Origin of the sequence: Ilumatobacter sp. (assembly GCF_039969435.1) — a bacterium.
GTDB lineage: Bacteria > Actinomycetota > Acidimicrobiia > Acidimicrobiales > Ilumatobacteraceae > Ilumatobacter_A.
The window spans coordinates 399,156-754,058 of the sequence record NZ_JBDVNU010000036.1; the positions used below are offsets into that span (position 1 = coordinate 399,156).

A 354,903-nucleotide genomic window follows, 5' to 3' on the forward strand; every position below is an offset into this window, starting at 1 on the left:
GAGTTGCTGGTGGGCGCACACATCGCCGGTGCCACGTTGCTGTGGGTGTCGACCGTGTGGTTGGGAACCTCGGAACTGGTCGCCACGCACGCCGACGCCGAGCCGATGCGTAACACGATGGACACACCGCGTTTGGTGGTGTGACACACGTCGTGGTCTAGAGTCTGCGCCCGTGACTGCTTCGGACATGAAATCGGTCGCCGGTCGTTCGCTGCCGCGAGTGCTCCTGGCGGCCTTGATCGCCGTGCTGAGCATCGGTTGGTCGGGTGGCGCGGCGTCAGCCCAGGAGGACGGCGACGGCGGTGAGGGCGGCGACGCGACGGAGTCGATCAGCGGCACGCTGCAGACCCGTGACGAGGAGGGGGAGCGAGTCTTCGTCGAAGGAGTCACGTTCATCGTGTTCGACGCCGACGGCAACGAGGTCGGCAGCGCCGTCTCCGATGCCGAGGGGGTCTGGTCGGTCCCACTTCCGTCGGCGGGTGTCTATTCGGTGCAACTCGACGAGGCGACGCTCGGCGAAGGCCTCTCACTGCGCAACCCGGACAACAACCCCCTGACCGCGGTCGAGGTGCAACCGAACACCAACAAGGCGACCCTCTTCCCGCTGGGTGAGAGAGCAGCGAGTTCGAGCAGTACGTGGAAGATCGCTCAGCTGTTGGTCGACGGCATCAAGCTCGGGCTGATCATCGCGATGTGTGCGATCGGGTTGTCGCTCATCTTCGGCACCACGGGGTTGACCAACTTCGCCCACGGCGAGTCGGTCACCTTCGGAGCGATGATCGCCTTCATGTTCCACATGGTCTACGGCGCCGCCGCCGACTTCGAGTTCTTCGGGCTCTTCAAGCTGTGGAGCGACGGACAACTGCTGGGCATCCCGGGCACCAACTCCTTGATCTTCGCGGGCATCGTCGCCGTGATCCTGTCCGGTCTGTCGGGTTGGCTGTTCAACGAGTACGTCTGGAAGCGCCTCCGCAACCGCGGCGCCAGCCTGATCTCGGCGCTCGTGGTCTCGATCGGTCTCTCGATCTTCTTCCGGTACGTCTTCCTGTTCCAGTTCCAGGGCCGCAGCCGCTTCTACCGTGACTACCAGATCCAGAGTCAGGTCAGCTTCAAGTACTTCGCGATCGCACCCAAGGACATCTTCATCATCTTCTTCTCCATCGCCGTCCTGATCGGGGTGGGACTCGCGCTCCAGAAGACCCGAGCGGGCAAGGCGATGCGAGCGGTCGCCGACAACCGCGACCTCGCCGAGTCGTCCGGGATCGACGTCGAGTCGGTCATCAAATGGGTGTGGATCTCCGGCTCTGCGCTCGCCGGACTCGGCGGCGTCCTGTTCGGCATGACCGACAGCATCAACTGGGAGATGGGTTTCCGGCTCCTGCTGCTGATGTTCGCCGGCGTGACACTGGGTGGCCTCGGAACGGCGTACGGAGCCCTCCTCGGCAGCCTGATCGTCGGCATCTTCATCCAGGTGATCACATGGCCGGCGTGGTTCCCTCCGGACATGAAGAACGTCGGAGCACTGGCAGCACTCGTGCTCATCCTCTTGATCAGACCTCAGGGCCTCCTCGGCCGCCGCGAGCGGATCGGATAAGGAACACACCATGGACTTCGGAGCACTTCTCGACATCAGCTGGGGCAGCGTCCTCGACAACACGCTGCGCGGCCTGATCGGCGAACAGTTCATCTACTTCGCTCTGGCGGCGATCGGGCTCAACCTGCACTTCGGGTACACCGGTCTGTTGAACTTCGGCCAAGCGGCGTTCATGGCCGCCGGTGCGTACGGCCTCGCCATCATCACCCAGACGGTGTCCCCGTTGATCAACGACGACGAGGGGTTCTTCCAGCTGGGCATCACCGACGGGTGGATGTTCGTCATCGGCCTGTTCTTCGGTGTGATCGTCTTCCCCGTCGTGCTCGCCCTGCTCATGGGCATCCCGACTCTCCGTCTGCGTGCCGACTACCTCGCGATCGTCACGATCGCGGTCGCCGAGATGATCCGGATCTTCCTTCGATCGCCCCGCTGGGACTGGCTCACCGGTTCCTCCGATGGTCTCGGTGGCTTCTCGGGCACCTTCTACGATCTGAGCCCCTTCGACCCCAGCGGTCGCTACCTCTTCGGGCTGTTCATCGGCAACCAGATGTTCCTGGTGATCGTCGGGTGGATCATCCTGTCGATCGCCGTGCTGCTGTGCTGGCTGATCATCCGGAGCCCATGGGGTCGGGTGCTCAAGGCCATCCGTGAGGACGAGGACGCCGTGCGGGCACTCGGGAAGAACGCATACTCCTACAAGATGCAGGCGCTCGTCCTCGGCGGCATCTTCGGGGCACTCGGCGGCATGATCCGAGCGATCGGCTTCTCACTCGCCCAACCCGACAACTTCATCACCGACGTCACCTTCTTCGTCTGGGTCGCCTTGATCCTGGGCGGCGCCGGGAAGGTGTTCGCCCCCGTGATCGGCGCATCGATCCTCTACGGCGTGCTCAACTTCACCGATGTCTTCCTCCGTCAGTCGGTGAGCAATGGCGTGGTGAGCGAGGACATCCTGTCCGGCACGCAGGTCGGCCAGGTCCGGTTCATGATGATCGGACTCGGACTCGCACTGCTCGCAGCGTTCCGTCCGCAGGGGATCTTCGGCAACAAGGAAGAGATGGCTCTCGATGACCGATGACCGACAGGACTCCCGCACCGACGAAGACGGGCGCGACGTCCAGACTCCACTGATCCCGGACGCGGGTCCCCCGTCTGCCGAGATGTCGGACACGCCGCCCGATGCCGAGTCCGAGGCGATGTTCGCCGAGATCGTCGCCGTCGAGGGAGTCGATCCGCAGGCGGCTCGCGCCGCGCTCGCCGACGTTCCCTGGGAGCCCGGTGCGCCCAAGCCCGACCCGATCCTCGTTGCGGACAACGTGGTCCGGCGGTTCGGCGGCCTCACCGCCGTCGACGTCGCCCACGTCGAGATCCAACGCGGGGTGATCACCGCTCTGATCGGCCCGAACGGTGCCGGCAAGACCACCCTGTTCAACCTGCTGACCAACTTCGACACGCCCGACTCGGGTACCCGGGTGTTCAACGGCCAGTCGATCGACAAGGTTCCGGCGCACAGGATCGCCAACTACGGCATGGTCCGCACCTTCCAGTTGACCAAGGCACTGTCGAAGATGACGGTCATCGAGAACATGAAGCTCGGTGCCTCGGGTCAGAGGGGCGAATCGCTGTGGCGATCGATCTTCCCGTTCATGTGGGCCGGCCAGGAGAAGGACATCGAGCGTCGCGCCGACGAACTCCTCGTGCACTTCAAGATGGATCACATGCGTGACGAATTCGCGGGAACACTGTCGGGCGGCCAACGCAAACTCCTGGAGATGGCTCGATCGTTGATGGTGGAGCCCGAGATGGTCATGCTCGACGAGCCGATGGCCGGAGTCAACCCGGCACTCACCCAGTCGCTGCTCGGCCATGTCACGGGCCTGCGTGACCAGGGGATGACGGTGCTCTTCGTCGAACACGACATGGACATGGTGCAGGAGATCAGCGACTGGGTCATCGTGATGGCCGAGGGCAAGATCATCGCCGAGGGTCCGCCCGCTTCGATCGGCCAGAACACGGCCGTGGTGGACGCCTACCTCGGCTCCAGCCACGACTCCGCCCTCGACCTCGACCGGGAGATGTGATGTCCGTCGACACCGACACCGCCACCGAACCACTGCTGATCGCCGACGGCCTCACGGCGGGCTACATCCCCGGTGTGAACATCCTCAACAACTGCAGCCTCACGCTGGCCGATGGCGAACTGGTGGCCATCATCGGCCCCAACGGTGCCGGCAAGTCGACTCTCGTCAAGTCCATGTTCGGGCTGGTCAACATCAACGACGGGCACGTGCGTCTCCGTGGCGAGGACATCACGAACATGAAGGCGCACTCGCTGGTGAGTCGCGGTATCGGGTACGTGCCTCAGAACAACAACGTCTTCCCGGCGCTCACGATCATCGAGAACCTGCAGATGGGATGCTTCCTCGACCCGAAGAAGTTCAAGGAGCGGTACGCGGTGGTGGGCGACATGTTCCCGCGCCTCGTCGAGCGCGCCGAACAGCGTGCGGGAGCTCTGTCGGGGGGCGAGCGCCAGATGCTCGCCATGGGTCGTGCACTCATGATGGATCCGTCGGTGCTGCTGCTCGACGAACCGTCGGCGGGTCTGTCGCCGGCGCTGCAGGACGAGGTGTTCATCCGCTGCTACAAGATCAACAAGGCCGGCGTCTCGATCGTGATGGTCGAGCAGAACGCCAGTCGCTGTCTGCAGATCTGCGACCGCGGCTACGTGCTCGACCAGGGCGCGAACGCCTACACCGGCACCGGCGCGGAGTTGCTCAGGGACCCCAAGGTCATCGAGCTGTACCTCGGAACCCTGGTCAAGGACCACCAGGAGTAGTCGACGGCACCGACGCCGCCTCAGGCAGCAACGCGACGATCGGTGGCGTGACGGTCGCGCCGGTGAGCTGTCGACAGCGCCGGCAGGTCGTGGTGTGACCCGGTCGATCGTCGACGAGGAATCGAACGTGCCCGAATCTCTCGGGCGTGTCGATGGAGATCCGTGCGAATGCGCCACAGGCCGTGACCCCGCGGGCGGTCGAGTCCCGCCGTCCGCTCAGCACGTCGCGGTACTCTCGCACGGCGTGCACCCGGTCTCGCGTGGTGGCCCGTGTCGGCCTCGGATCCGTGACCGACTCCATCGAACGCGTCCGGCGGCTGAGGCAACGCCGGCGATATGCCTTCTGGCGGCACGAGTTGGTGCAGTAGACGCGAGGGCGACCCGAGCGATGTCGGCGGGGCACCGACACCTCGCACACCGGGCAGGACCAGTTCGCCACGATGTCGTCTCGCGATCTGTGGGGTGACACGGCGGTGTCGACGTGCCGCTCGGCCTGCAGCGAGACCCTGTTGACCTCGACGCTCTCGGGATGCGGCGGGGGAGGCGGGACGTAGGTGAGGTATCGACGGGCGATCATCGCCTCATTGTGCGCACCGGGGTACCTCACAGTTTCCAGATCGCGCGCCCCGGGTTGCATGCGGCTGCTGCTCCGCCCACTTGGTGCCAGTCTCCGGGACGGTTGGAGACGCGTCCCGAATCGTCTCGACGGGGACCGACAGAGGATGTTGCGAATCGTCTCACCGGAGACCGGCAGGGGAACGTTGCGAATCGTCTCAACGGAGACCGGCAGGGCACGTTGCGAATCGTCTCACCCGGCGAAGGCCGGGAGACCGTGCGAATCCTTGTCGGGTCGACCGGTGCCGGCGCGATCGGTTGTGGTGCGGTGGCATCGCGCGGCGGGCACGGACGCAGGGGTCTCACAGAGATCGACCCTGGCCTCCACGAACCCCGCTCCGGCGAGACGATTCGCAACGCCTGACGGGCCCTGGAGGAGTGAGACGATTCGGAACGTCCGACGGCCCTGCAGGAACGAGACCCTACGGCATGCTCGGACTCCCTCGCGGCTGTGAGACGATTTCGGAACGCCCAGGGAGCCCACCCGCCGGATGCGAGACGATTCGGAACGCCCGAAGCCCCCTGCAGGGGGCGAGACGATTCGGAACGCTCGCGTGTCCCACCGGCAGCGAGACGATTCGGAACGCTTCTCGATCGGGGCGGGAAGGTTCGAGCGGTGAAGGAGACCGGCCTGCGGACGCGAACGAGCCCGGGACATTCGCCCCGGGCTCGTTCGGTTCTTCAGTACTTCAGTTGTCCGAAGTTGATCCGAAGATCAGACCTCGACGGAACCCTGGACCGAACCGACGGTCTGGAGCACGCCTTCGGCGTCGAACTCGAGGGTGAGGATGGAGGCCTGGGTGGGCTCGCCTTCGTCACGGAACTCGAGCGGACCGGACACGCCGTCGTAGTCGATGTCGGTGGCCGGGTCGGCCTCCAGCAGCGCTGCACAGTCGGCGAACGTGGTGCACTTCTCGCCACCACGGGTCACGTCGTTGATCTCTGCGCCCATGGTGACACCGTCGTCGGAACCGGCCGCGATGGCTGCCAGCGACATGACGACGATGGCGTCGTAGGACTCGGCGGCGTAGGAGAAGTCGACGAGTTCCGGGTCGACGGACAGCAGACCGTCACGGAAGTCGGCCAGCTCACCTGCGACGTCGACACCCGGGAGGGTGCCGCGCATGCCGGCGAGGACGCTCGGGTCGTCGAAACCTTCGGCGAGGGCGTTGCCCATGTTGCCGTCGGTGCCGTAGATCGCCTTCGCATCCGGCCCGATGCCGGCTTCGATGAGACCCTGCAGGATCAAGCCCGTCTCGTCGAAACCGATGATCACGATGGCATCGGAGTCGGCCTCGACCGCAACGGCGACGACGTCGTCGAAGTTCTCGGCCTGCGGGTCGTAGATGTTCTCTGCGTCCACGACGCCACCCTGGGCCTCGAACGGGCCGGAGGTGAACTCGAGGAGACCGGTGCCGTAGGCATCGTTCAGCACGAGGAACGTCGCCGAAGCGTTGCCGTCGGCGATCATGATGTCAGCGAGAGCTGCACCCTGCACGACGTCGGACGGTGCTGTACGGAAGTACAGGTCGTTGTCGGCGTAGTCGGTGAACGCCGGCGACGTGTTCGCGGGCGAGAAGTGGACCTTGCCGGCCTGCGTGATCTTGTCGATCACGGTCAGCGACACGCCGGAGCTGGCGGCGCCGATGAAGGCGTCGACGTCCTGTGCGAGCAAGCGGTCGACCGTCGCGTTGGCGACGTCGCCGTTGTCGCCGGAGTCGCCGGGCAGGTACGTGACGTCCTGACCGAGCACGCCGCCGGCCTCGTTGATGTCCTGGACAGCCAGGTTCACGCCGGCGATCTCGGGCGGTCCGAGGAAGGCGAGGTTGCCGGTCTCGGGCAGCAGGCCGCCGATCACGAGCTGACCCGTGGTGTCGCCAGCCGGGACTTCTTCACCGTCGGTGGTCGGAGCTTCTTCGCCTTCGGTGGTCGGAGCTTCTTCGCCTTCGGTGGTCGGAGCCTCGACCTCGGTGCCCTCGGTGGCCTCGGTGGTCGGAGCTTCTTCGCCTTCGGTGGTCGGAGCCTCGGCCTCGGTGCCTTCGGTGGCCTCGGTGGTGACCGTGTCGTCCTCGACGGGCGTTTCGTCGTCACTGCCGCAAGCTGCGGCGACGAGCGAAAGTCCGACGAGGAGAGCGCTGACGCGCTTCACGTGTGCTTTCTGCATGTTGGTTTTCTCCCCCTGGTGTGAAGTGGACGGGATTGTCCACACGTTTCAGGTGCCGAAAGTGTATGCACAGTCAGGACGAAAGGCCAAGCATCCTCACGAAAGCGCGCCAGCGGTAACATTGCCGAAATGGCCTTCGTCGCAGGTGTCGATTCGAGCACCCAGGCCACGAAGGTGGAGATCCGCGACCTCGAATCCGGCGAGATCGTCGCCTCGGGTCGCAGTGACCACCCGAGCGTGACGCCCCCGCTCAGCGAGCAGGACCCAGCGACGTGGTGGGCGGCATTCGAAGCCGCATGGCGCCAGGCAGGCGACCCGGACGTGGTCGCGATCAGCGTCGCCGGCCAACAGCACGGCATGGTCGCCCTCGACGCAGCCGACCGCTCGGTCCATCCGGCGAAGCTGTGGAACGACATGGAATCGGCGGCCGACGCCGACTGGCTCGTTGAACGACTCGGTGGAGCATCGGCGTGGGCCGATGCCGTGGGCAGCGTGCCGGTCGCCGCGCTGACCATCACGAAGCTCTCCTGGCTCCATCGGACCCGACCCGACGCATGGGCCGGGGTTGCCCGCATCCTGCTCCCGCACGACGAACTCACCAGACGGCTGACCGGTCGACACACCACCGACCGAGGCGACGCATCCGGAACGGGATACTGGTCGCCGTCGAGTGGCGAGTACCGGTGGGACCTGCTCGAGCTCGTCGACGCCGAACGTGACTGGCACGACGTGGTGCCGACCGTCCTCGGCCCGATGGACGTCGCCGGTGAGTGGAAGGGAGCGATCGTCGCACCGGGGACGGGCGACAACATGGCGGCCGCACTCGGTGTCGGGCTGCAGACGGGTGATGCGGTGATGTCGATCGGCACGTCCGGAACCGTCTACGCCGTGTCGACATCGCCGACCGCGGACCCGAGTGGGGCGGTGGCCGGGTTCGCGGATGCGACCGGTCGATTCCTGCCGCTCGTGTGCACCTCGAACGCGGCGAAGGTGACCGACGCCGTGCGCCGCCTGCTCGGGGTCGACCACGCCGAGTTCGACGACCTCGCGCTGACCGCCGCGCACGGTGGACCGACGCTCCTGCCCTACTTCGACGGGGAGCGCACCCCGAACCGACCCGATGCCCGCGGCGTGATCGGCGGGCTGCGCACCGACGTCAGCCGTGAACAGTTCGCTCGAGCGGCCGTCGACGGCGTGGCGTGCGGTCTGCTCGACGGACTCGACGCACTGGGGCGCCACGCGACGATCGACGGACGACTCGTGCTGGTCGGCGGCGGAGCGAGGTCGAGAGCGATGCAGCAGGTGGTGGCGGGCCTCACACCGATGACGGTGATCCTGAACGGAACCGACGAAGCCGTCGCCACCGGTGCGGCGGTCCAGGCGGCGGCGGTGTTCGAACAGGTCGACCACACCGTGATCCAGCAGCGGTGGGCCCTCGGCGCCGGTGAACCGGTCGACGGCGTCGACGGCGGCGACGTCCGGGAGCGCTACGCCGCGCTGCGCGACTCGTGACCGACCCGTTCCGCACGCTCGGCCTCCTGGCCGGAGCGACGGCTGCAGACGTCCGCGACGCTCGACGCGCTCTCGCGAAGTCGCTGCACCCGGACGCAGGTGGGGACGCGGTCGCGATGCAGGAGGTGAACGCAGCAGCCGCCGAGGCGCTGAAGGTCATCGCGAACCCGCCGGAGAGCGGATCTCCGCAACCGTCACCTCCCGACGGGCCCGTCGCCGACACGCCCACGACCGACTGGGTGGGCGCCACCCGCGACATCCCGTCGTTCACGATCGAGGCGCTCCCCGTGGTGGCGTTCGAGGCGCTCCTCGTCGCCGCTGCCGAGCTCGGCCAGTTGGAGGACGAGGACCCGCCCTACGAGCTGCGCACGATGATGGACGATCCGACTCCGTGCTGGTGCCAGCTCGACGTCGTTCCCGACGCGGGTGCGTCGACGGTGAGTGTGACGATCGCCGCGATCGAAGGTCGGACCCTCCCGCCGTTGATCGAGGTGCGCAACGCCTGGATCGTCGCCCTCAACGGACTCGACTGGTCGACGCTGTAGGGGCCCTCACGGGCGCGGCGCCGCTGCCTTGGTGAGGCGGTCGCGAATCGCGTGCCCCAGACCGTGTGCGTCGGGGAGCACGGCGATCAACGTGGCGACGCCGTCGTCGTCGGCGCGCCGCAGTTCGGAGTAGAGGTCACGGGCATACCTCGCTGCGTCGTGGGTGAGATCGAGGATCCGTGAGCGCGCAGTGCCTGCGGCGATAGCGACTGCATCGTCGGAGGTGTCCACGAGGCGCACCTGACAGCGGGGGGCGTAGTGCGATGCCAACATCCCGCTCGCTCGTGCCGGACCGGAAGGTGCGTCGACCGTCGCTTCCAGCAACTCGGCCACCTGGTCCGCCGTGACCGCTCCGGCGCGCAGGACCTGCACCGGGCTGACGGTGGTGTCGATGATCGTGCTCTCCACGCCGACGGGGCAGGGCCCACCGTCGAGAATCACGTCGACGACGTCGCCGAGATCGCGTCGTACGTGCTCGGCGGTGGTCGGGCTGACCGCCCCGAACCGGTTCGCCGACGGTGCCGCCAGCGGGACTCCGGCCAGGCGGATCAGCTCTCGTGCCATCGGGTGTGCCGGCACCCGCAGCGCGACCGAGTCCCGCCCACCCGCCACCTCGGCGGGGAGCAGGTCGCACCGCGGCACGATCAGGGTCAACGGACCCGGCCAGCAGGTGGTGGCGAGTCGGTGCGCCACGGCGGATGCATCGGGTGCCCAGTGATCGAGATCCTCGGGGTCGGCGAGGTGCACGATCAGAGGGTGGTCGACCGGACGTCCCTTGGCGGCGAAGATCCGTGCGACGGCGACCGGGTCGGTGGCGTCGGCGGCGAGTCCGTACACCGTCTCGGTCGGCATGGCGACCAGCCCTCCACGACGGATGGCGTCGACCGCGCCGGCGAGGTCGTCGCGGACGAGGCGACGCGTCATCAGATCGCGCCGAGGAACTCGAGTGCTGCGTCGAAGAACCCGAACGACTCGGTGGTGGCGAAGTGATCGGTCTTGGGCAGGGTGACACATCGCCCGTCGGGAAACGCATCGGCGAGTTCGTCGGCCGGGTACACGAAGTCCTGTTCGCCGACGACGACCAGGACGGGGCACCGCACCGCTGAGATCGCCGCTGCGTCGACCTCGAAGCCCGCCGGACGACTCATCACGGCCGCCAACGCGATCAGGTCGTTGCCCGGCTGCTGTGCGTACTGGGCGAACACCCGCACCGACTGGGGGAGTGTGCTCGGGTCGGCGCCGTCGATCAGCGACCGCAACCCGTCGGCGATCAGTGCCGCGCCGGAGTGGTCCCGCTCGAACACGTTGCGACCGATGCCGGCGAGCACGATCCGCTCGAACCGGTCGGGGTGGGCGATCGCCGTTCGCAGCAGCGTCGACGCTCCGAGCGAGAAACCGACGGCCGACACCGGTTCGTCGGGAAGTGCGTCGACGATGCGTTCCGTGAGGTCGCCGTACGCCTCCGCGTCATGAGGCTTCGGTGCGGTTCCGTGGCCGAGCAGGTCGACGCCGATCACCGCCTTGCCGCCGTCCTGGAGCAGAGCGGCGAATCCGCTGCGTTGCCAGGTCGACTCGAAGGAGCCGCCCCATCCGTGTACGAGCATCACCGATTCCATCTGGCCGAGCGTAGGACGCAATAGCATCTCTGCCCGATGCGCATGCTCCACGGTGATCCCGGCCACGACCTCACGTACAACGACGTCTTCATGGTCCCGAGCCTCTCCGACGTGGCATCGCGGATGGACGTCGACCTCACCACACCCGACGGGATCGGCACGACGATCCCGCTCGTGGTGTCGAACATGACGGCGGTGGCGGGCCGGAGGATGGCCGAGACGGTCGCCCGGCGCGGCGGTGTGGCGATCCTGCCGCAGGACATCCCACTCGACGTCGTGGCCACGGTCATCGCGAGCGTCAAGTCGTGCCACCCGGTCTTCGAGACACCGATCACCCTGGCGCCCGATGCCACGATCGGCGACGCGCTCACGCTGATCAACAAGCGGGCGCACGGTGCGGTGGTCGTGGTCGAGGACGGACGCCCGGTCGGCGTGTTCGTCGGCAAGGACGGCGACGGGTTCGACCGGTTCACCCAGCTGCGCAACGTCATGTCGGTCGACCTGCACCTCGTCGGACCCGATGTCGACCCTGCCGAAGCGCACGCCCGACTCGGGGAGCGACGCCTCCACGTCGCGCCGGTCGTCGGGGACGACGAGAAGCTGCTCGGCGTGGTCACCCGCAAGGGAGTCCTGCGGTCGGCCATCTACCGTCCGGCACTCGACGCCGACGGCCGTCTCCTGATCGGCGTGGCGGTCGGCATCAACGGCGATCCGGCGGCGCGCGCGACCGAACTGGTCGACATGGGCGCCGACGTGCTGGTGATCGACACCGCACACGGCCACCAGACCCGCACGTTGCGGGCGATCGAGGCGGTCCGTGCGGCCCAGCCCGATGCCAAGATCGTCGCCGGCAACGTCGTCACCGCCGACGGCACCCGTGATTTGATCGAGGCCGGAGCCGACGTGGTGAAGGTCGGTGTGGGCCCCGGAGCGATGTGCACCACTCGGATGATGACCGGCGTCGGGCGGCCGCAGTTCTCCGCCGTGGTCGAGTGCGCCGGCGAGGCCGCTCGGCTCGGCGCCCACATCTGGGCGGACGGCGGCGTCAAGTTCCCCCGCGACGTCGCGCTGGCACTTGCAGGCGGCGCGGCGAACGTGATGATCGGCTCGTGGCTGGCCGGAACCCACGAATCGGCGGCCGACGTGCGGATCGACACGGACGGACGGATCTACAAGGAGAGCTTCGGGATGGCATCGAACCGGGCGGTGAAGAACCGCACGCGGTCGGACTCGGAGTTCGAGCGTGCACGCAAGGAACTGTTCGAGGAGGGCATCAGCACGTCGCGGATGTACCTCGACCCGGAACGGCCGGGCGTGGAGGACATCATCGATCAGATCGTGGCCGGTCTCCGCTCGTCGTGCACCTACGCCGGTGCCGCGTCGATCCCGGAGTTCCACGACCGCGCCGTGGTCGGCGTCCAGGGTGCCGCCGGCTACGACGAAGGGCGCCCACAGGGGGTGTCCTGGTGAGCGCCGGCGTGCGCGTGATCGCGATCGACGGGCCCTCGGGCGCGGGCAAGTCCACGGTGGGCCGCGCCGTCGCCGAGCGCCTCGGCGTCGGCTACCTCGACACCGGGGCGATGTACCGGGCGGTCACGTTCGCCGTCCTGCGCCGGGCCGTCGACCCCCACGACGAGGCCGAGGTGACCGAGGTGGCGTCGACCGTCGACCTGGACATCGCCGACGTCGACGGGGTGACGAGGGTGATCGTCGACGGTGTCGACGCGACGCAGGACATCCGCGGCCGTGAGGTGACCGAGTCGGTCAGTGCGGTGTCGGCGATCAGCGCGGTGCGCGCCGAACTCGTCCGACGCCAACGCGACTGGGTCGTCGAACACGGCGGAGGCGTGGTGGAAGGACGCGACATCGGGTCGGTCGTGTTCCCCGACGCCGACCTCAAGCTGTACGTCACGGCATCGCCGCGCGTGCGTGCCGAGCGACGCGTCGACGAGATCGGTGGTGACGTCGACGAGGTCGAGGCGTCGATCATCGAGCGCGACCGGAAGGACTCCACGCGCGCCGACAGCCCGCTGGTCGAGGCGTCGGGCTCCACGGTGCTCGACACCACGGGCCTCGACATCGAGGCCGTGGTGTCCAGGGTCCTGGAGATGCTGTGAGCGACAAGGTCGTCACCAAACCCGGACGGGACACCCGGTGGAACCGGATCCTCTACGGCTTCTGGCGCGTGGTGATCGGACTGACGCTGCGGGTCTACACCCGGGGCACCGTCGAGGGTCGTGAGAACCTGCCCGACGGCGCCTTCGTGCTCGCCCCGGTCCACCGCAGCTACATCGACACACCGATCTCGACCTGGGTCCAGGTGCGTCGGATGCGCTATCTCGGCAAGGACTCGATGTGGAAGTGGGAGCGTCTCGGCAAGATGTTCACCGCGATGGGAGCCATCCCGGTGTCCCGCGGGTCGATCGACCGCGAAGCGCTGAAGCGATGCATCGACGTACTCACGTCGGGGCAGCCACTGGTGCTGTTCCCCGAAGGCGAACGCAAGGACGGCCCGACGGTGCACCCGCTCATGGACGGCGCCGCATTCCTCGCGGCGAAGGCCGGCGTGCCGCTCGTGCCGGTGGGCATCGCCGGCTCCGACCGTGCGATGCCGCGCAAGGCGAAGTTCGTGTTCCCCCGCAAGGTCCACGTGATCGTCGGCGAACCGTTCATGGTCGACACGGACGGTCGAGGTCGCGCCTCACGAGCCCAACTCGGGGCGGCCACCGAGCGCCTGCGCACCGAGATCCAGGCCCTCTACGACCGAGCGCTCGACAGGATCAGCTGAAGAACGCGCCGAGCGCGGCGGCGAGATGCAGAGGGTCGTCCACACCGCACAGCTCGCGTGCGGAGTGCATCGACAACTGCGGGACGCCCACGTCGACCGTGTCGATCCCCAGGCGGGTGGCCGTGATCGGACCGATCGTCGAGCCGCACGGCATGTTGTTGCGGGAGACGAACACCTGCCACGGCACGCCGGCCGTCTCGCACGCCCGCTGGAACAACGCGGCGGTCGGGGCGGAGGTGGCGTAGCGCTGGTTGGCGTTGATCTTGATGGCCGGCCCGGCGTTGGCGATCGGGTGGTGCCCGGGCTCGTGGCGCTCGGGATAGTTCGGGTGGACGGCGTGCGCATTGTCGGCCGAGACGCAGGCCGAGTCGGACAGCGCTCGGTGCCAGTCGTCGTGGGATCCACCGCGCCCGTCGACGAGGCGACGCAGCACCGTCTCGAGGAAGGGTCCCTGGGCTCCGCTGCGGCTCGCGGAACCGACCTCCTCGTGATCGTTCAACACGATCACCGCGATGTGATCGGTCGGCTCAGCGGCTGCCAGAGCGCGAGCAGCCGCCCAGCACGACAGTTGGTTGTCGAGACGAGCCGAGGTGAGCATCGAGGAGTCGGCACCGACGACGGCGGCACCCTGCACGTCGTACAGGCACAGGTCCCACCAGTCGGGGGCTTGGTCGAGGCCGGCCCGTTCGCCGATCCACGCCGCGAACTCGCCGGGCGTCGCCCGCCCGACGCCCCACACCGGTGTGAGGTGTTGCTGGCGGTCGAGCGTGAGTCCCTCGTCGTTCACGCCGCGGTCGAGGTGGACCGCGAGCTGCGGGACGCGGGCGATGGGCTCGGCGACGTCGACCAGGACGTCGCGGCCATCGGAGGTGACCAGCCGCCCGGCGACGCCGAGGTCGCGGTCGAGCCACGTGTTGTTCAAGATGCCGCCGTAGACCTCGACACCGAGTTGCTTCCACCCCACTGCGTGGACGTCCGGTCGCGGCTTGATCCGCAGGCCCGGCGAGTCGGTGTGTCCACCTCCGATGCGGAACCCGGCCTCGGGTGGCACCCCGTCGGGGATCGACCAGGCGATGATCGCGCCGTCGCGCACGACGAGCCCATGCGGTGGGATCTCGCTCCACTCGTCACGCTCGTCGAGGGCGACGAATCCGTCGAGACGGGCGATCGTGGACTGCACGGCATGCCACGGCGACGGCGAGCGGTCGAGGAAGTCGATCAGATCGTCGAGCATCGTCATCCCCTCTGGAACAGACCCATCGGGAGGCCGCTTCCCCGGAGATGGGTCGTCTCGTTCACCGTGACGATCGAGCGCTCACCGCTCGACGCCGCCGCCACACGATTGATCGACGTGTAGTTGGGATAGAAGAACCCGCGCTGACCGGGGTCGAGGCCGAGGATGTGGCTGAGGTATGCGTTGATGACACCGCCGTGGCACACGACGGCGACCCGGTGACCCCGATGTGCATCGATGATCCGGTCCACGCCCGAGATCACACGGGCGGCGAAGGTGGCGTGGTCCTCCATGCCCTCCATGTTGCCGTCGAGCATCGCCTGCCAGCGCGGGTCGTTCGCGGCCTTGAGTTCCTCGACGGGCACGTATTCGGAACTGTCCTTGTCGTATTCGGCGACGTCCGGCTCGATCCGCAGATCAAGACCGCGATCCGCCACGACCGGTTGTGCGGTCTGGCGGGCACGCATCAGCGAACTCGCGTACACGGCATCGAGGTGCTCCGATGCGAGGTAGTCGCCGAGCAGAGCGGCCTGGGCGAGTCCGTCGGGAGCGAGTTCGGGGTCGGCGACGCCCTCGGTCAACTCACGCCGAACGGGGAGTCCATGTCTGATCAACAGCAGTTCCATCTGGTGATAGACAAGCAGACATGACGCGCCGAACAAAGATCGTGGCGACGGTGGGTCCCGCGAGCGAGTCGGTGCCGATGCTGCGCAAGCTGATCGACGCCGGCCTCGACGTGGTCCGACTGAACCTCAGCCACGGTGAACTCGACGAGCATCTGGCGAAGTTGGCCAACGTCCGCCAGGCCGCGGCGGAGTGTGGCCGCTCGATCGCGGTGCTCGCCGACCTGCCCGGGCCGAAGATCCGCTCGGGGCGGTTCCCCGAGGGCGGTGCGCTCCTCGAACCCGGCGCGACCATCCACCTGCGCCCCGGCGACGAGGCCAGCGACGCAGACCTGATGTACGTGCAGTACCCGACGCTGCTCGACGACCTGCGCATGGGTGCGCGCGTCGTGCTCGGCGACGGAGCGATCTCGATGACGGTGCTCGACGTCGACGCCGAGCAGGCGACGGCGCGGATCGACACCGGCGGTCGTGCGAACGGGCAGCCCGGAGTGAACCTGCAGTCCGACATGCTCCGCCTCACCACGCCGACGGACGAGGACCTCGTGCTCGCCGAGGCGATGGCCGCAGCGGGCGTGGAGTACATGGCCGTGTCGTTCGTACGCCAGGCGATCGACGTCGAGAAGGTCCGCGACGTGGTCGGGGACCGTGCGCAACTCGTCGCGAAGATCGAGACCCAGGCGTCGCTCGACAACCTCGACGAGATCATCGCCGTGTCCGATGCGGTGATGGTCGCCCGTGGCGACCTCGGCATCGACTGTCCGATCGAGGACGTGCCGCACCTGCAGAAGAGGATCATCCGCCAGTGCGTGGCGGTGGGCACGCCGGTCATCACGGCCACACAGATGCTCGAGTCGATGATCGCCGCCTCGTCGCCGACGCGCGCCGAGGTGAGCGACGTCGCCAACGCCGTCTTCGACGGCACCGACGCCGTGATGCTCTCGGGTGAGACCGCCATCGGCCGCGACCCCGTCGGCGTCGTGCAGACGATGAGCGAGATCGCCGAGCGTGCCGAGTCAGAGGCCAGCTACCGCCAGTGGGCGAACCGGCTGGGTCGGATGCAGCGCGCCAGCGACCGGGAGGTCTCGTCCGAGACGAAGATCACGATGGCGCTGTCCCACGCCGCGTCGCAGGCGGCGATCGACGCCGAGGTGTCGGCGATCCTGTGCTGCACCCGCACCGGTCGTACCGCCCGAGCGATCGCCCGCTTCCGTCCCGAGGCGCGGATGATCGGTCTGTCGCCCGACCCGAAGATGGTGCGCATGATGGCGCTCACCTGGGGTGTGGAGCCCGTCGAGGTCGAGACCTACGCATCCACCGACGAGATGGTGTGGTTCGCCGTGAAGACCGCCGTGGAGATGGGCGTCGCGAAGCGCGGCGACACGGTCCTGGTGCTCGCCGGAGCGCCCGACGTCGATCGCACCATCACCGCGACCGACGTGCTCAGGCTCGTGCGGGTCGACTGACCACGAAGCACACGGTGGCCGCCGCCGCCGCGGTCGCCGACAGCGAGATCGTTCCCTCGATGCCCCATCGTGTGAAGAGGAACCCGCTCGCGATCGTGCCCGACCCGCGTGCCACGGTGCCCACCCCGTTGGCCAGTGCGATCGTGGCTCCCCGCGACTCGGGCATCGCCTCGGTCACCAGCGACAGCGACGTCACGAAGGCGAACTCGAAGCCGCACAGGAACGCGAGGATCGCGACCACGCCGATCCACAGCGTGTCGTCGGCGATCACCATCACGACCTGTCCTGCGAACAACAGGGCGATTCCCAGGACGGTCGAGCGGACCTTGCCGATCCGATCGGCGAACCCGGCCGAGCCGGTCGACGCGAGCAACTCGAACGCGCCGAAACCCATCGCCACGAGCCCGAGCCCGCCGGTCGACACCCCGAACGCCGTGTCGAGCCACTTGCCCGAGATCGCGAACACGGAGAGGCCCGACATCGCGAGCAGTGCCGACCCGACGATCACGGCCCACGCCCGCCACGGCAACGACCGGATCCGCATCGGCCCGCTCGGAGCCGTCGGCGCGACCGGCGCACGGCGTGAACCCGCGACCCAGATCCAGGCGGCCATCATCGCACACGCCACGGCGAGCACGACGTAGGGGCCGCGCCATCCGAAGGCCTGGATCAGGACGGCGATCAGAGGTGCACCGACGAGCAGCGCGATCGCCCACGAGGTCTCGTACAGCCCGATCGCGCGCGCACGACCGCCGTAGGGCACGAACCGGCTGATGGTCGAATGACCCGCAACGGTCAGGTTGGCGACACCGAGCACCACCAACAGGAAGGCGACGGCGAACGTGAACGTGGTGCCGACGAGCGCGACGAGCGACGACACCGAGATCACCACCAGTGCGAGGGTCATCACCAGCCGCTCTCGGCCTCGATCGAGGAACCGGCCCACGCCGATGGTCGACAGGCCTGCCATCTCGCCGACGCCGAGGATCGTCGTCATCTGGCCGGTCGTCGCGCCGAAGGCACGCTCGAGCGTGGGCAGGAACGGCGGCACCCAGCGCAGTGCGGTGTTCGCCACCGCCTTGGCCGCCGTGAGGCGTGCGAGCCTCACTCGGTCGGGTCGGGGGTGCGCGGATCGGGAATGCCGATCGTGGTGCCGAAGAACGAACACTCGGTGTCGAGGGGTTGCTCGGGCACAGCGGCCTCGTCACGCAGTTCGTAGACGGTGCGCACCTTGTCGGCACAGTCCTGCAGCGACGTGCGCTGCGTGAACACGGCGAACGCCAGCACGACCAGGACCGCCGCCGTTGCGATCTTCTGGATGATCGTCTTCATCAGCCATGCGGCGACCACCGACCCGAGCAGGAAGAGAGCGACGAGCCCGATCCCGATGTTCTTGGCCTCGGACAGGCTGATGGCGAGCGTGATGGCGGGCACGGGCGGCAGCGTACGCTGACCCGGTGAGCGACCAACCGATCCAGTTCTCGTCCGGCATCCCCACGACGGTGATCCCGCCGCCCGAGGCCCGCGACACCGCTCGCCTCGACGCCGCCCTCGGCCTGGTCGGTGACGAGCGGCGTGCGGCCGTGGCCGCAGTCGTGGCGGCATCGCCCCGGTTCCTCGCCGGGTGGGCCGAACTCGGTGACCTCGGACGCGACACGATCGAGCGCTACGCGGCGTACCGGGTCGGCTACCACCGCGGCCTCGACACGCTGCGCGCCAACGGTTGGCGCGGGTCCGGATACGTGCGCTGGGCGGAGCCGAGCAACCACGGGTTCCTGCGCTCGGTGCGCGGGCTGGGCCAGATGGCTGCGGAGATCGGCGAGACCGACGAAGCCGAACGCTGCCAGCAGTTCCTGCTCCAACTCGACCCCTCGGGCATCCCCGACTCGTGACCCTCGCCGCTGCGGTCCTCGCCGGCGGTCGGAGCAGCCGGATGGGACGCACCAAGGCGCTGATCCACGTCGACGGACGCGCCATGGCCGACCGGGTGATCGATGCAGCCCGTTCGGTCGGCGCCGATCCGGTCGTGGTGATCGGTGGCGATCCGACGGAGTTGGCCGGGCTGAGCGCGCCGGTGACGCCCGACCTGCATCCCGGTGGCGGGCCGGTCGCCGGCGTGCTCGGCGCACTCACCCACTTCGACGGCGTGGCCGACAGGGTCCTCGTCCTCCCGTGCGACCTCGCCCGTGTCGATGCGTCGACCCTCCTGCCGTTGCTCGAGGCCGAGGCGGGAGACGGCTTCTCCAAGGTCTGGGTGGCCGCAGGCGACCGACTCGAGCCGTTGTGCGCCATCTGGTCCGTCGATGCCGCCGCTCGGGTCCGGCAACTGTTCGATTCGGGGGAGCGGGCGCTGCACCGCGTGATCGGCGAGTTGCCGCACGTTGCCGTCACGGTCGATCCCGGCGGTCTCGTCAACGTCAACACGCCGAACGACATCCCCCGATAGTTCCGGGTCTGGATAGTGTCGTCGGCTGTGGCAATCCGAGAGATCTCCGTGGCGGAACTGCACGCGCTCGGGACCGACGTGGTCCTGATCGACGTGCGCGAGGACGACGAGTGGCAGGAGTCGCACGTCCCTCACGCGGTCCACGTCGTGCTCGGGACCGTGCCCGACCACCTCGACCGGTTCACCGGCGAGCCCACGTACGTCATGTGCAAGGCCGGCGGGCGCAGCCTGCGGGCCTGTGAGTTCGCCGACGCCCACGGTCACGACGTCGTCAACGTCGCGGGCGGGATGCTGGCCTGGATCCACGCCGGATACGACGTGCACGCAGGCACGGATGCCTGACCAGGCCCCACCCCACATCGGGTTCGGATGGATCGACGACCAGGAGGGCCTGGTCGAACTGGTCGACGAGTTGATCGAGATGCCCCGGTACGCACTCGACACCGAGTTCCACCGGGAACGGACCTACTTCCCGAAGCTGGCGCTGATCCAGATCGCCTGGTGGCCCGAGGGCACCTCCGAGAAGCAGGAACTCGTCCTCATCGACCCGCTCCAGATCGACGTGTCCGACCTCGCTCGACTCTTCGACACGGACGCACTGTGTGTGATCCACGCCGCCCAGCAGGATCTCGACGTGCTCACGCACGCATGCGGAGCCGTGCCGCGCAGGATGTTCGACACCCAGATCGCCGCCGGGTTCCTCGGGTACGGCACCCCGTCACTCGTCTCACTGCTCCAGGGCGAGATCGGCATCTCCCCGGCCAAGGGCGACCGCCTGACCGACTGGTTGCGCCGCCCCCTCTCCGACAGCCAGTGCCAGTACGCAGCGGCCGACGTCGAGTACCTGCTCGGGGTCCACGATTCGCTGGTCGCCAAGCTCGAGGCCGCGGGTCGCCTGGAGTGGGCCGAGGAGGCCTGCGAGGAACTCCGCACCCGCCCCGTCAGCGGATCGAGGCCTGCCGACGCCTGGTTGCGTCTGAAGGATGCCCGGTCGCTGAGGCCCGGCGGGCGCGCCGTCGCCCAGGCGATCGCGGCGTGGCGCGAGGAGCGGGCGATGCGTGTCGACATCCCGGTACGTCAGGTCCTCCCGGATCTCGCGATCCTGGGCATCGCCCAGCGTGCACCGTCCAACACGAAGGACCTGAAGCAGGCCCGAGGCGTCGATGATCGCCACACCAAGGGTGGCATCGCCGACGAGATCCTCGCTGCGGTCGCCGCCGGCAAGCAGGCGACGCCGCCCGAGTCACCGAAGTCGACCGACGACCTCGACCGGTCCCTGCGGCCGGCGATCACACTGATCTCGGCGTGGGTGTCCCAGATCGCTCGCGACGAGAAGATCGACACGGCGATGCTGGCCACCAAGTCCGACATCGTCGCGCTGCTCCGCGACGACGACGACGCGCGTCTCGCCAGCGGTTGGCGTGGCGACCTGCTCGGTCAGGGAATCCGCGACCTCGTGGCGGGCAGGGCCGGGTTGACCTTCGACCCGCAGGGTCGCCTCACGCTCATGCCTGTCTGACGGTTCGGCGCAGCTTGCCCCACAGCTTGTCGAACGTGTCGATCGGGCCGCTCGCGCGACTCGCATAGCTGTGGATCGAACGCCGCTCACCGACCGCCTGGTTGAGGACCACGCGTGCCGGGACCGACGGCTTCCAGATCGCCTGACGTCCCACGATGCGACGCAGTTCGTCGATGCGACGCTCGGCCTCGGCCGACACACCGGGAACACGATTCAGGACCACACCCGACAGTTCCAGATCGGGGTTGTGCGAATCCCAGACCACGTCGATGGCGTCGGCCACGCCCCCGATGCCGCGCAGCCCCAGAGCCGACGGTTCCACCACCACCACGGCATGGCGCACCGCGGCCAGGGCGTTCGTGGTGAGATTGCCCAGCGACGGCGGACAGTCGATCACCACGGCGTCGTAGCCGGCCAACACGTCGCCGGCCTGGAAGAACGCGGCGGCGAGCCGGGTCGCGTCGCCCGCCTCGAAGTCCTGGAGGCGGTCACCGGCGGGCACGACGTCGACGTGTTGCGACCACGCCGATCCCACGATCGCGTCGGACAGCGGTCGCCCGTCGAGCACGTCGCCGACCGACACCGCCGACGGGTCGGGATCGACGCCGAGCACCCACCCCGCCGACCCCTGTGGATCGAGGTCGATGACCAGGATCCGATGCCCCGCAGCGGCCGCAGCGGAGGCGAGGCCGAGGGTGACGGTGGTCTTGCCGACGCCTCCCTTCTGGTTCAGGATCGCCACGGCGTTCGCGAGAGTGCGCATCGGATCATCGTGGCACACGACACCAGCGCACGACACCGGCCGGTGACACACGGCGGAGATTCGCGAAACACCAGGTGCGGGCGGTACGATCGGCCGCCAATGTCCACCGTTCACTGAGGGAGCCCTGTCGTGAAGAAGGGTCGTCATCGCCGTTTCGAAGAGGCGAGAAAACTGAAGCAGTCGGGGCCCGGAGCCTTCGACCTCGGACTCGGGGAGCGCTCGTCCGACGAGCACGGCTCCGGTGGAGACGCCGACTCCGGTGAAGACGACGACGAGTACGCCGCGCTGGCCGCGAAGTACGGCGTGACCTTCGACGACGACGACGACGATTCCTCCGACGACGACTGATCCACCCGGACGTCGGACCTTCGGTGGTTCGAGTTCGAATCGGCCATTCTCCACGGCTGACCCGTCGGTAGGATCTGCGATCTCATGACGATGTCTGCCGACCAGCTACGTGACTCCTTCACGGGGTTCTTCGCGGAGAAGGGCCATCAGGTCGTGCCCTCGGCGAGCCTCATCCCGCACGACCCGACCGTGATGTTCAACGTCGCGGGGATGGTGCCGTTCAAGTCGTACTTCACCGGCGACGAGCCGGCCCCGTACGAGCGGGCCGTCACGTCGCAGAAGTGCGCGCGCGCCGGTGGCAAGCACAACGACCTCGACGACGTGGGCCGCACCAAGCGGCACCTGGTGTTCTTCGAGATGCTCGGGAACTTCAGTTTCGGTGACTACTTCAAGACCGACGCCATCCCCTGGTCGTGGGAGTTGGTCACCGAGAAGTGGGGGATCGACGGCGACCGGATCTGGGTGACCGTCCACGAGACCGACGACGAGGCCGAGTCGATCTGGCACGAACAGGTCGGTGTGCCGATGGAGCGCATCCAGCGGCTCGGCGACAAGGACAACTACTGGCAGATGGGTGACACGGGGCCGTGTGGACCGTGCAGCGAGCTGCACATCGACCGCGGGCCCGACTTCGGACCCGACGGCGGCCCCCTCGGCGATCCGTTCGGCGACCGGTTCATGGAGTTCTGGAACCTGGTCTTCATGCAGTTCAACCAGTCCTCGGACGGCACCCGGACGCCGCTGCCGAAGCCGTCGATCGACACCGGTGCGGGCCTCGAACGCATCCTGGCGTTGATGCAGGGCGTCGACTCGGTGTGGGAAACCGACCTGATGATGCCGCTGATCGACCGCGCCCAGTCGCTCACGGGCAAGACCTACCGGGTCGGTGACTACGAGGATCGCGACAGCTTCGGACTGCGGGTGCTCGCCGAGCACGCCCGCTCGGGGGCCATGTTGGTCAACGACGGCGTCTTCCCCTCGAACGAGGCCCGCGGGTACGTGCTGCGCCGCATCATCCGGCGTGCCGTGCGATTCGCCTACATGCTCGGCACCGACAAGCTCGTCATGCCGTCACTCACCGAGACGGCCATCTCGGTGATGGGCAACGCCTACCCCGACCTGGTCAAGAACCAGGACTTCATCACCAACGTGATCACGCGCGAGGAGGAGAGCTTCCGCCACACGCTCAGGAACGGCCTGTCGATCCTCGACACCGAACTCGCCGACGGACCCGAGGTGCTCAGCGGCTCGACCACGTTCCTGCTGCACGACACCTACGGCTTCCCGCTGGAGTTGACCCAGGAGATCGCGTCGGAACGTGACGTGGCCGTCGACCTCGACGGGTTCAACGTCGAGATGAACGAGCAGCGGGCGCGGGCCAAGGCCGCTGCCAAGGGAGCCGTCGACGACGCCACCCTCGACCAGTACCGACAGGTCGCCTCCCAGTTCGGCACCACCGAGTTCCTCGGCTACACCGTCGACGACGCCGAGGCCCGAGTGCTCGCCGTACTGGAGTCGAGCGACACCAGGTCGGGGGACGGGATCGTCGAGATCTTCCTCGACCGGACGCCGTTCTACGCCGAATCGGGTGGCCAGGTCGGTGACACCGGCACGATCACCACCGACACGGGCACCGCCGAGGTGCTCGACTGCACCTTCGCGATCCCGAACCTCCGTCGTCACACTGCGCGGATCGTCGAGGGAACCATCACCGCCGGCCAGAGTGCGCAGGCCGCGATCGACGTCGACCGGCGTGAGAAGATCCGTCGCAACCACACCGGAACCCACCTGCTCCACGACGCCCTGCGCAAGGTGCTCGGTGAGCACGTGAAGCAAGCGGGTTCATGGGTCGGGCCCGACCGACTCCGCTTCGACTTCTCCCACTACGAAGCGGTCACCCCCGACCAGATCGCCGAGATCGAGGAGATCGCGAACGCGCAGACGCTCGCGAGCCGGCCGACGCGTACGTTCGAGACCACCAAGGACGAAGCCGAGGCGCTCGGCGCCATCGCGTTCTTCGGCGACAAGTACGGCGACATCGTGCGCGTCCTGGAAGCGGGCGACACGATCGAGTTGTGCGGCGGAACGCACGCCCGCTCCACGGGCGACATCGGCATGGTCAAGGTCGTCAGCGAAGCTTCGATCGGCTCGAACCTCCGCCGCATCGAGGCGTTCACGGGAACGGGCTCGGTCGCACTGCTCCAGCGCGACGAAGCGCTGATCGCCGACCTCGCCGGGCTCGTGGGAACGAGCACCGAGGACGTCGCCGAGGGGGTCCAGCGCAAACTCGAGGAGATCAAGGCACTCCAGGCCGAGATCAGGGGCCTGCGCAGCCAGATCGCCATGGGTCGCGCCGTCGAGCTGGCGCAGATCGCCAACGACGGCGTGGTGGTCACCCAGGTCGACCAACTCGAACCGGGGGAGCTGCGCGAACTCGCCATGGCGGTGCGCAACCATCCCGACGTGCACACGGTCGTCATCGCCGGCGAGACCCCCTCGGGCGGCGTCGCACTCGTGGCGGCGGTGCCCAAGGACAGCGCGAACCCCGCATCGCTCCTGCTCAAGGATGCTGCCAAGGCGATCGGCGGCGGCGGCGGCGGGAAGGGCGACGTGGCCCAGGCCGGCGGCAAGAATCCCGCCGGCATCCCCGAGGCGCTCGCCATCGCAGCGGCCGCCATCCCCGACTTCTCGTGACGCCCAGCCGAGGGGACGTCCCGGGCGTCCGTGCGCTCGGCATCGATCTCGGCTCGAAGCGGGTGGGCGTCGCAGTCTCCGACATCTCCGGGACGATCGCATCGGCACTCACCACCGTGCACCGCTCGAGGAGTCGTCGTCACGATCACGCCGAGATCGCGAAGATCGTGAGGCTCGAGGAGTGCGAGGTCGTCGTCGTCGGCCTTCCGCTGTCGCTCGACGGCAGCCACGGTCCGGCCGCCACATCGGCCGTCAAGGAGGCGAAGCAGTTGGAACAGACCGTCGGCGTGCCCGTCGAGATGTACGACGAACGATTCACGACCGTCACCGCCGAACGCCACATGATGGAGGTCGGCCTCGACGCCCGGCAGCGACGCAAGGTGGTCGACAAGGCCGCCGCTGCCGTGATCCTCCAGGCGTGGCTTGACCACCGTCGCAACACCTGGCCAACTAGCGTGGCGCCGTGACCCAACTCGATCCACTACTGCCGGAGGCCGAGGTCGACGCCGACGACCGACCGGCCATCGACTGGCCGACCGACCCGTGGGACAACGCCGACCGGACCGGCACCGTCGAGCGCCTCCGCCGCCAGACACGACCCTTCAAGTGGACCGTGTACGGCGTGCTGTGCCTGTCGATCGTGGCCATCATCATCGCCGGGGCCGTGGGCTGGTGGTACCTCCAGCGTCTCAACCCGCCCGGCGACGCCGGACCCGTCGAGGCGTTCACCGTGGTCGAGGGCGAAACACTCGAGACGCTGTCGCAACGTCTGGAAGACGAGGGCTTCGTCGAGGACGCGGGCGTGTTCGTGCAGTACGTCGAGAACAAGGGTGGCCTGGAGATCGTCCCCGGTTTCTACGAACTGCGCCCGAGCGACCACGTGGGCAACGTCATGGGGCGACTCAGCGTGCCGCCTGCGCAGACCTCTCGCAGCATCACGTTCCCCGAGGGTTTCACGATCGACCAGATGGCGCGACGCGTCGACACCGAATTCGAGACCCTCACGTCCGAGGGCTTCCTCGCCGCTGCGGCGCCAGGTGACTACACGTCGCAGTGGATGCCGCCGGAAGGTGTCACGTCGCTCGAAGGCCTGCTGTTCCCCGACACCTACGAGGTGTCCAACGCCGACACCGAGGCCCAGGTCATCGACCGGATGATCGGCATCATGGACCGTGTCGGCAGCCAGGAGGACATCGTCACGAAGGGCGCCGCCCTGGGCCGCACGCCCTACGAGATCCTGATCATCGCGTCGATGATCGAGAAGGAGGCCAAGGTCCCCGAGGACCGCGCCAAGATCTCCCGGGTGATCCACAACCGGTTGTTCGTCACGGCGAACAATCCCGACGACCCGTTCCCGCTGCAGATCGATGCCGCCGTGCTGTACGGACGCAACCAACTCGGCATCGACCCCGACACCCCGTTCTCCGAGGTCCGCCAGACTCCGAGCGACTGGAACACCTATCTCCTCCCCGGGCTGCCCAGGACGCCGATCGCGAGTCCTGGACGGGCTTCGATCGAGGCTGCGCTCAACCCGGCGCCGAACCCGCCGCCGGGCGACCCGATCTGCCGGGACCTCCCGCAACCCGACCAGTGCTTCTACTTCTTCTACGTCCTCGCCGACGAGGACGGCCGCCACGTGTTCGCCGCCACCGGCGAACAGCACCAGGTGAACGTCGACGCAGCCGACGCAGCCGGCCTCCTCGGGTGACCCGGTTGGCGGCGGTCATCGGATCGCCGGTCGCCCACAGCCTCTCGCCGGTCATCCACCGCGCTGCATTCGATGCTGCAGGTGTCGACTGGACCTACGCAGCCCTGGAGGTGGCCCCTGGAAACGCGTCGGCAGCGTTGGACGCCATGCGGACGCTGGGCATCGGCGGCCTGTCGGTCACGATGCCCCACAAGGACGCCGTGGCAGCCGCCGTCGACCGACTCGACCCGGCGGCGCGTGCGCTCCACTCGGTCAACACGGTGAGCTGGGAAGGGGACCAGCTCGTCGGTTGGTCGACCGACGGTGCGGGGTTCGTCGCCTCGCTCGCCGAGGCTGGCGTGGATGTCGACGGGGCGAAGGTCGCGGTCATCGGTGCCGGGGGAGCAGCGCGCTCGGTGATCGATGCGCTCGCACGCGCCGGGGCCGTCGACGTCACCGTGCTCAACCGCACCCCGGAGAAGGCCGAGTCGGCGGCAGCGCTGACGCCCGTGGCGACGCCCGGGATCATCAGCGACATCGGTCGCGCCGACATCGTCGTGAACGCCACGAGCGTGGGCATGGGCACGGACGGGTCACTGCCGTGTGATCCGGATCTGTTGCACGACGGCCAGGTGGTGGCCGACCTCGTGTACCACCCGCTCGAGACGCGGTGGCTCTCGGCGGCGGCCGAACGCGGCGCCCGCACGGTCGACGGGCTCGGGATGCTCGTCCACCAGGCGGCACTGCAGCAGCGGATCTGGCTCGGCGACGACGCTGTGGTCGACACGGCGGTGATGCGAGCGGCGGCTCTCGCCGCGCTCACCTCACGCGGCTGACTCCCACCACGGCGGATCGGGCCACGAACTCGATCCCTCGTAGAGCAGGGTGAACGCGAGGCCCTGACCCCGGTCGGTCGGGTAGATCGATGCGAGGTCGATCACGGGGCCGTGCTCGTCGGGGTCCGGACACGGATCGAGTGGTGCCACGCCCGCATAGGCGGGTTGCGGGCACGCACGGGCGTCGAGGAACGCCATCTTGCGGGAGATGTAGTCGCCCGCTGCATACCCGCCCAGAAGCCGCAGGTGGATGCCGTCGCCGGCGAACCACGACGGTTGGTCGCGTGCGTACGTGGCCCAGTCGGCGACGACGATCTCGGGGTGGGTGCCGTCGGCGACGATCTGCTTCAGGGTGGCATTGCTGCGCTCGAACACCTCCGCGAAGCCGGTGTCGCCCGGCGACGTGTAGCTGACGTTGGAACGCAGTGTGAGCCAGACGATGCGCCGGTAGCCCTTCGATCGGGCGAGTTCGGCGACCGCCTCGACGTCCTCGGCGAATCGGGCGTCGCCGTCGTTGTACCCGGTCGCCACGATCAGTGTCCTGAACCCGGGTGCGGCGGCCTCGACCTCCTCGTAGAGCGTGATCGGGACGTAGCCGTTGTAGTTCGTGCAGGAGGTGGCGACACGGCGCCGACACGATGCGAGCGACAGCGTGTGCTCGAAACCCTGCACCTGGTCGACCCCGGCGTACGTCTGCATCCCCAGCCACGCCGAGTCGCTGACCAGCAGCGCCGGATCGGGGCCCGTCGGCGTCGGGGGACGTGAGTTGGCCGGGATCCGTACGGCGGGTGCGGCAACGGTGACACCGTCGTCGATCGGGGCCGTCGCTGCAGCGCCGATCGCGCCGCCGGCGATGAGCGCACCGCACGCTGCGACGAGCAGCGAGAGGGCGGCACGGCGCATGTGTCAAGTATGGCCCCCGGGGCGGTCGCTAGCCTTGTCACGATGCTCAGGTATCTCACCGCCGGCGAATCCCACGGCCAGGCCCTCGTGGTCACGATCGAGGGGCTTCCCGCCGGCCTGGAGATCACGGTCGAGCAGATCCAGGAGGAGATGGGTCGGCGGCGCCTCGGCTACGGACGCGGCCCGCGCCAGCGCTTCGAGGCCGATGAGCTCACGTTGATCGGAGGCGTGCGCCACGGCCGCACGCTCGGTTCCCCGGTCGCCGTCGAGATCAAGAACTCGGAGTGGTTCCGCAGCGACAAGTGGCACGAGGAGATGGACCCGGCACCGGGAGCCACGAAGGCGCCACTCACCCAGGTCCGCCCGGGTCACGCCGATCTCACCGGCATGCAGAAGTACGGCTTCACCGACGCACGCGACGTCTTGGAGCGTGCGAGCGCACGCGAGACCGCGGCCCGGGTCGCCGCCGGCGCGATCGCCAAGCAACTGCTCAAGCCGCTGGGAGTCGAGATCCTGTCGCACGTGATCCAGATGGGCCACGTGCGGGTGCCCGCCGGTGCCGCCCGGCCCACACCCGACGAACTGGATCGCGTCGACGACAACCAGGTCCGCTGCTTCGACCTCGCCACCAGCGAGGACATGATCGCCGAGATCAAGGCCTGCGCGAAGGAGGGTGACTCGCTCGGCGGCGTGGTCGAGGTGCTCGGGTTCGGCGTCCCGGTCGGCCTCGGCTCACACGTGCACTGGGACCGCAAGATCGACGGGATGCTCGCGCAGGCGTTGATGAGCATCCAGGCGATCAAGGCCGTCGAGATCGGCGACGGTTTCGAGGTGGCCGGGCGCCGTGGGAGTACCGCACACGACCCGATCTCGTGGGACTCCGAGCACGAGCGGTACCGGCGCGGCAGCACGCTGGCCGGCGGTACCGAGGGCGGCATGACCACCGGCGAGTTGCTCGTGGTGCGTGCCGCCATGAAGCCGCTCGCCACGCTCAACAAGCCGACGCTGGAGACCGTCGACACCGCCACGAAGGAGTCGGGCGTGTCGTTCAAGGAACGCACCGACGTCACCGCGGTGCCCGCGATGGGTGTCGTCGCGGAGACGATGGTGGCGCTCACGTTGGCGGGTGAGGCCCAACGCAAGTTCGGGGGCGACTCGGTCGACGAGTTCGTCCGCAACGCCGAGAACTTCGCGGCGACACTGTGAGGGGACGACCGTGAGCACGTGTACCGACAGCCACATCGTGCTGGTGGGGATGATGGGCGCCGGCAAGTCCTCCGTCGGACGTGCCCTGGCGCGCAAGCTCGGCCGAGAACTCCTCGACAGCGACGAGATGATCGAAGCGCGCACCGGCCGCACCGTGCGCGAGATCTGGGCCGCCGACGGCGAACCAGCGTTCCGCGAACTGGAGTCCGACGTGCTGCGCGAGGCCGTCGCCTCACCGACGCCGTCGGTGATCGCCGCCGCCGGAGGCGTGGTGCTCAGCCCCGACAATCGGGCGGTCCTGAAGGGTGCGGGGGCCCACGTGGTGTGGTTGCTCGCCGACGTGGAACTCCTCCTGGGTCGCGTCAAGGCAGGGATGCACCGCCCGCTCCTCGACGACGACCCCGAAGGCACGCTGCGGCGCATGTACGACGAGCGCGGCGACCTGTACCAGGAGGTCGCCGACGCGATCGTGTCGGTGGACAACCGCTCGATCAACGACGTCGCCGGGGCGGTGTTGCGATGCGCCGGGTGACGGTGCCCCTCGTCGACCGCTCCTACGACGTCATCGTGGGCAACGGGAGCATCGCGGAGTTGCCCGATCTCGTGCCGACCTCGGCGCGGCGCGTCGCGGTCGTCACGCAGGCGGGGATTCCCGTCCAGTTCCGTGAGATCGGTGCGTACCTCCCCGACCACGACGTGCACGTCGTCGAGATCGGGGACGGCGAGGCGGCGAAGTCGCTGGCGACCATCGAGAACCTGATGCGCTCGTTCGCACAGATCGGTCTGACCCGCAACGACGTCGTCGTCGGCGTGGGGGGCGGGATGGTCACGGACGTGGCCGGATTCGCTGCGGCGTCGTGGCACCGGGGCATTCCGGTGGTCCACGTGTCCACGACGCTGCTCGGCATGGTCGACGCGGCGATCGGCGGCAAGACAGGGGTCAATCTGCCCGAGGGCAAGAACCTCGTCGGTGCGTTCTGGCAGCCCTCGGGTGTCGTGTGCGATCTCGACGCCTTGGCCACCCTGCCGCCGCGCGAGATGCGCTGCGGTCTGGGCGAGATGGCGAAGTACCACTTCCTCACCGGAGACGACCTGCTGGCGATGGCACTCGACGAGCGCATCGCGCGGTGCATCGAGATCAAGGCCGAGGTGGTCGCCTCCGACGAACGCGAGGGCGGTCGACGGGCACTGCTGAACTACGGCCACACCCTCGCGCATGCCCTGGAGATCACCACCGGCCACGACCTCGCACACGGCGAGGCGGTGGCGATCGGACTGGTCTACGCCGCCGAACTCGGTTGCGAACTCGGTCGGATCGATCGGGCGAGGGTCGACGAGCACACCGCCGTGGTCGCGGGGGAGTACGACCTGACGACTCGCCCGCCGTCGGGACTCGACGCTGCGGAGTTGATCGGGCTCATGCACCGGGACAAGAAGGCACTCGACCGACTGACCTTCGTCCTCGACGGCCCGAACGGCGTCGAGGTGGTCCCCGGCGTGGACGAAGCGCCGGTCCGGCGATCTCTGGAGCGGTTCCTCCGATGAGCCTCCTGTCCCGGCGTCCCCGCAGCGGTTCCACCGATCGCGACGCTCCTGGCATCCAGGTCGGTGTTCCCGACGTCGTCGCACTCTCGGTCGGGGTCGGAGCCGAGGGGGTTCGACTGCTCGGCCTCACGCCCTGCGACGGCGTGGATCTCCGCTTCGTGCGGACCGACCCACGGCAACGCTCCACGTCCATTCCCACGACGTCGGTGAGGTCCATCGAGATCCATCTGGAGGACCGCCGTGTCGACACCCGCCGGGCGGTCAGGCTCTCGTCGACGAGCGTGACATCGGTCGAGGTCACCGCCACCGAGCGGTGGTCGATCGCGCCGCCCTGCGCGCTCTCGTGCCCCGGTGGAAGCGTGAGCTTCGGAGGCGACGACCTCGAGGTGTCGGTGGAGCGGATCGACTGCGAGGACGGGTGGGAAGCGACGGAGATCACGCAGCACTTCAACCGCGGCGCACATCGTCGTGGGGCGACGTTCAGCACCGGCACCGACGTCTGGCACGTGGCGATGTGCGGGTACGACGGCGAGAGTGCGCCGAAGGCCGAGCTGGGTCGACGGTGGACGGTGAGTCGATGACCCCCATCGACCACCCCGAACGGATCAGCCGCGTCCTGCACGAGGTCGGTGGCGGCACGTTGGCGGTCGACGATCTGACCGACCTCCGCTGGCTGACCGGCTTCGACACGTCGAACGGCTGGGCGGTGCTGCGCGGCGGCGAACTGTTCGTCGGGACCGACGGGCGCTACGGCGACAAGGCAGCCGCCGAGACCGCCGGCACCGGAGCGACGCTGATCGTCGAGCAGCAGTCCGAGGTCCTGCGGGAGCGACGGGCCCAGTTGGTGGGCGACGCCGCCGCCGACGACCTGATCCGGGTGTTGCGCCGGGTCAAGGACCCCGCGGAGGTCGAGCGCATCGAGGAGGCCGCGCGGATCGCCGATGCAGCACTTGCGGAGGTCGAGCCGATGCTCCACGGCATGACCGAACTCGACGTACGTGCGGAACTCGAGTACCGGATGATCCGACTCGGTGCCGACGACCGGAGCTACCCGACGATCGTCGCCACCGGCCCCGACCACGGCGCCCGGCCACACCACGGCGCCACCCGTCGTGAGATCGTCGAGGGTGACACGGTGATCATCGACGTCGGGGCACTGGTCGACGGGTACCACTCGGACATGACCCGGTCGTGGGTGATCGGCGAGGCCACGTCCGAACAGCGTGGCACCTACGACCTGGTGGCCGCTGCGCAGCGTGCGGGGCTCGACGCCACGTTCGCCGGTGGCAGCTCGCGCGCGGTCGACGCAGCCTGTCGCGACGTGTTCGAGGCCGCCGGACGGCTACACGAATACGTGCACGGCACCGGCCACGGCGTCGGCCTCGACATCCACGAGTTGCCGTTCCACAACCGCACCTCCGACGTGACCCTCGAGGCGGGGATGGTGGTGACCATCGAGCCCGGCCTCTATCGTGGAGGATTCGGCGGCTTCCGGATCGAGGATCTGGTCCTGGTCACCGATGCCGGCCACCGGGTGCTGACGCACTCACCGAAACGAGAGTTGTAACCGACATGCCCCAGATCTCCGTGAACGACCTGAAGAACGGCATCACCCTCGAACTCGACAACAACCTGTTCCAGGTCATCGAGTTCCAGCACGTGAAGCCCGGCAAGGGGGGCGCGTTCGTCCGCTCGAAGATCCGCAACGTGCGCACCGGCGCCGTGATCGACAAGACGTTCAACGCCGGCATCAAGGTCGAGCAGGCGATCGTCCAGCGCGAGGACATGCAGTACCTGTACCACGACGGCAACGACTACGTCTTCATGAACACCAAGACCTTCGACCAGACCAACGTCGCCGAGGTGGCCCTCGGCGATGCGAAGGACTACCTGATCGAGCAGATGATCGCCCAGATCGCGTTCTACAACGGCGAGATCATCGGCGTCGAGATCCCCGCATCGGTGGAGCTGACGATCGCCCAGACCGAGCCGGGTCTGCAGGGTGACCGGTCGAGCGGCGGCACCAAGCCGGCGACGCTCGAGACGGGCAAGGAGATCAAGGTCCCGCTGTTCATCGAAATCGGTGAGAAGGTGCGCGTCGACACGCGGACCGGCGACTACATGACCCGCGTCTGATGGCGGTTCCTCGCCCCGACGTTCGTTCCGAGGGTCGAGAGCGCGCCCTGTACCTGTTGTACGAGGCGGAGTCGAAGGGCATCACGCCCGTCGAGGCGCTCGAGTTGCAGGTGCTCGAGCCCGACGAACTGACCCAGACCCTCGTGCGGGGCGTGGCCGCCCATCGCGACCGCCTCGATGCTGCCATCGAGGCTCGGGCGACCGGGTGGACGCTGAAGCGGATGCCGGTGATCGACCTGAACGTCTTGCGGATCGGGGCGTTCGAACTGGCCGAGCGGCCCGACGTACCGACGGCCGTGGTGCTCGACGAAGCGGTCGGCCTCGTCAAACAGTTCTCCACGGACGACAGCAGCCGCTTCGTCAACGGCGTGCTCGCCGCGCTGGTTGCCGACCTGCGGGGCTGACTTTCGGCCAGACTGGCCACCGTGACCGTGCTCGACCGCGCACCCGAGGGGGATGAGCAGTCGGTCGAGCATGCGCCGCCTCGATGGTGGCACCGGGTCACGACGCCACAGGTGGTGATCGTCGGCCTCGTCGTGCTCTACACGACGTACTTCACGCAACGATCGCTGAACATCCACCACGCGCTGGGCACCGCGTCGTACGACTCGGCGCTCTATGACCAGGGGGTGTGGCTCATCTCGCGCGGCGAGACGCCGTTCGTGACGTTGATGGGTCGCAACCTGTTCGGCGACCACACCTCGTTCGTGCTCCTGCTGCTCGTTCCGTTCTACTGGATCTGGCCGTCGGTCGGTGTGCTGTTCTTCGCCCAGTCGGCCGCCATCGGCGCCGGCGCGATCCCCGTGTTCCTGGTCGGGCGAACACGCCTGCGCAGCGAATGGCTCGCCCTGGTGCCCGCTGCGGCCTACCTGGTGCATCCGGCGGTCGGCCACACCAACCTGGAGAACTTCCATCCCGACGCATTCCTCGGAGTGTTCGTCGGGTTCGCCATCTGGGCCGCTCTCGACCGGAAGTGGAAGACCTATCTGCTCTTCCTCCTCTTGGCCCTGTCGGTCAAGGAGGACGCGTCGCTCGTGCTCGTGCCCCTCGGTGTGTGGGTCGCCGTGCGACGTGATCGGCGGATCGGACTCGCCACGGTGGCCGGGTGCATCTCGTTCATGGCGTTCGCGATGTTCGTCGTGATGCGCGGCCTGATCGGCGTCCCCACCCGCAACACCTGGCGATTCCCGTTCAGCCGACCGGACGACTCCACGGTCGGCGCCGCCTTCCGGGTGGTGGGAAAGACGTTCACCGACCCGAAAGCGGTGTGGGATCACTTCACGAGTGACGATCGGCCGTGGTACCTGGTGCAGATGACGGCACCCTTCGCCTGGCTGTTCGTGCGCAAGCCGTGGGTCGCAGCGATCAGCGCCCTGGTGCTGTTCACGAACATCCTCAGCACCTTCTGGTACCAGTACCAGATCGAGTACCACTACAGCCTGATCGCCGTGCCGGCGCTGAGCATCGGCACCGTCTGCGCCATCGCCGCGATGCGCGACGAGTTCTCGTTCAACGCCCCGGGAGTCCGCATCTCGATCCTCGTGCGCCCCGTCGCCGTCATCACCGTGGGCGTGGCGGCACTGGTGTCGTCGTTCCTCTGGGCACCGGTGCCGTGGGGGCGCACCCCGCTGTTCTACGGACAACCCGACAACGACTGGGCCAACGCGGCACGGGAGATCATCGACCTGGTGCCCGACGACGCGGTGGTGGCCGCGCACTACCGCATCACCCCACACATCGCCCATCGCCGCGAGATCTACCAGTTCCCCGTCCCGTTCCGATCGGTCCTCTACGGCGCCGACGGCATCGTCGACGGGCCCCGCATCCCCGCTCGGGCGGAACGGGTCGAGTACGTGGTGCTTCCCGTGCCCGGCGCCGGCCCGACGTCGTTCCCCGCCGAGGACTGGACGGTCGTGCGTCCGGCGTTCGACCTGGTCGCAGCCAACGTCTACTGGGCCCTCTACGCCCGCAACCCCGACGTCGAGTTGCCGACCTGACGTTCGCGTTCGCGGCCGGGCATCGGGTCGCGCATGTCACCGCGGCGGTGTGGGCACACTGGGCGGGTGGCACACGAGTACGACCGAGAGGGTGGGGGAACGTCGCCGACCCAGCGGCTCGACGCCTTCCAGCGTCGTCATCCGGTCGTCGGCTTCCCGATCGGGGTGATCTACAAGTTCGTCGAGGACCAGGGGCCGTATCTCGCCGCGCTCATCACCTACTACGGGTTCCTGTCGCTGTTCCCGCTCCTGCTGCTGCTCACGTCCGTGTTGGGCTTCGTACTCGACGGTCGACCGGGACTCCAGGAGCAGATCCTCGACTCGACGCTCAGTCAGTTCCCGGTCATCGGTGACCAACTCGCCGACCCACAGGGACTCCAGGGCAGTGTCGGAGCGATCATCGTCGGCGGCCTCGTCGCGGTGTACGGCGCCCTCGGGTTCGCACAGGCGATCCAGAACGCGATCAACGTCAGTTGGTCGGTGCCCCGCAACCGTCGACCGAATCCGATCCGTGCACGACTGAGGAGTCTCCGTCTCATCGCCGTGGCCGGCATCGCCGTCGTGGTCACGACGGTGCTTTCGGGTGCGGGGTCGAATGCCGGCGCGTTCGGTGCCGAACTCGGACGATCGAGCACGCTGGTGGCGCTCGGGATCTCGATCGTCGTCAACGGAATGGTCTTCGTGGTGATGTTCAGGATCTTCCGCCCCGACGGCACCCGCACACGCGACACCGTTCCCGGAGCGATCGTGGCCGCGGTGATCTGGCAGTTGCTGCAGGTCTTCGGAGCGGTGTTCGTCGGGAGCGGGGTGCAGGGTTCAGGTGCCACCTACGGCACCTTCGCGCTCGTGCTCGGTCTGTTCGCCTGGACCTTCCTCGCGGCCGTGGGCATCGTGGTCGGATCGGAGATCAACGTGGTCCGCGTCCGACGGTTGTACCCGCGTGCGCTCCTGACACCGTTCACGGACAACGTGGATCTCACCGAGGCCGACCAGCGCGCGTATCTCGAGGCGGTCAACTCCCAGCAGTTCAAGGGGTTCCAATCGGTGACCGTGCGCTACGAGGACGACGGGCAGCAGGCATCCGCGCGCCGCGCGCGCAACGAAGCCGGCGAACAGCTCGACGGTTCGCCCGACCACCCGTGACGGGCCGATGTGCAACGATCGGAACATGACCTTCCAGACCGACATCACGAGGAGCGACGACGGCACGCTCACCGGGCCGTTCCGGGCGCCGGCCCAGATGCTCCACGACCAGGAGTACGGGGGACATGCGAGCGTCCACGACGATGCCGAGGCGGCCAAACTCGGTCTGGCGGGAGCACCGATCGAGGGCCCGACCCACTTCAGTCAGTTCGACGCCCTCGCAGTCGAGCACTGGGGACAGGCCTGGTTCGAGTCGGGGTGCATCAGTTCGCACTTCGTGACGATGGTGGTCGAGGGTGAGGAGGTGCAGGCGTCGCTCACTCCGCACGGCGATCATTCGGCCTCGATCCACGCGGTGAAGTCCGACGGCACGCCCGTGCTGAACGGCACGGCGTCGATCGGCGCCGACACGTCGAGCGAACTCGACGTGCGTCGCGAGCGCGGACTCGGTGACCCCGGCCGACTGCACATCGTCGATCGACTCGAGATCGGGATGACCACGCAGCCGGTCACGGTCACCATGGATCTCGACTCGCACAACGGCGCTCTCTACCCCTTCACGCTCGCGCAGAAGCTGGACCGCATCACCGAACGGTCGAACTGGTACGACGGCGATTCGCCGTGGGGTGGGCCGATCGTGCCGACCGAGATGCTCAGCGTGCTGGCCCATCAGGCCGGTGCTCACTTCCCGGTGCGCGGCCCGGCGATCGGGTTGTTCATCGACCTCGAGGTGCGCTTCGTCGCCGGTCCGGTGTTCGTGGGACGACCCTACGACATCGTCCACACCGTGGTCGGCATCGGTCAGAGTCGGGCGGTCGAGTCGTACTGGACGGAGTCGACGGTGACCGAAACTGCGTCAGGCGTCCACGCCGCGACGGTGCTCCTGCACCAGGGTGTCTTCAAGGCGTCCTACGCCGACTACCCGATCTCGGACGGGTAGAACACGCCGACCTGACGTCGGATCTCGTCCATCAACTCCATGTTCGCCAACGTGGCGTTCCACGTCTGCACGTCGGACTCGAGGTGCCCACCACGGATGCGCTCCATCACGTGTTCCGCCTCGTGAGCGAGACCGCGGTGCGGTGTCTCGACACGCTCGCGCTCGCCGTCGACGACGATCGTGTACGCGGTGGGGCACCAGAACGGCGCATGGATCTCGACGAGGCCTGAGGTGCCCACCACACGTGCCGTGAGATCGGACGCAGCGTCGAGAGAGGTCGAGAACGTGGTGACCGCACCCGACTCGTGGAGCATCGACCCGGCCACTGCGGCGTCGGCGCCACCTGCGGTGAGTCGGCCGAGCGCTCGGACGTCCGTCGGTTCCCCGAGCAGGAATCGGGCGATCGACAGCGGGTAGATCCCGAGGTCGAGAAGGGCACCGCCGCCGATGTCGAGACGGCGGTGTCGGCCGTCGGGGTCGGTGATCCTCAGCCCGAAGTTGGCGTCGATCGACACGATCTCACCGATCTCGCCGTCCTCGATGCGGCGACGGAGGTCGTGCCATCCCGGCATGAACCAGCTCCACATCGCTTCCATCAGGAACCGTTCGTTGCGCTGTGCCGCGGCGATCATCGCCTCGGCGTCGGGTCGGTTCAGTGCGAACGCCTTCTCGCACAGGACGTGCTTCCCGGCGTCGAGCGCCTCGATGGTCATGTCGTGGTGCTCGCTGTGAGGCGAACCGATGTAGATCACGTCGACGGCGGGGTCGGCACACAGGTCCGCATGCGATCCGTGGGCGGCGGGGATCGAGTGCTCGGCAGCGAACGCGTCGGCGCTCTCCTGCGAGCGGGAACCGACCGCCACGACGGCCGCTGCGTCGATGCCGGCGAGTGCCGTTGCCATCGATGCCGAGATGTTGCCGGTCGAGGCGATACCCCAGCGGATCGTGTCGCTCATGCACTGGAATCTAGAGCAACGGCGCGGCCTCAGCCGCGACGCCCGGCGATCCGCAACGCGCTCAGCAGCTTGGTCAGACCGTGGAAGGCCCTGATCGATCCTCTGCCGCCGCTCATCGACACGAGGAAACGCAGCGGGGCCTCACGGATCATCCGTCGACCGAGCGCCAGAAGCACGGGGTCCGGGTCGTCGCCGAGCAGTGTGGCCGTCTGTCGGTCCGCCACCTCGAGGAACGCCCGTCGGGCGAGTCGACCGAGTCGGGTCGCATCGAGCTCGTCGACGACGGTGTTGACGGTGAAGGGCAGCACCGGGACCGGGTGGGGGACCGGACGACCGAGCATCTGCTCGAACTCGGTCACGGTGGCCACGAAGCGACGGCGCCCGGGACCCGCAGCGCCTGCCGGCGGTGTCGTGATGGTCTCGCCGTCGACGTCGATCCGGATCGTGGCATGGACGTCGACCGACGAGTGCGCCACGACGACGTCGAACGCACCGGCCTCGGTGCGCCACCGGGCCTCGTCGACGTCGTAGTACGCGAACGAACGGTCGTCGAGCGTGATCTCCACGTCCGCCGACGCGCCGGGCCCGAGGTGGACCTTGGCGAACCCGGCGAGTTCCCTGTCGGGTCGGTACACGGTCGACTCCACATCGTGCACGTAGACCTGGACCACGTCGCTCCCGCAGCGGTCACCGGTGTTGGTGACGGTGACGCGCACGGTGAGCTCGTCGACACGCGGCTCGGACCATTCGAACGACGTGTACGACAACCCGTGACCGAAGGCGAAGCGGGCAGCCACGGCGGCGGTGTCGTGGAAGCGATACCCGACGTACAGGCCTTCGCGGTACTGGACCTGGCGGGTCGACCCGGCGAAGTTCTCCTCCGACGGGAAGACCATCGAGGCAGGGAAGCTCTCGGCGAGACGTCCGCCGGGCTCCGTGTCGCCGACCAGCACCGACGCGATGGCGCTCCCGGCAGCCTGTCCACCGAGATACGACTCGACGATCGCAGCCGGGCGGTCGGCCCACGGCATCAGCACCGGTGCACCGTTCGCGAGCACCACGACGGTGCGCGGGTTGGCGGCACACACCGCCGTGACGAGTTCGTCGTGGGCGGCCGGCAGGGCGAGCGTCGAGCGGTCGTAGCCCTCGGCCTCGTCGATCGCCGGCAGACCGACGAACACGACCGCCGCGTCGGCGTCGCCCGCCAGTTCTGCAGCGGCGCGCACGTCGTCGTATCCGGACAGGTAGCGGACCCGTCCGGTCAGGCGCTCCTCGAGGTGGCGTCTGGCGTCGTCGAGCCGGGTCGGGACGACCTGTGAACTCCCGGCGCCCTGGTACCGGGGCTCGGCGGCGAAGCCGCCGATGATCGCCACGTCGAGCGAGGCGTCGAGAGGCAGGATGCCGTCGTTGGCGAGCAGGACGGTTCCGGCTGCGGCCGCGCGGCGGGCGAGGCGGTGGTGGCCCACCTCGTCGACGGGTAGAGCCGGGCCCGCCGGTGACTCGCCGAGCAGACGTGCGACCGCTTCGACACGTTCGAGGACCGTCTCGGCGTCGAGGTCACCCGATTCGACCGCGTCGACGACCGCATCGTCGTGTGCCCCTCCCGACGACGGCATCTCGAGATCGACGCCGGCACGGACGCCGGCGACCCGGTCGTTGATGCCGCCCCAGTCCGTCACGACCAGGCCGTCGAATCCCCACTCGTCGCGCAACACCCCCTGGAGCAGGCGGTGGCTGTCCGCGACGTACTCGCCGTTGACCAGGTTGTACGCCGTCATGATGGTCCGAGGCCGAGCTTCGCGGACTGCGATCTCGAAGCCGCGCAGATACAGCTCGCGCAGGGTCCGCTCGTCGACCACGGAGTCCGACACCATCCGATAGGACTCCAGATTGTTGGCCACGAAGTGCTTCGGGCACGCAGCGACGCCGGTCGACTGGATGCCTCGGATCATCCCGGTGGCGAGACGACCCGACAGCAGCGGGTCCTCGGAGAAGTACTCGAAGTTCCGGCCACCACCGGGATGCCGCTTGATGTTCATGCCCGGTCCGAGCAGTACACCCACGCCTCCTGCGAGCGCCTCGTGGCCCAACGCTGCACCCACCTCGTGGAGCAACTCCGGATCCCAGCTCGAGGCGAGGCAGGACGCGGTGGGGAAGCAGGTGGCCGGGACCGAGCCGCCGATGCCCAGGTGGTCGGCACCGTCGGGCTGGCGCCGCACACCGTGCGGGCCGTCGGTCAGCGTGACGGCTGCCAGATCGAGTTCGGGGATCGCCTCGGAGCCCCAGAACGACCCACCCGACAGCAGGGCGACCTGACGACCGAGCGGCAGTTCGGCGAGTCGCTCGCGCAGTGTTCGCTGATCGGTCACGTCCACCGGTCTAGTGCAGCCCGCGGATCCCGTACCAGCCCATGGTGACCATCGTGATGCCGACCACGAGCAGCACCAGCGAGCGTTCCCGTCGCACCGCGACGCCGATCGCGATCGCGACGAGCAGCGTCACGACCACCTGGACGACGACGCCGGCGTCGGGTTCGGGAAACCACCAACTCGCCGTCAACGGCGCAACCGCCGGGCGATGCGACCTCGCATCATCGCCAGCCACTCCCGGGGCAGCGACCGGTAGGTGTCACCGGCGAACTCGTCGGCGATCAGGCCGATCGCCTGCGAGTAGGACGGGTACGGGTGGACCTGGCCGAAGAGCTTGCGCAGGCCGATCCCGTGGTCGATCATCATCGTGAACATGCCGATCATCTCCGACGCGCCGGGCCCGACGATGGCTGCTCGGAGGATCTTGCCGGTGAACCGCTCGGCGTCGACCACGACGACCCCGTGTTCGCGGTCGTCGGTGAACCCCCGATCGATGTCACCGAGTTGCTTCTCGTAGCGCACTCGACCCGTCGTCGGGAGTGCGTCGAGTTCGTCGATCGTGATGCCGACCGAGGCGATCTCGGGCCTCGAGTAGACGGCGTTGGCCTGCACCCGGGGTTCTCCGACGTTCGGCAACGGGAGGGCGATGGCACGGATGCAGCGCCGTCCGATCGAGTTGGCACCGTGGGTGGTGAGCGTGTTGCCGGTGACGTCACCGACGGCCCAGATCTTGTCGACGTTCGTCTTCCCCCAACTGTCGGCGACGATGCCGCGCTCGTAGGTCGCGACGCCGGCAGCGTCCAGTCCGAGGTCGGCGTGACGCGACGTGCGACCGACGGCGAGCAGGACCTTGTCGACGTCGTCGATCCTGGCACCGTTGCCGAGGTGGGCGGTCGTCCCGTCGAACCGCTCGATCGATGTGCCCAGGTGGACCCTCACGCCGCGCGTCTCGAGCGCTGCCCGAATGGTGCTCGACACGACCGGATCGTCGTTGCCGATCAGACGCTCCTGCAACTCGACGATCTCCACCTCGCTGCCGAGGTCGCGGAAGGCCGTGGCCATCTCGAGCGAGATCGCGCCGCCTCCGATCAGCACGATCTTCGACGGCACGTCCGTCAAGTCGAAGATCGACTCGTTGGTGAGCAGTCGCGCGGGGTCGAGCCCGTCGATCGGGAACTCGACCGGCCGGGAACCCGCACAGAGGATCACGTGCTCCGCCGAGACCTCGACGACGGTGCCGTCCGGTGCGGTGACCTCCACGACGTGCGGGCCGCTGCGCCCGGTGAGGCGACCGTGGCCCCGGATCAGGTCGATCTGATCGTGCTCGACCATCTCGTGGTCCTCGCGCCGGTTCAGTTCGTCACGCTTCGCACGCACGTACCCGAACGGGTCGTCGAGGCCCGCCGCAGCCGCGTGGAGGAGCGCCTTGGAGGGCACACATCCGACGTTGGTGCAGTCCCCGCCGACCTTGCCCGCCTCGATCAGTGCGATGTCGTGGCCGAAGCCGGCGAGGCCGATGGCGAGCGTCAAGCCGCCCGATCCGGCACCGATCACCGCTGCCTTGTAGGTCTTGCTCATGTGACGGCCTGCCTCTTTCTGACGATTCGGGAGATGACGATACTGACGACGAAGATCACGACACTCGCCACGATGGCGAGCGGATCGATCCCGTCGAGTCCCCTGTCGATGCGTTCGAGGGACGCACCGAGCAGGACGAAGGAGATGGTGCCCGGGATCGAGCCGAGTGCGGTGGCGAGCAGGAACGAGGACCACCGGATGCGCAGAGCGCCACAGACGTAGTTGACGAGGTCGTAGGGGAGGAAGATCAGTCGCATCACGAAGACCGTGTCGAAGCTGTTCTCACGCAGCCGGGCGCTCCATCTGGAGACGAACGACTCGTCGCCGGCGCCGCCCTCGCCAGGCGTCCCGGGGGCACGCCCGAGGAGACCGCCGATGCCGAAGGCGATCATCGCCGAGGTGTTCGACGCCACGATCACCACGACGACGCCGACCAGTGGGCCGAACAGGACCCCACCCATGATCGTCAGGATCGACGCGGGGAACAGCACGACGGGGCGGATCAGATAGACGCCGATGTACGCGAGGATGCCCCACCACGCCTGCTCGACTGCGTCGACGAAGCGTTGACCCGCCTCGGTGGTCGAGAGATCGTTCGAGGTCTGGTAGCGGCGCCAGAGCAGGAGCGCAGTGAGCCAGATCGCGGCGACCACGCCTCGCTGCACCCAGCGGCGGGTGGATGTGTTCACGTGAGTTCTCGGGCAGCCCAGCGAACCCGCTCGAGTGCGGTGACGGTGACCAGGGCGGCCATCACCGACCAGATCCAGGGTGATGCGTCGATGAAGGCGAGTGCGAGCGTGAAGAACACGATCGTCTCGGTGCCCTCGACGAGGCCACGCGGGAGAACGGCGCTCGTCGCTCGTCGCTGGGTGGCTGCGTCGAGGCCGCGCTTCTCGAGCAGCGCAGCGACGTATCCGAGCGACACGGCGTTGAGGTAGAACGTCGCGAGCAGGACGGCGGTGACGATCCACCCCGCTCGCGAGTCGAGGCCGATCGCCACGCCGATGGGGATCGTGGCGTAGCCGATGGTGTCGAACGTGAAGTCGAGGAGACCACCGAGATCGCTCTCCCTCCCCGACGAGCGTGCGGCGAGTCCGTCGAGGCCGTCCGCGATGCGGCCGGCGAGCCACGCCGCCACGGCAACGACGGCCAGGCGCTGCGATGCGGCGACGGCGGCGCCGAGGCTCAACAGGAGCCCGACGAACGAAATGACCGTCGGGTGCACGCGCGCGATCGCGGTCGTCGCGAGCGGGGTGAGCAACCGGTCCTTCACAGGCCTCAGGGCGGAGTCGAGCATCGAGAACTGCCAACCTGCCACACCACCCGGCTCTTCCGAGGGATTGCGATGTTTCCCGTTCCGTCACCGAAACCGTGGAGTACCCCCTCGCTACCGTGCGAACGACCGACTCCTCCCGTGTATTCGCTTCCCACACACGGAGAACTCACATGGGTACCCAGAACACCATCGACACGGATCGCATCAACACGGTCGTCGTGGCCGGGGAGGTCACCTCCGAACCGGTCGTCCGTGAACTCGCGTCCGGCGCAACGGTCGTCCAGTTCGACCTCAACACACCGATCGACGGCAGCAACGTGTCGGTGCCCGTCGCCTGGCACGATCCGACCGTCGCTCAGCAGACCGCGATCGCCCGTGGCGTCCACCTCGTCGTGGTCGGCTCGGTCCGCCGACGCTTCTTCCGCGTCGGTGGTCGCACGCAGTCGCGAACGGAGGTGATCGCAGCGACGGTCATCCCCGCTCGACGCACGAAGTCGGTCCGCTCGGCCCTCACCGCCGTCTCCGACGCACTGTTGGCACAGCGATGAGCGCGAGCGTCAGGCGAGAGGACGTACGACGAGCCCGGTGAGGAGCTTGGGCGTGAAGAACGTCGACTTCGGCGGCATCACGACGCCCTCGCGAGCCGTGCGCTCGATCTCGGCGACGCTGACCGGGCGGATCAGCACGGCGGCGTGTGCGTCCCCGTGAACGACGGCGTCGACCACCCGATCGACACCGTGCTGGTAGGTCACCGAATGCTCGACACCCGACAGCAGTTCCTCGAGCCACAGTCCGTCGAGTGCTCGGACGTCGTCGAATGCGCCCGGCCGTGGCGTCAGCCACTCGGCCGAACCGTCGGGACGCACGAGGCACAGAGCGCCCCGCTCCTCCATCTCGGCGAGTGTGGTCGCGTCCGGAGCAGGCGCGGGAGAGCGGTCGAAGCCGGCGTCCAGCGCGGCGACGAGGTCGTCGACGTGCACGTCGACGTACAGGCGGTGGATCGCCTCGACGCTCAGTTGGTCGGCGACGAGTTCGCTGACGAACGCGAGGGTGTCCTCGGCATCGGTGTCCTCGCGTCCGGTGGCTGCGCGTGTCTCGTCGCGGAACTTCTGGGCCACGCCGTACCGGTGGTGACCGTCGGCGATCAACACGTCGTCGGTCGCCAACTTGGCACCGATCGCAGCGATCCGGTCGGGATCACCGACGCGCTCGACGGTGTGGGTGACTCCGTCGATCGTCACGGTGGCGACGGCCTCGCCCGGTTCGGTCAGCAGGTCGGTCAGTCCGTCGGCGAGCGACAACCCCCAGATGGGCGACATGTTGGCGCGAGTGGCACGCGTGAGGTCGAGGCGGTCGGTCGACGCCTTGGGCGTGATGCGTTCGTGGGGGAGCACGCCACACTCGCCGTACGGGCCGACTTCCAACCCTCCCAGCACGCCCACGATGTTGCGGTCGGCACCGCTGGCGTCGGTGAACGCCAGTCGGTACAGCGTGTAGCTGGGCCGGTCGTCGTAGGCCATCACCCCGGCGTCGATCCAGTCGCGCAGCGTGGCACCGGCGCGCTCGTAGCGCTCGGGGCCGTCGGACTCCCGTGGGACGTCGACATGGGTGATGTTGAACTCGTGTCGCGCGTTGAGCGCGTCGAGGTCTGCGTCGGACAGCACGTCGTACGGCGGCGCGACGAGGTCGTCGATCGTCGCGTCGCAGTAGCGCAGGGCGGGGAAGGGGGTGAACCGTGGCACGCTCACAGGATGCCAGACGAAGTCCGCACCGTGCTCTGTGACCTGGACGGCGTCGTCTGGCTCGCTCACGACCCGATCCCGGGAGCGGTTGACGCGATCGCCCGCCTGCGCGCCTCGGGTCGTCGGGTGCTCTTCGTCACGAACAACTCCGCTGCGCTGGTGGCCGACCACGAAGCGTCGCTCGCGGCGATCGGCATCGAGGCGCGGGGCGACGTGGTGTCGTCGTCGATGGCTGCGGCATCACTGCTCGCGCCCGGCGAGCGCGTGCTGGTCGCCGGTGGACCCGGCATCGTCGAGGCGGTCGAATCGGCGGGTGCGGTCGCCGTCGTCAACGACGGCACCGACCTCGACGATCCGGTCGACGCGGTCGTCGTCGGCCTCCACCGAGACTTCGACTACGACCGGTTGCGTGTCGCCGGCCGGGCCGTCCTCGACGGTGCACGCCTGATCGGGACCAACAGCGACACGACGTACCCGACGCCACGGGGCCTGGAGCCGGGGGGCGGGTCGATCGTCGCGGCGATCGGTGCGGTCGGTGGCGTCGACGCCACCTTCGCCGGCAAGCCCGAGCAACCGATGGCCGACCTCGTCGTGCGACTCGTCGACCCGTCGCCGCAGTCGCCTCGCACGTCCTCGATGCTGATGATCGGCGATCGACCCGAAACCGACGGGCTGTTCGCGGAACGGATCGGCTGCGGGTTCGCACTCGTCGAGACCGGCGTCACCGCAGCGGGGCACGGCACGCATCGCGACCTCGCCGCCGTGGTCGACTCGCTCCACTAGCCTGGGGCAATGGCTCAATCCACGCTCCAACGACTTCTCGACGCCGGTGTTCAGTTCGGTGAGATGACCCGCAAACAGGCCGAGTCGGTCGTGTCACAGTTGGTCAAGGCCGGCGAGGCACCTCGACGCGACACCGAGAAGCTCGTCTCGGGCCTGGTCGAGCGAGGCAAGGACACCTCCGAAAGAGTGAGCGAGATCATCCAGCGTGAGGTGTCCAAGCAGGTGAGCTGGATGTCGGAGCGATTCGACGAACTCGAAGACCGGTTCGAGGACCTCGCCGAGAGGCTCGCCGATCGTGTCGGCGACACCAAGACCCCGGTGGCCGACGACGTGGAGGCCGTGGCGAAGAAGGTCGCGCCGACGAAGAAGGCCGCAGCGAAGAAGGCCGCCGCGAAGAAGACGTCGACGCGCAAGAAGGCCGCCACGAAGAAGGCGGCGACGAAGAAGGCGGCAGCACCCGCGAAGAAGAAGGCCGCCTCGAAGAAGACGTCGGCGCGCAAGAAGGCCGCCACGAAGAAGGCGGTCGGGTCGTCCGGCGTGCGCAAGGTCGCCACCAAGCGCACGGCGCGCTGACCGCGCCGCATCCATGGCCGCACGACGGCGGCTCGACGCCGAACTCCTCCGTCGCGATCTCGCACCGAGTCGAACGGCCGCGCAGGAGTTGATCGACTCCGACCGCGTCCTCGTCAACGGCGCAGTCGCCGCCAAGGCCTCGCGGCTGGTGTCGCCGGGCGACGCGATCGTCGTCGACGGACCGCCCGCCCGCTTCGTCGGACGCGGGGCCGAGAAGCTCGAGCATGCGCTCGACGTGTTCGGCGTCGACGTCGCCGGCCTCAGGATGCTCGACGCCGGGGCATCCACCGGCGGCTTCACCGACTCCCTGCTCCAACGTGGCGCCCGCCAGGTGGTGGCCGTCGACGTCGGCCACGGGCAACTCCACGAGCGGTTGCGTGGCGATGAACGCGTCGTCAACCTCGAACGCCAGAACATCAGGGCGATCGACGCCGACGTGATCGGTGGGCTCGTCGACGGCGTGGTCGGTGACCTGTCGTTCATCTCGTTGCGTCTGGTCATCGCGCCGGTCGTGGGCGTGTGCCAGCCTGGGGGCTCCATGGTGCTGCTCGTCAAACCACAGTTCGAGGCGGGTCGCACCGAGGTGAGCCGCGGCAAGGGCGTCGTCACCGATCCGGAGATCCACGAACGGGTCCGCGTCGAGATCGATCGGGCACTGGTCGACGCGGGCTGCCGGGTGGTCGACTGGACGACCTCCCCGATCACGGGCGCCGACGGCAACGTCGAGTTCCTCGTCCACGCCACGACGCCGGTGTCCCCACCATGACGCTCGATCGACTGGTCCTCGTCGCCCATCACGAACGTCCCGAGACTCCGGAGTACTCCGCCGAGGTGGAGCGCTGGTGCGCCGTCCACGACGTCGAGTTCTGGATGCCGCCCCAGGATGCCGAACGACTCGACCTCGCACACTGTGCCGACGCCCGACCGCTCCACGACGCCGACGTGGTCGTGAGTCTCGGTGGAGACGGCACGATGCTGCGCAGCGTCGAACTGCTCGACGGCCACGCGGTGCCGCTGATCGGTGTCAACCTCGGCTCGCTCGGATACCTGACGGAGGTCGAACCCGACGGGTTGACCGATGCTCTCGACCGTTTCGCCCTCGGCTCCGAGGCGGGGGAATGGCACATCGACGAACGGATGATGCTCGACGTCGCCGTGAACGGTGTCCTGGTCGGGCGAGCGCTCAACGAGGCGGTCGTGGAGAAGAACCAGTCCGGGCACACCGTGCGCCTCCTGGCCCGCATCGACGGCGACGCGTTCACCCACTACGAGGCCGACGGACTGATCGTGTCGACGCCGACCGGATCCACGGCGTATTCGCTGTCGGCGCGCGGTCCGATCGTGTCACCCCGGCATCGGGCGATCCTGCTCACGCCGGTGTCGCCGCACATGCTGTTCGACCGCTCCCTCGTCCTCAGTCCCGACGAAGTCGTCGAGATCGAGGTGGCCGGGCACCGACTCGCCGACGTGGCCGTCGACGGTCAACCCACCGCAGTCCTCGAGCCGGGCGACGTCGTGGCGTGCAGCCCGTCGGCCGCCACCGCCCGTTTCGTACGGTTCGGGGCGTACCGGTACCACCAGATCCTCAAGTCGAAGTTCGGGCTGGCCGACCGCTGACGTCACCGCCGGCCCGATCGAGCGACGGCACCTTGATCGAACAGGTGTCCGATCCTGGAGTACCCCCGTGATTGAATGTGGAGGATGCTCAGCGAACTCCACATCGAGAACCTCGGGGTCATCGAGGAACTCGACCTCGTCCTCGGCAACGGTCTCACTGCGCTCACCGGTGAAACCGGTGCCGGCAAGACGATGCTGGTCGAGGCGATCGAACTGCTCGTCGGCGGCCGCGCCGATTCCACGATGGTGCGCCACGGCGCCGGCGAGGCGCGTGTCGAAGGCCGGTTCGTCGGGCGTGACGGAACCGAGCGGATCCTGGCGCGCGTCGTGCCGACCGACGGGCGATCTCGCGCCTACGTCGACGGGCGCCTGGCGACCGTGGGCGCCCTGGCCGAGATCGCGGGCGACATGGTCGATCTGCACGGCCAGCACGCACATCAGTCCCTCCTGTCCGTCGCCACGCAGCGCGAGGCACTCGACCGATTCGGACACGTCGACCTCTCGCGGCTGCGCTCCGCACGGGCGCGCCTCACCGAGATCGATGCGTCACTCGCCGCCCTGGGTGGCGACGAGCGCCTCCGGGCGCGTGAGATCGACCTGTTGCGGTTCCAGGTCGACGAGCTCGACGCAGCCGGGATCGACGATCCCACCGAGGACGACACGCTCGATGCCGAGGAGTCGGTGCTCGCCGATGCGGCTGCCCACCGTGATGCCGGTCGGGCGGCGAACGAGGCGCTCGGCGGCGAGAGCGGAGCCCGCGAGGCGTTGGGGGTGGCTCTCGCCGCGATCGACGGGCGGCGCCCCTTCGACGAGGTGGCCTCGCGACTGCACGACGTGCTCGCAGAACTCGACGACCTGGTCACGGCCGCGCGAGACCTCACCGACGGCATCGACGAGTCCCCGGAGCGCCTCGGCGAGGTGCGCGAGCGCCGCCAGTTGCTCGCCGACATGCGACGCAAGTACGGCGACGACCTCGCTGCGGTGATGGCGTACCACGCCGACACCGAGGACCGCCTGCACGAGTTGGAGTCACACGACCAGCGCGCCGCCGAGCTCGACGCCGAACGAGTCGACGCTCTGGCCGAGGAACGCGCAGCTGCCGTCGAGGTGGGGCGGGCGCGGCGTGCGGCCGCCGAGCCGCTCGGCGCGGCGGTCGAGCAGCGACTGCACACGCTCGCCATGGCGCACGCGGCCGTGGCCGTCGAGGTCGGCGAGCACGTCGACGATCATCCGGGCGACCGGGTGCAGTTCCTGCTCGCCGCCAACCCCGGAGCCCCGTTGTTGGCGCTGAACCGGGTCGCGTCAGGCGGAGAGTTGGCCCGGTCGATGCTGGCTCTGCGGCTCGTGCTCGCTGATGCGGGCGGTTCGGACTCGTCGGTCGAGACCCTCGTGTTCGACGAGGTCGACGCCGGGATCGGCGGCGAGGCGGCGCAGGCGGTGGGTGACGCTCTGGCCGGCCTCGCTCGCCACCACCAGGTGTTGGTGGTCACGCACCTCGCACAGGTCGCAGCCGCAGCCGATGCGCAGGTCTCGGTGTCCAAGACCGTGCGTGGCGGCGCGACGTTCGCGTCGGCGCGACGCCTCGACGGCGACGAACGCGTCGAGGAGTTGGCCCGGATGCTGTCGGGCTCCACGAGCGACTCGGCCCGCAGACACGCCCGGGAACTACTCGCGTGAAGTTCCGTGCTCGCCGAGTGATATGGTCACATCCCGTCGTGTCGTCGAGACGCATTTCAGACGGAGGGTTCCCATGACCAAGCACATCTTCGTGACCGGTGGGGTCGCGAGCGCACTCGGCAAGGGCCTCACCGCGTCGTCGCTCGGTCGTCTCCTCAAGCTGCGAGGCCTGCGGGTCACACTCCAGAAGCTCGATCCGTACATCAACCTCGATCCGGGCACGATGAACCCGTTCGAACACGGTGAGGTCTTCGTCACCGACGACGGCGGCGAGACCGACCTCGACCTCGGTCACTACGAGCGCTTCATCGACGAGAACCTGTCCCGCAACTCCAACGCGACCACGGGATCGATCTACAAGACGGTCATGGAGGCCGAGCGGCGCGGCGACTACCTCGGCAAGACCGTGCAGGTCATCCCGCACATCACCGACGAGATCAAGCGACGCGTCGAGCGCGTTGCCCAGCAGGACGTCGACATCGTCATCACCGAGGTCGGCGGCACCGTGGGCGACATCGAGATCCTCCCGTTCCTCGAGGCGATCCGCCAGTTCCGCAACCAGGTCGGGCGCGACAACGTCTGCTACATCCACGTCACGCTGGTTCCGTTCATCGGGCCGTCGGGCGAGCAGAAGACCAAACCCACACAGCACTCGGTCACCGAGTTGCGGTCCCGGGGCATCCAACCCGACGTGATCGTCTGTCGTTCCGAACAACCTCTCTCCGACGACCTGAAGACGAAGATCTCCAACATGTGCGACGTCGATCGTCGCGCCGTCATCAACGCCGCCGACGCCCGCAACATCTACCAACTGCCGCTGATCTTCCACGACGAAGGCCTCGACACGTTCGTGTGCGACGTGTTGCGCATCGACGACGAGGTCGACCTGTCGTCGTGGCAGCGGGTGGTCGACAAGGTCGAGGCCGCCACCGATCCGGTGCGGATCGGCCTGATCGGCAAGTACATCGAACTCCCCGACGCCTACCTGTCGGTGGTCGAGAGCCTGAAGCACGCCGGGTTCCACCACGGCGCGGCCGTCGAGATCGACTGGATCCAGTCCGAGAGCGTCGAAGGGATGCTCGCCGACGGTCAACTCGGGCATCTGGACGGCATCGTCATCCCGGGTGGTTTCGGCCATCGAGGCGTCGAGGGCAAGATCGCCGCCGCGCGGTACTCCCGTGAGAACGCCATGCCCTGCCTCGGAATCTGCCTGGGGCTGCAAGCGATGACGATCGATTTCGCCCGCAACGTCGCCGGGCTGACCGGCGCGAACTCGACCGAGTTCGAGCCTGCGGCGGCCCACCCGGTGATCGACCTGATGCTCGAGCAGCGCGGCATCGAGGACAAGGGCGGCACGATGCGGCTCGGCGCCCACTACGCCGTGCTCGCCAACGAGAGCCAGGTCGCCACGGCGTACGGCGAGACGGTGGTGTCCGAACGGCACCGCCACCGCTACGAGTTCAACGATCGCTACCGGGCACCGCTCGAGAGCGAGGGTCTGTGGTGCTCGGGCACGTCACCCGACAACAAGTTGGTCGAGTTCATCGAACTGCCTGGGCACCCGTTCTGGGTCGCCACGCAGGCGCACCCCGAGTTCAAGAGCCGACCCGATCGCCCACACCCGCTGTTCCGGGAGTTGATCTCCGCCGCGCTGACGCACCGGCGCGAACGCACCGAGTCGGCGCCGTCTGCCGACGTGTCTGCCTGATGGCAGGGTTTCGGCGGGTCGAGGAGTCGTCGGTCCACCAGGGCCACGTGTGGCACGTTGCCACCGCCGAGTTCGAGGCACCCGACGGACGGCGCTTCCACCGCGACATCGTCCGCTCTCCTGGTGCGGTCGGCGTCGTTCCGCTGATCTTCGACGCCGAGGGGAACCCGTCGGTGGTTCTGGTGTCGCAGTACCGGCCTCCGTACGAGGAGAACGTCATCGAGATTCCCGCCGGAATGCGCGACGTCGAGGGCGAGGACACCGCAGCGGTGGCACGCCGTGAACTCATCGAGGAGGCCGGTCTGTCGTCGGACCGCCTCGAGTTGCTGATCGAGCAGTATCCGTCGCCGGGCATGACCGATTCGGTGGTCACGATCTACCTCGCCACCGAGTGCACACCGGTGCCCACGGATCGACAGGGGCCGGAGGAGGACTTCATGGAACTCCTCCACGTCCCGCTCTCGGAGGCGCTGGCGATGATCGACTCGGGACAGATCTGCGATTCCAAGACCGTGTCGGGTCTGTTGCTCACCGAACGTCGGTTGCGTCTCGCCGACGGGACCTGACGGGTCGCCCGGGTGGCCCGCGAGCCGCTGCCGATCGAGGCCGAGGAGTTCCTCGCGTGGATGCTGGCCGAGAAGGGCCGGTCGGCGAACACCCTGGCGGCGTACCGTCGCGACCTGAGGGCGTACTGCTCGTGGCTCGCCGCGCACGACCGCACCCTGCTCGACGTCGCCCACGAGGATCTCGTCGCGTTCGTGGGTGAGCGCACGGCGTCGGAGTCGGCGACTGCGTCGATCGCGCGCCAACTCGCAGCGATCAGGATGCTGCACCGGTACCTCGCCATCGAAGGTCTGCGCCCCGACGATCCCGCGGTCGAACTGGAAGGCGTGAGGGTGCCGTCAGGGATCCCGAAGCCGCTGACCGAGACCCAGGTCAACAGCCTGCTCGATGCGGTCGCCGGCCACGCGCCCATCGATCACCGCGACCGGGCGTTGCTCGAGCTGCTGTACGCAACGGGGGCACGGGTCTCCGAGGCGGTCGGGCTGTCGATCGGCGACCTCGACCTCGACCAACGCCTCGTGCGCCTCTACGGGAAGGGTTCGAAGGAACGGATCGTTCCGTTCGGATCAGCGGCGGCCGGAGCGCTCGACGACTGGTTCTCCGCGCGTGGGCGCGCCCGCCTCGTGCCGGTCCGGTGGCAGCGACGCGGCGACGCCGAAGCGGTCTTCCTGAACACACGCGGTTCGCGTCTCACTCGCCAGGCGGCGTGGCTGGTGGTGAAGAAGTACGGGCGGCGTGCGGGCATCTCCGACGACCTGTCGCCGCACGTGTTGCGACACTCGTGCGCCACGCACCTCCTCGATCACGGCGCCGACCTGCGCGTGGTGCAGGAGATGCTCGGACACGTCTCGATCTCGACCACGCAGATCTACACGCGCGTCAGTCAGGAACGCCTGTGGGACGTGTACCGCTCCGCCCATCCGCGCGCCACACTGGGCTCGTGAGCACGCTCGGCGAAGTGATCCGACATCCGTTCCACCTCGCTCGCCGGTTCGTCACGTCGCTCCCACCGAGGCCTCCGCTGCCCGCAGACGAGGCCTGGGCCGACCAGAACCTGTTGGACGGCGAACGCTCGCTGTGGGTCCGTCTGAGCAATCAGGACCGACGACATTCGATCGGTGTGGCCCGCCGTTTCGCCGCCGCCCGCCCCGGCGCCACGCGAGCCGAGGTGGCCGGTGCGCTGCTGCACGACGTCGGCAAGGTGGAGTGCGGGCTGGGCACCTTCGGACGCGTCGCGGCGACCGTCGTCGGGCCGCGCAGCGAACGTTTCCGGCTGTACCACGACCACGAGCGGATCGGCGCCCGCCTCGCCGAGCGAGCGGGTTCGGAGCCGGCCACCGTCGAACTCGTCGGCGAGAGCGGACCTGCGTACGCCACCCTCGAGGTGTGCGATTACTGAGTGGGTGGCGACCGGGTCGCGGCTGGGCGTCGAACTCAGGGGAGGACGGCTCGGCTGCGACGGAAGTTGACGAGGGATCGCAGGGTCATCCACACGAGCAGGCCCGTCCAGATTCCGGCGATGCCGAATCCGGGGACGAGCACGACGGCGGTTGCGATCGGGATCACCGCCACGAGGTAGCCCAGGGCGGCCCGGCCGAGGAACGCGTAGTCGCCCACCCCGATGAGTGAGCCGTCGGTGGCGAAGGCGAGTGAGCCGGGGATCATGATCGCCGCGAGGAAGAACAACGCTGCGGTCGCACGACTGATCACGTCGGTGTCGTCGCTGAACACCCGCGCGATCAGCGGTGCGGTGGTCGCGACCAGGACGGCGAGCCCGACGCCGACGATCAGCGACAACCGAACGGCCCTGCGGTTCACCTCGGCGGCCCCGCCGCCCCCGCGGCCGAGTTCCTCGGCGACGAGCGTCTGCGCCGGAACGGCGAGCGCGTCGAGTGTGAGCGCGAGGAACAGGAACATCGTGATCGCGATCGAGTGAGCCGCGAGCGTGGCGTCGTCGATCCGTGCCGCGAGTGAGGTCGCCCCGGTGAACACCATGAGCATCGCGCCGACACGGAGCAGCAGGTGCCGGCCCGCCGAGAGGAGGGGTCCCATCTCGATCCACATCGGTCGGATCGACGATGCAGCGACGAGATGCGGCCGGGCCAGGACGACCAGCGCCACTCCGGCGAGCATCTGGGCGACCACCGTGGACCACGCGGCGCCGGCGACACCCATGTCGAACCCGAACACGAGCACGACCTCGACGGTTGCGTTCACGATGTTGGCGGCCACGAGGACGACGAGCGGGGAGCGGTAGTCGCTCGCACCCCGCTGGGTACCCTGCGCCGCGAGCCCGACCAGCACGAACGGCACACCGATCGCGGAGATGCGCAGATAGGTGACGGCGAAGGGGAGCACGTCATCACTCGCCCCGAGCAGCTCGGCGAGTGGTCGAGCGAGGAGAGCGAGCAGCGGAGCGGCGAGGAACCCGATCATCGCCGCCAGCCACGTGGCCTGCACGCCGACATCCGCGGCTCCGACCCGATTCGAGGAGCCCAGACGGTTGGCGACTCGCTGTGTGGTCCCGTAGGCGAGGAAGTTCGATCCGCCGACCACCAACGACAGGATCGACACCGCAACAGCGACACCGCCCAGTTCCTGGGTGCCGATGCGACCGACGATCGCCGTGTCGACGAGTCGATACAGCGGTTCTGCGGCGAGCGCACCGAAGGCGGGGATCGCCAGTGCGATGATCCGACGATCGACGGGGGTCAGTTCCGGGCGGTTCAAGTCGGCAGCATGCCGATGGCCGCATGCGCACGGTCGAGGGTCGCCGTGGCCACCTCACGCGCACGATCCGCACCGACGCGCAGCAGTCGGGTGAGTTCGCCGCGGTCGTCGAGCAGGTCGCCGTACCGCTCACGGATCGGCGTGAGGGCCTCCACCACGGCCTCTCCCGTCTCCACCTTGAGCTTGCCGTACTGCTCGTATCCGTCGGCGACCTGCTGGGGGCTCCGTCCGGTGATCGCCGCGTTGATGTCGAGCAGGGTCGACACGCCGGGCTTGTTCTCGCGGTCGTAGCGAACGGCGTCGGCACCGGTGTCGGAGTCGGTGACGGCCCGCTTGAACTTCTTCATGATCGTCGCGGGGGCGTCGATCAGGTACACGCACCCGGCGTCGGACTCGTCGGACTTCGACATCTTCGAGGTCGGATCCTGCAGGCTCATCACGCGAGCCCCGGCAGCGGGAAGCACGGCCTCGGGCACCACGAACGTGTCACCGAAGCGGTGGTTGAAGCGAACGGCGACATCCCGGGTGATCTCGACGTGTTGGCGCTGGTCGTCGCCCACGGGCACCTCTTCGGTGTCGTAGAGCAGGATGTCGGCCGCCATCAGCGCCGGGTAGGTGAACAACCCGGCCGAGACGAATCCACCCGACCGTTTGGCCGACTTGTCCTTGAACTGGGTCATCCGACTCAGTTCGCCGTACGACAGATTGCACTGCATGATCCAGGCGAGCTGGCTGTGCTCGGGTACGTGGCTCTGGACGAAGACGGTGGCCACATCGGGATCGAGGCCCACGGCGAAGAGCATCGCGGCGGTCCGCAGGGTGGCGTCGCCCGCGATGCCCGGTTCCTCGATGACGGTGAGTGTGTGCAGGTCGACCACGCCATGGAACACGTCCTTGTCGTGCTGGCCCGACACCCAGTTCCGCAGCGCCCCGAGGTAGTTGCCCAGGTGGACCTCCCCGGTCGGTTGGATGCAGGACAGGACCCGAACGTCGCTCACGGCCCGAAACGCTATCCGTTGCCTGTCGGGTGGGACGGGTAGGATCGGACCCGATGGTCGATGTCGCAACGCCTGTGTACCAGGGCCCCTTCGATCTGCTGTTGCAGCTGATCCTCAAGGAGCAGGTCGACATCTACGAGATCAACCTGTCGCTGATCGTCGACGCCTACCTGGTCGAGATCGAGCGGATGCAGGCCGACAAGACCCTCGACCTCGACGTGATCACCGGTTTCCTCCTGATCGCGGCCACGCTCGTCGACCTGAAGGCGCGCCGGCTGCTCCCGAACCCGACCGACATGGACCTCGACGAGGAACTGGCACTGTGGGAGGAGCGCGACATGCTCCTCGCCCGACTGCTCGAGGCCAAGACCTTCAAGGACGTCGCAGGGGTGTTCGCACAGTTGGCCGAGGATGCCGATATGTCGTTCCCGCGTGCGGTCGGGCCCGACGAGCGCTTCGCGGCCGCGCTGCCGGACATGCTCGAAGGCACGAGCGTGAGGAGTCTGCAGCGTGCGGCGATCCGGGCACTCACGCCGCGCCCGGTGCCGGTCATCGACCTGTTCCACGTCAACCCCATCAAGATCACCGTCGCCGACGCCGTCGGCGAACTCCTCGACGAACTCCCACGGGTCGGGCGCATCTCGTTCCGGCGGCTCACGGCCGATCTCACCGATCGGATCGAGGTCATCGTGCGATTCCTCGCACTGCTCGAACTGTTCAAACAGGGCGTCGTCGATCTCGATCAGCCCGAGCGATTCGGCGACATCGAGGTCGTCTGGGCCCCGGCCGACGGTGTGGACACCGACGCGATCCTGATCGACGCCTACGACGGCTGACCGAACCGCTCCAGAGGACCCATGACCGACGAGTTCATCGACGACACCGAACGTTCCGCGCGCATCGCCGAGTACAAGCGCGCCATCGAGTCGATCGCTCTCGTCGCCCACGACCCGGTGCCACACGAGTTGCTGGCGCAGTTGTTGGAGCAGCCCACGGCCCTGGTGGAGCAGTGGTGCGACGAACTCGCCGGCGTGTACCGCCAGGAGAACCACGGGTTCCGTCTCGTCCGGGTCGCCGGCGGCATCCGCTACCAGACGGCCGACGACCTCGCACCCTACGTGGAGCGGTTCCTGCTCCACGACCAGCGGGCGCGCCTGTCGGGCGCAGCGCTGGAGACCCTCGCGATCGTGGCCTACAAGCAACCGATCTCGCGGGCGCAGGTCGCAGCGATCCGCGGCGTCGACCCCGACGGCGTGCTGCGCACCCTGCAGGCGCGTGGCTACATCGACGAGGTCGGGCGCGACGACGGTCCGGGTCAGGCGATGCTGTTCGGAACCACCGACTCCTTCCTCGAGAAACTCGGCCTGGAATCGGTCGACGACCTGCCGGCGATCGCCGAGTTCATCCCCGGACCCGATGTGGTCGAGGCACTCGAACACGGCTTGCGCGTCACCCCCGAGATCGACATCACGACCGCCGGGCCACAACAGGATGACTGACCGCGTCCCCGAGCCTCCCCTGTGGGAGCAGATGGCGCAGCGCAGCGCCGAGTTGCCCCAGGGCGAGCGGCTGCAGAAGGTGCTCGCCGCGGTCGGATTCGGCAGCCGACGCACGTGTGAGGACCTGATCTCGCAAGGACGGGTCACGGTCAACGGCGAGGTGGCGATCCTCGGTCGTCGAGTCGATGCCGAGAACGACCTGATCGAGGTCGACGGAGCGCCGATCGGCGTCAAGCCCGGCCTCGTGTACTACGTCCTGAACAAGCCGGCAGGTGTGATCACCACGAGTTCGGACACCCACGATCGCACCACGGTGCTCGATCTCGTCCCGAGTGAGCCACGCGTCTTCTCGATCGGGCGTCTCGACCTCGAGACCGAGGGCCTGCTGCTGATCACCAACGACGGCGAACTGGCCAACCGGATCGCCCATCCGAGCCACGGTGTGGACAAGGAGTACCTGGCCGAGGTCGACGGTGGCGAGGTGTCCGCGGGCAAGCTGCGACAGTTGCGCGACGGCGTCGAACTCGACGACGGGGTCACCGCTCCGGCGAAGGTGTCGCAACCCTCGCCGGGCATCCTCAAGATCACCATCCACGAGGGCAAGAACCGTCAGGTCCGTCGCATGTGCGAGGCGATCGGTCACCCGGTGACGCGTCTCGTGCGGACCAGGATCGGGCCGATGCAGGACCGTTCGCTCGAGCCGGGCGCATGGCGTACGTGGACCATCGACGAACGCAATGCCATGGTCGAGGCGGTCGCCACCACGAAGGGTCCTCGATGACCCGGCGGGCCAACGTGGTCGGACTCGGACTGATCGGTGGATCGCTCGCCGTCGCGCTCGGCGAGCGTGGATGGCACGTGTCGGGATCCGACGATCGCGACGAGGTGGTGGTCCTCGCACGCGAGCGCAACGTGATCGATGCCGTCGGCGTCGACGCCGACGCCGAGATCACGTTCGTCGCCGTGCCCGTTCGGCGCGCGAGCGACGTGGTCGCCGCGGTCCTCACGACCACGACGGGCATCGTCACCGACGTGGGCAGCGTGAAGGCGCCGATCTGTGCGGCGATCACCGATCCCCGCTTCGTCGGCGGACACCCGATGGCGGGAAGCGAGCGTGACGGCCTCGACGGCGCCGATGCCAACCTGTTCGACGGGGCGATCTGGGTCCTCACGCCCGACGACGACGCCGACGACGCCGTGTTCGCCCAGCTCACCGCGATCATCGCCTCGCTCGGTGCCGATGTGGTCGCCGTGGCGCCCGAACGCCACGACGAGATCGTCGCCGTGGTCAGCCATGTTCCGCACCTCACCGCTGCCTCGCTGATGGGACTGGCGGCCGACCGCTCCATCGAGCACGCCACACTGCTGCGCCTGGCGGCGGGTGGCTTCCGTGACATGACGCGCATCGCGAGTGGACGTCCCGACATCTGGCTCGACATCTGCGACGAGAACAACGCTGCGATCGTGGCGACCCTGACCCACCTCATCGACGAACTGATCGAGATGCGCGACGCGGTCGGGGCCAGGGACCGCGAGCGGATCCTCGACCGGCTGACCCGGGCCCGCGAGGCCCGCGCCAACCTGCCGGGTCGGGTGCTGCACCCCGAGAACCTCGCCGAGGTGCGCGTCCCGATCAACGACCGGACGGGGGCCGCCGCCGAGCTGTTCGCACTCGCCGGAGAACTGTCGGTCAACATCGCCAACTTCGAGGTGGTCCACTCGGCGGCCACGAACGGCGGCGTCCTCGTGGTCCTGGTTGACCAGGACCATTCCGAGCTGTTCCGTGGTGGGCTCCTCGCCCGCGGCTTCCGCCCGTCCGTGCAGGCACTGTCGTGAGCGGGGTCCAGGTCGTCCGGCGAGCGAACGGACCCGTGGTCGCCGACGTGGTGGTGCCGCCGTCCAAGAGCATCGCGAACCGTGCGTTGATCTGCGCCGCGCTGTCGGCAGGCGAGTCCGAGATCGTCGGTCTGGCGCCCGGCGACGACACGAACGCCATGATCGACTGCCTGGCGGCGCTGACGATCCCGGTCGGCGTCGCGGAGACCGACGGGGTGCTCGTCGCCACGGTGATCGGAACGGGTGGATCGTTTCCCGTCGGGCCGATCAGACTCGACACCCGCCTCGCCGGGACCACGTCCCGGTTCATCACCGCCGTCGCCGCCCTCGGGCCCGGCCCGTACACGATCGACGGGGAACCCCCGCTGCGCTCGCGCCCGATGGGTCCACTCCACGATTCGCTCCATTCGCTCGGAGCGCGAGTCGAGCCCGCTGATCAGTGGGGGCACCTGCCCGTCACCGTGTCGGGACCGCTCGGTGGAGCCGATGCGATCGTGATGCCCGGCGACGTGTCGAGCCAGTACGTCACCGCCCTCATGCTGATCGCCCCGATGATCCGCGGCGGGCTCTCCCTCGGGTTGTCGACCGCCCTCGTCAGTCGACCGTACGTGGAGATCACGAAGTCGGTGATGGCCGCATTCGGTGCCGACGACGTCACGGTCGGCGAACGCCACATCACGGTGGCCGACGGTGCGTACCGGGCCACCACGTACCGCGTCGAGCCCGATGCGTCGTCGGCGAGCTACCCGCTCGCCGCGGCCGCGATCGTCGGCGGCGCCGTGAGCGTGAGGGGTCTCGGCCGATCATCGATGCAGGGCGACGCCACTTTCTGCGACGTGCTCGAACGGATGGGGTGCATCCTCACGGTCGGAGCGACCGACACGGTCGTGATGCGACGTCGCGACACACCGCTGCGGGGCATCGACATCGACATGTCGGACATCTCCGACCTCGTCCCCACGGTGGCCGTGGTCGCCACCCAGGCCACCACGCCCACCCGGATCACCGGCGTCGGTTTCATCCGGGGCAAGGAGAGCGACCGACTCGGCGACCTCGCGACCGAATTGCGCAAGCTCGGCGCCGACATCGACGTCCAGACCGACGGCCTCACGATCCGACCGACCGACATGCTCCACGGCGCCCGACTCGACACCCACCACGACCACCGGTTGGCGATGTCGTTCGGTGTGCTCGGCCTCGCCGTCGATGGGCTGGAGATCACCGACCCACACGTGGTCTCGAAGAGTTGGCCCGGGTTCTGGGACGCCCTCGACGAGATTCCGGCGCGCACGTCATGACTCAGCTCCCCACGGTGGCGGCGTTCGACGTCGACGGCACGATCACGACGCGGGACTGCGTGGTGCCCTTCATGCGTCGCATCGCCGGAACGCATCGGATCGTGCCACGCCTCGGCGTACGCCCCGACCGACTCGTTCCCGTGATCGCCCGCCGTGACCGCGACCGTCTCAAGGCACTCGCAGCGGCGGCAGCGTTCCGCGGGCGGCGCTACGACGACCTGTGTGCGGCCGGCGCGGCGTTCGCCGAGATGGTCCACGAACGTTGGCTGCGCACCGACACGCTCGAAGTGCTCCAGCGTCACCTGGCCGACGGGGACCGGACGGTGCTCGTGTCCGCGTCGTTCGAGGTGTACCTCCGCCCCCTCGCCGCACTGCTCGGCGTCGACGACGTCCTGGCGACACGCCTCGACGTACGTGACGGCGTCGTCACCGGCGCTCTCGACGGGCCCAACTGTCGAGGTCCGGAGAAGGTCGTCCGCCTCCACGAGTGGCTGGGTGACCGATCGGGCGTGCGCCTCGTCGCCTACGGCGACTCCGCAGGGGACCGCGAGATGCTCGCCGATGCCGACGTGGCCCACTGGGTCACACGTGACGGGAAGGTGGCCTGATGCCTCCGGTGTTGAAGGCCATGCGACCCAAACAGTGGCTGAAGAACGTGCTCGTGTTCGCCGCGCCCGGCGCCGCAGGCGTCCTCGACGACGCCGGTGACCTCGGCCTCACGCTCGTCGCGTTCGTGTCGTTCTGTCTCGCGGCGAGCGGCATCTACCTGTGGAACGACCTCAAGGACGTCGAGGCCGACCGGATCCATCCGACGAAGCGTCACCGTCCCTTTGCGAGCGGCAGTGTGTCGATCCGCACCGGTCGCGCGCTCGGGGTCCTCCTGCCGATCGCCTCCCTCGCCGTCGCTGCCGCGACCGGGCGATGGGAGACCGTCGTCGTGATCGCCGTGTACATCGCACTGACCCTGACCTACACGTTCTGGCTCAAGGAGGTCGCGGTGATCGACCTGCTCGCCATCGCGTCGGGATTCGTCCTGCGCGCCGCCGCCGGTGCCGTCGCCGTCGACGTTCCGATGTCGCGCTGGTTCGTGCTCTGCGTCACGTTCGGTTCGCTGTTCATCGTGGTCGGGAAGCGATATGCGGAGTTGCAGGAGGTCGGGGTCGAAGCGGGGACCCGGGCGACTCTCGACACGTACACGCCGGGGTTCCTGCGGATGCTGCTGTCGGCGAGTCTCGCCGGTGCGCTGCTGAGTTACTGTGTGTGGGCGTTCGAGACGGCCGAAGGAACGGACATCCCGCTCTACGAACTGTCGATCGTGCCGATGATCGCAGCGCTCTTCCGGTACCTCCTGGTACTCGAACGCGGCGAGGGATCGGCGCCCGAAGAAGTGTTCGCCAGCGACCGGGTGTTGCAATTGGCAGGACTGATCTGGATCATCATCTACGGAGTGGCGGTGTACACGGCATGAGCGCAACGAAGACTTTGCAGGAGACGATGGAACTCGTCGCCGACGTGGAAGGTTGGATGAGCCCGGGACAGGGCGCCACCCTGTTCGAGTCGGCGAAGAACTGCCCGGACGACGGACGCATCGTCGAGATCGGCAGCTTCCGCGGCCGCTCGACGATCGTGTTGGCCACGGCGGCCGACCCGTCGGTCGAGATCGTCGCGATCGACCCCCACGCAGGCAACGACCGTGGCCCCCAGGAGATCGAGGGTTTCGCCGACGAGGCGGCCGACGACCACGCGGTGTTCACGGCGAACCTCGCCGCGGCAGGCGTCGCCGAACGGGTGCACCACGTTCGAGAGTTCTCCGAGGCCGCACTCGACGTGGTCACCGGCCCGGTCGACGTGCTCTACGTCGACGGCGCCCACCGGTACGGGCCGGCGCTCGCGGACATCCGGGCCTGGGGTGACCGGGTCGGTGACGGTGGCACGATGTTGATCCACGACTCGTTCTCCTCGATCGGAGTGACGCTGGCGATCATGCGGCACCTGCTCCTCGGTACCCGTTTCCGCTACGTCGGACGGTCGCGCTCGATGACGATCTACCGGGCCGACCTCGGATCCTCACCTGCCGACCGGGCCCGCAACGTCGGTCGTCAGCTCGCACAGCTCCCGTGGTTCGCGAAGAACGTCGGCCTGAAGGTGCTGATCAGCCTCAAGCTGGTCAAGGGCGACTGGCCGTACTGACGCCCTACGCTCCGACGATGAGTTCGGGTTTCGCCGTCGATTCGGGAGTGCTGCTGGTCGGCATCCTGCTCCTGGTCGGTGTCGTCGGGAGCGGTCTGGCCGCCCGGTTCCGGATTCCCAGTCTGCTGCTGTTCCTCGGCCTCGGCATGCTCGTCGCCGACGACGGCCTCGCCCTGGTGCGCTTCAACGACGCCGCCCTCACACAGAACATCGCCACCGTCGCACTCGTCGTCATCCTGTTCGAAGGCGGTCTGGGCACCGACCCCCGAGCATTCAGGTCCGCCGGGATTCCCGCCGGGTTCCTCGCCACGGTCGGCGTGGTGATCACGGCAGGCCTCGTCGCCGGATCCGCGTGGCTGCTGCTCGGTCTCGAGCCGGTCACCGCCCTGCTCCTCGGTTCGGTCGTGGCGTCGACCGACGCCGCTGCCGTGTTCGCCGCCCTGCGCTCCGAGCCCCTCCCGCAACGGACGCAACGACTGCTCCAACTCGAATCGGGGATGAACGACCCGGTGGCCGTACTGCTGACGATCGGGATGGTCGAAGTGTGGCGGGGTGACCCCTCGGCCGCGGACTGGACGGTCTTCCTGGCTGCACAACTCGGCCTCGGTGTCGTCGCCGGGCTCGGCGTCGGGTGGGCGGCACGCCGTCTGATCGCCCTGCTGACGGGGCCTGCGGCGTCGTCGCTCGGCGTCATCACCTTGGCGATCGCCGCGATCTCGTACGGCACCGCAGCCATCTGCGGGGGCTCCGGGTTCCTCGCCGTCTACCTCACCGGTGTCGTCCTCGCCGGCGCCCCTCGTTCGGCGCGTGGTGTCCTGTACTTCCACGAAGGGCTCGCAGCCACGGCGCAGAGTGTGCTGTTCCTCGTCCTCGGTCTGCTCGTCTTCCCCAGCAGGCTGGTCGACAACCTCGCCACCGCGATCCTCGTCGCCGCCGTGCTGATCCTGCTCGCACGTCCGCTCGCCGTCGTGTCGATCCTCGCATGGTCGAAGACGCCGATCCGCGAGATGGCCGTCATCTCGTGGGGTGGGCTGCGCGGCGCGGTTCCCGTCGTGCTCGCGACCATCCCGTTCACCGCCGGCCATCCCGACGGCTCGTTGATCTTCGACATCACGTTCGTCGTCGTCGTCCTGTCCGTCGCGGTCCAGGCGCCGACGGTCGGCGCACTCGCGCGTCGGCTCGGCGTCTCCACCGAGGCGCGTACGAGCGTTCGCCCCGAGATCGTCCCGGTCGATGCGCTGGGCGCCGACCTGGTCGAGATCACCATCCCTGACGGGTCCCCGCTCGATGCGATCGCCTTGCGTGACTCGCCCCCTCCCGGCGGATCCCGCGTGGCGGTGATCCGCCGGGCCGACGACACGATCGTCCCCGACGGCGACACCCGACTGTCCGCCGGCGACGTCCTGCTCGTGATCGCACCGCGCTCCGACGACCTCGACGCGATGGAGCGCTGGACGCACGACGACGTCTGACCGGCTCAGAACATCGACGTCTGGCCGGCGGGTTCGGGAAGTGGTTCGAGGTCGTCGACCTCGTCGGCGACCGCAGCGTGGAACGCCCGGGCCAGGCCGGGGGAGTGGAGGTTCTCGGGCTGGTGGACGAAGACGTACGGCGTGCGCCCGTCGGCGAGCCACTCGACCACCTGCGGCACCCAGGCGAGGAGCCCGGCCATCGTGCCGTCGGGCCGATCCTCGCCGATCACGCGGACGATCGGGTGCGGCCCCGCCACGTCGGTCAGGACGGGCACCGCCGGTTTCGTGCGCTTCTCCTCGATCGCGGCATCGGAGTCCACGGGTCCGGCGTGCAACGGTCGGGTGTCGAGAACGACGCGGGCGATCCCCCGGTCGGTGCACACACGGTCGACCCGCTCGCGGGCCGCGGTGTTCTCGAAGAACCCGAGATGGCGCAGCTCGAGCGCCCACGACCGGTCCGCCGGCAGCCGCCGGAGGAATCCGAGGAGGATCTCGACGTCGTCGGGCCCGAACGACGGCGGGAGTTGGACCTGGACGGGTCCGACGCGGTCCCCGAGCGGCTCGATCACGTCGAGGAACGACCGGACTTCGGTCGCGACGTCGTGGAGTCGCTTGTCGTGGGTGATGAGACGGGGGAGCTTGAACGCGAACCGGAACGTGTCGGGTGACTGCTCCGCCCACTTCTCGACGGTCGCCACCGACGGCTCGGCGTAGAAGGTCGTGTTGCCCTCGACCGCGTTGCACCAGGTGGTGTACAGCGCGAGCTCGGTGCCGGGCTTGGTGCCCGACGGGTAGAAGGGACCCACCCACGGACGGTGCGCCCACATCGGGCACCCCACACGCAACACGCTCATCGCAGCCAGTCCAGCACATGGGCCAGTAGCCTCGGAGCCTCGTGGAGTCCGAACAGCGCGCACTGACCGGTTGGGGCCGGACCGCCCCGTCGGTGGCCACACTCGTGCGGGCGTCGGCCGACGACGTTCGATCGGGTCTCGGCGAACTCGTGGGGGAGCGCGGCCTGATCGCACGCGGACTCGGTCGCTCCTATGGCGATCCCGCCCAGAACGGCGGTGGAACGGTCGTCGAACTCCAGCCCGGCGAGGATCCCATCCGCATCGATTCGTCCACGGGCATCGCTCGCGTCGATGCGGGGGTCAGCCTCGATCGGCTGCTGCGTGAGATCGTACCGCTCGGCTGGTTCGTCCCGGTCACCCCCGGGACGCGATTCGTGACCGTGGGAGGAGCCGTCGCCAGCGACATCCACGGCAAGAACCATCACGCCGACGGTTCGTTCGGCGCTCACTGCACCGAGCTCACGATGCTGCTCGCCGACGGCTCGATCCATTCGGTCACCCCCACGAGCGACCCGGACCTGTGGTGGGCGACCATCGGTGGGATGGGGCTGACGGGCCTGATCCTCGACGTGTCGTTCCAGCTGATCCCGATCGAGACACGACACTGCACGGTCGACACGCAGCGGGTCCCGAACCTGGACGCGCTGATCGAGAAGATGGAGGCCAGCGACCATCTCTACCGCTACACGGTCGCGTGGATCGACCTCGTGGCGACCGGCAGGCACCTCGGACGTTCCGTGCTCTCGATGGGGAACCACGCCACGCTCGACGAACTCCGCGAGGCGAACCCGAAGGCCGCCGTCGACCCGCTCGACTTCGACCCGCCCGTGTTCCCCGACATCCCGCGACAACCGATCAACGTCTGGAGCCGCAACGCCGTCCGCGTCTTCAACGAGCTCTGGTACCGCAAGACCCCCAAGCACCACCACGGGACCGAGTCGCTCACCGGGTTCTTCCATCCGCTGGACATGGCCGGGCAGTGGACCCGCCTCTACGGGCGCCACGGCTTCCTCCAGTACCAGTTCGTGGTTCCGTTCGAGGCGATCGACACCATGCGCACCATCATCACGAAGATCTCCGAGGAGGGCCATGCCAGCTTCCTCGCCGTACTCAAGCGGATGGGCGCCGAGAGCGGCGGCCTGCTGAGCTTCCCGAAGCCGGGCTGGACCCTCACGTACGACCTTCCCGCCGGCGTCGACGGACTCGGGCCGTGGCTCGCCGAACTCGACGAGCTCGTGCTCGGCGTGGGTGGGCGGCACTACCTGGCCAAGGACGCCCTCGCCACGCCCGGCGTCGTCGCCGCGGGGTATCCGCGCCTCGACGAATGGAAGACCATCCGCCGCCGCGTCGATCCGGACGGGGTCTGGGCCAGCGACCAGGCCCGACGACTCGATCTGATCTGAACGGGACCCGACACCAGCATGATGAACGCATTCGATCAACCCCAGACCGTCCTCGTGCTCGGTGGACGCAGCGACATCGCGCACGCGATCGTGCGTGAGCTCGGCTCTGCGTCGCTGACGACCGTCGTGCTCGCTCACCGCGGTGGCGGCGACGTCACGATCGACGGGCTGCCGACCGGCGCGAACGTGGTGTCCGTCGACTTCGACGCCACCGACCACGGTTCGCACGCCGCGTTCGTCGAGGGGATCGCATCGGAACACGGCGACCTCGACGTCGTGATCCAGGCGTTCGGCCAGTTGGGTGGCAGCACCGTCAACACCGAACCGACCGAGGCAGGCGACCTGGTCGACGTCAACGTCGCCGGCGCCGTCAGCTCGGGGTTGGCCGTCGCAACACAGCTGCGCAAGCAGGGTCACGGCGTGCTCGTCGTGCTGTCGAGCGTGGCCGGCGTGCGGACGCGGCCCTCGAACTTCGTCTACGGCGCCACCAAGGCCGGCCAGGACGCCTTCGCGACCGGTCTCGGCCACTCACTCGTCGGCTCCGGTGCCCGCGTGATGACCGTGCGACCAGGATTCGTGCGCTCGGCGATGACCGACGGCCTGGACCCGGCGCCGTTCGCGTGCGACCCCCAGGACGTCGCTGTGGCCGTGGCGGCCGGGCTCCGGTCGAAGAAGTCGGTCGTGTGGGCACCGGGGATCCTGCGGTACGTGTTCGCGATCCTGCGGATCGTCCCCGGCGTCGTCTGGCGCAAACTCGACCGCTGACCCCTCCGCGGTGAGTCTGCGTCGCCCTGGCACCGACCGAGACTCACCGCCCAACCCGCAATCACGGAAGCGGTGAATCTGCGTCGCCCTGGCGCCGACCGAGACTCACCGCTCACCTCGATGTCGACGCGAGTTCCTCGGGGACCGGGATCTGGGGGTAGATGCCCTCGACGTCGGCGCCACTGATGCCACCGCCGCCTTCGCAGCGTTCGAACAGCAGCAACAGATTCGACTCGTACTGGCCGACGAGGCAGAAGTTGTCGGCGACGGCCTGGTTGTGCTCCTGGGACTGGCGCTTCACGGAGGTGTTGGGCTCCAACCAGCCCGACCAGAAGTTGGTGAGCACGACGAAATCGGCCTGCTCGATGTCCTCGGCCAGGCCCGACCCTGCCGCGTCGGCGAGGCCTGGATCCATCTCGATGAAGTACGTGGCCGGATCGAGTTCGTCGAACAGGAAGTAGATCGACACGTCGCTGTAGACGGTGCGGCTGAGGTCGGCGGTGCCGACCACCAGCTTGTCGCCGGGGTCGCTGCGGGCCTCGAGATCCGGGATCATCGCGATCAGCGCATTGGCCACCTCGGGGTTGCCGAACCAGAACTTGCGGCCGTCGCGCTCCACCAGGTACGGAAGCGGGAGGTCTCCCACGGCGACGCGTGTGTTCAGCAGGTAGTAGCGGTACGTGTAGAAGGGGCTGACGACCAGCATCAACGCCAGCACGACGGCCCCGCCGGACAGGACCGACGCTCGGCCGATCGCCGGGATGCGGCGGCTCACGACGTGGGTGATCATCGCCGCGAGCAGCGGCCAGGAGACCATCGCGACCCAGGCGAGATGGGTCGAGTCGGGTCGCTGGAGAGCCTGAGGAAGGATGCCGAGGCCGAACACCCCGGCGATCGCCAACGCATCGATCTGGTCGTTCGAACCGTGGCGGCGACGCAGCAGCCACGCGCCGGCAGGCACGGCGACGGCGATCGCCACCACGGCGAAGAACCAGAAGAACAGCTGATGGTTCGCCGCAGGCGCCGGAAGCGGCCAGGCCGGAGGGAATCCCTCCGCCACGGCCTGGAGAGCGCCGTCGATCTCACCGAACGACGGCGGGCTGGGCAGCTCACGGCCGGGTCGCAGCTCGATCACCGGATCGGTGATGATCCCCTGGATCACCGCGGCCGGTCCGGCGACGACCAGGTGGATCCACATGGGAAGGAGCCCCACCACACCGCCGACGACCACCGGCTTCCACGCGGATCGACGGGTCGCCCACCCGGCGACGAGCAGCATCGCCGAGGCCGCCACCACGATGTCGGGGCGGAACGACATGCCGAACCCGGCCAGCACACCCGCCGCCGCCCACGAGCGCCACGATTCGGTGTGACGGGCACGAATGGCGAACACGGTCGCCCACAGCACCAGTGCCACGGCGCCGTGCCATGCAAGGGCGGCGAGACCGATCGGGGTCATCGTGAGCAGCGAGGCCACCACACCGCAGAGCACGGCCGCCGTGCGACCCCAGGGGCGCGCCAGCACGTAGAGGGCGACGATGATCCCCAGGTTCTGGAGCAACCCGAACGCCCGCTCGGCTTCGAGCGTGTAGCCGAAGATCCAGTACCAGCCCGCCAGGACCTCGAGAGACCCCGGACCGTAGAGATGCAGGAAGTCGACGTTGGGGACCTCGCCCTGTTGCACGAGGCGGGGGAAGACGAGCATGAAGCCCTCTTCCATGGACGAGCCGGGCGCGCGGAGCAGGCCGCGCACCGGAATCAGTGCGAAGGCGAGGACTGCCGCGAGTGCCACGACGCCGCGTCCGGTGATGCGGACGCGGCCACCGAGCACGAACGGCACGACCTCGTCGGAATCGCCCTCGACCTCGTCGGTCCGGGTCTCGGGAGAGGTGTCGTCGACGTCGATCAAGCGTCCCGATGGTAACCAGCCGATGTCGTTCCCACGGCGTATCGTCGGGCCGGTGTCGGGCGACCCGCAGGAACAACTGGAGAGCGACGCTGCGGCACTGATCGCCCACGGCATCCGCCGCGTCCACGTGCTCGCCTGGCGCGACCTCGACGACGACGAGGCGGGGGGTTCGGAGGTGCACGCCGACGAGTGCGAACGGAGATGGGCCGAGGCCGGCCTCGACGTCCTTCACCGCACCTCGGCGGCGATCGGTCGACCCGCCGAGGCGGAGAGGAACGGGTATCGGGTGATCCGGCGGGGGAGCAGGTACTCCGTGTTCCCGCGCACGGTCGGTGCGGAGTTGACGCGCAGGATGGGTCGCTACGACGCACTGGTCGAGGTGATGAACGGCGTTCCGTTCTTCTCGCCCGTGTGGTGTCGTCGGCCGCGGATGCTGTTCCTCCATCACGTCCACGGCCCGATGTGGGACCAGATGCTGCCTGGACCGCTGGCCGCGGCCGGACGGGCCCTCGAGACCCGAATCGTCCCGCCGATCTACCGGCGCGGACTCGCCGCCACGCCGTCCGACGCGACGCGCGACGAACTGATCGAGATCGGCTTCCGGCCCGAACTCGTCACCGCCATCCCCAACGGTACCGACCCCCGCTTCTCGCCTGGCGGCCCCAAGACCGCTCACCCCTCGGTCGTCGCCGTCGCGCGCCTGGCCCCGGTGAAGCGGTTCGGACTCCTGATCGATTCCGTCGCCGCTGCACGGGATCGGGTGCCGGAGTTGCGCCTCACGATCGTGGGGGACGGGCCCGAGCGTGACGCACTGCGGGCCCAGGTCGCCCGACTCGGCGCAACGGAGTGGGTGGAGTTCGCCGGCTCGATCGACCACGACGAACTCGTCGACATCTACCGACGGTCGTGGATCGTGGCGAGTGCCTCCCTCGCCGAAGGGTGGGGACTCAGCCTCACCGAGGCGGCCGGCTGCGGCACACCTGCGGTCGCCACCGACATCCGTGGTCACCGCAGTTCCGTCGTCGACGGCGAAACGGGAGTCCTTGCGTCGGAGCGCGACCTCGGCGTGGCGATCGCCCGGGTCCTGCTCGACCACGACCTGCGTCTGCGGCTCGCGACCGCCGCCGAGGCCCGGGTGCGGACGATGACGTGGGACGCCACCGCCGCAGGTGTGCTCGGCGTCCTGCGTCGCGCCAGCAGGGCCTGAGTAGGCTCGGGCGCTCATGCGTAGCGTGGTCGTGCTTCCGACGTACAACGAAGCGGGCAACATCGATCGATTCCTCCGGACGGTCCGCACGGCGGCACCCGACACCGACGTACTCGTCGTGGACGACGACAGCCCCGACGGGACGGGCCCTCTGGCCGAGTCGCTCGCCGAAGAACTGGGCCGGATCGAGGTACTGAACCGTCCCGGCAAGAGCGGCCTCGGCAGTGCGTACCGGGACGGATTCGCGCGTGTCCTCGAGTCGGGTGAGTACGACGTGGTGGTGTCGATGGACGCCGACATGTCGCACGACCCGCACCGCATCCCGGAGTTCATCGGCCTCGTGGCCGACGGTGCCGACCTGGTGATCGGCTCGCGCTACGTCACCGGTGGCGGCACGACCGACTGGCCGGTGCGGCGCCAGTTGCTGTCCAAGTGGGGCAACATGTACACCCGCACGATCCTGGGGGTTCCGTCACGGGACTGCACCAGCGGCTACCGGGCCTATCGGGCGACATCGCTCGCAGCGATCGACCCGACGTCCACGTCCGCAGAGGGATACGCCTTCCTGACCGAGCTCGTCCGGCGTCTCGCCGCACGCGACTCGGTCATCGTCGAGTCGCCGATCATCTTCCGTGACCGCACGGCGGGGAAGTCGAAGATGTCCGGCAGGATCATCGTCGAGTCGATGCTGCTGGTGACCCGCTGGGGAGTCGGCGACCGATTCCGACGACTTCGTCGGCGCTGACTCAGCGGGCCGAACAGACCTCACCCTCGCCGAAGAGGATGTAGGCCGAGTCGATCCAGATGTCGACACGTCGCTGCTGATCGGGTTCGAACACGTCGAACTCCCGTCGCAGCAGTGCGTCGTACGCGCGGACCGGACTCGTGCCGATCGCCGGCGCCAACTCGTCGGCAGCTGTGCGCACCATCGCCTCGACCGAGGCCGCGTCGTCGTTCGTCAGCAGGCTCGCTTCGGCGACGACGCACGCCGGTCCGTCGTAGGTCCGAGCGGTGAGCCCTTCGAGCTGGAACACCGTCGTCGGCTCGGTGCCATCGGCTCGGCGGGCCTCGCCCAGATGGCGGACCAGCCCTTCGTCGGCGACACGGAACTCGATGTCACGCTCCTGCATCCACATCATCATGGTCGAGCTGTACGGCTCGAACACCCGCAGTGTCGAGGCGTCGTAGAACACCGGATCGTGACCGACGAGCGTGTCGAGTTGGGGTTCGATCCGCCTCATGGTCGCCATGGTCGCGATGTCGGCGGTCGGCCCGGTCGGCTGCGCCAGATACCGGACGTTCCACATGCTGACGGCGACCAGCACGACGCCGATCGCGACACCGAGCGACCGGTCCACGGGCACCGACCGTCGCCAGGCTCCGGCGGCGAGCACCACCAGCGTGAGATGCACGAACGCCATCATCGGCCACGCCCAACGGACGTGGTGAGGCGAGATCCCGACGATGCCGATGGTGAGTCGGCTCATCGCCAGGATCGATCCGAACAGGATGATCGCGGCGAACGCCCCGGCCGATGCGTCGAGACGACGTTCGCTGCGGTGCGCCGCCACGGTGAGACCGATCAACGCCGCAGCGAGACCCAGGACGCCGAGGAGCGCGACGGGGGTCGGCATGAGTCCGGGTAGGTCGAGTGTTCGGCCATCGGGGCCTTCGGAGATCTTCGTGATCTGGACCACCTCGGTGTATCCGGAGCGACCCCAGAACGGTGGGCGAACGGCGAGGTCGCCGACGATCTGGGTGGCGTTGCCCAGACCGAGCGAGAAGTCGCCGCCCGACGCACTGCTCAGCAGCCGCGACATGTTGCCGCGGCCGGGTCCGAAGAACTGCTCCCAGACCGACAGCGACCACAGCACGCCGAGCACACCGACCCCGATGAGTGCCGGTCGGCGCCACCCGGAACTGTCGATCCGGGATCGCTGCCACACCCGCACCACGACCACGCCGAGGACCACGAACACGAACACGTAGGCGTAGGAGATGTGGGTCTGCAGGAGGAGCGATCCGACCGCAGCGGCCAACGGGAGCAACCAGTCGTCGCCCGCAGCGATGCCGACACACAGCACGAGCAGCGCGAGGAACGGGAAGATCAGCGCGCTCGCCTGCCAGATCGAGAAGAGCATCTCGCTCCCCATCGCCCATGCCAGGAGCGCGGCGAAGAGCAGGACCCAGCGTTGCAACGCCCACCCACCGGTGCGGTGCGCGACGGCCGAGATCAGGATCACCATCGCCACGTTGACGGAAGCCACACCGATCGCCGCGGCCGGGCCCGGCGGCAGCAGATGAGCGAACGGCGACACGAGCCAGTCGTACATCGCCCCCGGATTGTTCATGTTCTCGCCGACGCTGAGGCTCGCCGAGGTCCACGCTGCGAGATAGGGGTGGTCGTCGGTCAGGACGTCGCGGGTACGGATGAACAACTGGGCGTTGTCGCCGATGGGGAACCAGTCGTTGCGGATCGCACGGATCACGGCGGTGACGAACGGGACGATCACCACGGCGGTCGCCAGCACCCGGACACTCCGTCGGGGTTCCGCGACGGCGAGATCGTCCTCGGCGGCGCCGGTCCCGTCGGTGCCGGACTCGGTGCGGGACTCCCCGTCCGCGACGGTGGCGGTCGTGGTGGTCGCGGCGGTGGTGGGCGTCGTCATCGGATCAGGAGGTGGAGCCGGCGGGGGCGATGAACACGGCCACCGGAGCGGTGATGACGAGCATGTCGCTCAGGTCGTCGACCACGTCACGCGGGAGGTCGGGATCGAGCGACACGCCGAAGAGGTTGACGTCGACGATGTCCGCGAGATCCGATCTGTCGAGTTCGAGGAGACGGTCGATGACGCGTGCGCGCAGTCGGTCGAACTCGGCGACCTCGGCAGGCGAACGCGGGTCTCCCATGGCCACCTCGACGTACCCCGTGCGGGCCCGCCACTCCTCGATGTACGCACCCGACACGAGGTGGACCTCGGCGTCGTAGGTGCCCTCGGCGAAGACCCGCTGCGGCGTGACCGGCACCCGCCAGGTCGGGTGGACTCCGACCTCGAACCCGCGCCGTTCCAGTTCGTTGACGAGGCCGTAGCCCTGCGCTCCGATGAAGTTCGAGTCCTGCCAGAACACCACGTACCTGCCGTCGACACCGACCGAGTCGCCGACGCTGTCGCGTAGCGCCTGCTCGGTGTCGTCGAGCACCAGCCCCAGCCCCGACGAGAGGTTCTCCTCCGGCACCTGCAACGTCGTTGCGGCGACCAGCGACATCATCGTCGGCACGAGGATCGCCGCACCCACGGCGTACCTCGCCCGCCCGGCGAAACGCTCCACGTCGAACCTCTCGCGCACGACGAGAAGGGCGGCCCACACGATCGAGACCAGCACGAGCAGCGCCGTTCCCCACGCCCAGAGGGTGAGGTAGAACCAGATCTTCCCGAAGATCCTGGTCATCGAGAACCAACCGACCGCGAGCGCCACGGCCACGACCGCATCGAGGTGCATCAGCAGGGCGTGCCGTCGCCGCACGGCCACGACGACCGCGGCGATCCACGCGACGAACACGATCAGGCCACCGATCGGCAGTCCTCCGGTCTGGCCGGACACCTCGAGGAACGCATCGTTGCCGCGGAACATCTCGAACGCCGCGTGCGGCAGGTCGAGGTGGCGCAGGAACACGCCGCTTCCCTGCACATAGCCGATGGTCGACTCGTCGGTGTCGCCGGTGAAGTGGTCGATCAGCATCGAGATGTTGCCCGGTTCCCGACGCAACTGGTCGACCCCGGCGGGGAGCCAGAAGAACGCTGCGGCACCGACCGACGCGAGCAGTGTCGGGACGTCGCGACGGACGGCGAGCGTTGCGATCACGAGCGCACTCATCGAGATCGCGAGCAGCAGGTACGGCACGTGGGTCTGCGCGGCGAGGGTTCCCACGACGACCACGACGAGCGCCATGCGATGATCGCCCGACAGCACCGCCCAGGCGGCGAGCAGGACCACGATCCACAACAGCAGCGGGAAGTACGGGTTCCACGGGTGTGTGAGCACCGACAGGCCGTAGCCCCGGACCGCGACGGCGAGCACACCGGCGACGGCCAGCAGGACCCGGCGACCTCCGATGCGACGGGCGATCCACAGCGACCCGGTGGCGGCGGCCACGTTGAGCAGCGCGCTGCCGAGCTCCATGCCCCACGATCGACCGCCCGAGACGAGGTGGAACGGACGGATCAGCCAGAAGCTCCACGGACCCGGGTGGCTTCCCTGGTCGGGGAAGTCGCCGATGCGTCCCGGGAGCCCGATCAGCGGCGTGTGCCGCCCTCCGACGTCGCGAACGCGCAGTTCGGTCATGGCCAGGTCGAGCGTCGGATACCAGGGCCGGAACGCGAGGAAGATCGCGGCGAGCACGAGCGGCACTGCGACCAGGGCAGACACCGCGAGCAGGGTGAATGGCACGAAAGTGACCGAATCGTCATTCTCGGTGTCATCACCGAGAAGCGGCTCGGAGGCAGTAGCGTCCGTCACAGTGGGGCGAGTCTACGAGGACGGGCTGACGGAGACGAGCGCGCTCACGCGCGTCACGCCGACCACGACGGTTCCCACCTCCCTCGGCTACCAGCCGGCGCTCGACGGTCTGCGCGGACTCGCTGTCGCGCTCGTCGTCGTCTTCCATCTCGACGTCGGCGTCCTGACCGGGGGATACCTCGGTGTGTCGGTCTTCTTCACCCTGTCCGGGTTCCTGATCACCGCACTGCTCCTCGAGCGGTTCCACGGCACGGGCGACCTCGGCCTCGGGGCGTTCTACGTACGGCGGATCAAGCGGCTGGTTCCGGCGAGTGCGGCCACTCTGGTCGTCGTCGCGGCGATCACGGCCGCCGGCGGCTTCGTCGCCACCGAACGGTCGAGCGGAGATCTGGTGGCGGCTGCGCTCAACGTCTTCAACTGGCGTGAGGTCGCGTCGGGACGTGCGTACGCCGACCTCTTCGCCGGGCACAGCCCGATCGCGCACTTCTGGTCGCTCGCCATCGAGGAGCAGTTCTACGTGGTGTGGCCGGTGGTGCTGCTCGCTCTGCTGCGGTGGCGTCGCATCGGGCCGGCGCGGTTGCTCGGCGTCGTCACCGCACTGTTCCTGGCCTCGGCCACGAGCGCACGTCTGGGGTCCGGCAACGTCACCTACTTCGCATCGTGGACGCGGGCGGCCGAGATCCTGGCGGGAGCCTGGCTCGCCGTCTGGCTGAGCCGACCGGCCCGTCTGCCTGCGTGGTGGCGTCACGTGGCCGGTCCTGCGATCGGCCTCGTGGGCGTCCTGAGCCTCGTCACGCCGGCGGCGACGGGGTGGGCGTACAGCGGCGGGTTGCCGATCTTCTCGCTGGTCAGCGTCGCGTTGATCGCAAGTCTGCAGGTGCCCGGGCACGGTCGCCGTGCGCTCTCGAACAGGCCGCTCGTGGCCCTGGGCCGCATCAGCTACGGCGTGTACCTCGTGCACTGGCCGGTGTTCGTGTACCTCGACGAGGCACGCACGGGCTCGTCCGGCTGGAACCTGGCGCTCACCCGGATCGGCGTCACCGCGGTGATCGCGCTGGCGATGTACGTCGTTCTCGAGCGACCGATCCGGAGGTCGGCACGCCCGGCATCGGTGGGAATCGCCGTCGCTGCAGCCATGTGCGCATCGCTCCTGGTCGTCACCACGACCCGGCTCTGGATCGATGCCCCCCGGACGGTCGAGGCGGCGCCCGTCGTCCTGGCTGCACCGGCAGACAACGAGCCCGCCGAGTCCACGTCTCCGGTCGCAACGGTGCCCGACGCCGTCACGCAGCCCACTCCCGCTCCGTCGGCGGACGTCGGTCGTGCCGGGGCCGGAGCGCTGGCGCCGTCGGAGGCAGGTCCGGAGGCGGGTGCGGAGGCCTCCGATGCGGTCGTCTCGACATCGCCGACCGTGCCCGAACAACCGACCACGATCGCCGTGTTCGGCGACAGCGTCCCGGCCTGGATGCTCCGAGACGCCGCGTTCGCCTTCGCCCGTCGTGACGTCGTGCTGGTCAACGGGGCGAACGAGGCGTGCGACGGCGCCGTGGGTCTGCCGGCCGGACGGGACCGCTGGAGGAACGAACTGCCGCTGCCGAGCGACTGTCTGGAGTGGACGGACAGCTATCCGGTCACCCTCGGTTCCTACGAACGCCCGATCGAGATCGGCCTTCTCGTGATCGGTCAGGCTCCCGCCGTCGACCGATACGTCGACGAGCGGTGGACGCATCCCTGCGAGTCGGAATCGTGGTACCTCGACGATGTCCGCAACCGCATCGAGTATCTCCGCTCCCAGGACGTCGAGCCGGTCCTCGCACTTCCGGCCCGGTACGGGAAGGGAGCCGACTTCATCCTGCCCGACGACTACGACGCGCGGATCAGGTGCGTGCGAACGTCACTCGCGGCGCTGGCGTTCGAGCAACAGGTCGACACCGTCGACCTGGACGGCCTGCTGTGCTTCGGCGACGACTGCAACGGTCGCCGGCGACGCGACGGCATCCACGTCGACCCCGAGGTCGCCATCGACGTGCTCAACGAACTCGTCGACCTCACACTCGCCGCTCGCTGACCGACACCCGGCCGCCGATGCAGCATCAGTCGGACGATGTTGCGTCGTCCGGTTGCGGGCGGACTCCGCCGGCCAGCGCCCCCGTGACGAGGAGCACGACACCGAACAGCGTCCACGGGTGGAGCCATTCGAAGCGGACGGGCCAGCCGGCATCGGGGAACGGGGTCTCGCTGCGCACGACACTGGTGACGATCAGCGCCGACGCGGTGATCACGGCCACCCCCGCCCACGCGACGAGCGCCGAGCGCCGGAGCACCACTGCGGCCAGCCAGACCGCAGCGATCGGGACCGCCCATCTCCAGTCGATCAGCACGGCCCCGGACACCGTGGCGGCGACCCCCAGTGCCCAGGTCCGGTCGCGAGGCGCGGCCACCGCCGGCGCGGCGGGATCCGGTTCGCCGGTCGCACGACGTGGCCACGCGATCGAGGCGACACACGCCATCACGGCGAGCACCGTGAGCAGGAACGCGATGTTCAACTGGCGCTGCACCGGCCAACGGATCTCGACCCGGGTCGTGGACTCGGTGGGCGAGAGCCACCAGCCGTTCGCATTCCCGTCGATCAGGCGGGGAGGGCCGAGGCGCTGCCCGTCGGCCGTCGCCGTCCACGCGTCGTTGTAGCCCTCGCCGTGGATCACCCAGCATCCGGTCGGGCACGCCGGCACGTCGAGCGACGCTGATCGGGCCGATGACTCCACGACGATCGGTCTCGTCGGGTCGACGGCGCCGGCCGAGTCGACACTCGCTGTCGAGAGCGTGACGCGGTCGACGTGGAAGCCCGTCGTCGATCCGGACGTGGACAGGACGCGATGGGACCCTGCAGGGAGGTCGATCGCGTCACCGCACACGGTCGCTCCGATCGGATCGCCTGCCAGCGCGTCGGCCGTCGCCACGTCGAAGGACACGGCGATCGGATCGCCGTCGAGGGTGAGGAGATCGTCCCGGCACTCCGCCGTGAGGCGTTCGCTCGATCCGACGGTCGGCGAGACCCCGTCGAATCGGATCTCGGAGATCGCGGCAGGCAGGACGGTGGGCTCGTTGAACCGGCGGTTCGGTGTGATGCGCTCGTCGATCGCGACGATCTCGAGGGTGACCCGTGTCAGGTCGACCTCGCGAGGCAGTTCGACCTGCGCGTCCGGGCCGGGCGGGACGGCGATGTCGAACGAACCCTCGTCGTCGGTCACGCGCACGGTCGTGATGGGGGAGAAGCCGTCGTCGTCGGGCACGCCGATCGTCATGTTCGTGGCCGTTCCTGCTCCGGAGTAGGTGACCGACTGACCGATCACGTCGTCGAACGGTGTGATCCAGGTGGAGGCGTCGTCGCCGTCGAAGGCCGCGGCACCGCGATGGTTCGGAGCTCCGGTGAGGTGCGCCGAGGCGGCAGCGGATTCGCCGAGCAACTCCGCGAGGAGTGCATCGTCGAGACGGCGGTCGAGACGGAGGGTGACGGTCGGGTCGACGGTGACGGTGTTCGGAAGTTCGAACTCGCGAGCCAGACGCGGTTCGGGGTCGCTCCGCCACCGGTCGGTGGGCTCGTGGCGCAATCGGGTGAGCACGACGTCGACGCCCGCTGCGTTGGCGAGTCGGCCCATCGCGTCGATCGGCGTGCGGATGATCTCGGTCGTCGGGGCGAGACCCGTGCCGATCTCGACGAATCCGACGCCGCCGATCGCCTCCCCGATCGGCGGTTGCGGCGCGGTGGTCCCGGTGATCGTGATGGTGACCTCGGCGGTCGCCTCGATGTCGATCCGTTGGCCCGTCCCCGTGCGCGATCGTTCGTCGAGGTCGAAGAAGACGGGAGGGGAGCCGTCGACCTCGACGCCGACTCGCGTGATCGTGCGCTCGTCCGGGCCCGCCGGAGGTTGGAGGAGATCGAGGTGGGTGATCGGTTCGGCGATGTCGAGTCGGATGAACTCGCCGACGGCGGGAGCCCGGTCGGCGACGATCCACGCGGTGTCGGGGTCGCCGTCGACCGCCATGACGGGGCGATTCTCGGGCAGATAGGCGAAGCGTTCGCCGTAGCTGCTCGCCTCGACGGTGACCGGGCCGTCCTGGATCGACACGGTCTGCTGGTCGGCGGTGACGACGTCGAACAGCGGGAGGCGTTGGTCGCCGCTCTCGAAGCGCAGCACGTCGGACTCGTCGTCGGCCGACTCGGTGAACCCCGTGACGTCCTGGGAGCTGCGCCACTGGTGCGCACGGTCTCGGTTCGAGTCGGTCACGACGAACCGGTACGCATCGGGGAGTGGAGTCGCTCGATCGATGGAGGCGCTGTAGATCAGGGCTTCGGTGCCGTCGATCACCCCGGCTGCCGCTGCGTCGATGATGCCGTCGCCGCTTCCGGCGAGCACCACGACGTCGTCCTTGACGCGTTCGGTCGGGATCGGGTCCGACACGTCGACGAGGACCACCGGGGGGATCGGCTGGCCGATGCGCGGGTCGCCGAGCGTCCGGTTGTCGATCATCGGGATCTGCGAGCCCATCACGACGGGCTCGCCGAACGACGTCGACTCCAGGCCGCTCAGTTCGTCGACGACCACTTCGGGTCGGGCGAGGCGGAAGCGGTCGTAGGCGACGTCGCCGGAGATCCAGACGGTGTCGATGCCCATCAACCGGGCCACTGCCTCGACGGCGGCGGGTTCGATGGTGTCGGTCTGGAAGCGGTCGTCGAGGGCGAAGGCCAGATCCATCGCCGCGGGGCTCCCGAGGGGGAGGAGGTCGCGCGTGATCAGCGGCCGATCGGTCAACGCCGGGAGGGGTTGGTCGACCGTGTATCCCCACTGGAAGGCTCCGAACTCGGTTCCGGGTACCTGCAGCAGTCGGTAGCCGTCGGGGCGTGCATCGAGGTCGGCCGCGGCGTCGATCCAGGCCTGAGGCGGCTGCTCGTCGCGTTCCAGCGCCTCGTCGACGAAGCCACCGTTGCGCAGCGCCGGCAGTGCAGCGATCGCGACGAACCCGATCGCTCCGGCGGCGAGCACGCGCGGGACGGCGGGGTCGATGCGCACCCGGGGCACGCGAATGCTGGTCACCACCTGGGCTGCGCCGAGGGCGACGCCGATCAGCAGGACGGGAACGGCACGCGTACTGCTGCGCAGTGCGAGGGCCAGGCCGCCCTCGCCGTTCCCGACCAGTAGCGACATGAGAGGAGACGGGTCGTCGATCGGGTGGACGCCGACACCGAGGATGATTCCGGCCCCCACGAGCAGCGCGGCGAACCTGCGGTGCTCCCACCGGCACGCGGCGATGCCGACGAAACCGGTGAGCATCACGAGCCAGCCGAGGAGCACCGTACGGCCCGAGACGAGGTGGTCGAGCGATGCGGTCGTGGTGGCGGCGTAGGCATCACGGACGTAGAACAGCCAGTAGCCGAGCCCACGGGTGACCTCGGTCGAGGTCGAGGTGAACGACACCGCTTCGAGCGACTCGGAGTAGGCCAGCACGTCGGCCCCGTTGCGGCCCTGGATCACCAGCATCACGATCCACCAGAGCGAGACGCCGATGCACAGCGCGCCGGTCCGAGCGGCGGTGGTGAGCGCCCGTCGCCAGGTGATCGAGCGGCCCCATGCCGCGTGGACCAGCCACAGTGCGGGGGCGGGGATCACCATCGCGAGCGCGGTCGCATTGACCGCTCCGACGGTGAGGACGACGAGAGCGATCGCCGCGGGGTATCGCCACCCCGGTCGGCGTGTGGCGAGCACTGTGAACGCGACGATCCATCCGAGCCCCGCCCAGGGCAGCAGCAACACCGAGGTCCGGGAGATGTAGGGAAGCACGTACGGCGAGAGTTGGTAGACGAGGGCCGCGACGAGGGCTGCGAGCGGGTTCGCGCCCAGCACACGCGCGAGTCGGCGGACGCCGAGTCCCGCGACGACGAGGAGCGTGCCGATCCACAGACGATGCGCCACCCAGTCGGGGACGCCGAGCGTGTCGAACAGCCAGTACCAGGGTCCGGTCGGCCAGAGGTAGGCGATGTGTTGGTGAGGCACCCAGCCGGCGAACTGGCGTGGGTCGAACGAGGTGGTGGTGTCGACCAGGAAGCGAGCGGGGTTCAGGTAGACGTAGAGCTTCGAGTCGGTCGGCATCCGACCGGGCGACGCGGTGAGCGACGGTACGTAGGCGAGCAACGCCAGAACGGTGATCGAGATCGCCGTCTGGAACCGGCGCAGCAGGTCCATCACGGCGTCTCCGTCAGGCTCGCGGCAACAGCCTGGAGACCTGCTTGGCGAGTTTCAACACGCCCTGCTTGGAACTGCGTCGGTGATGCGATGCCCCGTCGTCGTCGGTGATCGCACGGTTCTCGACGAACCAGTCGTAGCTCTGCGCGAACATCTCGTCGGTCGACCACAAGGGGGTCCAGTCGAGTTGCTCCTGCAGGTGTTCGAGGTCGAACCACATCGACTTCGAGTACATCATCCAGTGGTACGGGGCGAATGGCGTGATGCCGAGCCCGGCGGTGGCCCTCATCCCCAGTGATGCCGGACCCGCCGGCAGCGAGCGGACCTCGGCTCCGGTCCCGGCGTGGGCGCACAGTGCTTCGAGGGTGTCCCGCATCGTGCCGAAGCGATCGGTTCCGACGTTGAACACGCCGGGCCCGTCCTTGTCCGCGGCGAGGACGCACACGTCGGCGAGGTCGTCGGAGTGGACGAACTGATACCGGTTGGAGCCGTCACCGAGGACGATCGGGTCCTTCCCGTCGGCGATCCACTCGAACAGGATCCCGAAGATCCCGAGCCGACCGTGGCCGAGGATCGTGCGCGGCCGCACGATCGACACGTCGAGCCCGTCACGAGCGGCGGCGAGGCAGGCCCATTCGGCGGCGAGCTTGGCGTGGCCGTAGGCCTCCATCGGCGCCGGGACCGTGTCGGGCAGAACCGGGTTCACCTTCGGCACGCCGAACACTGCGCTCGACGACGTGTGGATCACCTTGCGCACGCCGGCGTCGGCGCTCGCGTCGAGGAGGTTGACCGTGCCGTCGACGTTGACCGTGCGCAACAGCTCCTCGTCCTTGGCCAACGGCACCTGGGCGACGTTGTTGAGCACCACGTCGATGCCCTCGACGGCGTCCCTCACGACCGATCGGTCGCGCACGTCGCCTCGGACGAACTCCACGCCGGTGGGCCGGTCGTCGGCGTCGTTCAGATCGAGCACCCGCACGGTGTGGCCGGAAGCGTGCAACCGAGCGACCACCAGCGCACCGAAGTACCCACTGCCACCCGTCACCAGATACGAAGTCATCGTCGTGCCCCCACACCGAACGGTGTCTGACACCGTTTGGTTTCCCGTTTGGTTTCCGGTCGGCGGGTCACAGTTCGATGCCCTGGTCGATGCACCAGCGGATGCTGGTGCGCATGCCTTCGGCGAGTGACACCTGCGGGTCGTAGCCGAGGTCGGCGCGGGCAGCGGAGATGTCGACGGCGATGTTCTTGTTCATCTCACCCAGCACGTGGAACTGGGTGATGTATCTGCCCGCCTTCTGGGCCGCGGTGTCGATCTTCTCGGCCACGGTGCCCGCCAGGTTCGGCAACCTGAAGGAGTTCGCCTTGACCTCGAAGCCCTCGGCGCGCAGTGCATCGCCCACGGTCTCGACGATCTCGCGCACCGTGTACGGCTCGGCGTCGGCGATCCACCAGCCCGTGCCGGGCTCGGTGTCGGTCAACTCGGCGCGCACGATGCCCTGCACGAGGTTGTCGATGTAGGTCATCGAGCGGACCTGTCCACCGTCGCCGAGGATCGGGAACCTCCCCTTCCTGACCATGGTGAAGAAGGTGGTCTGGCGTGCCGGTTGGTGTGGCCCGTAGAACCAGGGCGGACGCACCATCACCGCGTTCAGACCGCCCTCGACCGCGGCGAGCACGGCCAGTTCGCCGTCCATCTTCGACCGTCCGTAGCCGAGGTAGGGGTGGTAGGGCTCGTCGTTGCCGAAGCGGTCGTTGCGGGCGCCGTTGGTGCCGAACGGACTGTTCGACGAGACGTGGACCACCCGGCGAACGCCGTGGCGCTTCGCCGCCTCCATCACGTTGCGGGTCCCGATGTGGTTCACCGCGTCGAACTCGTCCATCGACGCAGCCGGGTGGATCACGCCGGCGGTGTGGATCAGGTCGACGTCACCGGTCATGCCGTCGAACAACGCGTCGAGGCTGGCCGGGTCGGTCACGTCACCACGCACGACGTCGACGCCGTCGGGGAGGTGCTGCGTGGACTCCTCGGGGCGCACGAGGCCTCGGACGAACCCGGATCTGGCGTACTCGCCGTCGCCGCGGAACGCGGTGACGAGGCCGGTGCCCAGCCAGCCCGATGCCCCGGTCACGATGGTCGTTGCGGGCGCGTCGATGGTGTTCGGATCACTCATGTCCCGTCATCCTGCCCGCTGATCGACGTAACGGCGCGCATTGCGGATCGCAACGGCCATCACCGACGCCTGTGGATTCACGCCGGGAGCCTCCGGAAGCAGCGCCGCGTCGTTGACGAACACGTTGTCGGTCCCGTGAACGAGGCCGTGGCTGTCGGTTGCGCACCGCTTCTCGTCGTCTCCCATCGGAGCGGTCGAGCAGAGGTGCACCGTCATCACACTCGCCTTCGCAGCGGAGAACATCGACGTCATCACGCCGATGTCGGCCCGGCTGCGCACGATCGGTGCACCCTTGAACGCCGGGTAGACCTCCTCGGCGTCGGCTTCGAGCATCACCATCGCGAGGCGGGCCAGACCCTGGCCGAGGAGGTCGCGATCGCGCTTGGTCAGCCGATACGTGACGATCGGGTCGCGCATGCCCGGCACGGCCTGCACGATGCCGCGCCCTTCGCTGGTGATGGCGGCGTAGTAGATCGCCAGGTCGGGCCACGACGTGACCGCCTTGCCGAACTCGCGCCAGTTGTCGCTGAGCGCGAGCGCCACGAGGCCGGGGTGACTCGCCGACCCACCGAGTGAGATGTTCGGCGCGAACTGTTTGACCTGGTAGACCGACACGTCCTCGGGCGTGTTGACGGCGTCGGCGAACTTCGCGGAGAGCTTGACGGTCGGATGCACGGCCAGCGTTCGACCGACACGATGGCGCAGCCCGGCGCGCTGCAGGATCGCCGGGGTCTGGATCGCACCACCGCACACGATGACGTCGCGGAACGCGACGGTGACCGGGCGCCCCTCGTGGGTGAGCCGAGCCGAGACCGCCCGTCGACCGTTGCGGACGATCGTGTCGAGCCGGTGGTCGCACAGGATGCGTGCCCCGGCCTCGAACGCCCGCGGGAGATACGTGCGCGTCATGCTCTGGCGCTTGCCCTCGGTGGCGCCGGCGCCCTCCGGATAGGTCATCCAGCGCGGGATCTCACCGTTCTGCCAGCCGAGTCGATCGGCTCCTCGCTGCAGGATCCGGCTCGCCTCGGTGTGCTCGCCGGGCACCGTCTGCACACTCAGTGATTCCTCCACCTCCTCGCAGATCGACAGGATGTCGTCCGTGGCGAAGTCGCGGATCGAGTACCGCCGCCTCCAACGCTCGAGGGTGTCCTCGGGTGGCCGCCAGTACAGGCCGCTGTTGACCTCGGTGCCCCCGCCCGCACACCGACCCTCGGTGTAGGCGATCGAGGGAATGCCCAAGGCCACCGTCACCCCGCCCGATCGGTACTGCTTGTCCATCTGGTCGAGGGAGAAGGGTGACACCGACCCCTGTTCGATCCACGGACCCTCCTCGACGATCAGGACATCGTGGCCGGCTTCGGCCAGAACGGCAGCGGTGGTTGCGCCACCGGCGCCTGATCCGACGATCAACACGTCGCAGTCGTGGTGGGTGCTCATCCGGCGGGCCTCCCGCCGTCGACGGTGGTGTCGGGCCAGGTCTCCCACACGTACGCGAAGCCCAGCGACCGCACGAGGCGTGGGTACTCGGCGAGCAGTGGAATCGGCATCGTGGTCACGAGTCGACGGACGTTGGCGTGACCGACCACGATCCCGAGGACGTCGAGGAATCGCCCGATCAGCAGCACCCCGAACCGTGTGAGCGACGGCAGGACCCGGACCCGCCGGCCGATGAACTCGATCGCCTCGCGACGACGATCGTCGCTGAGCAGCGGCAACTCGTGGCTCAGCAGGCCGTCCGCGAAACGGGCGACGGTCGCAGGGGTGTCCGTCCTGTTGGACGCAACGGATGGTGCAACGGCCGACATGACCGTGCGAGCCTACCGACCGGCGGGGTGCTGGCGGAAGTGTCCGAAGATCAGCGGATCGCACGGTGTCCCGTCGAGGATCTGCGAGTGTCGCAGGCGTGCCGCACGGTCGCAGGTCCCGACCGACGGGGCGTCGAGCACCACTGGCGCGTCCCGGCACCGACGCCGGTCCGGTGCCACCTGGTCAGCTGATCCAGGGTGTGACGAGTTCGGTGATCGACTCGGTCAGTGTCATCTGGAGGAACGGGCCGAATGACACCCGGTGCACGCCCATCGCGCGCAGGTCGTCGAGGGAGCCGGCTGCGGAGCCGTTGACGGGGTGGGCGATGACGTTGACCGGTCCCATGAGCTCGTCGAGCAGTGTTCGCACCGCGGTGGCATCGGGCGCCTTGACCGGGTAGACGCATCGGGCGCCGGCCTCCTCGCAGGCGCGCAGACGACGGATCGCCTCGGCGAGCGGGTCGTCGAACACCTCGGTTCTCCCCAGGAAGGCGTCGGTGCGGGCGTTGACGACGAGTGGAACTCCGGTGGCGTCGGCTGCGGACCGGAGTGCGCCGATGTAGTCGGCGTGCTCGGCGGCCGAGCGCAGACGCTTCTCGGAGTGGACGGTGTCTTCGATGTTGATGCCGACCGCTCCCGCATCGAGGATCCGCTCGACGAGTTCTGCAGGGGCGGTGTCGTAGCCCGACTCCATGTCGGCGCTCACCGGCACGTCGACCGCGGCGGTGATCCGACGGATGCCGTCCAGGGCGTCGTCGAGCGACATCGCCTCGTTGTCGCCCTGCCCGCGCGAGTCGGCGAGGGGGTGACTGCCGATCGTCAACGCAGGGGATCCAGCGGCGACGATCGCTCCGGCCGACCACGCGTCCCACACCGTCGGCAGCACCAGCGTGGTGCCTGAGTGGTGGAGATCGAGCAGTTGCTGAGCACGAGTCGCGAGGTCTGCCATGAGCACCATCCTGGCAGGCACGAGACCGGAGTTCGGCGCAGAGTGCGCTCGCAACCCGAGGCGGCACGGCGAGCGGACCTGTCGCCGGTTTGGTTGACTGGGCCACGTGGGAACGGCGGGAGCGACTGTGGGTTCCCGAGCCGGGTTCGCAAGGCGGGCGCCGTGGCTCTTCCCGTGTCTGGTCGTCCTCGCCGTGACCACCGGGGTGCTCGTCACCGGGGTACGTGGCGCGGACTACCCGGCACATCTGCTGCGGGCGTGGGTGTGGGATCGGTCCGGCTTCGGGGTGTGGAACAACCACTGGTACGGCGGGCACTCGACCCCGGGGTACAGCGTGATCACCCCGGTGCTCACCGCGTGGTTCGGACCGGTGACGGTGGTCGCCATCGCGTCCCTCGTCGGCACGTGGGCGTTCTCCTCGCTCACCGACCGACTCGCTCCGGGACCGACGACGCACGCAGCGAATGCGGTGTTCGCGTTGGGCGCCGGCGTCAACATCGTGGTCGGGAGGGTGTCGTTCGGGCTCGGTTTCGCCCTCGCGCTGAGCGCACTGCTCGCGTGGCACCGCAGGTACGTCCCGCTCGCAGTGATGCTGGCGCTCGTGACACCACTCGCGAGCCCGGTTGCGGCCGTGTTCCTCGGGATCGCGGCGGGCGCCGTCGCGCTCGACGGTGTCCGCCGTGAGAGGGCTGGCCACCTGGATCTGGACCGTGCGATGGTGCGTGCGGCGTTCGCGATCGGCGCGGCCACGGCGGCGCCCCTGCTCGTGGTCGCTGTGCTCTTCGGTTCCGCCGGACGGTTTCCGTTCCGCACCGGTCACTTCCTGGTCTCGATCGTGGTCCTCGGGTTCGTCGCCTGGCGGTTGAAGATCCGGGCCGTACGTCTGGCGTGCGCACTGTCGATCATCGCATCGATCGCCGTGTGGATCGTTCCCAATCCACTCGGCGGCAACTTCCTCCGGCTCGCCCAGCTCGTCGGCATCCCGCTCGGCGTCACCGCCCTGGCGGCATTCGATGATCGCCGGCGGCGCTGGTTCGGGGTCCTGGCCGTCGTCGGGGTCGCGTGGGCGATGATGCCCGGCTTCAAAGCTGCCGTGGCATGGTCGGGTGATGACTCCACGGCGGTCGAGTACCACCTCCCGCTCATCGACCAGGTCGAATCCCGGAACCGTGACGGCCGACCGGTCGGCCGCTTGGAGATCCCGTTCACCGACAACCACTGGGAAGCGTGGTTCGTCGCGACCGAATTGCCGTACGCCCGCGGCTGGGAGCGCCAGGTCGATCTCGCCAGGAACGAAGAGCTCTACGAGCTCGACGGCGACCAGCTCGGCACCGAGGAGTACCACACGTGGCTCCACGACAACGCCGTTCGGTGGATCGCCCGGCCCGACGCCGCGCTCGACGAAGGCGGCGTCGCCGAGGCCGGACTCCTGGACCAGGAGGGAGTCGTCCGCGACATCCCGTGGCTCCAGGTCGTCTGGCGCAACGACGACTGGACGCTCTACGAGGTGCTCGACTACGTGCCGATCGTCGATTCGCCCGCCGTGCTCGTGAGCCAGGATGCCGACAGCGTCGTCCTGCGCACCGACCAGGCAGCTCTGACGACGGTGCGCTTCGCGTACAGCGACGAACTCGAGATCGACGGCGGCGCCTGCCTCGATCAGGATGCGAACGGGTGGATCGTCGCTCGGCTGCCGAACCCCGGCACGTACCGCATCGCGGTCGACGTGCACGAGGCGCTGCCCGGCGTGGAGTCCGACGACTGCTCCTGAGCAGCCCTCGAGCTGTCGGACGAGTTGCTCGCCCGATCAGCCCAGTGGTTGTGGTCGATGTCCTTCGAGCGCTGAGCCGAGTCGTTCGACACCTTCACGGATCTGGGTGGCGGGCATGGACGCGTTGCTCAGTCGGATGTGCGTGGATCGTGGGTCGCTCGGATACCACTGGTTCCCGGCGATGATCGACACGCCTCGTCGAAGCGCTGCGTCTCGAACGGCGACGGCGTCGAGGTGGGGCGGGAGGCCAAGCCAGAGGTGAAGCGGTCCTCCGACGATGGGCGGTTCCCAGCAGTCGATGGCGCCGATGGCGTCGCGGAGTGCTGCTTGTCTGGTTCGAAGCTCGAGGCGCATGGCGCGCAGGTGTCGTACCCAGCCGGTACTGGTCACGACGTTCAGTGCGGTCTCCTGCAGGATCGGCGAGACGAAGAAGTCCTCGACGGTTCGCATTGCCTTGAGCCGCTCGGCGATGACACCCTGCGATGCGAGGCCGGCGATGCGCATCGACGGCGCAACCGATTTCGAGAGCGAACGGATGTGGATGACATGGCCGTTCGGATCGTCGGATGCGAGAGGACGTGACCGGGTCGTCGGGTCGTCGAGGTCGTACAGCCAGTCGTCCTCGATCAGGATCAGACCGCGCTCGGCAGCCAGTTCCATGAGGGGCCTGCGCCGCTCCACGTGGAGGTGGACACCCGTCGGATTGTGGAACCGCGGTTGGAGATAGACGAGTCGGGCACCGGTCGCTTCGATGACCGCTTCGAGTTGGTCGACACGGACGCCTGAGTCGTCGGCCGCCACCGCTGCAGGAGTCAGGCCGGCGGCCCGGCACGCAGCGATCGCTCCGATGTAGCTGGGGGTTTCCATGACGACCGTGTCGCCCGGGAGGGCGATCGAACGGAAGATGAGCGACAACGCGGCTTGGCCCCCCGACGTGATCAGCACGTCATGTCGGCGCTTCGGGTGCAGTTCGGCGGCGAACCACGATCGGAGCGGTTCGATCCCTTCGCCGGGAGCACGTCCGTAGGTCCCGGGCCGCCGGGCGGCGTCGCGCATCGCCTTGGTCAGCAGCGCGATCGGCTGGAGCGTGGCGTCCGGATAGCCGCTCGCCAGGTCGATGGTGTCGGGTGGCGCAGCCACTTGGAGGGGCCCCGGGAAGTCGATGTCGAGGTGATGAGGCGACAGCGCAGCGGTCTGCCATCCGCGATCCACGTCATCGGACTGCCGGGTCGGCGTCGCGAGAATGAAGGTGCCGCTGCCGGAGATCGTCTCGATCCGCTCGGCCCGCACCAGTTCGCTCACGGCCGCCCGAACCGTCGCCGGACTCACGCCGAGTTCTGCCATCAAGGTGCGCACCGAGGGCAGTCGGTCTCCGGCGCTGCCGGCAGTGATGATCGCGTCGAGGTGACCGACCACCCGACGCGCAGCGCTATCGTGAATCATGAGAGACAAGAGTAGCGCTATCCACGGCCGCAGTGAATCGGTCGGCCTCGTCTTCGGATTCGTCGGCATAGTGATCTTCTCGCTGAGCCTCCCAGCGACACGCGAAGCCGTCGAGGCGTTCGGAGCCTGGACGGTCGGTTTCGGACGGGCTGTTCTCGCAGCGGCATGTGCTGCAGGCGTCTTGGCCATCACCCGAACACCAGGACCCGACCGTCAGCACCTGAAGTCTCTGCTCATCATCGGCGCCGGAGTGATCGTCGGCTTCCCGCTCTTCACCGGTCTCGCACTCGAGACATCGACGGCGTCGCGAGGCGCAATCGTGATCGGTGTGCTGCCGGCGGCGACCGCGTTGGTGGCCACGCTTCGCCACGGCGAACGACCGAGCTGGCAGTTCTGGCTCGCAGCGTGTGGCGGTCTCGCCACCGTCGTGATCTTCTCGATCGCGACCGGCGCGAACGGCCGCCCCGAGCTCGCCGACGTGTTCTTCGTCCTCGCTGTCGCGTCCGCTGCGGTCGGATACGCCGAAGGCGCCGTGCTGACCAAGGAGATCGGTGGATGGCACACGATCTCGTGGGCGTTGATCGTCGCGCTGCCGCTGACTCTCCCTGTTGCGACGGTGTCCCTCGCGATGCACGGCGTCGACCAGCCCGAGTTCTCCAACTGGGCCGGCCTGGCCTACGTGTCGCTGTTCAGCATGTACCTCGGATTCTTCGCCTGGTACGCCGGGCTCGACATCGGTGGAGTCGCACGAGTCAGCCAGATCCAACTCCTGCAACCCATGCTCACCCTCATCTGGGCGGCCCTCCTCCTGGACGAGGCGATCACCGTCGCCGGAGTCACCACCGCCGGACTCGTGCTCGCCTTCGTCGCCGCATCCAGACGATCATCGATCGTCCGGCCGGCTGCATCGAGCGATGCGATCACCGATCGGCACGCACCCTCGGTGCGCTGAGTACCCAGTCGGCCACTCCGGGACGGTCACGCTGCCGGCTCACGACAACAGGCTCGAAGGCGTTGGCGAGCCATGTGTTGTCGGCGTCGGATCTCGTCGGGGTCGTCGGGTGGGTCGACGTCGGGATCGAACCGGGGTGTGCGGGTGCCGACGGGCAGAATGACCGTGCCATCGGGCCGCACGGTGTCGTCGATTCCGTTGTCGGCGCGTCGGCGTCTGAGTTGCAGTCGATGCTTCGCGATGTTGTGGCTGCGACACAACACGCCGGCGTTCGACTGGTCCGTCCGACCGTCGTCGCCCCACTCGATGTCGTGATCGACATCGGACCATCCGGCCGGCAGATCACATCCAGGGTGATGGAAGTGCCGGACCAGGAGCTTGGCGGCCTGGCGGGCTGCGCCTTCGAACAGTCGCTTCGTGCGACCGAAGTCGACGACGTGCCCATCGGCATCGAGGACCACCCGACGCACGTGACCTACCGGCACGGCGCGAAGCACTTCGTGGGGATGCACGGGTCGACCGGGGAACCATCGACCGAGGTCGGGGCCAGGCCTCCGGCGGCCAGGATCCGGGCGAACGTGCGCGCATCGATCACGACGTTCACCACGGATCCCGATGACCTCGTCGGTGGTGACGCCATCGCCACCGAACACGCGCACGTCGAGCGTGTGACCCACCTCGTTCACCGCGGCGCTGCGATGCTCGATCGCATCGTCACGCTGGTCGTGCGCGCCGTCGGCGTCGGCGTCGGCCAGGGCCACGAAGTGTTCCACCGTGCCTGCGAAGCCCTCGAAGCACATCTCCTCGGCATTCGCCAACAACGACTCGACGACGTACGGCAGAGCGTCTCGGATGCGGCGGATGGCGTGCGTCGCTGCGAGAACGGCGACCTGAGGGCCGCCGACACGCCGGCATCTCCACGCCTCGCCAATCGAGGGATGGGCGTTCACCGCAGTTGCGACGGATCGCAAGCGTCGTGTCTCGTGATTCGACCAGTTGCACGTGGCCTTCAGATGCCCGTCATCGAGCGGTGACCGTCGTGAGCGTCGACACCTCGAGCGTCGGCCATCGCGATTGCCGCGGCCAGTTCAGCTTCGACCCGGCGACGCTCCGGTTCGAGCGTCCCGATCCGGTCGGTCAGGGCATCGTCGTCGAGGTCGACCAGACCGGATACGACGTCTTCGAACATGTGCCGATTGTGCCGAACACGCGCGCGACCGACAGCCCTCCACACTGGGGCGGACGACGAGCAACCACCGGACACAGTGCGTTCCCGGCAGATCACGCTCGAAGGGCTCGAGCCGGCCCCGCCCGACACCGCCGGGACCCCGTCGCCTCTGCGTGGCCGAGCGGCGTGTCAGGACCACCGAGGTGCGTCACCGAGCCGTGTACGGCCGAACAAATCTCCGAGATTTCCCGCTCGATCGGTTGACGCGACATCATCGGCATCATCTCACGCTGGTCGACCGACGATCGTCGCAACCGCCGACACCCCAGAGCAGGGAAGCGCAACGGACCCCGCCCGACATCGCCGGGACCGGTCGGGTGGAGGCAGTGACGGGTCGCGGATCGTCGCTGCGCTGCTGACACACTGACGACGTGGCGAGAGCGGACATCAAAGCGGCCGTCGACATCGGGACGAACTCGATGCACCTGGTCGTCGCCCGCATCGCCGAGCACGGCGGATTCGAGATGTTGACCACCGAGAAGGACATGGTCCGCCTCGGTGAGGGTGCCGGGGAGATGAAGGAACTGTCCGCCGAGGCGATTGACCGCGGCGTCGCGTCGCTGGCCCGCCTCAAGGAGGTGGCCGGTAGCTACGGCGACGTCGAACTGGTCGCAGTGGCGACGAGTGCAGTGCGCGAGGCGACCAACAGGGCGGACTTCATCCGGCGGGTACGCAGCGAGGTCGGCATCGACGTCGAGGTGATCACCGGGTTCGAGGAGGCCCGTCTCATCCATCTCGGAGTGCTCCAGGCGCTGCCCGTGTTCGATCGCCGTCTGCTCGTCGTCGACATCGGCGGCGGCAGCACCGAGTTGTGCGTCGGCACGGGTGATCAGGTGATCGAGGCGCGCAGCATGAAGCTCGGCGCCATCCGGCTGACTCAGCGGTTCTTCGCCGACGTCGACCGCGGCGACGGGTCCGTCTCGTCATCAGCGGTCGAGGCGTGTCGCCGCTACGTCCGATCGGCACTCGCTCCCGTCGCCCACGACCTCGGTGGCCACCAACCGGAGATGACGGTGGGCTGTTCGGGGACGATCTCGACCATCGCGGCGATGGCGCTGGCGGCACGGGGAGACAAGCCCCGCCATCTGAACGGCGCGATCTTCACGGCGGAGGACGCCGAGGACGTCGTGGCGGCCCTGACCTCACGCACCGCTGCGGAGCGACTGGAACTCTCGGGGCTAGATGCCAAACGGGTCGACATCATCGTCGCCGGAGCGATTCTCCTCAGCGAGATCCTGACCGCGTTCGGTGTGTCGGAAGTGACCGTGTCGGAGTACGCCCTACGTGAAGGCGTGCTCTTCGATCGCTTCGGACGCGCTGCCGGGCAGGAACTGAGCAATCTGCGGCGGACCAACCTCCTGCGGCTCGCACACCAACTCGATCCCGATCCGCCACACGCCGAACACACCGCACTCCTCGCGACGTCGCTGTTCGACCGCACGACACAGTTGCACGGCCTCGGCGACGACGCCCGCGAACTCCTCGACGCCGCAGCGCTCGTGCACAACGTGGGCCTGTCGATCAGCCACTCGAGCCACCACAAGCACACGTACTACGTGGTTCGCCACAGCGAGCAGTTGACCGGGTTCACCGAGCACGAGGTCGAGATGATCGCCGTGATCGCGCGGTACCACCGCAAGAGCCGGCCGAGGACGAAGCACCCCGAGTTCGCCTCCTTGTCGCCCGAGGACCGCAAACTCGTGGAGATCCTCGCCGGCATGCTCCGGATCGCGATCGGCCTCGATCGTCGCCACGCCGGATCGGTCCGCTCCGTCCGGGCGATCACCAGCGACCGTTCGCTCCTCGTCGAGCCGGTCGGCTCCGACCCGGACCTCGACCTGGAGCTGGAGATCTACGCCGCACGGGAACGGTCGGATCTGCTCGGCGAGGCGCTCGACATCGACGTGACCATCGGACAACCGGCGCTGCGCGATGCGACCACGCCGTCGTCGTGATGCCGCCGTTCAGTCGTGGTCGTTGTACGCCCGCCGACGACGACGGAGCGTGATCGCGTCGCCGACCGCCCACCAGGTGACGAGCAGGAACGCCTCGCGCACGATGTTGCCGCTCATCTTCGATGCACCCGCGACACGGTCACGGAACACGATCGGAACCTCCACGATGCTGCATCCGGCGGCGACCGCCCGATAGGTCATCTCGATCTGGAAGCCGTACCCCTCGGCACGGACGGCGCCGAGATCGATGCGTCGCAGAGTGTCGGCCCGATAGACCCGGTAGCCGGCGGTCGCATCGTTGATCGCCAGGCCGAGAGCGATCGCCGCGTAGCGGTTTCCCCAGCGGGACAGCCACGTGCGACGGCGCGGCCAGCCGACGACGGAGCCGCCGGGGATGTAGCGCGAACCGATCACGACGTCGATGTCGCGTCGGGCCAGGTCGAGCATCATCGGAAGCGCTGCGGGGTCGTGGGAGAGGTCGGCGTCGATCTCCACGACGGCGTCGTATCCGTCGGCGAGTGCGAGGCCGAAGGCATGCACGTATGCGTCGCCCAGACCCTTCTTCTCGTCACGCTCGACGATGCGGAGCCGACCTCCGAAGTCGGGCCTGGAGCGCACGATCGACCGGGTGCCGTCGGTCGAGGCGTCGTCGACGACGAGGACGTCGGCATCGGGAACGTGCCGGTCGAGCCCATCGAGGAGATCGGCGATGTTGTCGGCCTCGTCGTGGGTCGGCACGACGACCAGCGTGCGCATCACGGGATGGCGCCGAACACGCCGTACAGGTTCGTGAGGATGCCCAGGCCCGCGCCACAGACGATCAGCACGAAGTTCCAACTCTGGTGTTCCCAACTCAATGCGTCGTCTCCGGGTTCGACCTCGGGGTCCGCACCGATCCCCGCACGCCCGCCGGGTTGGGGCCACCACGCCGCCACGGCGATGAACAACGGGAACGCGGTGAACACGAATCGCGGACGGGCCGTGACGGTCTCGGGGATCAGCATCAGCGCGACGACGACGGCGCTGAACGCGACCCAGGGGAGCGGGAGACGCTTCTTCCATGCCGCGAACGCCATGAGTGCGAGCGCACCGAGCGACAGGACGGTGAGTGCGTCGGCGGTGGAGTCGAACGGGCTGGTGATGAAGCTGAACGTGTTCTCCACGGCCGTCGCCCCGAAGCTCGTCCCCTCGGACCACGCCTCGGTCTGCACGCGGAACCAGGCCCCGCGTTCGCCTGCGACGTCGTCGACGTACAACTGGAAGCCGATGAAGCCGAGCGGTGCGAGCAGCACCGACAGCAACGACGACCACTGACGCTTGGTCTTGACCGCGATGGCCGCCGCGACCAGGCAGGCGAACACGATCGCCACGCCGTTCGGTCGGGTCGCGGTCGCGAGCGCCGCAGCGAGGCCGGCGAGCAGCCACTGCTCGTCGTACAGGAGCAGGAGGCAGGAGGCCGCGAAGACGATGAACAGCGCTTCGGAGTAGGCGAACGAGAGGACGAACGATCCGGGGAACACGGCGAACAGCACCATTGCCCGCGCCGCCACCGACGCCGAGAAGACGCGTCGTGCGAGCAGGCCGACCAGCACGACGGCGACGGCACCCAACACGAAGTTCAGGAACAGGGCGGCGGCCGTGTCACCGCCGGGGAGCACCGAATCGAGCACGCGGACGGCCCCGGGGTACATCGGGAAGAACGCGGCGCGTGCCTCGGTCTGCTCGTAGGTGATGTCGGCGGGGATGCTGTCCGGATAGCCGTTGCGGACCAATTCGAGGTACCAGCGCCCGTCCCACGACGTGAACACGCCGGTGATCAGGCTGATTGCACTCTCCTCGGCCTCACCGTCCTGGCGGGCGTCGATCGTGACCTGTGACGCCCGGACGATCGCACCGCCGAGCACGCACAGGCGCGACACCACGTAGGCGATCAGGCCGACCATCACCGCCCGACGCCAGCGGAGTTCTTCGATGTCCGGAACGGTCTCCTCGACGTCGGACGATGCGTGCGGGGTCGACGGCGTCGCCTCGTCGTCGGGCGCCGGGGGAGGCAGGCTCTCGACGGACGTGTCGTCGTCCATGGTGCTCTCGTCAACGGTGTCGGTCATCGGCGGCTTCTCGTGAGGATCTGGGGGTTCACCAGCGCGACATCGACACGATGCGTTGCTTGGGTCCGAACTTCGGTGCGCCTCGGCCGTGGGCCGTGACGGCTCGCACGACACGGCCGCGTCGGCCGGTGTAGGGCGCGAGCAGTTCGAGCATACGCTCGTCGGTCGCACGGGCCTCGTCGGCGAGGTTCCAGCCGATGATGTTCTTGACGTGGAAGTCGCCCACCGGCACCGCGTCGACGTCGCCCATGGCGGGACCCGTGACGCAACCGGTCGTCCACACGCCGACACCGGGGATCAGTCGAAGGAGTCGTGCGGCCTCGGTTGCCTCGAGCTGCGCCCAGTCCCAGAACTTCGACGCGTGCCGGGCCACTTCGATCAACGGTTGCGCCCGCTTGCGCTCGACGCCGAGCGGGTGGAACCACCAACTCGGCTGGCGCCGCAACACGTCGGGCGCCGGTGGGACGACCAGACCCGCGAACGGGCCCGGCGCCTCCTCGCCCAATTCCCGACACAGGACCGTCCACTGGTGCTTCGCCTCGAGCGCGGTGATGCGCTGTTGGAGGATCACCGGCAACAGCTCGTGGTACAGCGTGCCGCTCGCCCCGAACCGGACGAACCGGTTCGCCCGAGCCGCTGCGGCCACGACCGGGTGGGCGTCGAACTCGAGCGTGGCGTCACCCTGATCCGATTCGCCGATCATGAGAGGGACCCGTGCCAGGAGCCACGCAGCTCCGGGCCCCCACGCGTCGGCGTCGACGGCTGCGCCACTCGACCAACGGAGGTGCACCGTGGCGGGCCCGTCGGGTGTCCAGGTCGCTCGCACGAACCGACCGGCCGCCTGCGGACCCTTCCCGACGCGGTCGATCCACGTGGTGGGGTCGTTGCGGCCGTGTCGGTACCAGGACAGCGTGGCACCGAGATCCACACCGTTCACGGACGCCCGGCGGTCCGGCGTCGCGTCGTCGCCGACGGGAGTGCGGTCCGCGATCCGTGTCCGTCGATCCAGTACCGCCATCGGTGCGAACGTACCAGTCCCGACGGGGCCACTCGTAGGCTCTCGCCGTGGATCATCCGCCGGAGTCGAGCGTCCGCCTCCGCGACGGATGGATCTCGACGCCGCACCCGACGCGTCTCGCCGCCGACGACGTGCGGGCGACCGAGATCCTGGAACGCCACCGCGCGGCGGTCGACGCCAACCTGCCGACCTACGCGGATCCGCTGAGCGGTTTCAGCGTCTTCACGGCCGCGTTCCTGGCCCGGCGCGGATACTGCTGTGAATCGGGCTGTCGCCACTGCCCGTTCGTCGTCTGAGGTGGCGCGCCGGCTCACGAGTGCTCGATCCCGGCGTTTCGGCAGCGTGAACGCTGGGGCGGGTCCGACCATCCGGGTCGAACGTTTTGTACAGTTCGCGTCATGACGGTTGCCGTCCCCACCTCCCTCGACGACGCGGTCCGACTGCTCGGAGAGCACCCCGACGCCATGCTGCTGTCCGGCGGAACCGATGCGATGGTCGAGATCAACGACGGCCATCGCCGCCCGGACGACCTGGTGATCGCCCTCAACCGGGTCACCGACCTGCGGTCGTGGCGCCACGACCCGGTCTCCGGTGTGGTGACCATCGGTGCGGGCGTCACCTACACCGAGCTGATGCAGCCGCCGATCGCCGAGCTCCTGCCGGCCCTGGCCGAAGCATCACGCACCGTCGGCTCACCGCAGATCCGCAATGCCGGCACGCTCGGCGGCAACCTCGGCACCTGCTCGCCGGCCGGTGACGGTCTTCCCGTCCTCTCGGCGCTCGACGCCCAGGTGCGACTGGTGTCGGCCACCGGCGAGCGCACCATCTCCGTCCACGAGCTGATGGTCGGGGTGAAGCGCACCTCGCTGGAACCCGGGGAGATCATCGCCGAGATCGTCCTGCGGGTCCGCGACGGTTGGCAGGGGTACGCGAAGGTCGGTGTGCGCAATGCCATGGTGATCGCCGTGGCCAGTGCCTGCCTCGCCGTCGATTCCGCCGAACGGAAGGCGGCGATCGCGCTCGGCTCCGTCGGCCCGACGATCATCCGCTGCACCGATGCCGAGCAGCAGATCGCGTCCGCCGTCGACTGGTCCGCCGGCACGGTCGGCTCGGAGGCGCTCGACGAGTTCGGTCGACTCGTCAGTGCGGCCAGCACCCCGATCACCGACCACCGCTCGAGCGCCGACTACCGACGACACGCCGTCGGGGTCCTCGGCGCCCGGCTCGCCCGGCGGGCCTTCACAGTGCAGGGAGATTCTCAGTGAGCAACCAGATCTTCACGTTGCGGGTCAACGGAGCGGACCACGACGTGGCCGACTCCTGGCTCGGCGAGAGCCTCCTCGACGTGCTGCGCGACCGGATCGGGCTGATGGGCTCGAAGGGCGCTTGCACGCAGGGGGAGTGCGGCTCGTGCAGCGTCACCGTCGACGGCAGCCTCGTCTGCTCGTGCCTCGTCATGGCGGCCACCGCCGTCGACCAGGAGATCGTCACGATCGAAGGTGTGGCGCCCGTCGGCGCTCCGAGCGATGTGCAGCGGGCTTTCGTCGACGCAGGCGCCGTGCAGTGCGGGTTCTGCACGCCGGGCCTGATCATGGCGGTCCACGATCTGCTCGAACGCACGCCGGAACCCAGCGACACCGAGATCCGTGAGGAGCTGGCCGGCAACGTGTGTCGGTGCACGGGCTACGGGCGGATCATCGATGCCGTCCAACAGGTGTCGGTCGCTCGCGGAGGTGCACGATGACCGACACGCTCACCGGCACCGCATCTCATGCGACGGTCCGACCCGGCACGATCGGCGACTCGCCCGTCCGCCCCGACGGCATCGAGAAGGTGCAGGGCACGTACGCGTTCTCGTCGGACCTCTCCGCCGACGGGTGCCTGTTCGGCGCCACTCTGCGCTCGCCGCATCCGTCCGCACGCATCGTCTCCATCGACGTGTCAGCGGCGTGGAAGATCACCGGCGTGGAGGCCGTCATCACCGCCGACGACGTCCCGGGCCAAGCCACGTACGGCTTGATCAGCCAGGACCAACCGGTCTTCGCCTCCGACGTGGTGCGCTACGTCGGCGAACCGATCGCGGCCGTCGCCGCGATCGACCCCGAAACCGCACGACGAGCGCTCGCGGCGATCGACGTCCGCTACGAGGTGCTCCCGCCGTTGCTCGACCCCGAGGTCGCGATCGCCGGCGGCCACGAACCGATCCATCCCGACGGCAACCTGATCCGCCACCAGCGCATCGTCCACGGCGACACGTCGGCCACGGGCCCGATCGTCATCGAGGGCACCTACGAGATCGGCATGCAGGACCAGGCGTTCCTCGGTCTCGAAGCGGCGATCGCCCACCCCGACCCGGGCGCCGACGGCGTCGAACTCCACGTCGCCACCCAGTGGCTCCACGAGGATCGCAAGCAGATCGCCGCATGCCTCGGCTTCTCCGAGTACAAGGTGCGCCTCGTGCTCGGTGGCGTCGGGGGAGCGTTCGGCGCCCGTGAGGACATCAGCCTCCAGGTCCACTCGTGTCTCCTGGCTCTGCGGCTCGGGCGACCCGTGCGCATGGCGTACTCCCGCGCCGAGAGCTTCCTCGGCCACGTCCACCGGCATCCGGCCACGATCTGGATGCGTCACCACGCCGACGCCGACGGTCGCCTGGTCAACGTCGAGGCACGCTTCGTGTTCGACGGCGGTGCGTACGCGTCCACGTCGTCGGCCGTGCTGATCAACGGCATCACCATGACCCAGGGTCCGTACCGGTGCGAGAACGGGACCGTCGACGGCTACGCCGTGCGGACCAACCACCTCCCGTGCGGAGCGATGCGCGGCTTCGGCGCGGTGCAGGCCTGCTTCGCCTACGAGTCGCAGATGGACCGCATCGCCGCCGCAGCGGGAATCACCGCCGAGGAGGTGCGGCTGCGCAATGCGATGCGCACCGGCGACACGCTGCTCACCGGCCAACCGGTGCTGAACGTCGCTCCCGTCGAGGAGTGCATCCGCGAAACCGCAGCCCTGCCGCTGCCCGACGAACCGGTCGGCGGGCACGCACGGGCGGACGGGTCGCCCGACGCGATGAAACTGCCGGGCGGAGCGGGTCGCACCGCCGACGCCGGCGACATCGTGCGCGGCATCGGCTGGGGCGTGTCGATCAAGAACCTCATGTACTCCGAGAACTTCGACGACTACTCGACGGCGCGCTGCCGTCTCGCCGACGGAGTCGCCACCCTCAAGTTCGCCACGGCCGAGGTCGGCCAGGGTTTCATCACCATCGCCGGCCAGATCGCCCGGACCGTCCTCGGAGTCGACGACGTGGTGCTCGACGTGATCGACACGACGATCGGATCGGCCGGGTCCACCTCGGCGTCCCGGCAGACGTGGATGAGCGGGGGAGCGGTCGATGCCGCCTGCCGTGCCGCCCGCGAGCGCCTGTTCGAAGCCGTCGGCGCGGCACACGGCATCGAGCCGGTTCGACTGATGATCGACGGCACCGACGTGATCGACACCGCCGGCGACCTGCGGATCCCCGTTGCCGAGGCGTCGTCCGGGCTCGACATCGACGAGACCGTCGAATACCACCACCCGAAGACCGACGACCTCGACGAGAACGGCCAGGGCAACTGCCACACCGCATTCGCCTTCGTCGCTCACCGCGCCGTGGTCGACGTCGACCCCGAGCTCGGGCTGGTCAAGGTCGTGCAGATCGCCACGGCACAGGACGTCGGCAACGCACTCAATCCGCTGTCGGTCACCGGGCAGATCGAGGGCGGCATCGCACAGGGTCTGGGTCTGGCGCTGATGGAGGAGATCATCCAGATCGACGGTGTGATCCGGAACCCGAACTTCACGGACTACCTCCTCCCGACGTTCCTCGACATGCCGCCCGTCGTGGCCACGTTGATCGAGCAGCCCGACCCGCACGCGCCACTCGGCGCGAAGGGTGTCGGTGAGCCACCCTGCATCTCGTCCACCCCGGCGATCGTCGCGGCGATCCGCGACGCACTCCGTCAGGCGGGAGTCGACAAGCCGTTGAACCGGGTCCCGGTCCGCCCGTCCGACATCTGCCTGTGAGCAGCTGCGACGCCCGGAGTCACTGACGGATCTCGCATGGCGTTCACCAACGACCCGATCCCGCTCGATCGTGTCCCACGTCTGAGTGACGATGCATTCGTGCCCGTCGACCGTCGCTACCTGCGTGTCCGACTCACCGGCACCGCGATCACGGCGGTCGTGGTGGTGATCGTCGCCTTCGTCGCATCGATCTGGATCGACGGGTCGGTGGCGGCAGGACTCGGAGTTCTCCTCGTGGCTGTCCTCGCCGGATCGGCGATCGTCGCAGCAGTCGAGGTGCGCCGGCTCGCCTACCAACTCCGGGACCACGACGTGTCGCTGCGCAACGGTGTCATCACGCATCGCACCCAGACGCTGCCGTTCTCACGGGTGCAACACGTGAACCTCACACGAGGGCCGGTGGAGCGTGCCGTCGGACTCGCGTCACTCGAGATCACCTCTGCGGGGCCGAACATCTCGATCCCCGGTCTCGCCCTCGCCGAGGCCGAGCGGATCAAGCAGCTCGTGTCCGAGTATTCGCACGTCGACGTTCATCGCGACGCGTGATCGACCTCGCCGAGCCGCAACGCCAGTCACCACTCGCGATCCTGTTCTTCGGCCTGAAACTGGTCCGTCGGATCGGGATCGTGCAGGTCGGCGTCGGTCTGCTCTTCCTGTGGAACACGCTGTTGGCCGGCTCGCTCACACTGCTGGTCCTCCTCACAGGAGCCGCTCTGTCGGCGTTCGGTGGTGTGTCGTGGTGGCGTTCCACCTTCCAGGTGGTCGACGGCGAACTCGTCGTGCGGTCCGGCGTGGTGCGTGCGGACCGCCTGACCGTGCCGCTCGACAGGATCCAGAGCATCTCGATCGAGCAGGAACCCCTGCACCGGGTGGTCGGTCTGGTGAAGGTCTCGGTCGACTCGGCCGGGTCCGACGGCGCCGAGTTCGAGATCGCGGCCGTCACACGCGAGGTCGCCGAGGCACTCGAACGAGCGGCGGTCACCGATGCGCCTCGGCCCTCACCGGTGCCGTCGGTCATCGCACCGGCACGCGTCGACGGACCCGAATCAGAGCCCGATGAGGTCGTGTTCACCCATGGATGGCGACGGCTCGTGAGAACAGCCCTCACGACCTGGCCACTCAGCGGGCTCGTCCTGCTCGCCCCGCTCTTCGCGTTCGGCGACGAGATCGGCGACTTCCTGTTCGGTGAGCCGATCGACGGGCTGGTCCGTTCGGTGCCGTTGCGGGGGGTCCCGCTCCTCCTGGCGGCGTGCATCCTGGTGGCCGTTGCGCTCAACGTCGTGCGGATTCTGCTGACCGACTGGGCGCTCACTCTGAGGGCGACATCGGCTCGGGTGCAGCGGACCTCGGGTCTGCTCTCGCGGACGAGTCGGGCGAGCAGTGTCGAACGGATCCAGATGGTCTCCAGTCGTCAGAACCTGCTGCAACGTCGGGCGGGCCTGTACTCGGTCACGCTGTCCACCATCGGCCACGGTGATCTGGACCTGAACGGTTGCAGCGGGACCGAACTCGACGACATCCGCCGCCGGGTACGGGTCGCCGCACACTCGCCGCACCGTGACGATCGACGTGTCGATCCTGCGACTGCGTGGCCGGCCGTGTGCACTGCGATCGTCGTGGTCGCAGCGTTCGTCGTCGGACTCTGGTTCGCGGTGGGGCCGTGGGCACTGCTGGCGACGGGCCTGATCGCGCCGAGTTGGGCCGCTGCGCGTCGCGCCGTGTCCAATCAACGCTGGTCGATCGGCGACGAACTCGCGTCCGAACGCCGTCTGCTCTCGACCGACCTCGACCAGGCGCTGGTGTTCAAGGCCAACGCCGTCGTCGTCACACAGACGATCTTCGAGCGTCGCAGGGCGCTCGCACGGATCCGCCTCGTCACCGCCGCTGGATCCATCGAGATCGGCATGATCCCGCTCGACGAGGCGCAGGCTGTTCGCGACGTCATCCTCGTCGCAGCCTCCACCGACCGACGACCCTGGATGTGATCTGTCGGCCACGATCGAGATGGAGCGAGACGGTCTCGACCGGTGTAGGTTCGCTCGGCATGGCAGACGAGCGAGAGATCATGACGTGGGACATGTTCGGGGAGGCGACTCGTGACCTGTCACAGACGGTCGCGGACGACGGCTACGAGCCCGACATGATCCTCTCGATCGCCCGTGGCGGCCTCCTGCCCGGGGGAGCCATGGGCTACGCCCTGTCGATCAAGAACGTGTACACGATGAACGTCGAGTTCTACACCGGGGTCGACGAGCGGCTCGACGTGCCACGGATCCTGCCACCGGCCCCCGACTTCGTCGACCTGTCCGACGGGAAGATCCTGATCGTCGACGACGTGGCCGACACCGGCAACACGCTCAAGTCCGTGGAGGAGTTCTGCGAGGGCAAGGTCGGCGAGGTCCGCACCGCGGTGATCTACGAGAAGTCCCACTCGGTCGTGAAGTGCGACTACGTGTGGAAGCGCACCGACCTGTGGATCAACTTCCCGTGGTCGGACAAGCCACCGATCGCCGCCCGAGACGGCTACGTCCCCGAGGCCTGACGGCTCGTCGAATCAGCGAATGGTTCCTTCACCCTGAGCGAGTTCTTCGGGAATCATCACGTCTTCCGGGTCGCCGATCACGTAGCGGTGGAGCAACGCGCCCAGCACGGCGCCGATGGTCGGAGCGACCCAGAACATCCACAGCTGCGCGATCTGGTCGCCGCCGGCGAAGATCGCCTGCGATGTCGATCGTGCGGGGTTGACACTGGTGTTGGTGACGGGGATCGAGATGAGGTGGATCAGCGTCAATGCGAGACCGATCGCCAGACCTCCCATCGCGGGCGCCGCCTTCTTGGACGTGGCACCCATGATCACGACGAGGAACACGGCGGTCAGGACGACCTCCACCAGGAACGCAGCCCCCAGGTCGTACCCACCCGGGGAGAATTCGCCGTAGCCGTTCGAGGCGAAGGCTCCTGCACCGTCGCCGATCGTGACCGCCGGGTTGAAATGCCCACCCGACACGTGGCCCAGTGCGTAGGCACCGATCAACACGGTGAGGCCGAACGCCAGGCTGACACCGAGGAACCCGAGCCCGAGGCTCGTTCCGTTGCCGCCGGTGCCGAAGTCGGCGGCGAGCACGGCAGCACCGCACCCACCCAGCACCAACCGGAACGTGCCGATCAATTCGGCACCGAGTGCTTGATGTTCATGTCACCTCTCCCTCGTGAATCGTGAAGTGGTGAAGTTACGACATCGGATGATGACCCGTGAACGCCGACGGGGCGAGCGCCGGGTGAGGGGGTCAACCCGCCTGTGCGGCGTTCAGACGTTGCTGGAGGATCTTGGGTGGGATCACACCGGCGAGTTTGCCGTCGTTCCACACCGTCACGACCGGTCGCAGCGGGTTGAGCCGCGGGAGGACCGACGAGAGATCGTCGTCGGGACCGGCCTGTGCGGTCTGGCTGAACGGAACCATCAGGCTGTTCAACATGATCAGTGCACGCTGCTCGGCGGGAACCGCCCACAGTTGCTCTTCCAGGACGAGTCCGTCGAGTTGGCCGTCGTCATTGGCGTCGACGGCCACCATTCCGGCACCGCCGAGGCGTGAACGCTGCCAGATCATCGAGTCGGCGTCCATGTCGGATCCGGCGTGCGCGACGCCGAACCACGTCAGATCGCGGACCTTGACCCCGTCGAGGCGTTCGAACAGATACGAGCCGGCGATCTCCGCCTTGGCGTTCGCCGCGATGAACACACCCGTCAGGGCGATGAAGATCCCGCCCTGACCGTTGAACATCAGCGCGACGCCGGCGATCCCCATGCTCCATCCGAGCACTCGGCCTACGTTGCCCGCTTCTCGCATCGCCCGGTACTTGTTCCCGGTCCGGGCCCACCGCGCCGCACGCAGCACGCGACCGCCGTCCAGCGGTGCCCCGGGCAGCATGTTGAACACGGCGAGCAACAGGTTGACGGCACCGACCCACGCCATGACCCTCGACTCGACGAGGATGCCGCCACCGAGGGCGGCGACTCCGATCACGAGACTCACGAGCGGTCCGGCGACCGCGATGAAGCCGTCGGCACGAGGTGTCGGCGGCTCGCGGTCGAGTCGCGCGACGCCGCCGAGCGCCCACAGGTCGATCGACTCGGTCTGCACGCCGTACCGGCGGGCCACGAGTGCGTGACCGAACTCGTGGGCGAGGATCGACAGGAGGAACGCGGCGACCGCCAGGATTCCTGCGGTCGTTCCCAGTTGACCGGCGAGATTCACGCCGAAGAACGCGGCGACCAGAGCCATGCTCCAGTGCGCCCGCACCGGGATTCCGAAGTAGCGGCCGAGGCCGAGTGATCCATTGGTCATGGGGAGGTTGGTCCTTTCAGGAGGGACGCCGTGTACAACCGTACGACACGATCATCTGTTCCCCCGGTCGACCTCGCTTCGCCCAACCTCTGTTGATCGATCCGGGAGCGATCAACAGAGGTTGGGTCAGCGGGAGGCGAGGACGACGGTGGCGCAGTTGCGGCCGCTTGCGCCCCACACGCCTGCACCGGGGAACGTCGCAGCGCCCGTGAGGTACAGGCCGGCAACGGCGGTCTCGTAGCCGGTGAGTTCGGGGTGGGGGCTCCGGAAGGCTGCGAGCGGGCCGCCGGCGAAGCTCGTGGCATGGCCCGCCGGAAGATGGAAGTCGGACTCGTACCGGTCGGGGGTGACCGCACGCCAGTCGACGATCGAGTCGAGGAGCCCGGGTTCGCACAAGTCGGCGAATGCTTCGAGCCAGCGGCGCGGCTCGGTCGAACCCGGCCACCCACCCGCCAGGCCGTACGGCGTGTACAACGCTTCCAGACTCAGGACGTGGTGGCCGTCGGGAGCCATCGACGGATCGAGCAGCGTGGGCACGTTGACGAGCAGCCCCGGCTCGTCGAGCACCGCACCCTGCGAGATGAGCCCGTGACCACGGTGGATCGAAGCCAGTTCGGGAGCGATCACCGTGGTGGGGCCGAGCGAACGTTCGCTCTCACGCAGGCGCGGGACCGCGTCGAGGACCACGTCGAGCTTGGATTCGTACCCGTCGGCATGGGGGACCGTCTTCCAGCGCCGGATCAGGTCGTCGGCGGCTGCGGGCGGATGCTTCAGCCACCGCAGGAACGTGTCGTGAGGGTTGCAGGCCGACACGACGATGGACGCTGACACCAGTTCGCGGTCGTCATCCGATTCACCATCGACATCGAGCGCCGAGCGCAGCCGCACTGCGCTGACCCGGTCACCCGTACAGCAGATCTCGGTCACCAGGGCCGACGTGCGCAGGGTGCCGCCTGCGGCCAGGAATGCGGTGAGCAACGCCTGGGGCACCTGTCCACTCCCGCCGATCGGTCGGCCGACCTTGGCCACGTGGCGCATCGCGTGCGTGAGTGCACCGAGGCCGGACCCTGCGAACTCGGGGGAGATGCCCCAGACCATCGGCCCCGTCACCGCTCCCGGTCCCCGGACGATCTCGGTCTCGAAGTACGACCGCAGGACGTCCGATGCGCTGCGACGACTCCACCGCAACAACGCCGGAGTGCCGGCGAGTCGTCGCGCGAGCGCAAGCTTGGTGAGGCCGGCGAGCGTCGGCGGCGTCGTCGCGGCCTCGAAGATCATCCGCACCGCGGGCATTGCGGCCTTCGCGTACCGCCGATACCCGTCGACGTCCCCGGGAGCGACGCGGGCGATCTCCTCGATCGTGGCGTCGAGGTCGTGGTGGCTCGACCAGGCCGATCCGGTCCGGGCCGCGTCCCAGGTGGTGTTGTGCTGCGCCGGTTCGACCTCCTGGTAGACGAGGCCGTGATCGGCGAGCGCGAGTTCCTCCATCACGGGCGTGGTGCGGAACGTGAGGTGATCACAGTTGCAGATGTTGACCGTGGCTCCCGCGAACTGCTCGCTCGACGCGGTGCCGCCGACGGAGTCGCGAGCTTCGACCAGCAGGGTCGACATGCCGGCGCGAGCCAGATAGGCAGCCGTGACGAGGCCGTTGTGACCCGCTCCGATCACCACTGCGTCGAAATCGGGTGTCGTCATCGTCGGAAGTCTCTCGCGCCCGGAGGTCGTGGGCCTAACGTTCCTGGTGTGTCACCTGCCCCGTCCCACGACAACGACCAACGCCCGTCGCGCCGACTCGACGAACTCCGCGCTCCACAACTGGATTCGCTGCTGTCCGACCGCTCGATCCTGATCCAGCCGCTCGGCGCGGTGGAGCAGCACGGTCCGCACCTCCCGTTCAACACCGATCTACTGATCGCCGAGCGGGTCGCGATTGCGGCCGTGGCCCGTGCGGCACCCGACCGAGACGTCTGGCTGCTTCCGCCGCTCGCGTACACGAAGTCGAACGAACACGCCTGGTCGTCGGGCACGATCTGGCTCTCGGCCGACACCCTGCTGCGCGTGCTCGACGACATCGGACGCTGCGTGGCGGTCACGCCGGCGCGCAAGCTGGTCTTCATGAACGGGCACGGTGGCAACTCTGCGTTGGTCGGTGTCGCGAACCGTGAGATCCGGCTCCGGCACGGGCTGATGACGTTCCTCGCTCACCCCGGCGTGCCACCCGACCAGGGTGGGGTGTCAGCCGCCGACGAGCACGGGATGGGCATCCACGGCGGCACCGACGAGACGTCGCTGATGCTGCACCTCGCACCTGAACTGGTGGACATGGAAGCGGCCACCCGCAACATCCCCGAGACGCTCGTCGCGAACCGCCACGTCCGTTTTGGTGGGACCGTCGGCTTCGGTTGGCTGTCGAACGACTTCGGACCCGACGGGCACATCGGCGACCCCACCACTGCGACCGCCGAACGCGGGGCGGAGATCTTCGAAGCGGCCGTGGTCGCCTTCGTCGAGGCGCTCGCCGAGATCGACCGTTTCGAGTTGCCCCTCGCGCCCTGACCTCCCGACCGGTCGACGGATCGACGGACCGCTCGACCGTCGTGTTCAGCGGCTGACGGTCGGGTCGACGAACCGGTCGTCGACCAGGTCGTCGACCGACACGACCCCGACCTCGAGTGCGGCGGCCAGATCGACGAGGAACGAGTCGAGTCCGACCGTGTCGACGGTGCCCGGTGCATCGGTGCGGGCGAGATCGAACACGGCGCCCTCGATCGCGAGTTCGGTCGCGAAGTCGAACAGCGTGGGAGTCAGCGGTTCCAGCGGATCGAACTGACCGCGGACGTCGCTCATCACCACGTTGGTCGCCTCCGGGTCGGTGGCATAGGCGGTGATGGACTGCTGGATCACCCGGACCAGTCGCCCGAGGCACTCGTCGGACACCCGTTCTGTCACGGCGTCGGCGAGGAGCACGTCGTCGAGCGACCGCCACCCGGCGTCGGAGGCCGGCAGTGCGACGACCGGCCTGGCCCAACGGGGGATCGATGCGAGCAGGACGGGATCGATCGTGAGGTCTCCCTGTTGAGCGACGACGCCGTCGGCCTCCACGAAGGAGGCCGGCAACCCGTCGGACCCTCCGACGAGTTGTTCGCTGGAGAGCACGCCCGTCGCGGCGAGGAAGCGGATCACCGGAGCGTCGGTGATGTGGCGGACCTCGATGCCCTCGGTGCGCAATGCCGCGTAGTCGGTCACGTCCGGGTGGGTGCCGGGATCGACGATGACGGCATCGCTCGACCGGTCCGTGAGCGTGACGACCGCGTGCGTCTCGAGGATCGATCGATCTCGGACCGCCACCGCCAGGGAGTCCAGCGCGAGGTCGATCGTGTCGTCGTCGGCCATCACCGCCACCGCGCTCTGGAACCCGACCGTCGGTCCGCCGGACCGGATCTCGAGCGTGGTCGCCTCGACGACCCCGTCGGCTCGCACCAACGGCGCGGACACGGCGTTGCGCACCGGATCGACGACGGGCGACGGACCGAGTAGTGCGTACAGCGGTCCGAGGCCGACCTCGGGGAAGTCCGACGCCTGGATCACGACCGAGTCGCCGCACACGTCGGCGAGGGGTCCGTCGGCGAAGGACGCGGCCGCCGGAGGATCGGTCACGGGGGGTTCGCTCGTGACGGAGAAGGCGTCGGTGGCAACCGGGACAGGGACCGGAGTGGTCGCGGGCCCCGAGTCCGATGGCGGCGGCACCGCATCGGACCCACCCGCACACGCCGCCGTCCCCACGGCCAGCGCGATCGCTGCGACGACGACTCGAGCCCGGCGACGTCCCATCCGCCGATTGTAGGAACGCCGCGATGCCCGGGCGGGGCACCCCCTTGCCGTACCGTCTCGACGAATGGGAGCTCAGTTCGATCTCGTCACCCTCGACTCGCCGTCGCCCGACGACCTCGGCCGGTTCTGGGCCGCAGCGCTCGACCTCGTCGAAGTCCAGCGTGAGGACGGTGATCGTTGGATCGTCTTGGCCACGGAGTCCGGAGTCCGCCGGATCGGCATCCAACGCGGTGCGACGCGTGTCGGCTCGGTGCACCTCGATCTCTCCTGTGACCTGGCTGACTTCGACGACGAGACGCGCCGACTGATCGAACTCGGGGCCACGATGATCCGAGAACCTCGACGGGAGGACTACGGGTCGATCGTGAATCTGGCCGATCCGGACGGGAATCCGTTCGACCTCTGCGCATACCGCTGACGGCATTCGGTACCTTTCCGTCGTGCGACAACGACTTCTCCGCTCGGCCGGCACGATGGACGGGACCCATGTCGATGTCCTCGTCGACGTGGACGGCACGATCTCCGAGGTCGGCAACGACCTCGACCCCGGACCCGACGTCGACCGAATCGATCTCGACGGCTGGCTGCTGCTGCCCGCCGCGACCGAACCGCATGCGCACCTGGACAAGGCGTTCCTCGCCGAAGTGGTCCACAACCCGACCGGCGACCTGATCGGAGCGATCGAGGCGATGCGCCGTTCGCGCCATCTGCTGACGGTCGACGAGACCGTGGAGCGTGCCGAGCGGGCGGCCCGGCGGATGGCGGCGAACGGCTACTGCGCCGTCCGCACCCACGCCGACCTGACCACGGAACACGGCCTCACGTCGATCGAGGCACTCACCGAGGTCCGACGGCGGGTGGCCGATCTGATCGATGTCGAGATCGTGGCGCTGTGCGGTTGGCCGGTCACCGGGCCGGGTGGAGCCGATCAGCGCCAGCTGCTGCGTACTGCGATGCAAGTCGGAGCAGATCTCGTCGGCGGCGTGCCACACCTCGAGGCGCACGGCGGCAGCGGCACGATCGCCGAGGCGACCGACTTCCTGCTCTCCGTGGCCGACGAGTACCGGCGTCCCGTCGACCTGCACACCGACGAGACCCTCGATCCGACCGCCGACGGCCTCGACGTCCTCGCCAGCAACGTGCTGGGCGGATTCGACCTCCCGGTCACCGCGAGCCACTGCGTCAGCCTCGGCCAGCGTTCCGCCGACGATCAGGCACGAACGGCGGTCCGCGTCGCCGAAGCGGGGATCAGCGTCGTGGCACTCCCGCACACCAACCTCTTCCTGCAGGGCCGGGGCCACGCGCCGATGCCGCGGGCCCTGACCGCAGTGGAGGCGTTGCGTACCGCCGGCGTGAACGTCGCGGCGGGCGCCGACAACCTGCAGGATCCGTTCAACCCGCTGGGTCGAGCCTGCCCCTTCGAGACAGCGGGTCTGATGATGCTGACCACACACGTGTCCGCGAGCGACGCCTGGGCCATGGTGTCGAACCACTCGGCCCGGGCGCTCGGACGTGCGGAGTCCCCGATGCCGGCCAACGGCCTGGTGGTGGGCGAGCGGGCCGATCTGCTCGCGGTCCGGGCCGGCTCACTACGCGAGGCGATCGCCGAAGCGCCGGGGGAGCGGCGCGTGTGGCGAGCCGGGCTGGAGCGTGCGGAAACCTGATGTTCACAGGGCGGCCTCCGACCCGGATGAGCCGGAGAGGTATAGTCGTCCGCGCATGACCTCCGTGGATCTCGCCAGCGATCAGACGTCCACACCGTCAACCGCCCGGCTGCGTTTCGACGGCCTGTCGATGGTGTTCCGCGACGGCACTCATGCGCTGGAGGACATCTCCTTCAACGTCGCTCCGGGCGAGTTCACCACCGTGGTCGGTCCGTCGGGATGCGGTAAGTCCACTCTCCTGCGCATCGCATCCGGGCTCGAGACCGGGTACACCGGGCTGTGCGACGTCGATCGCGATTCCATCGGGTACGTGTTCCAGGACGCCACTTTGTTGCCGTGGCGGACGGTGCAGCGCAACGTCGAGTTGAACGCCGAACTCCACGGTGTCTCCAAGGCCGAACGCCAGCGTCGAGCTGCCGAGGCGATCGAACTCGTCAATCTCGTCGGTCACGAGAACAAGTACCCGAAACAACTCTCGGGCGGCATGAAGATGCGTTGCTCGCTCGCACGGTCACTGGTGCTCAATCCCGGGGTGTTCCTGTTCGACGAGCCGTTCGGCGCACTCGACGAGATCACGCGCGAGTTCCTCAACGACGAGTTGCTCCGTCTGTTCACACTCGAGCAGTTCGCTGCGCTGTTCATCACCCACTCGATCGCCGAAGCGGTGTTCCTCAGCACACGTGTGCTGGTGATGTCGGCTCGTCCCGGTCGGATCGTGGGAGACTACGCCGTGCCCTTCGGGGCCGAACGCCCGCACGACCTGCGCTTCGAACCCGAATTCGCCGAACTGTGCGGCCGGATCAGCGACGACATGAAAGGCGCTCACTGATGACGACCTTCGACGATCCGAGCCTCGACGAACGGGTCGACGCTGCTGCTGCGCTCCCAGAAGCAGCCGTGCTGGGCGAGACGCCTGCTCCCGTCACCCGGGTCGCCGCCGTGCGTCAGCCCGGAGACGGCTTCGTCGGTCGGTTCCTCCCACCGGTCGTCATGTTCGCGGTCTTCGTGGGCATCTGGTACGTGTACTCGACCCTCGCGTTCGACCAGGCGTTCCAGCGTCGCAACGCTCTGCCCTATCCGCACGAGGTCGTCCAGGACGGCTTCCTCCCGTTCTGGGACACCACCCAGGGCACGCGTGAGATCCTCGGATACATGTGGCCGACCGTCAAGGTCACACTGCTCGGACTCGCGATCTCCATCGTCGTCGGGGTGTTCATCGCCGTGGTGATGAACGTCTCGAAGTACTTCGAGCGGGCGATCTTCCCCTACGCCGTGGTCGCCCAGACCGTCCCCGTGCTGGCGATCACGCCGCTGCTGACGCAGGTGTTCGGCGACCGTCTCGGCGTGCGTCTGGCCGTGGTGTTCCTGATCGCCGTGTTCCCGATCATCACCAACACCCTGTTCGGCCTGCAGTCCACGGAACGACTGCACCACGACCTGTTCACGCTCAACAAGGCCAGCCGCTGGACGCGCCTGTGGAAGCTCGAACTCCCCGCAGCCGTGCCGGCGCTGATGACCGGGATCCGCATCGCATCGGGCCTCTCGGTGATCGGTGCGATCGTCGCCGACTTCTTCTTCAACCAGGGCGACAAGGGCATCGGCTACTTCATCCGGGTGACCCAGCAGAAAGCCGCCGACCGGCCGGACATGCTGGCAGGAACGATTGCCGCCTCTCTGTTCGGCGTCGTCATGTTCTTGATCGTGGGAGCGATCACCACTCGTGCCATCCGTGACTGGCACGATTCGGCCCGCACGGGCTGATTGAGCAACACCCAACCACCACACACACCTGTCATCAGGGGGAGAAAACACCATGAAAGCAACCAGGGCGATCGCCTTGGCGAGCGTGACTGTCATCGCGCTCGCTGCATGCGGATCCGACAGCGATTCCGAAGCACCGACCGACACCACCGCCGTCGCCGACACCGACGCCACCGACACAGGCTCGGCCACCACCGACGGCGAATCCGCCACCACCGACGGGGAAGCGGCCACCACCGACGGCGAGGCCGTGTGCCCGTCCGAACTCGTGATCCAGACCGACTGGTTCCCCGAGTTGGAGCACGGAGGCACCTACCAGTTGATCGGACCCGACGGCGTCGCCGACAAGGACACGGTGTCCTACTCCGGCCCCGTCCAGGAGCAGTACGCGGTCGGCGGCCTCGAGACCATCACCATCCGCACCGTGAACTTCGACAAGTCGAACGCGTCGGTCCTCGCCGACGGTGATGCCGACATGGCGTACCTCACCACCAGCGACATCATCAAGGACTCGGCAGCGATCCCGCTCGTGGCGATCGCCAAGACACTCGACCAGGACCCGCAGATGGTGCAGTGGGACCCGGCGCAGTACGACATCACCGAGCCTGCCGACATCGCCGCCACCGGAGCGCAGGTGCTGCACTTCCCCGGCACGTCCTACATCGACTACATGATCGCCGAGGGCTTCATCACCGCCGACCAGAGCAACCCGAGCTACGACGGCTCCGACGGCGCCTGGGTCGCCGATGGCGGCAACTTCTTCCAGCAGGGATTCGCCACCAACGAGATCTACAAGTACGAGAACGACGTCGCCTGGAAGGACGGCGGCCCGGCCGACGTCAGCTTCTTCACCGTCGGCGACCTCGGGTTCGAGAACTACCCGGCCGCCATCACGATGCTGCAGAGCCGGGCCGACGAGCTCGACTCGTGCCTCACCGAACTCGTTCCGATGATGCAGCAGGCGTGGATCGACTTCCTGGACGACCCCAAGCCGATCACCGACGCGATGATCTCGATCAACGAGACCCACGACGGCTTCTGGAGCCTCAGCGAAGGGCTGAACGAAGCGGGTCTGGCCCTCGTCGAATCCGACGGATACGCCGTCAACAGTGACGACGGCACGTACTGCAGCTTCGATCCGGACCGGATGCAGACGCTGTACGACATCCTGCAGCCGATCTATGCCGAGCAGGGCACCGAAGTGGCCGACTCGGTCGAGGGCGTGTACACGAACAAGTACTGCGAGGGTGCGCCGGGTCGCTGACCCGGGACACCATCCGTTGCAACCGATCGAGGCCCGCTCCGATTCGTCGGGGCGGGCCTCGCCGCGTTTCGGGGTGATGAATCATCGGGTTTCGGTACGCCAGATCGCACGCGACGCGCGATCATGGTGGCCATGGTCGCAGCGAAAGATCTCAAGCTCGGAGCGTTCTTCTTCGGAGGCGTCGAGATGGACGACGCCGGAGCGGGGCTCCCGAACCCGATGGACCGGCGGTACTCGAACGAGGAGTGCTGGCAGGCCACGCTCGACTACGTGAACTCCGCCAAGGAGGCCGAGCGGCTCGGTTTCGACTCGTTCTGGACCACCGAGCACCACTTCCAGTACGAGGGCTACGAAGTCATCCCGAACGGGCTGCAGATCTCCACGTGGATCGCAGCACAGACCACGAAGCTGCGGTTCGGGGCGATGTTCAACGTCGTTCCGCAGTGGAACCCGATGCGCCTCGCCGAGGACTTCTCCACGCTGCACAACCTGTCGGGTGGGCGGGCGATGCTCGGCGTCGGACGCGGCACGGTGCCGCGCGAGGTGCTGCACCTGAACGACAAGGGCGTGTCGATCGGTTCCCAGGACAACCCGGACCAACAGGCCGACGACGCCCACAACCGCGAGATCTTCGAGGAGTCGATGGAGATCGTGCGTCGAGCACTCGACAACGAGCGCTTCTCGTTCCAGGGCAAGCACTTCCAGATCCCGCTTCCGGGCATCCCCGACCGCGGGGCCACGGTGCAGGACCTCACGCTGATCCCGCGTCCGATCTACCCGTACGAGATCTGGCAGGCGGTCACGTCGCCGCCCACGCTCGACTACGTCGCCCAGGTCGGCCACGGCGCCGTGTTCTGGAACCAGCACCACTCGTTCATCAAGCGCCACTGGGACGCATACGGCGAGAAGTACGCCGCTGCGCACGATGGTGTGCAACTGGAGCCCCACGAGAAGCGGATGCTGGTCGTGTCGTACCGGATCGAGGACTCGATGGAGGCGGCCCGAGCCTCGGCGCTGCCGGGTCACGACGAGTTCTGGAAGTTCCTCGGCCCGTACGGCTGGAGTCGCGGCTACATGGGGCCCGACGGCAAGCCGTCGCCTCCCGGCCTGATCCCGACGCTCGACGAGTCCATCGAGAACAAGACGATGCTGCTCGGCACCGCCGAGGACGTCGCGGCCGAGGTGCAGTTCCTGAAGGATCTGCTGGGCTTCGAGTACCTCACGCTGTTCCCGCATCACCTGGGCGACAGCTACAAGAAGGCCGACGAGCAGATGGCCCGCTTCACCGAGGAAGTCCTCCCGCTCCTCACGTGACGGCCGGTCCGGCCTGACTCACTCCGGCCGGTCAGCCTCCGGCGCAGGAACCGACGACGGCCCGGGGATCGGACGAGCCGGACCACATGCCGTCGCGACCGGCGACGATCGCACAGGCGTGGCCGAACCCCGAACTCCACTCGGTCGCACCGCTCGTCCGGTGTCCACGGGCCGCGAGGGCCTCGACCCACTCCTGCGGCGCGTTCCCTTCGACGCTCACGCCCGGTCCGGCCGACGAGGTCCACGTGTCGAAGCCGGTGTCGGGGCCCTTCAACGCCCAGCGACCCGCAGCGATGGCCCGAGCCGGGCTCTGGCGATGGTGGAAGAGGCGTGCGGCGATCTGCAGCATGATCTGGGGCTGCGCGTCACCTCCCATGGTGCCGAGCACGGCGGCCAACGACCCGTCGTCCCGGGTCGCCGCCATGGGCAGCAAGGTGTGCGGCGGCCGCCGTCCCGGGCCGAACTCGGCAGGATGACCGGCCTCCAGGGAGAATCCCATCCCACGGTTGTGCAGGTTGATGCCGGTGTTCGCCTCGACGAGGTGGCTGCCGAAGCCCGATGCGTTCGACTGGATCAGGGACACCGCCATCTCCCGGCCGTCCGCGGAGCGACCCGCCGTGCACAGGTACGTCGTGTCGCCGTCGTCGGAGGGTGCCCATCGACGACTGGCCCGTTCGGGGTCGATCTCGTCGACGCGACCGTCGATGACGTCCAACAACTCGAGGCCATCGGCACCCTCGTGCAACTGTCGAGGGCGGTCCCGGCCCGCCGCGATCGACGCTTCGACGAGCAGGTGCGCCCATCGATCGTCGTCGGGATCGGCCGGCAGGTCGAGGGTCGAGGCGAGCCTCGCCGCTCCGAGTGCGAGGTACCCCTGGGAGTTCGGCCCGACCGTGTGCAGGGTCACGCCGAATGCGTCCGCGCTCAGCGGTGTCTGCCAGTCAGCCTGCACGGTCGCGAGATCGGCCTCGGTGAAGAGTCCTCCACCGAGTTCCACGAGTCCCTCTCCGAAGGCCCCTTCGTAGAACGTCGAACGTCCGCCACCAGCGACACCGGCCAACGCCGCCGCGACACCGGGTCGCCGGACTCGTCGACCGTTCGAGGTCGCCTGTGCCGCCAACTCGGAGAGGTTCGCCTGCGCCTGGTCGCCGGCGAGGTGCAGCGAACCGACGAGCAACGGGCTGGCCGGGAAGCCGTCGTTCGCCAGGCGGATCGCCGGAGCGAGGACCATGGTCAGCGGCAGCGATCCGAATCGCTCGTGCAGCGCCATCCAGCCGTCGACGCATCCGGGGACCGTCACCGAGCGGATGTCCAGCCGGAACGGCATCTCGGTGAGGCCCTCGGACCGGAGTGCGTCGGGATCTGCGCCCGACCCGGCGCGACCGGACGCATTCAGAGCGTGCACCTCACCGTCGACGTGGACGAGCGCGAGGAGGTCGCCACCCATGCCACACAGGTGCGGAGCGGTGACGGCGATCGCGGCGTTGGTGGCGATCGCCGCATCGACGGCGTTGCCTCCACGACCGAACATCTCGACCCCTGCCGACGTGGCGAGGTGGTCGGCTGACGCGACCAGGTGATTCGGAGCCCGGACGGAGCGCAGTGGGGGGTTCACGATCGACATCCCCCGACCGTAGGCGAACCGGGTCGTCAGCCGACCAGCGCCCGAACCCCTGCGGCGAACGACTCGATGTCCTCGTCGGTCGTGTCCCACGCGGTCATCCACCGGACCTGATGGACGGTCGGATCCCAGTCCCAGAAGAAACACCACTCGCGCAAAGGTTCGATCAGATCGGGCGGCAGGGTCGGAAACAGGCTGTTGACCTGGGGGAGCGGCCCCACGTCGACGCCGTCGATCCCGCTGACCAGACCGTGCAACCGCCTCGCCATCGCGTTCGAGTGTTCACCGAGGCGGATCCACAGATCGTCGGCGAGCAGAGCGTTGAACTGGGCGGCGATGAAGCGCATCTTCGACGGCAACTGTGTGACCTGCTTGCGCACGTACTCCGATCCGGTCTCCACGTCGCTGTTCAGGAAGACCACGGCCTCCGCGCCGAATGCTCCGTTCTTCGTTCCTCCGAAGCTGACCACGTCGACTCCGGCATCGACGGTGAAGCTGCGCAGTGCTGCGACGTCACCCCCGAGTGCGGCGGTGGCGTTGGCGATCCGCGCACCGTCGAGGTGGACCAGCATCCCGTTCGCGTGCGCTGCGTCGCACACCGCCGACACTTCGGCTGGGGTGTACAGCGTGCCCAGTTCCGTGGGTTGGGTGATCGACACGATCCCGGGCTGCACGTGGTGCATCACGCCTCGGAGGTGGACGACGCTCTCGATCATCTCCGGCGTCAACTTGGCGTCGGGCGAGGGCAGATCGATCAGCTTGGTGCCGAGAACGCGCTCGGGCGCTCCCGTCTCGTCGGCCTCGATGTGGGACCAGTTGGTGCACACCACGGCGTGATGCGGCCCTTTCAGGGATCCGAGCATCGTGGCCAGAGCGGCGACGTTGGCCCCCGTACCGTTGAAGCAGAGGCGGGTGATCACGTCGGTGCCGAAGAGTTCGCTGAACCGTCGCTCGGTCTCCGCTGTGTGCGGATCCGACCCGTATGCGAGCACGTGGCCCTGATTGGCGTCGACCACCGCCTGGACGATGGTGGGGTGGGCGCCGGCGGCGTTGTCGCTGGCGACGGAGCGGCCGGGGGCCGGTGGGAGCGTCATCACCCCGCCGATTCTCGCAGTCGACGGAGCCGATGCGGTCCACTACGCGGGATCGAGGCGACTATGGTTTCGTCATGACGCAATCGGAGGCGGTCGGTGGGAGCAGGGGAGCGGATCGCAGGTGCCGTTGGTGCCGTCGAGCGCTCCTCGCACGTTCGGGTCCCGGGCGACCGCGGGAGTTCTGCAGCCAGAAATGCCGCCAGTGGGACTGGGTGTCACGCCAGCGCGCCGCCGATCTGGCCCTCGGCGCCGACGAGATCGTCGTACGTCGCGACGAACTGGACCGACTCCACGACGACCTCTACATGCTCGCCTGCGCCGTCGAAGACGTCGAGCTCGACCTCGGCGACCTCCCGACCAACAGGGAACTCGCCGACGCCCTCGCCTGTCTCCTCGCCGCCGCGAAACCCCTGCACAACCGACAGATCAGCGCCCCCGAACACCAGAGCAAGAATTCGTCATGACGATTCACCCCAACCACGCAAGAGTGCGTGATGTGACAGCTGCACCCCGAAGCTGAGCCCAGCACATCCGATTCCGCCAGCGCCAACGTGGCGCCGCAGAAACCGAGCAACACCCGAAGCGCCTGCGCGAGGCGGTCCGGCAGCAACACCAACGTCGCGCACGCGAACGTCGCCCCGGAGAAGTCGATACCCCGGTTGGGCACGCAGGCAGCGGTTCGGCACGCGGTCCGGCATCCACGACACCAGCCAGAGGGACCGTCCGGCCGCAGACGTCGGAGGGTTGGCATTATCGGCGCTCCGCAGGCAGCCGTAGGTCCAGCGTCGCAGACGCCCCTACCCCGGCGCCCCTGCGGAGCGCCGATAATGTCCGTTATGTCAATTCGCCGTCATCGAATGGACACGGACGTCGAGATCCGTCATAGTGATCCTGCGACGGGAAATCCCTGCTGGGGGTGGTGATTCATGGTGACGAACGGTGTCTCTCCGGAGATCTGTCTGTCGCCACGAGTCTCGACCTGTAGTGGAGCGTTCAAGTCGTAGTGCGGGCGGACGAAGAGATCTTCATGCAGGAGGCACTCCGCCGATGACCATTTTCCCACGCACCGTCCCCCGGACCCCGAGGCTCCGACCGTCGATCCGTCGTCGTCTGATCCAGGGCGTCTGCGTCACGGCGCTGACGGCCGTCGTCGTCGGGGCGTCCGGCGCGACCACGTCGGCTGCTCCGGGTGCGGCGATCGAGGCACCCGTGGCGGTGTCGGCTGCCTTCACCGGGCTGCGCGTCGGGAGCCAGGGCAGCGACGTCCAGGCTCTCCAGAGGGCGTTGATCGCCGCGGGCATCACGGTCCCCGGCGGTGCGGACGGCGTGTTCGGGCCGGCGACCCGCCAGGCCGTCGTGGCGTTCCAGAACGCGAGAGGGCTGTCGGCGACCGGCGACGTCGACCAGGCGACCGCGGCAGCGCTCACCTCACCCGGAACTGCGGGCACCTCGTCGGGCGCGGTCCTGTCGGTCGGCGCGCGCGGCCCGCAGGTGACGGCGGTCCAGAAGCGGCTCGTCGCGCTCGGGGTGTACCTCGCCGGCGGGGCCGACGGTGTCTTCGGCCCGTCCACGAAGCGTGCGGTCACCCAGTTCCAGGGGTGGAACGGCCTCGAACAGACCGGCACCGTGAACGCAGCGACGGCGACGAAGCTCGGGGTCGGGGCGCCGGGTGCAGGCTCGGCCACACCCCCGGCCACCGCACCGACGACCCCTCCGGCGGCGGGCATCAATGCCTACGTCGGTCTCGCACAGGGTGCGCGTGGCGCCCTCGTGAAGGATCTGCAGACCGCCCTGCAACGCAAGGGCCTGGTCGTTCGCGGCGGCGCCGACGGCGTGTTCGGCAGCGCGACCGCGACAGCGCTCAAGGCTCTCCAGCGCGTCAATGCTCTCTCCGAGACCGGCGTGGTCGGGCAACGCGAAGCCGCGATCCTCGGACTCGGCACCGCCACCGCGCCGCCTGCGGCCACCCCGTCGACCAGCCAATACCTCGGTCTCGAGGTCGGCGCTCGCGGTCCTGCCGTCAAGGACGCCCAACAGGCCCTGATCGCCGCCGGAGTCCCCGTGCGCGGCGGCGCCGACGGCGTGTTCGGCAACGTCACAAAGTCGGCGCTCACGACATACCAGACCGCCCTCGGCATCACCGCCGACGGCACGGTGAACCAGGCGACGATCGACAAGCTCGGTCTCGGGTCCTCGTCAGCGCCCACGCCCATGCCCGCGGCCGGGTCCACGCCGGCCACTCCCCCGGCGGCGGGGGCGAACCCGTACGTCGGTCTGTCGGTCGGCTCGAGCGGCCCGCTCGTCCGCGAACTCCAGACCGCGCTCCAGCGCACCGGTCTGGTCGTCCGTGGTGGAGCAGACGGTTCGTTCGGTCCCGCCACCAGGACCGCACTGATCGCGTTCCAGTCGGTGAACGGCATCCCCCAGACCGGTGTCGTCACGGCGCAGGGCGCAGCCATCCTGGGTCTCGGGTCGGGCAGCGTCGGCATCGTCAACCCCGGTTCGGGCGGGAACGTCACGCTCGCACGGTTTCCCGTGCAGGGACGATGCTTCTTCGGCGACACCTGGCACGACGCACGCAGTGGAGGGCGCCGCCACGAGGGCGTCGACATCATCGCCAACGAGGGCAAGCTCCTCTACGCCGTCGTCGACGGGGAGATCTCCAAGCAGTACTGGGACAGCCCCGGAGCGCTCGCCGGCAACGGCCTGCGGATCGCTCAACCCAACGGCACCTACTTCACGTATCTGCACATGTCCGGGTTCGCTCCGGGCATCACCGTGGGCACACAGGTGAAGGCCGGCGACGTGATCGGATTCGTCGGCAACACCGGATCGAGCGCCACCGCACACCTCCACTTCGAGATCCATCCGGGTGGCGGCGCCGCGGTCAACCCGTATCCGTACGTGAAGGCGATCGACGACTGCTCCAACACGACACCGCGGTACCAGTCCAGCTTCGCCTGATCGGACGACGCCCGATCTGTCGGGTCGAGACGGTGGCGACGTTCATGGGATGATCGCGGCATGCCGAGCTTCACCATCGACCATCCACTGCGTTTCGGGATCTTCCTCCCGCCGATGCACAAGACGGGGGTCAATCCCACCCTCGCCATGCATCGGGATCTCGAGCTGATCGATCACCTCGATCGCCTCGGCTACGACGAGGCGTGGATCGGAGAGCACCATTCGGCGGGGTCCGAACTGATCGCCAGCCCCGAGGTGTTCATCGCGGCAGCGTCGCAGCGCACCACGCACATCAAACTCGGAACGGGTGTCAACTCGCTCCCCTACCACCATCCGCTGATCCTCGCGGACCGCATCGTGATGCTCGACCACCTCACACGCGGCCGCATGATGTTCGGGGCGGGGCCGGGGCAGCTCACGTCGGATGCCGCGATGCTCGGCATCGACCCGAACGCCCAACGCCCACGGATGCACGAGGCGTTCGACGTGATCATGCGGCTGTTCCAGGGCGAGGTGGTGACTGCGCACACCGACTGGTTCACCTGCCAGGACGCCGTGTTGCAGATGCGGCCGTACTCGGACTTCGACGTGGCACTCGTGTCGTCGGTGTCACCCTCGGGCTCCAAGCTCGCCGGTCGCCACGGCACCGGACTGATGTCGATCGCCGCAACCGAGCCCGCCGGTTTCGGGGTGCTCGACTACAACTTCAACGTCTGGCAGGAGGAAGCGGCGCTCAACGGACACACGGCCGATCGCGCGGACTGGCGACTGATGGGCCCGATGCACATCGCCGAGACCGAGGCGCAGGCACGCGAGAACTGTAGGTACGGGCTCCAGTGGGTGTTCGACTACCTCGGCCACATCCTGCCGATGGGCGACCCGAACGATCCCCCGCCGCCGAGCGACTACGACGCATTCGTCGACTTCCTCAACGAGTCGGGCCGCATGGTCATCGGGACCCCCGACATGGCGATCGCCCAGATCGAGCGACTCCAGCACAAGACGGGCGGGTTCGGCTGCTACATGATGATGGGCGCCGACTTCGCCCCGTGGCAGGCCACGAAGGACAGCTACGAACTGTTCGCGTACGAGGTCATGCCCCACTTCACGGGCCAGGCGGCACCGGTGCAGGCCAGCTACGACAAGATCATCGACGCCGGCACGCGTTGGGTCGATGCGACCCTCGGCGCACAGTTGACCGAGATCGGCAAGTACGAAGAGGAGCGCGCCGCACGCTGAACGCCACGGCCGCGCAGCGCGAGGCGGAAGGAGCGGTTCGGAACCCGACGTGCGCCCACCGCACGGCCACACCCGAACACGCCGACGTCGTGTAGCTTTCGGGACACAATCGAAACGCCGTCGTCTTCGATCGGGAGAGTCACCTGCGAGGTGACGCCGAAGGAGCAACCACCCCGGAATCTCTCAGGCACCCGGACCGGTCGGAGCAGGCACGCTGGAAAGAGGTCGATCCGTCATCCGCCGTCGGATGTCGGAATCGGCCCGCCCACGGGGATCAAACTCTCAGGCAGCCACGACAGCGGGGGATCCACCGACCACCATCCCCTCCCGGAGGCGCCGTGCCCACTCCCCTCTCCCACCTGATCGAGTCCGACGAGTTCGTCCGTCGCCACATCGGACCCTCCGAGATCGACCTCGCTCACATGCTGAGCACGCTCGGCGTCGATTCGTGCGACGACCTGATCGACCAGACGGTGCCCGATTCGATCCGTTCGACCGAACCGCTCGCCCTCGACGACGCCGTGTCCGAGCACGAAGCGATCGCACGGCTGCGGGCGATCGCCGGCCGCAACACCGTCGTCACCAGCCTGATCGGCATGGGGTACCACGGCACGATCACTCCTCCCGTCATCGCTCGCAACGTGCTCGAGAACCCTGCGTGGTACACCGCCTACACGCCGTACCAACCCGAGATCAGCCAGGGACGCCTCGAAGCGATCCTCAACTTCCAGACCCTGATCTGCGAGCTCACCGGGCTCGACGTGGCGAACGCCTCACTGCTCGACGAGGGGACTGCTGTCGCCGAGGCGATGACGATGGCGAGACGCCGTTCCAAGGCCAAGACACAGCGATTCTTCGTGCACCACGATCTGCATCCCCAGACGCTGGCCGTCCTGCGCACGCGTGCCGAGCCCGTGGGCGTGGACCTCGTGGTGGGCGATGTCGACATTCTCGACGGCGACGGCGACGACGCCGACGTCTTCGGCGCCGTGTTCGGTCACCCGGGCTCGAGTGGTCGGATCACCGACTGGACGCACGCAATCGAGCGGGTCCACGAACTGGGTGCCGTTGCGATCGTCACCACCGATCCGCTCGCGTGCGTGCTCGCCACTCCCCCGGGCGCCATGGGTGCCGACATCGCAGTCGGCTCCGCTCAGCGGTTCGGTGTGCCGATGGGCTTCGGTGGCCCGCACGCCGCATTCGTGGCGGCACGCGAGGACGCGGCTCGGGCCATGCCGGGACGAATCGTCGGCGTGAGCGTCGACACGCACGGACGGCCTGCGCTGCGCCTGGCGTTGCAGACACGCGAGCAGCACATCCGTCGGGAGAAGGCGACCTCGAACATCTGCACCGCCCAGGTGCTCCTGGCGAACATCGCCGGCCTGTACGCCGCCTGGCACGGTCCCGAGGGACTGACCCGGATCGCCGAGCGGGTGCAGCGACTGACATCGATCGCAGCGGCCGGCCTACGGGCGGGCGGCGTCGAGGTACGCAACGACACCTGGTTCGACACGCTGACCGTGACGGGCGATGCCGACCGACTCGTCGCTGCGGCGCTGACGGCGGGTTTCAACATCCGCAGGACGAGCGACGACTCGGTCGGCGTGTCCTTCGACGAGACCACCACCGCGTCGATGGTCGCCGACATCGTGGATGTTCTCGGTGGGCAGCCCATCGACGCCGACTCGTACGACTCGGTGCCCGACGGACTCCCGAGCGATCTGCGCCGCACCGACGAGTTCCTCACCCAGTCGGTGTTCGATCGGTACCACTCCGAGCACGAGATGCTGCGCTACCTGCGTCGCCTGAGCGACAAGGACCTCGCCCTCGACCGCACGATGATCCCTCTCGGGTCGTGCACGATGAAGCTGAACGCCACGAGCGAGATGGTGCCGATCACGTGGCCCGAGTTCGCGGACATCCACCCGTTCGCACCGGACGACCAGACGGTCGGATACCGCACGATGATCGCCGACCTCGAGGAGCGGCTGGCGATCGTCACGGGCTACGCCGCGGTGAGCATCCAGCCCAATGCCGGCAGCCAGGGCGAGTTCGCCGGGCTCCTCGCGATCCGTGCGTACCACCGGTCGAACGGTGACGACCAGCGCACGATCTGTCTGATTCCGTCGAGCGCGCACGGCACCAACGCCGCGAGTGCGGTGATGGCCGGCCTCGACGTGGTCGTCGTTCAGTGCGACGAGGGCGGCAACGTCGACCTCGACGACGTGCGCGCCAAGCTCGACGCGTACGGCGACCGGATCGCGGCGCTGATGATCACCTACCCGTCGACGCACGGGGTGTTCGAGGCCGGTGTCGCCCGGTTGTGTGCAGACGTCCACGACGCAGGCGGTCAGGTCTACGTCGACGGTGCGAACCTCAACGCGCTCGTCGGCCTGGCCCGGCCCGGGCGCTTCGGCGCCGACGTGAGTCACCTGAACCTGCACAAGACCTTCTGCATCCCCCACGGCGGCGGCGGGCCCGGCGTCGGGCCGATCGGGGTCGGCGAGCACCTCGTCGCGTTCCTCCCCGGCCACCCGCTCGACAGGGACGCCGCGGTCGGGGCCGTGTCGGCTGCGCCGTACGGTTCGGCGGGCATCCTCCCGATCCCGTGGATGTACACGGAGATGATGGGTGCCGAAGGGCTCACGAGGGCCTCCACGGTGGCGATCGTCTCGGCCAACTACATCGCCGATCGCCTCGATGCGCACTTCTCCGTCCTGTACCGGGGCGAACAGGGGCGGATCGCACACGAGTGCATCATCGACCTCCGGCCGATCACCAAGGCGACCGGCGTGTCGAACGACGATGTGGCCAAGCGATTGATGGACTACGGATTCCACGCCCCCACGATGAGTTTCCCGGTCGCCGGAACGCTGATGATCGAGCCGACCGAGTCCGAGACACTGCGTGAACTCGACCGGTTCATCGATGCGATGATCGCGATCCGTGGCGAGATCGCCCAGGTCGCCGAGGGTGTCTGGCCGATCGAGGAGAGTCCCCTTCGCCACGCGCCGCACACGGCCGAGGATCTGCTGGGCGACTGGGATCGGCCGTACTCGCGCGAAACGGGCGCGTTCCCGGTGCCCGGCGTTCGAGCGGCGAAGTACTTCCCGCCGGTGTCACGCATCGACGGTGTCCACGGCGACCGTCACCTCGTGTGCAGTTGCGAGCCTCTCGAAGCCCTCGCGATGCGCTGACGAAGGGTCCTCAGAGATGGAGGCCGCACTCCGTCTTCTCGGTGCCGGCCCAGCGGCCGGAACGGGGACCGTCGGTGGGGCGCACGGTGCAGGTGCGACAGCCGATCGAGTCGTAGCCGTCGTCGAGCAACGGGTTGGTGATGATCCCGTGACGCTCGATGTACTGACGGCGATCGTTGTCGCTCCACTGGGCGATCGGGCAGATCTTGATCGCACCGCGGCGGTCCTCGCCGATCAGCTCTGCATCGGCTCGCTGCTCGGTCTCGATGCGCTGCAGACCCGTGATCCATGCGTCGCGCCCCGACAGCGCACGATCGAGCATCGACGCCTTGTCGGCGCAGCACTCCCCCGACACCACGTCGCTGCGCATCGGGACGAGCGATGCGATCCGCTCGACCGCGATGCCGTAGTGCTGCTCGACGCGCTCGACGGTCTCCAACGTCTCGTCGAAGTGGTAGCCGGTGTCCAGGAACACGATCGGGATCCTCCGATCGATTCGCATCGCCAGATCGATCACGACGGCATCCTGCATCGACGACAGCACGCAGACGCGGCCAGGATGTGTGGACCACGCCCAGTCGATCGCGGCCAGAGCCGTTGCTGCGACGACGTCGGCGAGAATACCTGACTGGTCTTGTCGGGTTTGCATGTCCAGAACATAGCGATGGATACCCGACAAACCAAGTCGGGATTCGAGAACTTCGGTGCCGGCGTCCGAGGTCCACTGCTCCGGACGCTCCGAAGTAGGTTGGCCGCATGGCCGATTCGGATCCGTTGTCCCAGATGTTCAGCTTGTTCGCAGCGCCGCTGTCGGCAACCGTGCAGTCGTTCGAACAGTTCCGCAGAGGCGTCGACCAGTTCCAGCGTGGTGTCGAGAACTTCAATCGGACCATGGAGAACCTGAACGAGACCGCCGAACGGATCAACTCGCTGCTCGCCGAGGTGGAGGAACCGATCCGTGCCGCCGTCCCCCAGGTCACGCGCACCGTCAGGGCGGCCGACGAGATGATGAAGATCGTCGCCGGCCCTGCGATCGCGGTCGCGCCGGGCCTGCAGGTGCTGGCCGAGACGTTGAACAACCCGGCGATGCGCCAGATGCCCCACCAGATCGCGCAGATGAACGAGGTGCTCAGCGACGTGACCGCCCGCCTGGCGCCGCTCGGTCACATGGCGGAGTCGGCGAGCGGCCTCTTCGGAGGTTTCAAGCTGCCGGGCTTCGGGGGCTCGTCCCAGCCCAAGCCTGCCGCACCGTCGGCGGCCGCGACCCCCGAGCCCGCCCCGGAACCGGTGAAGAAGGCGGCGGCGCGCAAGACGGCCGCCAAGAAGACCACGGCACGCAAGAAGGCGGCGGCGCGGAAGAAGTAGCGCTCAGTCGTACGCCGAGTTCACGTCGACCCAGTCGTCGGCCTCGCCGTCGGGACGTTCGGTCCACGACCCGGTCGGCATCCACACCTCGGCGTCGGGTCTCGTCGCGTAGGGACCGATCAGCAGGTCGTGGCGCCCGGCGTTGTCCACCCGCACGGCGACCTGTCGATCGATGTCCCAGTACCAGTCGTCGGTCACCATGACGACCGACCCTGTCAGCTCACGTACGTGCGCGCACGACTCAGCGCAGGAACGGGAGGTCGACGATCGTTCCGGCGAGCGCTTTGCCGCGCACGTCGATCTCGACGCCTCGGCCGGACTCCAGGTCCGGCGTGACGAAGCCCATCGCGATGCCGTGGCCCAGGACGGGTGAGAAGTTGCCACTCGTCACGACGCCGACCGACTCGCCGTCGATGCGGATCTCGCAGCCGGTGCGCGCCGGCCGGCGCCCCTCGCTGGTGATGCCGACCAGGCGACGGGCCACACCGGCGGTGCGCTCGGCGATCGCGGCATCGCGCCCGACGAATTCGGGCTTGTCCCAGGCGACGACCCATCCGAGCCCGGCTTGGAGGGAGGTGATTCCCGGCCCCAGTTCCTGGCCGTGCAGCGGGAGACCGGCCTCGAGCCGCAGCGTGTCCCGCGCCCCCAGGCCCGCAGGGGTGACGCCCGCGTCGACGAGCGACTCCCACAGGGCGGGAGCACCACCGATCGGGACGGAGATCTCGAGGCCCGGCTCACCCGTGTACCCGGTGCCGGCCACGACGCAGTCGATGCCGCCCCAGTCGCAGTGCGCGACGCGGAAGCGACCGACCGCAGCGGCGTCGGGGAAGATCGGATCGAGGAGGGCCCGGGCGTTGGGGCCCTGCAGGGCGATCACCGCTCGGGTCGACGTCGTGTCGACCCCGCCGAGCGCAGTGACCACCCGGTCGGTGTTCGACGCATTGGGCATCACGTCGAAGACGTCGGGTGCACCGTCGGGGCGCGGGTGCCACCAGACGATGATGTCGTCGAGAACGCTCGCGTCGTGGGCGTCGAGCAGGTGCGTGTACTGGGCGCGCCCCGGAGTGATCTTGGCCAGGTCGTTGGTCAGCGTCGTCTGCAGGCGCTCGTACGCACCGGGACCGTCGACGCGCATCGTGCCGAGATGCGAGACGTCGAACATCGCTGCGCCACCACGGCAGGCGAGGTGTTCGGCGATCGTTCCCGTGGGATATGCGATCGGCATCTGCCACCCGCCGAAGTCGACGAGGTTCGCGCCGAGCGCCAGATGCTGTGCCGCCAGCGGGGACTGGCGCAACGTCATCCGAGTCTGCGGATCGGCGCGCCGTCCGCCGGCATGTCGGCAACCGGCGGAGCCAGGTCGGCCTCGAGCTCGGTCCGCACGCCGCCCATCGAGAGCACGTTCAGCACGCTCTGGCCGGTGTTGATGAGGTCGATCAGTTCACCCTGGTTGTTGCACAGCGTGACGCTGCCGCCGTCGATGACGATGTGCGCGGCCGCGATGTCGACGCCCACGTGCTCCCGGAGGTTCTCGAAGACCTTGCGGACCTGTTCGAGCTTGATGCCGGCGTCGAGCAACTTCTTGATCGCCTTCAACTCCAGGAGATCGTTGTAGGAATACCGGCGACGGCTGCCACTGCCGGCCGCGTCGTTGAGCGACGGTCGGATCAGGTCGGTACGTGCCCAATAGTCGAGTTGGCGGTAGGTGATGCCCACCACCTTGGCGGTCCGCGTCCCACTGAAGCCGACGACCTCAGGAGCGTCGATCGCGTCGGTCAGCGGAGTGTGCGATGTGTTCGTCATGGGTGTCCCAACGTCCGGACAGGCACGTAGTTACGCGCATGTGAGGTCGTGACCTTACGCATGCGTCGACGCGACGTCAACCTCTGGTCGAGGGTTCGAGGAACGTCAGGCGAAGTCTTCGGGGTTGACCTCGTCGAGGAAGTCCTTGAACTCGTCGATGATCTCGGCGGCGTCCTCCTCGGGCTCCTCGGGCGGCTCCTGGCCGTGTTCGGCGAGCAGTTCGTCACCGGCGAAGAGCGGGGCGCCACAGCGCACGGCGAGGGCGATGGCGTCGGACGGACGACACGAGATGACCTTGTCGCCGTCGGCAGCCGTGATGTGCAACTCGGCGTAGAAGGTGCGCTCACGCATCTCGGTGACCACGACCTTGTCGAGCGATGCGCCCAACTCGTCGATCGTGGTGAGGAACAGATCGTGGGTGAACGGCCGCGGGGGCTCGATGCCCTCGAGCGCATAGTGGATCGCCGAGGCCTCGGGCGTGCCGATGTAGATCGGCAACAGGCGATGACGGCCCTGCTGCTCGCGCAGGAGGACCATCGGGGTGTTCGCCGGGATCTCGACCCGGACGCCGACGAGTTCGACAGGGATCACGCTTGCGAGCGTAGCCGCGCCGACGCGCCGGCGGTCAGCGATCGAGGTGCTGGCGCAGCAGCGTGCGCATCATCGCCGCTCGCAGTTGCCCACCGAACTGAGCCAACTCGTTGAGTTGTGCGACGGCGTGACCGTTGGACTGCGGGTTGCGCTGGCGGATGAGCGGTTGGATCACCTGTTCGAACAGACCGGCCTCGCGGTCCGCTGCGACACGCCAGCCACGCAGGTGGCGGGCGTCGACGCCGAGATCGAGGAACCGCTTGGCGATGCGGGCGATCTCGAGCGCGTCCTCGTCGTAGCTGCCGTTGGCAGCCGGCACGACCACACCGTACGACTCGGCCAGCGCGAGCTGCTCGGCGCTGAGTCCCGACATCGAACAGACCTCGGATGCGTCGAGCACGACGCCCGAGCGCTGGACGCCCGATCCGGTCTCGTCTCGCACCGGGGGCGCGGCCACGTGGGTCCTCGGCTCCGTCGAGGGTGGCACGCCCCGAGCGGCCGAGCCGCTCGACGCCGGGTGACGCGACGCGCCGAGCGAGCCGTCGACGGGGACCTCGGCGGTCTCGTCGACCAGGTGCGAGAATCCCCGCGGTCGCTGGAGTTCGCTGGTCGGGTCGATCTCGCCGGTGTCGAGGCGATCCTTGATCACCTTGAGCGGCAGGAAGTTGTCCTTCTGCTCACGCAGGACGCAGCGCAGCAGTTCCACGTCGTCGTCGTAGAACTTGCGGTATCCCGACGCCGTGCGCTCCGGTTGGATCAACCCCTGGCTCTCCAGGAAGCGGATCTTGGAGATCGTGACGTCGGGAAAGTCCTCGAGCAGCAACGCGAGGACCTCGCCGATGGAGAGGTGCGACCCCGGTGCAGCATGCGATGTCGCGGTCATCGAGACGTCGTCACCCATCCGAACGCTCGAAGAACACGAGACGGAACTTGCCGACCTGCAACTCGTCGCCGTGGCGCAGCAGCATCCGGTCGATCCGTTCCTGGTTGACGTAGGTGCCGTTGAGCGATCCGGCGTCGGAGGCGATGTAGCCGTCCGAGGTGCGTTCGATGTCGACGTGGCGACGCGACACGGTGATGTCGTCGAGGCTGATCTCGCTCTCGGGGTGGCGTCCCAGGCGGGTCATGTCGGCGTCGAGGGTGAACCGGTCGCCCGCCTGCTCCCCGGCGCGCACGATCAACACGCCGACCTCGATCGGCAGGTCGCCGACGGGGACGACCAGGTCGTCGTCGACGCCGGGCGCGTCCTGCAGTGGGTCGATCCGCGTGAGGGTGATCGTGCGATCGTCGAGTCGGTCGAGAGGCGACCCGCAGCTCGAGCAGAACGTGCTCGACGGCGGGTTGCGGTGCCCACACTGGTTGCAGAAGACGTACTCGCTCATCGTTGCTCGATCATCCCTCGGTGAGTTGGCGGTAGGCGGCGGCGTCCATGAGGCCATCGAGTTGCGCCGGGTCGGCCATGTCGATCCTCACGATCCACCCCTCGCCGTACGGATCCGAGTTCAGCAGTTCGGGTTGGTCGTCGAGAGCACTGTTGGCCTCGGCGATCGTGCCCGACACGGGGGCGTAGATGTCGCTCACCGACTTGGTGCTCTCCACCTCGGTGAACGTGTCGGCGGCCGCGACCTCGGACCCGACCTCGGGCGCTTCCACGAACACGACGTCACCGAGAGCGTCCTGGGCGTAGTCGGTGATCCCGACCGTGATCGTGGAGGAGTCACCGTCGACGCGGATCCACTCGTGGTCAGAGGAGTAGCGGAGGTCGTCGGGGATGTTCATCGGTCGTCAGTTCCTGTCGAGGTCGAGGCTCGGCCCGCGGCGAGTCCGGATCGGATGAGTGGAATATAGGCGATTCCGGTCCAATAGCTCAGAACGAGCCCGGGGACGCCGAACGCCCAGGCCAGCACGGCGAAGAACGGCGCCTCCCACACGTCGGTCGAGCCGATGAGGAAGCTGGGGACGGCGCCCATCAGCAGGAATGTCGCGCACTTGCCCAGCCACGTCACCCCGAAGCGTTGCATGTGCAGGAACAGCACACCGACCGCGATCGCGCCGCCAACGAGGAGCTCGCGGACGAGGACGGCCACGGCGAACCAGATCGGGATCGATCCGTCGACGATGATCGCGATGACGGCGACGAAGAAGAACAGTCGGTCGACCGTGGGATCGAAGATCTTGCCGAACTCGCTCCCCTGGTCGAAGCGACGGGCGATGTATCCGTCGACCCAGTCGGTGCTGCCCAGCCCGGCGAGCAGCCATGCGGCACCTGCGCGGTTGTCGGCACCGAACAGCAGGTAGAGGAACAGCGGGAGGCACAGCAGTCGCACCAGCGTGAACGCGTTGGGCACCGTCCACACGCGATCGAACACGCCCTCGGGCTCGCCGGGCACCCGGGAGTCGAGGGTCGGGTCGGCGGTGCTCACGCGGCCAGGTTACGCGTGGCCCTCCGTCGATGCGTCATGATCGGAGCGATGACCACCATCTTCACCAAGATCATCGACGGCGACATCCCCGGCACCTTCGTCCACCGCGACGACCGGTGCGTGGTGTTCATGTCGATCAACCCGATGGCCCCGGGCCACGCACTCGTCGTGCCCATCGAGGAGATCGACCACTGGATCGATGCATCGCCGGCCCTCGCCGCTCACCTGTTCGCCGTCGCCCACCGGGTCGGTCTCGCACAACAGCAGGTGTTCGGCTGCGAGAAGGTCGGGATGATCATCGCCGGCTACGAGGTCCCTCACGCCCACATCCACCTCGTGCCGACGAACCAGATGAGCGAGTTGAGCTTCGCGAATGCCGCGTCGTCCGTCGATCGCGACGACCTGGAGGCCGCGGCCACGCGCATCAGAGCAGCGTTGGAGTCTCCGGGCTGACGGGCGCGACCTCGTCGATCAGGTCGGGTCGGTTGTTGCGCACGGAGTTCACGTCGGTCGACACCGGGTGCATCGCGAGCGAGGTGTCGGCACTCATGTCGAACAGCGTGCTCAGCGAGACGGTGTCGTCGTTCGTCGGATCGAGCCATTCGGCCCACCGCGAGCGCGGAACCATGACCGGCATCCGATCGTGGACCGGTGACATGACCTCGTTCGCCGACGTGGTGACGACCGTGGCCGACTGCAGCCACATCGCCGAGCCGGCCGCCTCGCTGGCCACCGGGTCCTTCCACGCCGTCCAGAGTCCCGCGACGGCCATCGGCTCGTCGTCGCTGCGATGGATGAACATCGGCTGCTTGGCCGGCTTGCCCTTCGTCGTGAGCGGGCCTCCGGCCGCGCCGGCCATCCACTCGTAGAAGCCGTCCATCGGGATCAGGACTCGCTTCTTCGCGAAGAGGGCCTTGAAGGCCGGCTTCTCCGCGAGGGTCTCGGAGCGGGCGTTGATCATCCGCGACGCGATCTTGCGATCCTTCGCCCAACCGGGGATCAGGCCCCAGTGGAACGCTTCGAGGCGCGGTGCGGCGTCGGGCTCGTTCCTCGGAGCGACGACCGCGTACACGTCGTTGGTCGGCGCGACGTTGTAGTTCTCGCCGAGGGACTCGACCGCGACCTCGGCACCGAAGAAGGCCGCCACCTGGTCCGGTGGGCTGGTGGAGACGAAACGCCCGCACATGAGCCGCCCATCGTACGGCATCCGTCGGTAGCAGCGCAGGCGGGCCAGGTCGAGGCCGGCGATCGTGGCCCCGACAAGTTCCGGAGGTTGCCGAACTGCTACACCATCGGTCATGGGGAACTGGAACTTTGCCGACATCTGGGAAGTCGTGGCCGAGGAGCAGCCCGACGCTGACGCACTCGTCCACGGCACGATGCATCGGTCGTGGGGCGACTTCGACCGCCGTGCGGACGGACTCGCGCGTCACCTGATCGACGCGGGACTGGAGCGCCAGCAGGCGGTCGCCCAGTACCTCTACAACGGGCCCGAGTACGTCGAATCGATGTACGCCGCCTTCAAGGCGGCGCTCGTGCCCGTCAACACGAACTACCGCTACACCGCCGACGAGTTGCTGTATCTCTGGGACAACGCGGACGCCGGCGCCGTCGTGTTCCACGGATCCTTCGCTCCGACGATCGAGACCATCCGCGACCGCCTGGCGAACGTGCGAGCCTGGCTGTGGGTCGACGACGGCGAGGGAGCGTGTCCCGACTGGGCCACGCCGTACGAGCGGGCTGCGACCACCGAGACCGGTCGTGTCGTGCCGGAGTGGGGACGCACGGGCGACGACCTGAACATGCTCTACACCGGAGGCACCACCGGCATGCCGAAGGGCGTGATGTGGCGTCAGGACGACCTGGCGGTCAAGCTCACCGCCACCCTCGGCAATCCCCTCGCCGACGACGGATCACCCGAGGACCTCCGCGGCACCTTCACCGGGCCCGCGTCACGATTCCTCCCGGCGTGCCCACAGATGCACGGAACCGGCAACTTCCCCGGTCTGTCCACGCTCACCTCCGGGGGATGCATCGTCACGCTGGAAGGACGCACCTTCGACCCGGTCGAACTGCTCGACACGATCGAGCGCGACGGCGTCACCAACATCGCGATCGTCGGTGACGCATTCGCGAAGCCGATCCTGCGCACGCTCGACGCCGAACCCGATCGTTGGGACCTGTCGAGTCTCGTCGCCATCGTGTCGTCGGGGGTGATGTGGAGCAAGGAGTCCAAGCAGGGACTGCTCGGTCACCATCCACAGATGTTGCTGCTGGACGCGTTCTCGTCGTCGGAGGCGCTCGGCATGGGATCCTCCGTCTCGGGCGCTGGCCAGGCGGCCGAGACCGCCAAGTTCGAACTCAGCCCCGAGACGATCGTGATCGACGACCTGAACCGGCCGGTGGTGGCGGGCTCCGGCGAGATCGGTCGTCTGGCGGTCGGCGGGCGACAGCCCCTGGGCTACTTCAAGGACCCGGCCAAGACCGCAGCGACGTTCCTGGAGATCGACGGCGGGCGGTACTCGTGCCCCGGCGACTTCGCGACGGTGGAGGCCGACGGGACGATCACCCTGCTCGGACGCGGTTCGGTGTGCATCAACACGGGCGGCGAGAAGGTCTTCCCCGAGGAGGTGGAGGAAGCCCTCAAGACGCACGGTTCGGTCCTCGACGCCGTGGTCGTCGGGATTCCCGACGAGAAGTTCGGCGAAGCGGTCACCGGCGTCGTGCAGTTGCGGTCCGGCGAGTCATTCGACGAAGCGGCGGTCATCGCACACGTCCGCGAGAAGTTGGCCGCGTACAAGTCACCGAAGCGGATCCTCACGGTCGACACCATCGGTCGCGCCGCGAACGGAAAGGTCGACTACAAGCGACTGAGAGCCGAGGCGACGGCACTGCTCACGACCTGAGGCCGCCGAGAGCACCGAGGTGCTCCGTTCGCGACATCCGGCGAACGTCACCTGAAGGAGAGTTGTCGCTCTGTGTTCGGTGTGCCTACTATCGCCCGGTGTCCGTATCGACGCTCGAAGGCCGAACGTTCGTGGCCGACCTGTTGCAGGGTGCCGACGGTCCCGCGCTCGTGTGCGGCGACACGACCGTCGGGTACGACGAGCTGCGAGATCGCATCGAGCACTTCGTCCGCTTGCTCGACGTCGCCGAGCGATCGCTCGTGGTGGTCGAGATGGAACGCACCATCGAACACGTCATTGCCTACCTGGCGCTGCTCGATGCGGGTCACGTGCCATTGCTCGTGGGTGAACGCGGTGTCGACATGGTCGACGGGTGGCGACCGAGCGCATTCGTCCGGGTCGGCTCGACCGGCGAGTTCGAGGTCGAGAGGTACCCGGACTCCGAACGGATCGAGCTCCACGATGACCTCGCACTGCTGCTGAGCACGTCGGGGACGACCGGGAGTCCCAAGCTCGTCCGACTGTCGCACGAGAACCTTTCGTCGAATGCCCGGGCGATCGCCGAGTACCTGGGCCTCGACGAGTCCGATCGGGGCGTCACGACGCTCCCCCTCCACTACTGCTACGGCCTGTCGGTGCTACACGCTCATCTCGTCGTCGGCGCATCCGTGGTGGTCACCGTGGCCTCGGTGGTCGATCCGTGCTTCAGATCGGCGATCGAGACGCATCGGGTCACGAACATCGCCGGTGTGCCCCACACGTTCGAACTTCTCGACCGTGTCGGGTCCGATCGGATCCGGGTCCCGTCGCTTCGTTTCGTCACGCAGGCCGGCGGACGCCTCCCCCGACGGTCCGTCACGCGCTGGGCCGAGCGCACGAAGGCCTGGGGAGTCGACTTCTTCGTGATGTACGGCCAGACCGAGGCGACTGCCCGGATGGCGTACCTCCCGCCGGAACTCGCGAGCCGGCGTCCGGAGTCGATCGGCCGTGCCATCCCCGGCGGGGAGCTCTCGATCCGCTCGTCGGACGACGACTGCGACCAGGACCCCGATGTCGGCGAACTCGTCTACCGCGGTCCCAACGTCATGCTCGGCTACGCCGAGAGCCCCGCCGACCTGTCCCTCGGACGCACCGTCCACGAACTGTCGACCGGTGACCTCGCACGGTTCCACGCCGACGACGCAGTCTTCGAGATCGTCGGGCGCCGATCCCGTTTCGTCAAGCCGCTCGGTCTTCGCATCGATCTCGACCACATCGAGGACCGCCTGGGTCGCGACCTCTCGGGCGACGTCGCGATCACCGGCGACGACGATCGTCTGGTCGTCCTCGCTCCGGGCGCCGACGCCGACGCCGTGACCGAGCGAGTCCGTGCCATGACGTCGCTCCCACTCCCGATGGTCGTCGTCGTGACCGACGTCGAGATCCCGCGGACCGCAACCGACAAGGTCGACTACCCCGCGATCAGCCTCGAGGCGCGCGTCGACGGGCCGTCGTGCCCGGGCGAATCCGTCGCCTCGGCGATCGCGTCCGTGCTCGGTCGCACGTCGATCGGGCCCGACGACACGTTCGTGTCCCTCGGTGGCGATTCGCTCAGCTACGTCGAGTGCTCGATACGACTCGAGCGGGTACTCGGTACGGTCCCGACCGACTGGCACGTCCTTCCCCTCCGCGACCTCGAATCGCTCCCCCGTCCGACGACACCACGACGGTGGTGGTCCGCGACCCGTACCGACACCACGGTGCTCCTGCGCGCCATCGCCATCTGCCTCGTGGTCCTCACGCACATGCGGATCATGTTCTTTCCCGGTGGAGCCCACCTCCTGCTCGGCGTCGTGGGCTTCAACCTCAGCCGCTTCCTCCTCCCGATCCCATCGACGGGCGATCGCATCCGAGCCGGGCTGCGAACCGCGGCACGAGCGGCTGTTCCCGCCGTCGCGTGGGTGGCCGTGGGGATGGTCGCGTTCGGCGCCTACAACGTCGGGACGCTGCTGCTCGTCAACAACTACGTCGGCCCGCCCGGCCACCGGGACGACCTGTGGCACTTCTGGTTCATCGAGGTCTTCGTGCACGTCGTCGCCCTGGCCACGGCCCTCACCGCGATCCCCGCCGTTCGTCGCCTCGACGGTCGCTTCGCATACGGCCTGCCGCTGGCCGTCCTCGCTGTCCTGCTGTTGCCCCGTCTGGAGTGGGCGTACATGGACGGCTGGTACAACCTGCGGTTCCGCACGCACGGTGTCGCCTGGTTGGTCGCTCTCGGTTGGCTGATCCATCGCTCCGACACGACCGCGAAGCGTGTGGGGACGTCGGCGATCACGTTCGTCGTCGTGATCGACTTCTTCGACTACCTCCCCCGCGAGCTGTTCATCGCATGTGCTCTCGTGGTGCTGGTCTGGATGCGTGATCTCCCGATCCCTCGGCCGATGGTCTCCCCGATCGGCGTGATCGCGTCGGCGAGCATGTGGATCTACATCACCCACTTCACGATCTGGCCACGTCTGGCCGAGGTGATGGACGAACGGCTCGCCTACATTGCCACGGTCGCGGCGGGCGTCGCGACGTGGGTCGGCGTCGAACAGGTCGTCAGGATCGCAACGCGAACCTGGTCCAGCCGACGAAGCACCACCGCCCACCTCACGAGGAGCACACCGTGACATCCCATCATCACCACCGCAGTCGTTGGATCGCGAGCGCCGTCGGCGCCATGAGCGTCGCGCTCGCCCTCGGGGCCTGCTCGGGTGACGACGGCGACACCTTGAAGGTCTACAGCGGACGCCACTACGGCATCGAGACCGCTTTCGAGAAGTTCACGGAGGACACCGGCATCGAGGTGGAGTTCCTCACCGGCAACGACGGCGAACTCCGCGAGCGCATCGCGTCCGAGGGCGAGAACACCGACGCAGACGCCTACATCACCGTCGACGCCGGAAACCTGGTGCAGGCGACACAGGACGGCCTGTTCCAGCCGATCGACTCCCCCGTTCTCGACGCTGCGATCCCGGCCGAACTCCGCGATCCGGACGAGAACTGGTTCGGTCTCACCATCCGAGCACGAACGATCATCTACAACTCCGATCTCCTGAGTGAGGACGAGGTCCCGACGACGTACGAGGAACTGGCCGAGCCCGAATGGAAGGGCCGTCTCTGCCTGCGCAACTCTCTCAACGGATACCAACAGTCGCTCGTCGCCAGCCTGATCGCAGAGGACGGCGAGGACGGAGCGCGCGACGTGCTGCAGGGTTGGAAGGACAACGCCGAGATTCTCGCCAACGACGTCGTCATCATCGAATCCGTCGCCGACGGTCTCTGCGAGGTCGGCATCACCAACCACTACTACCTCGGGCGTGCGCTCGAGGAGAATCCGGACCTGCCCGTCGACCTCGTCTGGGCGAATCAGGCGGATCGCGGTGTCCACGTGAACATCTCCGGTGGCGGCGTTACGAAGTACTCCCGACATCCCGAGATGGCGCAGGAGTTCCTCGAGTGGCTGGCGACCGACGGTCAGGGAATCCTCGTCGACTCGAATCACGAGTACCCGGCGAACCCGTCGGTGCCGGCCGAGCCGTTGATCACCGAGGAGTTCGGCACCGACTTCAAGCGTGACGATCTCGGCGCCGACGAACTCGGACGCCTGAACCCCGATGCGATCCGCTTGATGGACGACGTCGGCTATGGCTGATCCGCCCGGACCGGAAACGACGACGGTCGGACACGAGGTCGGAGTGGACGACGGTGTTGCCACCATCCCGCGAGCGCCGTCATCGTGACGCTGCGCAACCGACCCCACGAAGGGTCGAAAGGACCTACCCGAATCCGCTCGGGCGTGCGGAAATGGAGACATGACCAACCAGCAACGCCACATGTGCCCGTACTGCGACCTGCTGTTCAAGTACCACAACGAAGTCGTCGACCACATCCGTCATGACCATCCCGAGCACGCCTCGGTGGTCGCGGGGATCGAACCGCACGAACTGCCCCACGACTGACGCCGGACACCGGTCCTCCAGGCTCCGTCGCCAACTCCAGCGTGGCGGCCCCTTCGAGGTCGAGGTCACCACCGCTCATCGCCCGCCGGTCCCTGGCGACCGTCAGTCTGCCGAGACGGGGAACCGGCGACCGCTGATCACAGTGGGCGTCATGCGGACATAGGTCGGCTTGGGGCCCGCCTGCCATGTCGGCACCTCCATGTCGAACGACGACGTGATCTGCTCGTGGCCCCGAAGCTGCTCCGCAGTACCTTTGGCGACCACGCTCCACACGAGTTGCTCGGCGACGTCGACTTCGTCGGCTTCGAACGTGCACGTGGGGTCCTGACCGATGAGCGTCAGCTTGGTTCCCGTCGCCGTGCGGAAGACGATCGTCCCACCGTCCACGAGGTGGTTCACGGGAAAGACTTCGATCTCGTCGTCGTTGTGGAGGGCGATGCGTCCGATCGGAACGGTGCGCAGGAGTCCCCAACACTCTGACGTGGAGAGTTCCTCGATGTCGGACGCAGATTTTGGCTCCATTGCTTCACGACTCAGCCGACGTGGTCGCTTGGCCGGCTCGCGGTGCTTCGACGAGGATCTCGGTTCCGTTCTCCGCGGGTTCCATCCCACCATCAGACTTCCTGACGACGTTCGGCAGCAGGGCCGAAGGTCCTGATCGGTGTTCCACCCGGTCGAAAACGAAGAAAGTCCCGGCCGGAGGAAACAACCTCTGACCAGGACTTTCGTACGTCGGGCTGACAGGATTTGAACCTGCGACCCCTTGTCCCCCAGACAAGTGCGCTACCAAGCTGCGCCACAGCCCGTGACGTGCCTCACTCTATCAACCGGAGATACGTATCCGTCCGCAAGTCGTCCCGCCGATCGACGATGCGGACGGCGCTCTTCGCCTCGCATCACCGGGAACCGCCGACCCGACGGGCGGGAACTGACGCAGCGGCGTGGGTCGTGATCTCGCCGAGATCCACCGGCCATGGGAACGCGAAGACGCCGGGCCGGTAGAGCGGCGGATCTGCGACCGCATTCATCCAGTCGGTTGCATTTTCGGAGATTGCGATGGTGATTCCCGCCTCCGGTGAACTCCACGGCAGGATGATCGGTTGATACGAGTTCTTCTCGACCGCGGCGAGTCGACCGGTGTACGTGCGTTGATCGACCGTTGTCCACGGTCCCCAGGGATGCTCGGCGACATCGAGCAGGACTTCGCGGCTGTAGAAGCCATCCTGCTGGACAACCGACACCCAACGTCCGTCGAGGTAGCGCGGTTGCATCGTGTTCTCGGCGAAGAAGCGATTCGAGATCGGCACCGATGACGAGGCATCGTCGGCCCATCCCGTCCCGTTCCAGTACTCGGGCGCTTGATCGAGTTGACCGCGAGGAACTCGCGCGAGGTACATCTTCGTCGCCGAATGGGGTCCGTTGAAGAACCCGCCCTCGCGTGCGAGATTCAACATGTTCGTGTTGCCGAACAGATAGCTGTGGTGATCGTCTGAGGCCACTGCGAATCCATAGATCGGATCCACCCCGGAATTCGGAGCAGGCGCGAAGGAGAGCCGCTCCAACGTCGTCACGTCGTACTCGGCAAGCCACGTCTTCGTCGGATGACGGATGATTCCGTCACCGGGGCCCGGTCGCGGAACGGACGGGATGGTTTCGGCCCAGAAGACCCTGACGACGTCGCCGTCGACTTCACCGCCGAGCGGCCAGAGGAACCGGTTGCGATCGACATGACCGTCACCAATCTCGAAGTTGAGGCGCTCCGTCGGCGTTCCCCTGTGAAGCATCGCAAAGCAGTTTCCCGTTTGCTCGAAGGCGACGTTCTGATTCTGTTCGCCACCGTCATGGAGTGTTCGGGCATCGCCCGATAGGTCGATGTACGTGTCGTGATTGAGCCAGAGCCACCGCTCGGGTCCGAGTTGGATCACGTGCGGGTTGTCCCAACCGATCAACGAGCCACGGCGTTCGCCGAAGAACATGTGGAGGTCGGAGCTGGACAGGCTCCGTGCGCATCCCAATGCCGTCTCGACCAGCCCGATGTCGTTGACGAACGGGTGCGCCGCCATCGCCTTCGAGTCGGATGCCGGCTTCGGCGAAGCAAGTGCTGGTACGGTCACGCCTGCCCAGTAGATGGTCAGGCTCAAGGCAGCAACGCCTGCCACCACTCGGCAGGTGTTGATCAGTCGGGTATTCCCGAGTTGCATCCCCACCCGGTCATTATGTCGCACCGGCTGCCAGCGCGCGAATTCGTCGGCCGTCCGCCGACGTAGGTCACCGGACGTGGATCGCCGCTGCGATCTCGTCGGCCTCGGCGATGAAATCGGGGTGGAATGCCGTCAGCTTCGCAGGGTTCAGTCCGGCGGTGAACAGGCCGGGGGCCTGCTCGAACGGCGACTCCTTCACCACCGGCCACCCGTCGACGACGACGTCGGGCGGCAGGAAGTCGTGAAGCGCCGGCGTGTACCCGACACCGGCGATCACCACGTCGACCTCCACACGCGTTCCGTCGGTGAGCACACACTGCCGACCGTCGATCCAGTCGACTGCGGCCACGACCGCGATGCGCCCGGCCTTCACGTCGTCCACGAAACCGCTGTCGAGTGTGGCGCCCGACGCCTCGGCGACCCGGCTGAGCCTGCGCTGTGGAGGGCCGAGCCCGAAGGGCTTCATCCTCCCGAACAGGAGGGGCTGCATCAGTCGGCCACTCAGGTCGACCATCCAGCCGGGAAGGCGACGGCCGAGGCGAGCGAACTCGGTGAGGTTGCTGCCGAAGAGTTCGCGCTTCGCCCACACCGGTCGAGTGCGCATCGACAAGGTGACGTCGACGTCGGCCGCACGCAGCAGGTGGGCGATCTCCGTGCCGCTGTTGCCGGCACCCACCACCAGCACCCGTCGCCCGATGAACGGGCCGGGATCGCGGTACTCGGCCGCATGCATCACGTGGATCGACGTCGTGTCCACACCCGTCCAGACGGGCGACTCCGGCACTCGGTTCCGGCCGGTCGCGACGACGACGGTACGGGCGATGATCGGGGCAGCACCCTCGAGCGTCACCACCCAGTGATCCCCCTGCTCGGCACGCTCGACCGTCCGGACGGTCGCACGGATCGGCTCGACGCCCAGTTGATCCGCCGCCGACTCGATGTGATCCGCCCATTCGTCACCCGTGGGCCAACGTCCGACGTCGTCGGGAATCGTGGTGCCGGGAACCAGCGAGGCGTCGCGTTCCGTGTTCAGGTGGAGCCCGTCGTACCGGGCACGCCACACGTCACCGAGGCGATCGGCATGATCGACGACGGTGCACTCGAGACCCCGCCGCTGCAACGCCTCCACGACGCAGAGCCCGGCGTGGCCCGCACCGATCACCACGATCGACCGGTTCAACGAGCGGGCCTCATGTGACCAGTTGCACCAGGCGCCAACCGAGGTACACCACCGTCATCCCCACCAGCAACTTGAAGTGCCACGGAGTCTTCTCGTCGTCAGTGCTGTCGACCTCGGCGTCCTCGTGACCCTCCGGGAGTTGGATCGGGCGTCCGCACGACGGGCACGAACCGTCGGTCTTCACGGAGTTCGGCGTGAAGTACTTGGCGCACTCCTCGCACCAGGGCACGTCAGCTCTTCTTCCGGACGCGCATCTTGATCGCGGTGGAGCCGAGGCTGAACTCCTCGCGGATGACACGCTCGAGGTACCGCATGTACGTCGCCGGGATCTCGCGGTTCACGAAGAGCGTGAACGTGGGCGGGTCGGTCGCTCCCTGCACGGCGTAGAGAACCTTGGCTCCCTTCGGGCCGGGTTGACGTTGCTGGGCCGCCGAGATCACCTTGTTGATGTCTCGGGTCGGCACCCGCGTGTGGTACTGCGAGATGGATTCGCGTAGGTGCGGGAGGAGTCGGCCGACGTTCTTGCCCGACAGAGCCGAGATCTTCAGGATCGGTGCGTCGCCCACGAAGGCGAGCTTGCGGTGCAGTTCGCTCATCACCTCGATTCGGTCGTCTGCCGACACCAGCTCCCACTTGTTCAGCACGATGAGGATCGGACAGCCCGACGCGTCCACGCGCTCGGCGAGACGCTGGTCCTGCGCCGTGACGCCCTCCGTCCCGTCGATCACCAGCAGTGCGACGTCGGAGTCGTCGATGGCTCGCAGCGCGCGCACCATCGAGTAGTACTCGGCGGAGTCGTCGATCTTGCCCTTGCGACGCATACCGGCTGTGTCGACGAAGACCATCGGGCCCTCCTCGGTCTCGACGAGCGTGTCGATGGCGTCACGGGTGGTGCCGGCCATGTCGTGGACCACCGCTCGGTCCTCGCCCACCAACCTGTTGAACAGCGTGGACTTGCCGACGTTGGGGCGACCGACGATCGCGATGCGCGGTGCGGCGACCACGTCGTCGGGATCCTCGGGCCGGTCGGGGTCGATGTCGCGACGGGCGCGTGCCTCCTCGGGGAACCGGGAGATGACCTCGTCGAGCAGGTCTCCCGCGCGGCGTCCGTGGAGAGCGCTGACCGGGAACGGGTCGTCCAGTCCGAGTGCGAGGAACTCCCACCGGTCGGCTTCGCGCCGATCGTTGTCGGCCTTGTTCGCGACGACCATCACGTCGGTCCGGCTCCGTCGAAGCCAGTTCGCGATCAACGAGTCGTCGTCGGTCAACCCGACCGATGCGTCCACGACGAACATCACCACGTCGGCGGTGGCCACGGCTTCCTCGACCTGCTTGGAGACCTTGTCGTCCAGTTCGGTGCCGTCACCTTGGGGCATCCAGCCGCCGGTGTCGATGACCAGGAACGGCACGTCGAGCCACGACGCTTCGAGCACCTTGCGGTCGCGGGTGATACCCGGGCGGTCCTCGACGATCGCTTTCTGGCTCCCGAGGATCCGGTTGAACAGCGTGCTCTTGCCGACGTTGGGTCGCCCGATGATGACGACGGACGGAAGGCCCCCGCCCGACGTGTTCTCGGTGGAGAGATCCGTGGCCTTCTCGATGGTGTTCTCGATGGTGTTCTCGCTGGGCAGATCGGTCATGGTCTTCCTTCTTCCAATGCCGCCCGGAGTGCGACGCCGTCGGTGGCGACGACCTCGACCGGGCGGGGCAGTTCGTCGACGGTGACCCCGTCGAGAAAGCGTCCTTCGTCGGACAGGCACACGTCGGGCAACAGGTACCGGTGCCCCTCGGGTTGCTCGCTCAGCACCCGGCCGACGTCCTCACCGGTGATCAGACCGGTCACCCCGGTGTTGCCGCCGAAGAAGTCGTTCCGAACGGCGAGAATGCGGATGTCGTCTCGCTCCAGCGACGCGATCAGTGGCTCGATCACGGGGGCTCCGAGCGTGCCGGTGAGCACTCCGATCGGAGCGGTGCGGCGCGGGCGCAGCGAGATCGACTGCGCGACCGCTCCGCCGTGGCCGCCGGACACCGGTGCGGCTGCGGCGTCGGGACTGCACGACGAGCGCAGTCCGGTGTAGGCGGCCGGGTTCGGTGGGGCATCGACCGATGCGAAGAACCCACGCTGCACGCCGGTCACGTCCGCCGCCGTGCCGTTGAACTCGGCTTCGAACGTGCGCGCCATTCCGATGCCGTCCTCGTGCATGGCGAATCCGTCGTAGCGTTCGGCGTCGGGGAACGGTCGCTGTGCCATCAGGTAGTACTCGTCCGCGGCGTAGACCATCCGCTTGCCCAGCGTGGCCTGGAACACGTCCTGCCAGTCGGTCACCGTGTCGACCACGGCCTGCGCCTCGGCGAGCGTGTGGAAGCGCATGGCGTCCTCGCCGTTGAACTTCGAGATGCCGAGCGGCACCACCGCCACCGAGTCGAGTTCGGGATACTGATCGAGCACGCCGGCCAGCGTGTCGTCGAGAATCGACCCGTCGTTCACGCCCGGACACACCACGATCTGACCCTTCACCACGATGTCGTGATCGAGCAGCGCACGGAGCCAGCGCAGGCTCATCGCTCCTCGCGGGTTCTTCAGCATCTGGCTGCGCACGTCGGGATCGGTCGAGTGGATGCTCACGTGCAACGGCGAGAGTCGCTCGGTCACCACACGTTCCAGGTCGGCTTCGGTGAACCGGGTGAGGGTGGTGAAGTTCCCGTAGAGGAACGACAGCCGGTAGTCGTCGTCCTTCAGGTACAACGAACGGCGCATCCCCTTGGGGAGTTGGTAGATGAAACAGAACTCGCAGTGGTTGTCACACGTGCGGACCCGGTCGAACACCGCACTCGACACCTCGATCCCGAGCGACGCACCCTCGGCCTTCTCGACCGTCATGGACAGGTCCAGGCCACCGCGCAGCACGTCGAGTTCCACGTCGGCCTCGTCGGTGGCCATCTGCCACTCGATCACGTCGCGGGGCACCTCACCGTTGACGCGCACGATCTCGTCGCCGGGCAGCACGCCGATCGCCTCGGCAGGCGAACCGGGCGCCACCGACACCACGAGCGGTGCGAGCGAACGATGGAGGGTCGTGGACATGGGGACGCCACGCTACCGCCGCCCCCTTCTGGGTAGATTTGGTGAGACATGAGCGACGAACCTCCGTCACCGACCACGCCCCTCGGGCAACCGTCGACCGTCAGCGCCGTGAACAAGGTGCTGCTCGCCGAACCCCGCGGATTCTGCGCCGGCGTGGAGATGGCGATCAAGGCGCTGGCCTGGATGGTCCGGTCCTTCCCCGGCCCGGTGTACTGCTACCACGAGATCGTCCACAACAAGCTCGTGGTCAACCGGTTCGAGGCACAGGGAGTGGTGTTCGTCGACGAGATCTCCGACGTGCCGCCGGGCAGCCCGATCATGCTCTCGGCCCACGGGTCGGCGCCCGAGGTCGTCGAGGCCGCTCGCGCCCGTGGCTCCTACGTCGTGGACTCCGTGTGCCCCCTGGTCACCAAGGTCCATCACGAGGTCAAGGTGCGCGCCGGCAAGGGGTACCGCATCGTCTACATCGGCCACGAGGGCCACGAGGAAGCGGTCGGCACCATGGCCGTGGCGCCCGACTCGATCGACCGCGTCGAGTCGGTCGACGAGGTCGAGGCACTGGCGGCCACCGACGAGCCGGTCGCTCTGCTCGCGCAGACCACCCTGTCGCACCGGGACTGGGAGGACGTCGCCGTGGCGGTCAAGGGTCGCTTCCCCGACGTGTGGACGCCCGGACGCAGCGACCTGTGCTTCGCCACCACCAATCGCCAGGCCGCGATCGAGGAATTGGCGCACCGCAGCGATGCGATCGTCGTGATCGGCTCGGCCAACTCGTCGAACACCGTGGCACTCGAGAAGCTCGCCCGACACGAAGGTTGCGAGCGCGTCTACCGCGTCAACACGGTCTCCGAACTGCCCACCGACCTGGTCGGAGTGGTCGGCGTGACCGCGGGGGCGTCCGCGCCCGAAGAACTCGTCGAAGCCGTGATCGAGTTCCTCGCGCCCGTCAACGGGTGCGAACTCGTGGTCGTCACCGACGAGGACGAGTACTTCCCCCCACCGCGCAACATCCGCGAGCTCCAGGCGTCGATCGAGGACGCGTCGACGGTCCTGCTGGGTGGCAGCCTGCTCGACCGGCCGGGAATGGACGACCGCAGCCTTCCCGCCAGCGCAGTACTCGCCAGCCTGACTCGCTGACCACCCTGACACGCACGACGGTGCCGGCGTCGGTCCGTCGACTCAGTTGCGCGGGACCTCGCTCCACGGGACCTCGCGGTCGACGCGTACGTCACCGGGCAGTCCGAGCACGCGCTCGCCGAGGATGTTCGCCATCACCTCGGTGGTGCCGCCCTCGATCGTGTTCGCTCGGCTCCGCAGGAACGCCTTCTGGAGGGTGTCGGAACCCATCGCCGTCTCGGGACGGATCATCTCGTAACTGCCGTACAGCATCGCGTCGGCACCGAGCATCGACATGACCTGCTCGTACACCCGCTGGTTCAACACGGCGCCGGCCATCTTGCCGATGCTTCCCTCGGGGCCCGGGTCGCCCATCTTGCGGTTCTGGTTGGCGCGAACGTTGGTCAGGCGGAGCACCTCGGCTTCGCACCAGACCCTCATCACCTCGTCACGCGACACCGCGTCCTTGCGTTCGGCGGGCAGTTCCTCCCACACCTTCGTGAGCGACGCGATGGTGCCCGAGCCGCGCTGCGGCATGCCGCCGCCGATCGACTGCCGCTCGTTCATCAGCGTGGTGAGCGACACCCGCCAGCCGTCACCGGGTCCGCCGAGCATCTCGCTCTCGTGGATCTTGGTGTCCGAGAAGAACACTTCGTTGAACTCGGCTTCGCCCGTCATCTGACGCAGCGGGCGGACCTCCACGGTCGGGTCCTCCATGTCGACCACGAACGCCGTGAGACCTGCGTGCTTCACCGCCTGGGGATCCGTGCGCACCACCAGCAGCCCCCACTTGGAGAGGTGGGCCAGCGTGGTCCAGACCTTCTGGCCGTTGCAGACCCACTCCTCGCCGTCCTGCACGCCGGTTGCCGACAGCCCGGCGAAGTCCGAACCCGAGCCCGGTTCGGAGAACAGCTGACACCAGATCTCCTCGCCGGTGAACAGCGGGCGCAGATAGCGGGACTTCTGCTCCTCACTCCCCCACGCAACCACCGTCGGGCCGGTCATGCCGTGACCGATGGGGTTGCGATACATCGCGTTGGGTCCGCCGGCGGCGAACACCCGCTCGTTGATGATCCGCTGCAGCTTCGGATTCAACCCGAGACCACCGTGACCTTCCGGGAAGTGCACCCACGCCAGGCCCAGATCGAACTGTGCCCCGAGGAAGTCGGTGGGGGCGGTGTCAGCCGGTGGGTTCTGCTCGAGGAGTTGGTCGACCAGTTCGCCGACCCGACGTTCGTCGGTGGACAACTCGGTTGTTGATTCGATCACGGTCATGTGGCGCAAGTTATTGCGGATCCGCTCCGTGCACGAAGTCGGACCACTCCGATCGGATTCGGGCCGGTCAGTTGAAGATGGCGGTCGACCAGGCGATCTCGTCAGCCTCGACGTCGGCCAGTTCCGGGATCTGGGCCCTCATCTGCATCACCAGTGCCAGCTTCAGTTCGTCGGATCGCCCGTGGAAGATCGACCGGAGGTTGTTCAGCATGCGGACCACGATCGGCTGGGCGAGCGTGGGCTCGAGGAAGCTGTCGCGCCAGGCGACCTGGCCGCGCGTGACCCGCTCGAACAGTTCCCGTGCGTCCGCCGCGTCGAGTTCGTTGCCCCCGGCGAACGGATCGAAGAAGCGGGCGGGCCCGTCGACGGTGCGGACGAGGAAGTGGGCCGGCATTCCGATGCCGACCAGATTCACCCCCACCCTCCTCGCGACCTCGATCATCAGCACGGACAGGCTGATCGGGATGCCCACCCGCGTGTCGATCACGCGGTCGAGGCAAGAGTTGCGCCAGTCGTAGTAGGCGTCGGTGTTGCCGCGGAACCCGAGGTCGCCGAACAGATATCGGGCGACCCCGTCCGGCGTGGGCGTGGGGCAGTCACCGGCGAGCAGATCGAGTGCGGCCAACCATTCGATCTCGTCGAGCGGTCGCTGGATCGTGCTCGACATGGCCAGGCAGGCCTCGTCGAGGTTGATCTCGGTGGAGTTCACCACCTCTGCGAATCGAGCGACACTCACGAACGGCCACGCTATCCCTGCATGCGAAACGGGGCGGGTGGCTCGATTACGTTCGGCAACCATGTTCCCAGGCGCACACCTCGACACCCACGGCGACAAGCCGGCTCTCACGATGGCCAATTCCGGCTTCACGCAGACGTTCCGAGAACTCGACGCGGCGGCCAACCGTCTCAGTCGGTTGCTCCGCTCGGCCGGACTCCGGCCAGGCGACCACATCGCGATCTGCATGGAGAACCACGACCGCTACATCGAGGTGATCTGGGGATGCCACTACGCCGGTCTCATCTACACAGCTGCGTCGTCGCGCCTGAAGAGTTCCGAACTGGAGTACATCGTCAACGACTGCGGGGCGCGTGCGTTCATCACGTCGAAGTACAAGGCCGATCAGGCCACGGAGATCGTCGCAGGCACTCCCGGCGTGGAACTGCGGCTGATGCTCGACGGAACGGTCGACGGCTACGAGAGCTACGAGGCCGCCGTCGAGGCGCAGTCGCCGGAGCCGCTGGACGAGGAGCGGATCGCCGGCCTGGACATGCTCTACTCGTCCGGCACCACGGGCATGCCGAAGGGCATCGCCCGGGAGTTCCCGAACTCGCCGCTCGCCGAGTTCAACAACGGCGTCACCGGCGTGTGTCAGCTCCTGTTCGGTGTCGATGACACCAAGCGCTACCTCTCCCCTGCGCCCTTCTACCATGCAGCGCCGCTGCGGTTCTGCATGTCGATGCACGCCCTCGGAACGGGAATCGTCGCGATGGAGAACTTCGACGCCGAGCGCTATCTACAACTCGTCGACGAGTACGACATCACGCACAGCCAGGTGGTTCCGACGATGTTCGTCCGGATGCTCAAGCTCGACGACGACACGCGTGGTCGGTACGACGTGTCGTCGATCGAATGCGTCATCCACGCAGCGGCGCCGTGTCCGATTCCCACCAAGAAGGCGATGATGGACTGGTTCGGGCCGGTGATCCACGAGTACTACGCAGGTTCGGAGGGCAACGGATTCGTCTACGCCTCCCCCGAGGGCTGGCTCGCTCACGAAGGCACCGTCGGGACTCCACTGAACTGCACCCTGCACATCTGCGGCGAGGACGGCGAGGAGCTTCCCCAAGGACAGCCCGGCACGGTGTTCTTCGAGGGCGGCGCTGCATTCGAATACCACAACGACCCGGAGAAGACGAAGAGTTCGCGACACCCGAAGGGCTGGTCGACACTCGGTGACGTGGGATACGTCGACGAGGACGGCTACCTCTACCTCACCGACCGCAAGGCGTACATGATCATCTCGGGCGGCGTGAACATCTACCCGCAGGAGGCCGAGAACGTCCTGGTCACGCATGACAAGGTGATCGACGTCGCCGTGTTCGGCGTGCCCGACGACGACTTCGGCGAGCAGGTCAAGGCCGTCGTGCAGCCACGTGAGATGCCCGCCGACGACGCCGCCGCCGAGGCGCTCGCCGGTGAGCTGATCCAGTTCTGCCGGTCCCAACTCGCCGACGTCAAGTGCCCCCGCTCGATCGACTTCCGGCCCGAACTCCCCCGGCACCCCACCGGCAAGCTCTACAAGCGGCTGTTGAAGGACGAGTACTGGAAGGCCGCCGGCCGATCGATCTGATCCGGGACCGGACCCGCCGTCTGCACGACCTGCGAGACTCGCCGCCGTGACGCGGCATCCGTATCTCGAACACCCCGACCTCGACCCGGCGTGGCCGATCGCGTTCGCTCACCGGGGCGGACACGACGTCGCTCCCGAGAACACGATGGCCGCCTTCGCGCACGCCGTCTCGCTCGGCTATCGGTACCTTGAGACCGACGCTCACCGCACGACCGACGGGGTGCTCGTGTCATTCCACGACCCGGATCTGACCCGCACGTGCGGACTCGACGCCCGGATCGGCGAGATGACCGGATCGGAGGTGGCGGGCGCTCGTGTGCGCGGTGCCGACGGCACCGAGCACCCCATCCCCCTGATGTCCGAGCTGTTCGAGGCCTTCCCGGGTGCGAGGTTCAACATCGACGCCAAGTCCGACGAGTCGATCGAGCCCCTCGCTGCTCTCGTCACCGAGTTCGACGCTCTCGACCGTGTCTGTCTCGCGTCATTCAAGCTGACCCGGCTGCGGCGCCTGCGTTCGCTGTTGGGTCCGCGACTCCTGACCAACATGAGTCCGACCGAGGTCGGGTCACTTCGCCTGGCGGGCCGACTGCCCCGTGGCGGTCACCGCGCTGCACAGGTGCCGGAGGCAGCCGGCCAGTTGACCGTCGTCAACGAGCGGTTCGTCGCCGGCGCCCATCGCCACGACATCCCCGTCCACGTCTGGACCGTGAACGAACGAGCCCGGATGGAACGACTCCTCGACATCGGCGTCGACGGCATCATGACCGACGAGACCGCCCTCCTCCGAGAGGTGTTCGTCGACCGGAATCTCTGGCCCTCCTGACCGCGTAGGCGGCTTGGCCGACCTCGTTCCGACGGCGTGCGGAAACCTGGCCGAGCTTTATTGACTGCACGATCGATTTGCTCTAGTCTGTGACCTTCACCGCCAGAAAATGACCGCTGACCTGGGGAGATCAGTGGTCCGAAGCTCGAAGGGGACCGGGTACATGACGACCATCGACGTGTCGATTGCGATGACGGAGGACCAAGACTGGATGGGCGAGGGGGCCTGCAAGGGTCTGACCCATCTGTTCTTCCCGACCGCTGCGGAACGACCGCAGGCACGGGAACGACGCGAGGACGCTGCGCAGGCCATCTGCGACAGCTGCCACGTCCGCGTGAACTGCATGGACTTCGCACGCGAGAACCACGAGTACGGCTTCTGGGGCGGCGAGTCCGAGGACCAGCGCCACGCCGCCGGTTACCGCCTGATCGCTCCCATCGGCGTGCGCGCCCGGGCGAGTTGACGTCCGAATCCACCGTCGGCGCCGGCATGACCCGTCCGCCGGGAGTCGCTCAGTCGATGCGTCGCAACTCTGTTCTGTACTGAGCAGCGCGCCGGACGTACTCCTGGCTGCCCAGGTCGATGTCCTCGCGTCTCGCTCTGCCTTCCTTGATGGTGGCGGGTGTACCCACGGCGATCGCACCCGTGGGCACCTCGGTGTCGTTGAGGACCACCGCGTTGGCCGCCACGATCGACCCGGTCCTGATGATGCAGCGATGCAACACCATCGACGCGTTCCCGATCAGCACGTGGTCCTCGATGGTGCAGCCCTCGAGGTGGATCAGGTGGCCGAGTACGCAGTCGTTGCCGACGATCGTGGGCCAGAACGGCGTGGTGTGGATCACCGCGTTGTCCTGCACGCTCGTGCGATCACCGATCGTGATCTCTCCGCCGTCGCCGCGCAGCACGGCTCCCGGCCAGACCGACGACTGCGACCCGATCGTGACCGAGCCGATGACGGTCGCGTCGGGATGGACGAACGCGTCCGAGCGGATGGTCGGTTCCTGGTCTCCGAGTGCATAGATGGCCACGGCGGCACGGTACCGACATCGCAATGCCGAGTACGAACCGGTACGTTTGGCATCTATGCCCCGCAGGATTGACATCGAGTTGACGAGCGCGCTCGCCGACGGCTCTTGGACATGGCGCGCAGCCGGAGCGAAAGTGCCCAAGGGCACGCTGGACGGGAGCATGCTTCCCAGCAACTCCTCGGTCGGCGACGAACTGAAGGTCGAAGTCGAGCAGGAACTCGACGGGATGCAGGTGCTCTCGGTGGTCAAGGGCCGCGAGAAGTCGAGCGTGGACCTGCTCGAACTCCTGCCCGTGGAGGAGAACTTCCAGGCCGTGATCGAAACACGGGCCAAGCGCGACCGTCACGACCGGGGTGGCCGGGACGACCGGGGTGGACGGGACGGTCGCGGTGGACGCGACGGCCGCGGCGGCCGTCGTGACGGAAGCCGCGGCCGTGACGGCGGTCGAGATGGTGGCCGCGACGGCGCACGAGGCCGTGACGGCGAGTCGCGAGACAGCCGTGGACCGCGTCGCCCGCACTTCGATCCGCCCCCGGAAGTGCCACAGCGCCCCAAGCCCAAGCGCTTGCGGCCCGGCAAGGCGCGGCGCAACGAAGTGCTCGCGGCGATCCCCGAGGAACAGCGCCCCGTGGCCGAACTGGCGATCCAGGGGATGGCCGCGGTGCGGACGCGTCTCGCCGAGGACAACAAGAAGCTCGCCGCCGAGGGCAAGCCCACGATGCCCGAGGACAGCGTCCTCAAGTTGGCCGAGAGCCTCATCCCGAAGCTGCGCGTCGCCGACTGGCTGGACCGTGCCGAGGCCACGCAGCGCCAGATGGAGAACCTCGACCTGCGTGACCTGCGCAGCGTCGTCGCAGCGTCCGACGACCCGATCGTCGCACGCGACGAATCGACCCGCGAACTGGCCACCAAGCTCAAGGCCGACCTCGTCGCGAAGCAGGAGCAGGAACTCAAGCTGTGGCTCGAGGACGTCGACGCGGCGCTCACCGTCGGCCGGTCCATCCGAGCCCTGCGGCTCTCGTCGCAGCCACCGAAGGCGGGAGTCATGTTCCCGCCCGAACTCGCGCGCAAGCTCGGCGAGGCGGCCACGGCCGGACTCACCACCGAGGACTCGGCGGATCGCTGGTCTGCAGTCATGGAGGCGGCGGCGTTCTCTCCGGTGCGCACACTGGTCAACCCGACCGCTCCGCCCACGACCATCACCGACGATCTGCGCAAGACGGCGCTCCGACTCGGTCCGCTGCTCCCCCAGATCGCTGCGCTCCTCGGCGTCGAGGTCCCCGCCGATGCCCCGCGGCCCAAGCCGCTGCGGCCGGGCCCGCGCAACGACAACAAGCGCAAGAAGCCTGCATCACGTGACGGCGGAGGCCGAGACGGTGGAGACCGCGAGCGAGGCGACCGAGGTCGTGATGGCGCTCGCAACGGCGGCGGCGGACGCGTTCGTGACGGCGGTACTGCCGTCGACTCGAAGCAGGCCGACGCCGGGGCGAACGAGCAGTCCGCGCGGAGCGATGATCTCGCGAAGCAACCGGCGGCCGAATCGGACGAGACACCGACCGTCGCCAGTGAGCCCCCAGCGGTCGTCGACACGTCGGCCGAAGCAGAGCCCGCCATCGAAGCGACCCCGGATGCCGACTCGCCGGCCGCGACAGAACCCGCAGCCGGTGCGGTGCCGGATGCCGACTCGACGGTGGACGAGCCCACGGTGGCCGACACCGCACCGGGCACCGACACCGCACCGGGCACCGACGACGAGTCGTCGGCACCGGCGCCCAGCGCCTGAGTTCGTCGGCACCCTCGACGTCACCACCCTCGAGTTCGTCGTCTGCGACGTGCTCGCCGTACTGTCGGCGAGCATGTCAGACGCCGAGAACACCACCGAGAACACCAACGTCACCTACGAGGCTCGAGGCCGCGTCGGGCTGATCACCCTCAACCGACCCGACGCACGCAACGCCGTCAACGGCGACGTCGCCGAGGCGATGGAAGCGGCGATCGACCAGATGGAAGCCGACGACGAGGTGTGGATCGGCGTCCTCCAGGCGAACACCGAAGGTCAGTCGCGACCGGTGTTCTGCGCCGGCGCCGACCTGAAGGCGATCAACAGCGGTGATGCCGCCCGGTTGAGCACCGAACGCGGCAACTTCGCCGGGTTCGTGTACCGGGAACGCAAGAAGCCGGTCATCGTCGCCGTCGACGGGTTGGCCACAGCGGGAGGCTGCGAGATCGTGTTGGCCGCCGACCTCGTGGTGGCCACCACACAGTCGTCGTTCGGGCTCGCCGAGGTGAAGCGGAATCTCATCGCCGGAGCGGGCGGATTGTTCCGCTTGCCGCGAGCGATCGGCAAGTCCGCCGCGATGGAAGCGATCCTCACCGGCGAGCCGATCCCCGCGCAGCGCGCCTACGAACTGGGGCTGGTGTCTCGGTTGGTCGAGCCGGGCGAGGCGACGAACGAGGCCATGCGACTGGCCGAGCAGATCACCGCGAACGCACCGCTGGCCGTGTGGGAGAGCCGCAAGGTGGTGCTCGCCAGCGAGTACGAGGACGACGAGGCGTTGAAGTCGATGACCAACTCGGCGATGGGCGTCGTGATGCGATCGGAGGACCTCGGCGAGGGCCTCACCGCATTCATCGAGAAGCGCGCCCCGAACTGGACGGGCCGCTGACGCGACCGGAGCGGCCGTCGACCTAGAGGGGTCGATACGTGGTGATGAGCCGTGCGACGATGCCAGCACGCTCGTAGAGGTTCTTCGTGTGCCGGTCGCCCGGCAGCGCCTGACCTTCGACCGCCAGTGCCCCACCAGCGCGGGCGCGATCGATGGCGAGTTCGAGCAGAGCGTCACCGAAGCCGTTCTCTCGGGCCTCGGGCGTGACCCAGACCTGATCGACACGCACGATCAGGTCGCGTCCGAGGTCGGCGACGAGGTAGCCGACGACGACCGGCCCGATGTGCGCCACCACCACATCTGCACCCTGCGCGGAGCATCGGCCGGGCCAGGCCGCCCCGACCTCGGGGTGCTCGACGAGCCATCGCTCTCCGCCTCGCTGACCGTCGAGTGCGCCGCGAGCCTCCTGCTCGAGGAGGGCGAGTTGGGCGAGGTCGTCGCCGTCGTCCACGTCGACCGAACGCACGCCGGCGTCGGCGACGTCGGGAAGCAGGCTCACTGCGCCAACTGCGCGAGCTTGCCCAGCACCGTGCGCCGCTGACGATTCGCACGCTCGTGCGCTTCGACCTGGGCACGCTGATCCGGACCGAGCGCCTCCAGACGACCCACGATCTCGATCGCCGGCATCTCGTCGTACCCCTCGATCGGGAAGGCGTCGGATCCACCTGTGGACGCCGACTCGGCATCGGTCAGGTCAGCAGGCTCCGACTCGTGGTCGACGGTCAGGCGACCGGTGCCGGAACGATCCGAGCGAGCATCGGCAGTGGCCTGCGCCCGGAGGCGGGCAGCGCCCTGCTCGACCGTGAGACGGCCGATGAAGCGAGCATTGCTGAGTTCCTGGCGGACCCGCTTGATCGCTCCGGGTGCGTCGTCGACGAACTTGGCACCCAGGCCGATCGGGGCGAAGACCAGCATTTCCCACGCTGCTCGCATCACGACCAGGGGGTCGTTCGGCTTGCCTGGTCCGTCGGACACGATCAGTTCGTCACGAGAAGATCGGGCAGTCGTCGTCGCCGACCGGACAGTTCGGCGCCGAGGTCTTGACCAGCAGGAAGCACGAACTGCACAGCTGCTCGTTCTGCTGCTTGGGTTGGAGGCGCTCGCCGCCTTCGCCCTTGACGGGGACGTCGTCATCGTCCTCGTCTTCGTCGTCGTCGTTCGAAACGAGACGATCCTTCAGGATCTTGTCGAGGTCCTCTTCGACGTCGTCGTCGTCGACGAGGTCGTCGTCGTCGTCATCATCGTCGCCCTTGCGCTTCTTGCGCTTGGTTCGAGGCGTGTCCTCTTCTTCTTCTTCCTCGTCGTCATCGGCATCGTCGTCACCCGCATCGTCGTCGGCGAGGTCGTCGTCATCGTCGAGTTCGTCGACATCGGGGTCGTCGACCTCGGTGTCGGGGTCGTCGTCGGACTCCTCCTCCTCGATCTCTTCTTCGTCGATGCTCTCGTCGTCAGCCATGTGGTCGGATCGTCCGCTTCGTCAGTCGTGTCGGTGCTGCATGTGCAGGCCGTGTTCGGCGGAGCATACGCATGTGGATGCTGTCCGTCGGAGACCGGCGTAGTGACACCCGTCACTGATCGGGGGTCGGTCGGCTCGTCACGTCTCCCGGCGTGCCTCGGCACGACGTTCCGACTCGAGACGCTCCAGTTCTGGCGCTTCGGTGGTCATGAAGTTCATCGCCTCGGCCAGCGCGTGGTGCCCCGCCTGCTCGCCGATGAGTCGGTGCATGTCGAGAGCGACCCGTCGATACGACGGGTGCCCTTGCGGCGACGACCGCAATTCCAGCATGTGGAAGGCCTCGCGAACGTTGAACTGCATGTTGTAGCGCATCCGGTACGCCATCGAGACGGCATACGGGGCCTGCTCCGGATACCCCTCGAGCAGCGCGTCGTGGAGAGCGGCGGACCGCTGCATCGTCTCGTCGAAGAGGGCGCCGACGCCCGCCTCCTCGACCAGTTCGGGGCGGGTGTACCCGTGGTTCGGCGTGAGCTTCTGCCACTCGATGGTGAGCATGCGGTGACGCTGCATGTCGCGGAACGCTCCGTAGTCGCTCAACACGTCGAACCGGTAGAAGCTCCGCTCGAACGCGCGACCCGGCTTGTGGCGGCGGTTGGATCGGTCGCCGATGTACGCCTTCAGCAGCGACACCCGCTCGTCGACGCCGAACCCGCGGACCCGGTCGAGGATCTGGTGCTCCGGAAGCGACGAGTGCGAGTAGCAGATGGCGGCGAGGATGTGATCCTCGGCATCGGGGTCGAAGTCGACGAGAGTGACCTCGGCGCTCGGCTCGACCGGTACCTCTCCGAGCAGGTCGGCCACGATCGCCTTCGACGAGTCACGCGTGTCGGCGAGGTACTCGCTCCACCTGCCACCGCGCTCGGGCAGGTCGACCCGGCGCAGGAAGCTCGGGATCACCTTGCGGAGTTCGTGCAGCATCAGGTCCGCATAGTCACGAGCCTCCGGCAACGGATGCGAACGCATCCGGAGCAGGAGCGCCTCGAACGCCTGACCGGTCCCGTAGATCCCGACGTTCGACGTCGCCGCCGCAGGAAGCATGCCGCGCACCGCATCGAGAGCCTTGGCTCGCGTGGCCGTCCGGTACACGAACTCGCTGTCGTCGGGGCCGCGTCGGACGGTGTCACGGACGTGATCGGTCACGTACTCCGCGCACTGGCTGTACGCGTCGAACATGCGGTCCATGTCACCGACGTACCGGGTGCCGAACGGTCCGGCGAGCACGGCAGGGTCGCGGTGGTATCGGTAGCGACCACCGAGGCGCGAATCGTAGGCGATGTAGCGCGTGCTCTGCTCCAGGTAGCTCATCAGCCGCCCCCACTCGAGCACCTTGGTGAGCATGTTCGACGCCTGCTCGCACGCCAGGTGCACCCCGCCGAGTTGGGCGACCGAGTCGTCCCCGTAGTCGAAGAAGACCCGTTCGTAGAGTTCCTCGGCGCGATCCAGGCCGATGGTCGCATCGATCGACTGGTCGCCCTTGATGTCGAGGTCACCCACGAACTCGTCGAGGAAGAGGCGGCGGAGCGACTTCGGGCTGCGGCTGTACCGGGCGAAGAGCGCTCCTTTCACGACCTCGGGCAGGTTGACGAGCGCGAAGACCGGTCCGTCGAGATTGGTGAAGTACCGCCGGAGAACATCGGATTCCTCCGCGGTGAAGGACTCGGGGACGTAGACGGCCACGGTCGCAGACTCTACGGGTCGCGCATGGTCGGCGCCGGGATCGTCCACCGGGATGTCCGGTGGCGGCTGCTCAGGCATACAACACCGCCGCGTCCGCCACGACCTCCACTCGGAGGCGGCGGGCCGAGCCCACGGTTCGACCGTCGGCGACGACGGTCCGAGCGACGTCGAAGTCCCAGGTCGCGTCGCGCACCGGGCGCGTGGCGATGCCGGGGTGCGGGAGATGTCGTGCACCGGGCAGTCGCCGACGAACCTCCCATCGCTGGCGGATGCCGAGATCCGAGGTGACGTGCAGCGTCTCGACGCGCCCGTCGTTGGGGTGACCCCGAGGTGCCACGTCGAAGTCGGAGACGAACTCGGCGTTCATCACGGCGAGCGCTTCGCCCATCCACCACCCTCCCCGTGTCCACGGCGATCTGGCCAGCACGTGGGCCACGACGGTGAACGCCTCGGAGTCGTCGAGTGTCACGCGAACCAGATCGAGGGGCAGCGCGAGCACCTGCTCGCGCCCATCGGTGGAACGTGCGCCGACGGTGCGATGGATGTCACCAGCGGCGACAGCGGTCGGACGCCCGGTTCCGTCCGACAGCAGCTGCGCCAGGTCCCGATCATCGGTCGCGATGCGCAGGTCGTCGGGACGATCGACCGTCTCGCCCCAGTCGGCACCCTTCGAGATCGTCATCGCTGCCGCACGGATCAACTCGAACTCGAGCCGTCGGCGACCACACCGCGGACCGCCTCGTCGACGGCGCGGCCCGCCGCCCGGCGAACGGACGGACTCGGCGCGACCTTGGCGATCTGTCGCAACAGGTCGATGAGCATCTTCATCGTGCGCACGAAGTCGCCGCCGGTCAGCTCCTCCTCGTCGACGATCTCGGCGAACCCTTCGCCCGCCACCCAGGCGTGGGCGATCGCCGCGAACGTGGGGTCGGGGGCACGGTGTTCGCCGAGACCGAGACGCCGCTCGTCCGTCCGCAGTTCCTCACTGATTGCTGCCAGGCGGATCCAGCGGGAGCGGACCTCCTTCGACGAGAACCACGGTGCCGGTGGATCGTCCGGACTGCGATGCTCGTACACGACGCACGACACGACCGCCGCCAGATCGGCCGGTTCCAGGTCGTCGAGCAGACCTTCTCGCAGCATCTCGGCCACCAGGAGGTCGGTCTCGTTGAACACGCTCGCGAGCATCTCGCCGTGCTCGCTGAGCCGCCACTCCGCGACGTCTGCGTAGCCCCACTCGTCGAGCAGCGTCAGCACGCGGTCGAACTCGTCCCCGAGCGACTGGTTCTTGTCCGACACCCGGTCCTGGAGCTTGGTGATCTCGTCCTGCAGCCGATCCGCACGCGCTGCTGCCTCGAGCCGGATCCGCAGGTCGGGGTCGCGAGCCACGTCGAGGTCGTCGTGGTGCAGCGGCCGGCGACCCGACGGATTCGAACGGATGACCTGCTTGTCCGAGCCGATGTCCGCGGTGCGCAGCCTCTTGGCCACGTCACGTCGGTACCCCTTGCGCTGCGGGCCGAAGTTGGACGGGAGCTTGATCGAGCCGACCGGCTCGGGCATCTCGACGAGATCCTCACCGTCGATCTGGATCAGTGCCTCGCCCTTGGTGATGGCGGTGAGCCGTACCCCCGACGTGCGATGCGCCGTGGCGACGACGACGACCGGCCCCTTGACATCGCCGTGGGACACGCGGATGATGCTGCCCGGCTTCAGCTTGGCCATCGCTCCGCGCATCTGCCCGCTCGACACCCCGTTTCGCCGTTGCCGTCGCTCCGCCGACGCCGCATCGCGTAACCCCCGGTATTCGTCGATGTCGCCGTACGGGCTCTCTGCCTCCGCCAGCTTCTCCCGCAGCGTCTCACGCTTGCGTTCGAGGCGAGCTTCGATCCGGACCACGTCGCGGTCGGCCTGGAACTGGGCGAACGACAGGTTGAGGAGCCGGTGGGCCTCGTCGGCCGAGTGCGTTCGGATCAGGTTGGCCGCCATGTTGTACGTCGGCCGGAAGACCGAGCGCAGGTGATAGGACGAACTGCTCGCCAACTGTGCTGCCTCGTCGAACCGCGTCCACGGCGACCACAGCACGACGGCGTCTCCGACCTCGTCGAGTCCACGGCGGCCGGCGCGGCCGGTGAGTTGGGTGTACTGGCCCGGCGTCAGTTGCTCGTGGTGGTCGCCGGTGAACTTGGTCAGCTTCTCGATCACCACGGAACGGGCGGGCATGTTGATGCCGACCGCCAGCGTTTCGGTCGCGAACACGACCTTGACCAGCCCGGCGATGAAGCACGCTTCGACCACCTCCTTCATCGCCGGAACCATGCCGGCGTGGTGGGCGGCGATTCCGGCGTCGAGTTGACGCACGAAGCGGTCGTAGCCGAGCACCTCGAGGTCGTCGGGGTCGAGTCCCGACAGGCGTTCGTCGATGATCCCGGCGATCGCGGTGCGTTCGTGGTCGTCGGTGAGCACGATCCCGGCGTCGACGCACGCCTTGGCCGCCTCGTCGCACTGGTTGCGGCTGAAGATGAAGAAGATCGACGGCAACAGACCCTTGTCGTGGAGCAACTCGACGGTGTCGATCCGGCCCGGCGTGGCGAGTCGCCGACCACCCGACGTCGGACGACTCTGGCGACGGTTGTTCCCTCGGTCGTCCTGGCGCGGGCGCCGGCGGATCGCCGACTCGTCGAGCTTCAGGGCGTCACGGTTCAGCCCACCACCGATGAACATCTCCAGGAGGTGCAGCTTGTTCTCGTCCCGGTCGGCGACGAGGTACTTGTTGTCCAGTGCCACCGGGCGCTTGCGTTCGACCACGGCGACGGTCGGACCGCGCACGGTGCCGATCCACTCCGCGAGTTCGTCGACGTTGCTCACCGTCGCCGACAGTGCGATCAGGCGTACGTGATGCGGGAGGTGGATGATCACCTCCTCCCAGACGGGTCCGCGATAGGTGTCCTGGAGGAAGTGCACCTCGTCGACCACGACCGTGGCGAGGTCGTCGAGCGACCGGCCGGCGTAGATCATGTTGCGCAGCACCTCGGTCGTCATCACGACGATCGGAGCGTCGCCGTTGATCGAGTTGTCGCCCGTGAGGAGTCCGACTGCGTGCTCACCGTGGATCTCGACGAGGTCGCGGTACTTCTGGTTCGACAGCGCCTTGATCGGGGCCGTGTAGAAGGACCGCCGACCGTCGACCCGATCAGCGGCGATGCCGTACTCGGCAACGACGGTCTTGCCACTCCCGGTGGGTGCCGCGACCACCACGTTGCGTCCGGCGTCGAGTGCGTCGAACGCCTCGATCTGGAATCTGTCCGGCGCGAAGGCCAAGCCGGAGATCAGTTCGTCGCGGTCGGCGCGGACCACACGTCGGGAGCGTTCGCCGACCGAGCCCGCGTCGGACGACACCGTTTCAGGCGGCACGGGTCCAGGCGGCACAGGGCTAGGCCGCAGACCGGCGGAGCTTGCCACGGGCCGCGACCCAGCCGATGAGGATCGCCACGAAGTACAGCACGATCATCGGCGCGGCCAACGTGAGCAGCGTGGGCGGGTCGCCCGACGGCGTGATGAGGGCGGCGAGGATGAAGATGCCCACGATCGCGTACCGCCACGCTCCGAGCAGGACGCGTGGCGTGACCACCCCGACCAACTGCAGGAACACGAGCAGGACGGGCAGCAGGAAGCCGATGCCGAAAGCGAAGATCATCAGCCCCACGAGGCTCACGTACTTCTCGACGCCGAACACCTCGTTGACGCCCTCACCGGACCATCCGATGAGGAACTCGAGCGCCTGGTCGACGCTGAGGTATGCGAGCGTCCCGCCGGCGCAGAACAGGATCACCGAGGACAGCACGAACGGGATCGCGTACTTCTTCTCCTTCGCCTCCAGCGCCGGCACCACGAATCGCCAGATCTGCCAGAGGATCACCGGGAGGGCCACGATGATTCCGCCGTACATCCCCACCCGGATCCGCACCGAGATGCCCTCGGTCGGGCTGAATGCGTTGAGGAACTCACCCGGCGGCGGACAGAAGCCTTCGTCCTTGCGTCGGCACAGGTCCTCGTACGGCTGAGCGAGGAAACCCAACACGTCGTCGTAGAAGGCGATGATGGCGATCGCACCGATCGTGACGGCGAGCATCGAGCGGATGATCCGGGTTCGCAGCTCCGCCAGGTGCTCGGTCAACGTCATCGTGTCGCCGACGACGTCCTGCTCCGTGGTCTCCGCGGTCGTCACGCCGACCTTCCTTCCGGTTCGAACTCGCGATCGACCGAGGAACGACGTCCGTCGAGGTCGTCGTCGTCCGCTTCGACGTCTGCATCGTCGTCAGCGTGATCGACGGAGACCTCGTCGACGGACACGGCGTCGGTGTCGTCGGCGTCCCCGGCCGAGGTGTCGTCCACGGCATCGGTCTCCGTCTCGGTCTCGTTCTCGTCGACCGGGTCGGCGAACGCATCGACCTCACCGGGCGTGCCGACGGCCGCGTCGGAATCGACGTCGTCGGGATCGACCGCATCGACGCGGGAGGCGGACGCCTGAGCGAGGTGCGCCGCGCCGGCCGCCTCCATGGCCGCGGTCACGTCGCGGGCCTGTTGGGCCTTCTTCGCTCCCGCCGCTTCGAGTTCGGCCTCACGTTCGGCCTCCTCGGCGATGCGCTTGGGATCGGCGGCACCCTTCACCAGATCGGCCGTGCTCTTGAACTCGCGCAGCGGCTCGTCGATCACCGACCTGAACTCGGCTTGGAAGCCCGAACTCATCCTGCGCAGTTCGCCGTAGAGGTTCATCACCCTGCGGATCGCACCGGGCAACTTCTCCGGGCCCAGGACGACCAGGGCGATCAGCAAGATGAAGATGATCTCGCTGCCCTGCAGATTGAACACGTATCGAGTCTATGGCCTGTCATCATGATCCTGAATGCAGCAACGCCTCCCGTCCCGGCTCGACCCACCCATCGCCTTCGCCCACCGCGGTGCTCGCGCGCATGCGCCGGAGAACACTCTCGAGGCCTTCACGCTGGCACTTCGCCTCGGCGCGACCGGGCTCGAAACCGACGTCTGGTGCACGTCCGACGGCGTCGCAGTACTCGATCACGACGGGGTCGTCCGTCGCGGGTTCCGGCGCCGTTCGATCGCCGACTGCCGACGCGACGAGCTTCCCGAACACGTTCCGACGCTCGACGAGTTCTACGAAGCGTGCGGAAACGACTTCGACCTGTCGATCGACGTGAAGCATCCGGCCGCCTACGAGCCGACCGCTGACGCGGTCCGGCGACAGGGTGGCACCGCTGCGGCACGAACCTGGCTGTGCGACCCGGTCCTCGACAACCTCACCGGACGACGCAACGACCTGGCCGACTTCAAGCTGGTGCACTCGACGCGTCTGTCACGGCTACCCCGGACCCCCGAGTTGCACGCCGCCCAGCTCGCCGAGAGCGGCATCGACGTGATCAACATGCACCACACCGACTGGAACGGAGGGCTCGTCGTCCTCTTCCACCGGTTCGAGGTCAATGCGTTCAGCTGGGATCTGCAGTTCGACCATCAACTCGAGAACGCGTTCCGAATGGGAGTCGACGCGGTCTACAGCGATCACACCGACACGATGATCGACGTGATGAACCGCGAAGTCGGCGGGGTCTGACTACAACCAGCGCCAGTCCGTCCGCGGCCAGAACACGACGAATGCGCGTCCGACCAGGTCGGACTCGGCGATCGGCCCGAGCGCCCGACTGTCCTGGGATCCGCTGCGGTTGTCGCCCATCACGAACACCGTGTCGGCGGGAACCGAGACCGGCTCGAAGTCACCGCCGCACGTGGCCGAGATGACGTCGCGATCGAGATAGGGCTCGTTGAGCACTCGGGACTCGGTCTCCCCCGGCCCGGTGATCCGAACTTCACAGTTGGTCATCTCGATCGTCTCCCCCGGCAGAGCGATCACCCGCTTGATCAGATCGCGTTCCGTCGAACCGTTGAGTTGGTGGAGCACGACCACGTCGCCCCGGTTGGGGTCGTGGAGCCGGTACGACAGCTTGTTGACGAACACCCGGTCTCCCGTGGTGAGCGTGGTGTCCATCGACGATCCTTCGACGACGAAGTGAGCGAGGACGAATCCGCGGACCAGGAAGGCGACCGTGAGCGCAACGGCGACCACGACGATCCAATCGACGAAGGCCCGTGCTCCGGAGCCGATCTCGTCCTTGCGTTGCGACGGGGCCTCCGGTGACTCGGGCGACTCGCTGGGGGTGGTGTCGGAATCGAGGCTCACGCGACGCTCAGAGTACAAGCTGGATGCAGCGCCCGACGTGCGCGCTGGTGCTCACAGCGTCTCGATCAGACGTTCGACTCGCTCGTCGCGGCTCTTGAACGGGTCCTTGCACAGCACGGTTCGCTGCGCCTGATCGTTCAGCTTGAGATGAACCCAGTCGACGGTGTAGTCGCGCTTGCGCTCCTTGGCCCGCTTGACGAACTCGCCGCGCAACCGTGCGCGGGTGGTCTGGGGAGGTGTGTCGACCGCGGTGTCGATGTCGGCATCGGCGCACACTCGCTCGACGAGCCCCCGGTCCTGGAGCTTGTAGAACGGGCTGCGCGAACGGTTGACGTCGTGGTACTGGAGGTCGAGCAGTTGGACACGAGGGTGGCCGAGCGGGAGATCGTGGCGTTCACGGAATTTCTCGATCAGGTTGTGCTTGATGACCCAGTCGACCTCCCGGTCGAGTTTGAGTGGGTCGTCCTCGATCGTCTCGATGCAGTGCTGCCACATCTCCAACGCCCGCTGCTCGAGCGGTGGGAACCCTTGGGCGTCGGCGTAGCGCAGCGCCCGGTCGAGGTACTCGCGCTGGATGTCCACGGCGCTGACCTCGCGCCCGTTGGCGAGTCGCACGGTACGCCGACACGTGATGTCGTGGCTGATCTCGCGAATCGCACGGATCGGGTTCTCGAGCGTCATGTCGCGCAGGACGACCTGGGGATCTTCGAGCATCCGCAACATGCACGCCGCTGCGCCGACCTTGACGAACGTGCTGTACTCGCTCATGTTCGAGTCGCCGACGATCACGTGGAGACGCCGGTACCGCTCGGCGTCGGCGTGCGGTTCGTCGCGCGTGTTGATGATCGGACGACTCCGCGTGGTGGCCGACGACACGCCCTCCCAGATGTGCTCGGCGCGCTGCGCGATGGAGAACGTGGCACCCCGTGCGGTCTGCAGCACCTTGCCCGCACCGGTGTAGATCTGTCGGCTCACGAAGAACGGGATCAGCACCTCGGCGTAATGGGCGAGGTCGTCGTCACGGCTGGTCAGGTAGTTCTCGTGGCAGCCGTACGAGTTCCCCGCCGAGTCGGTGTTGTTCTTGAACAGGTAGATCGTGCCGCGGATCGATTCCTCGGCGAGGCGCTGTTCGGCGGATTCGACGAGTTCTTCGAGGATTCGCTCCCCTGCCTTGTCGTGGACCACCACGTCGTAGATCGAGTCGCACTCGGGCGTGGCGTACTCCGGGTGCGAGCCCACGTCGAGGTACAGGCGCGCCCCGTTCTGCAGGAAGACGTTCGAACTGCGCCCCCACGACACCACTCGACGGAAGAGGTAGCGGGCCACCTCGTCGGGGCTGAGTCGACGTTGCCCTCGCAATGTGCACGTGACCCCGTACTCGTTCTCGAGTCCGTAGATCCTGCGCTCCATCAGCGCAACCTAACCCAGGCCGGTGCACACGACGTCGTCGTGTCGAGCGACATGCGACGCCACCCGCAACCACATCCAACCGTCGTTCGCTCCTGCTCCGGACCGGAGCGTGGAGGTGTGGCGATCAGCCCGGATCGTCGGCAGCCGACCAGCTCGGATCAGGTGGTGGAATGGTCGTCGACGATCGCCGAGGTCAGCAGGGCCGCGACCTCCGGTTCATCCAGACGGTGGAAGCACCGACGACCGTTGCCGCGACACAGTTCGGCCACCTCCAGGTCGCCCGCCGGGATCTCCCGCTCGCCACCCGACAGCGCCGCAACACCCACCGCGACCACCGACGCGAGGTCGAGACCGTCGGTCCACGTCTCACCCAGGCGAGCGCGGATGGCCTCGGCATCGCCCCCGAGGGCAGCGTGATCGCGTTCGTCGACGACCGTGCCGTCGTAGAGCAGGTGGAACATCTGATCCGACGCCGACTCGTGGCCGACCTCGGCCACGAGAATCTCGACCTCCATCGGCTTCATCTCGTGGGTGAAGATGTTGCCGAGCATCTGTGCATAGCTGTTTGCGAGGCTGCGAGCATCGACGTCGTCACGCGAGTACTGGAAACCCTTGAGATCCGCTGCTCTGATCCCGGCCACTCGGAGCTGATCGAACTCGTTGTACTTCCCGACACCGGCGAAGGCGATGCGATCGTAGATCTCGCTGACCTTGCGCAGCGTCTCGGAGGCATTCTCGGCCACGATCACGATCCCCTCCGCGTAGCGCATCGCGACGAGCGCTCGACCTCGGGCGATGCCCTTGCGCGCGTAGTCGGCGCGGTCCTTCATCATCTGCTCGGGAGCGACGTAGAACGGCATGCTCATCGTGTTTCCACCCTTCCTCCCGCCGCTTCGACGATTTTCGTGTACCGGACGGCGAGGTCGTCGTCGTCGACGCGTTGCCAGCCGTTCTCGTCGATCGAGGCGACCACCGGGTAGATGCCGCGGAGCGCATCGGGCCCACCGGTCGCACTGTCGGCATCGGCTGCCTCCCACAACGACAACGCGGCGAGGTCGATCGCCTCGTCACGGGTCAGGTCGGGCCGGTAGCCGAGCTTGATGACGGTGCTGGCGTGCAGACTGCCCGATCCGGTGGCGACGTGGTTGCGTTCCTCGTATCGACCACCGGTGGCATCGAAGTCCCAGAGCCGGCCGGTCGAACGCAGCAGGTCGTAGCCAGCGAAGATCGGCACGACCACCATGCCCATCATCGCCGCCGGCAGGTTCGCTCGGACCATGGCCGACAGCTGATTGGCCTTTCCCTCGAGGCTGAGCGATGATCCTTCGACCTTCTCGTAGTGCTCGAGTTGCAGCTGGAACAGCTTGACCATCTCCATGGCCGGCCCAGCGGAGCCGGCGATGGCCACACCGCTGTGGCGATCGGCCTGGACGACCTTCTCCATCGTCCGGTGCGAGATCAGGTTTCCCGCCGTGGCGCGCCGGTCACCGGCCATCACCACGCCACCGTCGTAGCGCAGCGCCACACACGTGGTGGCGTGTGGGACTCCGAGAGAGTCGACTCCCAGCGTCCCCGCCGAGGCGGTCACGATCGCGTCCTGCCCGATCCGGCGCAGCAGGTCGGGGAAGTTGGAACCCGGATCGTCAGATGGAGAGAAGAACGGCATCGGCACCGTTCACTCCCCGCCCTTCTGGACGTAGGACTTCACGAAGTCCTCGGCATTGGTCTCGAGCACTTCGTCGATCTCGTCCAGGAGATCGTCGAGCTCGGCCTTCAACTCGTCGCCGCGCTCGGTCACCGGCGGCGTCGCCTCGACGACGGCGTCATCGGTGCGTTCCCCGGTCTGCTTCGACTTCTGTTGCCGTTCCGCCATGGTGATGCTCCTCGTCGGGTGATGGGGTCGAATGATGGGGTCGAGTGATCGGTTCCTCGACCGGATCACGCCGTCGGGTCGCCGAGGCGATCCAGGAGTTCGCGGGCCGAGTTGCTCTCGTCGATCAACGTACCAACGTGGTCGGCGGTCCCGCGCAACGGTTCCATCATCGGAACGCGGCGCAACGGATCGCGTCCGACGTCGAACACCATCGAATCCCAGTTGGCTGCCACGATCTCCCCGGCGAACTTCTCCAGGCAGCGACCGCGGAAGTACGCCCGCGTGGTGGCCGGCGGCTCCGTCATCGCCGACGTCGCCTCCTCGTCGGTCACCAACGTGTCGAGTCCGACTCGCAGTGCGAGGCACCGGTCGGGGCGCATGTCGTGGTATTGCAGGTCGATCGCCTTGAGTCTGTCGGATCCCGACTCGACTCCGTGGCGAGCGGCGTATCCCTCCACGAGGCGGCGTTTCGCGATCCAGTCGACCTGGTGGGCGAGCGATTCGGGGTCGCTCTCCAGGCCGGTGAGGATCTGCTCCCACCGGGCGAGCACGTCGGCGCCGACCGCCTCGCCGACGGACTCGAGGCTGTGCGACTGCTCGTACTTGCGCGCCCGCTCCAACAACCCCCACTGGATCTCGAGGGCGGTCGCCCTGCCCCCGCCGGCGAGTTGGATCGTCTGCGTCAGCGTCGGATCATGGCTGATCTGGCGGATCGCCGGCACCGGGTGCCCCAGCGCCCAGTCGTCGCCGAGTTCGTCGTCCTCGATCATGGACAGGACGATGGCCGTGGTGCCGACCTTGAGATAGGTGGCGACCTCGCTCATGTTCGCATCGCCGACGATCACGTGCAGTCGTCGGTACTTCTGCGGGTCGGCGTGCGGCTCGTCGCGGGTGTTGACGATCGGTCGCTTGAGAGTCGTCTCGAGCCCGATCTCCTCCTCGAAGAAATCGGCGCGTTGGCTCAGTTGGTACGGAACGTCCTGGGACATGCGCCCTGCCAGTTCGCAGCCGACCTTGCCCGCACCGGTGAAGATCTGCCTCGTGACGAAATGCGGCGTGATCTGGCGTGTGAGTCGCCCGAACGGCAGTTCGCGTGCGAGGAGGTAGTTCTCGTGACACCCGTAGCTGTTGCCCTTACCGTCGGAGTTGTTCTTGTGGATCACGATCTCGGCGCCGTCGGGCAGCATCGACTTCGCGGCGATCATCGATCGGCGGATGATCTCGTCGGCAGCGCGGTCCCACGTGAGCGCTTCTCGAGCGGTGCGCACCTCGGGCGTGGAGATCTCGGGGTGAGCGTGGTCGACGTAGAACCGAGCGCCGTTCGTGAGCACCGCATTGACCAACGTCGTCTCCACCTCGGGTGCCAGCGACGTGTCGAGCGAGAAGCCGCGGGCGTCGTTCGCCGGTTGCTCGTCCTCGAAGTCCCAGCCGATCCTCGTCCGCGCACGAGCCGTGTCGGCCAGGTAGGCGTTGATCAGCAACGACGAGGCGGTGACCGGGTTGTTGTCCGCGCCGCGGACGACGATTCCGTACTCGGTCTCGATGCCACACACCTTCGGCAGTGCCATGCGGTCAACCTATCCGGGCACGGGACGCCTCTCGCAGTTGCTCGACCGTGCGTTCAGAGCCGGCGATCGGTGTCGATCTCGTCGATCCACTCCTCCGGGTGCAGCGGATCGCGACGGCGACTCGGATGCTCGGTCGTGGCCAGCCACCTCAGGAGCCGCTGGGACGTGAGCGGTCGCGAGATGCAGTAGCCCTGGGCGACGTCGCACCCGAAGGACCGGAGACGGTCGAGGACCGCGTCGCTCTCCACACCCTCGGCGACGACCTCGAGCCCGAGGTTGTGACCGAGGTCGATGGTCGAACGCACGATCACCTCGTCCTGCTGGTCGGTGAGCAGGTTGGTCACGAAGCTCCGGTCGATCTTCAACTCACGCACCGGCAACTGGCGGAGATAGCTGAGCGAGGAGTAACCGGTTCCGAAGTCGTCGATGGCCAGCCGCACACCGAGTGCGTGGAGGTCGTCGATCGTCGCCCTGGCACGTGCTCCGTCGATGAGGAGTGAGGATTCGGTGATCTCCAGCGTGAGTGACCCGGGTTCGACGCCGTTCGCTTCGAGGTGGGCGCGGACGCGTGTGGCCAACTGCCCGTCGACCAGGTCGTGGGTCGAGAGGTTGACCGACAGTCCCAGCAGGTGACCGCGTTCGTGGAACTCGCTCAGCGCGGCGATTCCCCTCCCCAGCATCAGATCGGTCAGCTGCTTGATCAGTCCGGTCTCCTCGGCGACTCGGATGAACTCGACGGGTTCGACCACTCCACGGATCGCGTGAGTCCACCTGACGAGTGCCTCGACGCCCGTGATGATGCCGCTGGACAGGTCGAGCTTCGGTTGGAACTCGACCCCGAGATGACCTTCCTCGATGGCCTCGCGCAGGTCACCCAGCATCGACAGTCGAGCCGGTGTGCGCCGGTCGAGTTCGGGTCGGTACAGCTCGATGCCGAGGTGGTTCGACTTCGCGTTGTACATCGCCACGTCGGCGCGTCGCATCGGCCCGACCGCGTCGCGGTCGGCGTCGACGAACTCGGCGATGCCGACGCTCGCCGTGACCACGACCGAGAGGCCGTCGAGGATGACCGGTCGACTCGCAACCTGACGACATCGGGCAGCCAGGTCGAGCGCCGATTCGTCGTCGATGCCGGAGGTGACGATCGCGAACTCGTCCCCTGCGAGTCTCGCCAGCATGTCGTCGTCGCCGACCTCGTCGGCGACCCGCCGACTGAACTCGACCAGGAGGTCGTCGCCTGCGTGATGACCCAGGGTGTCGTTGACCTCCTTGAACCGATCGAGGTCGAGCATCAGTACGTAGTGGCCCGTGCGCGGGGGTTGCTCTGCCATCCGTCGTGTGACGTGCCCTTCGAATGCGTTTCGGTTGGGGAGCCCGGTCAGCGTGTCGTGGCGCGCTTCGTGGTCGACCTGTTCGTGGAGGAGCGCCTTGCGCAAGTTGGTCACGAGTTGGTCGGCGAGATTCTGCAGGTGCTTCACGCTCCGATTGTCGAAGTGTCGGTCCACTCCCCCGGGACCGGCGACGACCAGGGTGCCGATCACGCCGGCCGCATCTGCCACCGGCGACACGATCAACTGAGGCTTCACGCCGAGGGCGGCACCGAGGTGTGGCGGAATCTCGCCGGCGGGGACGCGCCTCGGTGCGGTCCCGTCCGAGATCGTCGCCCACCACGGATCGTCGGCCCGCACGTCGATGTCACCTCCGGCCATGCCGTGGGCGAACACGACGGCCGGGCCGACGGGACGTGCGAGGCGCAGGACGGCGACGTCGGAGCGCAGGATGCGGGCGACGTCCTCGACGGCGGTGGTGCAGACGGTGTCCAGATCGAGCGACGTGCCGATCCGTCCGGTGAACCCGTGGACCTCGTCGAGGTCGCGGAGCTCCTGGTTGATCGTTCCGTTCGCGCGGACGAGCGCCCACAGGGCCGTCACCGGAACGATCGCGATGACGGCGATCAGCGGAGATGCCAGAGCGAGGCCGAGCACCACTCCCCCGGTCACTGCGTTCACGACCTGGACCCACGACGACCTGAGGGCGTTCACGACCTGTGCTCGAGTGTCGCCCTCGAACCGCGAAATCGCCAAAGACACCGTCACCGAGCCGACCAGGGACGCCACGATCATCGCTCCGGTCACCACGAGGACGACCTTGGTGTCGCTCGGCTCGCCGGTGCGTAGAGCCGGGTACGCGATCGCGTAGACGATCGCGATCTCGGCGACGAACGAACCGAGATTGAACGCCAACTTGAAGCGCGGCAGGCTGCGGAACAGGACGAGTGCCACACACGCCCCGACGCATCGCGCGACCGTTCCTGCAACGGGTGCGAGGAAGATCACCGCGATGGCGACCGGGACCTCCGACAGCGAGAAGGAGAACGCCTCGCGACGAACCTCCACGTGGAACACCGCGAGGACGGACAGGCCGAACAACAACGCGACGGCCAGCGGCATCCAGGCCGGCGCTGAGCGGATCGGGGAACTCGAATCGGCGACGAGCAGGATGGCGATGCAGCCGAAGACGAAGAGCCCGATCGCGAGCAGGACGACGTCGACGACGGGCGATCGCCCGGCATCGATCGACGCGTCAGCCGCCACCGATTCCTGCTCCCTAGCGTTCACCCCTACTCATCGGCCTCGAACCCGCACTTGTTGAGCGGCAAGTACCGGAGACGTTCACGACCACTGCGTGCCGGACCACTGCGTCCCCGACCACTGCGTCCCCGACCACTGGGTGCCTGACCACTGAGTCCCGGACCAGCGATTGCCCGACCATTGCGTGCCCGACCATTGCGTACCGGACCACTGCGTACCGGACCAGCGATTGCCGGACCATTGCGTGCCGGACCACTGCGTCCCCGACCACTGCGTCCCCGACCACTGCGTCCCCGACCACTGGGTGCCGGACCATTGCGTCCCCGACCACTGGGTGCCGGACCATTGCGTCCCGGACCACTGGGTGCCTGACCACTGAGTCCCGGACCAGCGGTTGCCGGACCATTGCGTGCCGGACCACTGCGTGCCCGACCAGCGATTCCCGGACCACTGCGTCCCGGACCACTGCGTACCCGACCAGCGATTCCCGGACCACTGTGTACCGGACCACTGCGTACCCGACCAGCGATTCCCGGACCACTGTGTACCCGACCACTGAGTGCCCGACCACTGAGTGCCCGACCAGATGCCGACGAAGCCGTCGGCGCGCAACGCCGTCATCGGAGCGTCGACCCCGTTGGCGGCCGGCCACGTGTTCGGCTCGGAGAGCGTGGTGGCGCCGGACGCCCGGACCACATCGAACAGTCCGTGACCCTGCAGCGCACTCGGCACACCGGCGAGCGGCGTCGACGTGGTGGTGAGAGCGCTCTTGATCTGGTCGTTCGTCCAGTCGGGATGAGCATCACGCAGGAGTGCGGCCGCAGCCGCAACGACGGCGGTTGCTTCCGACGTACCGCTCCCGAGGAAGGTCTCACCGTCGACGAAGCCCTCGGGGTGGTTCACGTCGGCATCGCTGCCGGGGACCCGGAGGCTCTGGATGTGTGCGCCCGGTGCCACGATGTCGGGGTTCCGGACACCGTCACCACTGTTGGACCATTCCGCGATCTCGAATCCGTCGTCGAGCGCACGGACACCGCCGACGGCGATGAAGTGCGGGTCGATGGCCGGCGAGGCGAGCCGGCCCGCATCCGCGCCGTCGTTGCCGGCCGGAACCACGACCACGATGCCGGCGTTCCATGCACGCTCGAGTGCGGCGGTCAGCGCATCTTCCTGGTACGGGAGGGTGGACCCGCTGTCGAATGCGAAGTTGAGGACACCGATGTCGAGTTCGACGGCGTTGTCGACGACCCAGTCGATGCCGGCGGTCACGTCGTTGCTGCTCGTCGAACCATCGCGACCGGCCACCTTCACCGAGACGATGCCGGCGTCGGGAGCGACGCCCTTGAACTCCTGCGGCGTGTCGACGGCGTCGGCGGCGGGCGTGCCGCTCTCGTTCCCGGCGATGATGCCCGCGATGAAGGTGCCGTGGCCGTTGCTGTCGAGGTACCGGGTCGTCGGATCGGCGGCCTCGGAGGTCAGGTCGACCGCTGCGACGATCTTGCCCTCACCGTCGAGTCCGTCGACCCCTGCCACTCCCGTGTCGACGACCGCGACGTTGACACCTGCGCCGGTGAAGCCCGCTGCCCACATGTCGCGGGCGCCGATCTGGTCGACCACGTGGAACATCGACCCTGCCGGAAGATCCGCCGCGTCGACGAAGGCCTCATCGGTCGTCGGGCCGATGACGGGAGTCGAGTCGCCGCTGTCCACCGCGTATGCGGCGAGGCCGAGTCCGGCCAGCGCGAGGACCGCCGCGACCCGCTTCGTACCGCGAGGCCCACGGGCGCCGTCGGTCGTGGCCGGCGCCGAGGGAGGTGCGACCGGAGGACGTTGCGCGAGTGAAGTGGCCGAACGGAGGAGTTCCCTGCCCGCCCGCAACGGTTCCGACGCGAGTTGCCAGTCCCGACCGGGAAGGGCGCTGAGAGTTGCCATCGTGGTCTCCGTTCTTGTGCCCCCCACGTGAAGAATCAGGAAAGATTCTTCTTTTCTTCAGAGGGATGTCAAGAACATAGCAACGAATCGTTGCACGAACGCGCATTGAACCACACAGAGTGACAAAATTCTTCCGGCGCCCGCGGAACGGCCTCCGCCCGGGTCCGTTGCGTCGCTGACGACCCGCGGCACAGTCGCCGGGTCGTCGACCTCAGACGACCTCGAACGTCAATCCGGCGTGCTCGACCAGAGCATCGACGAAGGGGTCACCCAGCGCGGTGGCGGGTGTCCAGAAGCCGCCGGCCACCTCACTCGACGCCAGCGTGGTCGCCGCCTCGGCGAGGATCTTCGACGTGGATCCGTACCCGGGGTCGCTGTCGCCCGTCACCTGGACCATCAGGTCGTCGTCGGCCGCGGTCCTCCCGTGGAAGCGGAGGTCGTAGAAGCCGGCCTGCTGCGCCTCGGGCGACGGACCCTCACCTGCGGCGGGGAGGAACCGGGCCATCGTCCTGCGGACCGGGCCGATCGCAGCAGCGCCCATGAGGCCACCCATTCCTCCGCTCATCGCGAGCGCCTTGGCCCGTCCGGTCACACCGTCACCCATGGCCATCGCCTCGCCGTAGGTGAAGTCGTCTCCCCACACGTGCCCGAGAAGCGAATGGGTCCGGAAGACGACCCTGGTGTTCGTTGCGGCCATCACGAACGGAGCGAGCCAGGTGGCGTGCCCGTCGTCGTACTCGGGAAGCGTGACGTTCGGTTGCGTCGGCCCCTCACGATCGCCGCGAACCGCGAGCGCATACGGGTTCCCCAGCATCTTGCGCAGACTCGGATCGGCCGACACCTCCTCCATCATGTTCATCATCGAGGCGATCGTGCCGCCGCTCGCTCCGCCCTTCGCCGCTGCGACCGCCATGCTGATCGACGTGCACGGAGCGCCGAGACGCTCCTGTGCCTCACGTTGAAGGAACCACACCCCCATGTCCGACGGGACCGAATCGAACCCGCAGGCGTGGACGATGCGTGCACCGGTTTCCACGGCCCGGTCCTGATAGCGGTCGATCATCCGCTGCATCCACTGCGGTTCCCCGGTGAGGTCGACGTAGTCGATTCCCGCTTCGACCACGGCGGCGACGAGTTTCGACCCGTGGAGCGCGTACGGTCCCACGGTCGAGATGACCAGGTTCGTGTGGGCGCACATCTCCGCGAGGCCCGCCGCATCGTCGGCGTCGACCACGATCTGCTCCACGTCGGCGCCCGCCTCCGCTGCGACCGATGCCAGCTTGGCGGCCGAGCGACCGGCGATGGCCCAGGTCACGTCGGAGCCCCGGTGGCGTTCGACGAGGTGACGCGTGAGGATCTGCCCGACGAAGCTCGTGGCGCCGAACAGGACGAAGTCGTGGGTTCGCGGTTCTCGGGTCATCCCCGGACCGTACCCGCCGGGGCGGACCGAGCCGGCGCTACAGGTACTGCCCGGTGGCGACTCGTTCGATCGCCTTGCCGCCACTGACGTCGTGATCGGCGTGTTCGGAGACCAGGGTGCGGATGAACACGATTCGCTCACCCTTCTTGCCCGAGATCTTCGCCCAGTCGTCGGGATTGGTGGTGTTCGGAAGGTCCTCGTGTTCCTTGTACTCCTGGCGGATCGAGTCGAGCAGGTCCTGCGTGATCACTCCTCGCGCCCCGCCCGCGATGACCCTCTTGATCGCGAGCTTCTTCGCTCGACGGACGATGTTCTCGATCATCGCGCCCGACGAGAAGTCCTTGTAGTAGAGGATCTCCTTGTCGCCGTTCTGGTACGTCACTTCGAGGAAACGGTTCGCCTCGTCGTCCTTGTACATCTCGGCGACGGTCTCGGCGATCATCTCGGGAACGGAGAATCCCTCACCGATCGGGATCTCGTCGGTGAGGTAGTTGGCGAAGATCGCCGCCGCGCCGACCTCGTTGGGTCGCTCGATCTTGATCTTCACGTCGAGGCGACCGGGCCGCAGGATCGCCGGATCGATCAGGTCCTCGCGGTTCGTCGCTCCGATGACGATCACGTTGGTCAGACCCTCCACGCCGTCGATCTCTGCCAGCAACTGCGGAACGATCGTCGATTCCATGTCAGAACTGATCCCCGAGCCGCGGGTGCGGAACATCGAGTCCATCTCGTCGAAGAAGACGATCACCGGCCAGCCCTCGTCGCTCTTCTCCCGCGCCCGCTGGAACACGAGCCTGATCTGGCGCTCGGTCTCACCGACGTACTTGTTGAGCAGCTCGGGGCCCTTGATGTTGATGAAGTACGAGCGTCCCTTGCCCTCCCCCACCTTCTCCGCGACCTTCTTGGCGAGGCTGTTCGCCACCGCTTTGGCGATCAGCGTCTTGCCACACCCCGGGGGTCCGTACAGCAGGATGCCCTTCGGCGCCGGCAGGCGGTGCTCGGCGAACAGGTCCTGGTGCAGGAAGGGCAACTCGACCGCATCGGCGATCTCCTCGATCTGTGCGTCGAGTCCACCGATGTCGGTGTAGGAGATGTCGGGCACTTCCTCGAGCAGCAGGTCCTCGACCTCGGGGCGGGCCAGCTTCTCCAGCAGCAGGTTCGACCTGGGGTCGAGTCGGAGGTGATCGCCGCTGCGGATCAGCGTGCCCCGCAGCCCGTCGGCGAGTTCACAGACGCGCTCTTCGTCGGCTCGGCCGACGACGAGCACACGGACACCGTCGTCCATGACCTGGCGGGCCGTCACCACCTCGCCCGTGACCTCCGACGTGCGCGCCATGACGACGTTCATGCTCTCGTTGAGCACCACCTCGGCGCCACGATCCAGCATCTCGTGATCGATGTCGGGATGCAGAGACACCCGCATCTTGCGTCCCGACGTGAGCACGTCGATCGTTCGATCGTCGTTCTTGCCGACCACGACGCCGTAGGCCGACGGCGGTTGGGACAGCTTGTCGACCTCGTCGCGCAGGGTGGCGATGTGCTCGCGGGCCTCACGCAGCGTGTAGGAGAGCTTCTCGTTCTGGGCGACCGCCTTGGACAGTTGGCCCTTGGTCTCCAGCAGTCGTTCCTCCAGCGACCGCACCCGGCGCGGGGCTTCGGCGAGACGACTCCGCAGGTGCTCGATCTCCTCGCCGAGGAGGTGGACCTGCTCTGACAGTTCGGATTCGGTCGCCATGGAGCAACGGTACACCGGCTCGCCAGAAGCATGTTTGCACGTGGTCCACCGTGTAAACTCATGTCACAGGCAACACCGCCACCGGGCGCCGTCCTCGCGTCCGAACCGTTCGACACAACAAGGAGCACCACTGACATGAAGGTCTGGATCGATCAGGATCTCTGCACCGGCGACGGTCTCTGCGAAGAGATCTCCCCCAACGTGTTCACGCTGCTGGACGACGGTCTGGCCTACGTGGTCGAGGGCGACAAGATCTTCGCCGAGGCCAAAGGCAACCCCCAGGGTGCCGAAGGACTCGCGAACTTCGACGACAAGGAACTCGACGGCGTCGTGGAATCCGCCGAGGAGTGCCCTGGCGAGTGCATCTACATCGAGCCCTGACGTCGCTCGACCCTCTCAACGGCTCAGCGCGCTGAGCAACCGATCGAAGGCCCCGGGTTCCACGCCCGGGGCCTTCGACGTTCCCCGGACCTCACGCGAGGCGTACCGGTTCGCTTGCCTGGGTCTGGAGATCGTGATCCCGCCGAGCGCATCGAACGACTGCTGACCCCGATCGCTCGGCACGGGTAGCCTCTGGCGTGTGCCGAGATCGACGATCGAATCGACCGTCGAGCAACCCCGACCGCGCAGTGCGCGCGGCGAGGGTGACCAACTCCGCACCGATCTCCTCGATGCAGCCGCCGACCTGATCGCCGAGCACGGCTCGGTCGACGGCATCTCGCTTCGTGCGATCGCACGTCGAACGGGTGTGTCGCCGACCGCGGTGTACCGCCACTTCTCCGACCACACCGAACTGCTCCAGACCGCTGTGCGTCACTGTTGGGACAACTTCCTGCGGGTACTCGAACATGCGTGCAGCGGCGACGGCGATGCCTTCGACGCATTCGAACGGTGCGGTGTGGGCTACGCCGATTTCGCTCTGCAGTATCCCGGCCAGTACCGCGTGATGTTCTCGCACCACATCGAGATCGAGGCCGAGACGTCGATCGTCGCCAACTCGACGTTCCTGATCCTCGTCGACCTCGTGCAACAGATGCTGCTCGCATTGGACGACGGCCGCTCGACACACATCGTGGCGGTCCAGGTCCACACCTGGATCCACGGGATCGTCGGCCTCAGCAGTGCCCACCCCGACGTGGAGTGGCCGCCGATCCACGACCAACTCCTCGGTCTCGGTGAGGCGCTCGGCCTGGTGCGCCCGAGCTGACCTCGTGGATCAGCCTGCGGCGTCGGTGCGGCCCTTGCCGAGGAACCGGGCGACGCTGAGGAACCCGGTGTGGGCGACCATGCGATGGTCGGGGCGGACCGCCTGGCCCTCGATGTGCCAGCCGCGATGGAGCACCTCGATGGTGCGAGCGTCGATCCACTTGCCCTTCATCGTCTCGCGCACCTGAGCGGCCTGCGTGATCGACGGCGTGTACGCGAGCAGGATCCCGCCCGGACGCAGCGCGAACTCGGCGTGCGGGACGACCTGCCAGGGTTCGGGCAGGTCGAGCACGACCCGGTCGAACGTGCCGTGGGCTGCGTCGATGCCGTCGTAACTGCTGGCGATGTGGACGTCGTAGCGCTCGAGCGCCTCCTCGCCGAGGAACCCGCGGACGTTGGCCTTGGCCCGATTGGCGAAGTCCTCACGGATCTCGTACCCCGTGATGTGCGCCCCGTAGCGCAGCATCATGGTCGACAGCGCCCCCGACCCGACGCCGCTCTCGAACACGCGCATCCCGGGGCCGATGTCGGCGAGCATGCAGATCGGCGCGAGGTCCTTGGGGTAGATGACCTGGGCACCCCGAGGCATCTCGATGACGAAGTCCTCGAGCGTCGGACGCAACACGATGTACTCGGCGCTCTTCGTCGAGCGCACGCGACACCCCTCGGGCTGCCCGATGATGTCGGCGTGCCGGACGAACCCGGCGTGGCTGTGGAACTCACCGTCGTCGGCGAGGTCGATCAGGTAGCGACGCTTCTTCACGTCCAGCAGGACCGCTTTGTCGTCGGCACGAAAGGCGTTGACCTCGTCGCCGGCCATCACCGGGTTCGTCGCCGTTGCAACCGCCGTCTCGGCGGCCGTGTCGTTCGCCGTCATCTCGTCACTCATCGTCGTCCTCGCTTCCCCAACACCAGTTCCACCGGTACGGGTTCGTGTGCGCCGGCCGTTGCGACCAACCGACAGAAGGCGCAGACCTCTCCGGTCGTGGGGGCGCCACAGCGATCGCAGTGGCGCAGTTCTCCTTGGGCGGCTGCGGTCTGGCCGGCGAGCAGCGGCGCCATGTTGTCGATGAAGTTGAGGTAGAACGCCGATTTGGTGCTCGGTGACTCCTTCTCGATCGCGTTCAGCACGTCCTTGTGGTGCAGGTGCCGGTTGCCCGCAGCGATGGGGCACTCCTCGACCAGGTAGTCGATTCCCCTGATCAGGCACCATGCGGCGGTCTCGCGCTCGGTGAGACGGACCAACGGCTTGGCCTTGCGGGGAAAGCCGTTGGCGGCTTCCAGCACGGGGAGTTGGCGAGCGAGGTAGTCGACGTCCCAGTGCAGGACGTTGCCGAGCAGCACGGCGGCCTCGTCGTCGAGGTTGTGGCCGGTGACCACGACGTCGTACCCACCGTCGATGGCGGCCTTGTCGAAGAGGTGCCGCTTGGACATCCCGCACGCGGAACACGGCACCCGCTTGGTCGCCCGGGCCGCCGTCGGGACGTCGTAGCCGTAGTCCTCGCGCAAGTCGACGGTGACGAGGTGCAGCCCGCGTTCCTCGGCGAAGGCTCGGACGTACGTACCGGATTCCTCCGAGTAGTCACCGATCCCGAGGCCGACGTAGAAGCCGTCCGCCTGGTAGCCGGCTTCGATCAGCATGTCCCACACCGCGAGGGAGTCCTTGCCCCCACTGACGGCGACGAGGATGCGATCGTCGGGACCGAACATCGAATAGTCGTCGATCGCCTTGGCCATCTGACGTCGACAGAGCTGCAGCAGGTGTTCGGCACAGAAGTTTGCGTTGTGACGCGGCAGATCGATCACGGCGGGCGCCTTGCAGGCCCGGCACTTCGAACCCGAGACGGGCACCTACGACGCTCCACCCGAGATGACCGGGCGGATCTCGATCACGTCGTCGTCGGCGAGGCGGGCGTCGCCGGGAACGAGGGTGCCGTTGCAGATGACCAGGTGCGATTCGCGGACGAGGTCGAGGTCGTCGAGCAGGCGGTTCACCGTCTGCCCGGCGGGCATCTCGACCTCCCGCTTCGGATTGCGCATCTTCACCAACATCGGCCGTCCAGGCTACGGCCCGGAACCAACCTGGTCACACACATCCACGATGGATGTCGCCGACTCGGTTCGGACCCGATGCCCCGCTACTTGGACTTGACGACGATCTTGGCGTCGGGGTTCTTGCGGCGAGCGTCGGCGACGGCGGCCGCGATGATGGCGCTCCTGGCGGCCTTCGTGGTCATGCCCGAGGCCTTGCGTTGCTTCTTCGTGGGGGGCTTGGCGTTGATGACGTTGACGAAGCCGTTCGATCCGACCTTCCACGTGCCGAGATTCTCCGGCTGCTTGCCGAAGAACTTCTTGATCGTCGACTTGCCGAACACCCAGCCGGCGATGACCTTCCAGAACAGGCTCGGCCCGAAGACGCCCTTGCGCAGCGCGGTCTGACGGATGACGTAGGCAGGACGGAACGCGCGAGGAAGCAGCGCCATCAGACCCGGCGGATCTCGACGATGGCGCTCTTCTTCTTCCCGGAGCGCTTGCCGAGGAGGAACATGATGATCATCAGCACCATCCCGGCGCCGCCGACGACCGTGGCGATCGACGTCTTCTGGTCCTCGACCTTGCCCTGGATGTCGCCCTGGAACGCCTGCAGCTTCTCGCGCAGGTCGTCCGGCGTGATCTTGGTGGTTTCGGCGGGTGCGGTCTTCTTGGCCATGGTGGTCCCCGTCACTCTCTTTCTTCTTCGAGCTTCTACTTGGGTTCTCTGTTGAGCGTCGACTTCTTGATGCGCAACAGTGTCAACGCGAGCAACCCCAACGTGACGATCAACGTGATCCCGTAGGCGGCCCACGACAGCGAGCCGGTTGCGAGGCGGTCGGCCTCGGTCTGGATCAGGCGCAGGAGCCCGAGCAGCACGATCATCAGCCCGAGGCCCATCGCGAACGCCGCCGCCGCGCCGTAGGCCAACCATCGCCCGACGCCCTTGAGCGGGCCGACCGTCTCCTGCTTGGCGTAGGTCTTGACGAAGTCGATGACCTCGCCGAGGGACGCGTCCTGCTTGCTGTCTGGCACGTCTTGTTTCTATCAGACGATGCGGCGGATGGTCAGGAGAGACGGAACTTGAGCATGGCCTCGACGTCGTCGAGCACCTCGTCGAGCACGTCGAGGCGTCGTCTGGGTCCGTCGGCGCACAGCAACCGATAGCGGTCCGCAGGCCCGATCGGTGCCAGCGATGCCAGGTGGTACGTCGCCACGAGAGGGTCGTCGGCGATCTCGGTCTCGCCGAGGTCGACGTGCACGTCGCCGAGTTCCATCGCCATCGTCAGGGCTGCGCGCACCCGGGCGTGGGTCGCGGCCACGTCGAGCGCCAGGCCCGGCGGGTCGGGATCGACGTCGGGGTAGTCGTCGACGTCGGCGAGCGGGTACGGGTCGTCCGGCAACCAGGCGTTGACCCGGATCCGACGCACGCCGACCGCGACGATCGCGTACCGCTCCTCGTCGAGGGCTTCGACCTGGAGCATCTGGGCCACGGTTCCCACGGTCGCCCGCGCGTCACCACCGCCCGCTTCGCTGCCGTGCGTGATCAGGGTCTGGCCGAACTCCGGGGTGCCGTCGGCCTGGAGGCAGTCGATCACCATCTGCCGGTAGCGCGGCTCGAACACGTGCAGCGGCAGCACGCCACCGGGCAGAAGCACCGAACCGAGGGGGAACATGGGCATCACGCTCATCTCGGCCCCAGGACGTCGGTGCCCGGACCCGCCGGGTAGGTGGCGACCCTCTCCCCGAACGCCGACCAGATCGTGCGGTACACGTTCTCGTCACCGGCTCCCTCGACGTTCAACACGACGGCGAACTCGATGGTGCCGGTCGTATCCTCGCTGCCGGGAAGGGGGTCCACCACTCCCGCGAGCGCCTTGACCCCGGTCAGCGTCCCCGTCTTCCCTCGGAGCCGGCCGGCCATGACCGTGGCCGTGAACTCGTCTCGCAGCGTTCCCGTCTCCGCCGCAACCGGAAGCCCCGCCTCCACGGGTGTCCCTCGGCCCAGGTGGACGATGTCGAGGAGTGCCGAGCAGGTGGCCCGGTTCTGGTTGCTCAACCCGGAGCCGTCGCGGAACGTGACACCGGTCAGGTCGACACCGAGTTCGCCGATCGTCCGGGTCATCGCCTCGAGGCCCGCAGCCCTCGTTCCCTGGCCCGAAGCAGCGAATCCGATCTCCTTGAGCAGCATCTCGGCGGTGTTGTCGTCGCTCGTGAGCAACATCTCGCCGACGATCGCACTCAGGGGTTCGGACTCCACGGTGGCCACGACGGGAACCAGCGTGGATGCGATGCCGCTCCCCCACCCGTTGTCGACGCGGATCCCCCGGTCGTTCAGGAGTCGGGCGAACTCCCGTGCAGCGCCCTCGTTCGGGTCGTCCTGGCGGCCCGAGCGGCCCAGCACGCGGGCATCGTTCGCGAGCAGGGCGTCGTAGGGGCCCGCCTCGATGAAGGGCACGTCGTCGGCCCACTCGTCGATCACCCATTCGTCGTCGTAGCGCGAGCCGTCACCGATCACCGTCCCGCGGATGCGGGTGATCCCCGCATCGACCAACGCATCGGCGAGCACGTCGAACGAGGTCGTGTTCACCGCCGGTTGGCCGTCGTCGGTGATCGGGTAGTCGTCGCTCGTGAGCAGCGGGTCACCGCCACCGATCAGGTAGATGTCGCCGTCGACCACCCCCTCCTGCGCGGGCGGAACCGCGACGGAGGTGGCGAAGCGGAAGTCGGGTCCGAGGATCTGGAGTGCAGCGGTCGCGACGAACAGTTTCTGGTTGCTCGCCGGGATGACGGGCACGTCGGGGTTCGCGACCGCCACGGTCACCCCGTCCACGGCGACCGCCGCACACGAGCTCGGCCCGATGAACCCGAAGAGCGGCGCGAGGTCGGCTTCGAGTTGTCCGGCGCTCGCCACCGTGCCGACCGTGCGAGGTGCTCGACGGAAGTCGAACAGCGAGGTGGCGAGGACCGGATCGAGCACGTCGAACCCGTCGATGTCCTCGAGGTCGTCGTCGGTGGGCTCCTCGTCGGCACCGGCGAGGCGTCCGTCGAGGTCCGCGTCGAGCAGCCCCTGGGTCCCCCGACTGTCCTCGTAGGCGTCGGCCTCGCCGTCGGCCCACCTGTGCAGTACGAACAACCCGACCGCCGGGAGCAGGGCGAGCGCGAGCAGGGCGAGGAGCGGTGACCGCGGGTAGCGCACCGGCTCGGCCACGAGGTCGATGTTCGACGTGCCCCACTGGCCGTCGTCGAACTCGTCGAAGTCGTCGCTCACCGCCCCCATCATGGCCCGTGGTCAGCGAAGTCCGACGTCGGCCGGGGAGGCGCCGGACGGATACGTGTCGAGCGTGTCGGCGAGTGCGCTCCACACCGGTCGGTACTCGCTCTGGTCGGAGATCGTGGGGCCGTTGAGGACGAGCGCGAATTCCACCGCTCCGCCGCCGTCGACGGGAAGGTAGCCGGCCAGCGCCTTGACCGCCGGCGGGTCCTGGTTGAACGGCGGGTTGTTCAACGTGCCGGTCTTGCCCAGGAGGCGGCCGGCCACGGCGCTGTCGACGAAGGCGTCGGACAGGGTGCCCGTCTCGGCCGCCACCGGGAGCGCCGCGCCGATCGTGTCGGTCGGCCCGCTGCGCTGGAGTACCGCGACGAGCGCGTCGCAGGTGAGCCGGTTGTCGAGACTCAGCCCCGACCCGTCGGCCAGCACGATGTCCTTCGTGTCGACACCCCACGCCGCCAGCTGCTCGGCCATCGCTGCGAGGCCGGCCTGACGGGTCCCTTCCTCTCCTCCCGATGCTTCGAGACCGATCTCCTTGACGAGCAGCTCGGCGGTGTTGTTGTCGCTGTTCGTCAGCATCTCGGCCACCACGCCCGTCAGCGGGACCGAGTCGATCGAGGCCACCTCGGAGGGCTCGCCGGCGAAGGCGGCTGCCGAACCGACGCCGGGTTCGCCGTCGACGACGACGCCTCGATCGCGCAGGAGGCGTGTGAACTCGCGTGCCGCCGCGCTGTTGGAGTTGTCGCCACGCTGGTCCTCGCCCAGGACGCGTGCGTCGTTGGCCATCAGCGCGTCGTACGGGCCCGCTTCGAGACCCGCCACGCCGTTGCCCCATCCAGGAGCGAAGAACTCGTCGTCGTACCGGGATCCGTCGCCGAGGACGGCACCGGTGATCTGGGTGATCCCGGCCGCCTGCACGCGGTCGGCCAACGAATCGAGCGACGTGGGGTCGAACACCGGTCGCCGTTCCAGGCCCGATGCCGGGTACCAGTCCGACGACAGCAACGGATCGCCTCCACCGAGCAGGACGAGGTCGCCCTGGACCACGCCGTCGACGGGAGCATCGTCGACGACGACGCGCGTCGTGAACACGTGGTCGTCACCGAGCAGTTCGAGCGCCACGGCCGCCACGATGATCTTCTGGGTGCTGGCGGGGATCACGGCCAGGCCGCCGTTGACCGCACCCACCGGGTTGCCGTCGACGGACACCGTGGCGCAGCTGCGGTCGTTGATCGTGGCGAGGAAGGGAGCCGTGTCGGCCACGAACTGTTCGACGTTGAGCCCGCGTGACACGAGCGCGGGCATGCGTCGGAACGTGAGCATCGAGTTGGCCAACGGCTCGTCGGGCAGCGGCGGGGCGACCAGCGTGGTGGGTGGAGGCGGAGCGGCGACGTTGTCGTCGATCTTCGAACTCGACCACACGAAGAGCGCGTACAACGCCAGTGCGGGCACGACGGCGAACATCCCGAGCACGACGAGTGGCCCGATCCCGCGCCGTCGCCTCCGGGGTCCGCGTGGCGGCTCGCGCTCGGCGAGGCGCGTCATCGCATCGGGAGGGCGGTTCACGACGAACGCGCTCGGAGGTACTCGACTCGTCGCAGCATGTGGCCCAGCGCGACGACCGCCCGTTCCCCGCTGGGATAGCAGAGGCGACCCGTCGCGCGGACGGCCACGGGCCCGGCGTTCGACGGGTCGGCGACGGCGAGTTCGGTCGACGTGAGGATCGGCTTGCCGGTCTGCACGCTCAACTCGTGTGCGGCCTCGGCGAAACGAGTGTCCTGACGCTCGTGGTACTCGACGATGCGTCCGATCCCGTGGTCGGGGTAGAACCTCCCCTGACGCATCATCTGCGCCTGGTTCGACTGGATGCCCAGCCCGAGGTAGACGATCGAGTGGACGTCGGGGTGTGTGGCCACGAGTTCCATGATCTCCGGGATCGTGTCGCGCGTCTCGCCGCCGGCACAGTCGATCGGGTTGTTGCGGCTCCAGCGCGCCGGCAGCTTGGCGTCGATGGCCGCCTTCAGGTCGTCGGGCAGGTCCATCAGCACGAGGTCGCGGTCGCGTGTGATCGCGTCGGCGGTCACCACGCCCCACCCACCCACGGTGGTGAGCACGACGACGTTGGGTCCGGCCGGAAGCGGCTGCGTGGCGAACGTGGCGGCGGCCTCGAACGCGGACTCGATGCTGTCGGCACGCGTCAGGCCGGCTGCGCGGCATGCGCCGTCGAAGACCTTGTCGTCGGCTGCCAATGCGCCGGTGTGACTCGCTGCCGCGGCTGCACCACCCTCGGTGGCTCCGCCCTTCACGATCACGAGCGGCTTGCGAGCGGCGACGCCGGCGAGGCGGTCCATCAGGCCCCGCCCGTCGGTGATGCCCTCGAGGTAGGCGAGCCCGACGGTGGTCGCGTCGTCGTCGGCGAAGAAGTCGAGGTAGTCGGCGACACCGACCGCAGCCGCGTTGCCCGCTGACACCGCACGGCTGATCCCGACCCCGGTGGCCCTCGAATGGTTGAGGAAGCTCGACACGAAGTTGCCCGACTGGCTCGCCACACCGATCGAGCCCGCAGGCGGGTACGGCGCCACGATCTGCACGCACATGTCGACCGGAGTACTGACGACGCCCTGCCCGTTCGGGCCTGCGAGCAGGATCCCGAGTTCGTCGGCGAGCGCCACGAGGTCACGCTGCGCCGCGATGCCGGCCTCTCCGGCCTCTCCGTAGCCCGCGGAGGTGAGGAAAGCGGCCCGGACGCCCTTCGCTGCGCACGCGCGGAGGAGATCGGGGTTCGTCGACGCAGGTGTGCACACGAAGACGAGATCGATCTCACCGTCGGGCAGCGACTCGATGTCGGCCACGGTGTCGACTCCGAGCACGTTCTCGCCCTTCAGGTTCGTCCCGAAGACCTTGCCGGCGTACCCGTTGGACAACAAGTTGTGCAACGACACGAAACCGAACTTGCCCGGATGTGTCGACGCCCCGGTCACGAGCACGCCGCGCGGCTCGAACAACGCACGGAACTGCTCGTCGGTCGGCCTCGGACGCAAGGTGGCCGTGCGGACCGACGGCTCACCGATCTCGACCAGCCCGTCCACGGCGATCACGTGCCCGGACGGATCGACGATGAGCGGGTTGATGTCGATGCTCGTGATGTCGTCTCGTTCGGCTGCCAGACGTCCGAGTCCGACCAGCAGGTCGACCAACTGGCCGCGATCGACAGCGGCTTCTCCGCGGAACTCACCGAGCAGCTTCTGCGTCGCCAACCCGTCGATCATGTCGTGAGCGGTCGCCGCATCGAGTGGTGCCGGGCGGAACACGACGTCGGCGACAGCTTCGGCGAGGATCCCGCCGACGCCCAGCATCACCATCGCCCCGAACTGGGCGTCGCGCACGATGCCCGCGATCAGCTCGCGGTTGCCCGACACCATCGGTGCGACCAGAACGTCGACATCACCGTCGTCGGGGCGAGCCGCGGCGAGCAGTTCCGACGCGGCCGCCTCGACGGCAGCGCGGTCACCGAGGCGGAGCTTGACCAACCCGCGCTCGGTCTTGTGTGCGATCGCGTCGCCGTTGAGCTTCGCCACGACCGGGTAGCCGATCTCGTCGGCGGCATCGCCCGCCTCGACGGCGGAACCCACGAAACGCTCGGCGGCGATCGGGACGCCGTGCGCAGCGAGGAGCGCCTTGGATGCGCGTTCGGACAGAGTCGAGGAGAGGGTCATCGACGCCGATCGTAGTTTCGGCCGACCGCCGGCCACCGGCATCGCCGGCGAGATCGCCGGCGCTCTCCGCTGCGTGCGGGTCCCGGACCGACCCCGGCGGGGACGTTCGAGGTCAGCGCAGGGGCGAGACGGAGTACGTGAGGACGCTCTTGGCGAGCAGGTCGCCGGAGGTGGCGCCGAACGCCTCGGATTCACAGAACACGGTGCGGCGGCCCCGACGCGTCACCCATCCCTCCGCGACGGCGTCCTCGGCCTTGTCGCCACCGACGATCCCACGCATGAACTGCACGTGCATGTCCACGGTCGAGAAGTTCTGGCCGGCGTCCAGCACCGCACCCACCGCCGGGACCATCACGTGGTCCAAGAGCGATGCGAAGGCCCCGCCGTGCATGAACCCGGCGGCCTGCAACAGTTCCTCGCGGAACGGCAGACGCATCCGGCAGTAGTCGACCCGGACGTCCTCGACGACCATGCCCAGCAGCATCGGATACGTGGTCGTGCCGGACGTGCCGAAGCGCATCCACCGATCGGTGGTCGCGCGGTCGAGTGGCTCGTACGCGTCGGCTCGGGTGGGGGTGAAACCGTTCATGCGGGGTGCTCCAGGGCGGATCGGAAGAATTCGATGATGTGGGACCTTCGTCGCGCGAGCGACGCCTCCGTCAGCGGGCTCTCGTCCAGCAGCCCTTCGAGGAACGGCGCGTCGGAGAAGTAGCTGAGCAACGCCCCGTACCCGGTGAGCAGCAACTGAGCGGCATCCTGGTCGCGGAACACGCCGGCGGCCATCTCACGCTCGAAGTAGTCGACCGCCTCGTCGAACAACGGGCGGAGGGTCGCTGCGAGATCGATCGCCAGGTGGCTTCCGCCGTCGATCGCCTCGCGACGCATCAGCGTCACGTATGCAGGGTTGTCGGCGAAGAACCCGAACCCTGCGTCGAGCACCTGCTCCACCTTCTCCAGACCCTGCGACGGAGCCGTGATCGAATCGGCGAGGCGGGAGAACCAGTCCGACAGCAACTGTTCGAACACCTCCTCGTACAACGCCTCCTTCGACGCGAAGTGGTGCAACAGGCTCGGACGCCGGATTCCCACCTCGGCGGCGATGTCGTTCAGGGAGGTGGAGCTGTAACCGGCGTGGGCGAAGCACTGGCGCGCCGCATCGAGAATCTGCTCGCGTGTCGAGCGAGCGTCCGCGACTTCGTGCGACATACCCACCGCACGCTATCCATCGGGTTCGTCAGACCGAGACCGTCTACGGGTCCCTCGAGGGCGGGGAGCCGAAAACGTACGAACCCGCCGCGCACGAAGGCGACGGCGGGTCCGAGGAATCGTGGTTCAGCTCGACGGCGGGTACACGCCCATGCCGGCGGCCTTCTCAGTGCTCCAGAAGATCTCGGCGATCTGGTCGATCAGTTCGACCAGCTTCTCGCCGGCGGCCGGATCCATGGTCTTCTTCGCTTCGCCCGCCTGGTGGATCGCATCCCAGAACAGCTGGTGCAGGTTCGGGTGCTCCTCGAAGTGGGCAGGAGCGAAGAAGTCGGCCCACAGCACCATCAGGTGGTGCTTGGTCTCCTCGGCTCGGGCCTCCTTGATCGAGATGCAGCGGGCACGGAAGACCTCGTCGTCGGACTCGGCGTACTTCTTCGCGGTCTTCACGACCGACAGCGCTTCGATCTTGGCCTGAGCCGGGTCGTACACCCCGCAGTAGAGGTCGCAGTGAGCGTGGGCGGTGGTGGCGGACGCAAAGAACTTGGCGAACATGTGTGTCTCCTTCGAGGGACGATCGGAATGTGGGACAACCGTCGGGTTGCCCGACGGTCGACAGAGCGAAACCTACACTGCACGGGTGAGCGCGTCACCACTCCGCTCCATCAGTTCACCCTGGCGTCGTGTCCGTCGTTTCGTGGTGGCGGATCGTTCGATGGAGCCGACCCTCGTCCACGGCCAGGGCCTGATCGCGATCTCGGCGATGCGTGCGACGCCCGGTCAGTTGCGTTGCCTCGAGCATCCCGCGCAGCCGGGGTTCTGGCTCGTCAAACGGGTCGAGTCGGTCGACGGGACCACCATGCGCGTGATGTCCGACAACGTCGACGTCGACGCCGTCGACTCGCGCCGCTTCGGTCCGGTGCCGGTCGCCGGTTCGTATCGCGTCGTGCTGACGGTTCCTCGCCGTCTGATGTGAACCCGGTCGAGTTCCGGTCCGACCGAATCGACGACATTCGGACGGTGCCGGCTGTTTCGCGAACGGTTCGCTGGCGTTCCCGGCGGCGTGCGGAGTGAACTGCGACACTCGTCGGCATGGACGCACGCCGCATCGCCGCCGTCATCTCGCTCGGGCTCGTCGGTGCCGTCGTGGTCGGCCTGGTGGCCACCTCGGGTGACGGATCCGACGCCGACGTGGAGGCATCCGTGGAACAGGAACCGTCGGACACCTCGATCGACGACTCCGTTGCGGCGCCGACGGCGGAACCCGTGGTCGACGCAGCGGGCGACACGGTCGTCGATTCGACTGCACCGGTGGCGACGGACGCCGCACCCGGCGCGGTTGTCGCGACCGCACCGCCCACCACGCTCGATCCGAACACTCCCGACCTCCCCGATCGGGGGCCGCATCCCGAGTTCCTCGACGTGCAGGAGTGGCTCCAGACCGACGCGACGTCGTTCGAGGACTTCGACGGCAAGGTCCTCGCCGTCCAGTTCTGGACCTTCGGGTGCAGCAACTGCCAGGCCACGTACGAGCACATGCGCGACCTCCACGCGAAGTACGCAGGTGACGACTTCGAGGTGATCGGCGTCCACGCCCCCGAGTTCGACCACGAACGCGACGTGGACTCGGTGGCCGCCGCCGCCCGGGACAACGGGCTCGTCTGGCCGATCGCCATCGACAACGAGAAGTTGAACTTCCGTTCGTGGCAGGAACGCCGGTTCTGGCCGCGCCTGTTCCTGATCGACGCCGACGGCAACGTCCGCTACGACCACATCGGCGAAGGCGCCTACGACGAGATCGACGCCGCCGTCGGTGCGCTGATCGACGAGAAGAACGCCTGAGCTTCCGACCGTCCGACGTCGTCCCACCGGACACCAGGAGATTTCCGTGATCGATGCATTCGTCGAGGGGGTCCGATCCATCGTCCAGGTCTGCCACCTGGTGATCATCGCCCCGGTCGCGTCGACCATCCTGGCGGCGCGGGGACGATGGCAGGCAGCGGCGGGGGCGGTCACCGGTGTCGTGCTCGGCGGGTGGTTCTTCACCACGAACCGATTCGGCAACATCACCGACACCCAGTTGCGGATCACCGCCACGCTGCTGATCGTCGCCGTCGTCTCCCTCGGCTTCCCCGGTCTGTTCCGGCGTGAGCATCCGAGGTGGACGGCCGGCGTCGGCGACGTCGTCGGGTCCCCCGTCGCGACCTTCGGGATCGTCGCGCTCGTCGCGACGATGGTGACACAGTGGTGGCGCCCGTGCGTCGGCGAGGAACTCGGCTCGATCCTCACCCGAGGACCGCGCGACCCGTGGGGCCAGTTCCTGCCCTCGGCCGGCTTCATGCTCGGGATCGCCACACCGTTGATCCTGCTCGGTCTCGTGTTCGCGGCCGTCAGACCGAAGGAAGCGGTCACCGACACACTGGCGTGGGTCGGATCGGGACTCACGCTCGTGCTCGCGACGTCGGTCATCGCCGGCCAGCACGGCGAGATCGTGTCCCGCCTGTTCCAGTGGAGCCAGTAGCTACCCTCGGCGCCATGCAGATCGTGGCAGCCGTCTTCGTCGAGAACTTCGAGATGCGTGAAGCGCCGGGTCCGTCGACACGGATCGACATGACCGGGATCATGTTCTCCCAGGCCGCCACTCAGGCGGTCCCGCTCACCCTCAGCCCGCACCTGGTCGCCCTGATCTTCTGCCCCGAGGGTCAGTCGGGATCCGGCGTGTTCGAGGTCGTGTTCCGTCGAGGGCTCGACGAGGAGTCCGAGCAGGTTGCCCGCAACGTCAGCCCGTTCACCGTCGAGCCCGGCAAGTTCACGTACCGCCTCGTCAAGGGGGAACTCGACTTCGAGGAGTACGGACAGATCTTCGCCCACTGCCGGGTGGACAAGAACCCGTTCACCGTCGTTCCGTTCACGCTCCTGCCGCCGGTCGACTGACCGGTGCCGAGGATCGAGGTCTCCCACGACGTGCCGGTCGACACCGCGACGGCATTCGCCGTGTCGCAGACGCACGGGCAGGTGCGCCTCCAGTGGGACCCGTTCATCAGACGCCAGCACCTCGTCGGTGCCGACACCCCGGCCAAGGGCGTGCAGACGAGGACGGTCTCCCGCCACGGCCTGAAGATGCTCACCGAGTACGTGTCGTTCCGCTCCCCCACCCAGGTCGGCATGAAGATTCTCGAAGGGCCGTGGTTCTTCGCCAACTTCGCCGCCGGCTGGACCTTCGTTCCGGTCGATCCCGACGACCCGACGGCGGGAACGCACGCCACGTGGCGCTACACCTTCACGACCCGGCCCGCCTGGTTGTCACCCGTCGCCGACCGGATCGGCACGTGGCTCCTGCGGCGTGACATCGAAGCGCGCATCGCCGCCTACGCCGGCGCCTGCACGAACCCCGCGGTCCTCGCAGCGATCGACGACGGGCTCTGACCGACGGCGGACCGACGGACCCCGCGGCGGGATCCAGTACCCTCGCCCGCGTGCCGTTGACACCAGAACAGGACTCGAACGCCGTCTCACTGATCCGGGGCTTCTCGATGGATGGGCCCCTCGCCGCGAACAGCGGCCACCAGGGAACCGGCATGGCGCTGGCGCCGCTCGCCCATGTGCTCTACAGCCGGGTGATGAACCACGACCCCGCCGACCCGCACTGGGCCGACCGTGACCGTTTCGTGCTGTCGAACGGTCACGTCTCGATCATGCAGTACGCGATGCTGTTCCTGAACGGGTACGGGCTCGAGGTCGACGACATCGAGAACTTCCGGCAGTGGGGCTCCAAGACCCCGGGTCACCCCGAGGTCGGCCACACCGACGGCGTCGAGGTCACCACCGGACCGCTCGGCCAGGGGTTCGCCAACGCCGTGGGGATGGCGATCGCCGAAGCGAACCAACGCGCCCGCTTCGGCGCCGACCACGTCGACCACTACACCTACGTCATCGCCGGAGACGGGTGCATGATGGAAGGCATCAGCCACGAGGCCGCCGACCTCGCCGGCCATCTCGGCCTCGGTCACCTGATCTGCATCTTCGACGACAACAAGATCACCATCGACGGCGAGACCGACCTCACCACGAGCGTCGACATGGGCGCCCGTTTCCGGGCCTACGGGTGGGACGTCGTGGAACTCGACGGGATCGCCGACGACCTCGACGCCCTCGAGGCGGCGCTGGACGCCGCGAAGCAGACCGACCGGCCGTCGTTCCTGATGCTGCGCACGCACGTCGCCCACCCCTCGCCGAAGTGGGAGGACGATCACAGCGCCCACGGCAACCCGTTCACCGCCGAGGACGTCACCGAGACCAAAGCGGTCATGGGAATCCCCGACGAGGCGTTCTGGGCACCCGACGACCTCGTCGCGGCGTACCGCGCCCACGCTGCCGAACGCGCCGCTGACTCCAGGAGCGCGCGCTCCGCCCCGAGCGGCCCCGACTGGGACGCAGCGACGGCCCTCACGGGCCTCGACGGCTGGGACTCCGACCTGCCGACCTACGAGCAGGGTGATTCGGTCGCCACCCGGAAGGCCATCCAGGCAGCGCTCGACGCCACCTACGCGAACCTTCCCGGACTGATGACGGGCTCGGCCGACCTGAAGGGCAGCAACGGCGTCGCACTCGACGAGTCGCACCCGTTCTCCTCCCAGGCTCCCGACGGCCGGTACCTCCACTTCGGCATCCGCGAGCACGCGATGGGCGCGATCGCCATCGGCCTGGCCGAACACGGCGGCGTGCTCCCGGTGACGGCGACGTTCTTCGTCTTCGCCGACTACATGCGCCCGCCGATCCGCCTCGCCGCGCTGTCCGGCGTCAAGGTCTGCTTCGTCTTCACGCACGACTCCGTCGGCGTCGGCGAGGACGGCCCCACCCATCAACCGGTCGAACAACTCGCCTCGCTGCGTGCGATTCCAGGCCTCCACGTCGTGCGACCCGCCGACGCCAACGAGACGATCCAGGCGTGGGCCGACATCGTGCGCCACGACGGCCCGTCGGCGCTGATCCTCAGCCGGCAGAACATCACCGTCACCACCGACGGCTCCGCCGTGGCGACCGGCGCCGGCATCGTCCGCCCTGCGACCTCCCCGCAGGTGGTCCTCGTCGGCACCGGGAGCGAGGTCTCACTGTGCGTCGAGGCCGCCGAGGTGTTGGACGGTGAGGGAATCTCGGCTCAGGTCGTGTCGATGCCCAGCTGGGACCGCTTCGACGAACAGGACGCCGAGTTCTGGGCGAGCGTGTTCCCCGACGACGTCCCGGTTCTGTCCGTCGAGGCCGGGGTGTCGATGGGGTGGGCGAAGTACGCCGACGACTCCGTCGCGATCGATCGTTTCGGTGCCAGTGCGCCGGGCAGTCTCGTCCTCGACAAGCTCGGCATGAACGTGGACAACGTGGTCGCCCACGCCACGGCACTCATCGACTGAGCTGATCGACCCGTTCCCACACCCGACCTCACCGACCGACCGCCTCGACCGAAAGAGAATTCCATGAGCGACCGTCTGCACGATCTCCACGCCGAGCAGGGCCAGAGCGCCTGGCTCGACAACCTCCGTCGCGACTACATCACGTCCGGCAAACTCGTCGACATCCGTGAGAGCGGCGTCCGTGGCCTCACGTCGAACCCGTCGATCTTCCAGAAGGCCATGGCGGGTTCGTCCGACTACGATGAGCAGTTCCAGCGACTGATCGCCGACAACCGGGCCTCGGCGGGCAGCGGCAGCACCGGCGACGTGATCGAGGACTACTGGTCCCTCGTGATCCAGGACATCCACAGTGCCTGCGACGTGTTCTCCAAGGTCCACGACCACTCCGACGGCGTCGACGGGTACGTCAGCGTCGAGGTGGCCCCCAGCCTCGCGCACGACGGTCCGGGCACCGAGTCCGCGGCCCGCGATCTCCACGAACGGATCGACCGTCGCAACCTGATGGTGAAGATCCCGGGCACGGAGGAAGGTCTCGCGCCGATCCAGCAGATGATCGCCGAGGGTCGATCGATCAACGTCACGCTGATCTTCTCGCTGCCCCGATACGAGCAGGTGATCGAGGCCTACATCGCCGGGCTCGAGCAACTCGCCCAGGATCCCGACGCCGACCTGTCGAAGGTCGCCAGCGTCGCCAGTTTCTTCATCAGCCGTGTCGATGTCGAGGTCGACAAGCGGCTCGAAGCACAGGGGTCCGACGAGGCGCTCGCACTGCGCGGCAAGGCTGCCGTCGCCCAGGGCAAGCTCGCCTACAAGCTGTTCACCGAGAAGTTCGCCGGAGAACGGTGGGAGACACTGGCAGCCCGGGGCGCTCGCGTGCAGCGCCCGCTGTGGGCCTCGACCGGTGCGAAGAACCCGGCGTACTCCGACGTGCTCTACGTCGACGAACTGATCGGCCCCGACACGGTCAACACGCTGCCCGACGCCACGCTCGATGCGTTCGTCGACCACGGCACGATCGCCCGTCGTGTCGACGCCGACGTGGACGATGCCGAAGCCGTGTGGGCTGCGCTCCCGACGGTCGGCGTCGACATGGACGACGTGGCGGCAGTCCTCGAACGCGAAGGGGTGGAGAGCTTCGCCACGGCGTTCGACGAGCTGATCGAGACCCTCGAAGCCAAGGCCGCCGACCTGCGGAACTGATCGGACCGCTCGAAGCGGGAGCGCGCTGGAGCGGTGGGGGTCAGGGTCCGCAGACCGCAGCGAGGATCTGCGGATCGACCGAATCGACACCCCCGCGAGCGGTGCTCAGGAGCCCTCGGTCGACGAGTTCGCCCACGAGGCGTGGAGTGACCTGCGGGCTCAGGCCGCCGAGAGCCCGGACATCGAGATCGCGCGATTCCCCGGTCGGGCACCCTGCGACGACGACCAGGCCGATGTCGCGGACCCCGACGCGAACCTCCTGTGTCCGTTCGACGAACACGTCGGCGTACTCGCGCTCCTCGTCGAGACCGAGCACGAAGCAGGCACCGATCAGCAGTGTCGGCACGGCGAGCTGCACGGAGCGACGTGCGACCCACGTGTCCGACCATCGATCGGCGGCGCCCCTCGCACAGCCGACGAGGGCGGGAAGGAACGTGATGGACAGGGGGATCGCCACGTTCTGGAGGTACCGGTTGTTCTCGAAGAACGTGAATCCCTCGACACCCGCTCTCGACTGGGCGATCCCGGCGACGTTGATCGTGGTGGCGAGACCACCGGCGAGCATCACCGCCCACCCGGCCCGATCGAACCGTCCGGCGACCGCAGCCAGCACCGTCGCCGACGCACAGGCGACCAGCACGGCGGCACCCGCCCACGCTCCCCCACCGACGACGGCGCCGGCGCCGCGCACCAGCAGCCGAGCGGCGAAGACGATCCGCTCGTTCACCGATGCGTCGAACTCCGGGCCGAGATCGCCGAACGTGTACCACGACGCCGTGACGAGTCCCGACGGGGCCAGGACCCACCATCGCCGCCGCGGCCAGAGCGCCACGACCGAGCCTCCGCCCAGCGCGAGCGCCATCAGGCCCACACCGCTGTCGAACGACACCGAGGACAGGAGGAGTGTGGACACGATCACGCAGCGGCGCATCGTCGGCTGCCTGCCCGACACGATCGCCGGGACAGCGACCGCGGCAGCGGTGGCGAACGTCGGTGACACCTGGACCGCGAACACGAAGTTCTGCGCGGCAGGACCGAGGTAGGTGAGCAGTCCGGCCAGCATCAGCGCCGGCACGACCGGCACACCGACTCGGACCGCGAGCGCGGCGAGCGAGAGATGGAGCGCGACGAGCGACAGCACGAACACCGCCACGACGAACACATTCGAGTCCAGTCCGAACACCACGGCCTGGACTCGGAAGATCGCGTCCTGGAACAACCAGAGGTGCCCGTTGAACGACGTGGTCGCACCGTCGATCGGCCCCAGCTGCGTCACGCGCCCGATCATCGACCACTCGTCGAAGTAGAAGTACGTGTGCCGCAGGCGTCGGCCGGCCCACGACACCCCCAGGAGCGCAGCCGCCAGCGCCTGCGCCACGACGATCCGGCTCAGGCCGCCATCGGGCGCGTGCCTCGTCGAGACGGCGACACCGTCGGGATCACTCGTCCGAACGCGCACGGCGGCAATGTACCCGCCACCCGTTCGGTGCGCCCGGAACCCTGTCCGCGTGCTGATCCGACCGGATCGACGAATGTGCTGTGGACGACCGCAGGGGTGAACCCGCTGATCAGCCGATCTCGATCGCGATGCGGTGGTATCCCTGCGCCCCGTCGGGGGCGACCGCCCGAGGTTCCTCCGGCTGCGGTTCGCCGTCACCGTCGATCGCCCGGACCTCGACGATGTACACGCCGTCGAGACCGGCGGTGTCCCACCGGTGCACCCACTGGACCCACGTGTCGGCGGTCGGCACCGAACCCAGCTCCGCCGGGGTCCATTCGCCCATCTCGCCGTCGTCACGCCCGATGCGCACTTGCACCTCGGACACACCGCGGTTCACGGCCCACGCCACCCCGCCGATCGGCACCACACCGTCGCGGCTCGCTCCACTGCGTGGCGTGTCGATGCGGGCCATCGTCTTCACCGGGCCGAGCTTCGACCATCCACGCGGAATCCAGTAGCCGTCGAAGTCCTCCCAGCGAGTGAGCCGGATGTCGGTCAACCACTTCGTCGCGGACACGTACCCGAACAGGCCGGGAACGACGATGCGCACCGGGAAGCCGTGCTGGGCGGGCAGGGGCTCACCGTTCATGCCGAATGCGAGCATCGCGTCGCGCCCGTCCATGATCGCCTCGATCGGAGAACCACACGTCCATCCGTCGACGGAGCGGCTGACCAGTTGCTCGGCACCGGCCTGGAGACCGGCCTCCTCGAGCAGCGGCTTGAGCAGCACTCCCTGCCAGAGCGCGTTGCCGACGAGGTCACCACCGATCGGGTTGGACACACACGACAGGGTGATGTGGCGCTCGACCTGATCGCGAGCGAGCAGGTCGGCGAAGGTCAGTTCGATCGGGTTGTCGACCAACCCGTCGATCGACAGTCTCCACGAATCGGAAGACACCTGAGGGACGACCAGTGCGGTGTCGATCCGGTAGAAGTCGTCGTTCGGAACGACGAACGGCACGATCCCGTCGACGCCGAGTTCCGCCCCCTGGACCGAGGTCGCCCGATCGACGACCACGTCGCCGGCGGGGACCACCGTGTCCGCCGGGGAGTCTCCGGCTCCGGCGTCGAGGGTCTGACCCGGAAGAGCGAAATCCGTGTCGACCGCGAACCGCCGCTGCAACACGCGACCGACCCCACCGGTGACCGCCGCGACCGATCCCACCGCCACCGCGCCCTGGACGAACTGTCGACGGTCGGGCCCGACCATCGGTTCGCCCGTCGGGGAGTCGGGTGATCGACGAGGCATCAGCCACCACAGCACCGCCACCGAGACGATCGAGCCGACCACCGTCGGAGCGAGCTTGCCGAGTGTCGTACCGGGACGCAGCCAGACCGCCCAGGCGCCCAGCACGCCGATCGCCACGGTGAGTCCGTACGCGAAGCCCCGTTCCCCGCGAACCGCCATCACGCCGATCAACGATCCGAGCCCGAACACGACGATCACGGCACCGGCGACGAGGACGGACTTCTGGTCGGTTCCGAACGTCCGCTTGCCCCACTCGACGAGCCACTGCGGAGCGATGTTGATGAACTCCTGACCGACCGGCACCACCGGTGAGGCCGAACCCTTCACGAGCCCGACGATCAACTCGGCGACGGCCAGGCCGACGGCGGTGGCGAGGAGTCCCAACCCGACACCGCGCCAGATCGAGGGCTTCTCCGGCGACACGAACGAACCGCGCAGCGGATCGGATCCTCGCGGCCGAACAGGATCGGTTCCGGGAAGCGGGGGCAGCGCACCCGCATCCTCGTCCACGTCGTCGTAGAGTCCGCTCTTCATGGACACAGGTGTACCCGATCCGATCGACCCGCGCGCGCGTTCCCTGGTGGAGGCGCTGGGAGTTTCCGGGAATGTTCGGCTGGCAGAACAACTTGTTTCCGAGGCGATCGGGTTGATCGTCGACGAGCCCGACACGCTCGACCTGAAGATCGCCACCGCTGCGCTCACCGAGATGCGCGAGGCCTATCGCGTGTTCGCCCCCTTCCGGGCCGAGCAGAAGGTCACCATCTTCGGTTCGGCGCGCACGCTCCCCGTCGATCCGTTGTACGCCCAGGCCCGTGACCTCGCCCGAGCACTGGCCGACAGGGGTTGGATGACCGTCACGGGTGCGGGCCCCGGGATCATGCTCGCCGGCATGGAAGGGGCCGGGCGCGAACGATCGATCGGCGTCTCGATCCGACTGCCGTTCGAGACGGGCGCCAACGACATCATCGCCGGCGACGACAAGCACGTCTCGATGAAGTACTTCTTCACCCGCAAGCTGATGCTGATCAAGGAGTCGCAGGCGTTCGTCTGCCTTCCCGGCGGCTTCGGCACGCTCGACGAGACCTTCGAACTGCTCACGCTGATCCAGACCGGCAAGAGTCTGCCGGTGCCCGTCGTGTTGCTCGATGCCCCTGGCGATCGATACTGGGAGCAGGTCGACGAGCTCGTGCGTCACCAACTGATCGAGCGTGGTCTGGTGTCCCCCGACGACACCGGCCTCTACCGGATCACCGACTCGAGCGACGAGGCGTGTTCCATCATCGAAGGGTTCTATGCGAACTATCGCTCACTGCGTTTCGTGGGCGATCGCATGGTGCTGCGGGTCCAGCAGGGGCCGACCGACGACCAACTCGAACACCTCAACGAACGCTTCGGACACCTGTGCGCCACGGGAACGATCGAGCGGGCCGAGCCGTCGCGCGTCGAACGACGCAGCGACGACAGCCTCGATCTGGACCGCATCGCCTTCGACTTCACGAAGCACGGCTACGGCGACGTGATCCAGATGATCGGCGAGATCAACTCCTGGGTGTGACCGCGACGTCCCGCCGAGTCCGTGACGCGAACCCTCCGGTCGAACGGTCAATTCATGAATTCCGGGGCGTGCTCTGCCACCATGTTGGGGTGAACAAGACGATGACATCCGTGGCGCTCGCCGGCGCCCTCGTGCTCGCCTCGTGTGGAGGCGGATCCGACGGCGAGGCCTTCGACACCGATCGTGCGTGCCGCGTGGGCGAGCGTCTGGTCGAGGAGACCGCCGCCGGTGACCGTGACGGCGTGGTCCGTCAGATCGAGCGTCTCGACGATCTCGACGGGATCGAGGACTCCGGTCTCGAGATCGACGACCTCGATGCGATGGCCGAAGGGCTCGACGAGCAGTCGGTCGAGGACCTGGTCGCCGAATTCGACGTGCTGGACTGCGACCTCGACGTTCCCGACATCGAGCCACCGACGACCGATTTTCCCCCGAGCACCGACGCCCCCGACACCACCACCACCGCCGCCACGACCACCGTGCCCGTCGAAGACCCACCGGGCACCGAGTCCGTCCCCGACACGACCACTGCTCCCGACACCACGACCGCCACCACGACCGCCACCGAGGACACCGCCCCCACCGACACCACGGCCGCCGCTCCCGGCACCGGCATCGCCGTCGACATCGGGTCCACGGCCCCCGGAGCCGAGATCGGCGTCAACCGGGACACCGAGGACATCCTCGGCGACTACGCCATCGCGGACTTCCTGTTCTCACCGAACACGAACGTCGTCGAACTGCGGGTCAGTCGGACCGACTCGTCGTTCAGCGACGAGATCGAATACTCCAACAGCGAGTCGATCACCATGTCCGCCGCGACGACCATGACGATCGAGGACGTGCGCGCGGCGTATCGCACCGCGCTCGAGTCGTCGGGGGTCGAGTTCGACTTCAGCGAGTCCACGGCCACCGAGGACGGCCTCAGGACCGTCGCCGTCGAAGCGTCACCTCCCGATTTCGACCTGGCGCTCGGCAACTGGGACATCAGCGTCACCCAGGACGACGAGACTCCCGGCGTCGTCTTCATCGAGGTCGACCGGCTCACCAACGTCGACGGGCCCGTCCCGGCGATCGTCGCTCCGGCCCAGGAGCTCCTCCAGGCCACCGCTGACATCGGCTCCGACCTCGGGTGGGCCGTCACCGGGTTCAGCCACACGCTGAGCCTCAGCACCTTCGACGGATCGGTGTTCGAGTCGGGCGGCGTCGAATGGGACGTGTCGGAGGACAACACCGTCCGCGCCGCCGCCGATGCGATCCAGGCCGCCGTCGGTGCACCGATCGACAACGAGGACGCCGACGAGGAGACGATCAGCTGGTCGACCGACGACGAGGAGCGGGCTTTCTTCTTCGTCAACTACTCCGAGTTCAGCGGGACGACGGTCAGCTACAGCCCCTGATCGAGCGAGCGGAGGAGGTGGGCGGCCTTGTCGATCGCGCGTCGCGCCTGCATCAACCGCTTGTCCGTGTCCGGTCGCTTCCCGTCGCCGTCCGCCACCGCTTCACGCAATTCGGCAAAGGCGAGTTCGTCGATCCGATCGGCGATGCGGTCGAGCTGATCGGCGAGTTCGCCGGCGGGTTCCGCCAGATCGCTCATTCGACCACGCCCAGCGCTCGCGCCACGACGTCCACCGGGTGGGCGACCTCGATCGATCGATCGGCGAGCGCCTCGGACAGGTGCATCGAACAGCCGGGGTTGGCGCTCGCGACGAGTCCGACCGGGCCGCGTGCGGCTGCTGCGTCGACGGCACGATCGACCGATGCGAGCTTTCGTTCCCGGATCTCGCTCGCGAGTTCCGGTTGCAGCGCCGAATACGCGCCGCCCGCTCCGCAGCACAGCCCGTCGTCGTCGAGTTCCACCACGTCGGCGACGTGTCCGAGCAACCTGCGCACGGGAGTGTCGATGCGTTGGACGTGGCGCAGATGGCAGGGATCCTGCACGATCACCCGCATTCGCGGCACGGTGGATTCGGGCAGCCGATCGACACGACCTGCGAGCCATTCGTTGACGTCGACGACCCGGTGCGCGAACCGTCGAGCTGCGTCCGTGCCCAGGAACTCGCCGTAGTCCTTGAGGGCCGCCCCGCACCCGGCCGAGTTCACCACGATCACGGCGTCGCCCGGCATCGACGCCATGGTCTGCTCGGCGAGCGCAACGGTCTGGTCGTGGAGTCCGGCGTGGGCGTGGAGAGCTCCACAGCATCCTCCGCTCCGCGGAAGCGCGAACGTGGCTCCCGTCGCGCTGATCAGCGCCGCGGTCGAGCGGTGCGTGCCGCGTTGCCACGCATCCATGACGCACCCCGTGTAGAGCCAGACGTCGTCGCCTGTCGGCGTGAGCGGCCGACCTCGCCGGAGGGGCAGGCGCGTGATCCCCAGTCGGCCCGGGACCAGGCCGAGCCGCTGGCCGACGGCGAGCAACGTCGATCCGGCGAGGAGCAGACGATGATGACCCAGCACGCGGAAGCCGGCGCGCTGCCACCACGGTGTGATCCGTTTGTCGGCGGCGAGCGATGCCCTGGTCTGCTCCATCAGCGAGCCGAACTCGACGTTGCTCGGGCACGCCGGTTCGCATCCTCGGCACTGGACACACGTCTCCATGAACTCGACGAACTCGTCGTCGATCGGCGCTCGCTCCGACTCGACGCCGCGCATCGCGTCGATGCGTCCCCTCGGCGAGTACGCCTCCTCGCCCGTCACGCGGAACGTCGGGCAGTGAGGCAGACACAGGCCACACGAGACGCACGCCGACAGCTTGTCCACGTCGAGGTCGAGGGGAGAGTGGAGCACGGGTCGAACTCTACGTGGGCCGCCGGTACGGTCGGCCTTCGTGCCAGAGGGACACACCATCCACAAGATCGCCAAGGACCACGGCAAGCTGCTCAACGGCAAACCGATCCGCGTGTCCAGTCCGCAGGGTCGTTTCGCCGCTGACGCAGAACGTGTCGACGGTGCGGTGCTCGAGCGGATCGAGCCACACGGCAAGCACCTCTTCTACCTCTGGGACACCGGCGACATCGGCCACGTGCACCTCGGACTGTTCGGCAAGTTCACGATCCACCGGGGTGCCGAACCACCCGAGCCGAGTGGTGGCTGTCGGATGCGAATGATCGCCGACGTCGGACTCCGACAGGTGACCGTCGACCTGGCAGGTCCGACGGCGTGCAGTGTCGACGATCCGTCGGTGCGCAAGGAGATCCTCGCCCGGCTGGGCCCCGACCCGATCAAGCCCCGCCAGAACCCTCAGAAGATGTACGACAAGATCTCGCGCTCGAAGCGCGGGATCGGCGACCTGCTGATGGACCAGTCGGTCGTGGCCGGCGTCGGCAACGTGTACCGGGCCGAGGCGCTCTTCGTCTGCGGAATCCACCCGTTGCGGGCAGGAACCGACCTCGACCGCGCCGAACTCGAGGCGCTGTGGGCCACGATCACCGGCATGCTGCGCCAGGGCGTGAAGGACGGGCGCATCGTCACCGTGTCGAGAGACGAGTCAGGCGTTCCACGCGGGAGGAGGATTCCTCGCAGCGAGGCGACCTACGCCTACAAACGGGACACCTGCCTGCGGTGCGGCTCCGAGATCCGACATCTGCTCATCCAGAACCGCACCTCGTATCACTGCCCCCTCTGTCAACCCCGGTGAGGTGACGAGACCCGGCCAACGGATCGGTGCACGTGCTACGGGGCCTGTTCGACGAGACGGCCCGTCACGACGTCGGCGACGAACACACGTCGATCTCCGGCGAACGTGATCCGGCCGTCGGCGTACCCGAAGACGGCCTGCACGTCGATCGGATCGTCGCCCGTCGTCAACGTCGTGGGCGGCCCTGCGGCGCCCGTGGCACCGTTCACGATCCTGAACGACACGGAGCCTGCGACGTCGTCGACCTCGATCACGACGACGTCCTCGCCGAGTGCCTCGGCGAACCACCCCCTCTGATTCGGGATGACGAGGCGGTCCGCGACCAGCCGCTCGCCGGCCAGTGCGTACTGCCACACCGCGGCCTCGGGATCATCGGGCACACCGACGAGAGACCATTCGCCCGACCCCCGGTCCGAGTGCTCGGCGATGATCATTCCGCCCGGCGACGGGGCGACGGGAACGATCTCGTCGGTCCCGGGACGCTCGACGAGTCGGGCGGACCCGTCGACCACGGACATCGACCAGAACCCGCCGGCACCCGGCACCACGAGCCGGTCCTGCACGAGTCGCGCCTCGGATGAATCGGCACGCATCGTCGCCGGATCGGCCTGCAGCGCCATGGACCACGACGCCGACTCCGCACCAGGCGCCCACCGCTGCACGCAGGCTCCGAAACCGTCGTCGCCGACCCAGACGTACCCGTCGTCGGAGGTGGGCAGGACGTGATCGACGGGATGGACTCGCCCGGCGGGGCCTTCGCAGCTCGGAACCTGAGCGAAGGTCGGTCGACCGGTCGACCGGTGGTAGGTCTGCACCACGCCATCGCTCCCGGTCACGCCCGTGATCACCGTCGGGTTGCCATCGGTCGAGAACAGTTGGCGAGACGCGTCGCTCGGGAGTTGCGTCGCCCAGTCGGAGGCGCCGGTCTCGGCACGAAACGCGCTCAGCGTCCCGTCGGTGGTCAGCACGACCAGGGTCGGGTCCTGCCCGCCGAAGACCTGGACGCAGTCGAGACAGTACGGAGCGACCTGATCGGGAAGGCCCAACGTGTACTCGGGAGTCCCGGTCGCTCGATCGAATGCGTGGACGAACCGATCGGCGGCGACGAAGACCATCGTGTCGGTCGCAGCGACGGGGTCGTCGGCCCCGACCTCGGCATCGTTCCGCGCAGCGGTCCAGCGGGTCACCGGCTCGGAATCGAAGTCGAGGTACATCACACGTCCGCCGTCGGCGGACCGGGCGATCGCCAACAGGTCGTCGCCGTCCTCGGTGTCGGACGGGATCATCGTCCCGGAGGCGAAGCTGTAGATGTCGTACTCGTCGGACGGCTCGGAACCCTCGGAACCGATGGCGTCGAGCGCGTCCTCGACGCTGCTCCCGAACGCCCAGGTCGCCGCTGCGATGGCGCCGCCGACGATCGCGAGGACCAGGATCGACGACACGACGCACCCGGAACCGGTCCGTCTCGGCGTCGCCTCGGCGAGCGCGATGGCCTCGGCGACCCTCGAATACGCCACCAACCGGTCGAGGTCGGGGTGCGACTGCGCCACCGACACCTCGATGTCGGGAGTCGGTTGCTCGAACGCGGTGTCCTCGAGCGGCGTCGAGCACGCCGCACAACGGAAGTACTGCTCGTGTGCCTCGGGAATGTCGAGGGGCGCAGCACAACTCGGGCAGGTGAGCCTCTGGAATCGATCGTGCTCGCTCGCGCCCACACCGCGACAGTACTGCGCCGCGACACGACGCCGGGCCGCTGTGCGCCGGTCGTGGATCCTCCCGCACGGCACCTGGCCGCGCCCGCATCACGGTCAGAGCACGTCGAACCACACGCCCGTCTGAGCGGTGCCCATGTAGTTGATGTAGATCTCGTCGCCGACGGCGATCTTGCGGGTCGCCGTGATGACCAACTCGTCGCCGGTCTCGGTGGTCGTGGCGTTGGGGTCGTAGCGGTGGTTGTAGAGCGAGCCGTAGCCGAGCGCGAGAGCGGTCCGCCCGTCGCCCCACCCGAACACGTAGCCCTCGGCACCCGATTCCAGGTCGTCGCCGCGGTCCTCGTCGGCAACGAGCATCGGGCATCGTTCGATCTCCTCGCCCTTCTTGAAGGCTCGGGTGGCGAACACGCCACGTCCGGCGCCGGTGGGCGAGTTCTTGACTTCCAGACCTGCAGGCACGATCGCTCAGTCAACCGCTCCCCGACCGCTGCGCCTACCCGCTCCGACCAGTTCGGTGAGCGGGGAGGAGGTGAGCGGGGAGGAATCGACGCCTCCGGGACGCCGCTACTGAGCACTCCATGCGGGTGCCTCGGGGTCGCCTCGCCAATAGGTGAGACGGCGCTCGGACTCGAGTCGTGCGGATGGATCCGCCATCGCGGCCTTCACCCGCATCAGCGTCGCCGCCACCAGACGCAACTCGGCGAAGGCCTCGGTGCGCTCGTCGCCCCGGAGCGAGCCTCCTGCGCCTGCGCCGAACGCCTCGTAGACACCGGGTTCGCCGCCCCAACGGTCGGTCCAGGTCATCAGGGGTGCGTGATCCCATCCCGGCGGGGCGATGCACAGCAGGTCCCAGTCGATCAGGACCGGCCCGTCATGGGTCATGATGACGTTGCCCGGGTGCACGTCGCCATGACAGACCACTGCGTCCGACGGGTTCCACGCATCCCAGCCCGCCCGGCGTTCGACGGCGGCGGTGATCCCGGCCAGGGCTGCGTCGTCGAGCACCGGCGCGACGTCGTCGAGCAGGCGTTCGAAGTCCCACCACGGGAATGCCGCTGGGCTCGGCGTGGGAACGCCCACCGGCAGGTCGCCGGGTGGGATCTCGTGGACCCTGCGAACGATTGCACCGACCGCCCTCCAGTCGATCGGGTCGCCCGACGGGGCGACGTACTCCCACGCCGTGGCCGACAGACCGTCGACCTCGACGACGTCGAGGCGCGACGGGGCGACGACGGGCACCCCGTGGGCGGCGAGTGACGCGGCGAGTTCGATCGAACAGGACGCATGGACGCTCGGTGACGACACTCGGATCACGACGTCGTCCCGACCGCCACGACTCGTGGTCGCGCTGGCGGTCCGGCTTGCGAAGATCACGTTCATCCCGTGGCGGATCAGGACCGGTCGACCGAGCCCCCAGGTCTCGGCGGCCAGGTCCGCGACGCTCGCCGCTCGACGAACGTCGGCGACACGCTCGTCGACGAACGCGCGCTCCGCTGTCACGACACCACCGTGCTCACCGTCGCCGCTCCGGCCGCTGGCGCGCCACCGTCAACCGACCGACCGCGGCGTGAGCGGGTCGACACCGGGATTCAGTCGGCCGGACGGGTCGAACTCGTGTTTGATCCGGCGGTGGAGACCGCAGACCGCGACGTCGGGCTGCTGACGCTCGCTTCCGCCGCTGTGGTGAACGACCCCGACACCCAGTTCGACCACGAACGACCCGTCGACCGACCGCGCGGCGTCCATCGCCCGGGACGGCGACAACGACCACCGGTGCGGCCCGGGAAGCGGTGGCGGGCCGCTCGTCTCGGTGAGGTCGAAACGTTCCACCGCACGCGCGATGTCGCCGTCGTCTCCGTCGAGACGTACCGACGTCGATGCACCGTCCCACAGCAGCGCCACGGGTCGGTGGACGTCGCGCAGCAACTCGAGTGGGTCACGGTCGCTGCGGAACCACCGGATGTTGCGGGCCACGGGTCGCGTCCGCAGGATGACGTCGCCGAAGAAGCCGAGCGTTCCCCACGAGCCGACGAACAGCCGGCAGAGGTCGAACCCGCTCACGTTCTTCACGGTCGGCCCGCCCGCCTTGGTCACCTCGCCTGCGGCCGACACGTACCTGGTCTGGAGCAGGACGTCTCGCAGCGGACCGTGACCGAGTCGGGTGATGTCACTGCGCCCGACCGCCAGCGTTCCACCCACCGTGCCGCCCGGAGGCATCGCCACCGTCTGACCGTGCTCGGCGAGTGCGTCGAGCAACTCGTCGACCGGTGTCGCCGCACCGCACTCGACGACCATCTCGGCTGCGTCGATCCGCACGATCCCCGACGGAGCGGTGACCGCGCGCACGTCGACCACTGCGCCTCCCTGCGACCCGGAACCGGAGATGGTGACCGGACCGTCCGATCCGACCCGTGCCGCGAACTCGTCGAGCGTCATGTCCATCGACGACTCAAATCCAGGCCCCATCGGGCACTGCGTGCAGGTCACCGCAGGTCGCCGGATTCGGCAGGACCTTGTCCGGGTTGGCGATCAGCTTCGGGTCGAACGCACGGCGCAACGACTCCTGAGCGGACAGGTCGATCTCGGAGAACATCAGGGGCATCAGGTCACGCTTCTCCAGGCCGATGCCGTGCTCGCCCGAGAGGACTCCCCCGACGCCCACGGAGAACGTGACGATCTCGCGTCCCGCGGCGTGCACCTTGTCGACCATCCCCTCCTCTCGTGCGTCGTAGACGAGGAGTGGGTGCAGGTTTCCGTCACCGGCGTGGAACACGTTGATCACGTCGATCCCGTACCGCTCGGTGATCTCGTAGACCTTCTCGATCACCTCGGCCAGGCGGGAGCGGGGCACGACGGTGTCGTGGAGGTAGTAGTTGGGCTTGATCTGCGCCACGGCGCCGAACGCGCCCTTGCGGCCCTTCCACAGCACGGCGCGCTCTGCGTCGTCGGCGGCGGTGCGCACGTGGGCGACGCCGCGTTCACGGGCGAGTTGCTTGATCCTGTCCACGTCGGACGCCACTTGACCCGACTCGCCGACGCACTCGATCAAGAGCGCCGCCGCCGCATGGGTCGGGAGACCGGCGTGCAGCCAGGCCTCGACGGCCACGAGGCACAGTCGGTCCATCATCTCGACGGCCGCGGGCACGATGCCGTCGGCGATGATGTCGCTCACCAGCTGCGCACCGTCGGCGACGGAATCGAACTCCATCAGCATCGTGGCGACGTCGGGCGGGTTCTGCATCAGCCGCACGCACACCTTCGTGGCCACCCCGAACATGCCTTCGGAACCGACGAACGCACCGCGTAGGTCCAGGCCGTCCGGTTCGGGCTCCTCGCCGCCGAGGACGGTGATCGAACCGTCGGGAAGCACCACCTCGAGAGCCAGGACGTGCGCGCTGGTCACACCGTCGGCCAGACAGTGCGGTCCACCGGAGTTGTTCGCGACGTTCCCGCCGATCGAACAGGTCTGCTGGCTACTGGGGTCGGGGGCGAAGTGCACCCCGAGGTGGGCGATCTGGCGGGAGAGGTCGAGGTTCAGCACGCCCGGCTCGACCCATGCCTGTCGGTTGAGAGCATCCACCGACACGATCCGGTTCATCTTCGACGTCGAGATGACGATGGCCCCGTCAGGCGGGACGGCGCCTCCAGCGAGGCCCGTGCCGGAACCGCGGGCGAGGAACGGCACGCCGAACCTGTCGGCCACCCGCACGGCTGCCTGCACGTCGGCCGTGGTCTCGGCGAAGACGACCGCGCCGGCCCGACCCGTCATGTTCGACGCATCGCGACGGTACAGACGCATCTCGGTGGCACCGGACCGCACCTTCGACGGATCGATCGAGGCCCTCAGGGCACCGACGATCTCGTCGGCACCGGATCGAGGCTCGCCGGAGCGAACCTTCCGGGATCGGACGGTCACGGAGTGCGCGTCATCGCCGGGGACGCATCACGGTGACGCTGCCCGAGTCGACCTCGACACCGTCGACGAACACCTGGTCGCCGGGAGCGACGTGCTCGTCGAGCGACACCAGTCGGCCGTCCCGACGGGCCTTGAGTTCGTCCTCGTGCCGGTCCATCGCCTCGCGCCCTTCACGGATCGCATCGACCACGTTGGCCGCCGCCGAACGTGCGCGACCGGCGGCAGAACGTGCGACGTTGGCCGGCGACACCTGTGACGCCTTGGCCACGACCTTCTTCTTCGCGTAACTGGCACCGGTCGCGCCGGCGGCGACTCCACCGACGAACCACGTGACTCGCTTCATCATGCACGCCTCCTCTGGTCTCTCGGCAACTCACCGACGACGCGGTCCGACCGCTGGGACCTGCGGGGGACCTCGATCACGTTGCGACGCGACGCCGCCGGCTTCCCGCGGAGTCGTGCGACCGTCCGCGACGCCCCGCGGGCGATGCCAGCAGCCTTGATCGCCGGTGACGAGAAGGCCGAACGGGCGACCGTCGACCCCACGGCGTCGCCGATGGCCTCGGCGGAACCGAGGACCCTGTCGAACCGCTCCAGGTCGTGACGCGCCTCGTCGACGCTGTGTCGGGCCTCGTCGGTGGAGATCCGCAGATCGTCGATCAGCGCACGTGTCTCGTCGCGAAGGTCGGTGACTTCGCGACGCAGGTGGCTGGTCGTGTCGTGGACGCGCAGCAGCACCACGATGAGCGCAGCGAACCCGATCGCCAGCAACACGATCGCAGCGACCAGGAGCAGTTCACCGGTGGTCATCGACGCCGCTCCATCCGCTCGGACACGTCACGTTCGTTGCCGAGGTCGGTCGGCTCGTACCACGTGCGCCCCACGAGTGCGTCGGGCAGGTACTGCTGTGCAACCCAACCGTCGTCATGGTCGTGAGGGTACTCGTAGCCCACGCCGTGACCCAGCGTGGAGGCCCCTTGATAGTGGCCGTCGCGCAGGTGGGCCGGGACCTCACCCATCGCACCGTCGCGGACCGCAGCCCGCGCATTCCAGATCGCCAGTGCGGCACGATTGCTCTTCGGCGCCGTCGCAAGGTGGATCACCGCCTGGGAGAGGTTGAGTTGCGCTTCCGGAAGTCCGACGTGTTCGACGGCGTGCGCAGCGGCCACCGCGACCGGCAGCGCCGTGGGGTCGGCGAGCCCGACGTCCTCGCTGGCGAAGATCACGATGCGACGGGCGATGAACCGCGCGTCCTCCCCCGCCTCGAGCATTCGTGCGAGCCAGTAGACGGCGGCGTCGGGGTCCGAGCCGCGCATCGACTTGATGAACGCGCTCACCACGTCGTAGTGGTCGTCGCGCCCGTATCGCAGCGCGCTCGTGCCCAGCGCCGCTTCCACGTGCTCGAGCTCCACGGTCCCGTACTCGGCGAGTGCACAGGCCACCTCGAGCGAGGTGAGCACCTGGCGTCCGTCGCCACCCGAACGGTCGACGAGCAGAGCGATCGCCTCGGTCGCCGCCTCGGCACCTTCGGCCTGCAGCCCGCGCCGCACCAGGATCTCGATGTCGGCCGACTCGAGTGGCTCGAGCCGGAACAGCGTCGAACGGCTGCGCAGCGGCGCATTCACCTCGAAGAACGGGTTCTCCGTCGTCGCTCCGATCAACGTGAGCGTGCCGTCCTCGACCGCTGGGAGCAGCGCATCCTGCTGCGACTTGGAGAAGCGATGGATCTCGTCGAGGAACAGGATCGTCCCCTGACCCCGCTCGCCCAGTCGCTGCCCGGCGCGGGCGATGGTGTCGCGAACGTCCTTCACTCCCGCCGTCACCGCCGACAACTGTTCGAACGCCCGATCCGTCGTGCCGGCCACGGCGAGTGCGAGTGTCGTCTTGCCGGTTCCGGGCGGACCCCACAGGAGCGCGGAGGTGAGCCGATCCGACTCGACCAGCCGCCGCAGCGGCATCCCGGGCCCGACCAGGTGGCTCTGGCCGACCACGTCGTCGATCGTGCGCGGCCGGAGCCGTGCCGCCAGGGGCGCTCGGGTCAGTTTGGCGCTGTCCGCCGCCGCACCGAAGAGGTCATCGGCCATCGCTGTCCGGCTCCATCACTGCTCAGGTCTCACCGTCGAGCAGGACCCGCTCGTACGAGGGGCGTCGGAACTCGACTGCGTGCTCGACCAGCCACCGCCGCTGCACCCACTTCCAGTCGGTGAACTCGACACCGTCGGGGCGGGGCTCGACGGACTCGTCACGCACGCGGAACGTGAACCAGCGCTGCACCTGACCGACCCGGCCGTTCTTGCGGATTCCATCGGGATACTCGTACGCCGTCCACTCCGGGAACTCGCTCACGAGGTCGACGACATCAGGCCCGAGCCCGGTCTCCTCTGCGAGCTCTCGCCACGCCGCTTCCAGCGGGGTCTCGTCGTCGTCGATCCCTCCCTGTGGCAGCTGCCATTGCCCGGGGAGGTCACTGCGCTCGAACGCCATCACGTCGTCGGCGTCGTTGGTGACGATCGCCGCGACGTTGGCCCGGAAGTGCATGTTCCCCATCTCGGCGAACCCTGTGCGCCGTGTCGCTCAGCGACCGAGGCCACGGAGGCGATCCGCGACGTCGAAGTAGTCCGGCACCTCGGCGGCGACCGCCGTGAACCAACGGCGAGCGGCGATCGGATCTCCGAGCCGGTCGTAGAGGTCTCCGAGGACGTACCACTCACGGAGGTGGTGGTCGCGCACGCGCTTGGGGGCCCGACGACCCTCCTCCATCACCCGGATCGCTCCGGCGATGTCGCCCTGGTCCGAAAGTGCTCCGGCCATGATGATCCGACCTTCGGCGAGGATCTCGTGGGGCGGTGAGGCGGCCTTGATCTGACCCCAGACCCGTTCCACCGCCGCCCAGCGACGCAGCCCACGATAGGAGTCGGCGATCACCGGCAAGAGCGCCGGGTTCTCGTGGAGCTCCTGGGCGGCCTGCAGTGCTGCGACTGCCGGCTTGTAGCGACCGAGTCGATACGACGCGAGGCCCAACACCTCCTGCACCGCCGCCACGGTCGGAGCTTCCTTGGCGATCGCCGCCGCCAGGCGACGCGCTTCGTCGAAGCGCTCACGGTCGAGCGCCTCGGACGCCTGCGCGAGGCGTTCCGACAGGCGAGTTCCTCGTTGACCTCCCAACGCATCGACGAGTTCGGCGCCGATGTCCGGGTCGAGCGGTCGCGGCTCGCGTCGCTCGGGAGGTGCGGTCGCCGCTCGGTGCGTCGCCGCCTCGGCGACCTCACGCACGGAACCTTCGTCCACCCACTGCTCGGTGACTCGCTCGTCGGCCCAGCGTCGATCTCGATCCGGATCGGCCGGAGGCCGGGGGCCTCGGCGGGAATCGACCTCTGCGGCGCGGCGACGCGCCTCGGTCATCGGTTCCTCGACCTGCTCGCGCCACTTCGGCGAGAACTTGTCACCCCGACTCGACGAACGTCCACGATCGTTGCGCTTCGTCCGACCGTCCGGCCCGCCACGACCGCTCGTCGAGTCCTCCCGCCGATCACGGCTGACACCACCTCGACCCTGCTGCCGTGGAGCGTCGCCCCGGGCACCCTCGCCACCACGCGCCGGCCGGCCGTCACGATCACCGCGTCCCGACCGGCCATCCGTTCGGCCACCGCCGGAACGGTCGTTCGACCCGGCACCCGGTCGCGGACGACCTCGACCCGGCCCCGAGGGACGTCCGTTGCGGCCTCCTGGTGATGACCGGTTCGGACGCTGCTCAGACATGGGACACGACGCTATCGCCACGGCACGGTGTCCCCCCGGGGCACCCGGATTCGGAGCGGGTCACGATCCGACGGCGGGGTCACGCCCCGACCAGTCCCCTCCGGCGCGGGAGAGCGCACGGCCGCCACGAGCTCACAGCGGAGACGGACGGAAGACGGACATGGGCCGAAAACGACGAAAGCCCCACCGGACTTCTCGTCCATGTGGGGCTTTCGTATGTAGAAATCGGGCGGCGTCCTACTCTCCCAGGGGGTCTACCCCCAAGTACCATCGGCGCTGACAGGCTTAACTTCCGTGTTCGGGATGGGAACGGGTGTGACCCTGTCGCTATGGCCACCCAAATCTTGTGTTGTCAATTGATCCACCACACGGGTGGATCGGGGATGTGTCCCCAACAACTCCAGAGCAAGCACGAGCTACAAGTTTAAACCAAGCCCTCGGCCGATTAGTACCGGTCGGCTGAACGTGTTACCACGCTTACACCTCCGGCCTATCAACGTGATGGTCTCGTCACGGGCCTTACTACGTTTACCGTATGGGAATACTCATCTTCAACCAGGTTTCCCACTTAGATGCTTTCAGCGGTTATCCTTTCCGTACGTGGCAAATCAGCAATGCTACTGGCGTAACAACTGACACACTAGAGGTACGTCCGTCCCGGTCCTCTCGTACTAAGGACAGCCGTTGTCAATATTCCTTCGGTTGCGGAGGATAGGGACCGAACTGTCTCACGACGTTCTGAACCCAGCTCGCGTACCGCTTTAATGGGCGAACAGCCCAACCCTTGGGACCTGCTTCAGCCCCAGGATGCGATGAGCCGACATCGAGGTGCCAAACCTTGCCGTCGATATGGACTCTTGGGCAAGATTAGCCTGTTATCCCCGGAGTACCTTTTATCCGTTGAGCGACCACACTTCCACACGTGATGGCCGGGTCACTATGCCCTACTTTCGTACCTGCTCGACTTGTAGGTCTCGCAGTCAAGCTCCCTTGTGCCATTGCACTCGACGACTGATTGCCAACCAGTCTGAGGGAACCTTTGGGCGCCTCCGTTACAATTTAGGAGGCGACCGCCCCAGTCAAACTACCCGCCTGGAACTGTCCCTGATCCCGATAAGGGACCGAGGTTAGAGATCCAACATACACAGGGTGGTATTTCAACAATGACTCCACACTGGCTGGCGCCAATGCTTCCAAGTCTCCCACCTATCCTACACAATGCAGGTCAAATCTCAATACCAAGTTATAGTAAAGGTTCACGGGGTCTTTCCGTCCTTCCGCAACTAACGAGCATCTTTACTCGTACTTCAATTTCGCCGGGTCTGTGGTTGAGACAGTGGGGAAGTCGTTACGCCATTCGTGCAGGTCGGAACTTACCCGACAAGGAATTTCGCTACCTTAGGACCGTTATAGTTACGGCCGCCATTCACTTGGGCTTAGGTTCACAGCTTCGCTCCAAAGAGCTAACCGTTCCCCGTGACCTTCAAGCATTGGGCAGGCGTCACAGGGTATACATCGCCTTACGGCTTCGCACCCTGCTGTGTTTTTGGTAAACAGTCGCTACCCCCTGGTCTGTGCCACCCGCCTCAGCTCGGAGAGTAAATCTCGTCACCGGAGCAGGTCCTCCTTCTTCCGAAGTTACGGAGGCAATTTGCCGAGTTCCTTAACCACAGTTCTCCCGCTCGCCTTAGTATTCTCTACCCGCCCACCTGTGTCGGTATGGGGTACGGGCACCGTGACAGCTCACTGCTGGGCTTTTCTTGGCAGCATGGAATCGATGACTTCGCAGTATGTCGCTCGGCATCGCGTCTCAGAGTTGATGACCCGATCTCTCAAAAGGGTCCTCCTACACGCTTACCCCGGGATAACCATCACCCGGGTTCATCTATCCTCCTGCGTCCCCCGTCAGCTATCCGCCAGCGGCTCGGTCGGCTCGCTCAGACGAATCTGAACAGCCCCAACGTTGCCACTCTTGGACCTGGCGCGGTCACGGTGGTACTGGAATATCAACCAGTTGTGCATCCACTACGCCTCTCGGCCTCGCGTTAGCTCCCGACTCACCCTGGGGGGATTAGCCTTCCCCAGGAACCCTTGGGCTTTCGGCGGAGGGGTTTCTCACCCCTCTCTCGCTACTCATGCCTGCATTCTCACTCGATGCCGCTCCACGCACCCTCACGGATCCGCTTCTCTGCTGCATCGACGCTCCTCTACCGCTCGTATCAGATACGAACCCATAGCTTCGGCTCAGGACTTGAGCCCCGTTACATTGTCCGCGCAGGATCACTCGACCAGTGAGCTATTACGCACTCTTTCAAGGGTGGCTGCTTCTAAGCCAACCTCCTGGCTGTCTGTGCAATCCCACATCGTTTTCCACTTAGTCCTGAATTAGGGGCCTTAGCTGATGGTCTGGGCTGTTTCCCTTTCGACCAGCGGAGCTCATCCCCCGCGGTCTCACTGCTGCGCTCTGGAGTACCGGCATTCGGAGTTTGACTGGATTCGGTAAGCTTGTGGGCCCCCTAGTCCAATCAGTGCTCTACCTCCGGCACTGAACACGCAACGCTGCACCTAAATGCATTTCGAGGAGAACCAGCTATCGCCAAGTTTGATTAGCCTTTCACCCCTATCCACAGCTCATCCCCGCAATTTTTAACTTACGTGGGTTCGGTCCTCCACGGAGTCTTACCTCCGCTTCAACCTGGCCATGGATAGATCACTTGGCTTCGGGTCTACAGCATGCGACTCAACGCCCTATTCAGACTCGCTTTCGCTCCGGCTTCCCATCTCTGGTTAACCTTGCCACATACCGTAACTCGCAGGCTCATTCTTCAAAAGGCACGCCATCGCGGCCGCACCGAAGTGCGACGACGCTCTGACTGTTTGTAAACCAACGGTTTCAGGTACTATTTCACTCCCCTCCCGGGGTACTTTTCACCTTTCCCTCACGGTACTGGTTCACTATCGGTCGCCAAGGAATACTTAGACTTATGGGGTGGTCCCCACAGATTCATGCCGGCTTTCACGGTTCCGGCATTACTTGGGATGACAACCAGGTAGTACATGCATTTCGGATACGGGGCTGTTACCCACTCTGGCTCGACCTTTCCTGATCGATTCTCCTATGCAGCACTTGTAACCTGTGATACTTCTGAAGCAGTATCTGTTGGTCCCACAACACCGCACCAGCAACGCCTTCAGGCTTGACACTGGCACGGTTTAGTCTCTACCCGTTTCGCTCGCCGCTACTCAGGGTGTCGCGGTTGCTTTCCTTTCCTCGGGGTACTGAGATGTTTCAATTCCCCCGGTTCCCTCCAACTGCCCTATGTGTTCAGGCAGCGGTACCACTCCATGACGAGTGGTGGGTTTCCCCATTCGGACATCTACGGATCAGGGCCTAGTCGACGGCTCCCCGTAGCTTTTCGCAGTCACTCACGTCCTTCATCGGTTCTTGGCGCCAAGGCATCCACCGTTGGCTCTTTGTAGCTTGGAATAAACTTTATAGTTACTCGTACGCACGAACGCCGGCTCACGAGGAGTCGGCATCCGTACTTCGATATTGAAGACGGCCGACCGAAGTCGACACGTCTAGATGCTCGTGCTTGCTCTGCAGTTGTCAAGTAGCCACCCGCTCAGCACTGCGCCGACCCGACGGGGCGGCTCGAAGTGCTGGGGTGTGAAGGAACGAGTCCTTCAAAACAGAAGAGAAGACAATGCCCACCGGTGCTCCGTGGCTCAAGGAGGGACCGAATCCCTCAACCCGTGCTCGGTTGAACCGACAGGCGCACAAACGCACCAACAGGTGTGTGTCGTACTGTGCCGAACTGATGCCGGCATACAGCAGACAAGCACTCCTTAGAAAGGAGGTGATCCAGCCGCACCTTCCGGTACGGCTACCTTGTTACGACTTCACCCCAATCACCGACCCCACCTTCGACGGCTCCCTCCCACAAGGGGTTGGGCCACCGGCTTCGGGTGTTGCCGACTTTCGTGGTGTGACGGGCGGTGTGTACAAGGCCCGGGAACGTATTCACCCTGGCGTGCTGATCCAGGATTACTAGCAACTCCGGCTTCATGGAGTCGAGTTGCAGACTCCAATCCGAACTGAGACCGGCTTTGATGGGATTCGCTCACCCTCGCGGGATCGCAGCCCTTTGTACCGGCCATTGTAGCGTGTTTGCAGCCCTGGGCATAAGGGGCATGATGACTTGACGTCATCCCCACCTTCCTCCGAGTTGACCCCGGCAGTCTCCTGCGAGTCCCCAACTTTACTTGCTGGCAACACAGGATAAGGGTTGCGCTCGTTGCGGGACTTAACCCAACATCTCACGACACGAGCTGACGACAGCCATGCACCACCTGTGTAGCGCCCCGAAGGACACCCTATCTCTAGAGCTTTTCACTACATGTCAAACCCAGGTAAGGTTCTTCGCGTTGCATCGAATTAAGCAACACGCTCCGCTGCTTGTGCGGGCCCCCGTCAATTCCTTTGAGTTTTAGTCTTGCGACCGTACTCCCCAGGCGGGGCACTTAATGCGTTAGCGACGGCGCGGATCTCGTTGGTTGAGACCCACACCTAGTGCCCAACGTTTACGGCATGGACTACCAGGGTATCTAATCCTGTTTGCTACCCATGCTTTCGCTCCTCAGCGTCAGTTACGGCCCAGAGCGGCGCCTTCGCCACTGGTGTTCCTCCTGATATCTGCGCATTTCACCGCTACACCAGGAATTCCCCGCTCCCCTACCGCACTCTAGTCACAGCAGTATCGAGTGACCTCTTGAGGTTAAGCCTCAAGTTTTCACACCCGACTGACTGAACCGCCTACGAGCTCTTTACGCCCAATAAATCCGGATAACGCTTGGTGCCTACGTGTTACCGCGGCTGCTGGCACGTAGTTGGCCGCACCTTCTTCTGGAGGTACCGTCATTTTCTTCCCTCCTGAAAGCGGTTTACAACCCTAGGGCCTTCTTCCCGCACGCGGCATCGCTGCATCAGGCTTTCGCCCATTGTGCAAGATTCCCCACTGCTGCCTCCCGTAGGAGTCTGGACCGTGTCTCAGTTCCAGTGTGGCTGATCATCCTCTCAGACCAGCTACCCGTCGATGCCTTGGTGAGCCGTTACCTCTCCAACAAGCTGATAGGCCGTGAGACCCTCCTGAACCGGCTGACCTTTCAACATCTCCCCATGCGGGGTGAAGGTGATATTCGGCATTAGCAGTCGTTTCCAACTGTTATTCCGAAGTCCAGGGCAGGTTTCTCACGTGTTACGCACCCGTTCGCCACTAGGTCTTCCGGAGCAAGCTCCATGGACCTCGTTCGACTTGCATGTGTTAAGCGTGCCGCCAGCGTTCATCCTGAGCCAGGATCAAACTCTCCAACAAAAACGTGGCTCCCGAAGGAGCAACGAAATGTCAGCGAGCACCGTGAGCGGGAGGAAATGTCCCGTTGATCTCACAGTACGTGGCTGATTGTGACCTGTCGTGTCGACTCAAGCCGAAGCTCTCCTCGTGGACGACAGGTCGGTTATCCGTGTTGCTGCCGGCTGGGAGGCCGACAGCGAAATTGACAAGACAGTCTCTCGCAGAGCCCAAGGGCTCTGACTGGACTGCCCGCGTTTGCGTTCTGTCTTCTCTTCTGTTTTCAAGGAACCGATGGGAATGTGCCGTACGCTGGACCTTTGGTCGAGCGTGGCGTGCATTCCGTTGCTTTTCCGGCGGCTGCTGCCTCCGTGAAGCGAGTAGCTAAGCTAGCCGTGCCGAATCGGGGCGACAACCTCCTCTCAGGAAAAGATCCTGAGAAGGTGGTGCAGCTTGCGTCCGCGTGCCAGCAGGAGGTACTCGCCGTGGAGGCGTTTCTGGCCGCTGAGCTGGTCTTTCTCTCCCAGTTTGACCCCGTTGACCGAGTATCCGTTGTCCGTGATCGTGCGACGGGCGTCACCTCGAGAACTCGCGAGTCCCGTCGTGACCAGGACGTCGAGCGTGTCCTCGATCTCCGAGATGCTCATCTCGGTGGAGGGGATCTCGGAGGCGAGCACCTCGAGGGCTGCACGTGAGGCGTCGGTCGGGTCCTTCGCGAAGAGCAGATCGGCCGCCTCGCTGGCTCCGCTCGCCGCCGAGGGTCCATGGAGCAGTGCAACGACGTCGTCCGCGAGCGTCCGCTGTGCGACGCGCTTGAATGGCGCCTCCAGATGCGCCGCCACGATCTCCTCGATCTCGGCGACCGGGCGAAGTGAGAAGGTGAGCAACTGTCGTCGGACGTCGTCGTCGGACGTCTGGAGGAAGTGCTGCCAGAGCGCGTACGGACTGGTTCGTTCGGGGTCCAACCACATGCGTGCGCCGGTGGTCTTGCCGAGCTTGGTCCCGTCGGCGGCGGTGAGGAGCGGCCAGCAGAAGCCGTGGACCGCCGTGCCCCGCTTGCGGCGGATGAAGTCCACCCCGGAGAGGATGTTGCCCCACTGGTCCGATCCGCCGACCTGGATGGTGCAGTCCTCGTGCTCGTGCAACCACAGGTAGTCGTTGGCCTGGAGCAGCATGTAGCTGAACTCGGTGAAACTGATCCCGTTCTCCGACGCGATCCGCGCCTTCACGCTCTCCCGAGCGAGCATCTGGTTGACCGTGACGTGCTTGCCGACGTCGCGCAGGAACTCGAGCACGGTGATCGGTTGCGTCCACTCCCGGTTGTCGACCAGGACCCCCCGGTCGGGCTGCTCCAGGTCGACGATCCGCCCGAGTTGGGCCTTGATCCGCCGCACGTTGTGGTCGAGGGTCTCGTCGTCCAGGAGGTTCCGTTCCTCCGAACGCCCGCCCGGATCACCGATCATCCCCGTGGCGCCGCCGGCGAGCGCGATCGCTCGGTGCCCGGCGTCCTGGAAGCGCCGGAGCATCACCAGGCCGATCAGGTTCCCGACGTGGAGACTGTCGGCGGTGGGATCGCAGCCGTAGTAGATGCCCACGGGCCCATCCGCCACGAGCGCCCGCAGGTGCTCCCGGTCCGTGGAGTCGTGGATGAGACCACGGGCCTCCAGGTCTGCGATCAGGTCCCCGTCAACCAACTGCACGTCGAGCGTCATATCGCACCGACAGTAGTGTCCGCGCGGTGCGCGACCCCTGGAACGATTCCGAACTCGTCCAGCGGATCCGGGCCCACCAGCGCGACTCGCAGAGCCGTGCCCCGCTCAACGCAGCACTGTGCGGCGTCATCGCGCAGGACCGGTCGCTGCACACCCTGCTCGCCCACGCTCCGACCGAGCAGCAGTTGCCCGTGCTGCTGTTGGCCGCGATCCACTTCCTCGTGCTCGCCGAGCCCGATCACGAACTCGCCGCGTGGTACCCGAACGTCACCACCGACGCCCGCGACCCGACCGACCCGGCTCTGGCCCCGGTCCTCCACGAGTTCGTGAACGACCGGGGACCGTCGATGCTCGACCTGCTCGCGACTCGTCGCGTCCAGACCAACGAGATCGGCCGCTGCGCGCTGTTCCTGCCCGCTTTCGTGCTCGCGGCGACCGAGCTCGGACCGATCGCTCACGTCGACGTCGGGACGAGCGCCGGCCTGAACACCCTGCTGCCGCGCTACTCCTACCGTTACGACGCCGACGACGAGACACACGGCGAGGCGGACACCGAAACGGACGTCGGCGGACCCGGCGCGCGGGGTCACGTCATCGGAGCGGGTGGGCCTCTGCTGACCTGCTCGACACGCGGGTCCGGCCCCCTGCCGAACTCGATGCCGGCGGTCTCCAGCGCTCGAGGCATCGACATCGACCCTGTCGACATCACCGATCCCGTCGATGCCCGCTGGCTCCAGGCCTGCTGCTGGCCGGACCAGACCGACCGCTTCGATCGTCTCGCTGCGGCGATCGAACTGGCACGAGCGGATCCACCCGAGATCGTCACCGGCCACGCCGTGTCCGCGATCCGCCCCGTGATCGACCGGATCCCCGCGACCGAGCAGCCGGTGGTCACCACGTCGTGGGCGCTGAACTACCTGGTCCCGGAGGCTCGTCGGGCGTTTCTCGACGAACTCGACCGCGTCGGCGCTGAACGCGACATCAGCTGGGTGTTCGCCGAGTCGCCGGCGCTCACGCCCGAGCTCCCCCATGCCCCGGACCTGATCGGCGAGCACACGACCGCGCTCACCCTGGTGCGGTGGCGCGACGGAGCTCGACGCACGGAGCACCTGGCCACCTGCCACCCGCACGGCTACTGGCTCCACTGGCGCTGACGCCGGAGCGGATCGGTACGGTCGCTCTCCATGAGGTGCTTCGACGCGGTGACCGACCTGACGACCATCACACTCGACGAGATCGACGACGGTGTCGCCCTCGTCACGCTGGATCGGCCCGATCGACTGAATGCGATCACGTCGACGATGATCGACGAACTCGACCGAGTCGTCGCCGGGGTCGACCTCGATCCCGGCCTCCGTGCCGTCGTGTTGACCGGGGCCGGCCGCGGGTTCTGTGCCGGACTGGATCTGACGGAACAAGGGACGGCGCCGGGTGCCGACGACGTTCGCCCACTGGTGTCGGGCTTCATGTGGCAGGACCACCTGGCCACCTTGCACGAGCGCATCCACCGCTCACGCAAGCCGTGGATCGCTGCGGTGAACGGACCCTGCGTGGGCGGTGGTTTCGCGATGGCCCTCGCATGCGACGTCCGCACGGCCTCTCCGAGCGCGAGCTTCGGTGCGGTGTTCATGAAGATCGGGGTGTCGAACTGCGACATGGGCACCAGCTACTTCCTCCCCCGCCTCGTCGGGGCCTCGCGGTCGGCGGAACTGCTGCTGACCGCGCGGATCTTCGACGCCGCCGAAGCCGATCGGATCGGGCTGCTGAGCGCGCTCGACGACGACCCGGTGGCGCGAGCGCTCGACACCGCTCGCCTGATCCGGGCCAACTCGCCGTTCGCGACGTGGATGACCAAGGAGACGATGTGGCAGACCCTCGACGCGCCGTCCCTGCGCCACGCCCTCGACATCGAGAACCGCACGCAGATCATGTGCAGCAGCAACGGCGACGTCGCCGAGGCGAAGGCCGCCTTCGCCGAGAAGCGGCCGCCGGAGTGGTCCGGCCTCTGAAACCGGGCCGACCGGCCGCGTGGTCTGACACCGAGCGACGTCGTCGGAGGCTCGCCCGGATGGTCGGAGGTCCACGCCGGCGGCTCGGTACGAGCCCCGTTCAGCTCCCGGGGTCGGCGGCGATGAGTTCGTCGGTGGCCGCACGCAACTCGGCGAACAGCACGTCTCCGAAGTTCGCCTCGTAGGCGCCTTCGGGGTTCGCACGGACCGCCTCGTCGAGACGGTGGGCATCGTCGCCCACGAGGATGCGCCACTTCCCGGCACGCACGCCGTCGAGGATCACCGTGGACGCCTGAGCGGCGGTCATCGGTGCCATGTCGTGGAAGAGTCGGTCGGCGACCGCTGCCATCGCGCGTTCCTCCTCGGTGAGGCTTCGAGCACCGAAGTCCACCGAGTTCTGCACGATCGACGTCCCGATGTGCCCGGGCATCACCACCGAGGCCCTGACGTGCGGAGCGTTCACCGCCAGATCGGTGATCAGTGCCTCGGTGAACCCCTTCACCGCGAACTTGGCCGCCGAGTAGGCGGTGTGGGGCCGGTCGTTGCCGATCGAAGCCCAGAAGCCGTTGACGCTCGACGTGTTGACGATGTGGCCCTCGTCGGACGCGACCAGCGCGTCGAGAAACGCGAGCGTGCCGTACCGCACCCCGTGGAAGCACACGTCGAAGCAGCGCTCCCACGATTCGCGGGAGTCGGTGAACAGTGACCCACCACCGCTCAGGCCGGCGTTGTTGAACAGCAGGTTGACGTGATCGCTGTCGTGCGCGGCCAGCACCTCGTCACGGAACACGAACATCGCGGCCTCGTCGGACACGTCGGCCGAGTGCGTCGAGATGCGGATGTCCGATGCCGGCGCTGCCGCCTGTGCGAGGCGTGCCGTCTCGACCATGTTGGGTTCGGACACGTCGCACATCGAGACGTGCGCACCTGCGGCCGCGAGTTGGACCACGAGTTCGCGGCCCATACCGGTACCGCCTCCGGTGACGACGGCGATCTTTCCTGCGAAGTCCTGCATGGCGAGCGACCGTAGATCCCAGGGACACCCCGGACTCAAGCGGAACCTCCGTGATCCGACCGGGATGGATCTCAGAGGTTGGCGGTACGGTCGCCGACATGCCGCTCTCGGTGCGCTCGTCGGCGCTGACCTTCCTCGCGTTCGCGATGCCGGTCTCGATGTTCGGCGTGATGTGGCCCGACGTGCGGGACCGCTTCGGCCAGTCGCTCGGAGCGCTGGGCACGGTGTCGCTCGTGTACGGCGTCGCCCGGATGTCGACGTCCGGGCTCGGGCGCACGGCGACACGACGATTCGGCATCGGAGCCTGCTTCATCGTCGCCCTGGTCGGGCTCGTCGCATCGGACCTGATCGTGGGCTCGGCGACGTCGTGGCCGATGTTCCTCGGCGGCGTCGCCACCATCGGCGTGGTGTCGGGGTTCCTCGACTCGGTCGGCGCAGGTGTCATCGCGACCCTCGGTGATGTCGGCAGCGCAGGGATCATCCACGGGTCGTACGGGATCGGCGCCACGGTCGGCCCGCTGGTGGTGGCCGCGGTACCCGACTGGCGCTGGTCGCTCCTCGTCGCCGCCGTCGTTGCCGGTGCTGCGCTGGCGGTCGCTGTGATCGCCCGTCAGGCGTGGCCTGCGCCCCCCACAGCGGCGAGGGACACGTCGGTCGACGCCCTGGTCGGACCTCCTCCCCTCCGCCCGACGGTCGTGTCGCTGACGATGTTCTTCGCCTTCGTGGCGCTCGAGGTGACGTTCGGGAACTGGCTGTTCACGTATCTCACCGAGGCGCGTTCGATCGGCGACACGGTTGCGGCGATCGGTGTCTCGGGATTCTGGGGCGGCACGATGATCGGTCGTCTCGCGTTGGTGTCCGAGCGCGTCCGGCTCCTCGCCGACCGTGCCGGAATGCCGGTGCTCGCCGTTGCGGGCATCGTGTTCACGCTGCTCACGGCCGTCGCTCCGGGGTCGCTCGTGGTCGTCACGACCACGCTGGTCGGCCTGTCACTCTCTGCGATCGTCCCCACCCTGTCCGCCCGGACGGCCGACCGGGTGGGCACCGAACACGCTCAGCAGGTGTCGGGCTGGCAACTGTTGGCCGCGAACCTCGGAGCGATCGTCATCCCGTTCGCGACCGGTGAGATCATCGACGCCAGCAGTGCCGACGCCACCGTCGTGGTCGTGCTCGTCGTGTTCGTGATCGGCCTTCCGACGCTCGTGACCGCGCGACCCGCCGGGTCGATGCTCGGGAGCCGGACGTCGCACTGACCCCGTCGAACACGGCGCCATCGGTGGGGGTCGGTCGGGAGGCGGGAGACCTCGATGCACTCCGTCGTCGACTCGGCGGCGTCGTCACTCGACCGGCACGCGGAACCGCCATGGCGTGGCCGTCGCCCTCGTGATGCCGACACGCGGGCCGACGACGGGATGCGTCGGAGATCCCACCCCGTCGTCGACGATCGCGACGTCGGACGCGAGGAGGTCGACGCCGTCGTGGGCCGCGCCGATGCCGAGTGCCTGGCACAGCTTCCCGGGGCCGTTCGCGAGTTCGCGGTCCGGGCGTCGTCGCCTCGCTCTCATCACGTCCAGTCCGTCGACCGGCTCCACCGCCCGGATCAACACGGCCTGCCCGCTCCCCGCCGGTCCGGTGACGACGTTGGCGCACTGGTGGATGCCATAACTGAGGTACACGTAGAGATGGCCGGGCGGGCCGAACATCACAGCGTTGCGCAGCGAGAGGCCGCGGAACGTGTGGCTGGCAGGATCGTCGGGCATGTACGCCTCGGTCTCGACGATCCGCCCGGAACACGTGATCCCGTCGACGGTGACGACCAGCAACTTGTTCAGCAGGTCCGGCCCGACGACGGGAGCGTCACGCTCGAACCACCGACGGTCCGGGCGGGTCGTCACACCGACGGAGACAGTGCGCGGATCGACGTGAGTTCCGCGGCCACCATCGCTCGGTAGGACTCGACCTGCTCGGCCCGGGCGTCGGGCCCTGCAGCGCCGCGGGAGGTCCTCATCCTCACCCCCACGCCCGGTGCCACGAGAGCCGCTCCCTCGGCCCCGAGGCGAGGATCTGCGAGGACGAGTTCGGCCAGCGAACCCTTGCCCGCCAGGCACGACTGGACGTGCGCGCCGACCACGGCATGAGCCTCACGGAACGGCATGCCGTTGCGCACCAGGTGTTCGGCGAGGTCGGTGGCGGCCATGGTCTCCTCGTCGGCAGCTGCCTGCATCACCTCGACATTGAACGTCGCCGTGGCGATCATGCCGGTCAGTGCAGCGACCGCCAGCGTCACTTGTTCCACCGAGTCGAACAGCGGCTCCTTGTCCTCCTGGAGATCACGGTTGTACGCCATCGGCAGGCCCTTGAGCGTGGCGAGCAGACCGGTGAGATTGCCGATGAGGCGCCCGCTCTTGCCACGCGCCAACTCCGCGATGTCGGGGTTCTTCTTCTGCGGCAGCATCGACGAACCCGTCGCGTATCCGTCGTCGAGACGTACGAAACCGAACTCGCCGGAGGTCCACAGCACCCACTCCTCTCCGATCCGGGAGAGGTGGATGCCGATCAACGCCAGATCGAAGACCGCTTCGGCCACGAAGTCGCGATCGCTGACCGCATCGAGGCTGTTGTCGAAGGCCCGTGCGAATCCGAGGTCGGCGGCGTTGCCCACCGGGTCGATGGGGAGCGACGAACCGGCCAACGCTCCGGCGCCGAGCGGCGACACGTCGAGGCGATCGATGGTGTCGAGGAGCCGGCTCACGTCACGACCGAGCGCCCACCCGTGGGCCATCAGATGATGCGACAGCAGGACGGGCTGCGCCCGCTGCAGGTGCGTGTACCCGGGCAGGTAGGTGTCGCCCGCCTCCAACGCCTGATCGAGGAGCGCCTCCTGCATCTCGACGAGTCGCAGCGCCACGTCGCGCAGTTCCCGTTTGCACCACAACCGCAGGTCGGTCGCGACCTGGTCGTTGCGGGATCGCGCCGTGTGCAGCTTGCCGCCCGCCGGTGCGATCTCGGTGACCCGCCGCTCGATGGCGGTGTGGATGTCCTCGTCGGTCTCGGCGAAGTCGAACGACCCGGTCTCCATCTCGGCGCCGACCTGGTCGAGTGCACCGAGCACCTCGTCGCGTTCGGTGTCGGTCAGCAGTCCGACGCGGGCGAGACCACGCACGTGAGCCTTGGAGCCGGCGATGTCGTCGCGCCACATCCGCTGGTCGTACGGAAGGCTGACGGTGTAGGCCAGGAGCGATTCCGACGGACCGCCCGTGAAGCGTCCGTGCCACAGGGTCCTGGCCTGCGCGGGGAGTTCTCCGTCGCGCGCGAATTCGTGTTGGTCGTCGAGATCCATGTGTCGTGTCGATTCAGTCGATGCCGGCCAGTTGCCGGAGATGGGTGGCGAGCGTCGTGCCGTCGGGATCGGCCGACACGCACATCAGCGTGTCGTCACCGGCGACCGTGCCGATCATGCCGTCGACACGGCTGCGGTCCAGGGCCGATGCGACCACGTGTGCGCACCCGGGTGGCGTGCGCAGGACGACGATGTTGCCCGAGAGCGCGACCTCGGCGACCCACTCCCCCATGACCCGTCGGAGGTGGTCGAGGGGCGCCAGGCGGTCGGGTTCGAACTCGGGGATGGCGTACACGGAGGACCCGTTCGCCGCCCGGACCTTGACGGCCCCGATGTCGTCGAGGTCGCGCGACACGGTTGCCTGGGTGGCCTCGATGCCGACACCGGCGAGCAGCTCGATGAGTTCGGGCTGGCTGGTGATCTCGTGCTCTGCGACGAGACGGGTGATCGTGGTCTGGCGTTGGACCTTGGTGGTCATGATCCGCCACCCTCGCCGTGGGCGACCGGTCGCCGCTCGGGGCGATCGAGGACGAAGGCGAGAGCCGCCCGGGCGGCGTGCATCCGGTTGTGTCCCTGCCGGAACACGACCGAGCGCGGGCCGTCGATCACGTCGGCCGTCACCTCGAAGCCCCGATACGCCGGGAGACAGTGCATGAAGACCGCATCGTCGGCCGCGACGGCCATCACCGACGCGTCGACGGCATAGCCCTCGAATGCCCGACGACGAGCCTCCTTCTCGCGCTCCTGACCCATGGACACCCAGGTGTCGGTGTGGACGGCGTGAGCGCCCTCGGCGGCGTCGTGCGGACGAGTGGTCTGGGTGACGTCGCCGCTGCCGATGAGTGCGAGTCGTTCGAGTTCGGCGCCGTCGGCATCGAACCCGTGCGGGCAGGCCAGGCGCACGCTCATGCCCAGCAGGAGCGAGACCTCGGTGAGCGACCGAGCGACGTTGGCGTAGTCGCCGATGTACGCGACGGTCCGACCCGGCAGATCGCCCAGGCTCTGACGCATCGTGAGGGCGTCGGCGAATGCCTGGAGCGGGTGCGACCAGTCCGAGAGCATGTTCACCACCGGGACGTCGACGCCGTCGGCGTCCAACGCGGCCACCATCCGCTCGAGTGTCGAGTGCTCGAACACGCGACCGGCGATCAGTGCGTGGTAGCCGGCCATGATCCTTGCCACGTCCTCCACCGGCTCACGGGTGTCGAACCCGACTTCCTCCCCCCGGGTGTAGATCGGGTGCCCACCGAGTTGCACGACGGCCATCTCCATCGAGTGGCGGGTGCGGTTCGACGGCTTCTCGAAGATCAGCGACGCCCCCTGCCCTGCGAGCGGTGCACCGAGCGATCCCACCGGCGCCTCGGCCAGGTCGAGGACCGTCCCGATCTCCTCGACCGTGAAGTCGGTGATGTCGAGCAGGTGTCGCGTCATTGCTGCGCCCCGCTCTGGGCTTCGTGGATCTGCGTCGCGAGTGCATCGGCGATCATCGCGACCGCCTCGTCGACCTCGTCGCTCGTGACGGTGAGCGGCGGCAGCAGCCGGATGGTCCGGGGGTTCACGGCGTTGACGATCAGACCCGAATCGAGAAGATCGGCGTACGCGCGTCGGGCATCGAGTCCGTCGGCCAGTTCGACGCCGAGCATCAGGCCCCGTCCACGCACGCCGACCACGCCGGGCAGCCGCCGGACCGCGTCGACCAACTGTGCCCCTCGCTCGACGGCCAGCGACGGCGCATCGATCTCCTGCATCGTGTCGATCACCGCGTTCACCGCAGAGCACGCGATCGCCGTGCCGGAATAGGTGCTGCCGTGATCGCCGGGTTCGAACGCCGCAGCGACCTCCGTGCGCGCCCAGCACGCTCCCACCGGCATCCCGTTGCCCATCGCCTTGGCCATGGTGACCACGTCGGGCGACACACCGGCGTGCTCGAAACCGAACCAACGGCCGGTCCGGCAGAACCCCGTCTGGATCTCGTCGACCATCATCAGCGCACCGACCTCGTCGCACAGTGAGCGAACGCCCTGCAGATACTCGTCGGTCGCCGGGTTGACGCCACCCTCGCCCTGGATCGGCTCGATCAACACCGCCGCGACCGAGCCGTCCACCGCCGAACGCATCGCCTCGAGGTCACCCCAGGCGACGTGACGGAAGCCGTCGGGCATCGGCGCGAACGGTTCGTGCTTGGCCGGCTGACCAGTCGCCGCGAGCGTGGCGAGCGTGCGGCCGTGGAAGCTGCCGAGTGCCGAGACCACCGTGTGGCGCCCCCGACCCCCGTGTTTGCGGGCGAGCTTGAGTGCGCATTCGTTCGCCTCCGCGCCGGAATTGGTGAAGAACACCTGGCCGCTGTGACCCGTGGCGTCCTTCAACAACCCGTTGATCTTCACCGCCGCTTCGGTGGCGACCGGGTTGGCGAAGAAGTTCGACACGTGGAGGAGGGTCTCGGCCTGGTCACCGATCGCTTCGGCCACCGTGTCGTTCGCATGGCCGAGCGACACGACGGCGAGCCCGGCCAGGAAGTCGAGGTAGCGCTTCCCGTCGGAGTCCCACAGTTCACTGCCGCGACCACGATCGAACATGATCGCGGGAGGACCGAACACCGGCATGAACGGACACGCGTCCATCGGCGCGTGGTGGAACGCGTGGCTGGTCGTGGTGCTCATGAGTCGGTTCCTCCGATGGGGCTGGGTGTCGTGCCGTCGGTGTCCGCGCCGGCGGACGTCGTGTCCAGGCCGAGCGCCGATGCGGCCTTCGTCTCGGCGAGGTGCTCGTCGAGCGCTGCCTGGTCGGCGACGACCATGGTGCCGATGCCTTCATCGGTGAACAGTTCGAGGAGCAGGACGTGTGCGACACGCCCGTCGAGGATGTGTGCGCGACGCACGCCGCTGCGCACCGCCTGCTGGCAACTGGTGACCTTCGGGATCATCCCGCCGGCGATCGTGCCGTCGGCGATCAAACCGTCGAGGCGGTCGGCCGTGGTCTGGCGGATCAGGCTTCCTGCGTCGTCGACCTGGGAACGCAGACCTTCGATGTCGGTGAGATACACGAGCTTCTCCGCACCGAGTGCCTCCGCGATGCGGCCCGCCACGGTGTCCGCATTGATGTTGTAGGCCTGCCCGGTGGCATCGGACCCGATCGTCGCGATCACGGGGATGAATTCGTGGTCCAGCAGCCCGTCGAGGATCTCCGTGTTGATCTCGGTGACGTCACCCACGTACCCGAGTCGTTCGTCGCGCGCCTCGGCGCGGATCAGCCCACCGTCGACGCCCGACACCCCTACGGCGTACTTGCCGTGGACGTTGATCGCCGCCACGATCTGAGGGTTCACCTGGCCTTTCAGCACCATCCGGGCGATCCCGACCGTTTCGGCATCGGTCACCCGCAGCCCGTCGACGAACTCGGCCGTCTTGCCCAGCCGGGCCATCAGTGCGGAGATCTGCGGCCCCCCACCGTGGACGACGACGGGACGCATTCCGACGAGGCGCATCATCACGATGTCCTCGGCGAACAACGCGAGGGCGTCGTGCTCGGACGTTCCTGCGAGCGCGTTGCCCCCGTACTTCACGACCACGGTCTTGCCCGAGAACCGGCGGATGTAGGGCAGTGCTTCGACCAGGGTCTCGGCGCGCATCTGGTTGGTCGGCGGTGGCACCGTGTTCACGGTGCGAGTCCGATCGTGGTGAGCCCGGCGGTCTCGTCGAGGCCGAGTGCGACGTTGGCAGCCTGCACGGCGCCGCCGGACGCTCCCTTGGTGAGGTTGTCGATGGCACACATGGCGATCACGGTGCCGGTCCGCTCGTCGAGTCGCGCATTCAGGTGTGCGGCGTTCGACCCGAGCACCGACTTGGTGGCGGGCGGCGCGTCGATCACGGTGGCGAACGGTTCGTCGGTACAGAACTCGCGGAGTGCACCCATCAAACGCTCCGGCGAGCAGTCGGCGGTCGGACGGGCATAGCAGGTGGCGAGGATGCCTCTGCTCATCGGAACCAGATGCGGCACGAAGGTGACCTGTGCGCCGATCTCCTGCTCCATCTCCGGGGTGTGCCGGTGATGACCGACCCCGTAGGCGACGACGTTGGAGTCGATGTTGGTGAACACGTTGGTCTCGGTCGGGTTGCGCCCGGCGCCGGTGATGCCGGTGACGTTGTTCACCACGATTCCCGCCGACTCGATCAGATCAGCGTCGACCAGCGGGCGCAGTGCGAGCGTTGCTGCGGTGACGTGACATCCCGGCGTGGCGATCAACGATGCGCCGACCAGTTCGTCCCGGTGAAGTTCGGGCAGGCCGAACACGGCCCGTGCGAGCAGGTCCGGCTGGCTGTGCTCGAAGCCGTAGTACGTCGAGTACTGGGAGCCGTCCTTCAACCGGAACGCTGCCGACAGGTCGACGACGCAACCCACCTCCCCGACCAACCGGGGAGCGAGTTCCATCGACGCCTCGTGCGGGAGGCCGAGGAAGACCACGTCGAGATCGCGAGCCGCGTCCACGTCGAACTCGGCGAACACGAGGTCCGGGTAGGCCGCCGCGAGCGACGGGTACAGGTCGGCGACGCGTCGGCCCGCCATGGAGTCGCCGGTGGCCAGGACGAGTTCCAGGTCCGGGTGCCCTGCCAGCAGCCGGAGCAGCTCGGCGCCCGTGTAGCCCGACGCACCGATGATTCCGGCACGCCGAACCGTGCCGTTGCCCACTCCGATCGTCATCGCATGATCATACAGACCTGTGCATGGTCATGCAACGACCGTACGGTCCCGCAGACCGGCGACCGGTGTCAGACGACCGGCGGTTCCTCGAAGATCACGTCGACGCTCTCGACGCCCACCGCTCCGAGGAGCGTCTCGAGCATCTTCTCGGTGTTCGCCTCGGCCCGCTCCGACAGGTCGGTGGCGGGAACGGCCTCGAGCATCTTGTCCCCCGCCGCCACGACCAGGCTCTCCTCCCCCGTCGGGCTGTCGACGAACGCACCACCGATGCGGTCGAGGACCCCACGGTCGCGGTTGAGGACGCCGGACGAGTCGAAGTCGATCACGGGTTGCCCGAGCGTCGGCGCAGGGAGGTAGATCACGGCCTTGCCGGTCGACTCGTCGAAGACGATGCTCTCCTCGGTCAGTCGGGAGAAGTCGACGGTCGCGTCGATCGAACCCACCGCGACGTACTGGACGCGCTCGCCCGCGATGAAGTCGGGGACCCATCGGACGTCGTCCTCCTTGTCGAGGAGCACCTCGAACTGAGCCTCGGCGGCACGGAACTCGGCGAGATCGCTGATCTCGGTCAGGACCACCGGCGGCGTGCGGTCGACGGTCTCGGTCGAGAACGGCGAGCCGAGGTCGAACAGCTTCGGCCCGACGAGGAAGACGCCGACGATGACGGCCACCATCGCGCCGGCGCCGAACACCAGCACCTTGCCGCCCGTTTTGATCGAATCGAACATGACCCCGACAACGTAGTAGAGGCGTCGCGCATGCCCTCCGTCATCGCGATCACCCGTTCTGGTGACCGGGAACACAGCGAGCGATGCGCCGCTCGCCGCGCCACACTGGAGGCGTGTTCCTGACGTCTCCGCAGACCAAGGGCCGGTTGCTGCTCGCCACCCCGCCGTTGGAGGATCCCGACTTCGATCGATCCGTCGTGTACGTGCTCGAACACCACGAGGAGGGTGCCATCGGTCTGGTCCTCAACCGTCCGTCGGACGAGGCACTCGAAGCGCCCCTCGACCGGTGGATCGACCTGCAGGCCGTACCGTCGTCGGTGTTCACCGGCGGCCCCGTCGACACCAACGCGATGATCGGCATGGCCACGACGAAAGTGGTGGCCCACGAACCGGTGGAACACATCACGCCGATCAGCGGGCTGATCGCGTCCACCGACCTGTCGGCCGACCCGGCGATCGTGGCCGCACACGTCGACTCGGTCCGCGTCTTTCGCGGGTACGCCGGCTGGGGGGCCGGTCAACTCGACATGGAGATCGACCAGGGGGCCTGGCTGGTCCTCGACGCGGAGGTGGGCGACGTGTTCTCCGATCGTCCCGAGGACCTGTGGCGCACGATCCTGAAGCGCCAGCCCGGCCGACTCAGCTGGCTCGCTCTCGCTCCCGACGACCTCTCGCTCAACTGACCGGGAGCCGACGGCTGCGATCAGCGACGCCTCAGTGCGGCGATGGCGTCGTCGGCACGATCGGCGGGCACGAGGATGTGGTCGTGGTGGAATCCGGCGAGCACGTTGCACGAGATGCCTTCGTCGCCCAGCATCTTCGAGAATGCGGCGGTCAGGCCGACCGCCGCGAGGCTCGAGTGCACGGTCAGCGACAGCCACGCCATGTCGACCACGACATCGAGCCCCACCCGCCGGGCCGATTCGACCGGGAGGACCAGCGTGGTCGTGTCGCCCTCGGTCACCATCGCGTGGGCGCTCGCCAGGAGCTCGGGCGTCGGCACCTCGAGGGAGACGAAGGTGTAGGTCCCGGGGCGCCGGACGACGTCGAGCGAATCGAGCATGGTCTGCAGATCCGTCTCACCGGGGCCGTTCATCGCCGTCAGCTCCGCAGTTCGACGCCGAGCTTGCCGGCGGCGGTATCGATCGCACGACGCACCTCTGCCACATCGGCGTCGGTGAGGTTGCGGTCGGGTGCCTGGAGCCGGATCCGGTACCCGAGCGCCCGCGTGCCCGGTCGCTGCGGGTCACGGTAGTTGTCGAAGAGGTCGAGGTCGACGAGGAACTTCCCGGCGCCCTGACGGACCGCCTTCTCGACTTTCTCAGCCGGCACGCCGTCGGCGGCCACGAAGGAGAGGTCGAGGTCGCTCGACGGATACCTGCTGGTCGACTTCCACTGCGACGGCTTGGGCCCACGAGCGAGGAACTGGTCGAGATCCACCTCCAGGATGGCCACCCGTTCGCTCACGCCGAATGCTGCGAGGACATCGGGTGCGACCTCACCGACGGCACCCAGTGGGTCCTTTCCGGCCTGCAGCGTGGCGCTGCGGGTGGCGTGCAGACCGGCGGGCACGGTGGTCTGGTCGATTCGTGCGCCGCCTCCGAGCGAGGCGGTCAGCTCACGCCACACCGCCATCGCCGCCGGTGCCTCGGCTCCCGCCAGCACCACCGTCAACTGCTCGAACTCGCCGGGGAGGTCGCCCTCCGCCGGCGGGTAGACGTGGCCGATCTCGAACAGCGAGGCGCGAAGACGTCGGTGCGACTCGTTGAACGCGATCGAGCGGAGGAGCCCGGGGCGCAGCGACGTGCGCAACACGCTCTCGTCGCTCACGAGGGGGTTGGTGATCCTGATCACGTCGGTCGCCAGACCCGCCCGTTCGAGGGTGTCGGGCGCGAGGAACGGGTTCGGCATCGCCTCGGTGACACCGAGCCCCAGCAGGACCTGGCGGACCTGGCGACGGCGCTGTTGGTGGACGCTGAGTCCGCCGTGACCGGCAGGCTTCGGGACCGAGGAGCCGAGCTTGTCGTAGCCGTGATGACGCGCGATCTCCTCGATCACGTCGATCTCGGCGGTCGAGTCGAGGCGCCAGGTCGGCAACACGACCGTTCGCGTGTCGCCCGCGCCCGAGACCGTGTATCCGATCGGGTCGAGCAGAGCCGGGAGGTCGTCGGCGGTCAGATCGGATCCGATGATCCGGTTCACGTTCCAGAGGCGCACCTGCACGGACCGTTCCGCTGGCATCAGTTCGGCGGAGCGAGCGTCGACCATGCCCTCGTGGACGACGAGGTCGGGGCAGGTCTCGGCGAGCAGTTCGGCGAACCGGGAGATCGCCGTCGGCATCCCGTAGGGGTCGACGCCACGCTCGAAGCGTTGCGACGCCTCCGAGCGCAGACCGGTGCGGGCGACGGTCTGGCCGATCCCGACGAGGGCGAACCACGCCATCTCCAGCGCGACCGTCGTGGTCCTGGTCGAGATCTCGGAGTCGAGCCCGCCCATCACACCACCCAGACCGATCGGAGTGTCGTTCGCGTCACAGATCAGCAGGTCCTGCTCCGAGAAGGTCCGGTCCTCCCCGTCGAGCGTGACGAGGTGTTCGCCGTCGGCGGCCATCCGGACGCGGAACCCACCGCCGCCGAGCGCGTCGAGGTCGTAGGCGTGGTTCGGCTGGTTCAGTTCGAGCATCACGTAGTTGCTCACGTCGACGACGTTGTTGATCGGGCGCATCCCCGCCGCCGTGAGACGACGTTGCATCCACGGAGCGGATTCGCCGACGACGACTCCCGACAGGACGGTGGAGGTGAAGCGAGCGCACCGGTCACCGGCGACGATCTCCACCGGAGCCGACCGCGAATCACCCGTTGCCGCGAACGTCGGCGCCGGCGGGCGGAACTCGACGCCGAGCTTCGCGGCCACGTCGCGAGCGATGCCCACGTATCCCCAGCAGTCCGGACGGTTGCGGGTCACGTCGGCATCGATCAGCACGTCGGGGGCGATGCCGAGTGCGTCGCCGTAGGGCAGACCCAGCGGCGTGTCGGCGGGAAGCAGTCGGATCCCGGAGTGGTCGTCGCCCATGCCCAGCTCCTGGGCCGAGCAGAGCATGCCCTCGCTGTCGATGCCGAGGATGCCGCGCCGCTCGATGGTCATCCCGTTCGGCATGGTCGTACCGAGAGTCGCCAGCGGGACGACGTTGCCCTCGGAGATGTTGTCGGCCCCGCACCACACGTGACGCTCTGCACCGTCGCCGGCGTCGACGAACACCCGCTGGACCTTCGCTGCATCGGGGTGCGACTCGAGGCGCACGATGCGCGCCGTCACGACGCCGTCGACCGTTGCGCCGACGTGCTCGATCGCATCGACCTCGAGACCCAGCGACGTCAACGTTCCGCAGAGGAGAGCGACGTCGGCCTCGTCGGTCGGATCACCGAAGTCGCCGTAGTCGTTCAGCCAGGACATCAGGATCTTCATGAGAACTGCTCCGTGAATCGAAGGTCGTCGGTGAACATCTCGCGGATGTCGGCCACACCGTGACGCATGATCGCCATGCGATCGATGCCGAAACCGAACGCGAACCCGCTCCACTCCTCGGGGTCGATGCCGCCGGCGATCAGCACGTCGGGGTGCACCATGCCGCACCCACCCAACTCGATCCACGATCCGTCGGGACGTTGGATGTCGAACTCGGCGGAGGGTTCGGTGAAGGGGAAGTAGCTCGGACGCAGGCGCGAATTCCATGCCTGACCGAAGAACGCCTTCGTGAAGGCGTCGATCGTGCCGGCGAGGTCGGCCATCGAGATGTCACGGTCCACGACCAGGCCCTCGATCTGATGGAACACGGGCATGTGCGTGGCGTCGGGAGTGTCCCGCCGGAACACGCGACCCGGAGCGATGATGTGGATGGGCGGAGCCTGCGTGAGCATCGTGCGGATCTGGACGGGCGACGTGTGCGTTCGCAGGACCGTCGTGCCCGCCTCGCCACCGGGCGGCACGTGGTCGACGAACAGCGTGTCCCACTCACCGCGAGCGGGGTGCCCGACCGGCATGTTCAGCGCTTCGAAGTTGTGCCAGTCCGTCTCGATCTCCGGCCCCTCCGCCACACGGAACCCCATCCCGACGAACACGTCCTCGAGACGCTCCCAGGCCTGCGTGACGAGATGAGCGCGGCCACGGGTGGGCTTGACGACGTACTCGGTCAGGTCGAGACGCTCCGACTCGACCCGTGCGGACAGGGCCTCGGCGTCGACCGCGCTGCGACGCTCCGCGAGTGCTGCATCGACGGCGGCGATCGCTTCGTTGATCGCCGCCCCGGCGGCCTTCTTGTCGTCGATCGAATCGAGTCGACCGAGTTGCTTCTTCAGTCCGGCCAGCTCGCCCTTCTTTCCGGCGTAGCGCGTGGTCATGGCAGCGACGTCGTCGGGTGACGTGGCCTCGGCGATGTGCGCGAGCGCTGCGTCACGAGCAGAGGTGATGTCGGAGATCATGGGAGATCAGCGGTGTCCTTTCGAAAGGAACGGTCGTGGTCGAGGGACCGGTTGTGGGCAGGAGCGAACGGGGACCCCGGTGTCAGCCGGGGAACGGAAATCGCTGCAACCGCATCGTCACCCCGTCGATCGTAGCGTCACGGATACGTTGGAGCGATGGACCGTTTCGACGTGATCGCCGTCGGATGGACGTACCGATGAGCGACCGCGAACCGGAGTCGCCACTCGCGCTCCAACTGGCGGTACGTGTCGAGAAGGTCGATCCGCCGACCACTGCAGCGATCTGTGCGGCCTCGATCCTCGCCACGATCTCGCTGCTCGAGGACGAGCGGAGCCAGGCCGACGGGCCGTGGCACGGCGCCGTGGCAGCGTGGAACGGCGACCGCATCCGCAAGATCGTGCGACGCGGTCGAGCCTCTGCGTGGCAGCGAGCGCAGGAACCCGACGGTGTCACCGTCGAGCGCGACGGCGCAGAAGTGCGTGCCTTCGTCCCCGGTCCACTCGACGAGGCACCCGACGCACTGGCCAAGCTCCAGATCCAGTCCACGCCACTCGACGACGTCGAACGCGTCGATGTCGCGCCGGAGGGGACCGGCCTGCTGGTCGCCGTGACCCCGGAGTTCGACATGTCGTGGGGCAAGCAGGCAGCCCAGTGCGCCCACGCGGGCCAGTGGGCGTGGATGCGATCCGACGCTTCGATCGTCGAACGCTGGAATGCGCACGGTCGGCCGATCACGATCGTCCATCCCACGAGGCGACTCTGGTCGTCGCTCGTCGACACCGCGCCGGTGCGCATCCACGACGGTGGGTTCACCGAGATTCCGGCCGGAACCATGTCCGCGATCGCATGGTGGTCGACCGACCTCCGGTGAATGGCGGTCGACCGACCTCAGCTGAGCCGTTCGCTCGACGAACCGGCGAGCATCAGGAAGGCGGGACGGCTTCGGCCAGACGGATCCGGTTGCCGTCGGGATCGGTGACCTCGATGTCGCGCGCCCATGGCATCTCGTCGGGTTCGACACCGAAGTGCTCGGCGAGCTGATCGATCGCCTCGACCCACACGTAGAGCAGACCCGGCCCGGGTGCGTCACCGGCGTGTTCGGACAGATGGATCAGCGCGTCGCCTCGCTGGATGCCCACGTACGCGGGCATCCCGGCAGCGAAACGGTGCTCGAACGCCTGCTCGAAACCGAGCTGTCGGTACCACTCGACCGAGCGCCGTGCGTCTGCCACACGCAGGATCGGGACGACGAGCGTGCTCACCCGGTCGGTTCCCTGGCCAGGTCGTCGACGATCTCGGCACCGATCGCCAGGAGCACCGTGGGGGCGGCGTGGACCTTGCGGTCCCGGCTCCCGCCACCGAGGATGATCTGTGGACGTTGCATCACGCGAGCGTCGACCCAGATCGGCAGGTCGGAAGGCAACCCGAACGGCGTGACGCCGCCGATCTCCATCCCGGTGATCGCCACGGTGTCGTCACCCGAGGCGAACGATGCCTTCTTCACACCCAGTCGGTTGCGGACGACCTTGTTCACGTCGAGTCTGGTGGTGGCGAGCACGATGCATGCGGCGTACACGACCGGGTCGGACTTGCCGATGACCAGGATCGTGTTCGCCGAGTCGTCCGGTGAGAACCCGTAGGCCTCACAGAACTGGGCCGTGTCGGCCAGCGCCGGATCGCATGCGACGATCTCGTACTCCGATCCGGTCGCATCGAGTTGCTCGATGAGTGCGTCGGCCACGCCGTGAATCTAGACCGAACGCTGCCGTGCCGCTTCGAACGCGAGCACCGTCGCTGCCATGGCGACGTTCAACGATTCGGTCCGGCCGGCGTGCGGGATGGTGACCCACCGGCCGATCGGGCCGACCTCGTCGTTCCATTCGTCGGGGAGCCCGGCGGCCTCGTTGCCCATCACGAGAGCGATCCGACCGGTGAGATCGGCGTCGGTGTAGCGGTCGACGGTGCGGTCGGGAAACGCGTGACTGCTGGTGCCCACGAGCCTGAGTCCGCCAGCGACGACGTCGTCGAAGGTCGCCTCGATCACCGGCACGTGGAAGATCGCTCCGGCAGACGACCGCACCACCTTGGGGTTGTAGGGGTCGACCGACCCGGGCGTCAGGACGACCGCATCTGCACCCGCTGCCTCGGCCGACCGCATGATCGTGCCGAGGTTGCCGGGGTCGCCCACCCGGTCGAGCATCACGACGAAGGAGGCGTGCGCCAACACGTTCGTCACGTCGTGTCGAACGGACTCCACCACCGTCAGCGGAGGCTGAGGCCGCACGGTGGACCCCAACCGTTCGAGCACGCCCTCGGCCAACTCCACGACGTCGCCCGCTCCGTCGACCGCGGCGTCGGAGCCGATCGGGACGAACTGCGTGAGGCATCGGGCTCCGGAACGAACCGCCTCCACCGTCGACGTCGGCCCCTCGACCACGAACAGACCCGTGTGTCGACGCTCCGTCCGGTCCGCCAACAGACGTCGCAACGCCTGGACCCTCGGATTCTTGAACTCCGATCCACTCGCCTCTCGATCGCTCACCACTCCATCGTAGCCGCCCACCGGTGTTCACTCTGATGTTGACTTTGTTGAGTCGGCATGTATCATGTTCCATGTATCCGAGAGGATACGAATCGACCATCACCACGATTTCGAGAGGAGACATCCCATGCTCGTCATGAACACCCCCTTCCGTGAACTCGACTCCTGGTTCGACCAGGTCGCCGGCCGAGCCCGATCGACGGGCGAGGGGCACACCGCCGCGATGGACGCGTATCGACGCGACGGCGACGTCTGGGTCCACGTCGACCTCCCCGGCATCGCCGCCGACAGCCTCGATGTCGCCGTCGAGCGCAACGTGCTGACGATCACCGGCGAGCGCAACTGGCAGCGCCACGACGGAGACCACGTTTACCTCAGCGAGCGCCGCCGAGGCGTCTTCCGCCGCCAGGTCACACTCGGCGACGGACTCGACGCCGACGCGGTCGAAGCCGACTACTCCGACGGGGTCCTGACGCTGCGCATCCCGATCGCCGAACGGGCCCAGCCCCGCAAGATCTCGATCTCGACTCGATCGACGCCGGCGAGCCCCGCCGCGATCGACGCCTCGGCGACCGAGGCCTGATCGTCCACGCCGGGACCCGCGGCGACAACCCACCGAACCAGCGAACGGTCCGTGCTTCCCCCGCACGGACCGTTCCGCGCGTCGGCCCGGCGTCCCGTCGGGCCGTCCGGCCGAAAACGCCGGGAGGCCGCACCTCGCGGTGCGGCCTCCTGTCGAGTTCCCGGATGACGGGCGACTCAGCGTCCGATCAGAGCGATGCCCTGGCCTTCTCGACCAGCGACGCGAACGCCGCTGCATCGGTCACGGCGATGTCGGCGAGGATCTTGCGATCGACTTCGACGCCTGCGGCGTTGAGCCCGGCGATGAAGCGGCTGTAGCTCATGTCGTTGAGACGACACGCAGCGTTGATCCGCTGAATCCACAGGCGACGCATCTCGCCCTTGCGTGCGCGACGGTCGCGGAAGGCGTAGTTGCCCGACCGCATGACCTGCTCGTTGGCGGCACGGAACGAACGGCTCTTGTTGCCGTAGTACCCCTTCGCCTGCTTGAGGACCTTCTTGTGGCGATTCGTCTTGGTGACGCCACGTTTCACTCGTGCCATGTCTCTACTCCTCTACTGCTTCTGTTCTCGTGTGCTCAGCGCTCGGCCAGCATCCGCTTGACGCGTCGCACGTCGCCGGGGTGCACATCGGCGTCACGGTCGAGGCGGTGCTTGCGCGCCGACGACTTCGACTGGAACTTGTGCTGGTTGTTCTGCTGCTCGTGACGGAGTTGGCCCGTCCCGGTCTTCTTGAACCGCTTCGCGGCGGTCTTGGATGTCTTCATCTTCGGCATGTCATGCTCCTTCTGATCCTGTGTCAGCAGCCTCGGCGTCGTCGGCCGGGGCGGCTTCTGCGTCGGCAGCGGCTTGCTTCGCTGCGTCCGCAGCTGCCTTCTTCATGGCTTCTTGGGCCTGTTTGTCGGGTGACAACACCATCGACATGGAACGACCTTCGAGTCGCGACCTGCTGTCGAGTTTGGCCGCAGGCCCGACCGCTTCGATCACGTTGTCGAGGATCTTCGCACCGAGGTCCGGGTGGGCCATCTCGCGGCCTCGGAACTGCAGTGTGACCTTGACCTTGTGGCCTTCGTCGATGAAGCGGATGACGTTGCGGGTCTTCGTGTCGAAGTCGCCCTTGCCGATCTTGGGTCGGTACTTGACCTCCTTGACCGACACGTTGGTCGAGTTCTTCCGCGCTTCTTTCGCCTTCTGGTCTTCCTCGTACTTGAACTTCCCGTAGTCCATGATGCGACACACGGGCGGCTTGGCCTGAGGTGCCACTTCGACGAGGTCGAGGTCGAGGCCACGTGCCATGCGCAGCGCTTCGGGGACCGCCTTGATTCCGAGTTGGTCACCGCTGGGTCCGATGAGTCGGACTTCGCGGCTGCGGATGCGGTCGTTGATGCGGTGCTGTTCGGCACGCGGTTCTGGTCGTCGCGGTGCTATGAGACTTCACTCCTGTGCAAATGGGCCTCCCCATGTTCGAATGTTGGTGCTCGACGCGAAGTCCGCGGAGCGACCGTCACTCGACCGCCGACGACCAGACGGTCTCGACGTTCAGGTGGCTGTCCCAGCCTCAGTACCTGGACACGTGCCTGACTTCTCTCTCTCGAGGTGACCGGCGGTGGACAGGTGGGGATTGCTCCCACTTCGAATCAGTTGCGCCCGACGATGGTACCGCGCCGACTCCTCGAAACCTCCGGAGGCGAGTCTCGGTAGCGTGACCCCCGTGACCGACGAGAACACCGAGACCGACCACATCGACCACGACACCGACGCCTTCTCCGGCGAGATCCCGGGCCTCGACGAGCTCCAGGCCCAGTTCGACCAGATGAGCCCCGAGGAGCAGGAACAGATCGCCGAGGCCCAGCAGGCGATGGAGGAGACCCGGGCTCGCCTCGCGAGCGTGCCGGCCGAGGTCGTGGTGACGAACCACGTGATGGGCCTCTACGAACTGGCGGCGATCCACCTCTCCGCCGAGCAACCCGACCTGGCCCAGGCGGCGCTGGCGATCGACGCCCTGGCCTGTCTGGTCGACGGACTCGGCAGCCGCCTCGGCCCCGAGGCGCCCACGATGCTCGACGCCCTCCAGAACATCCGCCTGGCGTTCGTCCAGATCAAGGGCCGGGCCACGGCAGGGTGACCCCGTCGGCGGCGCGCACCGAACTGGTCACGCTGCTGCAGATGGCGTACTCCGGGGAGCGGGCCGCCGCGTACGCCTACCTGGGTCACCGCCGATCGCTGTGGCGGGCGAAGCGTGGAGCGGATCGCGCGATGCTCGCGGGCGTGCTGGTCGACGAGATCCGACACCGCCGCATCGTGCGACGGATGCTGCGTCTCCTCGACGCCGGGGCCGACGAACGACGCGAGCGCAGGATGCGACGGATCGGGCTCACCATCGCTGCGTTCTGTCGGGTGGGAGGCTGGTACGCGCCGATGTACGGCGCCGGCAGACTCGAGCGGGGAAACATCGTCGAGTACGAGGTCGCGGCCCGGCTCGCTCATCTGGCGGGCCACGACGAGTTGGTCGACGAGCTGCTCGAACTCGCCGAGGTCGAGTGGGACCACGAGCACCTGTTCCGCACAGCAGCGTCGACGCATCCGCTGTGGCGGCTGTCGCCGAAATGGCCGGAGACCACCCCCCGTGCGACGATCCGGTCGGCATTCGACGAGTTCCTGGCCGGACGGGAGCCCGAACCGGCACTGCGGTGGAACCCGTTGCGGTGACGGCTCACCCGCTCGGTCAGCGGTCGTCGCGCCGGAATCGGCCGATCGGCGCGTCGAGCACCCGACCACCGGCCACCAACACCTCCTCGGCGACGAGCAACTCGGCCTGCAGCGCCGGGTTCGACGTCCGGATGCGGCCCTCGGCGTTCACCACTCGCCACCACGGCACGTCGAGCGTGGTCTCACGCAGGATCCGTCCGACCAGTCTCGACTGCCTCGGGTACCCGGCGACGTCGGCCACGTCGCCGTAGGTGGTCACCTCGCCTTCGCCGAGCGACATCAGCACGTCGATGATCCGCCGTTCCCTGAGGACTCGCTCGTCGGCCACGTCGTCGCAGTCAGGATCGGATGTTCGACGCTTCGGCTCGGCCGAACTTGTGCAGCAGATCGAACTCGACCTCGACGCCGACGGCGACGTCCCTCGTGCCGTCGGCGATCTCGATGCAGTGGAAGAGGTACCGCTCCCCTGTCGACGACTCGACCTCGCCGAGGCCGACGGCCGCATCGAACGACACGACCCGGCCGGTCGCGCCGCGCCCTCGCCCACGCGCCAGTTCCGTCACGGGTGCATCCGGCGGGTCGGGCTCACGGGACGATCTTGGAGATCGGCATCTCGAGCAGGTCCGTGGCGCCGGCGTCGCGCAGGTCCGGGATGACGAGGTTGATGGTCGACTTCTCGATCACCGATTCCACCGCGTACCCACCGTCGGACAGCGGCGAGACGGTCGGCGACTTCATCGACGGAAGCACGGCGAGCACGGCGTCCTTGTGCTCGTCGTCGACGTTCAGCTTCAGCAGCACCTTGCCTCGGGCATCGAGGACCCCGTTGAGCAGCGTCATCACCTGCTCCATGGCCTTGCGCTTGTCCGGGTCGGCGTGGGCGATCGGGTTGGCCACCACTTCGGTGTAGCTGGTGAGGATCGTGTCGATCACCTTCAGACCGGCGGCGCGGAGGGCACGGCCGGTCTCGGTGATCTCGACCACGCAGTCGGCGATGTCCGGGATCTTCGCCTCGGTGGCGCCGTAGGACAACCGGATGTCGGCCTCGACGCCGTTGGCCTCGAAGAACCGGCGGGTGGATTCGAGGTACTCGGTCTGGACGCGCACGCCGTCGGGGAGGTCCTTGACCGACGCTGCGGTCGAATCACCTGCGACGGCCACCACCATGCGAATCGGTCGCGCCGTGTTCTTGGAGTACTTCAACTCGCCGAGGCTCTCCACGACGCTGCCGGTCTCCTCGACCCAGTCACGCCCGGTGATGCCGATGTCGAACAGTCCCTCCGCCACGTAGGTCGGGATCTCCTGGGGTCGCAGGATGCGCACGGAGTCGATGCGGGGGTCGTCGATGGTGGCCTGGTAGTCGACCGAGGAGTTGCGTTGGACCGGGAGGTCCGCTGCTTCGAACAGTTCGAGGGTGGCCCGCTCCAGCGAACCCTTCGGAAGGACCAGTCTCAGCACGTCGCCGAGGCTACCGGCGTGGCGTTGCGACCCTGGTCGAGGTTCCCGTCAGTGGGAGCTGTCGGAGTCCCAGAGGAGACGGAGGGCGTGCGGCAGGACGTCGATCACGGCGTCCAACTGCTCGACACAGCCCTTCGTGCTCCCGGGCGTGTTGACGATGATCGCGTCGCCGAGAACTCCGGCCACACCACGGGACAGGCGTCCGAGCGGGTTGCACGAGCGCATCGCCTCGGCGATCCCGGGCGCTTCACGCTCGATCACCGCTCTCGTTCCTTCGGGAGTCTGATCCCGAGGAGCGAACCCGGTCCCTCCGGTCGACACGACCAGCCCGGCGAACCCGGCGCACATCTCCCGGAGCGCGTCGGCGACGTTCTCGGTCCCGTCGGCGGTCACCCGCCGTTCGACCACCTCGAAGCCGTTGTCGCCGAGGAACTGGGCGAGGGCTTCTCCGCTGCGGTCCTCACGTGTCCCGTGGACCACGCCGTCGGAACAGGTGAGGACCTTGGCCGACTGTCGGACGTCGCTCATGGGCGTCGACGGTACCGAATCATCACCATTCCGTCGGTGTCGGCGTCCTGCGGAAGCACCCGCCAGCCCTGACGATGGCGCCGCCAACGGCCCGACGGGGGCTCGGTGTCGTCGACCTCGAACCCGTCGGGCGTGGTGTGGTCGACCGATTCGGCGTCGAGCAACGTGCACACGGAGTACACGAGTCGTCCGCCCGGCGCGACCATCGCCGCTGCCGACGTGAGCAACTGCGCCTGCAGGCGCGCCAGGTCGCGAACGTCCGTCGGTTCGATCCGCCAGCGGGCGTCGGCTCGTCGTCGCAGAGCCCCGAGGCCCGAACACGGCGCGTCGAGCAGCACGGCGTCGAAGGTGCCGGGGCGGAACGGCGGACGGATGCCGTCCGCCGTGACGACGGGCAGATCGAGCTCCAGCCGATTCGCGTTGTCCTGGACCAGGACGGCCCGGTGCGCCTGGCGATCGGACGCCACCACGGTCGCCCCGGAACCGGCCATGGCCGTTGCCTTCCCACCGGGGGCCGAGCACATGTCCAGGACCCGCTCCCCCGCCGTGGCCTGCACGGCGTAGGCGACCCAGAGCGACGAGAAGTCCTGCACGTATCCGTCGTCACGAGCGGTCACGCCGGGGGCCTCGTTCATCTTCTCCAGTGCACCGACGGCGTCGTCGCCGAGGTCGGCGGTCAGCGCGTCGAGGATCCACTCCGGATAGCTCAACCGTGCCGCATCGGACGGCCAGACCATGTCGGCCACGTCGAAGTCGGCGATCCGGCGCAGGACGGCGTTGACGAAACCTCTGGTCTTAATCGGTGCGAGGTCGACGGTCTCGCTGACCGCAGCGTGGACGGGGACCCCGGCGAACGCCATCTGGTACGCGCCGAGTCGCAGGATCGAGCGGGTCTGTTCGTCGGGGGACGAGTGCGCGAAGCGGTCCACGATCGCATCGCACGCCCGCCGCATCCGGGTCGAGCCGTAGACGAGTTCGGTGGCGAACTTGCGGTCCTGGACCGAGAGGGTCGATGCGTCGAGCGCCGGTCCGAGCACGAGGTTCGCATACGCGCCGTCGTTCTCGATCCGCCGGAGCACGTCGAGCGCCACACCACGCGCCTTCTTGCGTGCGGCGGTGCGTGACGTCGGCTTGGCCTCGGTGATCCCGGCATCGGTCTTCCGACCGGTCTGCAACATGGCTCGACGCTGCTTCCGGTTGAGCGACACTCCTGTGGGCGGTGGCAACATCTCGCCGGCGCCGGGTGGGGGGAGGTCGCGCTGATCAGACATGGTCGAACAACTCGCCGTCGGTCGGTCGGGCACCGTTGCGCCATGCAATGAAGTCCATCGGATCCTTGCCTTCCGGCTGCACCGTGACCGGCACGACGACACCGTCGACGAGATCGGCCTCGACGATCTTGAGGCGCTTGCCTCGGAACGTCGTCCAGGCTCCGCCGACCCGGATCCGCCGGTGCACGTCGACGGGCGGCTGTTCCCAGTCGATCTCGAACTCCGCCCTGTCGAGTTTGTGCGCGTAGTGGGGCTCACCCTCCTGGGGCCGCGCGTCCTCGATCCACTCGGCGAGGGGACGCGCGATCGTGTCGACCAGGAGTCGACAACCGATGTCGTTCAACCGGATGCGGAGTTCGTCGGCGGTGACGTCGTCGCCGATGGGGACGCGTTCCTCTGCGTAGATCCCGCCCGTGTCGAGTCCCTCTTCGAGTCGCATCACGCCCACTCCGGTCTCGGCGTCCCCGGCGAGGATCGCCCGCTCGACGGGAGCAGCGCCACGCCAGCGCGGCAGGAGCGAGTAGTGCAGATTGATCATCGGCAGGGCGTCGATGAGATGAGGCTGGATGATCCGCCCGAATGCGACCACGACGCCGAGCTCGGCGTCGGCGGACAACGCATCGTCGGGGTCGTGCGAGACCGCCAACCCCATGTCGACCGCTGCCGCCTTCACGGGGCTGGGCGACAGGGCGCCGCCCCGCCCACGCTTCTTGTCCACGCGGGTGATGACCAGGACGATGTCGTGTCCGGCGGCGACGAGCGCACGGAGCGGCGGCACCGCCATCTCCGGCGTGCCGAAGTAGACGAGGCGCATCTACTCGGCGCGCAGACGACGCAGGATGCCGCCGCGTTGCGCAGCGGCCGCATCCGTGGCGGCCTGCTCTTCGATCCTGCGGTATTCCCTCAACGCTTCCCTGCGCTGGTCGCCTTCGAGGCGGTCGAACATCAGCACGCCGTTGAGGTGGTCGATCTCGTGTTGGAACATGCGCGCTTCGAGCTCGTCGGCCTCGATCTCGATGATCTCGCCGTTCAGGCTCACACCGCGCACCAACACCTGCTTGGGCCGCAGCATCTCGACGTACAGCCCGGGAATGGACAGGCAGCCCTCGTCGAACACCCACTCACCGTCGCCCTCGACGATCTCGGGGTTGATGATCGCCAGCGGCTCGTCGTCGAGGTCCCACACGACGACCTGCTTCTGCACGCCGATCTGCGGTGCCGCCAGGGCGATGCCGTTCCCGGAATCGACCAACGTGTCGAACATGTCCTCGACGAGGCGGATGACCTTGCCGTCGACGTTCTCGACCGCTGCCGCCTTGCTCTTCAGCACCGGATCGCCGTATGTCCTGATCTTGTACGACATTGGTGCCAGGCTACGAGCCATGACGGAGATGCCACGGGGAGCGAGGCCGGACGAGACCGGCGACACGCACTACTTCGAGGATCCGACGATCGCATCGGACCCGGTCGTGGTCGACGTGACGCTCCCCGACACGGCGTTCACCATGGAGACCGACACCGGGGTGTTCAGCCGCGGCCACCTCGACGCCGGCACCTCGCTCCTGCTGCGCGCCGACGTCGCGCTGGCGTCGACCGGTCACGTGGTCGACCTGGGCAGCGGCACCGGAGCGATGGCATTGACCATGGCTCGGCGATCACCGGACGCGACCGTCTGGGCGGTCGACGTCAACTCGCGGGCACGCGCCCTGTGCGAGCGCAACGCCCGCCGCAACAAGTTGACGAACATCCGCGTCGCCCACCCCGACGACGTGCCGGTCGACGTCGAGTTCTCGACCATCTGGTCGAATCCGCCGATCCGGATCGGCAAGGCGGCGATGCGGGCACTGCTGATCGCATGGATCGCCCGGCTGGCCGACGACGGCACCGCCTGCCTGGTCGTGCAGAAGCACCTCGGCGCCGACTCGTTGCAGCGGTGGCTGACCGACCAGGGGCATCCGACCGAACGAGTGGCGAGCAAGTCGGGCTTCCGCCTCCTCGCTGTCGCTCCGGCCTGACGACCATGACGGCACGGCGACCTCGATCGGAGCGGTGCCTCAACCCGAGATGACGTCGGGGGGAGGCGCGTCACTCACGAACGAGAGTCGCTGGACCGCACGAGTCATGGCCACGTAGAGCAGACGTGCGCCGCGTGCCGTGTGGCCGACGTCGGTGCCTTCACCGAGGATGTCGTGCGGGTTCACCACGACCACGCCGTCGAACTCGAGACCCTTCACCGCGTGGGGTTCGAAGAGGGGGACCTCCGCCGGACCGAGTTCGTGGACGTGGTCGACGGCGACGAGATCGACCTCGGCGAGCGATGCGGCGATCGACGCGTGCAGTCGGACCGGCGCGACGACTCCGGTCAGCTTGTGCGTCCGCTTGGTCTCCCGTGTGGCATCGGCGGTGCGCTGCGCGACGGAGGACGACGACCCGATGTCCCACGACGGTGCGTCGCCACCGAGCCGGACGCTGCGACTCTCGGTCGCATCGACTCCCGTGAGCGGGAGCAGTCGGTTGGCGACCCTCAGCACGGGCTCGGGGACGCGGTATCCGATCGTGAGGTCGGCGACGACTCCGGTGGAGCCCCCCGGGCTGAGATGTGCGAACACGTCGGCCCACCGTTCCTGACCTGCCGGCGTGGTCGACTGCGCCACGTCGCCGACGAGCGTCATCGACCCGGCCGGGCTCCGCCGACCGATGACCCGCAGTGCGACGTCGGAGTGGTCCTGGGCTTCGTCGACCACCACGTGGCCGTACGTGAACGGCGAGCCGTTGAGCAGCGAGTTCGCCTCGTCGACGAGCATCTGGTCGGCCTCGGTCCACACCCGCTTCCTACCCTTCGGACCGGGCAGCATGGCATCGACCAGCTTGATCGGCTTCTGGGTCGGCCAGGCCTTGGTGATCGCGGACTTCAGCGGACCGCAGTTCCGCCACACGTCGTCCTTGCCCGACCTGCGGAGCATCTCCCGCTTGGCGATCGCCGTGAGCCGGGCCCGACGTTCGTTGATCGGCGCGTTCCCACCGACCGCGGTGGCGATCCACTCGGCGAACTCGCCGGCGGTCACCACGTGGTTGCGCACACCGATCGGTACCACGATGTCCTCGTCCGGCGCGACGATCGCCTCCACGGCAGCCCTGTGGAGGTCGTCGAGTCGGTCGGACGACCCCTTCCACCGGGCGACGTCGGCATCGTCCGTGCCGGTCACGTCGACTCGGGGGATGCACAGCTCGTGTGCGGTCGCCTGACGAACGGTGCGCTCGCCGAGCGAAGGAAGGACGTTGGCGATGTAGTCGAGGAACGCCTTGTTCGGCCCGACCACGAGCACACCGTCACGTGCCAGACGGGCTCGGTGCTCGAACAGCAGGTACGCCGCCCGGTGCAGCGCCACCGCCGTCTTGCCCGTGCCCGGCCCGCCCTGGACGATCAGCACCTGATCGATGTCGGAGCGGATCACCACGTCCTGCTCGCCCTGGATCGTGGCGACGATCTCGCGCATCTCACCGCTGCGTTCGGCGCCGATCTCGGCGAGCACCGGGTCCGGGATCCCGGCCGCCGAACCGGCTGCGTCCGGATCGTCGAGCTGCTCGTCGAGATACGCGATCAGCTCGCCGTCATCGAGCGTGAACCGGCGGCGGAAGGCGACGCCCAACGGGTCGACGGCGGTCGCACGATAGAAGGGCGCCGCGATCGGGGCACGCCAGTCGACCACGACCGGGTCGTGCGAGTCGTTCTCGATGTGGCGCCGCCCGACGTACCACGAGCCGTCGAAGCCCGAATCCTCGTCGCCGTCGATCCGGCCGAAGAAGTCACCGGCGCCCGGGCTGCGCAGCGTGTCGAGGGCCTCGGCGACCGTGACCTCGACGTACTCCTGGGTGATCGTGTCGGCTGCTCCGGCCGGATCGACCGCCTCGAGACGTTCGATCATTCCGTCCCGCGACGTGCGCGCGAAGGCCAGGTGTGCTCGCTCGGCGGCGAGTTCGGGAAACAGCTCGGGGTTCACAGGGCGTGCGACACTATCGAGCATGGACACCACTCGGGTCAGAGGTTGCGAGATCGGACACGACCGGTCCGGATCGGGCATCGACCTCGTCTGGGGTCACGGCCTGACGCAGAGCCGCTCGCTGGAGGACCTGATGGGACTCGTCGAGTGGGCGGACGTTCCGGCCACCGTCGTGCGCTACGACGCGCGGGGACACGGTGACTCCGAGTCCACGCCCGACCTCGACGACTACGGATGGGAGTCCCTCGCTCTCGACCAGCTCGCACTCGCCGACGCCCTTCGAATCGACACCTACGTCGCCGGCGGAGCGTCGATGGGGAGCGCCACGGCGCTCCATGCCGCAGTGGCCGCACCGGATCGGATCCTCGGGCTGGTGCTCGTCATCCCGCCCACGGGCTGGGAGGCCCGGTCGGGCCAGACCGATGTGTACGAACAGGGTGCGCAGATCGTCGAGGCCTCCGGTGTCGAGCCGTTGATCGCCGCGGGCGCTCTCGTTCCGCCTCCGGGTCCCTTCGTCGGAGACCCCGCCTACCGGATGCGCCGAGCCGATGCGATGCGCAGCTGGGACCCGCAACGACTGGCCCGAGCGATGCGCGGAGCGACACGCGCTCAACTCCCCGACCGGGAGCGCATCGCCGAGATCGCCTGCCCGACCCTGATCCTCGCCTGGACCGGCGACCCCGTCCACCCGGTGGCGACGGCCGACGAACTGGCCCGACTGATCCCGCACGCCGAGTACCACCTCGCGTCGTCATCCTCCGACATCTCCGGCTGGACCGATCTCATCGGATCGTTCATCACCATGATCCGACCGAGTCGGTCCGTCTGATTCCGAACGAATCGGACCGACGTGCGTCAGATGCGCGGCGGGTCGACCGCGACGCGGACTCGTGAACCCGGTGGACGCGTGGTCGCGTTGACCGCGGTGCCCAGAGTGGTCCAGTCCCGAGCACGGATCAGGTGACGATCGTCTCCGTCGCCTCCGACCTGCACGAACTCCCGGTCCAGCTGCGACACCACTTCGTCACTGAACGCTCCGGTGATCGAGGCCAGCGCACCATAGGGGGGCAGCCCGAGCATCGACCGTCGTTCACGCTCCGCATCGACCACGACCTGGGGATCGCCGGTGGAGGCGGCACGCAGGACCTCGTGATCCGGCTCGAAGGTCTGGACCAGCACGGTCGGCGCCAGGCGGCCGGCGCGGACGATCAACGCCAACGCCTGCTCCGAGGCCCTGAACCGCGGTGCCAGCATCTCGGAGTCGAACTCGAGGAACGCGACCACGTCGACCGGCGGCACCCGGTACAACGCGGCCTCCGTGCCGACGTACAGGTCCGAGCGCACGGGTGACGCGTCGTCCTTCGCGGTCACGACGACGACCCGTCGATTGGCCGCTGCCTCCAGTTCCTCTCCGATGCGCGTCACCCCTGGCCGCAGGTTGGCGAACGCGCCCGCGCCGCACTCCTGGCAGACCGGTGGTCGAACCGTCGCGCACCGTCGACACGCGAGTCGACCGTCGTCGCGGAGCCCGACGGCTGCGTCGCACGTCTCGCACCGCACCAGCGCCCTGCAGGTCCGACACGCCAGGACCCGGGCGCGTCCGGTGATGTTCGAGATGCACAACACACGCTGCAGAGGGTCGCGGATGCGCTCGATCAGTTCGGCGGTGACGAGGCCCTTCTTCCACGGGTCGTCGTCGGTGCGGTCCACGATCTGCACGGTCGGCCACCCGTGGCGCTCGCGCTCTGGCGACGGATGCACCGGGCCGTCAGGCCCCGCGAGTTCCTCCACGGCGACGAGGGTGGGAATCGGTGAGATGAACACCGCCGGCACGCCCGCCCGCAGACATCGCTCGGCCACCACGTCACGGGCGTGCCACGTGGGCGACCGCTCCTCCTGGAGCGCCTCGTCGTGTTCGTCCACGACGATCGCCGCAGCCAATCCAGCGCACGGCATCCACGCCGCGGTGCGTGTACCGACGACGACGTCGACCCCGCCGGCGGCCATGGCCCAGTCGTCGGGAACCAGTGCGACCGTCGCTCCGGATCGTCGCAGCCTGGATGCGAGCAGCTGCGCGTCGGAGTGCGTGGGGACGACCACGAGCGTCGGACCCACGTCGATCGCCGACAGGATCGACGGCAGGACGTCGCTGCGCGGGGGAAGCCGCAGCACGCCGCCGCCCGTCGACAGCAGTTGCGAGGTCGCCGGTGACGACGGGGCAGGTGACTGTGCGCGCCGATGTGGCGCCGGCAACACTCGGACCGCCCGCTTGGGCGAGGCCGCCACGAGGAACGGACGGATCCGTCGTGCCGCCCATCGTACGTGGGCCCATTCAGCGAGTTCGATGAGCTCGGGTGACGGGCCGTGGCCGGTCACCTTGGCGATCGGCTTCACGTCGGCGACGTCGACTCCGGGCTCGTCGAGCACCGCCGTGACCCAGCCACCGATCCGCCGACCGTGGAGTTCCACACGCACGATCGTTCCGACCTGCACGTCACCGAGCAGGTCGTCGGGGATCGAGTAGTCGAACGGCTTGTCGAGGCCGGTCACGTCCGGCAACACCCGGGCGAAGCGGGGCCGATCGACGTGGTGTGTGCTCATCCGGCGTCGAACGAACGGTGTGCGAGACCGGACGACGACCCGGTGGTGCGTGGCCAGGCGGGCCGTGACCAGGTGGGGCGGGACCAGGAGGTGCGTGCCACCGGATGGTCTCGCAGGTCGGTCAGGCGCCGATGGCGGACGAGAACTCGTCGAGCTTGCCGAGTTGTTCCCACGGGAACTGGTCGCGACCGAAGTGGCCATACGCGGCCGACGCCTTGTAGATCGGACGCTTCAGGTCGAGGTCGCGGACGATGGCGCCGGGGCGCAGGTCGAACGTGGCGCGCACGGCGGCCTCGATCTTGGCCGGATCCTCCTTCGCCGTCCCGAACGTCTCGACGAGGATGCTCATCGGCTGTGCCATGCCGATCGCGTAGGCGAGTTGGATCTCGCAGCGGTCGGCCGCACCCGACGCCACGACGTGCTTCGCGACCCACCGACCGGCGTATGCAGCCGAGCGGTCGACCTTGGACGGGTCCTTGCCGGAGAACGCGCCGCCACCGTGGCGGCCCATGCCACCGTAGGTGTCGACGATGATCTTGCGGCCGGTGAGGCCACAGTCGCCGACCGGGCCACCGATGACGAAGTTGCCGGTCGGGTTGATGTACACCGCGTAGTCGTCGTCGGCGAACTGCTCGGGGATCGTCGGGCGGATCACGGCGTCGATCAGGTCGGGGCGGATCACCGTGTCACGGTCGATGCCGTCCTGGTGCTGCGTCGAGATGAGCACGGCCTTGAGTGCAACGGGCTTGCCGGCCTCGTCGTACTCGAACGTGACCTGGGTCTTGCCGTCGGGGCGGAGGTAGGGGATCTGACCGCTCTTGCGGACGCTCGACAGCCGCTCGGCGAGACGGTGCGCCGTGTGGATCGGGAGGGGCATGAGCGCCTCGGTCTCGGTGCACGCGTACCCGAACATCATTCCCTGGTCGCCCGCGCCCTGCGCGTTGAGCTGATCCTCGCCGGAGCGGCCTGCGCGGACCTCCTCGGAGGTGTCGACGCCCTGGGCGATGTCGGGGCTCTGCTCGTCGAGGGTGACCATGACCCCGCAGGTGTTGCCGTCGAACCCGTACAGGGCGTTGTCGTAGCCGATGCCGTTGATCGTGTCGCGGACGATCTTCGGGATCTCGACGTACGCACTGGTGCTGATCTCGCCGGCGACCACGCACAGACCGGTGGTGACCAGGGTCTCGCACGCGACACGGGCGTCGGCGTCCTCGGTGAGGATCGCATCGAGGATCGAGTCGGAGATCTGGTCGGCCATCTTGTCCGGATGGCCTTCCGTGACGCTTTCGGAGGTGAACGTGTAGTTGGCCATGATTCAGTGCTTTCCTGTCCGTGTGTCGTTCGCTCGCGAGGCGCGAATCTCGATGATCGTGTCGATGACGACCCGTGCGACATCTCGCTTGGCGGCGAGGTCGATCTCGACAGGCTTCGCGTCGGGCCGCAGCAGCGTAACCGCGTTCGTGTCGTGAGCGAACCCCACCGAGGGGGCGCTCACGTCGTTCGCGACGATCAGGTCGAGGTGCTTGCGTTCCAGCTTGGACTGCGCATTCGCGATCAGGTCGTCGGTCTCGGCGGCGAACCCGACGAGCACCTGCCCGGTCGGCTTGGTCGCCCCCAGACCGGCGAGGATGTCGGGCGTCGGCTCGAGCACGATCTGGGGTGGTCCGTCGTGCTTCTTCAACTTGTGGTTCGCGACCGACGCCGGGCGGAAATCGGCAACGGCTGCGGCCATCACGATCACATCGGCTCGGGCGGCTCGCGATTCGATCGCTCCCTGCATCTCCGCAGCGGTTTCGACGGACACCACCTCGACCCCCGACGGAGCGGGGAGCGCCACCGTGGACACGAGCGTCACCGACGCCCCACGCGACGCCGCTTCGGCGGCGACGGCGTACCCCTGCTTGCCCGAACTGCGATTCGCGATCACCCGCACCGAGTCGATCGGCTCGCGGGTCCCTCCCGCCGAGACGATCATCGACACACCAGCGAGTTCGCCCGACCCGAGGACCCGCTCGGCAGCGGCGACGATGGATTCCGGTGAGGCGAGGCGTCCGGCTCCGACATCGCCGCCCGCCAGTCGACCCGACTCCGGCTCGACGACGTGGACACCGCGGCGTCGCAGCACCTCCATGTTGTCGACGACGCTCGGGTGTTCCCACATCTCGGTGTGCATCGCGGGACACACGATCACCGGCGCCCGCGTCGCGAGGAGTGTGTTCTGCAGCAGGTCGTGGCTGTAGCCCATGCGATACGCGGCGATGCACTTGGCCGTGGCCGGAGCGACGATGATCAGGTCGGCGCCCTGGCCCACCTTCGTGTGCGGAATCGGCGTGGTCGGGTTGTGCCAGAGCTCGGTCTGGACCGGCTCGGAGGCGAGCGCCGAGAGCGTCGTCGTGCCGACGAAGTGCTGTGCGGCGTCCGTCATGATCGGCACCACGTGGGCGCCGGAGTCGACGAGACGTCGGCAGATCTCGACGGCCTTGTAGGCGGCGATTCCGCCCGTGACCCCGAGGACGATCCGCTTGCCCTCCAGCGGGCTCACGATGCGCTCAGTCGCTGCTCTCGGCGGCGTCGGCGGCGGCCTGTGCCTCGGCGTCGGGATCGTCCTCGATCTCGGGGAGTTCGGGCTCCACGGGCGCCTCGGTCCAGACGATCTTCTTCTCGGCGATCTCCTGGAAGGCGATCGAGATCGGCTTGCGCGCGGTGGACGACACCTGAGGCGGAATCATGCCGCCGAGACCCTCGCCGAGCTGGTTGAAGTACGAGTTGATGTTGCGCGCTCGGCGGGCGGCCAGCGTGACCAGCGTGAACTTCGAATCGACCTTGTCGAGCAGGTTCTCGATGGGGGGGTTGATCATCGTGTTGTGGTCGAGAGCCATAGACGCCCGAGCCTATCGTCGGATCGCACGGCGCCACTGCGTCGGGCCCGGACGAACCCGCCGGACGAACCCTCCGACGAACCCGCCGACTCAGTGCCGTTCCTCGCGCGACGCCAGCCGCAGGATCGCGTAGGCGAGCAGACCGGCGGTGGTGCTGGCAGCGAGGATCCCCAGCTTCGCCGACCGCAGGAGGTCTGCATCGTCGAACGACAGCCCGGCGACGAAGAGTGCGACCGTGAAGCCGATCCCGCCCGCGGCGCCGACGCCGAGGATGTGCAACCACCCCGTTCGTTGCGGGAGCCGACCGACTCCGAATCGCACCGCCAGCCACGTGAAGGACACGATGCCGACGATCTTGCCGATCACCAGCCCTGCGGCCACACCGGCGAACACGTCGACGTCGAGGCCGGCGGTGGACACACTGACGCCGGCGTTGGCGAGGGCGAAGATCGGCACGATCAGGAACGACACCCACGGCGTGAGGTGGTGCTCGACCCGGTCGAGTGGCGACGCGACCTCTCGGACGTAGGTGGCGATCTCCACGGGAACGTTGTGGTCGGTCCGTTCGAAGTGTCGCACGGCCTCCTCGATCCGTTCCCCGAACCGACTCGGGTCGTGGAACGGGTGAGCGGGTGCGAGGAGGCCGAACACCACGCCGACGATGGCGGCCTCGACACCGGCCGAGTGCAGCGAGTACCAGCACACGGTGCCGAATGCGAGGTACGGCACGAGCGATCGGACCTCGAGGCGTCGAGACACGTACGCGCCGACGATGCACGCCACGGCGGCCCCGAGCCACGCGAAGCTGACTCCTTCGGCGTAGAACACAGCGATCACGACGATGCCTCCGATGTCGTCGACGACGGCGAGGGTCAGGATGAAGATCCGCACACCGAGCGGCACCCGGCTTCCGGCGAGTGTGACCACACCGACGGCGAAGGCGATGTCCGTCGCGACCGGCACGCCGAATCCGTCGGTGGCACCGCCGAGGTTGAACAGGATGTAGATGGCTGCCGGGACGATCATGCCTCCGAGCGCCGCCACCGCCGGAAGCGCTGCCGCCCGTCGGTCCCGCAGCTCACCGTGCACGAGTTGGCGCTTGATCTCCAGGCCGACGACCAGGAAGAACAGCGACATCAGGCCGTCGTTGACCCATTCGTGCACGGTCAGGTCGAGGTCGATCACGCCACCGACCCGGAGTTCGATCGGCGTCTCGAAGAACCTGACGTACGACGCGTCCCACGGCGAGTTGGCCCAGATCAGGGCGATGATGGCGCCGGCGAGCATCACGACCCCACCAGCGGTCTCGACCGCCATGAATCGGCGGACCGGTTGGATCACCCGTCGGGGCACCGGCCGGTCCGATGCCGAGTACGCGGGCCTCAAGGCGTTGTTCACCCGGGTATTCAATCGCTTCCGCGACCTGCGCGTTGCCTCGGACCGACCGGCGGTCGACACCCCCGGGTGGCGGGCGGTCAGGAGGCGGGGCGGGCAGCGTCGATGATCGACAGCATCTCGTCGATGGTGGATTCGAGATCGTCGTTGACGACGACGTGGTCGGCGAGTCGGCGGCCGATCGGCTCTTCCTCCTCGGCCTTCTTCAGCCGGGCCAGCACCTTGTGGTCGAGGTCGCCGCGGCCCCGCAGACGACGCTCCTGCTCCTCTCGCGACGGTGGCATGATGAAGATCAGCATCGTCTCGGGTGCGACCCGCTTGACCTGCTGCGCACCGTCGACCTCGATCTCCAACACCAGGTCTCGTCCGTCGCCGACGTCGGGGGTGGGCGTGCCGTAGTAGTTGCCGAGGAACTCGGTCCACTCGAGGAACCCGCCCGCCTCGGCGCGGGCCTCGAACTCCTCGGCAGTGGTGAACACGTAGGCGTCGTCGGCCTCCGACGGACGTTGCTCACGCGTGGTCCACGATCGACTGAGGAACAGACGGGGGTCACGCTCGACCAACGCATCGACGATGGTTCCCTTGCCCACACCGCCGGGTCCGGACACGACGATGATCATCGGGTCAACCTATCGTTGCGCCGGCAAGTGATCGGACCGGCTCGCAGCGCTCGAGGCAGCGGTCGCGGTCGTCTCAACGCAGTTCGTCGAGCAGCGCCTTGCGCTGCTGCTGGCCGAGTCCCTGCACCCGACGGTTGTCGGCGATGCCGATCTCCTCCATGAGACGACGCGCCTTGACCTTGCCCACGCCGGGCAGCGATTCGAGCATCGAGACGCACTTCAGCTTCGCGACGTTGGAGTCGTCGGAGTCGAGCGCCTCCTCCAGCGTCATCGTGCCCATCTTCAACCGCGCCTTGATCTCCGCGCGCGCTGTCCGAGCCTCAGCCGCCTTCTGCAGCGCCGCCGCCCGCTGTTCGGGGGTCAACTGTGGTGGTGTTGCCATGGATTCACGTTAGTGCAGTGACATCTGCCGTGCGTGCGATCCCGCACCTCGACATCCAGTCGAGCAACTCGAGCTGCACCTTCGAGGGCGCCGCCGGATCGGCGAACGTGGCCGTGCCGACCTGGACGGCGACGGCCCCGGCGAGGAGCAGTTCGACCGCATCCCACCCCGATGCCACTCCCCCGACACCGATGATCGGGAGGTCGGGGAGCGCGACGTGGAGGTCGTGCACCGCACGGACCGCAACGGGGTGGATCGCTCTGCCCGACAGCCCCCCGCCTCCGGCGCCGAGCACCGGCCGCAGCGTGTCGCGGTCGTAGCCGAGCCCGAGCAGGGTGTTGATGCACGTGACCGCTTCGGCGCCCGCTCCGCGCACGGCTCGGGCGACGTCGATCGTCCGGTCGGTGTTGGCGCTGAGCTTGGCCCACCGTGGTCGCGCGCACGCCTCGGTGGCCGCGATCACCTCGGCGGAGAGCTCGACGTCGTGCGCGAAGATGCCGTGGCCGGCGAGGTTCGGGCACGAGAGGTTCACCTCGACCGCGACCACCCCGGCCGGTGCCTGCGCGAGTTGCTCCGCCGCCAGTCGGTAGTCGTCGACGGATCTGCCCCAGATCGAGCAGACGACGGTCGCACCGGTCGCGAGGAGTCCCGGGAGGACCCGGTCCAACCAGTACGGGATGCCGGGCCCCTGCAGTCCCACGGCGTTCATCATCCCCTGCGCGGTGGGATGGACGCGCGGCGCCGGATTGCCCGGCCAGTCGTAGGGCGCCAGCGACTTGGTGACCACGGCACCGAGTCGCGACAGGTCCATGAACGGAGCGAGTTCGCTGCCGTAGCCCGCGGTGCCCGATGCCGTCATCACCGGACCGGGCAGCGTGACCGATCCGATCTGCACCTCCATCAGTCGGTCGCCGCGCCGACGGCGTGGTACTCCTGCAGGCTGCGCACGCGGAGCTGGCTGCCGTGACGTTCGGCCATCCCCTGTGCGGCGGCGAGGGCCGCAGCAACGGTCGTGACACAGCTGACGTGGTGCAGGCTCGCCGCCTTGCGGATGGTCTCGCCGTCACTGCGTGCCGCCCGTCCGCTCGGCGTGTTGACGACGAACCCGATCTTTCCGTCGGCGATCAGATCGGGCGCCGTGGGCAGGTCGGGGTCCTCGCTCGAACGCTCTCCGTCGTTGTGTACCTTGGCGACGATCTGATCGGCGGGCTGGTCGAACTTGGCGAGGTAGGCAGCCGTGCCCGCGGTCGCTGCGATGCCCAGACCGAGAGCGCGGAGTCGGGTGGCGACGACGAGGCCGGCCGGCTTGTCGCGGTCGGCGAGGGAGAGGAAGACCATGCCGTCGTCGGGCGACGCGGGCAGCACGGTGCCGGCGGCGAGTTCCGCCTTGTAGAACGCTCGCCCGAAGGTGGTGTCGATGCCCATCACCTCGCCGGTCGAGCGCATCTCGGGTCCGAGCGCCGGGTCGACCTCGGGGAAGCGCGTGAACGGCAGCACGGCCTCCTTCACCGCGACGTGTGGTGGCGGGCCGTCGACGCCGCCGCGCGGGCCGTGGTGACCGCCTCCGACCGGTGGCCGCACCAGCCCTTCGGCGCGCAACTCGGCCAACGTCGCCCCGAGCATCACGCGGGTGGCGACCTTGGCCAGGGGCACGCCCGTTGCCTTCGCCACGAAGGGAACGGTGCGGCTCGCCCGCGGGTTGGCCTCGATCACGTAGACCGTGGTGCCGGCCACGGCGAACTGCACGTTGATCAGACCGCGCACGTCGAGGCGCTTGGCGATCGCCGCTGCGTACGACTCGATCACCTCGACGACCCAGTTCGGCAGGGTCTGGGGCGGGATCGCGCACGCCGAGTCACCGGAGTGGACACCGGCCTCCTCGACGTGCTCCATCACTCCCCCGATGAGCACCTCGCCCGTGTGGTCGCGGATGGCGTCGACGTCGACCTCGGTCGCATCTGCCAGGAACCGGTCGACCAGCACAGGACGCTCGGCGGACAGGCCTCCCTCCTTGCCGAGCGAACCGAAGTCGGCCAACTCCTCCATCGCCGACGCGAGGTGGTGGCGGTCGTGGACGATCTGCATCGCGCGGCCGCCGAGCACGTAGCTCGGCCGGATCAGGACCGGGAATCCGACGTCCTCGGCGATCGCGAGAGCCTCGTCCAGGCTCACCGCCGTTCCGCCGGGCGGCTGCGGGATCTCGAGCTCGTCACAGATCTTGTTCCATCGCTCGCGGTCCTCCGCTGCGTCGATCGAGTCGGGAGACGTCCCGGCGACGAGTTCCGGCGGGATCTCGCCCGAGAGCTTGAGGGGCGTCTGGCCGCCCAGCGACACGATCACCCGGTGAGGCTGCTCCGCGTCGATGATGTTCAGCACGTCCTCCTTGGTGAGCGGCTCGAAGTACAGCCGATCGGACGTGTCGTAGTCGGTCGAGACCGTCTCGGGGTTGCAGTTGACCATGATCGTCTCGAAGCCGGCATCGCGCAGCGCGAACGACGCGTGGACGCAGCAGTAGTCGAACTCGATCCCTTGCCCGATCCGATTCGGGCCGGACCCGAGGATCATCACCTTGGTTCCATCGGAGGGACGGACCTCGTTCTCGTCCTCGTAGGTCGAGTAGTGGTACGGGGTCTCGGCATCGAACTCGGCCGCACATGTGTCGACCGTCTTGTAGGTCGGGAGGACGCCCGCCGCGATCCGCGCCGTGCGCACGTCGGTCTCGTCGACGCCCCACAGGTAGGCCAACTGTGCGTCCGCGAAGCCGATCTGCTTCGCGCGCTTCCACGCTCGCGTCGTCATCGCCGCCATCCCGAGCGTGGCGAGGGCGTGACGTTCCTCGGTGACGATCGACATCTGATCGAGGAACCAGACGTCGATCCGTGTGGCGTCGTGGATCTCGTCCACGCTCATCCCCCGCCGGAGCAGTTCACCCACCTGCAGGATCCGGTCGGGCGTGGGGATGCACGCCTGTTTCAACAGCGCGGCATCGTCGGGGAAGTCGACCGCGTACCGCTCCTCGCCCGGGTCGCAGTTGAGCCCGAGGCGACCGTCCTCGAGCGAGCGCAATGCCTTCTGCAGGCTCTCGGGGAACGTACGACCGATGGCCATCACCTCGCCCACCGCTTGCATCTGCGTGCCCAGGATGCCGGAGGAACCGGGAAGCTTCTCGAACGCCCAGCGCGGGATCTTGGTGACGACGTAGTCGATCACCGGCTCGAATGCCGCGGGTGTGCTCGACGTGGCCGTCTGGGTGATGTCGTTCGGGATCTCGTCGAGGGTGTAGCCGATCGCCAGCTTGGCGGCGATCTTGGCGATCGGGAAGCCGGTCGCCTTGGAGGCGAGGGCCGACGAACGCGACACCCGGGGGTTCATCTCGATCACCACCTGGCGACCGTCGTCGGGGTTCACCGCGAACTGGACGTTCGATCCGCCGGTCTCGACACCGACCCGGCGGATGCACGCGATGGCGGCGTCACGCATCTGCTGGTACTCGACGTCGGTCAGGGTCTGGATCGGCGCGACGGTGATCGAGTCGCCGGTGTGCACGCCCATCGGGTCGACGTTCTCGATCCCGCAGATGATCACGCAGTTGTCGGCGTGGTCACGCATCACCTCGAGCTCGTACTCCTTCCACCCCACGATCGACTCCTCGATGAGGATCTCGCCGATCGGACTCGCGTCGATCCCGTTCTTCGCCATGCGCTCGAATTCTTCGATGCTGGATGCGATCCCCGTACCGCGCCCGCCGAGGATGTAGGCCGGGCGGATCATGGTCGGGAGTCCGATCACGTCCATGGCGGCGCGCGCCTCCTCCATCGAGTGGGCGATCTGGGACCGACACGACTCCAGGCCGATCTCGGTCATCGCGACCTTGAACTTCTCGCGGTCCTCGGCCGTTTCGATCGCCTCTGCGTTGGCACCGATCATCTCCGGCGTCCCCGGCACGCCGATCAGCCCACGACGGAAGAGCTCCATCGCGATGTTCAGACCGGTCTGGCCACCGAGCGTGGGCAGCACCGCGTCGGGCTGCTCGCGGTCGATGATCGCCGAGAGCACCTCCCACGTGAGCGGCTCGATGTAGGTGGCGTCGGCGAAGTCGGGATCGGTCATGATCGTCGCCGGGTTCGAGTTGGCGAGGATGACGCGGTACCCCTCCTCCTTCAGGACACGGCACGCCTGGGTGCCGGAGTAGTCGAACTCGCAGGCCTGTCCGATCACGATCGGCCCGGATCCGATGATCAGGATCGACTGGATGTCGGTGCGCTTGGGCATCAGTGAGCCGCCCTTCCGTTGGCTGCTGCGTGGTCCATCATCTCCGCGAACCGGTCGAACAGGTAGTTCGAGTCGTGCGGTCCCGGATTGGCCTCGGGGTGGTGCTGCACGCTGAACGCACGTTCCGACTCCACCTTCAGGCCTTCGCACACGTCGTCGTTCAGGTTGACGTGGGTCATCTCGGCATTCGACGGGAGGGTGCTCGCGTCGACGGCGAAGTTGTGGTTCTGGCTGGTGATCTCGATCCGGTCGGTGTCGAGGTTCTTCACCGGATGGTTGGCCCCGTGGTGACCGAACGGCAACTTGACCGTGTCGGCACCGACGGCACGGCCGAGCAGTTGGTGCCCGAGGCAGATCCCGAAGATCGGCACCACGCCCAGCAGACCCTGGATCGACTCGACGGCGTACGGCGACATGGCCGGGTCACCCGGACCGTTCGAGAGGAACACGCCGTCGGGCTCCATGGCGAGGATGTCGGCTGCGCTGCTGTCGGCGCGCACCACGTCGACGTGGCCGTACCTCGCGAGACTGAGTGCGATGTTCCGCTTCATCCCGAAGTCGACGGCGACGATCCGCCGCCGACTGGTCGGGTCGACCGCGGGCACCGAGTAGCCGACGGGCGTGCTGACGTGACGGACGAGGTCGACACCGTCGGTACCCGGCTCGGACTGCGCTGCCGCGAGCAACTCGTCGTGCGGCGCCGAACCGAATGCACCGGGGATCGCACCGGTGGCGCGGATCAGCCGGGTGAGCCGACGAGTGTCGATGCCGGCAATTCCGGGCACCCCCTGCTGGTACAGCATCGAACCCAGGTCGGCCTGCGCACGGTGGTTGCTGTGGCGTCGGGCGAGATCGCGGACGACGATGCCACGACAGAAGGTGCCGACCGACTCGAAGTCCGTCACGTTGATGCCGTAGTTCCCGATGTGCGGGTAGGTGAATGTGATGATCTGGCCCGCGTAGCTCGGGTCGGTGATCACCTCCTGGTAGCCGCTGAGGCACGTGTTGAACACGACCTCACCCGTTGCGATCGGCGTGTGCGCGCCGATCAGTTCGCCCTCGAAGGTGCTGCCGTCGGCGAGCACGAGTCGGCCGTCGACAGGGTTCACGTGAGGTCGCCGTTCATCTGCATGATCATGCAGCATAGTGAATGAACATGCGTCATCGTGTGGCCTTTCCGTCGAGCACCGTGAACGTCCCGTCGAGGATCGTGTGTCTGACCTTGCCGCGCAGTGGGACGCCGACGAACGGGGTGTTGTGGCTCTTGCTGGCGAGCAACGCGGGAACCACCTCCCACTCCTCGTTCGGATCGAAGACCGTGAGGTTGGCAGGCGACCCCGACTCGACGTCGCGACCGTGCCGGTCGCCGAGCCGGGCGATCCCCGCGGGCTTCCAGGACAGCGCGGCGATGATGTCGACGAGCGGCATGTCGAGGTGGGCGAGCGCCACGCCGAGCGACGTCTCCAACCCGACCATGCCGGGCGGAGCCTGGTCGAGCGGACGTTCCTTGGACTCCGACACGTGTGGGGCGTGGTCGGTGGCGATCGCGTCGATCGTGCCGTCGGCGAGCCCGGCGCGCACCGCTTCGACGTCGTCCATCGTCCGCAGGGGCGGATTGACCTTGTAGATCGCACTGTACGAGCGCAGCAGTTCGTCGGTGAGGCTGATGTGGTGCGGCGTGGCCTCGGCGGTGACCGGAAGTCCGTCGGCCTTGGCACGCCGGACCAGGTCGACGCTCCCGGCGGTCGAGAGGTGCAGGAAGTGCGCCGGTGCGCCGGTCAGACGTACGAGTTCGATGTCACGGTGCACCATCAGTTCCTCGGCCAGCGACGGCCAACCCGGCAGGCCGAGGTGGCTGCAGCACTCGCCTTCGTGCATCACGGCTCCGCCCGTGAGCGCCTCGACCTCGCAGTGCTGCGCCATCGTGACACCGAGGCTGTTCGAGTACTCGAACGCCCGGCGCATCAACTGCGGGTTCTGCACGCCGTTGCCGTCGTCGGTGAACAGGGTGACGCCTGCATCGGCCAGTTCGGCGAACGGTGTGAGCTGCGTGCCCTGTCGGCCGACGGTGATGGAACCCGAGGGGTGCACGTCGCACAGCCCGGCAGCGATGCCCTGACGGCGCACGAATTCCACGACACTCACACAGTCCTGGGTCGGATCCGTGTTCGGCATCGCGACGACGGCCGTGTACCCCCCGAGCGCGGCGGCACGGGACCCGGTCTCGATGGTCTCGGCCTCCTCCCTCCCCGGTTCACGCAGGTGCGTGTGCAGGTCGACGAATCCGGGGCACACGACGAGGCCGGTGGCATCGACCGTCGTGTCCGGTTCCCACGACTCCATCGCGCTCGGATCGACGATGTGGCCGTCGGCGACGTGGACGTCCGCCCGCCGTTCGCCGTGGCGGTCGACGACGGTTCCGCCGATGATCGCGATCGTGGGACCGGTGGTCGTTGGCGCTTGGTTCACGGGAACTCCGGGCGTTCGAGGTCGGATGTGGGATCGGGATTCGCCGAGAGACAGTCGAACAGCACCGCCATGCGGACCGAGATCCCGTTCGTGACCTGCTGGTTGATCACGGCCCCGGGGAGTTCGCTCGGGTCGACGGCGAGCTCCACGCCCCGGTTGACCGGCCCGGGATGCATCACGAGACATTGCGGCGACAACCGCTGCGCCCGCTCCGGCGTGAGCCCGAACCGCGTCGTGTACTCGCGCAGGTTCGGGACCAGTGCCTCGGTCATCCTCTCGTTCTGCATCCGCAACAGGTAGAGCACGTCGAGGTCCTCGATGATGTCGTCGAGGCGGTCCGTCGCGTGTTCGTGGACGACGGGCGGCAGCAGGGTGGTCGGTGCGACCCACGTGACATCGGCGCCGAGCGCCTTGAACGCCGCCGTGGTGGACCGGGCGACGCGGCTGTGCTTGATGTCCCCGACGACCGCCACGCGCAACCCGTCGAATCCATCGGGCCGATTGAGACACGTCCGCACCGTGTACGCGTCGAGGAGTCCCTGCGTGGGATGGGAGTGCCACCCGTCGCCTGCGTTGACCACCGCGGCGTTCGTCCAGTCGTCCACGAGCCAGGGCGCACCCGTGGATCCGTGACGGATCACGAATGCGTCGATCCCCATCGCGGCGATGGTCTCGATCGTGTCCTTCAGGCTCTCGCCCTTGTTCAGGCTCGACTGGGACACGGCGAAGGTCATCGTGTCGGCCGAGAGCCGCTTGGCTGCGGTTTCGAAGCTGAGTCGCGTGCGGGTCGAGTCCTCGAAGAACACGCTGCACACCGTCTTGCCGCGCAACGCCGGCACCTTCGGGTTCGGGCGCCGGTTGACCTCGGCCATCGTGTCCGCGAGGTCGAGGATCCGCATCACCCCGTCGGCGCCGAGTTCGTCGATCGACAACAGCGACCGACTCATCGGGCGCTCGCCTCGACCGAGTCGTGGCGGCGTGTCGCATCCTCCCGGGTCGTGGGATCGCTCACGAGATGACCACGCCGTCGCTCGTGACGCTGACGTTCTCGTCGGCGCTGGTCGGGAGGTTCTTGCCGACGTAGTCCGGTCGGATCGGGAGTTCGCGGTGGCCCCGGTCGATCATCACCGCGAGTTGCACCGTGCGGGGTCGGCCGTAGTCGCCGAGCGCATCGAGGGCGGCGCGTACCGTGCGGCCGGTGTACAGCACGTCGTCGACGAGCACGATGGCCGAGCCGTCGACGTCGAAGTCGATGTCGCTGACCGAGGCCGGGCTGACCGGTCGGAGTCCGATGTCGTCGCGGTAGAGCGATGCGTCGATCGACCCGACGGGGATCTCGTGGTCGATGCGGGCGATCTCGTCGCCCAGCGCCCGAGCGAGCCACACACCACCGGTCTGGATACCGATCAGCGTGACGCCGTCGAGGCCCTGGTTGCGTTCGATGATCTCGTGGGCCATCCGGGTGGTGGCCCGGCGCACGTCGTCGGCCGACAGCACCTGCTTGATGTTCATCTCTTCCCTTTCCGTGTGGGCCTCACAGAACCCACTTCACGGTCGGGAGCAACCTAGCCCGGATCAGCACCCGTCGCCAAGGGCCGACCCGGTGCGGTCCGGTCGGTCACGCCGAGCGCGACTAGCTTCGACCCATGGCCGACCTGGTGATCCGCAACGCTCGACTCGTCGACGGCTCCGGAGCACCCGCCCGACCCGCCGACGTCAGCGTCGACGACGGTCTGATCACGTCGGTCGACGATGCCGGTACAGGCGGGCGCGCCGGCCGCGAGATCGACGCCGATGGGCTCCTGCTCACACCCGGCTGGGTCGACGTTCACACCCACTACGACGCCCAGGCGTCGTGGGATCCGTATCTCACGCCGTCGTCCTGGCACGGGGTGACGTCGGTCGTCATGGGCAACTGCGGCGTCGGTTTCGCTCCGGCGTCACCCGATCGGCACGAGTGGTTGATCGAGCTGATGGAAGGCGTCGAGGACATCCCCGGCTCGGCCATGACGGAGGGGATCACGTGGGAGTGGGAGAGTTTCGAGGAGTTCCTCGACGCCCTCGACGCCCGGCACTACGCCATCGACCTCGGGGCCCAGATCGCCCACGGACCCGTGCGCGGATACGTGATGGGCGAACGCGGCGCCGCCAACGAAGCGGCGACCGCCGAGGACATCGCGGCCATGTCGGCGATCGTCGAGTCGGGCCTGAGGGCGGGTGCGCTCGGTTTCTCGACCTCGCGTACCCCGCTGCACAAGTCGCTCTCGGGCGAACTGGTACCCGGCACCCATGCCGGTGCCGACGAACTGCTCGGCATCGCCGACGCTCTGGGCCGCGTCGGGCACGGCGTGTTCCAGTTCGCGCCCGATCACGTCGAAGTCCCCGTCAGCGAGATGCCGTGGATGCGCGACATCGCCCGGCGCACGGGTCGCACGGTGAGCGTCAACCTCAACCAACCCGACAGCGCGCCCGACCTGTGGCGCGAGGTCCTCGCACAACTCGACGAGTCCCGTGCCGAGGGGCTGTCGATCGTCGCACAGATCGCCGGACGCAGCGTCGGGTTGCTGATGTGCCTGGAGGGGTCGTTCAACCCGCTCGACTTCCACGCGGCCTACGCATCGGTGTCGGCACTGCCGCTGGCCGACCGTGTCGCCGCACTGCAGAGCGCCGAGCTGCGCGCAGCGCTGCGGGTCGAACCGGACGGTGATCTGTTCCGCAAGGTCGTGCTCGACAAGCTCGATTCGTGGTGGGCGGTGGCCGACGGCGACATCGACTACGAACCCCATGTCGACGACTCGATCGGAGCCGTCGCACGACGTACGGGCACCCATCCGATCGACCTGGTCATCGACCAGCTCTGCGCACACGACGGGCACGGGATGATCCTCACCCCGTTCTTCAACTACGGGTACGGCGACCTGTCGTTCCAGTACGAAGCGCATCAGCACCCGTCGACGCGCATGGGTCTCGCCGATGCCGGCGCCCACTGTCGCGTGATCTGCGACGGCGGCACGCCGACGTTCATGCTCACCCACTGGACGCGTGATCGCACGCGTGGTCCCAAGCTGCCACTCGAACTCGTCGTGCACCGACAGACCCGTCAGACCGCCGAACTCTACGGCCTCGGTGATCGAGGACTGATCGCTCCGGGCATGCGCGCCGACCTGAACCTGATCGAGTACGACCGGCTCACCTTCGGGCCGCCCCGCATGGCCTACGACCTTCCTGCCGGAGCCCGTCGACTCGTGCAGAAGGCCGACGGCTACGTCGCCACATTCGTCGACGGCGTCCAGACCGTCGACCACGACGAGTTCACGGGCGAACTGCCCGGGCGCCTCGTTCGCGGCCCCCGCTGAGCTCCACCTCGTCGCCGACGGCCTCCGGGTCCCGTGTCAGCGATGCAGACATTTGGTCGAGCCGATGTTTCAGTTGTGTGACGATCGGCGATGCTGCACGCCTATGACAACGACATTGACCCGCAAGATCCTCGCCGCTTCGGCCGTCGCCGCGTTGTCGGTCGGCGCTGCTGCCTGCTCCGACGACGACGGCAACGAAGACGACATCGACAACCCCGTCGACGGCGTCGACGACCAGATCGACGACGGAGCCGAGGACATCTCCGACGAGATCGACAGCGAAGTCCCCAACGACTCCACCGACGGCTGACCTCGCACACGCCGGTCGAACGCCAGCGCCCCTCGGACACTCCCCCTGGTCCGAGGGGCGCCGGCGTTTTCGTCCGGATCCGGGGATGTCAGTCGATCTTCGGGAGAATCTTGAGGCCGAGTTCCTCCATGGCCCTCGGGTCACCGGGAATCGGACTGTTGGTCATCGGATCCTGACCCGACTGGGTCTTGGGGTACGCGATGACCTCACGGATGTTGTCCTCGCCGGCGAGGATCGCCACCAGACGGTCGAGACCGAACGCGAAACCGCCGTGCGGCGGTGCGCCGTACTCGAACGGGTTGAGGAAGAACCCGAACTTGCGCTCGGCCTCCTCGTCGCTGATGCCGAGTCCGCGGAACACCTTGCGCTGGAGTTCGGACTCGTGGATTCGGATCGAGCCGGAGCCCAGCTCCCAGCCGTTGAGCACCAGGTCGTACGCGATCGACCGCACCGACATCGGGTCGGACTCGAACTTGTCGATGTCGTCCGGGTGCGGCATCGTGAACGGATGGTGCCCCGACTTCGGGTTGCCCGTCTCCTTGTCGCGACCCACGAACAACGGGAATTCGACGACCCACACGTAGCGGTACGGACCCTGGTGCACCGGTGGCCGCCCGATCTCGTTGCGCAGCACGCCGAGCACCTCACACGTGGGTTCCCAGTCGTCGGCCACGATCAGCACGAGGTCGCCGGTCACGGCGCCCATCGCCGCTTTCAGCGCCACCACTTCGTCGTCGCTCAGGAACTTCGCAACGGGTGAGTCGAACCCCTCGTCGGTGGCCTTCATCCACACCAGGCCCTTCGCCCCCGCGCTCTTGGCCTTGTCGGTGAGCTTGTCGAGCTGGTTGCGGCCGTAGTCCGCCGCACCCCCGTCGACCTTGATGCCCTTGATGGCTTCGGCGCCGGCGAACGCCTTGAACTCCGTGCCGGCGAAGACAGCGGTCAACTCCTGCAGTTCCATACCGAAGCGGAGGTCGGGCTTGTCGATGCCGAAACGGTTCATGGCGTCGTGCCAGGTGATCCGCTCGATCGGGGCCGGACGCTCCCCCGTCGCCGCCTCGGCCGCGGCGAGCACCGCCTCGGACACCGCGTCGAGCACGTCGTCCTGGGTGACGAAGCTCATCTCCATGTCGAGTTGCATGAACTCGTACTGTCGGTCGGCACGCAGATCCTCGTCACGCAGACATCGAGCCATCTGGTAGTAGCGGTCGACTCCGCCGACCATCAGCAGTTGCTTGAACAGCTGTGGCGACTGCGGCAGCGCGTAGAAGGAGCCGGGCTCCTTGCGAGACGGGACGAGGAACTCGCGAGCTCCTTCGGGCGTGGACGGCACGAGCATCGGCGTCTCGACCTCGACGAATCCCTGTGCCTCCATCGCGTTGCGCACGGCGGCGTTGATCTTCGATCGGATGCGGAGGTTCTTCTGCATCCGCTCGCGCCGCAGGTCGAGGTAGCGGTACTGGAGGCGGATGTTCTCGTCGACGTCGTCGGCACGAGCATCGATCGGGAACGGTGGCGGTGTGGCGACGCGCAGGATCTCCACCTCGCAGTCGCCGATCTCGACGCCGCCGGTCGGCAGCTTGTCGTTGATCGTGCCCTCCGGACGCGTCCGGACCGTGCCGGTGATCCGCAGCACGTACTCGCTGCGCACGTCGACGTCGTCGTTGACCACGCACTGGACGATGCCCGAGTGATCGCGGAGGTCGACGAACGCGAGGTGCTCGCCGTGCTCACGGCGACGCCCGACCCAACCGCAGACACTGACGGTCTGGCCGATGTGTTCCGGACGGAGGTCGCCGCACAGATGGGTTCGCATCGAGGTGCTGCTGGATGACGTGCTGCTGGATGACGGGGAGCTCATGAGTGTGCTTTCAAGTGGGAGATCAGATCGGATCGGGACATGGTCTGCTGGTCGCCGGCGTCGCGGGCCATCGGGCGCAGGATCACCGAGTCGGACGCCAGTTCGTCGTCGCCGACGATGACGGCGAAACGAGCGTCGGACCGGTTGGCCAGCTTCATCTGGGCCTTCATGCTGCGATCGTCGTAGCCGCGGTCGGCAGTGAACCCGGCAGCACGGAGTTCGGCCGTGATGGCGACCGCCTCCTGGCCACCGACCACGTCGACCACGAACGCGTCGAGGGGCGCCGAATCGTCGCCGAACACACCCTCGTCGTCACACGCCAGAAGCGTGCGGTCCACACCGAGGGCGAAGCCGATCCCGGGAGTGGCAGGGCCACCGAGCGCTTCGACGAGGCCGTCGTACCGGCCGCCTCCACCGAGGGCGTTCTGTGCGGAATCGAGCGTGCCGCCCTGGAACTCGAAGATCGTGCGACGGTAGTAGTCGAGGCCCCGTACCAGCTTGGGTTCGACCACGAAGTCGATCCCCAGTCGGGTCAGCCCGGCCAGGACGGTGGCGAAGTGAGCGGCGGCTCCGTCCGAGTGGAACTCGGAGATCTTGGGCGCACCGGCGATCGCTGCTGCGTCGTGCTCACGTTTGGAGTCGAGGACCCTCAGCGGGTTCTTCTCGAGCGTCGAACGACTCTGCTCGGTCAGGTCGGCGGTTGCGAAGTACGCCGCCAGCGCGTCGACGTAGGCGGCGCGATCCTCGGGTTCTCCGAGGCTGTTGACGACCAGCGTGATCTGCGACAGGCCCAGACGTCGGTAGAACTCCGAGGCCAGCGCGATCACCTCGACGTCCAGGTGTGCGTCGTCGACTCCCAGTACTTCGATGCCGACCTGGTCGAACTGCCGGTACCGACCGCGCTGCGCCTTCTCCTGGCGGAAGTTCGGACCGGTGTACCACACCTTCCACGGCAGGGCCGCCGGACGGTGCTGGGCGAACGCACGACACACGCCGGCGGTCAGTTCGGGACGGAGGGAGACGTGGCGGCCGCCGCGGTCCTCGAACGCGTACAGCTCCTTGGTCACCACGTCGGTCGCCTCACCGATCCGGGTGAACACTCCGACGTCCTCGATCAGCGGCGTGATGATCTGGCCGTAGCCGGCAGCGCCCACCACGTCGGCGAACACGGCGTTGAGGCGGCGCCAACGCGCGGTGTCAGGAGGCAGGATGTCCCGCATCCCGGGACTGGTCTGGAACGCTGGCACGGCCCGTCAGGCTAGCGACCAGTGCCCGGTCGACGGCGTCCGGGTTTCGCCCGTCGCTTTCATTCGGAGCAGAAGCGACGCAGCCTGCCTGACCTGCGTCGTTCCTGCTCCGAACCAGACGACGTGCGTCGTTCCCACTCTGAACCGGAACGACGGGGTCAGGCGCTCGGTGCCGACCCGGGGACGGTGCGGTAGGCGTCGTAGACCGAGTCGATGGCCTTGATCGTGCTGATCACCGAGTCGAGGTGTGCGCCGTTCGCCAGTTCGAACTCGAACCGCATCTTGGCCTCACGGTCGGCCCCGGTGATGGTCTCGCACGACACGATGTTCACCCGCTGATCGACCAGTGCCATGGCCACGTCGGCCAGCAGCTTGGACCGATCGAGGGCGACGACCTCGATCCCGGCGGTGAACGTGTTGTTGAACTGGCCTTCGCCGTCCCAGTCGACATCGATCATGCGCGTCGCCTGCTCGGCCATGAGCGACACGGCGTTCGAACAGTCGGCGCGATGGACGCTCACCCCTCGGCCGCGGGTGACGAAGCCGGTGATGTCGTCACCCGGAACCGGAGTACAGCACTGGGCGAGGCGGACCAGCATGTCGTCGAGACCCTCGACGTGGACGCCGACCTTCTGGCGGTGACCGTCACGCCGCTCACGACGGGGCCGGTCGACCGTGGCGGGCAGTTGCACCTCCTCGTCACCCGAGCGGTATCCACGAGCGACGCGCTGAGCGACGCTGCGACCCGACACGTGGTGCTCGCCGATGGCGGCCAACATCGAATCGAGGTCGACGTAGCTCATCTCGGCCACGACGTGCTCGAGTTGTTCGGACTTCCAGACCTGTTGCACCGGGAGCGACTCACGGCGGAACTCGTCGTGCAGTTCGTCTCGACCCTGCTCGATCATGTCGATCCGGCGCTCACGACTGAACCACTGGCGGATCTTGTTGCGCGCCCGCGGCGAGGCCACGAAGCCCATCCAGTCCTGTGACGGGCCGGCGGTCTCGACCTTGGACGTGAAGATCTCGCACGAGTCGCCGCTCTGCATCACGTGATCGAGGCCGACGAGGCGACCGTTCACCTTCGCCCCGATCGTGGCGTGTCCGACCTCGGTGTGCACCGCGTACGCGAAGTCGACGGCCGTGGAGCCGACGGGGAGGCTGACCACCCGACCCTTGGGGGTGAACACGTACACCTCGTCCTGATCGAGGTCGGTCTTCAGGCTCTGCATGAACTGGGCGGGGTCGGAGATCTCCTCCTGCCAGTCGATGATGCGAGTGAGCCAGTCCGCCTCCGACGCATTCGTGGCATTGCCGGTTCCGGCCGAGCGATCCTTGTAGGCCCAGTGCGCAGCGACTCCCCACTCGGCTCGCTGGTGCATCTCGGTCGTTCGGATCTGCACCTCGATCGGCTTGCCCGACGGCCCCACGACCGTGGTGTGCAGGCTCTGGTACAGGTTGAACTTGGGCATCGCGATGTAGTCCTTGAACCGCCCGACCACCGGGCGCCAACGGCCGTGGATGCAGCCGAGTGCGGCGTAGCAGTCCTTCATCGTCGGCACGACCACGCGCACCGCGACGAGATCGAAGATGTCGTCGAACTCGAGGCCCTTGACGACCATCTTCTCGTAGATGCTCCAGAGGTGCTTCCCGCGGCCGGTGACCTCGGCCTCGATCTTCAGTTCACCGAGGCGGGCACGCACCTCGGCCACCGTGGACGCGAGGTACACGTCACGCTCGGGCGTCCGCACGCGTACGAGGTGGTCGAGTTCGGCGAAGCGCTTCGGGTGCAGCGACGAGAAGGAGAGGTCCTCCAGTTGCTGTTTGATCTCCTGCATCCCGAGGCGGTGGGCCAGCGGAGCGTAGATGTCGAGCGTCTCCTGGGCGATCCGCTGCTGCTTCTCGAGCGGCATGGCGGCGATCGTGCGCATGTTGTGCAACCGGTCGGCGAGTTTGATGACCAGCACGCGCAGGTCCTTCGCCATGGCGACCAGCATCTTGCGCATGGTGGCCGCCTGCTGCTCTTCGCGGCTGTCGAATCGGATCCGCTCGAGCTTCGTGACACCGTCGACGATCGCGGCCACCTGCGGTCCGAAGTCGCGTTCGACGTCGGCCAGCGTGATCTCGGTGTCCTCGACTGCATCGTGCAGCAATGCTGCGGCCACCGACACCTCGTCGAGCCCGATCTCGGCGACGATCTGTGCCACGGCGAGCGGATGGTTGATGTAGCTCTCACCGCTCTTGCGCATCTGCGAGCGATGCGCTTCGGACGCCACCCGGTACGCCCGGTTGATGTCGCCGATCGGCGCCTTGGGGTGCCGACGACGGTACGTCTGCAGCAAGGGCGCGAGCTCCCCCGTCTGCGAAGAAGTCGCGAACGACCCCGACTGATGCCGCCGCCAGGGAAGCACTCGGTCGACGGTCGCCATGGTCAGGAATACTGCAACAGCGAGCGGACGGGGCGGTCACCGAGCTTGGCACGCCCACCGAGTTCTTCGAGCTCGAGCAGGAACCCGAGCCCGGCGATCACTCCCCCGAGCGTCTCGACCAGCGTGGCCGTTGCCGCTGCGGTCCCCCCGGTGGCGAGCACGTCGTCGACGATCAGGATCCGTTCGCCGGGGTGGATGGCATCTCGATGGATCTCGAGTTTGTCGGTGCCGTACTCGAGTTGGTACTCCTCGCGCACCACCGCCCACGGCAACTTCCCGGGCTTGCGGACCGGGACGAAGCCGGCACCGATCCGGTAGGCGACCGCAGCTCCGAAGATGAAGCCGCGGGACTCGACACCCACCACACGGTCGACCGCCACCCCCGAGAACTCCTCGACGAGGCCGCTCACCGCCTGGGAGAAGGCGCTCGCGTCACCCAGCAAGGGGGTGATGTCACGGAACACGACGCCCTCGGACGGGAAATCCGCGACATCGCGGACGTGTGTACGCAGTGAGCGGTGATCCATGCGTGGAGGATAGCGCTGCGTCCTACGAGCGCTTCTTCTTCTTGCGCGGCCTCGGCGGGTGGCTGAGGATCCGTTCGGCGGGCTGGTGGATCGCGTCGGTCGTGGATCGGGTGCGGACGGATCCGGCGTCCTCGTCGGCGAGCGAAGCGTTCTCGGCCCGCTCGTTCTTCCGCGAACCGGCGACCCGCGCATCGGGCGATTCGCTGGCGAGGCGGCCGCTCACGCCGGCACCGATGACCGCCGCGCGCAGGTCGTCGCCGGTGAGCAGGTCACGGCGCGATGTGCGACCGGTCGTGGACCGCAGCTTGGCCAGCAGCGGAGCGGCGATGAAGATGGAGGAGTAGATGCCCGAGATCATGCCCACGAGCAGTGCGAGGGCGAACTCACGAAGCGAGACCGCTCCGAGGAACCCCGATCCGACCAGCAGGAGCGAGACGACGGGCAGCAACGACGAGAAGCTGGTGTTGATCGATCGCATCAGCACCTGGTTCATCGAGATGTTGACGATGTCGGGGTACGGCATCCGCACGCTCGCGTACTTGCCTTCGTTCTCCTGGACGCGGTCGAAGACCACGATCGTGTCGTAGAGCGAGTATCCGAGGATCGTGAGGAAGGCGATCACCGTGGCCGGGGTGATCTCGAACTGGAACAGGCTGTACACCCCGACGGCGAAGAGCACGTCGTTGGCCATGGCGACGATCGCCGAGACCGCCATCCGCCACTCGAAACGGATCGAGATGAAGATCGCAACGATGATCAGGAAGATGACCAAGGCGCGCACGGCGGACCGCGTGATGTCGGCGCCCCACGACGAACTCGTGAACTCGAAGTTGAGTTCGTCGACCGTGGCACTCGACGCATCGGCGAACCCCTGCGAGATCGACGCTGCGGTCGCCTCGTCGACGACCTGGATCTGGACGGCGATCACGGAACGACTGTCCGATTCCCGCAGCTGGATCCTGGCGCCGCCGACGTCGACGCCGTTGTCGCTGAGGACCTGCTCGGCTTCCTCGACGCCGAAGTCCGCGCCTGCGGGCACGTCCCACGCCTGGCCACCCTCGAAGTCGAGTCCGAGGCTGATCCCCTGACCGAACAGCGAGCCGACCGTGACCAACAGGGTGACGATGGCGACGTACATCCCGATGCGGCGACGGCCGTAGAAGTCGATCGCCGTCTGACCCCGGTAGAGCCGGCCCAGGGCGGTCGGTGCGATCTGATCCGCTCGGCTCACTGCACGACCTCTTCCACTCGGGACGAACGAATCACTGCACTCACTGTGCGACCTCCAGCCCGAAGGCCCGCTTCCCGATCATGAACTTGCTCCGGGCGAGCAACAGCACCGCCGGTCGGGTGAAGAAGTAGCAGACGAACAGATCGCACAGCGTCGTGATCCCCAGGAACAGGGCGAAGCCGCGCACCGAGCCGACGCTCAGCCAGAACAGGATCGCCGCACCGATCACCGAGATCAGGTCGGCCGACCAGATCGTGCGCCAGGTCATCGTGAAGCTGCGCGGTGCGGCGTTCTTCAGGGTTCGCCCGTTGCGGATCTCGTCCTTCATGCGTTCGAAGAACACGATGTAACTGTCGACCGTCACGCCGACGGCGACGATGATGCCGGTCACGCCGGCGAGGCTCAGTGAGTAATTCGTGGCTCCGGAGACGAACGCCGCCACGCTGAACACGGTCAGCGACCAGATCGTCATGCCACCGAGGATCACCAGTGCGATCCAGCGGTAGTAGGCGACGAGGAAGGCGAGCACGATCGCCACGCCGATCAGACCAGCGATGATCGATGCCCGCAGCGACTCCTGGCCGGCCGCGGGCGAGATGGTCTCGGATTCCTGTGCGACCATCTCGACCGGGAACGCGCCGCGGTTCAAGATGTTCGCGAGGTCCTCGGCCTCGCCCTGGCTGAACCGACCGGTGATCGAGACGGTGTCGCTGAAGCTCGGGGCGTTGACCTGGGGGGCCGATTGGATCACGTCGTCGAGCACGATCGCCAGTTGACCGTTGCCGCTCTGGTCCTGACGCGGGCACGTGGGTGCTCCGTTGAAGCACTGGCTGGCGAGGTTGTTCCAGGTCGCCTCGCCCTCACCGCTGCGGAGTCCGACGACGACCGAGAAGCCGAGCTGGTTGTCCACCACGGCGCTCTGACGTTCGAACACCTCGCCGGTCCCCTGTGACGGTCCGACGCACAGGGGCTGGCCCTCGCGATCGAGCAGCAGCGAGTTGCCGTTGGGGAACGTCGTCTCGGTGAAGTCGGGAGCGATCTCGTCGACGGGCGCATCGAGATCGGGGTCTCCCACCTCGGTGGTGACCGGGTCGTCGGACGTCACGGGTTCGTCGGAGGTGACCGGTTCGTCGGAGGTGACCGGCTCGTCGGACGGAACCGTGCGGTTCCTGCGGACCCCGACCGTGTCCTCGGGCGTGGCTTCGTCCTGCACCGGGTCGACCGCTTCGGTGGCCGGTACGTCGGTGGCCGGGTCGACCTCGTCGAGCGAGTCGTCGACGGGGAGGAGTTCGGGGACGGTCTGGGGGACTTCGACGCCCAACGTGGTGGGCGGCTGCGACGAGGGATCGCCGCCGAGCAACGGATCGTCCTGGCACGCGGAGAACGCGACCACGGGCCGAAGTTCCACGATGCCCGACACGTCGACGGCTGCGAGCGCCTCCTGCTGGTCCCGCACACCGGGAAGTTCGACGACGATCGACGAGCCCTGGACGCGGACGTTCGGCTCGGCGATGCCGGTTCGCTCCAGTTCCTCCCGAATGAGGTCGCGCACGATCGTGAGGTCCTCGCCGCTCGCGTCCTCGGCGGGCTCCAGGATGACCGATGCGCCACCCTGCAGGTCGAGGCCCAGCTTGGGGGTGTTCGACGTGGCGAGGTTGCCGACGAACGCAACGATGATGATCAGCGTCGTCGCGATGAGCGACAGCCAGAGTTTGCGCTTCATGAGTCGCGATCGGCGACTTCGTCGGAGTTCTCGACGTCGTCACCGAGTGCAGGGGCGACCGGGTCGCCCGCAGTGCTCGTGTCGTCGTCGGGCTTCTCGCTCTCGAGGGCATCGGGGTCGAGGCGACCCGCGATCCCCCCGCGTGCGATGCGCACCTGGACGTCGTCGTCGATCTCCAGCCAGAACCGGGTCGGGCCGTCCTCGCCGGTGATCGTGCCGATGATGCCCGCGGTCGTGATGACCTCGTCGCCGACGCCGAGCGCCGACTGCAGCGTCTGCTGCGCCTTGCGCTTCTTGCTGTTCGGCCGGATGATCAGGAAGTACATCGCGACCAGCATCAGGGGCAGCAGCAGGAACGAGAAGATGCTGCCGCCGTCGCTGGCATCGGCAGCCCCGGTGTCGGCGCCGGTGGTGGCGAGGTGAAGGAGAATCGTCATGGCGGTCGCAGATGCTATCCCCACACGTCCAGCACGTGGCGGCGCATCGACTCGAACGTTCCCGCCTCGATCGCCGAGCGCATCTTGCCCATCAGGTCGATCGTCCAGGCGATGTTGTGGATCGAGAGCAGCCGCGACGCCGTGGGCTCCCCGACCTGGAGCAGGTGGCGGATGTACCCGCGAGAGTGTCGTGCGCACACCTCGCAGGGGCACTCGGTGTCGAGGGGCTCGTCCATCCGGGCGTTGCGGAGCGCTTTGGCCTGGAAGCGGCCGGTCGAGGTGAGCGCCGTACCGTGGCGACCGAGTCGGGTCTGCATCACGCAGTCGAACTGGTCGACCCCGAGTGCCACGGCCTCGACCAGCGACGCCGGGTCACCCACACCCATCAGGTAGCGGGGACGATCCGTCGGCAGGCGTTCGATGGCTGCGGCGAGCGCCGGGAGCATCTGCTCACGGGTCTCGCCGACCGAGAGGCCACCGATGCCGTACCCGTCGAAGCCGATCTCGGCGATCCGCTGCGCACTCTCGGTGCGCATCGCCTCGGAGATCCCTCCCTGGACGATGCCGAACAACGCCTGACCGTCGCTCGTGTGCGCCGCCTTGGCCCGTGCCGCCCACGCGTGGGTCCGTTCCAGCGCCGTCCGCACGACCTCGGGGCTGCTCGGCAGTGGTGGACACTGATCGAGCACCATCTGGATGTCGGCACCGAGCTCCTGCTGCACCCGCACGGCGTCCTCGGGCGTGAAACGCACGCTCGACCCGTCGTAGGTGCTCTTGAACGTGACCCCGTCGTCGTCGACCTGCGGGTCGAGCGAGAACACCTGGAATCCGCCCGAATCGGTCAGCGTGAGTCCACGCCAGCCGGCGAACTGCGCGAGGCCACCGAACGACTCGATCAACTCCGACCCCGGCCGCAACATCAGGTGATAGGTGTTGCCGAGCACGATCTGCGCACCGAGGCGCTCGTAGTCGGCTGCGCTCAGGTACTTGATGGCACCGCGGGTTCCGACGGGCATGAACAACGGCGTGGTGTACGAGCCGTTGGCCGTCGTGGCGGTCCCTGCACGGGCCGCACCGTCCTGAGCATCGAGTCGAAACGTCACGGGGTGCACGCACCGAGGCTACGGATCGGGGGTCGTCACACACCCGTGGTGGCCCGAGTGAGGAGCATTGCGTCGCCGAAGGACAGGAACCGGTAGTCGGCGGCGAGCGCTTCGTCGTACAACTCGCGCCAACGGCGCCCCACGAATGCGTCGATCATCATCAGCAGGGTGGTCTTGGGAAGGTGGAAGTTGGTCATCAGCACGTCGACCACCTGCCAGTCGAAACCGCCGCCCGCGGCGTCACGGTGGATGAAGATGTCGGTGCGTCCCGCCAGTTCGCCCCGAGCGGCGGCCGACTCGAGTGCCCGCACGGCGGTGGTCCCCACGGCGACCACCCGGCCGCCTGCCTCACGAGTGGTACGGCACGCTTCCCAGGTCGCCTCGGGAACCCGGTAGCGCTCGGTGTGCATCGGGTGGTCGAGCGGATCGTCCGTGCTGATCGGCTGGAACGTGTCGAGTCCGACCACCAACTCCACCGTGGCCGTGCGGACCCCAGCGGCGTCCAGCCGCCGGAGAACGGCGTCGGTGAGGTGCAGACCTGCGGTCGGTGCGGCAGCAGAACCCGGCTCGTTCGCGAAGACGGTCTGGTAGCGGTCGGGGTCGTCGAGCCGGGTACCGATGTACGGCGGCAGCGGCATCTCGCCGTGACGGTCGAGGACCGCCAGTGGATCCCCCTCGGCGATGATCTCGACCTCGAACGTGTCGCCGGCCGCCGTGCGGGGCCCCATCTTCACGACGTCGACACCGTCCTGGGTCAGGATGTCACCGACCCGAAGCTTCGCTCCCGGCCGTGCCAGGGCCTCCCATCGGCGTCGACCGTCGTCGAGGGCGTCGAGCAGCAGCACCTCGGCCGCTCCCCCGGTCGCCCGTCGCAAGCGGATGCGCGCCGGGATCACCCTCGTCTCGTTGAGCACGATCAGATCCCCGGCGCGCAGCAGGTCGGGAAGGTCTGCGACGTGGCGGTGCTCGACACCGTCGCCGCGGTCGACGAGCAGTCGCGCGGAGTCACGTGGCTCGACCGGGACCTGGGCGATGTGACGTTCGGGGAGGTCGTAGTCGAAGTCGCTGAGTTGCACGGTCGGGGGGCGGACGTTCGTCGTGTTGACCCGGCGGTCACCGAGTCGTACGTCAGTCGATGAAGAAGCTCTGGACGATCTGATTGCGCACGTCGATGTTGTCGACGGGACGCACGATGGCCAACAGGAAGAAGAGGTCGCCGTCGGAGTTCCGACCACCGATCAGGTGCGTCACGGTCGCCGGGTCCCCGCACGACAGGACGTGCTCGGTCCCGGTGTAGACACCGTCGCTGTATTCCGACGTCTCACTGATGGTGCACCCGTCGGTCTCGGCGATGCCGAGGGTCGTCGCCAGGCCGTCCATCCACGAATCGGGTGTCGCTGCGGCGCCCGTGATCAGGATCATCCCGACCTTCGTGTAGCCGGCGAGGAAGCCCGGGAGGTCGGGTGCGGCCGCGAGCTGGCGGAGTTCCCCCTCCGGTGCGCCATCGGTCTGGACCCACCGGGAAGGGACGTTCGCACGCACTTCGCCGGAGTCGTCGACGATCGGGCTGTACCCCTCGGGCGCATCACCCGACTGGTTCGTCGGAACCGGTGCCGCCGTGGTCGTCGTGGTCGTCGTGGCGGGCGCCACGGTCGTGGACGTGGTGGTCGTGGTGGTGGTGGTCGTGGTGGACGTGGTCGTGGATTCTGCGACGGTCGTCTCCGACGTCACGTCCGGACCGTCGCCCGGAACAGGCGTGGTGGTCTCGACGACCGCCGACTCGACCTCGGACGCCGTGGCGACGACCCCGGCCTGTCCGCTCTCGCCGGCGGATTCTGTTCGGTTGTCGTCGCTGCCACCGCCGCATGCTGCGAGCAGCAACGTCACGCTGAGAGCCAGGATGGTCCGACGATGGGACCGGGATCCGGAGTTCATGCCCCGACTGTACCGATCCATCGGATCGTCAACGATCGAAAAGACGTGGTTCGCCCGACGGGCCCGGCATGCCGAGATGCTCGTAGGACGCGGCGAGGGCGACGCGCCCCCGTGGCGTGCGGGCGATCATCCCCTGGGTGATGAGAAACGGCTCGTACACGTCCTCCACCGTCTCGGGCTGCTCACCGACACTGATCGCCAACGTCGACAACCCGACCGGACCTCCCCCGAACTGCGTGCACAGGTTCTTCAGGATCGCCCGGTCGACCTTGTCGAGTCCGAGGTGATCGACGCCGAACAGCGCCAGCCCTTCGCTCGCCACGTCGGCGGTGATCGCTCCGTCGGCGCGGACCTCGGCGAAGTCGCGCACACGTCGCAGCAGCCGGTTCGCGATGCGCGGCGTGCCCCGGGAGCGGCGAGCGATCTGCTGGGCACCATCGGTGTCGATCTCGATGTCGAAGATCCCGGCGGCTCGCACGACGATCTGACGCAGTTCGTCGGTGTCGTAGTAGTCGAGGCGGGCGACGAGGCCGAAGCGGTCTCGGAGCGGACCCGTGATCATGCCGGTACGCGTGGTGGCACCGACCAGCGTGAACGGCGGCATCGTGAGGCGGATGCTCGACGCCGCCGGCCCCTTTCCGACCACGATGTCGAGCTGGAAGTCCTCCATGGCCGGGTAGAGGATCTCCTCGACCGGACGGGACAGCCGATGGATCTCGTCGATGAACAGCACGTCACCGTCCTCGAGCTTGGTGAGGATGGCCGCGAGGTCGCCGGCCCGCTCGAGGGCGGGGCCGGACGTGACGTGCAGTTGCACGTCCATCTCGGTGGCGATGATGCCTGCAAGCGTGGTCTTGCCGAGCCCGGGCGGCCCGGCGAACAGCAGGTGATCGACCGACTGTTCGCGCCTGCGCGCCGCCTCCATCACGATCTGCAGGTGCTCCTTGAGCTCCCGCTGCCCGATGAACTCGTCGAGCGCCTGAGGACGGATGCCCGACTCGGCGTCGAGCACCGCCGATGCCGTCACGTCGTCGGAGTCGCCGTCGGCGTCACGGATGTTCGGGTCGAGGAACTCCTCACGCACGCTTGGCCCCCAGGGACTTCAGTGCGTCGCGCAGCAGGACGGCGCTCGACGCATCGCTCGGCAGGTCGCGCAGGACGTCGCGGATCTCGTCGCTTCCGTAGCCGAGCCCGGCGAGTGCTTCGCGGACCTCGGCGACGGCGGATCCACCCGATGCCGTCGACGCCGAATCGAGCATCGGCAGCGACAGCCGGTCCCGGAGTTCGACCATCATCCGCTCGGCGGTCTTCTTGCCGATCCCCGACACGAGCGTGAGCGCTGCGACGTCGTTGTTCGCCACGATGTCGACGAGCGCGGTGGGCGGATGGGTGGCCAGCACCGCCATGGCGATCGACGGGCCGACGCCGTTGGTCTTGATCAACGTCTGGAACGTGATCCGCTCGTCCTTGGCACGGAAACCGAACAGCGTCTCGGCCGTTTCGGTGACATGGTGGTGGATGTAGAGGAACGTGTCGGTGCCCGGTTCGAGCTCGGCCAGGGTCCGCTCCGTGACGGTCACGATGTACCCGACCCCGGCGACCTCGATCAGCACGGTGACGTCGAGGTTGCGGTCGAGCACCTCGCCGCGAAGAGACCCGATCATGCTCCGTCCTCGATCCGGCGGATGCGTCCCGACGCGAGGACGCGGTGCGGTGCGCGGCTCACGAGCTGGCCGCCTGGCGGAGCTGGCGGCCGAGCGGCGACATGGCCAGGTGCGTCAACGCGATCGCCGCAGCATCGGCGGCATCGGCCGGCTTGGGCATCGAGGACAGGTTGAGTCGCACCTGGACCATCTTCTGCACCTGCTCCTTGCCGGCGCCACCCCACCCGGCGATCGCATCCTTGACCTGGTTCGGCGTGTACTGGATCACTTCGCATCCGGCGAGAGCAGCCTCGGCGAGGGCCAGGCCGCTGGCCTGTCCGGTGGCCATGGCCGTACGGACGTTGACCTGGAAGAACACCTGCTCGACGGCGACCGTGTCGGGTTCGAACTCGCTGATCAGTGACGTGAACTCGGTGCGCAGCGTGGCGAGACGGTTCGCCAGCGGCTCGGATGGCGAGGTGCGGATGACGCCCATGGACACCGCCCGTGCCGACGTGACGTTCCTGGCGTCGATCACGGCGTACCCGCACCGCGTGAGCCCGGGGTCGATGCCCAGGACCCGATGAACACGGTGGACGCTGCGAGTGCGAGTCGTGACGAACACAGGTTCGACTCTAGCCCTTCAGCTTCTCCAGTTCGGCGATCAACTCCGACACCGGCCGGAACGTGAGGCCGGCGATCGCCCGGTGGGCGTAGCGCACGATTCCGTCGGCGTCGATGATGAACACGCTGCGTCGCGGGAAGCCGATCGGCCCGAGGGTGCCGTAGCGGGCCGCGACCTCCTTGTCCACGTCGGCGAGCAGAGGGAACGAGAACCCGTGCTTGTCCGAGAACGTGTCGTGGCTCGACACGGACTGCGCGGAGATCCCCACGACCTGCGCATCGAGTTCGGTGAACCGGTCGAGCCCGTCGTTGTAGCTGTTCAGCTGACGGGTGCACACGGGCGTGTCGTCGCCCGGATAGAAGACCAGGACGAGCGGCGCGCCCGCGTAGTCGGCGAGCGAATGCGTCGAGCCGTTCGTCCCGGGCAACGTGAAGTCGGGTGCACGGTCACCGACGGACAGGCTCATGCGTCGCTCACCCTGCGATGGCCTGCTCCATCAGCTCGTCGCTGATGTCGAAGTTGGAGAAGACGTCCTGGATGTCGTCGTTGTCCTCGAGCGCTTCCATGATCTTGAGGATCGCCTTGGCGTCCTTCAGTTCCGTGACCGGGACGAGGTTCTCGGCGACCATCGGCGAATCGGCCGAGACGACCTCGATCCCGGCACCCTCGATCTTCTCCTTGACGTTGTACACGTCGGAGGCGTCGGTCATGATCCGCCACGCATCGCCCTCGGCGACGATGTCGTCGGCACCGGCCTCCAGCGCGGCCATCATCACGTCGTCCTCGGTCACACCGTCGGCGGTGATGATCACACCACGTCGCCCGAACTGCCAGCCGACCGCACCCGGCTCGGCCATCGACCCGCCGAGCTTGGTGAACACCTGGCGCACGTCGGCACTGATGCGGTTGCGGTTGTCGGTCAGCACGTCGATGAGGAGCGCCACTCCGCCGGGCGCGTACCCCTCGTACATGAACGTCTCGTAGACGACACCGTCGGCACCTTCACCGCTCCCCCGTTTGATGGCCCTGTCGATCGCGTCGTTGGGCATCGACGCCGACTTCGCCTTCTGCACGGCGGTGCGCAGAGCGGCGTTCATGTCGGGGTCGCTACCACCCTTGGCGGCGACTTCGACCTGGCGGGCGAGCTTGTTGAAGATCTTGCCGCGCTTGGCGTCGGCAGCGCCCTTCTTGTGTTTGATGGTTGCCCATTTGGAATGGCCGGACATGGCGGCTCCGCTCTGGATGTGTGGTGGGGATGCAGATGGGGTGTCGGTCGGTTGCGTCAGCCGAGCGACTCGACGAACAACCGGTGAAGTCGTGCGTCGGGAGTCAGCTCGGGATGAAACGACGCCACCGTACATGCTCCGTGGCGAACCAGAACGGGTGCACCGTCGTGTTCGGCGAGCACGTCGACGTCGGGGCCGACGCGTTCGGCCAGTGGCGCCCGGATGAACACGGCGTGGAACGGTGAGTCGAGGCCCTTCACGTCGAGGTCGACCTCGAAGCTGGCGAGCTGGCGGCCGTAGCCGTTGCGACGAACGGTGAGGTCGAGCGCTCCGAAGCTGCGCTGGTCGGGGCGCCCGTCGAGCACCTCACTCGCACACATGATCATCCCGGCGCACGTGCCGAACACGGGCATGCCCGCCGCGAGGCGGTCGGCGATCGGTGCGAACAGCTCGTTGGTGCGCATCAGGTGCGACATCGTCGTGCTCTCGCCGCCCGGCATGACCAGGGCGTCGACCTCGTCGAGTTGACCTGCGGTGCGCACGGTCGATGCGTCGACGCCGATGTCGGCGAATCGTTGCTGGTGCGCGGCGAACGCACCCTGCAGGGCGAGGACGCCGATCTTCACCGTTCGGTCCCGGTTTCGACCTGCCGGGTCACCAGCCGCGTTCGGCGTACTTGACGGCGACCTCGTCCATGCCGATGCCGGTCATCGGAGCGCCGAGGCCACGACTGACCTTCGCCAGGATGTCGGCGTCCATGAAGTGGGTGGTCGCCTCGACGATCGCCTTCGCACGCGGCGACGGGTCGTCGGACTTGAAGATGCCCGAACCGACGAACACGGCGTCGGCACCGAGTTGCATGGCGAGCGCGGCGTCGGCCGGGGTCGCGAGGCCACCCGCACAGAACAGCGGAACGGGAAGCTTGCCGGTCTCGGCGATCTCCTGGATCAGCGACAGCGGCGCCTGGAGGTCCTTCGCCCATCCGAACAGTTCCGCCTGATCGGCCTGCGTGATGCGCTTGATGTCACCGATGATCGAACGCAGGTGGCGCACGGCCTCGACGACGTTGCCGGTGCCGGCCTCGCCCTTCGAGCGGATCATCGCAGCACCTTCGGAGATGCGCCGCAGGGCCTCGCCGAGGTTGGTCGCACCACAGACGAACGGCACGTCGAAGGCCATCTTGTCGATGTGGTAGGCCTCGTCGGCCGGCGTGAGCACCTCGGACTCGTCGATGAAGTCGACGTCGAGCGCCTGCAGGATCTGCGCCTCGACGAAGTGACCGATCCGGGCCTTGGCCATGACCGGAATGGAGCAGATCTCCTGGATTCCCTGGATCATCTCGGGGTCGGACATGCGCGCCACTCCCCCGTCCTTGCGGATGTCGGCGGGCACGCGCTCGAGCGCCATCACCGCGACCGCGCCGGCGTCCTCGGCGATCCTGGCCTGCTCGGGGTTGACGACGTCCATGATCACGCCGCCCTTCATCATCTCGGCCAAGCCACGCTTGACGGGGAAGGTGCCGGTTTCGCTCATGGTGACGATCGTACTTTCTCGGGTCCCCGATCTGTCCGGTCCTTTGCAGGAGTCAGACAGGTGTCACCGCTGCCCGGGTCGTTCAGACGATCGTGATGGCGGTGGGGAAGGCGTCGGGGACGGAGAGGTCGAGTTGCGGGATGGTCTCGGGATCGACGACTTCGTCGACGCGTGTCGTGAACGCATCGTCCTCGTTCTCGGCCAGCTCGATCCACGTGTTGCCCGGAGTGAGGCCGATCGGTTCGCCGTCGGCATCGACCAGGCGGATCGCACCGACCGCCAGCTCGCGCTCCCAGCGACCGGTCTGCACCTGGCCGTTGCTGAAGACGAACACCGGACCGGAGCCCAGCGTCTGCGCGTCGGGGGCGTTCGCGTCGATCGAGCTCGGCTGGTAGTCGACGACCATCACGATCACGTTGGTGGCGAAGATGTCGCCGTGGACGACGTCGGTGTGGCGGCTCCCGGACTGGAACCGGGCGTAGCCTCCCACCGCTGCATCCCACTCCCACCGCACGCTCTTGCCGTCGAGGGACAGGTCGACCTCGGTCGCCGCGGTGCCGGTGAACTCCTCGTCCGGCAGCACGTAGGTGAACTGCTGAGCGGGAGGCCCGGGATGATCCTCGGGCGTGAGCTCGTACAGCCGGTCGGTCGAGCTGTAGAAGTCGTGGGGCGCTCGCCCGGGCCCTCGGTAGTAGGCGCCCCTGCCCAGCGTGGACGGATTGAGGTCGGTGAGGAACGACTCCCGGATCAGTCGGGTGACGCCGGGGTTTCCACCGCTCCAGGCGAACAACGGCTCGTTCAGCGACGACAGCAGGTTCACGTCCTGCTCACGCCCCGACCGGATCGGGCCGACCGGATCGGAGCCCTCGGACTGGAAGACCGCGGCGAAGCGGGTGTCGCCTTCGACGATCTCCTCGAAGACGATGTCGGCGACCGCGAGACCCGAATGGTTCTGTCGTGCGTTGGCGTCGTTGTTGTCGATCTTGACGATCAGGGCGGGCCGGGTGGACAACTGGTCCTCTGATTCGACGATCTCGCCCGTCAACGGCTGACGGATCGAGTCGTCCCCGGCGACCTGGGTCGTGGTCGTCGTGGACTCCGGCGGTTCGGTCGTGGTGGTCGTCGACGTCGTGGTGCTCGACGTGGTCGTCGTGGCCTCGGTCGACGGTGTGGAGTCCTCGGTGGCCTCGCTCCCACCGCTGCACCCGGCAGCGACGAGCAGGGCAGCGGTGGTCAGGACGGCAATGGACTTGTTCATCGGTCTTCTCACAGTTCTCTCAGGAGTGCAATGCGTTCGTCGAGCGGCGGATGGGTGTCGAACAGCTTGTGGACTCCCTGGAGCCTGCCCGAGTCGCCGACACCGCTCATCGGCTGTTCGATCCACAAGTGTGCCGTGGCGGTGGACGCCGAGTGGGTCACCGTCGTGTCGTCCTGGAGTTTCTCGAGCGCCGAGATCAGACCCGGCGGGTACCTCGTCAGCTGGCAGGCACTCACGTCGGCGAGGGTCTCCCGACTCCTGGAGATCGTTGCCTGCATGGCCTTCGCGAGGAGCGGGGCGACGATCAGCATGGCGAAGCCGACGTACGCGAGCGGGTTGCCCGAGTCCGCCCGGTCACCGCGACGTGACACACGACCGCCGTTCCACCACATCATCCGGATCGCCATGTCGGACAGCAGCGCGACGGCGCCGACCATCGTGACGGCCAGCGTGGAGACGAGGATGTCGTAGTTGCGGATGTGGCTCAGCTCGTGGGCCACCACTCCTTCGAGTTCGACACGGTTCAGCTTGTCGAGCAGACCGGTGGTGACGGCGATCGCCGCATGGTCCGGATTGCGTCCGGTGGCGAAGGCGTTGGGGGCGGGATCGTCGACGACGTACACACCCGGCTTGGGCAACCCCGCAGCGATGCACAGACCCTCCACCAGGTTGTGCAACCGCTGGTACTGCTGCGGATCAGCGGGTTCGGCGCGGCTGACGCGCAGTGCGATGGCATCGGCCTTCCAGTACGACGCGAAGGCGATGGCCCCACTGACGGCCAGTGCGATGATCGTGAAGAGCGGCCCGTTGCCGACGACGAATCCGATGGCCGCACCGACGAGAGCGACGATCACCACGAAGCCGACCACGAGCGCGGCGCTGCGGCGCTTGTTCGAACGAACGAGATCGTGCATCCGGGTCAGAACTCGACGTTCGGGACCGTGCGCGCCGCTTCGTCGGCCTCGAAGTACTGACGCTGTTCGTACCCCAGCATCTTCGCGACGAACAGCGTGGGCACCGACTCGATCTTGTTGTTGTAGCCGAGGACGGCGTCGTTGAAGAACTGGCGCGCATAGGCGACACGGCCCTCGGTGGCCGTGAGTTCCTCCTGCAACGCCAGGTAGTTCTGGTTCGCCTTGAGGTCGGGGTAGGCCTCGCTGAGTGCGAACAGCTTGCCGAGAGCGCCGGAGAGCATGTTGTTCGGCTCGGCTTGCGCCTCGGGCGTGTCGGGAGCGGCGATCGCGGCGTTGCGCGCCTCGATCACCTGCTGCAGGGTCTCCTGCTCGTGGGCGGCGTAGCCCTTGACGGTCTCGACGAGATTGGGGACGAGGTCGAGGCGGCGCTTGAGTTGGACGTCGATCTGCGACCAGGCGTTCTCCACCTGGTTCTTGCTGCGGATCAACCCGTTGTACATCGCGACGCCGGCAAGGATCGCGACGACCGCGATCACGAGCAGGACGATGAGGATCAGGATCATGACGGCCGAGTGTACGCGGTCACCGCGATGCCAGATCGTGATAGATCTCGATGTAGCGGTCGGCGAGGGTCGACATCGCGAATCGCTCGGCTCGCGTGTCGCCCGCCGCGCGCAGACGCTCCGCGAGCGAACGGTCGGTGAGCCCGCGGCGCAACTGGGCGGTCAGCGCGTCCACGTCGCCGGGTGGGCTCAGCAGCGAGTCCACCTCGTGCGTCGCGACGTTGCGGTACCCGTCGAGGCTGCTGGCCACCACGGTGGTCCCCCCCGCCATGGCTTCGATCAGCACCACACCGAACGACTCTCCACCCAGCGACGGTGCGCAGAACACCGACGCGGCGCGCAGGCGGGCGAACTTCTCCTCGTCGCTGATCCGCCCGAGCCAGCGGATTCGATCGTCGTTCGCCGTTCGCTTCGTCAGCGCGGCGGTGTCGGGGCCGTTGCTCGCGATCCACAGCTCTGCGGCGACGTCGAGTCGCTCGAATGCGTCGACGAGGACCGCCAGGCCCTTGCGTTCCTCGTGGCGACCGCAGAAGAAGATCGCCGGAGGATCGTCCGCACCGCGCTCCATGGGTGGGGTCTGGCGGATGCGCTTCACGTCGACGCCGTTGAACAGCACCTCGTACTCGCCGCCCAGATGCGACTGGACGAGCGCGAGGGCGTCCTTGCTGACGACCACCTTGTGGTCGATCCGTTTGATCCACGAGAGCAGCCACGGCTTGATCAACTTGTAGCTCGTCGAGCGTCCGGCCGCGTGGAACGTACCGACCGTCGGGTACCGGTGCGTGACCGCCGCGGTGAGCGTCGGGCCGGGGGCCATCGGCTCGTGGAGGTGCAACACGTCGAAGCGCTCGGCGGCGAGCACCTGGAGCGTGCGGAACATCGCGGGCGGATCCGGAGCGAGCGGCGCGATCGAACCGTTCGCCGACGTGGGCAGCGAGTTGCCGAGCGGAGTCACGAAACTGGCGGGTGGTGGGCCGTCGCACGGACCCAGAACTCGCGCTTCCACGCCTCGTGAGCGCACCTCGCGAGCGAGCCCCAGGACCTGCATCTGGACACCGCCGGGAACGGTGAGGCTGTACGGGCAGAGCATGCCGACACGGAGGGTGGACGGCATCAACGAGCTGCCATGAGGTCGACGCCGAACCGTCGGCGCACGACGTCGACTTCGAGGGGACGCGACAGCAGGAACCCCTGACCCATGTCGCACCCGAACTGTTGCAGTGCGGTGATCTGCGCCGGCCGCTCGATTCCTTCGGCCACGCTGGTGACCCCCATGCTCGTCGTCATCTGCAAGATCATGCGCGCGAGCGAGGACCGATGTTCGTCACCATCGACCTCGTCGACGAACTGTCGGTCGATCTTGACGACGTCGACCGGGAACTTCTGCAGGTACGACAGCGAGCAGTACCCGGTTCCGAAGTCGTCGATCGCGATCCGCACACCGAGTCCACGCAGGGCGTTGAGCGCGGTCGATGCCGACTCGATCTCGTCGACGAGGACCGTCTCGGTCACCTCGAGCAGCACCTGCGCGGGTGCGAGCCCACTGGACTCGAGGGCGTCCGACACCTGGGTGACGAAGTCGTCGCTGCGGAGTTGGACCGCCGAGACGTTGATGCTGACGTAGCGCGGCCCGCGGGCCTGCCAGGTGGCTGCTTCCCGCATCGCCTGGTTGAGCACCCACTTCCCGATGTCCTTGATCAGGCCCGAACGCTCGGCGACGGGGATGAACTCGCCGGGAGACACCTCGCCGCGGGTCGGGTGGAGCCAGCGGATCAACGCCTCGGCGCCGGTCACCTCGCCCGTGCGCAGGTCGACGAGCGGCTGGTACACGAGCCGGAGCTGTCGGTTCTCGAGCGCTGTCGACAGCTCGGAGCGGTAGTCGAGTTGCGTCGTGGCCCCGAGACGCATCGCCGGGTCGAAGATCTTGATCTGGCCCTTGCCTGCCCGCTTCGCCTCGTACATCGCGACGTCGGCGTCACGCAGCAGACTCGACGTGGTCATGCCCGTCGCCGCCACCGCGACCCCGACGCTGGCCAGCACCGCGAGGTCGTATCCGGCGAGGCGCACCGGTTGTCGGAGACTGTCCAGGAGCCGTTCGGCCATGTCGAGTGCGCGATCCACGCCCCCGCGATCCTCGAGGAGGAGCGCGAACTCGTCGCCGCCGAGACGGGCGGACGTGTCGCCGCTGCCGGCGATCGAGGTGATCCGGTCGGCGATCGTGCGAAGCAACTGGTCACCGACGCCGTGGCCGAGGGCGTCGTTGACCGACTTGAAGTCGTCGAGGTCGACGAACAGGACCACGACGGGGTCGGCGTCGGAGCGGGCGACGCGCAGGGCGTGGTCCATCCGGTCGAGGAAGAGCGCACGGTTCGCGAGCCCGGTCAGTTCGTCGTGGAACGCACGATGGCTGAGCTTGCGTTCGAGATCGCGCTGCTCGGTGACGTCGCGGAACGTCGCGACGATGCCGTCGACGGCGTCTCCCCCGACCAGGTTGGCGAACGTCGCCTCCATGCGTCGCCGCTGCCCGTCGACGCGGACGAGACTGGATTCGAAGCGGACGGTCGCCTCGCTGCCGTCGCTGAACACCCGCTCGACCTCCCGCGCTGCGGTGTCGCGGTCCTCCTCGGCGATCAGGTCGACGATCGGCCGACCGATCCAGTCGGCAGCGCGGTGCCCGAGCGTGCCGGTCAGCCCGGGGCTCGCGTACTTGATGTTGCCGGATTCGTCGACGAGCATCACCACGTCGCTCGAGTGTTCGACCATTGCGGCGAGTCGATCCTGACCGCGACGCTCACTGAGCGAGCGCACCGCGTCGAGCAGCCCCCACATCCGAGCGAGAGCGAGGATCACCGACGTGAAGGCAGCGATGGCGACGACGAGGATCGTCGTCCCCGAACCGAGGTCGCTCACCACGAGCGCGAGGAGCACGGTCAACGGGGCGAGTACCGCGACGGTGAGCCCGATGGTCCGTCCCACGCTGAGAGCGGAACTGGGACTGGTCGGGCCGTTCTCCGGCGCCATCGACCGGTCGAGCGCAGCGGACGCGATCACGAGCGGAGCAGCGACGCCCAGACCCCCGATCACACCTCCGGAACCGAACTGGTCACGGATCTCCTGAGTGCCGCGGATGACGTCGGCGATCAACTGCAGCGCGATCCCGAGCATCAGGACGACCGGCGAGAACGACCGGAAGTGACGCGCCGCCGCCGATCGGACCGACGCGGCGAAGGCGAGTCCGCCGATCAACGGGGCAGCGGCCGCCCATGCGGTGGCGGAGCGGTCGAGGTCGCCGTCGGAGAAGTACGGCTCGGCGACGACGAGCCACACACCCACGCCCACGGCGATCGCGATGATCCCGATCTCGTATCCGCCGAACGCATCGTGTTCCGATTCCGACTGTCTGCTCAACTCGACCATGGCGATCAGAGCTGCGACCCAGAAGCCGACGTGGAGTCCGTCGGCCAGGGTCGGGAACGTGACGTTCTCGCGGTTCACGAGGGCGGACCACACCGTGTGTGCTGCGACGAGGAACCCGAATGCGATCGTGAGGAAGATCCACGGCAACCGGCGCTGCGGCCGGTGACTCGCGATGCCGAACAGCACCGCTCCGATGGCGATCACCGGCGAGACGACCCGGATCGGCTCGAGAGCATCTTCTGCAGGCGCGACGACGTAGGCCGCTGTCATCGCTGCGGCGACGATCAAGAGGAGTATCCGGGGCGAGCGTGCGATGGTCATTGCTTCGGCAACACCGATGACGGAGTTGAATATCCGGGGTCCGACGGCCAGTTGGGTTGGAACAGGTGCCACTGCGACGGTGCGCGCCGGATCAGGATCTCCAGTTCGTCTGCCAGTTCCTGGGTGATCCGGTCCACGTCGTCGCGCAGTCGCTTGCTGCGTCGCTCCGGATGCATCGGCGGGCGGACCCAGGCCCAGTGCGCGTCGACGCGATCGGTGAAGTACACCGCGGTCGGGAAGATCGGCGCGCCCGTGCGCAGGGACACCGTCGCCGCTCCCCCGGGCAGCGTGGTCCTCTCGCCGAAGAACTCGACCTCGGGACCGGACTGGCCGATGTCGCGGTCCGAGAGCAGGCACACGATGTGGTTGCTGCGGAGTGCCTTGATCACGGCGGAACCGGCCGACGGCCCGAGGGGCACGACGTGCATCCCCAGCTTGGAACGCAGGTCGACGAACCATTCGAACAGTTCGGGCGGGTCGATGTGCTCCACCACGACCGTGATCTCGTGGCCCTGGTCGGCGATCCACCGCCCCGCCCACTCCCATCCGCCGAGGTGCGGAAGGGCCAGGATCGCTCCGTTGCCGTCCTGGAGCGCTTCGACGATCTGCGGGTATCCGTCGGCGGTGAAGCCCCGGTCGACGGTGCGCTTCGACATCGTCGGCAGTCGGAAGCTCTCGATCCAGTAGCGGGCGTAGAAGTCGAAGGCTCTCTGGCTCGCCCGTCGCAGCCGCAGGCCGCGCAGCGTCGGGTCGACGCGACGGAGGTGGCGCTCGATCATCTCCCGGCGCTCGGGGCTCCAGAAGTTCGCCCCCGCACCGAACGGGACGGCCAGACCGGCAGCCACGATGCCCGGGGTGGCGCGCGCGGCGAGAGCTGCGAGCTTGTATCCGTTGGTCGTGAACGAGTCGGGGAGGTCCGGCATGGGCCTCAGGGACGGCGACGCGGAACGCTCGTACGGCGGCGATCGATGCGTGCGACACGGCGCCCGGCCCGTCGGGAGCGACGCATCTCGATGCGTTCCTGCGTGACCGGGGCGACGGCGGCCTGCTTCCACACCTTCCAGAACCGCTGCACGGCGGTGATCGTGGTGAGTACCAGCATCAGCCACAGGATCGGCACGAGCAGCACGTTGACGACCAGGCCGATCAGGATCGCGATGATCCGCTCGGCGCGCTCCATCAGCCCGCCCTTGGCGTCGATGCCGAGCGATTCGGCCTTGGCCCGCTGGTAGCTGACGAGTGACGACACCCCCGCGATCGCGAAGGGCAGCAGGGGCAGTTCCGCTGCGGCTCCGGGATCGGTGGCGAAGTACCACGCGATCCCGCCGAGCAGGAACATGTCGGTGACGCGGTCGACGGTCGAGTCGAAGAACGCACCGCGCTGGCTGGACAGGCCCGAGGCCTTGGCGAGCGCTCCGTCGAGGAGGTCCGGGAGTGCCGCGAGGACGACCAGCGCGGCGCCGACCCAGAGTCGACCGGCCCCGATGGCCACGCCGGCGCCGATGCCGACGAGGAGGCCGAGGATCGTGAGATGGTCGGGGCTGAGGCCGGTCTTCTTGAGCGCCTGGCCGATCGGTTTGACGGCAGCGTCAACGGGTTTCCTGAAGGTGCCGTCGAACATCGTGAGCAGGCTAGTACGCGCTCAGTGCGACGAGTCGACGACGGGTGTCGCTTCGGGGTTGGCCTCGACCAGTTCCTCGATGATGGAACCGTCCACGGCGTCGACCAGCACGAGACCGCGCTCGACCGGTGGATCCTCGGCCGAGTAGCACAGCACCCTCCACGTCGGCCGACTCCGGAACCCCCGCCAGACCTGTTGAGCCGACGCGTGTCCCACGGCGAAACCCACGGCCTGTTGGGCCTTGACGAGTGCATCCTTCTCGTCGACGTTCATCCGCCAGCCGGACGTGATCGACACGAGGCCCGCCACCACGAGGATCCCCGCTCCGACGAGCCATCCGTCGTTCACCACGGCGGCGCCCGGAGCGGCGTACCTCACGGCGACGCACGCGGCGGCGACGACCAGGTAGATGTAGCCCGGTATCCGTCGACGGCTGTTGTCGGGAAACAGGTACGCCCCGACGAACTCACTGGGCTGCAGGTCGTCCGGCAACTCGTCGCGGATGTCGTCACTCATGGGTTCCACGCTATCCGCACCCTCCGGCCCGGGCGCCCGCACCACGGGTCATGGACCTCAACCGCCGCAACCGCAACCTGAGCGTCCACCCGATGCGGTGAGTCTTCCTCGGCCAGGGACCGACCGAAACTCACCGGTCGGCAGCCCTACCGATGTTCGGTGAGCCTTCCTCGGCCTGGGACCGACCGAAACTCACCGATGCGGCCAGGCTGCGCGGACCCGCGCAGCGCCGACGTCGAGCGCCTCGGGCAGGGTCTGCGTGTTGGCGATCGAGCTCATGAAGTTGGAGTCACCGGTCCAGCGCGGCACCACGTGCGCGTGCAGGTGCGACGGGATCGACCCGCCGGCCGGGCGACCGAGGTTCAGCCCGACGTTCACACCCTGTGGCCTGTACGCGCTGCGGACGGCGGCCACCCCGTCGGTGACGGTCGACCACAGTTCCGTGGTCTCCGCTGCAGTGAGGTCGTCCAGGTCGGGGACCTCGCGGTACGGCACGACGAGCAGGTGCCCACTGCTGTACGGGAACAGGTTCATGATCGCGAACACGTGCTCACCGCGATGCACGACGTGCGTTGCCTCGTCGGGTTCACCGGACGCGAGGAGTCGTGTGAACGGGCTCGCGTCTCCACCCGCCTCGGTGTCCGTGACCGACGACGCGCCGACGTACGCCGCTCTCCATCCGGACCAGATCCGTTCGAGCACGGTCAGGCGCTGAGCGCTGCGGTGGCAGCGTCGTCGACCTCGGCGCGGAACCGTTCGATGAAGGTCGCGAGCGGAACGTCACGCTCCACGTCGGCGCCGCTCGTACCGTCGTCGTTGCGAGCGACCATGTCGTGGCGCAGGTTCACACCGACCGTGTTCGCGGCCACGTCGTCGTCGCCGACGACGAGGACGTACGGGAGCTTCTCCATCTTGGCGGTGCGGATGCGCTTGCCGAGGCCCACATCGGCCTTGACCCAGTCGACACGCACCCCGGCCGACCGCAACTCGGCGACCACCTGCTCGGCGTGCGCTTCATGGGTCTCGGCCACGGGCAGGACCCGGACCTGGAGCGGCGCCAACCAGGTGGGGAAGTCCCCGGCGTAGTGCTCGATGAGCACGCCGAAGAACCGCTCGATCGAGCCGAACAGCGCGCGGTGCAACATGATCGGTCGGTGCCGTTCGTTGTCGGCCCCGACGTATTCCAGCTCGAAACGCTCCGGCAGTTGGAAGTCGGCCTGGATCGTCGACAACTGCCACGACCGCCCGATCGCGTCGCGCACGTCGATGTCGATCTTGGGGCCGTAGAACGCTGCGTCACCGTCCTTCACCTGGTACTCGAGCCCGTGCGACTCGAGCGCAGCCTGCAGCGCGGCCGTCGCCTCCGCCCAGATCTCGTCGGAACCGACGTACTTCTCGGGGTCCTTGGTGGACAGGTTGAACGTGAAGTCCTCGAATCCGAACGCCCGCAGTACGGACAACACGAAGTCGAGCAGGCTTGCGATCTCGTCGGCGAGCTGCTCCTTCGTGCAGTAGATGTGGCTGTCGTCCTGAGTGAAGCCACGGATGCGCAGGAGGCCGTGCAGTGTGCCGGCACGCTCGTAGCGGTAGACGTTGCCCAACTCGAACAACCGCAGCGGGAGTTCGCGATAGCTGCGCTGCCGACTCTTGAAGATCAAGCAGTGCATCGGGCAGTTCATCGGCTTCATGTAGTACGTGCCGTTGTCCATCTCCATCGGCGGGTACATGCCGTCCGCGTACCACTGGAGGTGACCGGAGGTCTCGAACAGCTTTCCGTTGGCGAGGTGCGGGGTGTACACGAACTCGTAGCCACCGGTCTCGTGGCGCAGGCGGCTGTAGTCCTCCATCAGCTTGCGGATGATCGCACCCTTGGGGTGCCACACGGCGAGGCCCCCACCCAGTTCCTGCGGGAAGCTGATCAGGTCGAGTTCGTTGGCGAGTTTGCGGTGGTCGCGCTTGGCCGCCTCCTCCAACTGGGCGAGGTGGTCGGCCAGCGCCTGCTTCGATTCCCACGCCGTGCCGTAGAGCCGCTGCAGCATCTTGGCGCTCTCGTTGCCGCGCCAGTGGGCGCCCGCGACCTTCTGCAACTTGAACCACGGCAGCTTGCCGGTCGAGGGGACGTGCGGGCCGACACACATGTCGACGAACTCGTCGGTGTTGCGATACGCACTGATGACGTCGCCTGCCACCTCACCGGCGTCGAGTGCATCGGCGCCCGCCGACTCCACGCGCTCGATGATCTCGACCTTGTAGGGCTGGTCGGCGAAAAGTTCCTTGGCCTCGGCCATCGAGTGCTCGGTACGCGTGAAGGGCTGATTCGCCTTCACGATCTCCTTCATCCTCTTCTCGATCGTGCCGAGGTCGTCCTCGGTGAAGGTCTGGCCGTCCGGCAGGTCGAAGTCGTAGTAGAAGCCGTTCTCGATGGCCGGCCCGATCGAGAACTTCGCTCCCGGGTAGAGCTGGGTGACCGCCTGGGCCAGCACGTGCGCCGTGGAGTGGCGGATCACGTGGCGACCCGCATCGGTGTCGCTGGTGATGATCGCGACGACGTCGCCCTGCTCGATCTGCGTGGTGAGGTCGGTGTCGGTCCCGTTCACGGTGGCCGCAACGGCGGCCTTCTTCAGGCCGGAGCCGATGGATGCGGCGAGATCGAGCGCCGTCGACCCGGCAGGAAGTTCCCGCTCGGAGCCGTCGGGGAGGGAAACGGTGATCATCGGCCCGATGATACGGGCGTCAGCTTCCGGTGGCCGCGACCAGTTTGCGTTCCAGGCCCTCGACCGGCGACTTCGTGGAGATGTCGGTCACCGTGGCGATGCGGGTCGGTTCGACGGAGGCGACGACGTCGTCGGGCTCCTGGCCGTGGTAGTGGTGAACGTACTGCTGACCCGTCATCTCACGGATCTCGTACATCACCTCGTCCATCATGGACCGCCACGCCATGTGCTCGGCGCCGCGGTTGGCGTAGCGCTCGGGCTTGATGGGTCGACCGATGTGCACCGCACACGCTTTGCGCAGTTTCGGTGCGCGGGCACCGGGCGGCTGGATCTGGTCGGTCCCGACGATGCCGACCGGGTAGATCGGGCACCCGATCTGCATCGCGAGGCGCGCGGCACCGGTGCGACCCTTGTGGAGGTTGCCGTTGCGGCTCCGCGTGCCCTCGGGATAGATCCCGAACAGCTCGCCACGCTCCAGGACACCGCGAGCGGCATCGAGGGCCGCATCGCTCTTCGCCCCGCCCGAACGGTCGATCGGGATCATGCCCATCGCCGGGAAGATGTACTTGGTCTTCCACGAATCCATGTATTCGGCCTTGCCGACGAAGCTGATGTTGCGAGGCAGCGTGAACGTGAGGATCGCCGAATCGAAGAAACTGATGTGGTTCGGGCACAGGATCGCGGGGCCGTCGACGGGAAGCCGGTCGTACCCGGTCATCTCGATGTCCCAGAGCCTCGTCACCGCAGGGTTCAGCACCCGCCGGGTGCGTCGCTGGAGGGCTCCGGCGCCTGGACTCGTGCTCATGGGCCGCACAGTAGATCACACCGGTCACGGTGAAGCAACGCCTCGGTGAACGCTGTGTGAAACGGTCCCACGCCGTACCGCGCGCAAGGATCACACGACCAGAACGGCCGCGGTGGTGTCACACGAGGTCGACGCCGAGGAGGGCGGCGGACTCGAGGACGCCCTCACCGGACGCGGCGGCGGCGTCGATCAGCTCGAACGCCCCCGGCGTGTCGAGGTCGTCGTCGAGGCGGGCACGCACGTCGGTGAGGAGATCGGGGTTGGGTGTCGCCTGCGCGCCCCAGGCGTCGAGGCGGGCCTGGTTGCGCGGCATCAACTCCTCGTCCCACTCCCACTCGGTGCGGTAGTGGTGCTCGACGATGCCGAGACGGATCGCTCGCGCATCCCACTCCTCGCGCAGCTTGTCGACGAACACCAGGTTGCCGAGGCTCTTGGACATCTTCTGACCGTCCATCGAGATCAACGCCGTGTGCATCCAGTGCTTCACGAACTGCTCGCCCGTCGCCGCCTCGGACTGCGCCTTCTCCGACTCGTGATGCGGGAAGATCAGGTCGGCACCGCCTCCGTGGAGATCGATGGTGGTGCCCAGTTCGCGCAGCGCGAGCGCCGAACACTCGATGTGCCAGCCGGGGCGGCCGGGTCCCCACAGCGTGTCCCAGGAGGGTTCGTCGGGCGCCGACGGGTGCCAGAGCACGAAATCGAGCTGGTTGCGCTTGTTCGGGTCGTCGACGTTGCCACCGCGATCCTTGGCGAAGGCGAGCATCTCGGCGTCGGAGTACTGACTCATCGAGCCGAACGAGTCGACCTTGGACACGTCGAAGTACACCGAGCCGCCGGCCTCGTAGGCGAACCCGCGGTCCATGACCATGCCGATGAAACCCCGGATGTCGGGGATCGCGCTGCTCGCCCGCGGCGACGAAGCGACGGGCAGCGCATTGAGAGCGACCATGTCACGCTCGAAGCGGGCCTCCTCCCCTGCCGCCAGGTCGAGGTAGTGCACGCCGAGTTCGCGAGCCTTGGCGAACAACGGGTCGTCGACGTCGGTGACGTTGCGGACGCACTTCACCGTGTGGCCCTTGTCGATCAGGTGACGCTGGAGCGTGTCGTAGGCGATGAAGGTGGCGGCGTGGCCGAGGTGGGTGGCGTCGTACGGCGTGATGCCGCACGTGTACATCAACACCTCGTCGTCGGGCTCGAAGGGGACGATGGCGCGGCGGGCGGTGTCGTAGAGCTGCATCGGTGGTCAGTCAACCATCAGCTCACGTCGATGATTCCATCGGCGTCGATTCGGACTCCGCCGATTCCGAGCTCCATCGGTCCGGGCACCGTGGGCGCGGTCGGTGTCCGCACCATGCGTTCAGCCGGTGTCGATTCCCGTGAGCTTCGGGGCCACACGCGTCGCGTACCGGACGTTCAACTGCAGCAGCACGGCGGTGAACGCCTCGATCGCCATGGCGTTGGAGAGCTGGCCGGCGTCGAGCGGCCGGCTGCCGGGGATCCGGTCGATGATCTCGCTCACGGCCACGACGGCATCGTGGTCGTCGCCACACACCAGCACGTCGGAGTCGATCGGATGGTCGATCCGGCCGAGTTCGGTGGCCGGCAGATGGTGGAACGCCGCGACGACGCGACTCGCCGGGATCGCGGCCTGGACGTGCGCCGCGACGCTGCCACGGGGCGGAACCAGCGGCTGGAACTCCTTGTTCACCCGGACGAGGGCGTTCGCCATGGAGATCACGATCTTGCCGGCGAGACGCTCGCCGTTCTCGCGGGCGACCTGTGCTGCGCCCTCCCACGGGGTCGCGACGACGACGATGTCGGCGTCGGCGGCGCCCGCATTGTCGTTCGCCGTGAGCGAGCCGGACACCGTCGGCCACTCCTCGACGATGGCGTCACGGGCGTCGGCCGCACGCTCGGTCGATCGCGAGCCGATCACCACGTGATGGCCGATGCTCGCGAGGCGCGCCGCGAGGCCGCTCCCTGCTGGGCCGGTGCCGCCGAGGATGCCGATCGTCGCCCCGGTGGCGTTCATGGTGTCCACGTCGACGAGCGTAGACCGCTACGTTGCGACGCATGGGACTGCTCGATGGCAAGAAGCTCGTGATCACCGGAGTACTGACCGACGCGTCGCTCGCATTCGGGGTGGCCCGCATGGCCCAGCAGGAAGGCGCCGACATCGTGCTCACCGGAGCGGGTCGAGGGCTCAAGCTCACGCAACGCACGGCGCGCAAGCTGGGTCCGAACCCGAGCGGTGACGCGGTCGACGTGTTCGAGTTGGATGTCACGGTGCCCGAGCACGGCGATTCGGTCCGGGCGGCGGTCGATGCCAAGTGGGGCCACGTCGACGGCGTGCTCCATGCGATCGGATTCGCACCCGAGGTCTGTCTGGGCGACGACTTCATGGCAGCGCAGTGGGACGACGTGGCGATCGCCATGCACATCTCGACCTATTCGTTGAAGATGCTCGCCGACACGTTCGTCCCGCTGATGGGCCCCGGCGGCTCGTTCGTCGGCCTGGACTTCGACAACCAGCAGGCCTGGCCGGCATACAACTGGATGGGCGTGGCGAAGTCGGCGCTGCAGTCGGTCAATCGATATCTCGCCAAGGAACTGGGGCCGAAGGGGATCCGTTCGAACCTCGTGGCGGCAGGGCCGATCAAGACCATGGCCGCGAAGTCGATCCCCGGCTTCAAGCTGTTCGAGGACACGTGGGACGGGCGCGCGCCGCTCGGATGGGACGTCACCGACTCGGAGCCCGTGGCTCGTGCGGTGCTGGCGTTGCTCAGCGACTGGTTCCCTGCGACGACGGGCGAGATCGTCCACGTCGACGGCGGCTACCACGCCGTCGGTGCCTGACCGGAACTCGCGGGCACCGAGCCGGTCCGGTCGTGGGAGCCGGCCGGAGTCAGCGTCGGCGCGACCGGGTTCGAGAGCCCGAGTCCCGACCGGAGAGCGCCTGCAGGACCAGCAACAGCAGGATGGCGCCCAGTGCCGAGACGAGGATGCCGCGGATCGAGAACTCGTCGACTCCTCTGCTGTCGATCGCGTTCATCAACGCTCCACCGATCAGCGCGCCCAGGACGCCGACGACCATCGTGTAGATGCATCCGCTGCGGTCGTCCTTCACCACCCAGCGAGCGATGCCGCCCGCGAGGAGCCCCACGACGATCCATCCGATGACGCTCATGCCCGCACGGTAGCGAGACCGAACCTCGCTCTCGGACCGGGCTCCTGTCTCCCACGATCGCCGTCGGTACCCTCGACTCCGTGAATCGCCTGGCAGATGAGACCTCGCCGTATCTGAGACAGCATCGGGACAACCCGGTCGACTGGTACGCCTGGGGGCCCGAAGCGTTCGCTGCGGCGACCGAGCGCAACGTTCCGGTCCTGCTCTCGATCGGCTACTCGGCGTGCCACTGGTGCCACGTGATGGCACACGAGTGCTTCGAGGACGCCGAGGTGGCAGCCCTGATGAACGACATGTTCGTCAACATCAAGGTCGACCGCGAGGAGCGCCCCGACGTCGACTCGCTCTACATGGACGCCGTGCAGGCGATGACCGGCCGAGGCGGCTGGCCGATGACGGTGTTCCTCTCCCCCGACGGCACACCGTTCTACGGAGGCACCTACTTCCCGAAGGACGGCTTCCTCAAGCTGCTGCCCGCGATCGACGAGGTGTTCCGCACCAGACCCGACGACGTCGCCAAGAACGCGAAGCAGATGATGAAGGCGATCGATGCGACCGCCCAGCTCGCACCGGGCAAGGACATCCCGACGGTCGAACAGTTGAACACCGCGGTCCAGACGCTGGGGCGCGCGTTCGACCGGGACCACGGCGGCTTCGGCAAGGAGCCGAAGTTCCCGTCGACGTTCAACATCGAGCTGATGTTGCGTGCGTACATGACGAGTGGATCGAGCGCCGCGCGCGAGGTGATCGTGACCACCCTCGACGCCATGGCGGCCGGCGGCATGTTCGACCACATCGGTGGCGGATTCGCCCGCTACTCGACCGATCGCCAGTGGCACGTACCACATTTCGAGAAGATGCTCTACGACCAGGCACTGCTCGCCCAGACCTACCTCCACGCCATCGTCGTGCTCCGCGAACCGCAGTGGCGCCAGGTCATCCAGGACACCATCGAGTACGTCCTCGGCACCCTCACCCATCCCGAGGGCGGGTTCTACTCGGCGGAGGACGCCGATTCGCTCGACGCCCACGGTGCGAGCGTCGAGGGCGCCTTCTACACGTGGACTCCCGACGAGGTCCGAGCCGCCCTCGGCAACACCAAGCCGGAGATCGTCGAACAGGCTCTCGCGTACTGGGACATCACCGACGAGGGCAACTGGCACGAGAGCGGACCGGTCGGTGACCGGGCGGGCGACGACCCGGGTACGACGACCGATGCCGATGCGACCGAGGGGGCCGACGCCGACGCTGGGGCCGCCGCACAGGACACCGCGGAAGTCGGCCCGATCGTGGCGACGGGCCGGTCGATTCCGAACCGGATCGCGCACCGCGACGACCTCGTACGTCCCGACGCGATGAGTTTCGTCCGCACCCGCCTGCTCGAGGCCCGCTCGACGCGCCCGCGGCCGGGCCTCGACGACAAGGTCCTGCTCGAGTGGAATGCACTCTTCCTGTCCGCACTCAGCCAGGCGGCTGCCGTGTTCAACCACCAGCCGTGGCTCGATGCAGCGGAACTCAACGCGGAGTTCCTGATCGACAACATGCGCGGTGGGAACGGACGTTGGTACCGGTCCTGGCAGGAGAACGGCAACCCGCCCGCACGCCACGACGCCCTCGCCGCCGACCACGCCGCACTGATCGACGCATTCACCCGACTCGCCGAAGCCACCGGCAAGGCGCGTTGGATCGCCGAGGCACGCGCCACCGCCGACACGCTTCTCGACTGGTTCTTCGACCCCGGCCTCGGCGGGCTGTACACCACCGCGGAGGACGGCGAGCACCTGATCTCGCGCCAGAAGGACATCTCGGACAATGCGACGCCGTCGGCGAACTCGATGGCGGCGATCGCACTCCAGCGACTGGCGGCTCTGACGGGCGAACTGCGGTACGCCAACCACGCCGAACGCATCCTCCAACTGCTCGCACCCCAGGTCGACGACAAGGTCGGCATGTTCTCCCACGCCCTGCTGGCCGCCGACCTGATGCGGCGCGGAACCACCGAGGTGGTGATCGCGGGCGGGACCGACGGCGACGGCGCCGAGCACGACATGGCCGACTTCGTCAGGGTCGCGCACTCGATCTGGCGTCCCGATGCCGTGCTCGCGTGGGGAGAGCCGTACGACTCGCCCCTCTGGGAGGATCGGACGCCGGGCTTCGCCTACGTGTGCAAGGACCACGTGTGCAGCGCTCCCTCCGCCACCACCGACGAGTTCGTCAGTGCGCTCACCGGTGGCGCGCTCGCGAAGGACACCGTCACGAAGGCGGCAGACACGGTAGACACGGCAGACACGGCCGGGCCCGACGCCTGAACGCCACCACGGGGAACCAGGCCGGGGAACCCGACACGACGGGTCGACGCGTGACGTGTCGGCGGCTACCAACCGCCTCGGTGGATGATCTCCGCCGGAGGCCGCCGACGCCGTGCCGCGGAGCGCCCCGAGGTGTCGGGCCGACCGGGAGCGCCGCCACCGGGTTCGTCCTGGTGCGGATACCCGAGAGCGATCGCCCCGATCATCTGCAGGCGGTCCGGGACGGCGAGTGCAGCGCGAACCGCGTCCTCGCGCTGGAACACGCCGAAGAACAGCGCACCGAGCCCCGCGTCCTCGGCGGCGTGGAGCAACGTCATCGCCGCCATCGATGCGTCGATGGTCCAGTACGGGGCGGGCCAGGCGTCGGCGGACGCTCCAAGACCGGTGGCGGCTTTGTCCGGCTCCCCGTACCGCGCCACGTAGGCGTCGGGATCGGCGAGGACCAGCAGCAACAGCGGCGCGTCCAGCAGTCGGGTCCAGCGGAACCCGGCCCGGCGAGCGACCGGCAGCGTGATGTCCCAGTAGCGGGCGGTGTCGGCCCCCTCCAGCACGACGAGGTGCCAGCCCTGGGTCTTTCCGGCACTGGGTGACCGTGCGGCCAGGTCGACCAGCGAATCGAGCACGGTCGGATCGACGGGTCGAGTCGAGAACGATCGGGTCATCCGCCGGTTGCGGACGACGTCGGCGAACTCACTCATCGCTTCCTGCTCGCCGCGAACTGCGGTGGTGTGCGGCCACGACATCCCTCCTCGACGCGCTCGTCGGTCCCGGACGCCGATCGGACTGGATCGACGCGTGGTGCGTTCCGGTGGGTCAGGCCCCGGTCAGGACCGCTTGCCCAGCTTGACGAGATCCTCGGCCATGGTCCATCCGTACACGACCATCGCCCCGCCCTTGTCGGCCGGGACGCTGCGCATCATCGCGACGAGGTCGGCGTCGACCTTCGTCGGATCGAGCGCTTCGAAGTCGAGGTAGCCGTCCTGGGCGCCCGTGCTGGCCGTGAACGTCTTGGCGTCGTACTTCTTGTCGATCGAGAACCGCTTGGCGAGACGCCGCCCCCAGGCCCGTTCCTCGCCGACGGCATCCTCGTCGGGCGACGGCGTGAGCCCGTCGAGGTCCTTGAAGGCGATCCGGGCGTCGGCGTTGACGAAGCGCGAGCCGACCACGACGTCCTCGTCGGGAAACGCCATGAGCGCCCGGTGGTATGCCTCACCCATCAGCCCACGCAGCACCTGGTCGCGCTTCGACGTGCGCTTGACCGACATCAACCCGATCAGGACGCACGGGGTGCCCCCGATCCGCTCGAGGGTCGAGAAGGTGAAACCCTGCAGTGAACTGCCGAAACGAGCCGTGGTGATCAGTACCCAGTCCTCCTGCGCCTTGAGCAACTGCTCGACGCCGAACGCCTCGTCCATGCCCGCCAGTTCCTCGAGATTTTCCTCCGTGAGCGCGGAGGCGTCATTGGTCACAACATCCAGGGCCATTGTCCCCATTCTACAGCACTGCGTCGAAATGCCAGAAACCCCGTGATGGTGCCGGACGAGGGCTCAGAGCAGCACGGCGTCGTGGCCGAACGCCATGCGCAACTCGCCCACGACGCGGTCGATGTCCACACGGAACTCGTCGGACAGCTTGAGCACCTTCTGCTGGCCGATGTCGATCAGGACGACCGACTCGCCCGGATGTTCCTTGAGGATCCGCTTCAGCCGTTGGATCTTCAACTCGTCCAACGACGACGCATGGAGACGCAGCCGCAGCGGGGTGGCCGGGCCGTCACCGAGTCCCTGGAGCACCGTGATGGTCTGGCCGATGATCCCGAAGCGTGACTCGTCGCGACGGTCGAGTCGGCCCTTGACCGACACGATCAGGTCGTCCTCCAACTTGTGACCCTGTTCGGCGAGCGTGCGGGGGAAGATCGTGACCTCGATCGAGGCGTCGAGGTCCTCGAGCACGAACACCGCCATCTGGTCACCCTTCTTCGTGAACTTGCGGGCGAGATTCGTGATCACCCCACCGACGACGACCGGGGTTCCGTCCTCCATGCTCGAGAGGTCGATGAGGTTGTGCTCGACCTTGCGCTTCAGTGCGCCCTCGACTCCGAACAGCGGATGGTCCGAGACGTACAGCCCGAGCATCTCCTTCTCGAAACGCAACTTGTCGGACTTGTCGAACTCCATGTCCGTCGGGATCGGGGTCCGCTCGTTGAACGAACCGCCCGAATCGGCGCCGCCGTCGCCCGACCCGCCGTCACCGGAGTAGTCGCCGAACAGCGACATCACCCCCTTGGCCTCCTCGCGGCGACGCTTGACGGTGGTGTCGATGATGTGTTCGAACACGGTGAGCAGCGCTCGGCGGTCGTGGCCGAGGGAGTCGAAGCCGCCACCCTTGATCAGCGATTCGATCGTGCGCTTGTTCAGCACCCCTTCGGGCACCCGTTCGACGAAGTCGTGGAAGCTGTCGAAGCGTCCGTTCTCGGTGCGTTCCGCGATCAGCAGCTCGACCAGTGCCTCGCCGACGTTGCGCACCGCCGACAGGCCGAACGTGATCGCCCCCGGACTGCCGACAGCGACCGTCACTCCCTCGGGGAGCTGTTCGGGCGACAGTGCGCCGAAGTTCATCAGCGACCGGTTCACGTCGGGAGGGAGCACCTTGATCCCCATCGAGCGGCAGTCGGCGAGGTAGGTGGCCGCCTTGTCCAGGTTGTTCTTGACGCTGGTGAGCAACGATGCGATGTACTCGACCGGGTAGTGCGCCTTCATGTAGGCGGTCTGGTAGGTGATCAGGCCGTAGCCGAACGTGTGGCTCTTGTTGAAGGCGTAGTCGGCGAACTTCTCGATGATGTCGAACAGCATCGGGCCCATCTCGTCGCCGTACCCCGCTGCGACGACGCCGTCCTCGAAGGCCTGGCGTGCCTGGGCCATGACCTCCCGCGACTTCTTGCCCATCGCCTTGCGCAGGTTGTCGGCCTCGGCCAGCGAGTACCCGGCGAACTTCTGCGCCACGCGCATCACGCTCTCCTGGTAGATCATCAGGCCGTACGTGTCGCCGAGCACCTCCTTGGCGTCCTCGTGGAAGTAGCTGACCTCCTGGCGACCGTTCATCCGGTCGGCGAAGTCGTAGTGCATGTTCACCGACATCGGCCCGGGTCGGTAGAGCGCGAGCACGGCGGCGATGTGGGGGAACGTCTTGGGCTCCATCGCCTTGAGCAACTGGCGCATCGGCGGTGACTCGAGCTGGAAGATGCCGATCGTGTCGCCGCGTGACAGCAACTCGTAGGTCTTCTTGTCGTCCAGTCGCGTCTTCTCGATGTCGAACTCCGGGTCGTGGCGTTCGCGGATCATCGCCTCGGCGTCGGAGATGACGTCGAGGTTGCGCAGACCGAGGAAGTCCATCTTCAACAGGCCGAGCGACTCGACGCCGTGCATCTCGAACTGCGTCACGACCGGGGCGTCCTCGGCGTTCTTGCCGGCTTCGGGCTTGCGCTGGATCGGCACGTAGTCCGTGACGGGATCCTTGGTGATCACCACGGCCGCCGCGTGGATGCCGTCGGAGCGCTTCAGACCTTCGAGGCCCTTCGCGACATCGATCACCTGCTTGATCTCCGGATCGGTCTCGTACATCGCCCGCAGGTCGGCGGCGGCCTTGTAGCCGTCGTGATACTTGGGGATGTCCTCGAAGCAGTACTTCAGGGGCGTGTCACGACCCATCACGAGCGGGGGCATCGCCTTGGCGATCTTGTCGCCGACGCTGTACGGAAAGCCGAGCACACGGGCCGCGTCACGCGCCGCGTTGCGCGCCTTGATCGACCCGAACGTGACGATCTGGGCCACGTGGTCACGTCCGTACCGTTCGGCTGCGTACCGGATCATCTCGTCGCGGTAGCGGGTCTCGAAGTCCATGTCGATGTCGGGCATCGAGATGCGGCTCGGGTTGAGGAAGCGCTCGAACAGCAGGTCGTACTCGATCGGGTCGAGGTCGGTGATCCACAGGCAATATGCCACCGCGCAACCGGCCGCCGAACCACGGCCCGGCCCGACGCGGATGTTGTTGTCCCGTGCGTGTTTGATGAGATCCCACGTGATCAGGAAGTACGACGCGAATCCCATGTCGCAGATCACCGACAGTTCGTACGCCAAGCGCTCCACCGCGGCCGCGGGGACCTGTGTGCCCCAGCGCTTCTCGGCACCCTCCTGGGTGAGGTGACGGAGATATGCCTCGTCGTCGTCGAAGCCCGGCGGCAAGGGGAAGTTCGGGAGCAGCGGCTTGCCGAACTCGATCTCCACGTCGGCCCGCTCCGCGATCCACAGCGAGTTGTCGCAGGCCGAGGGGATCTCGCGGAACAGGTACCGCATCTCGGCTGCGGTCTTGAGGTAGTGGTCCGAGCCGGCGAACTTGAAGCGCTTCGGGTCCGACATGAGCGACCCGGTCTGCACGCACAGCAGAGCGTCGTGTGCGTCGTGGTCGTGCTGGTGGGTGTAGTGGCTGTCGTTCGTGGCGAGCAACGGCGCCTTGATCTTCTTCGCGATCTCCAGCAGCTTCGGGTTGGTCTCGGCCTGGGCGGGGATGCCGTGGTCCTGGATCTCGATGAAGAAGTTGTCGCGCCCGAAGATGTCCTGCAGCCGGCCCGCCTTCTCCAGGGCACCCGCTTCGTCACCGTTGAGCAGCGACTGCAGCACGTGACCGCCGAGGCAACCGCTCGTGGCGATCAGGCCCGTCGAGTACTTCTCGAGCAACTCCCAGTCCATGCGGGGCTTGTAGTAGTAGCCCTCCATGAACGCGAGCGACGACAGTTGGATCAGGTTCTTGTAGCCCTCGTTGTTCTCCGCCAGCAGGATGAGGTGGTAGTAGAGCTTGTTGCCACCCTGGGTCTCGCCGCCCGAATCGTCGACCCGCCCACGGCGTGAGGGGCGCTCGGAGCGATGGTCGTGGGCCATGTAGGCCTCGGTGCCGATGATCGGCTTGATGCCCTGGCTGTTGCACTCCTTGTAGAAGTCCAGGGTGCCGTACATGTTGCCGTGGTCGGTCATCCCGATGGCGGGCTGACCGTCCTGCACCGCCTTGGCCACCATCTCGTCCAACCGCGACGCGCCGTCGAGCATCGAGAACTCGGTGTGGACGTGCAGATGGGTGAACGAGTCGGCCATGGGGCGGAACAACTTACAGCGATGTGATCAGGGATTCCAGGGCGCGGATTCCCGGGCGACCGGGGCCGTCATGCCACTGCGGACGGTCCGTCCCGATCGGAACCCGACGGACCGGGTGGATCACAGGTAGGTGCCGGTCTGAGGCGGGGCGACTGGCCCGCTCGGTTGACCATGACCCGGCTGGCCCTGGCCGGGTGGGATCTGCTTCATCTGCTGCAACTGCTGCTGGGCGGCGAACTGCTGTGCCATCAGGCTGGCCTGGATGCCGTGGAACAGCCCTTCGAGCCAGCCGACCAGCTGCGCCTTGGCGACACGGAGTTCGGCTTCGCTCGGGATGCCGTCCTCGTCGAACGGCAGGGAGAGCATCCGCAGCTCTTCCTGGAGGTCGGGCGACAAGGCCGACGACAACTCCACGATCGAACGTTCGTAGACCTCGGCGAGACGCTCGCGCGACGCCTCGTCGAGATCGGCGGCACGCACTTCCTCGAGGAGCTGCTTGACCATCGACCCGATGCGCATCACCTTGCCGGGCTCGGTGATCGCCGACTGCTCCTCCGCGTCGTCCTCGTCCGACGACGCCTCGTCGGCAGGCACCTCGACCTGGGCCCCCGTCCCGGTCGTGACCACCTCGGGCTTCTCGGCCTCGGGCGTCCTGTCGGCGGGTCCGCTCTCGTCGCGGCCGGTCGTGTCATCGGAGGTGTTCGACATGACGTCGATTCTGGCAGTTCAGTCGATCAATGCACCAAGGAGCGGCACATTGACCTCGGCCGACGTGAGCGATCCGTGTCGACACACCAACTCGAACGGACCGGAGTCGGCGTCCTCGTGGAAGCTGACGGGGGCGTGGGCGCACAGCGCCACATCGCCGAGGCGGCGCTGGATCGGCGGCGACACGGTGGGTCCGAACCACGCCTCGTCGAGCATCTGTTCCTTCGTGACGATCCAGGCGACGTCACCGTGGGCGTCTCGAGCGGCTGTTGCCAGCCCGTCGACGTCGCCAGGGCGGCAGTGCCACCATCGGAAGCGGCCTTCGCCGGACTGCATCGTGACCCGACCGAGCAGCTCGTCGGAGGGGTGGATGATCCGGTCGCCGACGTCGACCTGACCGTGGTCGGCGGTGACCAGCACCGCCGTGCCGGCCGGGAGGGCCGCCATCAGGTCGGCCACGAGTGCATCGGAGTACCGGAGCTCGGCATCGTAGAACGAGCCGAAGCCACGCTCGTGGGCGATCTTGTCGATGCCGTTGTAGTAGCAGTACACGAACCGCTCGCCCGCCTCGACCTGCGCGGCGGCCTCGACCGCGATGCTCGACGGCGCCCGCCACCCGACCGGGTCACAGCCCCGCAGGTGAGCTTCGCTGAACGCCGAGGTCTGCAGTTCGCCCTGGGCGACGACCGGGACCCGCTGACCGAGGAACGGCTCGAAGGTCTGGACGTCACGCGGAGGATGCGAGCGACGCACCTGCTGTTCACCCACCGCCCAGCGCAACACGTTGATCACGTCGCCGCCCAGCGACATCCGGTAGCCGACGAGGCCGTGCTCACCGGGGGTGAGCCCGGTCGTGATCGAACTCAGCGCGGTGGCGGTGGTGGTGGGGGCCACGGTGTGGATGGATCGGCCCTGCATCGACATCAGCGTCGGGGCGAGTGCTGCGTGCTCGCGGAGTTGATCCCATCCGAGCCCGTCCAGCACCAGCAGGACAACAGCGTCAGCCGCCCGCACCGCGTCCGGCATCCACTCGGGCACGGTGTCGGCCCACGACGACGGGCCCAGCAGCGCCGGCACGATCCCTCTGACGTTGGCGCCCGCGTAGTCCGGGATGATCGGATGGACAGCGGATGCACTCACTGTGAACAGTGTACGTACCGCCTAGTCTGCGAGTCGTGCGCATCTCCACTCGCGGCGACTACGCCTGTCGTGCCCTCCTGTCGTTGGCGTTGCGCACCGACGCCGCGAACGCGCCGACGCCCACCTCCGTGCGTGACATCGCCGAGCGCACCGGACTCCCCCAGCCGTACCTCGAACAGATCCTCCTGGCACTCAAGGGTGCGGGCCTGGTGCGCTCCAAACGCGGCGTCGGCGGCGGCTACATCCTCAATCGGTCACCCGAGGAGATCACGCTCTCCCAGATCGTGTCCGCCGTCGACGGCCCGATCACGCTGGGCGACTTCGGCCAACCTCACCAGGACGGAGCGTGCGACCACGAGGGTCAGTGCGTGCTGCTCGCGATCTGGGAACAGGCCGGCGCCCACATGCGCCAGCACCTCGACGGGTACACGCTGGCCACGATCGCCTCGATCAGCCGAGGCGAAGCGGAGTGGCCACACCTCCCCGACCACCTCCACTGATCCACTCCGACGACGTGAGCCAGACCCCGCGCCAGGACGGGGCGATCCTCACGCCCAGCCGGTTCATCCGGCGACGTGAGCCAGACCCCGTCCCAGGACGGGGCGATCCTCACGGCGAGGGTCGGGGTGAGGAGGAGTCAGACGACCAGCTTGTCGAGCCACACCTGGAGGTCGGGGGCGAGGGGGCTGTGGTGGGTGACCCGTTCGCCGGTGCCGGGGTGCACGAACTGCAACTGTGCGGCGTGCAGGAACGGACGCTGCAGACCGAGGTTCGGACGCCGCTGGCCGTAGGTCGGGTCACCGAGCAGCGGATGGTTGATCGACGACAGGTGGACCCGGATCTGGTGGGTACGCCCCGTCTCCAGGCGGCACTCGAGTCGCGAGACCAACGCCGGCTCCGAGTACGAACCGATGACCTGGTAGTCGGTGCGCGACGGACGCCCGTCGGCCACCACCGCCATGCGCAACGGATCGCTGCGACTGCGGCCCAGCGGGGCGTCGATGATGCCGTGCGGGGCATCGGGCACGCCCCACACCATCGCGTCGTACACCCGGGTGGCGCTGTGGTCGGCGAACTGGGCGATCAGCCGATCTGCCGCCTCCTGGGTCCGGGCGACCACGAGCAGACCGGAACTCCCGGCGTCGAGGCGATGCACGATGCCCGGCCGCATCCGATCACCGACGTCTTCGATGTCGGGGAATCGGTGGAGCAGTCCGTTGGCCAGGGTCCCGAGTTTGTTCCCCGCTCCCGGGTGGACCACGAGGCCCGGCGGCTTGTCGACGACGATGACGTGCTCGTCCTCGTGCACGACGCCGAACTCGACGTCGGCGTCCGGTCCGGGGAGTTCGATCACCGGGAACATGGCCGGATCGATCTCGATCCGCTGGCCTTCGACCAGGCGGATCTTGCCCGAGGAGACGGCGAGGCCGTCGACCTTCACCCCGCCGTCGGAGATGGTGCTGGACGCATCGGATCGGCTGATGTCGCCGATCAGCGCCACGATACGGTCGAGTCGCTGACCGTCGAGAGCGGCCGGAACCTCCTCGACGATCATGCGTCGTCCTCGTCGGCGCTCTCGGCGGCGTTCTCGTCGGCGTGGTCGACGGTGTCGGAAGCCACGACCCCGTCGTCGTCCGTTGCGGCACCGCCGTCGATGCCACGTTCGATGATCCGGTTCGCGGTCCGGCGATCCGCGCCGACCCGGACCTCGCCGTCGATCTCGTGGTCGGGGGCATCGGGTTCCGTGCCGGGATCGGACGCAGCCGAGTCGGCCGCATCGATGTCCGTGTCGCTCGTTGCCGCTCCGTCGGACAGCGCGTCGTCGCTCGCCGCCCGTCGGGCACCGAGGATGGCGTTGAGGATCAGCGCCGCGGCCCCGACGTTGATCGCCGAGTCGGCCAGGTTGAAGATCGGGAACCACTGGAGGTCGATGAAGTCGACGACGCCTCCCCGCAGCCACGCCTCCTGTCGGAATGCCCGGTCGATCAGGTTGCCGGCGGCGCCACCGATGACGCAGCCGATCCCGAACGTGTTGAGTCGACCGGCGGTGGTGCGCAGCGAGATCAGCAGCCAGACGATCACGACCGTGGCGACGACGGCGATCAGCGGCCCGAGCCCCTGGCCCTGACTGAAGGCCATTCCCTTGTTGAACGCGAGATTGAAGCGCAACGAGCCGATCAGGTCGATCGTGCGATCGTCGATCGGTTGGTCCTTGCGGAGACGGTTGACCGCCCAGTGCTTGGACAGTTGATCCGCGACGACGACACCGACAGCGAGCGCCACGGGCGCTCGCCATGCGCTGACGCGACTATCGGCGTCCGGCGCCACTGACCTTCTCGGCAGCGAGGACCGTGGTCTCGGGCAGAGCCTCGAGACGTTCACGTGGGATCGGCTGACCCGACACCTCGGAGTAGCCGTACGTGCCGGCCTCGATCCGGGCGAGGGCCTCGTCGATCTCCTCGACGGTCTGGCGGGCCTGGCTCGAGAGGAGACGATCGAGGTCGCGCTGCACGACCATGGTGTCGCCTTCGCCACCTTCGTCGTCGAACTGGACGTCGCCCATCTCGCCGCCCTCGATGAGGCTCTCGGCCTCGTCTTCGAGTCGGGTCGCGCGCCGGATCTCCGACGCACGTCGCGCCTGGAGTTCCTCGCGCTGCATCTTCAGGAACTTCACGTCGAAGTCCTTCGTGTAGGCGATGCCGTCCTTGGTCGTGCCACGTGGCGGCGGGATCTCGTGCACCTCGGGGACGTCGTTCGACAGGAGAGCAGAACGTGGTGACGATGGCTTCTTGTTCACGATCCTCTTTGCTGTGGCTCTTGCGGCCGGGGACTTCGCAGCTGCGGCCCGGACGGACGCAGCAGATTTCTTGGCGGGGGTCTTCTCGGCCGCAGTCGTGGCGGCCGTCTTCTTCGCGGCTGTCTTCTTCGCGGCCGTCTTCTTCGCCGGGGTCTTCTTGGCCGGCGTCGTGGAGGCTGCGGTCGTCTTCTTGGCTGCGGTCGTCTGCTTGGCTGCGGTCTTCTTCGCTGACGACTTCCTCACTGCGGCCTTCGGTGCGGCCGCCGACCTCGTCGCGGTCTTCTTGCGGGCGGTCTTCTTCGCTGCGGCCATGAGGTGCTCCGTCTGCTTCGGCTGTGTGAGCGCCGGACTCTACCGGTTCGCCCGCGCGACCACGACGACGGACTCGGCATCATCCTCCTGGGCGATGACGATCTCGACGCTCTCGGCCAGGGTCTCTCGTGCGACGAGGTCCTGGTGGTGGCGCAGCGCCTCGGCGACGAGGGTCGGTGCGGTGACCGTGAGGTCGATCCGGTCGGACACGGCGAGATCTGCGTCGCGCCGGGCCTGCTGGATGGCGCGGATCAGATCCCGCGCCCGTCCTTCGCGTTCGAGTTCGTCTGTCACCGAGGTGTCGAGCGCGACGACGCCGACGTGGGATCCGAGCCCCGTGCTCGCCTGATCGGCCGACGCGACCTGTTCCAGCAGGTACTCACCCTCGTCCAGCACCCACTCGCCGACCTTCACCACGCGGCCTCCCTCGACCGCGTCGACGGTCCAGTCGCCGGCCTTGTGCGCCTTGATGACGTTCTGGACGTCCTTGCCGAGTCGGGGACCGAGCTTGGCGGGCACGAGTTTCAGCACTTCCGAGGCCACCGAGCCCACGTCGGTGGTCAACTCCACGTGCCGGACGTTGATCTCGTCGGCGATCAGGTCGACGAAGTCGACCAGGCGTTCGGCGTCGGGCGATGCGACGGTGACGGACAGGAGCGGGAGGCGGACTCGGCGCTTGTGGGCCTTGCGCACCGACAGCGTCGACGAACAGACGTCACGGGCGAGGTCCATGGAGGCGACGAGTTCGTCGTCGGCCGGGAGCTCGTCGATCGTGGGCCAGTCGCCGAGGTGCACGCTGGCGGAGGCATCGCGGTCGTCGACGGGCCCGGTCCCGGCGCGGTTCAGCCCGTCGTGGATCTCCTCCGAGACGAACGGGAGGAGCGGCGCCGTGAGGCGCGTCAGCACCGACAGCACGGTGTGCAGGGTGTCGACGGCGTCCTGATCACCCGCCCAGAACCGGCTCCGGCTCCGGCGCACGTACCAGTTCGTGAGCACGTCGAGGTACGACCGGACGTGCTGGCACGCGCCGAACAGGTCGTAGGCGTCGAAGGACGACGTCATGTCCGACACGAGATCACGGGTCTTGGCCAGGACGTATCGGTCCAGCACGTTGGTCGAATCGGTCCGTACGGTGCCCACGCGCTCCCCCGCGTTCGCGTAGAGCGTGAGGAAGTACCACGAGTTCCACAGGGGAAGCAGGATCTGGCGCACCGTCTCGCGCATCCCCGCCTCGGTGACCATGCCGTCGCCGCCGCGCAGGATGGCCGAGCTGAGCAGGTGCCACCGCATCGCATCGGCCCCGTGGGCGTCGAACATCTCCTGGGGGTCCGGGTAGTTGTTGAGCGACTTCGACATCTTCGCGCCGTCGCTGCCGAGCACGATTCCGTGGCTCACGCAGTTGGAGAACGCCGGGCGGTCGAACAGCGCCGTGGCGAGCACGTGCAGCGTGTAGAACCACCCGCGCGTCTGACCGATGTACTCCACGATGAAGTCGCCCGGGTAGTGGTGTTCGAACCACTCCTGGTTCTCGAACGGATAGTGCACCTGGGCGAAGGGCATCGACCCCGACTCGAACCAGCAGTCGAGCACTTCGGGGACGCGCCGCATCATCGACTCACCCGACGGGTCGTCCGGGTTGGGCCGCACGAGTTCGTCGATCTGCGGACGGTGCAGGTCGGTCACCGCCACACCGAAGTCGTTCTCCAACTGTTCCAGCGACCCGTAGACGTCGATGCGCGGGAAGTCCGGGTTGTCGGAGCGCCACACGGGGATCGGCGACCCCCAGAACCGGTTCCGGCTGATCGCCCAGTCGCGGGCGTTCTCGATCCACTTGCCGAAGCTGCCCTCCTTGATGTGGGCCGGCTGCCAGGTGATCTCCTGGTTCAGTTCGACCATCCGGTCGCGGAACCGGGTGACCTCGACGAACCACGACGAGATGGCGCGGTACACGAGGGGCTGCGCACAGCGCCAGCAGTGCGGGTAGGAGTGGTCGTACGTGGCATGACGCACCACGACGCCACCGTCGGCGAGCGTGCCCCGCGCCTTCAGATCGGCGATGATCGTCTTGTTCGCGTCGAACACGTGGGTGCCGACGTAGTCCGTGACCTCGGCCGTGAAGCAACCGTGTTCGTCCATCGGACACAGCGTCGGGATCCCGGCCGCGTTGCTGACGATCTGGTCGTCCTCGCCGAAGCCGGGAGCCATGTGGACGATTCCCGTGCCGTCCTCGGTCGACACGAAGTCGGCGCCGAGCACCTGCCAGGCGTTCTCGGTTCCGTGGAGATCGGTGTCGGTGAAGAAGTCGAACAGCGGCGTGTAGCGGCGACCGACGAGGTCGGACCCCTTCAGCGTGTCGACGCGTTCGGCCTCGCCGAACTCCGCCTCGTGGTTGGCCACCAGTGCGTCGGCGATGATGTACCGCTCACCACCCTGTTCGAGCACGGCGTAGTCGATGTCGGGACCCACGGCGAGCGCCAGGTTCGACGGCAGCGTCCACGGCGTGGTGGTCCAGGCGACCATCTTCTCGCCGGTCTCCAGCGTGAACGCGACCGTGAGAGCCGGATCCTGACGGTCCTGGTACGTGTCGTCCATCCGCGTCTCGGTGTTCGACAGGGGGGTCTCACAGCGCCAGCAGTAGGCCAGGACCCGGAAACCCTCGTAGATCAGTCCCTTGTCGTGCAGCGTCTTGAACGCCCACATCACGCTCTCCATGTACGTGAGGTCGAGGGTCTTGTAGTCGTTGTCGAAGTCGACCCAGCGGGCTTGTCGGGTGACGTACTGCTCCCAGTCGGAGGTGTACTGGAGCACGCTGGTGCGACAGGCGTCGTTGAACTTGTCGATCCCGAATGCGGCGATTTCGGGGTGGCCCGAGATGCCGAGTTCCTGCTCGGCCTTCACCTCGGCGGGCAGTCCGTGGCAGTCCCATCCGAAGCGTCGCTCGACCCGCTTGCCACGCATCGTCTGATAGCGCGGGATGGCGTCCTTGACGTAGCCGGTCAGCAGGTGCCCGTAGTGCGGCAGGCCGTTCGCGAAGGGAGGACCGTCGTAGAAGACGAACTCGTTGCTGCCGTTCGTGCCGGCGTCGCGCTGGTCGATCGATGCCTGGAACGCTCCGGTGCGCTCCCAACGCTCGAGAATGGTCTGTTCGAGTGCGGGGAAGTCCGGTTGCGGGTCGACATCGGGGTAGGACACGCCCGGGAGGCTACCCGTGGGTCAGTCGCCGAAGCGGATGACTTCTTCGTCCTCGTCGGTGACGGGGGCACCGGCGATCTCGCCCGTCGCGTCCGCATCGGTGAGGATGAACAGGCCGTCCGGATCGTCGGCGTCGGGATCGGCGTCGCTCCGCCCGACAGGCGACGCCGCCGTGGCGACGTCGGACCGGTCGCGGTCCTGATCGTCGGATTCCCGGCTGGCGGCGCCAGGATCGGTCGAGCCCTGGGCGGCTGCGTCGTCGACGACCGACGTCGGCCCGCCCACGCTCGTTCCGCCGGACGCTGCGGAATCGTCGGCGGCCGAGAGCAGCGGGCGTCGGACCTCGCCCATGCCGCCGGGGACCCGCTCGGTGAGGTCGAGCAGCGTGGTGGCCGCCTCACGCAGCCGTGAACGCTCGTCGGCCAGGTGGCGTTCGAGGTGATCCACGTCGGATTCGAGGAAGTCACGGCGAGCCTTGAGCGACTCCACCTCGGTCCGCACGGCGCTGCGCTCGGAGTCACCGGCGCGCCGCGCCTCGTCGCGGGCTTCGTCGAGGAGTCGCACCGACATCTCGCGCGTCGAATCGAGCGTTCGCGATGCCTCCTCGGTGGCCTCGCGTGCGATGCGCTCGGCGTCGGCCTTCGCCTCGGCCACCGTCATGTCGGCGGTCCGCTGCGCCAGCAACAGGGTGCGCGAGATGGTCTCGGCCTCGTCGACCGACGGGCGCACCTCGGTGGAGGCCGGTGCCTCGGCGGGCGCCCGGTCGGCCGAGGACGGCTCGCTCGTGGCGACCGGTGCCGCTGCTGCACCATCGGACAGTTCCTGCAGGCGGGCCACGGCGGCACGCGCCCGCGCCTCCATGGCGGTCGACTGGTTCTGGGCGCGTTCGAGTTCGGTGGCAACGTCGGTCAGGAACGCCCTGACCTCGTCGGGGTCGAGACCGCGCTTGACGGTCTTGAACTCGGCGGTGCGTACCCGCTGCGGGCTGATGTCCATGTGAAACTCCGTGTCGCTGATTCGTCGTGCCCGCGCCGCACTCGGTCGTGGTCGTGTCCGCTGCGCCTGGTCAGGCGTCGTATTCGTCGTAGCGCTGCTGGCGATGCGGTGGCTTGAGCAGGTAGACGCCGGTTGCCACCTTCTCCATCGTGCCGTCCAACGCGTAGCAGATCCCGCTGCCGAAGTCGATGAGACGGCGAGCGACGTCTCGCTCGGTGCCCTCGAGGTTCATGATCACCGGTGTGCCGCTCTTGAAGGCGTCGGCCACTTCCTGGGCCTGGTCGAACCGGCGGGGTCGAACGGTGTGCGGTTCCATGGCGCCTCCCGGGATGCTCCGGAGTTGGGGTTGGGGCGTGGGCGCATCGCTCACGTTCGGTCGGATCTGAACGCCGGAATGGTCACCCGACGAGCGAGGAGGCGGCGCAGACTGCGATGGCCGTCGAGACGCCGCTGATGCATCGAAGTCACGCGACGGGAAGCTCGGTCGCTTCTCGACCGTGCGCACCGCGGGCTCGTCCTCGGGCTCCCAACGCGGCTCCGGCTCACGAGGCGCGCGTTGCTGTCGGACAGGGGGTTCCTGTCCGTAGTCGTCGTCGTAATCGTCGTAGGCATCGTCGGGACCAAGACCCAGGTAGTCCATGGTCTTCTTCCACATTGACATGTCGTCCTCCTGAGCGCCGGAGGTTAGCCGCGCTCACCCGATTGTTGGTGGACGGGTCCACCAGGTCGCGATCCGAAAAGCGCCGATCCGACACGGACCGAGGTGGCCCCGCAGCGCACGGCGACCTCCAGATCGGCGGTCATGCCCATCGAGCACACGTCGAGACCGTGCTCGTCGACCAGCGCCCGCACGATGGTGAACGCCGTTGCCGCCGCCTCTGGCGGTTGCCCGGTCGGCCCGATCCCGAGCAGCCCGACGGCGCACAGACCTCGGTCGCGGCACGTCTTGAGCAGTGCGGCCACGTCGTCGGGGTCGCACCCACCCTTGTCCGGTTCGCCCGTGGCGTTGACCTGGACGAGCACCTCGGCACCCGGGTCGCGCTTGGAGATCTCGCGTGCGAGCGACGCCCGGTCGACGGTGGCCCAGCGATCGACCAGACCGGCGAGTTGGCGCACCTTGTTCGACTGCAGTCGTCCGATGAAGTCGACGCGCGGTCGACGATCGTGGTCGAACGCCTCGATCACGTCCCGCTTCGACAGCAGGTCCTGCGCGTAGTTCTCGCCGATCGCTCGACATCCGGCGTCGACGGCCAGATCCACGATCGACGGATCGAATGCCTTGGTGACCGCCACGATCTCCACCTCGTGGTCCCAGGCGCGCTCCACGCTCTCGATGCGTCGACGGATCCCGGCCAGGTCCTCGATCAGTCGACCGACGGCGCGGTGCGCGTTCACGTCGTCGGTCACCGGGCGTGCTCCCACCAGGCGATGACGGCGTGACGGCCCGGCTCGGAGCGGACGCGGTGGGAGAACCACCTGTCGTCGCAGCCCGTACACGGTCCCGACGCGTCGAGGTCGACTCCACGACGGGCCAGCGACGCGGCGACGGTGGCGGGCACGTCGAGCGCCGGACCGCCGCTCGAGGTGCGGCCCGGGATCGCGTCCGGGATCGTGGCGAGATCGTCGGGATCGAACTCGTAGCAGCAGGGGTGGATCACGGGACCGAGCACGGCGGCCGCGACGGAGCCACCGTTGCCGACGGCGGCGTCGACCGCCACGTCGACGACCCCCATCGCCAGACCGCGCCAGCCACCGTGTGCGGCCACGAGTGTCCCGTCGTCGGCGGCCACGACGATCGGGGCGCAGTCGGCTGCCCAGATCGCGATCGTCGCGTCGAGTGCCCCGGTCACGATGACGTCGGCCACACCCGTCGTCGGCGACCAGGGAGCGGATCCGTCGACGGTCGACACGTCGACCCCGTGGACTTGATCCGTCATCACCCAGGAGCGATCCGCACCCGTGATCGCGTGTTGGCGTGCGGCGAGGGTGTCCGGCCCCGTGCGGAGCGGATGGACGTCGCCGTCGGTGCGTTCGGTCGCGACGACCCGGAGCCGACGGTCACCGACGATGACGTCGAGCAGCGGGTGCGTCACCCGCAGGGCTCACTTGAGGAACGACGGGACGTCGAAGTCGTCGTCATCGTCGGCGAGCGGATCGTCGTCGTCGACGTCACCGAAGAGCTCGGTGATCCGCGTCGGCGAGGTGCGTGGTTGGTCGCCCGACGGCCCCGTCGGCTGACCGCTCGACGAGGAGGAACTCGGCATGGTCGAGGAGCCGTCGTTGCGGTCGAATCCGGCGGAGATGACCGTGACGCGCACCTCGTCACCCATCTCGTCGTCGACGACGGTGCCGAAGATGATCAGTGCGTCGTCGTGTGCGACCCCGTGGATGATCTCGGCGGCAGCGTTCATCTCGAACAGACCCATGCTGGACGGCCCGGTGATGTTGAGCAGCACGCCGCGGGCGCCATCGATCGCCGATTCGAGCAGCGGGCTGGAGATCGCCTGCTTCGCGGCCGACACCGCACGGTCGTCGCCGCTGGCCTGGCCGATGCCCATGAGGGCGGTGCCGGCGTCCTTGAGGACCGCCTTCACGTCGGCGAAGTCGGTGTTGATCAGGCCCGGTGTGGTGATCAGGCCGGTGATGCCCGACACGCCCTGCAGGAGGACCTCGTCGGCCATCTTGAACGCGTTGAGGACGCTGGTCTTGTCGTTGGCGACGGTGAGCAGGCGATCGTTCGGGATGACGATCAGCGTGTCGACCTTCTCCTTCAGCTTCTGCACGCCGTTGTCGGCCTGGACGCCTCGACGACGGCCCTCGAACGAGAACGGTCGGGTGACGACACCGATGGTGAGCGCACCCGCTTCACGCGAAATCTCGGCGATCACGGGTGCTGCCCCGGTGCCGGTGCCTCCGCCTTCGCCGGCGGTGATGAACACCATGTCCGCGCCGCGGACGACCTCTTCGATCTCGTCACGGTGCGATTCGGCGGCCTCACGGCCGACCTCGGGATCGCTGCCGGCTCCGAGACCTCGGGTGAGATCGCGGCCGATGTCGAGCTTCACGTCGGCATCACTCATGAGCAGCGCCTGCGCATCGGTGTTGACCGCGATGAACTCGACACCCTTGAGCCCGGCGTCGATCATCCGGTTGACGGCGTTGACGCCACCCCCACCGACACCGATGACCTTGATGACGGCGAGATAGTTCTGCGGTGTCCCGACCATCAGTGGGTCCTCTCGTGGGTGTTCATGGCTGTGTACATGGTGTGTCGCATTCTGCCAGGTCCGCCGGCATCGCACGGGGACGCTAGCCCGACCAGCGGACAGTTCATCGCACGGCGGGTCCGCATCAGCGTTCGGTGGTCTCGGACGTCGACACGTCGATCACGGTCGTGTCGGTGCCGAGCACGTCGTCCAGGACGCGTTCCAATCGGACGAGTCGTTGGATCTGATCGTCGTCGGTGATCGCGACGCCGAGCCGGACCTCGATGTTCTCGCCCGGGTCGTTGGAGAGCACGAATCGCAGGTCCGAACCGTCGGGCGTGACCGACATCGACACCAGACGCGAACGGACCGCCGGCGTGAGCTTCGTGACGATCGACGTCGCCGACGCGTAGCCCTGGGAGGCGAACTCACCTTCGTCGAGGTCGAGCGGGTTCGTGCCGGAGATCAACACGAACGCGACCGGCTGACCTCCGATCACGTCGAGCACCCGCCCGTCCGCGTCGAGGATGCGGAACTGGCCGTCCGTTCCCTGGACGGTGGCCACCGGCACCCGTTCGCGGATCTCGATCGACACGGAGCTCGGGAAGTCGGTGCGGACGCGGGCGGTCTCCACGAAGGCGATCTCCTCGAGACGCCGCTCGGCGTCGTCGGTGTCGACCAGCAGGACGGGCTCGTCGACCAGGTCGGCCACGACGGCCTCGATGGCGGCGGGATCGGCGCTGCGCACGCCGGTCACGTCGACGTTCGAGACCGAGAACAACGACGATCCGAGGACCGCGAGCACGCCGACCACGAGCACGAAGACGACCACGACGATGCCGGCCCACTTGAGTCGCTTGCGCCCCTGCGCACGACGCACCCCGATGCGGCGTTGACGCAGACGCGGTTCGATGCCCCGACCGGTGGCGTCCTTGGCTGCGATCGCGTCGCCGGTGCCGTCGTCGTCGATGAACACCGTTCCGGAATCGTCGCCGTCGCCGAACTCGTCGTCGAGATACACCGCGTCGGGCAGTTCGTCGACTCCGCCGATGGCGATCGTCGTGCGCGAGGTCGGCGCGGTCGCATCGTCGGAGTCGTCGGGATCGGTAACGGGCCCACGGCCGGACGCCACGGCGCCGTCCCGACCGGCGAACGCCTGGGACAGTTCGGCCGCGATCTTGTCGCTCTCGTCGCGTCGGATGATCCGCACGTCGGCGAACTCGCGCTCCACGACGGGCGCGTCGGGCTCGGACGACCGCTTCCACCACTTCTTCATCGGATCCACCGTTTCGACGTCGACCGGCTCACGACTCGAACCCGACCAGTCGGATCTCGCTGCGCAGGTCGTACCCCGTCTCGGCTCGGACCCGTGCCGCCACCTGCCTCATCAGCTCGCGCACGTCGTCGGCGCTCCCGCCCTCGTCGGCCTGGATGAAGTTGGCGTGCTTGTCGGACACGCTCGCGGTTCCGTGACGGAACCCACGGAGGCCGACCTCGTCGACGAGTTGACCGGCACTCACCTCGCCGGGCACCGGGTTGACGAACACCGATCCGGCGTTCTGGCCACCGGGCTGCATGGCCCGACGCCACGCGACGATCTCGCTCAGGGCTGCCTTGGCGACGGCCGGGTCTCCTGGCGCGAGTTGCAGGCGCGCCGACACGACCACCTGGTCGGCGCGCAGGGCACTCCCACGGAACCGCAGGCCGAGGTCGGCGGAAGCGACGACGGTGTCTCGGCCGTCGTCGAGGTCGACGATGCGTGCGTCGAGGAGCGACTCCGACATGTCCGAGCCGTGGCCACCGGCGTTCATCCGCACCGCGCCACCGATCGATCCGGGAACACCCACCGCCCATTCGAAGCCGGTCAGACCCACCGTCGCCAGTCGTCGTGCGAGCACCGGGAGCAGAACTGCGCTGCCCGCCTCGACGACCGACGTCGATTCGTCGATGACGACGTCGGTGGCGATGTCGAGCAGCGACACGGCGATGCCCCGGAACCCGCCGTCGGCGACGAGCAGGTTCGAGCCCCGACCGACCACGAGAACGGGCATCCCACTGGCTCGACGGGCTCGCGCGACGAGGTGCAGGTCGGCGACCGAACGGACCCGGACGAACACGTCGGCCGTTCCACCCACCCGGTACGTGGTCATCGGGCCGATCGCCACGTCTCGCTCGGCGAGGCCGCCGAGCGCCGCGACGGCTTGCTCGACGGCGTCGCTGCGGCCGGTCTCAGTGGCGCTGACGGGCATCGAGCACCTCCGACGGGAGTGTCGCGATGTCGCCGCACCCCATCGACACGACGATGTCGCCGTCGCGGGCTTCGCGGGCGACGAAGTCGATCAGGTCCTGGCGTTGGGGCAGCCACACGACCCGCTTCGACGGGTCGGACTCGGTGACCGCGTTGACGATCAGCTTGCCGGTGACACCGGGGATGGGGGTGGTACCGGACGCGTAGATGTCGGTCAGGACGACGACATCGGCATCGGCGAACGACGGGCCGTACTCCTCCCAGATCTCCGAGATCCGGTTGTACCGGTTCGGCTGGAACACGGCGACGACGCGTTTCCAGGCATCGCCGCTGTGGCGCGTCGCGGCCAGGACGGCGGAGATCTCCGACGGCAGGTGGGCGTAGTCGTCCACGAACGTGGCACCGCCGTCGACACCTCGCACGTCGAAGCGACGGGCGACGCCACCGAACTTGGCGAGCGCAGTGCGCACGTCGGCGAAGGGCACGCTGACCTCCAGCGCCATCGCGATGGCCCCGGTCGCGTTGATCACGTTGTGGATGCCGCGCATCGGCAACTCGATCGTCCCGATGCGTTCACCGCGACGGACCACGTCGAACACGAACGCGCCGCGGTCGGCCCGCACGTCGACGGCCCGGACGTCGTTGCCCTCGTCACGACCGTAGGTGACGCAGTCGTGGCGGGAGGCCAACCGCCCCGCCACCTCGTCGTCGCCGCAGACCACCTTCGGGCCGGACACCTGGGACAGATAGCGGTCGAAGCTCTCGACGATGGCGTCGAACGAGCCGTAGTGGTCGAGATGGTCGACTTCGACGTTGGTGAGGATGGTGCCGTGCAGCGGGAGTTCGAGGTGCGTGCCGTCGCTCTCGTCGGCCTCGACCACGAACCACTCCCCTCCGGTCCACTGGGCGCCCGTGCCGAGATCCGTGACGTCACCGCCCACGACGAAGCTCGGACGCAACCCCGCCTCGGCGAGCATCAGCATCAGCATCGACGTGGTGGTGGTCTTGCCGTGCGTGCCGGCGACGCCGAGTGCCTTGGCCCGGGCACAGATCGAGGCGAGCATGCCCGCCCGACGCAGCACGGTGACTCCCGTGGTGCGGGCCTCGTCGAGTTCGACGTTGCGCTCGGGGATGGCGGTGGACGCCGTGACGGCGTCGACCCCGTGGACGAGGGACCGATCGTGGCCGATCGCGACCGACACGTTCGCGGCTCGGACGCGATCGAGGACGGGATGCTCGCGCAGGTCGGAGCCCGACACGTCGTGGCCCATCTCGGAGAGGGCGATCGCGATCGCGCTCATGCCCGGGCCGCCGACACCCACGACGTGCAGGCGATGCGGGATGGACAGGTCGAGTGGCGCGGTCGGCGCCACGGAGGAAGGCGAAGTCATGACGTTGCCGAGGTTAGGGCGACCCGCTGGACCAACTCGGCCAATGCGCCCGATCTGTGGACGTCGCCCCGCAGGCGCGCAGCCTCACCGAGATCTGCCCGGGCGGCGGGATCGGCCCGCAGCCGCTCGATCTCGTCGGCGAGACGGGTCAGATCGGGCTCTGCGAGCAGGACCGCACCGCCGGCCTCGGAGAGCCACTGCACGTTGTCGGTCTGGTGGTCGTCGGTCGCTCCGGCCCAGGGCACCAGGATCGCAGGGATCCCGGTGACGGCGACCTCGTGCACGGTGCTCGCCCCGCCCCGACCGATCAGCAGGTCGGCCGCCGCGTACACCGCAGGCATGTCGGACTCGTATCCGACCACCTGGTGGACGATTCCCGCCGACGCGTCGCCGGAAGGGTGCTGCGCCACGTCGATCCCGTCGACGAACCGCTCCCCCGCCACCTGCCGCACCGCGAGGCCCACGTCGTCGCGGTGCGTCTGCACGTAGTCCGCGACCGCCGCATTGAGGACACCCGAGCCGAGCGACCCACCCATCACCGCCACCAGGAACCGTTCGTCGGGCACGCCGAGGCGGAGGCGGGAAGCCGCACGGTCTCCGGTTCGGTCGATGGTCAGGACCTCCTGACGCACGGGGGCACCGGTCACGGTCGCCCTCGGGAGCGGCGAGTTCTCGAACGCCACAGCGCACGCCGCCGCCGTTCGGGCCGACAGGCGGCTCGCCCGGCCGGGAGTGCGGTCGTAGGACACCACCACGATCGGGATGTCGAGCGCACGGGCCGCGAACACCGCCGGCATGGATGCGTACCCGCCGACGCTCACCACCACCTTCGGACGCAACTCGCGCAACAGGGCGATCGCCGAGCGGCGAGCCCGCAGCATCTTGGGGACGAAACCGAGGTTGCGCCGACTGAGCGATCGCTGGAAGCCGACGACGTCGAAGAACGTGTGTGGGTGGGGCGTGTCGGGGAGGAGTCGGGTCTCGATCCCGCGTGTGCAGCCGACGTAGTGGATCTCCTCGGGCGGGTGCCCCGCCGCCACCAGGGCACCGGCGACGGCGAGCGCCGGCAGGACGTGCCCGGCGGTTCCGCCGCCGGTGACGACGGCGAAAGTGCTCACGACCGGGGGGCCGTGCGTCCGACCCGACTCCCGGCGCGTCGCGCCACGCTGAGCAGCAGACCGACGGCGGCCATCGACACGAACAGCGAACTGCCGCCGGCCGAGAAGAACGGCAGCGTCAGCCCGGTCACGGGCATCAGTCCGGTGACGCCACCGAGATTGACGATCGCCTGGACACCGAACCACGAGGCGATGCCGCCCGCGACGAGCATGCCGAAGCGGTCGGGCGACGCCAGAGCGGTCTGGACACCGAACCAGACCAGCATGATGAAACCGCCGATCACGGCACCGGCACCGAGCATGCCGAGTTCGTCGGCGATGATCGCGAAGATGAAGTCGCTGTGCGCGTACGGCAGGTACCCGAGCTTGGTCTTGGAGCCCCCGATCCCCGAGCCGCCCAGTCCGCCCGACGCCATGCTCACGTACCCCTGGTAGGTCTGCCACGCCAGGCGATCCTTGTTGCCGGTGACGTCCAGGAACGCAGTGAAGCGGTCGGTGCGCGTCGAGCTGGAGAACACGAAGAACAGGCCGACCGCCGTGGCGACGGATCCCATCAGCGTCATGGGTGCGAATGGCACGCCGGCGATCCAGGCGATGGCGAACACGACGGCGCCGAGCACGATGGCCGACCCGAGGTCGCCCTGGGCCATGCAGAGTCCGGTGCCGACGGCCCCGATCCCGGCGAGTGGGTAGAGGGTGTTGCGACGGTGGTTCATCTGCCCGAAGCGCCGGGTGAGCAGGTCGGCGGTGACGAGCACCACCACCAGCTTGAGGAACTCCGACGGTTGAACGCTGAAGCCGCCGACCCGGATCCACGCGCGAGCGCCGTTCACGTCTCCCCCGATCCCGGGCACCAGCGGGCCGAGCATGGCGGCGGTCCCGACGACGGCGAGCGGAAGTGTGAGTCGACGCCACGCCGTGTACGGGACCCTGGCCATGATCACGAGCCCGCCGACGCCGAGGCCCGCCCAGATGGACTGTTTCACGAACACGCCGTAGGCGCCGTTGCCCTTGTTCGCTTCGGTCACCGCCGACGCCGAGAGCACCATCACGAGGCCCAGCATCACGAACACGATCACCACGGCGATGATCCCGTACCAGATGACGGGCGGGGGCCCGGCGATCTCGGGCGCGGCCGTGACCGCACGACCCCGGGTGCGCGACGACGTCGAGCGCCGGGACAGTGTCGGCAGACCGGGCAGTGGCGGGCGCTTCCGCGTCCGGTCCTCGGCCGCCTCTCCCGTGACTCGCTCGAGCGCCGCTCGGCGTCGGTCCTGGACGGAGGTCGTGGATGCCATCAGGCCTCACCCTTCGTGTCGTCGTTCGTGTCGCCGTGCAGGGCACGGGCCAGATCGCGGAAGTGGTCGCCGCGCTCCTCGAAGGACCGGTACTGGTCGAGGCTCGCGCAGCCCGGAGACAGCAGGAGCGTGTCGCCCGGCGCCGCGAGCGCGGCGGCCCGGGCGACTGCCTCGGGCAGGAACTCCGTGGTCTGGACGACCCCTCCGGCGGCCACGACCGCCGAGAACGCGGACGCGACGGCGTCGCGGGTCTCGCCGATCGCGACGACCGCCTTGACTCGATCCGCATCGACCGCCATCTCGGCCAGGTCGACGTACTTGTCCTTCCCACCGGCGATCAACACGATGTCGTCGAACGCCCGGATCGCCACACCGGCGGCGTGCGGTGTGGTGGCCTTGGAGTCGTTGAACCAGTCCACGCCGTCCCACCGCCCGATGTGCTCCAACCGGTGCGGTGGCCCGACGAAGGAGACGAGTGCGGACCGGATCGCATCGCTGTCGGCCAGACCGGTCTCCAGGACGAGCGCCGACGCGGCGAGCGCGTTCGTGATGTCGTGCGGCAGCGCCCGGCGCATCGTCGTCGTGCTCGCGATCGGTCCGCTCGGCCCGGTGAGTGTGTCACCGTCGAGGTGGTAGTCGCCGCCCGGCCCGAACGTGAGGTGGCGTCCCGGGGAGCCGGCGAGGCGTGACATGACGTCCGGCGCACCGGTGAAGGCGACGGCCACGTCGTCGGGGCGCTGGTTCCGCCAGATCCGGGCCTTCGCGTCGCCGTAGCTCTGCATCGAGACGTGCCAGTTGAGGTGGTCGGGCGCCAGGTTCAGCCACGCCCCTGCGTCGGGCCGGAACGTGGGCGTCCACGCGAGGCGGAAGCTGGTGCACTCGACGACGAATGCGTCGTACCCGTCGTCCTCGATCGCGTCGACCAGCGGTGTGTCGGTGTTGCCGGCGTCGACGGTCGAGAGTCCGGCGGCGCGCAGCATGGCGACCGTCATCAGCGTGGTGGTGGTCTTGCCGTCGGTCCCGGTGATCGCGAGGATCGGCCGCGGTCCGCCCGGACGCTCCTGTTCCCAGCGGTAGGCGAGTTCGATCTCCGACACGACCTCGACACCCGCAGCCTGCGCGGCCACCACGACGGCGTGCGTCTCGGGAATCCCCGGTGCGGGGCTGACCAGGTCGCAGGTCGCGACCAGATCGGCGAGTACGTCGGCGTCGGGGGCGTCGAGGAGTTCGACACCGAGGGCCCGTGCGGTGGCGATCCGCTCGGCGGTGACGACGTCGTCGCCGCAGATCACGTCGTACCCACGCCGCCGTAGCGCACGCACCGTCGACGCGCCGGTGACGGCCAGTCCGTAGACGAGGGCGCGCATCAGGCCGCCGACAGCGTGGAGAAGTCGGCGATGAAGATGCCGAGCGCGAGACCGACCGAGATCGCGGCGATCAGCCAGAAGCGGATGATCACGGTCGTCTCGGGCCAGCCGACGAGTTCGAAGTGGTGGTGGATGGGCGACATCCGGAACAGGCGCTTCTTGCGTCCCGATGCCTTGAAGACGATCATCTGGATGGCGACCGACCCGGCTTCCATCACGTTGATGGCGCACAGCAGCACGATCAGCAACTGCGTGTTGAGGGTGAGCGCCATGAAGGCCAGTGCGGTGCCGATGGCGAGCGCGCCGACGTCTCCCATGAAGATCCGCGCCGGGGCCGCGTTCCACCAGAGGAATCCGAGGCAGCCGCCGGCGAAGGCTGCGGCGAACACCCCCATGTCGAGCGGGTTGACCACCGCCGGGTAGAGGTCGACGTTGCGGAACTTCAGGTAGGCGATGATGACGAACGCACCGAAGCCCATCAGCGCCGATCCCGCAGCGAGGCCGTCGAGGCCGTCGGTGACGTTGACGGCGTTCGTGGTCGCCCAGATGATCCCACCGGAGAACAGGATCCAGACGATGGTGGGCACCTCCACACCGAGATCGGAGCGGGTGACCGAGATCGTCTCGGAGATGCCGGTTCCGACGACCAGCCACCACGCCACCGCGAAGCTGGCGGCCATCGTGATGTAGTTCTTCTGCTTCCAGAAGATCCCTCGGTTGTGGCGCTTGCGGACCTTGATGTAGTCGTCGAGGAAGCCCATCAGGGCCATGAAGAGCACACCGACCCAGACGATCATCGACTGACGGGCGAACGGCAGGTCCTCGCGCACGTGGGCGATCAGCCAACCGAGGAATGCGGCGATCACGATGGCGAGGCCACCCATCGTGGGGGTGCCCTGCTTGGCCATGTGGTGCTCGGGGCCGTGATCGTCCTTGCCGAGGATCGGCTGGCCCTGCCCCCTGGTCTGGAAGAAGATGATCAGGTACCGCGTGCCGAACAGCGACACGAGTGTCGAGACGGAGGCGGAGAGGAGGATGGAGATCACGACAGATCCTTCGTTTCACGGCCGTCGGGTGCTCGCCGTGCGGCAGCCTCCGGACCCGGTTCTTCGGGCGCGACGTGTTCACGCGCCAGTTCTTCTCGGGCGACCTGTCGGTCGTCGAAGTCGATGGTGACGTCGCCGAGATCCTGGTAGGTCTCGTGACCCTTGCCGGCGATCACCACCGTGTCGCCGGTGTCGGCGAGGTGGAGTGCGTGGCGGATCGCACGACGACGGTCGGGCTCGGCGGTCACGCGTGAACGGTACTCCGACGGCGCTCCGGCGATCACGTCACCGATGATCGCGTCGGGATCCTCCCCGCGCGGGTTGTCCGACGTGGCGATCGCGATGTCGGCGAGCCGCGCCGCGATCTCGCCCATCACCGGTCGCTTCTCGCGATCGCGTCGGCCCGCACACCCGAACACCACGATCACCCGGCCGGCGGTGATCAGCCGGGCTGCGTCGAGCAGGCGTTCGAGGCCGTCGGGGGTATGGGCGTAGTCGACGACCACCGAGAAGCCCCGTGCGCGCGTCTCGTCGGTGTCCACGGGTTCGAAACGTCCGGGCACGGGTGGGAGGTCGGCGACGCCGAGCACGGCGCGGTCGAGGTCGATCCGCCGGTCGGATTCGGCGAGCCGGTCGACCAGTTCGAGCGCCATCCGGGAGTTGGCGACGTTGAAGTCTCCCCCGAGCGGGACTTCGACCGTGCGACCCTTCCACGTGTAGCGATGCATGGCCGGACCCACGACGACGTCTACCAGCTCGCTGCTCGTCACTCGTCGGACGTCGATGTCACCGTCGACGGCGTCCGCGAGCAGGAGGCCGTGAGCATCGTCGACGTCGATCACCGCACGAGCGGCGAACGCGGTCCTGAACAACGTCGACTTCGCCCGGAAGTACGCCTCGGGAGATCCGTGCAGATCGAGGTGGTCGTGGCCGAAGTTGGTGAAACCGACGACGTCGAACCGCGTGCCGTCCACACGGTGCAGAGCGAGGGCGTGCGAGGACACCTCCATCACGACCGCTTCGCAACCGTCGGCGACGAACCGAGCGAGCCGTGCGTGCAGGTCCGGTGCCTCGGGCGTGGTGCGCGGGCCGTGAAGAGTGCCGATGATCCCGGTGGGCAGGCCGGCACCTTCGAGCGCGGCCGCCACGATCTGGGCCGTCGTGGTCTTTCCGTTGGTCCCGGTGATCCCGATCATCAGCAGACGGTCGGCGGGATCACCCCAGGCCGCTGCCGATGCGGGGCCCACGGCCAAGCGCGTGTCGGTGACCACGATCTGGGCGACGTCGTCGACACCGTTCAGGTCGTCGGCGTCGAGTCGGTGATCGACGAGCAGTGCGACGGCACCTGCGGCCACGGCAGCCGATGCATGGTCGTGCCCGTCGAAGGAGTCGCCACGCAGGCACGCGAAGATCTGCCCGGGGACGACCTCTCGTGAATCGTGCGCGATCCCCGTCACCTGGACGGATGCGCCACCGATGACCTGTGTGCCGGTGACGCCGACACGCTCGGCGACCGTCTCGACGGACGGCGACGTCACGGTCGCCTCATCACTGCTGGTGCGGACATGTCGGATCGATCAGCCTTCGCAGCCGACGTCGTTCTCGCCCGGCCGGATCCCCAGTTCGTGGATCAACATCGGTGTCAGTGCAGCGAACAGCGGCGCCGACGCCGTGCCGCCGAAGCGGTCGCGCGTGCCGGGCGGCGGCTCGTCGATCGCCACGAGGACGGTGACCTGCGGGTCGTCGGCGGGGAAGAATCCGGCGAAGCTGGCGTAGTAGATCCGGTCGCCGTTGTCGTCGTAGTAGGTGCCGTTCGCCGCTGCCTTGAACGCGGTGCCGGTCTTGCCGGCGATCGGGAGCCCGGGAACGGCCGCGAGCTTCGCCGTGCCCTTCGGGTTGCACACGACCTCCTGCATCATGGCGGCGGTCTGCGATGCGGCCTGCGACGACACGACGCGACGGGTCTCCGACGGCGGCATCGCCGTGGTCGTGCCGTCGGGCCCGACCGTTGCCGCCACGAGTCGAGGAGCGACGTACACGCCGTCGTTGGCGATGGTGTTGATCGCCGCCGCCATCTGCAGCGGCGTGCTCGACATGCCCTGGCCGTATGCCACCGTCACCCGCTCGCTCCCCCACAACTCGTCGGCGGCCTTGAAGATGCCCGGGGACTCGTCGGGGAAGTCGAGCGCGGTCTTCTCGCCGAGACCGAATGCGGTCATGTAGTCGTGGTGGACGAAGCGACCCATCGTCTCCTGGATCTTGATCGTCCCGATGTTCGACGACTCCACCAGGATGTCCTCGACGGTCATCACCTCGGTGTCGTGCTCGTGGGAGTCCTTCAACAGGTCGTCGTAGTACTGCTCGCGCCACGGGACCTCGAAGGTCGTCGCGGGCGTCACCGCTCCGGCGTCGAGAGCGCCCGCGACCGTGATCACCTTGGCCACCGAGCCGGGCTCGTAGCTGTCGAGTGCGACGAAGTTGGCGCCGGTCACCATCGGTTCGTCGGTGTCGGGATCTCGGCGTACCGACGAGTTCGCGTAGATCTCACCGGTGTCGGAGTCCATGACGATGATGAATCCGCCGCGGGCGTCGATGTTCGTGACCTGTTCGATCAGGATCTGTTCGGTCGCGAACTGGATCGAACGGTCGATGGTCAGCACGAGGTCGTCTCCGGCGACGGGCGATGCGGTGATCGTCTCCGATCCTGCGATCGTGCGTCCGCCCGGTGCGATCTCGCGGGTCATCTGACCGCCCGTGCCGGTGAGCACGTCGTCGTACTGCAACTCCAGACCGGCGATGCCGGCACCGTCGATGTTGGTGCGACCGAGCACGGTCTGACCCGTCAGGCCCCCGGGCATCTCGCGTCGGGACTCGTCGTCGACGTTGATGCCGGCACGGTTCAACGCCTCGATGTGCTGACCCACCTCGGCATCGACCTGCCGGGCGACGTACACGAAGCCGCGCCGTTCGGCGAGGGGGCGGTTGACCTCGACGAGCAGGTCGGCGACCTTGTCGTCGGGCAGGTCGAGGAAGTCGTCGAGCATCTGGACCGTGGCCGGACCGTTCTCCACGAGCTTCGGGTTGATCGAGATCGCCGCAGCGGGGACCGACATCGCCAGCTCGTTGCCGTGGCGGTCGAAGATCGTCCCGCGCTGAGCGACGATGTCACGGGTTCGCGTCCACTGCGCCGCCCCCGCCGAACGGAACGACTCGGCATCGGAGGTCTTGAGCTGCGTCACACGCACGACGATCGCGACGAGGAGGAGCGACAGCACGACGAGCGCCACGATCAGGCGCGTGCGCGGTGACCCCGACTTGGCTTCGTGAGCTCGGATCTCCGGCCTCGGTGCGCTGATCCGGCGGTGGTTCTCACCCGAGCGCCGTCCGCGGTCCGCCTCGCGATTCGCCGATCGTCCGGTCGATCCTTTCGCCGCATGCCGCGGCGAGGTGCGACGTCGAGAAGCGCTCTGCTCCGAGGTGCGACGCTGCTTCGATGCGACCGGGACGCGCTCCCGGTTCGGCGGCACCGTCGGCGCGCTCGACCGCTTCGCCGCTGTGTCGTTCACGCGCGGACCCGACGCTGCGGACCGTGCGGGTGCAGCACCCTGTGACCTCGTGCCCTGTGTCCTGGTGGCCTGTGTTCTCGTGCCCTGTGTTCTCGTCGAGGTCGCCCGGCCGAGAGGTGCGTCACCTGCGTTCCGGGTGCGCCCCGAGTGCGTGCGGGTCGTGCGTGGTCGGCTCATGGTTGCCCCGCCGAGACCGACTTGACGTCGCGGAACTGGTCGAGCGGATCGTCGTCCTCGATCGACGACGTGGTGCGGCCGTCGGTCGGCCCCGCGGCAGCGAGTTGCACGGCGAGTTCCATCGGGTCGACCGTGATGAAGCGACTCGTCTCGCCGCGGACCATGCCGAGGGCCTCGGCTTCGTCGGCGATGCGCTGCGGCGAGCGCAGGACGGCACGGTCGTAGCGCAACTCGTCGAAGCGGTCCCGTTCGGCCTGGACGCTGCGCTCCAGATCATCGATCTCGAGCTGACGCTCGGCGAGCTGCGTGTGGAAGACCGCCGCGCCCAGCATCGCCGCCATCACGCCGACGAGGATCATCGCGCCCAGCACGGCCGGCCAGCGGCGACGGCGGCCGGGGACGACCTTGAGGTCGGGTCGCTCCGCGCGGGGCGCGACCCGATTCGGGCTGATCGCGGTGAGCGCCATCAGGCGGCACCCGACGGGCCGATGCCCTTGGGAATCGGTTCGGTCTTCTCCACGACGCGCAGCAGCGCACTCGTGGAACGACGATTGCGGGTCTGCTCGTCGGGCGTCGCCCGCTTGGCCACGCCGCGCACCACGCGAACGGTCTGGACCGCTCCGCACACGCAGGGCAGGTCGTGAGGGCAGTCGCATGCGCCTGCTGCCAGGGAGAAGCGCTGCTTCGCGATCCGATCCTCTCCCGAGTGGTACGACAGCACGGCGATGCGACCACCCGGGACGGTGGCCTCGATCGCCTGGTCGAGCGCGGTCGGCAGCACGTCGAGTTCGGAGTTGACCTCGATGCGGATCGCCTGGAAGGTCCGCTTGGCCGGATGTCCGCCGGTACGACGGGCCGCGGCGGGAATCGCCGCGGTCACGATCTCGGCGAGTTGCGTGGTCGACTCGACGGGGCGGGCGCCGACGATCGCGTCGGCGATGCGCTTCGCAAACCGTTCGTCGCCGTGCTGTCGGATGATCCGCACGAGTTCGTCGCGCTCGTAGCCGTTCACGACGTCGTGGGCCGACCACTGCTGCTCGTCGTCCATGCGCATGTCGACGGGCCCGTCGTTGCGGTACGAGAAGCCACGTTCGGCACGATCGAGCTGGGGTGACGACACGCCGAGGTCGAACAGCGCGCCGCTCACCTCGGTGATGCCGTGTTCGGCCATCGCCTCGGGGATCTCGTCGAAGCGCCGGCGGCTGGTGCGCACCCGGTCGGCGAACTCGGCCAGGCGCTCGAGGGCCGCGGCGATGGCATCGGCGTCCTGGTCGATGCCGAGGATGCTGATGTCGTGCCGACGCGTCAACAGCGCATGGCTGTGCCCTCCCCCGCCGAGGGTCGCGTCGATCACGGTGCCCGCCGGCACCGCGTCGAAGATCGCCGTGATCTCGTCGACCATCACGGGGTCGTGTTCGAACAGGTCGGTCACAGTTCCTCCAGCCCGGCGGCTTCTTGTTCGTCGTAGCGCGACGGCTCCCAGATCTCGACACGGTCGAGGGCGCCGAGCACCTTGACGGGGCTCTGCAGGTCGATCGCAGCGTGACCACGCAGTCGGGGGTCGACGAGGATCCGACCCTGCTTGTCGATGCCCGCCACGACGACCGACGAGGAGAATGCACGCTGCTTGGCTCGCGACACGGTGCCCGCCTTGACGGCGTCGATCATCTCCTGCGCCTCGCTCTGGAACACGTCGGCGCCCATGATCCGAACGCAGCCGTCGTCACCGAACGTCAGGTAGCACTGCTCGCCGATGGAGCTGCGGAACGGGGTCGGCAACGCCACCCGCCCACGCTCGTCGAGCTGACGCTCGTACACACCGACAAACACGATCCTGACCGACTCCCTGCCTGAGACTCGCGAGGGAGCTTCCCCCGGTCGGCCCCACTATGCCCCCATTCCCCCCCATCGTCAACCACATTCCCCCACATTCCTCCATCGGACTCTTCACGTCCCGACCGGGTCGCACCGGGCAGGGCAGGGCGCGACGAGGCGACCCAGACGAATGCTCAGGAGGCGGCGTCGAGCGCCTGCGCCAGGCAGCGCACCACGGCCGCCGACGTGTCCGCATCGACCAGGGCGACCGGACGGAGGTCGGCCGGGTCGGGAGCGCCGACCAGCAACCGGGTGAGTGTGGCGGGATCGTACGACGAGTACCAGCAGCACTGGAGGCGTGCCGCTGTCCGAGTCCGTCGCTGGCTGACTCCCACGAGCTTGGCGTCTCCCAGCGTCAACTCGCCGGGTCCGAGCCCGTCGAAGCAGATCAGCCGGGAGTGCTCGGTGGCGATCAGTCCGGCTGCGTGGACTCGGGATCCTTCGATTCCCGCCGCGGTGAACGCCTCGGCGAGTCGCTCACCGAGCCAGACCATCGGGCGGTGGACGTCGTCACTCCACCCCGGCGCGCCGGCCGGCAGGATCACGTCGACCCACGTGACCTCGCCGGGGACGAGCAGGACCGCTCCCCCACCACTGCGTCTCCGCACGACCTCGAACCCCGCTCGCTCGCACGCCTCGGTGTCGACGATGCCGTCCGCCCGTTGCGTCGAACCGAGCACGAGCGCCGGACGAGTCACGTCATGCACCCACACCTCGGGCCGGGCCGGCTCCGGGATCGCCTGCGCGTGGAACTCCGACGCGGTCGATCGGCGGGCCACGACCCGCCATGCGTGAACGGTCAACGTCGGCTCACGAAGCGATCGGCAGGTAGGCCCGCCATGCGTCGGGCACGGCACTGGTGGCGACCACGACCCAGGCCGACTGCCGGGGTGCGCGGCACGGCCGGGCCAGGCGCATGCCGGCCTCCTCGGGCGTGCGGTCGCGCTTGGTGAGGTTGCACGGTCGGCACGCGGCGGCGACGTTCTCCCAGACGTGCAGCCCGCCACGGGATCTGGGGTGGACGTGGTCGATCGAGTCGGCCCGGGCACCGCAGTACTGACATCGGTGATCGTCACGGGCGAACACCGCACGCCTCGACATGGCGGTGCGACGCACGTAGGGCACCTTGACCATGTACCGCAGCCGGATCACCGACGGGCTCGGGACGGCCAGCACCTCCGATCGCAACACGGTCCCGTCGTCTTCGAGGAGTTCGGCCTTCTCGGCGAGGATCAGGCACGTGGCGCGCCGTGAGGACACGACGCTGAGCGGCTCGTAGCTGGCGTTGAGAACGAGCGCGCTGTGCATCGAAGGGACCTCAGGGAGCGCTGATGGCGCCCATCTCCCAGGATCTGCACCACTCGAGGTACCGCACGACGTCGTCGGGGTCCCACGCGTGCTCGTCGTCGCCGTACTGCGTCAGGAGCCGGAACCGGAGGTACTCACCCGACGGCACCGGGAGGAACGGTCGGCGCTTCCACCAGCCGGGAGCAGACGTGCGTCGCGCCTGGCGCGCCGCCGTGCTCCACAGACGTGGCCGCCGAGCGACTGCCAGACCGGAACGGATCACGTCACGAAGCATACGCGGGCGTCGCAGTGGCATGTCGCCCCGTGCGCCACGTCGCCCGCACCCCCGGGCCACACCCGAGCGGTGAGTCTCCGTCGCCCTCAGCCCGACCCAGCCTCACCGCACACCCGGGCCACACCCGAGCGGTGAGTCTCCGTCGCCCTCAGCCCGACCGAGCCTCACCGCAACCCGCATCTCGGACGGTGGGATCGGCGACCTACTGGGTCGGCGATGCCGGCTTGGGCTCCTTGGGGAGCCCGAGGATCATCTCGCCGATGATGTTGCGCTGGATCTGGCTCGAACCCGCGTAGATCGTGCCGGCGCGAGCGTTGAGGAACGTGCCGATCCACGACGACTGCGAGTTCGCCGCCCCCGCGTCGTCGGCACCGAACGACGACGGCGGCTTGCGGCCGTCCCAGAAGAGTGCGTCGGCCCCCATGATGTCCATCGCGAGCTCGGTGACCACCTTGTGGTACTCGCTCCACTGGAGCTTGCCGATGGCGGCGTCGGGACCCGGGTGGTGTCCGGCGAGGAACTGGGTGAGGACGCGCTTGCCGAGGAATCCCATGATCCGTGTCGTGGAGTACGCCTTCGCCAACCGCTGCCGGATGACCGGATCGTCGGCGAGCCCACGTTCCTTGGCCATGGCCTCGAGACGGGCGTACTCGGCCTGGAAGCGGATCGGGCCGGTCGCCGCGGCTTCGCCACGCTCGTAGCCGAGCAGCGACATCGCGACGCCCCATCCGTTGTTGACGCCGCCGATGACGTTCTCCTTGGGCACCCGAGCGTCGGTGTAGAAGACCTCGTTGAACTCGCTGTCACCGGAGATCATCTTGATCGGACGCACCTCGATGCCCGGCTGGTCCATCGGGACGAGGAGGAACGAGATGCCCTTGTGCTTCGGGGAGTCCGGGTCGGTCCGGGCGAGCGTGAAGATGTGATCGGCGAGGTGGCCGGCCGAGGTCCAGATCTTCTGTCCGTTGAGCACCCACTCGTCACCGTCGAGCTCGGCCTTGAGTCCGACGTTGCCGAGGTCGGATCCGGCGTCGGGCTCGGAGTAGCCCTGGCACCACACGTCCTCACCCGACAGGATGCGCGGGATGTAGTGCGCCTTCTGCTCGTCGGTGCCCCACATCAGGATCGTGTTGCCCAACATCTGGATGCTGAACGCATCGTTGGGACCACCGGTCGGAACGCCCGCCTTGGTGAACTCCTCGGCGAGGATCACCTGCTCGAGAGCCGAGAGCCCGGCTCCACCGAACTCCTGGGGCCAGCCCGGAGCGAGGTAGTTCGCCTCGTAGAGCACGGTGCGCCATTCGGCGACGAAGGATTCGAGAGCCTCACCCTCCAGTGCACCAATGCCCTTCCAGTCCGACGGGAGCTTCTCGGCGAGGAATGCCTGGACCTTCTCTCGGTAGGCCTCGGCTTCAGCGGTGTAGGTCGGCTGCATCCACCCGACGCTAGCAAGGCACGGTTACCGCGCGGTAGCCGAGCCGGGCGTCGAGTTCACCTGCCGTTCCGATCGGGACGATCGGAACGGATCGACGCAGACCCGGCGGGCTCGGAGCCGGCGGGCGCGGACACGGGCGGTTCGGAATCGCTCGGTGCCGGACCGTCGAGCGCGGCCGCCCTGAGCAGCGGTCCGATGTGTTCGACGGGTTCGACGAGGCGGAGCCCGTCGAGGTTCGGCAGCCGCGTCCGGGTGTGCAGTTCGCGACGGGCGACGTCGAGGAGTTGATCGCCGAACGCGTCGATCACGCCACCCGTGACGAACACGGTGTCGAGGTCGACCGTGGCGCACATCGAAGCGATCGCCCGCCCGAGCATGATGCCGGCACGCTCGATCGTCGACGGATTGACGCGCCGCAGCGGCCGGTTCATCTCGGCTTCGAGGGCGATCGAGGACAGATACGGTTCGAGGCACCCCTTGGAACCGCACCAGCACGCGAGGCCGTCAGGATCGACCGTGATGTGGGCGATCGAACCCGCGTTGCCGTGGGCGCCGCGCAGTCGCCGGCCGTCGATGATGCACGCCGAGTCGACGGTGGCGTCGGCGACGACGAACAGATAGCTGCGCGTGTCGGTCGCCTCACCGATGACGCGCTCGGCCTCGGCAGCGGCTGCGCCCGCCGACGCGACCGTGACCGGTCGCTCCGTCAACTCCTCGAGGTGTTCGCGCAACGCGAAGTTCGACCACGCCGGCACGTAGGGAGGCGAGACCGTGCCCGCCTGCTCGTCGACGGGTCCGACGCAACTCGCCGTGACTCGGTCGAATCCTCCGACCGATTCGGGTGCGGCGGCGTTCACGCGACGCACCAGTCGCTCGAGCGAACGCCACACGTCGCGGGACGGCATCGTGACGCGGTCGCGGACGAGAACGGTCCCCGATCCGTCGACCAGCGCAGCGGCGAGACGGGCGGGTTCGATGGCGACGGCGAGCATCGGTGGGCGGGGCGACACCGTGATGATGGTAGGGCCCATTACCCTGCCGATCGTGACGGACATCAGGACCGCGACGGAATCCATCGCCCAGAACGGCCAGACGGCCGGTGCGAGCAGGAACTTCGCAAGCCTCTTCGGAGCCATCACGTCGAACATCGCCCAGGTGATCCGTGGCAAGGACGACGCCATCGACCTCGCAGTCGTCGCCCTGCTCGCCGAGGGTCACCTGCTGGTGGAGGACGTGCCCGGCGTCGGCAAGACCAGCCTCGCCAAGGCCCTGTCGGCGTCGATCGACTGCACGTGGCGACGGGTCCAGTTCACTCCCGACCTGTTGCCGACCGACCTGATCGGGGTGAGCATCTACTCGCGCACCACCGAGACGTTCCGATTCGAACCCGGTCCGATGTTCGCCAACATCCTCCTCGCCGACGAGATCAACCGGGCATCCCCCAAGACCCAGTCGGCGCTGCTGGAGGCCATGGAGGAACGTCAGGTCACCGCCGACGGACAGAGCCGCCCCCTGCCTCCGCCGTTCATGGTCATCGCCACCCAGAACCCCGTCGAGCAGGAAGGCACCTACCGGCTCCCCGAGAGCCAACTCGACCGGTTCTTGTTGCGCATCTCGATCGGCTACCCGGGCCGCGACGCCGAACTGCAGATGCTGGACGACCAGGGTTCGCAGTACACGCTCGCCGACCTCTCACCGGTCGTGTCGGCCGAGGAGGTCCGGACGATGATCGCCGGTGTCCGTTCGATCTACATGGCCAGCGCTCTCAAGTCGTATCTCGTGGACCTCTCCGAGGCGAGCCGGCGCCACCCGGCGATCGAGCTGGGCCTCTCGCCACGGGCGACGTTGCAGTTGGCCGCCGCATCGAAGGCACACGCCGCCGCTCGCGGACGCAACTACGCGACCCCCGACGACGTCAAGGTCGTCGGTGTCTCGGCGCTCGCACACCGCATCGTGCTGCGATCCGACCACGCGTCGCGGCTGTCGCCCGACGACGCGATCCGTGAAGTGTTCGCAGCCGTGCCGGTGCCCGTCGCCCGATCATGACCCGGTACGGGGTGCTGGCGATCGTCGCCGGCGTCGTCTCGCTCGCGATCGGTCGTGCCTTCGGCGTGGTCGAGCTGTTCGTGATCGGCGCAGGATTCCTCGCCGCCGTGGTCGCCGCCTTCCTCTACGTCCTGGTGCGCACGCCGCGCGTCGCCGGAGTGCGCACGATCAGGCCGACCATCCTCGTCGCCGGCGACACCGGCCGGGTCGACCTGGAGTTGCACCACGCAGGCTCGTTGCGGTCCGCCCGGTTCGGATTGCGTGAACGGGTCGGCCGCGTCGGCACCGAGGACCACGTGGCCGAGTTGACGGTCGAGCCGCTCGCCGCCCGAGCGGCCGCGAACGCCGGCTATCAACTCCCCACCTCGGCGCGGGGCACGATCTCGCTCGGCCCGCTCGTCGCCGAACTGCGTGACCCGCTCGGGCTTCTGCGTCGCGTACGTACCGTCGCCGGGGTCGACACCGTCGTCGTCGCACCGAGGGCGCACCTGGTCGACATGCCCGAACTCGGCAACGGCCCGCTCGGACGCCACCTGCTCGCGCAGGCGCGCCGGCTGGGGCCGGGCGAGTTCCACAGCCTGCGCGAATACGCCGACGGCGACGAACCGCGCACGATCCACTGGCGCGCCTCGGCGCGCAGCGACAAGCTGCTCGTGAAGAAGAACTCGGTCGAGGGTTTGCGTCGGATGCTGGTCGTCCTCGACTCCGACCTCGCCTCTTACGCCGACCCCGCATCGTTCGAGCGGGCGGTCACGGTCGCCGCGAGCCTCGTGCGCAGCGCCGCGCACGTCGACCTCGTCACCCGCTTCGTCTCGGGCGGGGTCGACCTGCGCGGACCCGACGTGGGGGCGGAGACGCTGCGGGTCCTCGCTGCGATCCAACCCGGTGGGGACGCGCTCCCCGTGCTCGACCGCGATCCGGGCGAGGGCGTCGGCCTCCTCGTGGTGGTGTCCGGGTCGATGAACGGCGCCGGGATCACCGCCGCACGGTCGGTCCTCGACCCCACGCAGGCGATCGTCCCGGTGACGACCGACGAAACATCTCGCGCCCTGATCGGCGCGGCGGCCCGGACCGAGGCAGAGTTCCTCTCGACGTGGCGACACCTGGTCGGCGCGTCGAGCGGTCGCCGCATCACGTCGACGGCGCGAACGACCCCGAACACAGAGGCTCCGGCGAGACCGGTGGGAGTGTGACCACACGATGAGCGACACGACGAGGCAGCTCACGACCGCGACGGACGTGGGCTCCGACGCGATCGCGACGCTGGCGCTCACCGTGTACTCGATCGTCGTGGCCGCCGGCTTCGCCCGCGTGTTCAGCGGCTGGGAGTTCTTCGACAACCTGGTCGTCGTCGCCGTCGTCGGCCACGGTGCTGCGTTCGTGCTCCGCAGGTTCGGGACGCCGGTCTGGATCGCGTTCCCGGTCACGCTCGCCGCCCTCGTCTGGCTCGTCGGGGCGATGTTCTACCGGGACACGTTCACGCTGCTGCTCCCCACGTCGGAGACCTGGGCGGTGTTCCGACTGGAGTTGGACGTCGTCGGCGACAACTTCCGGACGCAGGTCGCCCCGGTCGAGTTCCTGTACGGGTGGAACGTCCTGTCCGCGATCGGTGTGGCCGCCGCCGTGCTCCTCGCCGACACCTTCGCATTCCGGGCGTTCGCCCGGGCCGAGGCGCTCGTTCCCGGCGGCGTGCTGTTCGTCTTCGTCGCTGCGCTCGGAACGGACCGCAGCCGCATCGCCTCGACGATGGCGCTCGTCGCAGCGGGGGTGGTCGCCACCGTGGTGTTGCGCCAGCACCACGCGCCCGCGCAGTCCGCCACGATCGGCGTCCCCCGTCCCCTGTTCGCACGCGTGCTGCCCGTCGCCGCCGGCTCGGCGCTGTCGGTTGCGTTGGTCGCCGGTTTCGTCGGTCCCCGCCTTCCCGGCGCCGACGCCGAAGCGCTGTACGACACCAAGGGTGGCAACGGTGGCGACGTCACCGAGGTGATCAGCCCCCTCGTCGACATCCGGTCACGGCTGACCAACCGGTCCGAGACCGAGCTCTTCGTCGTCGCCGCCGACGGAGACTCCTACTGGCGTTCCTCCGCTCTCCCGAAGTTCGACGGCCGTACCTGGGGCCTGCCCGAGCGCGGCCTGGACCGCGCCGACGGCGCCATCGCTCAGGGCACGGAGGGGTCGATCGACATCCGCCAGCAGATCACCATCTCCGCACTCGGCGGCGCACTGCTCCCGGCCGCCGCCGACCCGATCGCCGCAACCGGCGCCGGTGACCTGCGCGACGATCTGCGATTCAACGAGGACAGCGCCACGCTCGTCAAGACGGGCGGCGACCTCGAACGCGGCGACGTGTTCGACATCCTGTCGGCCTCCCCCCGCTACGACGCCGCGACGCTGTCGGGCGCCTCGTCGAACGATCCGGGAGACCCGATCTACTTCGAACTGCCCGACGACTTCCCCTCCTCGATCGCCGACACGACCCGCCAGGTCACCGCGGGAGCCGCGTCGAACTACGAGATCGCACTGACCCTCCAGAACTGGTTCCGCAGCGAGTTCGACTACAGCCTGGAGATCCAGGAGGGTCACGGCAACAACGAGATCGAGGCGTTCCTGCGCAACCGGGTCGGCTACTGCGAGCAGTTCGCCGGCAGCTACGCGGCCATGATGCGCTCGATCGGCATCCCCGCCCGTGTGGCGGTCGGGTTCACACAGGGAGCCAACGACGGAGCCGGGAACTACTCGGTTCTCGGACGCAACGCGCACGCCTGGCCCGAGGTCTGGTTCGACGGGATCGGATGGGTGCCGTTCGAACCGACGCCCGGTCGCGGGGCTCCGAACGCACAGGACTACACCGGCGTCGAACCCCAGCAGGACGACGGACCTGCCGGTGGCGCCGAGGGGGCGGGTCCGACCACCACCGTGGCGCCGGCACCTGCGAGCACGGTGCTCGACGCGAACGGCGTGCCGGTACCGACCACCGTCCCCGACCGCCCGACGCCCGTTCCGGAGCAGGACACGCCCGCTCCGGCTGCGCCCGTCACACCGGTCGACGACGGTTTCTCGGTCCCGTGGCGCCCGCTTGCGCTGCTCGCGTTCATCGGCTTCGTGCTCGCACTCCCCGAACTCGTGCGGCGCCTTCGTCGTGCGGCGATCACCGACCCGAAGGATCGGCTCGGGCATCTCTGGACTCGCGCCACCGACGCGCTGCGTGACGTGGGGGTCGGCTACCGGCCCGACCTCACACCGACCGAGGCCGCCACGGCGACCTCGGCGACGTTCCCGCTGGCTGCTCGTCCGATGCGGTCGCTTGCCGACGTCGTGACGCAGGTCGCCTTCGCACCCGATGGCGACGACCGCTTGGGCCAGGAAGGCGTGCTCGGCACGTCGACGCTCCAGAGCGCCACCAGCTGGTGCCGCCAGGTGGAGCAGGCGGTGGCCGACACGGTGGGCCCGCTCCGCCGTGTCCGGCGCTACTTCACGATCTGGAACTGAACCGGGTCGACCGGGTCGGCTGGATTCGCGACAGCTCGCGGATGCATCTGTTCCACGACGACATCGGCGTGTGGATCACACCCGTCGCGTCGACCGTCTGCTCGTCGTTGCGAGCAGCGATGGGCCCCTCGGGTCCCGAGCGTTCAGACGTCGCTCTGCTCGTCGGGGCGACGAGCGTTGAGCCAGGCCGAGATCGGCAGCTGGCCGAGCTGCTCGCGCCCGAGCAGACGGATCTCGCTCTCGAGTTTGACCGCCATGAACAACACGAACACGAACGCGACGAACGCGAGGACGAAGTTGATGGCGAGACACACGACGGTGGCGGCCAGCCCGGCCACGAGTCCGGCCACGAGGAGCGCGGACCGACGGCGTGAAACGCGGTACCCACGTTGCGCGAACGTCGGGTCCTGTTTGAGCTCGTCTTCGATCTGACGAAGGATCTGCTGTTCCTCTTCGGACAGGGGCACCCACGTATCATCGCACGTGGAAACTCTTTCCTCAACGCGAGGTGCGATCTTCGTCTGGACCCCACTGTTGCGACCCCCGACGCACCGTCGTGAGCCGTCCTGCGGACACCGCGCTGGCCGGCCCGATCGCGCCGTCCCCGAAGCGCTGTCGGATGGCGTCCAACGCATGGGTCGTGGCGCCGACGTCGGGGGTCGACACGTCGAGATCGTCGAACGTGAGCTGCGCGGCCGGTTGCCCCAGGTTCGATCCGCTCAGGCCGAGCAACCGGACTCCGGGGGACGGATCGACGGCGTCGAGGACCGGGCCGACCAGTTCGAGGATGTCGGGCGCCCGGTCGAGGTGGTCGCCGGTGGTGACCGACCGCGTGATGGTGGTGAACCCCGCGGCGAACCGGACCTTGACCTGCCACGTGCGCGCCCCCACCCCCTGGTTGCGCATCCGCTGGGCGACGGCGTCGGCCAGTCGCACCAGTTCGCGCCGCATCTCGCGCGGGGTGTGCTTGTCCAGCGGATACGTCTCCTCGTGGCTGATCGACTTCGCCTCGCGATCCGGATCGACCTCCCGATCGTCGGCACCGACGGCGAGTGCTGCGAGGTGACCGGCGAGGTTCGGTCCGATGGCGGTCGAGAGGACGGGCAGGTCGATGCGACGGAGGTCCCGCACCGTGGCGATCCCCAACCGTTCGAGTTTCTCGAGCGTGGCCGGGCCGACGCCCCACAGCCGCTTGACCGGCAGCCGGTCGAGGAACTCCTGCTCGGCGTCGGGGCGCACCAGTGTCACCCCCTCCCCCGGCTCGATCCTGTCCCGATGCGCCTGGGGCTTGGCCTCGACGGAGGCGAGCTTGGCGAGGAACTTGTTCGTCGCCACCCCCACGCTGCACCCCAGTTGGAGTTCGTCGCGGATGTCGTCGCGGATGCGGTGCCCGATCGTCACGCCGTCTCCGAACAGCTTCAGCGAGCCGGTCACGTCGAGGAACGCCTCGTCGAGCGACAGCGGCTCGACGAGTGGCGTGTACCGGTCGAACACCTCGCGCACCTGGCGGCTGACCTCGCCGTAGTGGTCGTGGTCGCCGGGCAGGAACCCGGCGTGCGGGCACCGCCGCTTCGCGATCGCCGACGGCAGCGCGGAGTGCACTCCGTACCGGCGCGCCTCGTAGGAGGCCGCGGCCACCACGCCGCGGTTGCCGGTGCCGCCGACCACGACCGGCCGTCCGACCAACTCTGGGTGGCGCCGCAGCTCGACCGACACGAAGAACGCGTCCATGTCCGCATGCAGGATCGTGCGCGGTGATGTGCGCGGGGAGGCGGCCACCTCACGACCCTACGCCCGACCCCCCACCCTCGACGTGAGGATCACCCCGCCCCAGGACGTGGTGTCGCTCACGCCGTCCCGACCCCGGCGCCGACGTGAGGATCACCCCGCTCCAGGACGTGGCCTCGCTCACGTCGAGGTGGTTCGAGGGGCCGGGGTCGGGAGATGCCGCACCGGTCGGTCCGTACACTCGGTCCGGTGACGAATGCCATCCCCGACAAGCCGCTGTCCGCGATCCCGTCGGTCCGGGTGCGCGTCGCAGCGTTCGTGTCGATCTGTCTCAGCGGGTTGGCGGGTGCGTTGATCGGCTTCTCGCTGATCGAGATCCAGTGCGAAGGTGACTGCGGGCTCGCCAAGGGCATCGGCCTCCTCGTCGGAGCCGTGATCGCAGCGGCGGGCATGGCGGTCGTGGCGGTCCTCGTGATGCGCGCCATCGGAGAATGGCGCGAAGCCAACGACCGCGAAGACGCCGGCCATGCCTTCTGACCACGTCCCGTCCGACGACGAAGCCGCCCCCGACCCGACGGCGAGCCCGAGCGAACTGCGCACACTCTGCGCCGAGATCGCCCACGCGGCCGGCTCGTTCGCTCACGGCCAGCGCCGACTGCTGGGTGCCGGGTCACGAGCCGCACACGACACGAAGTCGAGCGACGTCGACCCCGTCACCGAGTTCGACCGGGCAACCGAGCGACTGGTCGTCGACCGCATCCGTGCCGCACGCCCGCACGACTCGATCGTCGGCGAGGAGGGTGCCGACCACCAGGGTCGGTCCGGCCTGGAGTGGCACGTCGACCCGATCGACGGCACCGTGAACTTCGTCTACGACCTCCCCGGCTGGTGCACCTCCGTGGCGGTCCTGCACGACGGTCGCCCCGTGGCAGGAGCGATCTATGCACCGGTCGTCGACGAGTTGTACACCTGCGCACTGGGCGAGGGTGCCACGATCAACGGCACACCGATCGCTGTGTCCGACGCCACCGACCTCGCCACGTCGCTCCCCGCGACGGGCTTCAGCTACCACCTCGACGGGCACCGCGTCGCCCAGGCCGAGCGCATCGCCCGGGTCCTGCCACGTGTCCGCGACATCCGCCGCCAGGGTTCGGCCGCGCTCGACCTCGCCTACGTCGCCAGCGGTCGGGTGGACGCGTACTTCGAGGAGTTCATCCAGTCGTGGGACGTCGCCGCCGGCGTCCTGTTGGTCACCGAAGCCGGCGGCACCGTCAGCGCATTCGACGGACGGCCGATCGACGTCACGGCGCCTGCGGGAGTCGTGGCCGCCACGCCCGCCCTCCATGACCAATTCCTGACCATGGTCGTCGAGAGCAGGTGAAATGCGGCATCATGGGGGTGTGGGTACACGAATCCTTGCGGTCGAAGACGACGAGCGAATCCGTTCCGCGGTGAAGCTCGCGCTCGAAGACGAGGGTTGGATCGTCGACGAGGCCGAGAGCGGTGAACAGGCGATCGAGTTGTTCAACCGGTCGGCCCCCGACGTGGTGTTGATCGACATCATGCTCCCCGGCATCGACGGCTTCGAACTGTGCCGTACGCTTCGCCGGACGAGCGACGTACCGGTCGTCATGGTCACCGCCCGCAACGACACCCACGACATCGTCGCCGGGCTCGAAGCCGGAGCCGACGACTACCTGACCAAGCCCTTCGCCCCCAAGGAACTGTCCGCCCGCATCCGGGCGCTGTTGCGCCGGATCCGGCCGGGCGCTCCCGGCCACGCCCGCCTCGTCTTCGGCGACCTCGAACTGATCCCCGACGAAGGCAAGGTCATCCGCGAGGGCTCGGAGGTCCACCTGACCAAGACCGAGTTCCGCCTGCTGTGCGAACTCGCCGAGAGTCCCGGCAAGGTGCTGAGTCGCGAGGCACTGCTCGACAAGGTGTGGGGCTACGACTACTTCGGCGACGGCCGCCTGGTCGACGTGCACATCCGCCGGCTGCGCACGAAGGTCGAGCACGACCCGGCCAACCCGCGCCACGTCGTGACGGTGCGCGGCCTCGGCTACCGCCTCCAGACCTGAGCGGCGGGTCGGTGCACCCGTGGCCGGTCCCATCCGTCGACTGATCAGTCGTTCCCGCCCCAGGTCACTGGGGCTGCGGCGGCGCATCCTCTTGATCATCACCCTCGGGTCGATCGGTCTCTCCCTCTTCCTCGCCACCACGACGTTCGGGCTCACCCGGTCGAACCTCGTCACCGAGCGCGACGAGGCCGCCATCGCCAGTTCCGGCCGCAATGCCCGCATCGTCTACGGCGACCTCCGACCCGCATTCCCGACCGAACCCACCGCCGCACGTGCATCGCTGGAACGCAACGGCGTGCGCCGCTACATGATCTGGTACCAGGAGCGCCAGTACGGCACGCCGCCGTTCACGCGCGACAACATCCCTCCCGAGTTGTTCGAGCGAGTCGTCACCAACGGCGAATCCGCTCGACAGATCACGAACGTGGCGGGCGAACCGAACATCGTGGTCGGCTGGGCGGTGCCCGACGACGTGGCCTACTTCGAGTTCTTCGCCCTCGACGACGTCGACTCGAACCTGTCGAACCTGCGGGTCGCTCTCGCTCTCGCCGCGCTGATCACCACCGGACTCGGCGTCCTCGTCGGTGTGTTCGCCGCACGTCGCGCCGTGCGACCCCTGGGAACCGCAGCCCAGGCTGCGTCCGCGATCGCAGGAGGACGACTCGACACGCGTCTGGAGGGCACCGACGACCCGGACCTGCGCGTGCTCACCGAGTCCTTCAACGACATGGCCGAGGCCCTCGAGCAACGCGTCGAGCGAGACGCCCGCTTCGCGTCCGACGTCAGCCACGAACTGCGGTCGCCGCTGATGACGCTCGCTGCCTCGGTCGAGGTGATGGAGGCGCGCCGCGACGACATGCCCGAACGAGCCCAGTCGGCGCTCGATCTGCTGTCGAGTGACGTCGTGCGGTTCTCGGGCCTCGTCGAGGACCTCCTCGAGATCTCACGTTTCGACGCCGGCGCGATCCGCTTGAACATGGAGGAGTTGCTCGCCGCGGAATTCGTCCGCCAGGCGGTGGCGGTCAGTTCGCACCCCGACACGCCGGTGCGGGTGAGCGAACGCGCCGAGACCGCGCTCATCCGCGGCGACAAGCGCCGCCTCGCACGCGCCATCGCCAACCTGATCGACAACGCCCGGGCCTACGGTGGCGGCTCACCGGAGATCACGATCGAGGTGAACAACCTCGACGACGAGCCGATGTCGCACCTCACCATCGCCGTCGAGGACCGTGGCGAGGGCGTCGCCGAATCGGAGCGCTCGCTGATCTTCGAACGCTTCGCTCGCGGTGGCGGGGCCGGGCGACGGACCGGATCCGAAGGTGCGGGCCTCGGGCTCTCGCTCGTCGACGAACACGTCCGGATGCACGGCGGCCGGGTGTGGGTCGAGGACCGGCTCGACGGCGAATCCGGGGCACGTTTCGTGATCGAACTCATGGCGACGGACCTGGACGACTGATGGGCTTCTCGACCGACCGACCGTGGCACCGACCTCTGCGATCGTCGATTCGTCTCGTGCTCGCGCTGTCGCTCGCCGTCGCCGGGTGCGCGATCCGCGAAGACCCCGCTCCGCGTGCGATCTCGCCCGACGACGCGGTCGACTTCGGCGAGATCGCGACCGGTGACGCCGCCGAGGGCGACGGCCGGATCTACCTCCTCAGCCCGGTGGCCACCGACGCCCCGCCACAACTACGCGCGGTTCGGCGCCCCGAACTCGGCAATCCGCAGGAGTTGCTGCGTTCTCTCGTGGAGGGCGCGAACCCCGAGGAGAACGCGCTCGGGCTCACCTCGGCGATCCCCCCCGACCTCGAGATCATCTCCGCCCGCACGGTCGGCACCCGACTCACCATCGACGTCAACGAAGCGCTCGACGACCTGTCCGATCTCGGCCTCCGCCAGGCACTCGCTCAGATCGTTGCGACCGCGGTGTCCATCGACCAGGTCCAACTGGTGCGACTCCGGGTGGACGGCGAGAACCAGAGTTGGCCGACCGGGAGCGGCGAGGGCACCGATCAGCCGTTGAGCATCTACGACTACCCCAACTTCCTCGAGACCTCCCAGCCGAACTTCCCGACCCCACCCTCGGCCTGAACGTCCAGATCACCCCTGGCTGCTACGCGAAGAAGTGCGAGGCGACGCCGTCGAAGAGTTCGCGGTCGACCGTGCGGGTCTTGCCCACTGCGACGGTGAGGTCCTCGAGTTCGATCTTGTCGCCCCGGAGCACGACCATCTTCCCCCACGCTTGGTGGTGGGCCGCGTCGATCGCCGCCACGCCGAACCGTGTCGACAGGACCCGGTCGAACGCCGTGGGGGTGCCACCGCGTTGCACGTGGCCGAGTTGCACGACCCGCGTCTCGAACCCGGTCCGTTCAGCGATGGTGGTGGCGATCCTGGTCGCCACGCCACCGAGCACCACGTGCCCGAAGCGGTCGTAGATCTTCTCCTCCATCTCGAGGGTCCCGTCCATCGGCTCGGCGCCTTCGGCGACCACGACGATCGATGCGAACCGACCCCGGTCGTGGCGACGGGTCAGGCGTGCGCACAGTTCGTCGATGTCGAAGGGGATCTCGGGGATCAGCACCGCCGTCGCGCCGCCGGCGATCCCCGCGTGGGTGGCGATCCAGCCGGTGTGGCGGCCCATCACCTCGACGACCATCACCCGGTCGTGGCTCTCGGCGGTGGTGTGCAGGCGGTCGATCGCATCGGTCGCGATCTGCACGGCCGTCGTGAACCCGAACGTGAGGTCGGTGCCCTCGATGTCGTTGTCGATCGTCTTGGGCACGCCGATCACCGGAAGTCCGTACTCGGAATGGAGTCGGCAGGCGATCGACAGGCTGCCGTTGCCGCCGATGACGATCAGTGCGTCGATCCCCAGGTCGTGGAGCGTCTGCTTGACGTGATCGACCCCGTCGGGCGTGTCGAACGGGCTGCCGCGTCGGGTGCCGAGCACGGTGCCACCACGGGGCAGCATCCCGCGCATCGACTCGATGGTGAGCGGAATGGTGCGGCGGTCGCGCACTCCGTCCCAGGCGTCGAGGAAGCCGACGAGTTCGTCACCGTGGACCCGCTCACCCTTGCGGACGGCGGCGCGGATGACGGCGTTGAGGCCCGGACAGTCGCCGCCGCCGGTCAGGATCCCAACTCTCACCCGCCGGATCGTAACCGGGATCGGAGACCCCGGAATAGGATCGCCCGCATGGCATGGGATTCGAGTCGACCGGTGCCGTGGCGGCGCCTGATCCGCGAGTGGTTGATCTACGTGGCGGTGATGGCGGTCGTGCTGATCCTCGTGTTCCGCAGCAGCAACGTCCTCGGGGCGTTCGCCGGTCTGCTGATCTCGGGTCCGCTCTACGTGCTGATGGGCTTCGTCCTGGCGAAGTTCGGCTATCAGCGCAAGTCGCTGAAGGAGATGCGCGAGACCGCACCGCCGCCACGGAGTTCCACGAAGAAGTCGAAGGGCGACGATTCGCCCGTCGACGTTCCCGAGAAGCGTCGCCCGGCGCCCACCAGCCGCACGTCGGGCGGCGGGAACCGACCGAAGTCGAAGCCACGCCGCCGCTGACGACCGGCGCCCGGCCGTCACACCCGAGCGCACTCTGCCCGAACGGACACGGTCATCTAGATTGCGGTCCGTGAGCAACGCCGACTGTGTGATCGCCATCGACGCTGGAACCACGGGGGTGCGGAGCCGAGCCGTCTTCACCGGCGACGACACGACGGTCGCGGCATATCGCGAGTTCACGCAGCACTATCCGCACCCAGGTTGGGTGGAGCACGACGCCGAGGAGATCTGGGCGGCGGTCGTCGAGACCCTGAACGAAGTCGTCGAGGCGGTCGGTCACGAGCGGATCGCGGCGATCGGCATCACCAACCAGCGCGAGACCGTCGTGGCATGGTCACGAGCGACCGGCACGCCGTACGGCAACGCCATCGTGTGGCAGGACCGTCGCACCGCCCACGTCTGCGACGAACTCGCTGAGGCGGGCCACCTCGACATGGTGCGCGAGCGAACGGGGCTCGTGCTCGACCCCTACTTCTCGGGCACCAAGTTCGCCTGGATGCTCGAGAATCGGGACATCCCCGACGTCGACACACCGGCCGGACCCGGCGCCGACGCGACGCCGGACCTGGCGCTGGGCACGATCGACGCCTGGCTGATCTGGAATCTCACGGGCGGCCACGTCTTCGCCACCGACGTGACCAATGCGAGCCGAACGATGCTGTGCGACATCCGCAGTCGCACGTGGGACCCCGAGTTGTGCGACCTGCTCGGCGTGCCGATCGAGTCGCTGCCCGAGATCGTGCCGTCCAGCGGACGGATCGGCATCACGTCGGAGAAGTGCGGGGTGCCGGCGGGAATCCCGATCAGCGGTGTGGCCGGCGACCAGCAGGCCGCGCTCTTCGGCCAGGCGTGCGTCGAGCCCGGCATGGCCAAGAACACCTACGGCACGGGCTCCTTCGTGCTGCTCAACGTCGGCGAGAACTGCCCCGAACCGACCGAGGGGATGCTCACGACGGTGGCCTGGACCCTCGCCGACGGCACCACCCACTACGCGCTGGAGGGGGCGATCTTCGCCACGGGTGCGGCGATCCAGTGGCTCCGCGACGGCATCGAGATCATCGACGACGCCTCCGAGACCGGACCGCTCGCCGAGTCGGTGTCCGACACGGGCGGCGTCTACCTCGTCCCGGCGTTCGCCGGTCTCGGCTCGCCGTACTGGGATCCGTACGCCCGTGGCGCGATCGTCGGGATCACCCGTGGAACCGGACGCGCCGAGCTGGCACGTGCGACGGTCGAGTCGATGGCGTACCAGGTGCGTGACGTGATCGACGCCATGGTCAAGGCGAGCGGCACGCCGATCGTCGACCTGCGTGTCGACGGTGGCGCCGCCGTCATGGACCTCCTGTGCCGGCTGCAGGCCGACCAACTCGGCGTGTCGGTGCTGCGCCCGGTCGAACAGGAGACCACGGCGCTCGGCGCCGCCTTCCTCGCCGGTCTGGCCGAAGGCGTGTGGGGTTCCACCGACGACATCGCCGCGGCATGGACGCTCGATGCACGGTTCGACCCGGCCGAGGACCGCGCCGGGGCCGACGCACTGCACGAACAGTGGCTCCGAGCGGTCGACCGCTCGCGATCGTGGGAGTCCTGATCCGCATCGTGCCGTGATCCGAACGGTGTCCGACACCGTGTGGTTGTCGTCGGGTGTCTGACGGGCCGCAGGGGGACGGCGATCCGGTCCGGCTCAGACGAGGGCGTCGGCGAGGCGTGCGAGCAGGCTCAACCGGATGCGCTCGCGCTCGTGGATCACGTGCCCGCTGCGTCCGGCCGCGACGGTGAGACCGGCGGTGACGAGGTGCGCCCACACCAGGTCGCCGGGCAACGCCTCGTCGACCTCGCTCAGGTGTCCGCTCCCGGCGAGGAAGGCGAACAACCACCCGACGTCGGGGGACTCGCCGACCTGGGAAATGATCTCCTCGTCGTACAGCACCACGGCCCAGTCGGCTTCGATCAAGCGCTGAACGGCGCTGCACAGCACGTCGAGGCGCTCGTCGGCATCCGCTTCGGCCATCGCTGCGCCGGCCGCCAGGGCCGCCAGGTTCGGATCGACCCGGTCGGGCTCGACGATCCGGACGTCCTCGACCGAGACGCCGTCGACCGCGTCGATCTCGGCGGTCAGCAACCCGATCAGTTCCTCGTCCGGGAGCGACACGGTCAATTCGTCGATCACACGATCGGCACCGTGTTCGAGGATCTCGATGCCGAGCACGTCTCCGCGAACCGCACCGATGCGGCTCGCCACCTGTCCGAGCGCGCCCGGCCGATCGGGCATCCAGACGCGTACGACAACGGTGGTGGTTTCCATCACGTGGGGAAGCTACCGACGCGAGATTTCGTCGGTGTGTCAGCCGAGTTTCGGCAGCCCGCGCTTCAGGTTGCGCACGGCCTGGTTGATGCGCATCTCGTTCTCGATCAGGCCGAACCGGACGAAGCCTTCGCCGCCCGGACCGAACCCGACTCCGGGCGACAGCGCCACGTCGGCTTCGCGCACGACGTGCGAACAGAACTCCACCGAACTCATCTCGGCGTAGGGCTCGGGCACCGGACCCCAACAGAACATCGAGCCACCCGGCTTGGGCATGTCCCACCCGATCCGCTGGAGGCCGTCGACCAGCGTGTCGCAGCGGGACTCGTAGATCTCGCGCACCTGGTCGGGGAAGTCCTGTGCCTGGTTCAACGTGACGGTGGCCGCGATCTGGACCGGCTGGAACATGCCGTAGTCCAGGTAGCTCTTCAGCTTCACGAGTGCCTGGACGACGTCGCGGTTGCCGAGCAGGAAGGCGGATCGCCAGCCGGCCATCTGGAACGACTTGGTCATCGAGTACAGCTCGACGGCGCATTCCATCGCTCCCTCGGCCTGGAGGATGCTGGGCGGTTGGTGGCCGTTGAACCCGATGTCGGCGTAGGCGAAGTCGTTCACCACGACCATGTCGCGCTCGCGGCAGAAGTCGACGACCTGCTGCATGAAGTCGAGGTCGACGATCGCGCCGGTCGGGTTGTGCGGGAACGAGATGACGAGCACTCGCGGTTTGGGCCAGCCCACGTCGTAGGCCGTGTGGAGGCTCTCCATGAAGTCGTCGGTGAACGTCTCACGGTCGGACGGGTCGGCCAGGAACTTCATCGGCACCTGACGCAGGTCGGCGCCGGCGAACAGTGGTCCGTAGATGTGGATCGGGTAGCTGGGAGTGGGCACGATCGCCGCGTCGCCACGCTCGAGGAGCACCCACATCAGGTGGCTGAATCCCTCCTTCGCGCCGATCACGTTGGTGATCTCCCACTCGGTGTCGAGGTCGACGTCCCACTTGTTCTTGTAGTAGCCGGCGATCGCTTCGCGTAGCTTCGGCAAGCCGCGACTCAGCGAGTACTTGTGGTTGCGCGGGTTGCGCGCGGCTTCGGCGAGCTTCTCGACGGCGATGTCGGGTGACGGCATGTCGGGGTTGCCGAAGCCGAGGTCGATCACGTCGGCACCCTGCTGGCGCGCCTCGATCTTCAGGTTGTTGATGATCGAGAAGACGTACGGGGGCAGATTCTCGATGCGACGGAACTCCATGGAGCCGACCATAGTCCCGGTGCGCGTCCTCGACCCGGAACGGATTCCGACTATCCGAACCCGGGGAGCAGTGCTGCCCCGACCGCTCCGGCCAGCGGCCCCCAGCGGGCGAACTCGATGCGCGGCAACGGCCGCAGGTGGGGCTGGTAGAGCAGCTCGCCGTACCACCGCACGATCGGCTCCAGGTACAGCTCGGCACCGGCGGCGAGGCCCCCGCCCAGGACGAACATCTCCGGATCGAGGGCGTTGGTGAGATTGGACAACCCGAGAGCGACCCACCGCCCGAAGTCGTCGATGACGGCGATCGCGTCGCCGTCACCGTCGAGTGCGGCCGCCTGGACGTGCTCGCCTCGGACGTTCTGCGGATCACCGCCGGCGTGTTCGACCACCGCTCGCAGGCGTCCACCGGTCGCCGCCTCGCGAGCGAGCATGGCGAGACCCGACCCGGATGCGTAGCGCTCCCAGCATCCCCGGCGCCCGCACGGACACCGAGGGCCGTCGGGGTGCACGACCATGTGCCCGAACTCTCCGGCGAAACCGTTCGCTCCGCGCTGCACGGCCCCGTTCGCCACGAGCCCTCCGCCGATCCCGGTTCCGAGGGTCACGAGGACCATGTTCTCGGCCCCCACCGCCGCCCCCAGCTGCCACTCCGCGACCGTGGCGCACGTGGCGTCGTTGTCGACCGACACCGCATGCCCGAGTCGCTCGCCGAGGAGACGCCCGACCTCGAGATCGGCCACGCCGTCGAGGTTCGGCGCAGCCCGCAGCACGCCGTCGCGGGTGACGAGACCGGGGACCCCGATGCCCAGACTTCCGTCGACACCCAGCGACCGGGCCAGTTCGACCAGCGTGTCGAGGAGCGCGTCCAGGCTCTCGTCACCTCGCGGGGTGGCACGCCGATCCTCCGCGACCACGACTCCCGCGTCGTCGATCGCCACCCCGAGCGCCTTGGTGCCACCGACGTCGATCCCGACACGCAGCGTCATGAACCCGACCTCATCGCGCTCGGCCTGGTGCGGGGGCGGTCAACGGCGGCTGCGAGCGGGCATCGTGGGCCGCTTCAGGCTTCGGCGCGGACCTTGAGTTCGCGCACGGTGTTCAGGATGCGGACCTCGGCCCTGCGCTTGACGAACCCGGGGAGCGGAACGACGAGATCGATCGCCAGGTCGTAACGCACCTCGGTCTTGCCGTCGGCGGTCGGGATGAACGTGAACGCACCGTCGATCGAGCGCTGGATGTCTCCACGGATCATCGACCAGCCGAGGATTCGGGGGTCGTCGCCATACCGGTACTGCAGGGTGTAGTGCGTGCTGCGACCGAGCGCCGAGGCGCGGAACTCGACTTCGCTCGGACGACCTTCGTCGTCGGTCTGGTGGATCGTGACGTCCTTGATGTCGCGTGCCCACTCGGGATAGCGCGGCAGGTCGACGGCAACGTTCCACACCTCGTCCGGTGTGGCATCGATGGTGATGATCTCGGTCGCGGTCTCAGCCATGGAAGCTCATTCTTGTCGAAGGGGATCCTCGCGCTCACGATACTCACCGTGGAAGGCAGCCCACAGTCCGTTCAACCCGAAACCGAAGAGCGGAACGAGGACGCCGAGCGCGAGCGACGTTCCCGGGCTTCCGTCGGGCGCATTCGCCCGGCCGACAGCCGTGGCCAGGCCGACCACGAACTGCACCGCCAGCGCAGCGAGCATCGGCCGGCGAACCGAGGCCGGGATGGCGTCACCGAGCAGCAGGTACAACTGCGTCACCGCGACCATCTCCGTCCGACTCCGCTGCACCGCGTTCCAGAACGACCACGCGAAGGCGGCGATGCCGGCGAAGAACAGCACCAGTGCCACGGCGGCCGCGACGGCGCGCGCCGTGCCTCCGTAGGTGACCGCCGCGACGACTGCGCTCAGGACGAACAACGTCGTTCCGGCCAGGTTGGCCTGCACGATCACCGACCCGGCGGACGCACGCGGCTGCTTCACGACCCCACCTCGTCCATCTGCGACGTGAGGGCCGTCCTCGACGGGGCGGGGTTCACGAGAACACCCCGAGGGTCTCGCCGAGGCGGCGCGCCAGCACGTCGTACGCGAAGTCGGACTCCACTCGCTCGCGCGAACGCCTGCCCATCGAGGCCCGCAGGTCGTCGTCGTCGAGGAGGCGGGCGAAGGCGTCGGCGACGGCCTGGGTGTCCTCGGGGTCGTCGATCACGAGTCCGGTCTCGCCGTGCTCCACGGCCTCGGCCGCTCCACCGGAGTCGCCGGCGACCTGGGGCACCCCGCACGCTGCGGCCTCGATGAACACGATCCCGAACCCCTCCTGCTCCAGCCCGCCCCACCGGTTGCGGCACAGCATCGTGTAGAGGTCGCCGCAGCCGTAGAACCGGGGCATGTCGTCGTGGTCGATGCGACCCATGAACCGCACGGGAGCATCGAGTTCGGTGGCGAGGCGCCGCAGGCGGTCGGTGTCCCGACCGCCACCCCCGATGGCGAGCACCAGATCGGGGCGCTTGTGCTTGAGTCGATTGACCGCTCGGATCGCAGTGTCGAATCCCTTGCGTGGGACGTGTCGGGAGATGGCCACGATCACCTCGGCATCGACCGGGAGGCCGAAGTGCTCACGTGCCGCGGCGCGTTCGACGTCGCTCAGCACGCTGAACCGTTCGGGGTCGACGCCACACGGCACGACGGTGGTCGGCAGCGGACGACCGGCCGCCTGCTCGGCCTCGGCCGCCGGGTATCCGCCCGCTGCGATGATGTGTCGGGCGCGGGTGAGCGTGTACGACAGCGCCTGCCTGGACAGCGGCAGTCGCCCGGGCACCGTGACCTCGGCGCCGTGGAGAACCAGGTCGTACGGCAACTTCAGCGACGGGCCGACGAGCCCGAGAGGCACCGCTGGATCCAGGACGACGAGGTCGGCGCCGACGTCGTCGGCCAGGTCGTTGATCCGCTTGACCATCCACGGATGTGGCAGGAGGACCGGTTCGGGGGTGCGTTCGATCCGGTAGGCCTCGCCGGCGTCGAACTCTGCGGTTCCGGCGTACGGGCTCGTGAGCACGGCGAAGCGGTCCGGCGGCAGCCGCCGCCACCATTCCCACAGCAGCGACTGGATGCCGCCGATCTTGGGTGGGTAGTCGTTGGTGACGAGGAGGTGCTTCATCGGGACGATCGGGCGGGGGTGGTGGCGACGGGCG

At 67.9% G+C, this 354,903-nt stretch carries 339 protein-coding genes, 1 tRNA gene, 3 rRNA genes, 1 pseudogene and 1 riboswitch (1 of these 345 cut by a window edge); of the genes and pseudogenes, 125 read left to right on the forward strand and 219 right to left on the reverse strand.

The window, feature by feature from the left end:
* From ABJK40_RS19095 to ABJK40_RS19115, 5 genes are all read left to right on the forward strand, one after another.
* Positions 1–144, forward strand: partial view of a COX15/CtaA family protein gene (locus ABJK40_RS19095; protein ID WP_348480952.1) — the final stretch only. 771 nt of this gene lie to the left of the window's left edge; only the last 144 of its 915 coding nucleotides appear in the window; the start codon falls outside the window, past its left edge; it ends in the stop codon at positions 142–144.
* A gap of 28 nt (positions 145–172) precedes the next feature.
* Positions 173–1,594, forward strand: coding sequence for a branched-chain amino acid ABC transporter permease (locus ABJK40_RS19100; RefSeq protein WP_348480951.1), 1,422 nt, complete (start codon positions 173–175; stop codon positions 1,592–1,594).
* Between the two features lie 10 nt (positions 1,595–1,604).
* Positions 1,605–2,672, forward strand: a complete 1,068-nt coding sequence (locus tag ABJK40_RS19105) for a branched-chain amino acid ABC transporter permease (protein ID WP_348480950.1) — start codon at positions 1,605–1,607, stop codon at positions 2,670–2,672.
* 118 nt (positions 2,673–2,790) lie between these two features.
* Positions 2,791–3,675, forward strand: a complete 885-nt coding sequence (locus ABJK40_RS19110) for an ABC transporter ATP-binding protein (RefSeq protein ID WP_348480993.1) — start codon at positions 2,791–2,793, stop codon at positions 3,673–3,675.
* The gene (locus ABJK40_RS19115) at positions 3,675–4,430 is read left to right on the forward strand and encodes an ABC transporter ATP-binding protein (protein ID WP_348480949.1); all 756 of its coding nucleotides are present in this window, start codon (positions 3,675–3,677) and stop codon (positions 4,428–4,430) included. The genes ABJK40_RS19110 and ABJK40_RS19115 overlap by 1 nt, the downstream gene beginning before the upstream one ends.
* A 1,330-nt stretch (positions 4,431–5,760) precedes the next feature.
* On the opposite strand, the gene ABJK40_RS19120 is transcribed toward ABJK40_RS19115, so the two are convergent.
* Positions 5,761–7,209 carry an ABC transporter substrate-binding protein gene (locus tag ABJK40_RS19120; RefSeq protein WP_348510375.1) on the reverse strand — a complete coding sequence of 483 codons (1,449 nt, stop codon included), beginning with the start codon at positions 7,207–7,209 and terminating at the stop codon, positions 5,761–5,763.
* Positions 7,210–7,338: 129 nt separating this feature from the next.
* Here ABJK40_RS19120 and xylB point away from each other — a divergent pair, with 129 nt between their 5' ends.
* On the forward strand, positions 7,339–8,721 hold the full coding sequence (gene xylB / locus ABJK40_RS19125; protein WP_348478143.1) for a xylulokinase: 1,383 nt from the start codon (positions 7,339–7,341) through the stop codon (positions 8,719–8,721).
* Entirely contained in the window at positions 8,718–9,266 is a 549-nt protein-coding gene (locus tag ABJK40_RS19130; RefSeq protein ID WP_348478144.1) for a J domain-containing protein, read from the forward strand. Before xylB ends, ABJK40_RS19130 begins: the two co-directional genes overlap by 4 nt.
* A 6-nt stretch (positions 9,267–9,272) precedes the next feature.
* Here the strand turns inward: ABJK40_RS19130 and ABJK40_RS19135 are convergent, their stop codons facing one another.
* Entirely contained in the window at positions 9,273–10,190 is a 918-nt protein-coding gene (locus ABJK40_RS19135; RefSeq protein WP_348478145.1) for an L-threonylcarbamoyladenylate synthase, read from the reverse strand.
* Positions 10,190–10,909, reverse strand: coding sequence for an alpha/beta fold hydrolase (locus ABJK40_RS19140; protein WP_348478146.1), 720 nt, complete (start codon positions 10,907–10,909; stop codon positions 10,190–10,192). Before ABJK40_RS19140 ends, ABJK40_RS19135 begins: the two co-directional genes overlap by 1 nt.
* A gap of 9 nt (positions 10,910–10,918) precedes the next feature.
* On the opposite strand from ABJK40_RS19140, the gene ABJK40_RS19145 reads away from it, so the two are divergent.
* The 3 genes from ABJK40_RS19145 to ABJK40_RS19155 are packed head-to-tail and all read left to right on the forward strand — an operon-like array spanning position 10,919 to position 13,670.
* A complete protein-coding gene (locus ABJK40_RS19145) occupies positions 10,919–12,352 on the forward strand; it encodes a GuaB1 family IMP dehydrogenase-related protein (RefSeq protein ID WP_348478147.1) in 1,434 nt (477 codons plus the stop codon).
* Complete coding sequence (gene cmk / locus ABJK40_RS19150; RefSeq protein WP_348478148.1) at positions 12,349–12,999, forward strand: (d)CMP kinase; 651 nt, start codon at positions 12,349–12,351, stop codon at positions 12,997–12,999. Before ABJK40_RS19145 ends, cmk begins: the two co-directional genes overlap by 4 nt.
* On the forward strand, positions 12,996–13,670 hold the full coding sequence (locus tag ABJK40_RS19155) for a lysophospholipid acyltransferase family protein (protein ID WP_348478149.1): 675 nt from the start codon (positions 12,996–12,998) through the stop codon (positions 13,668–13,670). Before cmk ends, ABJK40_RS19155 begins: the two co-directional genes overlap by 4 nt.
* Here ABJK40_RS19155 and ABJK40_RS19160 read toward each other — a convergent pair.
* Together ABJK40_RS19160 and ABJK40_RS19165 are read right to left on the reverse strand one after the other, a co-directional pair.
* Positions 13,663–14,904 carry a M18 family aminopeptidase gene (locus tag ABJK40_RS19160; RefSeq protein WP_348510376.1) on the reverse strand — a complete coding sequence of 414 codons (1,242 nt, stop codon included), beginning with the start codon at positions 14,902–14,904 and terminating at the stop codon, positions 13,663–13,665. The genes ABJK40_RS19155 and ABJK40_RS19160 overlap by 8 nt on opposite strands.
* A 2-nt stretch (positions 14,905–14,906) precedes the next feature.
* Complete coding sequence (locus ABJK40_RS19165) at positions 14,907–15,530, reverse strand: histidine phosphatase family protein (RefSeq protein WP_348478151.1); 624 nt, start codon at positions 15,528–15,530, stop codon at positions 14,907–14,909.
* Between the two features lie 20 nt (positions 15,531–15,550).
* Between ABJK40_RS19165 and pyk the strand changes: the two genes are divergently transcribed.
* Positions 15,551–16,993 carry a pyruvate kinase gene (gene pyk / locus ABJK40_RS19170; protein WP_348478152.1) on the forward strand — a complete coding sequence of 481 codons (1,443 nt, stop codon included), beginning with the start codon at positions 15,551–15,553 and terminating at the stop codon, positions 16,991–16,993.
* On the opposite strand, the gene ABJK40_RS19175 is transcribed toward pyk, so the two are convergent.
* Both ABJK40_RS19175 and ABJK40_RS19180 read right to left on the reverse strand, forming a co-directional pair.
* A complete protein-coding gene (locus tag ABJK40_RS19175; RefSeq protein ID WP_348478153.1) occupies positions 16,971–18,101 on the reverse strand; it encodes an MFS transporter in 1,131 nt (376 codons plus the stop codon). The genes pyk and ABJK40_RS19175 overlap by 23 nt on opposite strands.
* The gene (locus tag ABJK40_RS19180; RefSeq protein WP_348478154.1) at positions 18,098–18,427 is read right to left on the reverse strand and encodes a hypothetical protein; all 330 of its coding nucleotides are present in this window, start codon (positions 18,425–18,427) and stop codon (positions 18,098–18,100) included. The genes ABJK40_RS19175 and ABJK40_RS19180 overlap by 4 nt, the downstream gene beginning before the upstream one ends.
* A 23-nt stretch (positions 18,428–18,450) precedes the next feature.
* Here ABJK40_RS19180 and ABJK40_RS19185 point away from each other — a divergent pair, with 23 nt between their 5' ends.
* Genes ABJK40_RS19185 through ABJK40_RS19200 form a run of 4 tightly spaced genes read left to right on the forward strand, consistent with a single transcriptional unit; the run spans position 18,451 to position 20,958 of the window.
* Positions 18,451–18,885 (forward strand): DUF3151 family protein, encoded by a 435-nt coding sequence (locus tag ABJK40_RS19185; RefSeq protein WP_348478155.1) that lies wholly within the window; start codon positions 18,451–18,453, stop codon positions 18,883–18,885.
* Positions 18,882–19,439 carry a molybdenum cofactor guanylyltransferase gene (locus ABJK40_RS19190; protein ID WP_348478156.1) on the forward strand — a complete coding sequence of 186 codons (558 nt, stop codon included), beginning with the start codon at positions 18,882–18,884 and terminating at the stop codon, positions 19,437–19,439. The genes ABJK40_RS19185 and ABJK40_RS19190 overlap by 4 nt, the downstream gene beginning before the upstream one ends.
* 27 nt (positions 19,440–19,466) lie before the next feature.
* Positions 19,467–19,781, forward strand: a complete 315-nt coding sequence (locus tag ABJK40_RS19195; RefSeq protein WP_348478157.1) for a rhodanese-like domain-containing protein — start codon at positions 19,467–19,469, stop codon at positions 19,779–19,781.
* Positions 19,774–20,958, forward strand: coding sequence for an HRDC domain-containing protein (locus tag ABJK40_RS19200; protein ID WP_348478158.1), 1,185 nt, complete (start codon positions 19,774–19,776; stop codon positions 20,956–20,958). The genes ABJK40_RS19195 and ABJK40_RS19200 overlap by 8 nt, the downstream gene beginning before the upstream one ends.
* Here ABJK40_RS19200 and ABJK40_RS19205 read toward each other — a convergent pair.
* Complete coding sequence (locus tag ABJK40_RS19205; protein WP_348478159.1) at positions 20,945–21,721, reverse strand: ParA family protein; 777 nt, start codon at positions 21,719–21,721, stop codon at positions 20,945–20,947. The two genes, ABJK40_RS19200 and ABJK40_RS19205, sit on opposite strands and share 14 nt — an antisense overlap.
* A 129-nt stretch (positions 21,722–21,850) precedes the next feature.
* Here ABJK40_RS19205 and ABJK40_RS19210 point away from each other — a divergent pair, with 129 nt between their 5' ends.
* The 5 genes from ABJK40_RS19210 (at position 21,851) to aroE (ending at position 27,286) form a co-directional block, all read left to right on the forward strand.
* The gene (locus ABJK40_RS19210; protein WP_348478160.1) at positions 21,851–22,069 is read left to right on the forward strand and encodes a hypothetical protein; all 219 of its coding nucleotides are present in this window, start codon (positions 21,851–21,853) and stop codon (positions 22,067–22,069) included.
* 84 nt (positions 22,070–22,153) lie between these two features.
* Positions 22,154–24,763 carry an alanine--tRNA ligase gene (alaS, locus tag ABJK40_RS19215; RefSeq protein WP_348478161.1) on the forward strand — a complete coding sequence of 870 codons (2,610 nt, stop codon included), beginning with the start codon at positions 22,154–22,156 and terminating at the stop codon, positions 24,761–24,763.
* Positions 24,760–25,230: a Holliday junction resolvase RuvX gene (ruvX, locus tag ABJK40_RS19220; RefSeq protein WP_348478162.1), complete on the forward strand. Its 471-nt coding sequence runs from the start codon at positions 24,760–24,762 to the stop codon at positions 25,228–25,230. Before alaS ends, ruvX begins: the two co-directional genes overlap by 4 nt.
* Positions 25,227–26,471, forward strand: coding sequence for an endolytic transglycosylase MltG (gene mltG, locus ABJK40_RS19225; protein ID WP_348478163.1), 1,245 nt, complete (start codon positions 25,227–25,229; stop codon positions 26,469–26,471). Before ruvX ends, mltG begins: the two co-directional genes overlap by 4 nt.
* Positions 26,468–27,286, forward strand: coding sequence for a shikimate dehydrogenase (aroE, locus tag ABJK40_RS19230; protein WP_348478164.1), 819 nt, complete (start codon positions 26,468–26,470; stop codon positions 27,284–27,286). The genes mltG and aroE overlap by 4 nt, the downstream gene beginning before the upstream one ends.
* Here the strand turns inward: aroE and ABJK40_RS19235 are convergent.
* On the reverse strand, positions 27,275–28,189 hold the full coding sequence (locus ABJK40_RS19235) for a hypothetical protein (protein WP_348478165.1): 915 nt from the start codon (positions 28,187–28,189) through the stop codon (positions 27,275–27,277). The two genes, aroE and ABJK40_RS19235, sit on opposite strands and share 12 nt — an antisense overlap.
* Before the next feature lie 42 nt (positions 28,190–28,231).
* Between ABJK40_RS19235 and aroC the strand changes: the two genes are divergently transcribed.
* The 10 genes from aroC (at position 28,232) to ABJK40_RS19285 (ending at position 37,156) form a co-directional block, all read left to right on the forward strand.
* Positions 28,232–29,395: a chorismate synthase gene (aroC, locus tag ABJK40_RS19240; protein ID WP_348478166.1), complete on the forward strand. Its 1,164-nt coding sequence runs from the start codon at positions 28,232–28,234 to the stop codon at positions 29,393–29,395.
* Positions 29,396–29,405: 10 nt separating this feature from the next.
* A complete protein-coding gene (locus ABJK40_RS19245) occupies positions 29,406–29,927 on the forward strand; it encodes a shikimate kinase (RefSeq protein ID WP_348478167.1) in 522 nt (173 codons plus the stop codon).
* Positions 29,915–30,940, forward strand: a complete 1,026-nt coding sequence (locus tag ABJK40_RS19250) for a 3-dehydroquinate synthase family protein (protein WP_348478168.1) — start codon at positions 29,915–29,917, stop codon at positions 30,938–30,940. The genes ABJK40_RS19245 and ABJK40_RS19250 overlap by 13 nt, the downstream gene beginning before the upstream one ends.
* Positions 30,937–31,521, forward strand: coding sequence for a hypothetical protein (locus ABJK40_RS19255; RefSeq protein ID WP_348478169.1), 585 nt, complete (start codon positions 30,937–30,939; stop codon positions 31,519–31,521). Before ABJK40_RS19250 ends, ABJK40_RS19255 begins: the two co-directional genes overlap by 4 nt.
* Positions 31,518–32,507: a Xaa-Pro peptidase family protein gene (locus ABJK40_RS19260; protein WP_348478170.1), complete on the forward strand. Its 990-nt coding sequence runs from the start codon at positions 31,518–31,520 to the stop codon at positions 32,505–32,507. Before ABJK40_RS19255 ends, ABJK40_RS19260 begins: the two co-directional genes overlap by 4 nt.
* 5 nt (positions 32,508–32,512) lie before the next feature.
* Positions 32,513–33,076 carry an elongation factor P gene (gene efp / locus ABJK40_RS19265; RefSeq protein ID WP_348478171.1) on the forward strand — a complete coding sequence of 188 codons (564 nt, stop codon included), beginning with the start codon at positions 32,513–32,515 and terminating at the stop codon, positions 33,074–33,076.
* A complete protein-coding gene (gene nusB, locus ABJK40_RS19270) occupies positions 33,076–33,480 on the forward strand; it encodes a transcription antitermination factor NusB (RefSeq protein ID WP_348478172.1) in 405 nt (134 codons plus the stop codon). The genes efp and nusB overlap by 1 nt, the downstream gene beginning before the upstream one ends.
* Positions 33,481–33,501: 21 nt before the next feature.
* Positions 33,502–35,073 carry a DUF2079 domain-containing protein gene (locus tag ABJK40_RS19275; RefSeq protein ID WP_348478173.1) on the forward strand — a complete coding sequence of 524 codons (1,572 nt, stop codon included), beginning with the start codon at positions 33,502–33,504 and terminating at the stop codon, positions 35,071–35,073.
* Positions 35,074–35,139: 66 nt separating this feature from the next.
* Positions 35,140–36,216: a YihY/virulence factor BrkB family protein gene (locus ABJK40_RS19280; RefSeq protein WP_348478174.1), complete on the forward strand. Its 1,077-nt coding sequence runs from the start codon at positions 35,140–35,142 to the stop codon at positions 36,214–36,216.
* A gap of 25 nt (positions 36,217–36,241) precedes the next feature.
* A complete protein-coding gene (locus tag ABJK40_RS19285; protein ID WP_348478175.1) occupies positions 36,242–37,156 on the forward strand; it encodes a hypothetical protein in 915 nt (304 codons plus the stop codon).
* Here the strand turns inward: ABJK40_RS19285 and ABJK40_RS19290 are convergent.
* From ABJK40_RS19290 to ABJK40_RS19315, 6 genes are read right to left on the reverse strand one after another with little or no spacing between them, the layout of a single operon-like run.
* On the reverse strand, positions 37,135–38,112 hold the full coding sequence (locus ABJK40_RS19290; RefSeq protein ID WP_348478176.1) for a Gfo/Idh/MocA family oxidoreductase: 978 nt from the start codon (positions 38,110–38,112) through the stop codon (positions 37,135–37,137). The genes ABJK40_RS19285 and ABJK40_RS19290 overlap by 22 nt on opposite strands.
* 29 nt (positions 38,113–38,141) lie before the next feature.
* On the reverse strand, positions 38,142–40,481 hold the full coding sequence (locus tag ABJK40_RS19295) for a glycoside hydrolase family 3 C-terminal domain-containing protein (protein ID WP_348478177.1): 2,340 nt from the start codon (positions 40,479–40,481) through the stop codon (positions 38,142–38,144).
* 10 nt (positions 40,482–40,491) lie between these two features.
* Positions 40,492–40,671 carry a hypothetical protein gene (locus tag ABJK40_RS19300; protein ID WP_348478178.1) on the reverse strand — a complete coding sequence of 60 codons (180 nt, stop codon included), beginning with the start codon at positions 40,669–40,671 and terminating at the stop codon, positions 40,492–40,494.
* Positions 40,668–42,059 carry an NAD(P)/FAD-dependent oxidoreductase gene (locus ABJK40_RS19305; protein ID WP_348478179.1) on the reverse strand — a complete coding sequence of 464 codons (1,392 nt, stop codon included), beginning with the start codon at positions 42,057–42,059 and terminating at the stop codon, positions 40,668–40,670. Before ABJK40_RS19305 ends, ABJK40_RS19300 begins: the two co-directional genes overlap by 4 nt.
* Positions 42,056–42,748, reverse strand: a complete 693-nt coding sequence (locus tag ABJK40_RS19310; protein WP_348478180.1) for a VTT domain-containing protein — start codon at positions 42,746–42,748, stop codon at positions 42,056–42,058. The genes ABJK40_RS19305 and ABJK40_RS19310 overlap by 4 nt, the downstream gene beginning before the upstream one ends.
* On the reverse strand, positions 42,745–43,356 hold the full coding sequence (locus ABJK40_RS19315) for a CDP-alcohol phosphatidyltransferase family protein (protein WP_348478181.1): 612 nt from the start codon (positions 43,354–43,356) through the stop codon (positions 42,745–42,747). The genes ABJK40_RS19310 and ABJK40_RS19315 overlap by 4 nt, the downstream gene beginning before the upstream one ends.
* A gap of 149 nt (positions 43,357–43,505) precedes the next feature.
* Between ABJK40_RS19315 and ABJK40_RS19320 the strand changes: the two genes are divergently transcribed.
* Positions 43,506–43,883 (forward strand): single-stranded DNA-binding protein, encoded by a 378-nt coding sequence (locus ABJK40_RS19320; protein ID WP_348478182.1) that lies wholly within the window; start codon positions 43,506–43,508, stop codon positions 43,881–43,883.
* 9 nt (positions 43,884–43,892) lie between these two features.
* Here the strand turns inward: ABJK40_RS19320 and ABJK40_RS19325 are convergent, their stop codons facing one another.
* Positions 43,893–45,077: a DUF1015 domain-containing protein gene (locus ABJK40_RS19325; protein ID WP_348478183.1), complete on the reverse strand. Its 1,185-nt coding sequence runs from the start codon at positions 45,075–45,077 to the stop codon at positions 43,893–43,895.
* 9 nt (positions 45,078–45,086) lie between these two features.
* Here ABJK40_RS19325 and ABJK40_RS19330 point away from each other — a divergent pair, with 9 nt between their 5' ends.
* From ABJK40_RS19330 to ABJK40_RS19370, 9 genes are all read left to right on the forward strand, one after another.
* Complete coding sequence (locus ABJK40_RS19330; RefSeq protein WP_348478184.1) at positions 45,087–45,860, forward strand: HAD-IIA family hydrolase; 774 nt, start codon at positions 45,087–45,089, stop codon at positions 45,858–45,860.
* A gap of 9 nt (positions 45,861–45,869) precedes the next feature.
* Complete coding sequence (locus ABJK40_RS19335; RefSeq protein WP_348478185.1) at positions 45,870–46,433, forward strand: hypothetical protein; 564 nt, start codon at positions 45,870–45,872, stop codon at positions 46,431–46,433.
* A gap of 13 nt (positions 46,434–46,446) precedes the next feature.
* Positions 46,447–47,199, forward strand: a complete 753-nt coding sequence (locus ABJK40_RS19340; RefSeq protein ID WP_348478186.1) for a TlyA family RNA methyltransferase — start codon at positions 46,447–46,449, stop codon at positions 47,197–47,199.
* A complete protein-coding gene (locus ABJK40_RS19345; protein ID WP_348478188.1) occupies positions 47,196–48,050 on the forward strand; it encodes an NAD(+)/NADH kinase in 855 nt (284 codons plus the stop codon). Before ABJK40_RS19340 ends, ABJK40_RS19345 begins: the two co-directional genes overlap by 4 nt.
* Positions 48,051–48,134: 84 nt before the next feature.
* Entirely contained in the window at positions 48,135–49,727 is a 1,593-nt protein-coding gene (gene recN / locus ABJK40_RS19350; protein ID WP_348478189.1) for a DNA repair protein RecN, read from the forward strand.
* 73 nt (positions 49,728–49,800) lie between these two features.
* On the forward strand, positions 49,801–51,435 hold the full coding sequence (locus ABJK40_RS19355; RefSeq protein ID WP_348478190.1) for a CTP synthase: 1,635 nt from the start codon (positions 49,801–49,803) through the stop codon (positions 51,433–51,435).
* Positions 51,435–52,001, forward strand: a complete 567-nt coding sequence (locus ABJK40_RS19360) for an NUDIX hydrolase (RefSeq protein WP_348478191.1) — start codon at positions 51,435–51,437, stop codon at positions 51,999–52,001. The genes ABJK40_RS19355 and ABJK40_RS19360 overlap by 1 nt, the downstream gene beginning before the upstream one ends.
* A gap of 12 nt (positions 52,002–52,013) precedes the next feature.
* Complete coding sequence (gene xerD / locus ABJK40_RS19365; protein WP_348478192.1) at positions 52,014–52,943, forward strand: site-specific tyrosine recombinase XerD; 930 nt, start codon at positions 52,014–52,016, stop codon at positions 52,941–52,943.
* Positions 52,940–53,398, forward strand: coding sequence for an HD domain-containing protein (locus tag ABJK40_RS19370; RefSeq protein WP_348478193.1), 459 nt, complete (start codon positions 52,940–52,942; stop codon positions 53,396–53,398). Before xerD ends, ABJK40_RS19370 begins: the two co-directional genes overlap by 4 nt.
* Positions 53,399–53,433: 35 nt before the next feature.
* Here the strand turns inward: ABJK40_RS19370 and ABJK40_RS19375 are convergent, their stop codons facing one another.
* Together ABJK40_RS19375 and trpS are read right to left on the reverse strand one after the other, a co-directional pair.
* Positions 53,434–54,729, reverse strand: a complete 1,296-nt coding sequence (locus tag ABJK40_RS19375) for an MATE family efflux transporter (protein WP_348478194.1) — start codon at positions 54,727–54,729, stop codon at positions 53,434–53,436.
* Positions 54,726–55,727, reverse strand: a complete 1,002-nt coding sequence (gene trpS, locus ABJK40_RS19380) for a tryptophan--tRNA ligase (protein ID WP_348478195.1) — start codon at positions 55,725–55,727, stop codon at positions 54,726–54,728. Before trpS ends, ABJK40_RS19375 begins: the two co-directional genes overlap by 4 nt.
* A 53-nt stretch (positions 55,728–55,780) precedes the next feature.
* On the opposite strand from trpS, the gene ABJK40_RS19385 reads away from it, so the two are divergent.
* Genes ABJK40_RS19385 through ABJK40_RS19425 form a run of 9 tightly spaced genes read left to right on the forward strand, consistent with a single transcriptional unit; the run spans position 55,781 to position 64,022 of the window.
* Positions 55,781–56,563, forward strand: coding sequence for a ScpA family protein (locus tag ABJK40_RS19385; RefSeq protein WP_348478196.1), 783 nt, complete (start codon positions 55,781–55,783; stop codon positions 56,561–56,563).
* Positions 56,564–56,584: 21 nt separating this feature from the next.
* Positions 56,585–57,226, forward strand: a complete 642-nt coding sequence (scpB, locus tag ABJK40_RS19390; protein WP_348478198.1) for an SMC-Scp complex subunit ScpB — start codon at positions 56,585–56,587, stop codon at positions 57,224–57,226.
* Positions 57,219–58,007 carry a pseudouridine synthase gene (locus tag ABJK40_RS19395; RefSeq protein WP_348478199.1) on the forward strand — a complete coding sequence of 263 codons (789 nt, stop codon included), beginning with the start codon at positions 57,219–57,221 and terminating at the stop codon, positions 58,005–58,007. The genes scpB and ABJK40_RS19395 overlap by 8 nt, the downstream gene beginning before the upstream one ends.
* The gene (locus ABJK40_RS19400; RefSeq protein WP_348478200.1) at positions 58,004–59,062 is read left to right on the forward strand and encodes a prephenate dehydrogenase/arogenate dehydrogenase family protein; all 1,059 of its coding nucleotides are present in this window, start codon (positions 58,004–58,006) and stop codon (positions 59,060–59,062) included. Before ABJK40_RS19395 ends, ABJK40_RS19400 begins: the two co-directional genes overlap by 4 nt.
* The gene (aroA, locus tag ABJK40_RS19405) at positions 59,059–60,360 is read left to right on the forward strand and encodes a 3-phosphoshikimate 1-carboxyvinyltransferase (protein WP_348478201.1); all 1,302 of its coding nucleotides are present in this window, start codon (positions 59,059–59,061) and stop codon (positions 60,358–60,360) included. The genes ABJK40_RS19400 and aroA overlap by 4 nt, the downstream gene beginning before the upstream one ends.
* Positions 60,357–60,968, forward strand: a complete 612-nt coding sequence (locus ABJK40_RS19410) for an HAD-IB family hydrolase (protein ID WP_348478202.1) — start codon at positions 60,357–60,359, stop codon at positions 60,966–60,968. Before aroA ends, ABJK40_RS19410 begins: the two co-directional genes overlap by 4 nt.
* Positions 60,968–61,828, forward strand: a complete 861-nt coding sequence (locus ABJK40_RS19415; protein ID WP_348478204.1) for a decaprenyl-phosphate phosphoribosyltransferase — start codon at positions 60,968–60,970, stop codon at positions 61,826–61,828. Before ABJK40_RS19410 ends, ABJK40_RS19415 begins: the two co-directional genes overlap by 1 nt.
* The gene (locus tag ABJK40_RS19420; RefSeq protein WP_348478205.1) at positions 61,825–62,550 is read left to right on the forward strand and encodes a class I SAM-dependent methyltransferase; all 726 of its coding nucleotides are present in this window, start codon (positions 61,825–61,827) and stop codon (positions 62,548–62,550) included. The genes ABJK40_RS19415 and ABJK40_RS19420 overlap by 4 nt, the downstream gene beginning before the upstream one ends.
* 17 nt (positions 62,551–62,567) lie before the next feature.
* On the forward strand, positions 62,568–64,022 hold the full coding sequence (locus tag ABJK40_RS19425; protein WP_348478206.1) for a potassium/proton antiporter: 1,455 nt from the start codon (positions 62,568–62,570) through the stop codon (positions 64,020–64,022).
* Between the two features lie 5 nt (positions 64,023–64,027).
* Here the strand turns inward: ABJK40_RS19425 and ABJK40_RS19430 are convergent, their stop codons facing one another.
* Entirely contained in the window at positions 64,028–64,876 is an 849-nt protein-coding gene (locus ABJK40_RS19430) for a DUF72 domain-containing protein (RefSeq protein ID WP_348478207.1), read from the reverse strand.
* 41 nt (positions 64,877–64,917) lie between these two features.
* Here ABJK40_RS19430 and ABJK40_RS19435 point away from each other — a divergent pair, with 41 nt between their 5' ends.
* Together ABJK40_RS19435 and ABJK40_RS19440 are read left to right on the forward strand one after the other, a co-directional pair.
* Entirely contained in the window at positions 64,918–66,279 is a 1,362-nt protein-coding gene (locus ABJK40_RS19435; protein ID WP_348478208.1) for an FAD-binding oxidoreductase, read from the forward strand.
* A gap of 18 nt (positions 66,280–66,297) precedes the next feature.
* The gene (locus tag ABJK40_RS19440) at positions 66,298–67,044 is read left to right on the forward strand and encodes an SDR family NAD(P)-dependent oxidoreductase (RefSeq protein ID WP_348478209.1); all 747 of its coding nucleotides are present in this window, start codon (positions 66,298–66,300) and stop codon (positions 67,042–67,044) included.
* A 112-nt stretch (positions 67,045–67,156) separates the two neighbouring features.
* Here ABJK40_RS19440 and ABJK40_RS19445 read toward each other — a convergent pair whose 3' ends face one another.
* Positions 67,157–68,953, reverse strand: coding sequence for a glycosyltransferase family 39 protein (locus tag ABJK40_RS19445; RefSeq protein ID WP_348478210.1), 1,797 nt, complete (start codon positions 68,951–68,953; stop codon positions 67,157–67,159).
* A 52-nt stretch (positions 68,954–69,005) separates the two neighbouring features.
* Between ABJK40_RS19445 and ABJK40_RS19450 the strand changes: the two genes are divergently transcribed.
* Positions 69,006–70,160, forward strand: coding sequence for a glycosyltransferase family 4 protein (locus tag ABJK40_RS19450; RefSeq protein WP_348510377.1), 1,155 nt, complete (start codon positions 69,006–69,008; stop codon positions 70,158–70,160).
* 16 nt (positions 70,161–70,176) lie between these two features.
* On the forward strand, positions 70,177–70,905 hold the full coding sequence (locus tag ABJK40_RS19455; RefSeq protein ID WP_348478213.1) for a polyprenol monophosphomannose synthase: 729 nt from the start codon (positions 70,177–70,179) through the stop codon (positions 70,903–70,905).
* 1 nt (position 70,906) lies between these two features.
* Here ABJK40_RS19455 and ABJK40_RS19460 read toward each other — a convergent pair whose 3' ends face one another.
* Positions 70,907–72,829: a hypothetical protein gene (locus ABJK40_RS19460; RefSeq protein WP_348478214.1), complete on the reverse strand. Its 1,923-nt coding sequence runs from the start codon at positions 72,827–72,829 to the stop codon at positions 70,907–70,909.
* 4 nt (positions 72,830–72,833) lie between these two features.
* The gene (locus ABJK40_RS19465; protein WP_348510378.1) at positions 72,834–74,609 is read right to left on the reverse strand and encodes a hypothetical protein; all 1,776 of its coding nucleotides are present in this window, start codon (positions 74,607–74,609) and stop codon (positions 72,834–72,836) included.
* Between the two features lie 70 nt (positions 74,610–74,679).
* Here ABJK40_RS19465 and ABJK40_RS19470 point away from each other — a divergent pair, with 70 nt between their 5' ends.
* Positions 74,680–76,746, forward strand: coding sequence for an acyltransferase (locus tag ABJK40_RS19470; RefSeq protein WP_348478272.1), 2,067 nt, complete (start codon positions 74,680–74,682; stop codon positions 76,744–76,746).
* A gap of 25 nt (positions 76,747–76,771) precedes the next feature.
* Here ABJK40_RS19470 and ABJK40_RS19475 read toward each other — a convergent pair whose 3' ends face one another.
* The 6 genes from ABJK40_RS19475 to ABJK40_RS19500 form a co-directional block, all read right to left on the reverse strand.
* The gene (locus tag ABJK40_RS19475) at positions 76,772–80,920 is read right to left on the reverse strand and encodes an alpha-(1->3)-arabinofuranosyltransferase family protein (RefSeq protein ID WP_348478296.1); all 4,149 of its coding nucleotides are present in this window, start codon (positions 80,918–80,920) and stop codon (positions 76,772–76,774) included.
* A 13-nt stretch (positions 80,921–80,933) separates the two neighbouring features.
* Positions 80,934–81,980 (reverse strand): NAD-dependent epimerase/dehydratase family protein, encoded by a 1,047-nt coding sequence (locus ABJK40_RS19480; protein ID WP_348478273.1) that lies wholly within the window; start codon positions 81,978–81,980, stop codon positions 80,934–80,936.
* A gap of 67 nt (positions 81,981–82,047) precedes the next feature.
* Positions 82,048–83,094 carry an NAD(P)-dependent oxidoreductase gene (locus ABJK40_RS19485; protein ID WP_348478275.1) on the reverse strand — a complete coding sequence of 349 codons (1,047 nt, stop codon included), beginning with the start codon at positions 83,092–83,094 and terminating at the stop codon, positions 82,048–82,050.
* A gap of 6 nt (positions 83,095–83,100) precedes the next feature.
* On the reverse strand, positions 83,101–84,531 hold the full coding sequence (locus ABJK40_RS19490) for a GMC family oxidoreductase (RefSeq protein ID WP_348478276.1): 1,431 nt from the start codon (positions 84,529–84,531) through the stop codon (positions 83,101–83,103).
* Positions 84,528–84,899, reverse strand: coding sequence for a hypothetical protein (locus ABJK40_RS19495; RefSeq protein ID WP_348478278.1), 372 nt, complete (start codon positions 84,897–84,899; stop codon positions 84,528–84,530). The genes ABJK40_RS19490 and ABJK40_RS19495 overlap by 4 nt, the downstream gene beginning before the upstream one ends.
* Positions 84,900–85,083: 184 nt before the next feature.
* A complete protein-coding gene (locus ABJK40_RS19500; RefSeq protein ID WP_348478279.1) occupies positions 85,084–85,848 on the reverse strand; it encodes an isocitrate lyase/phosphoenolpyruvate mutase family protein in 765 nt (254 codons plus the stop codon).
* Positions 85,849–86,041: 193 nt separating this feature from the next.
* On the opposite strand from ABJK40_RS19500, the gene ABJK40_RS19505 reads away from it, so the two are divergent.
* On the forward strand, positions 86,042–87,619 hold the full coding sequence (locus ABJK40_RS19505; RefSeq protein WP_348478281.1) for a hypothetical protein: 1,578 nt from the start codon (positions 86,042–86,044) through the stop codon (positions 87,617–87,619).
* A gap of 36 nt (positions 87,620–87,655) precedes the next feature.
* Here the strand turns inward: ABJK40_RS19505 and ABJK40_RS19510 are convergent, their stop codons facing one another.
* Positions 87,656–89,062 (reverse strand): PLP-dependent aminotransferase family protein, encoded by a 1,407-nt coding sequence (locus ABJK40_RS19510; RefSeq protein ID WP_348478283.1) that lies wholly within the window; start codon positions 89,060–89,062, stop codon positions 87,656–87,658.
* Between ABJK40_RS19510 and ABJK40_RS19515 the strand changes: the two genes are divergently transcribed.
* Complete coding sequence (locus tag ABJK40_RS19515; protein WP_348478285.1) at positions 89,061–90,014, forward strand: DMT family transporter; 954 nt, start codon at positions 89,061–89,063, stop codon at positions 90,012–90,014. The two genes, ABJK40_RS19510 and ABJK40_RS19515, sit on opposite strands and share 2 nt — an antisense overlap.
* Positions 90,015–90,040: 26 nt before the next feature.
* Here ABJK40_RS19515 and ABJK40_RS19520 read toward each other — a convergent pair whose 3' ends face one another.
* The gene (locus ABJK40_RS19520) at positions 90,041–90,964 is read right to left on the reverse strand and encodes an HNH endonuclease signature motif containing protein (RefSeq protein ID WP_348510379.1); all 924 of its coding nucleotides are present in this window, start codon (positions 90,962–90,964) and stop codon (positions 90,041–90,043) included.
* Between the two features lie 59 nt (positions 90,965–91,023).
* A complete protein-coding gene (locus ABJK40_RS19525; RefSeq protein WP_348478288.1) occupies positions 91,024–91,203 on the reverse strand; it encodes a hypothetical protein in 180 nt (59 codons plus the stop codon).
* Between the two features lie 410 nt (positions 91,204–91,613).
* Between ABJK40_RS19525 and ABJK40_RS19530 the strand changes: the two genes are divergently transcribed.
* A complete protein-coding gene (locus ABJK40_RS19530; RefSeq protein ID WP_348478289.1) occupies positions 91,614–93,197 on the forward strand; it encodes a Ppx/GppA phosphatase family protein in 1,584 nt (527 codons plus the stop codon).
* A 9-nt stretch (positions 93,198–93,206) separates the two neighbouring features.
* Here ABJK40_RS19530 and ABJK40_RS19535 read toward each other — a convergent pair whose 3' ends face one another.
* From ABJK40_RS19535 to ABJK40_RS19545, 3 genes are read right to left on the reverse strand one after another with little or no spacing between them, the layout of a single operon-like run.
* Positions 93,207–93,953, reverse strand: coding sequence for a polyprenol monophosphomannose synthase (locus ABJK40_RS19535; RefSeq protein WP_348478290.1), 747 nt, complete (start codon positions 93,951–93,953; stop codon positions 93,207–93,209).
* Positions 93,953–95,305 carry a glycosyltransferase family 39 protein gene (locus ABJK40_RS19540; RefSeq protein WP_348478291.1) on the reverse strand — a complete coding sequence of 451 codons (1,353 nt, stop codon included), beginning with the start codon at positions 95,303–95,305 and terminating at the stop codon, positions 93,953–93,955. Before ABJK40_RS19540 ends, ABJK40_RS19535 begins: the two co-directional genes overlap by 1 nt.
* Positions 95,306–95,333: 28 nt before the next feature.
* On the reverse strand, positions 95,334–96,323 hold the full coding sequence (locus ABJK40_RS19545) for a DNA-3-methyladenine glycosylase 2 family protein (protein WP_348478292.1): 990 nt from the start codon (positions 96,321–96,323) through the stop codon (positions 95,334–95,336).
* 47 nt (positions 96,324–96,370) lie between these two features.
* On the opposite strand from ABJK40_RS19545, the gene ABJK40_RS19550 reads away from it, so the two are divergent.
* The 7 genes from ABJK40_RS19550 (at position 96,371) to ABJK40_RS19580 (ending at position 102,927) form a co-directional block, all read left to right on the forward strand.
* Positions 96,371–96,619: a DUF5522 domain-containing protein gene (locus ABJK40_RS19550; RefSeq protein WP_348478293.1), complete on the forward strand. Its 249-nt coding sequence runs from the start codon at positions 96,371–96,373 to the stop codon at positions 96,617–96,619.
* Positions 96,620–96,721: 102 nt separating this feature from the next.
* Positions 96,722–97,588 carry an FAD binding domain-containing protein gene (locus tag ABJK40_RS19555; RefSeq protein ID WP_348478294.1) on the forward strand — a complete coding sequence of 289 codons (867 nt, stop codon included), beginning with the start codon at positions 96,722–96,724 and terminating at the stop codon, positions 97,586–97,588.
* Complete coding sequence (locus tag ABJK40_RS19560; protein ID WP_348478295.1) at positions 97,585–98,067, forward strand: (2Fe-2S)-binding protein; 483 nt, start codon at positions 97,585–97,587, stop codon at positions 98,065–98,067. Before ABJK40_RS19555 ends, ABJK40_RS19560 begins: the two co-directional genes overlap by 4 nt.
* Positions 98,064–100,385: a xanthine dehydrogenase subunit D gene (pucD, locus tag ABJK40_RS19565; RefSeq protein ID WP_348510380.1), complete on the forward strand. Its 2,322-nt coding sequence runs from the start codon at positions 98,064–98,066 to the stop codon at positions 100,383–100,385. The genes ABJK40_RS19560 and pucD overlap by 4 nt, the downstream gene beginning before the upstream one ends.
* A 36-nt stretch (positions 100,386–100,421) precedes the next feature.
* On the forward strand, positions 100,422–100,931 hold the full coding sequence (locus ABJK40_RS19570) for a PH domain-containing protein (RefSeq protein WP_348481869.1): 510 nt from the start codon (positions 100,422–100,424) through the stop codon (positions 100,929–100,931).
* A complete protein-coding gene (locus ABJK40_RS19575; protein ID WP_348481867.1) occupies positions 100,928–102,370 on the forward strand; it encodes a PH domain-containing protein in 1,443 nt (480 codons plus the stop codon). The genes ABJK40_RS19570 and ABJK40_RS19575 overlap by 4 nt, the downstream gene beginning before the upstream one ends.
* Positions 102,371–102,429: 59 nt before the next feature.
* The gene (locus ABJK40_RS19580; RefSeq protein ID WP_348481865.1) at positions 102,430–102,927 is read left to right on the forward strand and encodes a phosphoribosyltransferase; all 498 of its coding nucleotides are present in this window, start codon (positions 102,430–102,432) and stop codon (positions 102,925–102,927) included.
* Positions 102,928–102,939: 12 nt separating this feature from the next.
* Here ABJK40_RS19580 and ABJK40_RS19585 read toward each other — a convergent pair.
* The 3 genes and pseudogenes from ABJK40_RS19585 to ABJK40_RS19595 all read right to left on the reverse strand — a co-directional run.
* Positions 102,940–103,572, reverse strand: a pseudogene (locus ABJK40_RS19585) (aquaporin); the annotation flags it as partial.
* A 100-nt stretch (positions 103,573–103,672) separates the two neighbouring features.
* Positions 103,673–104,731, reverse strand: a complete 1,059-nt coding sequence (locus tag ABJK40_RS19590; protein WP_348481863.1) for a site-2 protease family protein — start codon at positions 104,729–104,731, stop codon at positions 103,673–103,675.
* Between the two features lie 126 nt (positions 104,732–104,857).
* On the reverse strand, positions 104,858–106,426 hold the full coding sequence (locus ABJK40_RS19595; protein ID WP_348481861.1) for an NAD(P)/FAD-dependent oxidoreductase: 1,569 nt from the start codon (positions 106,424–106,426) through the stop codon (positions 104,858–104,860).
* A gap of 48 nt (positions 106,427–106,474) precedes the next feature.
* Between ABJK40_RS19595 and ABJK40_RS19600 the strand changes: the two genes are divergently transcribed.
* On the forward strand, positions 106,475–107,287 hold the full coding sequence (locus ABJK40_RS19600) for a creatininase family protein (protein ID WP_348481859.1): 813 nt from the start codon (positions 106,475–106,477) through the stop codon (positions 107,285–107,287).
* Positions 107,288–107,332: 45 nt separating this feature from the next.
* On the opposite strand, the gene ABJK40_RS19605 is transcribed toward ABJK40_RS19600, so the two are convergent.
* Entirely contained in the window at positions 107,333–108,562 is a 1,230-nt protein-coding gene (locus ABJK40_RS19605) for a hypothetical protein (protein WP_348481857.1), read from the reverse strand.
* Between the two features lie 64 nt (positions 108,563–108,626).
* Here ABJK40_RS19605 and ABJK40_RS19610 point away from each other — a divergent pair, with 64 nt between their 5' ends.
* The 6 genes from ABJK40_RS19610 to ABJK40_RS19635 all read left to right on the forward strand — a co-directional run bounded on the left by ABJK40_RS19610 (position 108,627) and on the right by ABJK40_RS19635 (position 114,565).
* Entirely contained in the window at positions 108,627–108,980 is a 354-nt protein-coding gene (locus ABJK40_RS19610; RefSeq protein ID WP_348481855.1) for a VOC family protein, read from the forward strand.
* Between the two features lie 22 nt (positions 108,981–109,002).
* Positions 109,003–110,226, forward strand: a complete 1,224-nt coding sequence (locus ABJK40_RS19615) for an amidohydrolase family protein (RefSeq protein ID WP_348481853.1) — start codon at positions 109,003–109,005, stop codon at positions 110,224–110,226.
* Positions 110,227–110,281: 55 nt separating this feature from the next.
* Entirely contained in the window at positions 110,282–111,055 is a 774-nt protein-coding gene (locus ABJK40_RS19620) for an ABC transporter ATP-binding protein (protein WP_348481851.1), read from the forward strand.
* Positions 111,055–111,987 carry an ABC transporter permease gene (locus ABJK40_RS19625; RefSeq protein ID WP_348481850.1) on the forward strand — a complete coding sequence of 311 codons (933 nt, stop codon included), beginning with the start codon at positions 111,055–111,057 and terminating at the stop codon, positions 111,985–111,987. The genes ABJK40_RS19620 and ABJK40_RS19625 overlap by 1 nt, the downstream gene beginning before the upstream one ends.
* 52 nt (positions 111,988–112,039) lie before the next feature.
* Positions 112,040–113,251 carry a hypothetical protein gene (locus ABJK40_RS19630; RefSeq protein WP_348481848.1) on the forward strand — a complete coding sequence of 404 codons (1,212 nt, stop codon included), beginning with the start codon at positions 112,040–112,042 and terminating at the stop codon, positions 113,249–113,251.
* Between the two features lie 132 nt (positions 113,252–113,383).
* Complete coding sequence (locus tag ABJK40_RS19635; RefSeq protein WP_348481846.1) at positions 113,384–114,565, forward strand: LLM class flavin-dependent oxidoreductase; 1,182 nt, start codon at positions 113,384–113,386, stop codon at positions 114,563–114,565.
* Between the two features lie 31 nt (positions 114,566–114,596).
* On the opposite strand, the gene ABJK40_RS19640 is transcribed toward ABJK40_RS19635, so the two are convergent.
* Positions 114,597–116,189 carry a gamma-glutamyltransferase gene (locus tag ABJK40_RS19640; protein ID WP_348481844.1) on the reverse strand — a complete coding sequence of 531 codons (1,593 nt, stop codon included), beginning with the start codon at positions 116,187–116,189 and terminating at the stop codon, positions 114,597–114,599.
* A gap of 26 nt (positions 116,190–116,215) precedes the next feature.
* On the reverse strand, positions 116,216–117,280 hold the full coding sequence (locus ABJK40_RS19645) for a beta-eliminating lyase-related protein (protein WP_348481843.1): 1,065 nt from the start codon (positions 117,278–117,280) through the stop codon (positions 116,216–116,218).
* Positions 117,281–117,354: 74 nt separating this feature from the next.
* On the opposite strand from ABJK40_RS19645, the gene ABJK40_RS19650 reads away from it, so the two are divergent.
* The 4 genes from ABJK40_RS19650 (at position 117,355) to gcvP (ending at position 124,680) form a co-directional block, all read left to right on the forward strand.
* The gene (locus ABJK40_RS19650) at positions 117,355–117,744 is read left to right on the forward strand and encodes a hypothetical protein (RefSeq protein WP_348481841.1); all 390 of its coding nucleotides are present in this window, start codon (positions 117,355–117,357) and stop codon (positions 117,742–117,744) included.
* A 583-nt stretch (positions 117,745–118,327) separates the two neighbouring features.
* On the forward strand, positions 118,328–120,244 hold the full coding sequence (locus ABJK40_RS19655) for a peptidoglycan-binding protein (RefSeq protein ID WP_348481839.1): 1,917 nt from the start codon (positions 118,328–118,330) through the stop codon (positions 120,242–120,244).
* Positions 120,245–120,304: 60 nt separating this feature from the next.
* A complete protein-coding gene (locus ABJK40_RS19660; protein ID WP_348481837.1) occupies positions 120,305–121,483 on the forward strand; it encodes an LLM class flavin-dependent oxidoreductase in 1,179 nt (392 codons plus the stop codon).
* Between the two features lie 121 nt (positions 121,484–121,604).
* Positions 121,605–121,692, forward strand: a riboswitch (glycine riboswitch).
* Between the two features lie 129 nt (positions 121,693–121,821).
* Positions 121,822–124,680 (forward strand): aminomethyl-transferring glycine dehydrogenase, encoded by a 2,859-nt coding sequence (gcvP, locus tag ABJK40_RS19665; RefSeq protein WP_348481835.1) that lies wholly within the window; start codon positions 121,822–121,824, stop codon positions 124,678–124,680.
* A 10-nt stretch (positions 124,681–124,690) separates the two neighbouring features.
* Here the strand turns inward: gcvP and ABJK40_RS19670 are convergent, their stop codons facing one another.
* Positions 124,691–125,329, reverse strand: coding sequence for a phosphoadenylyl-sulfate reductase (locus tag ABJK40_RS19670; protein ID WP_348481833.1), 639 nt, complete (start codon positions 125,327–125,329; stop codon positions 124,691–124,693).
* A gap of 107 nt (positions 125,330–125,436) precedes the next feature.
* On the opposite strand from ABJK40_RS19670, the gene ABJK40_RS19675 reads away from it, so the two are divergent.
* Positions 125,437–126,045: a hypothetical protein gene (locus ABJK40_RS19675; RefSeq protein ID WP_348481831.1), complete on the forward strand. Its 609-nt coding sequence runs from the start codon at positions 125,437–125,439 to the stop codon at positions 126,043–126,045.
* Positions 126,046–126,048: 3 nt separating this feature from the next.
* Here the strand turns inward: ABJK40_RS19675 and ABJK40_RS19680 are convergent, their stop codons facing one another.
* The 8 genes from ABJK40_RS19680 to ABJK40_RS19715 form a co-directional block, all read right to left on the reverse strand.
* Positions 126,049–126,246 (reverse strand): hypothetical protein, encoded by a 198-nt coding sequence (locus tag ABJK40_RS19680; protein WP_348481829.1) that lies wholly within the window; start codon positions 126,244–126,246, stop codon positions 126,049–126,051.
* Between the two features lie 40 nt (positions 126,247–126,286).
* Entirely contained in the window at positions 126,287–127,348 is a 1,062-nt protein-coding gene (gene gcvT, locus ABJK40_RS19685) for a glycine cleavage system aminomethyltransferase GcvT (protein WP_348481827.1), read from the reverse strand.
* Positions 127,345–127,848 carry a MerR family transcriptional regulator gene (locus ABJK40_RS19690; protein ID WP_348481825.1) on the reverse strand — a complete coding sequence of 168 codons (504 nt, stop codon included), beginning with the start codon at positions 127,846–127,848 and terminating at the stop codon, positions 127,345–127,347. The genes gcvT and ABJK40_RS19690 overlap by 4 nt, the downstream gene beginning before the upstream one ends.
* A gap of 105 nt (positions 127,849–127,953) precedes the next feature.
* Positions 127,954–128,439: a bifunctional nuclease family protein gene (locus ABJK40_RS19695; protein WP_348481823.1), complete on the reverse strand. Its 486-nt coding sequence runs from the start codon at positions 128,437–128,439 to the stop codon at positions 127,954–127,956.
* A 34-nt stretch (positions 128,440–128,473) separates the two neighbouring features.
* The gene (locus ABJK40_RS19700; RefSeq protein ID WP_348481821.1) at positions 128,474–129,322 is read right to left on the reverse strand and encodes a MerR family transcriptional regulator; all 849 of its coding nucleotides are present in this window, start codon (positions 129,320–129,322) and stop codon (positions 128,474–128,476) included.
* A gap of 10 nt (positions 129,323–129,332) precedes the next feature.
* Positions 129,333–129,821, reverse strand: coding sequence for an FHA domain-containing protein (locus tag ABJK40_RS19705; RefSeq protein ID WP_348481819.1), 489 nt, complete (start codon positions 129,819–129,821; stop codon positions 129,333–129,335).
* Positions 129,822–129,831: 10 nt separating this feature from the next.
* Positions 129,832–130,218 carry a glycine cleavage system protein GcvH gene (gene gcvH / locus ABJK40_RS19710; protein WP_348481817.1) on the reverse strand — a complete coding sequence of 129 codons (387 nt, stop codon included), beginning with the start codon at positions 130,216–130,218 and terminating at the stop codon, positions 129,832–129,834.
* Positions 130,215–130,862: a CDP-alcohol phosphatidyltransferase family protein gene (locus tag ABJK40_RS19715; RefSeq protein WP_348481815.1), complete on the reverse strand. Its 648-nt coding sequence runs from the start codon at positions 130,860–130,862 to the stop codon at positions 130,215–130,217. The genes gcvH and ABJK40_RS19715 overlap by 4 nt, the downstream gene beginning before the upstream one ends.
* Before the next feature lie 48 nt (positions 130,863–130,910).
* Here ABJK40_RS19715 and ABJK40_RS19720 point away from each other — a divergent pair, with 48 nt between their 5' ends.
* Positions 130,911–131,315 (forward strand): HIT family protein, encoded by a 405-nt coding sequence (locus ABJK40_RS19720; RefSeq protein ID WP_348481813.1) that lies wholly within the window; start codon positions 130,911–130,913, stop codon positions 131,313–131,315.
* Here the strand turns inward: ABJK40_RS19720 and ABJK40_RS19725 are convergent.
* Positions 131,287–132,048: an SOS response-associated peptidase gene (locus ABJK40_RS19725; protein ID WP_348481811.1), complete on the reverse strand. Its 762-nt coding sequence runs from the start codon at positions 132,046–132,048 to the stop codon at positions 131,287–131,289. The genes ABJK40_RS19720 and ABJK40_RS19725 overlap by 29 nt on opposite strands.
* Positions 132,049–132,160: 112 nt before the next feature.
* Here ABJK40_RS19725 and ABJK40_RS19730 point away from each other — a divergent pair, with 112 nt between their 5' ends.
* From ABJK40_RS19730 to ABJK40_RS19745, 4 genes are all read left to right on the forward strand, one after another.
* Positions 132,161–133,768, forward strand: a complete 1,608-nt coding sequence (locus ABJK40_RS19730; RefSeq protein ID WP_348481809.1) for an acyl-CoA synthetase — start codon at positions 132,161–132,163, stop codon at positions 133,766–133,768.
* Between the two features lie 98 nt (positions 133,769–133,866).
* On the forward strand, positions 133,867–136,419 hold the full coding sequence (locus ABJK40_RS19735) for an AMP-binding protein (protein ID WP_348481807.1): 2,553 nt from the start codon (positions 133,867–133,869) through the stop codon (positions 136,417–136,419).
* Positions 136,416–137,444 carry an extracellular solute-binding protein gene (locus ABJK40_RS19740; RefSeq protein WP_348510381.1) on the forward strand — a complete coding sequence of 343 codons (1,029 nt, stop codon included), beginning with the start codon at positions 136,416–136,418 and terminating at the stop codon, positions 137,442–137,444. The genes ABJK40_RS19735 and ABJK40_RS19740 overlap by 4 nt, the downstream gene beginning before the upstream one ends.
* A gap of 160 nt (positions 137,445–137,604) precedes the next feature.
* Positions 137,605–137,751 carry a hypothetical protein gene (locus ABJK40_RS19745; protein WP_348481803.1) on the forward strand — a complete coding sequence of 49 codons (147 nt, stop codon included), beginning with the start codon at positions 137,605–137,607 and terminating at the stop codon, positions 137,749–137,751.
* A 102-nt stretch (positions 137,752–137,853) separates the two neighbouring features.
* Here the strand turns inward: ABJK40_RS19745 and ABJK40_RS19750 are convergent, their stop codons facing one another.
* The 7 genes from ABJK40_RS19750 to ABJK40_RS19780 all read right to left on the reverse strand — a co-directional run bounded on the left by ABJK40_RS19750 (position 137,854) and on the right by ABJK40_RS19780 (position 144,217).
* On the reverse strand, positions 137,854–138,273 hold the full coding sequence (locus ABJK40_RS19750) for a pyridoxamine 5'-phosphate oxidase family protein (protein WP_348481801.1): 420 nt from the start codon (positions 138,271–138,273) through the stop codon (positions 137,854–137,856).
* A gap of 210 nt (positions 138,274–138,483) precedes the next feature.
* Positions 138,484–138,557 (reverse strand) — tRNA-Pro (locus tag ABJK40_RS19755).
* A 90-nt stretch (positions 138,558–138,647) separates the two neighbouring features.
* Complete coding sequence (locus ABJK40_RS19760; protein ID WP_348481875.1) at positions 138,648–139,952, reverse strand: DUF4185 domain-containing protein; 1,305 nt, start codon at positions 139,950–139,952, stop codon at positions 138,648–138,650.
* 67 nt (positions 139,953–140,019) lie between these two features.
* Positions 140,020–141,132, reverse strand: a complete 1,113-nt coding sequence (locus tag ABJK40_RS19765) for an NAD(P)/FAD-dependent oxidoreductase (RefSeq protein WP_348481799.1) — start codon at positions 141,130–141,132, stop codon at positions 140,020–140,022.
* A 10-nt stretch (positions 141,133–141,142) separates the two neighbouring features.
* The gene (locus tag ABJK40_RS19770) at positions 141,143–141,361 is read right to left on the reverse strand and encodes a hypothetical protein (protein ID WP_348481797.1); all 219 of its coding nucleotides are present in this window, start codon (positions 141,359–141,361) and stop codon (positions 141,143–141,145) included.
* 1 nt (position 141,362) lies between these two features.
* Positions 141,363–142,772, reverse strand: a complete 1,410-nt coding sequence (gene der / locus ABJK40_RS19775) for a ribosome biogenesis GTPase Der (RefSeq protein WP_348481795.1) — start codon at positions 142,770–142,772, stop codon at positions 141,363–141,365.
* Entirely contained in the window at positions 142,769–144,217 is a 1,449-nt protein-coding gene (locus ABJK40_RS19780) for a DUF512 domain-containing protein (protein ID WP_348481793.1), read from the reverse strand. The genes der and ABJK40_RS19780 overlap by 4 nt, the downstream gene beginning before the upstream one ends.
* A 48-nt stretch (positions 144,218–144,265) precedes the next feature.
* On the opposite strand from ABJK40_RS19780, the gene ispH reads away from it, so the two are divergent.
* Positions 144,266–145,354 (forward strand): 4-hydroxy-3-methylbut-2-enyl diphosphate reductase, encoded by a 1,089-nt coding sequence (ispH, locus tag ABJK40_RS19785; protein WP_348481791.1) that lies wholly within the window; start codon positions 144,266–144,268, stop codon positions 145,352–145,354.
* 42 nt (positions 145,355–145,396) lie between these two features.
* Here the strand turns inward: ispH and ABJK40_RS19790 are convergent, their stop codons facing one another.
* The gene (locus ABJK40_RS19790) at positions 145,397–146,608 is read right to left on the reverse strand and encodes an acyl-CoA dehydrogenase family protein (protein ID WP_348481789.1); all 1,212 of its coding nucleotides are present in this window, start codon (positions 146,606–146,608) and stop codon (positions 145,397–145,399) included.
* Between the two features lie 67 nt (positions 146,609–146,675).
* Positions 146,676–147,344, reverse strand: a complete 669-nt coding sequence (locus ABJK40_RS19795; RefSeq protein WP_348481787.1) for a transglutaminase-like domain-containing protein — start codon at positions 147,342–147,344, stop codon at positions 146,676–146,678.
* A gap of 61 nt (positions 147,345–147,405) precedes the next feature.
* Here ABJK40_RS19795 and ABJK40_RS19800 point away from each other — a divergent pair, with 61 nt between their 5' ends.
* The 3 genes from ABJK40_RS19800 (at position 147,406) to ABJK40_RS19810 (ending at position 150,245) form a co-directional block, all read left to right on the forward strand.
* Entirely contained in the window at positions 147,406–148,959 is a 1,554-nt protein-coding gene (locus ABJK40_RS19800) for an AMP-binding protein (RefSeq protein WP_348481785.1), read from the forward strand.
* A gap of 46 nt (positions 148,960–149,005) precedes the next feature.
* The gene (locus ABJK40_RS19805) at positions 149,006–149,782 is read left to right on the forward strand and encodes a glycerophosphodiester phosphodiesterase family protein (protein ID WP_348481783.1); all 777 of its coding nucleotides are present in this window, start codon (positions 149,006–149,008) and stop codon (positions 149,780–149,782) included.
* A 163-nt stretch (positions 149,783–149,945) separates the two neighbouring features.
* Entirely contained in the window at positions 149,946–150,245 is a 300-nt protein-coding gene (locus ABJK40_RS19810) for a WhiB family transcriptional regulator (protein ID WP_348481782.1), read from the forward strand.
* Positions 150,246–150,294: 49 nt separating this feature from the next.
* On the opposite strand, the gene ABJK40_RS19815 is transcribed toward ABJK40_RS19810, so the two are convergent.
* Complete coding sequence (locus tag ABJK40_RS19815) at positions 150,295–150,813, reverse strand: gamma carbonic anhydrase family protein (RefSeq protein ID WP_348481780.1); 519 nt, start codon at positions 150,811–150,813, stop codon at positions 150,295–150,297.
* A 55-nt stretch (positions 150,814–150,868) separates the two neighbouring features.
* Between ABJK40_RS19815 and ABJK40_RS19820 the strand changes: the two genes are divergently transcribed.
* Positions 150,869–152,596: a hypothetical protein gene (locus ABJK40_RS19820; protein WP_348481778.1), complete on the forward strand. Its 1,728-nt coding sequence runs from the start codon at positions 150,869–150,871 to the stop codon at positions 152,594–152,596.
* A gap of 73 nt (positions 152,597–152,669) precedes the next feature.
* On the forward strand, positions 152,670–153,479 hold the full coding sequence (locus tag ABJK40_RS19825; RefSeq protein WP_348481776.1) for an enoyl-CoA hydratase-related protein: 810 nt from the start codon (positions 152,670–152,672) through the stop codon (positions 153,477–153,479).
* A gap of 22 nt (positions 153,480–153,501) precedes the next feature.
* Here ABJK40_RS19825 and ABJK40_RS19830 read toward each other — a convergent pair whose 3' ends face one another.
* From ABJK40_RS19830 to ABJK40_RS19865, 8 genes are all read right to left on the reverse strand, one after another.
* Positions 153,502–153,978, reverse strand: coding sequence for a GNAT family N-acetyltransferase (locus tag ABJK40_RS19830; protein ID WP_348481774.1), 477 nt, complete (start codon positions 153,976–153,978; stop codon positions 153,502–153,504).
* Positions 153,975–154,454: a hypothetical protein gene (locus tag ABJK40_RS19835; protein WP_348481772.1), complete on the reverse strand. Its 480-nt coding sequence runs from the start codon at positions 154,452–154,454 to the stop codon at positions 153,975–153,977. Before ABJK40_RS19835 ends, ABJK40_RS19830 begins: the two co-directional genes overlap by 4 nt.
* A 10-nt stretch (positions 154,455–154,464) precedes the next feature.
* Positions 154,465–154,935, reverse strand: coding sequence for a hypothetical protein (locus ABJK40_RS19840; RefSeq protein WP_348481770.1), 471 nt, complete (start codon positions 154,933–154,935; stop codon positions 154,465–154,467).
* A 138-nt stretch (positions 154,936–155,073) separates the two neighbouring features.
* Positions 155,074–156,672, reverse strand: a complete 1,599-nt coding sequence (locus ABJK40_RS19845) for an FAD-dependent thymidylate synthase (RefSeq protein WP_348481768.1) — start codon at positions 156,670–156,672, stop codon at positions 155,074–155,076.
* 70 nt (positions 156,673–156,742) lie between these two features.
* Positions 156,743–157,354, reverse strand: a complete 612-nt coding sequence (locus ABJK40_RS19850; protein WP_348481766.1) for a hypothetical protein — start codon at positions 157,352–157,354, stop codon at positions 156,743–156,745.
* Between the two features lie 14 nt (positions 157,355–157,368).
* The gene (locus ABJK40_RS19855; RefSeq protein WP_348481764.1) at positions 157,369–160,068 is read right to left on the reverse strand and encodes a DEAD/DEAH box helicase; all 2,700 of its coding nucleotides are present in this window, start codon (positions 160,066–160,068) and stop codon (positions 157,369–157,371) included.
* A gap of 34 nt (positions 160,069–160,102) precedes the next feature.
* Entirely contained in the window at positions 160,103–160,897 is a 795-nt protein-coding gene (tatC, locus tag ABJK40_RS19860) for a twin-arginine translocase subunit TatC (protein WP_348481762.1), read from the reverse strand.
* Positions 160,894–161,541, reverse strand: a complete 648-nt coding sequence (locus ABJK40_RS19865; protein WP_348481760.1) for a hypothetical protein — start codon at positions 161,539–161,541, stop codon at positions 160,894–160,896. Before ABJK40_RS19865 ends, tatC begins: the two co-directional genes overlap by 4 nt.
* Before the next feature lie 34 nt (positions 161,542–161,575).
* Here ABJK40_RS19865 and ABJK40_RS19870 point away from each other — a divergent pair, with 34 nt between their 5' ends.
* The gene (locus tag ABJK40_RS19870) at positions 161,576–162,301 is read left to right on the forward strand and encodes a glycerophosphodiester phosphodiesterase (protein WP_348481758.1); all 726 of its coding nucleotides are present in this window, start codon (positions 161,576–161,578) and stop codon (positions 162,299–162,301) included.
* Here ABJK40_RS19870 and lepB read toward each other — a convergent pair whose 3' ends face one another.
* From lepB to arc, 10 genes are all read right to left on the reverse strand, one after another.
* Positions 162,302–162,925, reverse strand: coding sequence for a signal peptidase I (gene lepB / locus ABJK40_RS19875; RefSeq protein ID WP_348481756.1), 624 nt, complete (start codon positions 162,923–162,925; stop codon positions 162,302–162,304).
* Between the two features lie 51 nt (positions 162,926–162,976).
* Positions 162,977–164,335, reverse strand: a complete 1,359-nt coding sequence (gene pafA / locus ABJK40_RS19880; RefSeq protein ID WP_348481754.1) for a Pup--protein ligase — start codon at positions 164,333–164,335, stop codon at positions 162,977–162,979.
* 158 nt (positions 164,336–164,493) lie between these two features.
* Positions 164,494–165,201, reverse strand: a complete 708-nt coding sequence (gene prcA, locus ABJK40_RS19885; RefSeq protein WP_348481752.1) for a proteasome subunit alpha — start codon at positions 165,199–165,201, stop codon at positions 164,494–164,496.
* Entirely contained in the window at positions 165,198–166,001 is an 804-nt protein-coding gene (gene prcB, locus ABJK40_RS19890) for a proteasome subunit beta (RefSeq protein ID WP_348481873.1), read from the reverse strand. Before prcB ends, prcA begins: the two co-directional genes overlap by 4 nt.
* Positions 166,002–166,010: 9 nt before the next feature.
* Positions 166,011–166,208 carry a ubiquitin-like protein Pup gene (locus tag ABJK40_RS19895; protein WP_348481750.1) on the reverse strand — a complete coding sequence of 66 codons (198 nt, stop codon included), beginning with the start codon at positions 166,206–166,208 and terminating at the stop codon, positions 166,011–166,013.
* 65 nt (positions 166,209–166,273) lie between these two features.
* Positions 166,274–167,776, reverse strand: coding sequence for a depupylase/deamidase Dop (gene dop, locus ABJK40_RS19900; RefSeq protein ID WP_348481748.1), 1,503 nt, complete (start codon positions 167,774–167,776; stop codon positions 166,274–166,276).
* Positions 167,777–167,829: 53 nt separating this feature from the next.
* Positions 167,830–170,370 (reverse strand): EAL domain-containing protein, encoded by a 2,541-nt coding sequence (locus ABJK40_RS19905; protein WP_348481746.1) that lies wholly within the window; start codon positions 170,368–170,370, stop codon positions 167,830–167,832.
* Between the two features lie 78 nt (positions 170,371–170,448).
* On the reverse strand, positions 170,449–172,299 hold the full coding sequence (locus tag ABJK40_RS19910; RefSeq protein ID WP_348481744.1) for a S8 family serine peptidase: 1,851 nt from the start codon (positions 172,297–172,299) through the stop codon (positions 170,449–170,451).
* Between the two features lie 211 nt (positions 172,300–172,510).
* A complete protein-coding gene (locus ABJK40_RS19915; protein WP_348481742.1) occupies positions 172,511–173,719 on the reverse strand; it encodes a saccharopine dehydrogenase NADP-binding domain-containing protein in 1,209 nt (402 codons plus the stop codon).
* A 37-nt stretch (positions 173,720–173,756) separates the two neighbouring features.
* Positions 173,757–175,454, reverse strand: a complete 1,698-nt coding sequence (arc, locus tag ABJK40_RS19920) for a proteasome ATPase (RefSeq protein ID WP_348481741.1) — start codon at positions 175,452–175,454, stop codon at positions 173,757–173,759.
* Positions 175,455–175,589: 135 nt separating this feature from the next.
* Between arc and ABJK40_RS19925 the strand changes: the two genes are divergently transcribed.
* Both ABJK40_RS19925 and ABJK40_RS19930 read left to right on the forward strand, forming a co-directional pair.
* A complete protein-coding gene (locus ABJK40_RS19925) occupies positions 175,590–175,835 on the forward strand; it encodes a ferredoxin (RefSeq protein ID WP_348481739.1) in 246 nt (81 codons plus the stop codon).
* Positions 175,836–176,034: 199 nt separating this feature from the next.
* Positions 176,035–176,661, forward strand: a complete 627-nt coding sequence (locus ABJK40_RS19930; protein ID WP_348481737.1) for a TetR/AcrR family transcriptional regulator — start codon at positions 176,035–176,037, stop codon at positions 176,659–176,661.
* A 9-nt stretch (positions 176,662–176,670) separates the two neighbouring features.
* Here ABJK40_RS19930 and ABJK40_RS19935 read toward each other — a convergent pair whose 3' ends face one another.
* The 13 genes from ABJK40_RS19935 to sodN all read right to left on the reverse strand — a co-directional run bounded on the left by ABJK40_RS19935 (position 176,671) and on the right by sodN (position 187,436).
* Entirely contained in the window at positions 176,671–177,549 is an 879-nt protein-coding gene (locus tag ABJK40_RS19935) for a tRNA (adenine-N1)-methyltransferase (RefSeq protein WP_348481736.1), read from the reverse strand.
* Positions 177,546–178,466, reverse strand: a complete 921-nt coding sequence (locus tag ABJK40_RS19940) for an ATP-binding protein (RefSeq protein ID WP_348481734.1) — start codon at positions 178,464–178,466, stop codon at positions 177,546–177,548. The genes ABJK40_RS19935 and ABJK40_RS19940 overlap by 4 nt, the downstream gene beginning before the upstream one ends.
* A 45-nt stretch (positions 178,467–178,511) precedes the next feature.
* Positions 178,512–178,712, reverse strand: a complete 201-nt coding sequence (locus ABJK40_RS19945; RefSeq protein WP_348481732.1) for a MoaD/ThiS family protein — start codon at positions 178,710–178,712, stop codon at positions 178,512–178,514.
* A gap of 86 nt (positions 178,713–178,798) precedes the next feature.
* Positions 178,799–179,143, reverse strand: a complete 345-nt coding sequence (locus tag ABJK40_RS19950) for a hypothetical protein (protein ID WP_348481731.1) — start codon at positions 179,141–179,143, stop codon at positions 178,799–178,801.
* Positions 179,143–179,370, reverse strand: a complete 228-nt coding sequence (locus tag ABJK40_RS19955; RefSeq protein ID WP_348510382.1) for a hypothetical protein — start codon at positions 179,368–179,370, stop codon at positions 179,143–179,145. Before ABJK40_RS19955 ends, ABJK40_RS19950 begins: the two co-directional genes overlap by 1 nt.
* A gap of 35 nt (positions 179,371–179,405) precedes the next feature.
* Positions 179,406–179,726 carry a hypothetical protein gene (locus ABJK40_RS19960; RefSeq protein WP_348481727.1) on the reverse strand — a complete coding sequence of 107 codons (321 nt, stop codon included), beginning with the start codon at positions 179,724–179,726 and terminating at the stop codon, positions 179,406–179,408.
* A 32-nt stretch (positions 179,727–179,758) separates the two neighbouring features.
* Positions 179,759–180,373 carry an LON peptidase substrate-binding domain-containing protein gene (locus ABJK40_RS19965; RefSeq protein ID WP_348481725.1) on the reverse strand — a complete coding sequence of 205 codons (615 nt, stop codon included), beginning with the start codon at positions 180,371–180,373 and terminating at the stop codon, positions 179,759–179,761.
* Positions 180,374–180,378: 5 nt separating this feature from the next.
* On the reverse strand, positions 180,379–181,962 hold the full coding sequence (locus tag ABJK40_RS19970) for a D-alanyl-D-alanine carboxypeptidase (protein ID WP_348481723.1): 1,584 nt from the start codon (positions 181,960–181,962) through the stop codon (positions 180,379–180,381).
* 21 nt (positions 181,963–181,983) lie between these two features.
* Complete coding sequence (locus tag ABJK40_RS19975) at positions 181,984–183,528, reverse strand: D-alanyl-D-alanine carboxypeptidase (protein ID WP_348481721.1); 1,545 nt, start codon at positions 183,526–183,528, stop codon at positions 181,984–181,986.
* Entirely contained in the window at positions 183,525–185,678 is a 2,154-nt protein-coding gene (locus ABJK40_RS19980) for an acetate--CoA ligase family protein (RefSeq protein WP_348481719.1), read from the reverse strand. Before ABJK40_RS19980 ends, ABJK40_RS19975 begins: the two co-directional genes overlap by 4 nt.
* A gap of 112 nt (positions 185,679–185,790) precedes the next feature.
* Positions 185,791–186,267, reverse strand: a complete 477-nt coding sequence (locus tag ABJK40_RS19985) for a PaaI family thioesterase (RefSeq protein WP_348481717.1) — start codon at positions 186,265–186,267, stop codon at positions 185,791–185,793.
* On the reverse strand, positions 186,264–186,884 hold the full coding sequence (locus ABJK40_RS19990) for a TetR/AcrR family transcriptional regulator (RefSeq protein ID WP_348481715.1): 621 nt from the start codon (positions 186,882–186,884) through the stop codon (positions 186,264–186,266). The genes ABJK40_RS19985 and ABJK40_RS19990 overlap by 4 nt, the downstream gene beginning before the upstream one ends.
* Before the next feature lie 126 nt (positions 186,885–187,010).
* On the reverse strand, positions 187,011–187,436 hold the full coding sequence (sodN, locus tag ABJK40_RS19995) for a superoxide dismutase, Ni (RefSeq protein WP_348481713.1): 426 nt from the start codon (positions 187,434–187,436) through the stop codon (positions 187,011–187,013).
* Between the two features lie 85 nt (positions 187,437–187,521).
* On the opposite strand from sodN, the gene ABJK40_RS20000 reads away from it, so the two are divergent.
* The 7 genes from ABJK40_RS20000 (at position 187,522) to tal (ending at position 193,489) form a co-directional block, all read left to right on the forward strand.
* Complete coding sequence (locus ABJK40_RS20000; protein WP_348481711.1) at positions 187,522–187,857, forward strand: S26 family signal peptidase; 336 nt, start codon at positions 187,522–187,524, stop codon at positions 187,855–187,857.
* Positions 187,858–187,973: 116 nt separating this feature from the next.
* Positions 187,974–188,723 (forward strand): redoxin domain-containing protein, encoded by a 750-nt coding sequence (locus ABJK40_RS20005; RefSeq protein WP_348481709.1) that lies wholly within the window; start codon positions 187,974–187,976, stop codon positions 188,721–188,723.
* Positions 188,724–188,769: 46 nt separating this feature from the next.
* Positions 188,770–189,402 carry a hypothetical protein gene (locus ABJK40_RS20010; RefSeq protein WP_348481708.1) on the forward strand — a complete coding sequence of 211 codons (633 nt, stop codon included), beginning with the start codon at positions 188,770–188,772 and terminating at the stop codon, positions 189,400–189,402.
* Between the two features lie 14 nt (positions 189,403–189,416).
* Complete coding sequence (locus ABJK40_RS20015; RefSeq protein WP_348481706.1) at positions 189,417–189,815, forward strand: hypothetical protein; 399 nt, start codon at positions 189,417–189,419, stop codon at positions 189,813–189,815.
* Between the two features lie 3 nt (positions 189,816–189,818).
* On the forward strand, positions 189,819–190,307 hold the full coding sequence (locus ABJK40_RS20020; protein WP_348481704.1) for an SRPBCC family protein: 489 nt from the start codon (positions 189,819–189,821) through the stop codon (positions 190,305–190,307).
* A gap of 50 nt (positions 190,308–190,357) precedes the next feature.
* Positions 190,358–192,289 (forward strand): transketolase, encoded by a 1,932-nt coding sequence (tkt, locus tag ABJK40_RS20025; protein WP_348481702.1) that lies wholly within the window; start codon positions 190,358–190,360, stop codon positions 192,287–192,289.
* A 63-nt stretch (positions 192,290–192,352) separates the two neighbouring features.
* A complete protein-coding gene (tal, locus tag ABJK40_RS20030) occupies positions 192,353–193,489 on the forward strand; it encodes a transaldolase (RefSeq protein WP_348481700.1) in 1,137 nt (378 codons plus the stop codon).
* A 40-nt stretch (positions 193,490–193,529) separates the two neighbouring features.
* On the opposite strand, the gene ABJK40_RS20035 is transcribed toward tal, so the two are convergent.
* Both ABJK40_RS20035 and ABJK40_RS20040 read right to left on the reverse strand, forming a co-directional pair.
* Positions 193,530–194,948 (reverse strand): hypothetical protein, encoded by a 1,419-nt coding sequence (locus ABJK40_RS20035; RefSeq protein ID WP_348481699.1) that lies wholly within the window; start codon positions 194,946–194,948, stop codon positions 193,530–193,532.
* A gap of 109 nt (positions 194,949–195,057) precedes the next feature.
* Positions 195,058–196,773, reverse strand: coding sequence for a molybdopterin-dependent oxidoreductase (locus tag ABJK40_RS20040; protein WP_348481697.1), 1,716 nt, complete (start codon positions 196,771–196,773; stop codon positions 195,058–195,060).
* Here ABJK40_RS20040 and ABJK40_RS20045 point away from each other — a divergent pair.
* Both ABJK40_RS20045 and ABJK40_RS20050 read left to right on the forward strand, forming a co-directional pair.
* Positions 196,772–197,794: a TIGR00730 family Rossman fold protein gene (locus ABJK40_RS20045; protein WP_348481695.1), complete on the forward strand. Its 1,023-nt coding sequence runs from the start codon at positions 196,772–196,774 to the stop codon at positions 197,792–197,794. The genes ABJK40_RS20040 and ABJK40_RS20045 overlap by 2 nt on opposite strands.
* 89 nt (positions 197,795–197,883) lie before the next feature.
* Entirely contained in the window at positions 197,884–199,194 is a 1,311-nt protein-coding gene (locus tag ABJK40_RS20050; RefSeq protein ID WP_348510383.1) for a hypothetical protein, read from the forward strand.
* Here the strand turns inward: ABJK40_RS20050 and ABJK40_RS20055 are convergent.
* Complete coding sequence (locus ABJK40_RS20055; protein ID WP_348481690.1) at positions 199,182–199,391, reverse strand: hypothetical protein; 210 nt, start codon at positions 199,389–199,391, stop codon at positions 199,182–199,184. The two genes, ABJK40_RS20050 and ABJK40_RS20055, sit on opposite strands and share 13 nt — an antisense overlap.
* A complete protein-coding gene (locus ABJK40_RS20060) occupies positions 199,388–200,581 on the reverse strand; it encodes a (Fe-S)-binding protein (protein WP_348481689.1) in 1,194 nt (397 codons plus the stop codon). The genes ABJK40_RS20055 and ABJK40_RS20060 overlap by 4 nt, the downstream gene beginning before the upstream one ends.
* Before the next feature lie 40 nt (positions 200,582–200,621).
* Here ABJK40_RS20060 and ABJK40_RS20065 point away from each other — a divergent pair, with 40 nt between their 5' ends.
* Positions 200,622–201,431 carry a DNA-formamidopyrimidine glycosylase family protein gene (locus ABJK40_RS20065; RefSeq protein ID WP_348481687.1) on the forward strand — a complete coding sequence of 270 codons (810 nt, stop codon included), beginning with the start codon at positions 200,622–200,624 and terminating at the stop codon, positions 201,429–201,431.
* A 35-nt stretch (positions 201,432–201,466) separates the two neighbouring features.
* Here the strand turns inward: ABJK40_RS20065 and ABJK40_RS20070 are convergent, their stop codons facing one another.
* From ABJK40_RS20070 to tyrS, 14 genes are all read right to left on the reverse strand, one after another.
* The gene (locus tag ABJK40_RS20070; protein ID WP_348481685.1) at positions 201,467–203,146 is read right to left on the reverse strand and encodes a PQQ-binding-like beta-propeller repeat protein; all 1,680 of its coding nucleotides are present in this window, start codon (positions 203,144–203,146) and stop codon (positions 201,467–201,469) included.
* 93 nt (positions 203,147–203,239) lie between these two features.
* Positions 203,240–203,602, reverse strand: coding sequence for an SET domain-containing protein (locus ABJK40_RS20075; RefSeq protein WP_348481683.1), 363 nt, complete (start codon positions 203,600–203,602; stop codon positions 203,240–203,242).
* A gap of 105 nt (positions 203,603–203,707) precedes the next feature.
* The gene (locus ABJK40_RS20080) at positions 203,708–204,643 is read right to left on the reverse strand and encodes an aminoglycoside phosphotransferase family protein (protein ID WP_348481681.1); all 936 of its coding nucleotides are present in this window, start codon (positions 204,641–204,643) and stop codon (positions 203,708–203,710) included.
* Positions 204,644–204,691: 48 nt separating this feature from the next.
* On the reverse strand, positions 204,692–205,609 hold the full coding sequence (locus ABJK40_RS20085) for an FAD-binding protein (protein WP_348481679.1): 918 nt from the start codon (positions 205,607–205,609) through the stop codon (positions 204,692–204,694).
* Entirely contained in the window at positions 205,593–206,942 is a 1,350-nt protein-coding gene (locus ABJK40_RS20090; protein WP_348481677.1) for an FAD-linked oxidase C-terminal domain-containing protein, read from the reverse strand. Before ABJK40_RS20090 ends, ABJK40_RS20085 begins: the two co-directional genes overlap by 17 nt.
* A 127-nt stretch (positions 206,943–207,069) precedes the next feature.
* On the reverse strand, positions 207,070–207,405 hold the full coding sequence (locus ABJK40_RS20095; protein WP_348481675.1) for a hypothetical protein: 336 nt from the start codon (positions 207,403–207,405) through the stop codon (positions 207,070–207,072).
* On the reverse strand, positions 207,402–207,869 hold the full coding sequence (locus tag ABJK40_RS20100) for a hypothetical protein (protein ID WP_348481673.1): 468 nt from the start codon (positions 207,867–207,869) through the stop codon (positions 207,402–207,404). The genes ABJK40_RS20095 and ABJK40_RS20100 overlap by 4 nt, the downstream gene beginning before the upstream one ends.
* A complete protein-coding gene (locus tag ABJK40_RS20105; protein WP_348481671.1) occupies positions 207,866–209,143 on the reverse strand; it encodes a replication-associated recombination protein A in 1,278 nt (425 codons plus the stop codon). Before ABJK40_RS20105 ends, ABJK40_RS20100 begins: the two co-directional genes overlap by 4 nt.
* A gap of 22 nt (positions 209,144–209,165) precedes the next feature.
* Positions 209,166–209,606 carry an NUDIX domain-containing protein gene (locus ABJK40_RS20110; RefSeq protein WP_348481669.1) on the reverse strand — a complete coding sequence of 147 codons (441 nt, stop codon included), beginning with the start codon at positions 209,604–209,606 and terminating at the stop codon, positions 209,166–209,168.
* 27 nt (positions 209,607–209,633) lie between these two features.
* Positions 209,634–210,347: a tetratricopeptide repeat protein gene (locus ABJK40_RS20115; protein ID WP_348481668.1), complete on the reverse strand. Its 714-nt coding sequence runs from the start codon at positions 210,345–210,347 to the stop codon at positions 209,634–209,636.
* Between the two features lie 695 nt (positions 210,348–211,042).
* Positions 211,043–211,159: ribosomal RNA gene (gene rrf / locus ABJK40_RS20120) — 5S ribosomal RNA — on the reverse strand.
* Between the two features lie 84 nt (positions 211,160–211,243).
* Positions 211,244–214,305 (reverse strand): 23S ribosomal RNA (locus ABJK40_RS20125).
* A 366-nt stretch (positions 214,306–214,671) separates the two neighbouring features.
* Positions 214,672–216,193: ribosomal RNA gene (locus ABJK40_RS20130) — 16S ribosomal RNA — on the reverse strand.
* Together the 16S, 23S and 5S rRNA genes form the textbook arrangement of a ribosomal RNA operon.
* Before the next feature lie 398 nt (positions 216,194–216,591).
* Positions 216,592–217,881, reverse strand: a complete 1,290-nt coding sequence (gene tyrS, locus ABJK40_RS20135) for a tyrosine--tRNA ligase (protein ID WP_348482535.1) — start codon at positions 217,879–217,881, stop codon at positions 216,592–216,594.
* Positions 217,882–217,907: 26 nt separating this feature from the next.
* Here tyrS and ABJK40_RS20140 point away from each other — a divergent pair, with 26 nt between their 5' ends.
* Together ABJK40_RS20140 and ABJK40_RS20145 are read left to right on the forward strand one after the other, a co-directional pair.
* Entirely contained in the window at positions 217,908–219,035 is a 1,128-nt protein-coding gene (locus ABJK40_RS20140; protein WP_348482537.1) for a DUF2332 domain-containing protein, read from the forward strand.
* A 30-nt stretch (positions 219,036–219,065) separates the two neighbouring features.
* Positions 219,066–219,890, forward strand: a complete 825-nt coding sequence (locus ABJK40_RS20145) for an enoyl-CoA hydratase/isomerase family protein (RefSeq protein WP_348482538.1) — start codon at positions 219,066–219,068, stop codon at positions 219,888–219,890.
* Positions 219,891–219,990: 100 nt separating this feature from the next.
* Here the strand turns inward: ABJK40_RS20145 and ABJK40_RS20150 are convergent, their stop codons facing one another.
* Positions 219,991–220,905 (reverse strand): SDR family NAD(P)-dependent oxidoreductase, encoded by a 915-nt coding sequence (locus ABJK40_RS20150; protein WP_348482540.1) that lies wholly within the window; start codon positions 220,903–220,905, stop codon positions 219,991–219,993.
* Positions 220,906–221,003: 98 nt separating this feature from the next.
* Here ABJK40_RS20150 and ABJK40_RS20155 point away from each other — a divergent pair, with 98 nt between their 5' ends.
* Positions 221,004–222,158 (forward strand): MFS transporter, encoded by a 1,155-nt coding sequence (locus ABJK40_RS20155; RefSeq protein WP_348482541.1) that lies wholly within the window; start codon positions 221,004–221,006, stop codon positions 222,156–222,158.
* An 84-nt stretch (positions 222,159–222,242) separates the two neighbouring features.
* Here the strand turns inward: ABJK40_RS20155 and ABJK40_RS20160 are convergent, their stop codons facing one another.
* The 8 genes from ABJK40_RS20160 to ABJK40_RS20195 all read right to left on the reverse strand — a co-directional run bounded on the left by ABJK40_RS20160 (position 222,243) and on the right by ABJK40_RS20195 (position 229,671).
* Entirely contained in the window at positions 222,243–222,800 is a 558-nt protein-coding gene (locus ABJK40_RS20160; RefSeq protein WP_348482542.1) for a DNA-3-methyladenine glycosylase, read from the reverse strand.
* Positions 222,797–224,245, reverse strand: a complete 1,449-nt coding sequence (argH, locus tag ABJK40_RS20165) for an argininosuccinate lyase (protein ID WP_348482543.1) — start codon at positions 224,243–224,245, stop codon at positions 222,797–222,799. The genes ABJK40_RS20160 and argH overlap by 4 nt, the downstream gene beginning before the upstream one ends.
* Before the next feature lie 13 nt (positions 224,246–224,258).
* Positions 224,259–224,723, reverse strand: coding sequence for an arginine repressor (argR, locus tag ABJK40_RS20170; RefSeq protein WP_348482544.1), 465 nt, complete (start codon positions 224,721–224,723; stop codon positions 224,259–224,261).
* Positions 224,720–225,676 carry an ornithine carbamoyltransferase gene (locus ABJK40_RS20175; protein WP_348482545.1) on the reverse strand — a complete coding sequence of 319 codons (957 nt, stop codon included), beginning with the start codon at positions 225,674–225,676 and terminating at the stop codon, positions 224,720–224,722. Before ABJK40_RS20175 ends, argR begins: the two co-directional genes overlap by 4 nt.
* The gene (locus ABJK40_RS20180) at positions 225,673–226,905 is read right to left on the reverse strand and encodes an acetylornithine/succinylornithine family transaminase (protein WP_348482546.1); all 1,233 of its coding nucleotides are present in this window, start codon (positions 226,903–226,905) and stop codon (positions 225,673–225,675) included. The genes ABJK40_RS20175 and ABJK40_RS20180 overlap by 4 nt, the downstream gene beginning before the upstream one ends.
* Positions 226,902–227,873, reverse strand: a complete 972-nt coding sequence (gene argB, locus ABJK40_RS20185; RefSeq protein WP_348482668.1) for an acetylglutamate kinase — start codon at positions 227,871–227,873, stop codon at positions 226,902–226,904. Before argB ends, ABJK40_RS20180 begins: the two co-directional genes overlap by 4 nt.
* A gap of 26 nt (positions 227,874–227,899) precedes the next feature.
* Positions 227,900–228,943 carry an N-acetyl-gamma-glutamyl-phosphate reductase gene (gene argC / locus ABJK40_RS20190; protein WP_348482547.1) on the reverse strand — a complete coding sequence of 348 codons (1,044 nt, stop codon included), beginning with the start codon at positions 228,941–228,943 and terminating at the stop codon, positions 227,900–227,902.
* Positions 228,944–229,011: 68 nt separating this feature from the next.
* Complete coding sequence (locus ABJK40_RS20195) at positions 229,012–229,671, reverse strand: DUF4230 domain-containing protein (protein WP_348482548.1); 660 nt, start codon at positions 229,669–229,671, stop codon at positions 229,012–229,014.
* 113 nt (positions 229,672–229,784) lie between these two features.
* Between ABJK40_RS20195 and ABJK40_RS20200 the strand changes: the two genes are divergently transcribed.
* On the forward strand, positions 229,785–230,354 hold the full coding sequence (locus ABJK40_RS20200; RefSeq protein WP_348482549.1) for a YqgE/AlgH family protein: 570 nt from the start codon (positions 229,785–229,787) through the stop codon (positions 230,352–230,354).
* A gap of 20 nt (positions 230,355–230,374) precedes the next feature.
* Here ABJK40_RS20200 and ABJK40_RS20205 read toward each other — a convergent pair whose 3' ends face one another.
* From ABJK40_RS20205 to pheS, 3 genes are read right to left on the reverse strand one after another with little or no spacing between them, the layout of a single operon-like run.
* Positions 230,375–230,767 (reverse strand): ACT domain-containing protein, encoded by a 393-nt coding sequence (locus ABJK40_RS20205; protein WP_348482550.1) that lies wholly within the window; start codon positions 230,765–230,767, stop codon positions 230,375–230,377.
* 5 nt (positions 230,768–230,772) lie between these two features.
* A complete protein-coding gene (gene pheT, locus ABJK40_RS20210; RefSeq protein WP_348482551.1) occupies positions 230,773–233,136 on the reverse strand; it encodes a phenylalanine--tRNA ligase subunit beta in 2,364 nt (787 codons plus the stop codon).
* Positions 233,133–234,149 (reverse strand): phenylalanine--tRNA ligase subunit alpha, encoded by a 1,017-nt coding sequence (gene pheS, locus ABJK40_RS20215; protein WP_348482552.1) that lies wholly within the window; start codon positions 234,147–234,149, stop codon positions 233,133–233,135. Before pheS ends, pheT begins: the two co-directional genes overlap by 4 nt.
* 197 nt (positions 234,150–234,346) lie before the next feature.
* Here pheS and ABJK40_RS20220 point away from each other — a divergent pair, with 197 nt between their 5' ends.
* The gene (locus tag ABJK40_RS20220; RefSeq protein WP_348482553.1) at positions 234,347–235,021 is read left to right on the forward strand and encodes a hypothetical protein; all 675 of its coding nucleotides are present in this window, start codon (positions 234,347–234,349) and stop codon (positions 235,019–235,021) included.
* Between the two features lie 52 nt (positions 235,022–235,073).
* Here the strand turns inward: ABJK40_RS20220 and ABJK40_RS20225 are convergent, their stop codons facing one another.
* From ABJK40_RS20225 to ABJK40_RS20235, 3 genes are read right to left on the reverse strand one after another with little or no spacing between them, the layout of a single operon-like run.
* Positions 235,074–235,412: a glyoxalase superfamily protein gene (locus ABJK40_RS20225; protein ID WP_348482554.1), complete on the reverse strand. Its 339-nt coding sequence runs from the start codon at positions 235,410–235,412 to the stop codon at positions 235,074–235,076.
* The gene (locus ABJK40_RS20230; protein ID WP_348482555.1) at positions 235,409–235,891 is read right to left on the reverse strand and encodes a YbaK/EbsC family protein; all 483 of its coding nucleotides are present in this window, start codon (positions 235,889–235,891) and stop codon (positions 235,409–235,411) included. The genes ABJK40_RS20225 and ABJK40_RS20230 overlap by 4 nt, the downstream gene beginning before the upstream one ends.
* A 9-nt stretch (positions 235,892–235,900) precedes the next feature.
* Positions 235,901–236,692 carry an RNA methyltransferase gene (locus tag ABJK40_RS20235; protein ID WP_348482556.1) on the reverse strand — a complete coding sequence of 264 codons (792 nt, stop codon included), beginning with the start codon at positions 236,690–236,692 and terminating at the stop codon, positions 235,901–235,903.
* A gap of 127 nt (positions 236,693–236,819) precedes the next feature.
* Here ABJK40_RS20235 and ABJK40_RS20240 point away from each other — a divergent pair, with 127 nt between their 5' ends.
* Positions 236,820–237,275: an Hsp20/alpha crystallin family protein gene (locus tag ABJK40_RS20240; RefSeq protein ID WP_348482557.1), complete on the forward strand. Its 456-nt coding sequence runs from the start codon at positions 236,820–236,822 to the stop codon at positions 237,273–237,275.
* A 187-nt stretch (positions 237,276–237,462) separates the two neighbouring features.
* On the opposite strand, the gene rplT is transcribed toward ABJK40_RS20240, so the two are convergent.
* From rplT to infC, 3 genes are read right to left on the reverse strand one after another with little or no spacing between them, the layout of a single operon-like run.
* Positions 237,463–237,816 (reverse strand): 50S ribosomal protein L20, encoded by a 354-nt coding sequence (gene rplT, locus ABJK40_RS20245; RefSeq protein ID WP_348482558.1) that lies wholly within the window; start codon positions 237,814–237,816, stop codon positions 237,463–237,465.
* A 35-nt stretch (positions 237,817–237,851) separates the two neighbouring features.
* Positions 237,852–238,049: a 50S ribosomal protein L35 gene (rpmI, locus tag ABJK40_RS20250; protein WP_348482559.1), complete on the reverse strand. Its 198-nt coding sequence runs from the start codon at positions 238,047–238,049 to the stop codon at positions 237,852–237,854.
* A gap of 1 nt (position 238,050) precedes the next feature.
* Positions 238,051–238,701 carry a translation initiation factor IF-3 gene (gene infC, locus ABJK40_RS20255; protein ID WP_348482669.1) on the reverse strand — a complete coding sequence of 217 codons (651 nt, stop codon included), beginning with the start codon at positions 238,699–238,701 and terminating at the stop codon, positions 238,051–238,053.
* A 283-nt stretch (positions 238,702–238,984) separates the two neighbouring features.
* Between infC and ABJK40_RS20260 the strand changes: the two genes are divergently transcribed.
* Positions 238,985–239,398 carry a hypothetical protein gene (locus ABJK40_RS20260; RefSeq protein ID WP_348482560.1) on the forward strand — a complete coding sequence of 138 codons (414 nt, stop codon included), beginning with the start codon at positions 238,985–238,987 and terminating at the stop codon, positions 239,396–239,398.
* Positions 239,395–239,982 carry a hypothetical protein gene (locus ABJK40_RS20265; RefSeq protein WP_348482561.1) on the forward strand — a complete coding sequence of 196 codons (588 nt, stop codon included), beginning with the start codon at positions 239,395–239,397 and terminating at the stop codon, positions 239,980–239,982. The genes ABJK40_RS20260 and ABJK40_RS20265 overlap by 4 nt, the downstream gene beginning before the upstream one ends.
* A gap of 16 nt (positions 239,983–239,998) precedes the next feature.
* Here the strand turns inward: ABJK40_RS20265 and ABJK40_RS20270 are convergent, their stop codons facing one another.
* From ABJK40_RS20270 to def, 7 genes are read right to left on the reverse strand one after another with little or no spacing between them, the layout of a single operon-like run.
* Complete coding sequence (locus ABJK40_RS20270; RefSeq protein ID WP_348482562.1) at positions 239,999–240,310, reverse strand: MGMT family protein; 312 nt, start codon at positions 240,308–240,310, stop codon at positions 239,999–240,001.
* Positions 240,311–240,320: 10 nt separating this feature from the next.
* Positions 240,321–240,545, reverse strand: a complete 225-nt coding sequence (locus ABJK40_RS20275) for a hypothetical protein (protein WP_348482563.1) — start codon at positions 240,543–240,545, stop codon at positions 240,321–240,323.
* 22 nt (positions 240,546–240,567) lie between these two features.
* Positions 240,568–241,440, reverse strand: coding sequence for an ATP phosphoribosyltransferase (gene hisG, locus ABJK40_RS20280; protein ID WP_348482564.1), 873 nt, complete (start codon positions 241,438–241,440; stop codon positions 240,568–240,570).
* A 48-nt stretch (positions 241,441–241,488) separates the two neighbouring features.
* On the reverse strand, positions 241,489–241,968 hold the full coding sequence (locus tag ABJK40_RS20285; RefSeq protein ID WP_348482565.1) for a MogA/MoaB family molybdenum cofactor biosynthesis protein: 480 nt from the start codon (positions 241,966–241,968) through the stop codon (positions 241,489–241,491).
* Positions 241,965–243,239 carry a transcription antitermination factor NusB gene (locus ABJK40_RS20290; protein ID WP_348482566.1) on the reverse strand — a complete coding sequence of 425 codons (1,275 nt, stop codon included), beginning with the start codon at positions 243,237–243,239 and terminating at the stop codon, positions 241,965–241,967. The genes ABJK40_RS20285 and ABJK40_RS20290 overlap by 4 nt, the downstream gene beginning before the upstream one ends.
* Positions 243,232–244,053: a methionyl-tRNA formyltransferase gene (locus tag ABJK40_RS20295; RefSeq protein ID WP_348482567.1), complete on the reverse strand. Its 822-nt coding sequence runs from the start codon at positions 244,051–244,053 to the stop codon at positions 243,232–243,234. The genes ABJK40_RS20290 and ABJK40_RS20295 overlap by 8 nt, the downstream gene beginning before the upstream one ends.
* On the reverse strand, positions 244,054–244,602 hold the full coding sequence (def, locus tag ABJK40_RS20300; protein WP_348482568.1) for a peptide deformylase: 549 nt from the start codon (positions 244,600–244,602) through the stop codon (positions 244,054–244,056).
* 19 nt (positions 244,603–244,621) lie between these two features.
* Between def and ABJK40_RS20305 the strand changes: the two genes are divergently transcribed.
* A complete protein-coding gene (locus ABJK40_RS20305) occupies positions 244,622–245,254 on the forward strand; it encodes a methyltransferase (RefSeq protein WP_348482569.1) in 633 nt (210 codons plus the stop codon).
* A 39-nt stretch (positions 245,255–245,293) separates the two neighbouring features.
* Here ABJK40_RS20305 and ABJK40_RS20310 read toward each other — a convergent pair whose 3' ends face one another.
* Positions 245,294–247,240: an AAA family ATPase gene (locus ABJK40_RS20310; protein WP_348482570.1), complete on the reverse strand. Its 1,947-nt coding sequence runs from the start codon at positions 247,238–247,240 to the stop codon at positions 245,294–245,296.
* Positions 247,241–247,262: 22 nt separating this feature from the next.
* On the opposite strand from ABJK40_RS20310, the gene ABJK40_RS20315 reads away from it, so the two are divergent.
* Positions 247,263–248,069 carry an alpha/beta fold hydrolase gene (locus tag ABJK40_RS20315; protein ID WP_348482571.1) on the forward strand — a complete coding sequence of 269 codons (807 nt, stop codon included), beginning with the start codon at positions 247,263–247,265 and terminating at the stop codon, positions 248,067–248,069.
* 26 nt (positions 248,070–248,095) lie between these two features.
* Here ABJK40_RS20315 and ABJK40_RS20320 read toward each other — a convergent pair whose 3' ends face one another.
* The 13 genes from ABJK40_RS20320 to pyrR form a co-directional block, all read right to left on the reverse strand.
* Positions 248,096–249,841 (reverse strand): hypothetical protein, encoded by a 1,746-nt coding sequence (locus ABJK40_RS20320; RefSeq protein ID WP_348482572.1) that lies wholly within the window; start codon positions 249,839–249,841, stop codon positions 248,096–248,098.
* 121 nt (positions 249,842–249,962) lie between these two features.
* On the reverse strand, positions 249,963–251,153 hold the full coding sequence (gene metK, locus ABJK40_RS20325; protein ID WP_348482573.1) for a methionine adenosyltransferase: 1,191 nt from the start codon (positions 251,151–251,153) through the stop codon (positions 249,963–249,965).
* Positions 251,154–251,156: 3 nt separating this feature from the next.
* Complete coding sequence (gene coaBC, locus ABJK40_RS20330; protein ID WP_348482574.1) at positions 251,157–252,383, reverse strand: bifunctional phosphopantothenoylcysteine decarboxylase/phosphopantothenate--cysteine ligase CoaBC; 1,227 nt, start codon at positions 252,381–252,383, stop codon at positions 251,157–251,159.
* Positions 252,384–252,390: 7 nt separating this feature from the next.
* Positions 252,391–252,720, reverse strand: a complete 330-nt coding sequence (rpoZ, locus tag ABJK40_RS20335; RefSeq protein ID WP_348510384.1) for a DNA-directed RNA polymerase subunit omega — start codon at positions 252,718–252,720, stop codon at positions 252,391–252,393.
* Between the two features lie 90 nt (positions 252,721–252,810).
* On the reverse strand, positions 252,811–254,118 hold the full coding sequence (gene nhaA / locus ABJK40_RS20340; protein ID WP_348482576.1) for a Na+/H+ antiporter NhaA: 1,308 nt from the start codon (positions 254,116–254,118) through the stop codon (positions 252,811–252,813).
* A 77-nt stretch (positions 254,119–254,195) separates the two neighbouring features.
* Positions 254,196–254,735 (reverse strand): guanylate kinase, encoded by a 540-nt coding sequence (gene gmk, locus ABJK40_RS20345; protein ID WP_348482577.1) that lies wholly within the window; start codon positions 254,733–254,735, stop codon positions 254,196–254,198.
* A gap of 73 nt (positions 254,736–254,808) precedes the next feature.
* Positions 254,809–255,117, reverse strand: a complete 309-nt coding sequence (gene mihF / locus ABJK40_RS20350; protein WP_348482578.1) for an integration host factor, actinobacterial type — start codon at positions 255,115–255,117, stop codon at positions 254,809–254,811.
* Positions 255,118–255,121: 4 nt separating this feature from the next.
* On the reverse strand, positions 255,122–256,018 hold the full coding sequence (locus ABJK40_RS20355) for a dihydroorotate dehydrogenase (protein WP_348482579.1): 897 nt from the start codon (positions 256,016–256,018) through the stop codon (positions 255,122–255,124).
* Entirely contained in the window at positions 256,018–259,389 is a 3,372-nt protein-coding gene (gene carB / locus ABJK40_RS20360; RefSeq protein WP_348482580.1) for a carbamoyl-phosphate synthase large subunit, read from the reverse strand. The genes ABJK40_RS20355 and carB overlap by 1 nt, the downstream gene beginning before the upstream one ends.
* Positions 259,389–260,498: a glutamine-hydrolyzing carbamoyl-phosphate synthase small subunit gene (carA, locus tag ABJK40_RS20365; RefSeq protein WP_348482581.1), complete on the reverse strand. Its 1,110-nt coding sequence runs from the start codon at positions 260,496–260,498 to the stop codon at positions 259,389–259,391. Before carA ends, carB begins: the two co-directional genes overlap by 1 nt.
* Before the next feature lie 52 nt (positions 260,499–260,550).
* A complete protein-coding gene (locus ABJK40_RS20370; RefSeq protein WP_348482582.1) occupies positions 260,551–261,858 on the reverse strand; it encodes a dihydroorotase in 1,308 nt (435 codons plus the stop codon).
* Positions 261,855–262,805 carry an aspartate carbamoyltransferase catalytic subunit gene (locus ABJK40_RS20375; RefSeq protein ID WP_348482583.1) on the reverse strand — a complete coding sequence of 317 codons (951 nt, stop codon included), beginning with the start codon at positions 262,803–262,805 and terminating at the stop codon, positions 261,855–261,857. Before ABJK40_RS20375 ends, ABJK40_RS20370 begins: the two co-directional genes overlap by 4 nt.
* Before the next feature lie 61 nt (positions 262,806–262,866).
* A complete protein-coding gene (pyrR, locus tag ABJK40_RS20380; RefSeq protein ID WP_348482584.1) occupies positions 262,867–263,370 on the reverse strand; it encodes a bifunctional pyr operon transcriptional regulator/uracil phosphoribosyltransferase PyrR in 504 nt (167 codons plus the stop codon).
* Between the two features lie 134 nt (positions 263,371–263,504).
* Between pyrR and ABJK40_RS20385 the strand changes: the two genes are divergently transcribed.
* Positions 263,505–265,214: an amidohydrolase family protein gene (locus ABJK40_RS20385; RefSeq protein WP_348482585.1), complete on the forward strand. Its 1,710-nt coding sequence runs from the start codon at positions 263,505–263,507 to the stop codon at positions 265,212–265,214.
* Positions 265,215–265,317: 103 nt separating this feature from the next.
* Positions 265,318–265,524 carry a hypothetical protein gene (locus ABJK40_RS20390; protein ID WP_348482586.1) on the forward strand — a complete coding sequence of 69 codons (207 nt, stop codon included), beginning with the start codon at positions 265,318–265,320 and terminating at the stop codon, positions 265,522–265,524.
* Between the two features lie 88 nt (positions 265,525–265,612).
* Here ABJK40_RS20390 and aspS read toward each other — a convergent pair whose 3' ends face one another.
* The 30 genes from aspS to npdG form a co-directional block, all read right to left on the reverse strand.
* On the reverse strand, positions 265,613–267,340 hold the full coding sequence (gene aspS / locus ABJK40_RS20395) for an aspartate--tRNA ligase (protein WP_348482587.1): 1,728 nt from the start codon (positions 267,338–267,340) through the stop codon (positions 265,613–265,615).
* Positions 267,341–267,381: 41 nt separating this feature from the next.
* Complete coding sequence (gene hisS / locus ABJK40_RS20400) at positions 267,382–268,632, reverse strand: histidine--tRNA ligase (protein WP_348482588.1); 1,251 nt, start codon at positions 268,630–268,632, stop codon at positions 267,382–267,384.
* Positions 268,633–268,790: 158 nt separating this feature from the next.
* Positions 268,791–270,974, reverse strand: a complete 2,184-nt coding sequence (locus ABJK40_RS20405; protein WP_348482589.1) for a bifunctional (p)ppGpp synthetase/guanosine-3',5'-bis(diphosphate) 3'-pyrophosphohydrolase — start codon at positions 270,972–270,974, stop codon at positions 268,791–268,793.
* Between the two features lie 89 nt (positions 270,975–271,063).
* A complete protein-coding gene (locus ABJK40_RS20410) occupies positions 271,064–271,588 on the reverse strand; it encodes an adenine phosphoribosyltransferase (RefSeq protein ID WP_348482590.1) in 525 nt (174 codons plus the stop codon).
* 22 nt (positions 271,589–271,610) lie between these two features.
* Positions 271,611–272,819, reverse strand: a complete 1,209-nt coding sequence (gene secF, locus ABJK40_RS20415) for a protein translocase subunit SecF (protein WP_348482591.1) — start codon at positions 272,817–272,819, stop codon at positions 271,611–271,613.
* Between the two features lie 40 nt (positions 272,820–272,859).
* Positions 272,860–274,542: a protein translocase subunit SecD gene (gene secD, locus ABJK40_RS20420; protein ID WP_348482592.1), complete on the reverse strand. Its 1,683-nt coding sequence runs from the start codon at positions 274,540–274,542 to the stop codon at positions 272,860–272,862.
* On the reverse strand, positions 274,539–274,979 hold the full coding sequence (gene yajC / locus ABJK40_RS20425) for a preprotein translocase subunit YajC (protein WP_348482593.1): 441 nt from the start codon (positions 274,977–274,979) through the stop codon (positions 274,539–274,541). Before yajC ends, secD begins: the two co-directional genes overlap by 4 nt.
* Positions 274,980–274,993: 14 nt before the next feature.
* Complete coding sequence (gene tgt, locus ABJK40_RS20430) at positions 274,994–276,091, reverse strand: tRNA guanosine(34) transglycosylase Tgt (protein WP_348482594.1); 1,098 nt, start codon at positions 276,089–276,091, stop codon at positions 274,994–274,996.
* A gap of 26 nt (positions 276,092–276,117) precedes the next feature.
* Positions 276,118–277,158, reverse strand: a complete 1,041-nt coding sequence (gene queA / locus ABJK40_RS20435; RefSeq protein WP_348482595.1) for a tRNA preQ1(34) S-adenosylmethionine ribosyltransferase-isomerase QueA — start codon at positions 277,156–277,158, stop codon at positions 276,118–276,120.
* A 52-nt stretch (positions 277,159–277,210) separates the two neighbouring features.
* The gene (locus tag ABJK40_RS20440) at positions 277,211–278,017 is read right to left on the reverse strand and encodes a hypothetical protein (protein ID WP_348482596.1); all 807 of its coding nucleotides are present in this window, start codon (positions 278,015–278,017) and stop codon (positions 277,211–277,213) included.
* 28 nt (positions 278,018–278,045) lie between these two features.
* Entirely contained in the window at positions 278,046–279,044 is a 999-nt protein-coding gene (gene ruvB, locus ABJK40_RS20445; protein ID WP_348482670.1) for a Holliday junction branch migration DNA helicase RuvB, read from the reverse strand.
* Between the two features lie 49 nt (positions 279,045–279,093).
* Positions 279,094–279,681 carry a Holliday junction branch migration protein RuvA gene (gene ruvA / locus ABJK40_RS20450; protein WP_348482597.1) on the reverse strand — a complete coding sequence of 196 codons (588 nt, stop codon included), beginning with the start codon at positions 279,679–279,681 and terminating at the stop codon, positions 279,094–279,096.
* Between the two features lie 58 nt (positions 279,682–279,739).
* A complete protein-coding gene (gene ruvC, locus ABJK40_RS20455; RefSeq protein ID WP_348482598.1) occupies positions 279,740–280,285 on the reverse strand; it encodes a crossover junction endodeoxyribonuclease RuvC in 546 nt (181 codons plus the stop codon).
* A gap of 10 nt (positions 280,286–280,295) precedes the next feature.
* Positions 280,296–280,751 (reverse strand): peroxiredoxin, encoded by a 456-nt coding sequence (locus tag ABJK40_RS20460; RefSeq protein WP_348482599.1) that lies wholly within the window; start codon positions 280,749–280,751, stop codon positions 280,296–280,298.
* A 7-nt stretch (positions 280,752–280,758) separates the two neighbouring features.
* Positions 280,759–281,511 (reverse strand): YebC/PmpR family DNA-binding transcriptional regulator, encoded by a 753-nt coding sequence (locus tag ABJK40_RS20465; protein WP_348482600.1) that lies wholly within the window; start codon positions 281,509–281,511, stop codon positions 280,759–280,761.
* A 56-nt stretch (positions 281,512–281,567) separates the two neighbouring features.
* Positions 281,568–282,137, reverse strand: coding sequence for a pyridoxal 5'-phosphate synthase glutaminase subunit PdxT (gene pdxT / locus ABJK40_RS20470; protein ID WP_348482601.1), 570 nt, complete (start codon positions 282,135–282,137; stop codon positions 281,568–281,570).
* 28 nt (positions 282,138–282,165) lie between these two features.
* Positions 282,166–283,044: a pyridoxal 5'-phosphate synthase lyase subunit PdxS gene (gene pdxS / locus ABJK40_RS20475; protein WP_348482602.1), complete on the reverse strand. Its 879-nt coding sequence runs from the start codon at positions 283,042–283,044 to the stop codon at positions 282,166–282,168.
* 82 nt (positions 283,045–283,126) lie between these two features.
* Positions 283,127–284,302: a DUF3048 domain-containing protein gene (locus ABJK40_RS20480; protein WP_348482603.1), complete on the reverse strand. Its 1,176-nt coding sequence runs from the start codon at positions 284,300–284,302 to the stop codon at positions 283,127–283,129.
* Between the two features lie 8 nt (positions 284,303–284,310).
* Entirely contained in the window at positions 284,311–285,216 is a 906-nt protein-coding gene (locus tag ABJK40_RS20485; RefSeq protein ID WP_348482604.1) for a M48 family metallopeptidase, read from the reverse strand.
* A gap of 5 nt (positions 285,217–285,221) precedes the next feature.
* A complete protein-coding gene (locus ABJK40_RS20490) occupies positions 285,222–285,776 on the reverse strand; it encodes a LemA family protein (protein ID WP_348482671.1) in 555 nt (184 codons plus the stop codon).
* A gap of 22 nt (positions 285,777–285,798) precedes the next feature.
* A complete protein-coding gene (locus tag ABJK40_RS20495; RefSeq protein WP_348482605.1) occupies positions 285,799–286,893 on the reverse strand; it encodes a glycosyltransferase family 4 protein in 1,095 nt (364 codons plus the stop codon).
* A complete protein-coding gene (locus ABJK40_RS20500; protein ID WP_348510385.1) occupies positions 286,893–289,466 on the reverse strand; it encodes an EAL domain-containing protein in 2,574 nt (857 codons plus the stop codon). The genes ABJK40_RS20495 and ABJK40_RS20500 overlap by 1 nt, the downstream gene beginning before the upstream one ends.
* Positions 289,467–289,513: 47 nt before the next feature.
* Positions 289,514–290,440, reverse strand: a complete 927-nt coding sequence (locus ABJK40_RS20505) for a phosphatidylinositol mannoside acyltransferase (RefSeq protein ID WP_348482607.1) — start codon at positions 290,438–290,440, stop codon at positions 289,514–289,516.
* 5 nt (positions 290,441–290,445) lie between these two features.
* Positions 290,446–291,138: a CDP-alcohol phosphatidyltransferase family protein gene (locus ABJK40_RS20510; RefSeq protein WP_348482608.1), complete on the reverse strand. Its 693-nt coding sequence runs from the start codon at positions 291,136–291,138 to the stop codon at positions 290,446–290,448.
* Positions 291,139–291,159: 21 nt separating this feature from the next.
* Entirely contained in the window at positions 291,160–291,654 is a 495-nt protein-coding gene (locus tag ABJK40_RS20515; RefSeq protein ID WP_348482609.1) for a hypothetical protein, read from the reverse strand.
* 192 nt (positions 291,655–291,846) lie between these two features.
* On the reverse strand, positions 291,847–292,356 hold the full coding sequence (locus tag ABJK40_RS20520; RefSeq protein WP_348482610.1) for an HIT domain-containing protein: 510 nt from the start codon (positions 292,354–292,356) through the stop codon (positions 291,847–291,849).
* Between the two features lie 2 nt (positions 292,357–292,358).
* Positions 292,359–294,368, reverse strand: coding sequence for a threonine--tRNA ligase (thrS, locus tag ABJK40_RS20525; protein ID WP_348482611.1), 2,010 nt, complete (start codon positions 294,366–294,368; stop codon positions 292,359–292,361).
* 19 nt (positions 294,369–294,387) lie between these two features.
* Positions 294,388–295,173, reverse strand: coding sequence for a lysophospholipid acyltransferase family protein (locus ABJK40_RS20530; protein WP_348482612.1), 786 nt, complete (start codon positions 295,171–295,173; stop codon positions 294,388–294,390).
* Between the two features lie 118 nt (positions 295,174–295,291).
* On the reverse strand, positions 295,292–296,410 hold the full coding sequence (locus ABJK40_RS20535; RefSeq protein ID WP_348482613.1) for a cysteine--tRNA ligase: 1,119 nt from the start codon (positions 296,408–296,410) through the stop codon (positions 295,292–295,294).
* 120 nt (positions 296,411–296,530) lie between these two features.
* Entirely contained in the window at positions 296,531–297,205 is a 675-nt protein-coding gene (npdG, locus tag ABJK40_RS20540) for an NADPH-dependent F420 reductase (protein ID WP_348482672.1), read from the reverse strand.
* Positions 297,206–297,246: 41 nt separating this feature from the next.
* On the opposite strand from npdG, the gene fabI reads away from it, so the two are divergent.
* Positions 297,247–298,029: an enoyl-ACP reductase FabI gene (gene fabI / locus ABJK40_RS20545; protein WP_348482614.1), complete on the forward strand. Its 783-nt coding sequence runs from the start codon at positions 297,247–297,249 to the stop codon at positions 298,027–298,029.
* Between the two features lie 49 nt (positions 298,030–298,078).
* Here the strand turns inward: fabI and ABJK40_RS20550 are convergent, their stop codons facing one another.
* Positions 298,079–298,360 (reverse strand): GlsB/YeaQ/YmgE family stress response membrane protein, encoded by a 282-nt coding sequence (locus ABJK40_RS20550; RefSeq protein WP_348482615.1) that lies wholly within the window; start codon positions 298,358–298,360, stop codon positions 298,079–298,081.
* 80 nt (positions 298,361–298,440) lie between these two features.
* On the opposite strand from ABJK40_RS20550, the gene ABJK40_RS20555 reads away from it, so the two are divergent.
* On the forward strand, positions 298,441–300,669 hold the full coding sequence (locus tag ABJK40_RS20555; protein ID WP_348482616.1) for a thioredoxin domain-containing protein: 2,229 nt from the start codon (positions 298,441–298,443) through the stop codon (positions 300,667–300,669).
* 65 nt (positions 300,670–300,734) lie between these two features.
* Here the strand turns inward: ABJK40_RS20555 and ABJK40_RS20560 are convergent, their stop codons facing one another.
* The 5 genes from ABJK40_RS20560 to ABJK40_RS20580 form a co-directional block, all read right to left on the reverse strand.
* A complete protein-coding gene (locus ABJK40_RS20560; protein ID WP_348510386.1) occupies positions 300,735–301,367 on the reverse strand; it encodes a nitroreductase family protein in 633 nt (210 codons plus the stop codon).
* 126 nt (positions 301,368–301,493) lie between these two features.
* Positions 301,494–302,153: a hypothetical protein gene (locus ABJK40_RS20565; protein ID WP_348482618.1), complete on the reverse strand. Its 660-nt coding sequence runs from the start codon at positions 302,151–302,153 to the stop codon at positions 301,494–301,496.
* A 63-nt stretch (positions 302,154–302,216) separates the two neighbouring features.
* On the reverse strand, positions 302,217–305,813 hold the full coding sequence (gene dnaE / locus ABJK40_RS20570; protein WP_348482619.1) for a DNA polymerase III subunit alpha: 3,597 nt from the start codon (positions 305,811–305,813) through the stop codon (positions 302,217–302,219).
* 120 nt (positions 305,814–305,933) lie between these two features.
* Positions 305,934–306,521 (reverse strand): proteasome activator, encoded by a 588-nt coding sequence (locus ABJK40_RS20575; protein ID WP_348482620.1) that lies wholly within the window; start codon positions 306,519–306,521, stop codon positions 305,934–305,936.
* An 18-nt stretch (positions 306,522–306,539) separates the two neighbouring features.
* Positions 306,540–307,661 (reverse strand): alkaline phosphatase family protein, encoded by a 1,122-nt coding sequence (locus ABJK40_RS20580; protein ID WP_348482621.1) that lies wholly within the window; start codon positions 307,659–307,661, stop codon positions 306,540–306,542.
* Positions 307,662–307,696: 35 nt separating this feature from the next.
* On the opposite strand from ABJK40_RS20580, the gene ABJK40_RS20585 reads away from it, so the two are divergent.
* Entirely contained in the window at positions 307,697–308,161 is a 465-nt protein-coding gene (locus ABJK40_RS20585; protein ID WP_348482622.1) for an Rrf2 family transcriptional regulator, read from the forward strand.
* Between the two features lie 137 nt (positions 308,162–308,298).
* Here ABJK40_RS20585 and ABJK40_RS20590 read toward each other — a convergent pair whose 3' ends face one another.
* From ABJK40_RS20590 to ABJK40_RS20715, 26 genes are all read right to left on the reverse strand, one after another.
* Entirely contained in the window at positions 308,299–309,216 is a 918-nt protein-coding gene (locus ABJK40_RS20590) for an RluA family pseudouridine synthase (protein WP_348482623.1), read from the reverse strand.
* Positions 309,213–309,944, reverse strand: a complete 732-nt coding sequence (lspA, locus tag ABJK40_RS20595) for a signal peptidase II (protein ID WP_348482624.1) — start codon at positions 309,942–309,944, stop codon at positions 309,213–309,215. Before lspA ends, ABJK40_RS20590 begins: the two co-directional genes overlap by 4 nt.
* Before the next feature lie 25 nt (positions 309,945–309,969).
* Entirely contained in the window at positions 309,970–310,770 is an 801-nt protein-coding gene (locus ABJK40_RS20600; RefSeq protein WP_348482625.1) for a histone H1-like repetitive region-containing protein, read from the reverse strand.
* Between the two features lie 39 nt (positions 310,771–310,809).
* Positions 310,810–313,962, reverse strand: coding sequence for an isoleucine--tRNA ligase (ileS, locus tag ABJK40_RS20605; RefSeq protein WP_348482626.1), 3,153 nt, complete (start codon positions 313,960–313,962; stop codon positions 310,810–310,812).
* A 21-nt stretch (positions 313,963–313,983) separates the two neighbouring features.
* Complete coding sequence (locus tag ABJK40_RS20610) at positions 313,984–314,958, reverse strand: DivIVA domain-containing protein (RefSeq protein WP_348482627.1); 975 nt, start codon at positions 314,956–314,958, stop codon at positions 313,984–313,986.
* A gap of 70 nt (positions 314,959–315,028) precedes the next feature.
* The gene (locus ABJK40_RS20615; protein ID WP_348482628.1) at positions 315,029–315,619 is read right to left on the reverse strand and encodes a cell division protein SepF; all 591 of its coding nucleotides are present in this window, start codon (positions 315,617–315,619) and stop codon (positions 315,029–315,031) included.
* Between the two features lie 23 nt (positions 315,620–315,642).
* The gene (locus tag ABJK40_RS20620; RefSeq protein ID WP_348510387.1) at positions 315,643–316,380 is read right to left on the reverse strand and encodes a YggS family pyridoxal phosphate-dependent enzyme; all 738 of its coding nucleotides are present in this window, start codon (positions 316,378–316,380) and stop codon (positions 315,643–315,645) included.
* Positions 316,362–317,051, reverse strand: coding sequence for a polyphenol oxidase family protein (locus ABJK40_RS20625; RefSeq protein ID WP_348482630.1), 690 nt, complete (start codon positions 317,049–317,051; stop codon positions 316,362–316,364). Before ABJK40_RS20625 ends, ABJK40_RS20620 begins: the two co-directional genes overlap by 19 nt.
* 9 nt (positions 317,052–317,060) lie before the next feature.
* Positions 317,061–318,185 carry a cell division protein FtsZ gene (gene ftsZ, locus ABJK40_RS20630; protein ID WP_348482631.1) on the reverse strand — a complete coding sequence of 375 codons (1,125 nt, stop codon included), beginning with the start codon at positions 318,183–318,185 and terminating at the stop codon, positions 317,061–317,063.
* Positions 318,186–318,309: 124 nt separating this feature from the next.
* Positions 318,310–319,440, reverse strand: a complete 1,131-nt coding sequence (locus ABJK40_RS20635; protein WP_348482632.1) for an FtsQ-type POTRA domain-containing protein — start codon at positions 319,438–319,440, stop codon at positions 318,310–318,312.
* Between the two features lie 28 nt (positions 319,441–319,468).
* Positions 319,469–320,413, reverse strand: coding sequence for a UDP-N-acetylmuramate dehydrogenase (murB, locus tag ABJK40_RS20640; RefSeq protein ID WP_348482633.1), 945 nt, complete (start codon positions 320,411–320,413; stop codon positions 319,469–319,471).
* On the reverse strand, positions 320,394–321,803 hold the full coding sequence (gene murC, locus ABJK40_RS20645; protein ID WP_348482634.1) for a UDP-N-acetylmuramate--L-alanine ligase: 1,410 nt from the start codon (positions 321,801–321,803) through the stop codon (positions 320,394–320,396). Before murC ends, murB begins: the two co-directional genes overlap by 20 nt.
* Positions 321,800–322,921: a UDP-N-acetylglucosamine--N-acetylmuramyl-(pentapeptide) pyrophosphoryl-undecaprenol N-acetylglucosamine transferase gene (locus ABJK40_RS20650; protein WP_348482635.1), complete on the reverse strand. Its 1,122-nt coding sequence runs from the start codon at positions 322,919–322,921 to the stop codon at positions 321,800–321,802. Before ABJK40_RS20650 ends, murC begins: the two co-directional genes overlap by 4 nt.
* The gene (locus tag ABJK40_RS20655; protein WP_348482636.1) at positions 322,918–324,219 is read right to left on the reverse strand and encodes a putative peptidoglycan glycosyltransferase FtsW; all 1,302 of its coding nucleotides are present in this window, start codon (positions 324,217–324,219) and stop codon (positions 322,918–322,920) included. Before ABJK40_RS20655 ends, ABJK40_RS20650 begins: the two co-directional genes overlap by 4 nt.
* Positions 324,219–325,586, reverse strand: a complete 1,368-nt coding sequence (murD, locus tag ABJK40_RS20660) for a UDP-N-acetylmuramoyl-L-alanine--D-glutamate ligase (protein ID WP_348482637.1) — start codon at positions 325,584–325,586, stop codon at positions 324,219–324,221. The genes ABJK40_RS20655 and murD overlap by 1 nt, the downstream gene beginning before the upstream one ends.
* On the reverse strand, positions 325,586–326,632 hold the full coding sequence (mraY, locus tag ABJK40_RS20665) for a phospho-N-acetylmuramoyl-pentapeptide-transferase (RefSeq protein WP_348482638.1): 1,047 nt from the start codon (positions 326,630–326,632) through the stop codon (positions 325,586–325,588). The genes murD and mraY overlap by 1 nt, the downstream gene beginning before the upstream one ends.
* Positions 326,629–328,170 (reverse strand): UDP-N-acetylmuramoyl-L-alanyl-D-glutamate--2,6-diaminopimelate ligase, encoded by a 1,542-nt coding sequence (locus ABJK40_RS20670; protein ID WP_348482639.1) that lies wholly within the window; start codon positions 328,168–328,170, stop codon positions 326,629–326,631. Before ABJK40_RS20670 ends, mraY begins: the two co-directional genes overlap by 4 nt.
* 39 nt (positions 328,171–328,209) lie before the next feature.
* A complete protein-coding gene (locus ABJK40_RS20675) occupies positions 328,210–330,198 on the reverse strand; it encodes a penicillin-binding protein 2 (protein WP_348482640.1) in 1,989 nt (662 codons plus the stop codon).
* Positions 330,199–330,371: 173 nt separating this feature from the next.
* Positions 330,372–330,842, reverse strand: coding sequence for a hypothetical protein (locus ABJK40_RS20680; protein WP_348482641.1), 471 nt, complete (start codon positions 330,840–330,842; stop codon positions 330,372–330,374).
* Positions 330,842–331,807: a 16S rRNA (cytosine(1402)-N(4))-methyltransferase RsmH gene (rsmH, locus tag ABJK40_RS20685; protein ID WP_348482642.1), complete on the reverse strand. Its 966-nt coding sequence runs from the start codon at positions 331,805–331,807 to the stop codon at positions 330,842–330,844. Before rsmH ends, ABJK40_RS20680 begins: the two co-directional genes overlap by 1 nt.
* Complete coding sequence (locus ABJK40_RS20690; protein WP_348482643.1) at positions 331,804–332,205, reverse strand: hypothetical protein; 402 nt, start codon at positions 332,203–332,205, stop codon at positions 331,804–331,806. The genes rsmH and ABJK40_RS20690 overlap by 4 nt, the downstream gene beginning before the upstream one ends.
* 179 nt (positions 332,206–332,384) lie before the next feature.
* Entirely contained in the window at positions 332,385–333,029 is a 645-nt protein-coding gene (locus ABJK40_RS20695; RefSeq protein WP_348482644.1) for a hypothetical protein, read from the reverse strand.
* A 31-nt stretch (positions 333,030–333,060) separates the two neighbouring features.
* Positions 333,061–333,558 carry an HNH endonuclease gene (locus ABJK40_RS20700; RefSeq protein WP_348482645.1) on the reverse strand — a complete coding sequence of 166 codons (498 nt, stop codon included), beginning with the start codon at positions 333,556–333,558 and terminating at the stop codon, positions 333,061–333,063.
* 10 nt (positions 333,559–333,568) lie between these two features.
* Positions 333,569–333,820 carry a hypothetical protein gene (locus tag ABJK40_RS20705; RefSeq protein WP_348482646.1) on the reverse strand — a complete coding sequence of 84 codons (252 nt, stop codon included), beginning with the start codon at positions 333,818–333,820 and terminating at the stop codon, positions 333,569–333,571.
* A 214-nt stretch (positions 333,821–334,034) separates the two neighbouring features.
* A complete protein-coding gene (locus ABJK40_RS20710) occupies positions 334,035–335,267 on the reverse strand; it encodes an acyl-CoA dehydrogenase family protein (protein ID WP_348482647.1) in 1,233 nt (410 codons plus the stop codon).
* A 56-nt stretch (positions 335,268–335,323) separates the two neighbouring features.
* The gene (locus ABJK40_RS20715) at positions 335,324–336,277 is read right to left on the reverse strand and encodes an ROK family protein (protein ID WP_348482648.1); all 954 of its coding nucleotides are present in this window, start codon (positions 336,275–336,277) and stop codon (positions 335,324–335,326) included.
* Positions 336,278–336,311: 34 nt separating this feature from the next.
* Between ABJK40_RS20715 and ABJK40_RS20720 the strand changes: the two genes are divergently transcribed.
* The 3 genes from ABJK40_RS20720 to ABJK40_RS20730 are packed head-to-tail and all read left to right on the forward strand — an operon-like array spanning position 336,312 to position 340,802.
* A complete protein-coding gene (locus ABJK40_RS20720) occupies positions 336,312–337,313 on the forward strand; it encodes a MoxR family ATPase (protein ID WP_348482649.1) in 1,002 nt (333 codons plus the stop codon).
* Complete coding sequence (locus tag ABJK40_RS20725; RefSeq protein ID WP_348482650.1) at positions 337,310–338,506, forward strand: DUF58 domain-containing protein; 1,197 nt, start codon at positions 337,310–337,312, stop codon at positions 338,504–338,506. The genes ABJK40_RS20720 and ABJK40_RS20725 overlap by 4 nt, the downstream gene beginning before the upstream one ends.
* 7 nt (positions 338,507–338,513) lie before the next feature.
* Positions 338,514–340,802, forward strand: coding sequence for a DUF3488 and transglutaminase-like domain-containing protein (locus ABJK40_RS20730; protein ID WP_348482651.1), 2,289 nt, complete (start codon positions 338,514–338,516; stop codon positions 340,800–340,802).
* Positions 340,803–340,945: 143 nt separating this feature from the next.
* Here ABJK40_RS20730 and ABJK40_RS20735 read toward each other — a convergent pair whose 3' ends face one another.
* Positions 340,946–341,269, reverse strand: a complete 324-nt coding sequence (locus ABJK40_RS20735) for a DUF3040 domain-containing protein (RefSeq protein ID WP_348482652.1) — start codon at positions 341,267–341,269, stop codon at positions 340,946–340,948.
* A 31-nt stretch (positions 341,270–341,300) separates the two neighbouring features.
* Positions 341,301–342,581 (reverse strand): DNA polymerase IV, encoded by a 1,281-nt coding sequence (gene dinB / locus ABJK40_RS20740; RefSeq protein WP_348510388.1) that lies wholly within the window; start codon positions 342,579–342,581, stop codon positions 341,301–341,303.
* A 198-nt stretch (positions 342,582–342,779) separates the two neighbouring features.
* On the opposite strand from dinB, the gene ABJK40_RS20745 reads away from it, so the two are divergent.
* From ABJK40_RS20745 to ABJK40_RS20765, 5 genes are read left to right on the forward strand one after another with little or no spacing between them, the layout of a single operon-like run.
* On the forward strand, positions 342,780–343,067 hold the full coding sequence (locus ABJK40_RS20745) for a hypothetical protein (protein ID WP_348482654.1): 288 nt from the start codon (positions 342,780–342,782) through the stop codon (positions 343,065–343,067).
* On the forward strand, positions 343,057–343,911 hold the full coding sequence (locus ABJK40_RS20750) for an inositol monophosphatase family protein (protein WP_348482655.1): 855 nt from the start codon (positions 343,057–343,059) through the stop codon (positions 343,909–343,911). The genes ABJK40_RS20745 and ABJK40_RS20750 overlap by 11 nt, the downstream gene beginning before the upstream one ends.
* Positions 343,912–343,930: 19 nt before the next feature.
* Complete coding sequence (locus ABJK40_RS20755; RefSeq protein WP_348482656.1) at positions 343,931–344,611, forward strand: response regulator transcription factor; 681 nt, start codon at positions 343,931–343,933, stop codon at positions 344,609–344,611.
* Between the two features lie 19 nt (positions 344,612–344,630).
* Positions 344,631–346,067 (forward strand): HAMP domain-containing sensor histidine kinase, encoded by a 1,437-nt coding sequence (locus ABJK40_RS20760; RefSeq protein ID WP_348482657.1) that lies wholly within the window; start codon positions 344,631–344,633, stop codon positions 346,065–346,067.
* 56 nt (positions 346,068–346,123) lie between these two features.
* A complete protein-coding gene (locus tag ABJK40_RS20765; protein ID WP_348510389.1) occupies positions 346,124–346,699 on the forward strand; it encodes a GerMN domain-containing protein in 576 nt (191 codons plus the stop codon).
* 22 nt (positions 346,700–346,721) lie between these two features.
* Here ABJK40_RS20765 and ABJK40_RS20770 read toward each other — a convergent pair whose 3' ends face one another.
* Complete coding sequence (locus ABJK40_RS20770; RefSeq protein ID WP_348482659.1) at positions 346,722–347,756, reverse strand: ATP-dependent 6-phosphofructokinase; 1,035 nt, start codon at positions 347,754–347,756, stop codon at positions 346,722–346,724.
* Between the two features lie 48 nt (positions 347,757–347,804).
* On the opposite strand from ABJK40_RS20770, the gene ABJK40_RS20775 reads away from it, so the two are divergent.
* Positions 347,805–348,170 (forward strand): hypothetical protein, encoded by a 366-nt coding sequence (locus ABJK40_RS20775; protein ID WP_348482660.1) that lies wholly within the window; start codon positions 347,805–347,807, stop codon positions 348,168–348,170.
* Positions 348,171–348,240: 70 nt separating this feature from the next.
* Positions 348,241–349,758, forward strand: a complete 1,518-nt coding sequence (glpK, locus tag ABJK40_RS20780; protein WP_348482661.1) for a glycerol kinase GlpK — start codon at positions 348,241–348,243, stop codon at positions 349,756–349,758.
* A gap of 93 nt (positions 349,759–349,851) precedes the next feature.
* Here the strand turns inward: glpK and ABJK40_RS20785 are convergent, their stop codons facing one another.
* The 6 genes from ABJK40_RS20785 to ABJK40_RS20810 all read right to left on the reverse strand — a co-directional run.
* Positions 349,852–350,472: a hypothetical protein gene (locus ABJK40_RS20785; protein WP_348482662.1), complete on the reverse strand. Its 621-nt coding sequence runs from the start codon at positions 350,470–350,472 to the stop codon at positions 349,852–349,854.
* A gap of 39 nt (positions 350,473–350,511) precedes the next feature.
* A complete protein-coding gene (locus tag ABJK40_RS20790) occupies positions 350,512–351,717 on the reverse strand; it encodes an aminotransferase class I/II-fold pyridoxal phosphate-dependent enzyme (protein WP_348482663.1) in 1,206 nt (401 codons plus the stop codon).
* Between the two features lie 50 nt (positions 351,718–351,767).
* A complete protein-coding gene (locus tag ABJK40_RS20795) occupies positions 351,768–352,703 on the reverse strand; it encodes an ROK family protein (RefSeq protein WP_348482664.1) in 936 nt (311 codons plus the stop codon).
* A 74-nt stretch (positions 352,704–352,777) separates the two neighbouring features.
* The gene (locus ABJK40_RS20800; RefSeq protein ID WP_348482665.1) at positions 352,778–353,212 is read right to left on the reverse strand and encodes an SRPBCC family protein; all 435 of its coding nucleotides are present in this window, start codon (positions 353,210–353,212) and stop codon (positions 352,778–352,780) included.
* A 6-nt stretch (positions 353,213–353,218) separates the two neighbouring features.
* Positions 353,219–353,695: a hypothetical protein gene (locus ABJK40_RS20805; protein WP_348482666.1), complete on the reverse strand. Its 477-nt coding sequence runs from the start codon at positions 353,693–353,695 to the stop codon at positions 353,219–353,221.
* Between the two features lie 52 nt (positions 353,696–353,747).
* Positions 353,748–354,903, reverse strand: a 1,156-nt coding sequence (locus ABJK40_RS20810) for a glycosyltransferase family 4 protein (protein ID WP_348510390.1), incomplete at its 5' end; no start/stop codon positions are given.

What these genes read in the sequence shown, in the direction of transcription:
- ABJK40_RS19105 (WP_348480950.1), top strand. Translation starts at nt 1,605, where the DNA reads ATGGACTTCGGAGCACTTCTCGACATCAGCTGGGGCAGCGTCCTCGAC.
- ABJK40_RS19110 (WP_348480993.1), top strand. Translation starts at nt 2,791, where the DNA reads ATGTTCGCCGAGATCGTCGCCGTCGAGGGAGTCGATCCGCAGGCGGCT.
- ABJK40_RS19115 (WP_348480949.1), top strand. Translation starts at nt 3,675, where the DNA reads ATGTCCGTCGACACCGACACCGCCACCGAACCACTGCTGATCGCCGAC.
- ABJK40_RS19120 (WP_348510375.1), bottom strand. Translation starts at nt 7,209, where the DNA reads ATGCAGAAAGCACACGTGAAGCGCGTCAGCGCTCTCCTCGTCGGACTT.
- xylB (WP_348478143.1), top strand. Translation starts at nt 7,339, where the DNA reads ATGGCCTTCGTCGCAGGTGTCGATTCGAGCACCCAGGCCACGAAGGTG.
- ABJK40_RS19135 (WP_348478145.1), bottom strand. Translation starts at nt 10,190, where the DNA reads ATGACGCGTCGCCTCGTCCGCGACGACCTCGCCGGCGCGGTCGACGCC.
- ABJK40_RS19140 (WP_348478146.1), bottom strand. Translation starts at nt 10,909, where the DNA reads ATGCTATTGCGTCCTACGCTCGGCCAGATGGAATCGGTGATGCTCGTA.
- ABJK40_RS19145 (WP_348478147.1), top strand. Translation starts at nt 10,919, where the DNA reads ATGCGCATGCTCCACGGTGATCCCGGCCACGACCTCACGTACAACGAC.
- ABJK40_RS19160 (WP_348510376.1), bottom strand. Translation starts at nt 14,904, where the DNA reads ATGCTCGACGATCTGATCGACTTCCTCGACCGCTCGCCGTCGCCGTGG.
- ABJK40_RS19165 (WP_348478151.1), bottom strand. Translation starts at nt 15,530, where the DNA reads ATGGAACTGCTGTTGATCAGACATGGACTCCCCGTTCGGCGTGAGTTG.
- pyk (WP_348478152.1), top strand. Translation starts at nt 15,551, where the DNA reads ATGACGCGCCGAACAAAGATCGTGGCGACGGTGGGTCCCGCGAGCGAG.
- ABJK40_RS19200 (WP_348478158.1), top strand. Translation starts at nt 19,774, where the DNA reads ATGCCTGACCAGGCCCCACCCCACATCGGGTTCGGATGGATCGACGAC.
- ABJK40_RS19205 (WP_348478159.1), bottom strand. Translation starts at nt 21,721, where the DNA reads ATGCGCACTCTCGCGAACGCCGTGGCGATCCTGAACCAGAAGGGAGGC.
- alaS (WP_348478161.1), top strand. Translation starts at nt 22,154, where the DNA reads ATGACGATGTCTGCCGACCAGCTACGTGACTCCTTCACGGGGTTCTTC.
- ABJK40_RS19235 (WP_348478165.1), bottom strand. Translation starts at nt 28,189, where the DNA reads ATGCGCCGTGCCGCCCTCTCGCTGCTCGTCGCAGCGTGCGGTGCGCTC.
- aroC (WP_348478166.1), top strand. Translation starts at nt 28,232, where the DNA reads ATGCTCAGGTATCTCACCGCCGGCGAATCCCACGGCCAGGCCCTCGTG.
- ABJK40_RS19250 (WP_348478168.1), top strand. Translation starts at nt 29,915, where the DNA reads ATGCGCCGGGTGACGGTGCCCCTCGTCGACCGCTCCTACGACGTCATC.
- ABJK40_RS19255 (WP_348478169.1), top strand. Translation starts at nt 30,937, where the DNA reads ATGAGCCTCCTGTCCCGGCGTCCCCGCAGCGGTTCCACCGATCGCGAC.
- ABJK40_RS19260 (WP_348478170.1), top strand. Translation starts at nt 31,518, where the DNA reads ATGACCCCCATCGACCACCCCGAACGGATCAGCCGCGTCCTGCACGAG.
- efp (WP_348478171.1), top strand. Translation starts at nt 32,513, where the DNA reads ATGCCCCAGATCTCCGTGAACGACCTGAAGAACGGCATCACCCTCGAA.
- nusB (WP_348478172.1), top strand. Translation starts at nt 33,076, where the DNA reads ATGGCGGTTCCTCGCCCCGACGTTCGTTCCGAGGGTCGAGAGCGCGCC.
- ABJK40_RS19285 (WP_348478175.1), top strand. Translation starts at nt 36,242, where the DNA reads ATGACCTTCCAGACCGACATCACGAGGAGCGACGACGGCACGCTCACC.
- ABJK40_RS19290 (WP_348478176.1), bottom strand. Translation starts at nt 38,112, where the DNA reads ATGAGCGACACGATCCGCTGGGGTATCGCCTCGACCGGCAACATCTCG.
- ABJK40_RS19305 (WP_348478179.1), bottom strand. Translation starts at nt 42,059, where the DNA reads ATGAGCAAGACCTACAAGGCAGCGGTGATCGGTGCCGGATCGGGCGGC.
- ABJK40_RS19315 (WP_348478181.1), bottom strand. Translation starts at nt 43,356, where the DNA reads ATGCTCGACTCCGCCCTGAGGCCTGTGAAGGACCGGTTGCTCACCCCG.
- ABJK40_RS19320 (WP_348478182.1), top strand. Translation starts at nt 43,506, where the DNA reads ATGGGTACCCAGAACACCATCGACACGGATCGCATCAACACGGTCGTC.
- ABJK40_RS19330 (WP_348478184.1), top strand. Translation starts at nt 45,087, where the DNA reads ATGCCAGACGAAGTCCGCACCGTGCTCTGTGACCTGGACGGCGTCGTC.
- ABJK40_RS19335 (WP_348478185.1), top strand. Translation starts at nt 45,870, where the DNA reads ATGGCTCAATCCACGCTCCAACGACTTCTCGACGCCGGTGTTCAGTTC.
- ABJK40_RS19340 (WP_348478186.1), top strand. Translation starts at nt 46,447, where the DNA reads ATGGCCGCACGACGGCGGCTCGACGCCGAACTCCTCCGTCGCGATCTC.
- ABJK40_RS19345 (WP_348478188.1), top strand. Translation starts at nt 47,196, where the DNA reads ATGACGCTCGATCGACTGGTCCTCGTCGCCCATCACGAACGTCCCGAG.
- recN (WP_348478189.1), top strand. Translation starts at nt 48,135, where the DNA reads ATGCTCAGCGAACTCCACATCGAGAACCTCGGGGTCATCGAGGAACTC.
- ABJK40_RS19355 (WP_348478190.1), top strand. Translation starts at nt 49,801, where the DNA reads ATGACCAAGCACATCTTCGTGACCGGTGGGGTCGCGAGCGCACTCGGC.
- ABJK40_RS19360 (WP_348478191.1), top strand. Translation starts at nt 51,435, where the DNA reads ATGGCAGGGTTTCGGCGGGTCGAGGAGTCGTCGGTCCACCAGGGCCAC.
- ABJK40_RS19385 (WP_348478196.1), top strand. Translation starts at nt 55,781, where the DNA reads ATGGTCGATGTCGCAACGCCTGTGTACCAGGGCCCCTTCGATCTGCTG.
- scpB (WP_348478198.1), top strand. Translation starts at nt 56,585, where the DNA reads ATGACCGACGAGTTCATCGACGACACCGAACGTTCCGCGCGCATCGCC.
- ABJK40_RS19395 (WP_348478199.1), top strand. Translation starts at nt 57,219, where the DNA reads ATGACTGACCGCGTCCCCGAGCCTCCCCTGTGGGAGCAGATGGCGCAG.
- ABJK40_RS19400 (WP_348478200.1), top strand. Translation starts at nt 58,004, where the DNA reads ATGACCCGGCGGGCCAACGTGGTCGGACTCGGACTGATCGGTGGATCG.
- ABJK40_RS19410 (WP_348478202.1), top strand. Translation starts at nt 60,357, where the DNA reads ATGACTCAGCTCCCCACGGTGGCGGCGTTCGACGTCGACGGCACGATC.
- ABJK40_RS19415 (WP_348478204.1), top strand. Translation starts at nt 60,968, where the DNA reads ATGCCTCCGGTGTTGAAGGCCATGCGACCCAAACAGTGGCTGAAGAAC.
- ABJK40_RS19420 (WP_348478205.1), top strand. Translation starts at nt 61,825, where the DNA reads ATGAGCGCAACGAAGACTTTGCAGGAGACGATGGAACTCGTCGCCGAC.
- ABJK40_RS19425 (WP_348478206.1), top strand. Translation starts at nt 62,568, where the DNA reads ATGAGTTCGGGTTTCGCCGTCGATTCGGGAGTGCTGCTGGTCGGCATC.
- ABJK40_RS19430 (WP_348478207.1), bottom strand. Translation starts at nt 64,876, where the DNA reads ATGAGCGTGTTGCGTGTGGGGTGCCCGATGTGGGCGCACCGTCCGTGG.
- ABJK40_RS19440 (WP_348478209.1), top strand. Translation starts at nt 66,298, where the DNA reads ATGATGAACGCATTCGATCAACCCCAGACCGTCCTCGTGCTCGGTGGA.
- ABJK40_RS19455 (WP_348478213.1), top strand. Translation starts at nt 70,177, where the DNA reads ATGCGTAGCGTGGTCGTGCTTCCGACGTACAACGAAGCGGGCAACATC.
- ABJK40_RS19460 (WP_348478214.1), bottom strand. Translation starts at nt 72,829, where the DNA reads ATGACGACGCCCACCACCGCCGCGACCACCACGACCGCCACCGTCGCG.
- ABJK40_RS19475 (WP_348478296.1), bottom strand. Translation starts at nt 80,920, where the DNA reads ATGGACCTGCTGCGCCGGTTCCAGACGGCGATCTCGATCACCGTTCTG.
- ABJK40_RS19480 (WP_348478273.1), bottom strand. Translation starts at nt 81,980, where the DNA reads ATGACTTCGTATCTGGTGACGGGTGGCAGTGGGTACTTCGGTGCGCTG.
- ABJK40_RS19485 (WP_348478275.1), bottom strand. Translation starts at nt 83,094, where the DNA reads ATGAGTGATCCGAACACCATCGACGCGCCCGCAACGACCATCGTGACC.
- ABJK40_RS19490 (WP_348478276.1), bottom strand. Translation starts at nt 84,531, where the DNA reads ATGAGCACCCACCACGACTGCGACGTGTTGATCGTCGGATCAGGCGCC.
- ABJK40_RS19495 (WP_348478278.1), bottom strand. Translation starts at nt 84,899, where the DNA reads ATGTCGGCCGTTGCACCATCCGTTGCGTCCAACAGGACGGACACCCCT.
- ABJK40_RS19500 (WP_348478279.1), bottom strand. Translation starts at nt 85,848, where the DNA reads ATGGCAGACCTCGCGACTCGTGCTCAGCAACTGCTCGATCTCCACCAC.
- ABJK40_RS19515 (WP_348478285.1), top strand. Translation starts at nt 89,061, where the DNA reads ATGAGAGACAAGAGTAGCGCTATCCACGGCCGCAGTGAATCGGTCGGC.
- ABJK40_RS19510 (WP_348478283.1), bottom strand. Translation starts at nt 89,062, where the DNA reads ATGATTCACGATAGCGCTGCGCGTCGGGTGGTCGGTCACCTCGACGCG.
- ABJK40_RS19525 (WP_348478288.1), bottom strand. Translation starts at nt 91,203, where the DNA reads ATGTTCGAAGACGTCGTATCCGGTCTGGTCGACCTCGACGACGATGCC.
- ABJK40_RS19535 (WP_348478290.1), bottom strand. Translation starts at nt 93,953, where the DNA reads ATGCGCACGCTGGTCGTCGTGCCGACCCACGACGAGGCCGACAACATC.
- ABJK40_RS19540 (WP_348478291.1), bottom strand. Translation starts at nt 95,305, where the DNA reads ATGACCGACACCGTTGACGAGAGCACCATGGACGACGACACGTCCGTC.
- ABJK40_RS19545 (WP_348478292.1), bottom strand. Translation starts at nt 96,323, where the DNA reads ATGGCGGTACTGGATCGACGGACACGGATCGCGGACCGCACTCCCGTC.
- ABJK40_RS19555 (WP_348478294.1), top strand. Translation starts at nt 96,722, where the DNA reads ATGACGGTTGCCGTCCCCACCTCCCTCGACGACGCGGTCCGACTGCTC.
- pucD (WP_348510380.1), top strand. Translation starts at nt 98,064, where the DNA reads ATGACCGACACGCTCACCGGCACCGCATCTCATGCGACGGTCCGACCC.
- ABJK40_RS19570 (WP_348481869.1), top strand. Translation starts at nt 100,422, where the DNA reads ATGGCGTTCACCAACGACCCGATCCCGCTCGATCGTGTCCCACGTCTG.
- ABJK40_RS19580 (WP_348481865.1), top strand. Translation starts at nt 102,430, where the DNA reads ATGGCAGACGAGCGAGAGATCATGACGTGGGACATGTTCGGGGAGGCG.
- ABJK40_RS19590 (WP_348481863.1), bottom strand. Translation starts at nt 104,731, where the DNA reads ATGACCAATGGATCACTCGGCCTCGGCCGCTACTTCGGAATCCCGGTG.
- ABJK40_RS19595 (WP_348481861.1), bottom strand. Translation starts at nt 106,426, where the DNA reads ATGACGACACCCGATTTCGACGCAGTGGTGATCGGAGCGGGTCACAAC.
- ABJK40_RS19605 (WP_348481857.1), bottom strand. Translation starts at nt 108,562, where the DNA reads ATGGGACGTCGCCGGGCTCGAGTCGTCGTCGCAGCGATCGCGCTGGCC.
- ABJK40_RS19610 (WP_348481855.1), top strand. Translation starts at nt 108,627, where the DNA reads ATGGGAGCTCAGTTCGATCTCGTCACCCTCGACTCGCCGTCGCCCGAC.
- ABJK40_RS19620 (WP_348481851.1), top strand. Translation starts at nt 110,282, where the DNA reads ATGACCTCCGTGGATCTCGCCAGCGATCAGACGTCCACACCGTCAACC.
- ABJK40_RS19625 (WP_348481850.1), top strand. Translation starts at nt 111,055, where the DNA reads ATGACGACCTTCGACGATCCGAGCCTCGACGAACGGGTCGACGCTGCT.
- ABJK40_RS19630 (WP_348481848.1), top strand. Translation starts at nt 112,040, where the DNA reads ATGAAAGCAACCAGGGCGATCGCCTTGGCGAGCGTGACTGTCATCGCG.
- ABJK40_RS19635 (WP_348481846.1), top strand. Translation starts at nt 113,384, where the DNA reads ATGGTCGCAGCGAAAGATCTCAAGCTCGGAGCGTTCTTCTTCGGAGGC.
- ABJK40_RS19640 (WP_348481844.1), bottom strand. Translation starts at nt 116,189, where the DNA reads ATGTCGATCGTGAACCCCCCACTGCGCTCCGTCCGGGCTCCGAATCAC.
- ABJK40_RS19645 (WP_348481843.1), bottom strand. Translation starts at nt 117,280, where the DNA reads ATGACGCTCCCACCGGCCCCCGGCCGCTCCGTCGCCAGCGACAACGCC.
- ABJK40_RS19650 (WP_348481841.1), top strand. Translation starts at nt 117,355, where the DNA reads ATGACGCAATCGGAGGCGGTCGGTGGGAGCAGGGGAGCGGATCGCAGG.
- ABJK40_RS19655 (WP_348481839.1), top strand. Translation starts at nt 118,328, where the DNA reads ATGACCATTTTCCCACGCACCGTCCCCCGGACCCCGAGGCTCCGACCG.
- ABJK40_RS19660 (WP_348481837.1), top strand. Translation starts at nt 120,305, where the DNA reads ATGCCGAGCTTCACCATCGACCATCCACTGCGTTTCGGGATCTTCCTC.
- ABJK40_RS19670 (WP_348481833.1), bottom strand. Translation starts at nt 125,329, where the DNA reads ATGCAAACCCGACAAGACCAGTCAGGTATTCTCGCCGACGTCGTCGCA.
- ABJK40_RS19675 (WP_348481831.1), top strand. Translation starts at nt 125,437, where the DNA reads ATGGCCGATTCGGATCCGTTGTCCCAGATGTTCAGCTTGTTCGCAGCG.
- ABJK40_RS19680 (WP_348481829.1), bottom strand. Translation starts at nt 126,246, where the DNA reads ATGGTGACCGACGACTGGTACTGGGACATCGATCGACAGGTCGCCGTG.
- gcvT (WP_348481827.1), bottom strand. Translation starts at nt 127,348, where the DNA reads ATGACGTTGCGCCAGTCCCCGCTGGCGGCACAGCATCTGGCGCTCGGC.
- ABJK40_RS19690 (WP_348481825.1), bottom strand. Translation starts at nt 127,848, where the DNA reads ATGACGAACACATCGCACACTCCGCTGACCGACGCGATCGACGCTCCT.
- ABJK40_RS19700 (WP_348481821.1), bottom strand. Translation starts at nt 129,322, where the DNA reads ATGACCGCGACATCGCATGCTGCACCGGGGTCGCACCTCTCCATCGGC.
- ABJK40_RS19705 (WP_348481819.1), bottom strand. Translation starts at nt 129,821, where the DNA reads ATGAGCGAGTACGTCTTCTGCAACCAGTGTGGGCACCGCAACCCGCCG.
- gcvH (WP_348481817.1), bottom strand. Translation starts at nt 130,218, where the DNA reads ATGAACATCCCCGACGACCTCCGCTACTCCTCTGACCACGAGTGGATC.
- ABJK40_RS19720 (WP_348481813.1), top strand. Translation starts at nt 130,911, where the DNA reads ATGACCACCATCTTCACCAAGATCATCGACGGCGACATCCCCGGCACC.
- ABJK40_RS19725 (WP_348481811.1), bottom strand. Translation starts at nt 132,048, where the DNA reads ATGTGCGGGCGTTTCGTCTCCACCAGCCCACCGGACCAGGTGGCGGCC.
- ABJK40_RS19730 (WP_348481809.1), top strand. Translation starts at nt 132,161, where the DNA reads ATGGGGAACTGGAACTTTGCCGACATCTGGGAAGTCGTGGCCGAGGAG.
- ABJK40_RS19745 (WP_348481803.1), top strand. Translation starts at nt 137,605, where the DNA reads ATGACCAACCAGCAACGCCACATGTGCCCGTACTGCGACCTGCTGTTC.
- ABJK40_RS19750 (WP_348481801.1), bottom strand. Translation starts at nt 138,273, where the DNA reads ATGGAGCCAAAATCTGCGTCCGACATCGAGGAACTCTCCACGTCAGAG.
- ABJK40_RS19760 (WP_348481875.1), bottom strand. Translation starts at nt 139,952, where the DNA reads ATGCAACTCGGGAATACCCGACTGATCAACACCTGCCGAGTGGTGGCA.
- der (WP_348481795.1), bottom strand. Translation starts at nt 142,772, where the DNA reads ATGACCGATCTGCCCAGCGAGAACACCATCGAGAACACCATCGAGAAG.
- ABJK40_RS19780 (WP_348481793.1), bottom strand. Translation starts at nt 144,217, where the DNA reads ATGTCCACGACCCTCCATCGTTCGCTCGCACCGCTCGTGGTGTCGGTG.
- ispH (WP_348481791.1), top strand. Translation starts at nt 144,266, where the DNA reads ATGAGCGACGAACCTCCGTCACCGACCACGCCCCTCGGGCAACCGTCG.
- ABJK40_RS19790 (WP_348481789.1), bottom strand. Translation starts at nt 146,608, where the DNA reads ATGACCGTGATCGAATCAACAACCGAGTTGTCCACCGACGAACGTCGG.
- ABJK40_RS19800 (WP_348481785.1), top strand. Translation starts at nt 147,406, where the DNA reads ATGTTCCCAGGCGCACACCTCGACACCCACGGCGACAAGCCGGCTCTC.
- ABJK40_RS19810 (WP_348481782.1), top strand. Translation starts at nt 149,946, where the DNA reads ATGACGACCATCGACGTGTCGATTGCGATGACGGAGGACCAAGACTGG.
- ABJK40_RS19820 (WP_348481778.1), top strand. Translation starts at nt 150,869, where the DNA reads ATGCCCCGCAGGATTGACATCGAGTTGACGAGCGCGCTCGCCGACGGC.
- ABJK40_RS19825 (WP_348481776.1), top strand. Translation starts at nt 152,670, where the DNA reads ATGTCAGACGCCGAGAACACCACCGAGAACACCAACGTCACCTACGAG.
- ABJK40_RS19840 (WP_348481770.1), bottom strand. Translation starts at nt 154,935, where the DNA reads ATGGCTGACGACGAGAGCATCGACGAAGAAGAGATCGAGGAGGAGGAG.
- ABJK40_RS19850 (WP_348481766.1), bottom strand. Translation starts at nt 157,354, where the DNA reads ATGACGATCTCGAAGGGTGCCGACTGGGGCGAGACGGTCGATCGTCCC.
- ABJK40_RS19870 (WP_348481758.1), top strand. Translation starts at nt 161,576, where the DNA reads ATGCAGCAACGCCTCCCGTCCCGGCTCGACCCACCCATCGCCTTCGCC.
- pafA (WP_348481754.1), bottom strand. Translation starts at nt 164,335, where the DNA reads ATGGAGCGCAGGATCTACGGACTCGAGAACGAGTACGGGGTCACGTGC.
- prcA (WP_348481752.1), bottom strand. Translation starts at nt 165,201, where the DNA reads ATGAGCATGCCGTTCTACGTCGCTCCCGAGCAGATGATGAAGGACCGC.
- prcB (WP_348481873.1), bottom strand. Translation starts at nt 166,001, where the DNA reads ATGCCGTTCTTCTCTCCATCTGACGATCCGGGTTCCAACTTCCCCGAC.
- ABJK40_RS19895 (WP_348481750.1), bottom strand. Translation starts at nt 166,208, where the DNA reads ATGGCGGAACGGCAACAGAAGTCGAAGCAGACCGGGGAACGCACCGAT.
- dop (WP_348481748.1), bottom strand. Translation starts at nt 167,776, where the DNA reads ATGGCACTGCCGAAGGTGTGTGGCATCGAGACCGAGTACGGAATCGTC.
- ABJK40_RS19910 (WP_348481744.1), bottom strand. Translation starts at nt 172,299, where the DNA reads ATGGCAACTCTCAGCGCCCTTCCCGGTCGGGACTGGCAACTCGCGTCG.
- ABJK40_RS19915 (WP_348481742.1), bottom strand. Translation starts at nt 173,719, where the DNA reads ATGACCCGAGAACCGCGAACCCACGACTTCGTCCTGTTCGGCGCCACG.
- arc (WP_348481741.1), bottom strand. Translation starts at nt 175,454, where the DNA reads ATGGCGACCGAATCCGAACTGTCAGAGCAGGTCCACCTCCTCGGCGAG.
- ABJK40_RS19925 (WP_348481739.1), top strand. Translation starts at nt 175,590, where the DNA reads ATGAAGGTCTGGATCGATCAGGATCTCTGCACCGGCGACGGTCTCTGC.
- ABJK40_RS19935 (WP_348481736.1), bottom strand. Translation starts at nt 177,549, where the DNA reads ATGAGTGACGAGATGACGGCGAACGACACGGCCGCCGAGACGGCGGTT.
- ABJK40_RS19945 (WP_348481732.1), bottom strand. Translation starts at nt 178,712, where the DNA reads ATGTTGGTGAAGATGCGCAATCCGAAGCGGGAGGTCGAGATGCCCGCC.
- ABJK40_RS19950 (WP_348481731.1), bottom strand. Translation starts at nt 179,143, where the DNA reads ATGGCGCTGCTTCCTCGCGCGTTCCGTCCTGCCTACGTCATCCGTCAG.
- ABJK40_RS19955 (WP_348510382.1), bottom strand. Translation starts at nt 179,370, where the DNA reads ATGGCCAAGAAGACCGCACCCGCCGAAACCACCAAGATCACGCCGGAC.
- ABJK40_RS19965 (WP_348481725.1), bottom strand. Translation starts at nt 180,373, where the DNA reads ATGCCCATGTTCCCCCTCGGTTCGGTGCTTCTGCCCGGTGGCGTGCTG.
- ABJK40_RS19980 (WP_348481719.1), bottom strand. Translation starts at nt 185,678, where the DNA reads ATGACCCTCTCCTCGACTCTGTCCGAACGCGCATCCAAGGCGCTCCTC.
- ABJK40_RS19985 (WP_348481717.1), bottom strand. Translation starts at nt 186,267, where the DNA reads ATGAACGGTTTCACCCCCACCCGAGCCGACGCGTACGAGCCACTCGAC.
- ABJK40_RS19990 (WP_348481715.1), bottom strand. Translation starts at nt 186,884, where the DNA reads ATGTCGCACGAAGTCGCGGACGCTCGCTCGACACGCGAGCAGATTCTC.
- sodN (WP_348481713.1), bottom strand. Translation starts at nt 187,436, where the DNA reads ATGTTCGCCAAGTTCTTTGCGTCCGCCACCACCGCCCACGCTCACTGC.
- ABJK40_RS20005 (WP_348481709.1), top strand. Translation starts at nt 187,974, where the DNA reads ATGGACGCACGCCGCATCGCCGCCGTCATCTCGCTCGGGCTCGTCGGT.
- ABJK40_RS20015 (WP_348481706.1), top strand. Translation starts at nt 189,417, where the DNA reads ATGCAGATCGTGGCAGCCGTCTTCGTCGAGAACTTCGAGATGCGTGAA.
- tal (WP_348481700.1), top strand. Translation starts at nt 192,353, where the DNA reads ATGAGCGACCGTCTGCACGATCTCCACGCCGAGCAGGGCCAGAGCGCC.
- ABJK40_RS20045 (WP_348481695.1), top strand. Translation starts at nt 196,772, where the DNA reads ATGGACACAGGTGTACCCGATCCGATCGACCCGCGCGCGCGTTCCCTG.
- ABJK40_RS20040 (WP_348481697.1), bottom strand. Translation starts at nt 196,773, where the DNA reads ATGAAGAGCGGACTCTACGACGACGTGGACGAGGATGCGGGTGCGCTG.
- ABJK40_RS20055 (WP_348481690.1), bottom strand. Translation starts at nt 199,391, where the DNA reads ATGAGCGATCTGGCGGAACCCGCCGGCGAACTCGCCGATCAGCTCGAC.
- ABJK40_RS20085 (WP_348481679.1), bottom strand. Translation starts at nt 205,609, where the DNA reads ATGGGGCCTGGATTTGAGTCGTCGATGGACATGACGCTCGACGAGTTC.
- ABJK40_RS20090 (WP_348481677.1), bottom strand. Translation starts at nt 206,942, where the DNA reads ATGCGTCTGTACCGTCGCGATGCGTCGAACATGACGGGTCGGGCCGGC.
- ABJK40_RS20095 (WP_348481675.1), bottom strand. Translation starts at nt 207,405, where the DNA reads ATGATGAAGCGAGTCACGTGGTTCGTCGGTGGAGTCGCCGCCGGCGCG.
- ABJK40_RS20100 (WP_348481673.1), bottom strand. Translation starts at nt 207,869, where the DNA reads ATGACCACCGGTGAACTGCTCCTGGTCGCTGCGATCGTGTTGCTGGCG.
- ABJK40_RS20105 (WP_348481671.1), bottom strand. Translation starts at nt 209,143, where the DNA reads ATGGCCGATGACCTCTTCGGTGCGGCGGCGGACAGCGCCAAACTGACC.
- ABJK40_RS20110 (WP_348481669.1), bottom strand. Translation starts at nt 209,606, where the DNA reads ATGGGGAACATGCACTTCCGGGCCAACGTCGCGGCGATCGTCACCAAC.
- tyrS (WP_348482535.1), bottom strand. Translation starts at nt 217,881, where the DNA reads ATGACGCTCGACGTGCAGTTGGTTGACGGGGACCTGATCGCAGACCTG.
- ABJK40_RS20145 (WP_348482538.1), top strand. Translation starts at nt 219,066, where the DNA reads ATGAGGTGCTTCGACGCGGTGACCGACCTGACGACCATCACACTCGAC.
- ABJK40_RS20150 (WP_348482540.1), bottom strand. Translation starts at nt 220,905, where the DNA reads ATGCAGGACTTCGCAGGAAAGATCGCCGTCGTCACCGGAGGCGGTACC.
- ABJK40_RS20155 (WP_348482541.1), top strand. Translation starts at nt 221,004, where the DNA reads ATGCCGCTCTCGGTGCGCTCGTCGGCGCTGACCTTCCTCGCGTTCGCG.
- argH (WP_348482543.1), bottom strand. Translation starts at nt 224,245, where the DNA reads ATGGATCTCGACGACCAACACGAATTCGCGCGCGACGGAGAACTCCCC.
- argR (WP_348482544.1), bottom strand. Translation starts at nt 224,723, where the DNA reads ATGACCACCAAGGTCCAACGCCAGACCACGATCACCCGTCTCGTCGCA.
- ABJK40_RS20175 (WP_348482545.1), bottom strand. Translation starts at nt 225,676, where the DNA reads ATGACGCGACACCTGCTCGACATCACCGACTTCACGGTCGAGGAGATC.
- ABJK40_RS20180 (WP_348482546.1), bottom strand. Translation starts at nt 226,905, where the DNA reads ATGAGCACCACGACCAGCCACGCGTTCCACCACGCGCCGATGGACGCG.
- argB (WP_348482668.1), bottom strand. Translation starts at nt 227,873, where the DNA reads ATGCGCGCCGAGACCCTGGTCGAAGCACTGCCCTACATCCGCCGGTTC.
- argC (WP_348482547.1), bottom strand. Translation starts at nt 228,943, where the DNA reads ATGACGATCGGAGTGGGCAACGGCACGGTTCGGCGTGCCGGAATCATC.
- ABJK40_RS20195 (WP_348482548.1), bottom strand. Translation starts at nt 229,671, where the DNA reads ATGTTCGATTCGATCAAAACGGGCGGCAAGGTGCTGGTGTTCGGCGCC.
- ABJK40_RS20205 (WP_348482550.1), bottom strand. Translation starts at nt 230,767, where the DNA reads ATGAACGGCCCCGGTGAGACGGATCTGCAGACCATGCTCGATTCGCTC.
- pheT (WP_348482551.1), bottom strand. Translation starts at nt 233,136, where the DNA reads ATGAAGATCCTGATGTCCTGGCTGAACGACTACGGCGACTTCGGTGAT.
- pheS (WP_348482552.1), bottom strand. Translation starts at nt 234,149, where the DNA reads ATGATCTCCGACATCACCTCTGCTCGTGACGCAGCGCTCGCGCACATC.
- ABJK40_RS20220 (WP_348482553.1), top strand. Translation starts at nt 234,347, where the DNA reads ATGAGCGACCGCGAACCGGAGTCGCCACTCGCGCTCCAACTGGCGGTA.
- ABJK40_RS20240 (WP_348482557.1), top strand. Translation starts at nt 236,820, where the DNA reads ATGCTCGTCATGAACACCCCCTTCCGTGAACTCGACTCCTGGTTCGAC.
- rplT (WP_348482558.1), bottom strand. Translation starts at nt 237,816, where the DNA reads ATGGCACGAGTGAAACGTGGCGTCACCAAGACGAATCGCCACAAGAAG.
- rpmI (WP_348482559.1), bottom strand. Translation starts at nt 238,049, where the DNA reads ATGCCGAAGATGAAGACATCCAAGACCGCCGCGAAGCGGTTCAAGAAG.
- ABJK40_RS20285 (WP_348482565.1), bottom strand. Translation starts at nt 241,968, where the DNA reads ATGAGCGACGTCCGACAGTCGGCCAAGGTCCTCACCTGTTCCGACGGC.
- ABJK40_RS20290 (WP_348482566.1), bottom strand. Translation starts at nt 243,239, where the DNA reads ATGTCTGATCAGCGCGACCTCCCCCCACCCGGCGCCGGCGAGATGTTG.
- ABJK40_RS20295 (WP_348482567.1), bottom strand. Translation starts at nt 244,053, where the DNA reads ATGCGCCTCGTCTACTTCGGCACGCCGGAGATGGCGGTGCCGCCGCTC.
- def (WP_348482568.1), bottom strand. Translation starts at nt 244,602, where the DNA reads ATGTCGTACAAGATCAGGACATACGGCGATCCGGTGCTGAAGAGCAAG.
- ABJK40_RS20305 (WP_348482569.1), top strand. Translation starts at nt 244,622, where the DNA reads ATGACGGAGATGCCACGGGGAGCGAGGCCGGACGAGACCGGCGACACG.
- ABJK40_RS20315 (WP_348482571.1), top strand. Translation starts at nt 247,263, where the DNA reads ATGGACACCACTCGGGTCAGAGGTTGCGAGATCGGACACGACCGGTCC.
- ABJK40_RS20320 (WP_348482572.1), bottom strand. Translation starts at nt 249,841, where the DNA reads ATGAGCACACACCACGTCGATCGGCCCCGCTTCGCCCGGGTGTTGCCG.
- metK (WP_348482573.1), bottom strand. Translation starts at nt 251,153, where the DNA reads ATGGCCAACTACACGTTCACCTCCGAAAGCGTCACGGAAGGCCATCCG.
- rpoZ (WP_348510384.1), bottom strand. Translation starts at nt 252,720, where the DNA reads ATGGCTCTCGACCACAACACGATGATCAACCCCCCCATCGAGAACCTG.
- gmk (WP_348482577.1), bottom strand. Translation starts at nt 254,735, where the DNA reads ATGATCATCGTCGTGTCCGGACCCGGCGGTGTGGGCAAGGGAACCATC.
- mihF (WP_348482578.1), bottom strand. Translation starts at nt 255,117, where the DNA reads ATGGCAACACCACCACAGTTGACCCCCGAACAGCGGGCGGCGGCGCTG.
- ABJK40_RS20355 (WP_348482579.1), bottom strand. Translation starts at nt 256,018, where the DNA reads ATGGAGGTGCAGATCGGATCGGTCACGCTGCCCGGTCCGGTGATGACG.
- carB (WP_348482580.1), bottom strand. Translation starts at nt 259,389, where the DNA reads ATGCCCAAGCGCACCGACATCCAGTCGATCCTGATCATCGGATCCGGG.
- ABJK40_RS20375 (WP_348482583.1), bottom strand. Translation starts at nt 262,805, where the DNA reads ATGAGTCGGTCGCTGTTGTCGATCGACGAACTCGGCGCCGACGGGGTG.
- pyrR (WP_348482584.1), bottom strand. Translation starts at nt 263,370, where the DNA reads ATGAACATCAAGCAGGTGCTGTCGGCCGACGACGTGCGCCGGGCCACC.
- ABJK40_RS20385 (WP_348482585.1), top strand. Translation starts at nt 263,505, where the DNA reads ATGGCCGACCTGGTGATCCGCAACGCTCGACTCGTCGACGGCTCCGGA.
- ABJK40_RS20390 (WP_348482586.1), top strand. Translation starts at nt 265,318, where the DNA reads ATGACAACGACATTGACCCGCAAGATCCTCGCCGCTTCGGCCGTCGCC.
- aspS (WP_348482587.1), bottom strand. Translation starts at nt 267,340, where the DNA reads ATGCGAACCCATCTGTGCGGCGACCTCCGTCCGGAACACATCGGCCAG.
- ABJK40_RS20410 (WP_348482590.1), bottom strand. Translation starts at nt 271,588, where the DNA reads ATGGATCACCGCTCACTGCGTACACACGTCCGCGATGTCGCGGATTTC.
- secD (WP_348482592.1), bottom strand. Translation starts at nt 274,542, where the DNA reads ATGAAGCGCAAACTCTGGCTGTCGCTCATCGCGACGACGCTGATCATC.
- yajC (WP_348482593.1), bottom strand. Translation starts at nt 274,979, where the DNA reads ATGACGATTCTCCTTCACCTCGCCACCACCGGCGCCGACACCGGGGCT.
- ABJK40_RS20440 (WP_348482596.1), bottom strand. Translation starts at nt 278,017, where the DNA reads ATGAACTCCGGATCCCGGTCCCATCGTCGGACCATCCTGGCTCTCAGC.
- ruvA (WP_348482597.1), bottom strand. Translation starts at nt 279,681, where the DNA reads ATGATCGGGTCTCTTCGCGGCGAGGTGCTCGACCGCAACCTCGACGTC.
- ABJK40_RS20460 (WP_348482599.1), bottom strand. Translation starts at nt 280,751, where the DNA reads ATGAGCCTGTCCGTCGGTGACCGTGCACCCGACTTCACGTTGCCCGGG.
- ABJK40_RS20465 (WP_348482600.1), bottom strand. Translation starts at nt 281,511, where the DNA reads ATGTCCGGCCATTCCAAATGGGCAACCATCAAACACAAGAAGGGCGCT.
- pdxS (WP_348482602.1), bottom strand. Translation starts at nt 283,044, where the DNA reads ATGAGCGAAACCGGCACCTTCCCCGTCAAGCGTGGCTTGGCCGAGATG.
- ABJK40_RS20480 (WP_348482603.1), bottom strand. Translation starts at nt 284,302, where the DNA reads ATGAACAAGTCCATTGCCGTCCTGACCACCGCTGCCCTGCTCGTCGCT.
- ABJK40_RS20485 (WP_348482604.1), bottom strand. Translation starts at nt 285,216, where the DNA reads ATGCACGATCTCGTTCGTTCGAACAAGCGCCGCAGCGCCGCGCTCGTG.
- ABJK40_RS20495 (WP_348482605.1), bottom strand. Translation starts at nt 286,893, where the DNA reads ATGCCGTCCACCCTCCGTGTCGGCATGCTCTGCCCGTACAGCCTCACC.
- ABJK40_RS20500 (WP_348510385.1), bottom strand. Translation starts at nt 289,466, where the DNA reads ATGACAGCGGCCTACGTCGTCGCGCCTGCAGAAGATGCTCTCGAGCCG.
- ABJK40_RS20505 (WP_348482607.1), bottom strand. Translation starts at nt 290,440, where the DNA reads ATGCCGGACCTCCCCGACTCGTTCACGACCAACGGATACAAGCTCGCA.
- ABJK40_RS20510 (WP_348482608.1), bottom strand. Translation starts at nt 291,138, where the DNA reads ATGTTCGACGGCACCTTCAGGAAACCCGTTGACGCTGCCGTCAAACCG.
- ABJK40_RS20515 (WP_348482609.1), bottom strand. Translation starts at nt 291,654, where the DNA reads ATGAGTGACGACATCCGCGACGAGTTGCCGGACGACCTGCAGCCCAGT.
- thrS (WP_348482611.1), bottom strand. Translation starts at nt 294,368, where the DNA reads ATGATCACCGTTTCCCTCCCCGACGGCTCCGAGCGGGAACTTCCTGCC.
- ABJK40_RS20530 (WP_348482612.1), bottom strand. Translation starts at nt 295,173, where the DNA reads ATGAGCACGAGTCCAGGCGCCGGAGCCCTCCAGCGACGCACCCGGCGG.
- ABJK40_RS20535 (WP_348482613.1), bottom strand. Translation starts at nt 296,410, where the DNA reads ATGCAGCTCTACGACACCGCCCGCCGCGCCATCGTCCCCTTCGAGCCC.
- npdG (WP_348482672.1), bottom strand. Translation starts at nt 297,205, where the DNA reads ATGAACGCCACCGGGGCGACGATCGGCATCCTCGGCGGCACCGGCCCA.
- fabI (WP_348482614.1), top strand. Translation starts at nt 297,247, where the DNA reads ATGGGACTGCTCGATGGCAAGAAGCTCGTGATCACCGGAGTACTGACC.
- ABJK40_RS20550 (WP_348482615.1), bottom strand. Translation starts at nt 298,360, where the DNA reads ATGAGCGTCATCGGATGGATCGTCGTGGGGCTCCTCGCGGGCGGCATC.
- ABJK40_RS20560 (WP_348510386.1), bottom strand. Translation starts at nt 301,367, where the DNA reads ATGAGTGAGTTCGCCGACGTCGTCCGCAACCGGCGGATGACCCGATCG.
- ABJK40_RS20565 (WP_348482618.1), bottom strand. Translation starts at nt 302,153, where the DNA reads ATGGCCCTGGATGTTGTGACCAATGACGCCTCCGCGCTCACGGAGGAA.
- dnaE (WP_348482619.1), bottom strand. Translation starts at nt 305,813, where the DNA reads ATGGCCGACTCGTTCACCCATCTGCACGTCCACACCGAGTTCTCGATG.
- ABJK40_RS20575 (WP_348482620.1), bottom strand. Translation starts at nt 306,521, where the DNA reads ATGTCGAACACCTCCGATGACACGACCGGCCGCGACGAGAGCGGACCC.
- ABJK40_RS20590 (WP_348482623.1), bottom strand. Translation starts at nt 309,216, where the DNA reads ATGATCGTCGAGGAGGTTCCGGCCGCTCTCGACGGTCAGCGACTCGAC.
- ABJK40_RS20600 (WP_348482625.1), bottom strand. Translation starts at nt 310,770, where the DNA reads ATGGCCGCAGCGAAGAAGACCGCCCGCAAGAAGACCGCGACGAGGTCG.
- ABJK40_RS20610 (WP_348482627.1), bottom strand. Translation starts at nt 314,958, where the DNA reads ATGGACATCAGCCCGCAGCGGGTACGCACCGCCGAGTTCAAGACCGTC.
- ABJK40_RS20615 (WP_348482628.1), bottom strand. Translation starts at nt 315,619, where the DNA reads ATGTCAATGTGGAAGAAGACCATGGACTACCTGGGTCTTGGTCCCGAC.
- ftsZ (WP_348482631.1), bottom strand. Translation starts at nt 318,185, where the DNA reads ATGGTCGGGACACCGCAGAACTATCTCGCCGTCATCAAGGTCATCGGT.
- ABJK40_RS20635 (WP_348482632.1), bottom strand. Translation starts at nt 319,440, where the DNA reads ATGAAGAAGTGGTGGAAGCGGTCGTCCGAGCCCGACGCGCCCGTCGTG.
- murB (WP_348482633.1), bottom strand. Translation starts at nt 320,413, where the DNA reads ATGCCCGTCAGCGCCACTGAGACCGGCCGCAGCGACGCCGTCGAGCAA.
- murC (WP_348482634.1), bottom strand. Translation starts at nt 321,803, where the DNA reads ATGACTTCGCCTTCCTCCGTGGCGCCGACCGCGCCACTCGACCTGTCC.
- ABJK40_RS20655 (WP_348482636.1), bottom strand. Translation starts at nt 324,219, where the DNA reads ATGGCATCCACGACCTCCGTCCAGGACCGACGCCGAGCGGCGCTCGAG.
- murD (WP_348482637.1), bottom strand. Translation starts at nt 325,586, where the DNA reads ATGCGCGCCCTCGTCTACGGACTGGCCGTCACCGGCGCGTCGACGGTG.
- ABJK40_RS20680 (WP_348482641.1), bottom strand. Translation starts at nt 330,842, where the DNA reads ATGGCGCTCACCGCGATCAGCCCGAATCGGGTCGCGCCCCGCGCGGAG.
- ABJK40_RS20700 (WP_348482645.1), bottom strand. Translation starts at nt 333,558, where the DNA reads ATGCACAGCGCGCTCGTTCTCAACGCCAGCTACGAGCCGCTCAGCGTC.
- ABJK40_RS20710 (WP_348482647.1), bottom strand. Translation starts at nt 335,267, where the DNA reads ATGCAGCCGACCTACACCGCTGAAGCCGAGGCCTACCGAGAGAAGGTC.
- ABJK40_RS20725 (WP_348482650.1), top strand. Translation starts at nt 337,310, where the DNA reads ATGACCCGGTACGGGGTGCTGGCGATCGTCGCCGGCGTCGTCTCGCTC.
- ABJK40_RS20730 (WP_348482651.1), top strand. Translation starts at nt 338,514, where the DNA reads ATGAGCGACACGACGAGGCAGCTCACGACCGCGACGGACGTGGGCTCC.
- ABJK40_RS20750 (WP_348482655.1), top strand. Translation starts at nt 343,057, where the DNA reads ATGCCTTCTGACCACGTCCCGTCCGACGACGAAGCCGCCCCCGACCCG.
- ABJK40_RS20775 (WP_348482660.1), top strand. Translation starts at nt 347,805, where the DNA reads ATGGCATGGGATTCGAGTCGACCGGTGCCGTGGCGGCGCCTGATCCGC.
- ABJK40_RS20785 (WP_348482662.1), bottom strand. Translation starts at nt 350,472, where the DNA reads ATGGAAACCACCACCGTTGTCGTACGCGTCTGGATGCCCGATCGGCCG.
- ABJK40_RS20790 (WP_348482663.1), bottom strand. Translation starts at nt 351,717, where the DNA reads ATGGAGTTCCGTCGCATCGAGAATCTGCCCCCGTACGTCTTCTCGATC.
- ABJK40_RS20795 (WP_348482664.1), bottom strand. Translation starts at nt 352,703, where the DNA reads ATGACGCTGCGTGTCGGGATCGACGTCGGTGGCACCAAGGCGCTCGGG.
- ABJK40_RS20800 (WP_348482665.1), bottom strand. Translation starts at nt 353,212, where the DNA reads ATGGCTGAGACCGCGACCGAGATCATCACCATCGATGCCACACCGGAC.